Source organism: Allobosea sp. P1_B10 (assembly GCF_056406735.1).
This window is the reverse complement of record NZ_JBFTZP010000004.1, coordinates 1-451,403: the sequence shown is the minus strand read 5'-3', so window position 1 is coordinate 451,403 and position 451,403 is coordinate 1. Positions and strand designations below refer to the sequence as shown.

At 65.3% G+C, this 451,403-nt stretch carries 406 protein-coding genes, 7 tRNA genes and 1 pseudogene (1 of these 414 running past the window's edge); 235 read left to right on the top strand and 179 right to left on the bottom strand.

The window, feature by feature from the left end; all coding sequences use genetic code 11:
• From AC1D2L_RS12780 to AC1D2L_RS12760, 5 genes are all read right to left on the bottom strand, one after another.
• On the bottom strand, positions 1 to 178 hold the 5' end (the start) of the coding sequence (locus tag AC1D2L_RS12780; RefSeq protein WP_476846239.1) for a carboxymuconolactone decarboxylase family protein. Its footprint begins 296 nt before the window's first position; the window shows 178 of its 474 coding nt (coding positions 1-178); it begins with the start codon at positions 176 to 178; its stop codon lies beyond the left edge, outside the window.
• Positions 179 to 243: 65 nt separating this feature from the next.
• Entirely contained in the window at positions 244 to 669 is a 426-nt protein-coding gene (locus tag AC1D2L_RS12775; protein WP_476846238.1) for an HIT family protein, read from the bottom strand.
• 23 nt (positions 670 to 692) lie between these two features.
• The gene (locus AC1D2L_RS12770) at positions 693 to 1,943 is read right to left on the bottom strand and encodes a GNAT family N-acetyltransferase (RefSeq protein ID WP_476846237.1); all 1,251 of its coding nucleotides are present in this window, start codon (positions 1,941 to 1,943) and stop codon (positions 693 to 695) included.
• Positions 1,940 to 2,710: a glycerophosphodiester phosphodiesterase family protein gene (locus tag AC1D2L_RS12765; protein ID WP_476846236.1), complete on the bottom strand. Its 771-nt coding sequence runs from the start codon at positions 2,708 to 2,710 to the stop codon at positions 1,940 to 1,942. The genes AC1D2L_RS12770 and AC1D2L_RS12765 overlap by 4 nt, the downstream gene beginning before the upstream one ends.
• Complete coding sequence (locus AC1D2L_RS12760) at positions 2,710 to 3,183, bottom strand: RidA family protein (RefSeq protein WP_476846235.1); 474 nt, start codon at positions 3,181 to 3,183, stop codon at positions 2,710 to 2,712. Before AC1D2L_RS12760 ends, AC1D2L_RS12765 begins: the two co-directional genes overlap by 1 nt.
• Before the next feature lie 195 nt (positions 3,184 to 3,378).
• Here AC1D2L_RS12760 and AC1D2L_RS12755 point away from each other — a divergent pair, with 195 nt between their 5' ends.
• Positions 3,379 to 4,215 carry a cell envelope integrity EipB family protein gene (locus AC1D2L_RS12755; RefSeq protein ID WP_476846234.1) on the top strand — a complete coding sequence of 279 codons (837 nt, stop codon included), beginning with the start codon at positions 3,379 to 3,381 and terminating at the stop codon, positions 4,213 to 4,215.
• On the opposite strand, the gene AC1D2L_RS12750 is transcribed toward AC1D2L_RS12755, so the two are convergent.
• Both AC1D2L_RS12750 and AC1D2L_RS12745 read right to left on the bottom strand, forming a co-directional pair.
• A complete protein-coding gene (locus tag AC1D2L_RS12750) occupies positions 4,172 to 5,506 on the bottom strand; it encodes a DNA polymerase IV (protein WP_476846276.1) in 1,335 nt (444 codons plus the stop codon). The two genes, AC1D2L_RS12755 and AC1D2L_RS12750, sit on opposite strands and share 44 nt — an antisense overlap.
• 20 nt (positions 5,507 to 5,526) lie before the next feature.
• Positions 5,527 to 5,877 carry a DUF3572 domain-containing protein gene (locus AC1D2L_RS12745; protein WP_476846233.1) on the bottom strand — a complete coding sequence of 117 codons (351 nt, stop codon included), beginning with the start codon at positions 5,875 to 5,877 and terminating at the stop codon, positions 5,527 to 5,529.
• A 96-nt stretch (positions 5,878 to 5,973) separates the two neighbouring features.
• Between AC1D2L_RS12745 and AC1D2L_RS12740 the strand changes: the two genes are divergently transcribed.
• The gene (locus tag AC1D2L_RS12740) at positions 5,974 to 6,345 is read left to right on the top strand and encodes a response regulator (protein ID WP_476846275.1); all 372 of its coding nucleotides are present in this window, start codon (positions 5,974 to 5,976) and stop codon (positions 6,343 to 6,345) included.
• 18 nt (positions 6,346 to 6,363) lie between these two features.
• Positions 6,364 to 7,740 carry a PleD family two-component system response regulator gene (locus AC1D2L_RS12735; RefSeq protein ID WP_476846232.1) on the top strand — a complete coding sequence of 459 codons (1,377 nt, stop codon included), beginning with the start codon at positions 6,364 to 6,366 and terminating at the stop codon, positions 7,738 to 7,740.
• 257 nt (positions 7,741 to 7,997) lie between these two features.
• Here the strand turns inward: AC1D2L_RS12735 and AC1D2L_RS12730 are convergent, their stop codons facing one another.
• The 5 genes from AC1D2L_RS12730 to rnr all read right to left on the bottom strand — a co-directional run bounded on the left by AC1D2L_RS12730 (position 7,998) and on the right by rnr (position 12,333).
• Positions 7,998 to 8,201: a hypothetical protein gene (locus AC1D2L_RS12730; RefSeq protein WP_476846231.1), complete on the bottom strand. Its 204-nt coding sequence runs from the start codon at positions 8,199 to 8,201 to the stop codon at positions 7,998 to 8,000.
• Positions 8,202 to 8,456: 255 nt separating this feature from the next.
• Positions 8,457 to 8,624, bottom strand: coding sequence for a 50S ribosomal protein L33 (rpmG, locus tag AC1D2L_RS12725; RefSeq protein WP_038367996.1), 168 nt, complete (start codon positions 8,622 to 8,624; stop codon positions 8,457 to 8,459).
• Between the two features lie 189 nt (positions 8,625 to 8,813).
• Entirely contained in the window at positions 8,814 to 9,548 is a 735-nt protein-coding gene (locus tag AC1D2L_RS12720; RefSeq protein ID WP_476846230.1) for an NUDIX hydrolase, read from the bottom strand.
• A complete protein-coding gene (locus AC1D2L_RS12715) occupies positions 9,545 to 9,991 on the bottom strand; it encodes a DUF983 domain-containing protein (RefSeq protein ID WP_476846229.1) in 447 nt (148 codons plus the stop codon). Before AC1D2L_RS12715 ends, AC1D2L_RS12720 begins: the two co-directional genes overlap by 4 nt.
• Positions 9,991 to 12,333 carry a ribonuclease R gene (gene rnr / locus AC1D2L_RS12710; protein ID WP_476846228.1) on the bottom strand — a complete coding sequence of 781 codons (2,343 nt, stop codon included), beginning with the start codon at positions 12,331 to 12,333 and terminating at the stop codon, positions 9,991 to 9,993. Before rnr ends, AC1D2L_RS12715 begins: the two co-directional genes overlap by 1 nt.
• A 703-nt stretch (positions 12,334 to 13,036) precedes the next feature.
• On the opposite strand from rnr, the gene urtA reads away from it, so the two are divergent.
• The 5 genes from urtA to urtE all read left to right on the top strand — a co-directional run bounded on the left by urtA (position 13,037) and on the right by urtE (position 18,905).
• Complete coding sequence (gene urtA / locus AC1D2L_RS12705) at positions 13,037 to 14,293, top strand: urea ABC transporter substrate-binding protein (RefSeq protein WP_476846274.1); 1,257 nt, start codon at positions 13,037 to 13,039, stop codon at positions 14,291 to 14,293.
• Between the two features lie 282 nt (positions 14,294 to 14,575).
• Positions 14,576 to 16,177, top strand: a complete 1,602-nt coding sequence (gene urtB, locus AC1D2L_RS12700; protein WP_476846227.1) for an urea ABC transporter permease subunit UrtB — start codon at positions 14,576 to 14,578, stop codon at positions 16,175 to 16,177.
• 23 nt (positions 16,178 to 16,200) lie between these two features.
• The gene (urtC, locus tag AC1D2L_RS12695; RefSeq protein WP_476846273.1) at positions 16,201 to 17,313 is read left to right on the top strand and encodes an urea ABC transporter permease subunit UrtC; all 1,113 of its coding nucleotides are present in this window, start codon (positions 16,201 to 16,203) and stop codon (positions 17,311 to 17,313) included.
• A gap of 4 nt (positions 17,314 to 17,317) precedes the next feature.
• On the top strand, positions 17,318 to 18,082 hold the full coding sequence (gene urtD, locus AC1D2L_RS12690; protein WP_476846226.1) for an urea ABC transporter ATP-binding protein UrtD: 765 nt from the start codon (positions 17,318 to 17,320) through the stop codon (positions 18,080 to 18,082).
• A gap of 127 nt (positions 18,083 to 18,209) precedes the next feature.
• Positions 18,210 to 18,905, top strand: a complete 696-nt coding sequence (gene urtE, locus AC1D2L_RS12685; protein ID WP_476846225.1) for an urea ABC transporter ATP-binding subunit UrtE — start codon at positions 18,210 to 18,212, stop codon at positions 18,903 to 18,905.
• A 172-nt stretch (positions 18,906 to 19,077) separates the two neighbouring features.
• Here urtE and AC1D2L_RS12680 read toward each other — a convergent pair whose 3' ends face one another.
• Complete coding sequence (locus AC1D2L_RS12680) at positions 19,078 to 19,542, bottom strand: Lrp/AsnC family transcriptional regulator (RefSeq protein ID WP_476846224.1); 465 nt, start codon at positions 19,540 to 19,542, stop codon at positions 19,078 to 19,080.
• A 156-nt stretch (positions 19,543 to 19,698) separates the two neighbouring features.
• Here AC1D2L_RS12680 and AC1D2L_RS12675 point away from each other — a divergent pair, with 156 nt between their 5' ends.
• The 4 genes from AC1D2L_RS12675 to AC1D2L_RS12660 all read left to right on the top strand — a co-directional run bounded on the left by AC1D2L_RS12675 (position 19,699) and on the right by AC1D2L_RS12660 (position 22,634).
• Positions 19,699 to 20,709: a 1-aminocyclopropane-1-carboxylate deaminase gene (locus AC1D2L_RS12675; RefSeq protein WP_476846223.1), complete on the top strand. Its 1,011-nt coding sequence runs from the start codon at positions 19,699 to 19,701 to the stop codon at positions 20,707 to 20,709.
• A gap of 5 nt (positions 20,710 to 20,714) precedes the next feature.
• Complete coding sequence (locus AC1D2L_RS12670; RefSeq protein ID WP_476846222.1) at positions 20,715 to 21,020, top strand: hypothetical protein; 306 nt, start codon at positions 20,715 to 20,717, stop codon at positions 21,018 to 21,020.
• A 97-nt stretch (positions 21,021 to 21,117) separates the two neighbouring features.
• Positions 21,118 to 22,101 carry a phosphogluconate dehydrogenase (NAD(+)-dependent, decarboxylating) gene (gene gnd, locus AC1D2L_RS12665; RefSeq protein ID WP_476846221.1) on the top strand — a complete coding sequence of 328 codons (984 nt, stop codon included), beginning with the start codon at positions 21,118 to 21,120 and terminating at the stop codon, positions 22,099 to 22,101.
• A 5-nt stretch (positions 22,102 to 22,106) separates the two neighbouring features.
• Positions 22,107 to 22,634 carry a gluconokinase gene (locus AC1D2L_RS12660; protein ID WP_476846220.1) on the top strand — a complete coding sequence of 176 codons (528 nt, stop codon included), beginning with the start codon at positions 22,107 to 22,109 and terminating at the stop codon, positions 22,632 to 22,634.
• 114 nt (positions 22,635 to 22,748) lie between these two features.
• On the opposite strand, the gene AC1D2L_RS12655 is transcribed toward AC1D2L_RS12660, so the two are convergent.
• On the bottom strand, positions 22,749 to 24,224 hold the full coding sequence (locus AC1D2L_RS12655) for a multicopper oxidase family protein (RefSeq protein ID WP_476846219.1): 1,476 nt from the start codon (positions 24,222 to 24,224) through the stop codon (positions 22,749 to 22,751).
• Between the two features lie 185 nt (positions 24,225 to 24,409).
• Between AC1D2L_RS12655 and AC1D2L_RS12650 the strand changes: the two genes are divergently transcribed.
• From AC1D2L_RS12650 to lon, 5 genes are all read left to right on the top strand, one after another.
• A tRNA-Leu gene (locus tag AC1D2L_RS12650) sits at positions 24,410 to 24,494 on the top strand.
• Positions 24,495 to 24,638: 144 nt separating this feature from the next.
• Positions 24,639 to 26,084 carry a trigger factor gene (gene tig / locus AC1D2L_RS12645; RefSeq protein ID WP_476846218.1) on the top strand — a complete coding sequence of 482 codons (1,446 nt, stop codon included), beginning with the start codon at positions 24,639 to 24,641 and terminating at the stop codon, positions 26,082 to 26,084.
• 162 nt (positions 26,085 to 26,246) lie between these two features.
• On the top strand, positions 26,247 to 26,873 hold the full coding sequence (locus AC1D2L_RS12640; protein WP_476846217.1) for an ATP-dependent Clp protease proteolytic subunit: 627 nt from the start codon (positions 26,247 to 26,249) through the stop codon (positions 26,871 to 26,873).
• A gap of 290 nt (positions 26,874 to 27,163) precedes the next feature.
• Entirely contained in the window at positions 27,164 to 28,432 is a 1,269-nt protein-coding gene (clpX, locus tag AC1D2L_RS12635) for an ATP-dependent Clp protease ATP-binding subunit ClpX (protein WP_476846216.1), read from the top strand.
• A gap of 307 nt (positions 28,433 to 28,739) precedes the next feature.
• Positions 28,740 to 31,166 carry an endopeptidase La gene (gene lon / locus AC1D2L_RS12630; protein ID WP_476846215.1) on the top strand — a complete coding sequence of 809 codons (2,427 nt, stop codon included), beginning with the start codon at positions 28,740 to 28,742 and terminating at the stop codon, positions 31,164 to 31,166.
• 167 nt (positions 31,167 to 31,333) lie between these two features.
• On the opposite strand, the gene AC1D2L_RS12625 is transcribed toward lon, so the two are convergent.
• Positions 31,334 to 31,409, bottom strand: a tRNA-Val gene (locus tag AC1D2L_RS12625).
• A 251-nt stretch (positions 31,410 to 31,660) separates the two neighbouring features.
• Between AC1D2L_RS12625 and AC1D2L_RS12620 the strand changes: the two genes are divergently transcribed.
• From AC1D2L_RS12620 to AC1D2L_RS12605, 4 genes are all read left to right on the top strand, one after another.
• Positions 31,661 to 31,737, top strand: a tRNA-Asp gene (locus AC1D2L_RS12620).
• A 79-nt stretch (positions 31,738 to 31,816) separates the two neighbouring features.
• A tRNA-Asp gene (locus AC1D2L_RS12615) sits at positions 31,817 to 31,893 on the top strand.
• 80 nt (positions 31,894 to 31,973) lie between these two features.
• Positions 31,974 to 32,050: transfer RNA gene (locus AC1D2L_RS12610), tRNA-Asp, on the top strand.
• Between the two features lie 160 nt (positions 32,051 to 32,210).
• Positions 32,211 to 32,975 carry a molybdate ABC transporter substrate-binding protein gene (locus tag AC1D2L_RS12605; protein WP_476846214.1) on the top strand — a complete coding sequence of 255 codons (765 nt, stop codon included), beginning with the start codon at positions 32,211 to 32,213 and terminating at the stop codon, positions 32,973 to 32,975.
• A gap of 33 nt (positions 32,976 to 33,008) precedes the next feature.
• Here the strand turns inward: AC1D2L_RS12605 and AC1D2L_RS12600 are convergent, their stop codons facing one another.
• Both AC1D2L_RS12600 and AC1D2L_RS12595 read right to left on the bottom strand, forming a co-directional pair.
• Positions 33,009 to 33,644, bottom strand: coding sequence for a YcbK family protein (locus tag AC1D2L_RS12600; protein ID WP_476846213.1), 636 nt, complete (start codon positions 33,642 to 33,644; stop codon positions 33,009 to 33,011).
• A 6-nt stretch (positions 33,645 to 33,650) separates the two neighbouring features.
• Entirely contained in the window at positions 33,651 to 33,959 is a 309-nt protein-coding gene (locus AC1D2L_RS12595; protein ID WP_476846212.1) for an HdeA/HdeB family chaperone, read from the bottom strand.
• 303 nt (positions 33,960 to 34,262) lie between these two features.
• On the opposite strand from AC1D2L_RS12595, the gene AC1D2L_RS12590 reads away from it, so the two are divergent.
• The 27 genes from AC1D2L_RS12590 to AC1D2L_RS12460 all read left to right on the top strand — a co-directional run bounded on the left by AC1D2L_RS12590 (position 34,263) and on the right by AC1D2L_RS12460 (position 60,537).
• On the top strand, positions 34,263 to 34,643 hold the full coding sequence (locus AC1D2L_RS12590; protein WP_476846211.1) for an NADH-quinone oxidoreductase subunit A: 381 nt from the start codon (positions 34,263 to 34,265) through the stop codon (positions 34,641 to 34,643).
• Between the two features lie 66 nt (positions 34,644 to 34,709).
• Positions 34,710 to 35,294 (top strand): NuoB/complex I 20 kDa subunit family protein, encoded by a 585-nt coding sequence (locus AC1D2L_RS12585; protein WP_476846210.1) that lies wholly within the window; start codon positions 34,710 to 34,712, stop codon positions 35,292 to 35,294.
• 9 nt (positions 35,295 to 35,303) lie between these two features.
• Complete coding sequence (locus AC1D2L_RS12580) at positions 35,304 to 35,906, top strand: NADH-quinone oxidoreductase subunit C (protein WP_476846209.1); 603 nt, start codon at positions 35,304 to 35,306, stop codon at positions 35,904 to 35,906.
• A 4-nt stretch (positions 35,907 to 35,910) separates the two neighbouring features.
• The gene (locus AC1D2L_RS12575; RefSeq protein WP_476846208.1) at positions 35,911 to 36,345 is read left to right on the top strand and encodes a GFA family protein; all 435 of its coding nucleotides are present in this window, start codon (positions 35,911 to 35,913) and stop codon (positions 36,343 to 36,345) included.
• Positions 36,342 to 37,532: an NADH-quinone oxidoreductase subunit D gene (locus AC1D2L_RS12570; RefSeq protein WP_476846207.1), complete on the top strand. Its 1,191-nt coding sequence runs from the start codon at positions 36,342 to 36,344 to the stop codon at positions 37,530 to 37,532. Before AC1D2L_RS12575 ends, AC1D2L_RS12570 begins: the two co-directional genes overlap by 4 nt.
• Entirely contained in the window at positions 37,532 to 38,482 is a 951-nt protein-coding gene (nuoE, locus tag AC1D2L_RS12565) for an NADH-quinone oxidoreductase subunit NuoE (RefSeq protein ID WP_476846206.1), read from the top strand. The genes AC1D2L_RS12570 and nuoE overlap by 1 nt, the downstream gene beginning before the upstream one ends.
• Before the next feature lie 10 nt (positions 38,483 to 38,492).
• The gene (nuoF, locus tag AC1D2L_RS12560) at positions 38,493 to 39,797 is read left to right on the top strand and encodes an NADH-quinone oxidoreductase subunit NuoF (RefSeq protein ID WP_476846205.1); all 1,305 of its coding nucleotides are present in this window, start codon (positions 38,493 to 38,495) and stop codon (positions 39,795 to 39,797) included.
• A gap of 394 nt (positions 39,798 to 40,191) precedes the next feature.
• On the top strand, positions 40,192 to 42,255 hold the full coding sequence (nuoG, locus tag AC1D2L_RS12555) for an NADH-quinone oxidoreductase subunit NuoG (protein ID WP_476846204.1): 2,064 nt from the start codon (positions 40,192 to 40,194) through the stop codon (positions 42,253 to 42,255).
• Between the two features lie 11 nt (positions 42,256 to 42,266).
• The gene (nuoH, locus tag AC1D2L_RS12550; protein WP_476846203.1) at positions 42,267 to 43,286 is read left to right on the top strand and encodes an NADH-quinone oxidoreductase subunit NuoH; all 1,020 of its coding nucleotides are present in this window, start codon (positions 42,267 to 42,269) and stop codon (positions 43,284 to 43,286) included.
• Between the two features lie 52 nt (positions 43,287 to 43,338).
• Positions 43,339 to 43,827 (top strand): NADH-quinone oxidoreductase subunit NuoI, encoded by a 489-nt coding sequence (nuoI, locus tag AC1D2L_RS12545; protein ID WP_476846202.1) that lies wholly within the window; start codon positions 43,339 to 43,341, stop codon positions 43,825 to 43,827.
• 134 nt (positions 43,828 to 43,961) lie between these two features.
• The gene (locus AC1D2L_RS12540; protein WP_476846201.1) at positions 43,962 to 44,585 is read left to right on the top strand and encodes an NADH-quinone oxidoreductase subunit J; all 624 of its coding nucleotides are present in this window, start codon (positions 43,962 to 43,964) and stop codon (positions 44,583 to 44,585) included.
• Complete coding sequence (nuoK, locus tag AC1D2L_RS12535) at positions 44,582 to 44,890, top strand: NADH-quinone oxidoreductase subunit NuoK (protein ID WP_476846272.1); 309 nt, start codon at positions 44,582 to 44,584, stop codon at positions 44,888 to 44,890. The genes AC1D2L_RS12540 and nuoK overlap by 4 nt, the downstream gene beginning before the upstream one ends.
• Before the next feature lie 26 nt (positions 44,891 to 44,916).
• Positions 44,917 to 46,950 carry an NADH-quinone oxidoreductase subunit L gene (nuoL, locus tag AC1D2L_RS12530; RefSeq protein ID WP_476846200.1) on the top strand — a complete coding sequence of 678 codons (2,034 nt, stop codon included), beginning with the start codon at positions 44,917 to 44,919 and terminating at the stop codon, positions 46,948 to 46,950.
• A 4-nt stretch (positions 46,951 to 46,954) separates the two neighbouring features.
• On the top strand, positions 46,955 to 48,466 hold the full coding sequence (locus tag AC1D2L_RS12525; protein WP_476846271.1) for an NADH-quinone oxidoreductase subunit M: 1,512 nt from the start codon (positions 46,955 to 46,957) through the stop codon (positions 48,464 to 48,466).
• Between the two features lie 9 nt (positions 48,467 to 48,475).
• Positions 48,476 to 49,906: an NADH-quinone oxidoreductase subunit NuoN gene (gene nuoN, locus AC1D2L_RS12520; protein ID WP_476846199.1), complete on the top strand. Its 1,431-nt coding sequence runs from the start codon at positions 48,476 to 48,478 to the stop codon at positions 49,904 to 49,906.
• Positions 49,907 to 50,034: 128 nt separating this feature from the next.
• Positions 50,035 to 50,811, top strand: a complete 777-nt coding sequence (locus tag AC1D2L_RS12515) for a biotin--[acetyl-CoA-carboxylase] ligase (protein WP_476846198.1) — start codon at positions 50,035 to 50,037, stop codon at positions 50,809 to 50,811.
• A gap of 194 nt (positions 50,812 to 51,005) precedes the next feature.
• Positions 51,006 to 52,676, top strand: a complete 1,671-nt coding sequence (locus AC1D2L_RS12510; protein WP_476846197.1) for a ribonuclease J — start codon at positions 51,006 to 51,008, stop codon at positions 52,674 to 52,676.
• Between the two features lie 184 nt (positions 52,677 to 52,860).
• Positions 52,861 to 53,265 (top strand): methylmalonyl-CoA epimerase, encoded by a 405-nt coding sequence (gene mce, locus AC1D2L_RS12505; protein ID WP_476846196.1) that lies wholly within the window; start codon positions 52,861 to 52,863, stop codon positions 53,263 to 53,265.
• 17 nt (positions 53,266 to 53,282) lie between these two features.
• On the top strand, positions 53,283 to 53,684 hold the full coding sequence (locus AC1D2L_RS12500; protein WP_476846195.1) for a RidA family protein: 402 nt from the start codon (positions 53,283 to 53,285) through the stop codon (positions 53,682 to 53,684).
• A complete protein-coding gene (locus AC1D2L_RS12495; RefSeq protein WP_476846194.1) occupies positions 53,681 to 53,911 on the top strand; it encodes a DUF1467 family protein in 231 nt (76 codons plus the stop codon). The genes AC1D2L_RS12500 and AC1D2L_RS12495 overlap by 4 nt, the downstream gene beginning before the upstream one ends.
• 418 nt (positions 53,912 to 54,329) lie before the next feature.
• Entirely contained in the window at positions 54,330 to 54,872 is a 543-nt protein-coding gene (locus AC1D2L_RS12490) for a peptidylprolyl isomerase (RefSeq protein WP_476846193.1), read from the top strand.
• A gap of 27 nt (positions 54,873 to 54,899) precedes the next feature.
• On the top strand, positions 54,900 to 55,532 hold the full coding sequence (locus AC1D2L_RS12485) for a hypothetical protein (RefSeq protein ID WP_476846192.1): 633 nt from the start codon (positions 54,900 to 54,902) through the stop codon (positions 55,530 to 55,532).
• Entirely contained in the window at positions 55,532 to 56,002 is a 471-nt protein-coding gene (locus AC1D2L_RS12480) for a peptidylprolyl isomerase (RefSeq protein WP_476846191.1), read from the top strand. The genes AC1D2L_RS12485 and AC1D2L_RS12480 overlap by 1 nt, the downstream gene beginning before the upstream one ends.
• A 9-nt stretch (positions 56,003 to 56,011) precedes the next feature.
• On the top strand, positions 56,012 to 57,118 hold the full coding sequence (gene queA / locus AC1D2L_RS12475) for a tRNA preQ1(34) S-adenosylmethionine ribosyltransferase-isomerase QueA (RefSeq protein WP_476846190.1): 1,107 nt from the start codon (positions 56,012 to 56,014) through the stop codon (positions 57,116 to 57,118).
• Positions 57,119 to 57,181: 63 nt separating this feature from the next.
• Entirely contained in the window at positions 57,182 to 57,844 is a 663-nt protein-coding gene (locus tag AC1D2L_RS12470; protein WP_476846189.1) for a tetratricopeptide repeat protein, read from the top strand.
• 180 nt (positions 57,845 to 58,024) lie between these two features.
• A complete protein-coding gene (gene der, locus AC1D2L_RS12465; RefSeq protein ID WP_476846188.1) occupies positions 58,025 to 59,446 on the top strand; it encodes a ribosome biogenesis GTPase Der in 1,422 nt (473 codons plus the stop codon).
• Complete coding sequence (locus AC1D2L_RS12460; protein ID WP_476846187.1) at positions 59,443 to 60,537, top strand: NAD(P)/FAD-dependent oxidoreductase; 1,095 nt, start codon at positions 59,443 to 59,445, stop codon at positions 60,535 to 60,537. The genes der and AC1D2L_RS12460 overlap by 4 nt, the downstream gene beginning before the upstream one ends.
• A 94-nt stretch (positions 60,538 to 60,631) precedes the next feature.
• Here the strand turns inward: AC1D2L_RS12460 and AC1D2L_RS12455 are convergent, their stop codons facing one another.
• The 11 genes from AC1D2L_RS12455 to AC1D2L_RS12405 all read right to left on the bottom strand — a co-directional run bounded on the left by AC1D2L_RS12455 (position 60,632) and on the right by AC1D2L_RS12405 (position 70,563).
• Positions 60,632 to 61,372: an SDR family NAD(P)-dependent oxidoreductase gene (locus tag AC1D2L_RS12455; RefSeq protein ID WP_476846186.1), complete on the bottom strand. Its 741-nt coding sequence runs from the start codon at positions 61,370 to 61,372 to the stop codon at positions 60,632 to 60,634.
• Between the two features lie 87 nt (positions 61,373 to 61,459).
• The gene (purF, locus tag AC1D2L_RS12450; RefSeq protein ID WP_476846185.1) at positions 61,460 to 62,932 is read right to left on the bottom strand and encodes an amidophosphoribosyltransferase; all 1,473 of its coding nucleotides are present in this window, start codon (positions 62,930 to 62,932) and stop codon (positions 61,460 to 61,462) included.
• A gap of 44 nt (positions 62,933 to 62,976) precedes the next feature.
• The gene (locus AC1D2L_RS12445; RefSeq protein WP_476846184.1) at positions 62,977 to 63,660 is read right to left on the bottom strand and encodes a CvpA family protein; all 684 of its coding nucleotides are present in this window, start codon (positions 63,658 to 63,660) and stop codon (positions 62,977 to 62,979) included.
• Between the two features lie 106 nt (positions 63,661 to 63,766).
• The gene (gene radA / locus AC1D2L_RS12440) at positions 63,767 to 65,164 is read right to left on the bottom strand and encodes a DNA repair protein RadA (RefSeq protein ID WP_476846183.1); all 1,398 of its coding nucleotides are present in this window, start codon (positions 65,162 to 65,164) and stop codon (positions 63,767 to 63,769) included.
• Positions 65,165 to 65,169: 5 nt separating this feature from the next.
• Positions 65,170 to 66,297, bottom strand: a complete 1,128-nt coding sequence (gene alr / locus AC1D2L_RS12435) for an alanine racemase (protein WP_476846182.1) — start codon at positions 66,295 to 66,297, stop codon at positions 65,170 to 65,172.
• Entirely contained in the window at positions 66,294 to 67,781 is a 1,488-nt protein-coding gene (locus AC1D2L_RS12430) for a replicative DNA helicase (RefSeq protein ID WP_476846181.1), read from the bottom strand. Before AC1D2L_RS12430 ends, alr begins: the two co-directional genes overlap by 4 nt.
• A 207-nt stretch (positions 67,782 to 67,988) precedes the next feature.
• Positions 67,989 to 68,552 (bottom strand): 50S ribosomal protein L9, encoded by a 564-nt coding sequence (rplI, locus tag AC1D2L_RS12425; RefSeq protein WP_476846180.1) that lies wholly within the window; start codon positions 68,550 to 68,552, stop codon positions 67,989 to 67,991.
• A 35-nt stretch (positions 68,553 to 68,587) separates the two neighbouring features.
• Entirely contained in the window at positions 68,588 to 69,529 is a 942-nt protein-coding gene (locus tag AC1D2L_RS12420; protein ID WP_476846179.1) for a hypothetical protein, read from the bottom strand.
• Between the two features lie 165 nt (positions 69,530 to 69,694).
• Positions 69,695 to 69,940 (bottom strand): 30S ribosomal protein S18, encoded by a 246-nt coding sequence (gene rpsR, locus AC1D2L_RS12415; RefSeq protein WP_038367644.1) that lies wholly within the window; start codon positions 69,938 to 69,940, stop codon positions 69,695 to 69,697.
• Positions 69,941 to 69,943: 3 nt separating this feature from the next.
• Positions 69,944 to 70,414: a 30S ribosomal protein S6 gene (rpsF, locus tag AC1D2L_RS12410; protein ID WP_476846178.1), complete on the bottom strand. Its 471-nt coding sequence runs from the start codon at positions 70,412 to 70,414 to the stop codon at positions 69,944 to 69,946.
• 17 nt (positions 70,415 to 70,431) lie between these two features.
• Positions 70,432 to 70,563, bottom strand: coding sequence for a hypothetical protein (locus AC1D2L_RS12405; RefSeq protein ID WP_476846177.1), 132 nt, complete (start codon positions 70,561 to 70,563; stop codon positions 70,432 to 70,434).
• 189 nt (positions 70,564 to 70,752) lie between these two features.
• Here AC1D2L_RS12405 and fabD point away from each other — a divergent pair, with 189 nt between their 5' ends.
• From fabD to gmk, 7 genes are all read left to right on the top strand, one after another.
• On the top strand, positions 70,753 to 71,697 hold the full coding sequence (gene fabD, locus AC1D2L_RS12400) for an ACP S-malonyltransferase (protein ID WP_476846176.1): 945 nt from the start codon (positions 70,753 to 70,755) through the stop codon (positions 71,695 to 71,697).
• A gap of 33 nt (positions 71,698 to 71,730) precedes the next feature.
• Positions 71,731 to 72,468, top strand: a complete 738-nt coding sequence (fabG, locus tag AC1D2L_RS12395; protein WP_476846175.1) for a 3-oxoacyl-[acyl-carrier-protein] reductase — start codon at positions 71,731 to 71,733, stop codon at positions 72,466 to 72,468.
• 257 nt (positions 72,469 to 72,725) lie between these two features.
• Complete coding sequence (locus tag AC1D2L_RS12390; RefSeq protein WP_476846174.1) at positions 72,726 to 72,962, top strand: acyl carrier protein; 237 nt, start codon at positions 72,726 to 72,728, stop codon at positions 72,960 to 72,962.
• A gap of 55 nt (positions 72,963 to 73,017) precedes the next feature.
• Entirely contained in the window at positions 73,018 to 74,283 is a 1,266-nt protein-coding gene (gene fabF / locus AC1D2L_RS12385; RefSeq protein WP_476846173.1) for a beta-ketoacyl-ACP synthase II, read from the top strand.
• 146 nt (positions 74,284 to 74,429) lie between these two features.
• A complete protein-coding gene (gene mltG / locus AC1D2L_RS12380) occupies positions 74,430 to 75,776 on the top strand; it encodes an endolytic transglycosylase MltG (RefSeq protein WP_476846172.1) in 1,347 nt (448 codons plus the stop codon).
• Between the two features lie 98 nt (positions 75,777 to 75,874).
• Positions 75,875 to 76,756, top strand: coding sequence for a YicC/YloC family endoribonuclease (locus tag AC1D2L_RS12375; protein WP_476846171.1), 882 nt, complete (start codon positions 75,875 to 75,877; stop codon positions 76,754 to 76,756).
• 6 nt (positions 76,757 to 76,762) lie between these two features.
• Entirely contained in the window at positions 76,763 to 77,410 is a 648-nt protein-coding gene (gmk, locus tag AC1D2L_RS12370; RefSeq protein ID WP_476846170.1) for a guanylate kinase, read from the top strand.
• Between the two features lie 184 nt (positions 77,411 to 77,594).
• Here gmk and rsmA read toward each other — a convergent pair whose 3' ends face one another.
• From rsmA to lptF, 5 genes are read right to left on the bottom strand one after another with little or no spacing between them, the layout of a single operon-like run.
• Positions 77,595 to 78,443: a 16S rRNA (adenine(1518)-N(6)/adenine(1519)-N(6))-dimethyltransferase RsmA gene (gene rsmA, locus AC1D2L_RS12365; protein ID WP_476846169.1), complete on the bottom strand. Its 849-nt coding sequence runs from the start codon at positions 78,441 to 78,443 to the stop codon at positions 77,595 to 77,597.
• Entirely contained in the window at positions 78,440 to 79,435 is a 996-nt protein-coding gene (gene pdxA, locus AC1D2L_RS12360) for a 4-hydroxythreonine-4-phosphate dehydrogenase PdxA (protein ID WP_476846168.1), read from the bottom strand. Before pdxA ends, rsmA begins: the two co-directional genes overlap by 4 nt.
• Before the next feature lie 40 nt (positions 79,436 to 79,475).
• Complete coding sequence (locus AC1D2L_RS12355; protein ID WP_476846167.1) at positions 79,476 to 82,010, bottom strand: LPS-assembly protein LptD; 2,535 nt, start codon at positions 82,008 to 82,010, stop codon at positions 79,476 to 79,478.
• Between the two features lie 58 nt (positions 82,011 to 82,068).
• Positions 82,069 to 83,157, bottom strand: coding sequence for an LPS export ABC transporter permease LptG (gene lptG, locus AC1D2L_RS12350; RefSeq protein ID WP_476846166.1), 1,089 nt, complete (start codon positions 83,155 to 83,157; stop codon positions 82,069 to 82,071).
• Complete coding sequence (gene lptF, locus AC1D2L_RS12345; protein WP_476846165.1) at positions 83,157 to 84,347, bottom strand: LPS export ABC transporter permease LptF; 1,191 nt, start codon at positions 84,345 to 84,347, stop codon at positions 83,157 to 83,159. The genes lptG and lptF overlap by 1 nt, the downstream gene beginning before the upstream one ends.
• Before the next feature lie 159 nt (positions 84,348 to 84,506).
• Here lptF and AC1D2L_RS12340 point away from each other — a divergent pair, with 159 nt between their 5' ends.
• The 3 genes from AC1D2L_RS12340 to AC1D2L_RS12330 all read left to right on the top strand — a co-directional run bounded on the left by AC1D2L_RS12340 (position 84,507) and on the right by AC1D2L_RS12330 (position 86,984).
• A complete protein-coding gene (locus AC1D2L_RS12340; protein ID WP_476846164.1) occupies positions 84,507 to 86,000 on the top strand; it encodes a leucyl aminopeptidase in 1,494 nt (497 codons plus the stop codon).
• A gap of 124 nt (positions 86,001 to 86,124) precedes the next feature.
• Positions 86,125 to 86,577: a DNA polymerase III subunit chi gene (locus AC1D2L_RS12335; RefSeq protein WP_476846270.1), complete on the top strand. Its 453-nt coding sequence runs from the start codon at positions 86,125 to 86,127 to the stop codon at positions 86,575 to 86,577.
• A complete protein-coding gene (locus AC1D2L_RS12330) occupies positions 86,574 to 86,984 on the top strand; it encodes a hypothetical protein (protein WP_476846163.1) in 411 nt (136 codons plus the stop codon). The genes AC1D2L_RS12335 and AC1D2L_RS12330 overlap by 4 nt, the downstream gene beginning before the upstream one ends.
• A gap of 148 nt (positions 86,985 to 87,132) precedes the next feature.
• On the opposite strand, the gene AC1D2L_RS12325 is transcribed toward AC1D2L_RS12330, so the two are convergent.
• Positions 87,133 to 89,004, bottom strand: a complete 1,872-nt coding sequence (locus tag AC1D2L_RS12325) for an ABC-F family ATP-binding cassette domain-containing protein (protein ID WP_476846162.1) — start codon at positions 89,002 to 89,004, stop codon at positions 87,133 to 87,135.
• A 380-nt stretch (positions 89,005 to 89,384) separates the two neighbouring features.
• Here AC1D2L_RS12325 and coaD point away from each other — a divergent pair, with 380 nt between their 5' ends.
• The 6 genes from coaD to pncA all read left to right on the top strand — a co-directional run bounded on the left by coaD (position 89,385) and on the right by pncA (position 98,060).
• Positions 89,385 to 89,885 carry a pantetheine-phosphate adenylyltransferase gene (coaD, locus tag AC1D2L_RS12320; RefSeq protein WP_476846161.1) on the top strand — a complete coding sequence of 167 codons (501 nt, stop codon included), beginning with the start codon at positions 89,385 to 89,387 and terminating at the stop codon, positions 89,883 to 89,885.
• A gap of 129 nt (positions 89,886 to 90,014) precedes the next feature.
• Positions 90,015 to 91,346, top strand: coding sequence for a proline--tRNA ligase (gene proS, locus AC1D2L_RS12315; protein ID WP_476846160.1), 1,332 nt, complete (start codon positions 90,015 to 90,017; stop codon positions 91,344 to 91,346).
• 142 nt (positions 91,347 to 91,488) lie between these two features.
• Positions 91,489 to 92,778, top strand: coding sequence for a lipoprotein-releasing ABC transporter permease subunit (locus AC1D2L_RS12310; protein WP_476846159.1), 1,290 nt, complete (start codon positions 91,489 to 91,491; stop codon positions 92,776 to 92,778).
• Positions 92,779 to 92,782: 4 nt separating this feature from the next.
• Complete coding sequence (locus AC1D2L_RS12305; RefSeq protein ID WP_476846158.1) at positions 92,783 to 93,478, top strand: ABC transporter ATP-binding protein; 696 nt, start codon at positions 92,783 to 92,785, stop codon at positions 93,476 to 93,478.
• A gap of 473 nt (positions 93,479 to 93,951) precedes the next feature.
• Complete coding sequence (gene dnaE / locus AC1D2L_RS12300; RefSeq protein WP_476846157.1) at positions 93,952 to 97,422, top strand: DNA polymerase III subunit alpha; 3,471 nt, start codon at positions 93,952 to 93,954, stop codon at positions 97,420 to 97,422.
• Positions 97,423 to 97,430: 8 nt separating this feature from the next.
• Entirely contained in the window at positions 97,431 to 98,060 is a 630-nt protein-coding gene (gene pncA, locus AC1D2L_RS12295; RefSeq protein WP_476846156.1) for a bifunctional nicotinamidase/pyrazinamidase, read from the top strand.
• A gap of 5 nt (positions 98,061 to 98,065) precedes the next feature.
• Here the strand turns inward: pncA and AC1D2L_RS12290 are convergent, their stop codons facing one another.
• On the bottom strand, positions 98,066 to 99,232 hold the full coding sequence (locus tag AC1D2L_RS12290) for a GGDEF domain-containing protein (protein ID WP_476846155.1): 1,167 nt from the start codon (positions 99,230 to 99,232) through the stop codon (positions 98,066 to 98,068).
• A 344-nt stretch (positions 99,233 to 99,576) separates the two neighbouring features.
• Between AC1D2L_RS12290 and AC1D2L_RS12285 the strand changes: the two genes are divergently transcribed.
• The 15 genes from AC1D2L_RS12285 to lpxB all read left to right on the top strand — a co-directional run bounded on the left by AC1D2L_RS12285 (position 99,577) and on the right by lpxB (position 115,228).
• The gene (locus AC1D2L_RS12285) at positions 99,577 to 99,975 is read left to right on the top strand and encodes a pore-forming ESAT-6 family protein (protein WP_476846154.1); all 399 of its coding nucleotides are present in this window, start codon (positions 99,577 to 99,579) and stop codon (positions 99,973 to 99,975) included.
• Between the two features lie 282 nt (positions 99,976 to 100,257).
• Positions 100,258 to 101,268 carry a 30S ribosomal protein S2 gene (locus AC1D2L_RS12280; protein WP_476846153.1) on the top strand — a complete coding sequence of 337 codons (1,011 nt, stop codon included), beginning with the start codon at positions 100,258 to 100,260 and terminating at the stop codon, positions 101,266 to 101,268.
• Positions 101,269 to 101,448: 180 nt separating this feature from the next.
• Positions 101,449 to 102,372 (top strand): translation elongation factor Ts, encoded by a 924-nt coding sequence (gene tsf / locus AC1D2L_RS12275; RefSeq protein WP_476846152.1) that lies wholly within the window; start codon positions 101,449 to 101,451, stop codon positions 102,370 to 102,372.
• A 106-nt stretch (positions 102,373 to 102,478) separates the two neighbouring features.
• On the top strand, positions 102,479 to 103,186 hold the full coding sequence (gene pyrH, locus AC1D2L_RS12270; RefSeq protein ID WP_476846151.1) for a UMP kinase: 708 nt from the start codon (positions 102,479 to 102,481) through the stop codon (positions 103,184 to 103,186).
• 147 nt (positions 103,187 to 103,333) lie between these two features.
• A complete protein-coding gene (gene frr, locus AC1D2L_RS12265; RefSeq protein ID WP_476846150.1) occupies positions 103,334 to 103,897 on the top strand; it encodes a ribosome recycling factor in 564 nt (187 codons plus the stop codon).
• Positions 103,898 to 103,962: 65 nt separating this feature from the next.
• Positions 103,963 to 104,754, top strand: coding sequence for an isoprenyl transferase (locus tag AC1D2L_RS12260; RefSeq protein ID WP_476846149.1), 792 nt, complete (start codon positions 103,963 to 103,965; stop codon positions 104,752 to 104,754).
• Complete coding sequence (locus tag AC1D2L_RS12255; RefSeq protein WP_476846148.1) at positions 104,751 to 105,581, top strand: phosphatidate cytidylyltransferase; 831 nt, start codon at positions 104,751 to 104,753, stop codon at positions 105,579 to 105,581. The genes AC1D2L_RS12260 and AC1D2L_RS12255 overlap by 4 nt, the downstream gene beginning before the upstream one ends.
• Positions 105,582 to 105,588: 7 nt before the next feature.
• Positions 105,589 to 106,767 carry a 1-deoxy-D-xylulose-5-phosphate reductoisomerase gene (gene dxr / locus AC1D2L_RS12250; protein WP_476846147.1) on the top strand — a complete coding sequence of 393 codons (1,179 nt, stop codon included), beginning with the start codon at positions 105,589 to 105,591 and terminating at the stop codon, positions 106,765 to 106,767.
• A gap of 23 nt (positions 106,768 to 106,790) precedes the next feature.
• Positions 106,791 to 107,939 (top strand): RIP metalloprotease RseP, encoded by a 1,149-nt coding sequence (rseP, locus tag AC1D2L_RS12245; protein WP_476846146.1) that lies wholly within the window; start codon positions 106,791 to 106,793, stop codon positions 107,937 to 107,939.
• A 252-nt stretch (positions 107,940 to 108,191) separates the two neighbouring features.
• On the top strand, positions 108,192 to 110,678 hold the full coding sequence (gene bamA / locus AC1D2L_RS12240; protein WP_476846145.1) for an outer membrane protein assembly factor BamA: 2,487 nt from the start codon (positions 108,192 to 108,194) through the stop codon (positions 110,676 to 110,678).
• Positions 110,679 to 110,719: 41 nt separating this feature from the next.
• Positions 110,720 to 111,781 (top strand): UDP-3-O-(3-hydroxymyristoyl)glucosamine N-acyltransferase, encoded by a 1,062-nt coding sequence (lpxD, locus tag AC1D2L_RS12235; protein ID WP_476846144.1) that lies wholly within the window; start codon positions 110,720 to 110,722, stop codon positions 111,779 to 111,781.
• A 112-nt stretch (positions 111,782 to 111,893) separates the two neighbouring features.
• Positions 111,894 to 112,352 (top strand): 3-hydroxyacyl-ACP dehydratase FabZ, encoded by a 459-nt coding sequence (fabZ, locus tag AC1D2L_RS12230; protein ID WP_476846143.1) that lies wholly within the window; start codon positions 111,894 to 111,896, stop codon positions 112,350 to 112,352.
• A 37-nt stretch (positions 112,353 to 112,389) separates the two neighbouring features.
• The gene (gene lpxA, locus AC1D2L_RS12225) at positions 112,390 to 113,202 is read left to right on the top strand and encodes an acyl-ACP--UDP-N-acetylglucosamine O-acyltransferase (RefSeq protein WP_476846142.1); all 813 of its coding nucleotides are present in this window, start codon (positions 112,390 to 112,392) and stop codon (positions 113,200 to 113,202) included.
• Positions 113,199 to 114,062 carry an LpxI family protein gene (locus AC1D2L_RS12220; protein ID WP_476846141.1) on the top strand — a complete coding sequence of 288 codons (864 nt, stop codon included), beginning with the start codon at positions 113,199 to 113,201 and terminating at the stop codon, positions 114,060 to 114,062. Before lpxA ends, AC1D2L_RS12220 begins: the two co-directional genes overlap by 4 nt.
• A complete protein-coding gene (gene lpxB / locus AC1D2L_RS12215; RefSeq protein WP_476846140.1) occupies positions 114,059 to 115,228 on the top strand; it encodes a lipid-A-disaccharide synthase in 1,170 nt (389 codons plus the stop codon). Before AC1D2L_RS12220 ends, lpxB begins: the two co-directional genes overlap by 4 nt.
• Before the next feature lie 366 nt (positions 115,229 to 115,594).
• Here the strand turns inward: lpxB and gltA are convergent, their stop codons facing one another.
• Together gltA and gltX are read right to left on the bottom strand one after the other, a co-directional pair.
• Complete coding sequence (gene gltA, locus AC1D2L_RS12210; RefSeq protein WP_476846139.1) at positions 115,595 to 116,884, bottom strand: citrate synthase; 1,290 nt, start codon at positions 116,882 to 116,884, stop codon at positions 115,595 to 115,597.
• Between the two features lie 287 nt (positions 116,885 to 117,171).
• Entirely contained in the window at positions 117,172 to 118,590 is a 1,419-nt protein-coding gene (gene gltX, locus AC1D2L_RS12205) for a glutamate--tRNA ligase (RefSeq protein WP_476846138.1), read from the bottom strand.
• Positions 118,591 to 118,758: 168 nt separating this feature from the next.
• Here gltX and AC1D2L_RS12200 point away from each other — a divergent pair, with 168 nt between their 5' ends.
• From AC1D2L_RS12200 to AC1D2L_RS12190, 3 genes are all read left to right on the top strand, one after another.
• Complete coding sequence (locus tag AC1D2L_RS12200) at positions 118,759 to 119,718, top strand: DUF4131 domain-containing protein (RefSeq protein ID WP_476846137.1); 960 nt, start codon at positions 118,759 to 118,761, stop codon at positions 119,716 to 119,718.
• A complete protein-coding gene (locus tag AC1D2L_RS12195; protein ID WP_476846136.1) occupies positions 119,718 to 121,361 on the top strand; it encodes a recombinase family protein in 1,644 nt (547 codons plus the stop codon). The genes AC1D2L_RS12200 and AC1D2L_RS12195 overlap by 1 nt, the downstream gene beginning before the upstream one ends.
• Before the next feature lie 222 nt (positions 121,362 to 121,583).
• Positions 121,584 to 122,108, top strand: a complete 525-nt coding sequence (locus AC1D2L_RS12190; RefSeq protein ID WP_476846135.1) for a GIY-YIG nuclease family protein — start codon at positions 121,584 to 121,586, stop codon at positions 122,106 to 122,108.
• Positions 122,109 to 122,346: 238 nt separating this feature from the next.
• Here AC1D2L_RS12190 and AC1D2L_RS12185 read toward each other — a convergent pair whose 3' ends face one another.
• Positions 122,347 to 122,592, bottom strand: a complete 246-nt coding sequence (locus AC1D2L_RS12185; protein WP_476846134.1) for a restriction endonuclease — start codon at positions 122,590 to 122,592, stop codon at positions 122,347 to 122,349.
• Between the two features lie 57 nt (positions 122,593 to 122,649).
• Between AC1D2L_RS12185 and trhA the strand changes: the two genes are divergently transcribed.
• Entirely contained in the window at positions 122,650 to 123,231 is a 582-nt protein-coding gene (trhA, locus tag AC1D2L_RS12180; RefSeq protein WP_476846133.1) for a PAQR family membrane homeostasis protein TrhA, read from the top strand.
• Positions 123,232 to 123,408: 177 nt separating this feature from the next.
• Positions 123,409 to 124,677 (top strand): ATP-binding protein, encoded by a 1,269-nt coding sequence (locus AC1D2L_RS12175; protein WP_476846132.1) that lies wholly within the window; start codon positions 123,409 to 123,411, stop codon positions 124,675 to 124,677.
• A 268-nt stretch (positions 124,678 to 124,945) separates the two neighbouring features.
• Here the strand turns inward: AC1D2L_RS12175 and AC1D2L_RS12170 are convergent, their stop codons facing one another.
• The 5 genes from AC1D2L_RS12170 to AC1D2L_RS12150 form a co-directional block, all read right to left on the bottom strand.
• A complete protein-coding gene (locus tag AC1D2L_RS12170; protein WP_476846131.1) occupies positions 124,946 to 125,389 on the bottom strand; it encodes a hypothetical protein in 444 nt (147 codons plus the stop codon).
• A gap of 112 nt (positions 125,390 to 125,501) precedes the next feature.
• Positions 125,502 to 125,696 carry a hypothetical protein gene (locus AC1D2L_RS12165; protein WP_476846130.1) on the bottom strand — a complete coding sequence of 65 codons (195 nt, stop codon included), beginning with the start codon at positions 125,694 to 125,696 and terminating at the stop codon, positions 125,502 to 125,504.
• A gap of 501 nt (positions 125,697 to 126,197) precedes the next feature.
• Complete coding sequence (locus tag AC1D2L_RS12160) at positions 126,198 to 126,383, bottom strand: hypothetical protein (RefSeq protein ID WP_476846129.1); 186 nt, start codon at positions 126,381 to 126,383, stop codon at positions 126,198 to 126,200.
• A gap of 29 nt (positions 126,384 to 126,412) precedes the next feature.
• Positions 126,413 to 126,703: a hypothetical protein gene (locus AC1D2L_RS12155; RefSeq protein WP_476846128.1), complete on the bottom strand. Its 291-nt coding sequence runs from the start codon at positions 126,701 to 126,703 to the stop codon at positions 126,413 to 126,415.
• Positions 126,704 to 127,738: 1,035 nt separating this feature from the next.
• Positions 127,739 to 128,194, bottom strand: coding sequence for a hypothetical protein (locus AC1D2L_RS12150; protein WP_476846127.1), 456 nt, complete (start codon positions 128,192 to 128,194; stop codon positions 127,739 to 127,741).
• 174 nt (positions 128,195 to 128,368) lie between these two features.
• On the opposite strand from AC1D2L_RS12150, the gene AC1D2L_RS12145 reads away from it, so the two are divergent.
• Positions 128,369 to 129,226: an AcrVA2 family anti-CRISPR protein gene (locus AC1D2L_RS12145; protein ID WP_476846126.1), complete on the top strand. Its 858-nt coding sequence runs from the start codon at positions 128,369 to 128,371 to the stop codon at positions 129,224 to 129,226.
• 19 nt (positions 129,227 to 129,245) lie between these two features.
• Here the strand turns inward: AC1D2L_RS12145 and AC1D2L_RS12140 are convergent, their stop codons facing one another.
• From AC1D2L_RS12140 to AC1D2L_RS12130, 3 genes are all read right to left on the bottom strand, one after another.
• Positions 129,246 to 129,449, bottom strand: coding sequence for a hypothetical protein (locus AC1D2L_RS12140; protein ID WP_476846125.1), 204 nt, complete (start codon positions 129,447 to 129,449; stop codon positions 129,246 to 129,248).
• 340 nt (positions 129,450 to 129,789) lie between these two features.
• The gene (locus AC1D2L_RS12135) at positions 129,790 to 130,605 is read right to left on the bottom strand and encodes a class I SAM-dependent methyltransferase (RefSeq protein WP_476846124.1); all 816 of its coding nucleotides are present in this window, start codon (positions 130,603 to 130,605) and stop codon (positions 129,790 to 129,792) included.
• A 45-nt stretch (positions 130,606 to 130,650) separates the two neighbouring features.
• On the bottom strand, positions 130,651 to 131,130 hold the full coding sequence (locus AC1D2L_RS12130; protein ID WP_476846123.1) for a GFA family protein: 480 nt from the start codon (positions 131,128 to 131,130) through the stop codon (positions 130,651 to 130,653).
• A gap of 121 nt (positions 131,131 to 131,251) precedes the next feature.
• Here AC1D2L_RS12130 and AC1D2L_RS12125 point away from each other — a divergent pair, with 121 nt between their 5' ends.
• From AC1D2L_RS12125 to AC1D2L_RS12115, 3 genes are all read left to right on the top strand, one after another.
• The gene (locus tag AC1D2L_RS12125) at positions 131,252 to 131,668 is read left to right on the top strand and encodes a hypothetical protein (RefSeq protein WP_476846122.1); all 417 of its coding nucleotides are present in this window, start codon (positions 131,252 to 131,254) and stop codon (positions 131,666 to 131,668) included.
• A 241-nt stretch (positions 131,669 to 131,909) separates the two neighbouring features.
• Complete coding sequence (locus tag AC1D2L_RS12120) at positions 131,910 to 132,224, top strand: hypothetical protein (protein ID WP_476846121.1); 315 nt, start codon at positions 131,910 to 131,912, stop codon at positions 132,222 to 132,224.
• A gap of 89 nt (positions 132,225 to 132,313) precedes the next feature.
• Positions 132,314 to 133,135, top strand: a complete 822-nt coding sequence (locus AC1D2L_RS12115; RefSeq protein WP_476846120.1) for a hypothetical protein — start codon at positions 132,314 to 132,316, stop codon at positions 133,133 to 133,135.
• Positions 133,136 to 133,828: 693 nt separating this feature from the next.
• Here AC1D2L_RS12115 and AC1D2L_RS12110 read toward each other — a convergent pair.
• A complete protein-coding gene (locus AC1D2L_RS12110; RefSeq protein WP_476846119.1) occupies positions 133,829 to 134,602 on the bottom strand; it encodes a sulfite exporter TauE/SafE family protein in 774 nt (257 codons plus the stop codon).
• 580 nt (positions 134,603 to 135,182) lie between these two features.
• A complete protein-coding gene (locus tag AC1D2L_RS12105) occupies positions 135,183 to 135,464 on the bottom strand; it encodes a hypothetical protein (protein WP_476846118.1) in 282 nt (93 codons plus the stop codon).
• Positions 135,465 to 135,988: 524 nt separating this feature from the next.
• Between AC1D2L_RS12105 and AC1D2L_RS12100 the strand changes: the two genes are divergently transcribed.
• The 4 genes from AC1D2L_RS12100 (at position 135,989) to AC1D2L_RS12085 (ending at position 140,116) form a co-directional block, all read left to right on the top strand.
• On the top strand, positions 135,989 to 136,555 hold the full coding sequence (locus AC1D2L_RS12100; protein WP_476846117.1) for a recombinase family protein: 567 nt from the start codon (positions 135,989 to 135,991) through the stop codon (positions 136,553 to 136,555).
• A gap of 379 nt (positions 136,556 to 136,934) precedes the next feature.
• Positions 136,935 to 137,843 (top strand): hypothetical protein, encoded by a 909-nt coding sequence (locus AC1D2L_RS12095; RefSeq protein WP_476846116.1) that lies wholly within the window; start codon positions 136,935 to 136,937, stop codon positions 137,841 to 137,843.
• A gap of 153 nt (positions 137,844 to 137,996) precedes the next feature.
• Positions 137,997 to 138,152: a hypothetical protein gene (locus AC1D2L_RS12090; RefSeq protein ID WP_476846115.1), complete on the top strand. Its 156-nt coding sequence runs from the start codon at positions 137,997 to 137,999 to the stop codon at positions 138,150 to 138,152.
• Between the two features lie 506 nt (positions 138,153 to 138,658).
• Complete coding sequence (locus AC1D2L_RS12085; RefSeq protein WP_476846114.1) at positions 138,659 to 140,116, top strand: hypothetical protein; 1,458 nt, start codon at positions 138,659 to 138,661, stop codon at positions 140,114 to 140,116.
• Between the two features lie 167 nt (positions 140,117 to 140,283).
• On the opposite strand, the gene AC1D2L_RS12080 is transcribed toward AC1D2L_RS12085, so the two are convergent.
• Both AC1D2L_RS12080 and AC1D2L_RS12075 read right to left on the bottom strand, forming a co-directional pair.
• The gene (locus tag AC1D2L_RS12080; RefSeq protein WP_476846113.1) at positions 140,284 to 141,021 is read right to left on the bottom strand and encodes a hypothetical protein; all 738 of its coding nucleotides are present in this window, start codon (positions 141,019 to 141,021) and stop codon (positions 140,284 to 140,286) included.
• Between the two features lie 247 nt (positions 141,022 to 141,268).
• Positions 141,269 to 141,397, bottom strand: coding sequence for a hypothetical protein (locus AC1D2L_RS12075; protein ID WP_476846112.1), 129 nt, complete (start codon positions 141,395 to 141,397; stop codon positions 141,269 to 141,271).
• 75 nt (positions 141,398 to 141,472) lie between these two features.
• Between AC1D2L_RS12075 and AC1D2L_RS12070 the strand changes: the two genes are divergently transcribed.
• Positions 141,473 to 142,774 (top strand): RES family NAD+ phosphorylase, encoded by a 1,302-nt coding sequence (locus AC1D2L_RS12070; RefSeq protein ID WP_476846111.1) that lies wholly within the window; start codon positions 141,473 to 141,475, stop codon positions 142,772 to 142,774.
• Between the two features lie 231 nt (positions 142,775 to 143,005).
• Here AC1D2L_RS12070 and AC1D2L_RS12065 read toward each other — a convergent pair whose 3' ends face one another.
• Entirely contained in the window at positions 143,006 to 144,166 is a 1,161-nt protein-coding gene (locus AC1D2L_RS12065) for a Shedu immune nuclease family protein (RefSeq protein WP_476846110.1), read from the bottom strand.
• Positions 144,167 to 144,341: 175 nt separating this feature from the next.
• Between AC1D2L_RS12065 and AC1D2L_RS12060 the strand changes: the two genes are divergently transcribed.
• Complete coding sequence (locus AC1D2L_RS12060) at positions 144,342 to 145,778, top strand: ComEC/Rec2 family competence protein (RefSeq protein ID WP_476846269.1); 1,437 nt, start codon at positions 144,342 to 144,344, stop codon at positions 145,776 to 145,778.
• A gap of 82 nt (positions 145,779 to 145,860) precedes the next feature.
• Here AC1D2L_RS12060 and lexA read toward each other — a convergent pair whose 3' ends face one another.
• The 8 genes from lexA to AC1D2L_RS12020 form a co-directional block, all read right to left on the bottom strand.
• On the bottom strand, positions 145,861 to 146,565 hold the full coding sequence (lexA, locus tag AC1D2L_RS12055; RefSeq protein WP_476846109.1) for a transcriptional repressor LexA: 705 nt from the start codon (positions 146,563 to 146,565) through the stop codon (positions 145,861 to 145,863).
• An 82-nt stretch (positions 146,566 to 146,647) separates the two neighbouring features.
• Entirely contained in the window at positions 146,648 to 147,859 is a 1,212-nt protein-coding gene (locus AC1D2L_RS12050) for a molybdopterin molybdotransferase MoeA (RefSeq protein WP_476846108.1), read from the bottom strand.
• A complete protein-coding gene (gene moaC, locus AC1D2L_RS12045; protein WP_476846107.1) occupies positions 147,859 to 148,341 on the bottom strand; it encodes a cyclic pyranopterin monophosphate synthase MoaC in 483 nt (160 codons plus the stop codon). The genes AC1D2L_RS12050 and moaC overlap by 1 nt, the downstream gene beginning before the upstream one ends.
• Positions 148,338 to 149,129, bottom strand: coding sequence for an indole-3-glycerol phosphate synthase TrpC (gene trpC, locus AC1D2L_RS12040; protein WP_476846106.1), 792 nt, complete (start codon positions 149,127 to 149,129; stop codon positions 148,338 to 148,340). The genes moaC and trpC overlap by 4 nt, the downstream gene beginning before the upstream one ends.
• A gap of 7 nt (positions 149,130 to 149,136) precedes the next feature.
• Positions 149,137 to 150,150, bottom strand: coding sequence for an anthranilate phosphoribosyltransferase (gene trpD / locus AC1D2L_RS12035; RefSeq protein ID WP_476846105.1), 1,014 nt, complete (start codon positions 150,148 to 150,150; stop codon positions 149,137 to 149,139).
• Between the two features lie 14 nt (positions 150,151 to 150,164).
• Positions 150,165 to 150,782 (bottom strand): anthranilate synthase component II, encoded by a 618-nt coding sequence (locus tag AC1D2L_RS12030; RefSeq protein ID WP_476846104.1) that lies wholly within the window; start codon positions 150,780 to 150,782, stop codon positions 150,165 to 150,167.
• Positions 150,783 to 150,872: 90 nt separating this feature from the next.
• Positions 150,873 to 152,387 (bottom strand): anthranilate synthase component I, encoded by a 1,515-nt coding sequence (trpE, locus tag AC1D2L_RS12025; protein ID WP_476846103.1) that lies wholly within the window; start codon positions 152,385 to 152,387, stop codon positions 150,873 to 150,875.
• Position 152,388: 1 nt separating this feature from the next.
• Complete coding sequence (locus AC1D2L_RS12020) at positions 152,389 to 154,302, bottom strand: peptidylprolyl isomerase (protein ID WP_476846102.1); 1,914 nt, start codon at positions 154,300 to 154,302, stop codon at positions 152,389 to 152,391.
• A 221-nt stretch (positions 154,303 to 154,523) separates the two neighbouring features.
• Between AC1D2L_RS12020 and tpiA the strand changes: the two genes are divergently transcribed.
• The 7 genes from tpiA (at position 154,524) to AC1D2L_RS11985 (ending at position 160,981) form a co-directional block, all read left to right on the top strand.
• Entirely contained in the window at positions 154,524 to 155,285 is a 762-nt protein-coding gene (gene tpiA, locus AC1D2L_RS12015; RefSeq protein WP_476846101.1) for a triose-phosphate isomerase, read from the top strand.
• A 128-nt stretch (positions 155,286 to 155,413) separates the two neighbouring features.
• Positions 155,414 to 155,812, top strand: coding sequence for a preprotein translocase subunit SecG (secG, locus tag AC1D2L_RS12010; RefSeq protein ID WP_476846100.1), 399 nt, complete (start codon positions 155,414 to 155,416; stop codon positions 155,810 to 155,812).
• A gap of 186 nt (positions 155,813 to 155,998) precedes the next feature.
• Positions 155,999 to 157,627 carry a CTP synthase gene (locus AC1D2L_RS12005; protein WP_476846099.1) on the top strand — a complete coding sequence of 543 codons (1,629 nt, stop codon included), beginning with the start codon at positions 155,999 to 156,001 and terminating at the stop codon, positions 157,625 to 157,627.
• 183 nt (positions 157,628 to 157,810) lie between these two features.
• Positions 157,811 to 158,212 (top strand): DUF350 domain-containing protein, encoded by a 402-nt coding sequence (locus tag AC1D2L_RS12000; RefSeq protein ID WP_476846098.1) that lies wholly within the window; start codon positions 157,811 to 157,813, stop codon positions 158,210 to 158,212.
• 15 nt (positions 158,213 to 158,227) lie between these two features.
• Positions 158,228 to 158,854: a DUF1190 domain-containing protein gene (locus AC1D2L_RS11995; RefSeq protein WP_476846097.1), complete on the top strand. Its 627-nt coding sequence runs from the start codon at positions 158,228 to 158,230 to the stop codon at positions 158,852 to 158,854.
• Positions 158,854 to 160,020 (top strand): glutathionylspermidine synthase family protein, encoded by a 1,167-nt coding sequence (locus AC1D2L_RS11990; RefSeq protein ID WP_476846096.1) that lies wholly within the window; start codon positions 158,854 to 158,856, stop codon positions 160,018 to 160,020. Before AC1D2L_RS11995 ends, AC1D2L_RS11990 begins: the two co-directional genes overlap by 1 nt.
• A gap of 76 nt (positions 160,021 to 160,096) precedes the next feature.
• Complete coding sequence (locus AC1D2L_RS11985; protein ID WP_476846095.1) at positions 160,097 to 160,981, top strand: VOC family protein; 885 nt, start codon at positions 160,097 to 160,099, stop codon at positions 160,979 to 160,981.
• Between the two features lie 176 nt (positions 160,982 to 161,157).
• Here AC1D2L_RS11985 and mdoH read toward each other — a convergent pair whose 3' ends face one another.
• Together mdoH and AC1D2L_RS11975 are read right to left on the bottom strand one after the other, a co-directional pair.
• Positions 161,158 to 163,362, bottom strand: a complete 2,205-nt coding sequence (mdoH, locus tag AC1D2L_RS11980) for a glucans biosynthesis glucosyltransferase MdoH (protein WP_476846094.1) — start codon at positions 163,360 to 163,362, stop codon at positions 161,158 to 161,160.
• On the bottom strand, positions 163,350 to 164,897 hold the full coding sequence (locus tag AC1D2L_RS11975; RefSeq protein WP_476846093.1) for an OpgD/OpgG family glucan biosynthesis protein: 1,548 nt from the start codon (positions 164,895 to 164,897) through the stop codon (positions 163,350 to 163,352). The genes mdoH and AC1D2L_RS11975 overlap by 13 nt, the downstream gene beginning before the upstream one ends.
• Positions 164,898 to 165,218: 321 nt before the next feature.
• On the opposite strand from AC1D2L_RS11975, the gene glmU reads away from it, so the two are divergent.
• The 4 genes from glmU to AC1D2L_RS11955 all read left to right on the top strand — a co-directional run bounded on the left by glmU (position 165,219) and on the right by AC1D2L_RS11955 (position 170,699).
• A complete protein-coding gene (gene glmU / locus AC1D2L_RS11970) occupies positions 165,219 to 166,592 on the top strand; it encodes a bifunctional UDP-N-acetylglucosamine diphosphorylase/glucosamine-1-phosphate N-acetyltransferase GlmU (RefSeq protein WP_476846092.1) in 1,374 nt (457 codons plus the stop codon).
• 113 nt (positions 166,593 to 166,705) lie between these two features.
• The gene (glmS, locus tag AC1D2L_RS11965; protein ID WP_476846091.1) at positions 166,706 to 168,532 is read left to right on the top strand and encodes a glutamine--fructose-6-phosphate transaminase (isomerizing); all 1,827 of its coding nucleotides are present in this window, start codon (positions 166,706 to 166,708) and stop codon (positions 168,530 to 168,532) included.
• A 333-nt stretch (positions 168,533 to 168,865) separates the two neighbouring features.
• The gene (locus tag AC1D2L_RS11960) at positions 168,866 to 169,855 is read left to right on the top strand and encodes a hypothetical protein (RefSeq protein WP_476846090.1); all 990 of its coding nucleotides are present in this window, start codon (positions 168,866 to 168,868) and stop codon (positions 169,853 to 169,855) included.
• Positions 169,856 to 169,985: 130 nt separating this feature from the next.
• A complete protein-coding gene (locus tag AC1D2L_RS11955; protein WP_476846089.1) occupies positions 169,986 to 170,699 on the top strand; it encodes a DUF502 domain-containing protein in 714 nt (237 codons plus the stop codon).
• Between the two features lie 11 nt (positions 170,700 to 170,710).
• Here AC1D2L_RS11955 and AC1D2L_RS11950 read toward each other — a convergent pair whose 3' ends face one another.
• Together AC1D2L_RS11950 and recG are read right to left on the bottom strand one after the other, a co-directional pair.
• Positions 170,711 to 171,547: an AraC family transcriptional regulator gene (locus AC1D2L_RS11950; protein ID WP_476846088.1), complete on the bottom strand. Its 837-nt coding sequence runs from the start codon at positions 171,545 to 171,547 to the stop codon at positions 170,711 to 170,713.
• A 95-nt stretch (positions 171,548 to 171,642) separates the two neighbouring features.
• A complete protein-coding gene (recG, locus tag AC1D2L_RS11945; protein WP_476846087.1) occupies positions 171,643 to 173,745 on the bottom strand; it encodes an ATP-dependent DNA helicase RecG in 2,103 nt (700 codons plus the stop codon).
• A 147-nt stretch (positions 173,746 to 173,892) separates the two neighbouring features.
• On the opposite strand from recG, the gene AC1D2L_RS11940 reads away from it, so the two are divergent.
• Both AC1D2L_RS11940 and mfd read left to right on the top strand, forming a co-directional pair.
• Positions 173,893 to 174,189 (top strand): FAD assembly factor SdhE, encoded by a 297-nt coding sequence (locus AC1D2L_RS11940; protein WP_476846086.1) that lies wholly within the window; start codon positions 173,893 to 173,895, stop codon positions 174,187 to 174,189.
• 138 nt (positions 174,190 to 174,327) lie between these two features.
• Positions 174,328 to 177,876, top strand: a complete 3,549-nt coding sequence (gene mfd, locus AC1D2L_RS11935) for a transcription-repair coupling factor (RefSeq protein WP_476846085.1) — start codon at positions 174,328 to 174,330, stop codon at positions 177,874 to 177,876.
• 99 nt (positions 177,877 to 177,975) lie between these two features.
• On the opposite strand, the gene AC1D2L_RS11930 is transcribed toward mfd, so the two are convergent.
• Both AC1D2L_RS11930 and AC1D2L_RS11925 read right to left on the bottom strand, forming a co-directional pair.
• Complete coding sequence (locus tag AC1D2L_RS11930) at positions 177,976 to 178,995, bottom strand: AMP-binding protein (RefSeq protein ID WP_476846084.1); 1,020 nt, start codon at positions 178,993 to 178,995, stop codon at positions 177,976 to 177,978.
• An 8-nt stretch (positions 178,996 to 179,003) separates the two neighbouring features.
• The gene (locus AC1D2L_RS11925) at positions 179,004 to 180,767 is read right to left on the bottom strand and encodes an extracellular solute-binding protein (protein WP_476846083.1); all 1,764 of its coding nucleotides are present in this window, start codon (positions 180,765 to 180,767) and stop codon (positions 179,004 to 179,006) included.
• A 334-nt stretch (positions 180,768 to 181,101) separates the two neighbouring features.
• On the opposite strand from AC1D2L_RS11925, the gene AC1D2L_RS11920 reads away from it, so the two are divergent.
• Both AC1D2L_RS11920 and AC1D2L_RS11915 read left to right on the top strand, forming a co-directional pair.
• Positions 181,102 to 181,893 (top strand): invasion associated locus B family protein, encoded by a 792-nt coding sequence (locus AC1D2L_RS11920; protein ID WP_476846082.1) that lies wholly within the window; start codon positions 181,102 to 181,104, stop codon positions 181,891 to 181,893.
• 150 nt (positions 181,894 to 182,043) lie between these two features.
• The gene (locus AC1D2L_RS11915) at positions 182,044 to 183,150 is read left to right on the top strand and encodes a matrixin family metalloprotease (protein ID WP_476846081.1); all 1,107 of its coding nucleotides are present in this window, start codon (positions 182,044 to 182,046) and stop codon (positions 183,148 to 183,150) included.
• A 7-nt stretch (positions 183,151 to 183,157) separates the two neighbouring features.
• On the opposite strand, the gene hspQ is transcribed toward AC1D2L_RS11915, so the two are convergent.
• Both hspQ and AC1D2L_RS11905 read right to left on the bottom strand, forming a co-directional pair.
• Positions 183,158 to 183,487: a heat shock protein HspQ gene (gene hspQ / locus AC1D2L_RS11910; RefSeq protein ID WP_476846080.1), complete on the bottom strand. Its 330-nt coding sequence runs from the start codon at positions 183,485 to 183,487 to the stop codon at positions 183,158 to 183,160.
• A gap of 123 nt (positions 183,488 to 183,610) precedes the next feature.
• A complete protein-coding gene (locus AC1D2L_RS11905; protein ID WP_476846079.1) occupies positions 183,611 to 184,660 on the bottom strand; it encodes an HpcH/HpaI aldolase/citrate lyase family protein in 1,050 nt (349 codons plus the stop codon).
• Between the two features lie 275 nt (positions 184,661 to 184,935).
• Here AC1D2L_RS11905 and AC1D2L_RS11900 point away from each other — a divergent pair, with 275 nt between their 5' ends.
• Both AC1D2L_RS11900 and AC1D2L_RS11895 read left to right on the top strand, forming a co-directional pair.
• Positions 184,936 to 185,907 carry an AEC family transporter gene (locus AC1D2L_RS11900; RefSeq protein ID WP_476846078.1) on the top strand — a complete coding sequence of 324 codons (972 nt, stop codon included), beginning with the start codon at positions 184,936 to 184,938 and terminating at the stop codon, positions 185,905 to 185,907.
• 8 nt (positions 185,908 to 185,915) lie between these two features.
• Complete coding sequence (locus AC1D2L_RS11895) at positions 185,916 to 187,058, top strand: CaiB/BaiF CoA transferase family protein (protein ID WP_476846077.1); 1,143 nt, start codon at positions 185,916 to 185,918, stop codon at positions 187,056 to 187,058.
• Here AC1D2L_RS11895 and AC1D2L_RS11890 read toward each other — a convergent pair.
• Positions 187,028 to 188,200 (bottom strand): UbiH/UbiF family hydroxylase, encoded by a 1,173-nt coding sequence (locus AC1D2L_RS11890; RefSeq protein WP_476846076.1) that lies wholly within the window; start codon positions 188,198 to 188,200, stop codon positions 187,028 to 187,030. The genes AC1D2L_RS11895 and AC1D2L_RS11890 overlap by 31 nt on opposite strands.
• A 151-nt stretch (positions 188,201 to 188,351) precedes the next feature.
• Here AC1D2L_RS11890 and AC1D2L_RS11885 point away from each other — a divergent pair, with 151 nt between their 5' ends.
• The 3 genes from AC1D2L_RS11885 (at position 188,352) to AC1D2L_RS11875 (ending at position 191,012) form a co-directional block, all read left to right on the top strand.
• Positions 188,352 to 189,326: a quinone oxidoreductase family protein gene (locus tag AC1D2L_RS11885; RefSeq protein ID WP_476846075.1), complete on the top strand. Its 975-nt coding sequence runs from the start codon at positions 188,352 to 188,354 to the stop codon at positions 189,324 to 189,326.
• A gap of 168 nt (positions 189,327 to 189,494) precedes the next feature.
• Complete coding sequence (locus tag AC1D2L_RS11880) at positions 189,495 to 190,622, top strand: hypothetical protein (protein ID WP_476846074.1); 1,128 nt, start codon at positions 189,495 to 189,497, stop codon at positions 190,620 to 190,622.
• A 21-nt stretch (positions 190,623 to 190,643) separates the two neighbouring features.
• Positions 190,644 to 191,012 (top strand): hypothetical protein, encoded by a 369-nt coding sequence (locus AC1D2L_RS11875; RefSeq protein ID WP_476846073.1) that lies wholly within the window; start codon positions 190,644 to 190,646, stop codon positions 191,010 to 191,012.
• A gap of 157 nt (positions 191,013 to 191,169) precedes the next feature.
• Here AC1D2L_RS11875 and rimO read toward each other — a convergent pair whose 3' ends face one another.
• From rimO to AC1D2L_RS11805, 14 genes are all read right to left on the bottom strand, one after another.
• The gene (rimO, locus tag AC1D2L_RS11870) at positions 191,170 to 192,489 is read right to left on the bottom strand and encodes a 30S ribosomal protein S12 methylthiotransferase RimO (RefSeq protein WP_476846072.1); all 1,320 of its coding nucleotides are present in this window, start codon (positions 192,487 to 192,489) and stop codon (positions 191,170 to 191,172) included.
• A gap of 209 nt (positions 192,490 to 192,698) precedes the next feature.
• The gene (locus AC1D2L_RS11865; RefSeq protein ID WP_476846071.1) at positions 192,699 to 193,559 is read right to left on the bottom strand and encodes a sulfurtransferase; all 861 of its coding nucleotides are present in this window, start codon (positions 193,557 to 193,559) and stop codon (positions 192,699 to 192,701) included.
• Positions 193,556 to 193,993, bottom strand: coding sequence for an OsmC family protein (locus tag AC1D2L_RS11860; RefSeq protein WP_476846070.1), 438 nt, complete (start codon positions 193,991 to 193,993; stop codon positions 193,556 to 193,558). The genes AC1D2L_RS11865 and AC1D2L_RS11860 overlap by 4 nt, the downstream gene beginning before the upstream one ends.
• 67 nt (positions 193,994 to 194,060) lie before the next feature.
• A complete protein-coding gene (locus tag AC1D2L_RS11855) occupies positions 194,061 to 195,107 on the bottom strand; it encodes a sulfate/molybdate ABC transporter ATP-binding protein (RefSeq protein WP_476846069.1) in 1,047 nt (348 codons plus the stop codon).
• A 16-nt stretch (positions 195,108 to 195,123) separates the two neighbouring features.
• Positions 195,124 to 195,987 (bottom strand): sulfate ABC transporter permease subunit CysW, encoded by an 864-nt coding sequence (cysW, locus tag AC1D2L_RS11850; RefSeq protein ID WP_476846068.1) that lies wholly within the window; start codon positions 195,985 to 195,987, stop codon positions 195,124 to 195,126.
• The gene (gene cysT / locus AC1D2L_RS11845; protein ID WP_476846067.1) at positions 195,980 to 196,828 is read right to left on the bottom strand and encodes a sulfate ABC transporter permease subunit CysT; all 849 of its coding nucleotides are present in this window, start codon (positions 196,826 to 196,828) and stop codon (positions 195,980 to 195,982) included. The genes cysW and cysT overlap by 8 nt, the downstream gene beginning before the upstream one ends.
• A 4-nt stretch (positions 196,829 to 196,832) precedes the next feature.
• Positions 196,833 to 197,864 (bottom strand): sulfate ABC transporter substrate-binding protein, encoded by a 1,032-nt coding sequence (locus tag AC1D2L_RS11840; RefSeq protein WP_476846066.1) that lies wholly within the window; start codon positions 197,862 to 197,864, stop codon positions 196,833 to 196,835.
• A gap of 235 nt (positions 197,865 to 198,099) precedes the next feature.
• Positions 198,100 to 199,560, bottom strand: a complete 1,461-nt coding sequence (gene cysG / locus AC1D2L_RS11835) for a siroheme synthase CysG (protein WP_476846065.1) — start codon at positions 199,558 to 199,560, stop codon at positions 198,100 to 198,102.
• Between the two features lie 195 nt (positions 199,561 to 199,755).
• Positions 199,756 to 200,268 (bottom strand): DUF934 domain-containing protein, encoded by a 513-nt coding sequence (locus AC1D2L_RS11830; protein ID WP_476846064.1) that lies wholly within the window; start codon positions 200,266 to 200,268, stop codon positions 199,756 to 199,758.
• Positions 200,255 to 201,925 carry a nitrite/sulfite reductase gene (locus AC1D2L_RS11825; RefSeq protein ID WP_476846063.1) on the bottom strand — a complete coding sequence of 557 codons (1,671 nt, stop codon included), beginning with the start codon at positions 201,923 to 201,925 and terminating at the stop codon, positions 200,255 to 200,257. The genes AC1D2L_RS11830 and AC1D2L_RS11825 overlap by 14 nt, the downstream gene beginning before the upstream one ends.
• Positions 201,926 to 201,927: 2 nt before the next feature.
• Positions 201,928 to 202,281 (bottom strand): DUF2849 domain-containing protein, encoded by a 354-nt coding sequence (locus AC1D2L_RS11820; RefSeq protein ID WP_476846062.1) that lies wholly within the window; start codon positions 202,279 to 202,281, stop codon positions 201,928 to 201,930.
• On the bottom strand, positions 202,281 to 202,418 hold the full coding sequence (locus AC1D2L_RS11815) for a hypothetical protein (RefSeq protein WP_476846061.1): 138 nt from the start codon (positions 202,416 to 202,418) through the stop codon (positions 202,281 to 202,283). Before AC1D2L_RS11815 ends, AC1D2L_RS11820 begins: the two co-directional genes overlap by 1 nt.
• Before the next feature lie 135 nt (positions 202,419 to 202,553).
• Complete coding sequence (locus AC1D2L_RS11810; protein ID WP_476846060.1) at positions 202,554 to 203,534, bottom strand: Gfo/Idh/MocA family protein; 981 nt, start codon at positions 203,532 to 203,534, stop codon at positions 202,554 to 202,556.
• Between the two features lie 89 nt (positions 203,535 to 203,623).
• On the bottom strand, positions 203,624 to 204,889 hold the full coding sequence (locus AC1D2L_RS11805) for a GGDEF domain-containing protein (protein WP_476846059.1): 1,266 nt from the start codon (positions 204,887 to 204,889) through the stop codon (positions 203,624 to 203,626).
• 276 nt (positions 204,890 to 205,165) lie between these two features.
• On the opposite strand from AC1D2L_RS11805, the gene AC1D2L_RS11800 reads away from it, so the two are divergent.
• From AC1D2L_RS11800 to AC1D2L_RS11745, 12 genes are all read left to right on the top strand, one after another.
• The gene (locus AC1D2L_RS11800; protein ID WP_476846058.1) at positions 205,166 to 206,821 is read left to right on the top strand and encodes an acetolactate synthase large subunit; all 1,656 of its coding nucleotides are present in this window, start codon (positions 205,166 to 205,168) and stop codon (positions 206,819 to 206,821) included.
• A 14-nt stretch (positions 206,822 to 206,835) separates the two neighbouring features.
• Positions 206,836 to 208,218, top strand: a complete 1,383-nt coding sequence (locus tag AC1D2L_RS11795) for an aldehyde dehydrogenase family protein (RefSeq protein WP_476846057.1) — start codon at positions 206,836 to 206,838, stop codon at positions 208,216 to 208,218.
• Between the two features lie 287 nt (positions 208,219 to 208,505).
• Positions 208,506 to 209,879, top strand: a complete 1,374-nt coding sequence (locus tag AC1D2L_RS11790) for an acyclic terpene utilization AtuA family protein (protein ID WP_476846056.1) — start codon at positions 208,506 to 208,508, stop codon at positions 209,877 to 209,879.
• Between the two features lie 3 nt (positions 209,880 to 209,882).
• Entirely contained in the window at positions 209,883 to 210,194 is a 312-nt protein-coding gene (locus tag AC1D2L_RS11785) for a DUF4387 domain-containing protein (RefSeq protein WP_476846055.1), read from the top strand.
• A gap of 121 nt (positions 210,195 to 210,315) precedes the next feature.
• Positions 210,316 to 211,146 (top strand): alpha/beta fold hydrolase, encoded by an 831-nt coding sequence (locus AC1D2L_RS11780; RefSeq protein WP_476846054.1) that lies wholly within the window; start codon positions 210,316 to 210,318, stop codon positions 211,144 to 211,146.
• Positions 211,147 to 211,552: 406 nt separating this feature from the next.
• Positions 211,553 to 212,305, top strand: a complete 753-nt coding sequence (gene minC, locus AC1D2L_RS11775) for a septum site-determining protein MinC (protein WP_476846053.1) — start codon at positions 211,553 to 211,555, stop codon at positions 212,303 to 212,305.
• A gap of 32 nt (positions 212,306 to 212,337) precedes the next feature.
• Positions 212,338 to 213,153 carry a septum site-determining protein MinD gene (minD, locus tag AC1D2L_RS11770; protein WP_476846052.1) on the top strand — a complete coding sequence of 272 codons (816 nt, stop codon included), beginning with the start codon at positions 212,338 to 212,340 and terminating at the stop codon, positions 213,151 to 213,153.
• Positions 213,150 to 213,413, top strand: a complete 264-nt coding sequence (gene minE, locus AC1D2L_RS11765) for a cell division topological specificity factor MinE (RefSeq protein WP_476846051.1) — start codon at positions 213,150 to 213,152, stop codon at positions 213,411 to 213,413. The genes minD and minE overlap by 4 nt, the downstream gene beginning before the upstream one ends.
• A 206-nt stretch (positions 213,414 to 213,619) precedes the next feature.
• Positions 213,620 to 214,774: an ABC transporter substrate-binding protein gene (locus AC1D2L_RS11760; protein ID WP_476846050.1), complete on the top strand. Its 1,155-nt coding sequence runs from the start codon at positions 213,620 to 213,622 to the stop codon at positions 214,772 to 214,774.
• A gap of 180 nt (positions 214,775 to 214,954) precedes the next feature.
• The gene (locus AC1D2L_RS11755; RefSeq protein ID WP_476846049.1) at positions 214,955 to 215,830 is read left to right on the top strand and encodes a branched-chain amino acid ABC transporter permease; all 876 of its coding nucleotides are present in this window, start codon (positions 214,955 to 214,957) and stop codon (positions 215,828 to 215,830) included.
• A complete protein-coding gene (locus tag AC1D2L_RS11750; RefSeq protein WP_476846048.1) occupies positions 215,827 to 217,605 on the top strand; it encodes a branched-chain amino acid ABC transporter ATP-binding protein/permease in 1,779 nt (592 codons plus the stop codon). The genes AC1D2L_RS11755 and AC1D2L_RS11750 overlap by 4 nt, the downstream gene beginning before the upstream one ends.
• The gene (locus AC1D2L_RS11745; protein WP_476846047.1) at positions 217,592 to 218,323 is read left to right on the top strand and encodes an ABC transporter ATP-binding protein; all 732 of its coding nucleotides are present in this window, start codon (positions 217,592 to 217,594) and stop codon (positions 218,321 to 218,323) included. Before AC1D2L_RS11750 ends, AC1D2L_RS11745 begins: the two co-directional genes overlap by 14 nt.
• 27 nt (positions 218,324 to 218,350) lie before the next feature.
• Here the strand turns inward: AC1D2L_RS11745 and AC1D2L_RS11740 are convergent.
• The 5 genes and pseudogenes from AC1D2L_RS11740 to AC1D2L_RS11720 all read right to left on the bottom strand — a co-directional run bounded on the left by AC1D2L_RS11740 (position 218,351) and on the right by AC1D2L_RS11720 (position 224,241).
• A pseudogene (locus AC1D2L_RS11740) lies at positions 218,351 to 219,990 on the bottom strand (Na+/H+ antiporter).
• A gap of 182 nt (positions 219,991 to 220,172) precedes the next feature.
• Positions 220,173 to 220,976, bottom strand: a complete 804-nt coding sequence (locus AC1D2L_RS11735) for an ABC transporter permease (protein ID WP_476846268.1) — start codon at positions 220,974 to 220,976, stop codon at positions 220,173 to 220,175.
• A gap of 8 nt (positions 220,977 to 220,984) precedes the next feature.
• The gene (locus AC1D2L_RS11730; protein WP_476846046.1) at positions 220,985 to 221,821 is read right to left on the bottom strand and encodes an ABC transporter permease; all 837 of its coding nucleotides are present in this window, start codon (positions 221,819 to 221,821) and stop codon (positions 220,985 to 220,987) included.
• Between the two features lie 163 nt (positions 221,822 to 221,984).
• A complete protein-coding gene (locus tag AC1D2L_RS11725; protein WP_476846045.1) occupies positions 221,985 to 223,115 on the bottom strand; it encodes an ABC transporter substrate-binding protein in 1,131 nt (376 codons plus the stop codon).
• 13 nt (positions 223,116 to 223,128) lie between these two features.
• Entirely contained in the window at positions 223,129 to 224,241 is a 1,113-nt protein-coding gene (locus tag AC1D2L_RS11720) for an ABC transporter ATP-binding protein (RefSeq protein WP_476846044.1), read from the bottom strand.
• Between the two features lie 119 nt (positions 224,242 to 224,360).
• Between AC1D2L_RS11720 and AC1D2L_RS11715 the strand changes: the two genes are divergently transcribed.
• A complete protein-coding gene (locus AC1D2L_RS11715) occupies positions 224,361 to 224,873 on the top strand; it encodes a 2'-5' RNA ligase family protein (protein ID WP_476846043.1) in 513 nt (170 codons plus the stop codon).
• Between the two features lie 4 nt (positions 224,874 to 224,877).
• Here the strand turns inward: AC1D2L_RS11715 and AC1D2L_RS11710 are convergent, their stop codons facing one another.
• The 6 genes from AC1D2L_RS11710 to AC1D2L_RS11685 are packed head-to-tail and all read right to left on the bottom strand — an operon-like array spanning position 224,878 to position 231,783.
• On the bottom strand, positions 224,878 to 225,462 hold the full coding sequence (locus tag AC1D2L_RS11710) for an NUDIX domain-containing protein (protein WP_476846042.1): 585 nt from the start codon (positions 225,460 to 225,462) through the stop codon (positions 224,878 to 224,880).
• Positions 225,459 to 226,262, bottom strand: a complete 804-nt coding sequence (iolB, locus tag AC1D2L_RS11705; RefSeq protein ID WP_476846041.1) for a 5-deoxy-glucuronate isomerase — start codon at positions 226,260 to 226,262, stop codon at positions 225,459 to 225,461. Before iolB ends, AC1D2L_RS11710 begins: the two co-directional genes overlap by 4 nt.
• Positions 226,263 to 226,275: 13 nt before the next feature.
• Positions 226,276 to 227,175 carry a myo-inosose-2 dehydratase gene (iolE, locus tag AC1D2L_RS11700; RefSeq protein WP_476846040.1) on the bottom strand — a complete coding sequence of 300 codons (900 nt, stop codon included), beginning with the start codon at positions 227,173 to 227,175 and terminating at the stop codon, positions 226,276 to 226,278.
• Positions 227,176 to 227,187: 12 nt separating this feature from the next.
• Entirely contained in the window at positions 227,188 to 229,029 is a 1,842-nt protein-coding gene (gene iolD, locus AC1D2L_RS11695) for a 3D-(3,5/4)-trihydroxycyclohexane-1,2-dione acylhydrolase (decyclizing) (protein ID WP_476846039.1), read from the bottom strand.
• 11 nt (positions 229,030 to 229,040) lie between these two features.
• Entirely contained in the window at positions 229,041 to 230,942 is a 1,902-nt protein-coding gene (locus tag AC1D2L_RS11690; protein WP_476846038.1) for a bifunctional 5-dehydro-2-deoxygluconokinase/5-dehydro-2-deoxyphosphogluconate aldolase, read from the bottom strand.
• Entirely contained in the window at positions 230,935 to 231,783 is an 849-nt protein-coding gene (locus AC1D2L_RS11685; RefSeq protein WP_476846037.1) for a MurR/RpiR family transcriptional regulator, read from the bottom strand. Before AC1D2L_RS11685 ends, AC1D2L_RS11690 begins: the two co-directional genes overlap by 8 nt.
• Before the next feature lie 124 nt (positions 231,784 to 231,907).
• Between AC1D2L_RS11685 and AC1D2L_RS11680 the strand changes: the two genes are divergently transcribed.
• The 6 genes from AC1D2L_RS11680 to AC1D2L_RS11655 all read left to right on the top strand — a co-directional run bounded on the left by AC1D2L_RS11680 (position 231,908) and on the right by AC1D2L_RS11655 (position 238,926).
• A complete protein-coding gene (locus tag AC1D2L_RS11680) occupies positions 231,908 to 232,708 on the top strand; it encodes an SDR family oxidoreductase (protein WP_476846036.1) in 801 nt (266 codons plus the stop codon).
• Positions 232,709 to 232,742: 34 nt separating this feature from the next.
• Positions 232,743 to 233,741: an inositol 2-dehydrogenase gene (gene iolG, locus AC1D2L_RS11675; protein ID WP_476846267.1), complete on the top strand. Its 999-nt coding sequence runs from the start codon at positions 232,743 to 232,745 to the stop codon at positions 233,739 to 233,741.
• A complete protein-coding gene (locus AC1D2L_RS11670) occupies positions 233,738 to 234,520 on the top strand; it encodes an inositol monophosphatase family protein (protein WP_476846035.1) in 783 nt (260 codons plus the stop codon). The genes iolG and AC1D2L_RS11670 overlap by 4 nt, the downstream gene beginning before the upstream one ends.
• Before the next feature lie 92 nt (positions 234,521 to 234,612).
• Positions 234,613 to 235,644: an ABC transporter substrate-binding protein gene (locus AC1D2L_RS11665; RefSeq protein WP_476846034.1), complete on the top strand. Its 1,032-nt coding sequence runs from the start codon at positions 234,613 to 234,615 to the stop codon at positions 235,642 to 235,644.
• Positions 235,645 to 235,669: 25 nt separating this feature from the next.
• Positions 235,670 to 237,850 (top strand): ABC transporter permease, encoded by a 2,181-nt coding sequence (locus AC1D2L_RS11660; RefSeq protein ID WP_476846033.1) that lies wholly within the window; start codon positions 235,670 to 235,672, stop codon positions 237,848 to 237,850.
• Between the two features lie 14 nt (positions 237,851 to 237,864).
• Positions 237,865 to 238,926, top strand: coding sequence for an ABC transporter ATP-binding protein (locus AC1D2L_RS11655; RefSeq protein ID WP_476846032.1), 1,062 nt, complete (start codon positions 237,865 to 237,867; stop codon positions 238,924 to 238,926).
• Between the two features lie 62 nt (positions 238,927 to 238,988).
• Here AC1D2L_RS11655 and AC1D2L_RS11650 read toward each other — a convergent pair whose 3' ends face one another.
• Positions 238,989 to 239,279 carry a DUF1330 domain-containing protein gene (locus tag AC1D2L_RS11650; RefSeq protein ID WP_476846031.1) on the bottom strand — a complete coding sequence of 97 codons (291 nt, stop codon included), beginning with the start codon at positions 239,277 to 239,279 and terminating at the stop codon, positions 238,989 to 238,991.
• Positions 239,280 to 239,484: 205 nt separating this feature from the next.
• On the opposite strand from AC1D2L_RS11650, the gene AC1D2L_RS11645 reads away from it, so the two are divergent.
• Positions 239,485 to 240,660, top strand: a complete 1,176-nt coding sequence (locus AC1D2L_RS11645) for a hypothetical protein (protein ID WP_476846030.1) — start codon at positions 239,485 to 239,487, stop codon at positions 240,658 to 240,660.
• Between the two features lie 58 nt (positions 240,661 to 240,718).
• On the opposite strand, the gene AC1D2L_RS11640 is transcribed toward AC1D2L_RS11645, so the two are convergent.
• Positions 240,719 to 240,991 carry a hypothetical protein gene (locus tag AC1D2L_RS11640; protein WP_476846029.1) on the bottom strand — a complete coding sequence of 91 codons (273 nt, stop codon included), beginning with the start codon at positions 240,989 to 240,991 and terminating at the stop codon, positions 240,719 to 240,721.
• Positions 240,992 to 241,004: 13 nt separating this feature from the next.
• Positions 241,005 to 241,427 carry a cupredoxin domain-containing protein gene (locus AC1D2L_RS11635; RefSeq protein ID WP_476846028.1) on the bottom strand — a complete coding sequence of 141 codons (423 nt, stop codon included), beginning with the start codon at positions 241,425 to 241,427 and terminating at the stop codon, positions 241,005 to 241,007.
• Between the two features lie 240 nt (positions 241,428 to 241,667).
• Between AC1D2L_RS11635 and AC1D2L_RS11630 the strand changes: the two genes are divergently transcribed.
• From AC1D2L_RS11630 to AC1D2L_RS11610, 5 genes are all read left to right on the top strand, one after another.
• Positions 241,668 to 242,960, top strand: a complete 1,293-nt coding sequence (locus AC1D2L_RS11630; protein WP_476846027.1) for an ABC transporter substrate-binding protein — start codon at positions 241,668 to 241,670, stop codon at positions 242,958 to 242,960.
• 43 nt (positions 242,961 to 243,003) lie between these two features.
• A complete protein-coding gene (locus AC1D2L_RS11625) occupies positions 243,004 to 243,972 on the top strand; it encodes a YVTN family beta-propeller repeat protein (protein WP_476846026.1) in 969 nt (322 codons plus the stop codon).
• A 100-nt stretch (positions 243,973 to 244,072) separates the two neighbouring features.
• The gene (locus tag AC1D2L_RS11620) at positions 244,073 to 244,858 is read left to right on the top strand and encodes an ABC transporter ATP-binding protein (RefSeq protein ID WP_476846025.1); all 786 of its coding nucleotides are present in this window, start codon (positions 244,073 to 244,075) and stop codon (positions 244,856 to 244,858) included.
• Positions 244,855 to 245,727, top strand: a complete 873-nt coding sequence (locus tag AC1D2L_RS11615) for an ABC transporter permease (RefSeq protein ID WP_476846024.1) — start codon at positions 244,855 to 244,857, stop codon at positions 245,725 to 245,727. The genes AC1D2L_RS11620 and AC1D2L_RS11615 overlap by 4 nt, the downstream gene beginning before the upstream one ends.
• A 134-nt stretch (positions 245,728 to 245,861) precedes the next feature.
• Positions 245,862 to 246,377, top strand: coding sequence for a hypothetical protein (locus tag AC1D2L_RS11610; protein ID WP_476846023.1), 516 nt, complete (start codon positions 245,862 to 245,864; stop codon positions 246,375 to 246,377).
• 22 nt (positions 246,378 to 246,399) lie between these two features.
• On the opposite strand, the gene AC1D2L_RS11605 is transcribed toward AC1D2L_RS11610, so the two are convergent.
• The 4 genes from AC1D2L_RS11605 to AC1D2L_RS11590 all read right to left on the bottom strand — a co-directional run bounded on the left by AC1D2L_RS11605 (position 246,400) and on the right by AC1D2L_RS11590 (position 250,334).
• Entirely contained in the window at positions 246,400 to 246,948 is a 549-nt protein-coding gene (locus tag AC1D2L_RS11605) for a PQQ-dependent catabolism-associated CXXCW motif protein (RefSeq protein ID WP_476846022.1), read from the bottom strand.
• Between the two features lie 2 nt (positions 246,949 to 246,950).
• Positions 246,951 to 247,730 carry a substrate-binding domain-containing protein gene (locus tag AC1D2L_RS11600; protein ID WP_476846266.1) on the bottom strand — a complete coding sequence of 260 codons (780 nt, stop codon included), beginning with the start codon at positions 247,728 to 247,730 and terminating at the stop codon, positions 246,951 to 246,953.
• A 145-nt stretch (positions 247,731 to 247,875) separates the two neighbouring features.
• Positions 247,876 to 248,400: a c-type cytochrome, methanol metabolism-related gene (locus AC1D2L_RS11595; RefSeq protein WP_476846021.1), complete on the bottom strand. Its 525-nt coding sequence runs from the start codon at positions 248,398 to 248,400 to the stop codon at positions 247,876 to 247,878.
• Between the two features lie 113 nt (positions 248,401 to 248,513).
• Complete coding sequence (locus AC1D2L_RS11590; RefSeq protein ID WP_476846020.1) at positions 248,514 to 250,334, bottom strand: methanol/ethanol family PQQ-dependent dehydrogenase; 1,821 nt, start codon at positions 250,332 to 250,334, stop codon at positions 248,514 to 248,516.
• A 397-nt stretch (positions 250,335 to 250,731) separates the two neighbouring features.
• On the opposite strand from AC1D2L_RS11590, the gene AC1D2L_RS11585 reads away from it, so the two are divergent.
• The 7 genes from AC1D2L_RS11585 to pqqE all read left to right on the top strand — a co-directional run bounded on the left by AC1D2L_RS11585 (position 250,732) and on the right by pqqE (position 256,083).
• Positions 250,732 to 251,778, top strand: a complete 1,047-nt coding sequence (locus AC1D2L_RS11585) for a quinoprotein relay system zinc metallohydrolase 2 (RefSeq protein WP_476846019.1) — start codon at positions 250,732 to 250,734, stop codon at positions 251,776 to 251,778.
• Between the two features lie 33 nt (positions 251,779 to 251,811).
• Complete coding sequence (locus tag AC1D2L_RS11580; RefSeq protein WP_476846018.1) at positions 251,812 to 252,630, top strand: quinoprotein dehydrogenase-associated SoxYZ-like carrier; 819 nt, start codon at positions 251,812 to 251,814, stop codon at positions 252,628 to 252,630.
• A gap of 47 nt (positions 252,631 to 252,677) precedes the next feature.
• The gene (locus AC1D2L_RS11575; protein WP_476846017.1) at positions 252,678 to 253,451 is read left to right on the top strand and encodes a pentapeptide repeat-containing protein; all 774 of its coding nucleotides are present in this window, start codon (positions 252,678 to 252,680) and stop codon (positions 253,449 to 253,451) included.
• Between the two features lie 28 nt (positions 253,452 to 253,479).
• Positions 253,480 to 254,244, top strand: a complete 765-nt coding sequence (locus tag AC1D2L_RS11570) for a DUF1194 domain-containing protein (protein ID WP_476846016.1) — start codon at positions 253,480 to 253,482, stop codon at positions 254,242 to 254,244.
• A gap of 72 nt (positions 254,245 to 254,316) precedes the next feature.
• Positions 254,317 to 254,451, top strand: coding sequence for a pyrroloquinoline quinone precursor peptide PqqA (pqqA, locus tag AC1D2L_RS11565; protein ID WP_476846015.1), 135 nt, complete (start codon positions 254,317 to 254,319; stop codon positions 254,449 to 254,451).
• 214 nt (positions 254,452 to 254,665) lie between these two features.
• Complete coding sequence (pqqD, locus tag AC1D2L_RS11560) at positions 254,666 to 254,959, top strand: pyrroloquinoline quinone biosynthesis peptide chaperone PqqD (RefSeq protein ID WP_476846014.1); 294 nt, start codon at positions 254,666 to 254,668, stop codon at positions 254,957 to 254,959.
• 53 nt (positions 254,960 to 255,012) lie between these two features.
• Positions 255,013 to 256,083, top strand: a complete 1,071-nt coding sequence (gene pqqE, locus AC1D2L_RS11555) for a pyrroloquinoline quinone biosynthesis protein PqqE (RefSeq protein ID WP_476846265.1) — start codon at positions 255,013 to 255,015, stop codon at positions 256,081 to 256,083.
• Positions 256,084 to 256,104: 21 nt separating this feature from the next.
• Here pqqE and AC1D2L_RS11550 read toward each other — a convergent pair whose 3' ends face one another.
• Both AC1D2L_RS11550 and AC1D2L_RS11545 read right to left on the bottom strand, forming a co-directional pair.
• Positions 256,105 to 256,305 carry a hypothetical protein gene (locus tag AC1D2L_RS11550; RefSeq protein ID WP_476846013.1) on the bottom strand — a complete coding sequence of 67 codons (201 nt, stop codon included), beginning with the start codon at positions 256,303 to 256,305 and terminating at the stop codon, positions 256,105 to 256,107.
• A gap of 78 nt (positions 256,306 to 256,383) precedes the next feature.
• Positions 256,384 to 257,439: an AraC-like ligand-binding domain-containing protein gene (locus AC1D2L_RS11545; protein ID WP_476846012.1), complete on the bottom strand. Its 1,056-nt coding sequence runs from the start codon at positions 257,437 to 257,439 to the stop codon at positions 256,384 to 256,386.
• Positions 257,440 to 257,709: 270 nt separating this feature from the next.
• Between AC1D2L_RS11545 and gfa the strand changes: the two genes are divergently transcribed.
• Positions 257,710 to 258,288 carry an S-(hydroxymethyl)glutathione synthase gene (gfa, locus tag AC1D2L_RS11540; RefSeq protein WP_476846011.1) on the top strand — a complete coding sequence of 193 codons (579 nt, stop codon included), beginning with the start codon at positions 257,710 to 257,712 and terminating at the stop codon, positions 258,286 to 258,288.
• A 25-nt stretch (positions 258,289 to 258,313) separates the two neighbouring features.
• Positions 258,314 to 259,426 (top strand): S-(hydroxymethyl)glutathione dehydrogenase/class III alcohol dehydrogenase, encoded by a 1,113-nt coding sequence (locus AC1D2L_RS11535; protein WP_476846010.1) that lies wholly within the window; start codon positions 258,314 to 258,316, stop codon positions 259,424 to 259,426.
• Between the two features lie 12 nt (positions 259,427 to 259,438).
• On the opposite strand, the gene AC1D2L_RS11530 is transcribed toward AC1D2L_RS11535, so the two are convergent.
• The 5 genes from AC1D2L_RS11530 to AC1D2L_RS11510 all read right to left on the bottom strand — a co-directional run bounded on the left by AC1D2L_RS11530 (position 259,439) and on the right by AC1D2L_RS11510 (position 263,279).
• Positions 259,439 to 259,750 (bottom strand): hypothetical protein, encoded by a 312-nt coding sequence (locus tag AC1D2L_RS11530; protein WP_476846264.1) that lies wholly within the window; start codon positions 259,748 to 259,750, stop codon positions 259,439 to 259,441.
• Between the two features lie 71 nt (positions 259,751 to 259,821).
• Positions 259,822 to 260,511, bottom strand: coding sequence for a hypothetical protein (locus AC1D2L_RS11525; protein WP_476846009.1), 690 nt, complete (start codon positions 260,509 to 260,511; stop codon positions 259,822 to 259,824).
• A gap of 121 nt (positions 260,512 to 260,632) precedes the next feature.
• Positions 260,633 to 261,364 (bottom strand): pyrroloquinoline-quinone synthase PqqC, encoded by a 732-nt coding sequence (gene pqqC / locus AC1D2L_RS11520; RefSeq protein ID WP_476846008.1) that lies wholly within the window; start codon positions 261,362 to 261,364, stop codon positions 260,633 to 260,635.
• Positions 261,361 to 262,248 (bottom strand): pyrroloquinoline quinone biosynthesis protein PqqB, encoded by an 888-nt coding sequence (pqqB, locus tag AC1D2L_RS11515; RefSeq protein ID WP_476846007.1) that lies wholly within the window; start codon positions 262,246 to 262,248, stop codon positions 261,361 to 261,363. The genes pqqC and pqqB overlap by 4 nt, the downstream gene beginning before the upstream one ends.
• Before the next feature lie 209 nt (positions 262,249 to 262,457).
• Positions 262,458 to 263,279, bottom strand: coding sequence for an IclR family transcriptional regulator (locus tag AC1D2L_RS11510; RefSeq protein WP_476846006.1), 822 nt, complete (start codon positions 263,277 to 263,279; stop codon positions 262,458 to 262,460).
• Positions 263,280 to 263,451: 172 nt separating this feature from the next.
• Here AC1D2L_RS11510 and AC1D2L_RS11505 point away from each other — a divergent pair, with 172 nt between their 5' ends.
• Genes AC1D2L_RS11505 through AC1D2L_RS11475 form a run of 7 tightly spaced genes read left to right on the top strand, consistent with a single transcriptional unit; the run spans position 263,452 to position 270,117 of the window.
• Positions 263,452 to 264,525, top strand: a complete 1,074-nt coding sequence (locus AC1D2L_RS11505) for an ABC transporter ATP-binding protein (RefSeq protein ID WP_476846005.1) — start codon at positions 263,452 to 263,454, stop codon at positions 264,523 to 264,525.
• 53 nt (positions 264,526 to 264,578) lie between these two features.
• The gene (locus tag AC1D2L_RS11500) at positions 264,579 to 265,379 is read left to right on the top strand and encodes an ABC transporter permease (protein WP_476846263.1); all 801 of its coding nucleotides are present in this window, start codon (positions 264,579 to 264,581) and stop codon (positions 265,377 to 265,379) included.
• Between the two features lie 5 nt (positions 265,380 to 265,384).
• Entirely contained in the window at positions 265,385 to 266,179 is a 795-nt protein-coding gene (locus AC1D2L_RS11495; RefSeq protein ID WP_476846004.1) for an ABC transporter permease, read from the top strand.
• 11 nt (positions 266,180 to 266,190) lie between these two features.
• On the top strand, positions 266,191 to 266,481 hold the full coding sequence (locus AC1D2L_RS11490; protein ID WP_476846003.1) for a (2Fe-2S)-binding protein: 291 nt from the start codon (positions 266,191 to 266,193) through the stop codon (positions 266,479 to 266,481).
• Positions 266,478 to 267,866, top strand: coding sequence for an FAD/NAD(P)-dependent oxidoreductase (locus tag AC1D2L_RS11485; protein ID WP_476846002.1), 1,389 nt, complete (start codon positions 266,478 to 266,480; stop codon positions 267,864 to 267,866). Before AC1D2L_RS11490 ends, AC1D2L_RS11485 begins: the two co-directional genes overlap by 4 nt.
• Complete coding sequence (locus tag AC1D2L_RS11480) at positions 267,863 to 269,068, top strand: NAD(P)/FAD-dependent oxidoreductase (protein ID WP_476846001.1); 1,206 nt, start codon at positions 267,863 to 267,865, stop codon at positions 269,066 to 269,068. The genes AC1D2L_RS11485 and AC1D2L_RS11480 overlap by 4 nt, the downstream gene beginning before the upstream one ends.
• Complete coding sequence (locus AC1D2L_RS11475) at positions 269,065 to 270,117, top strand: ABC transporter substrate-binding protein (RefSeq protein WP_476846000.1); 1,053 nt, start codon at positions 269,065 to 269,067, stop codon at positions 270,115 to 270,117. Before AC1D2L_RS11480 ends, AC1D2L_RS11475 begins: the two co-directional genes overlap by 4 nt.
• Positions 270,118 to 270,237: 120 nt before the next feature.
• On the opposite strand, the gene AC1D2L_RS11470 is transcribed toward AC1D2L_RS11475, so the two are convergent.
• The gene (locus AC1D2L_RS11470; protein WP_476845999.1) at positions 270,238 to 272,313 is read right to left on the bottom strand and encodes a S8/S53 family peptidase; all 2,076 of its coding nucleotides are present in this window, start codon (positions 272,311 to 272,313) and stop codon (positions 270,238 to 270,240) included.
• 29 nt (positions 272,314 to 272,342) lie between these two features.
• Positions 272,343 to 273,074 carry a phosphatase PAP2 family protein gene (locus tag AC1D2L_RS11465; protein ID WP_476845998.1) on the bottom strand — a complete coding sequence of 244 codons (732 nt, stop codon included), beginning with the start codon at positions 273,072 to 273,074 and terminating at the stop codon, positions 272,343 to 272,345.
• Positions 273,075 to 273,210: 136 nt separating this feature from the next.
• Between AC1D2L_RS11465 and AC1D2L_RS11460 the strand changes: the two genes are divergently transcribed.
• Positions 273,211 to 273,393 carry a hypothetical protein gene (locus AC1D2L_RS11460; protein WP_476845997.1) on the top strand — a complete coding sequence of 61 codons (183 nt, stop codon included), beginning with the start codon at positions 273,211 to 273,213 and terminating at the stop codon, positions 273,391 to 273,393.
• A gap of 138 nt (positions 273,394 to 273,531) precedes the next feature.
• Here the strand turns inward: AC1D2L_RS11460 and AC1D2L_RS11455 are convergent, their stop codons facing one another.
• Together AC1D2L_RS11455 and AC1D2L_RS11450 are read right to left on the bottom strand one after the other, a co-directional pair.
• Complete coding sequence (locus AC1D2L_RS11455) at positions 273,532 to 275,307, bottom strand: adenylate/guanylate cyclase domain-containing protein (protein ID WP_476845996.1); 1,776 nt, start codon at positions 275,305 to 275,307, stop codon at positions 273,532 to 273,534.
• A gap of 148 nt (positions 275,308 to 275,455) precedes the next feature.
• Positions 275,456 to 276,367, bottom strand: a complete 912-nt coding sequence (locus AC1D2L_RS11450; RefSeq protein ID WP_476845995.1) for a hydrogen peroxide-inducible genes activator — start codon at positions 276,365 to 276,367, stop codon at positions 275,456 to 275,458.
• A gap of 235 nt (positions 276,368 to 276,602) precedes the next feature.
• Here AC1D2L_RS11450 and katG point away from each other — a divergent pair, with 235 nt between their 5' ends.
• Together katG and AC1D2L_RS11440 are read left to right on the top strand one after the other, a co-directional pair.
• Positions 276,603 to 278,783 (top strand): catalase/peroxidase HPI, encoded by a 2,181-nt coding sequence (gene katG / locus AC1D2L_RS11445; RefSeq protein WP_476845994.1) that lies wholly within the window; start codon positions 276,603 to 276,605, stop codon positions 278,781 to 278,783.
• A 326-nt stretch (positions 278,784 to 279,109) separates the two neighbouring features.
• Positions 279,110 to 282,262 (top strand): autotransporter outer membrane beta-barrel domain-containing protein, encoded by a 3,153-nt coding sequence (locus tag AC1D2L_RS11440; RefSeq protein WP_476845993.1) that lies wholly within the window; start codon positions 279,110 to 279,112, stop codon positions 282,260 to 282,262.
• A gap of 105 nt (positions 282,263 to 282,367) precedes the next feature.
• Here the strand turns inward: AC1D2L_RS11440 and AC1D2L_RS11435 are convergent, their stop codons facing one another.
• The 6 genes from AC1D2L_RS11435 to AC1D2L_RS11410 form a co-directional block, all read right to left on the bottom strand.
• Complete coding sequence (locus tag AC1D2L_RS11435) at positions 282,368 to 283,429, bottom strand: ABC transporter substrate-binding protein (RefSeq protein WP_476845992.1); 1,062 nt, start codon at positions 283,427 to 283,429, stop codon at positions 282,368 to 282,370.
• A 2-nt stretch (positions 283,430 to 283,431) separates the two neighbouring features.
• Positions 283,432 to 283,761, bottom strand: a complete 330-nt coding sequence (locus AC1D2L_RS11430; RefSeq protein ID WP_476845991.1) for a hypothetical protein — start codon at positions 283,759 to 283,761, stop codon at positions 283,432 to 283,434.
• On the bottom strand, positions 283,758 to 284,516 hold the full coding sequence (locus tag AC1D2L_RS11425; RefSeq protein ID WP_476845990.1) for an ABC transporter ATP-binding protein: 759 nt from the start codon (positions 284,514 to 284,516) through the stop codon (positions 283,758 to 283,760). The genes AC1D2L_RS11430 and AC1D2L_RS11425 overlap by 4 nt, the downstream gene beginning before the upstream one ends.
• The gene (locus AC1D2L_RS11420; protein ID WP_476845989.1) at positions 284,513 to 285,319 is read right to left on the bottom strand and encodes an ABC transporter permease; all 807 of its coding nucleotides are present in this window, start codon (positions 285,317 to 285,319) and stop codon (positions 284,513 to 284,515) included. The genes AC1D2L_RS11425 and AC1D2L_RS11420 overlap by 4 nt, the downstream gene beginning before the upstream one ends.
• Positions 285,316 to 286,092 (bottom strand): ABC transporter permease, encoded by a 777-nt coding sequence (locus AC1D2L_RS11415; protein ID WP_476845988.1) that lies wholly within the window; start codon positions 286,090 to 286,092, stop codon positions 285,316 to 285,318. The genes AC1D2L_RS11420 and AC1D2L_RS11415 overlap by 4 nt, the downstream gene beginning before the upstream one ends.
• A 481-nt stretch (positions 286,093 to 286,573) precedes the next feature.
• Positions 286,574 to 286,663, bottom strand: a tRNA-Ser gene (locus AC1D2L_RS11410).
• A gap of 698 nt (positions 286,664 to 287,361) precedes the next feature.
• Between AC1D2L_RS11410 and AC1D2L_RS11405 the strand changes: the two genes are divergently transcribed.
• Genes AC1D2L_RS11405 through AC1D2L_RS11375 form a run of 7 tightly spaced genes read left to right on the top strand, consistent with a single transcriptional unit; the run spans position 287,362 to position 294,727 of the window.
• Positions 287,362 to 288,525: a septal ring lytic transglycosylase RlpA family protein gene (locus AC1D2L_RS11405; protein WP_476845987.1), complete on the top strand. Its 1,164-nt coding sequence runs from the start codon at positions 287,362 to 287,364 to the stop codon at positions 288,523 to 288,525.
• 49 nt (positions 288,526 to 288,574) lie between these two features.
• Positions 288,575 to 289,795, top strand: coding sequence for a D-alanyl-D-alanine carboxypeptidase family protein (locus AC1D2L_RS11400; RefSeq protein ID WP_476845986.1), 1,221 nt, complete (start codon positions 288,575 to 288,577; stop codon positions 289,793 to 289,795).
• Between the two features lie 12 nt (positions 289,796 to 289,807).
• Complete coding sequence (tmk, locus tag AC1D2L_RS11395; RefSeq protein ID WP_476845985.1) at positions 289,808 to 290,458, top strand: dTMP kinase; 651 nt, start codon at positions 289,808 to 289,810, stop codon at positions 290,456 to 290,458.
• Positions 290,458 to 291,528 carry a DNA polymerase III subunit delta' gene (locus tag AC1D2L_RS11390; RefSeq protein WP_476845984.1) on the top strand — a complete coding sequence of 357 codons (1,071 nt, stop codon included), beginning with the start codon at positions 290,458 to 290,460 and terminating at the stop codon, positions 291,526 to 291,528. Before tmk ends, AC1D2L_RS11390 begins: the two co-directional genes overlap by 1 nt.
• Positions 291,529 to 291,549: 21 nt before the next feature.
• Positions 291,550 to 293,109 (top strand): methionine--tRNA ligase, encoded by a 1,560-nt coding sequence (metG, locus tag AC1D2L_RS11385; protein ID WP_476845983.1) that lies wholly within the window; start codon positions 291,550 to 291,552, stop codon positions 293,107 to 293,109.
• Positions 293,109 to 293,927: a TatD family hydrolase gene (locus tag AC1D2L_RS11380; RefSeq protein ID WP_476845982.1), complete on the top strand. Its 819-nt coding sequence runs from the start codon at positions 293,109 to 293,111 to the stop codon at positions 293,925 to 293,927. Before metG ends, AC1D2L_RS11380 begins: the two co-directional genes overlap by 1 nt.
• Positions 293,924 to 294,727, top strand: coding sequence for an MBL fold metallo-hydrolase (locus AC1D2L_RS11375; protein ID WP_476845981.1), 804 nt, complete (start codon positions 293,924 to 293,926; stop codon positions 294,725 to 294,727). The genes AC1D2L_RS11380 and AC1D2L_RS11375 overlap by 4 nt, the downstream gene beginning before the upstream one ends.
• Positions 294,728 to 294,755: 28 nt before the next feature.
• On the opposite strand, the gene AC1D2L_RS11370 is transcribed toward AC1D2L_RS11375, so the two are convergent.
• Complete coding sequence (locus AC1D2L_RS11370; protein WP_476845980.1) at positions 294,756 to 295,391, bottom strand: isochorismatase family protein; 636 nt, start codon at positions 295,389 to 295,391, stop codon at positions 294,756 to 294,758.
• A 133-nt stretch (positions 295,392 to 295,524) separates the two neighbouring features.
• Here AC1D2L_RS11370 and AC1D2L_RS11365 point away from each other — a divergent pair, with 133 nt between their 5' ends.
• Positions 295,525 to 296,196 carry a TetR/AcrR family transcriptional regulator gene (locus tag AC1D2L_RS11365; RefSeq protein WP_476845979.1) on the top strand — a complete coding sequence of 224 codons (672 nt, stop codon included), beginning with the start codon at positions 295,525 to 295,527 and terminating at the stop codon, positions 296,194 to 296,196.
• Between the two features lie 44 nt (positions 296,197 to 296,240).
• On the opposite strand, the gene AC1D2L_RS11360 is transcribed toward AC1D2L_RS11365, so the two are convergent.
• The 8 genes from AC1D2L_RS11360 to AC1D2L_RS11325 form a co-directional block, all read right to left on the bottom strand.
• Entirely contained in the window at positions 296,241 to 296,990 is a 750-nt protein-coding gene (locus AC1D2L_RS11360; protein ID WP_476845978.1) for an aspartate/glutamate racemase family protein, read from the bottom strand.
• 60 nt (positions 296,991 to 297,050) lie between these two features.
• Positions 297,051 to 298,115: an ABC transporter ATP-binding protein gene (locus AC1D2L_RS11355; protein WP_476845977.1), complete on the bottom strand. Its 1,065-nt coding sequence runs from the start codon at positions 298,113 to 298,115 to the stop codon at positions 297,051 to 297,053.
• The gene (locus AC1D2L_RS11350; RefSeq protein WP_476845976.1) at positions 298,108 to 299,139 is read right to left on the bottom strand and encodes an ABC transporter ATP-binding protein; all 1,032 of its coding nucleotides are present in this window, start codon (positions 299,137 to 299,139) and stop codon (positions 298,108 to 298,110) included. The genes AC1D2L_RS11355 and AC1D2L_RS11350 overlap by 8 nt, the downstream gene beginning before the upstream one ends.
• Complete coding sequence (locus tag AC1D2L_RS11345) at positions 299,136 to 300,641, bottom strand: amidohydrolase family protein (protein WP_476845975.1); 1,506 nt, start codon at positions 300,639 to 300,641, stop codon at positions 299,136 to 299,138. The genes AC1D2L_RS11350 and AC1D2L_RS11345 overlap by 4 nt, the downstream gene beginning before the upstream one ends.
• On the bottom strand, positions 300,638 to 301,837 hold the full coding sequence (locus AC1D2L_RS11340) for an amidohydrolase family protein (protein ID WP_476845974.1): 1,200 nt from the start codon (positions 301,835 to 301,837) through the stop codon (positions 300,638 to 300,640). Before AC1D2L_RS11340 ends, AC1D2L_RS11345 begins: the two co-directional genes overlap by 4 nt.
• A gap of 148 nt (positions 301,838 to 301,985) precedes the next feature.
• A complete protein-coding gene (locus AC1D2L_RS11335; protein WP_476845973.1) occupies positions 301,986 to 302,921 on the bottom strand; it encodes an ABC transporter permease in 936 nt (311 codons plus the stop codon).
• Positions 302,911 to 303,903 (bottom strand): ABC transporter permease, encoded by a 993-nt coding sequence (locus AC1D2L_RS11330; protein ID WP_476846262.1) that lies wholly within the window; start codon positions 303,901 to 303,903, stop codon positions 302,911 to 302,913. Before AC1D2L_RS11330 ends, AC1D2L_RS11335 begins: the two co-directional genes overlap by 11 nt.
• A gap of 125 nt (positions 303,904 to 304,028) precedes the next feature.
• On the bottom strand, positions 304,029 to 305,597 hold the full coding sequence (locus AC1D2L_RS11325) for an ABC transporter substrate-binding protein (RefSeq protein WP_476845972.1): 1,569 nt from the start codon (positions 305,595 to 305,597) through the stop codon (positions 304,029 to 304,031).
• A gap of 252 nt (positions 305,598 to 305,849) precedes the next feature.
• On the opposite strand from AC1D2L_RS11325, the gene AC1D2L_RS11320 reads away from it, so the two are divergent.
• Both AC1D2L_RS11320 and AC1D2L_RS11315 read left to right on the top strand, forming a co-directional pair.
• The gene (locus AC1D2L_RS11320; protein ID WP_476845971.1) at positions 305,850 to 306,557 is read left to right on the top strand and encodes a GntR family transcriptional regulator; all 708 of its coding nucleotides are present in this window, start codon (positions 305,850 to 305,852) and stop codon (positions 306,555 to 306,557) included.
• The gene (locus AC1D2L_RS11315) at positions 306,554 to 307,267 is read left to right on the top strand and encodes a flavin reductase family protein (protein ID WP_476845970.1); all 714 of its coding nucleotides are present in this window, start codon (positions 306,554 to 306,556) and stop codon (positions 307,265 to 307,267) included. The genes AC1D2L_RS11320 and AC1D2L_RS11315 overlap by 4 nt, the downstream gene beginning before the upstream one ends.
• Before the next feature lie 60 nt (positions 307,268 to 307,327).
• Here AC1D2L_RS11315 and AC1D2L_RS11310 read toward each other — a convergent pair whose 3' ends face one another.
• On the bottom strand, positions 307,328 to 308,512 hold the full coding sequence (locus AC1D2L_RS11310) for a MalY/PatB family protein (protein ID WP_476845969.1): 1,185 nt from the start codon (positions 308,510 to 308,512) through the stop codon (positions 307,328 to 307,330).
• Between the two features lie 225 nt (positions 308,513 to 308,737).
• On the opposite strand from AC1D2L_RS11310, the gene AC1D2L_RS11305 reads away from it, so the two are divergent.
• The 3 genes from AC1D2L_RS11305 to AC1D2L_RS11295 all read left to right on the top strand — a co-directional run bounded on the left by AC1D2L_RS11305 (position 308,738) and on the right by AC1D2L_RS11295 (position 312,116).
• Entirely contained in the window at positions 308,738 to 309,490 is a 753-nt protein-coding gene (locus AC1D2L_RS11305) for an SDR family NAD(P)-dependent oxidoreductase (RefSeq protein WP_476845968.1), read from the top strand.
• 127 nt (positions 309,491 to 309,617) lie between these two features.
• A complete protein-coding gene (locus AC1D2L_RS11300) occupies positions 309,618 to 309,872 on the top strand; it encodes a hypothetical protein (RefSeq protein ID WP_476845967.1) in 255 nt (84 codons plus the stop codon).
• Positions 309,873 to 310,025: 153 nt separating this feature from the next.
• Complete coding sequence (locus AC1D2L_RS11295) at positions 310,026 to 312,116, top strand: catalase (RefSeq protein WP_476845966.1); 2,091 nt, start codon at positions 310,026 to 310,028, stop codon at positions 312,114 to 312,116.
• Between the two features lie 255 nt (positions 312,117 to 312,371).
• Here the strand turns inward: AC1D2L_RS11295 and AC1D2L_RS11290 are convergent, their stop codons facing one another.
• Both AC1D2L_RS11290 and AC1D2L_RS11285 read right to left on the bottom strand, forming a co-directional pair.
• Entirely contained in the window at positions 312,372 to 316,514 is a 4,143-nt protein-coding gene (locus tag AC1D2L_RS11290; protein WP_476845965.1) for an EAL domain-containing protein, read from the bottom strand.
• Positions 316,515 to 316,785: 271 nt separating this feature from the next.
• Positions 316,786 to 317,880 (bottom strand): hypothetical protein, encoded by a 1,095-nt coding sequence (locus AC1D2L_RS11285; RefSeq protein WP_476845964.1) that lies wholly within the window; start codon positions 317,878 to 317,880, stop codon positions 316,786 to 316,788.
• Positions 317,881 to 318,013: 133 nt separating this feature from the next.
• On the opposite strand from AC1D2L_RS11285, the gene AC1D2L_RS11280 reads away from it, so the two are divergent.
• The 3 genes from AC1D2L_RS11280 (at position 318,014) to AC1D2L_RS11270 (ending at position 319,052) form a co-directional block, all read left to right on the top strand.
• A tRNA-Lys gene (locus AC1D2L_RS11280) sits at positions 318,014 to 318,088 on the top strand.
• Between the two features lie 336 nt (positions 318,089 to 318,424).
• Positions 318,425 to 318,709, top strand: coding sequence for a hypothetical protein (locus AC1D2L_RS11275; protein WP_476845963.1), 285 nt, complete (start codon positions 318,425 to 318,427; stop codon positions 318,707 to 318,709).
• Positions 318,710 to 318,890: 181 nt separating this feature from the next.
• A complete protein-coding gene (locus AC1D2L_RS11270; protein ID WP_476845962.1) occupies positions 318,891 to 319,052 on the top strand; it encodes a hypothetical protein in 162 nt (53 codons plus the stop codon).
• 201 nt (positions 319,053 to 319,253) lie between these two features.
• Here the strand turns inward: AC1D2L_RS11270 and AC1D2L_RS11265 are convergent, their stop codons facing one another.
• Together AC1D2L_RS11265 and AC1D2L_RS11260 are read right to left on the bottom strand one after the other, a co-directional pair.
• Entirely contained in the window at positions 319,254 to 320,915 is a 1,662-nt protein-coding gene (locus AC1D2L_RS11265) for a TRAP transporter large permease (RefSeq protein WP_476846261.1), read from the bottom strand.
• Between the two features lie 184 nt (positions 320,916 to 321,099).
• Entirely contained in the window at positions 321,100 to 321,699 is a 600-nt protein-coding gene (locus tag AC1D2L_RS11260; protein ID WP_476845961.1) for a TRAP transporter small permease subunit, read from the bottom strand.
• Positions 321,700 to 322,041: 342 nt separating this feature from the next.
• On the opposite strand from AC1D2L_RS11260, the gene AC1D2L_RS11255 reads away from it, so the two are divergent.
• On the top strand, positions 322,042 to 323,763 hold the full coding sequence (locus AC1D2L_RS11255; RefSeq protein ID WP_476845960.1) for an IlvD/Edd family dehydratase: 1,722 nt from the start codon (positions 322,042 to 322,044) through the stop codon (positions 323,761 to 323,763).
• 197 nt (positions 323,764 to 323,960) lie between these two features.
• On the top strand, positions 323,961 to 324,509 hold the full coding sequence (locus AC1D2L_RS11250) for a PRC-barrel domain-containing protein (protein WP_476845959.1): 549 nt from the start codon (positions 323,961 to 323,963) through the stop codon (positions 324,507 to 324,509).
• 73 nt (positions 324,510 to 324,582) lie between these two features.
• Here AC1D2L_RS11250 and AC1D2L_RS11245 read toward each other — a convergent pair whose 3' ends face one another.
• On the bottom strand, positions 324,583 to 326,106 hold the full coding sequence (locus AC1D2L_RS11245) for an NAD(P)H-hydrate dehydratase (protein WP_476845958.1): 1,524 nt from the start codon (positions 326,104 to 326,106) through the stop codon (positions 324,583 to 324,585).
• A gap of 312 nt (positions 326,107 to 326,418) precedes the next feature.
• On the opposite strand from AC1D2L_RS11245, the gene AC1D2L_RS11240 reads away from it, so the two are divergent.
• Together AC1D2L_RS11240 and glnA are read left to right on the top strand one after the other, a co-directional pair.
• The gene (locus tag AC1D2L_RS11240) at positions 326,419 to 326,757 is read left to right on the top strand and encodes a P-II family nitrogen regulator (RefSeq protein WP_476845957.1); all 339 of its coding nucleotides are present in this window, start codon (positions 326,419 to 326,421) and stop codon (positions 326,755 to 326,757) included.
• 100 nt (positions 326,758 to 326,857) lie between these two features.
• On the top strand, positions 326,858 to 328,267 hold the full coding sequence (glnA, locus tag AC1D2L_RS11235; RefSeq protein ID WP_476845956.1) for a type I glutamate--ammonia ligase: 1,410 nt from the start codon (positions 326,858 to 326,860) through the stop codon (positions 328,265 to 328,267).
• Positions 328,268 to 328,416: 149 nt separating this feature from the next.
• On the opposite strand, the gene AC1D2L_RS11230 is transcribed toward glnA, so the two are convergent.
• Positions 328,417 to 329,649 (bottom strand): glycosyltransferase family 4 protein, encoded by a 1,233-nt coding sequence (locus AC1D2L_RS11230; protein WP_476845955.1) that lies wholly within the window; start codon positions 329,647 to 329,649, stop codon positions 328,417 to 328,419.
• A gap of 73 nt (positions 329,650 to 329,722) precedes the next feature.
• A complete protein-coding gene (locus AC1D2L_RS11225; RefSeq protein ID WP_476845954.1) occupies positions 329,723 to 329,911 on the bottom strand; it encodes a hypothetical protein in 189 nt (62 codons plus the stop codon).
• A 288-nt stretch (positions 329,912 to 330,199) separates the two neighbouring features.
• Here AC1D2L_RS11225 and parE point away from each other — a divergent pair, with 288 nt between their 5' ends.
• From parE to AC1D2L_RS11210, 3 genes are all read left to right on the top strand, one after another.
• Positions 330,200 to 332,269, top strand: a complete 2,070-nt coding sequence (gene parE / locus AC1D2L_RS11220; protein WP_476845953.1) for a DNA topoisomerase IV subunit B — start codon at positions 330,200 to 330,202, stop codon at positions 332,267 to 332,269.
• A 156-nt stretch (positions 332,270 to 332,425) separates the two neighbouring features.
• Positions 332,426 to 333,367 (top strand): LysR family transcriptional regulator, encoded by a 942-nt coding sequence (locus tag AC1D2L_RS11215; protein WP_476845952.1) that lies wholly within the window; start codon positions 332,426 to 332,428, stop codon positions 333,365 to 333,367.
• Between the two features lie 101 nt (positions 333,368 to 333,468).
• A complete protein-coding gene (locus tag AC1D2L_RS11210) occupies positions 333,469 to 333,738 on the top strand; it encodes a hypothetical protein (protein WP_476845951.1) in 270 nt (89 codons plus the stop codon).
• A gap of 21 nt (positions 333,739 to 333,759) precedes the next feature.
• Here AC1D2L_RS11210 and AC1D2L_RS11205 read toward each other — a convergent pair whose 3' ends face one another.
• On the bottom strand, positions 333,760 to 334,458 hold the full coding sequence (locus tag AC1D2L_RS11205; RefSeq protein WP_476845950.1) for an alpha/beta fold hydrolase: 699 nt from the start codon (positions 334,456 to 334,458) through the stop codon (positions 333,760 to 333,762).
• A gap of 162 nt (positions 334,459 to 334,620) precedes the next feature.
• On the opposite strand from AC1D2L_RS11205, the gene AC1D2L_RS11200 reads away from it, so the two are divergent.
• Together AC1D2L_RS11200 and AC1D2L_RS11195 are read left to right on the top strand one after the other, a co-directional pair.
• A complete protein-coding gene (locus tag AC1D2L_RS11200) occupies positions 334,621 to 336,174 on the top strand; it encodes a DEAD/DEAH box helicase (RefSeq protein ID WP_476845949.1) in 1,554 nt (517 codons plus the stop codon).
• A 182-nt stretch (positions 336,175 to 336,356) separates the two neighbouring features.
• On the top strand, positions 336,357 to 337,418 hold the full coding sequence (locus AC1D2L_RS11195) for a GGDEF domain-containing protein (RefSeq protein ID WP_476845948.1): 1,062 nt from the start codon (positions 336,357 to 336,359) through the stop codon (positions 337,416 to 337,418).
• On the opposite strand, the gene AC1D2L_RS11190 is transcribed toward AC1D2L_RS11195, so the two are convergent.
• Both AC1D2L_RS11190 and AC1D2L_RS11185 read right to left on the bottom strand, forming a co-directional pair.
• A complete protein-coding gene (locus AC1D2L_RS11190) occupies positions 337,375 to 337,725 on the bottom strand; it encodes a TfoX/Sxy family protein (RefSeq protein WP_476845947.1) in 351 nt (116 codons plus the stop codon). The genes AC1D2L_RS11195 and AC1D2L_RS11190 overlap by 44 nt on opposite strands.
• Before the next feature lie 7 nt (positions 337,726 to 337,732).
• Positions 337,733 to 338,122 (bottom strand): HesB/IscA family protein, encoded by a 390-nt coding sequence (locus AC1D2L_RS11185; RefSeq protein ID WP_476845946.1) that lies wholly within the window; start codon positions 338,120 to 338,122, stop codon positions 337,733 to 337,735.
• A gap of 182 nt (positions 338,123 to 338,304) precedes the next feature.
• Between AC1D2L_RS11185 and AC1D2L_RS11180 the strand changes: the two genes are divergently transcribed.
• Together AC1D2L_RS11180 and AC1D2L_RS11175 are read left to right on the top strand one after the other, a co-directional pair.
• A complete protein-coding gene (locus tag AC1D2L_RS11180; protein WP_476845945.1) occupies positions 338,305 to 339,378 on the top strand; it encodes a malate/lactate/ureidoglycolate dehydrogenase in 1,074 nt (357 codons plus the stop codon).
• 14 nt (positions 339,379 to 339,392) lie between these two features.
• Positions 339,393 to 339,755: an MmcQ/YjbR family DNA-binding protein gene (locus AC1D2L_RS11175; protein WP_476845944.1), complete on the top strand. Its 363-nt coding sequence runs from the start codon at positions 339,393 to 339,395 to the stop codon at positions 339,753 to 339,755.
• 116 nt (positions 339,756 to 339,871) lie between these two features.
• Here AC1D2L_RS11175 and AC1D2L_RS11170 read toward each other — a convergent pair whose 3' ends face one another.
• The 9 genes from AC1D2L_RS11170 to AC1D2L_RS11130 all read right to left on the bottom strand — a co-directional run bounded on the left by AC1D2L_RS11170 (position 339,872) and on the right by AC1D2L_RS11130 (position 348,076).
• Positions 339,872 to 340,759, bottom strand: coding sequence for a PhzF family phenazine biosynthesis protein (locus AC1D2L_RS11170; protein ID WP_476845943.1), 888 nt, complete (start codon positions 340,757 to 340,759; stop codon positions 339,872 to 339,874).
• A 125-nt stretch (positions 340,760 to 340,884) separates the two neighbouring features.
• Complete coding sequence (locus AC1D2L_RS11165; protein ID WP_476845942.1) at positions 340,885 to 341,226, bottom strand: hypothetical protein; 342 nt, start codon at positions 341,224 to 341,226, stop codon at positions 340,885 to 340,887.
• 37 nt (positions 341,227 to 341,263) lie between these two features.
• A complete protein-coding gene (locus tag AC1D2L_RS11160; RefSeq protein WP_476846260.1) occupies positions 341,264 to 341,602 on the bottom strand; it encodes an SUF system Fe-S cluster assembly protein in 339 nt (112 codons plus the stop codon).
• A 70-nt stretch (positions 341,603 to 341,672) separates the two neighbouring features.
• Positions 341,673 to 342,911, bottom strand: a complete 1,239-nt coding sequence (locus AC1D2L_RS11155) for a cysteine desulfurase (RefSeq protein ID WP_476845941.1) — start codon at positions 342,909 to 342,911, stop codon at positions 341,673 to 341,675.
• 4 nt (positions 342,912 to 342,915) lie between these two features.
• On the bottom strand, positions 342,916 to 343,122 hold the full coding sequence (locus AC1D2L_RS11150) for a tautomerase family protein (RefSeq protein ID WP_476845940.1): 207 nt from the start codon (positions 343,120 to 343,122) through the stop codon (positions 342,916 to 342,918).
• Positions 343,122 to 344,471: a SufB/SufD family protein gene (locus AC1D2L_RS11145; protein ID WP_476845939.1), complete on the bottom strand. Its 1,350-nt coding sequence runs from the start codon at positions 344,469 to 344,471 to the stop codon at positions 343,122 to 343,124. Before AC1D2L_RS11145 ends, AC1D2L_RS11150 begins: the two co-directional genes overlap by 1 nt.
• Positions 344,471 to 345,223 carry a Fe-S cluster assembly ATPase SufC gene (sufC, locus tag AC1D2L_RS11140; protein WP_476845938.1) on the bottom strand — a complete coding sequence of 251 codons (753 nt, stop codon included), beginning with the start codon at positions 345,221 to 345,223 and terminating at the stop codon, positions 344,471 to 344,473. Before sufC ends, AC1D2L_RS11145 begins: the two co-directional genes overlap by 1 nt.
• Before the next feature lie 113 nt (positions 345,224 to 345,336).
• Entirely contained in the window at positions 345,337 to 346,809 is a 1,473-nt protein-coding gene (gene sufB, locus AC1D2L_RS11135) for a Fe-S cluster assembly protein SufB (RefSeq protein WP_476845937.1), read from the bottom strand.
• Positions 346,810 to 346,870: 61 nt separating this feature from the next.
• Positions 346,871 to 348,076 (bottom strand): cysteine desulfurase family protein, encoded by a 1,206-nt coding sequence (locus tag AC1D2L_RS11130; protein ID WP_476845936.1) that lies wholly within the window; start codon positions 348,074 to 348,076, stop codon positions 346,871 to 346,873.
• Between the two features lie 298 nt (positions 348,077 to 348,374).
• On the opposite strand from AC1D2L_RS11130, the gene AC1D2L_RS11125 reads away from it, so the two are divergent.
• Both AC1D2L_RS11125 and tyrS read left to right on the top strand, forming a co-directional pair.
• On the top strand, positions 348,375 to 349,055 hold the full coding sequence (locus tag AC1D2L_RS11125; protein ID WP_476845935.1) for an alpha/beta hydrolase: 681 nt from the start codon (positions 348,375 to 348,377) through the stop codon (positions 349,053 to 349,055).
• A gap of 146 nt (positions 349,056 to 349,201) precedes the next feature.
• Positions 349,202 to 350,446, top strand: coding sequence for a tyrosine--tRNA ligase (tyrS, locus tag AC1D2L_RS11120; RefSeq protein ID WP_476845934.1), 1,245 nt, complete (start codon positions 349,202 to 349,204; stop codon positions 350,444 to 350,446).
• An 11-nt stretch (positions 350,447 to 350,457) separates the two neighbouring features.
• On the opposite strand, the gene AC1D2L_RS11115 is transcribed toward tyrS, so the two are convergent.
• The gene (locus AC1D2L_RS11115; protein WP_476845933.1) at positions 350,458 to 353,928 is read right to left on the bottom strand and encodes an AsmA family protein; all 3,471 of its coding nucleotides are present in this window, start codon (positions 353,926 to 353,928) and stop codon (positions 350,458 to 350,460) included.
• Between the two features lie 220 nt (positions 353,929 to 354,148).
• Here AC1D2L_RS11115 and AC1D2L_RS11110 point away from each other — a divergent pair, with 220 nt between their 5' ends.
• Together AC1D2L_RS11110 and AC1D2L_RS11105 are read left to right on the top strand one after the other, a co-directional pair.
• The gene (locus AC1D2L_RS11110) at positions 354,149 to 354,613 is read left to right on the top strand and encodes a peroxiredoxin (protein WP_476845932.1); all 465 of its coding nucleotides are present in this window, start codon (positions 354,149 to 354,151) and stop codon (positions 354,611 to 354,613) included.
• 170 nt (positions 354,614 to 354,783) lie between these two features.
• Positions 354,784 to 356,022 carry a M23 family metallopeptidase gene (locus AC1D2L_RS11105; protein WP_476845931.1) on the top strand — a complete coding sequence of 413 codons (1,239 nt, stop codon included), beginning with the start codon at positions 354,784 to 354,786 and terminating at the stop codon, positions 356,020 to 356,022.
• Between the two features lie 91 nt (positions 356,023 to 356,113).
• On the opposite strand, the gene prfB is transcribed toward AC1D2L_RS11105, so the two are convergent.
• The 3 genes from prfB to AC1D2L_RS11090 form a co-directional block, all read right to left on the bottom strand.
• Positions 356,114 to 357,242 (bottom strand): peptide chain release factor 2 gene (gene prfB, locus AC1D2L_RS11100; RefSeq protein WP_476845930.1). Its coding sequence is split into 2 segments (ribosomal slippage): positions 356,114 to 357,172 and positions 357,174 to 357,242, totalling 1,128 coding nucleotides; the frame shifts between segments, so codons are not numbered across the junction.
• A gap of 183 nt (positions 357,243 to 357,425) precedes the next feature.
• Positions 357,426 to 359,876 (bottom strand): penicillin-binding protein 1A, encoded by a 2,451-nt coding sequence (locus AC1D2L_RS11095; protein WP_476845929.1) that lies wholly within the window; start codon positions 359,874 to 359,876, stop codon positions 357,426 to 357,428.
• Positions 359,877 to 360,009: 133 nt separating this feature from the next.
• Positions 360,010 to 361,236 (bottom strand): N-acetylmuramoyl-L-alanine amidase, encoded by a 1,227-nt coding sequence (locus AC1D2L_RS11090; protein WP_476845928.1) that lies wholly within the window; start codon positions 361,234 to 361,236, stop codon positions 360,010 to 360,012.
• Between the two features lie 675 nt (positions 361,237 to 361,911).
• Here AC1D2L_RS11090 and AC1D2L_RS11085 point away from each other — a divergent pair.
• Entirely contained in the window at positions 361,912 to 364,773 is a 2,862-nt protein-coding gene (locus AC1D2L_RS11085) for an Rne/Rng family ribonuclease (RefSeq protein ID WP_476845927.1), read from the top strand.
• A 401-nt stretch (positions 364,774 to 365,174) separates the two neighbouring features.
• On the opposite strand, the gene AC1D2L_RS11080 is transcribed toward AC1D2L_RS11085, so the two are convergent.
• Positions 365,175 to 367,433: a mechanosensitive ion channel family protein gene (locus AC1D2L_RS11080; protein ID WP_476845926.1), complete on the bottom strand. Its 2,259-nt coding sequence runs from the start codon at positions 367,431 to 367,433 to the stop codon at positions 365,175 to 365,177.
• Positions 367,434 to 367,519: 86 nt separating this feature from the next.
• Positions 367,520 to 368,710, bottom strand: coding sequence for a pyridoxal phosphate-dependent aminotransferase (locus tag AC1D2L_RS11075; RefSeq protein ID WP_476845925.1), 1,191 nt, complete (start codon positions 368,708 to 368,710; stop codon positions 367,520 to 367,522).
• A 226-nt stretch (positions 368,711 to 368,936) separates the two neighbouring features.
• Here AC1D2L_RS11075 and AC1D2L_RS11070 point away from each other — a divergent pair, with 226 nt between their 5' ends.
• The 5 genes from AC1D2L_RS11070 to aat all read left to right on the top strand — a co-directional run bounded on the left by AC1D2L_RS11070 (position 368,937) and on the right by aat (position 373,071).
• Positions 368,937 to 369,752, top strand: a complete 816-nt coding sequence (locus AC1D2L_RS11070) for a DsbA family protein (RefSeq protein WP_476845924.1) — start codon at positions 368,937 to 368,939, stop codon at positions 369,750 to 369,752.
• Between the two features lie 109 nt (positions 369,753 to 369,861).
• On the top strand, positions 369,862 to 370,320 hold the full coding sequence (gene aroQ / locus AC1D2L_RS11065) for a type II 3-dehydroquinate dehydratase (protein WP_476845923.1): 459 nt from the start codon (positions 369,862 to 369,864) through the stop codon (positions 370,318 to 370,320).
• A gap of 68 nt (positions 370,321 to 370,388) precedes the next feature.
• A complete protein-coding gene (gene accB, locus AC1D2L_RS11060) occupies positions 370,389 to 370,850 on the top strand; it encodes an acetyl-CoA carboxylase biotin carboxyl carrier protein (protein ID WP_476845922.1) in 462 nt (153 codons plus the stop codon).
• A gap of 35 nt (positions 370,851 to 370,885) precedes the next feature.
• Complete coding sequence (gene accC / locus AC1D2L_RS11055; RefSeq protein WP_476846259.1) at positions 370,886 to 372,250, top strand: acetyl-CoA carboxylase biotin carboxylase subunit; 1,365 nt, start codon at positions 370,886 to 370,888, stop codon at positions 372,248 to 372,250.
• Positions 372,251 to 372,441: 191 nt separating this feature from the next.
• Positions 372,442 to 373,071, top strand: a complete 630-nt coding sequence (gene aat, locus AC1D2L_RS11050) for a leucyl/phenylalanyl-tRNA--protein transferase (RefSeq protein ID WP_476846258.1) — start codon at positions 372,442 to 372,444, stop codon at positions 373,069 to 373,071.
• Here the strand turns inward: aat and AC1D2L_RS11045 are convergent, their stop codons facing one another.
• The 3 genes from AC1D2L_RS11045 to AC1D2L_RS11035 all read right to left on the bottom strand — a co-directional run bounded on the left by AC1D2L_RS11045 (position 373,072) and on the right by AC1D2L_RS11035 (position 374,793).
• The gene (locus AC1D2L_RS11045; RefSeq protein ID WP_476845921.1) at positions 373,072 to 373,704 is read right to left on the bottom strand and encodes a DUF2155 domain-containing protein; all 633 of its coding nucleotides are present in this window, start codon (positions 373,702 to 373,704) and stop codon (positions 373,072 to 373,074) included. It lies immediately after the preceding gene.
• A gap of 110 nt (positions 373,705 to 373,814) precedes the next feature.
• Positions 373,815 to 374,225, bottom strand: coding sequence for an NADH:ubiquinone oxidoreductase subunit NDUFA12 (locus tag AC1D2L_RS11040; protein WP_476845920.1), 411 nt, complete (start codon positions 374,223 to 374,225; stop codon positions 373,815 to 373,817).
• Between the two features lie 64 nt (positions 374,226 to 374,289).
• A complete protein-coding gene (locus tag AC1D2L_RS11035; RefSeq protein ID WP_476845919.1) occupies positions 374,290 to 374,793 on the bottom strand; it encodes a hypothetical protein in 504 nt (167 codons plus the stop codon).
• A 693-nt stretch (positions 374,794 to 375,486) separates the two neighbouring features.
• Here AC1D2L_RS11035 and AC1D2L_RS11030 point away from each other — a divergent pair.
• A complete protein-coding gene (locus AC1D2L_RS11030; protein WP_476845918.1) occupies positions 375,487 to 379,209 on the top strand; it encodes a vitamin B12-dependent ribonucleotide reductase in 3,723 nt (1,240 codons plus the stop codon).
• A gap of 400 nt (positions 379,210 to 379,609) precedes the next feature.
• On the opposite strand, the gene AC1D2L_RS11025 is transcribed toward AC1D2L_RS11030, so the two are convergent.
• Positions 379,610 to 380,386 (bottom strand): SDR family oxidoreductase, encoded by a 777-nt coding sequence (locus AC1D2L_RS11025; RefSeq protein WP_476845917.1) that lies wholly within the window; start codon positions 380,384 to 380,386, stop codon positions 379,610 to 379,612.
• Between the two features lie 20 nt (positions 380,387 to 380,406).
• Complete coding sequence (locus tag AC1D2L_RS11020; protein WP_476845916.1) at positions 380,407 to 381,183, bottom strand: GntR family transcriptional regulator; 777 nt, start codon at positions 381,181 to 381,183, stop codon at positions 380,407 to 380,409.
• Positions 381,184 to 381,287: 104 nt separating this feature from the next.
• Between AC1D2L_RS11020 and AC1D2L_RS11015 the strand changes: the two genes are divergently transcribed.
• The 15 genes from AC1D2L_RS11015 (at position 381,288) to AC1D2L_RS10945 (ending at position 401,113) form a co-directional block, all read left to right on the top strand.
• A complete protein-coding gene (locus tag AC1D2L_RS11015; protein ID WP_476845915.1) occupies positions 381,288 to 382,544 on the top strand; it encodes an ABC transporter substrate-binding protein in 1,257 nt (418 codons plus the stop codon).
• A 140-nt stretch (positions 382,545 to 382,684) separates the two neighbouring features.
• Positions 382,685 to 383,560, top strand: a complete 876-nt coding sequence (locus AC1D2L_RS11010) for a branched-chain amino acid ABC transporter permease (protein ID WP_476845914.1) — start codon at positions 382,685 to 382,687, stop codon at positions 383,558 to 383,560.
• A gap of 5 nt (positions 383,561 to 383,565) precedes the next feature.
• Positions 383,566 to 386,091, top strand: coding sequence for a branched-chain amino acid ABC transporter ATP-binding protein/permease (locus AC1D2L_RS11005; protein WP_476845913.1), 2,526 nt, complete (start codon positions 383,566 to 383,568; stop codon positions 386,089 to 386,091).
• 45 nt (positions 386,092 to 386,136) lie between these two features.
• On the top strand, positions 386,137 to 387,075 hold the full coding sequence (locus AC1D2L_RS11000; protein WP_476845912.1) for a 3-hydroxyacyl-CoA dehydrogenase: 939 nt from the start codon (positions 386,137 to 386,139) through the stop codon (positions 387,073 to 387,075).
• A gap of 44 nt (positions 387,076 to 387,119) precedes the next feature.
• Entirely contained in the window at positions 387,120 to 388,052 is a 933-nt protein-coding gene (kce, locus tag AC1D2L_RS10995) for a 3,5-dioxohexanoate:acetyl-CoA acetone transferase (protein WP_476845911.1), read from the top strand.
• 345 nt (positions 388,053 to 388,397) lie between these two features.
• Positions 388,398 to 391,958 carry an adenylate/guanylate cyclase domain-containing protein gene (locus tag AC1D2L_RS10990; RefSeq protein WP_476845910.1) on the top strand — a complete coding sequence of 1,187 codons (3,561 nt, stop codon included), beginning with the start codon at positions 388,398 to 388,400 and terminating at the stop codon, positions 391,956 to 391,958.
• 56 nt (positions 391,959 to 392,014) lie between these two features.
• The gene (locus AC1D2L_RS10985; protein ID WP_476845909.1) at positions 392,015 to 392,272 is read left to right on the top strand and encodes a DUF4242 domain-containing protein; all 258 of its coding nucleotides are present in this window, start codon (positions 392,015 to 392,017) and stop codon (positions 392,270 to 392,272) included.
• 252 nt (positions 392,273 to 392,524) lie between these two features.
• A complete protein-coding gene (locus AC1D2L_RS10980) occupies positions 392,525 to 393,925 on the top strand; it encodes a selenium-binding protein SBP56-related protein (protein WP_476845908.1) in 1,401 nt (466 codons plus the stop codon).
• A gap of 2 nt (positions 393,926 to 393,927) precedes the next feature.
• On the top strand, positions 393,928 to 394,581 hold the full coding sequence (locus AC1D2L_RS10975) for a hypothetical protein (RefSeq protein WP_476845907.1): 654 nt from the start codon (positions 393,928 to 393,930) through the stop codon (positions 394,579 to 394,581).
• Between the two features lie 429 nt (positions 394,582 to 395,010).
• Positions 395,011 to 396,111, top strand: coding sequence for an ABC transporter ATP-binding protein (locus AC1D2L_RS10970; protein WP_476845906.1), 1,101 nt, complete (start codon positions 395,011 to 395,013; stop codon positions 396,109 to 396,111).
• Between the two features lie 11 nt (positions 396,112 to 396,122).
• Positions 396,123 to 397,217: an ABC transporter ATP-binding protein gene (locus AC1D2L_RS10965; protein ID WP_476845905.1), complete on the top strand. Its 1,095-nt coding sequence runs from the start codon at positions 396,123 to 396,125 to the stop codon at positions 397,215 to 397,217.
• On the top strand, positions 397,201 to 398,103 hold the full coding sequence (locus AC1D2L_RS10960; RefSeq protein WP_476845904.1) for a carbohydrate ABC transporter permease: 903 nt from the start codon (positions 397,201 to 397,203) through the stop codon (positions 398,101 to 398,103). The genes AC1D2L_RS10965 and AC1D2L_RS10960 overlap by 17 nt, the downstream gene beginning before the upstream one ends.
• Positions 398,104 to 398,112: 9 nt before the next feature.
• Complete coding sequence (locus tag AC1D2L_RS10955; protein WP_476845903.1) at positions 398,113 to 398,988, top strand: carbohydrate ABC transporter permease; 876 nt, start codon at positions 398,113 to 398,115, stop codon at positions 398,986 to 398,988.
• Positions 398,988 to 399,284 carry a DUF2160 domain-containing protein gene (locus AC1D2L_RS10950; protein ID WP_476845902.1) on the top strand — a complete coding sequence of 99 codons (297 nt, stop codon included), beginning with the start codon at positions 398,988 to 398,990 and terminating at the stop codon, positions 399,282 to 399,284. Before AC1D2L_RS10955 ends, AC1D2L_RS10950 begins: the two co-directional genes overlap by 1 nt.
• Before the next feature lie 89 nt (positions 399,285 to 399,373).
• Positions 399,374 to 401,113 carry an ABC transporter substrate-binding protein gene (locus AC1D2L_RS10945; protein WP_476845901.1) on the top strand — a complete coding sequence of 580 codons (1,740 nt, stop codon included), beginning with the start codon at positions 399,374 to 399,376 and terminating at the stop codon, positions 401,111 to 401,113.
• A 134-nt stretch (positions 401,114 to 401,247) separates the two neighbouring features.
• Here the strand turns inward: AC1D2L_RS10945 and AC1D2L_RS10940 are convergent, their stop codons facing one another.
• Together AC1D2L_RS10940 and AC1D2L_RS10935 are read right to left on the bottom strand one after the other, a co-directional pair.
• Positions 401,248 to 402,213 carry a Bug family tripartite tricarboxylate transporter substrate binding protein gene (locus AC1D2L_RS10940; RefSeq protein ID WP_476845900.1) on the bottom strand — a complete coding sequence of 322 codons (966 nt, stop codon included), beginning with the start codon at positions 402,211 to 402,213 and terminating at the stop codon, positions 401,248 to 401,250.
• Between the two features lie 140 nt (positions 402,214 to 402,353).
• Positions 402,354 to 403,112 carry a GntR family transcriptional regulator gene (locus AC1D2L_RS10935; RefSeq protein WP_476845899.1) on the bottom strand — a complete coding sequence of 253 codons (759 nt, stop codon included), beginning with the start codon at positions 403,110 to 403,112 and terminating at the stop codon, positions 402,354 to 402,356.
• Positions 403,113 to 403,222: 110 nt separating this feature from the next.
• Here AC1D2L_RS10935 and AC1D2L_RS10930 point away from each other — a divergent pair, with 110 nt between their 5' ends.
• The 9 genes from AC1D2L_RS10930 to AC1D2L_RS10890 all read left to right on the top strand — a co-directional run bounded on the left by AC1D2L_RS10930 (position 403,223) and on the right by AC1D2L_RS10890 (position 412,665).
• Positions 403,223 to 403,894: a cyclase family protein gene (locus AC1D2L_RS10930; protein ID WP_476845898.1), complete on the top strand. Its 672-nt coding sequence runs from the start codon at positions 403,223 to 403,225 to the stop codon at positions 403,892 to 403,894.
• A gap of 203 nt (positions 403,895 to 404,097) precedes the next feature.
• Entirely contained in the window at positions 404,098 to 404,649 is a 552-nt protein-coding gene (locus AC1D2L_RS10925) for a TRAP transporter small permease (protein ID WP_476845897.1), read from the top strand.
• The gene (locus AC1D2L_RS10920; protein ID WP_476845896.1) at positions 404,646 to 405,929 is read left to right on the top strand and encodes a TRAP transporter large permease subunit; all 1,284 of its coding nucleotides are present in this window, start codon (positions 404,646 to 404,648) and stop codon (positions 405,927 to 405,929) included. The genes AC1D2L_RS10925 and AC1D2L_RS10920 overlap by 4 nt, the downstream gene beginning before the upstream one ends.
• A 35-nt stretch (positions 405,930 to 405,964) precedes the next feature.
• The gene (locus AC1D2L_RS10915; RefSeq protein WP_476845895.1) at positions 405,965 to 406,975 is read left to right on the top strand and encodes a TRAP transporter substrate-binding protein; all 1,011 of its coding nucleotides are present in this window, start codon (positions 405,965 to 405,967) and stop codon (positions 406,973 to 406,975) included.
• A gap of 807 nt (positions 406,976 to 407,782) precedes the next feature.
• The gene (locus tag AC1D2L_RS10910; protein WP_476845894.1) at positions 407,783 to 408,682 is read left to right on the top strand and encodes an NAD(P)-dependent oxidoreductase; all 900 of its coding nucleotides are present in this window, start codon (positions 407,783 to 407,785) and stop codon (positions 408,680 to 408,682) included.
• On the top strand, positions 408,682 to 409,596 hold the full coding sequence (locus tag AC1D2L_RS10905; protein ID WP_476845893.1) for an amidohydrolase family protein: 915 nt from the start codon (positions 408,682 to 408,684) through the stop codon (positions 409,594 to 409,596). The genes AC1D2L_RS10910 and AC1D2L_RS10905 overlap by 1 nt, the downstream gene beginning before the upstream one ends.
• A gap of 58 nt (positions 409,597 to 409,654) precedes the next feature.
• Complete coding sequence (locus AC1D2L_RS10900) at positions 409,655 to 410,665, top strand: TRAP transporter substrate-binding protein (protein WP_476845892.1); 1,011 nt, start codon at positions 409,655 to 409,657, stop codon at positions 410,663 to 410,665.
• A gap of 107 nt (positions 410,666 to 410,772) precedes the next feature.
• Positions 410,773 to 411,378 carry a TRAP transporter small permease gene (locus AC1D2L_RS10895; protein WP_476845891.1) on the top strand — a complete coding sequence of 202 codons (606 nt, stop codon included), beginning with the start codon at positions 410,773 to 410,775 and terminating at the stop codon, positions 411,376 to 411,378.
• A gap of 12 nt (positions 411,379 to 411,390) precedes the next feature.
• On the top strand, positions 411,391 to 412,665 hold the full coding sequence (locus AC1D2L_RS10890; protein WP_476845890.1) for a TRAP transporter large permease: 1,275 nt from the start codon (positions 411,391 to 411,393) through the stop codon (positions 412,663 to 412,665).
• Positions 412,666 to 412,785: 120 nt separating this feature from the next.
• On the opposite strand, the gene AC1D2L_RS10885 is transcribed toward AC1D2L_RS10890, so the two are convergent.
• Both AC1D2L_RS10885 and AC1D2L_RS10880 read right to left on the bottom strand, forming a co-directional pair.
• Positions 412,786 to 414,045 carry an AtzE family amidohydrolase gene (locus tag AC1D2L_RS10885; RefSeq protein ID WP_476845889.1) on the bottom strand — a complete coding sequence of 420 codons (1,260 nt, stop codon included), beginning with the start codon at positions 414,043 to 414,045 and terminating at the stop codon, positions 412,786 to 412,788.
• Positions 413,994 to 414,761: a cysteine hydrolase family protein gene (locus AC1D2L_RS10880; protein WP_476845888.1), complete on the bottom strand. Its 768-nt coding sequence runs from the start codon at positions 414,759 to 414,761 to the stop codon at positions 413,994 to 413,996. Before AC1D2L_RS10880 ends, AC1D2L_RS10885 begins: the two co-directional genes overlap by 52 nt.
• Positions 414,762 to 415,034: 273 nt before the next feature.
• On the opposite strand from AC1D2L_RS10880, the gene atzF reads away from it, so the two are divergent.
• Positions 415,035 to 416,846, top strand: a complete 1,812-nt coding sequence (gene atzF / locus AC1D2L_RS10875; protein ID WP_476845887.1) for an allophanate hydrolase — start codon at positions 415,035 to 415,037, stop codon at positions 416,844 to 416,846.
• Here atzF and AC1D2L_RS10870 read toward each other — a convergent pair.
• The 8 genes from AC1D2L_RS10870 to AC1D2L_RS10835 form a co-directional block, all read right to left on the bottom strand.
• Positions 416,821 to 417,504: a GntR family transcriptional regulator gene (locus AC1D2L_RS10870; RefSeq protein WP_476845886.1), complete on the bottom strand. Its 684-nt coding sequence runs from the start codon at positions 417,502 to 417,504 to the stop codon at positions 416,821 to 416,823. The two genes, atzF and AC1D2L_RS10870, sit on opposite strands and share 26 nt — an antisense overlap.
• Positions 417,505 to 417,585: 81 nt before the next feature.
• On the bottom strand, positions 417,586 to 417,966 hold the full coding sequence (hpxZ, locus tag AC1D2L_RS10865) for an oxalurate catabolism protein HpxZ (protein ID WP_476845885.1): 381 nt from the start codon (positions 417,964 to 417,966) through the stop codon (positions 417,586 to 417,588).
• A gap of 124 nt (positions 417,967 to 418,090) precedes the next feature.
• On the bottom strand, positions 418,091 to 419,791 hold the full coding sequence (locus tag AC1D2L_RS10860) for a dipeptide ABC transporter ATP-binding protein (RefSeq protein WP_476845884.1): 1,701 nt from the start codon (positions 419,789 to 419,791) through the stop codon (positions 418,091 to 418,093).
• Positions 419,791 to 420,711: an ABC transporter permease gene (locus AC1D2L_RS10855; protein ID WP_476845883.1), complete on the bottom strand. Its 921-nt coding sequence runs from the start codon at positions 420,709 to 420,711 to the stop codon at positions 419,791 to 419,793. The genes AC1D2L_RS10860 and AC1D2L_RS10855 overlap by 1 nt, the downstream gene beginning before the upstream one ends.
• Positions 420,711 to 421,724 carry an ABC transporter permease gene (locus AC1D2L_RS10850; RefSeq protein ID WP_476845882.1) on the bottom strand — a complete coding sequence of 338 codons (1,014 nt, stop codon included), beginning with the start codon at positions 421,722 to 421,724 and terminating at the stop codon, positions 420,711 to 420,713. The genes AC1D2L_RS10855 and AC1D2L_RS10850 overlap by 1 nt, the downstream gene beginning before the upstream one ends.
• A 167-nt stretch (positions 421,725 to 421,891) precedes the next feature.
• Positions 421,892 to 423,481, bottom strand: coding sequence for an ABC transporter substrate-binding protein (locus AC1D2L_RS10845; protein WP_476845881.1), 1,590 nt, complete (start codon positions 423,479 to 423,481; stop codon positions 421,892 to 421,894).
• A gap of 300 nt (positions 423,482 to 423,781) precedes the next feature.
• Positions 423,782 to 424,597, bottom strand: a complete 816-nt coding sequence (locus AC1D2L_RS10840; protein WP_476845880.1) for a hypothetical protein — start codon at positions 424,595 to 424,597, stop codon at positions 423,782 to 423,784.
• Positions 424,598 to 424,622: 25 nt separating this feature from the next.
• The gene (locus AC1D2L_RS10835) at positions 424,623 to 425,531 is read right to left on the bottom strand and encodes a MurR/RpiR family transcriptional regulator (protein WP_476845879.1); all 909 of its coding nucleotides are present in this window, start codon (positions 425,529 to 425,531) and stop codon (positions 424,623 to 424,625) included.
• A gap of 61 nt (positions 425,532 to 425,592) precedes the next feature.
• On the opposite strand from AC1D2L_RS10835, the gene AC1D2L_RS10830 reads away from it, so the two are divergent.
• From AC1D2L_RS10830 to AC1D2L_RS10805, 6 genes are read left to right on the top strand one after another with little or no spacing between them, the layout of a single operon-like run.
• Positions 425,593 to 427,209, top strand: coding sequence for an ABC transporter substrate-binding protein (locus AC1D2L_RS10830; protein WP_476845878.1), 1,617 nt, complete (start codon positions 425,593 to 425,595; stop codon positions 427,207 to 427,209).
• A gap of 42 nt (positions 427,210 to 427,251) precedes the next feature.
• Positions 427,252 to 428,229 (top strand): ABC transporter permease, encoded by a 978-nt coding sequence (locus tag AC1D2L_RS10825; RefSeq protein ID WP_476845877.1) that lies wholly within the window; start codon positions 427,252 to 427,254, stop codon positions 428,227 to 428,229.
• A complete protein-coding gene (locus AC1D2L_RS10820; RefSeq protein WP_476845876.1) occupies positions 428,226 to 429,122 on the top strand; it encodes an ABC transporter permease in 897 nt (298 codons plus the stop codon). Before AC1D2L_RS10825 ends, AC1D2L_RS10820 begins: the two co-directional genes overlap by 4 nt.
• Positions 429,119 to 430,099: an ABC transporter ATP-binding protein gene (locus tag AC1D2L_RS10815; RefSeq protein WP_476845875.1), complete on the top strand. Its 981-nt coding sequence runs from the start codon at positions 429,119 to 429,121 to the stop codon at positions 430,097 to 430,099. Before AC1D2L_RS10820 ends, AC1D2L_RS10815 begins: the two co-directional genes overlap by 4 nt.
• Positions 430,096 to 431,115, top strand: coding sequence for an ABC transporter ATP-binding protein (locus AC1D2L_RS10810; protein ID WP_476845874.1), 1,020 nt, complete (start codon positions 430,096 to 430,098; stop codon positions 431,113 to 431,115). Before AC1D2L_RS10815 ends, AC1D2L_RS10810 begins: the two co-directional genes overlap by 4 nt.
• Positions 431,112 to 431,984 carry an alpha/beta hydrolase family protein gene (locus AC1D2L_RS10805; protein ID WP_476845873.1) on the top strand — a complete coding sequence of 291 codons (873 nt, stop codon included), beginning with the start codon at positions 431,112 to 431,114 and terminating at the stop codon, positions 431,982 to 431,984. Before AC1D2L_RS10810 ends, AC1D2L_RS10805 begins: the two co-directional genes overlap by 4 nt.
• A 150-nt stretch (positions 431,985 to 432,134) precedes the next feature.
• Here AC1D2L_RS10805 and AC1D2L_RS10800 read toward each other — a convergent pair whose 3' ends face one another.
• Together AC1D2L_RS10800 and AC1D2L_RS10795 are read right to left on the bottom strand one after the other, a co-directional pair.
• Complete coding sequence (locus AC1D2L_RS10800; protein WP_476845872.1) at positions 432,135 to 433,703, bottom strand: methyl-accepting chemotaxis protein; 1,569 nt, start codon at positions 433,701 to 433,703, stop codon at positions 432,135 to 432,137.
• A gap of 98 nt (positions 433,704 to 433,801) precedes the next feature.
• Positions 433,802 to 435,172, bottom strand: coding sequence for a protoglobin domain-containing protein (locus AC1D2L_RS10795; protein WP_476845871.1), 1,371 nt, complete (start codon positions 435,170 to 435,172; stop codon positions 433,802 to 433,804).
• A 258-nt stretch (positions 435,173 to 435,430) separates the two neighbouring features.
• Here AC1D2L_RS10795 and AC1D2L_RS10790 point away from each other — a divergent pair, with 258 nt between their 5' ends.
• The 3 genes from AC1D2L_RS10790 to AC1D2L_RS10780 all read left to right on the top strand — a co-directional run bounded on the left by AC1D2L_RS10790 (position 435,431) and on the right by AC1D2L_RS10780 (position 437,742).
• Entirely contained in the window at positions 435,431 to 436,216 is a 786-nt protein-coding gene (locus tag AC1D2L_RS10790; protein ID WP_476845870.1) for a Crp/Fnr family transcriptional regulator, read from the top strand.
• A 264-nt stretch (positions 436,217 to 436,480) separates the two neighbouring features.
• Positions 436,481 to 436,888 (top strand): hypothetical protein, encoded by a 408-nt coding sequence (locus AC1D2L_RS10785; protein ID WP_476845869.1) that lies wholly within the window; start codon positions 436,481 to 436,483, stop codon positions 436,886 to 436,888.
• Entirely contained in the window at positions 436,885 to 437,742 is an 858-nt protein-coding gene (locus AC1D2L_RS10780; RefSeq protein WP_476845868.1) for an alpha/beta fold hydrolase, read from the top strand. The genes AC1D2L_RS10785 and AC1D2L_RS10780 overlap by 4 nt, the downstream gene beginning before the upstream one ends.
• A gap of 68 nt (positions 437,743 to 437,810) precedes the next feature.
• On the opposite strand, the gene AC1D2L_RS10775 is transcribed toward AC1D2L_RS10780, so the two are convergent.
• On the bottom strand, positions 437,811 to 439,289 hold the full coding sequence (locus tag AC1D2L_RS10775) for an aldehyde dehydrogenase (RefSeq protein ID WP_476845867.1): 1,479 nt from the start codon (positions 439,287 to 439,289) through the stop codon (positions 437,811 to 437,813).
• Between the two features lie 286 nt (positions 439,290 to 439,575).
• Here AC1D2L_RS10775 and AC1D2L_RS10770 point away from each other — a divergent pair, with 286 nt between their 5' ends.
• Together AC1D2L_RS10770 and AC1D2L_RS10765 are read left to right on the top strand one after the other, a co-directional pair.
• Complete coding sequence (locus tag AC1D2L_RS10770) at positions 439,576 to 440,532, top strand: Bug family tripartite tricarboxylate transporter substrate binding protein (RefSeq protein ID WP_476845866.1); 957 nt, start codon at positions 439,576 to 439,578, stop codon at positions 440,530 to 440,532.
• A 7-nt stretch (positions 440,533 to 440,539) separates the two neighbouring features.
• The gene (locus AC1D2L_RS10765) at positions 440,540 to 441,343 is read left to right on the top strand and encodes an N-acyl homoserine lactonase family protein (protein WP_476845865.1); all 804 of its coding nucleotides are present in this window, start codon (positions 440,540 to 440,542) and stop codon (positions 441,341 to 441,343) included.
• A gap of 61 nt (positions 441,344 to 441,404) precedes the next feature.
• Here AC1D2L_RS10765 and AC1D2L_RS10760 read toward each other — a convergent pair whose 3' ends face one another.
• Genes AC1D2L_RS10760 through AC1D2L_RS10740 form a run of 5 tightly spaced genes read right to left on the bottom strand, consistent with a single transcriptional unit; the run spans position 441,405 to position 445,653 of the window.
• A complete protein-coding gene (locus AC1D2L_RS10760) occupies positions 441,405 to 442,289 on the bottom strand; it encodes an NAD(P)-dependent oxidoreductase (protein WP_476845864.1) in 885 nt (294 codons plus the stop codon).
• 38 nt (positions 442,290 to 442,327) lie between these two features.
• On the bottom strand, positions 442,328 to 443,035 hold the full coding sequence (locus AC1D2L_RS10755; protein ID WP_476845863.1) for an ABC transporter ATP-binding protein: 708 nt from the start codon (positions 443,033 to 443,035) through the stop codon (positions 442,328 to 442,330).
• Complete coding sequence (locus AC1D2L_RS10750; protein ID WP_476845862.1) at positions 443,028 to 443,789, bottom strand: ABC transporter ATP-binding protein; 762 nt, start codon at positions 443,787 to 443,789, stop codon at positions 443,028 to 443,030. The genes AC1D2L_RS10755 and AC1D2L_RS10750 overlap by 8 nt, the downstream gene beginning before the upstream one ends.
• A complete protein-coding gene (locus AC1D2L_RS10745) occupies positions 443,789 to 444,778 on the bottom strand; it encodes a branched-chain amino acid ABC transporter permease (protein WP_476845861.1) in 990 nt (329 codons plus the stop codon). Before AC1D2L_RS10745 ends, AC1D2L_RS10750 begins: the two co-directional genes overlap by 1 nt.
• Complete coding sequence (locus tag AC1D2L_RS10740; RefSeq protein WP_476845860.1) at positions 444,778 to 445,653, bottom strand: branched-chain amino acid ABC transporter permease; 876 nt, start codon at positions 445,651 to 445,653, stop codon at positions 444,778 to 444,780. Before AC1D2L_RS10740 ends, AC1D2L_RS10745 begins: the two co-directional genes overlap by 1 nt.
• A gap of 259 nt (positions 445,654 to 445,912) precedes the next feature.
• On the opposite strand from AC1D2L_RS10740, the gene AC1D2L_RS10735 reads away from it, so the two are divergent.
• A complete protein-coding gene (locus AC1D2L_RS10735) occupies positions 445,913 to 447,079 on the top strand; it encodes an ABC transporter substrate-binding protein (protein WP_476845859.1) in 1,167 nt (388 codons plus the stop codon).
• 186 nt (positions 447,080 to 447,265) lie between these two features.
• On the opposite strand, the gene prpB is transcribed toward AC1D2L_RS10735, so the two are convergent.
• The gene (prpB, locus tag AC1D2L_RS10730; RefSeq protein ID WP_476845858.1) at positions 447,266 to 448,207 is read right to left on the bottom strand and encodes a methylisocitrate lyase; all 942 of its coding nucleotides are present in this window, start codon (positions 448,205 to 448,207) and stop codon (positions 447,266 to 447,268) included.
• Positions 448,208 to 448,435: 228 nt separating this feature from the next.
• On the opposite strand from prpB, the gene AC1D2L_RS10725 reads away from it, so the two are divergent.
• Positions 448,436 to 449,152: a GntR family transcriptional regulator gene (locus AC1D2L_RS10725; RefSeq protein ID WP_476845857.1), complete on the top strand. Its 717-nt coding sequence runs from the start codon at positions 448,436 to 448,438 to the stop codon at positions 449,150 to 449,152.
• Positions 449,153 to 449,161: 9 nt separating this feature from the next.
• Positions 449,162 to 450,331, top strand: coding sequence for a Gfo/Idh/MocA family protein (locus tag AC1D2L_RS10720; protein ID WP_476845856.1), 1,170 nt, complete (start codon positions 449,162 to 449,164; stop codon positions 450,329 to 450,331).
• Between the two features lie 95 nt (positions 450,332 to 450,426).
• Here AC1D2L_RS10720 and AC1D2L_RS10715 read toward each other — a convergent pair whose 3' ends face one another.
• Positions 450,427 to 451,287, bottom strand: coding sequence for an ABC transporter permease (locus AC1D2L_RS10715; RefSeq protein ID WP_476845855.1), 861 nt, complete (start codon positions 451,285 to 451,287; stop codon positions 450,427 to 450,429).
• Positions 451,288 to 451,403 lie beyond the last annotated feature (116 nt).

Sequence of the window (451,403 nt, the reverse complement as noted above, 5' to 3'; positions counted from 1 at the left end):
GGGCGTCGCTGGTGTGCATGTGGAGGCAGTAGAGGCAGGAGTTGATCTGCGAAGCGCGGATCTTGACCAACTCGAGCAGGGCATGGTCGAGCCCGCTCGTCTCGACATAGCCGGACAGTTTCATCACGGCGTCGAAGGCCGGCTTGTTGGCCTGGAAGTGATTGAGGCGTTGGGTCATCGTCATCTCCATTGGTGTCGATGGAGACAAGACGAGCCAGCCAGGCGGGCTGTGACATCGCCCTGCTATTTTTCCAGCGCAGCCCGGATCTTCTCGGCATTGGCGGCAAGCACGTCGGGCTTTTCCATTGCGCCGGTATGGGGACGCAAGGCGATGCCGTCATGGCGCGGCATGACGTGGACATGCAGGTGGAAGACGACCTGCCCGCCGGCGGCCTCGTTGAACTGCTGGATGGTGACGCCATCGGCATCGAAGGCGTTCTTGACCGCCTGCGCCAGCGTTTGGGTCGTCAATGCGACCGCCTTCAGGGCCTCGGCGGGTGCATCGAGGACATTGCGGCAGGCCAGCTTGGGAAGGACCAGCACATGGCCGTCGGCGCGCGGCATGATGTCCATGATCGCGATCGTGTCGGCGTCCTCATAGACCTTGTGGGAGGGCAACTCCCCCCGCAGGATCTTTCCGAAGACATTGTCGGGATCATAAGCTGTCATGGCAGTGGTGTCCGTCTGAAGGGTCAGGCCTCGCCACCCTTGCGGAACGGGCTTTCCGCCGCAAGGGCCTCCTGGGCCTGATCGATCTGTGCGCGCTCGTGCACGAGGTAATTCGCCACCGCGCGGCGCAGGCCTGGGTCGGCGAGATGATGCAGCGAGCGCGTGATCACCGGGCGATAGCCGCGCGCCAGCTTGTGCTCGCCCTGCGCGCCGGCCTCGACGCGGACGAGCTTGTGGGCGATCGCGTAGTCGATGGCCTGGTGGTAGCAGAGCTCGAAATGCAGGAAGGGGTGGTCCTCGATGCAGCCCCAGTTGCGGCCATAGAGCGTGTTGGCGCCGCGAAAATTGATCGCGCCGGCGATATAGCGGCCGGCGCGCCTGGCCATCACCAGCACGATACGCTCGCCCATCGCCGCGCCAACGGCCGAGAAGAAGGCGCGGTTCAGATAGGGGCGCCCCCATTTGCGGGCGCCGGTGTCCTCATAGAAGGAATGAAAGTCGTCCCAGACGCTTTCCGTGAGGTCCGGGCCCGACAAAACCTCGACCGTGATGTCATGCGACAGGGCCTCGCGGCGCTCGCGCTTCAGCGCCTTGCGCTTGCGCGAGGCGAGCGTGGCGAGAAAATCGTCGTAGGAGCCAAAGCCTTCGTTGTGCCAATGGAACTGGAGGTCGTGACGCTCGATGTAGCCGGCCTCGATCAGGGCGGACGCATCGGGGTCCTGCACGAAGGTGACATGCACCGAGGAGGCCTCGGTCTGGTCGCGTAGCGCCTCGAGCCCGCCAATCAGGCCGGCGCGGGCCTCGTCGGCGCGCAGACCTTCAGCGACAAGGAGCCTGGGGCCGGTCGCCGGTGTGAAGGGGGCCGCGACCTGGAGCTTGGGATAGTAGCGCCCGCCGGCGCGCTCATAGGCATCGGCCCAGCTGTGGTCGAAGACGTATTCGCCCTGGCTGTGGCTCTTGAGGAAACTCGGCGCGGCGGCGATCAGGGCGCCGTCCGCATCCTCGACAAGGAGATAGGCCGGCGACCAGCCGGTGCGGCCACCGATGCAGCCGCTTTCTTCAAGCGCCCGCAGAAAGGCGTGCGAGACGAAGGGGTTGTCGAGATCCGTTGCCATGCCGGAATCGGCTTGGTCGATGCCAGTATCAGGCGCGGTCGAAGCCAGGGCCGCGTGCAGGGCGTGGGGGTTGGCACAGGCGTTCCAATCCGCCGCCGGGACCGATGCCAGCGATGTCGCGACGCGCACTGTGAGAGCGTCGCGTCGCGTATCGCTCAAGGGAGGAAGCCCTCGAAGACCATCTGGTCGGCGTGAAGGGCTGCGCGCGCGCGCTCCTCGGGGGTGCGCACAGTCCAGCTGATCACCGGCAGCCCCAGCGCCTCGCGGCAGAGATAGGGCGCGGCGCAGGGCAGGTCGGAGACCTTCCAGGAAATGAAGTCGGGCTGGCTCTCGCCGAAATGCAGCAGGTTGGCGAGCGCGTGGCGCTGGGCCTCGTCGAGATGGGTGGTGTCGCTGTCCTGGCTGTAGTCGCTGCGGGCGACGATGCCGCGCGCGAGTTCCGGAGCCAGTTCGCGCAGGGCGGCGACGATGACGGGATCGAAGGATTTCAACACGATCGGCTGGCCGGAGTAACCCTTCAGGATCTCCGCCGTGCGCCGGGCCAGGGTCAAATCGCCGTTGAAGCGGCTCTTGATCTCGATCACCAGCGGCACGCGGCCGCCGATGGCGTCGAGGAAGCCCGGTAGCGTCGGGATGCGATCGGCGCTGCCCTTCAGGCCGATTTCGGCGAGGTTCGCAGCCGTCAGCCCCACGACGTCCCCAGTCTCGCCGGTCAGCCGGTCGAGCACGAAATCGTGAAACACCACCGCCTGGCCGTCGGCGCTGAGCTGGACGTCGCATTCGATGCCGAAGCCGTGCGCGATCGCAGCCTCCGCCGCCGAGATGCTGTTCTCGATCAGCCCGGCGGCGCGGTCATGCAGGCCGCGGTGAGCGATCGGGCGGGCGACGAGCCAGCCCAGATCGCGCTTCGGAGCCCCGCCTGGCATCAGGCGATCTCGAACATAGCCTCGACCTCGACCGCGGCATCGGCCGGGAGCTCGGCGACGCCGACGGTCGAGCGGGCATGGCGGCCCTTGTCGCCGAGCACCTCGACCATCAGGTCGGAGGCGCCGTTCATGATCGCGGGCAGGGCTGCGAAATGCGGGGTGGCGTTGATGAAGCCGCCGAGGCGCACGCAGCGCGTGATCCGGCCGAGATCGCCGCCGAGAGCGGCCTTTGCCTGGGCGAGGACGTTGATGGCGCAGAGGCGAGCCGCTTCGAGGCCGGCTTCGTTGAAGATCTCGGCGCCGAGCTTGCCCTTGTGCTTGTCGGAGAGCTTGCCGTCGAGGCCGAAGCAGATCTGGCCCGAGATCACGAGCAGGTTGCCGGTGATGACATAGGGGACATAGTTGGCCACCGGCGCGGCCGGCGCGGGCAGGGTGATGCCGAGTTCGGCGAGTTTGGTGTCGATCGCGTTCATTGGGGTCCGGCTCCATGTCGGCAGCAAGCCCCTTCATGACTGACGGTCGCGGAGCCCGCAAGCATCCGGCCATGTTCGGCGCTCAGTCCAGCCCGGCGTCCGCCCGGCTGTCGGGTCCGCGCCATCATGCCTTGTTTGCGCCATTGCCGCGTTGCACCTAGATTCGTCGAATCCCACAGCAGAACGGCAGACGTCATGAACAAGCTTGGTTTTGGTCTCGCGGGCCTTCTGGGCACCGCGACGATCCTGGCGACGGGGGCAGCGTCGGCGCAGGTGCAATCGACCGGCCGTGTCGTGCTGGCGCCGCATCGCGCTGTCTACGATCTGGTGCTCGACCCCTCCAAGCCGGCCAAGAACATCGAGGCGGCGCGCGGACGCATCGCCTTCGATTTCACGGGCGACGCCTGCGAGGGCTACGCATTGTCGTTCCGGCAGGTCACGCAGCTCAACAGCAGCGAAGGCGGCCCGCGCACGATCGACGCGCGCACGACGAGTTTCGAGGCCGGCGACGGCGCCAACTACCGCTTCAAGACCGAAAGCTCGACCGGCGGCCCGCCGGAAGTGATCGACGGCTCGGCGGAAAAAGCCGGCGTGGGCTACGAGGTCAAGCTGCGCGCGCCGAAGGTCGAGACGCATCGCGAGCCGGCCGACGCGCTGTTTCCCAATGCGCAGATGAAGGCGGTGATCGAGGCCGCGCGCGCCGGCAAGAACACCCTGAACGTGCGGCTCTATGACGGGGCCAACAGCGGCAAGGAGGTCTACGACACCCTGTCCGTGATCGGGAAGCGCATCGAGGGCAAGCCGGCCGAGACACCGCTGCAGACCGCCGCCTTCGAGAAGATGGCGCGCTGGCCGGTGACCATCTCCTATTTCAAGGTCGGCTCGGGCGAATCGACGCCCGCCTACACGATCTCGTTCGAGCTCTACGAGAACGGCGTCACCGGCGCGGTGAAGCTCGACTATGGCGCGTTCGCCCTGCGCGGCACGCTCACGCGTCTGGATCTTCTTCCGACCCAGGCTTGCGCGAAGTAGCGCCGGCTTCCTGACGGCGTTGGGGCAGGCGCAGGCTGAGTCCCTTGCCGATCGCGGTATCGCCGAAGCGCGCCCGCAGCTTGTCGAGCGCGCCCTCCATTGCCTTGAGCCGCGGGGTCGCGATATCGGCGAGGTCGCCATGGTCGGCATCCTCAGGCGCGCTGAAGTCGCTCGCCCCGATGCCGATCAGCCGGTATCGGCGGCCATTGCATTCACGCTTCAGGAGCTCGCGGCCGGCGGCGAAAAGGCGCGCGGCAAGTTGCGTCGGCTCAGGCAGGCGGCTGGCGCGGGTAATCGACTGGAAGTCCGTGCCCTTCAGTTTCAGGGTGATGGTTCGCCCTGCAAGCTGCTGATCCTTGAGTCTTTTCGAAGTCTTCTCGCACAGGCGCCAGAGCACGGGTTCGAGTGCGTCGAACTCGGCGAGGTCGATGTCGAGCGTGGTCTCGCTGGAGACGCTCTTGGTCTCGTGGTCGGGCGTGACCTTGCGCTCGTCGATGCCGTTGGCGAGCTTCTGCAAGCGTGGCCCATCTTTGCCCGCGAGGCGAAAGAGCCTCTCGACGGGGGCATCCCGGAGGTCCCCGATCAGGCGGAAGCCGGCCTCCGCGAGTTTTGCGGCGCTGGCCTGGCCGACGCCCGGGATCAGCCCGACCGGCTTGCCGGCGAGGAAGGCCACCGCCTCGGCCCGCCCGATGATCGAGAAGCCGCGCGGCTTGTCCATGTCGGAGGCGACCTTGGCCAGGAATTTCGCATAGGACAGGCCGATCGAGACGGTGATGCCGATCTCTGTCTCGATGCGCCGCTGGAACCGCGCCAGGATCAATGCCGGGCTGGCGTGATGCAGCAGTTCCGTGCCCGACAGGTCGAGGAAGGCCTCGTCGATCGACAAGGGCTCGACCAGGGGCGTGAGCTCCTGCATCAGCCGCCTGACCTGCCGCCCGACGGCGACATATTTCGCCATATCGGGCTTGACCACGACGGCCTCGGGACAGGCCTTCAGCGCCTTGAACATCGGCATGGCCGAGCGCACGCCATAGGTCCGGGCGATGTAGCAGCAGGTCGACACGACGCCGCGCTTGCCGCCGCCGATGATGACAGGCTTGTCGAGCAGGCTCGGGTCGTCGCGCTTCTCGATGGCGGCATAGAAGGCGTCGCAGTCGATATGGGCGAGGCTGAGGGTATCGCGCTCGCGGTGCCGCAGCAGGCGTGGCGAGCCGCAGGCCCGGCAGCGGCGGAGCCCCGCTGCCGCGTCATCATGGTCCGCCAGGCAATCGCGGCAGAGGGTGCGCTGCATCGGGGCAACGCCGGGCGTGGTCACGGCATGTCGCTCGGCGGCGGGCCGGAGAGGGCGGCGCGGGCCTGTGCGATTATTTCCGGATTCAGGCTTAAGTTTCCGGCAAACTCAAGCAGCAGCGAATCGTTGCCGGCGATGTGGTCGAGGACGGCGGCGAGGAAGCCGGGCTCCTGTGCCGCGGCGCGCAGGGTGGCGGGTCCAAGCCCGGTTGCGGCGAGAAAAGGCTCCAGCCGTTCGGGTTCTGCAGCGAGGAAGCCTAGCGCTCGAAGTGCCAGGGCCTCCGCGTCATCGGCGTTGAATCGTTTTTGCATTTGTTTTGCCTTCCGGGGCGAGGTGCCGGCGAATCGCGGTTCGAGTTTGCGTTTCGTCAACAGCTCGCATGCTAGCTTGCTGATTGAAACGAGGCTGCCAGCTTGGACTTGGTGGGATCAAGCCTTCCTGTGTCCGTGGCGCGAATGAAGGGCGGCATCATGAAAACTGTTCTGATCGTCGAGGACAACGAGCTCAACATGAAGCTCTTCAACGATCTTCTCGAGGCGCATGGCTACGCCACCTTGAAGACCGCCGATGGAATCGAGGCCATCGAGCTGGCGCGGACCCACCATCCCGACCTGATTCTCATGGACATCCAGCTGCCGGAGGTTTCCGGGCTGGAGGTCACGAAATGGATCAAGGAAGACGACACCCTAAAATCCATTCCCGTCATCGCTGTCACGGCCTTCGCTATGAAGGGCGACGAGGAGCGGATCCGCGAGGGGGGCTGCGAGGCCTATCTTTCGAAACCGATCTCGGTGGCCAAGTTCCTCGAGACGGTCCGCGCCTACGCTGGCGCCGCCTGATCCTCCGAAAGCAGGTCCATGTCAGCGCGCATTCTCGTCGTCGACGACATCATCACTAATGTGAAGCTGCTGGAAGCGAAGCTTTCGGCGGAGTATTTCGATGTCGTGACGGCCCTGACCGGGGCCGATGCGCTTGCGATCTGCGAGCGCGGGGAAGCCGATATCGTCCTCCTCGACGTGATGATGCCCGGCATGGACGGCTTCGAGGTCTGCCGTCGCCTGAAGAACGGCGCAACCACCGCGCATATCCCGGTGGTGATGGTGACCGCGCTCGACCAGCCCAGCGATCGGCTCAAGGGGCTCGATGCCGGCGCCGACGACTTCCTGACCAAGCCGCTGGACGACACCGCCCTGTTCGCACGCGTGCGCAGCCTGGCGCGGCTGAAGTCGATGACGGACGAACTGCGCAACCGCGCAATGGCGTCGCGCCGCCTGGGCATCGCCGACCCGCTGGCCGCCGCCGCGACCGAGACCGGGCTCAATGGCCGCATCCTGGTGATCGAGGATCGCCCGACCGTCACCGACCGGCTTCTGACGGCGCTCTCGGCGTTCCATGTCGTCGAGGTCGAGGCCGATCCGCACCAGGCGCTGATGAGGGCAGCTGAAGGTGACTTCGACAGCGTCCTGATCAGCCTTGACCTGAAGGACTATGACGGCCTGCGCCTGTGCAGCCAGTTGCGTTCGCTCGAGCGGACCCGCAACGTCTCCGTGCTCCTGCTCGGCGAGGCCGAGGATCGCACGCGGATCCTGCGCGGGCTCGAGATCGGGGCGCATGACTTCCTGATCCGTCCGGTCGACCGCAATGAATTGCTGGCCCGGGTGCGCACCCAGGTTCGCCGCAAGCGCTTCACGGAAAGGCTTCGCGAAAGCGTGCAGTCGTCCATGGAAATGGCGGTGATGGACCAGCTGACGGGCCTGTATAACCGTCGCTACATGGACAGCCGCATGGGCGCGATGTTCAACGAATCGGCGTTGCGGGCACGCTCGCTGGCGCTGCTTGTGCTCGATGTCGACCACTTCAAGATGGTCAATGACAGCTGGGGCCATGATGCCGGCGACGAGGTTCTGCGGGAGTTCGCCGACCGTGTGCGCGCCTGCACGCGCGGCATCGATCTCGTAGCCCGCATGGGCGGGGAGGAGGTCGTGGTCGTGCTGCCAGACACCACCCTCGACGCAGCCTTCGCTGTGGCCGAGCGCATTCGCCAGCGCGTCGATTCCGAGGCCTTCGCGATCCACCGCAACACGCGCACGATCCCGGTGACGGTCTCGATCGGCGTCGCGAGCCGCCGAGCGGGCGATGAATCGCCGGCCGACATGATGAAGCGTGCAGACGATGCGCTTTATCGGGCAAAGGCTGCAGGCCGCAATCGGGTGATCGTCGCGACAGCGGCCTGACGGATCGGCGCCTTAATCTTAGCAGGTAGGGTTAACGCACTGACGGATATGGTGAATCAATCGTTTACGGTTGATTCGCAAGTTTACGCCTGTAGGGTCCCGTCTAACGCAGCGGCACAGCGCCGCTCTCAGACGCCCCTCGGGTGCTCAGGTCCGCCGCATCTCCTGGGAAACCGGAGGGCTGGACCGGTCGGTGACGGATATTCTGGCCTCCTCAGAACCGTCGCCGGCCGGTCACCCTCTCGGGGCAAGCCGCGCTACGGGAAGTAGTGCGAGTACAGCGTCGGCAGGCCGTAGCCGAGGCCGGCGAACGCAGCCAGCAACCCGACAAGCATCAGCACGGCGCGAACGCGGCTGAGTGCAAAGCGAGACGAATCGGCTTCCACCATCAGCTTCAGGAACCGACGCAGCGGGCCATGGCCGGGCGCGTGGGTCTGGGCAGGCTCGTCGCCACTGTTCAAGCGAGATCCTCGTGCAGAGGAGGGCAGGGAGAGGCTGTGTTCACAAGGGCCACCGCACAGGACGGCCGCGCGACTTGCGTGGCCTCAGGATGGCTGAATTTAGTGAGTGCCGCCACCAATTCCAGTGGGCTTCGCCCAAAGTCGATTGCAGGCCGTCTCGTCCCGACCGGCGCGCAGCGCTGCGCGCATACAAAAAAACCGCCCGGGGTGCGGGCGGTTCTTTAAATCTTCGTCACGCCTGAGGCGCGCCCAGGATCACTTGATCTTGGTTTCCTTGAACTCGACGTGCTTGCGCGCGACGGGGTCGTACTTCTTCTTCGACATCTTCTCGGTCATCGTACGCGAGTTTTTCTTCGTCACGTAGAAGAAGCCGGTGTCGGCGGTCGAGAGCAGCTTGATTTTGATGGTCACGGCCTTGGCCATGGGATTATTCCTCGAGCCTTGCGGGCGGGTAAGGCCCTCATAAAAGAAAAATGGCCGGGCGGACCCGGCAAACCGTCGGGTGGGGGAATGCCGCAACGGGCCGGCGAAGTCAAGAAAGAATGGAACAGTCCAGATCGGTTTCCGCTGCGGAGGGCGAGATAGCCCACCACGCGGCAGGGGATGGTGCGCTCACAGCTCCTCGCGCACGAAGCTGCCGTTCTTTTCCCAGAAGAAGGGCACCGGGAGATAAGGCGCGAAGCCACGGGCGATGCGATCCTCGACCTCCCGCAGAATCACCTGAGTGATCGTCGGCAGGTCGAGCGCCTGCGCCTCCTTGAAGCTGACCCAGACCAGTTCGACAAGCTCCGAGTCAGGTCCCGTGACGCCTTCGACCTTTCCGGCCAGCGTGTTGTAGTCGAGCGTGAAGAAGCGCGTGTCGAAGCGCTTGGGGCGGCGCGGCGGGGTGATGGCACGCGCCACGAAGGTCACGGCGCCGAGATCGGGGAAGATGCCGTGGCCCGCGAAGTCGCTCCAGCTGCCGGGCGGCACCCGCTCGGGCGTGCCGAGGTCGCTCGCCCCGAAAAGCAGGCCTGTCTCCTCGAAGGTCTCGCGCAAGGCCGCCAGTGCCAGGGCGCGTGCCTTCTGGCTGCTGGGGCGAACCGAGCGCTTCATCAGGCGGTCCTCGCAGATCTGCGCCAGGGCTCCCGTGGCGGACATGCGCCGGTCGCCGGGGTCGACCCGGCCGCCTGGGAAGACGAACTTCCCGGGCATGAACTTGTGGCCTTCATGGCGCTTGCCCATCAGCACGCGCGGCGTCTTGGCCGAGCGGTCGATGATGAGCACGGTGGCTGCATCCTTGGGACGGATATTGGTCGCGACGCGGACGCGCTCGGCCTTCGTCAGGATGACGGCGTTGTCGTTCATCGTTTCACCGTGGGCGTGGGCGTGGGCTGTCGTTCTGGCTGGTCGGGTTCACCACCGAAGCCGTGCATGCGCAAGGCCCATTGCAGGCCGACGACACCGCCCTTGACCGGCTGCATCAGCAGCAGGGAGAGCACGACGGTCAGCGCGGGCCAGATCGCCATATGCAAGGTCATCGACCAGTCGGCGTATTTCTCTGCCAGCAGTAGGCCACCCACGATGATGTGGCCGACGATGGTGATGACGATATAGGGCGGCAGGTCGTCGGCACGCTGGTGGTGCATCGCCTCGCCGCAGGCCGCGCAGGCGTCGACGGGCTTGAGGAATCCGCGAAAGAGCTTGCCTTGGCCGCAACGCGGGCAGCGGCCCATCAGGCCACGGCCGACAGCCTCGCGCCAATTGCGCTCGGCGGGGCGCCCTACGGCATGATTGAACTCGACCGACATCACCGCTTCTTGCCGCCCTTCTTGCCGCCCGTCCTGCTCTTGGACTTGCCGCCCGGCTTGACGAAGGTCGACTTCGCCCGGCCACGCCCTGGAAGTGGGGGGCGTCCGGGGCGGAAGCCAGAGCGGCCCGGTGTCACACGTCGCCCCTCGGACAGGAGTTCGAAGCGCAGCGCGCCGGCGACGGGTGCGGCCTCGACCAGCTTGACATGGACACGGTCGCCCAGCCGCCAGCTTTCGCCGCTGCGCTCGCCAATCATCGCGTGCGCGGCCTCGTCGTAGCGATAGTAGTCGGCACCCAGCGTCGAGGCCGGGATGAAGCCGTCCGCCCCTGTGCCGTCGAGCTTGACGAACAGGCCCGCCTTGTTGACGCCACCGATGCGCCCGTCGAAGGACGCCCCGATCTGGTCGGCGAGGAAATGCGCGATCAGCCGGTCGGTGGTCTCGCGCTCTGCGGCCATGGCGCGGCGCTCAGCCGCGGAGATCCGGGTCGAGACCTCGCGCAGTTCGGCCAGCGTCGTCGACTTCGGCAGGCCGTCATCGCCGAGCTTCAGGGCGGTGATCAGCGCGCGATGCACGATCAAATCGGCATAGCGCCGGATCGGCGAGGTGAAGTGCGCGTAGCGGCGCAGGTTCAGGCCGAAATGGCCGTAATTCTCCGCGACATACTCGGCCTGGGCCTGGGTGCGCAGCACGACCTCGTTCAGGAAGAGCTCGTTCTCCGAACCCTTGATCATCGCCAGGATGCGGTTGAACAGCACCGGCCGCAGCGTGCCCTCACGCGGCAGCTTAATGCCGATCGAAGCCAGGACCTCGCCAAGCGAGCGCATCTTCTCGAGCGAGGGCTCGTCGTGGCAGCGATAGATCAAGACGCTGCCGGCCTTCTCCAACGTCTCGGCGGCCGCGACGTTGGCGAGGATCATGAACTCCTCGATCAGCTTATGCGCGGCCAGGCGCTCGGGCACGATCACGCGGTCGACCGCGCCGTCGGGCTTGAGGACCAGCTTGCGCTCGGGCAGGTCGAGATCGAGCGGCTGGCGAGCATCGCGGGCCCGCGACGCGATGCCATAGGCCGCCCAGAGCGGCATCAAGATTGAATCGCGGATCGGGCTGGTGGTGTCGTCGGGCTGGCCGTCGATTGCGGCCTGAGCCTGCTGGTAGGAGAGCTTCGCCGCCGAGCGCATCAGGATGCGGTGGAACGAATGGCCCTTCTTCGAGCCGTCCGACTTGAGCACCAGCCGCACCGCAAGCGCCGGGCGATCCTCGCCGCCACGCAGCGAGCACAGGTCGTTCGAGATCCGCTCGGGCAGCATCGGCACGACGCGGTCGGGGAAATACACCGAATTGCCGCGCTCCAGCGCCTCGCGATCGAGCGCCGAGCCCGGCCGCACATAGGCCGCGACATCAGCGATGGCGACGGTGACGACATAGCCGCCGGGATTGTCCGGGTCCGCGTCAGGCGCAGCATGGACCGCGTCGTCATGGTCCTTCGCGTCTGCCGGATCGATCGTGATCAGCGGCAGTTCGCGCCAGTCCTCGCGGCCCTGCGTGCCGGCGGGGCGCACGGAATCAGCCTCTGCAATCGTCGCCGGCTGGAAGACATTGGGAATGCCGTGGGCGTGGATCGCAATCAGGCTGACGGCGCGCTCGGACTTGATCGAGCCCAGCCGCTCGCGCACATGCGCCTCGGGCGGGCCGAAGCGGGTCTCATTGCGCAGGGCGACGGAGACGAGGTCGCCATCCTGCGCCTCGGCGGTGCGGCCCTTGGGGATCAGCGCCTCGCGGCCTTGCGACTTCTTGTCGATCGGGATCAGGCGGCCGGAACCATCGGGCAGGGCACGGAAAATCCCGAGCACCTGCGCCTTGCCCTTGCCCATCAGCTTGAGCACGCGTCCGGAATAGGTGAAGCCGTCGACGCCTTTCAGGCGAGTCAGCTTGAGCAGGACGTGGTCGCCGACACCCGGCGCCGAGGAAGAGGCGTGGCGCTTGGCGCGGAACTCGCGCGGCCGCTCGATCAGGATGCGCGGTGCCACGCCCTGATCTGCCTCGTTCCATTCCAGCGGGGCGGCGAACAGGTCGCCGTCGCGATCCTTGCCCTTGATCTCGCTGAGCAGAACCGGAGGCAGGGCGCCGTGGGGATGGACCGGGCGCTCCTTGCCGTCGCCGCTGATCTCGCCCTCTTCGGCAAGCTCCTTCAGCAGGCGCTTGAGCCAGATCTTGCCGCCGCTATCCAGCCCGAAGGCGCGCGCGATCTCGCGACGGCCGACCTCCCGGCCTGCCACGCGTTCGGATTCGATGAAGTCGAGGATCGCCTCGCGGCTCGGCTCAGGCGCGGACGATGACACGATAGCGGCTCTTCACTTGATGGTCTGGCGATTGAAACACCGCCCTTATGTGGCATGCGAGCCGGCCCGGCGCCAGAACCGCGACTGCAGGAACGGTCTGCGCAGACGCCGCTGGTCCGAAAGGCGAGGCGAAATGCAAGAAGGGCCGCCCTTGCGGGCAGCCCTTCCATTGTCGAACCGCGGCCCGGCGAACCGGACCTAAAGGCGCGAAAACTCACGCGGAATAGAACCCCCACTGGGAAAGAGTCCAGGTCCGCCCGCTTTGCTCCAGCGGTTGATGACAATGAGACACTGGATCACCTCCTTTCAGTTGTTACCGACAAGATGGAGGCTATGGCGATTCTGCCGGTGACGTAAATGTCAAAAAATATGCTGCGCTGCACGAAAGAAATGCCAGTGCCGCCGGCCGATGGCCCTCCCACACCGCTGGCGCCTAATTAGACAGCAGTCGTTTTGGCTAATTAATGGGCATCGGCGCGTTGCGTGCAGTATCTTTGCGTGCGTCGCGCGCTTTCGTGCAGGAAATGCGGCAGCGGCGCGCCTGACGACAGACATTTGCGGGGTCGTATCGGTGGTCCGGTACGTTGGCACGTGGCTTGCCAGATAGCTCGACAGGCCAGAAGGCGCCGTCGGCGTTCGCTTCGGAGCCGCCACAACAAAGATCCTTCGGGGGACATCCGTGAACAATACTCGTCGCGTATTTTTGGGCGCTGCCCTGGCTGGCGCCACCTTCCTCGGCTCGTTCCTCCCGGCAGCGGCGCAGGAGACCATCAAGGTCGGCATCCTGCACTCCCTCTCCGGCACGATGGCGATCTCCGAGACGACGTTGAAGGACGTCATGCTGATGCTCATCGAGGAGCAGAACAAGAAGGGCGGCGTGCTCGGCAAGAAGCTCGAGGCCGTCGTCGTCGATCCCGCTTCGAACTGGCCGCTCTTCGCCGAAAAGGCGCGCGAACTCATCGCCAAGGACAAGGTCTCGGCCGTGTTCGGCTGCTGGACCTCGGTCTCGCGCAAGTCGGTCCTGCCGGTGTTCAAGGAGCTGAACTCGATCCTGTTCTACCCCGTCCAGTACGAGGGCGAGGAGAGCGAGCGCAACGTGTTCTACACCGGCGCCGCGCCGAACCAGCAGGCGATCCCCGCCGTCGACTACCTCGCCAAGGAAGAGAAGGTGCAGCGCTGGGTGCTGGCCGGCACCGACTATGTCTACCCGCGCACGACCAACAAGATCCTCGAAGCCTATCTGCTCGCCAAGGGCGTGGCCAAGGAGGATATCATGATCAACTACACGCCGTTCGGGCATTCCGACTGGCAGACGATCGTCTCCGACATCAAGAAGTTCGGCTCGGCCGGCAAGAAGACCGCCGTGGTCTCGACCATCAATGGCGATGCCAACGTGCCGTTCTACAAGGAACTCGGCAACCAGGGGATCAAGGCGACCGACATTCCGGTCGTGGCGTTCTCGGTCGGCGAGGAAGAGCTCGCCGGCATCGACACCAAGCCGCTGCTCGGCCATCTCGCTGCCTGGAATTACTTCCAGTCGGTCAAGACGCCCGAGAACGAGGCCTTCATCAAGCAGTGGAAGGCCTACAAGAAGAACGATAAGGCCGTCACCAACGACCCGATGGAAGCCCATGTCATCGGCTTCGCCATGTGGGTGAAGGCTGTCGAGAAGGCCGGGAGCTTCGACCCGGACAAGGTGATCGACGCGCTGCCGGGCATCGAGGCCGCCAACCTGACCGGGGGTATCTCCAAGATGCTGCCGAACCACCACATCACCAAGCCCGTGCTGATCGGCGAGATCAAGGCCGACGGCCAGTTCGACGTGGTTTCCAAGACCGGCCTCGTCGCCGGCGACGCCTGGTCGAAGGAGCTCGACGGCTCCAAGGACCTGGTCGGCGACTGGGTCGAGAAAAAGTGCGGCAACTTCAACACCAAGACCGGCAAGTGTGGCGGCGCCTGACCAGCTGCGGCGCTTGAGGATTTGAGGGGGGAGGGGCGGCACGCGCGGATAAGCCCGGTCGCCCCTCGTAATTCGCCTGAACAGGCATCCAGCTACCAGAAACAGGCGCGGGGAACCCTCTCCCGGAGGGAGAGGGCAGGGTGAGGGGTCGGCCGGCCGATATCTGGCCGCGACCTCACAGCTGCAAACCTGCGCCCGTCGGGTCGAATGGCCCACACCTCACCCCTGCCCCTCTCCTTACAGGAGAGGGGTTCCCCGCGGCCTGCCGCCGATGATGAGCTCATGCTTTTAGTGACCCGCCTTCTGCGCGCGCTCCTTCTCCTGATGCCGCTGGTGCTCGCTCCGGGCGCCGTGCGCGCCCAAGGCGCAGACGAGGCCTTCACCCGGCTCGGCGCCGATAGTTTCTCCGACACCAACCGCGCCATCGAGATCCTGATTTCGGGCGCCCATCCGCAAGCCGCCGTGATCATCGAGGCGTTGGCCGAGGGCCGGCTGCTGGCCGGTGCCGGCGCGGTCGTGGTCAAGGCCAGCGACGGCAAGCTTCTCGATGCAAGAACCGGTGCCGCGCTCGCCTCCGAGCCGCCCGGCCTGAGCGCGGTGCGGCTGAACAACGGCGTGCGCCGCAACATCCAGGCGGCGCTCGGCGGGCTCGGCCTGCTCAATCCCGATGTCGGGAAACGCATCGCAGCGGCAGAGGCTGTATTCAAGTCGCGCGACGTCAGCGTGCTGCCGGTGCTCGAGACCGCCATCGGTAAGGAGACCGACGCCAGGGCGAAGGCCGCGCTGCGCCAGGCCCAGGCCGCGATCCTGATCGCCAAGAGCGACGCGCCGCCGTTCGACCGGCTCGCCGCCATCGACGTGCTGCGCGAACGCGGCGACCAGGATGCGCTGGCGACACTGCGCTCGCTCCCGGGCAACGCCGTTCCCGCGCTTCAGGAAGCGCAGGCGCGCGCCATGACCGAGATCGAGGGCAAGCTCGCGCTGTGGCGCACGGCCCAGAACCTCTGGTACGGGCTTTCGCTGGGCTCCGTGCTGCTGCTGGCTGCCATCGGGCTGGCGATCACCTTCGGCGTGATGGGCGTGATCAACATGGCCCATGGCGAGATGGTGATGCTGGGCGCCTACACCACCTTCATCGTCCAGGAGGTGATCCGCGCCCGCTTTCCAGGCCTGTTCGACTATTCGCTGGCGATCGCCCTGCCGCTGGCCTTCCTTGTCGCCGGGCTGGTCGGCATCGCCATCGAGCGCGGCGTGATCCGCTTCCTCTACGGCCGGCCGCTGGAGACGCTGCTGGCGACCTGGGGCATCAGCCTGATCCTGCAGCAGGCGGTGCGGACCGCCTTCGGTCCGACCAATCGCGAGGTCGGCGCGCCGAATTTCATGTCGGGCGCCGTCGATATCGGCGGGCTCGCCATCACCTGGAACCGCCTCTGGATTATCGTTTTTGCCGCATTGGTCTTCTGCGCGCTGCTGGCGATCCTGAAGCTGACGCCGATTGGCTTGCAGATGCGCGCGGTCACGCAGAACCGGCGCATGGCCTCGGCGATGGGCATCCGCACGGGGCGCGTCGACGCGCTGACCTTCGGGCTCGGCTCGGGCGTGGCGGGGCTTGCGGGCGTGGCGCTCTCGCAGATCGACAATGTCAGCCCCAATCTCGGCCAGAGCTACATCATCGATAGCTTCATGGTCGTGGTCTTCGGCGGCGTCGGCAATCTCTGGGGCACGCTGATCTCAGCCATGACGCTGGGCGTCGCCAACAAGCTGCTCGAACCCTATGCCGGCGCGGTGCTCGGCAAGATCGCGCTGCTCGTCTTCATCATCCTGTTCATCCAGAAGCGCCCGCGCGGCCTGTTCGCGCTCAAGGGCAGGGCGGTGGAAGCATGATCACCCGCTTCCTCATCGATGGCATGGACAAGCGCGGCCTGTGGTTCCTGGGACTGATCGCGGCAATTGCGGTGCTGGTGCCGCTGTCCAACCTGCTGCTCCCTGTCGGCTCGGTGCTGCATGTGCCGACCTCGACCATGTCGCTGTGGGGCAAATATCTCTGCTACGCGCTGCTGGCGATCTCGCTCGACCTCGTCTGGGGCTATTGCGGCATTCTCTCGCTCGGCCATGGCGCCTTCTTCGCGCTCGGCGGCTACGCCATGGGCATGTATCTGATGCGCCAGATCGGCTCGCGCGGCACCTATGGCAACCCGATCCTGCCCGATTTCATGGTGTTCCTGAACTGGCAGGAGCTGCCCTGGTACTGGTACGGCTTCTCGTCGTTCCCCTTCGCCATGCTGATGGTCCTAGCTGTTCCGGGGCTGCTCGCCTTCGTGTTCGGCTGGTTCGCCTTCCGCTCCCGCGTCACGGGTGTCTATCTCTCGATCATCACCCAGGCGCTGACCTACGCGCTGCTGCTCGCCTTTTTCCGCAACGATATGGGCTTTGGCGGCAATAACGGCCTGACCGATTTCAAGGACATCATTGGCTTCAACGTCCAGGCGCAGACGACGCGGGCCGCATTGTTCGCGATGACGTGCGTCATGCTGATCGCCGGTTTCCTGATCGCGCGCGGCATCGTCTCGTCAAAACTCGGCAAGGTCGTGATCGCAATCCGCGATGCGGAATCGCGCACCCGCTTCCTCGGCTACCGGGTCGACCGCTTCAAGCTCTTCGTCTTCACCGTCTCGGCCTGCATGGCGGGCGTGGCGGGCGCGCTCTATGTCCCGCAGGTCGGCATCATCAATCCCAGCGAATTCGCTCCCGCCAATTCGATCGAGACCGTGATCTGGGTCGCGGTCGGCGGGCGCGGCACGCTGGTCGGCGCAGCGCTGGGTGCCGTCGTGGTCAACTACGCCAAGACGGTCTTCACCTCCGGCTTCATGGCGCCGTACTGGCTGTTTGCGCTCGGCGCGCTCTTCGTCTTCGTCACCATATTCATGCCCAAGGGCATCCTGGGCACGGCGCAGCAGTTCAGGGACAGGCGCAGCAAGCCTGAGCCTGTCGCTTCCGTTGCACCGGCCCCGGCGGAGTGAGGCCATGAACGCTCCAACCCCCGGCGCCCTGACCTCCTCGCTGCTCTATCTCGACGGCGTCAGCGTCTCCTTCGACGGCTTCAAGGCGATCCGCGGCCTGTCGCTGGTGATCGCGCCCGGCGAGATGCGCGCCATCATCGGGCCCAACGGCGCCGGCAAGACCACGATGATGGACATCATCACCGGCAAGACGAAACCCGATGTCGGCACGGTGATGTTCGGCGGCTCCATCGACCTGACAAAGCTCGACGAGGCGGCCATCGCCAATCTCGGCATCGGGCGAAAATTCCAGAAGCCGACGGTGTTCGATTTCCACACCATCGAGGACAACATCCTGCTGGCGCTGAAGGCGCAGCGCACGGTCTCCCGGACGCTGTTCTGGAAAACGGCCGCCGCCAACCAGAAGCGCATCGACGACATCCTGGGGATCATCAAGCTCGGCGATGCCCGCCACCGGCTCGCCGGCTCGCTCTCGCATGGCCAGAAGCAGTGGCTCGAGATCGGCATGCTCCTGGCCCAGGACCCGAAACTGCTGCTGGTCGACGAGCCCGCCGCCGGTATGACCGATGGCGAGACGGCGCAGACCGCCGTGCTGCTGAAGGAGATCGCGCGCGACCATTCGGTGATCGTGGTCGAGCACGACATGGGTTTCATCCGCGAACTCGGCGTGAAGGTCACGGTGCTGCATGAGGGCTCGGTGCTGGCCGAAGGCCCGCTCGACCAGGTCAGCGCCAATGAGCGCGTCATCGAGGTGTATCTGGGACGATGAAGATGGTGTGCACCGGCTACCCCGTCATTGCGAGCGCAGCGAAGCAATTCAGGAGGGCTCGCCCGGCGGCTGCTGGATTGCTTCGTCGCTCCGCTCCTCGCAATGACGGACCGGTTGAGGCCGCATCATGCTGAACGTCGAGGCCATCGATCTCCACTACGGCGCGGCGCAGGCGCTGCGGCGCGTGTCGGTGACGGCCGAACTCGGTAAGGTGACCTGCGTCATGGGCCGCAACGGCGTCGGCAAGACCACGCTGATGCGCGCCATCGTCGGGCAGCAGCCGATCAGCGGCGGCAAGATCACCTTTGGCGGCGAGGACATCTCCACGTTGCGCACCGAGGACCGGGCGCGGGCCGGCATCGGCTTCGTGCCGCAAGGCCGCGAGGTGTTCCCGCTGCTGACGGTCAAGGAAAACCTCGAGACGGGTTACGCGCCGCTGGCGCGAAAGGACCGCTTCATTCCCAATGACCTGTTCGACCTATTCCCCGTGCTCAAGTCTATGCTGGGCCGACGCGGCGGAGACCTCTCGGGTGGCCAGCAACAGCAACTCGCTATTGCGCGGGCGCTGGTCACCCGACCCAAATTGCTGGTTCTCGACGAGCCGACAGAGGGCATCCAGCCCTCGATCATCAAGGATATCGGCCGCGCCATCGACTACCTCCGGCAGCGCGGCGACATGGCGATCGTGCTGGTCGAGCAGTATTTCGACTTCGCGCGCGATCTCGCCGACACGATGTTCGTGATGGATCGCGGCGAGGTCGTGCTGTCGGGACCGATGGCGGAGCTCGACGGCGCGCAGGTTCAGAGATTGATTCAGGTCTGACGGCCAACACCCTGAACTGGAATCGATAACCGGGGCGTGCGCCTTCGTCATGGTCGGGCTTGTCCCGACCATCCACGTCTTCGTCCCACTGGTCGAAATGCGGTGGCCAAGGCGTGGATGCTCGCCACAAGGGCGAGCACGACAGGCTTGGTTCTGCCGCTTCCCCCCGTCCTCAAAACTCCAGCGGCGCGTTGTCGATGACCTCCTTCATTACGAAGAACGTGCGCGTCTGGCGCACGCCCGGCAGCTTCAGCAGCTTTTCCGCATGCAGCTTGTTGAAGTCGGCGAGGTCGCGCACGCGGATCTTCAGGACATAGTCGAAGTCGCCGGCGACGACATGGCAGTCGAGCACCACCGGCAGGTCCCTGGCGGCCTCCTCGAAAGCGCCAAAGCTGTCGGGCGTCGAGCGGTCGAGCACGACGCCGACGATCGCCAGCGTGCCGCGCCCGACCTTGTGCGGATCGATCTGCGCCCTGACCCCCGTGACATAGCCCTCGGCGAAAAGCCTCTGGATCCGGCGATGGCAGGTCGCGGCGCTGGTGTTGACCCGCTTGGCGATCTCCGCATTGCCCATGCGCCCGTCGGATTGCAGCAGGCGCAGGATTTTGAGGTCTGTGCGGTCCAGTTCTGCCGTCATGAAAGGATCTTCCGAAACCAAAAGGCTTTTTGTCGCTGTAGCCTATCAAAACTCAATGTGACTGAAAGGCATACAAAAATACAAGCCCGATTTCGGGAGCACCTTTCAAAGGTGTTTTGCTAGCTTTTGCAGGTCAATCCACGAGGGGAACCCGCAATGCTTGCCAAGTTCGAACGCTATCCGCTGACTTTCGGCCCGTCTCCGATCGAGAAGCTGTCGCGGCTCTCTGCCCATCTCGGTGGCGCGGTCGAGATCTTTGCCAAGCGCGAGGATTGCAATTCCGGGCTCGCCTTCGGCGGCAACAAGCTGAGGAAGCTCGAATATATCGTGCCGGACGCGATCGCGAGCGGGGCCGATACGCTGGTCTCGATCGGCGGCGTTCAGTCCAATCACACCCGGATGGTCGCGGCTACAGCCGCCAAGATCGGGATGAAGTGCCGGCTGATCCAGGAAAGCTGGGTGCCGCATGAGGATGCGGTCTATGACCGCGTCGGCAATATCCTGCTGTCACGGGTCATGGGCGCCGAGGTCCAACTTGTCGACGAAGGTTTCGACATCGGCATCCGCGCCAGCTGGGAGAACGCGCTGGAGGATGTGAAGGCCAAGGGCGGCAAGCCCTACGCCATTCCCGCCGGCGCCTCCGTCCACAAGTTCGGCGGCCTCGGCTATGTCGCCTTCGCGGAGGAAGTTCGCGCGCAGGAGGCCGAGCTCGGCTTCACATTCGATTTCATCGTGGTCTGCACGGTCACGGGCTCGACCCATGCCGGCATGGTCGTCGGCTTCGCAAGGGATGGCCGACAGCGCAATGTCATCGGTATCGACGCCTCCTTCACGCCCGCGCAGACGAAAGCCCAGGTCCTCGACATCGCGCAGAAAACCTCGGCGCTCGTCGGCGGAAAGGACATCACGGCCGACGATATCGTCCTGAACGAGGACTATGCCTATCCCGTCTATGGCGTGCCCTCGAAGGAGACCATCGAGGCGATCCGGCTGTCGGCGCGTCTCGAAGGCATGATGACCGACCCCGTCTATGAGGGGAAATCGATGCAGGGCATGATCGACCTCGTCAGGAAGGGCTACTTTCCGGCGGGCTCGAAGGTTCTCTACGCCCATCTCGGCGGCGTGCCGGCGATCAACGGCTACAGCTACACCTTCCGGAACGGTTGACGGCGATGGCGGTCGTCGTCCTCGTCGAATTCCCCGCGGCGGCGCCGGGGCTGCGCGAAAACCTGCTCGGGAGACTGGCGCCGCTGACCCTGCGCGGCACGGTCAGGCTGAGCTTTGTCGCGACCGAGCGGGTGGGGGCCGACGCGCCCGCCCGGGAGATGCTGGCGCTCGGTTTTGGCGACGCGGAAGCGGCCGGAGCGCTTGTCACGGCCTGGTGCGCTGCCCCCGAAATCCCTGCATCGGTGACGTTGCGGCTGATGCAGATCGAGCCGGTCTGGTCGATCGAGCCACTCGCTTTGATGTTCCCGTGAGGTGCTGATCGACTTGCTCAATGGCATCGGGCGGGGCATGAACGCACGCTTCCCGACACCACATGAGACGGTCGGGGTCATCGGAGCTCGAGTGATAATGCAGCTTGGAATGATCGGCCTGGGCCGGATGGGTGGCAATATCGTGCGGCGGCTGATGAAGGCCGGGCATGATTGCGTGGTGTATGATCGCGATCCGAAACCCGGCGAAGCGCTCGCCCAGGACGGCGCGGTGGTGGCGTCGGATCTCAAGGACATGGTCGCGAAACTGCAGGCCCCGCGCGCCATCTGGGTCATGCTTCCGGCCGGAAAAATCACCGAGGCTACGCTCGCCGAACTCGCCGGACTGGTCTCGCCCGGCGACACGCTGATCGACGGCGGCAACGCCTTCTGGAAGGACGATGTCCGGCGCGGCAAGGAACTCGCGGCCAAGGGCATCCACTACATGGATGTCGGCACCTCGGGTGGCGTCCACGGCCTGGACCGCGGCTACTGCCTGATGGTCGGCGGCGACAGGGAAGCCTTCGACCGCCTCGAGCCGATCTTCAGGACGCTGGCGCCCGGCAAGGGGGACATCGAGCCGACCCGCAACCGCGAGGGCCGCAACCCCCGCAGCGAGGAGGGCTATCTGCATTGCGGCCCGGTCGGCGCCGGCCACTTCGTCAAGATGGTCCATAACGGCATCGAATACGGCATGATGCAGGCCTTCGCGGAGGGGTTCGACCTGCTCCGCAACGCCTCGGCCAAGGAAGGCCTCCCGGCGGAATACGGCTTCGACTTCGACGTAGCCGAGATCTCGGAAGTCTGGCGGCGCGGCTCGGTGGTGACCTCCTGGCTGCTCGACCTCACGGCCGATGCGCTCGCCGCCGACGAGGAACTCTCCGCCTATACCGGCAACGTTTCCGATTCCGGCGAAGGGCGCTGGACCGTCGATGCGGCGGTCGAGACGGCGACACCCGCTGAAGTCCTGACCTCGGCTCTATTTGCCCGCTTCCGCTCGCGCACCGACCATACCTTCGGCGAGAAGGTGCTGTCGGCGATGCGCGCCGGCTTCGGCGGCCATGTCGAGCCCAAGAAGTCCTGATCGCGATGTCTGATAATTCGGTACCAAGCGGCCCGGCCGTCATCGTCCTCATGGGCGTCGCGAGTTCGGGCAAGACCTCGCTGGGCGAGCGTCTGGCCGAGCATCTCGGCTGGCCGTTTCGCGATGCCGACGCGTTCCATCCGCCCGAGAACGTCGCGAAGATGTCGAGCGGCACACCCCTCAACGACGAGGATCGCAAGCCCTGGCTCGCTGCGATCGCTGCCTGGATCGACGAGCTTCGCGCCGCCGGTCAGCACGGCATCGTCACCTGCTCTGCGCTGAAGAAAGCCTATCGGCGTGTCATCGTGGGTGATCGCCCGGATGTTGCGCTGGTCTATCTCAAGGGCTCGCGCGAGCTGATCGGCGCGCGCATGGCGCAGCGCCAGCACCATTTCATGCCGACCGCGCTGCTCGACAGCCAGTTCGCCACGCTTGAGGAGCCCGGCGCAGACGAGCGCGTGCTGGTCGTGCCGGTGGAGATGTCGAAGGACGAGATCGAGCGCACGGTGCTGGCAAAGCTAGGTCTCGGCTGAAGGGCGGCTCTGCCCGCCGTCATTGCGAGCGAAGCGAAGCAATCCAGAAGGGCTCGCTCGACGGCTCCTGGATTGCTTCGCTTCGCTCGCAATGACGAGAACTGTGGGCGGCGGCTAAGTCACCTCGAACCAGGTCCAGAGGCCGTGGTCGAATCGCTCCAGAACTGTCGACGAGACCAGCCAGCGGCCTGAATTGTCGGCGATGAAGGCGATGTGGAGCTTTCGTCCCTCTGGAATCTGCACCGTGTCGAGGAAATAGGGCTCCCAGCCGTCATCGAGCGGATGGAGAAGGCGGAAGGCATGGCCGTGGACATGCAGCGGCTGGATGAACGCAGTCAGGTTCTCGATGGCGAGCACCACGGGCGCGCCACGCTTGACGCTGAACAGCGGCTTTGAATCGGCAGCGCCGATCGCGCCATTGATGCGCCAGGGTTTTGCGAGGTCCACACCGGCAAGGTCGAGCTTGAACTCGGGCGTGATGGTCGCGCCGCCCGAGATCACGATCTCGGCGCGCCTGGCATCCTGCAGGCGCACCGCGGCGGGCAGTGTCGGATTGGGTTTGAGCGCGGCCGGCGCCGTCGAGGCCGGCTTCCTGGCGCCCTCAGTCACCAGACGCACGAGCGGCACGCCAGCGCCGATCAGCGCGGTCACGCTGGCGGTGGCGCCTGCCTCCTCGGGCATGTCGACCACGAGGTCGTAGCGCGTGCCCGGCGCGAAGGGCAGTTGCGCCCGGACCGGCTCGAAGGTGTCGGTCGGCTGGCCATCGACCGCTACGACATGAGCCTTCACGCCATCGAAGCGCAGCCGCGTGATGCGGGCGTTGCAGGCGTTGGCGAGGCGCAAACGGACGCGCGCGCCAGGCGCTACTGCGACGCGCTGGGGCGGCGGGCCGCCATTCACCGTCAACCAGCTGCCGAGCCTGCCGGCCGCGGCGGCTTCGGGCGAGGCCGCGACGAACGGTTGCACGACATGGTCGTTGCCGAGCAGCCAGTCGGTGACGAGGACTGGCAGATCGAGATCGACGACGAGCGGCTCGGCCTCCTCGACGACGAGAATGCCCGCCAGCCCCCGGCCTGAGGGCTCCGAGGACCCGCCGATCACGAGCGGCCGGTACAGGACTGTGCCGGAATCAGTCGGCTTCAACCGGTATTCGAAGCTGGCGCCCGGTGCGACGACCGGCTGGCTGAATCCGCCGACGCCGTCCATTGCGGATTCGCCGCGCAGGCCCTGCCAGTGCAGCGAGAGCGGAAGCGTCGTCCGGTTCTCCAGCTTGAGATGCAGCGTATCGCCCTGCCTGATTCGCAGGGCCGGGCCCGGCGTCTTGCCGTCACAGGCCCAGATTTCGGTCTCGGGCGCAGGAGAGGGGCGCAGCCGTGCCTTGCCGGGTGCTGCGACGAGCGAGCGGGCGGCGGATTCGGCGCCGCGTGCCTCCGGCGCCTTGGCGGTCACGGTGCCGGTTTGCGCAGGCGCCGGGCCGGTCAGGGCCAGCGCGGCCGCGGCGCCGAGGCCTGCCAGCGCCGTGCGGCGCGTCGGGGCTTCGGTCTGGGAGGCTGGGCTGGTGGCGAGGCGCTTGATCATGAGGACGGGCATAATCGCTGCTGTCGCGTCTGGCGAGAGGCGCTTGCGCGGCCCATGCTCCCCTGCGATTTCCGGCGTGTCATGGCGAGCTTCGCAGAAACGTCGCATTTTTTTGCTGCATGGGCCGTTCGAAATGCGTATAGCACCGCGTCCCAATGATGCCGGCGCAGCGCAACCGCGCGCGGCGCAGCGGGTCGGCGGGCGTGGCGGAATTGGTAGACGCACTGGTTTTAGGTACCAGCGGCGAAAGTCGTGGGGGTTCGAGTCCCTCCGCCCGCACCACGCAAGCGGCGAGAACGCATCACGGCAGCTTTTGTCGATGTGTCTATCGTCCGCTGAAGACATGGATTTTCGCGAGCGCGATGACGGCAGACCCGGCATCGCGCTTTGGATATTTGAAGTAACGAGCTGTTGGCGGATCAGAAAATGAACGTGACCGAAACCCTGTCCCAGGGCCTCAAGCGCGAATTTCAGGTGGTGCTGAACGCCGCCGACCTCAAGACCAGGCTCGACGACGGCCTCAATGGTCTGCAGGGCAAGGCCAAGATCAACGGCTTCCGCCCCGGCAAGGTCCCGGTCGCGCATCTGCGCCGGCTCTATGGCCGCTCGGTGATGGCCGATGTCGTTCAAAACGCGGTCAACGAGGCCAACCAGAAGATCGTCGCCGATCACGGCCTGAAGCTCGCCTTTGAGCCGCAGATCAAGTTCCCCGAGAACAAGGACGAGATCGAGGCCGCGATGGAGGCCAAGGGCGATCTCGCCTTCACGGTCGCGCTCGAAGTGCTGCCGAAAATCGAACTCGCCGACCTCTCGGACGTCTCGCTGACCAAGCCGGTCGCCGAGGTTCCGGACGCCGATATCGATTCCGCGCTGGAGCGCATGGCCACCCAGAACCGCACCTTCGCGGCCAAGGGCGAGAAGGCCAAGGCCGAGACGGGCGATCGCCTGACGATCTCCTTCGTCGGCACGCTCGAGGGCAAGCCCTTCGAAGGCGGCACGGGCGAGGGCATCTCGCTCGACCTCGGCGCCGGCCAGTTCATCCCGGGCTTCGAGGAGCAGCTCGAGGGCGCCAAGACCGGTGAGACCCGCACCGTCAAGGTGACGTTCCCCGAGAACTACGCAGCCCAGCATCTCGCCGGCAAGCCCGCCGAGTTCGAGGTCACCGTGACCGAGATCCAGGCTCCCGAGGCGCTCAAGATCGACGAAGAGCTCGCCAAGTCGTTCGGCATGGAATCGCTCGACAAGCTCAAGGATGCGATCCGCGAGCAGATCGGCCGCGATTTCGGCCAGCAGTCGCGCCGCAAGCTCAAGAAGGGCCTGCTCGACGCGCTTGACACCAAGTACACCTTCGAGCTGCCGCCGACCCTGGTCGAGCAGGAGTTCGCCAGTGTCTGGAGCCATGTCGAAGTCGACATGAAGGAAGCCAAGAAGTCCTTCGAGGACGAGGGCACCACCGAGGACGCCGCCAAGGCCGACTACCGCAAGATCGCCGAGCGCCGCGTGCGCCTGGGCCTCGTGCTGGCCGAAATCGGCGAGCAGGCCAAGGTCCAGATCTCGGATGACGAAGTGACGCAGGCACTGGTCGAGCGCGCTCGCCAGTTCCCGGGCCAGGAAAAGGAAGTCTGGGAGTTCTACCGCAAGAACCCGCAGGCTCTCGCCGAGATCCGCGCGCCGATCTTCGAGGAGAAGGTCGTCGACCACCTGCTGACGCAGGTTAAGGTCGAGGACCAGAGCGTGTCGCGCGAGGCGCTCTACGCCGATGACGACGCCGAGGAGACCGCTGGCGAGGCCAAGCCGAAGAAGGCTGCTGCCAAGAAGGCCAAGAAGACCGAAGCCAAGTCCGAGGACAAGGCTGACGACGCCTCTGCCTGAGGTTGCGGAAACCTTAATTCAAAACATTCGCGCCGCCTGGTTCCGGACCGGGCGGCGTTCCCTTTTCAGCCGCGTTTGTCGTGCTTATGTGGGTGTCTTCCGAGACAGCCGCTGATTCTCTCTTCCGCCCTAAACCGGCGCCCGCCATCAAGGACATATTTCATGCTGCGCGATCCGATCGAGACCTACAACAATCTCGTCCCGATGGTGGTCGAGCAGTCGAGCCGCGGCGAGCGCGCGTTCGACATCTATTCGCGCCTGCTGCGTGAGCGGATCATCTTCCTGACCGGCCCGGTCGAGGATTATTCGGCCTCGCTGATCGTGGCGCAGCTGCTCTTCCTCGAGGCTGAGAACCCCAAGAAGGAAATCTCCTTCTACATCAACTCGCCGGGTGGCGTGGTGACCTCGGGCATGTCGATCTACGACACCATGCAGTTCATCAAGTGCCCGGTGACGACGCTCTGCGTCGGCCAGGCCGCGTCGATGGGCTCGCTGCTGCTGACCGCCGGCGCCAAGGACATGCGCTTCGCGCTGCCCAACGCCCGGATCATGGTCCACCAGCCTTCCGGCGGCTTCCAGGGGCAGGTGACCGACATCCTGATCCACGCCCGCGAGGTCGAGAGCCTCAAGCGCCGGCTCAACGAGATCTATGTGAAGCACACAGGCCGCTCCTACGCCGACATCGAGGCAGCCCTGGAGCGCGATAATTTCATGACCGCCGAGCAGGCCCGTGATTTCGGCCTGATCGACAAGGTGATCGAGCAGCGCGCGGACGAAACCAAGGCTTGAGCGACGCTTTCTATCGTCCCGCCTGCCCATATGCCCCGTTGGCTGTGGGTTGGCGGGAGGCTCGCGAGAGCCCATATTGCATGAGGACCGGCCCCATGTTTGCATGGGGACTCGGATGAGCGGACAGGCGCTTCACTTCGGTCCGATTTTGGGTGTCGAACGTTTTCGGATGTACCGATACGGGGCGTTAACCCAAAAATCGTGATCTGGGCGCTTATTGTGACGGAGAGACGACGGTTGCATCCGCCCAGGCTGATGTGGACATCCGGCTCCGAGAATGGAGATGGACGATGAGTAAGGTCAGCGGCGGCGATTCCAAGAGCACGCTCTACTGCTCCTTCTGCGGCAAGAGCCAGCATGAAGTGCGCAAGCTGATTGCGGGTCCGACCGTGTTCATCTGCGATGAATGCGTCGAGCTCTGCATGGACATCATCCGCGAGGAGTCGAAGTCCGCGCTGGTGAAATCCAAGGACGGCGTGCCGACTCCCAAGGAGATCCGCAAGGTCCTCGACGACTATGTCATCGGGCAGGACCACGCCAAGAAGGTGCTCTCGGTCGCGGTTCACAATCACTACAAGCGGCTCTCGCACGCCTCGAAGCACAACGATGTCGAGCTGGCGAAGTCGAACATCCTGCTGATCGGTCCGACCGGATCGGGCAAGACGCTGCTCGCGCAGACGCTGGCCCGCATTCTCGACGTACCCTTCACCATGGCCGATGCGACGACGCTGACCGAAGCCGGTTATGTCGGCGAGGATGTCGAGAACATCATCCTCAAGCTGCTCCAGGCCTCCGACTACAATGTCGAGCGGGCGCAGCGCGGAATCGTTTACATCGACGAGATCGACAAGATCAGCCGCAAGTCCGACAATCCCTCGATCACGCGGGATGTCTCGGGCGAAGGGGTGCAGCAGGCGCTGCTGAAGATCATGGAAGGCACCGTCGCCTCCGTGCCGCCGCAGGGCGGGCGCAAGCATCCCCAGCAGGAATTCCTGCAGGTCGACACCACGAACATCCTGTTCATCTGCGGCGGCGCGTTCGCCGGACTGGACAAGATCATCGCTTCGCGCGGCAAGGGGACTTCGATCGGTTTCGGCGCCAGCGTGCAGGCGCCCGACGAGCGTCGCACCGGGGCGATCTTCCGTGAGGTCGAGCCCGAGGATCTGCTGAAGTTCGGCCTGATCCCTGAGTTCGTTGGTCGTCTGCCCGTTCTGGCGACGCTGGAGGATCTCGACGAGGCCGCGCTCAAGACCATCCTGACCGAGCCCAAGAACGCGCTGGTGAAGCAGTACCAGCGCCTGTTCGAGATGGAGGACACCGAGCTCACCTTCACCGACGAGGCTGTCAGCCTCATCGCCCGCAAGGCGATCGAGCGGAAGACCGGTGCGCGCGGCCTGCGTTCCATCATGGAAGGCATCCTGCTCGAGACCATGTACGAGCTGCCGGGGCTGGAAGGCGTCGAGCAGGTCGTGATCGGTCCCGAGGCCGTCGAGACGAAGTCGCGCCCGCTGTTCATTTACTCCGAGCGCGAGGATGAAGCGAAGTCTGCGTCGGCCTGATCGCCGTCAGCGACAGTGATACCTGCGAACGCGCGCCCCTTGGCGCGCGTTTTGCGTTCGCTCTGACGATGAAATATCACATCCGGGATATCAGGATGATTTTGCTTCATTCTGCTCTGGACGCATGAAAGACCTCGCTTGAAAGCCGGCGAGGAAGTCTCCACTTTAAGTTCACTTGCGAGAGTCGCATGCCTGTCGAGGGTGCGATGCGCGAGGGTGGCCAGAGTGAATTGTCGCCTTGGCCGCGTACGTCAGGTCGTTCCGCCCATCTTGGGGTTGGGCCTGGCGCAACCATAAAGGAATCGTCATGACTGGCTCGGCGCCCCGCGCTCCTTTCGTCCCCGGCGAGACCGGCATCTACCCGGTGCTGCCGCTGCGCGATATCGTCGTTTTCCCACATATGATCGTCCCGCTCTTCGTCGGCCGCGAGAAGTCCATTCGCGCGCTGGAAGAGGTGGTCAAGACCGACGGCCTGATCCTGCTCGCAACGCAGAAGAACGCCGGCGACGACGATCCAGAGACCAAGGATATCTATGAGATCGGCACGCTGGCCCGCGTGCTGCAGCTGCTTAAGCTGCCCGATTCGACCGTCAAGGTTCTGGTCGAGGGCGTCGGCCGTGCCAAGGCGACCTCCTATGTCGCCGACGAGGCGTTCTACCAGGCCGAGGCCGTTGGCGTCGCCGAGGAAGAGGGCAAGAAGGTCGAGGTCGAAGCGCTGGGCCGTTCGGTCGTCAGCGAGTTCGAGAGCTATGTGAAGCTCAACAAGAAGATCTCGCCCGAGATCGTCGCTGCCGTGTCGCAGATCGACGAGCCTTCCAAGCTCGCCGACACCGTCGCCTCGCATCTCGCCGTCAAGATCGCGGACCGTCAGGCCGTGCTCGAGATCACCAACGTCGCACACCGGCTTGAGAAGGTCCTCTCGCTGATGGAAAGCGAGATGTCGGTGCTTCAGGTCGAGAAGCGCATCCGCTCGCGCGTCAAGCGCCAGATGGAGAAGACGCAGCGCGAGTACTACCTCAACGAGCAGATGAAGGCGATCCAGAAGGAGCTCGGGGACGGCGAGGAAGGCCGTGACGAACTGGCCGAGCTGGAAGAGCGCATCGCCCGCACCAAGCTCTCCAAGGAGGCCCGTGACAAGGCCGTCGCGGAGATGAAGAAGCTGCGCCAGATGTCGCCTATGTCGGCGGAAGCCACCGTCGTGCGCAACTATCTCGACTGGATGCTCGGCATACCGTGGAACAAGCGCTCGAAGATCCGCAAGGACCTGCCGGCGGCGCAAGCCGTGCTCGACGACGATCATTACGGGTTGGACAAGGTCAAGGACCGGATCGTCGAATACCTCGCCGTGCAGCAGCGGACGAACAAGCTCGCTGGTCCGATCCTGTGTCTGGTTGGCCCTCCCGGCGTCGGCAAGACATCGCTCGGCAAGTCGATCGCCAAGGCGACGGGTCGCGAATTCGTACGGATGTCGCTCGGCGGCGTGCGTGACGAGGCCGAGATCCGCGGACATCGGCGGACCTATATCGGCTCGATGCCCGGCAAGATCATCCAGTCGATGAAGAAGGCCAAGACCTCCAACCCGCTCATCCTGCTCGACGAGATCGACAAGATGGGCCAGGACTTCCGCGGTGATCCGTCGGCGGCCCTGCTGGAGGTGCTCGACCCCGCGCAGAACGCCACCTTCAACGACCACTACCTCGAGGTCGATTACGACCTTTCGAACGTGATGTTCGTGACGACGGCCAACACGCTGAACATCCCGCCGGCCCTGCTGGACCGGATGGAGGTGATCCGCATCCCCGGCTATACCGACGAGGAGAAGACGCAGATTGCCCGCGGTCACCTGATCCCGGCGGCAATCAAAAAGCATGGTCTCGATTCGAAGGAATGGTCGATCGACGATGCCGCTTTGGAGACCCTGTTGCGCCGCTACACGCGCGAAGCCGGCGTGCGCAATCTCGAGCGCGAGCTCTCCAACACCATCCGCAAGGCGGTGAAGGATATCGTGCTGGAGAAGCGCAAGACGGTGACGATCGACCCGCAACTGCTCGAGGAGTATCTTGGCCCGCCGCGCTATCGCTATGGCTTGGCCGAGACCGAGGACCAGGTCGGCGTCGTGACAGGCCTGGCCTGGACCGAGGTCGGCGGCGAGTTGCTGACGATCGAAGGCGTGATGATGCCCGGCAAGGGCAAGATGACCGTCACGGGCAACCTCAAGGACGTGATGAAGGAATCGATCTCGGCGGCGGCATCCTATGTCCGCTCCCGCGCGCTCGATTTCGGCATCGAGCCGCCCTTGTTCGATCGCCGCGACATCCACGTCCACGTTCCCGAAGGGGCGACCCCGAAGGACGGGCCTTCGGCCGGTATCGCGATGGCGACCACCATCGTCTCGATCCTGACCGGCATCCCGACGCGCCGCGACCTTGCCATGACCGGTGAGGTGACGCTGCGGGGCAGGGTGCTGCCGATCGGCGGCCTGAAGGAGAAGCTCCTGGCGGCCCTGCGCGGCGGCATCAAGAAGGTGCTGATCCCGGAGGACAACGCCAAGGATCTGATCGACCTGCCAAAGTCCGTGAAGGAGGGCATGGAGATCGTCCCGGTCTCGCGGATGGAGCAGGTGCTCGAGCACGCCTTGATGCGCCAGCCGGTGCCGATCGTCTGGGAAGAGGATCTCAACGCGCTGCGGCCGAAGGTCGGTGACGACGACGCAGCCGGCGTGATCGCTCACTAAGGCGAATCGACCGAGAGACCCGAGCCGTCGGCGCCCAAGCGCCGGCGGCTTTTTTATTGGGTCCGGCCGGGCGTTCGGGGATGGCGCACTTGTACAGACGCGAGCCGCATCAGCATGGCTGGCGGCGTCTGCCGGTGTCGTTGAGCGAATTGGGGGATGTGCGGGCATGGTGGGCGGTGACGGGCTCGAACCGCCGACCCTCTCCGTGTAAAGGAGACGCTCTACCAACTGAGCTAACCGCCCGGACGGCTCCGTTTAAGGCCAAGCGGGGCTGTCGCGCAAGGGTGGCTGAAGGCCGCGGCCCGGTCATGCCCAGAATCCGATCCACCCTGTGCATGGCTGCGGGCAAGGGCGGGGCGCAATCGAGGCTGCGTTCTTCCCCAGCGCTCGAAATGAATGACGGGAAAGTCGTTTTGCCAGCGCTTGCCGCTTGACACTTTCGGCCCCGCGCCATAATCCCAACCCCGCTGAGGGCGGTGCCCTCTCTGCCCTGCGCGGGCGTAGCTCAGTTGGTTAGAGTGCCGGCCTGTCACGCCGGAGGTCGCGGGTTCGAGCCCCGTCGCCCGCGCCATTTCACCGTTAACGTATATGCGTTCTGGTGGTTTGCTACAGGTTTTGGCCTGTGTCTGTTGCCGTCGGAACCGCCCTGCGCGGGCGTAGCTCAGTTGGTTAGAGTGCCGGCCTGTCACGCCGGAGGTCGCGGGTTCGAGCCCCGTCGCCCGCGCCATTTCACCGTTAGCGTATTTCCCGTTCTGGTGGCTCGCTCCAGGCTCTCGCCTGTATCGCTTGCCATCGGGACCGCCCTGCGCGGGCGTAGCTCAGTTGGTTAGAGTGCCGGCCTGTCACGCCGGAGGTCGCGGGTTCGAGCCCCGTCGCCCGCGCCATTTACCTTCCCCCAATCGCGACCATGGATGACCGCCGCGGACAGCCTCCGCAGGCCCGTCGGACCCTTGTGCGGCGCCCTCGATTCTCCGGGGATTGCCGGGATCTGAAAGCCGCCTAATCTCCCGCCCCGGGGCGCCGTTCCGGCGTGGGGAGATCGACATGCCAGCAAGACTAGCAGCGTTATTCGTAGGGGCCTGCCTGTGCCTGTCTCAGGCGGCGGGGGCTGCCGAGATCAAGGTGCTGACTGCCGGCGCCTTCAAGCCGATCGTGCTCGCTGTGGCCGGCGCCTTCGAGCAGGGCAGTGGCCACAAGCTCGTCATCGACAACGATACCGCCGGAGCCCTGCTGCGCCGCATCGGCGAGGGTGAAGCGTTCGATGTCGCCGTGCTGACGCCGGCCGCGATGAAGGAACTCGTCGGGCGCGGTCGAATCGCCGGCGGGACGCCAGTCGACCTCGCCAGGACATCGGTGGGTGTCGCGGTGAAGCAGGGTGCGCCGAAGCCCGACATCGCGACCGTCGCCGCCTTCAAGGCTGCGCTGCTGGCCGCGCGCAAGGTCGCCTATATCGACCCTGCCGCCGGAGGCTCGAGCGGGATCTATTTCGCCGGGCTGCTTGAAACCATGGGCATTGCCGACGCAGTCAAGGCCAAGGCGGTGCTGGTGCCCGGAGGGCTGGTTGCACAGCGTCTCGTGACAGATGAGGCCGATCTGGCGGTCCATCAGATCAGCGAGATCCTGGCCGTCCGGGGCGCGGTCCTCGTCGGCCCGCTGCCTGCGGAAATCCAGAGCTACACGACCTATACTGGCGGCATCGCTGCGGCCAGCGCGCAGCCGGACGCGGCCCGCAGCTTCCTGGCCTTCCTTGGCAGCGACGCTGCCAGGCGCATTCTGGGCGAGAAGGGCATGGAGGCCGCGCCGCATTGAGGGCACGGCCTTGGCGGGACATCGCAGGCCCCGCTACCAGGGTCGGCGCGGCCCGGTGTCGATATGGATCAGGCCGTTCCAGTAGACCTTGTTGCCGCCGACCTCGGGCAGGCTCCGCGCCCATTCGAGAACGACGCGCGGGCGCACGCCCGGCACGCGGAAATCCATGGCTTCGCAGCGCTTGTGATAGGAGCCGCGCCGGGCGCGCCAGGGCGGCCGCCAGGTCGAGGTGACCTTCGCAGCGCCGTACTTGTCGACGATCTTGTTGAGGATCTGCTTCAGCTGCGGTGGCAGGCAGGCGATCGACGTTCCGGGATCGGTCGAGATGCCCGGCCGTTCCGGCTTCTCATTGGGGTCGAACTCCGGCTCGGCGCCGGCTTTCTGGCCGGGCGCGAGCTTCGGCCATTCCGGCCCCTCGCCCTCGTCGGGCTCGGAGACGGCAGGCGAGGTCGGGCTGTCCTGCGCCGGAGGCGGCGCGGGCGCCGGGGCGGGCGGTGCCACCACGATCGCAGGCATTGCGGAGGCGGGCGGGAGATCGAGATCGAACGGGCGATGAGGGGGCAGGGGAGCGCGCACACTCTGGCCGTCCTGCTGGGCGGCGACGTCGGAGGCATGGAGGACGCAGGCGAGGGCCAGCGCCATAGGCAAGGCGAAGACGGAGGCTTTCACTGGGCGTCAGGGCGCCGGAGGAAAGAAGACGGCGCGCGTCTCGGGGCCGACCAGCGGCGCCTGCGGCGACTTGGCGCACAAGGCCATCAGGCCGGCGGGCGCGGCGAGCACCTTCTCGAGGTCGAGCAACGGACGCTGGCCCAGGCCAGCGTAATATCCCGCCAGCCAGAGCGCGAGCTGGTTGCGGTCGTCCTCGCGCATGGCCACGAAATCCGAGCAACTGCCGCCGGTCATGTCGATGGGCTCGGCCTGGGCACCGGGGGCGGGCAGCCAGCCCGCGCAGGCCATCAGGGCCAGAAGGGTGAGACGTCGCATCCGCTGCATCGTGCGGCGCCTTTCTTCAAAAGCGGCCAGGCGCCGCAGGAGATCGATTCGCCGTTACTGTGTCGCGGCGGTGGGGACAGGGCCAGCCCGTCCGCGCCCATATTCGCAAAAGTGAGGGATTCGTCGATAGGATGCGGGAACAGCGGAACGCGAATGTGCTTTTTGTGTTAGCCCTGCACCCCATTCAACCCGCTTGCGCGATTGTGCGGCGCGGCAGAGTCTTGCTTCATTCTAATCCAGGGTCTAATCGACTGGCCAACGTGCCGTTGCCGGCGCGACCAAGCGGGATCGTCCATGCAAACTCTCCCAGTACCATCCCTGCTGAATGATTACCTGCCATTGGTGATCTTCATCGCCGTGGCCGCCGTCATCGGCCTGGCCCTGCTGATCGCGCCGTTCGCGATCGCCTATTCGAAGCCGGATGCTGAAAAGCTCTCGGCCTATGAATGCGGCTTCAACGCTTTCGACGACGCGCGCATGAAGTTCGACGTCCGGTTCTATCTGGTCGCGATCCTGTTCATCATCTTCGACCTCGAGGTCGCCTTCCTGTTCCCCTGGGCCGTCGCGTTCGGTGGGCTCGGCTGGTATGGTTTCTGGTCGATGATGATCTTTCTCGGCGTCCTGACCGTCGGCTTCATCTATGAATGGCGCAAGGGCGCGCTGGAGTGGGACTAATCGTCGGATCGCAAGCCTGAGCTTGGCGACACATCTGGCGGTTACGACTTCACGAGGGACTAAAGAATGGCAATCACAGCGATCGACCGCGGCGACCCGCTCGTCGCGCCCGCGCCCAAGGGCCTGCTCGGCCCCGATGGCCTGCCCGTCGGCGCGCGCGATCCGTTCTTCACCGACATCAACAACGAACTGGCCGACAAGGGCTTTCTCGTCACGGCGACCGACGACCTGATCAACTGGTCGCGCACGGGCTCGCTGATGTGGATGACATTCGGTCTCGCCTGCTGCGCCGTCGAGATGATGCAGCTTTCGATGCCGCGCTATGACGTGGAGCGCTTCGGCTTCGCCCCGCGCGCCTCACCACGCCAGTCCGACGTGATGATCGTCGCGGGCACGCTGACCAACAAGATGGCGCCCGCCCTGCGCAAGGTCTACGACCAGATGCCGGAGCCGCGCTACGTCATCTCGATGGGCTCCTGCGCCAATGGCGGCGGCTACTACCACTACAGCTACTCGGTGGTGCGCGGCTGCGACCGGATCGTGCCGATCGACATCTATGTGCCGGGCTGCCCCCCGACTGCGGAGGCGCTGCTTTATGGCGTGCTGCTGCTGCAGAAGAAAATCCGCCGTACCGGCACGATCGAGCGCTGAGGGTCTGACATGAGCGATCTCCTTGCTCTCGGCGAAGACATCAAGGCCGCGCTCCCGGGCGCGGTGACGGATGCTGTCGTCGCCTTCGATGAGCTGACGATCCATGCCGAGGCGGCTTCGATCGTCGAGGTTCTGAAGACCCTGCGCGAGGACAAGCGCTTCCGGTTCGTGAACTTCACCGATATCGCGGGCGCCGATTATCCGGGCCGCGAGAAGCGCTTCGACGTCGTCTACCACATGCTGGCGCCGTACTCGAACACGCGCATCCGCGTGAAGGTGCAGACCGACGAGGCCACCCCGGTTCCCTCCGTGATCGAGGTCTACCCGGCCGCGAACTGGTATGAGCGCGAGGCCTATGATTTCTACGGCATCCTGTTCTCGGGCCACCCCGACCTGCGCCGCATCCTCACCGATTACGGTTTCGAGGGGTATCCGCTGCGCAAGGACTTCCCGCTGACGGGATTCGTCGAGGTCCGCTACGACGACGAGCAGAAGCGCGTCGTCTACGAGCCCGTGAAGCTCAACCAGGAATTCCGCAACTTCGACTTCCTCTCGCCCTGGGAAGGCGCGGACTATGTGCTGCCCGGCGACGAGAAGGCGAAAGCGAGCTGACGCCATGGCGCAAAGCAAGCCAGTGTCGGGCAGCTGCCTCTGCGGTGCGGTCAAGTTCCGTGCCGTGGTGAAGGCGCCGGAAATGGACGTCTGCCATTGTTCGATGTGCCGGCGCTGGAGCGGCGGTGCGTTCATGGCCGTGCCATGCGGCGAGATCGAGATTGCCGACCCGTCCGAGCTCGGCGTCTACGTCTCGTCCGACTGGGGCCAGCGCGAGTTCTGCCGCGCCTGCGGCTCGAGCCTGTTCTGGCGCATGCGCGATGGCAGCGATTCCGTCGTCTCGCTGCAGGCGCTCGACGACGTCTCTGGCCTGACCTTCAAGGCAGAAATCTTCATCGATGAAAAGCCGGCGCTCTACGCGTTTGCCGGCGAGCGGCCGCGTCTGACCAGGGACGAGTTCCTGGCCCATGTGGCGGCAAAGCAGGGCGGCACGGCATGACCGAGCACAACATCCGGAATTTCTCGATCAATTTCGGCCCGCAGCATCCGGCTGCGCACGGCGTTCTGCGCCTTGTGCTGGAGCTTGACGGGGAGGTGGTCGAGCGCGTCGATCCGCATATCGGCCTGCTGCATCGCGGCACCGAGAAGCTGATCGAGGCCAAGACCTATCTGCAGGCGCTGCCCTATTTCGACCGGCTCGACTATGTCGCGCCGATGAACCAGGAGCATGCCTATTCGCTCGCGGTCGAGAAACTGATGGGCGTCACGGTCCCGCGCCGTGGCCAGCTGATCCGCGTGCTGTATTCCGAGATCGGCCGCATCCTGTCGCATCTGCTCAACGTCACGACGCAGGCGATGGACGTCGGCGCGCTGACGCCTCCGCTCTGGGGCTTCGAAGAGCGCGAGAAGCTGATGATCTTCTACGAGCGCGCCAGCGGCTCGCGTATGCATGCGGCCTATGTCAGGCCCGGCGGCGTCCACCAGGACCTGCCGGTCGCGCTGATCCATGACATCGCCGAATGGTGCGATCCGTTCCTGAAGGTCTGCGACGACCTCGAGACGCTCCTCACCGACAACCGCATCTTCAAGCAGCGCAACGTCGACATCGGCGTGGTCGACCTCGACACCTGCTGGAAGTGGGGTTTTTCGGGCGTGATGGTGCGCGGCTCGGGCGCGGCCTGGGACCTGCGGAAATCGCAGCCCTACGAGTGCTATGACGAGATGGATTTCGACATCCCGATCGGCAAGAACGGCGATTGCTACGACCGCTACCACATCCGCATGGAAGAGATGCGCCAGTCGGCTTCGATCATGAAGCAGTGCTGCGCCAAGCTCCTGGCGGCCGATGGCGGCGGGCCGGTGTCGTCGCTCGACGGCAAGATGGTGCCGCCCAAGCGCGGCGAGATGAAGCGCTCGATGGAAGCGATCATCCACCATTTCAAGCTCTATACCGAAGGCTACAAGGTGCCTGCCGGCGAGGTCTATGCGGCGGTTGAAGCGCCCAAGGGCGAGTTCGGCGTGTATCTGGTCTCGGACGGCACCAACAAGCCCTATCGCTGCAAGATCAAGGCGCCGGGCTTCGCTCATCTCCAGGCCATGGATTTCATGTGCCGCAAGCACATGCTGGCAGACGTCAGCGCGATCCTGGGCTCTCTCGACATCGTCTTTGGTGAGGTGGACCGCTAATGTCCGTCCGGCGTCTCGCACCCGATCATATCCAGCCTGCCTCCTTCGCCTTCGATGCGGCGAACGAGAACTGGGCCGACCAGCAGATCGCGAAATATCCTCCCGGCCGCCAGGCCTCGGCTGTCATTCCGCTGCTGTGGAAGGCGCAGGAGCAGCATCATGGCTGGGTTCCGCGCGCTGCCATCGAGGCTGTCGCCCGCAAGCTCGACATGGCGCCGATGCGCGTCATGGAGATCGCGACCTTCTACACGATGTTCAACCTGCAGCCGGTTGGCCAGCACTTCATCCAACTCTGCGGCACGACGCCCTGTGCGCTGCGCGGCGCCGAAGCGCTGAAGAAGGTCTGCGAGGATGTGATCGGCCCGCAATCGACCGTCACGGCCGATGGCAAGCTGTCCTGGCTCGAGGTCGAATGCCTCGGCGCCTGCTGCAATGCCCCGATGGCGCAGATCAATTTCGACTATTACGAAGACCTGACCCCCGACAATTTCCGCGTTCTGCTGGACGATCTTCGCCAGGGCCGGCCGACCAAGCCCGGCCCGCAGGTCGATCGCTGCTGCTCGGAGCCGCTGGGTGGTGGCGAGACGCTGAAGGATCCAGCCCTCTATGACGGCACGGTGATCGGCGCCGGCGACTGGCAGGCCCGCATCGTCGAGCAGCGCAAGGCTGCCGCTGAAGCCGCTGCCGCCAAGGCTGCGGCGGAAGCCGCCGCCAAGGCCGAGGCCGAAGCTGCCGCCGCTTCGGTCAAGGCTGGACCGACCGACATCGCCAGCGCGCCTGCAGCTGCGGCTGCGACGCCTGGCCGGCCAAATCCGTCCTCGACGGCACAGCCATCCAACGCCGCGCAGGATACCCCGTCCGCGACGGGCGGGGCGATCAAAGACGCGTCGGGCACCAAGCCCGCTCAAGCCTCGCAGGGCGATGCGCCCAGCGACAAGCCGGTGAAGTGAGGCGATAACGATGCTTGCTGATCGCGACCGCATTTTCACAAATCTCTACGGCCGGCACGACCTGTCGCTGAAGGGCGCCATGGCGCGCGGCGCCTGGGACGGCACAAAATTCCTGCTCGAGCAGGGCCAGGACTGGATCATCGACGAGATGAAGAAGTCCGGCCTGCGCGGGCGTGGCGGCGCCGGCTTCCCGACCGGGCTGAAGTGGTCCTTCATGCCCAAGAAGAGCGACGGGCGGCCGAGCTATCTCGTCGTCAACGCCGACGAGTCCGAGCCGGGGACGTGCAAGGATCGCGAGATCATGCGCAACGATCCCCATACGCTGATCGAGGGCTGCCTGATCGCCTCCTTCGCGATGAATGCGAATGCGGCCTACATCTACATCCGCGGCGAATACATTCTGGAGCGCGAGGCGCTGCAGCGCGCGGTCGACGAGGCTTATGCTGCCAACCTGATCGGCAAGAACAACAAGCACGGCTACCCGTTTGATCTCTATGTGCATCACGGCGCCGGCGCCTATATCTGCGGCGAAGAGACGGCGCTGCTGGAAAGCCTCGAGGGCAAGAAGGGGATGCCGCGGCTGAAGCCGCCATTCCCGGCCAATGTCGGCCTCTATGGCTGCCCGACGACCGTCAACAACGTCGAGTCGATTGCCGTTGCGCCGACCATCCTGCGCCGTGGCGCGAGCTGGTTTTCGTCGCTCGGCACGCCGAACAATGTCGGAACCAAGCTGTTCTGCGTCTCGGGCCATGTGAACAAGCCCTGCAACGTCGAAGAGGCGATGGGGCTGACCTTCCGCGAACTGATCGACCGCCATTGCGGCGGCATCCGCGGCGGCTGGGACAACCTCAAGGCGGTCATTCCCGGCGGCTCGTCGGTGCGCATGGTGCCGGCCGAGCAGATCATCGACACGCCGATGGATTTCGACTCGCTGTCGAAGCTGAAATCGGGTCTCGGCACGGCGGCCGTGATCGTGATGGACAAGTCGACCGACATCGTCCGTGCGATCGCGCGCATCAGCTATTTCTACAAGCATGAGAGCTGCGGCCAGTGCACGCCGTGCCGCGAAGGCACCGGCTGGATGTGGCGCGTCATCAGCCGCATGGCCGAGGGCAGGGCGCAGAAGCGTGAGATCGACATGCTGCTCGACGTCACCAAGCAGATCGAGGGCCACACGATCTGCGCGCTCGGCGATGCCGCAGCCTGGCCGATCCAGGGCCTGATCGCGCATTTCCGCCACGAGATCGAACAGCGCATCGACGACTATGCCGCCAACCCGCATTCAGAGCCGGTTCGGCTGATGGCGGCGGAGTAAGGCGATGACGGAGGGTGGATTTTATTTTCTGATTTTCTTGGACCTCCTTCGTCGAGCTGGAGAAGTATTCTTTTCGGTTGTTGTTCCTGGGTTGTGGATTTTTGCGTTCGGTTTGATGATCAAACGCTTAGGCAAGCCTCTCTGGTGGGTATTGTTCTTTGTTCCATATTATATTTTGAATATTTTTCAGCACTTTAAGTTTTTCTATTTTCATAACTTGAATTCAATTTATGTAATTAGCTTTCTTAATTTGATATCTCTTGGGTTGATGTTTGTGATGTTTCGTCGACCCTTGCAATCGAGAGATGCGCGATGAGTGGCGTAAGCGAAAAGCATTCGTCAGAAGAGGGGCGTTGGCCTAAGCCGGTTCGGCTGATGGCGGCGGAGTGAGATCATGACCAAACTCCTCATCGACGGCATCGAAGTCGACGTTCCTGCCGACTACACCGTGCTCCAGGCCTGCGAGGCCGCGGGCGCAGAGGTGCCGCGCTTCTGCTTCCACGAGCGGCTCTCGATCGCCGGCAATTGCCGCATGTGCCTCGTCGAGGTGAAGGGTGGCCCGCCCAAGCCGCAGGCCTCCTGCGCGATCGGCGTGCGCGATCTGCGTCCGGGTCCCAATGGCGAGCCTCCGGTCGTCTCGACCAAGTCGCCCATGGTCAAGAAGGCCCGCGAGGGGGTGATGGAGTTTCTCCTGATCAACCACCCGCTGGATTGCCCGATCTGCGACCAGGGCGGCGAGTGCGACCTGCAGGACCAGGCCATGGCATATGGCGTGGACAACTCCCGCTATGCCGAGAACAAGCGCGCGGTCGAGGACAAGTATATCGGCCCGCTGGTAAAGACCTCGATGACGCGCTGCATCCAGTGCACGCGCTGCGTCCGCTTCACCACGGAAGTCGCCGGCGGCTCCGATCTCGGCGCAATCGGTCGCGGCGAGGACATGGAGATCACCACCTATCTCGAGCAGGCGATGACCTCGGAGTTGCAGGGCAACGTCGTCGATCTCTGCCCGGTCGGCGCGCTGACCTCGAAGCCTTACCAGAACAAGGCGCGGCCCTGGGAGCTGACCAAGACCGAATCCATCGACGTGATGGATGCGGTCGGCTCGGCGATCCGCGTGGATTCGCGCGGCAAGGAAGTCATGCGCATCCTGCCGCGGCTGAATGAGGCGGTGAACGAGGAGTGGATCTCCGACAAGACCCGCCACATCGTCGATGGCCTGCGCACGCAGCGGCTCGACCGGCCCTATATCCGTGTCGACGGCGCGCTGCGCCCTTCGAGCTGGACCGAGGCTTTTGCCATGATCGCGGAGAAGCTCGGGGCTGCCAAGCCGGAGCGCATCGGCGCGATTGCCGGCGACCTCGCTGCGGTCGAGGAGATGTTTGCGCTCAAGGCACTGATCGCCTCGCTCGGCTCGRCCAATCTCGACGCGCGCCAAGACGGCACGAAACTGCATCCGAAGTTTGGCCGCGCGTCCTACGTCCTCAATGCCGGCATCGCCGGGATCGAGGATGCGGATAGCCTGCTCATCATCGGCGCCAATCCGCGTCGCGAGGCGCCGATCCTGAACGCCCGCATCCGCAAGCGCTGGCTGCGCGGCGACTTCAAGATCAGCGTCATCGGCGAGCGCGCCGACCTGACCTATGATTACGACTATCTCGGCGCCGGCACGGAGACGCTGGCCGAGTTCGTCAAGTCCGCAACGGCCGGCAAGGCCAAGCCGATGGTGCTGGTGGGGCAGGGCGCTCTGGCCCGCACCGATGGCGAAGCGGTGCTGTCGCTGGCTGCCAAGGCGGCGCAGTTGCTCGGCGCATCGGCTGAGGGCTGGAACGGCTTTGGCATTCTGCATACGGCGGCTTCGCGCGTCGGTGCGCTCGATCTCGGCTTCGTGCCGGGCGACAGCGGGCTGGATGTCGCCGGCATGGTGGCGCCCGGTGCGCTCGACGTTCTGTTCCTGCTCGGTGCCGACGAGATCGAGGTCCCGGCCGGGGCCTTCGTGATCTACCAGGGCACGCATGGCGACAAGGGCGCTCACCGCGCCGACGTCATCCTGCCGGGCTCGGCCTATACCGAGAAGTCCGGCACCTATGTGAACACCGAAGGGCGGGTGCAGATGACCGATCGCGCCACCTTCCCGCCGGGCGATGCCCGCGAGGATTGGGCGATCCTGCGCGCCCTGTCGGCAGCGCTGGGCAAGACCTTGCCCTTCGACTCGCTTGCAGGCTTGCGCAAGGCGCTTTACGAGGCGCATCCGCATTTCGCGGCGCTCGAGGTTCTGCCGGTCAACGATGCCGCGGGGCTCGGCGCTCTCGCCGGCGTCGGCGGCGCCACGGACCGGGCCGGCTTCACCTCGCCCGTCAGCGATTTCTACCAGACCAACCCGATCGCGCGCGCATCCGCCGTGATGGCCGAATGCTCCGCACTGGCCTCCGGCCGGCTGCGGCAGGCGGCTGAGTGAGAGGCCTCGCCATGAACTGGGATCTTGTCCTCGACATCGCGATCATGCTCGGCAAGAGCCTGCTCCTGCTCGTCTGCCTTCTGGTCTTCATCGCCTATATCCTGCTGGCCGATCGCAAGATCTGGGCGGCGGTGCAGCTGCGGCGCGGCCCCAACGTGGTCGGGCCCTTCGGCCTGTTCCAGAGCTTCGCCGACCTGCTGAAATTCGCCTTCAAGGAGCCGATCATCCCGTCGGGCGCCAACAAGGGCGTGTTCCTGCTGGCGCCGTTCATCTCCTGCCTGCTGGCGCTGGGCGCCTGGGCGGTCATCCCGGTCGCCGAGGGTTGGGCCATCGCCGACATCAATGTAGGCGTGCTCTATATCCTGGCGATCTCGTCGCTGGGCGTCTACGGCGTGATCATGGCCGGCTGGGCCTCGAACTCGAAATACCCGTTCATGGGCGCGCTGCGCTCGGCGGCGCAGATGGTGTCCTACGAAGTCTCGATCGGCTTCGTCATCATCACCGTGCTGCTCTGCGTGGGCTCGCTGAACCTCACTGCGATCGTCGAGGCGCAGAACACGAGCTGGGGCATGCTGCGCTGGTTCTTCCTGCCGCTGTTCCCGATGTTCGTGATCTTCTTCATCTCGGCCCTGGCCGAGACGAACCGCCCGCCCTTCGACCTGCCGGAAGCAGAGTCGGAACTCGTCGCCGGCTTCATGGTCGAGTACTCGTCGACCCCGTATCTGCTGTTCATGCTGGGCGAATACGTGGCGATCATGACCATGTGCTCGCTGACCACGATCCTGTTCCTGGGAGGCTGGCTGCCGCCGTTCCCGGTGGCGCCGTTCACTTGGCTGCCGGGCGTCTTCTGGTTCGCGCTCAAGGTCTGCCTGGTGTTCTTCATGTTCGCCATGGTGAAGGCCTTCGTGCCGCGCTATCGCTACGACCAACTGATGCGCCTGGGCTGGAAGGTGTTCCTGCCGCTCTCGCTGGTCTCGGTCGTCGTCGTGGCGCTGGTGCTGCAGCTTACGGGATGGGGGCCGGTGCCGTGATGACAGTGCTCTCGTCCACACCGCTTTGGTCGACGCATAAGGATTTTGCGCGATGAGTCTCGCTCAAGCCGCCAGGGGCCTGCTCCTCAAGGAGTTCGTCAGCGCGTTCGCGCTGTCGATGCGCTATTTCTTCAAGCCGAAGGCGACGCTGAACTATCCGTTCGAGAAGGGTATGCTCAGCCCGCGCTTCAGGGGCGAGCATGCACTGCGCCGCTATCCCAACGGCGAAGAGCGCTGCATCGCCTGCAAGCTCTGCGAGGCGATCTGCCCGGCGCAGGCCATCACCATCGAGGCCGGCCCGCGCCGCAATGACGGCACCCGCCGCACGACGCGCTACGACATCGACATGACGAAGTGCATCTATTGCGGCTTCTGCCAGGAAGCCTGCCCGGTCGATGCGATCGTCGAGGGGCCGAATTTCGAGTTCGCGACCGAGACCCGCGAGGAGCTGTTCTACGACAAGGACCGGCTGCTCGCGAACGGCGCGCGCTGGGAACGCGAAATCGCGCGCAACATTGCGATGGACGCGCCGTATCGCTGAGTTTTTTCGGGTCCGTCCGCGCGGTTGTGACTGCCGGCGGGCCTGACTATAGACGCTCCAAACTGCGCGCGACTCTCTTGTCGGGCGTGATTGAAACGAGAGCCGCCCCTCAGGGGCGGAAAGGCTGACCCGAGATGAATGCCGCAGCGGCTTTCTTCTATCTGTTTGCGGGCGTCACCGTCGCTTCGGCGTTCATGGTGGTGACGTCGCGCAACCCCGTTCATTCGGTGCTGTTCCTGATCCTCGCCTTCGTCAACGCGGCGGGCCTGTTCATGCTGCTCGGCGCCGAGTTCCTGGCGATGCTGCTGATCGTGGTCTATGTCGGCGCGGTCGCGGTGCTCTTCCTGTTCGTGGTGATGATGCTCGACGTCGATTTCGCCGAGTTCCGCCAGGGCTTCCTGAACTACCTGCCCATCGGCGCGCTGATCGGGCTGATCTTCCTGGTCGAGCTGCTGGTCGTCGTCGGCGCCTGGGTCATCGACCCGCAGATCGTGCGCACGCCGGTCGCCCCGATCCCCGGCAACATGACCAACACCGCGGCGCTGGGGCAGGTGCTCTACACGCAGTATGTCTATTACTTCCAGGCCGCCGGCCTCGTGCTGCTGGTCGCGATGATCGGAGCGATTGTGCTGACATTGCGCGAGCGCACCGGGATCAAGCGCCAGCATGTGCCCACACAGAACGCCCGGACCAAGGCCGCCGCCATGGACGTCCGCAAGGTGCCGTCCGGCGCCGCCCTGCCGGAGGAGACCGTCTGATGATCGGACTGGGTCATTATCTCGCCATTGGTGCGATCCTTTTCACGCTCGGCGTGCTCGGCATCTTCCTCAACCGCAAGAACGTCATCGTCATCCTGATGTCGATCGAGCTCATCCTGCTCTCGGTCAACCTCAACTTCGTGGCATTTTCGAGCTTCCTGAACGACATCGTCGGGCAAGTGTTCGCGCTGCTGGTGCTGACCGTCGCCGCTGCTGAGGCGGCCATCGGCCTCGCCATTCTCGTCGTCTACTTCCGCAACCGCGGCACGATCGCGGTGGAAGATATCAACATGATGAAAGGCTGAGGCGCCAAAGCGCCCGGATCCGCCCCATGTATCACGCGATTGTCTTCCTCCCTCTGATCGGATTCCTGATCGCCGGCCTGTTTGGCCGGCTGATCGGGGCTCGCGGCTCGGAGATCGTCACGACCTCCCTGCTGATCGTCTCCGCCATCCTGTCCTGGGTCGCGCTCTTCAGCGTCGGCTTCGGCTCCGGCACTACCCGCATCCAGGTCGCGACCTGGCTCGCCTCCGGCGGGCTCCAGGTCGACTGGGCCTTCCGCGTCGACACGCTGACCGTGGTGATGCTCGTCGTCGTCAACACAGTGTCCTCGCTCGTGCACTTGTATTCGATCGGGTACATGCACGAGGATCCGCATCGGCCGCGCTTCTTCGCCTATCTGTCGCTGTTCACCTTCGCCATGCTGATGCTGGTGACCGCCGACAACCTGGTCCAGATGTTCTTCGGCTGGGAAGGCGTGGGCCTGGCGTCCTATCTGCTGATCGGCTTCTGGTACCAGAAGCCCTCGGCCTGCGCGGCCGCGATGAAGGCCTTCATCGTCAACCGCGTCGGCGACTTCGGCTTCCTGCTCGGCATCTTCCTCGTCTTCGTGCTGACCGGCACCGTCGCGTTCGACCAGATCTTCCCGCAGATCTCCGGTCTGACCACGCAGACGTTCCGTCTCCTCGGCTATGAGTGGAACGCGCTGACGATCACCTGCCTGCTGCTGTTCATGGGCGCGATGGGCAAGTCGGCGCAGTTCCTGCTGCACACCTGGCTGCCTGACGCGATGGAGGGCCCGACTCCGGTCTCGGCCCTGATCCATGCCGCGACGATGGTCACCGCCGGCGTCTTCATGGTGGCGCGCCTGTCGCCTATCTTCGAATACGCGCCGGTCGCGCTCACCGTGATCATCGTGATCGGCGCCACGACGGCCTTCTTTGCCGCCACCGTCGGTCTCGTGCAAAACGACATCAAGCGCGTCATCGCCTATTCGACCTGCTCGCAGCTCGGCTACATGTTCGTCGCGCTCGGCGTCGGCGCCTATTCGGCCGGCATCTTCCACCTGTTCACGCACGCGTTCTTCAAGGCGCTGCTGTTCCTCGGCGCCGGCTCGGTCATCCATGCGATGCATCACGAGCAGGACATGCGGAAGATGGGCGGGCTGCGGAAATACATCCCGATGACAGCGGCCGCGATGACCATCGGCACGCTGGCCCTGACCGGGTTCCCGCTCTTCGCCGGCTACTTCTCCAAGGATGCGATCATCGAGAGCGCCTATGCCTCGGTTGGCCATAGCGGCTTCCCGGCGTCCTATGCGTTCGTGCTGCTGGTGCTCGCAGCCTGCATGACCTCGTTCTACTCCTGGCGGCTTTACTTCATGACTTTCGAAGGCAAGCCGCGCTGGGGCGCCGATGCTCATGCCCATGATGTTCACGGCCACGCCGCGCATGGTCACGACGATCATGCCCACGCGGCCCATGCTCATGACGACCACGGCCACGGGCATGGCCATGACCACACGCCGCATGAGAGCCCGGCGGTCATGATGATCCCGCTGGCCCTGCTTTCGCTCGGCGCCATCGCTGCGGGCTTTGCCTTCAAGGACGCCTTCATCGGCCACGGCTACGAGCACTTCTGGAAGGCCTCGCTGTTCACGGGCAAGGACAACCACATCCTGCACGAGATGCACGAGGTTCCCGGCTGGGTCATCGCCTCGCCTTTCGTGGCGATGGTCATCGGCTTCGTGCTGGCGTTCTACATGTACGTGCGGCGCCCTGACGTCCCCGGCAAGATCGCCGCGGCCAACCCGGCGCTCTACAAGTTCCTGCTCAACAAGTGGTATTTCGACGAGATCTACGACTTCCTGTTCGTGAAGCCGGCGATGTGGCTCGGGAAATTCCTCTGGAAGAAAGGCGACGGCTTCGTCATCGACGGCATGGGCCCCGATGGCATCTCGGCTCGCGTCGTCGATGTCACAAACCGCGTCGTTCGCCTGCAGACGGGGTTTGTCTACCACTACGCTTTCGCGATGCTGATCGGCGTCGCGGGGCTGGTGACCTGGTATCTGCTGGCGCGCGGGTGAGATGATGTTCGGTTTCGGTATCCTCACCGGTCTACTGGTCCTGCCGCTGGTCGGCGCGGCCTTCATTTTGGCGCAGCGTGGCGACGAGGCTTCGGTCGCGTCCAATGCGCGCTATGCGGCGCTCGCCTCCACGATCGCGACCTTCGTGCTGGCGCTGGTGGCGTGGGGTCGCTTCGACTCCGCCAATCCCGGCTTCCAGATGGTCGAGACCCATGGCTGGGTTTCCGACGCGATCAAGTTCAAGCTCGGCGTCGACGGCTTCTCGTTCCCCTTCGTGGTGCTGACCGCCTTCCTGATGCCGTTCTGCATCCTGGCGTCGTGGACCTCGATCACGAAGCGCGTGCGCGAATACATGGTCGCGTTCCTGATCCTCGAGACGCTGATGATCGGCGTGTTCGTGGCGCTCGACCTCGTGCTGTTCTACCTGTTCTTCGAGGCCGGCCTGATCCCGATGTTCCTGATCATCGGCATCTGGGGCGGCAAGCGCCGCGTCTACGCGTCGTACAAGTTCTTCCTGTACACGTTGCTCGGCTCGGTCCTGCTCCTGCTGGCGCTGATGGCGATGTACTGGAATGCCGGCACGACCGACATCCCGACGCTGCTCGCCCATCATTTCCCTGCCGGCATGCAGACCTGGCTGTGGCTTGCCTTCTTCGCCTCCTTCGCAGTGAAGATGCCGATGTGGCCGGTCCATACCTGGTTGCCCGACGCGCACGTCGAGGCGCCGACCGCCGGCTCGGTGATCCTGGCCGCGATCCTGCTGAAGATGGGCGGCTACGGCTTCATCCGGTTCTCGATCCCCATGTTCCCGGAGGCGTCGCAGTATTTCGCGCCCTTCGTGTTCGCGCTCTCGGTCATCGCCATCGTCTACACCTCGCTGGTGGCGCTGATGCAGGAGGATATCAAGAAACTGATCGCCTACTCGTCGGTCGCGCATATGGGCTTCGTCACCATGGGCCTGTTCACGTTGACCGAGCAGGGCATCCAGGGCGCCATGTTCCAGATGGTCAGCCACGGGCTGGTCTCGGGCGCGCTCTTCCTCTGCGTGGGCGTGGTCTATGACCGCATGCACACCCGCGAGATCGCCGCCTATGGCGGACTGGTGAACCGGATGCCGGTCTACGCCGTCATCTTCATGGTCTTCACCATGGCCAATGTCGGCTTGCCGGGCACGGCCGGCTTCGTCGGCGAGTTCCTGACGCTGTTGGGCGCTTTCAAGGCCAATCCCTGGGTTGCGCTGATCGCGACGTCAGGCGTCATCCTGTCGGCGGCTTACGCGCTGTGGCTCTACCGCCGCGTCGTGTTCGGCGAGTTGGTCAAGCCCGAGCTCAAGGGCATCACCGATCTCAACAGCCGCGAGATGGTGACGCTGGTCCCGCTCGTGCTGCTGACGATCTGGTACGGCATCCGCCCGGGCACGATCCTGGACGCGTTTGCCGCACCGACTGAAGCCCTCATCAAGAATTATCAGGCCGCACTCACCGCCGCGAAAACGGCGATGCTGGTGGTCCAGTAAGGTCGAGACATGATGACCGTCCCCGCTCTCGGCCCCGCTCTGCCGGAAATCATCCTCGCCCTCGGCGCTATCGTGATGGTGTTGATCGGCGCCATCCAGGGTGAGCGCTCGACGCGCCTGCTCGAAGGCTGCGCCATCGCTCTCTTTGCCGTGGCGCTCGCCGTGGTGCTCTCGGGCGAGGGCAAGCAGATCACCTTCAATGGCGGCTTCATCGCCGACGCCTTCTCGCGCTTCATGAAGGTGCTGACGCTGATCGGCGCCGCCGGCGCGATCATACTGTCGTCGGAGAGCCTGCGCCGCGACGGCTCGATGCGCTTCGAGTATCCGATCCTGGTCGTGCTCGCGACGGTCGGCATGATGATGATGATTTCGGCCAACGATCTCATCAGCCTCTATGTCGGCCTCGAGCTGCAGTCGCTCGCGCTCTACGTCGTCGCCGCCTTCGATCGCGACAACGCCAAGTCGACGGAAGCCGGCCTGAAGTACTTCGTCCTGGGTGCGCTGTCCTCGGGCATGCTGCTCTACGGGGCGTCGCTGACCTATGGCTTCACCGGTACGGTGAATTATGCCGGCATCGCGGCGGCCGTGCAGCATGGCCACCCCGGCCTCGGGCTGATCTTCGGCATCGTCTTCATAGCTGCCGGCGTCGCCTTCAAGATCTCGGCCGTGCCGTTCCACATGTGGACGCCGGACGTCTATGAAGGCGCTCCGACCCCGGTCGCGGCCTTCTTTGCCTCGGCGCCTAAGATGGCCGCCATGGCCATGATGGTGCGCGTCTTCGTCGGCGCCTTCCCGGGCGCGCTGCACGAATGGCAGCAGATCATCATCTTCATCGGCATCGCCTCGATGGCGCTGGGCGCCTTTGCGGCGATCGGCCAGACCAACGTCAAGCGCCTGCTCGCCTACTCGTCGATCGCCAATATGGGCTATGCGCTGGTCGGCCTCGCTGCCGGCACGGTCGGCGGTGTGCAGGGCGTGATCGTCTACATGGCGATCTATCTCGCCACCACGCTCGGCGCCTTCGCCTGCGTGTTGATGATGCGCCGCGACGGCAAGGCCGTCGAGAACATCAACGAACTCGCCGGGCTTTCGCGGACCAATCCGTGGATGGCCTTCGCGCTCGCTATGATGATGTTCTCGCTCGCCGGCATCCCGCCGCTGGCCGGGTTCTGGGCGAAGTTCTACGTCTTCCTCGCCGCCATCGATGCCAAGCTCTACACGCTCGCCATCGTCGGCGTGGTCACCAGCGTGATCGGCGCCTACTACTACCTCCGCCTCGTCAAGGTGATGTATTTCGACGAGCCGAAGCCGGCTTTCGAGACCGTTGGCGCTGGTGTGCGCGGCGTGCTGCTGGTCTCTGCGCTCTTCGTGCTGGCGCTGTCGCTGGCACCTGCGCCCCTGCTCAACTCGGCGGCGGCGGCGGCGAAGTCGCTGTTCTGAGCGACGATTGCTGATCTTGGGCGTTCGAACCGCTGACCGTCATTGCGAATGCAGCGAAGCAATCAAGCTACGTTGCGCTCCGCCTCTCTCAGCATTGCTTCGCTACGCTCGCAATGACAAGGGCTGCGATGCTCGGTGATGGCGCCCGCGCCGCAGGCTATCGCCTGATCGTCCGCGACGAGGTCGCCTCCACGATGGAGGAGGCGCGTCGCGCGCTCCATCAGGGAGATCCCGGCCAGCTCTGGATCGTCGCACGCCAGCAGAATGCGGGACGTGGGCGCCATGGCCGGCAATGGCGATCGCCGCCGGGAAACCTCTATGCCAGCCTCCTGCTGGTCGCGCCTTGCGAACCGGCGGTCGCACCACAGCTCGGCTTCGTCGCAGGGTTGGCCCTGCATGATGCCGCCTCGCGCGTTCTTGGGGCCGCCGGCACCGGGCTGAAGCTGAAATGGCCCAATGATCTTCTGCTCGACCGCGCCAAGACGGCCGGGCTCCTGCTCGAAGGCGAGAGCCGGGCAGGGCGGCTCAATGTCATCCTTGGTATCGGCGTCAATGTGGCCTCGCATCCCGAGGGAACCCCCTATCCCGCGGCCTTCCTCAAGCAGCACCAACCCAAGGTCAGCGTCGAGGCCTTGCTGGCGGCTCTGAGCGATTCCTGGGTCGCACGTTTCTCTGCGTGGTCGCTGCCGGGCGGCTTCGGACCCATTCGGCAGGCCTGGCTGGAGCGCGCGGCCTTCCTCGGCGAGACGATCACGATCCGCCTGCCTGAGGGGGCGCTCACCGGGGTTTTCGCGGGGCTCGACAGTCAGGGCCGCCTGGAACTCGACACGCCGGATGGCCGTCGCACGATCGACGCAGGCGATTTGTATTTTGGTCAGGCCGAGCCGCCGACCTCACCGTCATAGCGAGCGTAGCGAAGCAATCCAGCCTTTGCAGGGCTCACGGTCTCCCCGGATTGCTTCGCCACGCTCGCAATGACGCGTCGAGGTCCGCTCACTCAACCTTCGCGGGCTATGGAGACCTTGCTGTTTGCGTGTTAGGGCTCCCGCATAAAATTCCAGCGCATCGACGCTTTCCACTTGTCCAGTCAGGATTCTACGTGACCCGTTCCAGCGACCAACTCGTCTTCGTTCCTCTCGGCGGCCTCGGAGAGATCGGCATGAACGCCGCCCTCTACGGTTTCGGGCCGGAGGGCAGGCGGAAGTGGATCCTGGTCGATTGCGGCCTGTCCTTCGCCGGGCCCGAAGTGCCGGGCGTCGATATCGTGCTGCCGGATCTGCGCTACATCATCGAAGAGCGCGCGAACCTGCTCGGCATCGTGATCACCCACGCGCATGAAGACCATATCGGCGCGCTCGCAGCGCTGTGGCCCCAGCTGCGGGCTCCGGTCTACTGCACGAAGTTTGCCGCCGGCCTGCTGGCAACCCGCCGCCTGTCCGAGCCGGGCGCGCCGCAGGTGCCGATGCATGTCGTGGCCCAGGGCGGCAGCATCAAGCTCGGGCCGTTCGACATCGAGTTCGTGCCGGTCGCGCATTCGATCCCGGAATCGAACGCGCTGGCGATCCGCACGCCGGTCGGCCTCGTTGTCCACACTGGCGACTGGAAGATCGACCCGACGCCGCAGGTCGGCCTGCCGACCGACGAGAAGCGCCTGCGCGAGCTCGGCGATGAGGGCGTGCTCGCCCTGGTTTGCGACTCCACCAATGTCATGCGCGACGGCACCAGCCCGAGCGAGGCCGATGTCGCGGCCAAGCTCAAGGAACTCGTGCATTCGGCCACCGGCCGCGTCGCCGTCACCACCTTCGCTTCGAACGTCGCGCGCCTGCGTGCCGTGGCCGAGGCCGCGATGGCCGACCAGCGCGAGGTCGTGGTCGTCGGCCGCGCCATGGACCGGGTCATCGATGTCGCGCGCGAGTGCGGCTATCTCGACGGCATACCGGCCTTCCGCTCTGCCGACACCTATGGCTACCTGCCGCGCGACAAGGTCGTGGCGCTGCTGACCGGCAGCCAGGGCGAGCCGCGCGCCGCGCTCTCGCGCATCGCTTCCGATGATCATCCCGAAATCACGCTGACGCCGGGCGACCGGGTGATCTTTTCGTCGCGCACCATTCCCGGCAACGAGAAGGCGGTCGGCACCATCCAGAATGCGCTGGCCCGCGACAATATCGAGATCATCACCGACCGTACCCATCTCGTGCATGTCTCCGGGCATCCGCGTCGCGAGGAGATGGCGCGGCTCTATGGCTGGCTCAAGCCCAAGATCGTCATTCCCGCCCATGGCGAGGACCTGCACCTGTCGGAGCACGCGACCTTCGCGCGCGGCCTGGGCGTCAAGATCGTGGTGCGCGCCGGCAATGGCGACGTGATCGCAATCACGCCCGACGGCGCCAGCAAGATCGACGAGGTCACGCACGGCCGGCTCTACCAGGACGGTACGCTGCTGGTGAATGCGCTGGAAAAGACCATCATCGAACGCCGCAAGCTCTCCTTCGCGGGCATGATCTCGGTCGCGGTCGCCATCGACGCCAAGGGCGGCCTCGCCGGCGATCCCGAGATCGCCGTCCTGGGCCTTCCGCCCCGCACCCGCGACGGCACCGATTTCGACGAGTATGTCGCCGAGGCCGTGTCCGAACTGATCGACGGTATCCCCAAGGCGCGTCGGCGCGATCCCGAGGCGCTTCGCAACGCCCTGGAACGCGGGCTGCGCAGCGCCGTCAACGAGGAGTGGGGCAAGAAGCCGCTGGTGCATGCGCTGGTGATTGAGGTTTAGAGTAGCGCGGTCGAGACAGAGTTCGGCGTCATCCCGGGCCGAAGCGAAGCTTCGTCCCGGGATCCATCCTAGAGCGTCGTTCTACCCTATGATGGACCCCGGAGCTGCGCTGCTACGCAGCTTGTCCAGGATGACGGGATGTTTCCGAACCAGGCTTTGAGCTGCGAACTGCGGAAGAGAAAACATGATCGGACGCCTCAACCATGTCGCCATCGCGGTGAAGGATCTCGCGGCCGCAACCGCGCTGTATCGCGACACGCTGGGCGCCCGGGTCTCGCAACCTCTGCCGCAGCCGGAGCACGGCGTCGTCGTCGTCTTCGTCGAGCTTCCGAACACCAAGATCGAGCTGCTCGAGCCCACCGGCCCGGACTCACCGATCGCCAAGTTCCTCGAACGCAATGCCGATGGCGGCATCCATCACATCTGCTACGAGGTGGACGACATCCTGGCTGCCCGCGACCGGCTCAAGGAGCAGGGCGCCCGCGTGCTGGGCTCCGGCGAGCCGCGCATCGGCGCCCATGGCAAGCCTGTGCTGTTCCTGCACCCGAAGGATTTTTGCGGCACGCTGGTCGAGCTCGAGCAAGCGTGAGCGACGGAGAAGCAGGCGTGATTACATTTTTCGACCAGCCGGAGGCGGGCTCAACTCGCCCCTTCAGCGCCGCGACGCGGGCTGGCGGCCTGATCTTCGTCTCGGGTCATTCCGCGCCGCATGATCCCGAGCGTGGCCTGTTTCGCGGCGATACGCCCGCCGACGAAGTCCGCAACTCACTGGCCAAGATCGCCTCGATCCTCGCTGAAGCTGGCTCCAGCCTCGAGCGCGTCGTCCAGATGACGATGCTGATCACCGATCCGGCCGACTATGCCGCGTGCAATGCGGAGTATGTGAAGCACTTTCCGGGTGGCCTTCCGGCACGGCACACGGCGCGCTTCGGCGTGCCGACGCAGGTGCGCGTCGCTTTTTCATGCATAGCGCTCGCGGGCGATGTCGCGCAGGACGCGCGCTCGTGACCGTCGCTGGCGGACTGGCGGTGTATTTCGTGATCTGGTGGACGGTGCTCTTCGCCGTGCTGCCTTTCGGCGTGCGCAGCCAGGCGGAAACGGGTGACGTCGTCGATGGGACAGAACCCGGAGCCCCTGTGCTGCCTGGACTGGTTAGGAAGGCGCTGATCACCTCTGTGATCGCCGCGATCGTCTTCGCTGGTGTCTGGTATCTGTGGGCCGTGCTCGAACTCTGAGCGTCTCGCCACAAGCGCAAAGCTTGTTGGGAAGGCACAAAGCTTCCTGGGGTACCTTCCAAAAGAAAAAGGCAAGGCCCATGCCTTGCCTTTGGAAGTCTGTTTTTACCGCAGTAGAGGCACGCATCTGGTCGCGCGCGACTCTTCTACTAGGCGGGCGTTTATTCCTCCCAAGACCTGGTCCGCGGCGCTTCGTGTGAACAAAGCGTCTCCAGCGCCATATGATTAGCGGATTGTAACATGCCTGTCACCACTTTAGGCACGCCTCGCCTCAACTTTTTGCAAATTTAATCTTCGATGCACTTGTGCGGTGCAACAAAATGCGAATCTCAGTGCAAACGCGCCTTGTTCCGGCCAAAGGATGCCGCTAGGCGAGAGATGATCCAGCCGGACCCGCCGGTTGCCAAGGAGATCGTCTATGCTGCGCAGCTCTATCGCCGCCCTTGCCGTCATTGCATCGCTCGGCTTCGCCCAGGCGCAGGCTCCCGATCCCAGCAACACGCTGGTGCTGGAGACCAAGAATGGCCCCGTTACGATTCGCCTGCGGCCGGATCTGGCCCCCAAGCACGTCGCGCAGATCAAGGCGCTGACGAAGCAGGGCTTCTATGACGGCATCGTCTTTCACCGCGTCATCGCCGGCTTCATGGCCCAGACGGGCGACCCGACCGGCACGGGCACCGGCAAGTCGGAGCTGCCCAATCTTCCCGCGGAATTCAGCCAGACCCCCTACAAGGTCGGCTCCGTCGGCATGGCGCGTTCGCAGTCGCCGGACTCCGCGAATTCCCAGTTCTTCATCTGCTTCGAGGGCTGCGGCCCGCTGACCGGCCAGTACACGCTGTTCGGCGAGGTCATCTCAGGCATGGACGCCGTCCGCAAGATCAAGACCGGCGCGGCGGGAAGCGGCCAGGTGACCGGGCCCGACAAGATCGTCAAGATGCGCCTCCAGTCGGACGCAAAGTAAGTCCGCGCAAAGCGGCAGGGCAGGGTCATGAACGGCAGTCGCGGCATTCTTCTGGGCCTGTGCCTGCTCCTGGGGACTGGCTCCGCCTGGGCCCAGGACACCCATGACCTCGGTCTGCCGCCGCAATCGGGCTCGCAGTATCCGGTCCTGCCGCCGCCTTCGGGCTCGCAATATCCCGTGCTCCCGCCCGAGTCCGGCCAGCGCTATGCGCCGGGCATCGGCGGACGCTTCGGGCCGAGCCAGCAGCGCCCGGCGGTACCGCGCGGGATTCCCGGGGCAGGCGAGATCGGCCTCTCCGGTTCGCTCTCCCCGACGACGCCGAGCCTGCCGGAGCATGAAGTCGGCAAGATCGCCGAGATCGCGCCGGCCCTGCGTCGCTGCTGGGAGCCGCCGCATCTCGACGGTCCTCATGCCGGCGCCATGGCGACAGTGCGCTTCTCGCTGCGGCGGGACGGTTCGCTGTTCGGCCAGCCCCGCGTCACCTGGGGCACCAAGGGCAGCGATCCCGCATTGCAGGAGCGCTTCACGCAATCTGTCGTCGCCGCAGTCAGGGCCTGCACGCCTCTGAGGTTGTCGCAGAGCCTCGGAGCGAGTATCGCGGGGCGACCATTCTCTATTCGCTTCCACGGCCGTGCGCCGTCCAATGAAAGGCAGATCTGATGTCACTCGATCCTGAGAACACGCTGGTCATGGAAACCACCAAGGGCAAGGTGGTCATCAAGCTGCGTCCCGACCTCGCTCCCGGCCATGTCGAGCGCCTGAAGCTGCTGGCTCGCGAGGGCTTCTATGACGGCATTGTCTTCCACCGCGTCATCGACGGCTTCATGGCCCAGGTCGGCTGCCCGCATGGCACCGGTACCGGCGGCTCCAGCCATCCCGACCTGAAGGCCGAATTCAACGCTCAGCCGCATGTCCGCGGCATCTGCTCGATGGCCCGCTCGTCCAACCCGAACTCCGCCAACAGCCAGTTCTTCATCGTGTTCGACGATGCCCGCTTCCTCGACAAGCAGTACACTGCCTGGGGCGAAGTCGTTGAAGGCATGGAGAATGTCGACAAGATTAAGCGCGGCGAGCCCGTGCGCGATCCCGACACGATCGTCTCGATGAAGGTCATGGCGGACGTCGCCTGATCGCATCCGGTGGACGTAGCACTTTTTGACTTCGACCTACCCGAAGACCGCATCGCGCTGAGGCCCGCAAGCCCGCGCGATGCGGCGCGTCTGCTTGTCGTCAAGCCGGACGCACCTTCGCCCTTCGAGGATCGCGGTATCCGCGACCTCGTCGAGCTGCTGCAGCCGGGCGATGCGCTCGTGCTCAACGACACCCGCGTGATTCCCTCTCGGCTCTACGGCCGGCGCTACCGCGGCGAGACCTCCGCCCGCATCGAGATCATGCTGCACAAGCGCGAGAGCGCCGATCGCTGGCTCGCCTTTGCGCGGCCCGCCAAGAAGCTGAGCGTTGGCGAGACCATCACCTTCGGCGACGACAGCGAGAGCATTGCGTGCGAGCTCGGTCGCCTCCAGGCCGAAGTCGTGGCCAAGGGCGAAGGCGGCGAGGTCGAGTTGCGCTTTGCCTTTTCGGGCCCTGTGCTCGACGAGGCCATCGCCCGTTTCGGCGAGTTGCCGCTGCCGCCCTATATCGCGGGCAAGCGCGCGACCGACGAGGCCGATGCCCAGGACTACCAGACCATGCACGCCCGCGAGGACGGCGCGGTCGCGGCGCCGACAGCGGGCCTGCATTTCACGCCCGATCTGGTCGCGGCGCTGGAGGCACGCGGCGTCACGCGCCATTTCGTCACCCTGCATGTCGGGGCGGGGACCTTCCTGCCGGTCAAGGCCGAGGATACGCAGGAACACCGCATGCATGCCGAATGGGGCAGCGTGTCTGAGCAGACGGCGTCGGCACTGAATGCAGTCCATGCCAAGGGTGGGCGGATCGTCGCTGTCGGGACGACATCGCTGCGGCTGCTCGAAAGCGCTACCGGCGCGAACGGTGTCGTCGCTGCGTTCTCCGGCGATACCGCAATCTTCATCACGCCGGGCTATCGATTCCGCGCCGTGGACCTGCTGCTGACGAATTTCCATCTGCCGCGTTCGACGCTGTTCATGCTGGTTTCGGCCTTCAGTGGTCTCGACATCATGAAACGCGCCTATGCCCATGCAATCGCTGAGAAATATCGATTCTATTCCTATGGTGACGCCAGCCTGTTGCAGCGGGCCGAGCCGGCAGTCCATCCGACCCGCTGATCCGGCTCGCAATCTTGCCGCGAAAATGCTACCCGGCACCCTAACAGGGAACTTCTACTGATCATGGCCGATATCTTTCGCGAAATCGATGAAGAGGTGCGCCGCGACAAGGCGGCCGCCATCTGGAGCAAGTATGGCAACGTCTTCATTGCGGTCGCTGCGATCGCGGTGATCGGCGTCGCCGGCTGGCAGTACTGGCAGCATCGCGAGAGCCAGGCCGCGCAGGTCGTTGGCGCCCGCTTCGAGGCGGCGCTGAAATCCTCGCGCGACGGCAACGGCGCCGAGGCCGAGACGATCCTCAAGGAACTCGCTGAAACCGCTCCGGCCGGCTATCGCCAGATCTCGCGCTTCCGCCTGGCAGCCGAGACGGCCAAGCGCGAGGGCGCTGCAGGCGTCGCCGCGTTTGAGGCGCTCGCCGGCGACGGCTCGCTCGAGCCGCTCTATCGCGAACTGGCCCGCCTGCGCGCCGGCACGCTGAAGGTCGATCTCGCGCCTTACGCCGATGTCCGCACGACGCTGGAGCCACTCGCCACTGCACAGGGCATCTGGCGGCATTCCGCCCGCGAAATGCTCGGCATCGCCGCGCTGAAGGCCAATCTGTTCGAGGATGCCGGGCGCTGGTTCGATGCGATCGTGACCGACCCGCAGGCTCCTGCCGTGCTGCGCCAGCGCACCGATCTCTATCTCGCCGTGGTGCGCGGCGGACCCGTCGAGACCAAGAACTGAGCAACGCTTAAACACACCGAGCTACGCTTAAACACATTGCATCGTCATCCCGGGCGACCGCAGGGAGACCCGGGATCCATTCCTGAGCGTGTCCAGGCTATGGTTCCGGAATAGGCACCGGATCAAAGCCGCTTCGCGGCTTGTCCGGTTCGACGGCTGCACAGGATTAGTTGGAAACGCATGACCGCAATCGTCGCCATTATCGGCCGCCCCAATGTCGGAAAATCGACATTGTTCAACCGACTCGTCGGCAAGAAGCTCGCGCTCGTCGACGACCGGCCAGGCGTCACCCGCGACCGTCGCGAAGGCGATGCCGCGCTCGGCCATCTGCGCTTCAAGATCATCGACACCGCCGGCCTCGAGGAAGCCGACAAGGAGTCGCTCGCCGGCCGCATGCGCGCCCAGACCGAGGTGGCGATCGAGCAGGCCGATGTCATCCTGTTCATGATCGACGCGCGGCTGGGGCTCACCCCGATGGACCAGCCCTTTGCCGACCTGGTGCGCCGTTCCGGCAAGCCCGTGATCCTGCTGGCCAACAAGGCCGAGGGCAAGAAGGGTCTGGACGGCATTTTCGAATCCTACGCGCTGGGTCTCGGCGACCCTGTGCCGTTCTCCGCAGAACACGGCGAAGGCACGTCCGACCTGCTGGAGGCGCTGGCGCCTTTCGTCGATGTCGAGCCGGAAGAGGAAGAGGCGTTCGACGAGAGCTATGGCGATAAGCGCTGGGTCGAGGCGCCCGCGGCCATCACCGACGAGGAAGCCGAATACAGCGACCCCAGCAAGCCGCTGCGCGTCACCATCATCGGCCGCCCCAATGCCGGCAAGTCGACGCTGGTGAATCGCATGATCGGCGAGGAGCGCCTGCTGGTCGGCCCCGAGGCCGGCATCACGCGCGACACGATCTCGGTCGACTACGAATGGCGTGGCCGTCCCGTCAAACTCTTCGACACCGCCGGCATGCGCAAGCGCGCCCGGATCGAGGAGAAGCTCGAGAAGATGTCGGTACAGGACTCGCTGCGCGCGATCCGGTTTGCCGAGGTCGTGGTCGTGCTGCTGGATGCAACGATCCCGTTCGAGAAGCAGGACCTCACCCTGGTCGACCTGACCGAGCGCGAAGGCCGTACGGTGGTCATCGGCCTCAACAAATGGGATCTGGTCGCCGACAAGCACGGCCTGCTGGCCGAGCTCAAGGAAAAGGCGACCCATCTGCTCGCGCAGGTGCGCGGCGTGCCGATCATACCGCTCTCGGGTCTCGCCGGCGAAGGCATCGACCGTCTGATGCAGGCCGTCTTCTCCGCCTACGACGTCTGGAACCGGCGCGTCTCGACCGCCAAGATCAATCGCTGGCTAGAAGGCGTGCTTTCGGCCCATCCGCCACCAGCCGTGGCCGGCCGGCGCATCAAGATCCGCTACATGACGCAGGCCAAGGCGCGTCCGCCGACTTTTGCGCTGTTCGGAAACCAGCTCGACCACCTGCCGGTGTCCTACACCCGCTACCTGGTCAACAACCTGCGCGAGGCCTTCGAGCTGCCGGGCACTCCGATCCGCCTGTATACGCGCGGCGGCGAGAATCCCTACGACAAGAACAAGCGGGCGGGATGAAAGTCGGTGTCGTCGGGGCCGGGATTTCCGGCCTCTCCACCGCCTGGGCGCTAAACAAGCGCGGCCATGATGTGACGCTGATCGAACAGGCGGAGCGGATCCCCAATCCCTTCGCCGCCTCAGGCGATCAGCATCGCATCATCCGGCGAGCCTATGGCGGGGAAGACGGCTACGCCCGCACGATTACCGAGGCCTTCGAGGCCTGGGACGAACTCTGGCGCGATCTCGGGCGCCAGCATTACGCGCCCTGCGGCGTGCTGGGCATCTCGCAGACCGAAGGCGACGAGGGCGAGGAACATCGCCACGGCCTCGACCGCCTGAATTCGCCCTATGCGCTGTTCGATGCGCCGGAAGCTGCGCGGCGCTATCCGTTCCTCGATGCCGCGACCTTCCGCTACGCTTATCTCAGCGCCGAGGGCGGCGCGTTGTTTCCCGCCCGCATAGCCGCCGACATGGTCGCTCTACTGCGCGAGCGCGGTGTCGCGATCCGCGAGGGTGCGGCAGTCGAAGCGATCGACGCCGATTCCGCGACGCTCGTCCTGACCGGACAGACGCTCGCCTTCGACAGGATCGTCGTCACGGCCGGAGCCTGGGCGCTGCGCCTCCTGCCGGAGCTTGGAGACGTGCTGACGACCCATCGGACAGCGGTTGCCTACCTTGACCCACCTGACGACCTCAAGGCGGCCTGGCGCGCTGCGCCGGTGATCGTCGATGTCGGTGGAACGGTCGATGGCTATGTCCTGCCGGCGATCGACGGCACCGATCTGAAGGTCGGCGCCGGCGTCCACAGGCGGGCGATGGAGCCCGATGTCGATCGCGCGCCACGGCCGGGCGAGGGCGAGGTCATCCGCGACTACTTCTCGCCGCCCTTCGCGCGGATCGCGGAGTACGGCGTCAAGCGCGTCGCGAGCTGTGCCTATACTTTCACGGAAGACCGGAAGTTTCTGTCGCGCCGGATCGGCGGCGTGATCGCGGTCTCGGCCTGCTCGGGGCATGGCTACAAGTTCGGCTCCGCCGTCGGACGCCGGGTGGCTGCCGCAGTCGAGAGCGGGGACGATGCCGGGCTTCTGCGCTGGTTGCGGGCGGAATAGGGCGCGCAGCCCGGTGGCGCCCGGGGAGGGGCGCCGTGCATGTCCTGAAAACAGTCCCAGGTCCGCGTTTCGCTGCGCGTGGGACTGAAGAGGCCTACGCCGGGCGCTGAGGCGTCAGGACCTTGCCCTGCGGGAAATCGAAGATCTTTCCCGTCTCGTTCCATGCCGGCGAGGCCAGCTCGACCAGGTGCGGTGTGAGCTCCTCCGGCGTGCGCAGGGTCATCGGATCCTCGCCTGGCATCGCCTCGGCCCGCATCCGGGTCCGCAGCGGGCCCGGATTGACCAGCATCACCTTGAGCGGCGTCGTCACGGTCTCGGCGGCATAGGTGCGCGCCATCGCCTCGACGGCGGCCTTGGAGATCGCATAGGGCCCCCAATAGGCGCGGCAGCTATGGGCAGCGCCCGACGACATCACGATCACCCGAGCCGATGGCGAGGCCTGAAGAGCGGGCTCCACCGATTTCAGCAGCCGCCAGTTGGCCGTGACGTTGGTGTCGAAGACTTTTGTCCAGTCCTTCGAGGTCGCGTGGGTCAGCGGGGTCAGCGGCCCCAGGATGCCGGCATTGGCGAGCAGGATGTCGAGCCGGCCCCAACGCTCGAGCAATGCGGGCCCGAGCTTTTCGATAGCGGCCTCGTCGCCGAGATCGACGGGGACCAATGTCGTGGTGCCGCCGACCGCGTTGATCTCGTCGTCAAGTTCCTCGAGCCCGCCGGAGGTGCGGGCGAGGGCGACGACATGCGCGCCGGCCGTGGCGAAGGCCAGCGCTGCCGCACGGCCGATGCCCCGCGACGCCCCGGTGACGAGCGCGATGCGCCCTTGCAAAGGCTTGGTCATGTGTTCCGCTAGCTCGCTTTGTTCAACCGCGAGGCATGGCGGGTCTCCGTGGAGGACCCGCCTCTGCTCTTCCTGATGTCGCGTGGATCAGCCGGCTTCGGCAAGCAGCGAGATATGCTGCTTGGCGCTCTCACCGACCATGTCGGTCAGCGAGGTCGGGTAGTCGCCGGTGAAGCAGTGATCGGTGAACTGCGGCCGGACGGGGTCGCGACGCTCATGACCCATGGCGCGATAGAGGCCATCGACCGAGATGAAGGCGAGCGAATCGGCTCCGACGAACTCGCGCATCTCCTCGAGCGAATGGGTCGCGGCGAGCAGCTTCTCGCGGTCCGGCGTGTCGATGCCGTAATAATCGGGATGGGTGATCGGCGGCGAGGAGATGCGGAAATGCACTTCCCGGGCGCCGGCCTCGCGCATCATCTTCACGATCTTGAACGAGGTCGTGCCGCGCACGATCGAGTCGTCGACCAGCACGATGCTCTTGCCCTCGACGACCGAGCGGTTGGCCGAGTGCTTCAGCTTGACGCCGAGCTCGCGGACCTTCTGCGTCGGCTCGATGAAGGTGCGGCCGACATAGTGGTTGCGGATGATGCCGAGCTCGAAGGGAATGCCGCTGGCCTGCGAGTAGCCGAGCGCGGCCGGCACGCCGGAATCCGGCACGGGCACGATCACGTCGGCATTGGCCGGGGCTTCCGCCGCCAGCACCGCGCCCATCGCCTTGCGGCGCTCATAGATGCTGCGGCCCTTCACGATGGAGTCCGGCCGGGCGAAGTAGATGTACTCGAAGATGCAGGGGCGCTCGACCATCGGCGGGAAGGGTTTGTGGCTTTCGATGCCGCTCTCCGAGATGACGACGACTTCGCCATTCTCGATCTCGCGGACGAACTTCGCCCCGATGATATCCAGCGCACAGGTCTCGGAAGCCAGGATCGGGCAGCCGTCGAGATCGCCCAGCACCAGCGGGCGAATGCCGAGCGGATCACGCGCGCCGATCAGCTTCTTGTTGGTCATGCCGACGAAGGCATAGGCGCCCTCGATCTGGCGGATGGCCTCGACGAACCGGTCGATGAAGCGCGGCTTGCGGCTGCGCGCCACGAGCTGGAGCAGAACTTCGGTGTCGGAGGTTGACTGATAGATCGCGCCGTCGCGGACCAGGTTGCGGCGCAGCGTGAGGCCGTTGGTCAGGTTGCCGTTATGGGCGACTGCAAAGCCGCCGCCATGCAGTTCGGCGAAGAGCGGCTGGACGTTGCGCAGGATGGTCTCGCCGGTGGTCGAGTACCGGACATGGCCGATCGCCTGCGAACCCTTGAGCTGGTCGATGACCGAGGCTTCCGAGAAGGCATCGCCGACGAGCCCGAGGCGCCGCTCGGAATGAAAGCGCGTGCCGTCGAACGAGACGATTCCGGCGGCTTCCTGGCCGCGATGCTGCAGGGCGTGCAGGCCGAGCGCGGTCAGCGCGGCTGCGTCGGCATGACCATAGATGCCGAATACCCCGCACTCCTCCCGCAGCCGGTCGGCATTGGGGTCGAAGGCGGTATCGGTCTCGATCTGCGGCTTCATCGCGGGCTCCATGCGCTGAGACAGGGCTTTCATCTACGCGCGAATTAGGGACGGGTTGGGGCAGGCGTCGTGGGCCTGGTGGAATCGATCACGCGCTGGAGCGCCTGACGGTCGTTGGCATTGGGGACTTCGGTGCGACGCTGCGGATCAGCCGTGGGGCTAGCCGGGGGACGCGGCTCTTCCGCAGGGGCCTCGGTCGGCTCGTCGCCGGTCTTGGGCTTCAGCATCTTCTTGATGACGTCGGAGTTGATGTCCTGCGGCAGCATGGTCAGCAGCGTACGGCCGGTTTCCTCGAGGATCGGCTTGGCCTTGGCTTCCTTGGCCCATACCGGCTGCAGCTTCTCCGGCACCAGGGCGGTAAAGAACAGGTAGCCGATCACGGCGAGCAGCAGGCCACGGCCGGCGCCGAAGACGAAGCCGAGCGTACGGTCGAGCGCGCCGATGCGCGAATCCAGCACGAAGTCCGAGATGCGCGCCGTCAGCAGCGAGACCACGATCAGCGTGACCAGGAACAGCGCCGCGATCGAGGCGATCAGCGCGATCGTATCGTTGGGGATGTACTGCTTGGCGATAGGCAGAAGCTGTGGATGGAAGATCCAGGCGACCGCAGCAGCGGCGACCCAGGATGCGATCGCTAGCACTTCGCGGGTCAAGCCGCGCACGGCTGCGAGCAACGCCGAGATCAATACCACGCCGATGACGACGAGATCGAGGATGGTGACTGGCATTGTAAAGCCGCTTCGCTAGGAATTCAGGAAGGCCGGCATTACATGGGCTGGCCGTATCGGTTTTGCTATACGCGCTCCGCGCGTCTGCGTCACCATTGTGACTCAGTCATTTCACATCCCTGCGAGGCGCGCGGGCCGCAATATCGGCAACGAGTTCCGTTACATGGCTGAAACGGCGCAGGTTGAGGCCGCCGCCATCGCCGAAATCGGCGCCGCCACTGGGCATCAGCGCCGCCTCGAACCCGAGTTTTGAGGCTTCCCGGAGCCGCGCCGCCGCGACCGAGACAGGGCGGATGGCGCCTGACAAGGCGATCTCGCCGAAATACACGGCTTCCCGCGGCAGGATGGCGCCACTGAGCGACGACACCAGAGAGGCGGCGACTGCGAGGTCGGCCGCGGGCTCGTTGACGCGCAGGCCGCCTGCGACATTGAGGTAGACGTCGTGCTGACCGAGCCTGAGTCCGCCATGGGTCTCGAGCACCGCGAGCACCATCGCAAGCCGGCTCGTGTCCCAGCCGACGACGGCGCGGCGCGGCGTGCCCAGCGAGGTCGGCGCGACGAGCGACTGGATCTCGACCAGCACCGGGCGCGTGCCCTCGATGCCCGCGAACACGGCGGCGCCAGGCGCGGCCTGGTCGCGGCCGGCGAGGAACAGCGCCGAGGGATTGGTGACCTCCGACAGGCCCTTGCCGGTCATCTCGAAGACGCCGATCTCGTCGGTGGGTCCGAAGCGATTCTTCTGGGCGCGCAGGATGCGGAAGGAGTGCGCGCCTTCGCCCTCGAAGGAGAGCACGGCGTCGACCATGTGCTCGACCACGCGTGGGCCGGCGATCTGGCCGTCCTTGGTGACGTGGCCGACCAGGATCAGGCAGGCGCCGCTGGTCTTCGCATATCGAATCAGGGACTGCGCCGAACCCCTTACCTGCGTTACCGTTCCTGGCGCGCTCTCGACTTCGCCGGACCACATGGTCTGGATCGAATCGATGACCACCAGCGCTGGTCGCTGGCCCTGGCCGAGCGTCGCGATGATGTCCTCGACATTGGTCTCGGCCGCGAGATCGACGGGCGCATCGGCCAGGCCCTGGCGCTCGGCGCGCATCCGCACTTGGCCGGTTGATTCCTCGCCCGAGACATAAACGACCCGCCGGCCGGCATTGGCGAGCGCGGCGCAGGCCTGCATCAGCAGGGTCGACTTGCCGATGCCGGGATTGCCACCCATCAGCAGCACCGAGCCCGGCACGAAGCCGCCGCCCGTGACACGGTCGAGCTCGCCGATGCCAGCCGTGATGCGCGGCGCGTCCTGGGTATCACCCTTGAGGGTTTCGAGCGCAAAGACGCGTCCACGCGCCTTGCCCCCGGACAGTCCACGGCCGCCTGGAATCGGTGCGGCCTGCGCCTCTTCCGACAAGGACGACCAGGTGCCGCATGAATCGCACTTGCCCTGCCAGCGGTGGTAGACCGCGCCGCAAGCCTGGCAGGTGTAGCTGGGAGCCCGTTTGGCCACTCCGGTCAGAGACCGACGTAGCGGCGCGCATAGCGCGAGCCGAGGCTGGTCAGGATCTCGTAGCCGATTGTCTTTGCCCCGGCGCCGACGGCGTCGAGATCGAGCGGGCCGCCGATCAGCGTCACGGCGGCGCCACGCGTCGCGGCATCGGCGGGCGCGTCGCTGACATCGATGATGATCAGGTCCATCGAGACCGAGCCGACGAACGGGCATGTGACGCCGCCGACGATCGCCGAGCCGCCGGTCGTCATGTCGGTCCAGCTGGCATTGCGCGGATAGCCATCGGCATAGCCCAGGCAGATCGTGGCGAGCTTGCGTCGTCCCTTGGCTGTCCACCTGCCGTTATAGCCGACCTGCGTGCCAGCTTCGACCTCGCGCAGCTGAATGATCCGCGATTCGAGCCCGAGCACGGGCTGCATCGGATTGCGACGCTTGGGCGTCGGATTGCCGCCATAGAGCGCGTAACCCGGTCGCGTCAGCTGATAGGAGGGGCAGCCCGGCAGGAAATGGCCAGATGAATTCTTGAGCGAGGCCGGGATGCCGGGGAAGGCGGCGGCGATTTCCGCGAAGGCGGCGATCTGGCGCGCATTGGCCGGATCAGTCTCCTCCTCGGATGAGGCGAAATGGCTCATCAGCAACCCGATGCCGGCGGCGGCGATGACGCCGCTGCGCTCGCGCGCCAGATTGAGGCCTTCGCCGGCCCACAGGCCCAGCCGGTTCATCGCGGTGTCGACATGCAGCGCGGCGGGGCGGACTTTCGCGCCCGTCTGGCGGAAGGCCGCCCAGTCGAGCAGTTCCTCATGCGAACCGAGCACCGGCGAAAGCTCGTGACGCGCATAGGCATCGGAGCTGCCCGGCAGGAGGCCGTTCAGGACGTAGATCGCAGCATCGGGCGCGATGGCCCGGGCGCGGACGCCTTCCGAGAGATGCGCGACGAAGAAGCTGCGGCAGCCGGCGGCATACAGCGCGGTCACAACCGGCTCGATGCCGAGGCCGTATGCGTTCGCCTTGACCACGGCCCCGGCTTCCGTACCGGCGCTGGCGCCGAGCTTCCGCCAGTTCGAGACCAGCGCGCCGAGGTCGATCGTCAGCGTGGCGCCGAAGAGTTCGGGATTGGGAGTGTCGTAGGTCATTCCATGCGCTCCGGCAGGCGGTCATCCTGCGCACGATCGGAGAAGCGGGTCACGTCGGCGTCGAACTGCAGCTGCACGGTACCGGTGGGTCCGTGACGCTGCTTGCCGATGATCAGCTCCGCCAGGCCGTGCGCGGCTTCCATCTCGATCTGCCACTTGTTGTGTTCTTCGGTGCCGGGCCGCGGTTCCTTGCCCTTCAGATAGTACTCGTCGCGATACACGAACATGACGACGTCGGCGTCCTGCTCGATCGAGCCGGATTCACGAAGGTCGGAGAGCTGTGGGCGCTTGTCGTCGCGGCTTTCGACCTGACGCGAAAGCTGGGACAGCGCGATGATCGGGACGGAGAGCTCCTTGGCCAGCGCTTTGAGGCTGGTCGTTATCTCGGTCAGTTCCTGCACGCGGTTCTGGTTCTTGCCGGAGCCCGAGAGCAGCTGGAGATAGTCGATGAAGAGGACGTCGAGCCCCTTCTGGCGCTTCAGGCGGCGGGCGCGGGCGACGAGCTGCGCGATGGAGATGCCGCCGGTCTGGTCGATATAGAGCGGTAGCTTCTCGATCTGGGCGGCGACATCGGTCAGCCGGGCAAAATCACCCTCGGTGAGGCGACCTTGCCGAATCTTGTAGGACGAGATGCTCGATTGCTCGGCGACGATACGGGTGGCGAGCTGGTCCGCCGACATTTCGAGCGAGAAGAAGGCGACGATACCGCCATCGACAGTCTTTAGCGTGCCGTCGGGTTGCCGCTCGCCGCGCCAGGCCTTTGCCATGTTGAAGGCGATGTTGGTGGCAAGCGAGGTCTTGCCCATGGCGGGACGCCCGGCGAGCACGATCAGGTCGGAGGGTTGCAGGCCGCCCATGCGTTGGTCGAGATCGCGCAGACCCGACGAGATCCCCGACATGCCACCAGCGCGTTCATAGGCGGCGGCGGCCATGTCGATGGCCAGACGCAGCGCGGCGTCGAATTTCTGGAAACCGCCCTCATAGCGACCCTTTTCGGCGAGCTCGTAGAGCTTGCGTTCCGCCTCCTCGATCTGCTCGCGAGGCGGCAGGTCGACCGGCGCATCATAGGCGGTGTTGACCAGTTCCTCGCCGACGCCGATCAGCTGGCGCCGGATCGCCAGCTCATAGACCGTGCGGCCGTAGTCCTGCGCATTGATGACGGTGGTCGCCTCGGCGGCGAGACGCGCCAGATACTGCGAGGCCGTGATCCCGCCGAGGTCCATCTCGCCGAGAAACGTCTTCAGCGTGATCGGCGTCGCGATCTTGCCGGCGCGCACAAGGCTCGCGATCAGCTCGAAGACGCGCTGGTGGATAGGCTCGAAAAAATGGTCGGGCAGCAGGAAGTCCGAGACCCGGTAGAGCGCCTCGTTGTTGACCAGGATCGCGCCCAGCAGCGCCTGCTCCGCCTCGATGTTGTGAGGCTGGACTCGGTATTCGGCCTCGCGATTTTCGAGGCGGGCGACGAGGGCGGTTGCTGTGGCCATAACTGCCTTGATAGGAACGCGTCGGGCTGGATTTCAACCCGGCAAGGGGCCGCGCGAGACGCCGCATCAGCGACTCGGATCGGGAAAGCGGTAGTCTACCACTCCGCCAGCATGTGCCAGCAGTCATCCCCGATGTTCACAGGCCCGCCAAAAAGAAAGGCGCCGTGTTGCCACGGCGCCTTGACGTCGATTGTGTCGAGCCTGGGCTCAGCGGTCGTCTTCGCCGGCTTCCGCAAGCGCTGCACCGACCTCGAGGCCGAGATCGTCGAGGTCGAATTCCTCGCGGGCCGTGACGTTCTCGCCGCGGACCTGGCGCTCGGCTTCTTCCTTCGAGCGCGCGACGTTGACGGTGACCGTGACCGAGACTTCCGGATGCAGCACGACCGGAACGGTGTGCAGGCCGAGCGTCTTGATCGGGGCGTTCAGCGTGACCTGGCTGCGCGCGACGTTGAAGCCGTCCGAGGTCAGGGCCTCGGCGACGTCACGGGTCGAGACCGAACCGTACAGCACGCCGGACTCGCCCGACTGGCGCAGGATCACGACCGAGTGGCCGTTCAGCGTCTCGGCGACCGACTCGGCTTCCGACTTCAGCTCGAGGTTGCGGGTCTCGAGCTCGAGGCGCTGGCCCTCGAAGCGCTTCCGGTTCTCTTCGGTGGCGCGCAGCGCCTTGCCGCGAGCGAGCAGGTAGTTGCGGCCGAAGCCGTCGCGGACACGGACGACTTCGCCCATCTGGCCGAGCTTGGCGACGCGTTCTAGCAGGATAACTTCCATGATTCTGGTCTCCTTTGATGAGGTGTGTTTGATGGTCAGGCGTTGGGTGGTGGTGGCAACGCGACCCGCTTGCGCAGGCCGAGAAGGCTGTCGAGGAGGCCCGCCAGAGCGAGCAGCGGCGTCAGGACCGCCTGCATCACGATGAGCGAGACATAGACGGAGATCAGCATCGGCGTGCGCCAGGGCTTGCCGCGCGAGGCGTCGTGCAGCAGTGCGAGCCCGCTAAACATGAACGCGGCCAGCAAGGCGCCCGCCATGGCCGCGCCGGCTATGCCGACAAAGCCTCCGACAAAGGCGAATGCGACAGACAGGACGAGCAGCCCGAGGGCACGGCGTGGCAGCGTCGTGCCGGGAATGAAGGGCCAGGGGCGCGGCAGGCGTCCCGAAACCTGGACGGCTTTGGCGGCGATCCAGAGATTGGCGGCAATCGTGGTGACGAAGGACGCGCCGATGCCGACAGGCACTGCCGGGGCCAGGCTCTGGGCGAGGTCGGGCAGGCGGACGTCGCCGGGCAGAGTCAGCAAACGCGCGCGGACCATCTCGCCCAGAAGGTTCTCGATGATGCGGGCCGTGACCGAACGGTAGGCCTCGTAATCCGTGGTCATCACCAGCGCGCTGCCGACTGTGATCAGGGCAGCCGTGCCGGCGATCCAGAGCAGGAGATGGCCGAGCGGATACCATTCGATCCCCTGCGGCTCCTGACGCGCCAGCAAGGCGAGATAGGCGATCCACCAGGCCGGCAGGGCGATGATGATGGCAAAGGCGATGCCAGCCGTGAGGCTGAGCACGACCGCGACTGTGAGCGCACCGGCGACCGTGGCGAAAAGCCCGGCGCGATGATTCCAGCCCAGCGCGGCAATGAAGATCGGAAGCGGGGAGGCCGAATACAGCACGGCCGCCAGCGGTGATCCCGCGATCACAACTGCGAAGAGCAGGGCCGATACCAGGCCCGCGCCGATGCCGACGATCGGAAGCATGCTTTCGTCCTGCTGTCCCGCTGCTCGTGGCCTTCAGGGCCGGGCAGGGTGAGAGGCGTCTCGCCTCAACGAACCCGATGGAGTTTCACCACTGGGCGACTGGATTGGGTGGCGTCTAGAAACTTCCGGCAGCGCGATGCGCTGCCGGAAGGATATCAGATCCGCTCAGCGGATGACGTAGGGCAGCAGGCCCAGGAAGCGGGCGCGCTTGATCGCCTGGGCGAGCTCGCGCTGCTTCTTGGCCGAGACGGCCGTGATGCGCGACGGCACGATCTTGCCGCGCTCGGAGATGTAACGCGAAAGCAGGCGCACATCCTTGTAGTCGATCTTCGGAGCGCCCTCGCCCGAGAAGGGGCAGGACTTGCGACGGCGGAAGAAGGGGCGGCGTGCGCCGGCAGATGCAGTCGACATGGATCAGGCCTCCGCGCCAGTTGTGGTTTCGGTGCCTTCGTCTTCACGACGCGGACGGTCACGACGCGGGCCACCGCGGTCGAAACGGTCACCACCGCCACCCGGGCCTCCGCGATCGAAGCGGTCGCCGCGCTCGCCACGATCGTCACGATCGCGCTTCTGCAGCATGGCCGACTGGCCTTCCTCGAGCTCCTCGACGCGGACGGTCAGGAAGCGCAGGACGTCTTCATTGATGCGCATCTGGCGCTCCATCTCCAGCACGGCGGCGGAGGGGGCGTCGATGTTCAGCAGCGAGTAGTGCGCCTTGCGGTTCTTCTTGATGCGATACCCGAGCGACTTGACGCCCCAGTACTCGACCTTCGGAACCGAGCCGCCATTCGCCTCGATGATGCCCTTGAACTGCTCGACAAGGGCTTCGACCTGCTGTGCGCTGACGTCTTGTCGCGCGAGCAGGACGTGCTCGTACAATGCCATGGATTGGCCTTTCTGTTTCACCCTGCTTCGCCCGGCGCGGAGCCCTCCGAGCCCTGGAACAGGCCCGACAGGATTTCATCGAAGGCGGAGACACGGGATGACGATCCCCCGAGGGGAACCTGCCCAGCGATATGGAATCGCGTAGCCATCCGTTCAGCCTCCGGCCGAACAAGCAGGAGGCGGTCGTTACAGGCTCATGGCCTCACGCGCAACCGAAATCAGTGCAAAGGCAGCCGTACGGATGCAGAAATATCGCGCAAAATGCTTGACGCAGCCTCGCCAGCAATGTGACAGGCCCGTCCCAGTAACAAGAATGTCATGACCGAGGTTGTTCGCCGATGTCCACCGCTTTCATCTTTCCCGGCCAGGGTTCGCAGATCGTGGGCATGGGCAAGAGCCTGGCAGACGCCTTTCCGGTCGCCCGTCGGGTCTTCGACGAGGTCGATGCGGCCTTGTCGCAGAAGCTCTCCGCCGTGATGTGGGATGGGCCGGCCGAGACGCTTACGCTGACCGCCAACGCCCAGCCGGCTCTGATGGCCGTCAGTCTCGCGGTTATCCGCGTGCTCGAGGCCGAGGCGGGGCTCGACCTGAAGCGCGATGCCGCTTTCGTTGCCGGGCATTCGCTGGGTGAGTATTCGGCGCTGGCCGCAGCTGGCGCCTTCAGCATCGGCGATGCTGCGCGCCTCCTGCGCATCCGCGGCGATGCCATGCAGCAGGCCGTGCCGGCCGGGCAGGGCGCGATGGCGGCGCTGCTCGGCTCCGATCTCGAACTGGCTCGGGCGATCGCCGCCGATGCGGCGCAGGGCGAGGTCTGCGAGGCGGCCAATGACAATGGTGGCGGCCAGGTGGTGCTCTCGGGCACAAAGGCTGCGGTCGAGCGGGCGATCGCTCTTTCGGCCGAGCGCGGCGTCAAGCGCGCCATGCTTCTGCCGGTCTCGGCACCTTTCCACTGCGCCCTCATGCAGCCGGCCGCCGAGGCGATGCGCGCGGCACTCGCCGAGGTTTCCGTGAATGCTCCGGTCGTGCCGGTGATGGCCAATGTCGGCGCTGCCCCGTTGAGCGATCCCGAGGCGATCCGTGCCTCACTGGTGGCACAGGTCACTGGCACCGTGCGCTGGCGCGAATGCGTGCTTGCGATGACGGAGGCCGGGGTCGATCGATTCGTCGAGGCGGGCAGCGGCAAGGTGCTGGCTGGTCTGGGCAAGCGCATTGCGGCCGGCGCGACCACGATCTCGGTCGGCACGGCCGAGGATATCGCCAATTACACGACCCAGAACGGGTGAGAGCGGCAGAACGCCGTGCCAAGGGGAGAGACCATGTTTGATCTGACGGGCAAGAAGGCCCTCGTCACCGGCGCGACCGGTGGCCTGGGTGGCGCGATCGCGCGGCTGCTGCACCAGCAGGGCGCCAGCGTCGCGCTCTCGGGCACGCGCGTCGAGGCGCTCGAGGCCCTGGCTGCCGAACTCGGCGAGCGCACCGTGATCGTGCCCTGCAATCTCTCCGACAAGGAGTCGGTCGAGGCGCTGGTGCCGGCGGCCGAGGAGAAGCTCGGCGGGCTCGACATCCTTGTGAACAATGCGGGCGTCACGCGTGACAACCTCTTCCTTCGCTTGAAGGACGAGGACTGGGACAGCGTGATCGCGGTGAACCTGACAGCAGCGTTCCGGCTCTCGCGCGCTGCCGTGAAGACGATGATGCGGCGTCGCTACGGGCGCATCATCTCGATCGGTTCGATCGTCGGGACGACGGGCAATCCGGGCCAGGGCAACTACGCGGCCTCCAAGGCCGGCCTGATCGGCATGTCGAAGGCCCTGGCGGCAGAAGTCGCCAGCCGCAACATCACGGTCAACGTGGTCGCGCCAGGCTTCATCGAGTCGCCGATGACGCAGGCTCTCAACGAGAAGCAGCGCGAAGGAATCCTGTCCGACGTGCCAATGGGCCGTCTCGGCTCGGGAGCCGACATCGCAGCGGCGGTAGCCTATCTCGCGAGCAACGAAGCAGCCTACGTGACGGGGCAGACCCTGCACGTCAACGGTGGTATGACAATGGTTTGAATGGCTTGGCGGCATTTTTGAATGCCGCCAAGAACAGGCCCTGCGCACTCGCCACTGAAAATTCCCTGTGCTAACTAGCGCCGTCTCGCTACGGTTCGCGGGTTCGGGGACTTGACGGGGACCCGGTTGTTGCGTTTGTGCAGGCTTCGAGAGTTCCGGCCCGTCGGCACCGTTTCGGTGATGCGGGATTCAGGAGTGCGGTTCCACATACGCGTCGCGATCCAGCGGTGTGTTTTCAATCTTTAAGGAATAGACCCATGAGCGATGTCGCCGAGCGCGTGAAGAAGATCGTGGTCGAGCATCTCGGCGTCGAGCCGGAGAAGGTCGTCGACGGCGCGAATTTCATTGAGGATCTGGGCGCTGACAGCCTCGACACCGTCGAACTCGTCATGGCCTTCGAAGAAGAGTTCAGCGTCGAGATCCCCGACGATGCGGCCGAGACGATCGTGACCGTCGGCGACGCCGTCAAGTTCCTCTCGAAGACTGCTGCCTGAACGGCCTCCAAGGTCGCTCGCAGCTGAAAGCCCCATGGTTCCACGCAGCCTTTCGATGAGACGTGTCGTCGTCACCGGTCTCGGCATGGTGACGCCGCTTGGATGTGGCTTCGAGCCGACTTGGGCCCGCCTCCTGGCGGGTCAAAGCGGCGCCGGACCGATCACGAGCTTCGACGCAAGTGACCTGTCGGCGCGTATCGCCTGCAATATCACGCGCGGCGATGGCTCGAACGGCACCTTCAATCCAGACGACTGGATGGAGCCCAAGGAGCAGCGCAAGGTCGATGATTTCATCATCTTTGCGATGGCAGCTGCCAAGCAAGCGTTGAGGGACGCGAACTGGGAGCCTCAAAGCTATGAGGACCAGGTTGCGACCGGCGTTGCGATCGGTTCCGGCATTGGTGGGCTTGGCGGGCTTTATGAAGCCTCCATCCTGCTGAAGGAACGCGGGCCGCGTCGGCTTTCACCCTTCTTCATTCCCGGTCGCCTGAGCAATCTGGCGGCCGGCTACGTCTCCATCGAGAACGGGCTCAAGGGCCCCAACCACGCGGTCGTTACTGCGTGCTCGACTGGTGCGCATGCGATCGGCGATGCCGCCCGCATGGTTGCTCTCGGCGATGCCGATGTAATGGTCGCAGGCGGTACCGAATCGGCCATCAATCGGCTCGGCATTGCGGGTTTCTGCGCCTGCCGGGCGCTTTCCACCGGATTCAACGACACGCCTGAAAAGGCCTCGCGGCCCTATGACAAGGATCGCGACGGCTTCGTCATGGGCGAGGGGGCCGGCGTCGTCGTGCTCGAGGAACTCGAACACGCCTTGGCGCGCGGTGCCCGGATTTACGCCGAGGTCGTCGGCTACGGCATGTCGGGCGATGCCTATCACATCACCTCGCCGGCCGAGGATGGCGACGGCGCCTATCGCTGCATGCAGGCCGCGCTGAACCGCGCCGGAATTGCGGCGTCGGACCTCGACTACATCAATGCCCATGGCACCTCGACGCAGATGGGCGACGAGATCGAGCTGCGTGCCGTCGAGCGGCTGCTTGCGGATGCTCCGAGGAAGCCGGCGATGTCCTCGACGAAGTCCGCAACGGGACACCTTCTCGGTGCCGCCGGAGCAATCGAGGCGATCTTCTCGATCCTGGCGATCCGCGACCAGATCGCGCCGCCGACGATCAATCTCGACAACCCGTCGGTCGAGACAGATCTCGATCTGGTGCCTCACGTGGCCAAGAAGATGCGGATCGATTCGGTCCTCTCCAACTCCTTCGGCTTCGGCGGAACGAATGCCTCGCTGGTGATGCGGCGCTTCGTCGACTGACGGATACCGGTGGCCAGCGCGCTTTCGCCATAATTTTCGCTAGTGTGTACGGCGAAATCAGGACAGATTCCGACTGGCGGGCGACGGCGCGAGACGCGCCCGAATCGCCTCCCATGACGACATAACGAACTGCGAGCGCCAGCACCGTGAACCAGCCGCCCCGCGTAGCCCCCAAGAGTCCCCGCGAGGCGCTCAAGCCGGTCGCTCCGCCGGCACCGCCGCCCAAGACACGTCGGCGCCGTCGCAACCCTTTCATCGGGATGCTGAGCGGGCTCTTTACCTCGCTTCTCGTCGTCGGCGGCCTTGCTGGCGTCGGCGTCGCGATGGTCTCCAGCCAGAGCAAGGCGCCGGGACCGCTGACCAGCGACCGCGTGCTGATCATTCCGCGTGAAAGCGGTCTGACAGAGATCGCCGACCTGCTTCAGCGCGAGGGTATGATCGAGCACCCTTGGGCGTTTCGCATCTCCGCCCTGGTGAGTGGCAACTGGACCAAGCTCAAGGCCGGCGAATATCTGTTCAAGGCGCGCGCGAGCCAGCTCGAGATCCTCGACATCATTGCCGATGGCAAGGCCGTCGAGCATTCGATCACCGTTCCCGAAGGATTGACGAGCGAACAGATCATTGCCCGTCTCAAGGACAACGACCTGCTGACCGGCGAAGTCATCCAGGTGCCGCGCGAGGGCACGATCCTGCCCGACACCTATCGCTTTCCGCGTGGCTTCAGCCGCCAGGCGATCGTGGACCGCATGACCCGCGACCAGAGCCGCATCCTTCGGGATGTCTGGGCCAAGAGGCCTGCCGACCTGCCGATAAAGACGCCGCAGGAACTCGTGATCCTCGCCTCGATCGTCGAGAAGGAGACCGGTCGCGCCGATGAGCGGCCGCGGGTCGCCGGCGTGTTCATCAACCGCCTCAACCGGAAGATGAAGCTGCAGTCGGACCCGACGATCGTCTATGGCATCGTCGGCGGCAAGGGCACGCTCGGGCGCTCGATCATGCGCAGCGAGATCACCCAGGCGACGCCCTACAACACCTATACGATCGACGGCCTGCCGCCGGGGCCGATCGCCAATCCGGGCCGCGCAGCCATGGAGGCCGTGGTCAACCATTCGCGGACCAAGGACCTCTATTTCGTCGCCGATGGCAGCGGCGGGCACGCATTCGCAGAGACCCTGGAGCAGCACAATCGCAATGTCGGTCGCTGGCGCCAGATCGAGGCGGTCAAGCGCGAGCCGGGCAAGCCGCCGTCCGAGGCGTCGATCGACAAGGTCGAGCCGCCGCCGGCGCCCGATTCCCGTACCGAGGCTCCGGGCGCCCAGCGCATCAATGCCGAGGGCGGACTGCCGCTCGCGCAGCCGGGCTCGGCTGTCGAAGCCGGCGCGGCCACGCGGGCGCGTGCCTTCGACGCCTCCGAGGGAACGCCGCGCGATCCGCTGCTGAACAAGACTTACGACCTGAATTCGCCGCAGCGCGTTCCAGCCCTGCGGCCCTGAGCGCCGGCCACGTTGCCGGCACCTGCGCGAAAAAGCGCTTTCCCCTTTTTCCTACCCTGATCTAGGGTCCCGGCGCATCGCCGGGGCGGAGACATCGTATGGCCATCGAGAGCATGACGGGCTTTGCCCGCGTCGCGGGTACGGCAGGCGTCCACGCCTGGGCCTGGGAGATCCGCAGCGTCAACGGGCGTGGGCTCGATGTCCGCGTGCGTGTGCCACCCGGCTTCGAGGGCATTGCCGAGGTCGCCCGCAAGCGCATCTCCGGCGCGTTCGCGCGCGGCACGCTGCATGTCAATCTCTCGGTCACCAGCGATGCCGGCCCACCGCGCCTCCGCGTGAACGAGGCGGCGCTGGCGGCACTGCTCGACGCCGTGGCACGCCTGCCGGCGAACGACGCGATCCGCCCGGTCTCCTATGACGGCCTGCTGGGTATCCGTGGCGTCGTCGAGCTTGCCGACGAGGCGCAGGACGCGCTGGGCCAGGTCGAGGCTCCCGTTCTGGCGGGGCTGGAGGCTGTCGTGGTCGGGCTCAAGCAGGCGCGGCAGAGCGAGGGGCAGGCACTCGGCGCCATCATCGCGGGCCATCGCGACAGCATTTCGCGCCTGACGACCGAGGCCGAGGGGCATCCTGCGCGCGGTGTCGATGCGATCCGCGAGCGCCTTGCGACGCAGGTTGCGGCCCTGACGGACGCAAGCCCCGCGCTCGACCCGCAGCGCCTGCACCAGGAGGCTGCGCTGCTGGCCGTGAAGGCCGATATCCGCGAGGAACTCGACCGGCTGCATGCTCATGTCACGGCGCTGGGCATCCTGCTCGGCGAAAGCGGCGCGATCGGCCGGAAGCTCGACTTCCTCTCGCAGGAATTCGGACGCGAGGCCTCGACGCTCTGCGCCAAGGCCGGCGATCCCGGCCTGTCGCGTATCGGGCTCGATCTTCGCACGGTCGTCGACCAGATGCGCGAGCAGGTTCAGAATGTGGAGTGAGCGCTGATGCTCGAGACGACCCGCCCGGCCCGTCGTGGCCTGATGCTCATCCTGTCCTCGCCTTCGGGCGCCGGAAAGTCGACGCTGACGCGTAACCTGTCGCAGAGCGAGAACAATCTCGACCTCTCGATCTCGGTGACCACCCGTGCCAAGCGCCCGTCCGAGATCGACGGGGTGCATTACCGCTTCATCGAGCGGCGCAGCTTCGATGCCATGCGCCAGCATGACGACCTCATCGAATGGGCCGAGGTCCACGGCAATGGCTATGGCACGCCGCGCCAGCAGGTTGAGGAATCGCTCGCGGGCGGGCGCGACGTGCTCTTCGACATCGACTGGCAGGGCACCCAGCAGATCGTGAAGAAGGCGCGCGCCGACGTCGTCACGATCTTCATCCTGCCGCCGTCGATGGCCGAACTGCGTTCGCGGCTGGTGCGCCGTGCCGAGGACGCGCCTGAGGTCATAGCCAAACGTCTGGCAAATGCCCGCGACGAGATCGCGCGATACGAGGCCTATGACTATGTGATCATCAACGACGATCTCGATGCCGCCTACCAGTCCATCAAGGCGATCCTGACCGCCGAGCGGCTCAAGCGTGCGCGTGCGACCGGCATGGGGGAATTCGTCGAGTCGTTGCTGAACGAGACGCTGGCCTGAGGCCAAGGGCGGGGGCCGCTCGCAGCCCCATCAGCCCTGCGGACTGTGAGTATACGCGCAACCTCCTGCCGTCATTGCGAGGAGCAAGGCGACGAAGCAATCCAGCACGGCGTAGCGCACTGCCGCCTCTGGATTCCTTCGCTGACGCTCGCAATGACGGTTTTTGGCTGTCCAGAACAGGCCTCTAGAGCCGTTCGCCCAGCGCATTGGCAAGCGCCACGAAGCCCGAGACGGGGATCTCCTCGGCGCGAGCCGTCGGGGACAGCCCAGCCGCCTCGATCATCGCGGTGGGGTCCGGCAGGACGGCCTTCAGGCTCTGGCGCAGCATCTTGCGGCGCTGGCCGAAGGCGGCGAGCGTGATGCGCTCCAGCAGGCGACGGTCGCAGGGCTCGGGCGCAGCGCGCGGCACCAGATGCACGATCGACGAGGTGATCTTGGGCTGCGGCACGAAAGCGGTGCGCGGCACGTCGAACAGGATTTTTGCCTCGCTGCGCCATCCGGCGAGGATCGCCAGCCGGCCGTAATCGGCACGCTCCTGCGGCGTAGCGACGATCCGCTCGGCGACCTCGCGCTGGAACATCAGCGTCAGCGAGTCCCACCAGGGCGGCCAGGGCTCGAGGCTGAGCCAGCCGACCAGCAGCGGCGTGCCGATGTTATAGGGCAGGTTGGCCACGATGCGGGCCCTGGATCCGGCGAGGTGCGGTGTCAGGTCGACCGCGAGCGCATCCCCGTCGATGACCTCGAGCCGTCCCGGATAATGCGCGGCGATCTCCGCCAGCGCCGGCATGCAGCGTCTGTCGCGCTCGATTGCGATGACGCGGCCGGCGCCATTGGCGAGCAAGGCGCGGGTGAGGCCGCCGGGTCCGGGGCCGATCTCGACAATCGTCTCGCCTTCGAGCGGGCCGGCGGCGCGCGCGATGCGGCCGGTCAGGTTGAGGTCGAAGAGGAAGTTCTGGCCCAGCGACTTCTGGGCCATCAGCCCGTGGCGCTCGACCACCTCGCGCAGCGGCGGCAGGTCGTCGATCTGGCTCATGAGGCGGTTGCCATGCGTGCGGCCAGCCTCAATGCGGCGCACAGGCTGTCTGGCCGTGCGATGCCTTGTCCGGCGATGTCGAATGCCGTGCCATGGTCCGGCGAGGTCCGGATGAAGGGCAGGCCGAGTGTGACGTTGACGCCGTCGTCGAAGGCGATGGTCTTGATCGGGATCAGTGCCTGGTCGTGATACATCGCCAGGGCAGCGTCATATCCGGCGCGGGCGCGGGCATGGAACATGGTGTCGGCGGGATAGGGCCCCTTCGCATCGATGCCCAGCGCGCGCAGCGCGGCAATGGCGGGTGCCACGACCGCGTTGTCCTCGGCTCCGAGCGCTCCGCCTTCGCCGGCATGGGGGTTGAGCCCGCTGACGGCCAGACGCGGCGCGGCGATGCCGAAGCGCCGGGTCAATTCGCCTGCGACGATGCGGCCGGTCTCGACGATCAGTTCGGTCGTGAGTTGCTCGGGAACCGCGCGCAGCGGGATGTGGATCGTCACCGGAACGACCGCTAGGCCCTCGCTCCACAGCATCATCACCGGATGGGGCACCTTGCCGTTCGTCGCGGCGAGGTCGGCCAGGAACTCGGTATGGCCGGGAAAACCGAAGCCCGCGGCGTAAAGCACGGATTTGGCGATGGGGTTGGTGACGACTGCGGCCGCTGCGCCCGCCGTCACTGCGGCGACGGATTCGCGGATCGAGGCGATGGTACCGGCAGCTGTGGCGGAATCGGGCTTGCCGGGTTCGGCGGAGACGGCATGGCCGTGCGGGATCACCGGCAGCGCGTCGGGGAACGCAGCCTCAGCCTCGTTCCAGTTGCAAGCCCTCAGCGGGACAGGCAGGCCGAGTTGCTGCGCGAGGCGTCCGAGATGGTCGATGTCGCCGAGGCAGGCGAAGGCGGGCAGGCCGCGCGTTGTGCGCTCCTGCCAGGCCTTCAGGGTCAGTTCGGGACCGATGCCGGCGGGGTCGCCCTGCGTCAGCGCGAGCGGAAGCACGGAGACCTCACCTTGTCTGGAAACCGCGCGTCGAAGGCGGTCAACGCGTTGTGCTCGTGACGCCGTCGCCGACCGAGGATCCGCCGAGATTCTGCGAATAGGTGACCTCGCCCAGCGTCCTCAATTCGAGGCGGAACAGGATCGTGCGCGTATCCTTGGTCGCGCCGGACTGCCGGTCGGCGTAGCTCTGGGCGTAGCTGACGTCGAACACGGTGCACTCGTCGGTGTAGTTGATGCCGAACGAGGTCGAAGCCGTCTGGAACAGCCCGGTGTTCGGATAGATCGGCACTGCAGTCGTGCCGCCCGACGAGGTGTAGGCGGCGTAGACGTCGCGATAGCGCTCACGATCGTACTTGTACTTGTCGAGATCGAACAGCACGCCGGCGCGCAGGCGCCAGTTGTCGGCGATCTTGACGGAGCCGTTGAGGGACAGGCCCTCGCGGCGACGCGGAATGCCCAGATCGGGCTGCGGCTCGTAGCGGCCGTAGCCGACGGAGGCCGTGAACAGGGTGTTGGTATAGGTCGCGGCGGCGTCGATGCGCTGCGGCTCCCAGGTCCGGTCGTCCAGGCGAGCGGCACCCGACAGGACGAAATTCTTGAACGGTGAGATCTGAGCGCGCGCGACAAAGTCCGAGCGATCCGTATCGAGGCCGGAATCGAGGCCGACATTGGCGAGGTCGCCACGCGCGAAGGAGTTGCGGCCGGCCAGGTGATAGGACTGGCCGAAGAGCGCGTTGGCATAGCCGTCCGCACCGAAGCGGCCGGTGTAGCGCAAGCCGACATTGGCGCGCGTGCCGCCTTCGACCCGGTCGTAGCCGGAGAACTTGCCGTGCCACTCGAATAGATTGGTGTCGTCGAAGACGAGGCTCTGGGCGTCCTCGTTGGCGATGCGCAGGCTGTTGGTTTCGTTGGGGCGCGCGACGATCTGGGCGACTGGCTCGAGGATGTGCGTGCCCCAGCCCGTCTTGGCGACGAAGGGATACTTGTACATCAGGCCGATGGCCGGCATGGCGCGGCCGAACACCTCGTCGGAGGTGTCCATCAGCGAGGGCAGGTTGGCGTTGGCGTAACCCGTCGTCGACGGATTGACCGAGAACACGTCGGCACGCAGCGAGGCGTAAGGCGTCCAGACCTGTCCGATCGGGTCGATGAAGTTGCGGCGCCAGGAGACTTCGGCCGTCGCGCGGGCGACGTTGCCGGCCAGGCCGCGCACGATGCACTGGTCCTTGGTGTAGACGGCGCAGCCGTCATAGAGCGAATAGGTCGGCGTGTTGATCAGGAAGGTCTTCTGCTCGGGGATCTGCTGGTAGGCGGCAGCGTCCCTCTGCAGGAAGGTGGCATTGGCGGTGACGGTCAACTCGCCGCCGATGACGGCGGGCTTGTGGACGCGCTTGTCGTAGTCGAGCACCGGCAGCACGGTCGGCTGCTGCTTCTGCCAGTCGCTCGACGTCAGCGGCTGGAAATAGTAGCCACGCAGGTCGAACCAGGCGGTCGAGCTCTGGCCGTTGAGATAGGCCGTCGAGATCGATTCCTGCAGATAGGTCGTCGCGCTCATCGCCTCGTTGAGGATGCGATAGTTCTTGTAGAACCAGCGATCGGTCGACATCGCGGCGTTCCAGCCGAACGTCCAGCGCGGATTGAGATAGAACTTGCCCGAGGTCTCGATCGAGCCGCGGAAATCCTTGTCGCCGGCGCCCAGCGGTGTCGGCAGGAACGCGGTGGGTTCCTGCTGGAAGATGCCCGAGGCGCGGATCTTGTAGGAACCGTTGACCAGGCGGTGGCGCCATTCGACCTGGCCGAGCAGGCCCTGGCGGCTGAGATAGGTCGGCGAGACCGTGAGGTCGTAGTTCGGCGCGAGGTTGAAGAAATAGGGCAGGCCGACGCCATAGCCGAGCGCGCCGGTGTTGAGGAATTTCGGCGTCAGGAAGCCCGACTTGCGCTTAACCGTCGAGTCCGGGCCCGACATGTAGGGGATGTAGGCCAGCGGCACGCCGGCGAACTCGACGCGTGCCTCCTCGTAATAGATCGTCTGCTCGGACTTCTTGTGAATGATGCGCGCGGCGCGGACCTGCCACAGCGGCGGCTTTTCCGGGTTGTCCTTGCAGGGCTCGCAGGCGGTGTAGATGCCCTTGTCGAAGATGAAGGTCTCGCCGTCGGTGCGCTCGGCGCGCGGCGAGGTGAAGCGCGTCTTGTCGGGATTCACCACGCGCAGAGAATCGATGAAGCCGTCGCGGAAATCGTCGGTCAGGTTGAAGCGGTCGCCAGTGATGACGGTGCCGTTGGTCTCGGTGATCCGGGCATTGCCGGTCGCGACGACGCGCTTGCCAGCGCGGTCATAGACCACGCGGTCGGCTTCGATTGTACGGCCCTGATAGAGGATCTGGACATCGCCGACCGCGGATACGGTGTTGTTGTCCTTGTCGTAGACGAGTTCGCGCGCGTCGACGACCATCCGCTCCTGCGGCTTGGCACCTGCGGGCTTGGCAGCAGCCGTCTGGGCCGCGGCAATGCCACCGGCTGCGAGCATGTAGGCCAGGCTCGTGGCAAGTGCCGTCGCAGCAGCAAGGCGCGTCATGCGTCTCACACTCAAACTCACGCTATAAATCCAAAATTAACCATAGGCACAGTAAGATTTACCCGTCTTCCTGATGGAGGAGGGCCAGAGCTCCCAGCATCGTCCCGATAAGGGCGGGGAGCCAGGCCGCTATGACCGGATTCACGATTCCCGACGATCCGAGTTCCTCCGACAGCTGTGTCGCAACATACAGCACGAAGCCGGCTGCCACGCCACCTATCACCAGTCTGGTCACACCACCAAACCTGAAAAATCTTAAGGAAACTGACGCTGCCACCAGCACCATCGCGATGAGCAGCAGCGGCCGTGCCATGAGCGACTGGTAACGAAGCTCGTAACGGGTGGTATCGAGGCCTGCACGCTGGGTTCTCTCGATCACGGTGGGCATCGACCAGAAGCCGACGGCGTCGGGCGGGGTGAAACTTTGTCGCACCTGATCCGGCTCCAGCGTCGTCGCGAGCACATAGCTCTTGTAGTTCTGTGGCTCTTCCGTGGCGGAGATCACGCGTGCGTCGGTGAGCTCCCAGTAGCCGGGGCGGAGCACCGCCTGCTTGGCGTCGACGCGCTCGCTGAAGCCGCCGGTCTTGTCGAAGTTGAAGATGGCAACCTGGGCCAGGCCATCGCCGTCCGGCAGCGCGCCGGCCGCCCTGATGATCGCCTGACCGTCGACGCTGCGCTGGCGCAGCCAGATGTCCTGCGTGTTGAGCTGCTGGCCCGTGCGCGCGAACAGCCGCAGCTCGAGCGCTGTCGCCTTGCTCTTCAGCGAGGCCGCGATCGGATTATAGGCCAGGATCGAGACGAGCCCGATCGCGCCGGCGACAAAGGCCGCGGGCTGGAGGAACTGCCAGGCGGACACGCCGACCGAGCGCGCCACCACCAGTTCCAGCTTTCGACTCAGCGTCAGCAGCGCGAACATGCCGCCAAACAGCGCCGCGAACGGAAAGATCTGCTCGGCGACAGCCGGCGCCCGATAGAGCGCGAGCTGGATGATCAGCGGTGTCGTGGCTGCCGGCGAATCGCCGGCGCGCCGCATCAGCTCGACGAAGTCGAGCGTCCCGATGAGGAAGAAGAACGTGCTGAACACGCCGAGGATGGCGCGTGCGAACCGCTTGGTAAGATAGCGGCCGAAGGTCGATGTCAGCATCATCAGGCGCGTCGCAGCTTGGCTGTCAGCATCCCGATCGGCGCGAATATGGGTGCGAAGAACCGCGCCAATATGGGCCGCAGGCGCTCACCGAAGACGATCAGGGAGACGGAGAGCATGATTGAAACCACAGGCAGTATGTAGAGCAGGGCCGTGGCCCAGCCGGAGCGCACGGAGGCCGTCCAGGCGGCATAGGCGCCGATGCGGACCGCGCTGACGATCAAGATCGCCGCCTGGATCGCCATTGCCCGGCCCTGCCGGGTGGTGCGGGCTTCGCCGATCGCCGCGAAGGCGATCAGCATGAAGGCGATCGGGTAGAGCGGGGCGGACAGCCGGTTGTGAAGTTCGGCACGGAAGCGGCCTTCCTGGAGCTTGTAGTAGCCCTCGTTCTTGTCCTGGTTGAGCAGTGACCAGGTCGAGCGCTCGCGCGGCTTGTAGATGACCTTGTCGCCATCGCCTTCGCCGGCGCCGCCCGTTGCCTCGCCCGACAGGGCCGAGAGGTTGAGGGCATAGCGCTGGAAGGAGATGATCGAGGAGGTGTCCTGCTTGCTCTCGCGCTGGATCGTGCCTTTCTCCAGCATCAGGAAGCTGTTGCCCTCGACATCGACCGTGCGGCCGCGCTCGGCGATATAAATCGAGGGCTGATTGGGGTCGCGGCGATCCTGCATGAAGATGCCGACCAGCGCGTCGCCCGACTTCTCGCGGTAGTGGAAGGTCACGCCGGAATCGAGCGAGACGAACTGGCCTTCCTTGACGACGTTGGCGACGAAATCGGCGCGGATCAGCGTGATCAGGTCACGCAGGGCGCGAAAGCCCGACGGCATCACCCAGAACGTCATCCAGCAGACCAGGAGCGAGGTCGCCATCGTCAGCACGAGGAAGGGACGCGTCAGGCGGCGCGGCGCGACGCCGGCGGCATTCATGACGATCAGCTCGGAATCGCTGTTGAGGCGATTGAGCGTGTAGAGCGTGGCCATGAAGAGCGCGACCGGCGCAATGCCGGCGATCAGCGCGGGCAGCGAGAGCAGCGTCACGGTGAAAAAGATCAGAATCGTCTGACCCTTGCCCGTGAGCAGGTCGACCTCGCGCAGGGCCTGGGTGACCCAGATCACGCTTGTCAGGCCGACGAGGAGAACGATGGCCGCGACCGTCGCTATCTTCAGGATGTAGCGATCGAGGCGTTTCAGGAACAAGCGTGGCATCCGCTGAAAGGGTGGGGAGCGCAGGCTCCCTTGGACGGTTCGAAGAACACACCCTATGGTATAGGCGCAATCATGGCGCAAACGGGAATCGTTTGTGTCTGTCGTGTTTCGCCCGTCCGGACGCTTCAATCCCGAAATCGTGAGCCGATCATGTCGCAGCGCCTCAAGCTGGATGTCAAAACCCTGAACGCCATCGGCGGTCAGGATCTCGTGGTTCTCGTCTCGGAGGCGCTGGCTCCGCCGAAGGTGGCCGAGGAGTGGCTGGGCGAGGGGGCACACAGCCTGCTGGCGCGTGCGGCCGCCGCGGAGCGATTCAAGGGCAAGGCACTGGCCGGCCTGACGCTGCTCGCGCCGGATGGTGCCGGTTACGAGCGCCTGATCGTCGTCGGCCTCGGTGCGGAGGCCGATCGTGCAACGCTCGATTTCGCCAAGCTCGGTGGCGCCATCGCCGGACGGCTCGGGCATGGCCGCAGCGCCGACGTGATTCTGGCGCTCCCCGACGGCGAGATCACGCCGGAGCAGGCGGCCGATGTGGCGCTCGGCATGCGGCTGCGCTCCTATGCCTTCGACCAGTACAAGACCAAGACCAAGGAGAAGGACGAGGCCGAGCCGATCACGGTGACGCTGCGCGTGCCCGATCCGACCGCCATCAAGAAGGCGCTGAAGGCCCGCGAGGCGATCGCCGACGGCGTCAACCTGGCGCGCGACCTCGTCAACGAGCCGCCCAACGTCCTGTTTCCGGAAGAGTTCGCAGAGCGTGCCGCGAAGCTGGAGAAGCTCGGCGTCGAGGTCGAAATCCTGGACGAGAAGCATCTCCGGAAGATCGGCATGCGGGCGCTGCTCGCGGTCGGGCAGGGCTCGCGCCGGGAGAGCCGCGTCGTCGTGATGCGCTGGAACGGGGCCAAGTCGAGCGTCCAGCCGGTTGCCTTCGTCGGCAAGGGCGTGACCTTCGACACAGGCGGCATTTCGCTGAAGCCCGGCGCCGGTATGGAGGACATGAAGGGCGACATGGCTGGCGCTGCCTGTGTCACCGGCCTGATGGCTGCGCTTGCGGGCCGCAAGGCCAAGGTCAACGCCATCGGCGTGATCGGCCTCGTCGAGAACATGCCCGACGGCAACGCGCAGCGCCCCGGCGATATCGTCACCTCGCTGTCGGGCCAGACGATCGAGATCATCAACACCGACGCCGAGGGCCGTCTCGTCCTGGCCGATGTGCTCTGGTACACGCAGGAGCAGTTCAAGCCGAAGTTCATGATCAACCTGGCGACGCTGACCGGCGCGATCCTGGTCGCGCTGGCGCAGGAGCACGCCGGCCTGTTCTCCAACAGCGACGAGCTTTCGCAGCGGCTGTCTGACGCTGGCAAGGCGACTGGCGAGGCGGTGTGGCGCCTGCCGCTCGGCAAGGCCTACGACAAGATGATCGATTCGAAGTTCGCCGACATGAAGAACTCGGCCGGCCGCTATGGCGGCTCGATCACCGCCGCGCAGTTCCTGCAGCGCCACGTCAACGATTGCCCCTGGGTGCATCTCGATATCGCCGGCACCGGCATGAGCTCGCCCAACAGCGAGACCAACCGCAGCTGGGGCTCGGGCTGGGGCGTGCGCCTGCTCGACCACCTCGTCGCGGAGCACTACGAGGGGTGAGTGTTCCAGCGCCATCGCCATTGCGAGCGCAGCGAAGCAATCCAGGGGGACATGGAGTGTGTCAGCCCCTGGATGGCTTCGTCGCTACGCTCCTCGCAATGACGATGGGTGTACTGTGTCTGTCATGACCGAAATCCTGTTCTTCCATCTCCAGTCGCGCCCGCTCGAGCAGGTCTTGCCGACCATTCTCGACCGGGCGCTGGCGCGTGCGCAGAATGTCGTGATCGAGGTCTCCAGCCAGGAGCGGCTGCGCGCGCTCGACGATCATCTCTGGAGCTATTCCGACGAGAGCTTCCTGCCGCATGTCACGGCCATGGAGGCAGATGCCGCGGCCAATCCGATCGTGCTGACGACGCAACCTCACAATCCCAATGCCGCGAGCGTGCGGATCTGTGCCGAAGGTGTCCGTATTCCCGACGCATTGACGGACTACGAGCGCGTCGTGCTGATCTTCGACGGCGACGACCCCGACGCCCTGGCGGCCGCCCGCGAGGATTGGAAAAAAGTTCGCGCTGCCGGAGCCAATGCCAGCTATTGGCAGCAGGACGATTCCGGGCGCTGGGAGAAAAAAGCGTGAAACTACCCGTACTGCTGGTTTGTGCAGCCGCCCTGGGCGGATGTTCCGTCGATATGGGCGGATTCGCCTTCACGGAAAGCAGGCGCGGCGGCGTCACCACGACGACCACCAGCACCGCCACCGCCGGGATTTCGACGCGGGAGCCGGTGCTGACCCCCGAGGGCGACTGCAGTGTCGACGTCTCGCTCGATCCCTCGACGCGACCCCTGCCGCCGGCGATCGCCGAGGGCATCACCGAATGCGAGCTGGTCAGGCTCAAGCGCGCGCGGCCGACCGACGTGCTGGTTGGCGAAAGTGGCAAGGGCCAGCGGGAAACGCAGGTGCTCTATTCCGAGCCGGGTGGCCGCGAGATCTACATGTTCAACGACAACCGCCTGAGCAGGATCATCAAGCCGGGGCAGGGGTGAGGTTCGCGTTAGTCGCGGCAACACTTCGTCCCGCTCGCCCTTGTGGCGAGCTTCCACGTCTTTAACGTCGGGCTCGATGAGCGAAGAGGCGGCTGGTCGGAACAGGCCCGACCATCCGGTAATGATGTACGCCGCGAGCCGGCGCTGATCAGGCGCTTTCCAGCTCCGAGCTGAGCTCCAGCCATTCCTCTTCCGCCGCGGTCAGCGCTTCGGCCAGGTCGGCGCGCTGGCGCGACAGGACCAGCGCCTTTCCGGGGTCGCGCGCAAAGGCCGCGCCGTTGCCGAGCACGCCGTCGACCTTCTCGATCAGCCCGGTCAGCTTGGCGATGCGGGCTTCCGCGAGATTGAGCTTCTGCTTGAGCGGCCCCTGTGCCGCGCGCTTGACCGCAGCCTCCTTGCGATCTTCGACCTTGGCGGGAGCTGCCTCGGGAGCCGCCTTCTCGCGCTTGGCGGCCTTGCCTGCTCCGAGCACGTAGCTGCGGTAGTCTTCCATGTCGCCGTCAAAATTCTTGACCGTGCCGTCGCCCACCAGCCAGAGCCGGTCGGCGCAGGATTCGATCAGGAAGCGATCATGGCTGACCAGGATCACGGCGCCGGGGAAGTCGTTGATAGCATTGACCAGCGCGGTGCGGCTGTCGATGTCGAGATGGTTGGTCGGCTCGTCGAGGATCAGCAGATGCGGGCCGGCGAAGGCAGCGAGACCGAGCATCAGCCGGGCTTTCTCGCCGCCCGACAGGTTTTTCACCGGCGTCTCGGCCTTCTGCGCCGGGAAGCCGAACTGTGCTGCCTTGGCGCGCACCTTGGCCTCGGGCGAGTCGGGCATCAGGTCGCGCAAATGCGCGATGGGCGTGTCGTCCATCCTGAGCTCGTCGAGCTGGTGCTGGGCGAAATAGGCCGTCTCGAGCTTGGATGACTTGCGCATCTGGCCGGTCAGCGGCGGAAGCCGCCCGCCGATCAGCTTGCAGAAGGTCGACTTGCCGTTGCCGTTCGAGCCGAGCAGGGCGATGCGGTCGTCGGGCAGGAGCGTCAGGTTCAGCTTCGACAGCACCGTGCGGTCGCCATAGCCGGCGCTGGCGTTGTCCAGCACGATCATCGGCGGAGCGAGCGGGCGCTCGGGTCCAGGCAGGCTGAAGGGCTGCACGTCGCGGTCGACGATCGTCGCGATGGTCTCCATCTTCTCCAGCCGCTTGACGCGCGACTGCGCCTGGCTCGCCTTCGAGGCCTTGGCCTTGAAGCGATCGACGAAGGCCTGGAGGTGCTTGCGCTCTGCGTCCTGCTTCTCCTTGGCCTTGGAGAGCTGCATCTGCTTTTCGGCTCGCTGCTTGGCGAAGGAGGTGTAGCCGCCGCGATAGATCGTCAGCTTGCCGCCATCGAGATGCAGGATGTGGTCGACGCAGGTGTCGAGCAGTTCGCGATCATGGCTGACAACCAGCACGGTGTGCGGGTAGCGCTCGAGATAATCGTAGAGCCAGAGCGTGCCCTCGAGGTCGAGATAGTTGGTGGGCTCGTCGAGCAGCAGCAAATCGGGCTCGGCGAACAGGACGGCCGCCAGCGCGACGCGCATGCGCCAGCCGCCGGAGAAGTCCGAGCAGGGGCGCTGCTGAGCCGCCTCATCGAAGCCCAGGCCATGCAGCACTGTCGCGGCACGCGCCGGCGCCGAATGGGCGCCGATGTCGGCGAGCCTGGTCTCGATTTCCGCGATGCGGTGCGGATCGGTCGCCGTCTCCGATTCCGCCATCAGCGAGGCGCGCTCGGTGTCGGCTGCGAGCACGACCTCGATCAGCGATTCCGGTCCGCCCGGTGCTTCCTGCGCGACGCCGCCGATGCGACGGCCCTTGGGGAGGCTGACCGTGCCGCCCTCCGGCGAAAGATCGCCGGTGATGATGTTGAACAGCGTGGTCTTGCCGGTGCCGTTGCGGCCCACGAGCCCGACTCGCGAGCCGTCGGGAAGCGAAGCGCTCGCGTGATCGAGCAAAAGCCGCTCGCCCAGACGGTAGGTGATGTCGTTGATCGTAAGCATGGGGGCGGTTTAGGCGGGAATTCGTGTGCAGCGCAATGCGAAAGGCAAGAACGGCGTCCAGGTCACGTTTTCGTCACAGTCTCGCCTCTTGTCAGCCTGACCTCGGCATAACCTAGCGTTACTCGAAGGTTCCGCGATTCGCGCAAGGGTTGCCATGAAGTTCGCGCCTAGCTCCGCCAGTCGAAACCGCAGCTCAGCTGCGGCCATTGTCCTTGCGACGTTGTCGGCTCTCGCCGGAAGCGTCGCAGCCGTTGCTGCATTGCTCCCGCTTTCCTGAGCGCGCCTCGACGAATCCTCGTCGGTTCCTTTGTCGGGTCGACAAGGAGCCCGACGATTGCTCGCGGCTTGTCGAGAACGCAGGCAGCGGCTAACGCTGAGACATGAGCCGCATCGCTTTTTACGCCGGGTCTTTCGACCCCGTCACCAATGGTCATGTCGACGTGATCGCCGGCGCCTGCCGGCTCTGCGACACGCTTGTCCTCGCCATCGGGGTCCATCCAGGCAAGACGCCGGTCTTCTCCGCGGAGGATCGCGCTGCGCTGCTGCGCGAAGTCGGTGGGCCGATCGCGGCTGCGGCCGGCGTGACGCTCGATGTCGTGACCTTCGACAATCTCGCGGTGCGGGCGGCTCGTGAGGCCGGAGCGACGCTGATGATCCGCGGGCTGCGCGACGGCTCCGACCTCGACTACGAGATGCAGCTGTCGGGCATGAACGGGACGATGGACGCGCAACTCCAGACGGTGTTCCTGCCGGCGACGCCTGCGGTGCGCCATATCACGGCCACTCTGGTCCGGCAGATCGCCGCCATGGGCGGGGATGTCTCGCCTTTCGTGCCGGCTGCGGTGAACGACAGGTTGAAGCGCAAATTCGCGCGGGCCTGAGCGCAAACACCGGGTACTGGCCGGAAGACGGCGTCGCAAGAGCTTGCAATTTCAGGCTCGCAATGGTGTCTCTGGCGGGACTGACTCGTGCTGCTGCTGCGCGATTCCACCTGTTCCAAGAGTGCCTTCATGCGACTTTCCCGCTACTTCCTGCCGATCCTGCGCGACACGCCCAAGGAAGCCGAGATCGTCTCGCATCGCCTGATGCTGCGCGCCGGCATGATCCGCCAGCAATCGGCTGGCATCTATTCCTGGTTGCCGCTGGGCCTGCGCGTGCTCGACAAGATCAACAAGATCGTCCGCGAGGAGCAGAACCGCTCCGGCGCGATCGAGATCCTGATGCCGACGATCCAGTCGGCCGATCTCTGGCGCGAGAGCGGGCGCTACGACGCCTATGGCAAGGAGATGTTGCGTCTCAAGGACCGGCACGACCGCGACATGCTGTACGGCCCGACCAACGAGGAGATGGTGACCGACATCTTCCGGTCCTACGTCAAGTCGTACAAGGACCTGCCTCTCAATCTCTACCACATCCAGTGGAAGTTCCGTGACGAGGTCCGTCCGCGCTTCGGCGTGATGCGCGGCCGCGAATTCCTGATGAAGGATGCCTATTCCTTCGACGTCGACCAGGCCAGCGCCCGCCACGCCTATAACCGCATGTTCACGGCCTATCTGCGCACCTTCGCGCGGCTGGGCCTGAAGGCGATCCCGATGCGCGCCGACACCGGCCCGATCGGTGGCGATCTCAGCCACGAGTTCATCGTGCTGGCCTCGACCGGCGAGAGCGAAGTGTTCTGCCACAAGGATTATCTCGAGTTCGATACCCCCGCGGTCGATACCGATTTCGACAGCGTCGAGGGCCTGCAGGCGCTGGTCGACAAGTGGACCAGCCTCTACGCAGCGACCGAGGAAATGCACGACGTCCCCGCCTATGACGCCATTCCTGCTGACAAGCAGCTGTCTGCGCGCGGCATCGAGGTCGGCCACATCTTCTATTTCGGCACGAAATATTCCGAGCCGATGGGCGCCACCGTGCAGGGCCCCGACGGCACCAATGCGCCTGTCCACATGGGCTCCTACGGCATCGGCCCGAGCCGGCTCGTGGCGGCGCTGATCGAGGCCGGCCATGACGACAACGGCATCATCTGGCCCGACGAGATCGCGCCCTTCGACGTGGCGGTGCTGAACCTCAAGGCAGGCGACGCCGCGACCGACGGCGCCTGCGAGCAACTCTACAAGGCGCTGCTGGCGAAGGGCTACGACGCGCTCTACGACGACACCGATACGCGCCCGGGCGGCAAGTTCGCCACCGCCGATCTGATCGGCGTGCCGTGGCAGATCATCGTCGGCCCCAAGGGGCTGGCCGATGGCAAGGTCGAGCTCAAGCGCCGCGCGGGCGGCGAGCGCGAACTGGTATCGCTGGACGAGGCGCTCGAGCGGTTCAAGGGCAAGGCGGCGTGAGGGTGTCCGCGGGCCCCTGCCGGCTGCGTCATGGCGAGCGCAGCGACACGACCCGGCCTCATGGCGGTCTGCGCCTTCCCGGATTGCTTCGCCACGCCGGCAACGACGACGGAACCGATTCCATGACGGCGGGGTCCAGGTCATGACCGATACGGTAACGGCACCCGCGGCTCCGACCGGCACAAAGCCATTCGCGGGTTTCGAATGGCTGCTGGCCGGGCGCTATCTGCGCACGCGTCGGCGCGAAGGCTTCGTCTCGGTCATCGCGGGCTTCTCGTTCCTCGGCATCCTGCTTGGCGTCGCGACGCTGATCATCGTGATGTCGGTGATGAACGGCTTCCGCAAGGAACTGCTCGAGAAGATCGTGGGCGTGAACGGCCACATCTTCGCGACGCCGATCGACCGGCCGCTGGACGACTACATCGCGGTCGCCGAGCGGCTGCGCAAGATCCAGGGCATCAAGCTCGCGATCCCGCTGGTCGAGGGCCAGGCGCTGGCCTCGTCGCAATATGCCAATGGCGGCGTACTGGTGCGCGGCATCAGCGAAGCCGACATCAAGTCGATTCCCTTCGTCGGCGGCAACATCAAGCGCGGCACGTTGGACGGCTTCGATACCGCCGGTGGCGTTGCGATCGGACGGCGCCTTGCCGACCAGCTTTCACTGCAGCCGGGCGACACGATCAACATCATATCGCCCAAGGGCGCCTCGACCCCGTTCGGCACGGCCCCGCGTATCAAGGCCTATCCGGTCCAGGCGGTGTTCGAGATCGGCATGACCGAGTTCGACGGCTCGTTCGTGTTCATGCCGCTGGTCGAAAGCCAGGCCTATTTCAATCGCGAAGGCGACGTGAACGTCATCGAGATCTTCGTCGACAACCCCGACAACACCCAGGCCGTGCGCGATGCCATCGAGGCCGATGCGCCGCGCCCCCTGGTTCTGTCTGACTGGCGCCAGCGCAATCGCACCTTCTTCAACGCGCTGGAGGTCGAACGGAACGTCATGTTCATCATCCTGACCCTGATCGTGCTGGTCGCGGCGCTGAACATCGTCTCGGGCCTGATCATGCTGGTGAAGGACAAGACCGCCGACATCGCGATCATGCGGACGATCGGGGCGACGCGGGGAACGGTGCTGCGCGTCTTCCTGCTGACCGGCGCGGCGATCGGCGTGTTCGGCACGCTGGCGGGGCTGGCGCTCGGCGTCGTCTTCGCCAAGAACATCAAGTCGATCACGGCCGGGCTGAACTGGTTGACCGGGGCCAATCTGTGGGACCCGACCGTTCGCTTCCTGAGCGATATTCCCTCGGTGATCGATTGGCGCGAAGTCGCGACCGTGGTGCTGATGGCGCTTGTCCTGTCGCTGCTGGCGACGCTCTATCCGGCCTGGAAGGCCGCGCGCCTCGACCCGGTCGAAGCGCTCAGGATGGGCTGAGGCGATGGACGCGACACGCGAAACACCGGCGCTCTTCCTGTCCCAGGTCGAACGCTTCTATCCGCAGAGCGATGCGCCGCTCGAAATCCTGCGCAAGGCCGATTTCGCGCTCTGGCCGGGCGAGCTCGTCGCGCTGGTGGCGCCCAGCGGTACCGGCAAGTCGACCTTGCTGCATGTCGCGGGCCTGCTCGAACGACCGGATGCCGGCGAGGTCTTCGTCGGCGGCATGGCGACCTCGAAGCTAGACGACAAGGGCCGCACGCGCCTGCGCCGGACCGAGATCGGCTTCGTCTACCAGTTCCACCATCTCCTGCCGGAATTCACGGCGCTGGAGAACGTGGTCCTGCCGCAGCGCATTCGAGGGCTCTCGAAGGATCTCGCCGAACAGCGGGCCTCCGAGTTGCTGACGTTCCTCGGGCTGGGTTCGCGGCTCGACCATCTGCCGGGCGAGTTGTCGGGCGGCGAGCAGCAGCGCGTCGCCATCGGCCGCGCGGTCGCCAACACGCCGCGGCTGCTGCTGGCCGACGAGCCCACCGGCAATCTCGATCCGCAGACCTCCCTCCACGTCTTCAGCACGCTTGTCGCGCTGGCGCGGGCCTCGGGGCTGGCGGCGCTGATCGCCACGCACAACCTCGACCTCGCGCGCCGGATGGATCGCCAGGTCACGATCCGCGACGGGCTGGTGGTTCCGCTGGACTGACCGTGAGGGCGAGGATGGTCGCGCGGTTGTCCCGCCGGCCGCGCTGCCTCCTCGGAGCTGCCGATTCCGCAAGGCGCCTGCGCGATCCCGTCGCTCTGGCGAGGAGCGCGCGGGAAGCGATTCTTTAACTCCCGATTGTCGTCTGCAAGATTTCGTTAACCGCCCGGCGATCGCGCAGGGCGGCGCTGACCCATCGATATTGACGAGAACAAAACAGGAATTAAAGTAGACATAGTTGGAACACAGGAGATTGACGATGATCGCTGCGCGCAAACTGGTTGTTGGACTGGCTGAAATTCTGTCGCTCGGCCTTTTCCTTGGCATGATCTGGGTGTGGGCTGCGCTGATGTCCGGCCCGGGCGTCTGAGCTGTCCACAAGGTGGAGCCCTGCGACCTCATCGCAGGCTGGCCGGTGACGCGAGACGGCGCCATAAGAGCGCAGTTCAGAGTCGCAGGCGGGCGAGAGGTCAGAGATGAGTCGGGAACCCGGCGATACACGCATCCTGTCCGAGGTCGGCTTCGTCCACCTCCATGTCCATTCGAGCTATTCGCTGCTCGAAGGTGCGATGACGGTTTCGACCATCACCAAGATGGCGGCGGCGGACGGGCAGCCCGCGCTGGCGCTGACGGACACCAATAATCTTTTCGGCGCCCTGGAATTCTCCGAGAAGTTCGCCGGAGCGGGCCTCCAACCGATCCCGGGCGTGCAGCTATCGGTCGACTTCGCCGACGAGGCGGAGGGCAGCCGCCGCCCGGTCCAGCAGACGATGCCGCATATCGTCCTGCTTGCGATGAACGAGGCCGGCTACATCAACCTGATGAAGCTCGTCACCGAGGCGGCGCTGGCAAGCGGCGGCTCGGGTGACCCGATCTCCTCGGTCGAGAGGCTGGCTTCCCATAATGGCGGGTTGATTGCCCTGACCGGCGGCTATGGCGGCCCCGTCGACATGGCGCTGCGAGGCGGGCAGGTCCCCCAGGCGCAGGCGCGTCTGGAGACGTTGGCCGGGATCTTTGGCGACCGGCTCTATGTCGAGATCCAGCGCCATGAGCGCGAGAACGAGGCGGCGCTCGAAGCGCACCTGCTGCGGCTGGCCTACGATGCCGACCTGCCGGTCGTGGCCACCAACGAACCTTTCTTCGCCAAGCCCAACGACTACGACGCGCATGATGCGCTGCTGGCGGTCGCGGCCGGCCGGCTGGTCTCGGATGGCGAGCGCCGGCGTGTCACGCCCGTGCATAATTTCGCCAACCGGGCCGAGATGAAGCGCCGCTTTGCGGATCTGCCTGAGGCGCTCGCCAACACCGTCGAGATCGCGATGCGCTGCACCTGGCGCGTCGGCCTGCGCAAGCCGATCCTGCCGCGCTTCGGCGAGGAGGGGCGCGACGAGGCCGACGAACTCCAGACCCAGGCCCAGGACGGTTTGCGGGCACGCCTCGCCAAGCACGGTCCGGCGCCCGGCTACGACGTCAAGACGTATGAGGACCGGCTGGCCTTCGAGCTCTCGATCATTACCCGGATGAAGTTCCCGGGCTACTTCCTGATCGTTGCCGACTTCATCAAATGGGCGAAAGACCACGACATTCCGGTCGGGCCGGGTCGTGGCTCGGGCGCGGGCTCGCTCGTCGCCTATGCGCTGACCATCACGGACGTCGACCCGCTGCGCTTCGGCCTGCTGTTCGAGCGCTTCCTGAACCCCGACCGTGTCTCGATGCCGGACTTCGACATCGACTTCTGCCAGAACCGGCGTGAAGAGGTGATCGACTACGTCAAGCGCCGCTATGGCGAGGAGCGTGTCGCGCAGATCATCACCTTCGGCACCCTGCTGGCGCGCGGCGTGCTGCGCGACGTCGGCCGCGTGCTCGAAATGCCCTACGGGCAGGTCGACAAGCTGACCAAGCTGGTGCCGCAGAACCCGGCCAAGCCGATCTCGCTGGTCGATGCGATCAAGGACGAGCCCAAGCTGCAGCAGGCGGCCGAGGAGGAGCCCGTCGTCGCGCGGCTCCTCGAGATCGGCCAGAAGCTAGAGGGCCTGCACCGCCACGCCTCGACCCACGCCGCCGGTGTTGTCATCGGCGATCGGCCGCTCGAGCAGCTGGTGGCGCTCTCGGTCGATCCGCGCACCGGCATGCGCGTCACCCAGTTCAACATGAAATGGGTCGAGCAGGCCGGGCTTGTGAAGTTCGACTTCCTCGGCCTGAAGACGCTCACGACGCTGACCACTGCTGTGAAGCTGATCGCCCAGCGCGAGATCAAGGTCGATCTCGCGAGCCTGCCCTTCGACGACCCGCCGACCTACGCCATGCTGGCCCGCGGCGAGACCGTCGGCGTGTTCCAGGTGGAATCGATCGGCATGCGCAAGGCGTTGGTCGAGATGAAGGCCGACCGGATCGAGGACCTGATCGCGCTGGTGGCGCTGTATCGTCCGGGCCCGATGGACAACATCCCGAGCTACTGCCGCCGCAAGCTCGGGCTGGAGGATCCGACCTATCTTCATCCGGGCATGGAGCCCTATCTCCGCGAGACGCATGGCATCATCGTCTACCAGGAGCAGGTGATGCAGGTCGCGCAGGCGCTCTCGGGCTATTCGCTCGGCGAGGCCGACCTGCTGCGCCGCGCCATGGGCAAGAAGATCAAGGCCGAGATGGACGCCCAGCGCGACCGTTTCGTGAAGGGTGCCGTCGAGGGCGGCATCAAGAAGGACATTGCCTCCGAGATCTTCGACCTGCTGGCGAAGTTCGCCGATTACGGCTTCAACAAGAGCCATGCGGCGGCCTATGCGGTCGTCGCCTTCCAGACCGCCTATCTCAAGGCGAATTTCCCGGTCGAGTTCCTGGCGGCGTCAATGACGCTCGACATGGGCAACACCGACAAGCTCTCGGAATTCCGGCGCGATGCGGAGCGTATCGGCATCAAGGTGCTGCCGCCTGCGATCAACCGCTCCGGCGTCGAGTTCGACGTTGCCGACGGCGCTATCCATTATGCGCTGGGAGCCATCAAGGGCGTCGGGCGGGTCGCGGTCGAGTCGGTTGTGGTTGCGCGCCGTGCCGGGGGGACGTTCAAGGACCTCGCCGATTTTGCGCGGCGCATCGACACCAAGATGGTCAATCGCCGGACCATCGAGGCCCTGATCGCGGCCGGCGCGCTCGACGCGTTGGAGCCAGAGCGTGCCCGCGCCATGGCAGCCATCGACGGCATGCTGGCACTCTCGAACCGCACCCGCGATGCAGCGCTCGGCGGGCAGTCCGAGCTCTTCGGCGGCGGTTCGGTGCAGGAGGCGTTCCGCATTCCCCCGGTCGAGCCCTGGGAGCCGGCCGAGCGGCTGCGGCGGGAGCATGACGCCGTCGGCTTCTTCCTGTCTGGGCACCCGCTCGACGAGTACGAGCATGTGCTCAAGCGGCTGCGTGTGCAGCGCTTCGCCGATTTCGCGCAGACGGTGCGAGTCAATGGCACGGGCGTCGCCAAGGTCGCGGCGTCCGTCATCGACAAGTCTGAGCGGCGCACCAAATCCGGCTCCAAGATGGGTATCGTCAACCTGTCCGATCCCAGCGGACAGTTCGAGGCGATCCTGTTCTCGGAGGGGCTTCAGCGCTTCCGCGATCTTCTCGAGCCGGGCAGGGCGCTGGTTCTGCGCCTCTCGGCCGTGCTCGATGGCGACGATGTGCGCCCACGCATCGAGGATGCCGAGGTGCTCGACGATCTGGCGGCACGCCAGAAGCAGGACCTGCTGGTCTACCTCCGGGATGACAAGGCGCTGACCTCGATCGCCGAGCGTGTGCGCCCGCGCGACGGCGTCAGGGCGGAAGGCAAGATCGCCCTGGTGATGATCCTCAACGATGGCGCGCAGGAGGTCGAGATCGAGCTGCCCGGGCGCTATCCGGTCAACCAGCAGATCGCGAATGCCGTGCGCGCCGCACCCGGCGTGGTCAGCGTCGAGTTGCGATGAGGCCTGCCATGCAGGATGCGAGCACCGCGCTCATCGTCGTCGACGTCCAGAACGACTTTTGTCCCGGCGGTAATCTGGCCGTGCCGGACGGGGATGCTGTCGTTCCGGTCATCAACAGGCTGGCCCTTCAGTTCGAGACCATCGTCCTGACGCAGGACTGGCACCCGGCCGGGCACGCCTCCTTCGCGACGAGCCACCAGGGCAGGGCGCCGTTCGAGCTGGTCGAGATGCTGTATGGGCCTCAGGTCCTCTGGCCAGACCACTGCGTTCAGGGCAGCGAGGGTGCAAGGTTTCATCCGGCACTCGACCTGTCTCGCGCCCAGGTCGTGATCCGCAAAGGCTTCAGGCGCGAGATCGACAGCTATTCCGGCTTCATCGAGGCCGACCGCAGGACGCCGACAGGCCTGGCCGGCTATCTCGCCGCACGCGGGGTCAAGCGCGTCGTCATAGCCGGCCTCGCTACCGATTTCTGCGTGAACTGGACCGCCCAGGACGCGGTGGCGGCAGGTTTCGAGACCTTCGTGGTCGAGGACGCCTGTCGTGCGATCGACCTGGACGGCTCGCTCGCGGCCTCCTGGACGCAAATGGCGGAGGTCGGCGTCCGGACCCTGCGCGCGGACGATCTCGGGATGCTGTGACGGCGTCACGCCGCCATGGCGCGCGCCTGGACCTGGACCCGGTCACGACCCAGATTCTTTGAGCGGTACAGCGCCACATCTGCGCGCCTCAGCAGGACGTCTAGGCTGTCCGACGTGTCGCCCTCGGTGATGCCGATGCTGAGCGTCGGCCGGATCGCGCGGGCACCGACCTGGGGCAGCGCCCGCTCGAAGGCATCGCGAATGCGGTCAGCGACTACGACGGCATCCGCCGCCCGGTGCTCGGGGAGCACGACCGCGAACTCGTCGCCGCCCTGCCGGGCCAGGATCGCCTCATCGGGCAGGTTGGCCCGGGCGGTGGCTGCAAGCAGGCCCAGGATCTGGTCGCCGGCGGCATGGCCGTAGGTGTCGTTCAGGGTCTTGAAGTGATCGATATCGATCAGGAGCAGGCAAAGCCGGGCGGGCCTGCGGGCCAGCTTCGGTACGAGCCCGGTCATGAAGCGGGCTAGCCCGTTTCGGTTCAGCGCGCGCGTCAGCGGATCGTGCTGGGCCTGGTAGAGCAGGGCGTTGCGGCTGCGCTCCATCGCGAGCAGCAGCAATACATTGCCCCGCAGGATCATGATCGCGATCGCGATCACCGCCAGCCAATGGAATCCGGAGCCCCCGGCGGGAAAGAGCCCGCCTCCCATGCCTCCCCGCATCGCATGAGCGGCGCGAAGCCCGAAAATGAGCGCCGTGGGTGCGAAGAACCCGATCAGGATGATTGCTGACAGCAAGCGTTCCCGGCGGACGAGGCGAACTCCCTCCCGCACAACCGCGATGTCGCAGGCCGCCAGCAAGAGCGACATCAGCGCGACCCGACGCGAAAAGCCTTCAGGCTCGATCCAGGCAGTGAGCAGGATGGCCGGGAGCGCGACCGCCGCGACATAGAACGGCAGGCGCCGGGCGCGTCCGGAAAAGCTTCTTATCCCCATCAACAGGACGAGGCAGCCGATCCACATGACAGTGTTGGCGACTGTGATCGACATGAAGTCGGGGGCCGTGTCCCGGAGGGAGGCGCCGACGACCCCGAGCCCGATCAGCGTGTTGCTCGCGCCCCACCACAGCGGCCAGCGCTCGAACCGGCCGATCAGGTAGGCAACGACCTGCATAAGCCCGAGGATGATGCAGGTGACTGCGCCAACGGCAAAGATCGTCCTCAGGTCCAGGATCACGCGAACTACAGCTTCCAGATCGTTCCGCAGGAGACTGCCGTTGCGTTAGCGCGAAGGGCTTACGATCCGGTTGATACAACCGCGGGCATCTTCGATTCCCACGAGGAAATGCGAGGCGTGCGGCCTTCGGTCGTCTCCACCGGTGGGCGCGGGCACAGGGAACGGCGACCCTCGCCATGACCGCATCGGCATAGGCTGCGCGGCGGATCTTGGTCGGCCGATCGGCCTAACGCCTCGGCTATTGCGGCGGATTGTTTCGCCTGCGCGGCGGCGATAGTCAGTCTTGCAGGGGGAAAGACCAAGCATGAGCGCCATGCTTGAATTGCCAACTTGGGATAGCTGACATGATCTTCGCACCAAAATTGATTTGCGCGACTGCCGCAGTCGCAACTCTACTGGCGTCAGCCTCCGCAACTCTGGCGCAGACCCAGGCCGACCAGCTGAAAATCGCCTATCAGGCTGGCCGCAACCAGCTCGGTCTGATGATCTATTGCAACGACAAGGGCCATATCGGGACCGACGTCGTCGAGATCCAGAAGAAGCTGATGGGGATGATGCCGCCGCCCGCCGACAAGAGCGGTGGCGACGAAGCCGAGGCCCAAGGTAGGAAGGGCATCTTCTCGGCGATGGGCATGTCGCAGGACATCGAGGCCGTGGCCAAGGCGCAGAGCGGCACGCCGGCGACCTTCTGCAAGCAGGTCGGCGACGCGATCAAGCAGGTCGGCGCGGCGCTCCCGAAATAGGATTCGTCCGGGCAACATCCGGATCCCGCGCGAGACGTCGCGCGGGATTTTTTGCAGGCGCGCTCAGGACATCGTGATAAAGAGCCAGGCGCCGGCGCATCCAGAGAGCGTCGCAGCCGAAAAGGCGCATCCTCGCCTTGCAATCTCGCGCCATCCCCTGTATGGCGCAGCCCATCCCACATGGGGTGCATCGCCTCAACTCCGAGGCGTTCCGGTGACTTGGCAGTCTATGCCTCGTTCATTCGCACCCCAGAGGCTAAAACCGGAAGGACGATAGACACCATGGCACTGCCAGACTTCTCCATGCGTCAGCTGCTCGAGGCAGGCGCGCACTTCGGCCACCAGGCTCACCGCTGGAACCCGAAGATGTCGCCCTACATCTTCGGCACCCGCAACAACATCCACATCCTCGACCTCTCGCAGTCGGTGCCGATGCTTTCGCGCGCCCTGCAGGCCGTCAGCGACACCGTCGCCCGCGGTGGCCGCGTGCTGTTCGTCGGCACCAAGCGCCAGGCGCAGGATTCGATCGCCGATGCAGCCAAGCGCTCGGCCCAGTACTATGTGAATTCGCGTTGGCTCGGCGGCATGCTGACCAACTGGAAGACCATCTCCGCCTCGATCCAGCGCCTGCGCAAGGTCGACGAGATGCTGAACGGCGGTGGCACCGGTCTCACCAAGAAGGAGCGCCTGATGCTGGCGCGTGAGCGCGACAAGCTCGAGCGCGCTCTCGGCGGCATCAAGGACATGGGCGGCACGCCCGACATGATCTTCGTGATCGACACCAACAAGGAAGCGCTCGCGATCAAGGAGGCCCAGCGCCTCGGCATCCCGGTCGCAGCGATCATCGACTCGAACTCGGATCCGGATGGCATCACCTTCCCGGTTCCCGCCAATGACGACGCCGGCCGCGCCATCGCTCTCTATTGCGACCTGATCGCCCGCTCGGCGATCGACGGCATCTCCCGCGCTTCGGGCGACCACGGCATCGACATCGGCGCTTCGGAAGCTCCGATGGTCGAAGAGGCCCTGGCTGCCGAGCCGGCCGCCGCCGACACCGGCGTTGCTTTCGAGCTGCTGACCGCCCCGCGCGGCGCGCCGGACGACCTGATGAAGCTCTCGGGCATGGGCCCCGAGCTCGTGCAGAAGCTCAATGATGGCGGCCTGTTCCACTTCTGGCAGTTCGCTTCGATGACCCCTGCCGATGTGACCAAGGTCGACCAGGACCTGAAGCTCGCTGGCCGCATCGAGCGTGACGGCTGGGTTGCCCAGGCGCGCGAACTCGCCGACGCCTGAGGCCAAGCCTCCCCGGACTTGCGACGCGTCATCGGCGCGTCGCAATCCGACTTCTGATTGACGCCGAACAACGCCGACGACCGGAGACGGGAGCGTCGGCGTTTTCCAATGAGGCGTCTGGCATTCCGATCCGCGGCCGGACTTCCGGGTTTGGCCCGCACGACAATAAGGACAGGACAGATGGCAGCGATCACCGCCGCGATGGTGAAGGAACTCCGCGACAAGACCGGCGCGGGCATGATGGATTGCAAGACCGCGCTCAGCGCCGTCGACGGCAACATGGAAGCCGCGATCGATTGGCTGCGCACCAAGGGCCTCGCCAAGGCCGCCAAGAAGGCCGGCCGCATCGCCGCCGAGGGCCTGGTTGCGGTTGCTATCGAAGGCAACAGCGGTGTCGTGATCGAGCTCAACTCCGAGACCGACTTCGTTGCTCGCAATCTTGAATTCCAGGGCCTGGCCCGTGGCATCGCCAATGTCTCGCTCGAGCGTGGCGGCGACGTCGATGCCGTTCTGGCACATCACTATCCGGGCGGCGGCACGGTTGCCGACGCGATCGCCAACGCGATCTCGACCATCGGCGAGAACATGACGCTGCGCCGCACGGCCGAGCTCAAGGTCTCTGCCGGCCTGATCGGTTCCTATGTCCACGGCGCAGTGGCCGACGGCCTCGGCAAGATCGGCGTCATCGTTGCGCTGGAGTCGACGGGCAAGGCTGACGAGCTCGCCGCTCTTGGCCGCCAGCTCGCCATGCATGTCGCCGCGACCAACCCGGTTGCGCTCGACCTGGCCTCGATCGATCCCGAGGTCCTGGCTCGCGAGAAGGCGATCCTGGCCGAGAAGAACGTCGGCAAGCCGGCTCACGTGCTCGAGAAGATCACAGAGAGCGGCCTGAAGAGCTACGCCAAGGAATACTGCCTGCTCGAGCAGTCCTACATCCATGACGGCTCGAAGTCGGTCGGCCAGGTCCTCAAGGAGATCGAGGGCAAGGTCGGCGCTCCTGTCGCGCTGAAGGGCTTTGCGCGCTTCGCACTCGGCGAGGGCATCGAGAAGGAAGAGCAGGATTTCGCAGCGGAAGTTGCTGCGGCCGGCGGCACGACGGGCTGAAAAGCCGGTTGAAGACTGAGAAAAAGGCCGCGCCCAGCGCGGCCTTTTTTGTATGACAGCGGTGAAGGCCAGCGAATCGTGCGCGGCCCAGAGTTGGAGAAAGCTTATGAGACCCAAACGCGTGCTCGTTAAGCTTTCAGGCGAAGCCCTTGCAGGCAAGGCGGGTTCCGGCCTCGACGGCGCGACCCTGACTGCGCTCGCCGCTGATATTTCCCATGCCGCCCGCGAGGGCGTCGAGATCGCCATCGTGGTCGGCGGCGGCAATTTCTTCCGCGGCCTGCAGGGCCTGAACAAGGGCCTCGACCGGCCCAGCGCCGATTCGATCGGCATGCTCGGCACCGTGATGAACGCGCTGGCGCTCGAGCACGCGATCGAGACAGCCGGCGCGCCGGCACGCGCCATGTCGGCCGTGCCGATGCCCTCGCTGTGCGAGAGCTATGCACGGCGCCGTGCGCTCGACCATCTCAGCAACGGCAAGGTCGTGATCCTGGGTGGCGGCACCGGCAACCCCTACTTCACCACCGATACCGGCGCGGCGCTTCGCGCGGCCGAGCTGGACTGCAGCCATCTGCTCAAGGCGACCCAGGTCGACGGCGTATACACCGCCGATCCCAAGACGGATCCGACCGCGACGCGCTACGATACGCTGACCCATGCGGAGGCGATCCGGCGCGACCTGAAGGTCATGGATACCGCTGCCTTCGCGCTGGCCCGCGACGCCGGCCTGACCATCGTGGTGTTCTCGATTGCCGAAACGGGCGCGCTCGCATCGGTGCTGCGCGGCGAGGGCAGGGCGACCTATGTGACGCCGTAGCGCGGGCGCTGTATGATGATCTCTTGACCCTGCGCGGACCCACCGCCATGGTCGCGCCGGTTTCGTGTTACCCCGGCCGTGGCATCTCTGCTGCGGTGTCGGTTCCCACAGTTCCGCACGATGCTCTAGTGCAAGGTCTTGAAGACGATGGCCCAGACGACATTCGACCTCAACGATGTGAAGCGCCGCATGCAAGGCGCGCTCCAGTCCTTCAAGGGCGACCTCGCCTCGCTGCGCAGCGGGCGGGCCTCCGCCAACATGCTCGACCCCATCCAGGTCGAGGCCTATGGCGCGCGCACGCCGCTGAGCCAGCTCGCTACCGTGAGCGTTCCCGAGGCGCGGCTGCTCAGCGTCCAGGTCTGGGACCGCAGCATGGTCAACGCTGTCGACAAGGCGATCCGTGAATCCGACCTGGGCCTCAACCCGCAGACGGAAGGGCAGGTGCTACGCATCCGCATTCCCGAGCTGAACGAGCAGCGCCGCAAGGAAATGGTCAAGGTCGCGCATAAATACGCCGAGGAATCGAAGGTCGCGGTGCGCCATGTCCGCCGCGACGGCATCGACGTGATCAAGAAGCTCGAGAAGGACGGCGACTTCACGAAGGACGACGTGACGCGCCAGACCGACCTCGTGCAGAAGGCGACCGACCAGCACATCCTTGAGATCGACCAGGCACTGGCCGCCAAGGAAAAGGAAATCCTGCAGGTTTGAGCCGCCGCTCAGGCGGGATATCCTATGCGGCGCCCCATCGGCGCGGCGCCTAACGAGGCACGCACATGTCAGCAGACCAGTGTCAGGGGGAGCGCGCGGCCCAATCCGCGGAGGCCTCGGCACCCGGGGCCGCTCCAACCCATGTCGCCATCATCATGGATGGAAACGGGCGCTGGGCGCAGATGCGCGGCTTCCCACGGCAGGAAGGACACCGGCGCGGACTCGAGGCATTGCGCCGCACGGTCCGGAATGCGTCGGACCTCGGCATTCGAATCCTGACGCTTTACAGTTTCTCGACCGAGAACTGGCGCCGGCCGCAGGCCGAAGTGTCTTTCCTGATGAGCCTGCTGAAGCGCTTCGTCGAGAAGGACCTGTCCGAGCTCAATGCCTCGGGCATCAAGGTGCGCATCATCGGCGGACGTGACGACCTGGCGCCCGACCTGCGCCGCCTCGTCGAGCACGCCGAGGCTATGACCCGCGACAACACAGGCATGACCCTGGTCGTCGCCTTCAACTATGGTTCGCGCGACGAGATCATCCGCGCCACGCGAGGGCTTGCGGCCGAAGTCGCGGCCGGCCGCATCGCGGCTGACGAGATCGACGAGCGGCTGCTGTCGTCGAGGCTCGATACAGCCGACATGCCCGATCCCGAACTGGTCATCCGGACCTCGGGCGAGACACGGATTTCGAACTTCCTGCTGTGGCAGGCCGCCTATGCGGAATTCATCTTCGCGCCCGTGCTGTGGCCGGATTTCGACCGCGCTGCTCTCGAGGCCGCGCTGGCCGAGTATCATCGCCGCGATCGACGCTTCGGCGGCGTTTCGACATCGGCTGACCGGACAGTGGGGGCAGCGTGAATGACACGCCTGCCGATGCGCCCAAGGGCGGCCCGGGCGAGCTGAGGCTCAGGGTCTTTTCGGCGCTGGTTCTGGCGGCCGGCGTTCTGCTGACGACATTCTGGGGCGGCTGGCCGTTCAGCCTGGTCTGGACGCTCGTTGCCGGTCTGGTAGCGTATGAGTGGTTGTCGATCGTCTCCTGCCGCAATGCGATCGCGGGCGGGGTCGGAGTGGTCCTGGCGGGCTTCGCCCTGAGCTTCTCGCCGGCAAGCCCGGCCGCGATTGCCGGCGTCGCGGCGCTGGCTGCGCTGCTCGGTGCCGTGTTCACGCCGTTGGTGCGAGACAAGCTGGCGCTCGAGATGTGCGGCGTCGCCTATGCGCTCGTCTTCGCGCTGGTCACGCCGGCGCTGCGAGCGGTGCCCGACCTCGGTTTCGCGATCATCATCTGGAGCTTCGCCGTCGTCTGGCTCACCGACATCGCCGCCTATTTCACAGGCCGGAGCCTGGGCGGGCCCAAGTTGATGCCGCGCTTCAGCCCGAAGAAGACCTGGTCGGGTGCGATCGGCGGGGCCACCGCCGGCACGCTCGGGGGCTATGCCGTCTGGGCCCTGACGCCGCAGGCGTGGGCCGCGGTCGGCCCGGCCTTCGTCATCGTCGCCTCCTTTGCCGGCTCGGTCGTCAGCCAGGCGGGCGACCTCTTCGAATCGGCGATCAAGCGCCGGTTCGGCACCAAGGATTCCAGCCGCCTGATTCCCGGCCATGGCGGCTTCCTCGATCGTCTCGATGGCTATTGGGCCGTATTGGTTCTGGCTGGCCTTGCCTTCTTCGTGATCGCCGCCGGGCGTTGAGAGAGTGATGCTTCGTACTGTTACCCTGCTGGGCGCGACCGGCTCGATCGGCCGTTCGACGCGCGATGTGATTGCCGAGAACCCCGATCGGCTCGCGGTGATGGCCGTCGTCGGCGGGCGGGATGCCGCGGCGCTTGCACGCGTCGCCATCGAAACGGGCGCCCGGTTCGCTGCGCTCGCGGACGAGGGCGCCGGCGTTGCGCTGGGCGAAGCCCTGCAGGGCAGCGGCATTTCCCATGGTGCCGGACGCGAGGCGGTGCTCGACGCCGTCGCGATGGACAGCGACATCGTCGTCAGCGCGATCGCGGGGGCGGCCGGGCTGGAGGCGACCTTTGCGGCGCTTTCGCCGGGCCGGGTCATCGCGCTCGCCAACAAGGAGAGCCTGGTCTGCGCCGGCGCAGCCGTGATGGCGCGAGCGAAGGCCGTCGGTGCACGCATTCTGCCGCTCGATTCCGAGCACAACGCACTGCTGCAGGTGCTCGGCTCCGAGCCGATCTCCGCGGTGCGCAGCATGACGCTGACGGCGTCGGGCGGTCCGTTCAGGACCTGGAGCGCGCAGGAGATTGCCAAGGCGCGGCCCGAGCAGGCGCTGGCCCACCCGAATTACGCGATGGGCTCCAAGATCACGATCGACTCGGCCAGCATGATGAACAAGGGGCTGGAACTGATCGAGGCCGGCTTCCTGTTCGGGCTCGGCCCCGACCAGCTTGAGGTGCTGGTCCATCCGCAGCAGATCGTGCACGGGCTCGTCAGCTTTCGCGACGGCTCTGTCAGTGCCGGCATGGCGTTGCCGGATATGCGCGTCGCTGCGGCCCATTGCCTCGGCATCGATGGTCGCCTCGACGCTCCCGCGGAGCGGCTTCTCGACCTGGCCCTGACGGCTCCGCTTGTCTTCGAGCGCCCCGACCTCCAGCGCTTCCCGGCGCTGCGCCATGCGATCTCGGCCTTGCGGCAGGGCGGGGCCATGCCTGCGATCCTGAATGCCGCCAACGAGATCGCTGTGGCGGCCTATCTGGCCGGCGAAATTCCGTTCCCCGGCATCGCCGCGCTCGTCGAGGCGGTCTGCGCCCAGTCGGGGTCGAGCGCGGAGGCGGCCACCGACGTCGCCGAGGCGCTGGCTATTGACCAAGATGCGAGAAAGCGGGCTCGCCTGCTCTTGTCGCAAGGCCGGTTCGCTGTCACCTAAGGGCGACAGACCGGGAGACTTTTATGGAATTTGCAGCGACTATCTGGAATGCGGGCTCGTTCCTGCTCGGCTATCTGCTGCCGTTCCTGTTCGTCCTGACCCTGGTCGTGTTCATCCACGAGCTCGGTCATTTTCTTGTCGGCCGCTGGTGCGGCGTCGATGTTAAGGTGTTCTCGATCGGCTTCGGCCGCGAGATTTACGGTTTCTATGACAAGCGCGGCACGCGCTGGCGGCTCGCCCTGATCCCGCTCGGCGGCTATGTGAAGTTCGCCGGTGACGCCGACGGCGCCAGCACGCCCGATCTCTCCGAGGTCGCGCGCATGGCGCCCGAGGAGCGCGCGCGTTCGTTCCCGGCCAAGCCTGTCGCCGCACGTGCCGCCATCGTTGCGGCCGGGCCGATCGCCAATTTCCTCCTCGCGATCTTCATCTTCGCCGCCACCGTGTTCGTCTTCGGCAAGCCGGTGCTGACGCCGCGCGTCGACCAGATCGTCGCCGGCGGCGCCGCCGAACGTGCCGGGCTGAAGCCCGGGGATCTCGTGCTGGAGATCGACGGCCAGCCGATCACCGGCTTCAACGACATGCAGCGCGCCATCTCCGTGCGCCCGGGCGAGACTGTCTCGCTGACGGTCGAACGCGCTTCGACCATCCTGACCATCCCGGTCACGCCCGCGCTGGTCGAGACCAGCACGCCGCTCGGCAAGCAGAAGATCGGCGTCATCGGCGTTCAGGCCTCGCGCAAGGCGGAGGACTGGAAGACCCAGCACTTCGGACCGGTCGAGTCCCTGCGCAACGGCGTGTCCGAGACCTGGTATGTGGTGGTGCGCACCTACGACTATATCGGCAAGCTGCTGAGCGGACGCGAATCGACCGACCAGTTATCGGGGCCGATCCGGATCGCGCAGGTCTCCGGTCTCGTGGCCTCGAGCGGCGGCTTGCTGGCCCTGATCAATCTCGCCGCCATCCTGTCGGTCTCGATCGGGCTGATGAACCTGTTCCCGGTTCCGATGCTCGATGGCGGGCATTTGATGTTTTATCTTGTCGAAGCCTTGCGAGGCCGTCCGTTAAGCGAGCGCGCACAGGAAATCGGCTTTCGGGTGGGGCTCGGCCTCGTTCTGATGTTGATGCTGTTCGTGACGTGGAATGACATAGTTCACGTTCGCTCGCTGCTCTGACGGCATTTTCCGCGCTGGGGGCGTCACTTTGCGGCAGAATATTGGCGGGGCGCGTGGCCGCTCGGCAACGAGCCGCTTAAAAATAATTTGTTAACGACAATGGCGGTTTGCACCTCGCAGGAAACTTTGTAGAAGCGATTGGACTGCAATGTCTCCGTGCCGCTGCCCTAAGGCAGTGGTCCCCGATCGGGGTGGCGACCTGAGAAAAATGGAATAGGCGACCCGATGACGTCGACCCAAAAGAGCCTTTCTATGAAGACGCGGCTCTCTCGATCAGTCGGACTTTCGGCCATCATGCTGGCCGTTAGCGGTGGCGTGGCGTTTGCGCAGGCCGTGATTGTCCAAGGCAATAGAAGCGTCGATGCGGAGACGATCCGCACCTATGCGGCCGGGCAGAGCGATAGCTCGCCTGAGGCGATCCGCCAGACGCTGATGGCGACCGGCCTGTTCTCGAACGTCCAGGTCAGCCGTCGTGGTTCGCAGACCGTGATCGCGGTGCGCGAGAACGACACGATCAATCGTGTCGCCTTCGAGGGCAATCGCCGTCTCAAGGGCGAGGTGCTCGCCCAGCAGATCGAATCCAAGACCCGCGGCCCGCTGAGCCAGGCGATGATCGATGCCGACGTGCAGCGTCTGCGCGAGGTCTATCGTCGGGCCGGCTACGGTTCCGCAACTGTCAGCGGCCGCATCGCTCCGCTGCCGAACGGCCGCTCGGACGTGGTGTTCACCATCACCGAGGCCGGCAAGACCGGCATCAAGTCGATCAATTTCTCGGGCAACGGCGTCTATTCCTCGTCGCGCCTGCGCAATCTGATGACGTCGACCGAGTCGAACTTCCTCAGCTTCCTCAAGACCTCCGACGTCTACGATCCCGACAGGATCACCTCCGACCTCGAGCTGGTGCGTCGCTTCTATCTGAAGAACGGCTTTGCCGACTTCCAGATCGTCGGCAACACCGCGCGCTTCGACGATGCGCAGGGCGGCTGGGTGATCGACGTCACCGTCGACGAAGGTCCGCAGTATCGCGTCGGTAACGTCGCAGTCGATTCCCAGCTCCGGGATATCGACGGAGCCTCGCTGCAGCGCATGGTCTCTACGTCGGCCGGCGATACCTACAACGCCGAATCCGTCGAGAAGTCTCTGCTCGCGCTGACCACCGAGGTTTCGCGCCGCGGCTACGCCTTCGCCCAGGTTCGTCCCCGTGGTGAACGCGATGCCGCCGGCCGCCTGATCGGCATCACCTACGTGATCGACGAAGGCCCACGCGTCTATGTCGAGCGCATTAACGTGCGCGGCAACACCCGCAGCCGCGACTACGTCGTGCGCCGCGAACTCGATCTCGGTGAAGGCGACGCCTATAACAAGGTGCTGGTCGACCGGGCCGAGCGCCGCCTGAATAACCTCGGCTTCTTCAACAAGGTCCGGATCACCAACGAGCCCGGCTCGGCTCCCGACCGTGTCGTCGTCAACATCGACGTCGAGGACAAGGCCACCGGTTCGTTCTCCATCGCCGGCGGTTACTCGACCTCGGACGGTGTCATCGGCGAAGTCTCGCTGTCGGAGTCCAACTTCCTGGGCCGTGGCCAGTTCGTCCGCATCGCCGGTACACTCGGGCAGCGTACGCAGGGCGTCGACTTCTCCTTCACCGAGCCTTACTTCCTCGGTCATCGGATCGCGGCCGGCTTCGACCTGTTCTCGAAGTTCAGCGACAACTACAACACCGGTCGTTTCGAGAGCCGCGTGAACGGCGGGCAGGTGCGCTTCACCTTCCCGATCACGGAAGAGTTCTCGATCACGCCGCGGTATTCGCTCTACACCACCGAGATCAAGATCCCGAACACGTCGAGCCGGCCGTACAACGACTGCTCGGACCCGCTGTTCGGTGTCACTCCCGGCACTGCCGGCCTGCCCGTCAACCAGTTCTTCAACTGCGTGAACAACGGCGAGGCGACGATCGCGGTCAAGGAAGCTGTGGGCACCACGCTGACCTCCCTGGTCGGCCTGAACTTCAACTACAACTCGCTCGACAACTACCAGAACCCGCGCAACGGCTTCATTGCAGAATTGAAGCCTGAGTTCGCAGGCGTCGGTGGCGACTCGAAGTTCCTCCGCATCGCGGCGGACGCGAAGTACTACCGCGAGATCTTCGACGATGTCGTCGGCTTCGCGCGCCTGCAGGGTGGCCACGTCCAGGCTACCAGCGGCAACCTGCGCATGATCGACCACTACTTCCTCGGACCGACGCTCGTTCGCGGCTTCGCGCCGTCCGGTATCGGCCCGCGCGACGTGCTGAACGATCCGACGGCCAACGCGCTCGGCGGCACCACCTATTTCGGTGGTACCCTCGAGGTGCAGTTCCCGATCTGGGGCCTGCCGCGCGATCTCGGCCTGCGCGGCGCGGTCTTCGCCGACGCCGGTACGCTGTTCAACTACGATGGCGGCTCGAAGAACATCACGACGCCGCAGGCTTGCCCGGCCGGCTCGGAAGCTCGCCAGTTCAACGTCGCGTCTTCGGGTGCACCGTTCGGGCAGAGCAACGTGGCCTGCGTGCGCGACAAGAACGTCGTCCGCTCGTCGGTCGGTGTCAGCCTTCTCTGGCAGTCGCCGCTCGGCCCGATCCGCTTCGACTACGCCTATGCGCTGTCGAAGGACGAGGGCTCGCGGGATCCTGTCACCGGCGTCAAGTATGGCGGCGACCGCCTTCAGGCATTCCGCTTCTCCGGCGGCACCCGCTTCTGACGCAGCGGGGCTTGATCGCCCCGCTCCGGATACAAGGCCACATGTCAGAACCACAATTCTTTCCGGTTGCGACCTCGCTCGATTTGAGCGAGGTCGCTGCCATTTCAGGCGCCACCCTTCCCGAAGGCGTGGATGGCTCGCGTATCGTCACCGGCGCTTCGGCGCTGGAGGCCGCCGGGCCGTCCGACGTGGCGTATATGGACAATCCGAAATACACCGACGCGTTGGCCGCGACGAAAGCGGGCGTCTGCCTGGTATCGTCGCGCTTTGCCGGGCGCGTGCCGGAAGGCACGGTGGCGCTGGTTACTCCGGCGCCCTATCACGGCTTTGCCCGCATTCTCGCGAAGTTCTTTCCCACCGCCCTGCGGCCCGGCTCCATGTTCGGATCCCAGGGCGTCGCGCCGGGCGCGTTCGTCCATGCCACGGCCGTGCTTGAGGCCGGCGTGACCGTTGATCCGGGCGCGGTCATCGGACCCGGCGCCGAGATCGGGGCAGGCACGGTCGTGGGGTCCCATGCCGTCGTCGGGCCGCAGGTCCGGATCGGTCGCGACTGTGCGATCGGCGCCGGAAGCACGCTGCAATCGACCCTGATCGGCAACCGCGTGATCATCCATCCCGGTGTCCGCATCGGGCAGGACGGCTTCGGCTTCGCGATGAGCCCGAAGGGCCATATGAAAGTGCCGCAGATCGGCCGCGTCATCATCCAGGACGACGTCGAGATCGGCGCCAACACCTGCATCGATCGCGGCGCCAGCCGTGACACTGTGATCGGCGAAGGCACCAAGATCGATAACCTCGTCCAGATCGGGCACAACGTCGTCATCGGCCGCCATTGCGTCATCGTCTCGCAGGTCGGCATCGCCGGCTCGACGACGCTGGAGGACTTCGTGGTTCTCGGCGGTCAGGTCGGCCTCGCCGGCCATCTGACGGTCGGCATGGGCGCGCAGGTCGCCGCCCAGAGCGGCGTCGCCGGCGACATTCCGCGCGGTGCGCGCTATGGCGGCTATCCGGCACAGCCGGCCCTGAGCTGGGCTCGCGAGAGCGCGCTGCTCAAGAGCCTTGTCGCCAAGCGGCACAAGGGCGGCGGATCGTCCGAAAGCTGAGACGGCAGGCCGCTGCCCGCCGGACGTGCAGGCTGTTTGCCTTGCGCGGCTGGGCGGTTAGAACGTGAGAAGAGTGCTGGCCATAGGGAGCCGCACGGAAGATGAGGACGCCATGACTGATGCGACGAAAACTCTGGGTGTCGCGGACATCCAGAAAATCATGGCTTGCATCCCTCATCGCTACCCATTTCTGCTGGTTGACCGCGTTGTCGAGATCAATGGCGACGAGAGCGGCATCGGCATCAAGAACGTCACCATGAACGAGCCGCAGTTCACCGGCCATTTTCCGGGGCGGCCGGTGTTTCCCGGCGTGCTGATGATCGAGGCGATGGCCCAGACCGCCGGCGTGCTCGTGGTCAATGCGCGCGGCGACGACCAGGCGGCCGTCAGCACGGTGCTGTTCACCACGATCGACAAGGCCAAGTTCCGCAAGCCGGTGGAGCCGGGCGATCAGCTGCGCTTCCACCTGACCAAGATCACCCGCAAGCGGAACCTGTGGTTCTATCGCGGCGAGGCCAAGGTGGACGGGATACTCGTCGCCGAGGCCGAGCTGTCGGCGATGGTCATCTGAGCCCGGTCGCGATTTCCAAGGTCAGGACAGCCTTTTCATGAGCGCTTCCATCCACGCAATGTCGGTCATCGACCCGAAGGCGCAAATCGGCGAGGGGGTCAAGATCGGCCCGTTCTGCACGGTCGGGCCCGATGTGGTTCTGTCCGATGGCGTAGAGCTGGTCAGCCACGTCGCGATCTCGGGCCACACCACGGTCGGCGCGAGGACGAGCATTTATCCGTTCGCCTCGATCGGCCATCCGCCTCAGGATGTGAAGTATCGCGGCGAGCCGTCGACGTTGACGATCGGCGCCGATTGCAAGATCCGCGAAGGCGTGACGATGAACCCGGGGACCGAAGGCGGTGGCATGAAGACCACCGTCGGCGATCGCTGCTTCTTCCTGGCGAATTCGCATGTCGGGCATGACAGCCATATCGGCAACAATGTCATCTTCTCCAACAACGTCATGTGCGCGGGCCATGTCACGGTCGGGAACTTCGTGATCGTTGGCGGCGGCACCGGCCTGCAGCAGTTCATCCGCGTCGGCGATCACGCCTTCATCGGTGGTGGCGCCGGCGTGTTGAACGATGTGATTCCGTTCGGTCTGGTGCGCGACAACCCGGCCCATCTGGCGGGACTGAACCTCGTCGGACTGCGCCGCCGGGAGTTCTCCCGCGAGCAGATCCATGAGCTCCGCCGCGCCTACAGGCTCATCTTCGCCGACGAGGGAACCCTCGCGGAGCGAGTCGAGGATGTCTCGGCCGAATTCTCCGCGCATCCGCTGATCCAGGAAATCCTCGATTTCATCAGGAGCGGCAACGGCGAGCGGGCCATCTGCGTACCGCGCGACGTCAACGCGCCGGATCGGTGAACGCCGCGACGCTGCAGGACAGCGCGACAGCGGGCGCGCTGGCGATCATCGCCGGGGGCGGCGATTTCCCAGTCGAACTCGCCCGCATCGCGGCCGCGCGAGGCGAGCGCGTCTTCGTGGCGGCTCTCGACGGCGCGGCTGATCCTGCTGCCTTTCCGCAGTCGGACGTCATCGTCTACCGGCTTGGTCAGCTCGGCCGCCTGCTCGACGAGCTGCAACGTCGCAAGATCGGCGAGATCGTCCTGATCGGCTCGCTGCCGCGTCCGAGTTTCGGCGCCTTGCGTCCCGAGGCATCGACGCTGAAATATCTCCCACATTTCGCCAAGGCATTTCGCGGAGGAGACGACCATCTCCTGCGCGGCGTCGTCACGTTCTTTGAGGGCAGGGGGTTTTGCGTGCGCGGACCGTTCGACATTGCGCCGGGTATAACCGCCCCCGTCGGACCGTTGGGGCGCCGGAGCGCCTCCCCGGAACAACTCGAGCTGATTGCGCGCGGATTTGCGCTGCTGTCGGCGATGTCGCCGTTCGACGTCGGGCAGGCGGCGGTCCTGGCCGACCATCGCGTCGTCGCGATCGAGGCGGCGGAAGGAACCGATGCCACGATCAGGCGCGTTGCCGACCTCGTCGCGGCGGGGCGGTTGAAGATCGGCAAGGGCGACGGTGTCCTGGTCAAGGCGCCGAAAGAAGGCCAGGACCTTCGCGTAGACATGCCGGCGATTGGGGCCGAGACGCTCCGTAATGCAGCGCAGGCCGGCTTGTCGGGCATCGCGCTGAAGGCCGGACAGGTTCTGGTCGGCGATCGAGAGAAGCTGGGGCGACTTGCCGACCAGCTCGGCCTGTTCGTCCAGGGTGTCGCGTGAACCGGCCGTTCCGGCTGGCGATCATTGCGGGCGAGGCTTCGGGCGATGCCCTGGCGCGGGCGTTCCTGGTTGCGCTGCGGGAACGCCTTGGCGATCGGCCCCTGGAACTGACGGGTGTTGGTGGCGAGAGCCTGATCGAGCAGGGGCTGGTGCCGCTGTTCGCGCAATCCGATATTGCCGTGATGGGGTTTGGCCCGGTCATCGCACGTCTGCCCTTGCTGCTGCGGCGGATGGAAGATGCGGTGCGCGGCGTCGCGGCGTTCGCGCCGGATCTGCTGCTGACAATCGACGCGCCTGACTTTTCGCTGCGAGTCGCCAAGAAGGTGCGCGCGCGTGCGCCGACTATCCCGATCGCGCATTGGGTCTGCCCAAGCGTCTGGGCCTGGCGTTCTGGTCGCGCGCGCGCAATGGCGCCGCATGTTGACCGCATCCTGGCGCTGCTGCCCTTCGAGCCGGCGGCACTCGAACGCCTGCATGGGCCGCGCACCATCTATGTCGGCCATCCGCTGCTGGAGCGTCTTGCAGACCTCCGGCCCGATGTCGAGGAGGCCCGCGCGCGTGCCGACCTCGCCCGACCGACGGTTCTGGTCCTGCCCGGCAGCCGGCGCTCCGAGATCAACCATCTGATGCCGGTCTTCGGCGAGGCTGTCGCTGGCATCGCGGCTGGAGCGCCGGGCACGCGCTTCCTGCTCCCGGCAGTCAGCCATCTTGCGGGGCTGATTTCACAGGCCGTTGCCTCCTGGCCGGTCAAACCGGAAATCGTGACTGGCGAGCCGGCAAAGCTCGCGGCCTTTCGCAGTGCGCGCGCGGCGCTCGCAGCCTCGGGCACGGTTACGCTCGAGCTCGCTTTGGCCGATGTCCCGACTGTCGCGGCCTATAAGGGCGCGAATTGGGAAGCGGCGATCGCGCGGCGGCTGATCAAGCTGCCGAGCGTGATCCTGCCGAATCTGATCCTGGGACGCAGTGTGGTGCCGGAATTCATCCAGCAGGATGCGACGGCCGAGACGTTGAGCCGCCACGTGCTGGCCTTGCTGCCGGACGGCGATGCACGCCAACGCCAGCTCTCCGGCTTCGACGAGGTCGAGACGATCATGAAGTCAGCCGGGCCCAGCCCCGCGGCGAATGCCGTCGATGCAGCGCTCGCGCTTCTCGGCCCGCAGGCCTGAAGCCTGGGCGTTCTCTCCCCCCTTCATTGCGAGCGTGAGCGAGGCAATCCAGGAGCGGCAGCGCTCGACGTCTCCCTGGATTGCTTCGCTGTGCTCGCAATGACGGGTTAGCGCGCCTCCGAAACGGCATGCCGTGAGATGGACTCGGTGGCCGAGGTTTCGCCGCCTGCCGATCGCGTTGCAACTCCCGTCATTGCGAGCGAAGCGAAGCAATCCAGAAGTTGCAGCGCTCGTCGCCACCTGGATTGCTTCGCTGCGCTCGCAATGACGCGGTAGGTGATCGCAACACGCGCCGGAAACAAAACAGGGCGCGCCGAAGACCGGCGCGCCCTGAACTTCAAGCGATCGCTCGCGGTATCGTCGCGATCAGCGGCGGCCGATCGGGGCGTAGTCGCGCTGCGGCGAGCCGGTGTAGAGCTGGCGCGGACGGCCGATGCGCTGGGACGGATCCTCGATCATCTCCTTCCACTGCGCGATCCAGCCGACGGTGCGCGCGACAGCGAACAGCGCGGTGAACATCGAGGTGGGGAAGCCCATCGCCTTCAGGGTGATGCCCGAATAGAAGTCGATGTTCGGATAGAGCTTCTTCTCAATGAAGTAATCGTCATGCAGGGCGATGCGCTCGAGTTCCATGGCGACGTCGAGCAGCGGGTCGTCCTTGATGCCGAGTTCGGCCAGAACTTCATGCGTGGTCTTCTGCATGATCTTGGCGCGCGGATCGTAGTTCTTGTAGACGCGATGACCGAACCCCATCAGGCGGAAGGGATCGTTCTTGTCCTTCGCCTTGGCGATGAATTTCGGGATGTTGTCGACGCTGCCGATTTCTTCCAGCATCTTAAGCGCAGCTTCGTTGGCGCCGCCATGGGCGGGGCCCCAGAGGCAGGCCGCGCCGGCCGCGATGCAGGCGAACGGGTTGGCGCCCGACGAACCCGCGAGACGAACGGTCGAGGTCGAGGCGTTCTGCTCGTGGTCGGCGTGCAGGATGAAGATTCGGTCGAGCGCGCGCGACAGCACCGGGTTGACCTTGTACTCCTCTGACGGCACGGCAAAGCACATGCGCAGGAAGTTCGAGGTGTAGTCCAGCGAGTTCAGCGGATACACGAAGGGCTGGCCGATCGTGTACTTGTAGGCCATGGCCGCCAGCGTCGGCATCTTCGCGATCATGCGCATCGACGCGACCATGCGCTGGTGCGGATCCGAGATGTCCGTCGAGTCGTGATAGAACGCCGACATTGCGCCGACCGAACCGACCATGACGGCCATCGGGTGCGCGTCGCGGCGGAAGCCCTGGAAGAAGCGGGCCATCTGCTCGTGCACCATGGTGTGGCGCGTCACGCGATAGTCGAAATCGGCCTTCTGCGCGGCGGTCGGAAGTTCGCCCTCGAGCAGGAGATAGCAGGTCTCGAGGAAGTCGCCGTGCTCGGCGAGCTGCTCGATGGGATAGCCGCGATGGAGCAGGACGCCCTTGTCGCCGTCGATATAGGTGATCTGCGACTCACAGCTCGCCGTGGAGGTGAAGCCGGGATCGTAGGTGAACATGCCGGTCTGCGAATAGAGCTTGGCGATGTCGATGACCGAGGGGCCGATGGACCCTTGTTTGATCGCCATGTCGAGCGTCTTGCCGTCGACCTGGAGCTGGCTGCTATTTCCGCTCATCGATACCGATCCTTTCAGGCTCGTTGCTGACCAGTCGTTTTTCCGTCAGGCCCAACACCGATTTTTTGCGCAGGACACGTCCCTGGAATCCGAGAGCCTGAAACGGCTGGCCCTGAGATGGAGCGGCAAGTGCGGATACGGGCAGGAAAGCGGTTCATCCAACTGATTTACAAGCAATATTTGTGCCCCTTCTGCCGCCACGCGATAGCAGGTCACAGGGGGCGTCACTAGACCATTTGCACAGGGGGTTCAACTCATCAGAAATGGTGACCCGAACCCCCTCTGGATCATGACCGGTCGGCCAGCCGCGCCAGAGTCTCCTCGCGGCCCAGCACCGCCATGACATCGAACAGGCCCGGTGACATCGCCCGGCCGGTCAAGGCCGCGCGCAGAGGCTGTGCTGCCTGGCCAAGCTTGAGGCCCTGCTCCTCGGCATAGCCGCGCACCGCCGCCTCAAGCGTCTCCGGCGACCAGTCGTTCAAAGCCGAGAGCTTTGCCGACAGGCCAGGCAGGCGCTGGCGCGCCGCGTCGTCGAGCAGGGCGGTGGCCTTGGCGTCGAGTTCCAGCGGGCGGGAGGCGTACAGATAATAGGCGCTGTCGAGCAGTTCGATCAGAGTCTTGGCGCGGTCCTTGAGCCCGGGCATTGCGGCCAGGAAGCGTGCCTCCAACTCCGGCGACAGTTCGCCGGGCAGGCCTCGCGCAGGGCCGATCTCCGGCAGGATCACCTTGAGGGCGTCGAGCAGGGCCTGATCGTCCGACTGGCGCATGTAGAGCCCGTTCAGGCTCTCCAGCTTGGCGTAGTCGAAGCGCGCGGGCGAACGGCCGATCGAGGACAGGTTGAAGGCGTCGATCATCTCCTGCGTCGAGAAGATTTCCTGGTCGCCATGGCTCCAGCCCAGGCGCAGCAGGTAGTTTCGCAACGCAACCGGGAGATATCCCAGCGAGCGATAGGCATCGATGCCAAGCGCGCCATGGCGCTTGGAGAGTTTTGCCCCGTCCGCGCCATGGATCAGCGGGATGTGGGACATGCTCGGCACGGTCCAGCCCATGGCCTGGTAGATCTGGGTCTGGCGGGCGGCATTGGTGAGGTGGTCGTCACCGCGAATGACATGGGTCACGCCCATGTCGTGGTCGTCGACCACGACGGCGAGCATATAGGTCGGATTGCCATCGGAGCGCAGCAGGACGAGATCGTCGAGGTTCTCGTTCTGCCAGACTACACGGCCCTGAACCTCGTCCTCGACGACGGTCTCGCCGGTCTGGGGCGCGCGCAGGCGGATGACCGGCTTCACGCCCTCGGGGGCGGTCGCGGGATCGCGATCGCGCCAGCGGCCGTCATAGCGCATCGGCTTGCCGGCGGCCTTGGCCTGCTCGCGCATCTCGTCAAGCTCGGCCGGGGTGGCGTAGCAGTAATAGGCGTTGCCGCTGGCCAGCATCGCACGCGCAACCTCGCGATGTCGCTCGGCGCGGGCGAACTGGTAGACGGTGTCGCCGTCCCAATCGAGGCCGAGCCAGTGCAGCCCGTCGAGGATCGCGGCGATGGCCGGTTCCGTCGAACGCTCGCGATCTGTGTCCTCGATCCGGAGCAGCATCTTGCCGCCGGTCCGGCGCGCATAGAGCCAGTTGAACAAAGCCGTGCGCGCGCCACCGATGTGCAGGAAGCCGGTGGGCGAGGGGGCAAAGCGCGTGACGACCGCGTCGCTCATTTTTGGGAAGGCTCCAACCGGGTCCGGCAGGTGCGGCCCAGTGCAAAAGAATGGATTCATGCCGCAGCCAACATGACAACCGGCGCGGTCCCTGTAACATGTCCTGACCGGCTGCGTTAAGCGCTAGATCGCAGTCGGCCGCCCCGCTTTGCCGGAGATGCGCGACGCATGCGTGTTGGCCTGCCAGAGCCGAACCGAGCGCGCGGCGCGCAGGCCGGGGTCTTGCCATGGCGCCTGCCGGGAACTGGCCTCTCCAGCATCGGCGCAGGGCTGGCATGGAACGACTTCTGGCGTCGCCTGACCGGCGCCTGGGAGATGGAAAGCGAGCGGCGGAGGCTGTTTCTCTGGCTGCCCGCGATGATGAGCATCGGCATCCTGCTCTACTTTGCTGCTGACCGGGAGCCCTCGCTTTGGGCGCCCGTGACGGGCATCTGTTTGTCTGCCGGCGGCGCCATCGCCTTGCGGCGACGGCTCGTCGCGCTGCATGTCTGCCTCGCCCTTGCGGCGGCCTTCGCGGGCTTTGCCGCCGCGACATGGCGCACGGCTGCCATCGCGACGCCGATCCTGGATCGCATGCGGATCGGGCAGCTCAGCGGTTACGTCGAATCGGTCGAGGCGCGCGATGCCGGCGCCAGGCTGGTGCTGCTGGTGACGGCGATCGCCGGTGTCGAGCCGACCAGGCAACCCAGGCGCGTGCGCGTCAACATCAAGGGCGGGTCGATTGCGCCGGGCGACCACATCTCGGCCAGTGCGCGTCTGCTTCCGCCGCCGGGGCCTGCGCGGCCCGGCGGCTATGATTTCGGCCGGGATGCGTTCTTTCGTGGCATCGGCGCCGTCGGCAGCATCCCAGGGAAGATTTCGCTGACGCCGTCGCCGGTTGCTCCGCCGCCGGGGCTCGCTGTCAGCGTCGCGATCGACAAGGCGCGAAACGCCCTGACCCAGCGGATCGCCAGCGTCGGCGGAGGGCAGGCGGGTGCGATGGCAGCCGCGCTGGTGACCGGCAAGCGGGGCCTGATCACAGAAACCACGAATACCGATCTGCGCGCGGCCGGGATTTACCACATCGTGACGTGTTATCCGATTATTGCTACAGCGTTCTGCCTGTTTCGCCAGTTGGAAGCCACTTGATGAACTTCACGATCCAGCCCGGAACGACGCCTTTGGCGTTTTCGTATGTCAGGCTCAGTTCAAAAAAACAGAAGGACGGGGACGGTCACCGCCGTCAGACCGATCTAGCAAAGGCTTATTGCGAGGAAAAGGGCCTGACCCTCGATCACAGCCTAGAAGACATCGGGGTGTCAGGGTTCAGCGGAGCGAATCGAATTCGCGGCGTTCTCTCACGGTTTTTGGCTCTCGCGAAAGCGGGTCGCATCCCGCTCGGATCGCACCTGATCGTTGAAAGCTTAGACCGCCTGTCCCGCGACAAGGTGATGGTGGCTCTGCGATCGTTCACTGACATTCTCGAAGCCGGGATCACGGTGCACACTATAGCCGATAGGCAGGTCTATAATTGGGAGAGCGCTAATGACCAGCAGGGGCAACTGTTCTTCAGCCTCGCAATCATGGGGCGCGCCCACGACGAGAGCAAGACGAAGCTCTTCCGCCAGCGCGAAAATTGGCAGGAAAAGCGGGCGAAAGGTCGTGCCGGTGGCCCAAAACTGACCGCTCGTGGTCCTTCGTGGTTGAAGCTGAACGCGGCGCGGACTGAGTTTGATGAAATCCCCGAGAATGTCGCCGTTATCAAACGCATCTTCAAAGAAAGCGAGATGGGCATCGGTTGCGATGCCATTGCCCGCCGTCTGAACGCAGATGGTATCGCGCCGCTGTCCTTTGGTCGCACGTGGCACGGCGGTACCGTCCGCGCCTACCTGACTTCGATCGCTGTTCGTGGCCACTACCAGCCGAACCGGATGGAGGTCATAATGGTGGACGGTGAACGCACGACCAAGCGCGTCCCGGACGGCGAGGTCATCACCAGCTACTATCCTATGGTCATCGACGACGAGCAGTGGAATCGCACCTGGGTCGCGATGGACAGCCGCCGCATGGCGGGAGCACCGAATCTCGCGGGCCGCAAAGGCACGAAGATCGGCAATCTCTTCGGGAGTCTCGCGCACTGCGGGCGCTGCCTTCAACCGATGAACATCCGCGACCGGGGTAAGAAGCGTCGGCATCGGACGTTCTTCATGTGCAGCGGCGCGCGGACGGGCACGTGCCCGAACACGTGGCAGTACGTGGTGGAAACGTGGGAGCCCGCCATCCTGGAGTTCATCACCGAACTCGATCTTCGCGAAATTGACCCGGTGGAGGTTTATAGCCTGGAAAGTGCCGTCGCTGAAAAGAAGGCCCGACGCGAGGCCCTCAGGAAGCGCATGGACGCCCTTATGGAGATGGTGGCGGAGCAGGGTAGCCCTCGCGCCCGTGAGCTTGCTGGTGAGGCTGAGCGGCAGCTAGACACGCTTCAGATCGAACTGATCACGGATGAAGAGCAGCTTCGTCGGATGCGTGCCAGCGCACCCCCGGAGGACCGTCAGGCACAAATCCGCCATCTGAAGAACAAGATGGCCAGCGCCGACGCGAAGGAACTGTACGCGATCCGGGCAAACCTCCAGCAATCACTCCGAGACGTTTTCGACTACGTCCGGTTCAGCGTGGGCGGCGAAGTTGTGATCTCTCTCAGGGGCGGACGCGTCGGTTACCTGTTCAAAGACGGGAAGGTCTTCAGACGGATTGAAGACCTGGAAGGGCTTCTCAAGCAATATGCGGCGTGAGCCCTCTGTGAGTTCGCGCAGCTTCAAAGCCTTGGCTCTCACAGATCAGAGGTTCTGCAAGCAGTTTTGCGAGACCGGCCGCACGGAAAGTCCCGCCAGGGTGGCCAACCACGTTGGCCATGTCGAAAACACCGTTTGTGAGAGGCTTACGGTAACCTTCGATCGCAACCGGTTGGTCACCGGACCGGTCCCATCATCGCGCCAGCGATTTGGGGAGCGAACATGAACCTGGAACTCGGACCGCGATTTCGTTGGGACGATCGACCATCCTGCAAGGCGGCTGGCATATACGCCTACTTCATCGACCGCCCCGATCAGCTTCGGCCCATCTCGGTACCCGCGAATGGCCTGATGTACATCGGCATGACCGCCAGTGGCCTCGACGCCCGCTGTCATTTCGACCATGTGCATAGTGGCTTCTCGACGTTCCGTCGTTCGTTGGGCGCGATCCTCAAGGGCCAGCTTCAACTTCGTGCGTTTCCGCGTGCGCCTGGGCCGTCTCGCACGAACGTGCTCTGCTATCGCTTCGACGCGGAGGGGGAGAGCCGCCTGACCGAGTGGATGCGGGTCAACTTGAGCTACTCGTACCGGGAGATCGGCGACAAGATTGCGGCAGCCGAGAATGACGCCGTCAGAACAGAGTGCCCACCGCTGAACCTCACGGGGTGGAAGAACGAGCAGCGTGCCGAGATAAAGCGGCTGCGCGCCGCATGCGTCATTGAGGCCAAACTTGCCAGCGGGACCTGAGCAAGGCTGGAACGGGGTTCCATGGCCATGGCGGTCGTGTTGCTTTTCATGACCTCGATTGCTCCGCGATCGTCACTCGTCAATCAAAAACAGATGGTTATGGCCACGCCGATGACAGTCTTCGGATCGTTCATCCGACGATGCGGAAACAACGACTTAAAGGCCGGTCGGGAAGGTCGATTACATAGGGGTTTTGGAAGAGGGGAACTTCAGCCAGACCATGGACTCGAAAGGCCGCTCACCCGTCGAAAAACTCTTCATCCAGCTTCTTGATAGTCAGGGTCTCCTCGACGCGGCATCCGACGCTGTGGCGGATCATCAGACGGGCAAGTTGATGGCCGTCGATCAGAACGATGCGCTTGCTGAGTAGTTCTGCGGTGTCACGAGCGGCCGGTGAGAACGACGATGTTGTCACGAAGAGACCCTTGCTGGCCTTGAACCGGTCAAGGCTTCCAAAGAAGTCTCGTATGGCGGATGCCCCCACGTTGTTGTCGGTGGCGTTACGGGTGTCTTTGTCCTGCTGGCGAAGGCACCGGTTTCGATGGGGATTCTAATTCCTGCGACGGTCTACGGGATCGCGCTTCTGGCCGTGCTCACCATCTCAGCCGTCTACAACGTGCTGCCCGCGTCCCCGTTGAAATGGCTGTTGCGACGCTTCGATCATTCGGCGATCTACCTGCTGATCGCCGGGACCTACACCCCCTTCTTGGTGCAGTTGGCTGGCAGTCCGGTCGCACGTGTTCTGATCGTAGCAATCTGGGTCACCGCGTTCATTGGCGTCGCGATCAAGGTGATGTGGCCTGGACGGTTCGATCGCCTGTCGATTTGGCTCTACCTCTCAATCGGGTGGAGCGGGGTGGCTCTGTGGGAATCGCTCGGCAAGCTACCGGTGGCAACGCTCTGGCTACTTGGCGCAGGAGGGCTGCTTTACTCCCTTGGTGTGATTTTCCACGTTTGGCAGAACCTGCGCTTTCAGAACGCAATCTGGCACGCCTTCGTACTCCTGGATGTTCCAGAAGATCGTAGCTGCCGTGGTGATGGGACTAGCCATAGCCGGGATGCACTACACGGCTATGCTCGCAGCGTCCTTTGCCGCCGGACACGCGCCTTATACTGCGATTGATCATGCCAGCATCGGTCAAACCGGCCTTGCTGTTGCGATCGCTGCCGCCACTATCTTGATTCTGCCTTTGGCGTTGATTGCCGCGATGTTCGATCGCCGGTTTGCAGTGCTGGCCGAGAAGGAAGCGCCCTTCGACGGAGCGAAGAGCGCTTCCGAAGCCTTTATCGGCGGACGCCATTGCCTCTCCATGCGCTGGACAGCGAGGGACGCATTGAGCAGGTCAGCGACGCATGGATCGATCTGCTGGGCTATCAGCGCGAGGCCGTCATCGGCCGACCGCTGGCTGAGTTCATGACGGGTGCGTCAGCAAAAACACGCGTTCGGTCGGAATGGCCGAAGCTTGTCGCTGATGGCCTCCTTCAAGACGCCGAGCATCGCTTGGTCACCTCCTCAGGCGTCAATCTGGATGTGCTGGTTTCCGAGCGGGTCGAGCTTGATGAGCAGGGCGATTTCCGGCGCGTCCTGGGCGGCTTGGTAGATTTGACTGCGCGCAGACTGGCCGAGGAAGCGCTTCGACAGTCGCAAAAGATCGAGGCAGTCGGTCAACTCACCGGGGGCGTCGCGCACGACTTCAACAATCTCCTGGACGTGATCATCGGCAACCTCGACCTTCTGCAAAAACGCATGCCCGCCGACCCCAAGTTAGTCCGGCTGGTGGAAAACGCGCTTCAGGGCGCACAGCGTGGAGCCGCCCTGACCCAGCGGATGCTGTCGTTCGCACGGCGTCAGGACCTCAGGCCAGAAGCCGTGGATGTGCCCGCGTTGGTGCGCGGCATGGAAGACCTGCTGCAACGTTCTCTCGGACCCCAAACGCAAATCGAGACACGGTTTCCGCTCGGCTCCGTCTGTGCTCGCGCGGATGCAAACCAGCTAGAAATGGCGCTTCTGAACCTCGTCGTGAATGCACGGGACGCGATGCCTGAGGGCGGCACGATCTCGATTGGGGTCCGGCAGGCTGTGGGTGGTTGCGACACCAAAGGAACGCCTCCAGGCGAGTACCTTTGCCTGTCAGTCTCCGACACGGGCGAGGGGATGGATGAGGCGACGCTGGCGCGGGCTCGCGAGCCCTTTTTCACGACCAAAGGGGTTGGGAAGGGAACGGGCTTGGGAATTTCGATGGTGCACGGCTTTGCTGAGCAGTCGGGAGGTAAGCTGGTCCTGACAATCCAAAAGGGAGAGGGGACAACCGCCGAGATTTGGCTGCCCGAGGCAGCGATAGCGGTCAATCCAGTCGTTCGCGAATTGGCGGTCGTTTCACCTGCGACCGTGCGCACCCTTCACCTGCTCGTGGTTGATGACGATGCGCTGGTGCGGATGAACACCACCATGATGTTGGAGGACCTCGGCCATTCAGTGGTCGAGGCATCATCTGGCCAGGAGGCGTTAGCGGCGCTTGAAGCGGATAAGTTCGACCTCTTGATCACAGATCAGGCCAGCCGAAAATGACCGGGGTACAGTTGGCAAGCGAGGTCCGCACAACACATCCTGACCTGCCGATCCTCGTTGCTACGGGGTACGCGGAGCTTCCATCTAATGTAAATTTGCCGCGTCTCAGCAAGCCGTTCGACCAGACGGCGCTCGTCCGGGCAATTGACGGGTGCTTGCAGGACCAAACTGCGAATGTTTTGCCCCTCCGTCAAAAGTCGGATTGAAGCGCTCTCGAAGCTGATGGGCGCGGCGGACTGCTTCGCCTGAGAGGAGCACGGCCTGGGATTTACCAGCGCCTACCGTAGTAACCGGCGATTGGTCGTCCATAATATCCGACCGGGCGATAATACGATCGCCGACCATAATAAGCATATGGTCGCACGATCGGTCGGCCATAGTAGGCGCGGCCATAGTATGGTCGCCCGTAATACCCGCCGTAATATGCCGGTGTATTATAGTAGGCGGTCCTGGGGTAATAGTAATCGCCGCCGTAATAGGCATTGGCACCATAGAAACCCCTGTTATAGCCATAGGCTGGAGCGGCAAGAGCACCAAGCGCAAGGCCGCCAATGATACCGGCAGCGATGGCACCACCGCCACCGTAGTAACCGCCACCATAATAGTGCCCGCCATAACCGCGACGATAGTAGGCATCCGCATCATTCGATGTGACGGCGAGACTGCCAAGACCGAGCAAGGCGGCGACAGGTAGTGCGAGCAGCTTGTTCATGACCTCTCCCCATGCTGTGTTGGAGCCGCCACTGAAACCGCAATCGGGCGGTCGTTTAGGTTGATCCGCGCCGCCCGTCGATGACCCCGGTTACTCCGGCACGAACGACCGATCAGCACTCCACCCGGCCATCCTTGTCGAAGCGCACAAGACCTTTGCAGGCCGCGATCCCCGCTACGTTGGGGACCTGCTCGCTGTGCAGCACACACTGCGCCAGCGTACCGTTCGGATGAAACACAATTGGGTGACCAGTGGCGCAGGTGACGCAGGGTAAGCGTTTCTTTTCGTCATGGTTGGGATATGCCATGGCCGGTTCGCTCAAGACGCAGCCTTTTGGCACACGCTCGTTAGTATTGGTCTGTGGCGTCGTACATTTGATGAGCGTCTGCTCGATCCACATACCGTTTATGACAGACGAGAAGCTGTAGGTCTGGCATGGACAGCGCCTGCTGCCATCATTCCAAGCAGGCCAAGCAAAACCTGTCGCATGGCACTCTCCCGCCTGGGACATGACCTAATTCTACGCCTAATGTGGAAGACTGACAATTTTTTGTGGGTCGTCTCCCAACGCCCGAATGGCCCCGAGGTTTCTCGAAAATCTGCATGACCTGCCACAGCGTTGTCAGCCAGCGGCGGTAGCCTCGGGCCGGGTCCTCCTTCGCGAGAACATCCCGGTGGAGCCGACGCAGGTCTGCGACGAAGCGGTCGTCGTTCTGGTAGGCGATCCCGCCGAGAGGCGTCTTGGCGTAATCGTCGCGAAGGCATGCCACTTAGAGACGATGTGCGAGCCGCTGTAACGTAATCCCGTCTATACTAAGGAATTTCGACCACCGAACTCGGTGAGGTCGATCTGCGAGTCGAGGTCGGGATACGATGCCATGGCGAAGCCCGTCTCGTTGAGGGCGTCGAGTGGGGCGAGGAGTTCCTGGCGCTTGTTGGCGGGGCAGGCTCCGGCCCTCTCGGTCTGTTCTTGGAAGATGAGGCCGCCAACCATGGCGGCCTCTCACGTGGCGCGGGGTAGCGCTACTTCAATTGAAGAATGACAGCGCCCTCCGAGACTGCGGGCGCTCCGACGCCCGTGTTGGACGCGTTCTCTTTGATCCAGTCTCTCGCATGCTGGAGACTTTCATCCGTTCCGGCCTTGTCATTACAGACCGTGACGGAAACGCCGCCATCTGCGGTGCGGACGAGTGAGTAACTCACAAATCCCTTGACCGTCCGTATGAGGCTTTCAACGTCCGTCTTGCGCTTCTCCAGCACGTCGAAGAGTTCTTTCGCTCCGTTGCCCGAATAGGTTCTGACGACCGCGTGCATGGCCATTCTCCCATTTTGGCCTCCAGCCGCTGAAATTATGCTCTCCTTGTCGGCGATTTTCTATTGTGACGGTGAACGACGCTTCCGCATGGCCTTGACGAACCGCCTTGATGACGATCATCGATTTCGCGGGCAGGTATGAGTAGACCGGAAAAGGGCGTGGATAGTACCACGCCCTCGCTCCACAGGAGCTAATTCGCCGTTGATTAGGCGATAAAGACTATCAGCAGATGAGAGAAGTCATCAGTTGGGTAGCCCTCCTTTGTGTCGCAAGGTGTCGCGAGACACCTCTCCGCGCGGTAAGGGTGAATTCGCCCGCGCGAAGCTCTGTCGGCCTGAGACGCTACACCGGCTACTCCGGCTACCGCTCATCCCTCCGACATATGGTCTTTCCCCGGCATTCAGTCGGCCATTTCAGCTTAGACCCGGCGGTGTACTCAACGCGGGATCGACGGCCCGCTTCGTCAAGGAAGCCTTCGGAATTGGACTATGGGCTGTCAGCGTCGGGCGTGTCGTTCTCTGACAGCCGCATGTCCTAGATCACGGGCGATCGTCGGGAGACAATCGCGCTCAAACCCAAAAAGAATCGAAATCCTGTAATGGCACCTCCGACATGGCATCGGCACCTCACAGAAAGAACACAGGACCGCCAGCCATTGTTCCTGATGCCGCTATAAGATTTCTGCGTTCTGTCCGTGAGGGGCAACCAAGTAGGTCGGCGCACATGCCGTCGCCTTGAAACCGGGCCGTGGCAGGATGGCCACCCCACGCAGTGACCAACCCGTTGCGATCGAGGGGTTCTCACACCCAGGTGTCGCCGACCGGGACACGGCGACGCCATCTTTGCCCCGATCATCCGGGAGCAGACGTTTCCGCCCCCTCGCTCCTTACCCTCTGACCCTCGTTTCCGCCTGTTCCAAAAACCCTCCCGCCCGCACCCCTCGACGTGTCTTCGAAAGTCCCTGGAAACACGGGCCTGACGACGCCTGCCGAACATCGCCGAGACCGTGGCTGGTCAGTACGTCGCCACCCGGTTCAGCGAAAGCCAGAGGCAGCTTGGACATTTCTCGCCGTCAGACGACTCGATGTGGCCGACAATAGCGCCGTCCGTGACGGTAGTGATGAAGGTCGCACGCTCTTGGCCTCAGTCTCCTGCCGCCTCTGGCGCTGTGCGTTCTTCAACTTCTTCGAACCGCGCAACGTTGCCTCGGCGCGATCGAAGCCACGGCGCGCTTCTCCGTTCACGAGCGCATCCTCAGTGAGCCACTGTGCGACGGCGCTTTCGGTTTCGGCCACCTCATCGTGTTCCAGAGCCGTCACGACCTTCGCCCACTCATGCTCGGTGCTCTTTTTGACCTTGATGCCAGCTTCGGCCAGCAAGATGCGCACGGTTTGCGTGTGATGGGGCGTGTCCGCGCGGACGCGCACCCGAGCCCGTTCCAGTCGCGCCCGGTGACGCTCTTCGTTGCGCTGCCCGTCTCTCGACAGCACGTAGACCCTCCACAACAGCGTGTGGAGACGAGGGGGCAACGGTACGTTTGCAACGATTTGAACGACGATCTTAGTCCTCGGACTACCATACCCGCGACTGGTGCCGTGATTTTGATTGCGGAAATTCCGACCTGAGGCAGCTTCATAGGTGTCGAAACTGCTTTCGGGGGCTCAATGAAGACGCAGACCTTTTCCGACTTCGTGCATGCTGCTGGCCAGGGCAAGGTGATGAAGGTCGCCGCTGCTCTTGATCGAAAAATGAAAACTGCGCCGATCGAACCGGTCTACCGCCGTTACGATTGGGCGATGCCGTCTTTCGACTTCGGCTTCATCTTCGATCCCGCTGATCCGTCCTTTGTTGGAGAAAACGTCTGCAATGATCTTTGGCGAGAGGCGAGCGAACTTCTCTCGGGAAATGAAATGCGTATGCCTTTCCCCGAATGTGCCTTCCTCTTTCGCTACCGCGAAACAGGGGATCGCTATGAGACCGTAAATCTCGTCCATATCCGTGACGATGGCGAAGCGATTTGGGGCGACACGTACTTCCAGCAGGATGCGGATAGCCCCACGAAGAGCAAGTGGACGAAGACGCCCTTTCAGTTCGTGCTTCATCCTGGTCTCGGCGTCGAAGCCAACTTCGACCCGCTGGTGCGGCTAACGCCATTCTGGGAGAACGAGTATCGTATCGACCTTCGTTCGAAGTATTCCGAGGTCCTTTACGCCGCTCTCATGCTGAGCGCTCATCGTGCTCACCTTGAGGATGATGGCTCCAACACTGTTGCCCTTATGGCGGGTTCGGAGGGCCATGACCTCAGCCACCTTCCTCCTACGCGCATCATCAAAGTGAACCGGCCGGGGCTAATTGCGGCAGCACGAGCACGGTCGTCTGGAACAGGAGCCGAGAAGCGCCCGCATGAAAGGCGCGGGCATTACCGTAATCTTCAGTCGGGGAAGAAGGTCTGGGTCAACGCCTGCAAAATCCACGGCGGACAGGACGCGCCCCCCAAGTACAGCGTGCTCAACGCAGCTTGATCCGATCGCAACCGGCATCTCAGAGCATGGTTCTGGCCACCTTCGGCGCGGCCAGAACCACGATCGGAAGCGGGCAGCTACGTGATATCCGAAAGGCGGCAGAGAGATGCTCGACGCCGAGCTTGCGCAGCCGCCACTCCAACCGCGTCCATAGCAACAGCGCGATGTCGTTGAACTCGGCTCGATTACGGCCGGAGAATTCGCGCAGGCTGTCGGGTGGCATGGGTCATTGGGCTTGGGTCAGAACCGAATTCTGAACCACGCTGCGTCATACATGTTCTCGAAGCGATAAAGCTTTCCGACCGGATTGGCGTTCGCGTTCAGCAGATCATCGACGAAGAATGAGCCTTGGCAGTTCTGAGCGATCCAGCGGAGGCACTCGGCGAGCCGAGCAAGGAACCGGCTGTAGCCCAGATGGAGAGACATGAGACCGGGCTGCGAGACGGCGTGGGGATGGCAGGCGGTTGGCCATCGTTGCGGTAGCGACAGCCTGGGAGATCAGTTGGGGGACCGTGGGTTGCATCTTCTATTCAGGCAGCCCGCGACGCGCACCGCCGCCTTCTTCAAATTGGAGTCCCTTGCGCGCGTCGGCCCTGGCTGATGAACAACGAAGTGAAGGTGCAGGTCAGCGGATCGTCGTAATGCGCCATGAAGCGATTGACGAAATCGTCAGCCTCCCGCTCTCCCCCCGCCAGTTCGACAAGGCGCGGCCTAGCTGCTCGCCATTGCATCTCCCAATTCCAACGTCGCCGAGCATCGATCGCGCCGACGACGGTGTATAATGTGTCGGCTTCGATTTTGACGGACACGCCCTCGAACCCGAGTCCCAATAGAATCGGAGCTACCTTTCGCCCGATGCCAACATCGACGAACCCCGGCATAATGCGCCGTACATCACGATCGAATTCGGGATCGGCCGGATGATGCTCGATAACGAAGTCGGCGAAATCGGCCGAGACAACTCGACCGCCGGGCTTCAGGACCCGGCTGATCTCCGCGAGTGCCGCATCCGGCTCCTTCAACCACTGTAGGACGTATTTGGTCCAGACCACGTCCACCGACGCGTCGGCGTAGGGCAGCGCGAAGATGTTGGCCTGTTTGAAGCCGAGGTTCGGCATGTATTCTTTCGCCGCACGTGCCCTTGCGAAATCCAGATAGTCCTGGCGCAGGTCGATCCCTGTCACGTTGGCCTGCGGAAACGCCTTGGCGATCGTCCGCGACATCGAGCCCGAGCCGCAGCCGATGTCGAGGACCACGTCATCGGGCCTGACATCGATATGTTGCAGGTGCTCCCGGATGTTCGCGATCTCTGCCTGGACCTCAAGCCGCTCACATTCCTGGTCACTGTGGATCGCGTAGACACGGGATTTTTCGGACATTCGATGCCTCTGTTTACGACGAGAGTGCGGGTTTCGAGGGGCCTATCAGATGATTTTCGGCTGGTCATAGCGGCGGGGAGCCAGAGAAACTCCCTCGTTTGTCATGGCGTGCTCGTCGAAGCAGTTGAAACCAGCCGGGATGATGGTGCCGCGCTGAGCCACCCCAAGAAAGATGTGCTTGGTGTTGTCCGGTGTCTGCTCGAACCAATCGGGGTCGTCGAACGTGCCCGCATAAACGCCGATGGCATCGGGGAAACGTTCGAAGCTCAAGCGCACCTTGGTGCCGCAGGTCTGGCAGAAGTGGACATGAACCTGCTTGCCGCTCCCCTCGGAGGCCCGGCTGTAGATTGTTTCCGTCCCCGCCGTGACCGCGAAGCTCTGCTTTGGAAAGATCGGCTCGACCATGCCGGTCGAGCCGGTCGCGCGCTGGCAGAAGCGACAATGGCAGACCGTCACCCGGATCGGGGGGACGCTGACTTCATACCGCAACTTGCCGCAGAGACATCCGCCCGCGTGACCGGCCATAAGGCTCTCCGTGATAAGGTTCTTCGGCGTCGGGCGTCTACCGGCAAGATGAGATTGAGAAAGCCGAGATGTCCAGCCTTTCAGGCGCGGTCATCACGCGATCGACGAGCGCAGGCGGATTATGTCCATCGCGTTCGCCCGCTTATCCAGCACCCGTGATCGATCCGCCAACGTCCTGCGAGTTGGAGGGCGCGCAGATGTGCTGAGACCGATTCAATCACCAGGGCTGTGCTATGCCGCAGCGAATGACTGTGCAAATCTTGCCGCAGCGGCAACCGACGATCGAGCAGACACTGCTATGCAACGAACAGCCGAGAAGATGGAGGCAATCTTTCACGCCGCCGAAATCGTCAGAACATCTGAGGCGGCTGCGCTCGATCAGATCAGGGCAGCCCGGTCGTTGCAGGTGTCGATCGGCGCTTTCTTCCGAAATCAAACCGAGGCTCAGGCCAAGATCATCCGATCGCGGTTTGAAGCGTTCTCCGAGAGCCTGAAATTGAGCGCGGTGGAGACGCCCCCCAAGGCTGGCGACGGTTAATCCGCGCCGGACAGCCTCGCTAGGGCCGGATCAATCGCTTCAGCGATTGGCGTAGCCCGACCTCTTCCGGCGGAACCCACTCGCGAATCAGGGTGGGGACATCCACGCCCGGCGCGGGCTTCGCATAGAGATAACCCTGACCGAAGTCACGCCCAGCCTCCCGCAGCCGCTTCACCTGACCAGCGTTTTCGACGCCCTGGCCGTCCAGAGATCGGTTGCTGGCACGTCCGACATCGGGCGGTTGAGAAAGGCAGCCCATAACGCGGTGGCCTACCAGCGGCGTCGGTACCGGCAGTGGCAGCACTTCGGCGTATGGGGCTGGTACATTGGTAGCGACTTCCACGGCATCGTCGCGCTTGGCTCGATATCGACGACCGAGTTCCTGCGTACATTCCAGCGACGCGGAGAGATACAACTACGGCCGATCAATATCGACGACCTGCGCATTGAAGTCTATGCAGCAGCGCGGCTGGTCTCCTCCGCATCGACAGCGGGCGACGCAGGCCGTTATCAGCCCGTCAAAATCGCGATCGAGCCGGTGGTCGCCAGAAGGTGAGCTTGCCAGATAACTGATTACATGGTGATCGAGCCAATGCCCCATCTCCTGGGCACGGACGAGGACGCGGCTCCGCATTGAGACAAGACATGATCTCTCCCCGTGCCGCCTGGGCTCTGCTTGAACCTGCGTCGATAATGGAACTCCTGGAGCCTCCTGGCGGGGTGCCGCAGGCTTTGCACATCACGCCCGTCAATGCTGCCGTGGAGGCTGTCAGAGCGGTGCCCATGGTGCTCGCGGCACGGCTGCTTCTGGAACATGCCGCGCAGAAAGGTGGGCTGGTTCTCACTCCCGCCGGTTTCTTGAAGCGGGCCGAGGTCTGGCATGTCTTCGAGCGGACGGAATGGCCCGGATACGACAAGGCCACGACGCTGGCGACAAACAAGGTCATCAATGAGCAAGAAGCCCACGGGGTGTTTTTTACCCGGATTGCGCTCCAAGCGGCGGGGCTGCTGCTCAAACGTTCCGGCGCTTTGAGACCCACGAAATTGGGCAGGGCGCTGATCGAGCCTGACCACGAAAATCTGCTGCTCAACGCGCTTTTCCAAGCCGTCTTCTGGAAGATGAACCTTCAGGATTTCGACCGGAACCCGCTGGAGTTTTGGCCCCAGCATCATATCGGCTTGGTGCTTTGGTGCCTGTCGGTGGCAGCACATGAGTGGTCGAGAGCCGCGCCCCTGGTTCCGATCTGCACGATCACGGCAACGATCCCCCAGGCAAGGTTTGCGGAGGTTCCGAAAAGCGCACTGGTGGCGCGGGTGCTTCGGCCGCTATCATGGCTCGGGTTGCTCGAAACCAGGAAGCACGACCGCGTCTCTGGCGGGGAACCGGAATTCCGCAAAACGCCACTCTTTGACCAGATGCTGTCCTTCGACGTAAAGATGACCGGCGCGGGAGAAGTCAGGCACTGAACGGACTGAACCGGCCGCGTTTTACCGGATGGCAGTCTATCTACATGCTGTGTCACCCCGCCCTTATGAAGGAGAAGCGCTCCAGCGAGCCCCGCCAGAGCGCTGTCTGATAGGCATGCAGATGCCCAGGCGGTCGAATTTGTCGCCCTCCCGATGGCCGCCACGCCTCCCGTCAAGCTCCTGAAGGAGAAGCATCATCAGGCGAAATTGATCAATCGCGCTGCTACGCGGTTGCGACGGGCTCCAGTAAGGCAACAAAGCGCTCACACCAGCCTCCAGATTGACGATCCGCCATCGAGTTGAGCGGATTAAGCTGTCGCAGGTTCCTTTCTTGGCGTTCTCGTAGTGCTGCTGACTCTACGATCTGAGCCCAGCCGCGCGGATCGCCTCGCTTAATCGGACGGGGGGAAGCACATCGATGGAGGAGGAAAGCGGAGTGTCTCTTTCAGCACGCGTTACCGCGTCCAGCACGTGTTCGATGGCGTTGCGCAGGCGCTCTTCCTCTGGCGTGCCATTATCCAGAGTGAGAAACGCATTGAGCAGATACGCTCGGCATTGTCGGTAATTGCTCATCAGCCGAGCGTGGACCGCAAACGGCGAATCCGCCGCTAAGAAATTGGGTTGCAATTTAGAGGCTGCGGCCCCGCCCGTAGACCCAGCGGCGAACTAGGTGCCCGCTCCTCTACCGAAACATCACGCATTGACGAAATACCATGTGGTCAGGGCCGCCCCCACGATGATCACCGACCACCGAATGACGCGGACAGGAACACGCTTCGCGACCACAACACCGAAATGACCGCCAATAATGCTTGAAACCGTTATGAGGATTGCTGCTGGCCAATGGACGAGGCCGGAAAATAAAAACAGAATAACAGCGAACCCCTGCATGAATACGGACAGAATGTTCTTAGCCGCGTTGGCCTCGTGGAACCGATCGCCAAATATAAGGGACAGCGACGCGAGCATCATGATGCCCATTCCTGCGCCAAAATAGCCGCCGTAGATTGCTACCAATCCCTGCAAGGCAACCGCACCAAACGATGTCGTGGTGGCTGATGTGCTACGCGCAGTGCCCTTTTTCAATGAATTCATCAGCGGCAAAATCTGAGGAGATACGGCAAAAAGCGCCGTCGCAAAAAGCAGGAGCCACGGCACCAGCCCGCGAAACGTCGTGTTGTCCGTGTTGAGCAGGAGCCATCCGCCCGCCAATCCGCCAGCAGCCGAGACCAGATAGAGAGGAACCAGCTTCCGCCCCAATTGGTAAATCTCGCGGCGATAGGCGAGTGTCGAGGCGATAGAGCCCGGCATTACCGACACGGCGCTTGTGGCATTTGCCGCGACCGGGGGGACGCCGACAGCCATCAAGGCGGCAAAGGTGAAAAACGTCCCACCGCCCGCGATTGCATTCACGCCGCCTGCAAGGAGGCCCGCGCCCACCAGGACGATAGCTTCAAGAACGGACAACAATCATTCCTTTGCAGTTCTGGGGGCAGTGCGTGCTTCCAAACGCCACGCCTAGCACAGTCGCGTGAGGATGGTGGAGGGCCTCCAGATCGCGCTCGCACGGCGCAAGTGTGAAGGCTCATCCCTGGCCTATCGGTTAAGGCAACAGTCGAAGGTCGAAGATGCCAACGTCTGCGACGGGTCAGGAAGCGAATCGAGCTTCCGGCCGACTGATCCGCCCGGCACCGTTTGGTCCAGGGCGATTGTTAGTGGACGATTGTCCTCGTGCCAGCGTGGACGGCGTAGCCGCACGGAGAGGGCCTGGTCGCTCTTCAAATGGCATAGCTTCCGTTACCGCTGAAAATAGGCTGGTTCACAAATCGATGCCATTTGGCCGATGATCCACCGCGCGAGCCGGGGGACAGGAACGTGCGACGACCGCTCCGACGCTCGCGCTTCCCCCTGCAAACACGGGGACGACGCTCTGGCGCGAGAGCCGTCGCGAGCGTGGCCATAACCATCTGTTTTTGACGGACGCGATGAGATCGTCCCGCAACCAGTCGCGAGGGAGCGAGCGCGGCGAGCGTGACCGTGATGGTTTTTATTTTGGTGTCTGCCCAATACGGGTCCGTCGCGGCCGGGATTGGCTATAGATTTTGGGATGGGCGATCTTCACTCGACGCAGCGAACGCTGGACGAACGAGAAGCTGATCGGCATGTCGAACTCGCGCGACAGCCGGTCGCAGATCACGCGAATGGAGATGCCTCTCCCGTCGAGTTCCCACATCCGGGCAATCAGCTTCGAGCGCCACGGGTGCTCAGCGACGTAATAGCCAAGCGGGACGACGGGAAGCCGTGGGGGGATGTCGTGCTTTGCGGTCATAAACGCCGCCTTGCAGTCGATTTGCGCCGAGCCGTGCTCGATCGGCCGTTCACTTTCATCTTGATGCTCATCTCGACCTCCCGTTGGAAGGTGAGAAGGTAGCGGATGCGGCCACCGGCTCTATCGCCTGCCTACCAATCAGGGCAGAGGACGGTAGGCTGGGGGGACGACCCTCGGAGCTTGAAAGCCAAAAAAAGAAGTTCGATCAGACAGTTACGCTTGTTCAATCTTCGAGCAACTTTAGGGGTGTCGGAGGCGACGATGAAGATGGCGTCTTCAAGCGGGCAGCCCGATCTGCCCTGCAACTGCCCTCGATCCTTGCCGCCTCGCCATCAGGCTGAGATCGGGTTCAGGAACACGCCCGGCTAACCCACCGCCGCCATTCTCACAAACGGTCGTTTCCGCGACGCTGCTGGTGTGCGCGGGATCGTCGGGGATTTGCGAGCGGGTGGTCTCGCAAAACTGGTTGCAAAACCTCTGACCCATGAGACGCTCCTTCCAATGGGTTTTGCGAAGGAGGCGGGATGCGGCTGGGGTATGCACGGAAGTCCACTTTCGATCAGCAGCACGCGTTGCAGATCGACGCGTTGAAGGCCGATGGCTGCGAGCGCATCTACGTCGAGACCGCCTCGGGCCTGAAGACTGACCGGCCGGAACTGCGCGAGCTTCTCGACCATGCCCGCCCCGGCGATGTGATCGTGGTCTACTCGTTGTCGCGGTTGGCGAGGTCGATCCGCCACCTGCTCGAACTCGGCGAAGACCTGCGGGCGCGCGACATCGGCTTGAAGTCGATCACCGAGGCCATCGACACGACGAGTGTTTCCGGCCGCTTCATGTTCAACGTCCTTGCTGCTCTGGGGCAACTGGAAGTCGAGCTTCTGCGAGAGCGCACCCATGCCGGTCTTCGCGCCGCCCGCGCACGCGGAAGAGTCGGCGGACGGCCGCGAGCGTTGGACCCGGTGAAGCTGACCGTGGTGCGGACGCTGCTGAGCGAGGGCACGCTGACCGTCGCCGAGATCGCCGAGCACGTGCAGGTCGCGCCCAGCACGATCTACAGGGCCGTGAAGGGCGGCCGGAGCGCCTTGGCGTGACGGTCATGTAGACCGTCCAGTGAGCGGTGCCTTGCAAGAAGGGCCTGTTGGGCTGCGCGGACGAAATCTCCCTGTCGCCGTGATTGGGGTAAGGCGAAATTAACGATCAGAGCAGGCGTCAGCGCGAAATTGCTTCTCAAAATCAAACGTCGTGAGAACGTTATTGCAACAGTAACGGACCACGGCCTTCGAGAAAGGAGACGGGTCAACCGAGAAAGAAGACCTGTCGTGAATCCCTCTCCCGCCGTCTCACCCGCCAAATAATCGGCAGAATCGGCCGCGACCCGGCTCAACGTCAGCGAGTCCGTTCGCTGCGATCGAGAAGTCGCGTCCTCACGCTCAAACCCCACCCCGGAGAATACAAAAGGGAGTTCCCGAGATGACTATTGGATTTCGTCAATTTGCCGAAGATTGCAGTAACCCGTCCCGCCACCCGATTATGATGCTGGAGATTGGTTCCGGCTTTCAAACCACCGAGATGGCCTCGCCCGTCTTGGTCGATTGGGACTGCGCTATTCCCAGCTACGACTTCGGGTCGATACCGAGCAGCTTTTCGTTGGACGAATTCAACGATCTTAGAGCGCAGGCTTTCAAGATCGGGGACGAGGGTCGCTTCAATCTCCCGCACGAGGCGTTTGCCGTCCTGTTCAACGCTGGCCCCGCTCGGATGGTCTGTATCGTGCGTCGCGATGAAACCGGAGAAAGGGACGATCTGGGACAGACGAGCCCCTTTTGGGCGCAATGTTATATCCATCACCCGCGTCTCGACCGTTTCGAGCACCTCGGGCAAGCCGCACTCGGGTCGTGGTCTGCGAATGCTTCGCTCCAAGCCCACATGCCCAACGATGTCACCGAGCATGTGCGCGTGGCCCCACGTGAGAAGGTTCTTAGCGAGGCCGCCCGCGCGCTCGATGTCGCGATGCTCCTGCTCCACCTTCGCAGCGAAGACCGGATCACCCGATGGCAGATGCTGCCGACTTCGAACGCTCACAAATCGATGAACTACCGTCGCAAGCAGGCTGGTGAAGCCGAAGTGCCGACGACGCGAGTGGTGTACGTTTCCGCCGAGCCGTTGGACGAGTGGATCGGCGTCCAGTCGCAGGCGGTCTCGAAGGGAACCCATGCTTCGCCAGTTCCGCATGATCGTCGCGGTTATTATCGACGGCCGAAAGGTGGAACCGAGAAATCCATCTGGGTACGCGCCTCGAAGGTCAGGGGCGGGGGCAAGGAGCCTGTCAGCTACGAAGTTCGGCTTCGGAACGCTACTCCAAGCGTCGCGAATCTCTGACATGGCGAACTTGGTGTTCCCGAGAAGCCCCGCCGAGGCCGATGTTTGTCGCGATGGTTCGCCTTTGCGCCAAATTCGTCCGCGATGACCCATCATCGCATCATGGCGGGGCTAGATTGGCTACGAAAGCCGAAGTGGCTGGGCCGCCCGCCCATGTCGATCGAGAAGGTCGAGGCCATCCGCACCATGTTGACGCAGGGGCTAGGCGTTCGCAAAACGGCAGGGCGCACCGGAGCCGGAACCGCTACGGTGCAGCGTCTGAAGCGCGCGAAGACGGTTGAGGATGGTCAGGAGACCGTCGCAGCGTGAGCCCCTCGCACGACGGAAGTCAGTAGAATTACGACCCCTCTCGCGGCTCGCGCGCCGCATCCTTGATCTCTGTCATTTGCCCTTTTGAGCGCGGCCGCCTGCGGCGGCATATGTCTCTCTTCGCCGAGGTGTCGAGACGCCGTTCTTCTCGAACTCGCCACGCGGGCTTCAAGGCCCGAGGCGCGTAGCGCTCGGTTGCGTCGAAGGCTGAACGTGGCACGCGGATCGCGCTCGGCCGCGCCAGCGGCTGGGCGTGAGCGGCGTCATGATCCAAGTCCAGGTTCTCTGCTCGATCCCATTCCATGCTGACGAGGGGCGCAACGCGCCCCGTCGTGCCAAGAGCAGCATCTTCGCGCCCGCGCCCTTCGGGCTGTGGGCACTCGATGCCGCACTCGGCTGGCCTGCAAAAGTAAATTGAGGAATCGACCTCGATCAGAGTAAAAATAATGTGTCACCTCTTCCTACTATAGAAGAGCAAATGACAGATTTAATCATGGATATTATAGATGGATATTATCGTATACATAGGCGCTCCTGGAAGCCGAAAAACGCTGACCTTGCTCGACGAGGTGATCGCCACTCCTGGCCGCTATCTCATCGCCTTCCCACGCAACGCCCTGATCGACGAGCAGGCCGCCTATTGCCGCAAACGGGCAAAGGAACTCGGCACACAGCCATCGACTGTGCCGATCCACTCGGACCAGTCCTGCCATCGTGGACAGGTCGGCCGCCGGATCGAAGAAGCCCTGGAGACAAAGGCGAGCCAGAGCCATGTCGTGACGATGATCAGCCATTCCGCCTTGCTCGGGCTCGACCCGTTGCTGCTCGCGGGCTGGCATACCGCCATCGACGAGAATCTCGACGGCAGCGTGGTGTCCGGCACCTTCCGGGCCAGCACATCGTGGAGTGTGCTCGAACGCCACTATCGGCTCGACCCGCTTCCCGGTGGTCGCGTCTGGCAAGTCGTTCCGCGTGAGGGCGTGCCTCCTCTGACCCGGCGCGCCATCGCGGCCGAACGCGCGACGACCCTGTCGGCATTCCATACCTGTGCCTCGAACCTGCGCCGCACCGTCTTCGTCGATGTCGGAGATTGGCGGGATGCGCAGATCGCCGGACGCGAAGTCGGCTGGTGGTCGATCTGGACGCCGCTGGTTCTGAACCGGTCCGCATCGGTGACGTTCACAGGCGCAGGCTTCTTCAACAGCATTCCCTACTACGCCTCGGAATGGCTCGCCCCTGGTGTCGTCACCTTTAATCGGATCGACCTGAGCGCACGGGTCCAGCGTGCGAGCCCGCGCGTGCGCATCCACTATTACACGCGTGGTCACGTCGGCTCGACCACGTGGTGGGAAACGGACGAAGGAAGTCGCTGCCTCGTCCAAGTGTCGCGGCACCAGGAGAGCATTGGCGGACCGGGCTACTGGTCGTGCAACGACGCCATCCGGCCGGTTTTCCGCAATCGCTTTCCCGGCAGCCTATGCCTGCCAAAACAGGCCGGAACCAACAGTCTGATCGCCCATGTCTCGTGCTTGTTCATTTACTCGGCCAAGCCGCAGATGGACGATGGCCCGATCATCGATCTGCTCGACCTCAATCGTGATGATATCCGCCGCGCCCGCGAGTTCGAGGATATCCGCCAGTTCGTCATGCGTGGCGCGATCAGGCGGCCGGATTACGCCGGGAAATACGACATCTATCTTTACGATTTCGCTCAGGCCGAAGACCTCGAATCCTACCTGCGCGGGATCGGCATCACCGATGTGGAAACCGTGCCTGCCGATGAGGCCGATATCATGGACGTAGCCCGCCCCCAGGCCCCCGTCTCAAAGCAGAATGCACCGTTGAGCCGCGAGGAGAAGCAAAAGCGGAATACGATCAGTCAGCGGAAAAGGCGGGCCGAGGCTCGGGTGCAGGACGAGGCGAACGGGATCGTACGGAAGAGGGGGCGGCCATCCTCTTCTTAGAGCTTCGCCTCGGGCTTCCACTTCGATGCAGTGGTCAAGCCAATGCACGAGGAAGCGCCGCGTCATCTGCCTGTCGTAACTGTTCAGCTTCTTTATGGCCACCTCAGGGCTCGTTGCCTCTAGGAACTACGCCCTGTGCCGGAAAGTCGAAATTGAATTGCAGTACGTCAGGCTGCCGCAGGTCCGAACACCTCCTCCCAAATGTCGTGGCTCGACGGGGCTTTGTTGTCCGACTCCCGCGTCTCCCGCTCGAATTGGATGGCGTGTTCGCACATCTCGTTGAGCGCGATCGCTCTCGATCCGACTAGGATCACGGGCTCGATCTTTTGGAAATCCCGACAGGCAACCCGCAGCCATTCGCAGAACCGCAGCGACCAATTGGGCGAAATGCGCTTCCATGTCATCGCCCAGGCCCGGAATTCGTCGGCCTGCGCTTCGCAGAACCGAACGGCAAACGACAGCAGGAACTGGTCCAGCACCTGCTCGGTCTGCGCCTCGTAGACCAGTTCGGCGTTCAGCGCGCGGCGCGCCCATCCGATGACGAGATCGGCGTGCATGTCGTCTGGCTCCCAATCATCCGGCAGTTGCGCTTCGCCGGTCGCCTGCTCGCCTTCGTCCGAGGGAGCCGACGAAGGAGGCTCCCGCAGGGATGGGTTAGTTTTTTTCTTAAGGGGGGTGTGGGGGGACCCTTCTTTTTTTGCAGGGAAGGGGTCACGGGTGTCACCGTGACAGAGCTTCGAACGGCGGGCTCTGCGGGCCTCACGGCTGCGCTGTTGGCGTTCCCGGTCCTTCTTCCGCTGCTGCTCGATGCGAGCCTTCAGCGCCGCCTGAACGGCGTCCAGGATGGCTTCCGCAGGCACGCCCTGAGCACGCAGCGCTTCGATGGTCTCGACGGTGAGGTTCATCTCTCGATCTCCAGACAAAGCTCCGCCCTCCCTCATTTTCAGGGTTGACAGAATTCGACGATGTGGTTGGATCGAGTGGCAGACTATCGACCAACCAGAGCCCGCCCGCCAAGGCGGGCTCGATTCGTTTCAGAGTGGATGGAAAGTTGATTTCGTCAAGATGCTTTTTAATCGGACCGACAGGACTTCCCGCGCTGATATTCGTTGTTCTCGTTCAACCAATTTTGTTGAACGAAATCTCTACTAATCAATACCCGACTACGTCGATCCACTTCTTCAGGATTCGCACGCTCGTGCCCTTGCCGTAGTCTTCGGCAACCGTCTTCAGGTTGTGGCCGAGAATGTAGTGCCGAACGTCGGGCGCATGCGCCCGCATCCCATCGTGCGACCCGCGACGTTTGGCTGGTCATGTGCAAGATGCGGTGGGGATAGACTTTCGCGGGGCGATTCGATGCCAGATGATGTGGAAACGCTGGTATGTCCCGAATGCTTCGCCAATCCGGGCCTGAAACTGCGGATTGTCAAAATTCGTCCCACTTTCAACGTCGGGAACTGCCATTTCCATCCCAACCGAAAAGGCGTCCCGCTAGATGCTGTCGCGTCGATCGTGGATGAGGTTGCGCGGGAGAACTACGGGGGAGGCGTCCCCGATTCCCGCGATGATTCGTCGGGTAGCCTAGAGCTTCACGAGTTGATCGACGAGCTTGCTAAGCCGACCGATGACGCCATTGCCGAGGCGCTGAAGGCTGAACTGGAAAAACAGGACGCCTATTGGCCGCCGGATGGTGAGGCGTATTACAGCGACGAATACGCCTATCATCGGATCGAAATCGGCACGGACAGTTATGGTCGTCAGTGGGATGATTTCCAGAAACTGCTCATGCACGAGCAGCGATTCTTCAGCCGAAAAGCGTTCGAACTGCTCGAACAGATTTTCAAAGGCGTAGAGCAGCAGACCGACAAGAACCGCCGTTCGCCCGTCTACATGATCGAGCCTGGGGCCGAGCAGCACGCGTTCTTCCGTGCTCGGATCGTTCGCGACCCGTCCGATACGAAAAAGTTCCGGGAGGACCTTGCCGAACAGCTAGGTCCGCCTCCTGATCGACTGCGTACGCCCGGCCGACTGAACCCCTCAGGTATCTCGGCTTTTTACGGCGCATTCGATCTGGAGACCTGCGTGGCCGAGTTACGCCCTCCGGTCGGGACGAGTGTGGCCCTTGCCAAGTTCGAGATCAGGAAGCCGATCTGCGTCTTGGACACGACGCGGTTTGTCGGAAAGCCGAAATTTACCGACATGTACAAGCCGGGAGCCGTGCAAGTTGCGGCTCAGTGGAACTTCATGCGGAGTTTTATGCGGCAAATTTCCAAGCCGGTGAGACCCGGCGAAGAGCATCTGGACTACATCCCTACGCAGGCAGTCGCCGAGTACCTCGCCTACCATCACGAGGTGAAGGTGGACGGCCACACGCGCAAGATCGAGGCGATCGTCTACGCCTCGGCTCAGAACAACCGGGAGGGGAAGAACATCGCCATACTCGGCCCCGCGAGCGTCGCGGGTGAGGTCGATCGAGACGGAAGGCGCGTTCAGAGGAAATCCGCGAGCGATTTCGATCTTTTTCCGCCGATTTGGTTCCCGAAGCCAGAAGTGCGAATTACGCCCGTCAAGGATAGCTTTCTCGTCCACGAAGTATCAGCAGTCAAATTTTCGACCAAACGGCACTACTCGACTTACGATTGGTTGGACAACGATTAGCGCTGGCCTTTCAGCCGTCGATCTCGATCCCCTTCACTCCGTCCGCCCCGAAAATTCGCTGTTGTCGGCGGAATTCTGTATCTTCCCGTTCAACTCCACCGCACGGCAGTGACCCGAGCGAGATCGTTGGCGTCATTGAAGGGCGAGAATGGCATATGCCCCCCAATCGGTGGTTAGACCAGCGCACGGCTCATCCGAGATTACAACTGCATTCACGCTGGCGGATGAGTTCTATTCGCGCGTAATGAATCGAGCGCGTTCAAGAAGTTCGTCGAACGTAATAATGTCGATGCTTCTATTTTCGCGTCTAAACAATTCGAAAGTGTCCATCATCAAATTTCGCTCTCTCAAATTGTCGGTCTGGCCGAACCCATCAGTCGATCCTATAACGAGAATGCTTTTTGCATTTCTGGTTCGAGCAACTAATGCCTCTGTCCCATCTCTGTTAAAGTGATCGCCAGCTTGGGCAAACGATGCCCACTCGGCCTTCTGCTCGATTATTTGAGAAACAGCGCTCATGAATTCAGGGGAAAATTCCCAAGTACCGGCACGGCCTCCTCGGCTGCGCCTAAAAATGGGGGTATCCGGCTTCTTTATCTCAACTAGGACGGTGTACTCCGTGAAATTCATCAGGAAGTCGATCTTTGGCTTGTCCCGGTTGTGCGTCCCACCACTGCCAACCGTCATCTCACGGTCGAACTGGCGCATGATGCGGTAATCCAGCCCGTAGCCAAAAACCCACTGCTGATGTTCGAAAAATGTTTGCCACTCCGCTTCATGCCAATCGCCGAGGCGAATATGCTCTTCAAACGTCTCAAGCCCCTGTCGCCGACCGAGAAGAATGTTGATCTCCTCCGCTGTAAGCGATGATCGCAACGCGCGAAGGAGACTATCGCGCCGTTCGCCCGTTATGCCTTTGATGCTGTCTATAATTCCCCGATCAGAAGCATCAATTATTGCTTTCGGACCGGCCCGAGTTGAAATATCTTCGATATGAAAATTCTCGTGATTAGAGAGGTCGATAAATTTAAGCTGAGTAAGGAAGGAAAGAAGCTTTTCGAATTCGTCGTCTCGAAACGTAAATTCGTTTTTGTCAAACGCCTGTATCCATTCTCCTTTTCGCGACTGAAACGTCTGAAAAGTTAGTCTCCTTATGTTTTTCGTGTCCTGGGACACGATGGCAGAGACCTGCGTCTTTCTTAGGTTACCGCTCAGCCTCAAGCAGAGAGACCCTTCTATTTCTCCAAGCAGTATCTTGTCGTTTTCATCGATTACCATTCGGACATTGCGTAATTCCTCGCCGGAGCCATAGCGATAGGAGAAGAGTTTGGAGATATACGTTTTTCCCTCGCGTCGAAGTTTGAAGAACTCAAATTCCCGGTCGTCTGACATACATCTCCCCGCGATTTATCCGGCGACCATTCGGATCGCTCCTTACTCACGATAAGCTTCGCGAATCCGCCGGTTAGCAAGTGCCACCATCGCAATTCAGGCGGCTCCGGGCGGGCGAGGATGGGCATGGCCTCTTCGTGGTCTTTGACCTGGGCGTCGAGCATGTTCACGTCCAATCGAAAGAATCGCGCGTCGCAAAACATCGCCAATAATTGGAGAACACATCGTCTCGATCTCGGGCCTCCACATGGTGCTGGCCGCCGGCACGATCTTCGGCATCATCCGTGCCCTTCTGGCGGCGTCGCAGACGCTGGCGTTGCGCTGGCCGATCAAGAAGATAGCGGCCGTTGGAGCCATGCTGGGGGCGATCGGCTATTGCGTGTTCTCGGGCGCGGATGTGGCGACCGTGCGCTCGCTGATTATGACGCTGGTGATGCTGGGCGCGATCCTGGTCGACCGACCGGCGCTCAGCATGCGCAATCTCGCGCTGTCGGCGATGATCGTTCTGTTGCGCGAACCCGACGCGCTGCTTGGCCCGAGCTTCCAGATGTCGTTCGGCGCAGTCGCCGCGCTGATCGCCTTTGCCGAGCGCTGGGAAGGGCGCAATCGCGAGGCGCCGCCATCCTCGCTGCCCTGGCCTCTGCGTCCGCTCTGGATCGCTGCGCTCGGGATCCTGGTGACGACATTGCTCGCGACGGCTGCGACCGCGCCCTTCGGCGCCTATCACTTCCAGGCCTTCAACCCGTTCGGCCTGCTCGGCAACGCGCTGGCCTTGCCCTTTGTCTCGCTTGTCGTGATGCCGGCTGCCGTGTTCGGCGTGCTGGCCTACCCGTTCGGGCTCGACTGGCCGGCCTGGGCGGCTATGGGGTTGGCGTCGGAGTTCGTGCTGAAGCTGGCACATTGGGTGGCGACCATCGACCATTCGACGCTCGTCATCCCTGCGTTCGGTCCAGCGGCGTTGATCTGCTTCTCGCTGAGCCTGCTCTGGGCAACGCTCTGGAGCACCAAGCTGCGCCTGCTGGCCATCCTGCCGCTGATCGCCGGTGTCGCCGTGGCGGCGAAGCCCGAGCGCCCCGATGTGCTTGTCGAGCGCGACGGCTCCGGCATCGCGGTGCGCGGCAGCGACGAGCGATTGATCGTTGCCGGGCGGCCGAGCGCCTTCGTCATCCAGCAATGGCTGAACGCTGACGGTGACAATCGCGCGCCGACCGATGCGAGCCTGCGCCAGGGCGCCGCCTGCGATGCGCTGGGCTGTGTCATCCGCACAAAGGACGGCCGCAGCATCGCCTATGCGCGCGAGCGGCTTGGCATCATCGAGGATTGTGCCCGCGCCGACCTCGTGGTCACGCCGATACCGTGGTCAGCGCCCTGTGCCGCCAAGTTGGTCGACCGCATTGCGCTGGGGCGCGATGGCGCGACCTCGCTGATATCGAGGGCAGGCGGATGGCGCGTGCTCCAGGCCGAGCGCGCCGATGTCGAGCGACCTTGGACGCGCACCGGCGGCAGGGCCGCTGCACCGTCGAGTTCTCGTCCGAGCCAGCAACCGGCAGCAGTGGCGCCGGTGAGCCCGGCGAGCGAACCTGCCGATGCCGGAGAGGCCGAGCCCCTATAGAGCGCGCGCCGCCTCCATGCGGAAAGCGTCGCGCAACGGCCAATCCGGGTCGGTCGCGCGCTTTCCAAGCGCATTCAGCTTGTCAGTAGCGTCGGAACAGGTTGACCAGCCGACCCTGGATCTTGACCCGGTCGGGACCAAGTACGCGCGTCTCATATGCGGGATTTGCGGCTTCGAGGGCTATCGATGAACCACGCTTGCGCAGGCGTTTCAGCGTCGCTTCCTCGTCATCGATGAGGGCGACGATGATATCGCCGGTATTGGCCGTATCCTGGCGCTTGATGACGACCGTGTCGCCATCGAGGATGCCGGCCTCGACCATCGAATCGCCGCGAACCTCGAGCGCGTAATGCTCGCCGGAACCCAGCATGTCGGCGGGCATGGAGACGCTGTGGCTGCGGCTCTGGATCGCCGAAATCGGCGTACCGGCGGCGATGCGTCCCATTACCGGGATCGCCACCATGTTGCGCGCGTCCTCCTCAGGCGGCGCAGCGGCCGGCTTGGCCTTGCTGAGCCCGCCCTGGACGATCGATGGGCTGAAGCGCGGGCGACCGGCCTGTCCGCCTGCGATGCCGTCCGGCATCTTGATGACCTCAAGCGCGCGGGCGCGGTTGGGTAGCCTGCGGATGAAGCCGCGCTCCTCCAATGCCATGATCAGGCGGTGGATGCCCGATTTCGACTTGAGGTCGAGTGCGTCCTTCATCTCGTCGAAGGAAGGGGGGACGCCGCTCTCGCGGAGGCGTTCCTGAATGAAACGAAGCAGTTCGAACTGTTTGCGTGTCAGCATGGTCCCAGCGGGCGCTCCCTCGAGCAGATTCGAAACAAATCAAGAACGGTATACACGTTCGCGTTGTGTTCTGCAAGCAAGCTCAGCGCAGCCGCAGGATCCGGCATGCGTCGCCGCGCTTTGCCGGCTCCGCCAGGACCGGTCGGATGGTCAACGCATCGGCGCGGGCGAGCAGGCTCAGCATCGAGGAATCCTGCTTCGAGAACGGCGTCACCAACCAGCCATCCGCGCTCCGGGTCAGCTCCGAGCGGACATAGTCCTCGCGCTCATCGTTGGCCGCCATATCGGTTTCCAGGGTGGCTGGCTCCGAGCGGTCGCGCTCGGGTTCCGGCATGCCCAGCAGAGCCTCGATCAGCGGGCTCACGAAGAGATGGCCGCAGACGATAGACGAGACGGGGTTGCCCGGCAGGCCCAGCGCGACCATGCGGCCGAGCCGGCCCATCATCATCGGCTTGCCCGGCCGCATGGCGATCTTCCAGAAGCCGAGATCCATGCCCTGCGCCTTCAGCGCCTCCTGGACCAGGTCATGCGTGCCGACAGAGGCGCCGCCCAGCGTGATCAGCACATCGGCGTCGACAGCCTTGGCGCGCTCGATCTTGGCGGCGAGATCGGGGTGGTTGTCGCGCGCGATGCCGAGGTCGAGCACGGTGCCGCCGGCCTGCTCGACGATGGCCGCCAGTGAAAAACTGTTGGAGGCGACGATCTGGTCGGGTCCGACCGTCTCGCCCGGCAACACGAGCTCGTCGCCGGTGGCCAGGATCGCGACCAGCGGCTTGCGTCGGACGGGCAGCGTGGGGTGCCCACCGGCGGCGGCGAGGCCGAGCGCCGCGCTGTCGAGCCGGCGTCCGGCCGGCAGGAGCACGTCACCTTGCGAAAAATCGAGGCCGGCCGGGCGGACGAAACGGCCTTTGGCCGCGCCCTCGCGGACCGTGATCGTCGCGCTGCCGACGCCGTCGGCGTTCTCCTGCATCAGGATGGTGTCGGCGCCTTCGGGCATCGGCGCGCCGGTGAAGATGCGCACGGCTTCGCCGGGGCTTACAGTGCCTGCAAAAGCGCGGCCGGCGGCTGATTCGCCGATGACGCGCAGTTGGGTGGCGGGGCGGAGATCCTCGGCGCGGGCGGCATAGCCATCCATGGCCGAATTGGCGAAAGGCGGCTGGGTTCTCAGGGCGGTGACCGGCGCTGCCAGGATTCGGTCCGTAGCGCGCGCGAGAGGCACTGTCTCCGCAGGCGTCGTGGCAGGCACGCTGTCGAGCAGCGCCTTGAGTGCGACCTTGACCGGGGTCAGTGCCATCAGCCGGGCGCAGCCTCGTAGGTTCCGGATTTGCCGCCGGATTTGTGGACGAGGCGGATGCCCTCGATCCGCATGCCGCGATCGACAGCCTTGACCATGTCGTAGACGGTGAGGCAGGCCACCGAGACGGCAGTCAGCGCCTCCATCTCGACGCCGGTCTGCCCCTTCATCTTGACCTCGGCGCGCACGCGCACGCCGGGCAGCGTCTCATCGATGGTGAGATCGACGGCGACCTTGCTGATCAGCAGCGGGTGGCAGAGCGGGATCAGTTCATGGGTGCGCTTGGCGGCCATGATGCCGGCGAGGCGGGCGGTGCCGAGCACGTCGCCCTTCTTGGCGTCGCCGCGCCGCACGATGTCGAGCGTCTCGGGCAGCATGATCACGAGGCCCTCGGCGATCGCGATACGCGAGGTCTCGGCCTTGTCGCCGACATCGACCATATGCGCCTGACCCTGCGCATCGAGGTGGCTTAGGCCGCTCATGCGCCGAGCAGTTCGCGGGTGGCCTGCGCGACGTCCGGCTTACGCATCAGGCTCTCGCCGACAAGGAAGGTCTCGACCTTGCTCTGTTTCATCCGCAGCACTTCGGCATGGCTGAAGATGCCGCTCTCGCAGACCACGATGCGGTCGGCCGGCACCAGCGGTGCGAGCCGCTCGGTGACTGCGAGGTCGACATGAAAGCTGCGCAGGTCGCGGTTGTTGATGCCCAGCAAGCGGCTGTCGAGCTTCAGGCCGCGTTCCAGTTCGGCCTCGTTATGGACCTCGACGAGGACGTCCATGCCGAGGTCGCGGGCTGCCGTGTTGAGGCTGCGCGCCGCCGCATCGTCGACGCCAGCCATGATGATCAGGATGCAGTCGGCGCCCCAGGCCCGCGCCTCGTAGACCTGATAGGTTTCATAGAGGAAATCCTTGCGCAGGGCCGGCAGGCCGGAGGCCTCGCGCGCCTGCGTCAGGAATTCGGGCTTGCCCTGGAAGGAGGGTGCGTCGGTCAGGACAGAGAGGCACGCCGCCCCGCCTTCGGCATAGGCGCGCGCCAGCGATGGCGGGTCGAAATCGGCGCGGATCAGGCCTTTGGAGGGGCTCGCCTTCTTGATCTCGGCGATGAGCGCGGGCTGGCCCTGCACATGCCTGGCGGCGAGCGCGTCGGCGAACCCGCGGGGCGCGGTCTGCGCCGCGGCCATGGCCTCGATCCGCGCCTGCGGGACCGCGGCCATGGCAGCCGCGATCTCCTCGCGCTTGTAGGCTTCGATCTTGGCCAGAATGTCGGTCATCGCCGGCTCACGCGTTCGAGCTGGAAATGAGCGTCGCCAGCGTCGCCTTGGCCTTGCCGGAGTCGAGCGCGGCGTTTGCCTGGGCCAGACCGTCACGGAGGTCGCCGGCCTTGCCCGCGACGAGCAAAGCGGCGGCGGCGTTGAAGGCCGCGATATCGCGGAACGCGGTCTTCTCGCCGTCGAGCACGGCGCTAAGGGCGGCTGCGTTCTGTGCGGGTTCGCCGCCGCGCAGATCCTCGGCCTTCGCGCGCGCCAGGCCGACGTCATCGGGGCTGATCGAGAAGCTCTCGACCTTGCCATTGTCCAGCGAGACGACGCGGGTCGGGCCCGTGGTGGTGATCTCGTCGAGCCCATCGGAGCCGTGCACGGCCCAGATGCGCTGCGAACCCATCGACGACAGCACCCGCACCATCGGCTCCAGCCAGGTCTCCGAGAAGGCGCCGACAAGCTGCTTCGTCACGCCGGCCGGGTTTGAGAGCGGGCCGAGCAGGTTGAAGATCGTGCGCGTGCCGAGCTCGGTACGCACCGGCGCGACATGGCGCATCGAGGCATGGTGCGTCGGCGCGAACATGAAGCCGACGCCGGCCTCGGAAATGCACCGGGCGGTGGCGGCCGGATCGAGCCCGACCTTGACGCCCAGCGCCATCAGCACGTCGGCGGCCCCGGATTTCGAAGAGGCGGCGCGGTTGCCGTGCTTGGCAACGGGCACGCCGCAGGCGGCGGTGATGATCGCGGCCAGGGTCGAGACGTTGTACGAGCCCGACGAATCGCCGCCGGTGCCGACGATGTCGACAGCGTCGGCCGGGGCCGTGACCCGCAGCATCTTGCCGCGCATGGCGCCGACCGCGCCGGCGATCTCCTCGGTGGTCTCGCCGCGCACGCGCAGGGCCATCAGGAAGGCTGCGGCCTGGGCGTTGGTTACGCCGCCGGAGAGAATGGTGTCGAAGGCGTCGCGAGCCTCCTCGCGCGAGAGCGTGGCGCCGGTCGCGACCTTGGCGATGAAGGGTTTGAAATCGTCCATGGGAACTCTGAACTTCAGGCTGTCTCGGAAAGGGCGGCGTCTTTGCGCTGCTGCGACCATCGCTGCGCGAGGTCGAGGAAGTTGCGCAGCATCGTCGCGCCATGCTCGGAGGCGATGCTCTCGGGGTGGAACTGGACCCCGTGCAGGGGCAGGTCCCTATGCGAGAGGGCCATGATCAGCCCGTCATCGGACTCGGCCTCGATGTCGAATTCAGTGGGGCAGCTCTCGCGCGCCACGACCAGCGAGTGGTAGCGCGTGGCCTGCACGGGGCCGTTGATGCCGCGAAAGATGCCACGCCCGTGATGCTTGATCGCCGAGACCTTGCCGTGCATCGGCAAGGGCGCGCGCACGACAGCGCCGCCAAAGGCCTGACCCATCGCCTGCATGCCGAGGCAGACGCCGAAGATAGGCTTTCTGCCCGCGCCTTCGCGGATCAGGTCGAGGCAGATGCCGGCCTCGTTGGGCGTGCAGGGGCCTGGCGAGATCACGATGGCGTCGTGCTCGCCGCCGAGAGCCTCGTCGACGGTGAGGGAGTCGTTGCGGCGCACGTCCACCTCCGCTCCCAATCCGCCGATGAGGTGGACGAGATTCCAGGTGAAGCTGTCGTAGTTGTCGATCAGCAGAATGCGCATGAGCCCGGACCGTGTTTTCGGTCGAAGGTCATGCACGGTCGAGGGCAGGGCGGTCAAGGTCGCGATGACCGGGCGAGCGCCGACACCAGCCTACTGCCCGCGCCCGGCGCGCGCGGCGAAGCGGATCGCTTCCTCCGCCGCCTTGAACAGGGCCTTGGCCTTATTGACGCATTCGGTGTGCTCGGAGGCAGGGTTGGAGTCGTAGACGATGCCCGCACCGGCCTGGACATGCATGCGCCCGTCCTTGACCACGGCCGTGCGCAGCACGATGCAGGTGTCCATCTCGCCATTGGCGCCGAAATAGCCGATGCAGCCGGCATAGGCGCCGCGCGCATCGCGCTCGAGCTCGTCGATGATCTCCATCGCCCGCACCTTCGGCGCACCCGAGACCGTGCCGGCGGGGAAGCCGGCGGCCAGCGCCGCGAGCGCATCATGCTGCGGGTCGATCTCGCCCTCGACATTCGAGACGATGTGCATGACCTGGCTGTAGCGCTCGATGAAGAACGAATCCGTGACCTTCACGGTGCCGATCTTGGCCACGCGCCCGACATCGTTGCGGCCGAGGTCGAGCAGCATCAGATGCTCGGCGCGCTCCTTCGGATCTGCCAGCAGTTCCGTCGCGAGTGCCTCGTCCTCGGCGGGCGTAGCGCCGCGGCGGCGCGTGCCGGCAATGGGGCGGATGGCGACGGTGTCGTCGCGCAGGCGCACCAGGATCTCCGGGCTCGAGCAGACGATCTGGAACTCGTTGAAGTCGAGATAGCACAGGAACGGCGCCGGATTGACGCGCCGCAGGGCGCGATAGAGCGCAAAGGGCGGCAGCTCGAAAGGCGCCTCGAAACGTTGCGAGAGTACGACCTGGAAGATGTCACCGGCGCGGATGTACTCCTGGGCGCGTGCCACCATCTCGTGATAGGCGGCCTGCTCCGTGTTCGAGACGATCGTGGGCTCGGGCAGGTTGGCGATGTCGACGGCGGCCTCGGCCGGCAGCGGCTGCTCAAGCGCGCGGACGACGGCGTCGAGCCGCTCCTGCGCCTGCTCATGCGCGATGCGCGCCGAGACACCGGCCTGCGGGCGCACGGGCGTGACGACATGGATCTCGTCGCGCACGGCATCGAACACGACCATCAGCGTCGGGCGCACCAGGATGGCGTCGGGCACGCCCGTGCCGCCGCCCTTGGGCTCGGGCAGACGCTCCATCAGGCGCACCATGTCGTAGCCGAGATAGCCGAAGACGCCGGCTGCCATCGGGGGCAGCTCCTCGCTCTCGGGGATCGCGCTCTCGGCCAGCAGCGCGCGCAGGCTCTCGAAGGCCGGGCGCGGATCGGCCAGGAAGGCCTCGCCCAGAGCGGGGCGGCAGACCGAGGCCTGACCGTGGTGGCAACGCCAGATCAGGTCCGGCTCCAGCCCGATCATCGAATAGCGGCCGCGCACGGCGCCGCCCTCGACGGATTCGAGCAGGAAGGCGGGCCCGCTTGTGGCGTGGCGCAGCTTCAGGAAGGCCGCGACCGGAGTTTCGCAGTCGCCGACCAGAACCTGGCGAACCAGTTGCGGTACGCCGGCGTCAAGGCCCTGCACGAAGAGGTCGAAATCCGTCTGCGTCTGCATCTCAGTTCTGCGCGCCACCGGTGGCATTGCGGAAGGCGGTCTCGTTGACGGTGACACCGAGGTCGGCCTGACGCTTGCCGACATACTGGGCGAGCATGTCCTCGCTGATGCTGGAGGAGAGCAGGCGCTGGAAATTGTCGGCCTCCTGCGTGGTGCGCGCATAGGGAGCCACCGTGGCGCTGTCGACCTTGAACAGGACGCGGCCATTCTCGGGGCCAGAGGCTGAGGCGCTCTTGCCGACGGCGGTGCCGAAGATCAGGCTGACGACATTGGCGGGCAGTTCGGGGCGCTCGTCCTGGCGGCCGATGTCGGCAGCCTTCTCGATCGTCAACCCGGCGGCGGATGCGACGGTGTCGAAAGCCTCTCCGGCGTCGAGCTTGGCGACCATTTCGCGTGTCTTTGCCGCGAGCCTGGTGGCGACCTCGTCGGCCCGCCATTGTGCCTCGACCGTGCTTTTCACTTCCTCGAGGGTCTGGTCGCGGGCGGCGTCGATCTTGGTCAGGTCGAACCAGACATAGCCGGTGTCGCGGGGCAGGCGGATCGCCTCGTTGTCGACGCCGATATCCGAGCGGAAGATCGCCTGCACGGTATCGTTGCCGCCCGGCAAAGCCTGCTCGCTCGTGCCATCGGGCTTGCGCATGCCGCTGTCGACCGGGCCGACGCTGCGCAGCGTCAGGTTGAACTCCTTGGCGATCTCGGCCAGCGGCTTGGCGGCGGCGCGCTGGTCCTCGATGCGGTCGTGCAGATCGGTGATCTGGCCGCTGGCGCGGGATCGGGCCAGCTCGGCCTTCACCTCGGTGGCGACCTCCTCATAGGGGCGCACACGCTCGGCGACGATGGCGCTGGCGCGCAGCAGCACAGGGCCGAAGGCGCTGGTGACGGGGCCGCTGACACCGGCTTCGGCAAGCGCGAAGGCGGCATCTCGCACCGCGGCGTCGAACACCTGTGTCCGATTGAACGTGCCGAGCGTGAGATCGGCCTCCGCGATGTTGCGCGAGGCGGCGATGGCCTCGAAAGTTTCGCCGGCATCGATCCGGGCCTTGGCGGCCTGCGCCTCCTCCGCGGTCGGGAAGGTGATCTGCTGGATGGTACGCGTCTCGGAGGTCGTGAAGCGCTGCGCCTTGACCTTCTCGTATTCGGCCTGGGCGTCGGCGTCGGTGATCTTGCTCGGGTCGGCGAGGGTCTCGGCCGAGATCGACAGCAGATTGGCGCTGCGGAATTCCGGCGCGCGGAACGAGGCCTTGCGCTCGTCGAAGAAGGTCTTGAGCTGCGCGTCGGTCGGCGCCGCGATATCGCCGGCAGCGCTGACCGGAACGCGGGCGAACGTCACGCTGCGCTTCTCGTTGCGCAGGCGATGGCCGATCTCCTGGAGCGCCACGGGGGCGCTCACGAGGCCGACGACCATTTCGGCGAGCTGCTGGCGCAGGATGGTGGCGCGCTGCTCGCGGACATAGACCTGCTCGGTGAAGCCGTTGGAGCGCAGCAATTCGTTGAAGCGGGCTGGGGAGAAGGCGCCGGAGGCGTCCTTGAACACGGCGTCGTCGAAGATCAGGTTGCGGATCGTCTCATCCGAGACGGCAAGACCCATGCTGCGGGCGGTCTGGTCGAGCACTGCCTCCGTGACGAGGCGCGAGAGCACGCGGCGGTCGAGGCCAAGCGCACGGGCCATGTCGGGTGTGATCTGCCGGCGCTGCTGACGCGTCAGCTGCTGGAGTTCGTTCTGATAGGCGGTGCGCATCTGCTCGAGACCGATCTCGGCCTTGCCGACGCGGGCGACCGAATTGCGGCCATAGCCCTGGAAGATGTCGCCGATGCCCCAGATCGCGAAGGAGAAGATCAGGAAGCCGAACAGCACGAAGATGATGAGCTTGCCAACGAAGCTCTGGCCCGCCTTGCGGATACCCTGCATCATCATATCGGTTCGTCTTTCCTGGCTCGGATGCGTCGCTTGCAGCGACACATATCGGTCTTTTGTCGGCGCTGCTTATAGGAACCGGCGAAGCAAGCCGCAATCTTTCCGGAACGGCAATCGTGCGCTGCAATCCCGGGCTGGCGCGTGGACCACAGCGATGCCTCGAGATTGCGGCTGCGGCTTGGCGTTGCTACAGCCGGCTGAGTGAATTTCGGAGGGACAGAATGACGCGCAGCATCAGGCCGTTGGTGGCAGGCAACTGGAAGATGAACGGGCTCAAGGGCGATCTCGCAATCGCAGGCGAGGTTGCCAAGGGCTACGATACCGCCCTGAAAGCTGCCGTCGACCTGGCGATCTGCCCGCCCGCAACAATGCTCTTCGCCGCGACTGCCGCGTTGATCGGCTCGCGCATAGCAACCGGCGGCCAGGATTGTGCGGCTGCCGAGAAGGGCGCCTTTACAGGCGATATCGCGGCGCCGATGCTCGCCGATGCCGGCGCTGCCTTCGCGATCGTCGGGCATTCGGAGCGGCGCACTCTGCATGGCGAGACCAACGCGACAGTCAAGGACAAGGCCGAGGCCGCGCAGCAATCGCTCCTGGTGCCCATCGTCTGCGTCGGAGAGACCCAGGCCGAGCGCGAGGCTGGCAAGGCACTCGCCGTGGTGAAGAAGCAGCTGCGCGGCTCCGTGCCGGAGGGCTCGACAGGTGCGACGCTGGTCGTCGCCTATGAGCCCGTCTGGGCGATCGGCACCGGCCTGACCCCGACTGCGGCAGATGTCGCCGAGGTCCATGCGGCAATTCGCGCCGAGCTCGGCCGGATGCTCGGCAAGACCGAGGCCGCCGCCGTCCGCCTGCTCTATGGCGGCTCGGTAAAGCCCTCGAATGCCGCCGAACTGATGAATGTCGCCAATGTCGACGGTGCGCTCGTGGGAGGGGCAAGCCTCGTGGCCAAGGATTTCCTGGCGATCGCCCAAGCCTGCGCCTGACGTCGCATAATTTGTCGGGTGGTGCACCCGGCGGGCGCGTGCTATGTGCCGGCGCAGTTCGCGCCAAGCGAACAGTCGGAGCGGTGCGCCCTTGCGGCTTTCCGCTCCCTACCCATTTTCGTGAGACCATGCAGAACGTCCTCATCGTCATCCATCTGATCATCGTCGTCGCGCTCGTCGGCGTCGTCCTTCTGCAGCGCTCCGAAGGCGGCGGCCTCGGAATGGGCTCGGGCGGTGGCGGAGCCGGCGGCTTCATGACCGGCCGCGGCCAGGCCAACGCCCTGACCCGTGCGACTGCGATCCTGGCGGGCGCCTTCTTCCTGACCTCGATCGTTCTGGCCGTCATGGCTCACAGCGGCCGCGTCCAGCGCTCGATCATCGACGGCGCGCCGGGCTCGACTGCGCCTGCCGCCCCGGGTGGTCCGAGCGCTCCCAACGCCGGCGGCGTACTCGACCAGCTGCGCCAGATGCAGGCTCCGGCCGGTGGCGCTCAGCCGCCTTCGCCGCCTGCTGCGCCGCAGCAGTAAGACGGGCCTGGGCCGGGAAACCGGCCCCAGCCTTTGACAGCACGCGGGGCCGGGCAACCGGCCCTTATCTTTTGAGAGCAGTCGGAATCAGTTCGGCTGCTCTTGTCCGGACCAGCGCTGATGGCAGGGCACGCCTGCAACGAAGTGCTTAGCGAATCGAACTCCAAGGGATAAAGGTCTCCTCCCATGACGCGGTATGTATTCATCACCGGCGGCGTGGTGTCCTCGCTCGGCAAAGGCCTGGCGTCGGCAGCTCTCGCTGCCCTTCTGCAGGCTCGCGGCCACACGGTCCGCCTGCGCAAGCTCGACCCCTACCTGAATGTCGATCCGGGCACGATGAGCCCCTATCAGCACGGCGAGGTCTTCGTGACCGATGACGGGGCCGAGACCGATCTCGACCTCGGCCACTACGAGCGCTTCACCGGGCGGCCCTGCAACAAGGGCGACAACATCACGACCGGTCGCATCTACATGGACATCCTGACCAAGGAGCGGCGCGGCGATTATCTCGGCGCGACGATCCAGGTCGTTCCCCATGTCACGAACGCGATCAAGGAATTCATCCTCACCGGCAACGATGGCTACGACTTCGTGCTGCTGGAGGTGGGCGGCACAGTCGGCGACATCGAGAGCCTCCCGTTTCTGGAGGCCATCCGCCAGACCGGCCAGCAACTGCCGCGCGGCCAGTGCATCTTCATCCACCTGACGCTGCTGCCCTATATCCCCACGGCCGGCGAGCTGAAGACCAAGCCGACCCAGCATTCGGTGGCGGAGCTGCGCTCGATCGGCATCCAGCCCGACATCCTGCTCTGCCGCACCGACCGCGAGATTCCGCGCGAGGAGCGCCGCAAGCTCGCGCTGTTCTGCAATGTCCGCGAGACCGCCGTGATCGAGGCCCGCGACGTCGCCTCGATCTATGATGTGCCGCTGTCCTATCACGCCGAGGGGCTCGACAACGAGGTCCTGGCGGCCTTCGGCATGGATGCCAGCGCCGAGCCCGACGTCTCGAACTGGCGTCGCATTTCCGAGCGCGTGAAGAACCCCGAGGGCGAGGTCACGATCGCCATCGTCGGCAAGTACACGGGCATGAAGGACGCCTACAAGTCCCTCATCGAGGCGCTCATGCATGGCGGAATCGCCAACCGCGTGAAGGTCAACCTCGATTGGATCGAGTCGGAGGTCTTCGAGAAGGAAGATCCGACTCCGTTCCTCGAGCATGTCCATGGCATCCTGGTGCCGGGCGGCTTCGGCCATCGAGGCGCCGAGGGCAAGATCAAGGCTGCGACCTTCGCCAGGCAGCGCAAGGTGCCATATTTCGGCATCTGCTTCGGCATGCAGATGGCGGTGATCGAGGCGGCGCGTTCGCTAGCCAAGATCGAGGATGCCAACTCCAGCGAGTTCGGTCCCACGCCGGAGCCCGTCGTCGGCCTGATGACGGAATGGCTGCGCGGCAACGAGCTGGAGCAGCGCGCTGCCAACGGCAATCTCGGCGGTACGATGCGGCTGGGCGCGTACGCCTCGACGCTTTCGCCCGATTCAAAGATCGCCAAGATCTACGGCTCGACCGAGATCTCGGAGCGCCATCGCCACCGCTACGAGGTGAACATGGGTTATCGCGAGCGCCTCGAGGCGAGCGGGATGAACTTCTCGGGCCTGTCGCCCGACGGTCTGCTTCCGGAGACGGTCGAGTATCCCGACCACCCCTGGTTCATCGGCGTGCAGTACCACCCCGAGCTGAAGTCGCGTCCCTTCGAGCCGCATCCGCTGTTTGCGAGCTTCGTCGAGGCTGCGGTGGTGCAGAGCCGGCTGGTCTGACAGCCGGCGCGTCATTGCGAGCGAAGCGATCCAGTAGCTCTCCGCGCTCCGGTTTGCTTCGCTTCGCTCGCAATGACGGTTATGCGCCCGACAAAGGCGCCTGCGGGGCCCCTCTGGCACTACCGCTCAACTGACGTATAGTCGCCCTCGCACGATCATTCTGGCAGCTTGGGGGCAGGCGGCATGACGATCTCGATGGCGGGGCTTCCCGCGTTCCTGCTCTATTTCTGCCTCGGCGTTGCTTTGATCGCGAGTTTCGCCGCCGTCTATCTCAAGATGACAGCCCATGACGAGATCGCGCTGATTCGGGTCGGAAACCTCTCGGCAGCGGTAGCGCTTGGCGGCAATGTGGTGGGATTCTCGCTCCCCCTTGAAAAGGCGATCGCCCAGGCGAGCAGCATCCCCGACCTGGTGATCTGGGCTGTCGCCGCGATGCTGATCCAGTTCGCTGCCTACGGGCTTGCCCGCTTCCTGATCCCGGACCTGTCGCGCAAGATCGAGGAGGATCGCCTGCCGTCGGCTGCCATGCTGGCGGTCATCGCGGTGATTTCCGGCACGCTGGCTGCCGCCAGCATGACCGCCTGACCCGGAGCGCATGCCATGAAGCGCTCGACCCAGATCGGATTGGCGGCCGCGGGCGTGGTGATGGTGGCGACGGTCTGGTCGTTGACCGGCGACGACACGCCCAATGAGGACCTCGTCTACAACAGTCTCAGCGAATGCCGCGAGGCCAACCAGCTCGGTGCCCAGGCCTGTGAGGCGGCGTTCGCCGACGCCTCCGCCAGGCGCCTGAGCGAGGCGCCGAAATTCCAGAGGCTGGCCGAGTGCGAGGCGCAATACGGAGCCGGCTCCTGTAGCTCCGCCACGATGAACGGCGCACAATATTTCCTGCCGGCGCTCGCGGGCTTCATGCTCGCGCGCAATCTCACGGGGATCGGCCACCGGCCTGCGGCGCCGCTGCTGCCTCCCACCCAGGCTGCCTGCCCGCCCGGCTCGCGCGTGCAGGGGGCGGGGCGGCCGGACTGCGAGCCGCCGCGCTCCTCTTACGGTTCATCGTCGTCGTCCGGCAGCAGCTCCTCGTATGGCGGATCGCGCCGGTATTCCACGACGTCGGGTGGCAGCATCACGGCGACCAGCTTCGTTGCAAGCCGCGCTGCGCAGACTGCGACCTCGCGGGGCGGCTTCGGCTCGATCTCGCGCTCGTTCGGCTCGCGGGGGTCCTCCTGATGCGCCGAGTCCCGATGCAGCCGCGCCCCAATTGGCAGGGCAGGGTCGAGCGCATCGGCTTTGCCTTCCACACCATGGATGGCGAGCCCTATTGGGACGAAAGCGCTGCCTATGAATTCTCGCTCGAGCAGATCGAGCGCGATATCGAGGCGCCGACCAACGAGCTCGAGCAGCTCTGCTTCGCTTTCATCGAGCGCGCACTGGCGGACGAGGCGGTTCTGAGACGGCTTGCCATCCCGGAGGCGCACTGGCCCCTGATCGCCCAATCCTGGCAGCGCGGCGACCGCAACCTCTATGGTCGGCTCGACCTGGCCTATGACGGGCGCGGCCCGGCCAAGCTGCTGGAATACAACGCCGACACCCCAACCGCGCTGCTGGAGAGCGCCGTGGTCCAGTGGGACTGGCTCGAGCAGGCGATGAAGCAGGGCCTGTTGCCGCGGGGCTGCGACCAGTTCAACTCTGTGCATGAGCGCCTTCTGGCGGCGCTGGCGGCGCTGCGGCAGCCGTCGCCCTACCGGCTTCACCTGGCCTGCGCGCAGGGAGCCGACGAGGACAAGGGCACCGTCGACTACCTGCTCGACTGCGCGCTGCAGGCAGGGCTCGATGCACGCTTCACCTATGTCGAGGAGATCGGGCTGCTGCCGGACGGGCGCTTCTGCGACGGAAATTCGGTGCCGATCGAGAGCCTGTTCAAGCTCTATCCTTGGGAATGGTTGTTTCGCGAGCGCTATGGCGAGGCGCTGGCAGGTGCCCAGTGCCAGTTCGTCGAGCCACCCTGGAAGGCGCTCCTCTCCAACAAGGGGCTGCTCGCCTTCCTCTGGGAGATGGAGCCCGGCCATCCAAACCTCCTGCCTGCGTTCTTCGAGGGCGACCCGGGCTCTCAGACCCTGTCAGCCCGACGTGTCCGCAAGCCGCTCTATTCACGCGAGGGCGCCAACATCACGCTGATCGCCGATGGGGAGGTCCTCTACAGCGATGGCGGGCCCTATGGCGAGGAAGGCTTCGTGATTCAGGACGCTGCACCTAACCTGTTCAAAGCCAACGGCCGCTATGCGGTGATCGGCTCATGGCTGGTGGCGTCGGAAGCCTGCGGGCTGTGCGTGCGCGAGGACGCGACCCCGATAACCAGGAACACGTCGCGCTTCGTGCCGCACTATATAGCCTGACCGGGAGCGGGCATGACCGCCGCTGCCCGACCTGCTAGAGCTAGTCGTCCGAGCCTGCCATCAGCGAGCGCCAGACATGCCTGAGCTTACGACCGCAACCGCCCCCCGCGGCCTCGACCATCTCGTCATCGGAGTGCACGATCTCGATGCTGCCGGCGCTTTCTACGAGCGGCTGGGTTTCACTGTCGGCGCGCGCAACCGGCACCCCTGGGGCACCGAGAACCGGATCGTGCAGTTCCCGGGCTCATTCCTGGAACTGATCACGATCGGCGATCCCGGTTCGATCCCCGAGCCGGGGCCGGGGCGGTTCTCCTTCGGCGCCTTCGTCCGGGACGCGCTGGCGCGCGGCGAGGGCATGTCGATGCTCGTGCTCGAGAGCCGAGACGCCAAGGCCGACAATGCTGCATTCTCGGATGCGGGAATCGGCGCCTTCGAGCCGTTCTTCTTCGAGCGCCAGGCGCTGCGTCCGAGTGGGGAGCAGGTCCGTGTCGCGTTCTCGCTCGCCTTCGCCGACGATCCCGCCGCGCCCGAATGCGGTTTCTTCGTCTGCGAGCAGCACGAGCCGCAGAACTTCTGGAACCCCGCCTTCCAGGCACATGCCAACGGCGCCACCGCCTTGTCGGCTGCGATCCTGCTGACGGACGCGCCCGAGCAGCACCGTGCGTTCCTTTCGGCCTTTACCGGGGGCGCCGAGATCCTGGACGGCAACGAGGACTACGTGCTCGACCTGCCGCGCGGCCGTATCGATGTGCTCGATGCCGAGGCGGCGCATGCGATCTATCAGACTCCGCCGGAACCGACGCCTGCGCGATTCCTGGGCCTCTGCGTCGCGGTGGCCGATTTGAAGGCTGTGGCGGAGCGACTCACCGCCGCGAGCGTGACCTTCGCCCATGGCGATGACCGTCTCGTCGTGCCGCCGGAGGTGGCTATGGGCTGCGTGATCGCCTTCGAGCAAGGCTGAAGCAGACGTTTCGCCAGCGTCTAGAGCATGCCGTCATCCCGGGTCACCGAAGGGAGGCCCGGGGCCCATTCCTGACCATGTCCGGCGAGCGCGCCGGACTGGATATGGGGCTCCGACCGGGATGGCCCCGGGATCATGGTCTAAGTCGCCTAAAGCTGTAGGGCGGGGCCGTGGATCTACTGAGCCGGCGAGGCCGATGCGTCTTCCGGCCTCGTCGACAGCGAGGCCAGAAGCCCGACCAGCGCGCGGTCATGCATCACGACCATGCGCTCCTTCGGCTTCAGCCAGATCGCGGCGTCGTCGACCGTCTCGGCGTCCACGAGCTTGGCTTGTGCCACGGCGCGGTCGGGGTCGACCTCGCCGCGCCGGCGCGACTGTGCTTCCGGCAGCATCATCTCGTGGGCATGGCGCAGGGCGGGGTCGGCATGCAGGGCGCGTATGCCGTCGTCATCGTCGAAGCCGGCTTTCGCGAACTCGGCCTGCAACGCATTGGCGCGCAGGGCCACCGCTGGCGGATCGCCTTCCTCAGGCGTCAGCAGCAGTTTGTGACGCTTCAGCCAGAGGCCGAGCGCGAGCTGGCCGGAAGCCCATGACAGCGGGATGGCGAGCACGAGGCCGACAATGGTGGGCGACATCCAGGCGAACAGCGAGGTCGCGATCATGAAGGCCGAGATGCCGGCGACGACGCCAAGCACCGTATGGGTGCGGTGGCGGCGGATGATGTCCTTGAGCGGGATCGAACCGTCGTCGCGGCGCTGCGGGTTCCAGCCCGTGTCGCGGCCGAGCAGGATCTGAAAGACCGAGCCCGACTGGATCAGCATCATGATCGGCGCGAAGAAGGCCGAGAACAGGATCTCTAGCAGAGCCGACAGAATGAGCCGGATCGCGCCGCCGCCGGCGCGCCGGAGCTTGCCGTTGAACAGGGTCAGCAGTAGCCCGAAGAATTTCGGTGCGAGCAGGATCGCCATCGTCAGCGCGAACAGGTTCAAGGCGCGCTCGGGGTCGAAGCGCGGCCAGATCGGGAAGAGCGTGAACTCCTGCGTGAAGTATTCAGGCCGCGCGTAGTTGACCTGCAGCACGATCAGGATGCCGACCACCAGCTGCATCAGCCAGAACGGCGAAGCGAGATAGCCCATGATGCCGGTGGCGAAATGCTGGCGCGTGGACCAGACGAAGCCCTTAGCGCCGATGATCCGCGAATGCTGCAGATTGCCCTGGCACCAGCGCCGGTCGCGGACCGAGATGTCGATCAGCGAGGGCGGGCTCTCCTCATAGGAGCCGGTGAGGTCGGGCAGCATGTAGACCGACCAGCCGGAGCGCCGCATCAGGGCAGCCTCGACGAAGTCGTGGCTGAGTACGTGACCGCCGAAGGGCGGCTTGCCCTTGAGGTCGGGAAGGCCGCAGTGCTCGGCGAACGCCTTCGTCCGGATGATGGCGTTGTGGCCCCAGTAATTGCCGTCGCGACCCGACCACATGGCGAGGCCGGTCGCGATGACGGGGCCATAGACCCGGGCAGCGAACTGCTGGAGCCGCGCGAAAAAGGTGTTGCGGTTGATGATCAGCGGCAGCGACTGGATGATGCCTGAATCGGGATCGGCCTCCATCGCGGCCGTCAGGCGCACGATGCAGGTGCCCGTCATCAGGCTGTCGGCGTCGAGCACGACCATGTGCTCGTAGTAGCCGCCCCAGCGCGTCACGAAATCGGCGATGTTGCCGGCCTTGCGGTGGTGGTTCTTGGGGCGGTGACGGTAGTAGACGCGCGAATTCGGCCCCAGTCTCTCACGCAGGGCGAGAAAGGCGCGCTCCTCGGCGATCCAGACATCGGGGTTGGTCGTGTCGGAAACGATGAAGTAGTCGAAATGCGCTCCCAAGCCCGTCGCCTCGACGGATTCGCGGATTGCCGAGAGGGCCGCGAAGGTGCGTGCGGTCGACTCGTTGTAGATCGGCATCACCACGACGGTGCGATGGTTGAGCGCTTCGACGCGGTCGCCTAGGCCGCGGCTGAACAGCAGGCCGAAGAAGCCCATCAGCGCGCTGGTGAACGCAAGCGCGATCCACGAGAAGTTCACGGTGAACAGCACGAGCAAGGCGTACTGAAGCGAGGTCGTGCGACTGACCGACACGACGCTGTACATTTCCCACGCGCCATAGGCGGTCAGCAGCATGCCGCCGCCGAAGACGAAGAGGCGCTTCAGCCAGGGCGTCGTCCAGAGCCGGGGCAGGGCCGGCTTGCGCCGGTCGGAGGAATTCCAGCGCCGGAACGACTGCACCGGCATGACGAGCCGGTTCTCGGGCGGTGTCGCCGGCTCCTCGCACGCGACGTAAGGCCGGGCGTCGTGCCCGGATTCCGAATCCCGCCGCGCTCCTGTCACCACGTCCATCGATTCAACCAGGTCTCGGAAATCGGCTGCCCGCCGGCTTGCAGGACGAGCCGGAGCTCGCTGAGATTATCATTTCCGGGATCGACCTCGAAGCCGACGCGCATCAGTTTGCGCTCGGGGTAAGGCCAGAGCCGGACATTATGGATCGCGCCCGGCGCTGCCGTCAGGTTAGCGCGCGCCGATGTGACGATGCCGGCGTCCGCCAGCTTGTCGCCGGTGAAGTCGACGATGAAACGGCGGCGGCGTCCCTGGGAGCCGCGACCCTGCCTGACGCGGCTTGCGACGGCGAGTGTCGGCCGCTCGGGCGGCTGCCAGCCCCAGGCCTGGCGATAGGCCAAGGATGTTTCGCTGCCAGCTGCCAGGGGCTGGCGCGGGCGCCAGTAGCAGATGACGTTGTCGTTGACGTCGGAATCGCTGGGGATTTCGATCAACTGGACCGAGCCCGCACCCCATTCGCCGAGCGGTTCGACCCAAACGCTGGGACGCAGTTCGTAGCGCTGGTCGTCATCCTGGAAAGCACCGGGATCGCGCTCGCGCTCGACCAGGCCAAAACCTTTGGGGTTGGTGTCGAGGAAGGACGAGACCTGCAGGGTCGCCGGGTTGCTGACCGGGCGATAGATCCACTCGCCATTGCCGGTGAGGATCTGCAGGCCAGAGACTTCATGCACGCTGGGACGAAGGTCATCGAAGGTCCGACGGCTCTGCGGTCCCGAAAGGAACGTGCCCATCGTGCCGCCGAACCCGACGTGGTCGAGTTCCTTGCGCGCGAACAGGGTCATCTCGACATCGATCAGCGTCACGTCGCCGGGGCGCAAGGTCATTCGGACGGCGCCGGTCAGGCTTTCGGAGTCGAGCAGCGCATGGATCACCAGCGAGCCCGATGCGGGACCGGGTCGCTCGATCCAGAAGGCACGGAAGAACGGAACCTCCTCTCCGCGTGTCTCGCCCGGGCGCAGAATCAACGCACGCGCCATGGCGCCGTAATTCTGGCCCTTCGCCAATGCGCGAAAGAAGGTCGCGCCCTGGAAGGTCGCGACCTCGTAGGGGCGCTCCAGCCCGGTCGCGATGCGCATGCCCGAGAACTGCAGGTCGACATTGGGAGGCGGCGGCGTGACGCGACCATAGTCGAACTTGCTGCGGTCGAACGTGACCTTGCGCACGATCTCGTCCTCGACCGTGAACAGACTGACCGGGTTCGAGAAGACGTAGCCGCGATGCAGTGGCTCGATGGTGAAGCCGCGATTCTCGCCGGCCCAGATCATGCCGCCCGGTTGGGCCCGGATGCCGGAATACTGGTCATAGGGCAGGGTGGCGTAGCCGTCGGGCAGGTCGGTTGCCGCAACGGGAACCAGCGGTTTGCTCGCCAGCATGCGCGCCGTTTCGACGACCATTGCCGGGTTGAATCGCTGTCCTTCCGCGATCACGGATTGCACCAGGCTCGCCCAATTCGACTGGGCCGATGCCGGCGTCGCGCCGAGCAATGAAGCGGAGGCGAGGCCGACTGCGGCGCCTTCGAGAAAGTCTCGACGATTCAAGGATTTCGCCATCATATCCAACATAGACGGGCGACGCCCTCGCCCTCTCGCGCTTCTAGAGCATTTCTTGACGGAGTGAAAAGTGTTTGCATCAGGAAAATGCAGATGATCGCTATCCTCAGTAAGGCTCAGCCCATTGTTCTACAATGCGCAAGATTGCCAGTCTGTTGCATCGCCGCGCACACTTTCGACGCGGCTTTGGCAAATGCCGCCGGGATCGGTTATCCACGGCGCCTGCACAGCCCCCATGCGCCCTCACGCATGGGGCGATTCCACGGCAAAGCGCAGGCCGGCTGACAGCCTGCAAAGGAAACGACAATCATGACCGAAATGCAGTCCGGCCGTTCCTGCCTCGCGATCATCCTGGCAGCGGGCGAGGGCACGCGCATGAAGTCGCGGCAGCCCAAGGTCCTGCACGAGATCGGTGGTCGCTCCCTGCTGGGGCATGCCCTGGCGGCGGTGGCGCAGGCCGGCGCGACGTCGGTCGTCGTCGTCATCGGGCCGGACCGTGCCGATGTCGCGGCGGAGGTTTCGGCCGCGATGCCGTCGGCTGCAATCGTCACCCAGGTCGAACGGCGCGGCACCGCACACGCCGTGCTCGCCGCGCGCGAGGCGCTGGAGGCCGGCCATGACGACGTTCTCGTCGCCTTTGCCGATACGCCCCTGATCCGCGCTGAAACCTTCGGCGCCTTGCGGGCCGCGCTGGCCGAGGGCGCGGCTGTCGCGGCACTGGGCTTCGAGGCGCGCGATCCCACCGGTTATGGCCGCTTCGTGATCAGGGACGGCGCGCTGGAGGCGATTGTCGAGCACAAGGATGCGAACGAGGACCAGCGCACGATCGGCTTCTGCAATGCTGGATTGATGGCGCTCGACGGCGGCCATGCGCTATCGATCCTCGAGGCGATCGGCTGCGACAACGCGCAGGGTGAGTTCTACCTGCCCGACGCGGTTGCCGTGGCGCGCTCGCGTGGCCTCGCGACCGTCGCCCTCAAGGCGCCGGAAAGCGAGGTCCAAGGTGTTAACGATCGCGTGCAACTCTCTGTCGCCGAGGCTGAATTCCAGCGTCGCAAACGGCTGGAGGTGATGATGTCCGGCACGACCCTCGTGGCGCCGGAGACCGTCTTCTTCGCCTTCGACACTCAGCTTGGACGCGATGTCGTGGTCGAGGCGCATGTCGTCTTCGGCCCTGGGGTCATTGTAGCGGAAGGGGCTGTGATCCATGCCTTCTCGCACCTTGAGGGCGCCGAGGTTGGTCCGGCCGCGACTGTCGGCCCCTATGGCCGCCTGCGTCCGGGGGCCAAGCTTGCCGCCAGGGCCAAGGTCGGAAATTTCGTGGAGATCAAGGCGGCCGATATCGGCGAGGGGGCCAAGGTGAGCCATCTCACCTATATCGGCGACGCCAGCGTCGGAGAGGGCGCCAATATCGGTGCGGGCACGATCACCTGCAATTACGACGGCTTCTTCAAGTACAAGACCACGATCGGCGCCGGCGCGTTCGTCGGTTCGAATTCGGCGCTCGTTGCTCCGGTGACGATCGGCGCGGGCGCCTTCGTGGGCTCGGGCTCGGTCGTCACGCGCGACGTCGCGCCCGACGGGTTGGCGATTGCACGGGCACAGCAGATCGAGCGCCTCGGATGGGCCAAGACCTTCCGGGAGGCCGCGCTGGCCCGCAAGAAAAGCCAGAAGAAGCCCTGAAAACCGGGGTTTCGCGCAAGCTGGCGTTCATAGTTCGACATTTAGAGTGATTGGGCATGGCAGCCGTTGCCCGCTATGCGGTTTGCAACGGCAATGTCTGAAGAGGTTTGCGCATGTGCGGCATCGTGGGAATTCTGGGCAAGGAAGCGGTCGCTGGCCAGGTGGTCGAGGCGCTGCGTCGGCTCGAATATCGCGGCTATGATTCGGCTGGCGTCGCGACGCTGGAGAACGGCCTGCTCACCCGCCGCCGCGCCGAAGGCAAGCTCAGGAACCTCGAGGTTCGCCTTTCCAACGAGCCGCTGGAGGGCCTGATCGGCATCGGCCATACGCGCTGGGCGACCCATGGCAAGCCCAACGAGACCAATGCCCACCCACACGCGACGCCAAAGCTCGCCGTGGTCCATAACGGCATCATCGAGAATTTCCGCGAGCTGCGCACCGAGCTGCAGGCCGAAGGCTATGTCTTCGCCACCGAGACCGACACGGAAATCGTGGCGCATCTCGTCACCCGCGAGCTCGATCGCGGCCATGGCCCGGTCAAGGCCGTCGCCAACTCGCTGCCGCTGCTGCGCGGAGCCTTCGCGCTCGCCTTCCTGTTCGAGGGCGAGGAAGATCTGCTGATCGGCGCGCGCAAGGGCTCGCCCCTGGCGGTCGGTGTCGGCGATGGCGAGATGTATCTCGGCTCGGACGCGCTGGCGCTGGCACCTTTCACCAACCTCATCGCCTATCTCGAGGAGGGCGACTGGGTTGTCCTGAATCGCCAGGGCGCGACCTTCTACGACAAGGCCAACCAGCAGGTCGAACGCCGCGCGCAGCGCGTCGCCGCAGGTGCCTTCCTGGTCGAGAAGGGCAATCACCGCCACTTCATGGCCAAGGAAATCTACGAGCAGCCCGAGGTCGTCGGCCATACGCTGACACAGTATCTCGACATGGCCGCCGGCACGGTGCGGTTGCCCTTCGCCGACAAGGTCGACTGGGCCTCACTGTCGCGCCTGTCCGTCTCGGCTTGCGGCACCGCCTACTATGCCGGCCTGACGGCCAAGTACTGGTTCGAGAAGCTCGCCCGCCTGCCGGTCGAGATCGATGTCGCCTCTGAGTTCCGCTATCGCGAGGCGCCGCTGCCCAAGGACGGGCTGGCGCTGTTCGTGTCGCAGTCCGGCGAGACCGCCGATACGCTCGCCTGCTTGCGCTATGCAAGGCAGGAGCGGCAGACCATTCTCTCTGTGGTCAACGTGCCGACCTCGACCATTGCCCGCGAGAGCGACGCGGTTGCGCCGACGCTGGCCGGCCCCGAGATCGGCGTCGCCTCGACCAAAGCCTTCACCTGCCAGCTGACGGCGCTCGCCTGCCTCGCGCTCGCGGCGGCCCGTGGCCGCGGCACGCTGACGGCGGCGGAAGAAGCCCGTCATGTCCAGAGCCTGATCGCGCTTCCGGGCCTGATCGCCAAGGCGCTGGAACTGGAGCCCGAGATCGAGAAGCTTGCCCGCGAGCTCTCAAAGGCTCGCGACGTGCTCTATCTCGGCCGTGGCACGAGCTTCCCGCTCGCGCTGGAAGGGGCCCTGAAGCTCAAGGAAATCAGCTACATCCATGCGGAAGGTTATCCAGCAGGTGAGCTGAAGCATGGCCCGATAGCGCTGATCGACGAGGACATGCCCGTGATCGTGGTGGCTCCTCATGACGCGCTGTTCGAGAAGACCGCCTCGAACATGCAGGAGGTTGCGGCACGCGGCGGCCGGATCATTCTGGTGACCGATGCCAAGGGCGCGGCCGAATGCGGCATCGTGCCCGAGACCTCGATCATCCTGCCGGCGATGGATCCGCTCTTCGCTCCGATCGTCTATGCACTGCCGATCCAGATGATCGCCTATCAGACGGCTGTATTCATGGGCAAGGACGTAGACCAGCCGCGCAATCTGGCGAAGTCCGTGACGGTCGAATAATACACCGGCGCCGTGTGAAGCGGCGCCGTCAAGTCCTGCTTAACCATAGGCGGTCGCAGGATTACTGTAATCAGGCTCGGCGATCGTTGACTACTCGAAGACCCCCCGGTTAGCTCGCTAGCCGGGTTGGAGTCAAAGCCGATTAATACCGTTGTGCCCCCCGTGGGCTCCCACAGGAGCCGACCTCTCAACGCTGTTGCCGGGATCAGCGCTTCACGCGTCAGGCTTCTGGAGCATCGCGATCTCGAGCAGGTAGCGCGACTGTTCCTGACCAGGTTCCGCCGGCGGGGAAGCGGCGGCGATGCCGTCGCCGTCAGGAATGTAGCGGCCTATATGGAGCGGCTCTATCTGCAGGGGCCGCCAGATGGCGGGGACGCTTCGTCGCTGGTTCAGATTGCCCAGGACGGAAGCATCGGCGGATTTCTCGGCGTCCTGGCCACCCGCTACGTCCTCGAAGGCGAAACGCTTTCAGCCGGGGTCATCGGTTCGCTGATGGCTGCCGAAGGCGAGGACAATGTGAGCGCCGGGGCGCAACTGCTGCGCGCCGTCAATAGCGCGGCTTTCGACATGCTGCTGACGGATTCGGCTAATCGGATCTCGCTCGCCTTCATCCGGCCGATGAAATACGAGCTCATGCTGTTCGACAGCCTGCAGTGGATCCGCATCTTCAAGCCGACCGCGATGCTGGTCGAACAGGTCCGGCAACGATGGCCGCGACCGCCGGTCGGCATGCTGAAGGCGCTGGCGGGGTTCTCGGATGCCGTCGCCGCGCGCCTGTTCAAGACGCATCCCACCAGCGACCGGCGAAGACGCTGGGTCGCCGAACAGATTGACGCGGAGACGTTTGCGTCAATCGCACCCGGGCTCGCAACGGGCTACCGCCTGCGGCCGGAATGGGGCGCGGCGGAGGTCCGTTGGCTGCTGGCACGTGCGGCCGAAAAGCGCGCTCTCGGGCCATTGCACTTCGCACGGGTCGTCGATCTGTCTGGCGTGACGATTGGCTGTTACGCCTATTACGGGGAGCCCGGACGTCTTGCCACCATACTGCATCTGTTTGCGGTGGAATCGGCCTGGGGCTCGGTGCTCGACTGCGTCATCGCCAGCGCCGAGGCCCTGGGCTGCTGCGGTTTGATGGGCCAGGGCCACAGGGCGCTGATGTCCCACCTCTATCGCTATCCTCGGCTTATCTTTCGCTATGCGGGCGGAACGTCGATCCGGGCGGCGCGCAAGGATGTGATCGCGGCGGTGAGAGCGGACGATGTGCTCATCGGCGGACTCGCGGGCGACCGCTGGACATGCCTCAGCGCCGACGACTTCCGCTAGGAACAGCGTCGCCTGGACTCGACGAGCCGCCGGGATGGAACGATAGGACAGCTTGAATTCGCGTGCGGGTCTTGGCACGTCTGTCGCATGGCCGCGTGCGAGGCTGGATGCTTTCGACTGGAATGGCTTCATGACCGCTGGCCCACCTGATCCCCGCCTCGTCATCTCGACCGACCTGCTGCGGCCGACATTTGGCACGCGGCTGCGGCGCTATTTCCTGACAGGGCTCGTCATCGCCGCGCCGCTGGCCATCACGGCCTCGGTGACGTGGTGGTTCATCAACTTCATCGACGGTGTCGTGAAGCCGATCGTCCCGGCGTCATACTGGCCCGATGCCCATCTGCCTTACCCGGTTCCGGGCTTCGGGTTGATCATCGGCTTCATCGGCCTGACCGTGCTTGGCGCGATGACGCATAATCTCGTCGGCCGCTCGCTGATCAATGCGGGCGAATCGCTGCTCAACCGGATGCCGGTCGTCCGCAGCCTCTACAAGGGCGTGAAACAGGTTTTCGAGACAATCTTCTCGCAATCGGGAACGTCGTTCCGCAAGGTCGGCATGGTCCAGTTCCCACAGCCGGGCATGTGGTCGATCGTCTTCATCGCGCAGGAGCCAGGGGCCGACATCGCTGGAAAGCTGCCAGATGGCAGCGAACAGATCGGCGTCTTCCTGCCCTGCACGCCGAACCCGACGACGGGCTTCTTCTTCTACCTGCCGCGCAAGGAGGTCATCGAACTGACGATCTCCGTCGAGGACGGGGCGAAGCTGATCATGTCGGCCGGGCTGATCCAGCCCGACGAGGTCATATCCAAGCAGATCGCCGCAAACGGCAAGCCGCAAGGCTGAGCAGCCGAGGCTCAGGGCTTCAGCGGCACCCAGATTTCCATGGTTCCGGTCCCGGTGCGCGCGTCGAAGCGTTCGTCATAGCGCTCGAAGCCGGGTGTCTCGGCCAGGCTGCGGCCCGATTGGGGCAGCCAGTCGCGGAAGATCGCCTCGAATGTCGCCTTGATCGTCGAGATATGGGCGCGGTGGCTGAAGACTGCGTAGCTCTGCGCGGGGATGCGCACCCGCATGAAATCGTCCGGGAGATCGTCGAAGCCTGTGACCTCGACACCACTGACATAGTCGAACTGTCCGGTGTCGTCGGCGTTCAGGCAGATGCCATAGCTGGTGGCGCCCACCTGACCGGGGACATGTCCGATATGCGGCCCAAAGCGCTGCCAGAGCGAGGGAATTCCGGCGCTGCTGTTCTCGTAGGTGAAATGGCCGCCGAGACCGGCGACGAGCAGGCTCTTGCCGTCGACGAGGCGTGGCGCTTCGAGCGCGATGGTGGGGATCTTGTCCATGATGATGGGCTCCACGAGAGCGATGCTGTCGAGCGCGCCTGTCTCGCGCAGCGCGTCCGGCGTCAGGCCGAACTGCTCGCGGAAGGCGCGGGTGAAGGCCTCATGGGAGCCATAGCCCCAGTCCAGCGCGACGCTCAGGATATCCGGCGCGCCGGCTGCGAGCATGCGGGCCGCTTCGGACAGGCGGCGTCCGCGCACATAGCGCATCACCGACTGGCCGGTCGCTACACCGAAGGCCCGGCACAACTGGAACCGCGAGATGCCGCTGACCTCGGCGATCTCGTCGAGCGAGATTCCCGAAGCGAATCGGCTTTCGATGCACCAGATGGCTTTGACGACGGGGTCCATGGCGTTCTCACAAGGCACGGGCTCAGCATGGAGCGCCGTTTGCGGGTCCGCTTGATCGAGATTGCCAGAAAGGCTCGTGCAGAGCCGCCCGCGCGTCAACCGGCCCGCAGCAGCCTGATCGCGACGTCGCGCTCGAACAGATAGAGCAGGGTCCGCACCGCCTCGCCGCGCGGGCCTTCGAGCTGCGGGTCGCGCTCGATCAGGAGGCGAGCGTCGTCGCGGGCCGCGGCAAGCAGGTCGCCATCGGTCTCCGGCCGGGCAACGCGCCAGTCCGGCGAGCCGGACTGTTTCGTGCCCAGCATCTCGCCTTCGCCGCGCAGACGCAGATCCTCCTCGGCGATGCGAAAACCGTCCTCGGTCTCGCGCATGATCGTCAGGCGGGCCTCGGCGACCTGTCCCAGCGGACCCTTGTAGAGCAGCAGGCAGGTCGAGGCGGCCGAGCCGCGCCCGATGCGGCCGCGCAGCTGGTGCAACTGCGCCAGCCCGAAGCGCTCGGCATGCTCGATCACCATGACGCTAGCGTTGGGCACGTCGACGCCGACCTCGATGACCGTGGTAGAGACAAGGATGCGGGTATGCCCGGCGACGAAGGCGGCCATGGCGGCGTCCTTGTCGCGTCCGGGCATCTGGCCGTGCAGCAGTCCGACCTTCTCGCCGAAGACGTCGCGCAGGGCTTCGGCTCGCTCCTGCGCGGCTGCGACGTCGAGCGTGTCCGATTCCTGTACCAGAGGGCAGACCCAGTAGACCTGAGCCCCCGATTCGACGGCCCGGCCGATACCGCCGACCACCTCGTCATAACGCTCAAGGGCGAGAGCCTTGGTCGCGATCGGTTTCCGTCCAGCGGGTTTTTCCGCCAGGATCGAGATGTCCATGTCGCCGAACCAGGTCAGCGAAAGCGTGCGCGGGATCGGCGTCGCCGTCATCACCAGCACATCCACCGCCTCGCCCTTGGAGCCGAGCAGCAGGCGCTGATGCACGCCGAAGCGGTGCTGCTCGTCGACGATAGCGAGCGCGAGATCGTTGAAAATCACGCCCTCCTGGAAGAGCGCATGGGTGCCGACCGCGATGGAGATCTCGCCATTTGCGAGGCCTTCGAGCACGCGGGCGCGGCCAGCCCCCTTTTCGCGGCCGGTCAGCAAGGCCAGGTTGAGGCCAGCTGCCAGCGCCAGCGGCGCCAGGCGCTCGGCATGCTGGCGCGCCAGGATTTCGGTCGGCGCCATCAGTACGGATTGCCGCCCGGCCTCGGCGGCGGCCGCCATGGCCAGCAGCGCGACCACGGTCTTGCCGGAGCCGACATCGCCCTGCAGCAGACGCAGCATGCGCTCGGGCTTTTCCATGTCGTCATGGATGTCCGTGAGCGCCTGTTTCTGGCCCTCGGTCAGGGTGAAGGGCAGGGCTGCCTCGATGCGCCGCCGCAGTGCGCCGTCACCGGCGGTGACCCGCCCGGCCGCCTTCTTCTGCTGCTGGCGCACCAAGGCCAGCGCGATCTGGCTCGCCAGCAACTCGTCATAGGCGACACGGCGGCGCGCGATCGTGTCACCCTCAACCGCCTTGAGGTCGGGCGGATGATGCAGCGCGTGCATCGCGTCGAGAAAGCTCGGGAAATCGCTCTTGGCGCGGAAGCCGGGGTCCTGCCATTCGGCGGGATCGGGGCATTTCTCGGCTGCTGCGGCGGCGATGCGCGTCATCACGCGCGGGCCGACGCCCTCGGTCAGGCCGTAGACCGGCTCGATCGACGGCATCGTTGCGGCCACCTTGGGATCGAGCACGCGGTCAGGATGCACCATCTGGCGCATGCCGTCCCAGAGTTCGAGCTTACCCGAGATCAGGCGATAGGCGCCCACCGGCATGGTCTGCAGGAGATGGCGCACATCGGCATGGAAGAAGACGAGCGTGACATCACCGCTGTCGTCCTCGACGACGATGCGATAGGGCGCCTTCGCCTTGGTCGGCGGGGCTGGCCGATGCTCGCTCACCCGCGCGTTGAAGGTCGCGATCTCACCGATCGGCGCATCGGCGATCGAGGCGCTCGGGCGCCGGTCTATCGCGCTTGTCGGAAGATGGAACAGCAGGTCGACGACGCGCGCGCCACGGGTCTCGTCGCCCAGCAGCTTGTCTAGCGCCTTGGCCGTCTTCGGACCGACGCCCGAGAGCGTCGTCACCGGGGCAAACAGCTGATCAAGCAGGGAAGGGCGCAAGCGGGCTCTCGGAACATGTCAGGAGTGCGAAGATCTCAGGCGTTCTGCCGCTGACTTCGCGAGGTTGCAACGCTATATACGCCGCGACGGCAGGCTTCGCGAGGAGGCCGGCCCCGTTCTCATTGCAGTGTCCCGAGGTTTTTCGACATGTCCGGCTCGACTCGCAGCAGCGCCGACCTCGATCCCCGTCGGCGAAAAATCCTGTTCCGCGCCTGGCATCGCGGCATGCGCGAAAACGATCTGATCATGGGCGGCTTCGCCGATGCGCAGATCGCGACGATGACCGAAGCGGATCTTGACGAATTCGAGCGGCTGATCGAGGTGCTGGACCGCGATCTGCTGAGCTGGATCACGGGCGAGGCGCAGGTTCCGTCGAACTACGACACGGAGCTGTTCCGCCGGTTGAAGGCATTTCACCACCACGACAAGCCGATCCATGTCTGAGACGGCCGCTTTTCGTCATTGCGAGCGCAGCGAAGCAATCCAGCCTCACAAGGCGGTGCGCCCGCTGGATTGCTTCGCTGCGCTCGCAATGACGGCTTTCGGCCCTGGCGCTCCCCATAAAGTAAGACCACCACAGTCATGAGCATTCCGCCTCCCTCCCAACTCGCCAAGCTGCAGATCGACCGCATCCTCGATGCGCTCAATCGCGGCGACAAGCCGACCCTTGCCAGCGTGGCGGACGGGTTCGACGCCGTCGTGCTGGCGGACCTCACCCGGGCCAGGGCGAAGAAATCGCAGGGCGCGGCGATGCTCGTCTTCGTGGCGCGCGACGGCCAGCGGCTGCAGGTGCTTGAGAACGCGCTGCAATTCGTGGCGCCCGATCTCGAGGTGATGTCGTTCCCGGCCTGGGACTGCCAGCCCTACGACCGGGTCTCGCCGGCGCCCTCGATCGTCGCGCACCGCATGACGACGCTGTCGCGACTGGCCAAGACCAAGTCCGGCGACAAGCCGCGCCTGCTGCTGACCACCGTCAACGCCGCGCTTCAGCGCGTGCCGGCCTATTCCAAGGTCGCGTCGGAGAGCTTCTCGGCCGCGCCCGGCAATATGGTGGACACCGACCAGCTCGCACGCTGGCTCGACATGAACGGCTATCTGCGCACCTCGACGGTGCGCGAGACCGGCGAGTTCGCCGTGCGCGGCGGCATCGTCGACCTCTATCCGCCCGGCATGCCGGCGCCAATCCGGCTCGATTTCTTCGGCGACACGCTGGAATCGATCCGCACCTTCGATCCCGAGACCCAGCGCACCACCGGGCAATTGCGCGGGCTCGACCTCGTGCCGATGTCCGAGGCGCAGATGACGAGCGAGAGCATCAAGCGCTTTCGCCAGAGCTACATCACGAATTTCGGCACACCGGGGCGAGACGACACACTCTACGAGGCGGTCAGCGAGGGGCGGCGTCCGGCTGGGCTCGAGCATTGGCTGCCGCTGCTTGCTGAACGGCTCGACACGCTGTTCACCTATCTGCCCGACGTGCCTCTGGTGCTCGACCATCAGGTCGACGATGCCGTCGGCGAGCGCATCAGCCTGATTAAGGACTACTACGACGCGCGCAAGACAGCGATGGACCAGCCCAGCGCCGGCGGCATTCCCTACAAGCCGCTGAAGCCCGATGCGCTCTACCTGACGCCGGCGGATTGGCGCGGCATCGTCGACAATGCGGGCGTGGCCTCGCTGACCCCCTTCCAGCTGCCCGACAGCGACGGCAAGCTGATTATCGATGTCGGGGCCCGTCAGGGCCGCAGCTTCGCCGCCGAGCGCGCCGACAATGCCGGCAGCGTATTCGACGCCGCCGTAACGCATGTGAAGGCGCTGCAGGCCGAAGGCCGCCGCGTCATCCTGGCCGCGTGGTCCGAAGGGTCGCGCGAGCGGCTGGCGCATGTACTGGCCGATCACGGCCTGAAGACCGTTCAGACCACGGGCAGCCTGCGGGCTGCATTCGATCTCAAGCCCGGCATCACGGCGCTCGCCGTCTGGGGTTTCGAAACCGGGTTCGAGGCCGGCAAGCTCGCTGTCATCGGTGAGCAGGACATTCTGGGTGACCGGCTCGTCCGTCCGCGCAAGAAAACACGGCGGCCTCAGGATTTCATCGCCGAGCTGTCCTCGCTCAGCCCCGGCGATCTCGTCGTCCATGTCGATCACGGCATCGGGCGCTTCATCGGCCTGCGTACGATCACAGCGGTCGGTGCGCCGCATGACTGCCTCGAGATCCACTATGCGGCGGATTCAAAGCTCTTCCTGCCGGTGGAGAACATCGAGCTGCTGTCGCGCTACGGCTCCGAGGACACCGAGGTCTCGCTCGACCGGCTCGGCGGCGGCGGCTGGCAGGCTCGCAAGGCCAAGCTGAAGCAGCGCATCCGCGAGATGGCGGGCAAGCTGATCGCCATCGCCGCGGCGCGCGCGCTGAAGGAGGCGCCCAGGCTGATCCCGCAGGACGGGCTCTATGACGAGTTCTGCGCGCGCTTTCCCTTCGAGGAGACCGAGGACCAGCAGGCGACCATCGATTCCGTGCTCGACGACATGGCGGCTGGACGACCGATGGACCGGTTGGTCTGCGGCGATGTCGGCTTCGGCAAGACCGAGGTCGCGCTGCGCGCCGCCTTCGCCTGCGCGCTGAACGGCAAGCAGGTTGCGGTCGTCGTTCCGACGACGCTGCTGGCACGCCAGCACTATCGCAACTTCGCCGAGCGCTTCAAAGGGCTGCCGATCAATGTCGGGCAGGCCTCGCGCTTCGTCTCCGCGCCCGACCTCAAGGCAGTCAAGGCCGGGGTCAAGGACGGCACGATGGATATCGTCGTCGGCACCCATGCGCTGCTCGGCAAGGCGATCGAGTTCAAGGATCTAGCCCTCGTCATCGTCGACGAGGAGCAGCACTTCGGCGTCAACCACAAGGAGCGGCTGAAGGAGTTCCGCGCCGAGGTCCACATGCTGACGCTAACCGCGACGCCGATCCCGCGCACGCTCCAGCTTGCCATGACCGGGGTGCGCGAGCTCTCGATCATCGCCACGCCGCCGGTCGACCGGCTCGCGGTGCGCACCTTCGTGACGCCGTTCGACCCGCTGATCGTGCGCGAGGCGCTCCTGCGCGAGCGTTATCGCGGCGGTCGCAGCTTCTATGTCGTGCCGCGCATCGAGGATATCTCCGACGTCAAGGACTTCCTCGACAAGCAGGTGCCCGAGTGCAAGGTCGGCATCGCCCATGGCCAGATGGCGGCCGGCACGCTCGAGGACGTGATGACGGCCTTCTATGACGGCCAGTACGACGTGCTGCTATCGACCACCATCGTGGAGTCCGGCCTCGACATCCCGACCGCCAATACGCTGATCGTGCATCGTGCCGACATGTTCGGCCTGGCACAGCTCTACCAGCTGCGTGGCCGCGTCGGACGCTCCAAGGTCCGCGCCTATGCACTGTTCACGGTTCCGGCCAACCGCAAGCTGACCGAGCAGGCCGAGCGCCGCCTCAAGGTGCTGCAGTCGCTCGATACGCTGGGCGCGGGCTTCCAGCTCGCCAGCCACGACCTCGACATCCGTGGCGCCGGCAACCTGCTCGGAGACGAGCAGTCGGGCCATATCAAGGAGGTCGGCTACGAACTCTACCAGCAGATGCTGGAAGAGGCGGTCGCCGCGCTCAAATCCGGCGTCGACTTCGAGACCGACGCGCAATGGTCGCCGTCGATCCAGATCGGCGCGCCGGTGATGATCCCGGAGCACTACGTCACCGATCTCACGCTGCGGCTGACGCTCTACAAGCGGCTCTCGACGCTCGACGAGGATGGCGACATCCAGTCCTTCGCCGCCGAGCTGGTCGACCGCTTCGGGCCGCTTCCTGAAGAGGTCCAGCAGCTGCTGGAGATCGTCGCGATCAAGGCGCTGTGCAAGCGCGCCAACGTCGAGAAGGTAGAGGCCGGACCGAAGGGCATCATCGTCGCCTTCCGCGACAACGAGTTCGCCAACCCCGAGGGGCTTGTGGGCTATGTGGCGAAGATCGGCACGCTGGCGAAGGTGCGGCCCGACATGCGCGTCGTCTTCATCGACGATTTCGAGACGGCTGAGCAAAGGCTGAAGGGGACGCGCCGACTACTGACGGACCTCGCGCGTATCGCGGAACGCAAGAAGGCGGCCTGAGGCTCATCCGTCATTGCGAGCAAAGCGAAGCAATCCAGGGGGGCGTAGGGCTCGGCGAGGATGGATTGCTTCGCTTTGCTCGCAATGACGGTGAGGGTGTCAACGCCTGCTGACGTCGATCCGGGACGCCGAGCGCACGTCGACATCGACGATCGAGAGGTCGGGTCTGTCGATCGCAGGCAGGGCGCGCGTGTCTTCGGCGCGGTGCACGAAGACGAGGCTGGCCAGTGCGGCGTCACCGGCCAGCCGCGATCGCGCCAACGCCGGCTCCATGGCGCCGGGCAGGATGAGATGGACATTGCGGCCGCCGGCCAGGCAGGCCTGGAGGTCACCTAGGCTGAACAGGCCGAGCGGCAGGAGCTCGACGCCGGTCAGCATCGCCATCCCCGGGCCGCTGGCGAGCGCCGCCAGATCGCCTCCGACTAGGGTCGTGACGATCCGGGATGACGACAGCGGCTTGAGCAGACGCGATATCTCGAGAGCCTTGCCGAGCACGTCGCGCTCGGACACCATCCCGAGCTCTCCGCGCGTGACGGTATCGACGACCTGAAGTGCCGGGCGCGTGGTCTTCTCCGGCAGGGGATGCATCCCACCGCTCGCCATCAGCGTGTCGAGCGGCGCAATGCCGTCTGGGACATCCTGACCGAAGCCGCCGACGAAGCGCGTGCCGAAGGCGCGCACGGCGAGGTCGCGCAGGGTAACCAGCGGCTGCAACGGACCGACGCGGCACACGCCGAGCGCCATGATGGCCTCCGAGGCCTCGATCAGGCGCAGCAGCTCATCCTCACTGGCGTGCAGAGGCAGCATCAGCGGCGAGAGGCCGGCGCGCAGCGAGGCGAGGATCGCGACGATCGCTTCGCTGCCGAGTGGGGCCAGGATCGCGACCGTGGCGCCGGGCTGTGCGCGGTTGATCGCGAGCAGGCGGGCCAGTTGGTCGATCCGCTCCTCCAGTTGCAGGAAGCTCAGCGAGGTCGGAATGGAGTCGCTCCAGGCGCGTCGTCCGGGAGGGTCGCGCAGGGCCGCATCGTAGCCGCGCCCGCGTACCAGCGCCTTCAGCAATGTATCGAGGTCGAGCCCGTCGAGGAGGGCGGAAGCAGCGTCGTCGAGATCGGCGCGCATCTGGGCTCTCAATTGGCTGGCGCTGGTGGCGCGGGACGGCGCGACAAGGCCTCGGTGGAGAGGAAATAGGCCGGCTTCCGCTCGGGCAGGACGACGTCGCGCGCGTGGGCGAACCATGTCTCCGGCAGGTAATAGAGCGGCACGACATAGAAGCCCGAGAGCAGCAACCGGTCGAGCGTGCGCACTGCGGCGACGAAATCCTCGCGCTTGCGCGCGCCCAGGATCTCCTGGAGGACGGCGTCCACCGCTGGCGACTTGACGCCGGCATAGTTCAGCGCGCCCTTGCGGTCGGCATTGGCCGAGCCCCAGCGCCCGATCTGCTCGTTGCCGGGCGAGGCCGAGGCCGGCCAGGTCCATTGGATCATGTCGAAATCGAATGCGGAAAGCCGGCGCCAGTACTGAACATCGTCGATCAGGCGCACGGAGACGACAATGCCGAGGCGGCCGAGCGAGCTGGCATAGTTCAGCGCCAGCCGCTCCTGCGGGCGGTTCGTCACGGTGATCTCGAAGGCGAAGGCCTCGCCCGTCGTGCTACGCCGCAGGACGCCATCCTTCAGGGCGAAGCCGGCGGCGTTGAGCAGAGCGAGGGCGGCGCGGGCCTGGTCGCGGTCGCGGCCGGAGCCGTCGGTGGCGGAGGGCGCCCATTTGCCGTCCAGCATGTCCGGACGCACGCTGCCCGGGAACGCAGACAACATGGCCTTCTCGCGCGAATCAGCCGGCACGCCGAGTGCCGACAGCTCCGAATCGGAGAAGAAGCTGCCGGCACGGCGGTAGACGCCGTGGAACAGGTTGCGGTTGACCCATTCGAAATCGAACATGATGCCGAGCGCCTCGCGCACCCGGATGTCGGCGAAGATCGGTCGCCGCGTGTTGAAGACCAGACCGGTCATGCCCTTGGGGGCCTGAAAATGCAGGGCCTCGCGCGCGATGCGTCCGTCGCGGACGGCCGGCACATCATAGCCGGTCATCCAGCGCGTCGGGTCGGGCTCGAGCCGGATATCGTAGAGCCCGGCCTTGAAAGCCTCGAACAGTGCATTGGCGTCACGGTAGAAATCGTAGCGAATCTCGTCAGGATTGAAGAGGCCGCGGGTCAGCGGATGGTCTTCGGCCCAGAAATCGCGGCGCCGCTTGAGGGTCAGGCCCTCGCCGGGGCGGACCTCCGAGACGAGATAGGGCCCCGAGCCGAGCGCCGGCTTGAAGCTGGTCTCGCCAAAAGTCTCGGCATTGGTGGCGTGCTTGGCGAAGATCGGCATGGCGCCGATGACCAGCGGCAATTCGCGGTTCGAGCCGTCGCCGAGTTCGAAGACGACGCGGCGAGGCGAGGGCGCCTCGGCCTTGGTGACGCGCCCAAGGCTCGCCCGGTGGAACGGCTTCCCCTTCGCCTTCAGGATCTCATAGGTGAAGATGACGTCCTCGGCGGTCACAGGCGTGCCGTCCGAGAATGTGGCGCGCTCGTCGATGTCGAACACAAGGCGGGTTCGCTCGTCGTTGAGTTCGACGCGGGCCGCCAGTAGCCCGTAGGCAGTAAAGGGCTCGTCGGCCGACCGGACCAGCAGGCTCTGCTGCACATAGCGCGGCACTGCATCGGGCGCGACGCCGAGCACGACCAGCGGATTCAGGCTGTCAAAGGTGCCCTGCTGCCCGAAAATGATCCGGCCACCCTTGGGGGCCGCGGGGTCGGCATAGGGCAGATGGGAGAAACCGGGCGCCAGCGCCGGTTCGCCATGCATCGCGATGGCATGATCGCGAGCGGGCGATTCGGCACGCGCCAATCCTCCCGGCGCCAGGACAAGCGCGAGGCAGGCGAAAACTGTCCGTGCAGCAGCGCAGGACGCTGCTTTGGCCACACTTAGCAAATCCATCGTCCGAATTGATTCCCTGCGATCAGGATAACACGCAGGGCGTACCATGCTTCAGCTAATCGGGGCTGGAATCCGTTGACGGAACTCGCTAAAGGGCGGTGCAAGGTGTCATGCAAACGCCTCAATCACCCTTGATGTGCACAGGCCTGACGATGGCCGGCGCCAAGATGCGGTTGGGCTGTCTATGGTGACGCGCGCGGCTTGCGAAGTCGTGGTCCCGAATTCGCAGTACAAGGAAAGACAAATGTCCGCTTCGTATCGCCTGACTTCGCATGCCCTGGCCATCGCCGTGAGCGCTGCGCTTGGTTTTGCTCCCATCGCCGCGTCAGCCCAGGCGCAGCGCCCCGCGCAGCGCCCGGCCGCACCGGCCCAGCAGCCCGCCGCGCCAGCGCAGCAAGGCGGCCAGGGCACCGGCCCGACCGTGGTGCAGGTCAAGCCCGAGCCGTCCCAGACGAGCTGGACCAAGGTCTGCGGCAAGGATCCCGCGGCCAACAAGGAAATCTGCTACACGACGCGCGATTTCGTCTCCGACCAGGGCCAGCCCGTGCTCGCCGTGGCGATCTATGACGTCAAGGGCGATCCGAACCGGATCGTGCGCTTCCTGATGCCGCTCGGCCTGCTCCTCAACCCGGGCATCCGCTTCGGCGTCGACACTGCACAGCCGGCCGCTGGCCGCTACGCGGTCTGCTTCCCGAACGGCTGCTTCGCGGAAGCGCAGGTCAAGGACGACTTCATCAACCAGATGAAGAAGGGCACCACGCTCAGCGTCAGCGTCCAGAACCAGGGTGCCCGCGAGGTTTCCTTCGCGATCCCGCTGGCGGACTTCGCCAAGGGCTTCGACGGTCCGGCGATCGACCCCAAGGTTCTCGAGGACCAGCAGAAGGCGCTGCAGGACGAACTGGCCAAGCGCCAGGAAGAACTGCGCCAGCGCCTCGGCTCCGGCGGCGCGAATGCCGCTCCGGGCGCTGCGCCTGCGCCCGGCGTCGCGCCGGCTCCAGGTGCCGCTCCGGCCGTCCCGGCTGCTCCGAAGCCCTGATCGGCCTCGATATCAATCCATGGGAAAGCCGGGCTCGCGCCCGGCTTTTTCTTTTTGGGGTTGTTTGGGGGGCGGTCCTGGGCAAACTGACGATGGGGAGGGGGTGATGGCGACCGCGTGATGTCGCCGTGACCAGCAAGGAGCCGCTACATGCCAGTGCTGAGCGGGGATAAATGGGTCACGCCGGGACAGCAGTTCCCGACCGTGACCTGGAGTTTCGCGACCGCCAACTACGATTTCAGCAATCAGTATGTTGGCTACTACAATTTCGAGGGCCAGATCGCGAACTCCTACCGACCATTGGTGAGGTCGGCGTTCGATGCCTGGGAATCGGTATCGCAGATCGACTTCGTCGAGGTGTCGGATGGGCCGCAGGTCGATATCCGCCTCGGCGACATCTTCATCGATGGCTCGCCACGGCCGGGCGAGGTCACCAGGCTCGGGATCGCGCAGTCCTGGACGATGGGAAACATCTACTCTGCGGCGCAGATTTGGTTCGATGTCGACGCGTATGACGAGCGGGCCACCTTCTACCAGGTCTCGCTTCACGAGATCGGCCATGCGCTCGGCCTCGACCATTCGAGCGATCCCGCCGACACGATGTACTATCTGAGCAATCCGCAAAACGAGTCGGGAAAGCTCTCAGCGGGCGACATCGCCGGCGCACAGCAGCTTTACGGTGTGCGCGCCGGAACTCCGACAGTGAACATGGATTTCGCGACGGCCGCCGCGAGCCTGTTCTTCCTGGGGGCGTTGCCTACGGCGGCGCAACTGGCGAGCCGCGGCGACTTTGCCGAAGCCCAGTACAATTACTACGCGAACGTCCTCAAGGTCGCTGATCCCGCGATCGGGCCCTATGAGGCTTTTGGCGCGGCGCTTTCAGGCGAAAGTGCCTTCCTCAGCAAATACGGCGCGTCGATCGACACCGGCACCTTCGTGCAGCATGCCTATCAGGATGCGTTTCACCGCGCGCCGACCGCCGCGCAGGCGACGCATTTCCTCGATCAGGTCAGCTACTTCCGCGCGCTTTACATCAGTGTGGGAATTGCGCCGGGCCAGGCCGAGATCCAGGCTCGCGGCGCCGCCGTCGGCCAGATGCTCGGCTTTGCCATGATGACCGCTGCCGAGCGCGATCTTCCCGCGCAGACGCTGGATGACACCGTCAACGCCTACCTGGCCAAGGGAGCATTCTCCGCCGTCGGCCTCGTCGGCGCGCAGGACGACGCGGGCGTCCACGCCTATCTCGGGGTCGGCTGAGCCGGGCTCAGTTCAATCCGGCGCGGTCGATCGTGTAGCGACCCTTTCGGTCGCGCCGGAAGAATTCCTTGGCCTGGGGATGGCGCACCGGGCGGCCGGACTCGTCGCTCACCAGGTTCTGCTCGGACACGTAGGCGACATACTCGGTGTCGTCGTTCTCGGCGAAGAGGTGATAGAAGGGCTGGTCCTTGGAGGGACGCAGGTTTTCCGGGATCGCAGTCCACCATTCCTCGGTGTTGGCAAACACCGGGTCGACGTCGAAGATGACGCCGCGGAACGGATAGACACGGTGCTTGACCACCTGGCCGATCCTGAATTTTGCCTCGCGTGCTTCCATGACAGGCTGCGGTCCGTGTTGTCGCCGAAGAATTTTGATCGCCGGCTATAGTGTTGCCTCGCGCTTGCGTGAGGAATGCGACGCAAATACGTCAAAATCAACTGCTTGCACGTAATCTCACGGTCATAATCCATAGTGGGGAGCAAGGGACGGGTCGCGCTCGGCAACCTGCCTTGCGAGATCGGCGATGACTTTCGCCTGTTTCCAGGTCGCATCGTCCTGCATCTTCCCGTCGATCATGACGGCGCCGGAGCCATCGGGCATCGCCTCGATGATGCGCTTGGCAAACAGGACCTCGGCGGGATCGGGGCTGAAGACGCGTTTTGCGATCTCGATCTGCGATGGGTGGAGCGTCCACGCGCCGGAACAGCCTAGCAGGAAGGCGTTGCGGAACTGGGCCTCGCAGGCGGCCGTGTCTGCAAAGTCGCCGAACGGCCCGTAGAACGGCTTGATGCCGGCGGCGGCGCAGGCATCCACCATCTTTGCCAGCGTGTAGTGCCAGAGGTCCTGCTGAGCGATGGCGCGCGGCGAGCCATCGGGGGAGGGGTCGGCAATGACCTTGTATTCGGGGTGCCCGCCGCCGACGCGCGTCGTCTTCATGGCGCGCGAGGCCGCGAGATCGGCGGGCCCAAGGCTCATGCCATGCATGCGCGGCGAGGCGGTGGCGATGGTGTCGACGTTCTTGACGCCCTCGGCTGTCTCCAGGATCGCGTGGATCATGATCGGCTTGGGCAGGGCGTGGCGGGCCTCGAACTGCGCCAGCAACTGGTCGACATAGTGGATGTCCCAGGGTCCCTCGACCTTGGGCACCATCACGACGTCGAGCTTGCCGCCGATCTCAGCCATGATTGCGGTGATGTCGTCGAGAAACCAGGGCGAATTCAGTGCGTTGACCCGCGCCCACAGGCCCGTCTTGCCGAAATCCACCGCCTTGCCCATGGCGATGAAGCCGTCGCGTGCGGCCTGCTTGGCCTCGACGGGAATGGCGTCCTCGAGATTCCCGAGCACGATATCGACCGTGCCGGCGAGGTCGCCGACCTTGGCGCGCACCTTCTCCAGATGCGGCGGCACGAAATGGATCATCCGCTCGAGCCGAAGCGGCAGCTCGCGATACGGTTCCGGCGCACCGATGGCGAGCGGGCGAAAGAACTGGCGCGGCGTCTTGCTGGTCATGAATGGCTTCCGTGCTGCGTCGCAGCAATGTGACGGACCGCGCCGGGCCCGTCCATCACGCTTTCGTCTGTCGCGCGCAATGAGAGGAAATGCCTAAGATTATATACCCACCGGAGAATTAGGCTAAAATTCCTGGGAACTCAGTCCTTGATAGGCGGTGCGGGTCTGGCGATACGGCGCCAACAGCCTTGTAAGCGGGCCCGAAGGGGCTAAACGGCAGCCAAAGCGGCTGCGCAAGATGTGTCAGCGCGCCAGCCAGGGTGTCTTGGATCCGCATGGCCGATCTCGTCGAAATTTTCAATCTGGTCGCGCCATTCTTCGGGCTGATCCTGCTCGGCTTCGCCATGGGGCGTTACAAGAAGCTGCCGGAAGCCGGGCTGGCCTGGCTGCAGTTCTTCCTGATCTACGTCGCGCTGCCGCCGCTGTTCTATCGACTGATTGCCGACAAGCCCCTGAGCGAACTCGCAAACTGGCGCTTCATCGCCACCACGACGTTCGCGACGTTCCTGGTCTTCTCGCTGTCCTTCGTCGTGGGGATGAGGTTCACCGGGCGCAACCTGCCGCAATCGGTGATGCAGGGCGTCGCGGGCTCCTACTCCAACATCGGCTATATGGGGCCGCCGCTGATCCTGGCGGCTCTCGGCGCTGCGTCGAGCGCGCCGCTGGTCCTGATCTTCGTCTTCGACAGCATCCTGCTGTTTTCGCTCGTACCATTCCTGATGGCGCTGGCCGGCGTCGAGAAGCGCAGCCTGCTGGCTACGGCCGGCGATATCGTCTGGAAGGTCCTGACGCATCCTTTCAACGTCGCCACGGCGGCCGGGGTGTTTGCGGCCTTTACCCATCTCCAGCTGCCGAGCGCGCTCGACAAGATGACATTGTGGCTGTCGCAGGCGGCCGCGCCCTGCGCATTGTTCCTGCTCGGCGTCACCGTCGCGCTGCGGCCGCTGAAGCGGATGCCCGGCGAAGTGCCTCTGCTGGTCCTGATCAAGCTCGTGCTGCATCCGCTGCTGGTCTGGGTGCTGCTCTCGGCCTTCGGCAGCTTTCCCGACCACTGGATCTTCACAGCGGTGATCATGGCGGCGCTGCCGCCGGCGCTGAACATCTTTGTGATCTCGACGCAGTACAAGGTCGGGATCGAGCGGGCCTCGGCCTGCATTCTGGTGGGCACCATCGTCTCGATGGGCACGTTGACGGGCTTCCTGTGGCTGGTGAAGACGGGCAGGATGGCGGCCGACCTGTTCCCCTGAGGGTGCCCATGCTGCCGCTGGACGATCTGCTGGTCCTGGATTTCTCGACGCTGCTGCCGGGGCCGCTGGCGAGCCTGTTCCTGGCCGAGGCGGGCGCAGAGGTGATCCGGATCGAGCGGCTGGGCGGCGAGGACATGCGCCGCTTCCCGCCACGCTTCGGCGAGACCTCGGCCCCCTATGCCGCCCTCAACCGTGGCAAGGCCAGTGTGGAGATCGACCTCAAGGCCAGCGATGCGCTGGAGCGCCTGACGCCGCTGATTGCACGCGCCGACATCGTGATCGAGCAATTCCGGCCCGGCGTGATGGCACGGCTCGGCTTCGGCTACGAGGCACTGAAGGCGATCAATCCGCGCGTGATCTACTGCTCGATCAGCGGCTACGGCCAGAGCGGGCCTCGGGCGCAGCAGGCCGGGCACGACATCAACTACCAGGCGATCTCAGGCCTGCTCGGCCAGTCGCTGAAGCGAGGTGCGAGCCCGCCGCTGCCGCCGCCGCTGGTCGCCGATATCGGCGGCGGCACCATGCCGGCGGTGCTCAACATCCTGCTCGCCTTGCGCCAGCGCGAGCGCAGCGGGCTGGGTTGCCAGCTCGATATCGCCATGGCCGACGCGATGCCAGCCTTCGCCTGGTACGGGCTGGCTCAGGGCCAGGCGACGGGGCGCTATCCAGACGGCGGCGACGGGCTCTTGACCGGCGTCAGCCCGCGCTACGGACTTTACGCAACGGCGGATGGCTGGTTCCTGGCGGTCGGCGCGCTGGAGCCGAAATTCTGGGATGCGTTCTGCGAGGGAATCGGCCTCGCGACGGAGCTGCGCGACGACCACCGCGATCCCGAGGCGACGCGCAGCGCTATCGCCGATCTGATCGCAAGCGAACCGGCGTCGCATTGGCGCCAGCATCTGGAGCCGCTCGACTGCTGCTGCACGGTGGTGCGCACGCTCGGGGAGGCCGTCGAGGACACGCACCTTACCGCGCGCGGTCTGCTGGAGGCACAGGCCGAGGAACCGGGCGGACGGCGGCTGGTCTCGACGCCGCTGCCGCTGGCGCCCGTGTTCAGGGAACAGGCCGCCCGCCTGCAAAAGGTGGCGGCATCGGGCGAGGACACCACCCGCCTGCTCGGTCAGCCGGCGCTGCCGCCTGCCAGGCCCTGACGCATCACCAGCCGCCTCAGCGGCCCGATGCGCGATAGCGCCAGCAGCCCGGCGCCGCGCAGCAGGTCGGCGGGCACGAGATCGGTCAGCAGCGTGCGGTTGAGCATGTCGACCGCGCCGGTACGCAGTCGTACATCCGACTGGCGGGCGCCGTCATAGGCGGCCATCGCAGCCTCCCCGCCGGGGTCGCTCTCGCCGCGCAGAGCCTCGCGCAAGGCCGCGACATCGCGCAGGCCGAGATTGAGCCCTTGCGCGCCGATAGGCGGAAAGACATGCGCGGCCTCGCCGACCAGCGCCATGCGCTGCGCCGCGAAGCGCTCGACCGAGAGCCCGCCCATCGGGATTTTTCCGCGTGGCCCAGCCAGAGTGAGTGCGCCGAGCAGAGAATGCGTCTGCGCCTCGACACGGCGCGCGAAGGCGGTGTCGTCCAGCCCTGAAACGTGAGCGGCCTCAGCGGGGTCGAGCATCCAGACCAGCGAGGAGCGCCGGCCGGGCAGGGGCACCAGCGTGCAGGGGCCCTTCCGCGTGTGGAACTCGGTCGAGGCGTCGTGATGGTCGCGGCGGTGATTGAAGATGCCGGTGAGCGCCGTCTGCGGATAGCTCCAGTCGCGCGCCGCAATCCCGGCGGCCTGGCGCACGCGGGAATTGCGGCCATCCGCGCCGATGACGAGGCGTGCCCTCATCTGTTCGAGTCCTGGGCCCGCTAGAGTCACGTAATCTGGCGTTGCCGCGATCTCAGAGATCAGCCCCTCGACCAGCGTGATGGCCGGCTGCTGCCGCACCCTCTCGACGAGCGCCGCGACGAGGTCGGCATTTTCGACGTTCCAGCCAAACGCTTCGAGCCCGACCTCCGAAGCGCGGAATTCGACCGGCGGCTGGCGGAACAGGCTGCCAGTGTCGTCGACGAGACGCATCACCGCGAGCGGCGCGGAGGTTTCGGCCAGCGCCGCAGTGACGTCGAGCGCGCCGAGCATCTGCCAGGAGCCCGCCAGCAAGGCGACGGTCCGGCCATCACGCGGCGCGGCCGTGGTGCCGACGACCGTGACGCTCCAGCCTTCGTGGGCGAGCGCCAGCGCGGCGACGAGGCCGACGGCGCCGGCGCCGACGATGGCAATATCGGTGTGTGCGAGATCGCTGCTCATGCCTTTCGCTAGCGCATGATGCGCGCTTTGGCGATTGGCCGGCTCGCCGCAGCCTCGGCGCTGGACGCCGATCGCCATCCCTGTCCCGACATTGCAACCGACGGGGCCTAGTCCCTATGGTCAGCGCCATTCACGTTAGGGAGATCGAGCCATGGTCAAGGCTATCCGCATTCACAAAACCGGCGGCCCCGAAGTGCTGCAGTGGGAAGACATCACCCTGCCGGCGCCGGGGCCCGGCGAGGTGCTGGTCAGGAACCGGGCCATCGGGTTGAATTTCATCGATACCTATTTCCGCACCGGCCTGTATGCGGCTCCGCAGATGCCGTTCGTGCCGGGCAATGAAGGCGCCGGCGATGTTCTAGCCGTCGGCCCCAATGTCACCGAGTTCAAGGTCGGCGACCGCGTCGCCTATGTCGCGACGCTCGGCTCCTATGCCGAGGAGCGAGTGGTCGCCGTCAACTCGGTGGTCGCGCTGCCCGGCACGGTCTCCTACGAGGCGGCCGCCAGCATGATGCTGAAGGGCATGACGGCTGAGTACCTGCTGCACCGGACCTACAAGGTGAAGGCGGGCGACACGATTCTGGTCCACGCCGCGGCTGGCGGAACCGGGCTGATCCTGTGCCAATGGGGCAAGGCGCTGGGCGCGACCGTGATCGGAACCGTCGGTTCGCAGGAGAAGGCCGAACTGGCGAAGGCCCATGGCGCCGACCATACGATCCTCTATCGCGAGGAGGATTTCCCTGCCCGCGTGAAGGAACTCACCGGCGGAAAGCTTTGCCAGGTCGTCTATGACGGCGTCGGCAAGGACACCTTCCTCCCTTCGCTCGACTGTCTCAGCCCGTTCGGCGTGCTGGCGAGTTTCGGCAACGCCTCGGGCACCGTCGAACCGTTCAATCTCGGCCTGCTCGGCCCCAAGGGATCGCTCTATGTGACGCGCCCGACGCTGTTCACCCATATCGCCAAGCGCGAGACCATGATCGAGATGGCGGCGAACCTGTTCGAGGCTGTCGGCTCCGGCAAGGTCACGGTCCCCGTCAACGCGACCTTCGCTCTCCAGGACGCAGCGAATGCCCATCGCGCGCTGGAAAGCCGCGGCACGACGGGCTCGACGGTGCTGATCCCCTGAGATCGACCATCTAGGCAGCTGCAAGCATTGCCGTCATCCCGGGCGCCCTTCGATCGCGCGGGATGACGAGACGTTGCGGAGATCGCATGGCGCTGCCAAATCCTGCCGCGATTTGACGGTAGGTGACGGCATCGCCGCCCGGCGGTGTCGTCATGGGAAGTCGAGGGAATGCGGCCTGCGCTTGCGCTTGTTCTGACCACCGCGCTTGCGGCGGGCGCCATCATTGCGCCGGCCGGCTGGCGGCATTGGCAGTTGCTAGCTGCTGCCGACGATCCTGTCGCACTCTCGGAGTTGCGGCTTGGCGAGGTGACCAGCGAGGCACGGATCGCGGCCGAGATCGATGCTGCATTGGCTGTGCGCGACAGCGAGCTCGCCGAGAGTTTCGTCGCGCTGGCGAAGGCGCGAGGCCTGCCAGTCTCGGTTGAGCAGCAGCAACGCATCGCGGCGCTCAAGGAGGGATCGCTGGGACAGACCCTTGCCGATTTCAGCCATGGCTTCGTTGCGGGGGATCGCGAGGGCGGGGCAGCCTTCGCCGGGGCGCTGACGGGCGACGTCATCGGCTTCGGCGATCTGCGCGATCTCGCCGGCGAGGGCCGAAAATGGCTCGGCGGGCAGGCTACTGATGCCACCGTCGTTGCGCTCGCTGCGGCAGGCCTGGCGCTGAGCGCGGCGACCGTGACCAGCCTCGGCAGCCTGCTTCCCGCCCGCAATGGGCTGAGCGTGGTCAAGTCGGCGAGCAAGGCCAAGCTGCTTTCGCCGGCGCTGGCGAGCAGTCTTGGCCGTGCCGCCGTGCAGGCGGTGGACCGGCCGGCGCTCGCGGCCAGCCTCGCAGCCGCCGGTCGGCTCGATCTCGTTGCGGCGCGCAGCGCAGCCGGGGGCATCTTGAAGCCTGCAGCGATGGCGCGCCTGACCGGGCTCGGACAGGATGCCGGGACGCTCTATGCCCGGACCGGCCAGCGCGGCGTCAGGCAGGCGCTGGCCATCGCCGATGACGCCGCCGATATCCGCCGGGCCGCGACGCTGGCCGCCAGCAAAAGCACGACCGTGCGGGCCACTTTGAAGCTGCTGGGGCGCGGCGCACTCGTGCTCGGTGCCTTCAGCCTGACGGCGCTGGGTTGGTCCTTTGCCTTGGTCGGATATGCGCTGGCGCTTGCCATGCTCGCGCAGCGGCTAGGTTGGTGGCTGGGCCGCCGCAGATGGCTCGGTGGCGGCCGGCGGCGGCGTTCAGAAAAAATCTGCAGCCGGCGTGAACCTGCGGGCGCGGTCCTGCGACCAATGAGTGTCAGCGCATGCTGATCCTCATTCGGGAGACAGGTCATGAACCGCACTCTTCGTTTCGCCGGGCTGGTCCTGGCTTCGCTCACGATCTCCACAGTCGCGATGGCCCAGCAGGATGGCGGAGGGCGCGGCGGTGATGGCGCAGGTGGCGCTGGAGGCGGTGGCGGGGACTCGTCGGTCCTCGAGGTGCTGCGTCAGGACGCACAGAAGGCTCGCCTGACACGGGCCGTGCAGCCCCGCCGCGGCTCCCTCGATTGCGTCACCCATGTCTGCGAGCAGCCTCCGGGAACGCAGTACCCGCCTCGTGAACGCATCGCCCAGTTCGAGGCAAGCTGTGGCGGTGGCGAGGTTCTGATCCTGCTCAGGGCGGATGGACGTACGATCCGCTATGTCTGCCGCAATCTGTGAGGAGGCTACCTTGGCTCAGCCTTCATCCTGAGGAGCCGCGCAAGCGGCGCCTTGCAGGATGGTCCAGCGCAGCTCCGCACCCCTGCGAGCATCCTTCGAGACGCCATTCCGGATGGAATGGCTCCTCAGGATGAGGGCTGCGTGAAGTAGACAGTACTCAGACCGCCACGCCGTGGAGGTCGTAGGCGTCGGCCCGCTCGATCTTCACAGTGACGATGTCGCCGGCCCTCAGCGGACGGCGGCTCGAAACGTAGACGCTGCCGTCGATCTCGGGCGCATCCCATTTGGAACGGCCCCTGGCGACGGTCGGCCCGGCCTCGTCGATGATGACCTGGACGCGCTTGCCGACGCGGCCCTTGATGATGCGGGTCGAGATCTCGGCCTGCGCCTTCATGAAGCGGTGCCAGCGCGCCTCCTTGACCTCTTCGGGAACCAGCGGCAGCCCGAGTTCGTTGGCGGGCGCGCCCTTGACCGGCTCGTATTTGAAGCAGCCGACGCGCTCGAGCTTGGCGTCCTTCAGCCAATCGATCAGGAAGTCGACATCCTCCTCGGTCTCGCCGGGGAAACCGACGATGAAAGTCGAGCGGATCGCGAGATCGGGGCAGATGTCGCGCCATTTCCGGATGCGGTCGAGCGTGCGGTCCTGATGGGCCGGGCGCTTCATCGCCTTGAGGACATTGGGAGAGGCGTGCTGGAACGGAATGTCGAGGTAGGGCAGAATCAGCCCTTCCTGCATCAGCGGGATGACCTCGTCGACATGCGGGTAAGGATAGACGTAGTGCATGCGCACCCAGACGCCCATCTGGCCAAGTTCGCGCGCCAGCTCATAGAAGCGGGTGCGGACCTCGCGGCCCTGCCACATCGACGGCGCATACTTGATGTCGAGGCCGTAGGCGCTGGTGTCCTGCGAGATGACCAGCAGTTCCTTGACGCCCGCCTTGACCAGCTTCTCGGCCTCGCGCAGCACGTCGCCGATCGGCCGCGAGACGAGATCTCCGCGCAGCTTCGGGATGATGCAGAAGGTGCAGCGATTGTTGCAACCCTCTGAAATCTTGAGGTAAGCATAGTGACGTGGGGTGAGCTTGATGCCCTGGTCCGGCACGAGATCGACGAAGGGATCGTGGCGCGGCGGCACGGCTTGGTGCACGGCCGCGACGACGCTCTCATAGGCCTGCGGGCCGGTGATCGCGAGCACGTTGGGGAAGGCTTCGCGGATCTGCTCGGGCTCGGCGCCCATGCAGCCGGTGACGATGACCTTGCCGTTCTCGGCCATGGCGGAGCCGATGGCCTCGAGCGATTCGGCCTTGGCGGAGTCCAGAAACCCGCAGGTGTTGACGATCACGAGATCGGCGCCTGCATGGCTCTTGCTGAGCTCGTAGCCGCCGGAGCGCAGCGAGGTGATGATACGCTCGGAATCGACGAGGGCTTTTGGGCAGCCCAGCGAAACGAAAGAAATCTTCGGCGCGACGGCGTTCATCGGCTGGCTTTTCGACAGTTTTGAAAAGGAGGCGGCGCGGCATGGCTCGCGCACGGCGCCTCCTTTGAACTGTTTCAGTCTGTTTGGCAAATTAGATGATGTCGCGCCGGAGCGTTCCCGTCATTGCGAGCGAAGCGAAGCAATCCAGATATGGAGCGCTCTATGGCCCTGGATTGCGTCGCTGACGCTCGCAATGACGGTCTAGCTCGTCAGGCGCCTGTGGCGACTGGCCGCTCCGGATCCTGCGTCCAGTCGGTCATCGAACCGTCATAGAGAGCGACCTCGTCGCGGCCGAGAATCTCCGACAGCACGAACCAGTTGAGGGCCGCCGAGTGGCCGGTGTTGCAATAGGAGATCGCCGGGCCGCGCGGCACCGCCGCATAGACCCTGCCGAGGTCTTCGGCGGACTTCAGCTTTCCCGTGGCGGTGTCGAACGCCTCGACATAGTCGCGTGCGACGGCGCCCGGAATATGGCCGCCGCGGGTGGCCTCGGGCGCCTTTTCGCTGCCCTCGAAATAACTGGGACCTCGCGCATCGACGAGGGTGGCGAGGCGGCTGCGCGAGGCGACCAGCGTGGCGTCGGTGTTGCTGCGCAGGCGCTGCTGCATCACCACCGGATAAGGCTGCGTCGATTTCGGTGCCGATGGCCCGGTCTCGACCGGTCGCGCGGAATCCGAAGCCCAGCCCTTGAAGCCGCCATCGAGGATCGCCTGCTGGCCGTGGCCGATCAGCTTGAGCGTCCAGTAGATGCGTGCGGCGGCGGCGAGATCCGTGGCGCTGGAGCCCGCCGGCACGAGCACGACGTCGTCATGCGGCTTGATGCCGAGCCGGCCCGCGAGTTCCGCGAGATGGCTGAGCGAGGGCAGCATGCCCGGTGCGTTGCCGACCTTTGCGCGCCAGCCGTCGGCGGCGTAGTCGGTGTGGACGGCGCCGGGGATGTGCCCGGCCTCGAACTCAGCCTTGCCGCCATCGGCCGCCGTGCGGGTATCGATGATGACGAGATTGTCGTCGCCCAGGCGCGCGAGCAGCGCTTCGGGCGAGATGAGACCTGCGAATTCGTTGTCGCTCATTCCGCGGCTACCTTTCGTGTCTCGTCGGTGACTTCGAGGGTGTAGGTCACTTCGGCCGTCGCTCCGAGCATGATCGAGGCCGAGCAGTACTTGTCCTTCGACAATGTGACGGCACGTTCGGCCTTGGCATAGGAAAGCCCATGGCCGCTGACGCGATATGTCAGGTGGATCTTCGTGAAGACTTTCGGGTCGGTCGTGGCGCGCTCGGCCTCGACCTCGACATCGCAGCCGGTGACGATCTCGCGGCCCTTCTTGAGGATCTGCACGACGTCGAAGCCGGTGCAGCCGGCCATGCCGATCAGCAGCATCTCCATCGGGCGGATGCCGATATTGCGGCCACCATACTCTGGCGCGCCGTCCATCATCACGGAATGGCCACTGCCGGCCTCGCCCATGAAGGCCATGCCCTCGACCCAACGCGCACGCGCTTTCATATCAAGCTCCAGTCCAAATCACTCGAAGGGCAGGCTAGCGACTGGCGGCCGGCAAGGCGAGCCCGCTTCAGGCTGCGGCAAACAGCGAGCCATGGGTGATGCGCAGGCGGATGCGTTCACCGATGGCTGGCGCGACCTGGCTCGCCAGGTCGACGTCGAGCCGCCGGGCCAGCCCCTGTACCGCCACCTCGGCCCGCCGCAGGGGGCCATTGCGGCGCAGATGCTCGACCACGCCCGGCAGCGACATCGGCACATCGTCGACGATGCGCAGGTGCTGCGGACGGACATAGAGGGAGGCCGGTCCGCTCTGGTTCTGGGTCAGGCCGCCGAGCACGGGACGGTCCCCGAAAAAGGCCTGGCTGCCGGCGACCTTGACCGGCAGCTTGTTCACCTCGCCCAGAAATTCGCAGACGAACGGGGTCGCCGGCAGGTCGTAGACGTCATCTGCCGTGCCGACCTGCTCGATGCGTCCGTCGTTGAGGATCGCCACCCGGTCGGCCAGTTCGAGTGCCTCTTCCTGGTCATGGGTGACGAAGACGGTGGTGTGGCCGGTGCGGCCGTGCAACTCCCGCAGCCAGGCGCGCAGATCTTTCCGCACCTTGGCGTCCAGTGCCCCAAAAGGCTCGTCGAGCAGCAGCACGCGGGGCTCAATGGCAAGCGCGCGGGCCAGGGCGACGCGCTGGCGCTGGCCGCCCGAGAGCTGGCTGGGATAGCGGCGCTCCAGCCCCGGGAGTTGTACGAGTTCGAGCAGATCGCCTACGCGCTTGCGGATATCGGCGGCGTCGGGCCGCTCGCGGCGGGGGCGCGACTTCAGGCCGAAGGCGATGTTCTCGGCGACGGTCATGGTCTTGAACAGCGCGTATTGCTGGAAGACGAAGCCGATGCGCCGGTCACGCAGTGAGAGGTCTCGCATGTCGGTCTCGCCGAACAGGACGCGGCCCTGGTCGGCCTGCTCCAGACCCGCGATCAACCGAAGCAGAGTCGTCTTGCCGGAGCCCGAGGGCCCTAGAAGTGCGACGAGTTCGCCCGGCTGGATGTCGAGCGAGACGCCGCGCAAGGCTGGCACCGTATCGAAGGTCTTGGCGATCGATTCGATTGTGACGGAGACCGTCATGACTGGATCTCCTTCATCAGTGCCGGCGACTTGCCGCGATGGAATCGCCGAAGCGCCATTCCAGCAAGGTCTTGAGCGCGAGCGTGACGAGTGCCAGCCCGGCCAGCAGCGAGGCGACCGCGAAGGCGGCTGCGCCCATGTACTCGTTGTACAGGATCTCGACATGCAGCGGCATCGTGTTGGTGAGGCCGCGGATCTTGCCGGAGACGACCGCGACGGCACCGAACTCGCCCATGGCGCGAGCGTTGCAGAGCAGCACGCCATAGAACAGGCTCCATTTCACGTTCGGCAGTGTGATCCTGAAGAAGACCCGCCAGGGCGAGGCGCCGAGCGTCAGCGCCGCCTCCTCGTCGGCCGAGCCGAGTGCCTGCATGTGCGGGATCAGTTCGCGCGCGACGAAGGGGAAGGTCACGAAGATCGTCGCCAGGATCAGGCCGGGCAGGGCGAACACGATCTGGATGTCGTTGGCCTGCAGCCAGGGACCGAGATAGCCCTGGGCGCCGAAGAGCAGCACGAAGACGAGCCCCGAGATCACCGGCGAGACCGAGAAGGGCAAGTCGATCAGGCTGATCAGGATGTTCTTTCCGCGGAACTCGAACTTCGCCACGGCCCAGGCGGCGGCGATGCCGACGATGAGATTGAAGGGTACCGCGATGGCCGCCACCAACAAGGTCAGCCGGATCGCGGCGAGCGCATCGGGTTCAAAAATGGCCTCCTTGTAGGCCTCCCAGCCCTTGGTCCCTGCTTCGACGAAAACAGTCGCGAGAGGCAAAAGCAGGAACAACAGGAGAAAGAGGAGCGAGACCGAGACCAGCGCGAGCTTCACGCTGCGCCTTTCGCTGCGAACACCGGTGTTGTTGCGGGCTGCGGTGTCAGACATCGCCGAACCTCGCGCGTGCTCGTGCCTGGACCAGGTTCACGCCCAGGATCAGCGCAAAGGAGATCAGCAGCATCACCGTCGCGACGACCGCCGCGCCTGCATAGTCGAACTGCTCTAGCTTGATCACGATCAGCAGCGGCGCGATCTCCGAGACCATCGGAACATTGCCGGCGATGAAGATCACGGAGCCGTATTCGCCGACGGCGCGGGCGAAGGCCAGCACGAAGCCGGTCAGCAGCGCCGGCAGGACCGGCGGCAGCACCACACGGAAGATAGTGCGCAGGCGGCTTGCCCCGAGCAGGGCCGCTGCCTCCTCGACATCGCCCTGCATCTCCTCCAGCACGGGCTGGACGGTCCTGACCACGAAGGGCAGTCCGACGAAGATCAGCGCCACCATTACGCCGAGCGGGGTGTAGGCGACCTTGATCCCAAGCGGCGCGAGCAGGCTGCCGATCCAGCCATTGGGGGCGTAGATCGCCGCCAGCGCGATGCCGGCGACGGCGGTCGGTAGCGCGAAGGGCAGGTCGACTGCCGCGTCGATCAGGCGGCGGCCGGGAAATTCGTAGCGCACCAGCACCCAGGCCAGGATTAGCCCGAAGATCGCGTTGACGCTCGCTGCGAAAAGCGCGCCGAGGAAGGACAGGCGTAGGGCTGCGAGCGTGCGCGGCGAACTCACGATCGCCCAGATGTCGGCGGAGCCTGCGCCGGCCGCCCTCACGAAAAGAGCGACGAGCGGGATCAGCACGATCAGCGACAGGGCCGTCAGAGTGATGCCGAGCGCCAGCCCGAAGCCGGGGAGAATGCTCGGCTCACGCCAGCGGAAGGTCCCCGTCGCTGCCATAGGCTCAGCGCGCCGGCTTGTAGAGTTGGTCGAAGGTGCCGCCGTCGCCGAAATGCGTCGGCTGCGCCTTGGCCCAGCCGCCGAAGACGGCGTCTATGGTCACGAGATCGACCTGCGGGAAATTGGCTATGTCCTTGGGGTCAGCGTTTTCGGGATGGCGTGGACGGTAGAAGTTCCTGGCGATGATCGCCTGGGCCTTGGGCGTATAGAGGAACTCAAGATAGGCTTGCGCCTCGACCCGCGTGCCCTTGGCATCGACATTGCCGTCGACCAGCGCAACCGGCGGCTCCGCGAGGATCGAGAGGCTGGGCACGACGATGTCGAACTTGTCCTCGCCGAACTCCTTCAGCGCCAGAAAGGCCTCGTTCTCCCAGGACAGGAACACGTCGCCGATGCCGCGCTGGGTGAAGGTGGTGGTGGCGCCGCGCGCGCCGGTGTCGAGCACGGGCACGTTGGCGAGCACCTTGGCGATGTAGTCGCGGACCTTGGCGTCATCCTTGTTGAAGGCCTTCTCGGCATAGGCCCAGGCGGCGAGATAGTTCCAGCGCGCACCGCCCGATGTCTTGGGGTTGGGCGTGATGATCTGAACCCCGGGCTTGGCGAGGTCGCCCCAGTCCTTGATCGCCTTGGGATTGCCCTTGCGGACGAGGAACACGATCGTCGAGGTGTAGGGCGAGGAGTTGTTGGGTAGGCGCTTCTGCCAGTCGAGCGGAAGCTTTTTCGAGCGCTCGGCGATGGCGTCGATATCGCCGGCCAGCGCCAGCGTCACGACATCGGCGTTGAGGCCGTCGATGACGGTGCGCGCCTGCGCGCCCGAGCCTGCGTGGGACTGGCGGATCGTGGCGATCTTCTTTTCGTGCTTGGCGTTCCACTCGGCGATGAAGGCCGCATTGATCTCGCGGTAGAGCTCGCGCGTGGGGTCGTAGGATACGTTGAGCAATTGGGTCTGCGCGCGGGCGGCGCCGGTGTCGAGGCTCAGGGAAGCGGCGGCCAGGACGAGGCCGGTGCGCAGCAGTCGGGACAGCGTTTGCGACATCTCAGGGCTCCGTTTTCAATCGAGCCGGGCAGAAACTCAGCCCGCGAATGTTCTGAATAACAAACGAAACGTACTGAATTTCCGATCCTGCCTCAACGCGCCGCCGGAACGCATCCGTTCCAAAGATTGTCCACGTTGAGGAAAACCTCACTCCTGGTGATGCGTTCCCCTTCCGAGGGCTCGAGGGGCTTGCGAAGTGAGCCCCGGTTTCATGACGCGTTTACGGCGTTGTCCGTCAGGCCCGCTGTCGATCTTCGCCCGGTGTCATCTGCGAGAGCGCGCTGCCCAGCGCATGGCCGACCATCACCAGCACCGGGCCGGACGCTGGCAACTCTCCCAGACGTTCGGGCAAGCTTTCGATCGTTGCCGCCAGATGAGCCTGTTCGGGACGCGTCGCGGCGAGGACGGCCACGGCCGGCGTCTGCGGATCGAGCCCCGCCGCAATCGCGCGATCGCGAAAGCCGGTGAGGGTGGCGCGCGCCATGTAGATCACCGTGGTGACATGGGGATCGGCCATCGCGCTCCAGTCGAGATCGGCGGGAAGGTCGCCGCTTCGGGCGTGGCCGGTGACAAACTGCAGGCGGCGGGCGTGATCGCGATGGGTCAGCGACAGGCCGAGCGAAGCCGCGGCACCCTGCGCCGCCGATATGCCGGGCACGATAGCGACCGGAATGCCTGCCGCCTCACAAGCGGCGATTTCCTCGCCGGCACGGCCGAAAATGCCGGGATCGCCGCCTTTCAGGCGCACGACATGCTTGCCCTGGGACGCGAGCGAAACGATCAGCGCGTTGATGTCGTCCTGCTTCACCGAGGGGCCATAGCCGGTCTTGCCGACCAGCATGCGCCTGGCCTCGCGTCGCGCGAATTCGAGCACGTCAGAGGAGACGAGGTCGTCATAGAGGATGATGTCTGCACTCTGGAGCGCGCGGATCGCCTTCAGCGTCAGCAATTCGGGATCGCCGGGACCCGCTCCGACCAGCGTAACGCGGCCGCCGATGTCGACTACGCCTTCAAGCCGCTGGAGATCTGCAAACAGGGCAGCCTTGTCGCCGGCGGCGGGTGGCTGCGCCGGCTGGGCCATGGCGCGCTCGGTGAAGCGCTCCCAGAAGGCGCGCCGCAGGGCGAAGGGAAGCTCGCGGATCTGCACGGCCGGCCGCCAGTCGGATGCTGCCTGTGCCCAGGCTTTCAGCCCGGCCGGCAGCAGCGCCTCGATCTTGCCCCGGATAGCCTGTCCGAAGACGGGTGCCGCTCCATCGGTCGAGATTGCCACGATCAACGGCGAGCGATTGACCACGGCGCCAAAGGCGAAATCGCAATGTTCGGGCTTGTCGACGATGTTGACCGGCACGCCAGCCTGACGCGCGGCCGTGACGAAGGCGCGGATCTCGTCTTCGTCGTCGATATCCGCCACCGCCAGAGCAGTGTCCTGAAGATCGGCCGCCTGCCAGCTCCGCGCGTGAATGATCGGCCGGCCGCCGGTTCCATCGGTATCCAGCTCGGCAAAGCCGGCGGTCCCGCTTGCGTCGAAGACATGCAACTGCGCGCCAGCGGCCGTCAGCAACTCGGCTTTCCAGAGCGCGGCCTCGCTGCCGCCGGCGAGCACGACCTTGCGCCCCTCCAGCTTGTGGAAGAGCGGCAATGTCGCCAGCGGCTCGATGCGCCGGGCCGGGGTTTGCACGGGTTGTCTCGGTATCATCGCGTCTCTTTGGCGGTACTAAGGGCCAGCGGTTGCGGGTCGCCGGGGGCCGGGGGCAGCATCAGCCAGATCGAAGCCAGCAGCAGTACGATAAGGCGGAAGCAGAGATCGAGCCAGACCCTACCCGTCCCCGGCGGCGAGGCTGGCCTGCATGCACGATCGGCTGCCGCGTCGTCCAGCCTGCCGTCCACGGCGCTAGATCGCGGCTGCCGCGCGGGCGGCGCGGCGCTGGTCGAGGATATTGCGGGAAGCCCCATAGCCTCGCTGGTAGGTGGCGGTGATCCGGGGCAGGGCGTCGAGCCACTGCGTGACCGGCTGCCGGGCGGCGTTCGCGGCGGGCAACTCGATCTCGTCGAAGCCGCAGGACAGGGCGTAGGCGAACTGGTCGGGAATCAGCGGGCCGGTGGCCCGGAGGCGGCCCTTGAAGCCGAGCCGCCGCAACCGCCGGGCAAGGCTGAAGCCGCGCCCATCCGAATATGCCGGGAAGGCGATCGCGATGAGCCCGAGGCGCGGTAGCGCGTCGCTTATCGCGTTGACGGGCAGGGCGTTGGGAATGAGCACGCCGATGCGCTGGTCCGGCGCCTGCCGACGCAGCGCCTCTTCCAGAGCGTCCCAGGGCACGAGCGCTTGCGCGAGATTGTCGATCGCGGCGCCGTCGGCCAGCGTCCAGGCGTCATGCGTCTCGCCGTCCCGATCAAGCAGCGGCATCGACGGCTCCCTGGAAGGCGGCCTTGAATGGAGCCAGCCCGATCCGCCTGACATTGGCGATGAAGCTTTCGCCCTGGCTGCGCTCGGAGAGATAGACGTTGACGATGCGCTCGATCGCGTCGGGCACGTCCTGCGCGGCGAGGCCCGGACCCAGAATTTCGCCGATCGCCGCGTTCTCGGTGGCGTCGCCGCCCAGCGTGATCTGGTAGGATTCGATGCCGCGCTTCTCGAGGCCGAGAATACCGATATGGCCGACATGGTGGTGGCCGCAAGCATTGATGCAGCCGGAGATCTTGATGTTGAGTTCGCCGATCTCGCGCTGGCGCGCGTCGGCTGCAAAACGATGCTGGATCGCCTGCGCGATCGGAATCGAGCGCGCGGTCGCCAGCGCGCAATAGTCGAGGCCGGGGCAGGCGATGATGTCGGTGATCAGGCCGATATTGGCGCTGGCCAGCCCAGCGTCGCGCAACCGTTGCCATATCGCGGGAAGGTCACGCTGGCGGACATGCGGCAGGACGAGGTTCTGAGCGTGCGTCACGCGTATCTCGTCATGCGAAAATTCTTCCGCGAGGTCGGCGACCGCCCGCATCTGCGCCGAAGTCGCGTCACCCGGAGCCTCTCCCACCGGCTTCAGCGAGATTGTCAAAGCGGCGTAGCCCGGCGCCTTGTGCGGGGTCGTATTGGTCTCGACCCAGCGAGCGAAGGCCGGGTTGGAGGCCTTGGCTGCGTCCAAAGTACGGCTCTGCTCCGGCAGCGCCTCATAGGCAGGCGGGGCGAAGTAAGCGGCGATGCGGGCGACCTCGGCCGGGTCGGCATTGATCGACGGGCCGTCGAGCTGGGAGAACTCCGCTTCCACACGCCGGACGAACTCATCCGTCCCGGTCTCGTGGACAAGGATCTTGACCCGCGCCTTGTACTTGTTGTCCCGCCGCCCTTCCGAATTATAGACCCGCATGACGGCTTCGAGATAGGCCAGCAGGTCGGCCTTGGGCAGGTAGTCGCGGACGACCTTGCCGAGCATCGGTGTGCGGCCAAGCCCGCCGCCGACGCAGACCTCGTAGCAGACCTCGTGGGTATCGGGATGGCGGCGCAGGCGCAGGCCGATGTCGTGCGCGCGGGTCACGGCGCGGTCATGCTCGGCTCCGGTCACCGCGATCTTGAACTTGCGCGGCAGGTAGCTGAATTCCGGATGCAGGCTCGACCACTGCCGTATCAACTCGGCGGTCGGGCGAGGGTCTTCGATTTCGTCCTGCGCCACCCCGGCGAAATGATCGGCCGTGACGTTGCGGATGCAGTTGCCCGAGGTCTGGATGCAATGCATCTCGACATCGGCCAGCAGGCTCAGGATCTCCGGCACGTCGCGCAGTTTCGGCCAGTTGAACTGCAGGTTCTGACGCGTGGTGAAGTGGCCGTAGCCGCGATCATAGCGCTCGCCGATCAGCGCGAGCTGGCGCAATTGCCGCGCGTTCAGCGTTCCATAGGGGATGGCGATCCGAAGCATATAGGCGTGAAGCTGGAGATAGACGCCGTTCTTGAGCCGCAACGGCTTGAACTCGTCCTCGGTCAGCGAGCCCGAGAGGCGGCGGGCGACCTGGTCCGAGAACTGGGTGACGCGCTCGCGTACGAAGCGCTCGTCGAATTCATCGTAGCGATACATCGTCAGGCCCTCCGCCCGGCTGGAATTCCCTCGCCGGCCTGCTTGCCGAGATCGGGGCGGTTGCTGGGCCCGAGCGTCTTGAAGCGTTCCCGGAAATGCCGCGGGACCGGCAGCCCGGTTTCGAGCGAGACATCGACGAGATACGCGTCAACGACATGCTGGGCGGCGAGCTCTGTTGCGGCGAAGGCTTCCAGTCGCTCCGCGGCCGGGTCGTCAGTCGCGACGAACGCCTGCGCGGGGTCGCGGCTCCAGAGAAGCGCGCGGTCATTTGCGCTGGCGAAGACGACATCGCCATCGAGAAGGTCATTGGCCAGCAGGATCGCCTGCAAAGCGGGGCGGTGGGCAGCGGTCGCCATCACGCAGCGCCCGATGGCACGAGAGCCGACGTGCCGGGTTCGTCGAAGCCGATGATCGAGCGGGCGCGGCGCGAGGCTGGCTCGCCCCTGAAGCTGCGCGCGGGACCCCGGTGGGCGAAGATTTCGAGTGTGGCCACGCCGCGATCGTCTCCGGTTTCTGCCAACCGGAGCATATGGCCGCGTGGCCACCGCATCAATTCACGCTGGGTAGCGTGTTTTTTCTTATTCCCGTCGCGCGGGAGGAAATTTCCCCTGGCGGCGCATCCAGGCTGTCAGCCGAGCCTGCTCGCCAGGATCCCCTCGACGATCTCCTGGACATCAAGCGCCTCGGCCAGCGTCGCCAGATGGTGCGGCTCGCCGCGGGTGAGGCGGGCGACGCCTTCGAGCTGGCGCTTCAGGGCAAGCGGACGGGCCTGCTCCTGGGGCAGGGCGCCGGGCGCGCGCTGCCAGCTGCCATCCGGCAGGCGCCGCTCGGCAATCGACCAGTCGCAGAGCCGGATCGCTCCCTTGTCGCCCTCGAGCATCCAGATGTTGTGATCGTCCTTGGCCGTGGTACCGACGCTGCCTGTCAGTGCGACAGGAACCTCGCCGGCGAAGAGGTGTGCTTCGATTGCGCGCTCGGCCTTGCCGGCTTCGGGAAAGCGGGCCTCTGCCTCGAGCCCGTGCAGCCTGCCGACCAGTCTGCGGCTGAGGAACAGGAAATGCGAGACCACCTCGCGGGTGAAGCCGCCCTGCGCGGTGGCGTCGAGCCAGCTTGCAGCATCCTGCTGCCAGGAGCGTGGCCAGGTCGCGAAGGCAACCTCGATCGTGACGCGAGAGACGGTGCCGACGATGCCCTCGTCGATCCAGTCCTTCAGAGTGCCCACGGCCAGCGAGGAGGCAAAGGGGAAATTGACGGCGCCGCGAGCGCCCGCATCGGCCACGAAGGCGCTGGCATCGGCGACGTCGACGGCCAGCGGCTTCTCGCAGAACACGGTTTTGCCTGCGGCCAGGGCCGCACGGGCGTGGCCGAGATGGTGGGCCGGCGGCGAGGCGATGTAGACGCAGTCGCTCGCAGCAATCAGCGCCGCAGCTTCGGCCGGCTGAGCGATCTCCGGAAAGCTTTGGGCCATGCGTGCCATGGCGGAGGCGGCCGGATCCCAGATCCCGCTGACGCGCAGCACCGGAGGCGATTGGTCGAGGATCGCGCGCAGCAGGCGCTCGCCCATGATGCCGGCACCGATGAGGCCGATCGAAAGCGTGGTGTCAGGCATCGTCATGATCTCGCAGAGGCGGGGCAGGGCCGTGCGATAGCAGGTTCGCGTCGCTGCGTCATGAGCGCGGCGGAGGGCGTTTCTGCCCGTCAGCGCTTTCGCTGGATCTGCGGGCTGCGCGTCGCCAGCGCCACGATGGGAGCGGGGGCCTCGAAGCGGCTGCGGTTGCGGCCGGCGTCCTTGGCTTCGTAGAGCATCGCGTCGGCGCGGCGATACAGGCTTTCCAGCGTCTCCTGCCCGTCGAAGCTGGCGGCTCCGATGCTGACGGTCAGGACGCGCGCCGTCGTCGAGGCGTCATGGGCGATCCCGAGAGCGTGGATAACCTCGACAAAGCCGTGCATCAGTCGCTGCGCTTCGTCCGGCTTGACGCCGTAGAGCAGCAGGCCGAACTCCTCGCCGCCCAGCCGGCCGACGAGATCGAGCGGCCGGTGCAGCGCTGCGCGCACGCTCGCGGCAACCTGCTTCAAAGCGAGATCACCGGCATGGTGGCCGTAACGGTCGTTGAAGCGCTTGAAGTGATCGACGTCGAGCACGGCCAGAACGACGGGCGTTCCGTCGCGCCGGGCCTGATCGAGTTCGATTGCCGCCTGCTGTTCAAAATGGCGGCGGTTGCCGATGCCCGTCAGCGGGTCGTGCATGGCGTAGTGATGCAGCAGGCGCCGCAGCAGGAACTGGTCGCGCTGGGCGTGCTCGCGAAGATAGGCCCCGACGGCGCCCACCGATGCCGTGAAGAACAGCATGACGGACAGGCGCAGATGCTCGGGCAAATGAGCGGGATCGAGCATCAACAGGCCGGCCATCGTCATTGCCAGGGCCGTGACGATGGCGGTTGCCGTGCTTTGGTAGAATGTCAGGCCGACCGGCAGGAACACCGCCATGATGACCGCGAACTCCGCCAGATCCGCATGTGGCAGTCCGCGCAACTTGTAGATGTCGGCGCTGATTGCGGCGGTGGTGCCTATCAGCACGAGTGTCAGGACCGACAGGCGCGGATAGGTTTTCGGCGGATGCGGGCGGGCCACCATCGTAACGAGGACGACCAGCACTCCCAGCGTGAGCAGGCGCAGGCCGATGACCAGGATCGCATCGCTGTGAAGGGCCGGGATCTCCGCCCTCAGATCGAGGCGATTCATGTCGAGCGCGGTGAATATCAGCCAGACTACGAGTGCGGTGACCGAGCAGATCAGCGTGCTCATGCGCTGATCGAGACGCATGTGAGCGAGGTATTCGCTCTCCAGCGTCGGTTGAAACAGCAGCCAGCGGAAACGCCCGGAGCGCTGGGTCGCATAAGCTTCGCCAGGCGTCGTTTCAAATGCAGCGTCGATGGGCGCGGTGTTGGTTCTCAATCGGGTCACGTCGGGATGATCGCAAACAGAGTCTAACGCTCGGTTCCCGAAATGTTGCGGGTTGCCCGGACGGTCAATGTTCGGAGAAGGTCTTAGCTTCAATTGAAGTTGATGCCATTTAGCGAATCCTAAGTTTGAATGTCAGCCTTTCCTTGGCCGAGATAGCAACCGCGAAAATCGGGGCCGGCCGCGTCATCGGCTTGATCAGGGGTGACCTGCGTCAACTGATGCTCGCAAATGTCGTCGAGAGTTGCCACGTTGGTCGAGCAACGAGGAGACGCCGTGATGTCAAAGGGTTCGGACCTGCTGGTGAAGGCTCTAGAGAACGAGGGTGTCGATCGCATCTTCGGCGTCCCGGGCGAGGAGAATCTCGACGTCCTGGAGTCGCTGCGCACATCGAAGATCAAGCTGATCCTGACACGGCACGAGCAGGCTGCGGCCTTCATGGCGGCGACGCATGGCCGGCTGACGGGGAAGCCTGGCGTCTGCATTGCGACGCTTGGCCCAGGCGCCCTGAACTTCTCGACAGGTGCGGCCTATGCGCATCTGGGCGCCATGCCGATGATCATGATCACCGGCCAGAAGGCGATCATGAGCGCCAAGCAGGCGCGTTTCCAGATCGTCGATGTCGTCGCCTCGATGAAGCCGTTGACCAAGATGACGCGCCAGATCGTCAGCGCCGCCAGCATACCCTCCGCGGTTCGTGACGCCTTCCGCGTCGCGATGGAGGAGCGGCCGGGCCCGGTGCATCTCGAACTGCCCGAGGATGTCGCGGCAGAGGAGATCGCCGACAAGCCCCTGATCCCGATCCACCCGCTGGAGCGGCCGATCGCCCAAGGCTCGGCGCTGGACCGTGCGGCGGAGATGATCCTGGCAGCCCGCCATCCGCTGGTGATGATCGGCGCTGCCGGCAACCGGCCGAGGCTGGTCGAGGAACTCTCGTCCTTCGTGGGGCGGACCCGGCTGCCCTTCTTCAACACCCAGATGGGCAAGGGCGCCGTCACCGGCGGCTCGAACCTCTATATGGGTACGGCGGCGTTGTCGGAGCGCGACTACGTCCACCGGGCCGTCGACCATGCCGACCTGATCATCGCGATCGGCCATGACACGGTCGAAAAGCCGCCCTTCCTGATGAAGAGCGCCGGCGGCTCGAAGGTCATCCATATCGGGTATCAGTCTGCCAGTGTCGAACAGGTCTATCACCCCGACGCCGAGGTGATCGGCGACATCGGCGCGACCGTGACGGGGCTTGCCGACCGGCTCGAGGGCAAGCTCTCGGGCGACGCCTCGATGCTGGAGCTGCGCCAGACGATCCTGGCCGAGATCAACGATCGCTCGGAGGAAAATCGCTTCCCGATCACGCCGCAGCGCATCGTCCACGATGTCCGCGCCGTCATGCCGGAGGATGGCATCGTCTGCCTCGACAACGGCATGTACAAGATCTGGTTCGCCCGGAACTACCGGACCCATGTTGCCAATACGCTCCTGCTCGACAACGCCCTGGCGACGATGGGCGCGGGGCTGCCCTCGGCGATGATGGCGGCGATGCTCTATCCCGAGCGCCGCGTCATGGCCGTCTGCGGCGATGGCGGCTTCATGATGAACTCGCAGGAGATGGAGACGGCTGTCCGGCTCGGGCTGAACCTCGTCGTCGTCATCCTCAACGACAACGCCTACGGCATGATCCGCTGGAAGCAGTCGGTCGATAATTTCCCCGATTTCGGGATGACCTTCGGCAACCCCGATTTCGTCCGCTATGCGCAGGCCTACGGCGCCAAGGGCTCGCGGGTCGGCTCGGTCGAGGAACTCGTTCCGGTTCTGGAGGCTGCCTTCAAGGGCGGCGGGGTCCATCTCGTCGAGATCCCGATCGACTATTCCGAAAACACCCGCGTGCTCGTCGAGGAACTGCGCAACCGCACTCCCGACATCCAGCTCGCCTGATCAGGAGACCGCCCATGCTAGAGGTCGTCCAGGCCTTCGACCGCGCTGTCATCACCGAGATCGCAACGGACGACGCCGCTGTGCTCGAATCCAAGCTGCAAGCGGCGCAGCGCGTCTTCCGCGATCGCGACGGCTGGCTGAAACCGCATCAGCGCATGGCGATCCTGCGTCGCCTCGCCGGGCTGCTTGAGGGCAAGCGCGACCATCTCGCGCTGCAGATCGCGCGCGAGGGCGGCAAGCCGCTGCCCGATGCGATCGTCGAGGTGACGCGCGCCATCGACGGCGTGCACAATGCCGCCGATGAGCTACGGAACCTGGCCGGTCGCGAGATCCCGATGGGCCTGTCGCCCGCCGCGGTCGACCGCTGGGCGTTTACCACCCGCGAGCCGATCGGCATCGTCGCGGCGATATCGGCCTTCAACCACCCGCTGAACCTGATCGTTCACCAGGTCGCTCCGGCCATCGCGGTGGGCTGTCCGGTCATCATCAAGCCGGCCGGGACGACGCCGCTGTCATGCCTCGACTTCGTCGCGCTGGTGCATGAGGCCGGACTGCCGGACGGCTGGGTCCAGAGCTTTGTCCCCGAGACGACCGAGCTTGCCGAAAAGCTCGCGACCGACCCGCGGGTCGCCTTCCTGAGCTTCATCGGCTCGGCCAAGGTCGGTTGGTACCTGCATTCCAAGCTGGCGCATGGTGCGCGCTCCGCGCTGGAACATGGCGGCGCGGCGCCTGCGATCGTCGACCGTAGCGCCGATCTGGAGACGATCATCGAGCCGATCGTCAAGGGCGGCTACTATCATGCCGGCCAGGTCTGCGTGTCGACGCAGCGCATCTTCGTGCACCAGGACATCGCCGGCGAATTCACCGAGCGGCTCGTCGCGCGCGTCAAGGCACTGCGGGTCGGCGATCCCGTGCTGACGAAGACCGAGGTCGGTCCGCTGATCCTGCCGAAGGAGGCCGACCGCATTGCCGGCTGGATCGACGAGGCGGTCAAGGCCGGAGCCAGGCTCGCGACCGGCGGCAAGCGCATCTCGCAGACGACGCTAGAGCCAACCGTGCTGCTCGATCCGCCGCGCGACGCCAAAGTCTCGCAACTGGAGATCTTCGGCCCTGCCGTCTGCGTCTATCGCTACACCGATCTGGATGAGGCGATTGCGCAGGCCAATGCCTTGCCCGTCGCCTTCCAGGCCAGCATCTTTGCCAGGGATATCGACGTCGCGCTCCGCACCGCCAACCGGCTCGACGCCTCGGCGGTGATGATCAACGACCCCACCACTTTCCGCACCGACTGGATGCCTTTTGCCGGGAGGCGTGAAGCCGGCTACGGCACCGGCGGCATACCTTTCACCATGCGCGACATGACGCAGGAGAAGATGATCCTGATGCGTCGGAGCTAGGCCGGTCCCACGGTCGCCGGTTTCGCGCCACCTCGGTTTCCGTCGAGCTGCGCGAGATGACGTTTGCGTTCAATGTATACAGCGCTATACAATTATGAACTGAACAGATCGCCGTTCAGGCGACCGCGCGCGGCTTGGGCCGCCCGTCCGAGGAAACCGAAGCGAGGCCGTGTTGAGCGCGCAATCCCTTGATCGCGTACACAATCCACACAGCCTCGACGGTCGACGACGACGCCAAGCATGGGCGGCGCCATTCCCGGCGCCTGCGGCCACGACGAAGGTGAGAGATGACTGAGGTCAGGGTGTTGTCGGCGTCGGGGCAGATAGGCTCGGGCTTTCTGGAATCCTCATTCGCGCGCGGCATCTCGCTCGACCCCCATGTCATCGCGTGCGACGGCGGTTCGACCGATGCCGGGCCGGCACATCTTGGCAGCGGCGAGCCGCATTTTTCACGCGAGGGCACCAAGCGCGACCTGAGGCTCATGCTTCTGGGTGGACGCAAGCTCGATGTGCCGGTCATCGTCGGTTCCTGCGGTTTCGGGGGCGGCGATGCCGGCGTCGATTGGATGCGCGACATCGCCCTGGAGATCGCGCGGGAGGAGGGGCTGAGCTTCAAGCTCGCTCTGGTCCGCTCCGAACAGGACAAGGACTACCTCAAGCGGCGGCTGGCCGAGGGGCGCATCACGCCGCTCGATCCCGCGCCGGAGATCAGCGATGCAGTGATCGACAGGAGCTCCCACATCGTCGGCATGATGGGGCATGAGCCGATCGCCCACGCGATCGAGCAGGGCGCGCAGGTGGTCCTCGCCGGGCGAGCCTCCGATACGGCTCTTTTCTCGACGGTGCCGCTGATGATGGGCGCGGGTGCCGGGGCTGCCTGGCACGCGGCAAAGATCCTGGAATGCGGCACGGCCTGCGCGGTCCAGCGCAAGCGGCCCGACAGCCTGATGGCATGGATCCGCGACGACCATTTCGACATCGAGCCTATGGATATGGAGGTGCATTGCAGCCCGCAGAGCGTCGCCTCGCACACGCTCTACGAGAATGCCGACCCGTTCCTGATCACCGAGCCCAATGGCGTGATCGATACGCTGGAGTCGCGCTACGAGGCGCTGAACGACCGGGCGGTCCGTGTCTACAACTCGAAGTTCAGGCCCTCGCAGCGGGTCACCATCAAGCTCGAAGGCGCCGAGCTTGCCGGCTACCAGGCCTTGATCATTGGCGGCGTCCGCGAGCCCTTCATCCTGCGCCAGCTGGATTCCTGGCTCGACGGCATGCGCGAGAAATTTTTCGCGCGTGTGCAGGAGATGTTCCAGGGCAGGGTCGGGCGAAACGACTACGACATTCACGTCCGCGTCTATGGCCGCGACGCCGTGATGGGGCCGCTCGAACCGTTCGCGGATCGGGTCGGGCATGAGGTCGGCCTGCTCTTCACCATCACCTCGGCGGAAGAGGCCACGACCGACGCGATCGCCAAGACATTCGCGCATTTCGCGGTGCATTTCCCGATTCCGGAATGGCGTGGACTGATCACCGGCATCGCCTTTCCGATGGCGCCGAGCCATGTGAACCGGGGGCCGGTCTATCGCTTCAACCTCAATCACATCGTTGCGCCGGAGCATCCGCTTGAGATGTTCCGGACAGAGTTCCTGGAGGTTTGAACCATGGCCAAGCTCGGTGATCTCGCGCGCCTGATCCGTTCCAAGAATGCCGGCTCCTTCACCTTGACCTTTGATGTGATGTTCGAGACGGACGAGGTCTATCGCAGGGTCTGCGACGCCAAGGTACTCACGAAAGCGAGCTTTGCGGCGATCTACCGCGTGCCCGAGGCCGACGTGCTGTTCTTCGAGCATGACGCCGCCAAGGCTATCAAGATCTCGATCCCGCGGCCCGAGATCCAGGGCTCGCGCAACGATGGCGACATCTATGGCGGGCAGCAGCATGGCCCCCTGGTGGAACTCGAGATCCCCGATTGACCCTCGTCAGATGCCAAACCCTGCACCGTGCCTTCCAAGCGAGATGACGCTGCGGTAACCTGACGTCTCAAGCCATCGAGAACTGCCAGCAAACGCACCGGTTTCGCAGGAGTACGATTTCATGGGTACGGTCACGGTCAAGGACGGCACTTCCATCTTCTACAAGGACTGGGGTCCAAAGGACGCGCAACCGATCGTCTTTCACCATGGCTGGCCGCTGAGTGGCGACGATTGGGACAACCAGATGCTCTACTTCCTCGACAAGGGGTTTCGCGTCATCGCCCATGACCGTCGCGGTCACGGACGATCCTCGCAGAGCCCCTCGGGGCACGAGATGAATACCTATGCAGCCGACGTGGCCGAGCTTGCCGAGGCGCTGGACCTGCGCAACGCGGTCCATATCGGGCACTCCACGGGGGGCGGGGAGGTCGTGCACTATCTCGCCCGCGCCAAGCGGGAGCGGGTGGGCAAGGGTGTGATCGTGGGCGCGGTTCCCCCGGTCATGGTCAAGTCGGACAAGAATCCGGGCGGCCTGCAGATCGAGGTGTTCGACGGCCTGCGCAGCGCGCTCCTCGCCAACCGGGCGCAATTCTACATCGACCTGCCGAGCGGCCCCTTCTACGGATTCAATCGCCCCGGGGCGAAACCGTCCCAGGGGTTGATCGACAACTGGTGGCGGCAGGGCATGATGGGGGCGGCGAATGCCCATCTGGAGTGCATCAAGGCGTTCTCGGAAACCGACTTCACGGATGATCTCAGGCAGATCGAGATTCCCGTGCTCGTGATGCACGGCACCGACGACCAGATCGTGCCCTATGACGATTCCGGCCCACTCTCGGCCAAGCTCCTGAAGAACGGCACGCTCAAGAGCTATGACGGCTATCCCCACGGCATGCTCTCGACCCATCCCGAGGTCCTCAATCCCGATATCCTGGCATTCCTGAGGTCCTGAATCGCGTTCCAGGTCCGTCTGGGCCCGCGGCATCGCTTTCGTGTCCGCGAGTCCTTGCGGCCTTGCCGATTCACGGTGTCCTGCGCGGCGATTCTCGTCGCGCTTTGCAACGGCGCCCCGGCGAATTTTGCCTAGTGCTGCGGGGCTAAGACGCTGGTAGCGCTGCACTCCTTTTAACGCGGGGCGGCGACGGACGAGACCTGGTCCGCTCTCCGGTCGGGCCAGGCTCTTCCGAGCAAGCGCGCTGCGATGCCTGCGTAGCCTCATTTCGCAAGACATTGAAATATCATTCGTTTGCCTGATCTGGCGCGATTTCCAAAGCTCTCGCCAGCGGCGGGAAAGTTGTGCGATTTACGACTCGTTAACCATTCGCTGGCTAGATCAGGGCAACCGAAAATTTACCAAGATGACCGCTGTGTTAACCAAACCCAGGCCGATCCGCCTCAAGGGGCGATCCTACCTTGCCTTGACCCTGACGCCCGAGTTTCCCATCGAGGACTGGCTGGTGCGGCTCGATGAACTCGCCGCGCTCTCGGCCGGATTCTTCCTGCGGCGGCCGGTGGTTCTCGATGTCGAGGGCATCGACATCGACCGCCCTCAGCTCCGCGAGCTCGTGAGCAAGCTGAACGCGCGCAATGTTCGCATCATGGGCATCGAAGGCGCCCGCGCATCCTTGCTCGGCGCCGATCTGCCGCCCGCCATGTCCGGTGGCCGCTCGACCGCCGACGTCGAGGCGCCGATCACTGACCCGGTGAAGGAGGTTGCGATCTCCGAGAACTCGGACAGCGCCGAGAGCATCGTCTGCGCCGAGCCGGCGCCGGCCAAGGCCACACCCTCGCTGGTCGTGACCCAGCCGATCCGCTCGGGCCAGTCGCTCTTCTTCCCGGATGGCGACGTGACCATCGTGGGGTCGGTTGCATCGGGCGCGGAGATCGTCGCCGGCGGTTCCATCCACGTCTACGGCACGCTGAGGGGCAGGGCGCTGGCCGGCACCATGGGCAACGCCACGGCGCGCATCTTCAGCAGCAAACTCGAAGCCGAACTCCTTGCCATCGACGGCTTCTACAAGACCGCCGAGGACATGGGCCCGGAACTGCGCGGCAAGGCCGCACAGATCTGGCTCGACGGCGAAACACTCAAAGTCGGATCACTCGCATGAGCACGGCGAGCCCACACACACAGGAGAGGTCAATGGGTAAGGTCATCGTGGTCACATCGGGCAAAGGCGGCGTCGGCAAGACGACGTCGTCCGCGGCACTGGGGGCTGCCCTCGCCAAGAGCGGCGACAAGGTCGTCGTCGTCGACTTCGACGTCGGCCTGCGCAACCTCGACCTCGTCATGGGGGCCGAGCGGCGGGTGGTCTATGACATCGTCAACGTGATCCAGGGTGAAGCCAAGCTCACCCAGGCGCTGATCCGCGACAAGCGCCTCGAGACGCTCTACCTGCTCCCGGCCTCGCAGACCCGCGACAAGGACAACCTCACGCCCGAGGGCGTCGAGAAGGTCGTCAATGCCCTGAAGGCGGTGTTCGACTGGGTGATCTGCGACAGCCCCGCCGGCATCGAGCGCGGCGCGACACTGGCCATGCGCCATGCCGACGTTGCGATCGTCGTGACCAATCCTGAAGTCTCCTCGGTGCGCGATTCCGACCGCATCATCGGTCTGCTCGATTCCAAGACGGTCAAGGCCGAGGCTGGCGAGCACATGGAAAAGCACCTGCTGCTCACCCGCTACGACCCCGTCCGGGCCGAGCGTGGCGACATGCTGAAGGTCGACGACGTCCTCGAGATCCTGTCAATTCCGCTGCTCGGCATCATCCCCGAAAGCACGGATGTGCTGCGCGCCTCCAATCTCGGCTCGCCGGTGACGCTGGCCGATGATCGCAGCGCGCCGTCGATCGCCTATTTCGAGGCAGCCCGCCGCCTGAAGGGCGAAACCCTGCCGATCATGATCCCCGGCGAGAAGCGGGGTTTCTTCGGCAAGATCTTCGGAAGGAAAGCGGCATGAATCTGCTCCGCCTCTTTTCCCGACCTCAGACTGCCCCCGCCGCGCGTGAACGGTTGAAGGTTCTGCTCGCTCACGAGCGCGCGAGCGTGGGTGATTCCGACCTGGTCTCGAAGCTGCGCGACGAGATCCTGCGCGCGATCTCCAAGCACATGCAGATCGACGACGAGAAGGTCAGCGTCAAGATGGAGCGCGGTGTCCAGGTCTCGACCCTGATCGTCGATATCGAGATCCCGTTCGACGCAACCAAGAAGGCGGCCTGAGGGCCGCTTTTTTTCCGGGCCGGCGGCGGGGTGACCCGCCCTCGGCAACAGCCGCGAGTCGAGCTTCCGCAGCAGGGTGCAAAGTATTTGATGTATCCATGTTAGCCCGCCGGCTTCGTCTAAAGGATTAGGCGTCAACCGGCATAGACGAATGTACCATTCTCCAAGAGGCCGGACGGAAAGATCCGGTTCCAGGGAGAATGACCATGCTATTGACCCGCCGCGGCTTCACAACCGCGATTGCTGGAACAGTCGCTGCTCCAGCCCTCATCCGCAGCGCCTGGGCGCAAGGTGCAACGATCAAGATCGGCATGGTGATGCCGATGACAGGTGCAGCCGCGGAATCCGGCTCATTCGCCCAGAGCGGAGCCAGGATCGCACTCGAACAGGTCAACAAGGCCGGGGGCGTCCTCGGCAAACCCCTGGAACTCGTCTTCGAGGACGACCAGACCACCAATCCTGGCGCTGTCCTTGCCTTCTCGAAGCTCGCGAGCGAGCCGTCGATCGTCGCATTCCTGGGGTCGATCCGCTCGACGCAGATGCACGCCATGGCGCCCGACATGCTGAAGGCCGGCAAGCCGGTCGGGTTTGGCGGGACCGACCCCAACCTGACCAAGCTCAACAATCCCTGGCTGTTCCGCTTCCGGCCCAATGACTCCTATTCGGGCAAGGTCATCGCGCAGTACGGCACCAAGGAACTCGGCAAGAAGAAGTGGGCGATCGTCCACTCGACCGACGCCTTCGGCACCGCTGGCGCGAAGGCGCTCACCGACGCCCTTCCCGATAACGGCGCGACGGTCGCCCTCGACCAGGGCTATGCCAACCAGAGCCAGGACTTCACACCGGTCGTTCTGGCCGTGCGACAGTCGGGCGCCGACATTCTGGGCACCTACTTCACCTTCGAGACCGATCTCGGCATTTTCGCGAGGCAGCTGCGCCAGCTCGGGGTCAACATCCCGTGGGTGGGATCGCCGTCGATCGTAAACGTCTCGGCGCTGAAGCTCGCCGGCCCGGCGCTCTACAACACCTTCGGCGTGGCCGACTATGCGGAGGATTCCAGCGAGGCCTCGAAGGCCTTCGGAAAGGCCTATCGCGATGTCCGCAAGGTCGCGCCGGACAACCAGTCTTCCTGGACCTATGACGCCGTCACCTGCCTGGCGCTGGCGATGAACAAGGCCGGCTCTACCGAACCCGCCAAGGTACGCGACGCCATGCTGGCGATCCGCGGGCACAAGGGCGCCGAGGGCGAGTACAACTTCGACAAGAACGGCGACGGGCTGCACGGCTACAACATCGTGAAGAACGAGAAGGGCGATATCAAGTTCGACAAGCGGATCGACTTCACGCCCAATCTCGGCTGAGCCGCTTCGATCTCCGCGCCCGACCGGCCGCTCCGGCGGACGGCGGCGTCCGCAACAGGGCTGCTCACGCCAGCACTCGCCGGCATGAGCGGCTGCGATATCCCGGCTCACTCCTTCGGGCGGTCGACAAGGTTCGTCGCCCGAAGGTCCGATCAGGCTTCACGCAAGCGCGGTAGGTAGATGGATCTCGTACTCCAACTTCTGTTCACCGGAATCGGGATCGGCTCGGTCTATGCGCTCGTCGCGCTCGGGTTCGTGCTGATCTTCCGGGCGACCAATGTCGTGAACTTCGCCCAGGGCGAATTCTCGATGCTGGCGGCCTTCCTGATGGTTGTCTTCTCGGTCAAGATCGGCTTGCCCTACTGGCTGGCCTTCGTCGTCGCGCTGGCCGGGATGGCGCTGCTGGGGGCGGTCTTCAACCTCACGGTCTATTATCCGCTGCGGCACCGGACCTACCTGCCGGTCATCATCTCGACCATCGGTGCCTCGATCTTCCTCGCCAACACCACCCTGGCGATCCACGGGCCCGAGCCGGAGGTGCTTTCGGGCTGGTTCGAGACGCCGGGATTCCTGATCGGGCCGGTCTATCTCGACAGCCAGTATCTCCTGATCATCGCCGTGACCGCGGTTCTCGTCGGTCTGCAGTACTGGTTCTTCGAGCATACGCTGCTCGGCAAGAAGCTGCAGGCGACTTCGCAGGATAAGGAGATGGCCTCGCTGCTGGGCATCCCCGTCGCGGTGATGATCATGGTCACCTTCGTCTATTCGGCGGTGATCGGCGGCATCGCGGGGATACTGGTCGCGCCGGTGCTGTTCGTCTCCATCGGAATGGGCGCGGCGATCGCCCTGAAGGCTTTCGCTGCGACGATCATCGGCGGCTTCGGTGACGTCACCGGCGCCATCATCGGCGGCCTGGCGCTCGGCGTGATCGAGACGTTCGGCGCCGCTTATATCTCGGTTCCCTACAAGGATGGGTTCGCCTTCCTGGTGCTGATCGCGTTCCTGGTCTTCCGGCCACAGGGCATCTTCGGCGAGCGCGTGGCGGAGAAGGCATGAGCACCTCCGCCGAAACGACGACCGAGGCTCCGCGTCCGCGCCTGAGCTGGGGTGTTCCCGCCTATGTCGCCCTCGTTCTGGTCGCGATCGCCTTTGCGATCCTGGTGCCCAAGACCGGCTATGTCTTCAACATCTCGCTCCAGGCGACGACGTATGCGATCGCGGTGCTCGGGCTGACGATCGTGCTCGGCCTGTGCGGCCAGATCAATCTGGCGCAGGCGGCGTTCTTCGGGCTGGGAGCCTATGCGGTCGGCATCGGGCAGACAGAGCACGGGCTGAACTTCTGGCTCTGTCTGCTGATCGGCACCGCCATGGCGGGCGTCTTCGGCGGGATTTTAGGTGCCTCGACGCTGCGGCTGGGCGGTCACTACCTCGCCATGGTGACGATCTCCTTCCAGCAGATTGTCACCCTCGTGCTGATCAACTGGATCCCTGTGACCAAGGGGCCGGATGGCGTGCGCGCGATTCCACGGCCCGCGATGTTCGCGGATGGATCGAACTATCTCGCGCTTTGCATCGCGGTGCTGGGCGCCCTCGGCTATCTCGTATGGTCGCTGCGAGACACACGGCTCGGCCGCGCGATGCGGGCGGTGCGAGACAATGAACTGGCCGCCGGCGTCGCCGGCATCGACGTCTACCGCACGAAGGTCACCGCCTTCGTGCTGTCCTCGGTCCTGGGCGGAATCGGCGGCGGGCTGTTTGCCGGCGGCTTTGCCTATGTCAGCCCGGATCAGTTCTCTTTTGCGGAATCCGTGGTGTTCCTGACCATGGTGCTGCTGGGCGGCGTGGCCTCGCCGATCGGCGCTGTCATCGGGACGGGCCTGCTGATCCTGATCCCGGAATGGCTGCGCTTCCTGAAGAGCATTCCGGGGCTCTATCTCGCAATCTACGGCGCGGCCGTGATCCTGATCGTGGTGTTCATGCCGGATGGGATCTGGGGCTATCTGCGTGGCCAGCTGGACCGTTTCAAGCGTCCCTCCGCGCGCGGGGCGACTGGCGATGCGCTGCAGCTGTCGGGCGGCGGCGCGGGAGCCGAAATCGTACTGGAGGTGCGCCAGCTCTCGAAGCATTTCGGCGGCCTCAAGGCGGTGGACGAAGTCGACCTGGAGATCCGGCGCGGCGGCGTGCACGCGCTGATCGGCCCGAACGGCTCCGGCAAGACGACCACGCTCAATGTACTGTCGGGGCTCTACAAGGCGACGGCCGGCACCATCGTGCTCAACGGGCAGGACATCACCAACCTGCCGGCCCACGCCCGGACCAAGGCCGGTCTCGGCCGCACCTTCCAGAACATCCGCCTCTGGCGCTCGATGACGGCGCTGGAGAACGTGATGGTCGGGGCAGAGCGGCCCGGCAGCGAGATCGGCAATTCGCCGACAGCCGTCGTGGCGCGGGCCCGCGCGGCGCTCGCCTTCGTCGACCTCGAACATCGCGCAGACGAGGTCGTGTCCGGCTTCTCCTACGGACATCAGCGGGCGGTCGAGATCGCCCGTGCGCTCGCCGGCGACCCGGCGCTGCTCCTGCTCGACGAGCCTGGGGCCGGCCTGAATTCCTCCGAAAAGGTCGAGTTGCGTAACCTGCTGAAGCGCATCTCGGCCCGTGGCCTCACGATCCTGATCATCGACCACGACATGACGCTGGTGAGCGAGGTCGCACAGCACATCACGGTGCTGAACTTTGGCCGCCGCATCGCCGACGGCTACTCGGCAGACGTGCTGAAACATCCCGACGTGATCGCCGCATACCTTGGAACGGCTCCCGATGTCGCTGCTTGAACTGAAATCAGTCGTCGTCCGCTACGGCGAGGTCGAGGCCGTCGATGGTGTCTCGCTCGTCGTCGAGGCCGGGGAGGTCGTCACCCTGCTGGGCTCGAACGGCGCCGGCAAATCGACAACGCTGCGCGCTATATCGGGGCTGGCGAAGCCCGTCTCCGGCGACATCCTGTTCGAGGGACAGTCGATCGTAGGCCTGAAGCCCGAGGAGATCGTCTGTCGCGGCATTGCCCATGTTCCCGAGGGGCGCCGTGTCTTCCCCGGTCTCAGCGTGCGCGAAAACATCATGCTGGGTGCGTCCAACCGGCGTGGCCTCAAGACCTCGCAGATCAGGCGCGAGGCGGACGAGATGTTCGACCTCTTTCCCGATATCCGGCGTTTTGCCGACGCCCTCGGCTGGACCCTGTCGGGCGGGCAGCAGCAGATGGTGGCCGTGGCACGGGGCCTGATGGCGAAGCCACGCATCCTGCTTCTCGACGAGCCCTCTCTGGGCCTCGCGCCGGTCATCGTCCAGGCGGTGTTCGCGATCATCGCGGAGATCAGGCGGCGGGGCACGACGGTGCTGCTGGTGGAGCAGAACGCCCGCATGGGTCTCTCGGTCGCCGATCGTGGCTATGTGCTGGAGACCGGCAAGCTCGTGCTGTCCGGGGACCCGACCCAGCTCTGGTCTAACGAGGAGATCCGCGCAGCATATCTCGGCGGTCGCACGGCTGCCGCCTGAGCCGGGCCGCTGCTGTCGCGGACTACTCTATGCCGGAGTGAACCGCGCTTCGAGCAGGTCAACCTCGCGTACCAGCCTGCGGCCGACATCGTCGGAGATCTGCTTCGAGCGAACGTAGCGATAGATCTCCTCGCGCTCGGCCCTCAGGCCTGCCAGCCTCAATTCGCGTTCGATCTGGTCCATCGCCTTGACGAGATCGGCTTCGTCGCCGGTCTTCGAGCGGCCGTCGATGCGCTCGCGATAGAACTCCATGATGCGCGTTCCGATGTCGGCGTAGAGATCGGCGTCGCTGCGGCCCTTGCCCATCCGGTGCTGGGTGCTTTCGATCGCCTTGATGGCCGCCTCGGCAGCGGCGTTGCGCACACGATCTTCCTCGGCCTCATGGGACGGTTCCGGGGGAAGCTCCAGGTCCTTCAGGAGATAGGGCAGGGCGATGCTGGCCGCGAGCAGCGAGGTGATGATCACGCCAGCTGCGAGCAGGATCGCCAGGTCGCGCGCCGGAAAGGGCTGGCCGCTCGTCAAGGTCAGCGGCAAGGTCAGAACGCCTGCCAGCGTGATCGCCCCGCGCACACCCGCGAGAGAGGTCGCGGCGATCAGGCGCCAGCCCGGGACGAAGGGCATTTCTCCGCGCCGCGTCGCCCGAAACAGCGTGAACCGCATCGAGACCCAGACCCAGGCGAAGCGCATCGCAGCAAGGGCGAGGTTGATCGCGGCGATGTAGACGAGCAGCCAGATGGGATCGTGATGCCCGGTCTCGCGGACGACGCGGCTGCGCCTGAGACGATCTGCGGAAGCTGCTCGCCGAGCAGGACGAATATGACGCCATTGGCCGAGAACTGGATGGTGTCCCAGACGGCGCTGCGCCGGACACGCGTCACCGCCAGCGTATGCCCGCGCTGCTCGACATAGCTCATCGAGATTCCGGCTGCCACTGCCGCGAGAATGCCCGAGCAGTGCAGATGCTCGGCGAGGATATAGGCCCCGAACGGGATCAGGATGCTGATCAGGATATGCGAGCCGGTGTCTTCGCCCAGCCGCCGCGACACCCAGTATTTCAGGGCTGCGGTCGCCCAGGTGACGGCCACGCCAATCAAGATCCCGCCGATCGAAACCCAGAGAAACGTGCCAAAGGCGTCGACGAGCGAAAACGTCCCCGTCATGGCCGCCGCTACGGCGAAGCGCATGCAGACGAGGCCCGAGGCGTCGTTCAGAAGGCTCTCGCCTTCCAGGATGTGCATCAGGCGCTTTGGGATGGGCACGCGGGCGGCGATGGCGGAAACCGCGATGGGATCGGTCGGCGAGACGATCGCCGCCAAGGCGAAAGCCACCGCGATCGGCATGGACGGGATCATCCAGTGAATGAAGAAGCCGACGCCCACTACCGTCAGCACGACCAGCCCCAGCGCCATCTCGAGGATGGTTCCCTTGTCGCGAAACAGGCCTTCCTTGGGGATGCGCCAGCCATCGAGGAAGAGCAGGGGCGGCAGGAACAGCAGGAAGAAGATCTCGGGGTTGAGCTCGATGCTCACTGTAGCAAAGAGGCCAATGATCGCGCCCAGGACGATCTGCACGAGCGGTATCGGCAGCGGTACCGGCGAAAGCCTGACCAGCATGCCGCTGACCACTACCGCCAGCAGCATCGTCAGGACGATCACGATCGTATCCACGAGGTTTCCTATCTCGAATCGGTCAGGCAGGGCGCTAGCCACCGCTATAGCGCAGTCGCGGCCGCATTCTGACCGCGACCGCGTAATGCGTCGACCCACGCGAGGCTGACGTTACGTCCGCCAAAGCCCCCGGCGGACGGAGAGCGCGTGAAGGATCCTCGCCTGGCGAGCGGCAGCGTGGACTACGCCCCGACCTTCGCCAGCACATCGGCGCGCAGGAAGCGTTCGATGAAGAGCATGAACAGGACAGAGGGGACCAGCAGGATGAGCGCCGTTATCGACGCGACCTGGTAGTTGCCGCCCATCGCCGCGTTGTAGAGCAGCAGCGGCAGCGTGGTGACCTGCGGCACGCCGACGAAGAAGGTGCCGGTGAACTCGTCCAGCGATTCCAGGAAGACGAAGATGCCGCTGGCGATAATGCCGGGCGCAGCCAGCGGCAGTGTCACCGTGAAGAAGGTGCGCAGGCCCGAGGCTCCGATATTGCGCGCGGCCAGCTCCAGATCCTTGTCGACGGCGGCGAAGGCGGCGGCTGCGATCCACACAGAGAACACCAGCCCGTGCGTGGCGTGCACCAGCACGACGCCAAAAACCGTGCCGTTGATGCCGAGATTGTAAAAGATGCGGGCGACGTTGATGTAGATCGCGACCGATGGAAACGCCTGCGGCAGCAGGAACATGATCATGAACAGCGCGCGCATCGGCAGTTTCAGCCGCGCCAGCGCGTAGCCCGCCGGGACCGAGAGTGCGAGCGCCAGGACGACGGTCAGGACCGCAATCCAGACCGAGGTTCCCAGCGAAGCCATGGCGTCGCCGGTCGGGCGAAAAACCTGTTCCCAATAGCGGGTGCCGTAGGTGACTGGCAGCTTGTAGGGCGTGTACCAGCGCTCGGCCACCGACCACAGCGCCAGATTGGCGAGCGGGCCGATCAGGACGAAGGCGAAGGCTGCCAGCACCACTCCCGCCAGCGAGGCGCGCAGCATCGACATGGCGCGGATCACGGCGCGTTCTCCTTGGCCATGCCGTGCCTGAGGTAGAGGATCGCGGCTCCCGCGCTGATCAGATAGGTGATGACGCCCAGTGCATTGGCGGTGGCGTAATCGCCATAAGCGTTGATGCGGAACGCCATGTCGACGGTCAGCATGGTCGGCTGCGAGCCCGACACCATCATCGGCACCGACAGCACCGAGAGCATCGTGACGAAGGAGAGGACGAGCGCGACCAGCAGCGTCGGCAGCACCTGCGGCAGCGCTAACTCCAGTAGCACCCGCAGCCGCGACGCGCCGAGATTGCGGCCGGCCTCGAGAGTCGCCCGGTCGATGGAGGCGAGCGCACCTGCAAGAAGCAGCGCGACGAAGGGCGTCTGCTTCCAGACGAAGGTGATGATGATGCCGCGCCAATCAAGGTAGCTGACGGCCTGGAGCGGCTCCATCAGGCCCAGCGAGACGAAGCTGTTGTTCATCAGCCCGTTCTTGGCGAGGAAGGTGCGCATGCACTGCGCGGCCACGATGAAGGGGATGAACAGTGGCCAGCGATAGAGCAGGCGCAGGGTGCCGACGATCCAGGGGTTTTCGCCGAGCGTCAGGGTGCCTGCGATGGCGATGGCGGCCAGTGCCGTGAGGAGGCAGGAGGTCACCACGATAACGATCGTGAAGAGGATGTCGCCGGAATAGAGCTCAAACGCCTTCTCGAAGGCCTGGAGCGAAAAGCCTCCCTGAGGCCCGGTGAAGGCGGAGATGATAGAGAAGCAGAGCGGATACAGGAATAATGCCGCAACGAGCGCCAGACCGGGTGCGATCAGCAGCAAGGCGAGCTGGCGTTGGGAGAGAGACATTCGGACCTGCGTCTTCGAAGTTACCCGGTGTCAGCCGGGAGGTAGCGAGGCGGAGATCCGGGATCCATCCTGGAATGGTTCAGGCATGGATCGCGTATCGGCGTCGCTGAAGCGACTTGTCCGGGATGACGGCGCATCCGTCATCCCGGACATCGGTCATCGATCAGTTCGAGACCTTCTTCTCGTAGCCTTCGAGGATGTCGTTGAAGTAGGGCGCGATCGGGAAGGGCTTGCCGTTCTTGGCGAGCTCGGCCGGGGTGACATCGGTGAAGAGCTTGTCCCAGGCCGCCTTGTCGAGCTTGCCTTCGAGGTTCTTGGCGTCGATGCCCGGATACCAGTTGAATTTCTTGACGATGCCGTCAGCCTGGACCTGCGGGCTGGTGGCGAGCGCGATGAACTCCTCGGCCAGCTTCTTCTGCGCCGATTTGGCAGCGACGGCGTAGTACATCGGCTGGCCCGGCATGCCAGGCGAGACTAGCTTGAGCTTCATGTTCGGCGGCAGCTTTCCGTCGGCCTGCCAGGAATAGAACATGTCGACCCAGACCGGCCCGATGGCGATCTCGCCACGGTTCAGCATGTCGAGCGTGCCGGCGTTGCCGGGGGTGATCACGGCGTTCTTGTTGAAGTCCTTGAGCCCGGCGAAAGCGCTGTCCCAACTGGTCTTGGTGGTGGCGTCGTAGGGACCCTTGATCAGCTTGTCGGCGTCGCCGCCGAAGGCATAGACCCAGCCTGCGACGAAGGAGACGCCAGACATGCCGCCCTTGATGCCGTTGTAGCCGAACTGCTTGGGGTTCTTCTTGGCCCAGTCCGCCAACTCGGTGAAGGTGGCGGGTGGTGTCTTGACCATGTCGGCATTGTAGGCGAGCGCGGTCTGCGACTGGAACATGGGTATTACGAAGCCGGAAACATCGGTGCCCAGCGCGTTGGAGGCGGCTTCGCTGGTCGCGAGCTTCGCGGTCGCGACATTGCCCGTGTACTTGTCGAGCAGGCCCTCCTTGACCATCTGGCCCGCGGCCTTCTGGTGGATGACGAGGACGTCGAAATCGGTGGTCGCGGCGCCCTTCTGGGCGTCGAGCTTCTCATAGATCTTCTGTGAGCCGGCATCGCCGGGGCCGGTACCGACCGAGACGACCTTCACGCCCGGATGGCTCTTCTCGAACATCGGGCCGAGATAGTCCTTGACGTAGTCGACCATGTTCTGGTCGCCCGCCGAGGCGACGTTGATGGTCTGGGCGGTGACCGGTGACGCTGCGATCAGGGCAGCGAGGGAGCAGGCAATCGAGAGTATGCGCATGGGACTGGCTCCTTCAGGCGGCGATGGCGGCCTCGGCCGCCGGGAAGATGTGAAGTCGTTGCAGGGGAATGCGCAGGCCAACCGTCGCGCCGGGCTCATGCCGCGAGGCGTCGTCGACCGTGATCTGCCGGCCTGCCGCCTCGATGCGATAGCGATAGAGACCGCCGGGATAGCTGCGCGCGGCAATGCGGCCGGGCACGATGAGATCTCCCTGCGCGACGGCATCGGGCGCGTCGAGGCTGGCGACATCGTCGCGGAAATAGGCGACGGCCTCGCCTGCCGGCAGCGACGTGGCGTAATTGTCCGGAAGCCGGGCAAACGCCGTGCCCGCGCTGATCGCGGTTCCGTTCCCGGAGCGTGCGACATGCACCGGCATCACGTTCTCGGCGCCCATGAAATTGGCGACGAAGGCGCTCGCCGGCCTGTCATAGACCTCCTCGGGCGTGCCGACCTGCGCGACGCGCCCCGCCTGCATGATCACGAGCCGGTCGGCCATCGTCATCGCTTCCTCGCGATCATGCGTGACGTGGATCGCGGTGACGCCGAGCCGCTGCTGGATCGCGCGGATCTCGTGCCGCATCGTCATGCGGATCTTGGCGTCGAGATTGGAGAGCGGTTCGTCGAGGAGGAGGATGCCGGGGTCGATCGCGAGCGCCCGGCCGAGCGCCACGCGCTGGCGCTGCCCGCCCGAGAGCGCCGTGACCTTGCGGTCCTCGTAGCCGGTGAGACCCAGCATCGCGAGCAGCGACGACACCTTGCCGGTGATCTCGCTCCGCGAGGCGCCACGCAGCTTCAGCCCGTAGCCGATATTCTGCAGCACGGTCATGTGCGGCCAGAGCGCATAGGACTGGAACACCATCGCCATGCCACGCTTTTCCGGCGGCAGCAGCGCGACGTCACGATTTCCGACCATGATCGAGCCGGATTTGACCGCGACGAAGCCGCAGAGCGAGCGCAGAAGCGTAGTCTTGCCGCAGCCGGAGGAGCCAAGGAGCGCGGTGAAGGTGCCGGGCTCGAAATCAAGGCTAACACCGTGCAGCACCGGCGTGCCGCCATAGGCGACATGCAGATCGCGCACCTTGATGGCCGCGCCGACGCACGGCACGCCTTGCGTTCCCGCCTCCACGATCCGTCCCCTCCATGCCGGTCTTGTTTTGCAAGAATGGAATTGTTCTTCCATTCCGTGATCGGCTTGGAATAAACATAACGTTCCGTAGCGCGCTCTTGCAACAGATTTGTGAACCTATGACGACGGATGTGCGATCGATCTGGCTGATGCCGGAAGAGGAGGATGCGGCGTTTCTCTCGGCTCAGGTCCGGGTGCTGGCGGAGCGCTACGGAACCCCGGTTTTTACGCCTCACCTGACGCTGCGGGGCGATACGCCCATGGCTGCGGAGCGGCTGGCCGGGATGTGCGAGCAAGCCGCTAGCGAGGTGCCTGCCTTCGCACTGCCGATCAGCGGGATCGAGACCACTGCTGCCTATTTCAGGGCGTTCTATGCGCGCTTTCAGCTGGCGCCGGCACTCGTCGCCCTGAAGAGACGTCTGGACCCCGAGGAGGAGGGGGCGTTCGTGCCGCACATTTCCCTGCTTTACGGGGATCTCACGGAGGACGCGAAGGCGCCCGCTGCGGTCGAGCACAGCCCGGGGCTCGCGGCTCGGTCGATCTCATTCGACCGGATCTGCGTGGTGAGGTCCGGACAGGACATCCCGATCGAGGACTGGTCCATCATCTCGACCGCATATCTGCGCGGCTGAGGCGTCAGACCAGCCGCTTCAGGCGCAGCAGCCCGAATGCGGCAACCGTCGCGGCATCCCTGATCTCGCCATCCACGATCATCCGCTCGAACTCGGCCAGCGGGACGGTGGTCGTGATCATGTCCTGCTCCGTATGCTCGCGATCGGGCGCGCCGGGCTCGAGCTCCGTGGCGAGGAAAATCCGGTAGCTCTGCGTCATGGTGCCGTAGAGCGGATAGAGCAGGCCAGCCTCCTCCATCCGCCCGGCTAGCAGGCCGGTCTCCTCGGCGAGTTCGCCGCGCGCGACCTGGAGCGGGTCGGCGTCGGGCCTGCCTTCCCAGCCACCCTGGGGGAATTCCCACTGGCGGGAGCGGACGGGATATCGGAACTGCTGGACGAGGTGGACGAGGCCGTGATCGACCGGCGCGATGACTGCGAAATCCGCCTTCTCTACGACGCCGTAGATGCCCGTGCTGCCGTCCCGCAGCCGGATCTCGTCTTCCCGCACACGCATCCAGGCATTCCGGTAGACGATGCGGCTCGAAAGCGTAGAGATGTCGTCGCCGCCATCATCGACACCGTGCCCGGGCTTGCGCGGCGCCTGGGTCATGGCGTGAGCATCCACGCATGCGCGGGGTCGTTGTGGAACTTCCAGACCCGCTTGGGGCCTGCCATGACATTGAGATAATACAGGTCGTAGCCATGCGGCGCGCCGACTGGATGATAGCCGCGAGGCACGAGCACGACATCGCCATTCTCGAAGGCGAAGGTTTCGTCGAGCGAGCGGTCGTCTGTGTAGACACGCTGGAAGCCGAAGCCCTGTGGCGGGTTCAGTCGGTGGTAGTAGGTCTCCTCGAGCTGGGATTCGGCCGGCAGGCGATCCACGTCATGCTTGTGCGGCGGGTAGCTCGACCAGGACCCGGCCGGGGTCACGACCTCCACCACCAGAAGCCCGTCGGCCGCTTCGGTCTCGGGCAGGATGTTGCGGACGTGGCGGGTGTTGCTGCTCTGGCCGCGCGTCAGGCAGCCGACATCGGCCGGTGCGATCAGGCGGGCAGGGCGCGCGCCCGATACGCCGGGAGCCGAGCAAACTGCTACCTCGCACACGCCCTGCGCCGTGAGTGTCCACTGCGCTCCCGCCGGGACATAGACCGACCAGGGATCGGGCTCGAAGGGCGAGGCCCGCCCGCCGATGATGCCGAAATCCTGTCCGCCGGCGGATGCGGCAACCTTGCCCGACAGCACGACCAGGCAGTGTTCCCGGTCCCCCGTTTCGCGAGCAAGGCGTTGGCCGTCGGCAAGGCGATGCACGGCGAAGCCGACATGGCCCCAGCCGGCGCTCTGCGGCGTCACGTCATGGATTCGCCCGTCGTCATCGGGGGCGCTCGGCTTCACCAACAGCTTCGACATCGCAATACGGGGCTCAGGCGAGCCCCGCCTCCTTCAGGCTATGCTTGAGATGGGCCACGCCCTTCTTGGCGTAGGTCAGCGGATGAGCCTTCTCGGGGTCCTGCTCGGCTTCGACCACGACCCAGCCGGAATAGCCCGGCAGCTCGCGGAAGACGCTCGTGTAGTCGACCATGCCATCGCCCGGCACCGTATAGACGCCGAGATCGGCGCCCTTGCCGAGTACGGCATCGAGAAAGCTCCAATCCTCGCGGCGCGCCTGCTCCATGACAGAGCGGCGTACATCCTTGGCGTGAACGTGGCTGATCCGGGCGCGATAGCGCCGCGCGAGCGCGGCCGGGTCGGCGCCGCCCCAGGTGGCGTGGCCCGTGTCGAGCAGGAGATGGGCGGCCTCGCCGGTCGCTGCCATGAAGGCGTCGATATCGGCCTGCGTCTCGACGATGGTGCCGATGTGGTGGTGGTAGACCAGTCGTACGCCTTCGGCGAGCGTCCGCTCGGCCACCTGCGTGATCCGCCGACCGAACTGCGCCCAGTCGCCGGCCTTCATCACCGGCCGCTGGGAGAGCGGCTTGCTGCGGTCGCCATGGATCGCATTGGAGGTCTCAGCGAAGATCAGGACATTCGAGCCCATCGCCTTGAGCAGATCGAGATGCGGGCGGAGATGCCGCATCTCGTCCTCGGCATCGCGCAGCAGGAGTTCGGCAGAGTACCAGCCCGATATGCAGGCCATGCCGAACGGCCCCAAGGCCGCCTTCAGGGCCTCGGGCTCGCGCGGAAACTTGTGGCCGAGTTCCATGCCCTCGAAGCCAGCCTCGCGGGCCTCGGCGAGACAGGTTTCGAGAGGCGTCGCGCCGCCGATGTCCTGGAGGTCGTCATTCGACCAGCTGATGGGGTTGGCGCCGATGCGGATGGGCATGTCGTCCTCGTCTCAGTTGTCACGGCGCGCGAGCGCCTCGTCATAGCTGCGCCGGGCCGCCTTGACCTCGTCGCGTCCCGACACCTCCGGCACGGCGACCTCCCACCAATGCCCGCCGGCATCTGTGGAGGGCATCGGGTCGGTGTCGATCACGATGACGCTGATGCGCGTGTTGGCACGGCTTTCGGCCAGCGCCGTCTCCAGCTCCGCGAGACCTGCGACCTTACGCGCGATCGCGCCCATCGAGGCAGCGTGGGCCGCGAAATCGATCTCCGGCAGGACCTCGTGGCGGGTGTCGCGCAGCAGGTTGTTGAAGGGCGCGCCGCCCGTAGCGCTCTGCAGGCGGTTGATGCAGCCGAAGCCGCGATTGTCGAGCAGCACGATCGTCAGCTTCACGCCCAGCATCACCGAGGTCGCGATCTCGGAGTTCATCATCAGGTAGGAGCCGTCCCCGACCATGACGATGATCTCGCGCGCGGGGTCGGCGAGCTTGGCGCCGAGTCCGCCGGCGATCTCGTAGCCCATGCAGGAGAAGCCGTATTCCATGTGGTAGCCCCCGGCCGCGCCCGCCTGCCAGAGCTTGTGAAGCTCACCGGGAAGTCCGCCGGCCGCGCAGAGCACGACGTCGCTCGGGCGGCTCTGGCGCTGAACGGCGCCGATGACCTGGGCGTCGCTGGGCAGGGGCTCGTTGCCGGGCGCGGTATAGCGGGCCGCTGTGGCGAGCCAGTTCGTGCGGCTGGCCTGCGTCTGGGTGCTCCAGCCCGCAGGCGCCTTCCAGCCGGCAAGCCCGTCCAACAGCACGGCCAGCCCGGCCCGGGCATCGGCGACGAGCGGCTGCGCGCGATGCTTGCCGGCGTCGAATGCCTGCGCATTGAGACCGATGATCCGGCAGGCAGGGTCGGCGAAGAGCGCGCGCGAGCCGGTGGTGAAATCCTGCAGCCGCGTGCCGACTGCCAGCACAACATCGGCCTGCCGAGCGGCATCATTGGCAGCGGCGGTGCCGGTAACGCCGATGGCGCCGAGATTGAGGTCGAGCTCGTGCGGGAGGGCGCTCTTGCCGGCCTGCGTCTCGACGGCGGGAATCCCGTGAGCCGCACAGAACGCGGCCAGCTCCGTCTCCGCCTCGCTGTAGAGCACGCCGCCGCCGGCAACCACCAGCGGGCGCTTGGCCTGTTTCAGCAACGCGATCGCGCCCTGCAGCTCCAGTTCGTCGGGGCGGGAGCGACGTGGCTGCCAGAGGCGCTCCGCGAAAAAGCTCTCGGGATAATCATAGGCTTCGGTCTGCACATCCTGGCAGAGCGCGAGCGTCACCGGGCCGCACGCTGCGGGGTCGGTCAGGACCTGCATGGCCCGCTCGAAGGCTGGCACCAACTGCTCGGGCCGGGTGATGCGATCGAAGTAGCGCGACACCGGCCGGAAGCAGTCATTGGCCGAGATGGTGCCGTCCCCGAAATCCTCGATCTGCTGGAGAACCGGGTCGGGTCGCCGCCCGGCGAAGACATCGCCCGGGAGCAGCAGTACGGGCAGGCGGTTGACATGCGCCACCGCCGCCGCGGTGACCATGTTGGTCGCGCCCGGGCCGATCGAACTCGTCACCGCCATCATCCGCCGTCGCCGCGAGGCCTTGGCAAAAGCGATCGCGGCATGCGCCATGGCCTGCTCGTTATGGGCGCGCAAGGTCGGCAGCCGGTCGCGCACGGCGTACAGCGCCTCGCCGAGGCCGGCGACGTTGCCGTGGCCGAAGATCGCCCATACGCCGGCGAAGAGCGGCTCTTCGCGTCCGCCGATGACGGTCTTCTGCGCGGACATCGCGGCGACGAGCGCCTGCGCCATGGTGAGGCGGATGGTTGCCATCTTGGGTCTCCTCAGCCCTGCCGCCAGGCGTCGACCAGCCGGCCGAAGCGCTCGGCCATGGCTGCGGTCGCGGCCTCGTCGTCGATCCTCCCGGCGAGCCAGTCGCGGGCCGCGTCGCCGAAGATCGAGCGGCCCACAGCAAAGCCCTTCACGTTCCTGGCCCGTTGCGCCAGCCGGAACGCATCCTCCAGCTCCGGCAACGGCGCGTCGAGGCCGAGCAACACGACACCCCGGCAATAGGGGTCGTTGTCTGCGATCGCTGCGTCGACGGCGGCCCAGGCCGCGGTGCTCGGCTGGGCTTCGAGCTTCCACCAGTCGGGCTTGATGCCGAGCGCATAGAGCCGTCGCATGACGCGCGCCATGGTGTCGTCGCCCACGGGGCCGTGCTTCGAGCAGATGATCTCCACCAGCAGTTCGCGCCCGACCTGGCGGCAAGCCAGAGCCACGCGCAGCAACGTCGCCTCCTGCGCAACCTTCAGCGCGTCGTCATCGCCGGGATGATAGAAGCACAGGCATTTCACCACATGGTCGACGGGCCATTCGTTGAGTGCGGCGCCGAGCGAGCCGTTGGCATCGGTCTCCAGCGCGAGCGGGCGCGAGCCCGGGACCTCGAGCGGACGCGCAACCCAGAAGCCGTGGTCGCCGGCCCTGAACAGGGCCTCGCGACCGTGCCGTCCATCGAGCAGCATGCCGAAGCCGGGAGCGCCTTGCGCAACGCGCGCGGTGGCTTCCACGGCCAGCCGCTTGAAGGCCGCGATGCGGCCCTGCGGGACGCCGGCATCCTTGGCCATCGCCTCGATCTGCGCGCGATGGTCGATGGCGAGCGCCATCAGCGTGGCGGATTGCGGCCGCCGTGTGGTCGCCCAGTGAATGTGGTTGATGTCGGCGTCCTGCCGCAGCGCGCGGTGCGGCGAGCCGTGCTCCAGGAAATACTGGAGCTCGGGGAAGGTCGGGCTTTCGGGCGAGCAGAGCAGCCGCGAGACAGCGAAGGCGCCGCAGGCGTTGGCCCAGGCGCAGCAGGTCTCGGTCGGCTCGTCGCGCAGCCAGCCGCGCAGGAAGCCGGACATGAAGGCGTCGCCCGCGCCAAGCACATTATAGACCTCGACCGGGAAGCCTGGTCCCTTGATGCCGTCCTCCAGCGAGGCGGGGATCGCGCCCGGGAAGACCACGCAGCCCATCGGCCCGCGCTTGCAGACGATGGTCGCAGCGCTCAGCGCCCGGATGTTGCGGATCGCGGCGAGCGTGTCCTCGCTGCCGCCGGCAGCATGAAGTTCTTCCTCGGTGCCGACCACGAGATCGCAATCGGGTAGGATGGCCTGGAGGTGGCCAGTCACGGTTTCGGAGCGGATGTAGCGCTCCTCGCCAGCGGCATGTCCGGCGAGCCCCCACAGGTTCGGGCGGTAGTCGACGTCGAACACGACCTTTCGACCATGCTTGCGCGCCAGTGCGATTGCCTTGCGCTGGGCTTGGGCCGCATTTGGAATGGCGAAATGCGTACCCGTGACGACCACCGCCCGGGCCGATGCGATGAAGTCCTCGTCGATCTCGCTCTCGTCGAGCGCGGCATCGGCACAGTCGGTCCGGTAGAAGATCAGCGGAAATGTCTTCTCGTCGCGCACGCCCAGGATGACGAGCGATGTCAGGCGCTTCGGGTCGATGATGACGCCCGAGGTGTCGACGCCCTCACGCTGCAACTGCTCTAGGATGAAGCGACCCATCTGCTCGTCGCCGACCCGGGTGATGACGGCCGATCTGAGGCCGAGCCGTGCGGTGCCGATCGCGATGTTGGTGGGGCAGCCGCCGACGGCCTTCGAGAAGCTCGCCATGTCCTCGAGCCGGCCGCCGATCTGCTCGCCGTAAAGATCGACCGAGGAGCGGCCGATCGAAACAAGGTCCAGCGTCGGTTCAGCCATTGCTCTCGACTTTCTCGGCGGTGCCCACGGCCAACGTCATGGCAAGGGCGAAGGTGGCGGCCATGGAGCGGAAGGCGCCGTAGTCGGCCTCCCGCACCTCGAGCCACAGGCGGCAGTTCTGGGCGAGCGGACTGAGCGGTCCGTCGGTGAGGGCGATCACGGGCACGCCGCGCTGATGGGCCTCGGCGGCGATGTCGATGGTCGCCGGGGTGTAGGGCGCGCAACTGACGGCGAGGAGGACATCGCCGGGGCGAGCGACCGAGGCCTGTTCGGGCCCAAGTCCGGCAATCTGGTCCACCAGGATGGCGCGGATGCCGAGTTTTCCGAAGGCATAGGCCAGGTACGAAGCGACCGGAAACATTCGGCGGGACCCGACCAGGATGATGCTCTGGGCCCTGGCGAGCATGCCAGTGGCGCGGTCGATATCCGCATGGTCGATGCCGGTTTCGAGCTGCGAAAGCGATTGGCGGCTTGCCGCGACGAAGCCGTCGAGCAGGACGCGCGCCATGTCGGGACCGGCCGCGCCGCCTTCCCGCAAGGTCTCGATCCGCTCGCGATAATCGGGAAACTGCTGGCGCAGGCGGGAGCGGAACAGCTGCTGGAGTTCACTGAAGCCGGAGAAGTCTAGCGCCTGGGCGAAGCGCACGAGAGTGGATGCCTGGACGCCCGCCTGCTCCGCCAGCTGAGCGGCGGTGTGAAGGGCCATGTCGTCGGGGTGCGACAAGGCGAAATCGGCGACCTGTCGCAGTCGCTTGGGCAGCGCCTCCGCCCGCTCGCGCAGCCGCGCGACGAAGGCCTCATAGTCGGACCTGACCTGCTGCTGGGGCGACACGAGGGACATGTGGTGCAGCGTTCTCCGCCTTGATGGACCAGCCTTGACTTGGCGGCGCAGAGAATGGAATGTTTGTTCCATTAGTCAAGAAGAACAAAATGAATGTGCCGTTTCGGCCCGGGAGCGAAACGATTTGCCCCAGACGGATCACTATAGCCGCGACCTCGATGGCAAGGTCGCCGTCGTCACCGGCGCGACGCAGGGCCTGGGCGAGGCGATTGCGCATGAGCTTGCAGCCCGGGGCCTCGCAGGGCTCATCCTGACGGGACGGAGCAGCGAGCGCGGCGAAGCTGTCGCTGCGGCGCTCTCGAAGCAAGGATGTCGCGCGATATTTCACGGCGCCGACCTCGCCGATCTCGAATCCGTGCGCAGCATCGTTCCGGCGGCCGAGCGGGCATTCGGGCGGCTCGACATCCTCGTCAACGCCGCCGGCGACACCGATCGCGGCACGATATTCGACACGACGCCAGAGCTCTACGCCCGGATCATGGCGGTGAACGTGACCGCGCCATTCTTCCTGATCCAGGACGCAGCGACACTGATGCGGCGGCTCGGAATCGCCGGCGCGGTGGTCAACATCCAGTCCATGTCGGCTCATGGCGGCCAGCCTTTCCTGGCGGCGTACAGCGTCTCCAAAGGCGCCCTGGCCACGCTGACGCGCAATGCCGCCTATGGCCTTCTGGCAGACCGCATCCGCGTCAACGGCCTGAACATCGGCTGGATGGCGACGCCGGGCGAGGACGCGATCATGCGGCTGCGCCACGGCGCGCAGGATGGCTGGCTCGAACAGGCCGGAAAGTCCCAGCCCTTCGGCCGGCTCGTCGACCCGCGCGAGGTGGCCAAGGCGGTCGCCTATCTAGCCTCGAGCGAATCCGGCCTGATGACCGGCACGAACATCGATTTCGACCAGACCATTCTCGGCGCCCATGACTGACGCCCCGGGACGAACGACGGACATAGGGATGACGATGCGAATTGGACTTCTCGGCGCCGGCAGGATCGGGCGCATCCACGGCCTGAACGTGGCGGCGCGCCCCGATGCGCGGCTCGTCGCCGTGGCCGACGCCTCCGCCGAGGCCGCGGCCTCGCTGGCGCAGGCGACAGGGGCGAAGACAGCCAGCGCCGAAGCCATCCTGGGCGATGCCGGCATCGACGCCGTGCTGATCTGTACGCCAACTGACACACATGCGGATTTGATCGAGGCGGCCGTTTCCGCCGGCAAGGCGGTGTTCTGCGAGAAGCCCGTCGATCTAGATGCGGCCCGCATCCGTCGCTGCCTCAAGGTCGTGGCCAAGGCTGGAAAGCCTTTGATGATCGGCTTCAACCGACGGTTCGACCCGAATTTTGCGGCGCTCGAAAAGCGGTTGCGGCAGGGGGATGCCGGCGCGATCGAGATCGTCAACGTGATCTCGCGCGATCCCGGCCCGCCTCCCGTCGACTATGTCAGGCGCTCGGGCGGCCTGTTCCGCGACATGATGATCCACGACTTCGACATGGTGCGCTTCCTCCTGGCCGAGGAGCCGATCGAGGTGTTCGCACTCGGTTCCGCTCTGGTGGACAAGGCGATCGGCGAGGCCGGAGATGTCGATACTGCGGCCGTGCTGATGAAGACCGCGAGCGGGCGGATTGCGCAGATCTCCAATTCTCGCCGCGCAACCTATGGCTACGACCAGCGCATCGAGGTGCATGGCTCGAAGGGGATGCTGCGCGCCGGCAACATCCACGAGACCACCGTCGAGATCGCGACCGGCGACGGTTTCCGAGCCGATCCGGTCCAGAATTTCTTCCTCGAGCGCTACGCCGCGGCCTATCGCGCCGAACTGGACGCCTTCGTCGCTACGTGCGCGGGCAAAGCCGCACCGTCGCCGAGTGGCCTTGATGGCCTGCGCGCACAGATGCTGGCTGACGCTGCGACCGAATCCGCCCGCACGGGCAAGCCTGTCGCGATCGAGGCCGTCGGCTCATGACGCCCGCCGAACTCGAACTCAGGCGCCATGCCGCCATCTCCCTCGCTGCCGAGGCCGGGCGCCTGGCGATGGACTATTTCGGCAAGGAAGACCGCCTCGGCGTCACCATGAAGGGCGCGCAGGACTGGCTGACCGTGGCCGACGGTGCCGTCGAGGCGTTCCTGCGCGAACGGCTGACCGCGCTGTTTCCGGGCGATGCCGTGATCGGCGAGGAGGCCGGTGGTTCGGCCGGCGAAGCGCTCTGGATCCTCGACCCCATCGACGGCACCGCAAATTTCGCGCGCGGCGACCGCAACTGGTGCATCTCCATCGGCTTCCTGGTGAAGCGCGTGCCGACGATCGGGGTCGTCCTTGCGCCGGCGCTGGACGAGCTCTACGTCGCCCAGCGCGGGCAGGGCGCGACGCTGAACGGCCGGCCGATCAAGGTGTCGGGCGGGGCGGACCTCAAGCGCGCCAGCGTGGAGCTCGGCTGGTCGACCCGCATTCCCGTCGACCGCTATCTCGCCATCCTCGAGCGTTGTTACGCGGAAGGGTGCGCGGTGAAGCGTGGCGGGTCGGGCACGCTTGGGCTCTGCCATGTCGCGAACGGTCGCACCGACGCCTATGCGGAGCTTCACATCAACGCGTGGGATGTCGCGGCGGGCATTGTCATCGCCGGGGAGGCGGGTGCGACGATCAACGATTTCTTCGCCGGGGACGGGATCAGCAAGGGCAATCCGATCCTCTGCGCGACACCCGCGCTGGCCGCGAGGCTCGGCGAGATCACAGGGGTCTCTTAGCCAGCAAGATAAGTGTTGCCCAGAGGCAGGGCCCGTTTCACAGTCGACGACAACGTTGAAGAACGCAAAGTTCTCATTCCAGGGAGAGAGGCATGAAGTTGAGATCCATGTTCGGCGCCGGCGCACTTGCCGCTGCCGCAGCGTTCGTGTCGGCGCCGGTCTCCGCCCAGGGTTCGCTCGTGATGTATTGCGGCGTCCAGGAGGAATGGTGCCGCGCCATGTCGACCGCCTTCGAGAAGGAGACCGGCATCAAGGTCGCGATGACGCGCAAGTCCGCGGGGGAGGTCTATGCCCAGGTCAAGGCGGAGGCATCCAATCCGCGCGGCGACATCTGGTGGGGCGGTACTGGCGACCCGCATCTGCAGGCGGCCGAGGAAGGGCTGACGCTCGAATACGAGTCGCCCGTCAACAAGGACCTGCAGGACTGGTCCCTCTCGCAATGGAAGGCCGCCCAGAAGCGCTCGATAGGGATCTATGCCGGCGCGCTGGGCTTCGGATTCAACACCCAGCAGATCAAGTCGAAGGGGCTGGCCGAGCCGAAATGCTGGGCCGACCTGCTCGACGCCAAACTGAAGGACGATGTCCAGGTCGCCGATCCCAATTCGTCGGGCACGGCCTATACGCTGCTGGCAACGGTGGTCCAATTGATGGGAGAGGATAAGGGCTTCGAGTACCTCAAGGCCCTGCACAAGAACATCAGCCAGTACACAAAGTCCGGCGCTGCGCCGGCCAAGGCGGCGAGCCTCGGCGAGACCGCGGTGGGCATCGTCTTCATCCATGACGCCGTCGTCTTCGCCGTGCAGGGCGACCCGATCAAGCCCGTCGCGCCCTGCGAGGGCACCGGCTACGAGATCGGCTCGATGTCGATCATCAAGGGAGCGCGCAATCTCGACAACGCCAGGAAGTTCTACGACTGGGCCCTGACGCCCGCGGCGCAGGCGCTGGGAGCGCCGGCCAAATCCTATCAGGTGCCGTCCAACAAGAACTCGCCCGTGCCGCCGCAGGCGCCGAAGATGTCAGAGGTGAAGCTTATAAACTACGACTTCGTCAAATATGGTTCCTCGGCCGAGCGCACCCGCCTGCTGACCAAATGGGACAAGGAGATCAAGGCGTTGCCGAAGTAGGAGCGGCCCGGCTCGGAGACCGCTCATGCGCCCCTCGTCACGGCTCGCGCTTCTGGCCGGCTGGCTCGGCTACGCCCTCATCCCGTGGTACCTGCCCGACGGATGGAACCTCGCCGGCTACCCCTTCGGGCGAGCCGGCACGGCTCTGGCCCTCGCGCTGTCGGGAGCGGCGCCCTGGCTCCTGCCCGTGGGCCTCGCTTTGCTGGCCGCGACGGTGCTCGCGATCCGCGATGAAACGGCAGCCAGCGGCCGCAGCCTGATCGCGATCGGGGCCTTCGGGCTGCTCGCATTCTTCGCGCAGGGCTTTGCGATCACGCTGCCCGGCCAAGGGATCGCCTGGCTGGCGGCCTTGCTCGGAAGCGCCAGCGCAGCACAACCCGGCATGGGATTTGGCGCGCTGTTGACGCTGTTCTCGCTGCTGCTCCTGCTCTGCCACGGGCTGGCCTATCGCGGCTTCTGCAGGGGCGATCTCTTTACCACCTCCAGCATCGGCATCGTCGTATTGCTGATCAGCCTCTTCATCTTCCTCCCAGTCGCGACGATTCTGAAAAGCGCGCTGGTCGACAGGGACGGCGCTCTCGCCCTGGCGGATTTCGGCGCGCGCCTGTTCTCCCCGACGATCTGGGGGCTGGGCTGCCTCGGGGGCGGCACAAGCTGCGGCGTCGCCTGGAACACGCTGATCCTGGGTGTCCTGACCGGGCTCATCACAACCTTGCTGGGGCTGGCCTGCGCCCTGCTGGTGCTGCGCACGGGCATGCCCGGCAAGCGGCTGATGCGCGCTATGACCGTGCTGCCGATCATCACGCCGCCCTTCGTCATCGGTCTCGCGCTTATCCTTCTGTTCGGGCGCTCGGGCGCAGTCACCGGGCTGATGGCCGAATGGTTCGGAATCCCGCGTTCGCGCTGGATCTATGGTTTGCCCGGCGTCCTGCTGGCGCAGGTCCTGGCCTTTGCGCCGATCGCCTTCCTCGTGTTGATGGGTGTGGTGCAGGGCATAGCGCCTAGCCTGGAGGAGGCGGCGCAGACGCTGGGTGCCAAGAAATGGACGACCTTCCGCACGGTGACATGGCCGCTGTTGCGGCCGGGACTCGCCAACGCGTTCCTGCTCGGCTTTGTCGAGAGCATGGCCGATTTCGGCAACCCGCTGGTGCTAGGCGGGAATTTCGAGGTGCTGTCGACCAAGATCTTCTTCGCCGTCGTCGGCGCCGCCCATAATCAAGGGCAGGCGGCCGTGCTGGCGATCGTGCTTCTCGCCTTCACGCTGGGAGCGTTCTGGGTGCAGCAGGGCTGGCTCGGCTCCCGGTCGTATACGACCGTGTCCGGCAAGGGCGATTCCGGGATTCCGGCGAAACTGCCGACCTCCGCGACGGTGATGTGCGCGGTTGTCATCGTGCCCTGGGTGCTGCTGACGGCAGTGATCTACGCAGTGATCCTGATCGGCGGCTTCGTTAAGACGATGGGCCGCGACCACACGCCTACGCTGGAACATTACCGCACCGGCTTTGCGATAGACTTCAGCAACGGCCTCTATTTCGAGGGCGCGGCCTGGCCCTCGCTGTTCACGACGCTCAAGGTCGCAGCGATCTCGGCGCCGCTGACCGCGATCATCGGCCTGGTGACGGCCTACCTGCTGACCCGCCAGCATTTTGCGGGCCGGCGGCTGCTGGAATTCACCACGATGCTGAGCTTTGCCATTCCCGGCACGGTGCTCGGCGTCGCCTATATCCTGGCCTTCAACGTGCCGCCGGTGGAGATCACCGGCACTGGGCTGATCCTCATTCTGGCCTTCGTCTTCCGCAACATGCCGGTCGGCGTGCGCTCAGGGATCGCGGGGCTCGCGCAGATCGACAAGAGCCTAGACGAGGCCTCGGCGACGCTGCGCGCGCGCAGCTTCACCACCCTGCGCCGCGTCGTGCTCCCCCTGCTCAAGCCTGCGCTCGTTGCGGCGCTGGTCTACAGCTTCGTGCGCAGCATCACCTCGGTCAGCGCCGTGATCTTCCTGGTCTCGGCCGAATATAATCTCGCGACCGCCTACATCGTCGGCCGCGTCGAGGCGGGGGAGTTTGGCCTCGCCATTGCCTATTCCTCGGTGCTGATCGTCGTCATGGCGGCGGGCATCGCCTTGATCCAGGCCGGCGTCGGCGAGCGCAAGCTCGGGCGCCGCCCGGTCGCGCTGGCGACCTCGGCCGCCGAACCCGCCAAGTAGGACGAGACGCCGCCATGACGAAAGCCGGTCCTGCCTCCGTCGAGTTCCGCAATGTCAGCATGCGCTACGGCGCAGTGACTGCGGTCGACGACGTCAGCTTCAAAATCGAGGCGGGTAAACTCGTCACGCTGCTTGGTCCTTCCGGCTGCGGCAAGACCACGACCCTGCGCATGATCGCCGGGCTCGAGATCGCCAGCGCCGGCCAGATCCTGATCGGTGGCAAGGAGGTCACGCGCCTTTCGGCTGCCGACCGTGACGTCAGCATGGTGTTCCAGTCCTACGCCCTGTTCCCGCATATGAGCGTGCTCGAAAACGTCGCCTACGGACCGACCGTGAAGGGGCTGCCGAAGGCACAGGCGCGCGACATGGCCCTGGAGAAGCTTGCGCTCGTAGGCCTGAAGGGGTTCGAGAAGCGCTATCCCGCCGAACTCTCGGGCGGTCAGCAGCAGCGTGTCGCGGTGGCGCGTGGGCTGGTGCTGGAGCCCCAGGTCCTGCTCTTCGACGAGCCGCTGTCGAACCTCGACGCAAAGCTCAGGCGCAGGGTGAGGCAGGAGATCCGCGACCTCCAGCAGTCGCTCAACCTGACGGTCGCCTATGTCACGCATGACCAGGAGGAGGCGCTGGCTGTCTCCGACCGGATCATCGTGATGTCGAATGCGCGCATCGCGCAGGAGGGCACGCCGCACGAACTCTATCAGGCTCCAGCCAACGCGTTCGTCGCCGATTTCATCGGGGACGCGAACCTGCTCGACGTGACGATCCTCTCCGTCGCTGGCGGACAGGCGGAGGTGGCGCTGGGGCCGACGCGGCTGAGCCTGCCGTCACGCGGCCTCGCGGCCGGCCCGGCCAAGATCGCGATACGACCCAACAGCCTGCTGGTCCAGCGCGGGGGACCCGAGGACGGGCTGCCCGCGACCATACGCAAGAGTTCCTATCTCGGCAGCCACGCCGATCTCATCGTGGAATCGCCGGTTGGCGAACTCTTCGTGGTCAGTCCTCATAGCGAACACCTCCCCGCGGTCGGCGAAGCGGTTCGTCTGGGTTTCGCGGAGACCGGGATCGTCCTGGTTCCATGAGAGGCGTCCTCGTCCCATGAAAAGGACGTGTATGGCGAAACGGACCTCGGAGGCGGAACTGCTCAGTCCCCTGCGACGATCCTGAAGTCGCGCTCGGCTGCGCCCGCCAGCAACGCCATGGCGTCCTGATAGGCGGGGCTGTCATGGGCTGCCTGCGCCTGCTCGACGCTGTCGAACTCGATGAGCACGGTGCGCTGCTGGAGCCCTGCTTCATGCACCATCGCCGGAAGGCCGAGGGCCAGGATGCGCCCGCCGGCGGCGATGACGGCGGGGCCGCTCAGCTTCGCATAGGCTGCTAGCGCATTGAGGTCGCTGACGGATCGATAGGCTACGACCCAATATGCCTTGCCCATGGCGGTTCTCCACGTTTGTGGCAGCACGCGCCAAGCAGGCTCAACAGTCAATCGGTTTTGAATGTCCCATGCTGCTGCGAGCCAGGCTCGAGGCATCCAGAGGTGTTTCGAGCATTCGCGGGGGATAGCCCTGAATTCCACTGGTCTTCCGACAGTGATGTGCGCATCGTCGTGGCCGTACAGCCAAGCTTTCCCGCGAGGTTCCATGCGGCTGAACCTGACTACTGCTGTCTGTTTCCTCGTCGCGACGACTCCGGGCCTTGCCGATGATCGCAGTGATTGCCTTGACGGCGTCGCGCGCCTGAAAGCCGCGATAGCTGCACGGCCTGCGCCCGGCGATCTCGACGAGTTGCGCCGGACGCTGCGCCGCGCGGAACGGGAGGTGGCCGAGCGCGAGTTCGACGAATGCCGCGACATCCTCAATGCCGCGACAGACGGGCCGGGCAAGGCCCGCAAGGATGACGACGATGCCGAGGAGGGGCCCGAGACTGAGGACATGTTCGGTTTCACTCAAGGGACCAGCATCCTCGAGAAGGGCAAGTTCGAACTCTCGGGGGTGGGTGAGGGTGCATTCGGCAGGCGCTTCGGCCGGTACCGGTCAGGCTCTCTCGGAGCCAGCCTCGCCTTTGCGCCATTCAACGGCTTCAGCATCGAGTTCGGCGCGGTCGGACGTTCGGCCTCGATCCGCGATGTGCCCGGACTGGACAATCGGAACGGCAGTGGCCTCGGCGGGTTCTCGACCGAGCTGAAATGGCAGGCGATCAAGCGGGGAGCCGGTTCGCCGATCGGACTGACGTTCATCGTCGAGCCCGAGTTCAGCTTCCGGGACGCCGATAGCGGCGAGCGAGGCCGGGGCGCTGGGCTCGGCGCGCGGATCGCGCTCGATGCGGAGCTCGTGCCCAGAACGCTGTTCGGCGGCCTGAACCTGATCTACGAACTTGAGAGGTTCCGCCCCCGTGGTCGTGGTCTCTACAATGGCGAGGGCGAGCCTCTGGAAGGCCCGTCGACGGGGCCCTGCCTTCCCGATGCCGACGATGATGCCCTGGAGACCTGCGTCGGCTCCGCACGGCGCCTGTCCGCGGAGCGCACCTCGCGGCTCGGCGTGTCGGGCGCGCTGTCGCTGCAGGTCAATCCGAATGTCTTTGTCGGAGGCGAGGTGCGATATATGCGCTCCTATTCCGGGCTGGCGCTCAACCGCTACGAGGGGCACGCCGTCTTCGCCGGACCGACCTTCTACGCGAAGCTCAGCGACGCCGTCGCGATCTCGGCGTCTTTCTCGAGCCAGATCGCGGGAAAATCGAAGGCCACGCCCGGTCGTTCCTTCGACCTCGACAATTTCTCGCGGCATCAGGCGAGGCTGAAGCTGTCGTACGAGTTCTAGGCGGCACGCGGCTTCGGGATGGCGGGCACGTCGGCGCCATCGTGTCGCTGCCGGATGCTCAGCGTCCGAGCGCCTTGCGGGCGTCCTTGACCGCATCGACGCATTCGTCGAACTCGCCCTCCTGATCCTCGCGTTGTGCCACGCGCAACGCTGTCTGCAGCTTCTGCAGCGTGGCCTGCGGCGGCTTCTTGGCGATCTCGGCCTGGATCATGACGATGCCGCTCTTGCACTCGGACTTGTCGTCCGCGCGGGCCGGTATCGAGATCAGCAGGACCACAGCCAAAGCAGCGATGGCGTTCGAGAAGGGCTTGGTGGAGATGGGCCTGGGCATGAGCCTGCCTCTGTCACTTCACGATGAACTTGCCGGCCATGCCGCGGCTTTCGAGGCCCTGCACATACCAGGGATACTCGCCTGGCCGGATGGCGACGAACTCGACATGGATCGTGCCCTGGTCATCGAATTCGAGATGATGAGGCGCACCCTGCATGTGAATTTCGAGATGGTTGACGACGATCTGGTTGATCCAGCTGTGCCGGAAGAATTCCGGGGCGAAGAACTTGTATTCCTTCGAGCCCTTGGCCGTGACGGAGAGCCGGTACGATTTGCCCGACTCCATCTCGATGTCCTTGCGAGAGACCGCGTAGTCGTTGCCGTCATCAGTGCCGAGAACCAGCTCAGGCAGATCCGTTCGCCCCCTGACGAGGTCGGTGGCGGTTGCCGGGCTCAGACCGATCAGCAAGGCCAGCAAGAACCACAGAAGATGCATGCCATCCTCCCAAAGTAGCGCTCTTGTTACGTCAGGCTAACACAGGATGCATCCGATTGCATTGGGGCTTCGCGCGACGTCGAGGGCGACGCCGAGAGCTTCCCGATCGATATCGGGAGCTGGCGGCTTGGACGCGTCTTGCTTGACAGTACTTTGCGGTTGGGCGCAGCTTTGAGGCCTTAGGCAAGGGAACGGGGCACCGGTGTTCGCCGTCAGCCCGTCCGCCACGGAGAGCCGCGCATGGAGGAATGCGAGGCCAGCGATCGTAGTCCGCGCTTCAGCGCCGGAGGCCGCCGCCTCGCGCGGATGCTTCTGGCGCTGGGCATGATCACGGTCGCGCATGCCCCGTCGCCAGCGCGCGCCCAGGCCACGCCGCCGGTTCCCGGCGAGGCCAAGACGATCGGTATCCTGCTCATACGCGAGGCCCGGGATCGACCGGCACCGCTGTCGCTTCTCGATATCCCGCCCGCCGATGACGGCGTCGCCGGCGCCAAGCTCGCGATCGCCGACAACAACAATACCGGCCGGTTCGTCGGCCAGGAGTTTCGCCTCGATGTCATAGAGGGATCCCGCGCCGAGGACCTCGTGGCGGAAGCGGAGAAGTGGGTCGCTACAGGGCGGCATTTCCTCGTGCTCGACGTGCGACCGCAGACCGTTCTGGCCCTCGCCGATGCGCTGAAGGGCAAGGAGGCGCTCCTGTTCAATGCCGGCGCGCCCGACGACGACCTCCGCGAGGAGCAGTGCCGCGCCAATGTTCTGCACACCAGTCCCTCGCGTGCAATGCTGGCCGATGGGCTCGCGCAATATCTCGTCTGGAAGCAGTGGCGGCGCTGGTTCTTGATCCTCGGGCAAAGGCCGGAAGATACGGCGTTCGCCCAAGCCCTGCGTCGCGCGGCCAAGCGCTTTGGCGCGCGCATCGTCGAGGAGCGGATCTTTCCGGCCGATACAGGCTCGCGGCGCGCCGATGGCGGTCATGAGCAGGTCCAGCAGCAGATCCCGCTGTTCACGCAGAATGCCGCCGCGCACGACGTCGTCGTCGTAGCCGACGAATCCGAATTGTTCGGGGAGTACCTGCCGTTCCGCACCTGGGAGCCGCGCCCGGTGGCGGGGACGCAGGGGCTGACGGCAACAAGCTGGCACCCGGCGCTGGAGCAATGGGGCGCGACGCAGTTCCAGAACCGGTTCAGGCGCTCCGCCAACCGCACGATGCGGCCGCTCGACTACGATGTCTGGATCTCGCTGCGCGCCATCGGCGAGGCGGCGACGCGGCGGCGTTCTGCCAGCTATGTCGATATCGCGGCGCATCTGCGCTCGCCGGAGTTCGAGCTGGCTGGGTTCAAGGGCCAGAAGCTGACCTTCCGGGACTGGAACTGGCAGTTGCGCCAACCGATCCTGATCGCGACGCCGAAGCTCCCCGTCACTGTGTCGCCCCAGCCGGGGTTCCTGCACCAGTTCTCAGTGTTGGACACGCTCGGGGTCGACCGGCCCGAAACGAAATGCAGATTCCAGGAACGCGCGACGAGCCCACGCTAACGGCATCCCGAATTCTTGAGGCAACGATCAGGAGCGGAGCAACATGCGGCTGACAACCCTGGCTTTAGGCGGCGCCTTGCTCTCCTGCGCGACCTGCGTCGAGGCCTATACGGTCTTCGTCACCAACGAGAAGGACAACACGCTCAGCGTCATCGACAGCAATACGGCGGAAGTCACCAGGACCATCAAGATCGGGCAGCGCCCGCGCGGAGTCACGCTGGCCAGGAATGGCGAATGGCTGCTGATCTGCGCGAGCGACGACAACGTCGTGCAAGTGTTCGACAGCAAGACGCTCGAATTCATCAAGAACCTGCCGTCCGGCCCGGATCCCGAACTCTTCGTCCTGCACCCCAAGGGCAACCCGCTCTATATCGCCAATGAGGACGACAACATCGTTACCGTGGTCGATATCGAGCAGGGCTCCGTGGTGACGGAAATCCCCGTCGGCGTCGAGCCTGAGGGCATGGGCATCAGCCCGGACGGCCGCATCCTGGTCAACACCTCCGAGACGACCAACATGGCCCACTTCATCGAGACAGACAGCCACAAGACGATCGACAATGTGCTGGTCGATGCGCGCCCGCGCTATGCCGAGTTCACGCCGGACGGCGCGCAGGTCTGGGTCAGTTCCGAGATCGGCGGCACGGTCAGCGTGATCGACGTCAAGACCCGCAAGGTGCTCGGAAAGGTCACCTTCCAGATCAACGGCGTCAACGCAGATGCGATCCAGCCCGTGGGCGTGCGGATCACAAAGGACGGCAGGAAGGCATTTGTCGCGCTGGGCCCGGCCAATCGCGTCGCTGTGGTCGATGTCGCGAGCAGGACGGTAGAGCGCTATCTCCTGGTCGGGCAGCGCGTCTGGCAGCTCGCATTCACGCCCGACGAGAAGCAGCTGTTCACGACGAACGGCACCTCCAACGATGTCTCGATCATCGATGTCGAGAAGCTGCGCGTGACCAAGTCGGTGAAGGTCGGCCGCTACCCCTGGGGCGTGGTCGTCGCCCCGTTCTGATCGCTGCGCATTCCATAGCAGGCGGTCGGGCCGACGGGTCCAGGTTCGAAAATCGACGAGGAACGGGTGTCATGCAGCTTCTAGGTCGGTCCTCAGTCCAATGAGCGTTCGCCCGGACGTCGCGGTGGGAGGGGTGGCTCTGTCGGTCGCCGGCGTCAGCCATGCCTTTGGCGGCAGGCCCGCGCTCGATGACGTATCGCTGGAGGTTTCCGCAGGGTCCTTCACCGTCCTGCTTGGCCTCAATGGCGCCGGCAAGTCGACCTTGTTTGCCCTGATCACACGGCTTTACGACAATGTCAGTGGCGAGATCAGGGTCTTCGGCCATGATGTCCGGCGCTCGCCGTCGGCAGCCCTGCGGGATATCGGCGTGGTGTTCCAGAGCCGCACGCTGGATGCCGACCTGAGCCTGCTTCAAAACCTCGCCTATCACGCGGCACTGCACGGCTTCGGGCCGGCCGCGGCGAAGGCGCGCGCCACCGAGTTGCTGGGGATCATCGGGCTCGCGGATAAGGCCCATGACAAGATCCGTGCCTTGTCCGGCGGGCAGGCGCGTCGCGTCGAGATTGCGCGCGCCCTGCTGCATCACCCGCGCTGTCTCCTTTTGGACGAGGCGACGGTCGGCCTGGATATCGGGGCGAGAGAGAACATCATCGCTTTGGTGCGAGGCCTTGTCGCCCGGGATGGGCTCGGGGTGCTGTGGGCGACGCACCTCATCGACGAGATCGCGCCGAGCGATCGCGTCATCGTCCTGCACAAGGGCCGCGTCCTGTTTTCCGGCGAGCACGACGCGCTGCTCGAAGCGACCGGCGCCGGCACGATCCGCGAGGCCTTCACGCGGACCACAGGGGCGGCGGATGCAGGCTCCGCGAGCGTGGCAGCAGCATGAAGACCGTTGCGCCCGAAAGCGTCTATCCCATCCTCGAACGCACCCGTGCCCGCACCGGCTTTGCAGGCTATCTCGCGTGCTTCAACGGCATTGTCTGGCGCGAGATGCTGCGCTTCGTGCACCAGCGGGAGCGCTTCCTTTCGGCGCTGGTGCGGCCGCTCGTCTGGCTGTTCATCTTCGCGGCCGGCTTCCGCCAGGTGCTCGGCGTCTCGATCATCGCGCCCTACGAAACCTATGTCCTCTACGAGGTCTTCGTGACGCCCGGGCTGATCGGCATGATCCTGCTGTTCAACGCCATGCAGTCGTCGCTCTCCATGGTCTATGACCGCGAGACCGGCGCGATGCGGACGTTGCTCGTCAGCCCGTTCCCGCGCTGGTTCCTGCTGACCGCGAAGCTGATCGGCGGCAGCTCCGTGGCGCTTCTCCAGGTCTATGTCTTCCTGGCGATCGCCTATGCCTGGGAGATCGAGCCGCCCTGGCTCGGGTATTTCACGGTGCTGCCTGCGCTGTTTCTGTGCGGGCTGATGCTGGGCGCCCTCGCATTGCTGATGTCGTCGGTCATCAGGCAGCTGGAGAATTTCGCCGGCGTGATGAACTTCGTGATCTTTCCGATGTTCTTCGCTTCGTCAGCGCTTTACCCGCTCTGGCGGATCCGGGAATCGAGCCCGCTGCTCTACGAGATCTGCCGCTTCAACCCTTTCACCCATGCCGTCGAGCTGATCCGTTTCGCCCTCTACGCGCAGCTCGACCTTGCGTCTCTGGCTGCGGTGCTAGGGTTCACGATCGTCTTTCTCGGCGCTGCCATTTACGCCTATAATCCCTCCAAGGGACTACTGGGCCGGCGTGGAACGACCGGAGGCGCGGCATGATGTTCGCGAAACGCCTTGTCTCGAGCCGCAGCTTGATCCGACTGGCTCTCGCGCTCGCCTGCGGCGGGGCTAGCCTCGCTTCCTGCCCGGCGCGAGCGGCGGAAACGGAATGGCCTTGTATCCAGCGCAAGGTGTTGACGCTGACCGCCACGCAGATGTGGGACGGGCCCGAGGTCGAGACGCTTACCGGCTGGCAGGACGACGGCGAGATGGGGCGGCTGATCAAGGCGCTCGTCAGTCGCGCGTTGCCTATGGAGAAGGCGACCGAGGGGCTTGCTCAGTGGGCGAAGGCGCAGCCCGAGGCTGTACGCGACGACAGGCTGAAGCTGCTTTTCGCCGGCGTGCTGAAGACAATCAATGACGACCGCGCGGTCATCATGGCGGGGATCGAACGCTTTCAGCATCGGCAGAAAGAGCTTGCCGAAAGGATCCAGCAGCAGGGCGCTGCACTCGGTGCGCTCCGCACGAGAGCCGCTACGGACGAGGCCGCCAAGGCGGAACTTGCTGCGGCTGAAGACCGGTACAAATGGGACACGCGGTTCTTCGCCGAAAGGCAGGAATCGCTGCCGCACGCCTGCGATATCCCGGTCCAGATCGAACAGCGGGCGTTTGATCTCGCTCGCGAGATCCGCGCTCTTATGAAGGATTGAGCGCTAGCGTGCCACTGGAGGTTCATAGCCGCGGCGGGATATCGGCAAGCGGGAGCAGCGCGTCGGCCCAGCCATCGGTACCCTCGGGAAACCAGGCGACGTTGCCATAGCCCCAGCCGACCGCGCGCCTGGCCGCATTCCACGACATCCAGCAATCCTTCTGGCAGAAGAACACCAGCGGCTTCGTCCGGTCGCCGGCGGTCAGGGTTGTGAGTTCGGCCTGAAAGGCCTGGAGCAACGGTTCGGGCACGACGCCATAGCCGACATTGGCGAGCCAGACCGCGCCGGGGATGCTCCGATGCGGGGCCTCCCGCCAGATCGTGCCCGGAGGCAGGTTGGCGGGCTTGATGGGGCGCGGCAATACGTCGATGAATACGGCGCCCTGCGCCCGCCACAGTGCCTCGGCGGTCGGCGCGTCGATGACACGGGCGCCTTGCAGCGTGGCCGGAACCGGAGCGCGATAATTGTCGATGCGGTACTCTGGAGGTTCCTCTGGGATGTCCTGCGCGGCGCTCTCCGCCGCGGAGATTGCGGCCACGCACAGGGCGAAGGCGATCATCCTGATCGACATGATCAGCGCCGTGGCGAGGTGATCAGCCTGGTATCCTCATCCAGCAGCGGCACCCCATATTCCAGCAGGATTGCGTCGATGTCGCCCTGCCTGCGGGCGATGATCTCGTTCAGCTTCCGCTTCCAGTCGTCTTCCTGGTTTCGCACGCCAAACGTGATCCGGTATGCCATGCGAGGTCCCACCGCCTCCTTGAGCAGCGGCGTCACGACCAGCGGCTCGCCTCCGCGGGTGGCAAAGTAGCCGCCGATCGGCCCCCACAGAATTCCGGCGTCGATCTCTCCAGTGCGGATATCGGCGATCATCCGTTCGGCCGGAGATTCGAAGCGCCGATCGACCATCAGCGGATATGGCCGTGCTCGCTGCATCAGCCCCAGCATCGCCATCATGTTGCCTGGCGGCGTGCCGGCGACGATGCCGATATGCCTGGTTCTCAGGCGTTCGTCTGCAAGCGTCTCCACGCCGTCGAGCCCCTGTCCGGCGCGGTGGATCAGGACATAGGTCGAGCGATAATAGTGATTGCTGTTGAGGACGAGGTCGTCGCCCTGCGCAAAGCCGATGATGACGTCGCAACGCTTGGCAAAGAGGGTCTGGCGCACGAAGCCCGTGGCTTGCGGAAACCAGGTGTATTCGAGAGGCAGCTTCAGGTCGTCGGCGACGAGCGTCGCAATCCTGTTCTCGAATCCCTGCTGCGCCTCGTTGGAAAAGGGCAGGTTCGCAGGGTCGCTGCAGACGCGGAGCACCTGCCTGTTGACGAGGTCGGAGCGCCCGGTCTCGACAGCCATCGCCGGCCCGATGGCCCACGAGATCGCCAACACGCCGCGAGCCAGCCATCGCAGTGAAACCTGCAGCCGCGATGAGCGCACCGGGTGACTGCGCGCCGCGTCGAGGGCGGCGGGGCGGCTCTGGCGCAACTGTCCCGGCATCACTTCAGGAACCCATGCAGGTCTTTTCATTCTGGACGGCCGTCTCCGGCTTTTCCACGGCCCGCTCCGGGCGCGTGCCGCGCGGCAGCGCACCGTCGGCGCGCGCCTTGAGGTAAACGTAGATGTCGTCGAGGTAGCACATGACGTTCACGTTATCGCCTAGCGCCGGCATGACACTGGTTTTGTCGGGCCGATTGACCGTACGGCCGCTGGCCACGACCTGCATGAAGTCGGGGTACTTCATCGTTTTCAGGGATTCGATCAGGCCCGGCGCGTAGCTGGAGCCTTCGCCCTCCGGTCCGTGGCAGACGTGACATTCGGAGTGGTAACGACGGAAGCCGGAAAAGGTGTACCAGTCGACTTTGCCGTTGGCCGAAATGTTGTAGGTCGGCTCACCATCGGCGGTCATCCATTTCCCGTCTTCCTCGGTTTTTGCTGGCTTGTCCTGGGAGGACCCGCCAGTTGCCATGAGTAGCGCCGCCAACAGGGCGCAATTCGCGAATGCGAAGCCGATGCCGAAACGTCTCACTTTCAGCCTCTCCGGTAGCCCCGACCAGATGATGTGTCGCTCTTGACCTTGCTGAGGTCATCAAAAAGGCCGGCGCAACCTTGTCAGCAGCGCCGGCCGCTCGCCGTGATCTGTTACGGCAGCGTGAAGACCGTCAGCGCACCGCCGAGCGCGGTGTAGTCGCGCAACGCGGCGTAGCCACCGACCGCGCCGAGACCATCGGTCGGGTTGGTCAGGCCTGCCGCAAGGCCGATGCCGGCCCAGCCGCCGATGCCCGAGAGCACCGCGACATGCTGCTTGCCCTTGTGGCTATAGGTCATGACGTTGCCGATGATGCCCGACGGCGTCTTGAACTTGAACAGCTCCTTGCCGTCCTTCTCGTCGACCGCCTTGATGTAGCCTTCCAGCGTTCCGTAGAAGACCACGCCGCCTGCGGTTGCGAGCGCTCCCGACCAGACCGAGAACGGCTCCTGGAGCGACCAGACGATCTTGCCCTGTCCGGCATCCCAGGCCACGAAATTGCCCATGCCGCCATGGCTGCCCGGCGCGGGATACATCGAAAGCGTTGCGCCCACATAAGGCTGGCCAGCGGTATAGGAGACGCGGAACGGCTCGTAATCCATGCAGACATGGTTCGTCGGCACGTAGAAGAGGCCCGTGCGTGGCGAATAGGCCGCCGGTTGCTGATCCTTGGAGCCCAGGGCAGCCGGGCAGACGCCCTTGGTGTTCTTGTCCTGACCGTTCTGGAAGGTCGACATCGACGCAACGACCTGCGGGCGGCCATATTGCGGACTGTTCTTGTCCATCACGACGCCGCTGGTCCAGTTGACCTTCGGATCGTACTTCTGCGCGACCAGCAGTTCTCCGGTCACGCGGTCGAGCGTGTAGCCCAGCCCGTTGCGGTCGAAATGCACCAGCGCCTTGCGGGTCTGGCCGCCGACCGGGATGTCCGCCAGGATCATCTCGTTGACCCCGTCATAATCCCACTCGTCGAAGGGGGTCATCTGGTAGGCCCACTTCGCCACACCGGTATCGGCATCGCGGGCAAAAATGGTCATCGTCCATTTCTGGTCGATGGGCTTGCCGTCGGCCCCCGCGCGCTGGGCCGGGTTCCAGGTCGAGGGATTGGCTGTGCCGTAGAAGAACATGTTGGTATCCGGGTCATAAGAATACCAACCCCAGGCCGTGCCGCCGCCGATCTTCCACTGATCGCCGGTCCAGGTCTTCAGCGACGAATCCTTGCCGACCGGCTTGCCGAGCGACATGGTCTTCTCGGGATCGATAAGCATTTCGGCGTCGGGGCCCGTCGAGAAGGCGCGCCAGAGCTGCTTGCCGGTCTTCATATCATAGGCCGTGACATGCCCGCGCACGCCGAACTCGGCGCCGGAAATGCCGACGATGAGCTTGTCCTTCACGGGCAGGACGGTCGCCGTATTGGTCTCACCCTTCTTGGGATCGCCGTTGACGACCTTCCAGATTTCCTTGCCGGTCTTGGCATCGAGCGCCACGACCGTGGTGTCTGCCTGATGGTGGAAGATCATGCCGTCGGCATAGGCGACGCCGCGATAGACGGTGTCGCAGCACATCACGGGAATGACCGAGGGATCCTGCTTCGGCTCGTATTTCCAGACGATCTTGCCGTCCTGATCGAGATCGAGCGCGTAGACGATGTTCGGGAACGGCGTGTGCACATACATCATGTTGCCGATCACGAGGGGCGAACCTTCGTGGCCGCGCAGCACGCCGGTCGAGAAGGTCCACGCGACCTTCAGGTTCTTGACGTTATCGCGATTGATCTGGTCGAGCTTGGAGTAGCGCGTATTCGCATAGTCACCCGTCTGGATTGCCCATTGATTAGGATCCGACGTTTGCTTGATCACGTCCGGGTTCGCAAAGACTTGCGGGGAAAAAGCGACAGTCGTCAATAAGGCAGCCGATTGGATAAGCTTGCGCATCGCGGTCCTCCTGACGTTTTTTATGATCCAGTAGCTCTCCATAGCGAAAGACGGCCGAACCGCTGAAGCGTCCACGCGCTCGCGTATCCGTTCAGGTCGCGGCCGAAACAACGTAAACAAGCACCGGCCGCGGAAGCCGATATCTATCCAGAAACACAACTGTAGGCCCGTTTCTCGGATTGGACAAGATGGAGGCAAGATGTTGGCGATGTGGTTGCGATAACGCGGCTTAAAGTTGATGCTTTCAGCGAAAGACGGTCATGGACGCTGACCTTTCAGGGAGGCGAATGCCAATGAATTGCTGCGTTGCAGCATGGTTGCCTCCGCCGATTACTTGGAATGGCCTCTTGCGATGCAGCGAAATCGTCCCGGGGTCGTATTCGTGCTACAAGGTTCGATGGCGATCTCGACGAAATCATCGGGCCTGCGGGCATGGATGTCGCTCCCTGGGCCGGCCGAGAACGGCATGCGCAGGCGAGGGCGCATTGCAGTTCTGTCCAGTGCAGCGCTTGTTCTGGCGCAACTCGGAATTGTCGGCGTTGGCGAGCCCGTGCCTTCCGCCAGCGCCCAGGTGCAACAGTCGGCATCACTCTTTAATCTCACGGAAATTGCCCCCGGGGTTTTTGTACATCAGGGTGCCTACGCGCTGTTTGCCCCCGGAAACCGCGGAGACGTCGCCAACCTCTCCTTCGTCATCGGGCGCGACGCCGTGGCCGTGATCGATACGGGCGGCAGCGCCGGTATCGGACAGGCGTTGCGGGCCGCAATCCGTGCTGTGACCGACAAGCCTATTCGCTATGTCATCAACACCCATATGCATCCCGACCACCTGTTCGGAAATGCCGCATTCGCCGAGGATCTGCCGGAGTTCATCGGCCATCATCGGCTGGCACGGGCGCTAGCTGCGCGGGCGGAACGGTTTCTGGCCGTCAATGCCGGTCTGCTGGGCCCCGAGGCATTCGAGGGCACCCGTCTGATCGCGCCGACGCGACCGGTCCAGGACCGGCTCGTCATCGATCTCGGCGAGCGCCAGCTTTTCCTCACGGCGCAACCGACGGCTCATACCGACAACGATCTGACGGTCCAGGACACGGCCACGGGCACGCTGTTCCTCGGCGACCTGCTGTTCGTCAGGCATGTGCCCGCGCTGGACGGTTCGATCCGGGGCTGGCTGGCCTTGATGGCGAGCCTCGAGCAGGTTGCGGCGACGCGCGCGGTGCCCGGGCATGGTCCGCCCTCCGTGGCCTGGCCCGAAGCGATGCAGCCGCAGAGACAGTATCTCGAAAGCATTTCCGCCGATGTCCGGCGCATGATAAAACAAGGGCGATCGATTGCCGAAGCCGCCGCTACCATTGGCCTGTCCGAAAAGGACGCTTGGCTCCTTTTCGACGCGTTCAACGCCCGCAATGTGACTGCCGCGTTCGCCGAACTCGAATGGGAATGATCCCGGCGCGGATGTCATCATCCGGAGGCTGACATGACCGAGCGTATTGGACGCCGCGGCGTCCTCGCCTTGATGGGCGCTGCGTTGACCGGCTTTCCGGCGACGCTGGTGCGGGCCGAGGACGATCCATGGCCCGGACTGCACCAGGACGTCTTCAGGAGCCGGCCGATCGTCGAGGAAGACGGGCTGGTCACCCTGGATGCGCCTATGCGCGCCGAGGATGCCGCGCTCGTTCCGCTGACTGTGAAGGTCGACCGCGACAGGCTGCCTTCGCCGCGCTCCCTGACATTGATCATCGACAAGAATCCAGCCCCGGTGGCAGCGACGTTCCTCTTCGGCGAGGGCGCGGGCGAGATCGTGCTGTCGACGCGCGTGCGCATCGACGCCTATTCGAACGTGCGCGCCGTAGTGGAGGCTGCCGACGGCACGCTGCATATGACCACGCGCTTCGTGAAGGCATCGGGAGGATGCTCGGCGCCGGCTCTCAAGGATGCCGATCAGGCGGCTTCGGAGCTCGGCAAGATGCAGCTGCGGCAGTTCTTCGCCGGTGGGGCGAACTCGGAGACGCGCGAGGCGCAGCTGATGATCAGGCATCCGAACTCATCGGGCCTGCAGATGAACCAGCTGACTGGCTATTACATCCCAGCGAAATTCATCAGCGATCTCGAGGTGAAGCGTGGAGAGGTTCTGATTTTCCGCATGGAGGGCGGCATCTCGCTCAGCGCGGATCCCAATATCCGCTTCATGTTCCGACCCGGCGCCGTCGACGACATGCTGATCGCAGTCGCCAGGGACACCGATGGCCGCGTGATGCGCGGGGAGTGGCCGGTCAAGAGCGGAAAGGACAGCTGATCACACAGTGGGATCACCGGGTCCGGCGATTCGGCAAGCTGGCCGTGATGGCCGTGCTGTGCCTCGCAGGCTGGGGTCTTCCTGCGGCGGCCGAAGCCAAGCTCACGGCACGCGACGTGACCCAGCGCCTGTTCCAGCTGGCGCCGGACGCCCGCATCGATCTCGGCGGCCAGGATCTGCGCCAACTCGACCTGAGCGGACTCGATTTCCGCCGCGCCCGGCTGGCAGGCAGTGACCTCTTTGGTGCCGACCTCGTCCGCTCAGACCTGTCGGGCACCGACCTGCACGGCGCGAGGCTGGACCGGGCGGTGATCATCGGGACGGATTTCAGCAATGCCGACCTTTCCGGCGCGACCTTGCTGCTGCCGACCGCCGTGTCCAGCCTCGCTTACGACGCCAGTGAAGCGCCCCGTTTCCGCAATGCCAATCTGGCGCGCGCAAGGATCGTCGCCCATCTCAGCGGCGCCGATATGAGCGGCGCGGACCTGACCGACGCCATCTTCAGCCATGCGGACATGCGGGGAACCCTGATGTCGACGCTGCGTACGGAATTGTTCGGCTGCGACCTGAGCCGTGCGATCCTGAGACAGACGGACCTGACCGGTATCGTCCTGCGCTTCGCAAAGCTGCGCCATGCCGACCTGACCGCGGCGGTGATGATCAATGTCGATCTATCAAAGGCGGACCTCACCGGTGCCGACCTGACAGGGGCGAACCTGGCCGGCGTCGATTTCGACGGCGCGATCCTGATCGGGGTCAAGGGCCTGGCATCCGCCAATGGCCTTGCTCTGGCGCGCAATCTCGACAAGGCGGTAAGATAGCGCCTCGCACGCGTTTCGGGGCAGGCCAGTGCCGTTTCTCGATCGTTCCGTCCGCATGCTGCTGGTCGCTTCCATAGCCGGGCTGATGCTGTGGCCGGGCGCTCGCGGCGGCAGCGCCCAGTCGCCGCAGGTCGTCGATACCGCGCTGATCCTGGCCGTCGATGTCTCGAACTCGGTCGACACGCGGCGCTATCGCCTTCAGGTAGAGGGCATCGCCGATGCGCTCGAGGATCCGTCCGTCCATGCGGCCATCCTGGGAGGGCCGCATGGTTCGATCGCGATCGGGGTGATCCTCTGGGCTGACCGGCCGTATTTTTCCTTGCAGTGGGTCCGGATCGCCAGCGCCGCTGATGCGGTGGCTCTGGCAGGACGGATCCGTCGACTGCCGCGGCAGGGCGGCGAGTTCACCTGCGTGGCGCAGATGATGCGTTTCGTTGCGGACAAGGTCACGCCGCAGATTCCGGTGCGTGCCACCAGGGTCGTCCTGGACGTCTCCGGGGACGGGAGGGAGAACTGCAATCCGGCGCTGCCTCCGGCAATGCTGCGCGACGAACTGACGGGGCTCGGCTTGACCATCAACGGGCTTCCGATCCTGGACGGGAGCCAGGCTGCGACGCTGTCAGGCTGGTATCGCGACAATGTTATCGGCGGCCCTGGTGCGTTCTTGATGCCCGCAGAGGGGTTCGAGGATTTCGGTCGCGCGTTCCGGCAGAAATTCATGACAGAAGTCAGCGCGTTGCCTGAAAACCTTGATCTGGCATCATCGCGATCAAATCCGCCGTTGGCGAAGTAATGGCCGTGAGAGGGCGAAGGTGAGATGTGCTTTCTCGGGCCGGGACGGTTTGCAAGGTGGATGGGCCGGTGTATGGTTACGTTGCTTTCGCTGAAGAAAGCTGGCCACGATCTGGAGATACCGATCATGCGCAAGTGGAAAAAACCCGCTATCATCGAAGTGACTGTCGGCTGCGAAGTGACGTCCTACGCGCCAGCTCAACTCTGACGCACCCGTTCTGAGACAATTGCCATCGTTCATGGCGGGATGCGGGCTTAGTTGCCCGCGTCGACCGCCTGCGACGTTTATCGCGATGGGAACATTTCCGCTGTCTCCGGCGGGCTTGCCGGTTGTAGTCTCGACAGATCGCTGTCGGGATCAGTCGGCGTTCGTTCTCGGCCTGCGGCTGCTTGCCTGACGATCACGCGCGAGGCGCTGGCGCATGAATGCTGAGATTTCCAGCGGCGACCTCGCGGCCATCGTCCCGGCTCTGCCGCGCGGCGTGAGGCTGCGCTTCGACGAGAGCCGCCGGCAGTGGTTCCTGCTCGGCCCCGAGCGCGTCTTCGAGCCCGACGAGACGGCCGCCGAAATCCTGCAGCGGATCGATGGCGTGCGCAGTATCGAGGCCATCGCGCAGGATCTGGCAACGAGCTTCGAGGCCGACCGCGATGAGATCGCCGCCGATATCATGACGTTCCTGCGCGGCCTCGCTGATCAGAGGATGATCGACCTGTGAGCGACGTCGAGGCGCTGCCGACAGCCACCGCGCCGCATGATCTGGCGCCGCCGATGGGGCTGCTGGCCGAGTTGACGCATCGCTGCGCCTTGCGTTGTCCCTATTGCTCGAACCCGCTCGAACTGGACAAGCGCTCGAGCGAGCTGTCGACCTCCGAATGGAAGCGGGTGATCGACCAGGCTGCTGCGCTCGGGGTGCTCCATATCTATTTTTCCGGCGGCGAGCCGATGCTGCGTCGCGATATCGCGGAACTGGTGGCCCATGCGCGCGAGGCGGGTCTCTACACCAACATGATCACGTCAGGGGTCGGCTTCCAGCCGGCGTTGCTGGACGCCGTCGCCGAGGCCGGGCTCGACCATATCCAGCTTTCAGTCCAGGCCGTGGATACTGCCACATGCGATCGCGTCGCAGGCTACAATGGCGCGGCCGAACGCAAATCCGCCATTGCCGCCGACATCGCGCGGCTTGGCCTGCGCCTGACCGTGAACGCGGTCGTCCACCGGGAGAATGTCCAGCAGATACCCGATCTCGTGCGTCTGGCGGAAACGTGGGGGGCGGCGCGCATCGAGATCGCGCATGTGCAGTATTATGGCTGGGGCCTGGTCAACCGGGCCCAATTGATGCCGACGCGAGATCAGGTCGAGGCTGCGATGCTCGATGTCGATGAGGCGAGGCTGCGCACCGCAGGTCGGCTCGTGATCGATTGCGTGCTGCCCGACTATTATGCCCGTTATCCGAAGGCCTGCATGGGTGGCTGGGGCGCGCGGCTGATGAACGTCACGCCGACCGGCCGGGCCCTGCCTTGCCATGCCGCCGAGACGATCCCTGGCATCGCCTTCGATAATGTCCGCGACACCAGCCTGTCCGACATCTGGTATCGCGGCGAGGCGTTCAACGCGTTCCGCGGCACCGACTGGATGAAGGAGCCATGCAGGAGCTGCGCGCGGAAGGACCTGGATTTCGGGGGATGCCGTTGCCAGGCGATGGCGCTGGCCGGCGATGCCGCCGCCACCGATCCGGCGTGCTCGCTGTCGCCTCTGCATCGGGATGTGGTGGCGCTGGCGGAGGCCGATGCGGCGTCCGGACGTCGCGATTTCATCTATCGGACGCATCAGGGCGTGTGACGTGCCGCACGTGCCTTTTCGTTAGATATCGCGCTCGTCAGCGCCGGCACAGCGCCAGCGCACGACGCGCCAATCGGGGTGTTCTCCGTTCCATTGCGCGACGTAAGGGGCTGCGCCGATCGCGCACCGCGCTGGCGAGACATTCGTCAGCAGCGAGATCCGCTCGTCGCGGCAGATCGATGGATCGCTGATCAGGCAGACGGAAACGACAATCGCAAGCATCCTCGGGTTCCTGACAGGTTGCGGGGCTCGGCTGGTCCGAGCGAGCAAATTCCGCGCCATCGCTGGCGGCAAGGCGGCTCACGTGCGCTCCACCGGGGTCACCGGGCCGCCGTCATGGTCGGCGGGCGGGACGCTCTCGGCAGCGGTCTCACCAGGAATCGCGATGAGATCTGAACGCCCCTGGAACCCGTTGGTTCGCCGCTGGATCACCGAGGGCGGCAGGCCGTAGCGCTTCTTGAACAGATGGGTGAAATGCGAGGAACTGCTGAACCCCCAGGAGAACGCGATATCGGTCAGCGTCTTTCCCGACCCCTGCCCAAGCTCGAGTTCCTCCAGGCATTTCTCCAGCCGCTTCTGCCAGATATACCCGGTGATGGTCGTGTCTTCGCCCGCGAATGACATGTGCAGATAGCGCTTGGTGCAATCCAGCGCGGAGGACAGACGCTCGACGCTGAGCTCGGGGTCGCTCAAATTGGCGCGGATCAGCGTCTTGATCCGGGCGGTCAGGGCCTCGCGCCCCGTACGCTTGTCGCGTTCCTCCGCCAGGAATGGCAGCAGCACAAGTTCGAGCAGGGCGTCGGCAACCTGGAGTTCGCATCCCGGCGACAGTGACGGCGCCTGGTTGAACGCGGACAGGACGAAGTCGTGGGCCAACCGCCCGACGCCGTCCCGTGCCGAGAAATGCCGTGCGAGGAGCTGTTCGGGCCCTACGCCCCGTTGCTCCACGAGATGCCGGGGGATGATCACGACGTCATGCTTCGTCAGCGCCGAACTCGTGATCAGATGGGGCCTGGAGACGTCATAGGCGAGGCCATCGCCGGGGGTCACCGCGATCCTGCGGCCATCCTGCTCGAACACCGAGGTCCCGCCGGTCTGGAAGAGCACCTTGACCACGGCGTGCCCGCCGAGTTGCGTCCATGCGGCGGGATGCGCGATCCGGTGCCGGCTGACCTCGATCCGGCACAGGCGCAGCCGCCCGATCGTGGCATAGTCGACATGGCCATCGATCGTGCCGGCGCCAAACCCGTCCGCGCGCAGCCGTCCGCACAGCGTTCCCAGCGCCTGCGCCCAGTAATCGGGTCGCAGCGAAGCCGGCGTCGCAGCAGTGCTCAGAGACACAATCGAACTGGTCATCGTCGCGCACGGATCAAGGGCCTGGACAAGGCACTATACAGCGCCGCCCGAGCACTAGGAACGTCTTTTGGCGTGGCCATCGGGAGGAGGCTGCTTCGCGGTCAGACAAGACATCGTTCCCTTGAGGGCAAGCGGGCTGGCCGGAAAGCGACAACACTGCGTGACCACCATGCGCCATCAGACGCATGGCAACGAGCACCGGAGGGCCTGGCGCAGGTGCGGAAATCGCTGGCGCGCAGGATCTTACCGGCGACAGGGAGGGACGAGATCATGCCAGAGGCCATCGCCATCCATCCGTCCATCGATCGCGGCCTTCCGCCCGCCTCAGCCGACTTCAAGGGCGGCACGCTTGTCTGCAAATGCGCGGACAGACCTGTGAAGGTGCGGGTCGAGTCGCAATCCGCGCATAACCACGCCTGCGGCTGTACAAGATGCTGGAAGCCCTCGGGTGCCTTTTTCTCGATGGTGGCGGTTGCTCCGCGCGACAAGGTCTCGGTGCTCGAAAACGGCGACAAGCTGGCGATCGTCGACGAGTCCGCCACGATCCAGCGGCACGCTTGCAAGGGCTGTGGCGTCCACATGTATGGCCGCATCGAGAAGAGCGGCCACCCGTTCTATGGGCTCGATTTCGTGCATACGGAATTGTCGACGGAAACAGGCTGGTCGCAGCCGGAATTTGCGGCTTTCGTCTCGTCGATCATCGAGTCAGGGGCCGATCCGGCCAACCAGGGCGCGGTGCGTGCGCGGCTTCGCGAGTTGCGTCTCGAGCCCTATGATTGCCTGTCGCCGCCACTGATGGACTACATCTCAACGCATATCGCCAAGGCGTCGGGTGTTCTGAAATCCTGAACCTGCCCGCTGAGGGAGCGCCGCCATGAAGACCCGCGCCGCCGTCGCCTGGGAGGCAGGCAGGCCGCTCACCATCGAGACCGTCGAGATCGGCGGCCCGAAGGCCGGCGAGGTCCTGGTCGAGGTGATGGCGACCGGCATCTGCCATACCGACGCCTACACGCTCTCGGGGCTGGATTCCGAGGGCAAGTTCCCGGCGATCCTGGGCCATGAGGGCGCGGGCATCGTGCGCGAGGTCGGCGCCGGCGTGACCACGCTGAAGCCCGGCGACCATGTCATCCCGCTCTACACGCCCGAATGCCGGCAGTGCAAAAGCTGCCTGTCGCGCCGCACCAACCTCTGCACCTCGATCCGGTCCACCCAGGGCCAGGGCGTGATGCCCGACGGCACCTCGCGCTTCTCCTGCGATAGCGGSACGGTGTTCCACTATATGGGCTGCTCGACCTTTGCGAACTTCACGGTGCTGCCCGAGATCGCGCTGGCAAAAGTCCGCGAGGACGCCCCCTTCGACAAGATCTGCTAYATCGGCTGCGGCGTCACCACCGGCATCGGCGCGGTGATCTACACGGCCAAGGTCTGGCCGGGCGCCAATGTCGTGGTCTTCGGGCTSGGCGGYATCGGCCTGAACGTGATCCAGGGCGCCCGCATGGTCGGCGCCGACAAGATCATCGGCGTCGACATCAACCCGGCCAAGGTCGAGATGGCCAGGAAGTTCGGCATGACCGACTTCATCAACCCGCGCGAGGTCGGCAACGACAAGGTCGTGCAGGCGATCGTCGACCTCACCGGCGGCGGGGCGGACTTCTCGTTTGATGCCACCGGCAACACCGATGTGATGCGCCAGGCGCTGGAATGCTGCCATCGCGGCTGGGGTGAATCGATCGTCATCGGCGTCGCCGAGGCCGGCAAGGAGATCTCGACCCGTCCGTTCCAGCTCGTCACCGGGCGCGTCTGGAAGGGCACCGCGTTCGGCGGCGCGCGCGGGCGCACCGATGTGCCGAAGATCGTCGACTGGTACATGGAGGGCAAGATCAACATCGACGACCTGATCACGCACAAGCTCTCGCTCGACGAGATCAACACCGGCTTCGACCTGATGCATGAGGGCAAGTCGATCCGCAGCGTCGTCGTCTATTGAGGCACCCGCCGGTCAGAAGCAGCGCAACTCACCCTCGATCTGGGCGCGCTTCAGGCGGGCGACCTTCTCGCGCAGCAACGGCATGGAGAGGAACATCGAGGTGTTCTGGCCGCCGCGCTGGCGCACGGACATGATCGTCTCGGCCTCCTCATACTCCTTGAAGGGAAGGACCGACGCGATCACGTCGATCGAGCAGGAGCATTTCTCAAGCGCTGACCGCGTCTGGCCATTGGCGACCATGCAGCCGAAGACATAGTCCGCGCGGGTGACGGTCGGATAGTCGTTGGCTGGCGGCTCGATCGCTGCGGCGCAATTCACTCCCATCGCTGCCGCCAGGATCAGCCCCAGGACAGGCGCGGTTGGCCGCGGCGCATGTTGAGCGTTGTTGTCGGTGCTCATGGCTTTGCGCTCCATGATGTCAGGACGATGCGCTCGTCGAGCCGTGGCGCGTCGGGCATGGTGCTGACGTAGCTTGCGGTCATTTCGAGCAGCATGCCAGGGGCCTCGTCCGCCGCCAGGAATTCAAACCGGGTGCCCTCATAGCCGAGCATGCGTGCTGCATTGGCGTCATCGATGAAGGGTCGGACGGTGATGCGAAGCGCGTCCAGCGTCTTGCCGCCGAATTCGACCCGAGCGACTTCGGTCGTCGCCTTGTCGCGCAAGCCGGCACGCAGGCGGTCCTTGAAATACGGGGCTTTGCCGCCGGTCAGCCGCACCATGTCGCTCACGGCCCGGTCGAGGAAGATCACCAGCAGCGGATTGCCGGTGAGACCGGTGATGCCGTCGACCTCGCGTCCGCGCGGGCCCGTGAAAATCCTGAGATCGACGTCGCGGCCGCCGCTCGCTGCGACGGATCTGACCACGAGCTTGATATCGTCGCTGAACGGCTCGCCCAGCCGCGCCGTGTCGGATGGGCGACGTTCCAGGCGATAGGTTACTTCCGAGCCTGACGGCAGGCCTGAAAGGTGGGGCCGTCCAAACAGGACATCCGCCGGTCCGTCCTGGGCGCGGGCCGACGACGAGACCAGCGCCAGCATGAGCGCCAATGCCCGGCAGAGCGTGAAGGCGGATCTGGATGCTCTCACGTCGGCGTCTCCCTGACTTGAACCGAAGTCGAGCAGGCAGCGAGGTCACAGGATAGACCGCGCCATCGCGCGCAGCAATCGACCCCGGGGTGCGGGCTGGCAGGTGGTCGGGCAGGCCGCCTCAGGCAGAAGGAACGAAGGCACCCGGCGGAATATGGCCGGGTTCGACATAGGCGTGATGCAGAGCGTCCAGCATTGCCCAGAGCACGGAGCATTTGAATTCCAGGGCGGCGATCACCGCTGCTTGGTCGGCCGGGCTGCGTGCATGCGTGGTGACATAGCCGAGCGCGGTCTCGACATCGCGCCGGGCCTGCTCCGGGCGCGCGGTGAAATAGCTCAGGCTCTCGGCGCTGACGAAATCGTAATGCGCCAGCATGCCCTCGACGCGATGGCGAATGATCTGCGGCGAGAACAGTTCGGTCAGGGAGGAGGCGACCGCCTCGAGCAGCGGGCGCTCGCGCACGAAGTTGACATAGGCATCCACCGCGAACCGCGTCGCGGGCAGCACGCCGCGATGGGCCTGCACATCGGCGCGATCCAGGCCCAGGCTCTCGCAAAGGCGGAGCCAGCGCTCGATGCCGCCTTCGCCATCCTCATGGCCGTCATGGTCGATGAGGCGCTGGCGCCAGGCCCGCCGCAGCGCGGGATCGCCGGCGCGGGCGATCAGGTAGGCGTCCTTCACCGGGATGTGGGCCTGATAGGTGAAGCGGTTGAGCGCCCAGGCCTGGACCTCGCCCTTGGTGCATTGTCCCGTATGCAGCCGGGCGTGAAACGGATGCTTGTCGTGGTAACGCTGCGCTCCGACATCGCGAAGTCGCCGCTCGAGCTGCTCGGGCGATAGCAAAGCGGTCACGGGCTCACCTCCATGCCGTCAAAGGCCACCTCGACGCCGGCGGCCTCGATCATGAGACGCTCCGGCGAGCCGTCGATCAAGGCCGGATTTGAGTTGTTGAGGTGGATGTAGATCTTCCGCGTCGCCGGTAATCCGGCGAGCCAGGCGAGCGAGCCGCCTGCGCCGCTGATCGGCATGTGCCCCATCCGGCGGCCGGTCTTCTCGCCGAGGCCGCTGCGGATCATCTCGTCGTCGGTGAACAGGGTGCCATCGAAGAAGACGATGTCGGCGTGAGCGGCGCTGGCTCGCACGGCGTCGGACAGGACGGCGCAGCCTGGAATGTAGACGATGCAGCGCCTGGCGCCGCCGATCCGGATCCCTGCGGTCTCACCACCTTCGGATTCGAGCTTGGGATCGCCCTCTTCAAGATAGAGCGGTGCCTTGCCCGGGACTGGGAAGAGCTCTGCGCTCAGCCCGCCGGGGAGTTCTACCCGGTCAGACGCGATCGCAGTCACGCGCCGGGCGGAGACCGCTTCGAAGATCGGATTGGCTGCGAGCGCCGCGAGGACGGGTGCCAGCGCGATCACTGTGAAAGGCTGTCGCTCGCGCAGGTTCACCAGCCCTGCGACATGGTCGATCTCGGCGCTGCTGAGAATGACCGTGCTGATCGGCGAATGCCGTTCCCGGCGGGGCCAGAGCGCTTGGGTCGCCCGGATCTGGCTTCCGAGGTCGGGGGAGGCGTTGAGCAGGACCCAATGCTCGTCGTCGAGCGTCACAGCCAAGCTCGACTGGGTTCGCCATCGCGCACGCGGATCGCGGTTCCAGGCGAGCGCGCAGACAGGGCAACGACAGTTCCACTGCGGGTACCCACCGCCTGCCGCTGCACCGAGCACGATGACCTTCATGACAGCTTCTCAGCTGGCCTGGCCATCCCATCTGCGAAGCAGGGCATGTCCGTCTCCATCGTTGCCGGGAACGTGGCTGCGCTGGGCTCTTTCTATTGGTATCTGCAGCCTACGGTATCCCGGCCTCTTCGCCTACGGCCGGCGCGGTGCCGCTTCGGAAACGGCACGGCCGGCCGTTCGCGCGCTGCTCCTCGGCCTTCAATCGGGTCTCACTGCGAGACGGCGCTGAGCGTGCGCGAGGGGTAGCGCAGGGAGACATCGAAGGGGTTCAGCCTTGCACCCAGAGTCTGAGCCTCGCCGCGCAAGATATTGATGACATTTGGCAGGCGGTCGCTGCCAAGCCGTTCCGCCAATGTGCCGACGCTGAGCGCCGCAACGACACGGTTGCGGGCATCGAAGACCGGGACGGCCACGCCTGCCATGCCCGGGATGAGGCCGGAGTTGAGGTTCACCCAGCCCTGCTCGCGCGCCTCTTCCAGGGCGCAGCGCAGGCCGGCCTCGTCGAGGAAGCCGCGATCGAGCAGGCGGGGCATGTTGAATCTGATCACGGCCTCGCGTTCCGCCTCGGGCAGATGAGCCAGCATGGCGACGCTGCCTTGGCCGATGCCGAGCGGCACCTTGCCGCCGATGTCGCCGGTGAAGGAGCGAATCGGAAAGGGGCCCTCGATCCGGTCGAGGCAGATTGCGTCGTAGCCGTTGCGGACGAGCAGGAAGATCGTGTCGTTCAGAGTGGCGGAGAGGCGCAGGAGCACGGGGCGGGCGAGGTCTCGCAATCCGCCGGCCTGGCCGGCGCGCGCCGCAAGCACGAAGAAGTCCAGTGCAAGCCGATAGCGCTTTCCTCCCGCAGCCTGCTCGACGAAACCTTCCGCGATGAGATCTCGCAAGGCACGATGCGTGGTCGGCTGGCTGCAGCCCGCACTGTCCGCGATGTCCTTCAGTCGCATGCCCTCAGCATCGCCCGCGGAAAGCACGCGAAGGAGCCCCAGCGCACGACGGAGGCTCGATATCGGTTCGTCGTCTGGGATGATCATCTGGCTAAATATCAACGAGGGAGTCAGGTGAAAAATTCCACATAGCTGAATTATGTCAACATAAATTCTCTCATGTGGAATACGAAGTTGACGGATTTGTGTTCCGGAGCTCTGTCTTGCCGATCGCAATCCAGCTTTCCCTCGCAGGAAAGCCCGCCGTCCGAGGTGTTTCGTGAGCTTCCTGACGCTGGAATCGCTGAGCAAGGTCTATAACGAGCTCAAGGCGGTGAACCATGTCGACCTGAGCGTGGAGAAGGGCGAGTTCGTCTCCCTGCTCGGCCCCTCGGGCTGCGGCAAGACCACCACGCTGCAGATGATCGCGGGCCTCGTCGAACCCTCGCACGGCAAGATCACGCTCGACGGCCGCGACATCACGTATGAGAAGCCGAGCCGGCGCGGCCTCGGCATCGTGTTCCAGAGCTACGCGCTCTTCCCGCACATGACCGTGGCACAGAACGTCGCGTTCGGCCTGGAAATGCGCAAGGTCGGGAAGGCGGAGCGCGACCGGCGCGTCAGCGAGATGCTGGCCCTGGTGCATCTCACCGCGCTCGCCGAGCGCTACCCGCGCCAGCTCTCGGGCGGCCAGCGCCAGCGTGTGGCCATCGCCCGCGCGCTGGTGATCACGCCGCCGGTGCTGCTGCTCGACGAGCCATTGTCGAACCTCGACGCCAAGCTGCGCGAGGAGATGCAGTTCGAACTGCGCCGCATCCAGCGCAGCGTGGGTACCACCACGATCATGGTCACGCACGACCAGGCCGAGGCGCTCTCGATCAGCGACCGGGTCGTGGTCATGGAGCAGGGGCGGATGACGCAGGTCGATGCGCCGTACCGGCTCTATGAGCGGCCTGCCACGGCCTTCATCTCGTCCTTCGTCGGCAAGATGAACCGGATCGAAGGCGTCTGGCGTCGCGATGGGGCTTCGGGCCGCGCCGAGGTGGCGGGCCTGCCGATGCCGAGCGAGAGCGTCGATCTCGCGGACGGAACCGCCATCGCCTTGTCGCTGCGGCCCGAAAAGGTCGTCCTGCGCCGCGCCGGGCAGGGGCGTGTCGATGGACAGGTCCTCAGTCGCTTCTTCCTTGGCAGCTACTGGCTGTTCAATGTCGAGACAGCCATCGGCGTCGTCGCCGTTTCGGTGCCCAATGATGGCGAGGAGCCGTTCGGAGAAGGCGCCTCGGTGTCGCTCGACTGGACGCCGGCCAATCTCAAGATTTCGCCACTGCAGCCGTTCGCGGGAGTTGCGGCGTGACCCGGGCGCGCAGTGCCTCGACCCCATGGTTGCTGGTCACGCCCAGCGCCCTGATGTTCCTGGGCCTGGTGATCCTGCCGCTGGTCCTGACGGTCATCCTGTCGTTCCACGCCTATGACCACACGACGGGCATCAAGAGCGAATTCACCCTGGCGCATTACACCGCCGTGCTGTCGGACGACTACTACCTCTCGGTCTTCTGGCGGACGCTGAGGCTTGCCGCGTTCACGACGCTGATCTGCGCGATCGTCGGCGTGCCCGAGGCCTACATCCTGGCCCGCATGCGGGATCCCTGGCGTTCGATCTTCCTGCTCGTCATTATCGGGCCGCTGCTGGTATCCGTCGTCGTGCGCGCCTTCGGCTGGAGCATGCTCCTGAGCTCGACGGGGCTGGTGAACCAGGCCCTCCAGGCGCTGGGGCTGGATCCGGTCAAGCTGCTCTATACCGAGACCGCGATCGTGATTGCGCTCGTCCATGTGATGCTGCCCTTCATGGTCATCCCTGTCTGGACGGCTTTGCAGAAGCTCGACCCGATGGTGGAGGCCGCAGCCTGGAGTCTCGGGGCCTCGCATTTCACGGCGCTGCGCCGCGTGGTGATGCCCCAGGTCTCGCTCGGCATGCTGTCGGGCAGCCTGATCGTCTTCGGCCTCTCGGCGAGCGCATTCGCGATCCCGGGCCTGCTCGGCGGCCGACGCCTGAAGATGGCGGCAACGCTGGTCTATGACGAATACATGCACGAGCTGAACTGGCCGCTCGGCGCCGCCATCGCGATCATCGTGCTCATCGCAAACCTCGCCATCATGCTGGCCTATAACCGCATGGTCGAGGCGCGCGCCCGCCGGACTCTGGGTTAAGCGCCATGCAAAAGAATGGACCGATCGCCCTGATCTTCCACAGCCTTGTCGTCGCCTTCGTGCTGGCGCCGCTGGTTGTGATCTGCCTGGTTGCCTTCACGCCGGAGAACACGCTCTCGATTCCTACGACCAGCTTCTCGCTGCGCTGGTTCCACGCGATCTTCGTGCATCCCGATTTCATCTCGTCCTTCGTCAACAGCCTGTGGCTGGCGACGATCTCTGCGACGATCGCGATCGCGCTTGCAGTCCCGGCGGCGTTGGCGATCAACCGCCACCAGTTTCCCGGCCGCGACGCGTTGAACGCGCTGTTCCTGTCACCGCTGATCATTCCCCATCTCGTCCTGGGCGTGGCCTTCCTCCGGCTTTTCGCGCTCATTGGCGCGACGGGGTCGTTCAGTTGGCTGGTCGCGTGCCACATCATCATCGTCACGCCCTATGTGATGCGGCTGGTGATGGCGGCGCTCTCGGGCATGGACCGCAGCGCCGAGCAGGCCGCGATGACGCTGGGTGCCTCGCACTGGACGGTGTTCAGGCGGGTGACAGCGCCGATGATCATGCCCGGCATCACCGGTGGCTGGCTGCTCGCCTTCATCAATAGTTTCGACGAGCTGACGATGTCGATCTTCGTGACCTCGCCGGCCACGGTGACGCTGCCGGTTCGCATGTACATGTATGCCACGGAGTCGATCGACCCGATGATGGCGGCGGTCTCGGCCCTGATGATCGCCCTGACGGCCGGCGCCATGCTGATCCTCGATCGCGCCTTCGGCCTCGACAAGATCCTCGTCGGACAGAAGTGAGGGCAGGCCCGATGCCTCTGCTCCACCGCCTCGCGCGCAAGCAGCATGCCCCGGTAGCCTTCGTGCTCGATGGCCGAGCCTGCGAGGGCAGGGCCGGTGACACCGTGCTGACCGCCATCCTGAGCCATGGCGAGCTGCTCCGGCGTTCAGAATTCTCGGGGGCGCCTCGCGCCGGTTTCTGCCAGATGGGCGCCTGCCAGGATTGCTGGGTGACGACCGAAAGCGGCGAGCGGCTGCGGGCCTGCAGCACCGCCCTGACCGCGGGACTACGCATCGTCACCAAGGCTGTGAGGCCCGCATGAGCAGGTCCGCCCAGCCCCTGATCGTTGGTGCGGGACCTGCCGGCGTGCGCGCGGCACAGGCGCTCGTCGCCGCCGGCCTGAGGCCGCTCGTCGTCGACGAGGCTCCGGCCGCTGGCGGCCAGATCTATCGGCAGCGGCTCGTGCCCGATGAGCGCAGCACAACGGCGCTCTATGGGTCCGAGGCCGGCAAGGCGGAACGGCTGCATCGCGACTTCGCGGCGCTGTCCGGGAGCATCGACTATTGGCCGCGCGCGCTGGTCTGGAACCTGCGCGACGGCGTCGCCGATGTCGCGGTGGACGGCGTGAGCCGGCGTGTCACCTATGACGGATTGCTTCTCGCTACCGGGGCGACCGACCGCGTGCTGCCGATCCCGGGCTGGACGCTGCCGGGTGTATTCACCCTCGGTGGAGCGCAGATCGCGCTCAAGTCCCAGGGCTGCGCGATCGGCTCCCGCGTCGTCTTCGTCGGCTCCGGACCGTTGCTCTATCTGGTCGCCTGGCAGTATCTGAAGGCAGGCGTCGATGTTGCGGCGGTGCTCGATACGGCGCCTTTCAAAGCCAAGCTCAACCTGTTGCGCGGCTTGCATATTGCGCCCGCGCTGGTGCTGCGCGGTTTGCGCTTCACCGCAGAGCTCAGGATGGCAGGCGTTGCGCTCCACTACGGCGCCTCAGATGTCCGCATCGCCGGCGCCGAGCGCGTCGAGGCGGTGTCCTGGCGGAGCAGCGGGCGTAGCAGGAGCCTCACCTGCGATGGCGTCGGCTATGGTCTCGCCCTGCGCTCGGAGACGCAACTCGCCGATCTCGCGGGCTGCGCCTTTCATTTCGATGCCCGCGACCGTGCTTGGCTGCCGGTGCGCGATGCCGCAGGGCGCGGTAGCGTCCGCGGCGTCTACCTGGCGGGCGACGGTGCAGGGATCGCAGGCGCCGACGCAGCCGAGCTGGCGGGCGAGCGCGCGGCATTGGCCCTGCTCGAGGATCGTGGCCTGGCGCATCCGCGCGAGCGCGCCGGTGTGATCGAGCGCAAGCTCGCGCGTATCGGCCGGTTCCGCGCGCTCCTCGAGGCCGCCTTTCCGTTTCCCGAGCACTGGGCAGCCGCGATTCCCGATGAGACGGTGCTGTGCCGCTGCGAGGAAATCCGCGCCGGCGAGGCCCGCAGTGCGATCGCCCAATTCGACATCAGCGAGATCAACAGGCTCAAGGCCGTCAGTCGCGTCGGCATGGGCCGGTGCCAGGGCCGGGTTTGCGCGAGCGCCTCGGCCGAGGTTCTGGCCGCCGCAACCGGAGTCGCGATCGGCAGTGTCGGGCGCTTGCGCGCCCAGGCGCCGGTCAAGCCGATTCCGCTGACGATGGCGCCGGCCGAGATGCTGCGGGAGGCCGGGGAATGAGCCGGTCGCTCGAAGTCGACGTCGCCATCATCGGGGGCGGGCTGGTCGGGGCATCGGCCGCGCTGGCGCTTCGCGGCAGGGGCATGAGCGTCGCCCTGCTCGACCAGGGTTTTTGCGGCGCGCAGGCCAGCGGCGTCAACTATGGCGGCGTGCGCCGGCAGGGTCGCTCGCGCATTCAACTGCCGCTGTCCCAGCGCGCGCACGCGATCTGGCCGCGTCTCGCGAGCCTGATCGGGATCGACGGCGAGTTCATCGTGTCCGGCCATCTCAAGCTCGCGCGCAGCGAAGCGGACATGGCGTCGCTCGAAGCCTATGCGGCGTCTGTCGCGGATCAGGGGCTCGGGCTCGAGCTGATCGGACGCAATGCGCTGGGCGAGCGCTTTCCCTGGGTCGGAGAAGGCCTTGTCGGCGGTTCGCTTTGCGCTGGAGACGGTCACGCCAATCCGCGCCTGGTCTCGGCGGGCTTTGCCAGTGCGGCGCGGCGCGCCGGCGTGCATGTGCTCGAAAACACGCCTGTCCTGGCTGCTACCCGCACAGGCCCAGGCTTCGCGCTCGAGGCCAGCAATGGGCTTTCCCTGCGGGCGGGCATCGTCATCAACAGCGCCGGAGCCTGGGCCGGGCCATTCGCTGAGGCGTTCGGCGAGCCCGTGCCGCTGGAGCGGATCTATCCGACCATGATGGTGACGGAGCCGCTGGCGCCGGTCATGACCGTGAACACCGGCATGGAGGGCGGCGGCATCTACGCCAGGCAGGTCGAGCGCGGAAATTGCGTGATCGGCGGAGAGCGTGGGCTGCCTCTCGCGGATCCCGACTATTCGCGTCCCAGCGGTGGCGGTGCGGTCAGCATCATCAACCGGGCTGCGGAGATGTTTCCCGGCTTGCGCCATGCCCACGCCATCCGCTTCTGGACGGGGACCGAAGCCTCGATGGCCGACCACCAGCCGGTGATCGGTCCGAGCGGGACGACGCCCGGTCTTTTCCACGCCTTCGGCTTCGGAGGCGCGGGCTTCCAGATTGCGCCGGGCGTCGGCGAGGTCCTAGCCGAACTCGTTTGCGACGGCGCAACGACCACCCCGATCGAGCCATTCTCGATCACGCGTTTCAGCCGGGACCCGGCAACGACTTCCAGCAACCTCCGCTCAGCCCACGGCTCGCGTGCGGATCAGGATCCAGAGCCGCTACACCGGGGAGTCATCTCATGATCAATCGCAAGACCGCATTGGGCGCCACCGTCGCCTCGCTGGCGCTGCTGGCCGCCAGCGCTGCCAGCGCCCAGACCAAGACGCTCTATGTCGGCATGAATGGCGGCAATTTCGAGCGCGTCTTCACGCAGGCGGTTTTCCCGGACTTCGAGAAGGAAAACGGCGTCAAGATCGTCGTCGTGCCCGGCACCTCGGCAGACATCCTCGCCAAGGCCACGGCCGCGAAGGACAAGCCGCAGATGCATGTCATGTTCCTCGACGACGGCGTGATGGTGCGCGCCATCGGCGCCGGGCTCTGCGAGCAGCTGAAGCCGAGCGCCGGCCTGTCGGACCTTCCCGCAGGTGCGCGCATGAAGGGCGACATGGCCGCCGGCATCGACATGGGCATGACCGGGCTCGCCTATAACAAGAAGATGTTCGACGAGAAGGGCTGGGCCGCTCCGACCTCCTGGATGGACATGGCCGACCCCAAGTTCAAGAACAAGGTGGTCTTCCAGTCGGCGTCCGCCTCGTCCTTCGGCCTGCACGCCTTCCTGATGTTCAACCGCATCCAGGGTGGCAACGAGGAGAATGTCGAGCCGGGCTTCACCAAGTTCCGCGACACCATCGGCAAGAACGTCATCGAGTTCATCCCGAGCTCGGCCAAGATCTCCGAAATGGTGCAGACCGGCGAGGCCGCGCTCTTCCCGCTGACGCCGACCGCCGTCGCTACTTTGAAGGAAAAGGGCATCCCGGTTGAGTACGCACAGCCGAAGGAAGGCTCTGTCGTGCTGATGGTTGCCCAATGCGTCATCGCCAACAATCCAGACGCCGAGCTCGCGCAGAAGCTCGCCGCCTACCTGCTCTCCCCGGAGGCACAGGCCAAGGCGATGACGATCGGCAGCGCGATCCCGTCGAACCCCAAGGCGAAAGCTCCGACGGCTGAGGCGCAGGCCAAGATGGATGCCTTCAACACCTACATGAAGACCGCCGTCGTGCTGGACTGGGACGCCATCAACGCCAAGCGCCCCGACTGGAACAGCCGCTGGAACAAGACGATCGAGCGCTAAGCCCGGTCTGACGACCTCGCGCGCCGTCGTTTCTGCCCCGTCGAACACCTAGCGGTTCGATGGGGCCGTATGGCGGCGCGCATTGCGTTTTTAGACGCTGCCTGCCGGAGGCGGATGGCGTCAGTCGGTCTCCAGCCGCCGATGGCGCGGGTGCTCGTCTCCATGCGCCAGCCGGACACGGCCGGCGCCGCCCCGTTCCGGCGATGGCCTCGGCGGAGGCCGTGAGATTTCCTCGCGATCGGCCAAGGCTTCGACAGCGTTCCGATTGGCGGAGCGTCGATGCTCAAGTTCGCCTGCCATCCAGCGTGCGATACGCGGGCCCGCGACGCTCGTCCCGTTCATCGCGACCCAGGAGCCGCTTCGCGTGCCGGCCGCGATCACCCCGCCATGGACGCGCGAGTCATCGGACGTCACCAGCGCCGACGGGCGAGGGGCACCGCCCAGGGGCTTCGGCCCGCCCGCGGAGTATTTCGGCGGCCTGAGTTCTCTCGCCAGAAGCCCTCCCACGACGATCGGCGTGCTGCCCGTGGCCAGCGCGTTCATCGACCCGCCGCGCTGGATGAGGCAAGCGGGCTCGTCCTCCTCCTCCTCCTTCCCGCTCTCGTCGAAGCGGCGATAGTCCGGGTGATCGAAATAGGATTGACGCCCCCCGGACGGGTAGCCGAAGGGCGCCGCGTCGCGTTGTATCCAGGCGTCGACGACCGCATCGCCCTCGAAGCCGCGATTGCGCAGATGGACGGTCCACAGACCGGCCGGCGCGACCGGACCAGTGTCGATCCGCTCCGTCGGCTGCAGCGCGATGAGGAACATACCCCGGTGGTTCATGGGATTTGCGCGAAAGAAGACCTGGCAGATGATCGAGCCGCCGCGCGTCAGGGAGAGCACCTTGCGGTCGCCTTCGGTCAGTTCAAGGAGGCTGGTTTCCCCGTCGGGCGTGGTCAATCTGACGCTGAGGCGTCCGCGCGAACTGGTCAGGCCCGGTAGCCAGATCTCCATGAAGCTCGGAGTGGTATCATCCGGCTGAACCCGCCAGGGGAGATCGACCGATCGTGGCGGATTGGGTTGCTCCGCCGTGGGAGCGGCGAAACGGACGCAGGCATGTGCACGGTCGAGGTGAGCGTTGCCCGAGGGAATGACGATACGCATCTTCGCATCGGGGTAGGCGCTGTTATGGGCCGAGACGATGTCGTGGATGCCGCGTTCGATCGGGTGCGTGCCGTCATGGGGACCGGCCGTGAACCCGTAGCTGAGGACGACGACGATGGGTGATCCGGGTGAGAGCCGGCGCGCTTTCCGCTCGACATAGCGGACCGCATCGATCGCGTAGGGTGTCAGGAGCGCGCCGGAGGAATCCGACACGACGCTCACAGGCAACTGGACCCCGATGATCGGCCAGGTGCGTGCTCGCCCGGCATCGAAGCCGAAGGCCTCGTCCAGCACATGCGTGCCGTGCGCTGCACTGCGCGCCAGCGGCTTGTGTCCCGCGAGCTTGAACTCGATGACCCCGGCTCCCTCGGGGCCATAGAAGACATCCTCGTCGCCGTCGCTGCGCACGAGCCAGCGGTCGATCTCTCCCGCCAGTATCTCCCGACCGTATTTGACCGATCGGCGCGGGGCGTCGAGCGCGCCGTCCTGCAACCAGATCGCATGAAAACGCGATGCGCCCGCCGCCGCGCGGAAACGTTCGTGGCCAAAGGCGAGCCCGTCATCGATGACGCCAACGATCACCGGGGGAGCTGGCGCTGCAGGGGAGGCTTCCGGAGCGTCCGGCACGGCGTCCTCGCTATCGCTGGCGGCCACGCTGCCCACCGGCATCGGCGGTCCGAACGTCAACAGTCCGAATGCGTCCCTGACGAAGGAGCTGCCACCATCCGCCTCGGGACCGCAGATGCGCTTCGCAGCCTCGGGGTCCGTGAAAAACGTGATGAAGTTCGCGCCCGGTTCGGCGCGCCACTCGTCCAGAGCCTTGATGAGCGGTTTCCAATACCGCTTCTGGTCCCCGGGCAGTTCGTTGATCCTGTCGAGAAGCGTCCGGCGAGGCAAAATCGGCCTGACCATCAGATGAACCCGATACGCCTCGGCGCCGCGCGGCAGGAAACTGCGGTGCCCGGCGTCGGGGTCGAACAGGGCCCAGTCCATGTAGGGGTCGACGGGCGAGTTGACAGGCCTTGCGGTGGGCTCGAGTTCCCAGCTCATCGGACGGCCCTTTCGCTACTGGATGGCGGTCACTTCCACTCGTCGGCAGCCTGCGCCCAGAGCCATTTGAGGATCTCGGAGCGGTCGTCGCCCGGCATCTGCTGCGCGCTACCATTCGGTTGTGAAAAATTGTTCGAGATCAACGTTTCAGCATCGGGGCGGTAGAGTTGCTTCCAGCGGAAGTCGTCGTCCCAGGGGTAGGCTGCTCCGTCGAACGTCCAGGGCTGGTAGCCGTGATACCCCGTCAGGGGCGTTCGCGAGCGCGCCGCCACATAGCTCCCGAGCGTCACGCCCAGAAGCGCACCCGCGACGCTGTCGACCGGAAAATGCACGCCGGCGACGGTCCGGTTGACGGCAATCCGAGCGGCAAGGCGCAGCATCTGGGTGCGCCAGGACAAGTCGGCATAGGCAGGGTTCGTCGAGTCGCGCATGACGTTCCAGAGTACGACGGCCAGCGCGAAGCTTTCGGTGGCGTGGCCGCTGGGAAAGGCGCTGTGCCCCGGCGTGGCGATCATCGGCTGGATCTGCGCCGAGTACTCGACCGGGCGCAGGCACGCCAAAGCGTGCTTGACACGCAGGTGCACGAACATCGCAAGATGCAAGGTGGCGGCGATCAGTTCCAGCGTTCGAGGCGTGCGGTCAGGGTCGAGCCGCGCGATCGCTCCGAAGAAAGCCACCCCTCCATCCATCTGCGCCAGGATCTCGGATGCGCGATCGGACCGCAGCTGGGCGTATTCGTTGACCAGGACTGTCTGAGCCATGAACGCGTCGTCGGATGGACGCGTGATCGCAAACAGCGGTCGATAGTGGCAGGCGGGGGCCGGGGCGGACGCAGTGGCCGGCGTCAGTTCAAGGTGCCAGATGTCCACCMGCCGAGGGGACGGAGACGCTGCCGACGTGAAGCCGATCCGCGATTTCAACTCGAAATCGATGACGGACGCGCGCACCCATGGGGCCCAGCGCTTCAGGGCGGCCGCGTCCTCCTCCGGCGGGTTTTCCCGGGCCAGAGAACCCAGACAGCTTCCGACGATCCCATCCCGGCTGCGGATGAGTGCGTCGGCGGCAATCGAGGCGCTCTGAGAGCCTGCCGCGGCAATGCCCCCGATCCCGCCTATACCACCTATACCACCTATGCCTCCGATCCCTCCAATGCCTCCGATTCCGCCTATTCCGCCTCTTGCGACGAGTTCTGACATTGCGGCGCTCCTAACGTGGGCGTTAGTTGGGCAAGCCGATAGCGCGGAATGTTTCAGCCCATTCCTGGCCGATAGGATATGCGGCACTGGGCGAACGCTCAAGCCATGCCGATACGGTCAATGATGGCTCGATGCGGAGCAGTTCCGCAATCGCATTGCGCGCACCCTCTTTGTCGCCGAGGTTCCAGCACGCGACCGCCATGGCACGCAGGGTCGAGGCATGGGAGCGGTTGGTCCGCAGCGAGCGCTTCGCCGCCGCAAGAGCCCGGTCGAACTGATGCGCGGCGAGGTAGGCCGTGGCCGAGAGTGAATCGTAGAAATAGCGATGGGGATCCAATGGTGAAAGCGTCAGTGCGCGCCGTGAGCAGCGCACCGCCTGCTGTCCTTCGCCCATGAAGGCGTGCAGCGTGCCGCGCAGCAACCAGGACAGCGCATCGCTGGGGTTGCTCTCGAGCGCCCTGTCATAGAGGTCGCGGGCGACGTCCAACTGCTTCAGCAGATTGGTATGCACAAAACCGTCGATGGCCAGCGCGAGCGAGCAATGGGGGTCGATCTCGATGGCCTGTCGCGTCAATCGCTGGGCCATCTGGGCATCCTCCGCGACATCGTGAGACCAGCCCTGCTGCACCCGCAGGACATGCCAGTTCGCCAGCAGTGCCTTGGGCAACGCCTGGCGTGGAGCGCGTTCGATCAGGGCTTCGAGCAGGGTGCGAGCGTGGGTGAAGTCGCCGGGCGACAGGCGATGCATCAGCGCCGTCGCGGCGATGACGAGTGTGTAGCTTTGCAGGTTCGACAGGCGCTGCGAGTGCGCTCGGCCGACCTCGCGCGACATGACCGCGAGCGAGACCTCCGAGGCGATTGCGTCGATCAATTCACCCTTGCCCGACAGGATGCTGTCCAGGTTGCCTTTCTGCCGTCCTGTCCATGCGACTTGTCCGCTACGGGCATCGGCAAGCTCGGCCTCGACGGTGATGCGGCGGCCGTCGATGCGGTAGCGACCAGACAGGATGTAATCCGCGTGCAAAAGCGTCGCGATCTGGTCCAGCGTCGAACTGCGGCCACGAAAGGCCGTGGTCGACAGACGCGATATCACATTGAATTCAGTCGACTGCGAGAAGTCGCGGATCAGCTCCTCGGCGATGACCTCGCCCAGGACATGGTGGGTGTCGTCACTATCGCGGGTGGAAAAGGGAATGACCGCGAGCGCCGGAAGGATTTCGCCGGCGGGAGATCCAGCCAGAGGCATCCCCGATGGCGGGGCCACGCGATAGGCCCGGATGGGATGGCTGAGATGCTTGACGTAGCACTCGCCGAGATCCTCGATATCCGCGTCGAGATCAGCTGTGACCAGGTCCCGGACCGCGGCCGACAGGCAGATTTCATCGGGGCCGACGAGTGTCGCCAGCCTGGCGGCGCGGTTGACGCTCCGGCCGTATACGTCGTCGTGGCTGACTATGACGTCGCCGATCTCGATCCCCATGCGCAGATGGGTCTGGTCGCCGTCCGGGCGCCCTCCGTTGCGAATCTGGACCTCCTTTCGGAGTGCGAAGGCGGCTCCGAGCGCAGGACGCGGACTTTCGAAATCCATGAGGATGCCGTCACCAAGGACCTTGATGAGGCGGCCGCGATGCGTGGGCAGGATCTCCGACTTCACCCGCTCTACCAGGTCGAGCCAGCCCGCAACGAAGCCGCCTTCGTCCTGCTCGACGAGGCGCACGGATTCCACCACATCGACCCACAGCATGACGCGGATCGCGCGTGAGAATGCTCCATCGAGGATAGCCGCGGTGCTGTTCACAACGCCAACCCCTTATGGTGTCGACCGATATGCCCCCCGCCAATTCATGTCAGATGATTGTTAGTGGATGGCTGGCCCCGACGCCAGCGCGAGCGGAGGGCCAGGACAGTGCAGGGCGGCTGCCTGGCTATCGCGGCATGGGGGCGATCTACGCGCTCCTGGCAGCGACCCCGACAGGGCTGCGCACGGCTTCGGAGATCTTCAGGAACTGCTTGGCCAGCGGGCTCGTCTTGCGCCAGACCATGCCGATCGTGCGCGTGGGCTGCGGCTCCTTGAAATGCATGACGGACACCGACGCCGAACGCGTCTCCACCGCGACGGCCATTTCCGGGATCAATGTGACGCCAAGGCCCGCATCGACCATCTGGACCAATGTCGACAGAGAACTCGCGTCGAGCAGGTCGCGCGGCTGCATCGTGCGTGGGTTCCTGTTGCAGAAGGAGAGGGCCTGCTCGCGGAAACAGTGTCCTTCCTCCAGCAGAAGCAGCCTCATTTCCTGGAGCGCCTCGCGGTCGGGCTCGGGCTTGCCCTCGTCGGCGCGGGGGCGCACGAGCACGAAGCTTTCCGTGAACAGCGGGGTCTCGGTCAGCGAGGGCTCGGATACCGGCAGGGCAACGACAGCCAGGTCGAGCCGGCCTTCATTCAGTTCCTGAACCAGCCGCGGCGTGTGCGTCTCGCGAATATGCAGGTCGAGCCCCTGATAGAGCCGGGTCAGGTCGCCGACGAGCGTCGGCAGCAAATAGGGCGCGACCGTAGGTATGACCCCTATCCGCAATGTGGAAAGCAGCCCGCCGCGCGATGTACGGGCGAAGTCGTCGAGTTCGTCCAGTGAGCGCAGGATCGTCTTGGCGCGCGCCGCGATCTCCTCGCCGAAGCGCGTCAGGCGAACCTGGCGCCGGTCCCGTTCAAACAGCTCGGCGCCGACCCCTTCCTCGAACGCCTTGATCTGCATCGACAGGGCCGGCTGGGAAATCGAGCAGCTCTCGGCTGCGCGGCCGAAGTGACCGTGACGGGCAAGCGCCTCGAAATAGCGCAACTGCTTGATGGTCAGGTTCGTCATAACCACAACTTATCGTGCCGATCAGAAAATCGGAATTAATATAATGAAAGCGCTTTGCTAAGAGTGGTGCAGCGAGACCGAGGACAGGGTCAGGGGGGCCTGCCTTGCGATGTCCGGCTGATGCCGATCGCGCCAGTCACAGTCCGCAGGCCGACAGGCCGCGCTCCGGGCCAGGATTTCCTGGATCGGAGGACGTGGCATGGCGCGCGCAAACCGTTTTGATGTGGAGACGACAATGACCGATTCGACCGAAGGCGCCGGGGGCAAGTGCCCGTTCCCGCACGCCTCTGCCAAGAAGACCGAGAACAGCAACTGGTGGCCGAACCAGCTGCGTGTCGACCTGCTGAACCAGCATTCGTCCAAGTCCGACCCGCTTGGTGCTGAGTTCGACTATCGCAAGGCGTTCAGCGAGCTCGACTACGAGGAGCTGAAGAACGACCTGCGCAAGCTGATGACCGACTCGCAGGACTGGTGGCCGGCCGATTTCGGCCATTACGGCCCGCAGTTCGTGCGCATGTCCTGGCACTCGGCCGGCACCTATCGGCTTGCCGACGGTCGCGGCGGCGGTGGTCGCGGACAGCAGCGTTTCGCCCCGCTCAACAGCTGGCCCGACAACGTCAACATCGACAAGTCGCGCCGCCTGCTCTGGCCGATCAAGCAGAAGTACGGCCAGCGCATCTCCTGGGCCGACCTGCTGATCCTCACCGGCAACGTCGCGCTCGAGACCATGGGCTTCCGCACCTTCGGTTTCGCAGGCGGTCGTGTCGACACCTGGGAGCCGGATCTCGACGTCAACTGGGGCTCCGAGACGGCGTGGCTCACCCATCGCCCGCTCGACACCTTCGACGGACCGCTCAGCGCCACCGAAATGGGCCTGATCTACGTCAACCCCGAGGGGCCCGGCGCCAATGGCGACCCGCTGTCGGCGGCGCATTTCATCCGCGAGACCTTCGCCCGGATGGCGATGAACGACGAGGAAACCGTCGCGCTCATCGGCGGCGGCCATACCTTCGGCAAGACCCACGGTGCGTCGGCTGAATCGCATAAGGGTGCCGAGCCCGAGGGCGCTGATCTGGAAGCGCAGGGCCTGGGTTGGGCCTCGAGCTACGGCACCGGCCATGGCGGCGACACGATCGGTAGCGGGCTCGAAGTCACCTGGACCCAGACCCCGGCGCAGTGGAGCAACTTCTTCTTCGAGAACCTGTTCAAGTTCGAGTGGGTCCAGACGCGCAGCCCCGCCGGCGCGATCCAGTGGGAAGCCAAGGATGCCGAGGACGTCATCCCGGACGCCCACAACCCGGATCGCAAGCACAAGCCGACGATGTTGACGACCGACCTGTCGCTGCGCTTCGACCCGGCCTATGAGAAGATCTCGCGCCGGTTCCTGCAGAATCCGCAGGCCTTCGCCGAGGCTTTCGCCCGCGCCTGGTTCAAGCTGACCCACCGCGACCTCGGCCCGCGTTCGCGCTACATCGGGCCGGAAGCGCCGAAGGAAGAGCTGATCTGGCAGGATCCGGTTCCGGCCGTGACGCATGTTCTGGTCAACGATGCCGACATCGTCGCGCTCAAAGCCAAGATCGTGGCGTCTGGCCTGACCGTCTCCGAACTCGTCGGCACGGCCTGGGCCTCGGCCTCGACCTTCCGCGGTGGCGACAAGCGCGGCGGTGCCAATGGTGCGCGCGTTCGTCTGAGCCCGCAGAAGGACTGGGAGGTCAACCAGCCGCTGCTGCTCGGCAAGGTTCTGGCTGTTCTCGAGGGCATCCGCGCTGACTTCAATCAGGCGGCGACAGGCGGCAAGGCCATCTCGCTCGCCGACCTGACCGTTCTCGCCGGTAACGCAGGTGTCGAGCAGGCCGCTCGTGCTGCCGGGCAGGAGGTCACTGTGCCCTTCGCCCCGGGCCGCACCGATGCCTCGCAGGAGCAGACCGATCTCCACGCCTTCCAGGTCATGGAGCCGGTTGCCGATGGCTTCCGCAACTACCAGGGCCCTGCGCTCAAGGTGCCTGCGGAGGTGGCTCTGATCGACAGGGCGCAGCTGCTGACGCTGACCGCGCCCGAACTGACGGTTCTGGTCGGCGGTCTGCGCGCGATCAACATCAATGCCGACGGCTCCAGCCACGGCGTCCTGACCAACCGGCCTGGCGCGTTGACGAACGACTACTTCGTCAACCTGCTCGACATGGGCACGCAGTGGAAGGCGACCTCCGAGGCCAAGGACGTGTTCGCCGGCACCGACCGCACCAGCGGCGTTGCCAGGTGGACAGGGACCCGCGTCGATCTCGTCTTCGGCTCGAACTCGATCCTTCGTGCGCTGGCCGAGGTCTACGCTTGCGCCGACGCCCAGGAGAAGTTCGTGACGGATTTCGTCGCTGCCTGGACCAAGGTGATGAACCTGGACCGGTTCGACCTCGTCTGATCTCCGCCGGAAACGAGCGTTCCACAAGACCACCAGCCTCCAGCGGCCCGCCGCTGGAGGTTTTTTGTTGGGCGACGAGGCCGGACATGCAAAGCGCCGGGCATCACTTGTTAGCTGACGTTGCGACATGCGCGCCGCGCGTCTACTTCAACAACTGGACTCGACCATGAAATACTAACGTATCGTACTGGCAGCAGTTTGGCGATCACGTGTGAAAAAGGCAATGGAGGCGGCAAATATTGAAGTGTCGTCCCATTTCTATGGCGGGTTTAAGCTTCGTGTGATGACAAGATCATCCTGATCAACTCCTGATTCGCCGAGAACCTATGCCTGCGCCCCTTTCGCATATTGCGGCCTCCAGCCGCGTCGCCCTGCTTCTGCTGGCGACTGTTTCGATGCCCGCTTTGGCTCTTGCAGCCCCGGATATCGGCCTCGGGCCAGTGGCCGGGGCCAATGGCGGCAACGGCGCCAATGCATCCGGGGCAGCTGGGGGAGCGGGTGGTGTCGGCGGACTGGCCGGCGACGCAAGCGTCAAGGGCGGGAGCGGCGGCGTCGGCGGCGTCAATGGCGGCGGTACCGCGGGCGGCGGGCCTGCCGGCGGTGCAACGGGACCTGAGTTCCAGGGCACCGGCACCGGTGGCGGGCCTGACAGCGGCGGCGGCGGCGGCCGTTCCAGCACAAGCGTTGCAGGAGCGGGCGGCGGCGGTGGCGGCGGCGGGCGAGGGGCGACGGTCGCGACCTCGCTGACCAATGTGTCAACGATTGCCGGCGGCAATGGCGGCAATGGTGGCAACGGCGCACCTGATGGCGGATGGGTCGGCGGCGGCGGCGGTGGCGGCGGTGGGGCCGGCGCCGTTCTCAACGGGACCTCCATCGTCAATAGCGGTTCGATTACCGGTGGTAATGGCGGCAATGGCGGACTTGGGACAGGTGACAGCTACGTTTCTTCTCTCGATGACGGGACCGGCGGCACCGGCGGATCCGGGATCGTCGTCAATACGACGTCGGGCGCGACCATCGTGAACTCGGGCTCGATCATTGGCGGCTATGGCGGTACCGGCAACGGGCCGCAGGGCGCAGCCGGAGTGGGCATCAGCGGCCAGAACCTCACGATCACCAATTCAGGCTCGATAACCGCCGGCAACGGCAGCGGCGATATCGACGCCCTGCGCTTCACGGGTGGCGCGAATGCGCTGACGCTGACGAACGCCACGTCTGGCCTGACCGGCCACATCGCCGTCCAGACGGGCTCACTGACTTTCGTCCAGCCGACCGATGTCACAATCGCGAACGCGATTACGGGGGCAGGCTCGATCGTCAAGATTGGCGCTGGCGTACTGACCCTGACCGGAAACAACAGCTACTCGGGCGGGACGACCGTCTCGCAAGGCACGCTGGTCGGCAGCGCGGCGAATATCAGGGGCGCTCTTGCGAACAACGGTCTCGTCATCTTCAACCAGGGCTCGGCCGGCACTTTTGCTGGCGACATCAGCGGCAATGGCTCGCTGACCAAGGATGGGGACGGCAACCTGACGCTGTCCGGCGTGAACAGCTCGACCGGTCCAACCTTAATCCGGGCAGGAACACTCACCTTGGCCGGAGGCAACGCGATTGGAGACAATGCGCTTGTCGTGATCGACAGCGGAGCCGCATTGGCCGTCGCAGAGAGCGAAACCATTGGCTCGCTTGCCGGGGGTGCCGGGGCCAGTGTCATGATCGCCGGCGGCCAGGTCCTCACCACGGGGAACAACTGGGCCTCGACCTTCTCGGGCACCATCTCGGGCGAGGGCGGGATCAGGCAGAACTTTGCCGGCACCACGACGTTTACCGGCGTCAGCGCCTATTCGGGTGCAACCGAAGTCGCCAATGGCACGCTGATCGTCAACGGTTCGATCGTGTCCTCTTCGGGCGTCACCGTGGCGCCGGGCGCGACCCTGGGTGGGAGCGGCCAGCTGCCGTCCACAAGGGTCCTCGGGGCGATCTCGCCTGGCAATTCGCCGGGAACGCTGACAGTCAGCGGCAACCTGACGCTCACCGCCTCTTCGCTCTATATCGCCGAGGTTCAGGGGAATGTCTCCGATCGGATCGACGTGACCGGAAGCGCATCGCTGGCGGGCACTCTGCGGATCGTTCCGCTCGGTGGTCGCTACAGCTTCAACAGTCCCTACACGCTCTTGTCTGCTACCGGCGGTGCGAGCGGTGAGTTCGGCGCGATCGATACAGCCGGATCTTTCGGCTTCGGCATCACGACCGCAGTTGCCTATACCGGCACCGATGTCGTGCTGACCCTGGCGCCCCGGAAGATCGCGACGCCGGGCGATCCCGCCAATGCCTTCGCGGTCACGTCGGCCATCGATGATGTTGTCGCGCGGGGTGCTGACGCATCTGCCCTGTTTGGCCTCTATGACCTGCCGCAAGCTGCCATTCAGAGCGCAGCCAACCAACTCTCGGGCGAGATCCATACAGGCGTTTCGGCGCTGGCCTCGCGGGCCACGGGGCAGTTCCTCGGCACGATGCTCGACGGCGGTCTCGCCGGCCGGCTGCAACAAGCCGGACCGGCTCCGGAAGCGACCACATTCTCCAGCCGCCTGGGCAAGGGCGACGACGTGCCGGCGAAGTCCGGCGTGCTGGACGCGCCCCGGTTTTCGCTGTGGGGCGCTACATCGGGGTCGTCTGGCCGTACCGATGGTAGCGCTGCTATCGGGTCAGCCCGGCGTAGTCTCGATGATGCTCACCTGGCAGTCGGCGCCGATTTCCGCATCGGAACCGCGTCCGTCGCCGGCATTGCTGTCTCAGGTGGCAAGGGACGGGCTTCGCTGCCCGGTGGGACCGGCAAGATCGAGAGCGATGTCTTCCAGGCCGGCCTGTATGGCGCAACCCGGCTCGGCGTGGTGAATCTGGCCGCGGCTGGCGGCTTTGCCCGGCTCGACAACGACATCACGCGAGCGGTGCCATTGCTCGGCAATGCACTGGCCTCTTCCTATGCCAGCACGGCGTGGAGCGGTCGGTTCCAGGCCAGCGCCGCGGTGGCCAGCTGGAATGGCTTCACCGTCTCGCCGCTGGCGGCGCTGCAGGCTGTTCATGTGCTTAGCCCCGCGTTCCGCGAGCAGGCGGGAGTCGGTGGGAATGCTGCCGCACTCGAAGTCGACAAGCGCTCAGGTCTGACGAGCCGGTCCGAACTGGGGGCACAGATCGACATGCAGACGCAGCTGGCCGGCGTGCCTGTCACCGGCTTCATCAAGGCCGCGTGGGCCCACTATTTCGAGCGCGACGCCTTGCTCACCGCGACGCTTGCGGTGCTGCCGGGCGCTACCTTCACGGCGAACGGAGCCAAGCCTGCTCGAAATGGTGCGCTGCTTGCAGCAGGTGCCGATGCCAAGCTCAGTGAGCGCGTGTCACTCGGGGTTCGCCTCGAGAGCGAGCTGTCGGCCAACGCACGCAGCCTCGGCGGCACCGCACAGCTGAGGGTCAGCTTCTAACCGGCGAAACGGGGCCGCTGCCTCGCGCGGCGTATTTTGGCGAAGCCCAGCCTTTCCTAAATGACGCAGGCGGCGGCGCTCGGTTGCCGCCGCCTGCATCCAGGATCAGGCCTTGAACGTATAGCCCGGGCCGATCGCGGCGTCGGCCGGGATCGGCGGCAGGTCGTTGAACAGCCCGGGCTGATCCTGCATCACCTTCAGGATGTGCTTGGGCTCTATGTGCTTGTTGACGTCGAAGCTCGACTTCAGGAAGCCGAGCCGGTGCAGGCGATCGAGGGCTTCGTGCATCGCGCGGTAGTTGTTGGCCGAGAGGCGACGGTCGGCCTGCTGGATGTTGAACTCCATCGCCGCTTCCGCGATCTCCTGCTTGAGGCCGGGGATCCAGCGCGTGCCGACCTGGGCCGCGAGCTTGGGGTTCTTGCGCATCCACTGGTCGGCCTCGGAAACCGCCGCCAGGAATTTCTCGATCTTGGGGCCGTTCGCGGCCACCCAGGGGCGCATGCCGACATTGAAGCCGACATAGGCGATGACGTCGCCGCCGCGGATGATCTCGACTGCGCCCGGCACGTCCTTGAGCGCGATGATCGGCCAGGGGTCCCAGCCCACGAAGGCGTCGATGCCCTTGGCCAGCAGCGCGACCGTCATGTCCGGCGGCGGTGTGTTGACCAGGGTGACGTCGGCCGGGGTGAGGCCGCCCTTCTCGATCAAGGCGAGGATGTAGAGGTGGTTGATCGTGCCGAAGGAGGCGGCGATCTTCTTGCCCTTGAGTGAGGCGAGGTTGCCCTTCTGGATGCCGGAATCGCCGCGTGCGACCAGCGCCATCGTGGCGTCCGAGCCGCGCCGGGTGGCGTTGCCGCTGTAGTTGCCCAGCGCGACGAGATCCATGCCGCGCACGACGGCGCCGATCATCGGCACGCCGACCTGGACGATCTCGCTCTCGCCGGCCTGCAGCGCGTTCAGCGCGTCGACGCCGGTGGCGTAGGGGCGGGCGATGTCGACATCGAGGCCCCATTTCTCGAAGAAGCCGCGTTCCAGCGCGATGGGCAGCCCGAGCTGGTCGATGCCGGTGACCATGCCGGCCTTCATCTTCTCCAGCTGCTGCGCCTTGACAATGGACGGCGCGGCGATGACGGCCGCTCCTGCCAATACGGTCCTGCGTGTAATCATCTCTATCCTCCCGGTTTCAAGGGCTCAATTCTTCTCACCCAGTAGTACCGGGCGATGTCGTTGAGTTGGTTCTTGTCGATGTTGCGGAGTTCTACGGACTGATCTTCCGTGCCCGACACGCGCCCGAAGCGCTGGAGCACCAGGATGTGAAACCTCTCAGGCGTGAAGGGCAGGGTGATCAGCGCGTTGACGCGCTGGCGGTCGGGAAAGCCATCGCCGACCTTTCCCGGCGCCTGCACGATGAGCCAGACCTGCCAGAGCAGCCAGGCGACCAGCAGGCCGAGCAGGATGCGGCCGCGCCGCGAGGCCAGTGCGGCGTGGACCATCCTCATGCGGACCTCACCAGGGCCAGCACCTTGTTGGAGAGCTCCTTGAATCCGTCATCCTCGACGAGCGTGTCCCAGACGCGCGGCCGGGCCAGCGGGATCTCCACCTGCTCGAGGATGTGGCCCTTCGACAGCACCACCACGCGGTTGGCGAGGAAGACCGCCTCGGGCACGTCATGGGTGATGAAGATGACGGTCGGCCGCCGCTCCTCCCAGATCCGCGTCAGCTCCTCCTGCAGGGTCATGCGGGTCTGCGCGTCGACGCTCGCGAAAGGCTCGTCCATCAGCAGGATGTCGGGCTTGTTGGCGAGCGCGCGCACGACGCCGACGCGCTGCTGCATGCCGCCCGAGAGCTCGTTGGGATAGCGGTCGGCGGCGTGGGAGAGGCCGACGAGGTCGAGATATTCGCGGGCGATCTCGTCGCGCTCGGCCTTGGGAATGCCGCGCATCTTGGGGCCGAAGCCGACATTCTCCAGCACGGTCTTCCAGGGGAAGAGCGCGAAGGACTGGAAGACCACGCCTCGGTCGGCGCCCGGACCCTTGACCGGCTGGCCGCCGACCAGGATCTCCCCGCCCGATTGCGGGATGAAGCCTGCGACCATGTTGAGGATCGTGGATTTGCCGCAGCCCGAGGGGCCGACGATCGAGACGAACTCTCCGGCCGCCACGTCGAGCGAGATGTCGTGCAGGGCCGTGTGATGGGAGCCCGCATAGGGATCGAAATAGGTCTTGGAGAGCGATTTCAGGCTGAGCGTCTTCACTGTGTCACCAGTCCCCAGCGACGGCCGGTGGCGCGCTCGATCGGAGCCAGCACCCATGCGTCGACAATATACCAGAGGATGCCGAGCACGATCATGCCCAGCACGATTTCGACGACGGAGCCCGCGCGGCGGGCGTCGAACATGAGGAAGCCGATGCCGCTCGTGCCGACGATCATCTCGGCCGCGATCAGCGCCCGCCAGCCATAACCGAGACCGTTGCGCAGGCCGGTGATGATGTTGGGCAGGGCGCCCGGCACCACGACTTCGCTCAGCACCTGCCAGCGCGAGGCGCCGAGGCTCTGGGCGGCCCGATGCAGCTCTATGCGCACCGAGCGCACGCCGAGCACCGTGTTGAGCACCACCGGGAACAGCACCGTGTAGACGATGATGATCGTCATCGTGGTCATGCCGAAGCCGAACCAGATGATCAGGATCGGCAGCCAGGCGATGTCGCCGATGGCCTGGAAGAACAGCAGCACCGGCCAGAGCGCCGTGTAGGCGCGCTTGCTCAAGCCGATGAGCAGCCCGAGCGGGATCCCCAGCGCCATGCCGACAGCCGCGCCGGCTGCGAGTCGCGCGACGCTGTCGCCGAGATATTCGGGCAGGATGCCCTTGTGGATCAGCTGGCCGAAGGTGCGCAGTACATCCATGGGCGACGGGAAGAAAGCCGGCGGGAAGGGCCCCCAGGCCGCCACCGCCCACCAGATCGCCACCACCGGCACGAAGGGCGCCAGCGTCTGCAGCACCGGCCATTTGGTGGAGGTGCGGACCCACCAGCTCCATAGAACGAGAGCGCCGTTCATGCCCGCACGAGCCCCCAACGCTCGATCGTCGCCCGCTCGAGCGGGGCGAGGATCAGGCGGTCTATCAGGAGCCACAATGTCCCGATCACGATCATGCCGAGCACGATCACCTCGGTCTGGTAGAAGTCGCGGGCGACGAAGAGCATGTAGCCCAGCCCGATATTGGTCGCGATCATCTCGGCCGCGATCAATCCGCGCCAGGCGAAGCCCAATCCGGTGCGGATGCCGGTGACGATGTTGGGCAGGGCGCCAGGCAGGAGCACGTCGGTGAGGAGGGCTGTCTTGCCTGCGCCCAGCGAGGCGGCGGCGTAGCGCAGCGTCATCGGGATCGTCGAGACGCCGAGCAGCGTGTTGTAGACGACCACGAAGAATACGGCGTTGAAGATGACGAAGACGATGGCGCCGAAACCATAGCCGAACCAGAGTGTCGCGATCGGGATCCAGGCGATGCCGGCGAGCACCGAGAAGAAGCGCAGCAGCGGCGTCAGGAAGGCGGAGACGCCCTTGCTCAACCCCATCAGGATGCCGAGCGGTACCGCGACGATGATCGCCAGCACGGTGCCGATGACGACGCGGGCGAGGCTGATGGCGACATGCGCGAGCAACGAGCCGTCACGCAGGCCGGCGATGCCGGCCTCGACCACTGCTGCGATGCTGGGGAAAATTTGCGGCCTGACCTCGAAGACCGGGACGGCCACCGCCCAGATCACGACTAGGACTGCCAGGGGCGCGACAAAAGTCAGCGCACCCGCTAGGCGGTTGCCGGCAACCATAACTCCTCCCTGTTCGTGAGCCCCTCGGCCACGAGACAATCAACCCGCCTGCACCTTCAAGGTGAATGCAGATCAGACGCGCGTCTCCTGTAGCGGAACGGTCGAGCGAACCTTGGGACTTCGCGTCACGTTTCAAAGGAGTACAGGTGGATTCCGCAAGCGACAAGCCGCATTGAGCAGGGGCGTTTCGCCCTATTGCGATAGAGACGCGAAATCCGATTGCAGCATCAGGTCAGGCCCTCGGGCGCAGGGGGGCTGATTGGAAAAGCGATGCAGCAAAGCGTGCGTCTTGCGAGCATGTTGATGCGTATTGTCCCGCCCGCGGCGAATGGAACGGACGTATCGAGCTGCGCCTAGTGGTTCGCCGCATGCGCGGCGCCGTGCGGCGACTTGCCGGCCGTGTGGCAGTCTTGGGAGTCCGATCTGGGCTCGCTGCATGCTTCGACAAAGGTCTACAGGACAGTGACCGCTCTAGATGCAGTGGCGGAAGGGGTGGGATTCGAACCCACGGTAGGCTTTCACCTACGGCGGTTTTCAAGACCGCTGCCTTAAACCACTCGGCCACCCTTCCAACGCATCCGCGCATATCCGTGCGAGGGCGATGAGACACGGGTCGCATCGCGGAATCGCGGGAAATATGCTGCGCGTAACGCAGTGCACTCGATACACATTGCGCTGCTGTTCGTCGAGACGAGAAGCGTCGCAGCTTTCATATTGATGGGGCAATGCTGACCGCCGGAAGACGGCGCCCACGGGGCAACGAAGGGACGGGCGTGCGCAATTGCCGCAATGCAGCATCTGGGCTGTGCGCAGTGTCCGCTCGGGCCGGTTCGCTCCGGACCGCCGCTGCCGGACGATCGCACTATGCTGATCCGGCTTTCGATTCGGTGAAAACAGCTCCGCCACCTCGGGTCTGCCCGTGATAACGTAACGTCGCTCCACCGGTTTTTTTGGCTGGTCCGTTAACCGGTAGGCAATCCGCGAAAGCTCCACGAAATCTGGCGGACAACGCGTACTCCAGGCAGCGAAGTCGCCGCGTTTTGGTCACCGTCGGTCGCCCGGAGCTTGACATGTGCCGCATTTCGGACACCTTTGTGCCCGCTCACAGGGGCCGGGAAGCGTCTCGGCGGCCTCGCGATCTGCGAGCCGTCGCTTAACGCTCTCTTAACGGGAATGTCCGAAAACTCAGGCTTCGCCGCTCATGCGGCTTGGCCTACATCCCGGCAGTACAGCCGGTAGAGTTTGCGGCGCAGAAGGCGGAACGACGGAATGACACGAGGCGCACGCTCATCGGTCCCGGAAACGTGTTCCCAGGCTCCCGAACTGGCTGGCCTCAGTCCTTATTCCGTTACAACACGCGTCGCGCGACTTGGTTGCGTCGCGCTCGCCGGCGTTTTCCTTGCGAACTGCGCCAATGACCAGGTAGCCCGCAGCGGTCGCTCGAAGGAAATCGGTGCCTTCTCCCATCCGAAATACGGCCAGGCCAGCCCGCGCGTCGTCGCGGAAGGGCAGGACGTGCCCAAGGGCGGTGGGCGCCAGCTCATCGGCAAGACCTACTCGGTCGCCGGCAAGCGCTATACGCCTTATGAGAAGCCCGTCGGCTACACGGCTGTCGGCATGGCATCGTGGTATGGCGAGGCCTTCCATGGTCGCCGTACCGCCAATGGTGAGGTCTATGACCGCTATGGCATCAGCGCGGCGCATCCGACGATGCCGCTGCCGGCCTATGCCCGCGTCACCAACGTTCTGAACAACCGCTCGATCATCGTGCGCGTCAACGATCGCGGCCCCTATCATGGCGGCCGCGTCATGGACGTCTCGCAGCGTACCGCCGAGGCACTCGCTTTCCGCCATCTCGGCACGGCCCGCATCAGGCTCGAATATCTGGGCCAGGCCTCGCTCGCCGGCTCCGACGACAAGCTGCTGCTCGCGACCCTGCGCACCGATGGCCAGCCGGCTTCCATCCCGGGCACGAGCGCCCCGACCATGGTCGCCTCGGCGGCTCCGGTCGCTGCCGCCCGTTATGCCAGCGCCAATCTCGACGAGGCCCCGGCAGAGCGCAGTCAGCCTGAAATCGTCCAGCCCGTCGCGCGGGCCTATGCAGAGCCCGTACGTACGATTTCGCCGAGCTCGCCGATCATTGCAGGCGTGGCGGCGCAGGCGCCGGTTGTTTCGGTCGGCACGGCGTCCGGTGTCCCCGTGCGCGGCGCGCCGCTTCCGCCCAACCGCCCGTTCGACCTCGACACCATTGCCAATGCCGGTACCCCGGTTCTGGTTCGCCCGAAGGCCGCCACTCCTCTGCCCCCGTCGCGCACCAACATGGCGAGCCTGTTCACTGCGCCCGAGCGCAGCCCGACACAGCGTTTCGCCAAGACGCATCCGCTGGTCAACAACCTCACGCCACAGGCGTTGCAGCCGCTAGCGCGCAATTGAGCGGAGCCGGGCTTGACCGCTCGGGCCTGCCTCTGCATCTGATGGCCGTATGAGCGGCCTGTCCTCCTGCGTGCGAAGGTTTTTGCGAGCCTCGGCGCTTAGGCGAGGCTTCGTGGCCGCCGCGGTCCTCGCGGCAGGCATCGCCTCTAGCGGCGCCAGTCGGGCCCAGAGTTTCCAGTCCGCCGCGCCCTATGCCGTGCTGCTCGATTCCGCCAGCGGCACCGTGCTGTACGAGAAGGCTGCCGACGAGTTGATGGTGCCGGCGAGCCTGGCCAAGATCGCCACGGCGCTCGTTGCGTTCGAGGATATCGCGCAGGGCCGGCTGACGCTCGACAGCGAGATCGGCATCTCCGAGAACGCCTGGCGCAAGGGCGGTGGTGTCTCCGGCGGGTCGACCATGTTCGCCCAGCTCAACAGCCGCGTAAAACTCTCTGACATCCTGCAAGGGCTGATCGTGCAATCGGGCAACGACGCCGCGATCGCGCTGGCCGAGGCCGTGGCGGGCGACGAGGCGACGTTTGCGCGGGTGATGACGGAGCGCATCCGGGCGCTGGGGCTGGGCAAATCGGTCTTCCGCAATGCCACCGGCATGGGCGATCCCCTGCAGAAGGTCACGGCCCGTGAGATGGCGCTGCTCTCCGACCACATCATCAAGACCTATCCCGAGCTGTACAAGATTTTTGGCCAGCGCGAATTCACCTGGAACAAGATCCGCCAGCAGAACCGCAATCCGCTGCTCACGATGGATATCGGCGCCGATGGCCTGAAGACGGGTAATATCGACGAGGCAGGATTCGGCCTCGTCGGCTCGGCGGTTCAGAACGGGCAACGCCTGATCGTGGTGGTCAACGGTCTCAAGAGCTCGCGCGATCGGGCCCAGGAAAGCCGCAAGCTGCTGGAGTGGGGCTTTCGCGCGTTCGAGACGCGCAGCGTCTTTGCTGCCGGCGAGGTGATCGGCGAGGCCAGCGTCTTCGGCGGCGAGAAGGGGCGCATCGGCCTCAAGGCCAAGGGGCCGATCAACCTGCTGCTGCCGCGCGGCAGCAACGAGCGCCTCAATGCGCGGATCGTCTATCAGGGCCCGCTAAGGGCGCCTGTCCGCGAGGGAGCGGAGATCGCCCGGCTCCTGGTGACGCGCGGAGACGTCAAGACACTCGAGGTTCCGCTGTATGCAGCCGAGACGGTGGAGTCCGGAACCTTGCAGAGTCGGGCGCTGGATGCGCTATACGAAGCCGCCACCGGTTGGGTGCGCAGTGCCTTCAGGAAAAGCTGAGCGTCCGGTTTCGTGAATACAGGTTGTTTCATCACGCTGGAGGGCGGCGAGGGCGCCGGCAAATCGACGCTGGCCAAGGCCTTGGCTGCGCGGCTCGCAAAGCTGGGCCTCACGGTCGAGTTGACGCGCGAGCCAGGGGGCTCGCCGAAGGCGGAGGCGATCCGGGAGACCATCCTTTCGGGCCGCGTCAAGCAGCACGGACCCTTCGTCGAGGCGCTGATGTTCTCGGCCGCGCGCATCGACCATATCGATCGCCGCATCGCTCCGGCCCTCGGGCGCGGGGACTGGGTGATCTGCGACCGCTTTCTGGATTCGACGCGGGTCTACCAGGGCGTGCTCGGCGACCTCGACAAGGGTTTGCTCGCCGAACTCGAGCAGGTGACGATCGGCGGGCTTCTGCCGGACCTGACACTGATCCTCGATCTCGACCCCGCCATCGGGCTGGCGCGTGCCGCACGGCGCCGCGCGCCGAATGAGGCGAAGGATCGCTTCGAGAGCGAGACGCTCTCCTTTCATCGCGGGCTTCGCCAGGGCTTCCTCGACATCGCCGAGCAGGAGCCCGACCGCTGCGCGGTGCTCGACGCCACGTTGGCGCCGGAAAATCTTGCTGATTCCGCTTGGGCCGTGCTGAAACAGCGCCTGCCTCTCCCGCAGGACGCCTGATGCTCCAGACGACAGACGAACCCGACCGTTTGCCCAACGCGCCGCATCCGCGCGAGACGCTGGCCCTCGTCGGCCATGCCGCGCAGGAACGCTCCTTCATCGAGGCGCTGTCATCGGGGCGGACGCACCACGCCTGGCTGCTTGGCGGGCCGGAAGGCATCGGCAAGGCTAGCTTCGCCTACCGCGTCGCGCGCTTCGTGCTGGCCGCGGGCGAGCCCACCGAACGTGCCCGGCAGGTCGACACCCTTGCCATGCCCGAGAACGACCCGGCCACGCGCCGTGTCATGGCTCAGTCCCACCCCGACCTGCATGTGCTGCGTCGCATCCAGAAGCCCGATGGCAAGGGCTACACCAGCAACATTCCGGTCGATGCCGTGCGCCGCGTGCTCGATCGGTTCGGCTCCAGCGCAGCCGAGGGCGGCTGGCGTGTCGCCATCGTCGATTCCGGCGAGGACATGGATCGCTCGGCCGGCAACGCCTTGCTCAAGCTGCTCGAGGAACCGCCTCCTCGCGCGCTGTTCCTGATTGTCTCACATGCGCCGGGGCGCATGCTGTCGACCATCCGCTCGCGTTGCCGGCTGCTGAGCTTTGGGGCGCTCGACGAGGCCGAAGTCGCGCAGGCGGGGCAACTCGCGCTGGAGCGCATGGGCGGCCCCTTCGACGCCTCCGCGCTGCCGCGCGCGGCGCGCCTCGGCGACGGCTCCGTGCGCCGCGCCCTGACCTATGTCGATCCGACGACGCTGGCTCTGGTCGAGGCCGTGCGCGCCCGGCTCGATGCGCTGCCGGGCATCGATGTGACGGCGCTGCTTGCCTTGGCCGAGGATGTCGCGGGCAAGGCTGGCGAGTCGGATTTCTGGGTGATGATCGATGCCGTGCAGAGCTGGCTCGGCGATCACCTCCATGCGCATGCCAATGCAAGCCCCGCCCGCCTTGCACCGCTGGCGGAGGTATGGGAAAAGCTGGGTCGCGCGGCTCGTGAGGTGGAAACCTATAACCTCGACCGCCGCCCGCTCGTAATGACGATGTTTCATGATCTGTCGGATGCGGTTGCCCGCTCGCGCGCAGCGTGAAGCGAACCCTTCGGATCGATGATGGCCACGGCCCCTAAATTCTACCTGACGACCGCCATTCACTACACGAATGGACCGCCGCACATCGGCCACGCCTACGAGATGGTGGCGTCGGACGCGATCGCGCGCTTCAAGCGCCTCGACGGCTACGACGTCTTCGCCATGACGGGCACCGACGAGCACGGCCAGAAGGTGCAGCGCACAGCGGCACAAAATGGCCTCGAGCCAAAGGCTTACGTCGACTCGATCGCAGATCGCTTCAAGGAGATGGAGCAGCGTCTCGGCTGTTCCTTCGACCGCTTCATCCGCACCACGGACGCCGACCACGTGCCCTCCACGCAGGAGCTCTGGCGCCGGATGGAGGCGAATGGCGATATCTATCTGGCGAAGTATGCCGGCTGGTATTCGGTCAGGGACGAAGCCTTCTATGGCGAGGAGGAGACCACGCTCCTGGGTGACGGCACCCGCCTGGGTGGCCAGGGCACGCCTGTCGAATGGGTCGAGGAGGAGAGCTACTTCTTCCGCCTCAAGGCTTATCAGGACAAGCTGCTGAAGCTCTACGAGGACGTTCCCAACTTCATCTCGCCGGGCACGCGCAAGAACGAGATCGTCAGCTTCGTGAAGGGCGGGCTCGAGGATCTCTCGATCAGCCGCACCACCTTCGACTGGGGCTTGTCGGTGCCCAGCGACCCCCGGCATGTGATGTATGTCTGGGTCGACGCGCTGAACAATTATCTCACCGGCTGCGGGTTTCCCGACGAGGCCAACCCGCGCTGGCACTATTGGCCTGCCGATGTGCACGTCATCGGCAAGGACATCGTGCGCTTCCATACGGTCTACTGGCCGGCGTTCCTGCTCTCGGCGGGCCTGCCGCTGCCCAAGCGCGTCTTTGGCCACGGCTTCCTGCTCTCCAAGGGCGAGAAGATGTCAAAGTCGCTGGGCAATGTCGTCGACCCGTTCGGGCTCGTCGATGCCTATGGCGTCGATCAGCTGCGCTATTTCTTCCTGCGCGAGGTCTCCTTCGGCCAGGACGGCAATTACAGCCACGAGGCGATCGTCGGGCGCATCAACGCCGATCTCGCCAATGATCTCGGTAACCTCGCCCAGCGCTCGCTGTCGATGATCGCCAAGAACTGCGACGGCAAGGTGCCTGCGCTCGGCGCGCTCACCGAGGCCGACGAGGCCATGCTGGCCATGGCCGACGGTGCGCTCGCCAAGGCGCGTGGCGCCATGGAGGATTTCGCGCTGCATGTACTGCTAGCCGACATCTGGGCCGTGGTCGCCGAGGCGAACCGTTATTTCGCCACCAACGAGCCCTGGCGCCTGACCAAGACCGATCCGGCCCGCCGCGATACGGTTTTGCACGTCACGGCCGAAGTGCTGCGGCAGGTCGCGATCCTGGTTCAGCCGGTCATCCCGAGCTCCGCAGCCAAGCTGCTGGACCTGTTGGGCGTCGCCCCCGACGCCCGCCAGTTCGCCAATCTCGGACCCGATCACCGGCTCGCGGCAGGTTCTGCGCTGCCGGCACCGAGCGGGATATTTCCGCGCTTCGTCGAGCCGGAAACAGGCGAGGGCGCCTGATGCTGATCGATACCCATTGCCATCTCGATTTCCCGGATTTTGCCGAGGAACTCGACACCTATGTCGCCCGCGCGGAAGCTGCGGGCGTGACGCGGATGGTCACGATCTCGACCCGCGTCGCGCGGTTCGAGACCTATGCCGCGCTGTCGGAGCGCTTCGCTTCTGTCTGGTGCAGCGTCGGCACGCATCCGCACGGCGCGCATGAGGAACTCGACGTGACGGTCGAGCAGCTTGTGGCGCTGTCTCGGCATCCGCGCTGCGTCGCGATCGGCGAAGCCGGTCTCGACTATCACTACGACAAGAGCCCGCGTGACGCGCAGGCTCAAGGGTTGCGGGTTCACATCGCTGCGGCGCGGATCACCCAGTTGCCGCTCGTCATCCATTCCCGGCAGGCCGATGACGATATGATCGCCATCCTCCGCGATGAGATGACGAAGGGAGTCTTCCCCGCCATTCTGCATTGCTTCACGGCAGGCGAGGCGCTGGCGCTGGCTGGCGTCGAGATGGGGCTCTACATATCCTTTTCGGGCATCCTGACCTTCAAGACCTCGGAAGACCTGCGCCGGATCGCCCGGCTCGTTCCCCGGGATCGCCTCCTGGTCGAGACCGACGCGCCCTATCTCGCTCCGACGCCCTTCAGGGGCAAACGTAACGAGCCGGCCTATGTCGTTGAGACCGCCAGGGTTCTGGGCGAAACCATCGGCCTGAGCTTCGACGAGGTCGCAGCGCTGACGACAGCCAATGCGCGCCGTTGCTACTGGAAGATGGACAACGCTAGTCCGGTCGCGCAGGCGCAGAGCGGCGCCGCAGCAGCATGACGCTGAAGGTCACCATCCTCGGCTGCGGCTCGTCGGGTGGCGTGCCGCGTCCCGGCTTGGGCTGGGGCTTCTGCGACCCGTCTGAGCCCAGGAACCGCCGTCGCAGGTGCTCGCTGCTCGTCGAGCGGTCGGGGCCGGGCGGCAGCACACGCCTGATCGTCGACACGTCGCCCGATCTGCGTGAGCAGTTGCTCGATGCCGAGCTCTCGCATCTCGACGGCGTCCTGTTCAGCCATGATCATGCGGACCACACGCATGGCATCGACGACCTCCGGGCGCTGGTGCTGCATATGCGTCGCCGCATCACCGTCCATGCCGATGAAAGGACGAGGGAGTCGCTGACGGGCCGCTTCGGTTATCTCTTCGAGACACCCGAAGGCAGCATGTACCCGCCGATCCTCAACATGCTGCCGCTGTCAGCCGGCAGCGACGTCACGGTCGAAGGCGCAGGCGGCGCTATCACTGCGCTGCCCTTCGTCGTCGAGCATGGCCCGGGCTACGAGGCGCTGGGCTTTCGCTTCGGCGACCTCGGCTATCTCCCGGACGTGAGCCTGCTGCCGCCGGAGGGCAGGGCGATCCTGAAAGGGCTCGACATCCTGATCCTCGACTGCCTGCGCGAGACCCCGCATATCAGCCATTTCCATCTCGCGCAGTCGCTCGAGACGATCGCGGAGCTCAAGCCGCGCCGCGCCGTCCTGACCAATCTGCACAGCGACCTCGACTATGCCGCGCTGTCAAAGCGCCTGCCTCCGAATGTCGAGGCGGCCTATGACGGCATGGTGGTGACTGACGGCCGCTGATGAGGCCGTCACCGAAGGCAGCGCGGACTCAGGCCGCATTCTGCAAGTGCCAGGCTTCGAGCTGGCCGAGCACGGTCTTGAGGTCACTGACATCGACATAGCGGCGGCCAAGATCCCGCAGATTGTCCCTGTGCGGCTGCTCCTCGATATCGCCCACGCAGTCTTCCGGGACGATGGTGCGGAAGCGATAGCTGAAGCTGTCGATCGAACTGGCGCGGATGCAGCCGCTGGTGTTACAGCCCGTGACGATGACGGTATCGACGCGCTCCTTGGTGAAATAGTCGCTGACACCGGTGTTGAAGAAGATCGACGGGCCCTTCTTGCAGACCCTGAGGTCGTAGTCGGGGTCATAGATGCGAGGATCAAGCTCGACGCTCGGATGGTCGTGCCGAAAGGTCTCGCGAACGGCCGTGATCTTCCAATAGGGCATCTCGCGTTCGTTCATGTAGGCGGTGTTGCAGGTTGCAACCGGCACATTGTAGCGCCGCGCCACCTCAAGCAGTCTTGCAGTGTTCTCCACGGCCCGCACAACCAGAGGCGCACCGCCGAGCGGGTATTGCGGATCGGTAAAACCGGTCTGGAAATCGACCACGACGATACCAGGCTTCTGGCCGAAGCCGACAGGGATCTCGCCATAGCTGCGGTTCTTGTAGTCGTCTGACATCGGATCCTCCTGCGGTCTCGGAAATCGAACTCCGTCATCCTGAAGCAGATAAAAAATCAAGCAAGATTGTTTTTATAACGTCGTGAGGTAGGGTCATTTGGGCCCGTCGGGGCCGAGGAGACGATGGGCCGCCATGTCCAAAACACCCCGCCAACCGCAGATGCGCAGCGTCCTGACGCGCGAAAGGCTGATCGCGGCCACGCTCGACCAGATCCTCGAGGTCGGCTACCACGCCGCGACCACTCACCAGATTGCCGACAGGGCGCTCGTTTCGCGTGGCGCTCTGCTGCATCATTTCCCGATGCGCGCCGACATCGTGCTCGCTGCGATGGAGGCGCTGCTCGACGACGGCACCCGCCAGATCAAGACGGTCGCCGGCGAGTTGCAGGACGGCAAGGTGACGCTGGACGATTTCGTCGAATTGCTCTGGCAGCTATTCTCGGGACGGTTCTTTTATCTGTCGCTCGAGATGATCACCGAGGCTCGCAACGATGCCGACCTGCGCGAGCGCATGATCCCGGTGGTCAAGCGCTTCCATGACGCACTCGATGAGATCTGGACCGAATTCTGCGATCCACGACGCCGACCGCCGCACCAGGCGCGGATCGTCCTGAACCTGACCGTCTGCCTCGTGCGCGGCATGGGTGTGCAGACGGTGCTGCGCCCGGAGCCCGGCTACTATCGCGAGCTCATCGAATCCTGGAAGGCCCTGCTGCCGCACATCATCTCGGGACCCTCGGGGGACCTGATGTTTGCAGGAGCGCGGTTCAATTCAGACACGACTGACGGACATGTCTTCAAGTAACTGATCACGCTATGTTTAAAGGTGTTTCTTGCCACCTGATGACATCACAAGCCACCTGCGAGCAAGCGCGCCAGCTTGGCGGACACCCCAACACTCTCCACGGGCGGCGGAAGGGCGAGATCACCGCTTTCGGGCTTCGCATGGGGTTGGAAGGCCGCGGCCAGCACAGCGTTGAAACCGGCCTCGGTCGAGCAGATGACCGGCACCTCGACATGCGGCTGAACCCTCGCGGCCAGTCCGGCAAGCCCGGCGCCTCCCAATATGACCGCCTGCGCCCGGTCGCGTTCCGCTGTTCGGCGGCAGGCTTCGGCCAGCATCATGATGGAGCCCTCGCGGTTCCCGGCGATGTCGCCGCCCGTGGGCGCCACGGCCTCGACCGCGGCCAGATGGTCCCCCAGCCCCAGTGATCCCACGAATTCGGTCAGGATCGGGCGCCAGCGTTCACCGCCGGTGACGATGGAAAAGCGGCCGTCGCGTTCAGCAGCATGGCGGCAGGCAGCTTCCGCCATGCCAACCACCGGAACCGGGCACAATTCCTTGAGCGCCATCAGGCCGGGGTCTCCAAAGCAGGCGAGGTAGACGGCATCGCAGCCCTCGCCGTGTTCGGCATAGGCGTCGAGCGCGGCGTGCCCCGCGATCGCCGCGGCGGTGCGGGTCGAGATATAGCGCGCGCCGAAGCGGCCGGTGGCTGGGACTAACGTGACGCCATAGGGCGTCAACGGCGCAAGGACACGCATAAGGATCGCGGTCATTTCCGACATCGTATTCGGGTTCAGAACGAGGATGCGCGGCATTCAGAAACACTTACTGTCAGTCACCGGGTCGGATTTCCGGCATTGCAAGATGGCTGCCGCTCACGCGGCGAGATGGCACGCGACGAGACGGGCGCCATGCTGCGCGAGTTCCGGAGGCTCGGCGCGGCAACGGTCGATTGCCAGCCCGCAGCGCGGGTGGAAGGCGCAGCCCGGCGGCGGCGCGATCGGGCTCGGCACCTCGCCCGACATGGGCTGGCGGTTCCGGTTGGGCCGCTCGACATCGGGGATCGTGTCCAGCAGCAGCCGCGTATAGGGGTGCTTTGGCGCAGCAAAGACGCTGTCGGCCGGTCCGTGCTCGACGAAGCGGCCGAGATACATGATCGCGATCTCGTCCGACATGTGCCGGACCACGGAGAGATTGTGGCTGATGAAGAGATAGGTCAGCCCCAGTTCCTTCTGGAGGCGAACCATCAGGTTCAGCACCTGTGCCTGCACCGAGACGTCGAGCGCCGAGGTCGGCTCGTCGCAGACGAGGAAGTCGGCTTCCGTCGCCAGCGCGCGGGCAATCGAGATGCGCTGGCGCTGGCCGCCCGAGAAGGCGTGCGGGTAGCGCTGCGCATCCGCGCGTGAGAGCCCGACGATCTCCAGGAGATCGCCGACGCGCTGCTGTGTGGAAGCCTCGTCGGGCCGTAGCTTCAACTCGCGGATCGGCTCGGCGATGATGTCGCCGACGCGCCAGCGCGGGTTCAGCGAGGCGTAAGGGTCCTGGAAGATCATCTGCACGCGCGGCGGGCCGAAGGAGCCATCGGCGCGGCGGATGTCGTGGAAATGCAGCGCGCCCTCTGTTGGACGCTGCAGGCCCACCACCATCCGCGCCAGCGTCGACTTTCCGCATCCGGACTCTCCGACAATGCTGAAGGTGGTGCCGCGCTGGACCGTGAACGAGACGTTCTCGACGGCGCGCAGGATGCGTCTCGGCTCGCGCGACAGGAGGCGTGTCAGGGCCGGTGCGGACACATCGAAACGGCAGGAGGCCGCGGAGACGGTGAGGATTGGATCGGCCACATCCGCGCTTCGGTTGCCCAAGCCGTCATCCTGCGAGACGCCGCTGCGCGGCTCCTCAGAATTGGGGCTCAGCGGTGCGGTTGTCATGAGGTCACGCATGCACTGGCTCCCTCAGCGGGAAGTGGCAGGCGGCGACGTGAGCGCCCTGCGGCAGACCCGGCCGGTGCTCGCGGCAGAACGGCTGGACGAAGCCGCAACGCGGATTGAAGGCACAGCCGGCCGGGATGGCGTTGAGGCGGGGCATCGCGCCGTCGATCTGGTTCAGTTCGGCATGGCGGGCATGGACACTGGGGATCGAGGCCATCAGCCCCGCCGTATAGGGATGGCGCGGACGGCGCGTGACCTCCTCGACCGGGCCGATCTCAACGATGCGCCCGGCATACATCACCGCGACCCGGTCAGCGGTCTCGGCGATCACGCCCATATCGTGCGTGACCAGCATGATCGCCGTCCCGTGTTCGCGGCACAGGCGCTTGAGCAGGGTGGTGATCTGGGCCTGGATCGAGACGTCGAGCGCGGTCGTCGGTTCGTCGGCGATGATGAGCTTGGGCTCGGCGCAAAGCGCGAGCGCGATCACCACGCGCTGGCGCATGCCGCCCGAGAACTGGTGCGGATACTGGTCGATCCGCGTTTCGGCGGCCGGGATGCCGACCTCCTTGAGCAGGTTCAGCGCGCGCGCTCGCGCTTGCCCCCGGCTCAGCGGCAGATGGGTCCGGATGGTCTCGACCAACTGGTCGCCGACCGTCAGCAGCGGGTGAAGCGAGGTCAGCGGGTCCTGAAAGATCGCGCCGATCTGGCGGCCGCGCAGCTTGCGCATCGCTTCGGCCGGGAGATTGTCGATGCGCTCGCCGGAGAGGTGGATGCTGCCGCCGGCGATCCGTCCCGGTGGATCGAGCAGGCCGATGACGGCCGTGCCGGTCAGCGACTTGCCCGCACCGGATTCTCCGACGACGCCAAGGATCTCGCCCGGGGCGATCTCGAAGGAGACGCCATCCAACGCGGTCAGCGGGCCGTGCCGCCCGTCGAAGACGATGTTGAGGTCCCGCACGGACAACAGCGAGCCGGACGCTGCCTGGGGCGTGCGCGCGGCCTGAGGATTCGGAGGCGCGGCGATGGCGTTCATGACGGGGGCCTCGCGCGTTCGATCGTGTAGCTCGACGAGAATATCTCGCTTGTGGGCGGATGGCCGTGCGTGCGCTCGGGATAGCGCGCCATCACGCCCTCGAACTGGGTCTGCGCCCGCGCGGTGTCGGCGGCCTCGTCGACATCGGGGATCAAGCGGTTCTCCATCACGAAGCGGCCGTCGATCACGACATGAGCAAAATCGCGGCCGTGGCCGGCGAGCAGCATGGTCTGGATGGGGTCGATGACCTGGCCGAGATGCGGCCGGTCCAGCTCGAACACCGTGATGTCGGCACGCGAGCCCGCCTGGAGCCGGCCCAGATCGGGGCGGCCGAGCGCATCGGCGCCGCCGATGGTCGCGGCATCGTAATAATCCTCGCTGCGGGCGGCCATGACCGAGCCGGCAACCGTACGGGCCAGGATCATGCCGACCTGCATGTTCATGATCATGTCGGGCGGGCTGGTATCGGTGCCCATGCCGATCCTGATACCCATCTCTCGATAGCGCCCGAAATGATCGATCGCGTTGCCATGCCGGCCGGACACCAGCGGGCAATGGACGATCGCGGCGCCCGCGTCGCGGATGATCTCGAGGTCCCGGCCAGGCCGGTCTACGAGCCGGCTGCCGGACACGACAGTGCCGTGCGGCAGCAGCGCACGTTCGTTGAGGAAACCCAGGCTTTGCAGCCATTCCGGCGGGCTCATGCCGTGCTGTGCCAGGACGAGGTCGTATTCGATCTTGGACTGGCAGCAATGCAGCCGCACCGGCACATCGAGATCGCGACCGGCCTGCGCCGTTTGCCGCAGCAGCGAGGCCGTCGAGGTCTCGATCCGGTCCGGCGCCAACATGGTGCGCAGCAGCCCGCCGGCGGCGCCCTCATTGCGCTTGCAGAAGGCGATGGCGGCGTCGAGTTCGGCGAGCCCGCGCGCTTCGTCGTAATGAGTGGTGATGGCGCCATCAGCCTCCACCACCTGGTTGCCTGTACGATAAGCTGGGCCGAGATAGGTGCGCAGGCCCAAAGCTGCCGCACCCTCCGCCGCATCCTGGAATTCCTCCGGCGTCTCGCCCCAGACGCGGTAGAACAGCGAGGCGATCGGCAGGGCCGTGGTGATGCCGTTACGGATCAGCGTCGCGAAGGCGTGCTTCTTCTGAAAAGCCAGCTCCTCGCGCGAATACATCTCGTAGGGGCCGGCATCGAGATAGGAGCGCGGCCAGACGCGGCCCTTCTTCCAGGCGGGCTGGTTGTCATAGGCCAGGATCGTCGTGTCGAGGTCCGACAGCGCGTCGAGGTCGACGAAGCCCGGCCCGATCAGGGCGTTGCCATAGTCGATGCGTCGCGCGACCTCACCGGGGAAGCCGTGCCCGACGAAGATGACCTCTCCATCCTCGAAGACGATCTCGCCATTCTCATAGAGCCGGTGGCGGCCGTCGCTGTGGCCGACGAGCCAGCGCGCGGTCAGCAGGATGCGGCCCTCGGGGCGCGTCTTGGCCTGCAGGCTCACGGCACGGCCCTCACCGAGACGCCGTCGCGGGCCACGATCTTGCCGCGCTTGACGACACGGCGCTTGGGCGAGCGGGTGACGATCGCCTCCGACAGTGTCTCGCCGGGCAAGACCACGAAATCGGCGACGCAGCCTTCCGCTAGCCCGTAATCCGCGATCTCCATCACCTTGGCGCCTTCGCTGGTGCAAACCTCGAAGGCCAGCCGCAATTCGTCGTCGCGGCGGAAGTTGTTGCGCTGGCCGATAAACATGGCGCGCTCCAGCATGTCGGCATTGCCATAGGGGCCCCAGGTATCCTGGATACCGTCAGAGCCGGAACAGACACGGATGCCCATCCCGAGCAGTTTCTTGACCACGGGGGCAGGGCGCCCGGACGGCGCCGTCGTCATGATCGCTATGTCGAGCTCGGCGAGTTGCTCCAGCAGCGGATCGATCAGCGCGGGGTCGGGCGTGCCCAGGCAGAAGGCATGGCTGATCGTAACCTTGCCTTTCATGCCGAGCGCGCGCGTGCGCTCGCAGATCAGGTCGGTCGAGAACGCTCCCATCTCGCCGGGCTCATGCAGATGGATATCGAGCGGCTTGCCATAGCGCTGGCAGAGCTCGAAGACCGCGTCGAGATGGCCCTTGGGGTCGCGGTCGATGGCGCAGGGGTCGAGCCCGCCGACGATCTCGCAGCCGGCCTTCATCGCCTGGTCCATCAGTTCGAGCGTGCCCGGCCGGCGCAGCAGGCCCGATTGCGGGAAGGCGACGAGCTCGATGTCGACGATGTCGCGATACTCGTCGCGTGTCCGCATCACGCCCTCGACGCCCCACATGCCGTGATCGGTGTCGACGTCGACATGGCTGCGGATATGGGTCGAGCCCATCAGCGAGGACTGGATGCTCTGCCGGGCCGACTGGACATAGGGGTCCATGTTGAGCCGGCGCTTGTTCAGCCGCTCATTGTCGATCTTGTCGAGCAGTCTCGGGCCGACCTCGTTGACGTACCAGGGCAAGCCCAGAAGGCTCTTGTCGAGATGGGTGTGGGCCTCGATCAGGCCGGGAATGACGATCTCGCCCTTGCCGTCCTCGACAGTCGCGCCGGCCGGCGGCTCGATCTGCGCGGCAACGCGCGTGATTTGCCCATTCTCGACGAGGATGTCAGTGGCAGCCCCGCCATAGGGGCGGACGTTACGCAGCAGCAGAGTGGCAGTCATGTCAGGCGATCCTCGATGTTTTTTTGGTCGTCATGGTCTGTTTTTCGACCGTCATTGCGAGCGGAGCGAAGCAATCCAGGGGCGGCAGCGCTACGTCTCCCTGGATTGCTTCGCTCCGCTCGCAATGACGGGGTGGATCATTGCATTCTCACCGCAACTTCGGGTTCAGCGCGTCGCGCAGCCAGTCGCCGAGCAGGTTGACCGAGAGCACGATCAGCCCGAGCTGGAGCGACGGGAAGACGATCAGCCACCAGGAGCCCGAAAACAGGTACTGGTTGCCGATGCGGATCAGCGTGCCCAGCGAGGGCTGCGTGATCGGCATGCCGACGCCGAGGAAGGACAGCGTCGCTTCCGAGAGGATGGCGAGGCCGAGGTTCAGCGTCGCCGCCACCATCACCGGCGTCAGCGTGTTGGGGAGGATGTGGCGGCGCATGATCCGGGTCGAGGGGACCTTTATGATGCGCGCCGCCAGCACATACTCCTTGCGGCGCTCGACCATGGTCGAGGCCCGCACGGTGCGGGCGTATTGAACCCAGTTGGTCAGCGAAATCGAGACGACCAAGACCACGGCCGCAAAGGGCTCGCGCAGCGCAGGCGGCAGCAACTCGCGAAATATCGCCGAGACCAGGATCGCCATCAGCAGCGTCGGGATCGAGAGCACGGTATCGCCGAGACGCATCAGCAGGTTGTCGATGCGCCCCCCATAGAACCCCGCGACGAGGCCGACCGTAACGCCGATACCCATCGAGACGATGACGGCTGCGATACCGATGATCAGCGAGACGCGCGTGCCGTAGAGGATGGCGGAGAGCACGTCTCGGCCTTGCGGGTCGGTGCCCAGCAGGAACGGCCATTCACCGTCGCGGCTCCAGATAGGCGGGATCTCGGCCTTGTCGATGAAGATCTGCGAGAGATCATGTGGGTTCTGCGGCGCGATCAAAGGCGCCAGAAATGCGCTCGCGATCAGCAGGAACAGCACCAGCGCCGAGAGCCAGGCGGCCGGCGTGGTGCGAAAACTCCAACCGATGTCGCTGTCGAGGAAACGGCGCAGGCGGCCGGGCCTGGTGGCGGTTTCAGCGGGCATTGGCGGCTCCCGAAATCGCGTCCTCGCGCAGGCGAGGATCGACCCAGGCATAGGTCAGGTCGACCAGCGTGTTCAGCGAGACGAAGATGAAGGAGACGACGATCAGATAGGCCGCCATCACCGGGATATCGACGAAGGTCACGGCCTGGACGAAGAGCAGGCCCATGCCGGGCCATTGGAATACCGTCTCGGTGACCAGCGCGAAGGCGATGAGGTTGCCGATCTGGAGGCCGGTCACCGTGATCACCGGCATCAGGCAGTTTCGCAGCGCGTGGCCGAAATTGACGGTCCGCGCCGGCAGGCCGCGCGCCCGGGCAAAGCGGATGAAGTCGGTTCGCATGGTCTCCAGCATCTCGGCGCGCACCAGCCGCATCACCAGCGTGATCTGGAAGAGCGAGAGCGTGATGCCCGGCAAGATCAGCGCCAGCCGTCCCGACGGCGTCAGAAATCCGGTGCTCCACCAGCCGATCTGCACGACCTGGCCGCGCCCGAAGGCCGGAAGCCATTGCAGCGTCACCGAAAACAGCAGGATGAACAGGATGCCCAGCGCGAAGCTCGGCAGCGAGACGCCGAGGACAGAGATGATCTGCAATGCCTTCGCCAACGGGCTTTCGCGCTTGATGGCGGTGTAGACGCCGAGCGGGATCCCGACGATCAGTGACAGAAAGGTCGCGACGAGAACGAGTTCGAACGTCGCCGGAAAGCGCTCCGCGATCAGCGTGAAGACATCCTGCTGGTTGCGATAGGAGATGCCGAAATCACCCCGCAGCGCGTTGCCGACGAAGGTCGCGAACTGCATCACGAAGCCCTTGTCGAGGCCGAGCCGCACGCGCAGTTCGTCGCGCTGCGCCTGGCTCGCCTGCTCGTTCAGCATCAGTTCGACGGGGTCGCCGACAAAGCGGAAGATCAGGAAGGCGAGGAACGCCACTGCAAGCATGACGCCGGCCGCGTTCAGCAATCGCTTGAAGAGGAAGGCCGGCATCTTGGGCTCCTGTTCGTCCGCCGTCATTCTCGGGCTTCGCGCAGCGAAGACCCGAGAATCTCAGGACGGGAAGGCGCTGGTTTCCGAGATGGTCGGGTCAAGCCCGACCATGACGACGGTGACCCTCACTTCATCATTGTCAGCCACAGGCGCGGCTTGTTGTCCGAGGCCTGGACCGTCTGTGCGACCGAGTTGCGCATCGCCCAGGCCATCGGCTGCTGGTGCAGCGGGATAAAGAGATGCTCAGCCTTGGCGATCTTCAGCGCTTCCATCATCATCGGGATACGCTTGGCGTTGTCCAGTTCGACGCCGGCCTTGTCGATCAGTGCATCGATGCGCGGATCGCCCCAATTGCCCCAGTTGAAGACGCCGCCGGAGCCGCTCTTGGACCGCATCACCTGGATCAGGATCGAATAGGCGTCGATCATCGGCTCATTGGCCCAACCAAACGAGATGACGTCGAACTCTCCCTTGACGCGCTTGGGGGTCTGCTGGCTGCGCGGTCCGAGGCTGAGGTTGGGCTTGAGGCCGGCGCGCGACCACATCGAGGCGACCGCCTGGCAGAACTCCTCCTCGTTGACGAGGCCGTCGCTCTGGCAGTTCATCTGGAAGCTGAAGCCGTTGGGATATCCGGCGGCCGCGAGCAGCTTCTTGGCGCCGTCGAGGTCGAAAGGCAGGCGCACGTCCTGCGAAGGCTCGTAGCCGGGGATCGCGGGGGCAATCAGGGCGCCTGTGTTGCGCGACAGGCCGCGCATGGCCCGCTTCTGGACGGAGTCGATGTCGATGGCGCGATAGAGGGCTTCGCGGACGCGGATGTCCTTGAGCGGGTTCTTGTCCTTGACGTCGCTCTCGAACAGCGTGTCCTTGAGATTCAGAGCGAAGATCACGGTGCGCAGCTCGTTGGTCTGCAGCACCTTGACGTCGGGCGAGGCGGTCAGGCGCGGCAGGTCCTGCAGCGGCGCGACATTGGTGAAGTCGATCTCGCCCGACAGCATCGCGGCGACGCGGGTCGAAGCCGAGGCGATCGGCAGGAACTCGATCGTGTCGATGTTGTGCTGCGGCTTGTCCCACCAGTTCGGGTTCTTGACGTAGACAGTCTTGGCATCGGCGCGTCGGCTCTCGACGATGAACGGCCCGGTGCCGTTTGCGTTGTCGGTGGCATAGCCCTTCACGCCCTTGCCCGAATCGGTCGGCAGCAGAGAGTTGTTGGCGACCAGCCACTCCTTGTCGAAGACGAAGATGTTGGTGAGGTCGTTGAGCAGGAGCGGGTAGGGCCCGTTCACCTCGATCTCGACGGTGAAGTCGTCGATCTTCTTCGAGGATTTGTAGGCCGGCAGATTGCCCTTGAGCGGCGAGGTGTCGTGCGTCACTCGCTCCAGCGAGGCGATGACGTCGTCGGCCGTGAACGGGTTGCCGTTATGGAATTTTACGCCCTGGCGCAGCTTGAAGCGCCAGACGGTCGGCGAGACGGTTTCCCAGCTTTCAGCCAGTGCGGGCTCGATCTTGAGGTCGCCGGTGTAGCGCACCAGCCCTTCGTAGACATGGTTGAGGACCGACAGCGTGAAGGTGTCGCCATAAGAATAGGGGTCGAGCGAGGCGATCTCGCGCGCAGCTCCCCATTTCAGCGTCTTCGCCTCCGCCTGGCCTGTCAGCGAGAAGGCGGCAACGGCCGCCAGCAACCAATGCTTCTTCATCGATCTCTCCTCTCGATGAGCCCCGGCGCCTTTTGACGCTCGCGGACCCGCTGCCCCTCTGAACATGCCGCGCTTTTAACCAGTCTGGCTGAAAAGGCGGCACTTCGTGTGCGATTAATAATCAGTATTGCATACGATTGTGATAGCGTATTGTATGCGATAATTGAACACAAGCGGAAAGCTGGAGCGGAGCGGGAACCCGTGACATGGAGTGAGCCTCGAGAGGCTGGAACCAGGCAGAGACGGGCCGACATGAAAGAACCACGCTCCCCCGGATTGCGTGCGCAATCGGTATACAAGGCGCTGCGCCGCGCGATCATCGAACAGGCGCTGAAGCCCGGCATGAAGCTTCCGGAGGACTCCATCGGCGAGCAGCTCGGCGTCAGCCGGACTCTGGTCCGCGAGGCGCTGGGCCGGCTCGCAGTCGAGGGACTGGTCGAACTGAAGCCCAACCGCGGCGCCTCGGTCGCCTATCCCACGCTGGAGGAGGCGCGCGACGTCTTCGACGTGCGCCGCGGGCTCGAACGGCTTGTCGCGGAGAACCTCGCGGGCCGTCTCACGGCCACTCAGGCGGAAGACCTCGAGGAACATGTCCGACAGGAGGAGAGGGCGCATGGCCGCGACGGGCCGGAGTCGATCCGCCTGTCCGGTGAGTTTCACATCAAGCTGGCGGAGATGACCGGCAATGCGCTGCTGCTGCGCTATGTCCAGGAAACGTCGTCACGCTGCTCGCTGATCCTGGCGATCTACGGCCGGCCGCATTCGTCGGAATGCGCCGTTTCCGAGCATCGCCAGTTGATCGAGGCCCTGCGCGCCGGAGACGGAGCACGCGCGGCCGACCTCATGGACCATCATCTGCAGGCCGTGGTGACGCGCGCGCTGCTCACGCCGCGCGCCGAACGCGATATCCGCGAGTTGCTTGCGCCCTATGCCCTGAGCGAAGGATTGACCCCGCCGTGAACGCCCCGCTGACCAGGCCTCAGGCCAATGACGACGCCTCGATCATCACCTTCGACTTCGCGGCCCTGACCCCGCGTGAGCGCTACAAGCTGCTGATCGGCGCAGTCGTGCCGCGGCCGATTGCGCTGGTGACGACGGTGGACGGGCAGGGCGTGGTCAATGCGGCGCCGTTCAGCTTCTTCAACTGCCTCTCCGCCGACCCGGCCATTCTGGCGCTTGGCGTCGAATACAGGCCGACGGGCGGCCAGAAGGATACCGGCCGCAATGTCCGCGAGACGCTGGCCTTCACCGTGAACATCGTCTCGGATGCGCTGATCGAAGGGATGAATGTCTGCGCGGTGCCCTTCGAGCCCGGCATCGACGAACTCGCCAAGGGCGGCCTCACGGCCATGCCGGGCGTGAAAGTCCCGTGCCCCTGGATCGGGCAGGCGCCGGCGGCTTTCGAATGCCGTCACCACACCACCCTGGGCATCGGCAATTCGCGCGAGATCATTCTCGGCGAGGTCGTCTACGCTCATTTCCGCGCCGACGTGGTCAACGCCAACAACCTGCATGTGGATGCGGCGGCGCTTGATGCGGTCGGCCGCATGGGCGGGCAGGGCTATGCGACGACGCGGGACTATTTCGACCTGCCGACGCTATCCGTCGATGCCTGGCAGCGCGATCCCGCCGCCGCCAATGCGCGGCGTCAGCGCGAAAACGACGCCTGAACGGACGAAGGGATCCAGCGGCACCGGCGCGGCATTCGCAGCGCAGGTGCCGCTAACGAGTTACTGGAGGTCGGCAAAAGCCTGCTTCAGGCGCTCGACCGCTTCCACGACGACAGGGCGGGGCGTCGCAAGGTTGAAGCGCAGGAAGCTGTCACCACCGCTGCCGAATGTCGGACCGTGATTGGCTGCGATGCGCGCCTGCTTCTCGACGCGAGCCGTGAATTCCGACCGTTCCATCCCGGTTCCGGCAAAATCGACCCAGGCAAGGTAGGTCGATTCCAGCGGCATCGAACGCAAGCCGGGGATTGCCGCGATGCCTTCGTCGAAGAGCCTGCGATTGCCGTCGAGATAGGCCACCAGTGCGTCGACCCAGGTCGCGCCCTCGGGGCTATAGGCTGCGGTTGCCATTACCATGCCGAAGGAATTCGGAGAGATCCCCAGCGCGTTCATGCGGGCGCGGAAGGCGTTGCGCAGGGTCTCGTCGGGAATGATGACGTTGCCGACATGGCTGCCGGCGATATTGAAGGTTTTGGTGGTCGCCGTCATCATCACCAGGCGGTCGCGAATGTCGGGGGCGGCTAGCGGCATCACCGTGTGCTTGTGCCCGGGCATTACCAGGTCGTGGTGGATCTCGTCCGAAACCAGGAGCAGGTCGTGGCGCTTGCAGAAGTCAGCGATCTCGCGGAGTTCGTCGCGCGTCCAGACCCGGCCGCCGGGGTTGTGGGGCGAGCACAGGATCAGCATGCGCTCGCTGCCGGTCATCCGGGCATCCCAAGCGGCTATGTCGAGGACGTAGCGGCCATCCGCGATCGCCAGGGGGCACTCGACGACCTTGCGCCCCGCCGCCTGAATTACGCGCGCAAAGGCATGGTAGACCGGGGTCATCAGCACGACGCCGTCGCCGGGCTTCGAGTAGGCGTCGACGCAGAGCGCAGTGCCGTTGACCAGTCCGTGCGTGGTGAAGATCGCTTGCGGATCGACATCCCAGCCATGGCGGTTCTTCATCCACCAGCAGATGGCCTCGCGGTTGCTGCGATCATCGCCGAAATAGCCGTAGACCCCATGGGTGGCCATCTGTTCGACCGCAGCCTGCACGCAGGTCGGAGGCCGGAAATCCATGTCGGCGACCCACATCGCGATGCCGTCGGCGGCGGGCACCCCGTAGATCGGCTCCATCATGTCCCATTTTGCCGAGAGGGTGCCGCGGCGGTCGATCACAACGTCGAAATTCGGAGCGAAATTCATTCTGGTCCTCGATGCTGGGTCGACTCGGTCGGGCGCGACAATAGAGCAAAGCGGCCTCCGCGGCAGACGCAAGGCGCGGCGTCAGCCCGCGCCTGACGCATTCCGACCCGGCTGCCCGCCGTGTAGCGCTCGGGGGAATCTGCCTGTCTACTCCCGCTGAACTCGACAGGCGGTCGCCGATCTCGGCCCGACCAGACGCGTCGACAACAAGCTTGGGGAACCTCTATGCAGATATCGTTCAAGGGCCGGAAGGTCGTGATTGCGGGCGGCAGCCGTGGCATCGGGCGCTCGATTGCGCTGGCCTTCGCCGCGCAGGGTGCCGACGTGGCGATTTGCGCTCGCAGCGCGCCTGGCCTCGAAGCGACAGCTGCTGAACTGCGGGCCTTTGGCGGCAAGGTCTTCAGCCTGGCCTGCGACCTCGCCGAAGCGAGTTCAACCGCACGCTTCGTGACCGAAGCCGCGACGGCTCTGGGCGGGATCGACGTGTTGATCAACAACGCCTCGGGCTTCGGCTCCAAGGACGACGAGAACGGCTGGGCAGCCAGCATGAATGTCGACCTCATGGCGACGGTCCGCGCCACGCAGACTGCGATCCCTTATCTGGAGAAGGCGGAAGCTGGCGCGATCGTCAACATCTCGTCGATCTCCGGCCTGCTGGCCGTGCCACGCTCCCTGCCTTACGCCGCCATCAAAGCAGCGGTCGTCAACTACACCATGGGGCAGGGCCGGGCGCTTGCCGTCAAGCACATCCGCGTCAATGCCATCGCGCCCGGTTCGGTCGAGTTCCCGGGCGGTTCCTGGGAGAACCGCAAGACCTCGGACCCCGAGCTTTACCAGCGCACACTGGGCAGCATTCCGTCTGGTCGCCTTGGCAAACCAGAGGAGATCGCGAGCGTCGCCCTGTTCCTGGCCTCCGACATGGCGAGTTGGATCACGGGGCAGACGATCGTCGTGGACGGCGGACAGGTCTTGACCTGACCGCTACCTGGCCGGGGAGGCGGGACGCCAAAAGCGCTTCGCCACCCTGCAACCCAGCCCGGCTCAACGGAACCGATTGGGCTCCCGCACACTTGATATCAGCGGGGGCCAAGGGTGGAGCAGGCATATGAAACGGTTCGCGTTGGTCGGGATCATTCTTGCGGGCACGACGGGTATCGTGAGCGCTCAACCCCTGGCCGTGTCCGCCACCTCGGCGCCCGCTGCCGGAGGGATGGAACTGCTGGCGGTCCTGGGCGGCGAGTGCGCCACGTCAGAGGAGGTCGACATCTCTGCCGATATGCAGCCCTCGGCGACGATCCCGACCCGCTGGGCCAACGCCATGCGCATCGGTGCAGGGCACGGCTCATTCGGGACAGAATGACCGAGCCCGTCACGGCATAGGGACTAGACCGACCCTCAGATCTTGCTGCCCGGGAACGGGGCGCACGCTTGCACGTTGGATCTGGACCAAGCAAAAACGCCTCGCTGCCGCTCCCGGCACGCGGCGATTTGCACCCAGCGACAGGGGGCCATCGTGAGCACGCCAAAAACTCCCGGAACACCTGAGACCTCGACGGGCCAGGGGGGCGAAACGCATCAGACCACCTCTGCTCCTGCACATCGGATCACGACCAATCATGGCGTGCCGGTCAGCGACAACCAGAACTCTCTCAAGGGCGGCCATCGTGGCCCGACGCTGCTTGAAGACTTCGTTCTTCGCGAAAAGATCCAGCACTTTGACCACGAACGGATTCCCGAACGCATCGTCCATGCCCGCGGCTCGGCAGCGCATGGCTATTTCGAGCTCACGGAGTCGCTGGCCGAGTTCACCCGCGCCAAGATCCTGACCGAGGTCGGCGTCAAGACGGAGCTGTTCACGCGCTTCTCGACTGTGGCTGGCGGGGCAGGGTCGGTCGACACCCCTCGCGACGTTCGTGGCTTCGCCGTGAAGTGCTACACCAAGGAAGGCAACTGGGACCTCGTCGGCAACAACATCCCGGTTTTCTTCATCCAGGACGCGATCAAGTTTCCAGACCTGATCCATGCGGTCAAAATGGAGGCCGATCGCGGCTATCCCCAGGCCGCCAGCGCCCACGACACCTTCTGGGATTTCATCGGCCTGATGCCCGAGGCCACACACATGATCATGTGGGCGATGTCGGATCGCGCCATCCCACGCTCGCTGCGCATGATGGAAGGTTTCGGGGTCAACACCTTCAGGTTGTTGAACGAGAAGGACGAGGCGACATTCGTCAAGTTCCATTGGCGCCCGAAGCTCGGCACCCAGTCGACGTGCTGGGACGAAGCCGTGAAGATCGCGGGGGCCGATCCCGACTATCATCGTCGCGACCTGCATGAGGCCATCGCTGCCGGCGATTTCCCGGAATGGGAGTTCGGGGTCCAGCTTCTGAGCCAGAAGCAGGCGGACGCGCTGCCGTTCGACATCCTCGATGCCACCAAACTCATCCCCGAGGAGATGGTGCCGATCCGCGTCATCGGCCGCATGGTCCTGAACCGGAATCCCGACAACTTCTTCGCGGAAACCGAACAGGCTGCCTTCCTGCCGACCAACATGCCGCCCGGGATCGACGTCTCCGAGGACCCGCTGCTGCAGGGGCGACTGTTCTCCTATCAGGACACGCAGCTGTCGCGGCTCGGCACCGTGAATTTCCACCAGATCCCCATCAACAAGGCCAAGGGATGCCCATTCCAGAACTTGCAGCGTGACGGCCATATGCAGACCCAGGTCTTCAAGGGGCGCGCCAACTACGAGCCCAACAGCCTGAGCGATGCCGGCGAGGACGGCGGACCGCGCGAGGATCCCAAGGGCGGCTTCCGGACGCTGGCGCTGCCGATGGAGCAGACAAAGGTCCGGCTACGGTCGGAGAGCTTCGCCGACCATTACTCGCAGGCGAGGTTGTTCTTCCGCTCGCAGACGGAGATCGAACAGGCGCATCTGGCAAGCGCGCTGGTTTTCGAGCTTTCGAAAGTCACGCTCGAACATGTCCGGCTAAGGGTCATGTCAAACCTGCGAAATGTCGACGACGCTCTCGCCAAGCGCGTTGCCACGGGCCTGAACATGGAGCTGCCAAAGGCGTCGGTCCCGGCGGTTTCGCCACAGGACATGAAACCGTCTCCGGCCTTGCGCATCGTGGGGAAATATCCGCCGACCCTGAAAGGGCGCGCCGTCGGAATCCTGGTCTCCGACGGCGCCGATGGCACCGTGATCGATGCGATCACGAAGGCCGTCGAGGGCGATGGCGGCTCGGTGACCATCGTCGCGCCCAGGATCGGCGGCGTCAAACTGAAGGACGGATCGCGGCTGAAGGCGGACGGGCAACTGGCCGGCACGCCTTCGGTGATATTCGACGCGGTCGCGATCGTGCTGTCGCAGGCGGGATGCGAGGCTCTGCTGAACGAAGGCGCGGCGATCGACTTCGCGAAGGATGCCTTCGGCCATCTCAAGGCGATCGGCTTCACCGGCGAGGCCGAGCCGCTGCTCGACAAGGCGGGGGTCGTTGCGGATGCAGGCGTGATCGAACTTACGAAGGGCGCCGCCGGCTTCGTTGAACCGGCCCGCACACGCCAATGGGCTCGGGAGGCGAAGGTCCGTACGCTGGCCTGATCGGCCGGCCGCTCAATGGGAGAGGTCAGAGAGCCAGCGGTCCGGCCTCGGGGCCTGACCGCTGGCTGCGACTGTATCGACAAGGCAGGGCACGGCCCAGACCGGATCAACGCGATTCGCATAAGACATATTATGGAACTTGAATGAAGTTAGATTCTGAGCCGAGCCTCGATCGAAGCTGCTGCCGGCCCGTCCGGCAACGCCTTCGTAAAGCGACCCGAGCCGAGCAGATCCTCCAGTCCTGTCTTGGGTTTGTCAGGATTGCCGGATCAGACGCTTCAGCGACTGTCGCAGGCCCAGTTCCTCCGGCGGCGTCCAGTTCTGGATGATGCCCGGCACCTCGGAGGCTGGGCTGGGCTTTGCATAGAGGTAGCCCTGGCCGAAATCGCAGCCGGCTTCCCGCAGCCGCTTCACCTGGCCCGCGTTCTCGACGCCCTCGGCCGTGATGTGCATTCCCATGTTCCTGCCGAGGTTCACCACCGCAGCGACGATGGCGGCATCGTCGTCATCGGTCTCAAGGTTCCTGACGAAGCTCTGGTCGATCTTGATGTGGTCGACCGGAAACTGCTTGAGATGCGTCAGAGAGGCAAATCCCGTCCCGAAATCATCGAGCGCGACCGAAACGCCGGCCTCGTGAAACTCGCTGAGGATATAGGCCGCGGCCTCGGTTTTCCGGCCGAGGAAGACAGTTTCGGTTACCTCGACCTCGAACTGGGAGGTCGGGACGCGCGCGTCATCCAGGATGTCGATGATCCGGGTGGCGAGCGCTCGATCTGCGAAATCCGTGGACGCGAGATTCACCGCGATACGCCCGCAGTTGAGCCCCTGATCCAGCCAGGAGCGAATGTCCGCTACGACCTGCCGGACGATGTCCGTAGCGAGTGTGGCCGAGATGTCCTGATCCTCGAATGCCGAGCCGAAATATGCCGGCGTCAGAAGCCCCTTGGTCGGATGCCGCCAACGCGCCAGGGCCTCGAAACCGACGATCTGGCCCGTGGCGAGCGACACCTTCGGCTGGTAATGCGGCAGGAACTCTGCGGCGGCCATGCCGCTGCGGACCTCGCGCAGGATCGTCACGCGATGTTCCATGACCTCGCGCGCGGCACTCGTGTAGACGACCGCGCGGCTCCTGCGGCCCTCCTTGGCGCGGTAGAGCGCGATATCGGCGTCCTTCATCAACTCGGCGGGGTCGCGATGGTGTTCCGGATAGGCAGCGACGCCGATGCTAGCCTTGGTCGAAAGCGCCCGGCCCTCGAACTCGAACGTGGTCCGCAGTGCCTCGACGAGAGAGTTGGCGAACACGGCAAGGTCGAGCAACCCGGTCGGCTTGGCCAGGATGATCGCGAACTCGTCGCCTCCGAGGCGGGACACGGTGTCGTGCTCCCCGATCAGCCCGATCAGCCGCCGCGCGGTTTCGGCAAGCAGCTTGTCGCCGGCGGCATGGCCCAGCGTATCGTTGATATCCTTGAAGTCGTCGAGGTCGAGGAGAAGCAGGCCAACCCCGGAGCCGTCCGCTTCGGCTGTCCTGAGGGCTTCCTCCAGACGTGTCTGGAAAAGCGCGCGATTGGGCAGGCCCGTCAGCGGATCATGATTGGCCGTCTGCCAGATCGCAGCTTCGGTGGCCTTCCGGTCGGAGATGTCGAACGTGATGCCGATCAGGCGATGCTGGTCTTTCCGCTCCGCCCGCAGCGCGAGCCAGACCTCCCGGTCTCCCGGGCCGCGATACCGGATCTCGGCCGCGTGAGTGCCCTCGGCAATCGCTGCATTGCGCAGCTGGATCACCTTATGCTGGTCCTCGGGATGCACGCGGTCCAGGAAGTCGGCGGCCGGCCCGGAGCCGAAACCAAGCAGTGCATGGGCGGTGTCCGAGCGGTCGACCCATGAGGTCGTCACGTCGAGGTCCCAGGCGACCATGTTGCTTGCATGCAAGGCCAGCCGCAGGCGCTCCCCGCCGGAGCGTAGCGCTTCCTCGGCGATCTTGCGGGTGGTGATGTCCTGGATGGTGCCGAGCATTCTCACAGGGCGTCCATCGGTGTCATAGAACGTTCGCCCGCCGACCTCGACCCACCGGGTTTCGCCATCGTTGGCCCGGATGATGCGGAACGTCTCCGAAATGGATGCGGCACCGACATCGAACGCCGGATAGAATTCGGCAGTGATGCGCTCGCGGTCGTCCGGGTGCAGCAGCGGCAGGAAACTGGACCGACCCGCCCTCGCCGTCTCGGCCAGACCCAGGATGTGGTGAACCTCCGGCGACCATTCGCGGTTGCCGATGACGAGGTCGATGTCCCAGATTCCAAGCCCGGTTGCCGCAAGAGCCAGGCGAAGTCGTTCCTCGCTCGTTCGCAGGGCGACATTCGAGCGGCGCTGCTCGCTTAGGTCCTGGACGGCCCCGACCATCCTGACGGGCACGCCGGCTTCGTCCCTGACGAGAAAGCCCCGGTCGGCGACAAAGGCGTAGCTGCCATCGCCTCGCTTCAGCCGGTATTCGTCCTCCCAGCGCTCCCCGGCATCGGCGATGAAGCGCTCGAGCTTGCTCTCGACAGCCGCGCGATCGTCAGGGTGGATATAGTTCAGCCAGGCGGTGCTCGAAGCCGGCACCTGGGCGGCGTCATAAGCGAAGATGCGCTCGACGCTTTCGCCCCATCGCAACCGGTTGCTCGCCAGATCCCATTCCCAGATCGCATCAGACGCAGCGTGGGCTGCGAGCCGATAGCGCTCCTCGCTCTCCCGGAGCCGCTCCTCGGAGAGTTTTCGGCTGTCGATGTCCGTGATGGTGCCGACCCATTCCCTGACGGCGCCGTTGGAATCCTTGAGGGGCACGCCCCGCGACGAAAACCAGCGGTAGCGTCCGTCGAGGCAACGGACCCGGTACTCCTTGGTGAATGGCTCGGGCACTACGAGGCGCTCGCGCCAATTCGCTACGACGCGGTCGTGGTCCTCCGGGTGAATGTCGGCGAGCCAACCGAGGGCGCTGGATCCGTCCTCGCCGTCAACGCGCCCTCCGTCGATACCTTGGCCCCACACCTCCGTGATGGCGCCGTCAGGCGAGGCGCACCAGACCACGACCGAGCTGGCCTCGACCAAAGCCCGGTAGCGTTCTTCGCTCCCGCGCAGCTTCGACTGGGTCTGCCGGAGTTCGTCGATGTCCAGCGATGTCGCGACCCATTCTGCGACAGCGCCGCCACGCGTGATCGGGTTGAGCGTCAGATGGTGCCAGCGATACGCCCCGTCGTGCCTTTGGAGTCGCCCTTCCCCTTGGACGGGCTGTGCCAGGGCGATCGCTTGCGCCCGCGAACGCAGAATCGCCGGGGCATCGTCGGGATGATTGAGGCGCAGCCGCTCGTCGAGCCCTGTTCCAATCGCCCCGTGATAGTCCCCAAACTGACGGTTCTGGTAGGTGATCGTGCCGTCGGTGGTCGTAACCAGGACCTTCTGGGGCAAGGCATCGCAAAGGCTGCGATAGCGCGCCTCGCTGTTTGCTGCGGCCTCTTCGGCGGCCTTCCGGGCCGTGACATCGGTGAATGTGCGCACGACGCCGCCATTCGGCAGCCGGTTCGTCCTGACTTCCAGGACGGTGCCGTTCGGCCTCTGTCGTTCATAGATCGAGGCTTCGATGTTGACGCCTTCGTGCTTGATGGCGCGCAGCAGCATCGGGTCAGCTTCTGCGAACTCGCCCTGCTCCAGTTGCCATTGCTTGACCTCGTCGAAGCGCGGAGCCGAGTGCATCATGTCGGGTGGCAGGCCGAGCAGATCCATGGCGCGCTGGTTGCAGATAACCACCGCCCCGCTCTCGTCGACCATCAGGATGCCCTGGTCCACATGCTCCAGGGTGGCGTTCATCAGGGCGGTGTTCTGGGCCAGCGCCTTGTTGGCGCGGCGCAGTTCCAGTTCGCGCATCACCGCCCGTGCAAGCGCCAGCAGCGTCTTCGACTGCTTCTCCGTCAGCCCATCTGGACGCGGCTGGAAATCGAGCACGCAGACCGCGCCGAGCAACAGGCCGTCCGAGGTCTCGAGCCGGGCGCCGGCATAGAAGCGCAACTGCTTTCCCGTGACGAGGGGATTGTCGCGAAGCCGCGAATCCTCAGCGGTGTCATTGATGACCACCAGTTCGGAGAGGTGGATCGTCTGCGCGCAGATGGAGGAATCCAACGACGTCTCGCGCAGACCCAGTCCGATCTCCGACTTGAACCATTGTCGCTCGGCCTCGAGGAAACTGACCAACGCGACCGGGGTATGGCATGCGTCTCTGGCGAGTTGCGTGATCTCGTCGAAAGCCGCCTCCGGCCCCGTGTCGAGGATATCAAATGCCCGCAGCGCGGCGATGCGTTTGGCGTCGCCCCATGAGATGATTTCGGGAGCTTCGCAATCTCTTGTCAAAAAGAGGGCCTTTTCCACGACTCGATGTGATCCGGGCAATCTAGGAAGCTGCGCTTACGAAAAACTGAACAGTCAGATTAGATATTTCAGTGCTCATTGTGCGCGGAGAGCTTGGACAAATCCTTGAAAAGGGGCAAGCCCCCTTCCCCTACGATGTCACGTCATTTTTAAACCAGATTGAAAAAGCTTTCAGTCGGGGCAACCCCAAGCATTTTTCAGATCATTTGACATGAACGTCATGAGGCGGTCTCACGCCCGCCGGGGCGGTGGGGGCCGTCGCCGATGAAGCTTACGGCGAGGCTTGGCGCTTCACGATGGCGACGCCGTCGGCCTTCGGATCGTTGCCTTTCGCCACGGCTGCGAGATCGGACTCGACCCGACGCGCGATTGGCAGGCGGAAATGCAGAGGGTCCCAGTAGTTGTCGTCGGCGCGTGTCACGCTCGACATATGCGCGTAGTCGACCAGCACTGCGCCCTGGCGGGCTGCGATGGCCCCGATTGCGGCCTTGCAGGCATCGTGAAAGCGGGCGTCCTGGCTGCCTTCGCGCGGCAGGCTGGCGGCGTGGGTCGGCGGCAGCACGATCATCTTCACCGTGCCCGCCGGCAAGGGCGACAACGTTTCCTCAAGCCAGGCCAGCGCAGGAAAGCGCCAGGCAGCGCGAACCTCGGCGCTGACTGTGGCCGGGGGGATGAGCGGCGTCATGTCCGGCGCAACGCCGCCATAGCCGGCGAACAGGTGATAGCGGGCGCGTGCGAGGTCGTAGGTCTCTTCCGGCGGGGTGAAGACCTCGTAGCCATCGCCGCGCATGCGTTCGGGCTGAAGCCCGAGCCTTTGGCCGAGCAAGCGGAGCGAGACTTCCAGCGTCGTCAGGTTCATCTGCCTCAGGATGTTGGTCCAACTCGGTGCATCGTAGAGCCAGGGCGGAAACGGGCGCGGCGTCAACCGGTTCTCCGGGGCTGTCGCAGTGGCGGAGCACCAGGGCAGGTCCAGCCCCCAGATCACGGTCTTGGGTGCGGGCGTCGCGCCAATGAAAAGCTTTGCCATCTGCACCTGTTCCCAGGGCGTCGCCGCATTCATCGCGAGATTCGCAAAATGCCCGCCGATCGACCGCGAGAGAATCGCAGGATCCAGCAGGCGCATAGTCGATGTGCCGATAATCGCGGCGTCGAACGCGCCGGAGCGCACAAGCTGTGGATACATGAAGCGCTGATTGATATCCATCAGCGGGCGCGCCGGTTTGCCCGAAGTGACGCGCAAGCCGAAAGGGTCCATCGCGACCACGAATCCCACCAGAATCCCCGCCAGCACGAGCCCGCTGGCGAGGAATATCCCCACCCAGCGCCGCCAGCCCTGCTCCTGCCGGGAGGTCCCCGCTACGCTCATTCAGGCTTTCTCCGCCAGCAACACTGCATCCGGGAGTGGCGATCACGCGGCTCCGGGGCGCTTTTGCCATGATCGAACGGCGCGAACAATGTTGACCGCAGCCCCACGTCTGCCTATGTCAGCGCACCGGTGAGGGCGGGTAGCTCAGTGGTAGAGCACGTGACTTTTAATCATGTGGTCGAGGGTTCGATCCCCTCCCCGCTCACCACCGGCAATTCCCGCGCTTTCAGAAGCTCCGCAGATCTGGCCGAGCGACCGGCGGTGCCTCCTCGACATTCTCACAGCGTGGGCAAGCCTTATCGCGCGTGCCGCGCGTTGCCATAGTCATTCGAGTAGCTCACTGCTGCGAGGCGCTGGCAGCCCGAGTCGAACCGGCAGGCGGAGCGTTGACGGACCTGCTCGTCGCTCGATGGTGCGGCCGGCGGCAGATTCGTGCCCTCAGAGGCAAGCCTCCGACGTCGCATATCCGCCCCGAGAATCATCCTATGTGTCCGTTATCGGCGCTGCGCCGAACACAACGCCAGCCCGTCACAGGAGCGAGAGATTGGCCTATACCGACGAGTTGGACCGGATGCTCGACTACGAGCGTGCGCTGCGCGGCAAGATCGCGGCACGCATCGCCCAGGAGGCCGGCGCTGCTGTCGGCGACACTCTTACGGAGGCTCACTTTGCGGCAGCCGACGAGGCCATTTCTGCCTGGACGGAGACGGGCGAGGAAGAGTATGATTCGCAGGCATTCCGCCCGACTGGGCCCCTGCAAGACCTCCTTGCTGAACACCTCGCCGTTATAGAACGCATCATGGATGAGCGTGATCGCCGGCTGTCATAGCCTGGCGGGAGCCCCCTCGCCGCCCCTGGATCACCCCCTGCCCGCATTGAGGCGCAACGAAGCGTTCACGCAACCAGAGAGTCGGGCTGCCGTAAGGCAAGTTACTCTCTGGAAACGCTGCGTCGGCAATCACTTGGCAATCCTCTGCTGCTAGGCACGCAACGCACAGCAGGGGGCGGCATTGGTCAAGGGTTCGGTATATCTCACGGCGACCATCTTCCTGGTCGGCATTACCTCTGTCGCAGCCGGCACGTTGCCGCCCGCAGGCCCAGCGGGCGAAGTGATCTGGATGATCCTGGCGGTAACCGGGGTGATCACGGTTATGGGGCTTGAGGCCGGCTGAATTGGGCTCGGCCTCGCAGAAAAGCCTAGACAGCCTGGCTCTGCCTCAGACCGATTTTACCCGCACGCGTCTCCACATTTGACGCAAAAACTCCGCCGGCCTCCATGAGGCGGCGGAGCAATGGCTCGTCGGTGGTCTTGAGCGAGCCCGGCAGCGGCCACCCGTCGCTATGTGGCGAGCAGGTGGTCGCGCGCGATCGCGTCAGGGTTTTGGCGCAGCGGGCGGGGCGCCAAGGTTCAGGTCGGGAGCGCCGAAGCCTCCCAGCCCCGGGATCTGGATGGAGTCGAACTGCTTGTCGATCGACTTCTGGTCGAGCTGCACAGCCGACGCTTTGTAGTGCATCACCATCTGCGGGAATATCACCACCATCGCGACCATGATGCACTGGATGACCACGAAGGGCACGGCTCCCCAGTAGATCTGCGCGGTTGTGACAGGCTCCATCATCTTGCCGGTGATCTTGTCCCTGTAGGGGATCTTCGGCGCGACCGAGCGCAGGAAGAACAGCGCGAAGCCGAAGGGCGGGTGCATGAACGAGGTCTGCATGTTGACGCCGAGGATGACGCCGAACCAGATCAGGTCGATGCCGAGCTTGTCCGCGGCCGGTCCCAGCAATGGCACGATGATGAAGGCGAGCTCGAAGAAGTCGAGGAAGAAGGCGAGCAGGAACACCATCACGTTGACGACGATCAGGAAGCCCGTCGCCCCGCCCGGCAGGCCGACGAGAAGGTGCTCGACCCAGACATGGCCGTTGACGCCATAGAAAGTCAGCGAGAACACGCGCGCGCCGACCAGGATGAAGAGCACGAAGGCCGAGAGCTTCGCGGTCGATTCAGTCGCCTGCTTCAGCAGATCGAAGGTCAGGCGCTTCTTGCCGAAGGCGAGAAGGATCGCGCCGGCCGCGCCCATCGCGCCGCCTTCCGTGGGAGTGGCGAGACCGATGAAGATCGTGCCAAGCACCAGGAAGATCAGGGCCAGCGGCGGCACCATCACGAACACGACCTGCTCGGCGATGCGCGAAAGCAGGTTCAGCCCCAGCGCCTTGTTCAGCAGCGCGATCACGAAGGAGATGCCGACCGCAACCGACATCGTCAGGACGACAAAGTCGGCGCCGGCCTTCACACCCGTGAAGAGTTTCATATAGGCGTAGGCCAGGCCAAACGAGATGATGGTGACGACCAGCAGCGAGCGGCGCCGTGTCTGGCCGTCCGCGTCGCGCAGCGTCTGGGCTTCCGGCGGCAAGCCTGGCGCGCGCTCGGGATAGAACATCGTCACGAGGAAGACGTAGCCGGCATAGAGCCCTGCGAGCACGAGGCCTGGGATGAAGGCGCCCTCATACATGTCGCCGACGGAACGGCCGAGCTGGTCGGCAAGGACGATCAGCACCAGCGATGGCGGGATGATCTGCGCCAGCGTCCCCGACGCCGCGATGACGCCCGAGGCGAGCCGGCGGTCATAGCCGTAGCGCAGCATGATCGGGAGCGAGATCAGGCCCATCGAGATGACTGAGGCCGCGACTACGCCGGTCGTCGCGGCGAGCAGCGCGCCGACGAAGATCACTGCATAGGCGAGGCCGCCTCGGATCGGCCCGAAGAGCTGGCCAATGGTGTCGAGCAGGTCCTCCGCCATGCCGGACCGCTCCAGCACGAGGCCCATGAAGGTGAAGAACGGGATCGCCAGCAGAACGTCGTTGTTCATCGTGCCGTAGATTCGTTCCGGCAGCGCCTGCAGGAAGTTTTCCTGGAACATGCCGAGATCGATGCCGACCAGCGCAAACAGCAGGCCGTTGGCGGCCAGCGCAAAGGCGACCGGATAACCCAGCAGCAGGAACACGACGAGCGTCGCGAACATGACGGGCGCCATGTTGACCCGCAGGAAATCGCCGAGCCCCGCAGCGTGGGCGTCACCGGTATGGAGGCTTAAGAAGGCAGTCGCGGTGAGAGCGAGCAGGAGAGCTGTGCCGCGCGCGAAACGGGATGTCATGGCGGGTGTCCGAATGTTCTGAAAGTTGCTGTCGAGGCCGGTTTCGCTACAGAAGACGTCTCGGCTAGGAGACGAGACCCTGCTCTTTAGCCTGATCCAGCAGTCGCTGGGCCTCGGCCTCGGCTGCCGCCGCATGACCACGCAATGTCTCGTCGTCCTCCAGATGGCCGCGCATGATCGCAACCTGCTTGATGATCTCGGAAACGCCCTGGAAGGCCAGCATGACGAAGCCGATTACAACCAGTCCCTTGGCCGGCCACTGCGGCAAGCCGCCTGCGGACATGGACTGTTCGTTGATCGCATAGGAGCGAACGAAGAACGGCCAGGAATGATAGACAATCAGCAGGCAGAACGGCATCAGGAACAGCGTATGGCCGATCAGTTCGATCCATTGCTGGACCTTCTTCGGCAGGTGACTGTTCACGATGTCGATGCGGATGTGTTCTTTGACCTGCATCGTCCATGACGCACAGAACAGGAAGACCGCTCCGAACAACATCCATTGCAGTTCGAGCCACGCATTTGACGAAACGTTGAACACCTTGCGAACGATCGCGTTCAAGGTGGCAACGATGACAGCGAGCAAAATCAGCCACGCTGCCTTCTTGCCGATCTGCAAATTGATCGCGTCGATCGTCCGGCTTATTGCGAGAAGGCCATTCATGGTGCGCTCCAGCGGTCTTTAGCAGCCCGAATTAACTATCATCGGCGAGCAAGGCGACCGGTATAGGACCGCACTCTCACGGGCAAGCCCGTCTCTCGTATCCGTTTGGCGTAGATCCAACAGAGACGATAACGGCCAGCCACAGCGGGCTGACCGCGGAATCTGTCGGGTCGTTGCCAGCAATTACCGCGCTTTTCGTCTCCGCCACAAGCGGGCGATACGTCAGTCGGTGGCGAAGGCCGAACCGGCAACGGCCCGGTCACACTGGAACGCGGCAAAAGTGCCTTCAATGTTTCGGCCGAACTCTTGTAGCCTGCGCGCGATCCAGGGAGAGCCAAGACGATGTCGGACGAGCAGACCGGAATGCGCAAGGGTTTGGCCAATTACGGCGATGCCGGATTTTCCCTGTTTCTGCGCAAGGCCTTCATCAAGGCGATGGGCTATTCCGACGACGCGCTCGACCGGACGATCATCGGCATAACCAACACGTTCTCCGGTTATAATGCCTGTCACAAGAACGTCCCCGACATGATCGAGGCCATCAAGCGCGGCGTGTTGCTCGCCGGCGGCTTGCCCATCGAATTTCCGATCGTCTCCATCGCGGAATCCTTCACGCACCCGACCTCGATGTTTCTCCGCAACCTCATGGCGATGGACACCGAAGAGCTTGTGCGCGCCCAGCCCATGGACGCCGTCGTGCTGATCGGCGGCTGCGACAAGACAGTTCCTGCCCTGCTGATGGGCGCCGTTAGCGCCGATGTCCCGGCCATCCTCACAGTGACCGGGCCGATGATCACCGGGCATCACAAGGGCGAACGCCTCGGTGCCTGTACGGATTGTCGGCGGCTCTGGGCCCAGCACCGGGCCGGCGCGATCGACGAAGCCGAGATCGAGGTCATCAGCGGCCGCCTCGCCCCGGGACCTGGCACGTGCATGGTGATGGGCACGGCCAGCACGATGGCGCTGATGTCCGAGGCCATGGGGATGATGCTGCCGGGCGGAGCGGCGATACCCGCCGTCTCGGCCGACCGCCTGCGTCATGCCGAGGCGACGGGGGCTCGCGCCGTCGCGATCGCTCGTGAAAAGCTGCGCCCGAGCCAGATCATCACCGAACGGTCGCTCAAGAACGCGTTGCGCATCCTTCAGGCGACCGGCGGCTCGACCAATGGCCTGGTCCATCTCGCGGCCATCGCCGGGCGGATCGGCATCGACCTGGACATGGAGGAGTTCGACCGCATGGGCGCGGACACGCCCGTCCTCGTCGATCTGAAACCATCCGGCCAGCACTACATGGAGGACCTCCACAAGGCCGGCGGCCTGACCACGATCATGCGCGAGATCATGGAGGTGCTCGACACCGATTGCCTGACCGTGACGGGCAAGTCCTTGGGCGAGAACATCGCGGATGCCGAGCCTGGCTGGGCGCAGACTGTCGTGCGCGCCCTTGCCGATCCCATCCATACCGGAGGCGGTCTCAGGCTGCTGCGTGGGAATCTTGCGCCCAACGGCGCCATCATCAAGCAATCGGCGGCCACGGCGGCGCTGCTCTCGCACACCGGACGGGCGGTGGTGTTCACCTCGCTGCAGGACCTCGCAGAGCGCGTCGACGACCCCGATCTCGACGTGACGGCGGACGATATCCTCGTGCTGCAGAACGCGGGGCCCAAAGGCGCGCCCGGGATGCCGGAAGCCGGATATCTGCCGATTCCGAAGAAGCTCGCGGCCCAGGGCGTCAAGGACATGGTGCGCATTTCCGACGCCCGGATGAGCGGTACCGCCTTCGGCACGATTGTCCTCCACGCCAGCCCCGAGGCGGCCATCGGCGGCCCGATCGGCCTGATCCGCGACGGTGACAAGATCCGCCTCGATGTGGGCAGCGGCGAACTGCAGCTGCTCGTCGACGAGGACGAACTCGCAAGGCGAAAGGCGGCATGGACCGCTCCCGTCATGGCAGGCTCCGAGCGAGGCTACTACAAACTCTACGCAGAGCAGGTGACCCAGGCCGAGCAGGGTTGCGACTTCGCCTTCCTGCGCAAGTCGCCCCCACCCGGCCCCATATTCTAGCCACAATAGCGGGCCTGCTACTTTACGAATTCGAGCGATTTCGCGGGCGCAGAAGCTGCCACCTCGCAGGAACTGCACGGATTTTCCGCGAGATCCGTGTCGGCATTGTTGAATTTTTACGGCCCGCAGTGAACCAAAATGCGGCCGACACGTTCTCCTGTCATCCCGCTTCTTGCGGATATTGATAGGAGGACAACATGTTGAAGCGTAGTATCGCAGTTACGTCCATTGGCTGCGCGATGTTCGCGGCAGCAGCATTTGCTCAGACCAGCGCGCCGAGCACTGCCCCCTCCGCGCCGGCAGTCGCGCCCAGCACCACATCAGATACCGCGAAAGTCCCCTCGCAGAACTTGGCGGGACAGGGCAAATGGCGCGCCTCCAAGCTGATGGGCGTCGACATCTACGGCCCCGACGACAAGAAGGTCGGCGACGTGACCGAGGTGCTGTTCGACAAGACCGGCAATATCGAGATGGTGACCGTCGGTGTCGGCGGCTTCCTCGGCATCGGCTCCAAGGATGTGGCGATCCCATTCGAGCAGGTAAAGTGGAGCGATGAGCCCATCGCTGCTGCGGCCCCGGCTCCCGCGCCCGCCGGCGGATCGGCTGGCATGGCCACGGCCCCCGCTTCCACTCCCGCCGCGATGAACACGCCGAAGGTACCGGCGATGTATCCCGACCATGGCAAGATCACCATGACGAAGGACCAACTGAACAGTGCGCCTGCTGTGACCTATAGCGGTAGCTGATCTGTAATCGGTGTTGCGTAGCGTCGTGTAAGTGGCCCGCCTTCCTCGGAAGGCGGGCTTTTCATGCCGCTGATCAGCGCATCGCGCCGATGGTCGCCATGATCGCCGGAAAGGCCTCGGGTAGATCGTCGGCGATCAGGCCAAACCCCAGTGCTTCGCCCGCCTTGCCATGCACCCAGACGGCAGCGCATGCGGCCTCGAATGCCGGCATGCCCTGTGCGAGCAGCCCGGCGATCAGCCCGCCGAGCACATCGCCCGATCCCGCCGTGGCGAGCGCGCTCGAGCCTGTGGTGTTGATCGCGGCGCGTCCATCGGGGGACGCTATGACGCTGTCGGCGCCCTTCAGAACCACGATGGCGCCTGACACAGTTGCGGCGCGCCGTGCGCGGTCCAGCTTGGACGGCATCGCGGCGATTGCCTCGTCGCGTCGGAACAGTCGCGAGAATTCACCCTCATGCGGTGTCAGCACGCAAGGCGCTCCGCGTTTTTCACAGGCGCGCCGCAGAAATGCGATCGATTGCCCTGCCAGCAGGGTGAGGGCATCGGCATCGAGCACAAGAGGGATCGCGCGACGCAACATGGCGAACACGCCCTGCCCTGCCCGTGCATTGAGCCCCAGCGCCGGCCCCGCGAGTCCCGCCGACAGGCGCGGGTCATCTAGCAGCCTCTCGAGCGACGCCATGTCGGGAATCGGGCGCTGCATCAGCGCGTCTGGGCCCCGGGCGGCATGTGCTGCCAGCGCCTCGGGCTGGCAGGCGATCGTCGCCAGGCCTGCCCCGCTGCGGAGCGCGGACCGAGCGCTCAGGCGCGGCGCCCCGACGCCGGCTAGCCCGCCCGCCAGCACCAGCACCGAGCCGCGCCGGAATTTATGCGTATCGCCCGCGTGGTGGGGCCATGCGTGCCGCCACAGCGCGGGGGCATTGCAGAACGCCGTTGGCTGCCGCGGCCCGGCGAATGCGATCGTGGGATCGATGCCGATATCGGCGAGGGTCACGAGGCCGCACAACCCTCGACCGGGCTGGAGCAGGTGCCCGGGCTTCAAGCGAAAAAAGGTCACGGTCTCGCTGGCCCGGACAACCGGACCGGTGGCCTGCCCGCTGTCACCCGAAACGCCGCTCGGGACGTCGACGGCGATAACCGGGCGCCCGGCCTTGTTGACGGCCTCGACGAGTTGCGCCAGCGCGCCCTCAAGCGGGCGGCTCAGGCCAGCGCCGAACAAGGCGTCAACGACGAGATCGAAGTCGCCGGGGGCGACCGCATCTGCCGCCGCGATCGGGCCGTCCCAACGCCCTGCCATTGCGGCGGCGTCGCCGCCGAGTGCAGAGCCCTGGCCTGCCGAGGCCAAGGCAACAGCCAGGCCGCGCTGGCGCAGGAGCCGCGCCGCCACGAAGCCATCGCCGCCATTGTTGCCGGGCCCGCACAGCACGAGCACCTTCGCCCCTGCCCTGACGCGACGCGTCACGGCATCGGCCACAGCCCGCCCGGCGTTCTCCATCAGCTGCAGCCCGGGTGTCCCAGCGGCAATCGCCGCCTGGTCGGCCGCGGCCATCTCGGTGGTGCTCAACAGCTCCATAGGAGGCTCGATGATCTCGCTCATGGGCGCATCATCCGATGCCACCGCGCATACGGGCAAGAGAAAGGCGGCCGCAGGCCCGCAGAAGGTGCATATGCATAATAAATATGCATATGCTGACTATATGGGCTGATTTCTGCCTCATCATCAGGCTGATCGAGCCTTTCTACCGCATGGCGGGGGCCCGACGCCGATGCTATGAGCAAGGCAGTGGGTTTGGCCAGATCTGCAGATGTCGTCGACCGCCGTTCGGCGCGCCGGCATCGGGAGATGGGCGACCTTCAGGGTCCGGGCGACGCTCCGGGCCAGTCACGCGCGAAGGAGGCCGGTCGGCGCATGAAGAAGATCGAGGCGATCATCAAGCCGTTCAAGCTGGACGAGGTGAAAGAGGCGCTTCAGGAGGTCGGGCTTCAAGGCATCACGGTGCTCGAAGCCAAGGGCTTCGGCCGACAGAAGGGGCACACCGAGCTTTATCGTGGCGCCGAGTATGTCGTCGATTTTCTGCCGAAGGTGAAAATCGAGATCGTGCTGGCCGACGAAATGGTCGAAGCCGCGATCGAGGCCATCAAGAAAGCGGCCCAGACCGGCCGCATCGGCGATGGCAAGATTTTTGTATCGACGATCGAGGGGGCGATCCGCATCCGTACCGGCGAGTCCGGCGCGGACGCGATCTGAGGGCTTCATCCCCAACCCGCGAGTTCTTATCCCTGCGGTCGCCAACAACCGCGGGGGTCGAGTTGACGTTTGAAAAACTGCTGACAAGAGGATTGCAGACATGAAGACCGCCAAGGATGTCCTGAAGGCGATCAAGGACAACGACGTAAAATACGTCGACTTCCGCTTCACCGACCCGCGCGGCAAGTGGCAGCATGTGACCTTCGACATCACGATGATCGACGAGGACATCTTCGCCGAGGGCACGATGTTCGACGGCTCCTCGATCGCCGGCTGGAAGGCCATCAACGAATCCGACATGCTGCTGATGCCGGACCCGACCACGGCCTGCATGGATCCGTTCTTCTCGGCCGCCACCATGGTCATCACCTGCGACGTGCTCGAGCCGTCGACCGGCGAGCCCTACAACCGCGATCCGCGCGGCATCGCCAAGAAGGCTGAGGCCTATCTGAAGTCGACCGGTATCGGCGACACCTGCTATGTTGGCCCGGAAGCCGAATTCTTCGTCTTCGACGACGTCAAGATCGCTGCCGACCCCTACAACACCTCGTTCCAGCTCGATAACGTCGAACTGCCGACCAACGGCATGACCGACTACGAGGGCGGCAACCTCGGCCACCGCATCGCGACCAAGGGCGGCTACTTCCCCGTCCCGCCGCAGGATTCGGCCCAGGACATGCGCGGCGAGATGCTTGCGGCCATGGCTGCCATGGGCGCCAAGGTCGAGAAGCACCACCACGAGGTCGCTTCCGCCCAGCACGAACTCGGCCTGAAGTTCGACACCCTGACCCACATGGCCGACACCATGCAGGTCTACAAGTACGCGATCCACAACGTCGCCCAGAGCTACGGCAAGACCGCGACCTTCATGCCGAAGCCGATCTATGGCGACAACGGCTCGGGCATGCACGTCCACCAGTCGATCTGGAAGGCTGGCAAGCCGATCATGGCCGGCAACAAGTATGCCGACCTGTCGCAGGAGTGCCTGTGGTACATCGGCGGCATCATCAAGCACGCCAAGGCGCTGAACGCCTTCACCAACCCGTCGACGAACTCCTACAAGCGTCTCGTCCCGGGCTATGAGGCCCCCGTGCTGCTGGCCTACTCGGCCCGCAACCGTTCGGCGTCCTGCCGTATTCCGTGGACGACCTCGCCGAAGGCCAAGCGCGTCGAGGTTCGCTTCCCCGATCCGATGGCGAACCCCTATCTCGCGTTCGCAGCCCTGCTGATGGCCGGCCTCGACGGCATCCAGAACAAGATCGATCCGGGCCCGGCGATGGACAAGGATCTCTACGATCTTCCCCCGCGCGAGCTGAAGAAGATCCCGACGGTTTGCGGTTCGCTCCGCGAAGCTCTGGAAAACCTCAAGAAGGACAACGCCTTCCTCAAGGCCGGCGGCGTCTTCAACGACGATTTCATCGAGAGCTACATCGAACTGAAGATGCAGGACGTGATGCGTTACGAAATGACGCCGCACCCGGTCGAATTCGCGATGTACTACTCGTACTGAGCCGAAAGGCTCAGGGGATCGAGTTCCTCCCAGCCGCTGGTGCAGCGGTTGACTTCAAGCCGGGGCGGCGACGCCCCGGCTTTTTTGTGCGGGCGGTTCCGGCGGCGTTCGAGGTTGGCAAGGATCTTGCCGCGAGCCGGCAGTCGCGGCTAGGCACTCGCCTCGTGCGGCGCGCTGTCGACCAGCAATCGGTTGTAGGCTGCGATGGTGCGCTCGACATGGCGCTGCGTGGTCAGCGGATCGGCCCAGTAACGGCGATAGGCCGCCGCGCCCATGGCAGCCGCGGTCGAATCGTCCTTGAGGCGCGTCAACGCCGCCGCCAGACCCTGCACGTCTCCACTGTCGACGAGGAGCCCGTCCTCGCCGTCGACGATCCAGCTCGCCGGACCGGTTGTGCGCGCCAGGATGACCGGTACGCCCAGCGAACGCGCCTCGGCGATCACGAGCGGGCCCGGCTCGTACCAGAGCGACGGCAGGACAAGGCAGCGCGCCTGCGCGATCTCGTCAAAGACCTCGTCAGCTGCAACCCAGCCCCGGACTTCAGCCTCGGGATTTATGCGCGCGATCACGTCCGCCAAGGGGCCCTCACCGACGAACCGCACCGGTATTCCGGCACCGAGTGCGGCCTGCGCCAGCACGTCTCCTGCCTTTTCCTGCGTGAAGCGTCCAAGGAACAGTGCGTGGCGATTGCCGGCCACAGGCGCGGGCTGACGCCGCGGTGCCTCCATCATGTTCTCGACCACGGCATGCCGTGCTCCAGCCGGCAGGAACGGCTCGGCAAAGCGGCGGGCGAAGTCGCTGACATGCAGGAAGAGCGGCGCGCGCAGGCCGCGCATCGCGTCGTCGGAGCGCCATTGCCGGGCGACGCGAACCAGCTTGTGAACGTAGGATGCCCGGTCGCAATTCGAGGTTATGCAAGCAACGGACATCGGCTTCAGCCGGCAGGGAGCGCCCGCCTTGAAGTCGAAATAGCCGCCGACGGGGCAGAACGAAAAATAGTCGTGCATGGTGATTGCGACCGGGAGGCCGCTTTCGCCAGCCGCCGCGATCGCCGCGGGGCTGAACGCCTTGGTCCACTGGTGAAGATGGACGATCGTTCCGGCGGGCTGGCGAGCAAGCAATCCGGCGAGGAATTCGTGAGCCGGCTGGTTCCAGATGCCCTGGCGCGCGGCGGCAAGCTTGCTGCCGACCTTCCAGACCTCCTGCCCCGGGAACATCTCGACCTGGATGCGCGGATGGCTCAGCCGCTCCGACACCGGGCCGATGGCGCAGGCGAAGACGATGTCGACGCCGGCCTCGGCGAGTCCTCGTGCGCTCTCGATCGCGACCTTTGCGGCGCCGCCATTGACCGACCCGAAATCGCTGATGATGACGCTGCGCATCGACAAACCCTCCGCAGCCGATCTCTAGGCTGCAAAGGTTGATTTTTCGTCGGAACGGAGCGGTGCCAGCTGGCTAGTGGAGCGCGATGACCGCAACCGCCACTACAGAGCCTAATCCGGTGAAGGCCCAGAACAGCGGCGCCTGGAGCCAGGAGCTTCCGGAGATGCCGCTCAGCTCCTCGTGACCGAAGGATTCACCGGCAAAACGCTGAGCGCGCTCCAGGCCGGCCAAACGCATGCTGACGACTGACTGACGCGACACGACGTATTCTCCCCTGCCTGAAATGATAGCACTTCGTGCGTTCCCGCATAGGCCTCTTGCAGTTCGACCAATGTCTGACGCGCAGGGTTAACGCGGCCTGAACCCCGCCGGTTCCGGGATGCGATTTCACATATTGACATGACGACCACGCGACGGACCGACGCAGCCCGCACAAGGTGTCGCTTGCTGCTTTTTCCTCAGGCTTTTTGCGCTTATAGCCACTGCTGCAGCGCGGGATCCCCGCGTCTGCGCTAGTGTTTTGAGTTGCGAATCAGGAGCGGGCTGGCGATGGCGGAGAATGGCGATCTTTTCGGAGCGGATGCGGACCGGCCGCTGCCGGTACTGCCCAGCCCGGAAGCGCGCGCCGTCAAGCCTGCGCGCGAACAGCCCCAGGCCCCCCGCAACGGGACATTGTCCGAGGCGGGATACGACGCATCCGCGATCGAGGTGCTCGAGGGACTGGAGCCGGTACGCCGGCGCCCGGGCATGTATATCGGAGGCACCGACGAGCGCGCCCTGCACCACCTCTTCGCGGAGGTGATCGATAATGCAATGGACGAGGCTGTGGCCGGCCACGCCAGCTTCATCGATGTCGAGGTTCTAGATGACGGCTCGATCGCCGTGACAGACAACGGGCGCGGGATTCCGATCGATCCGCACCCCAAGTTTCCCGGCAAATCCGCGCTCGAAGTCATCATGACGACGCTGCATGCCGGCGGAAAGTTCGATTCGAAAGCCTATGAGACCTCGGGCGGCCTGCATGGTGTCGGCATCTCGGTCGTCAACGCCCTGTCCGACCAGCTCGAGGTCGAGGTTGCGCGCGGCCAGATGCTCTACCGCCAGAGATTCTCGCGTGGCCTGCCGCAGGGCCCGCTAGAGACGGTCGGCCGCGTCGCCAACCGTCGCGGCACCCGTGTGCGCTTCCACCCGGACGCTCAGATCTTCGGCGAAGCCGCGCATTTCGTTCCGGCCCGCCTGTTCCGCATGGCGCGCTCCAAGGCCTACCTGTTCGGCGGAGTCGAGATCCGCTGGCGCTGCGCCCCTGCCCTGCTGAAGCCGGAAGGCGACGTCGCGGCCGAGGCGGTGTTCAAGTTCCCAGGCGGCCTGCGCGACTATCTCGGCCGCGAGATCGAGGGCAAGGACCTTGTCGCCGAGCCGATCTTCGCGGGCAAGATCTCCAAGGACGGCGGCCACGGCTCGCTTGAATGGGCGATTGCGTGGCTTGCCACCGGCGAGGACGGCTTCTCCTCCTCGTATTGCAACACGATCCCGACGCCCGAGGGCGGCACCCACGAGCAGGGCCTGAGAATTGCCCTGCTGCGCGGCCTGCGCGACCATGCCGAGCGCCTGGGCCAGTCCAAGCGCATGGCGCATGTCACCTCCGACGACGTGATGGCGACCTGCGCCGCTATGCTTTCTGTGTTCATCCGCGAGCCGGAGTTCCAGGGCCAGACCAAGGACAAGCTCGCCACGCTCGAAGCCTCGCGCATCGTCGAGAACGCGATCCGCGACGCCTTCGACCATTGGCTGGCCGCCGCGCCGCAGCAGGCGCTGAAGCTGCTCGACTGGTCGGTCGACCGCGCCGAGGAACGGCTGCGCCGGCGCCTCGACAAGGAGGTCTCGCGCAAGACCGCGACGCGCAAGCTGCGCCTGCCCGGCAAGCTCGCCGATTGCTCGAATGCGGGCGCGGCCGGCTCCGAGCTCTTCATCGTCGAGGGCGATTCGGCTGGTGGCTCCGCCAAGCAGGCGCGCAACCGCAAGAACCAGGCGATCCTGCCGTTACGCGGCAAGATCCTCAACGTCGCCAATGCGACGCGCGAAAAGCTCCATGCCAACCAGCAGCTGGCCGACCTGATCCTGGCGCTCGGCTGCGGCATCGGCAGCCAGTTCCGCGAGGATGACCTGCGCTACGAGAAGGTCATCGTGATGACCGACGCCGACGTCGACGGCGCTCACATCGCTTCGCTCCTGGTCACCTTCTTCTGGCGCCAGATGCCGCGCCTGATCGAAAAGGGCCATCTGTACCTCGCGGTACCGCCGCTCTACCGGCTGCAGCACGGCGGCAAGAGCGTCTATGCCCGCAACGACGCGCATAAGGACGAGCTGATCGCATCTGTGTTCAAGGGCAAGAAGCCCGAGATCAGCCGGTTCAAAGGCTTGGGTGAAATGATGCCGGCCCAGCTCAAGGAAACCACCATGGACCCCGCCAAGCGCATCCTGCTGAAGGTCATGGTCGAGCACGACGCGCGCGACGAGACCTCGGACACGGTCGAGCGCCTGATGGGCAACAAGCCCGAGGCACGCTTCATCTTCATCCAGGAGCGCGCCGCGTTTGCCGGCGAACTGATCGACCTCTGATGGTGCAGCCCCGCAGATTTGCAGGGCTGGGCACCAATCCTGCGGGGCTGCAAACGGTCATGACAGCTGGCACCTCTGCCATATGTCGAGCGAACCCCTTACGCGCCGCGATGCAGAGCGTGACGAACTCCACCGCCCTCACCGGCTGCCGTCCCAATGGCCGCTGATCGCATGGGGCAGTCTGCTGCCGCTGCACCTCGACGCGATGCCGATCTGGCAGCGCCCGGCTGGGACGATATCCGGATCTTCCACGCCATCGCCGTCAGCGGGGCGCTGGCCCTGGCGGCGACGCGGCTCGGCCTGAGCGAGGCCACGGTCGCGCGCCGGCTCAAGGCTCTGGAAAGCGGCCTGAGGCTGCAACTGTTTCGCCGCGAGGCCAACCGTTTGGTGCTCACGACAATCGGTTGCGAGCTCGCCGCCAGCGCCGCCGACGTCGAGGCTGCGGCGCGTCGCTTTGCAAGCCATGCCGCTACGGCAAGCGAGGTTCCCGACGCACCGGTCCGCATCACCGCCACGACATCGATCAGCCTCTTCCTGACCATGCATTCGACCTGGATCTCCGCAGCCGCGGGCGGGATCGAGATCGACATCATCAGCACTCGCGACCGGCTCGATCTGGCGCGCGGCGAGGCCGACATCGCCGTCAGGATGCAGCGCATGCCGGAGGGCCCAGGCTATTTCGGTCAGAAGGTCGGCCGACTGGCGCAAGCGCTCTATGTCCGGCGCGATGTCGATCCCGCCAGCGCTCCGATCATCTCGGTCAGCCGCCAGACATCCTCGCGCATTGCCGACCATATCATGGCGTTTGCGGACGGCCGGCCGATTGCCGCGCGGGTCGGCGATTCATCGGCCCGTTATGAAAGCATCCGCTCTGCCGGAGCGCTGTCGATGGCGCCCTGCTTCATGGGGGACGCGGACAGCAGCCTGGTTCGGCTGCAACCGCCGCCGCTGGCCACTGCCGACGAGATCTATCTGGTCTCGCACGCGGTCTCGCGGCAGCGGCCAGCAGTGCTGGCTGTTCTCGTGGCCTTGCGAAAGGTCTTCAAGGCGCATCGCGAGAAACTCGAAGGCGGGCTGGCGCGCCCCTCCGCCGACTGAGTTTCTGCGATTGAAGCAACACTTCGCTAACCGTCTTTTTACCGCTGCCGGCGCAAAGTGACGCAATGGCGCCCGTGCGCCTCGCCATGCGGGAGAGCGCGATGCGCCTGATCGAACTGTTCTGGAAGAACGAGCGCGGCACCATGGTCGCCGATCTCGCCAAGATCTGCGCCGCGATCGGCTTCATTTCCGTCGTGGCCGCGAATTTTGCTTCCAACCAGACCGCCCATCTCGACACCGAGCGTTTAACAGAGATCGCGTCGGCCGCATCGAAGGGCAAGCCGATCGACCCGATCGACCCGCTCGTCACCGGCTCCATCCTGAAGCGCGCCGACCAGACCCGCCTCGACCCCTGCGCCGTCCAGCGCTGAACGGCGAGCGCTAGCCGCGTCTCAGCCTAACCAGGCCAGCAGCTCGCGCGTCACGATTTCGGGCTGCTCGCGCGTGGACAGATGCCCGCAATCGGGCACCGTCACCAGTTTGGCCGTCGCGCCGATGCCTGCTGCGATCTCCTGCGCCTCGGCCGGCGGCGTGATCAGGTCCTCTTCTCCGACCAGGACCAGTGTCGGCACAGTGATAGCCGGCAGCCCGGGTCGCGAATCCGGCCGCGTCATGATCGCCTTCTGCTGGCGAACGAATCCTGCCGCCCCGACAACCTCCGCCATGGCGCGGACCGCGAGACGAAGCGGCTCGTCCGTCAGGCGCGCCGGTGCGACGAGCCTTTGCCAGAGCAAGGTCGTGACATTGTCGAATGCGCCCTTCTCCGCCAGGGCGATCATCTGTTCCCTTGGCGCATTGGTTTCCGCCGTCGCAGGCTTGGCGCTGGTGTCGAGCAGCGCCAGTCGCGTCACCCGGTCCGGGGCCTGGCGCATCACTTCAAACGCGATATAGCCGCCCATTGAGAGCCCGCAGAGGGCAAAACGCGGCGGGGCCGCCGAAAGCAGGCGACGTGCGATATCGGGCAGGTTTTCGTCAAGCGCGTGGTCGGCCACCAGAATCGGGCGGCCGCCTGCGGACAGGCTCGGCCATTGCGGAGCGTACAGGGCGGCGTCGCAGGAGAGGCCGGGAATCAGGACCAGGGGTTCATGCATGGGGTCGATAGCGTCCATCTTGCTCTAGTTTATTGACTTCGCCGCACTTTTTCTGCATTGCACGGAAGTCCGAAGGCGCGCTGGAAAGAGATGTCGCGCCACCGTCGCGGTTGATAGGTCATCCCGCCACGAGTAACCGACCCTGAAGAAGCGCAACAGCCTATGTCATTTGCCGAACTCGGCCTGAGCGAAAAGGTTCTGACTGCGGTCACAACCGCAGGCTACGACACGCCCACCCCCATCCAGGCCCAAGCCATCCCCCATGTCCTCGCGCGACGCGACGTACTGGGTATCGCCCAGACCGGAACGGGCAAGACAGCAGCCTTCACGCTGCCAATGCTCACCATCCTGGAAAACGGCCGCGCCCGCGCCCGGATGCCACGCACGCTGATCCTCGAACCGACGCGCGAACTCGCCGCCCAGGTCGAGGAGAACTTCTCCCGCTACGGCGTCAACCAGAAGCTTTCGGTGGCCCTGCTCATCGGCGGTGTCTCGTTCGGCGACCAGGATGCCAAGATCACGCGCGGCGTCGACGTGCTGATCGCCACCCCCGGCCGCCTGCTCGACCATGTCGAGCGCGGCAAGCTGCTGCTCACCGGCGTCGAGCTCCTCGTCATCGACGAAGCCGACCGCATGCTCGACATGGGCTTCATCCCCGACATTGAGCGCGTCTGCAAACTCGTGCCCTTCACCAGGCAGACACTGTTCTTCACCGCCACGATGCCGCCCGAGATCACGCGCATCAGCGAGCAGTTCCTGCATAATCCGGTTCGCATCGAGGCCTCGCGCCCGGCCACCGCGGCCGCGACGATCACGCAGCGCCTGATCGCCTCGAACGGCCAGGACTTCGAGAAGCGCGAGACGCTGCGCAAGCTGATCAACGAAGCCAAGGACCTGCAGAACGCGATCGTGTTCTGCAATCGCAAGCGCGATGTCGCGACGCTGCACAAATCCCTGCAGAAGCACGGCTTCCCGGCGGTCTCTCTCCATGGCGACATGGACCAGTACGCTCGCATGGCCGCTCTGGAATCCTTCCGCACCGGCGAGAACCCGATCCTGGTGGCAAGCGACGTTGCAGCACGCGGCCTCGACATTCCGGCCGTCAGCCACGTCTTCAATTACGATGTGCCGACCCATGCCGAGGACTATGTCCACCGCATCGGCCGCACCGGCCGCGCCGGCCGCGAGGGCGCATCCTTCACGATCGTGACGCGCCATGACGACAAGCTCGTCACCGCGATTGAGAAGCTGACCGGCCAGGCCATCGAATGGCAGGGTGGCGGTGTCGAAGACCTCCCGCCCGGTGCCCCGCGCGAGGAGCGCCATGGCAAAAGCGGCGGACGTGGCGATGACCGTCGTTCCGGCCGAGGTGGCGGTCGCGGTCGCCCGGAGCGCGGCTCGCGCGCCGAGCCCGAGACGTTGGCGCCGCGCCCGATCAAGGTCGAGCGCGCTGCGGCCGAGGACGAGGCAGCCCCGCGCCGCCGCCGTCCCGACGCCGATGGCCCGACCCGTACCAAGATCCGCGGCGAGGCCGCACCGACGCCGAAGCCCGATCGTGTCGTCGAGCAGCCCCGCGCACCCAAGCCGGAGCCGCGCGCGGCCAAGCCCGAGCGCAGCGCCCCGCCGCGTCGTCGTGACGATGACGACGGCCCGCAGGTCAAGGGGCTGGGAGACCATGTTCCTGCCTTCCTGCTGCGTCCCGTGAAGGTTGGTTGACGTTAAGGCATAACGTCGCATTAACCCGTTTGCCTGCATTATCGGGATACGGATGCAGCGAAAGCCGCATCCGTGAACGGGCGCATGCCGCCGTTGTTACGGACAGGATGTCCCCGCTTCGATGTTAATCGAAGCTGTCACGGCCCAGTGCCGTGATTCGGCTTCCTGTTCGGGCGCAGATGATGAGCGATACCCTGCAGCCAGCCGCTCAGCCTTATGATCTGTCGGAGCGCGTCGTCGCTGCGATGCGCATGCATGGTTCGCCAGCCTATCCCCGCGCCTTCGAGGTCTGGTACGCCCATCTCAGCGGGGAGATGCCGTCCGTCAGCATGGCGATGAACGCGATCATCACCGGCAGCGACGGCAAGGTCGGAGTCGCCGACATCGACAGCCTCTATGAGCGGTTTATCGGGACCGACAGGCTCGCCCGTCAGACCGAGCGCACCAGCGTGCAGGTGCTCGGCGAGATCGACGGGTTGATGGCGCTCGTCGACAAGACCCTCGATTCCAGCGAGCGATATCACGGCCGCCTGACCGCGATGTCGGAGGACGTGCCGCAGCCTGCCGACCGCCAGAAGCTGCGCGAGTGGGTCGAGGCGCTGGTGATGTCCACGCGCGAGGAGATCACCCGCAAGACGCAGCTGGAGACGCAGCTGCGCGACAGTTCCAATGAGATCCGCAATCTCCGCGAGGCGCTGGAGACGACCCGCGCCGAGGCGCTGACCGACCCGCTGACCGGGCTCGCCAACCGTCGCCATTTCGAGGAGATGCTGCAGAAGTCGATCGATCAGGCGACGCTGCGCCGTGAGCCATTCGCGCTGGTGATGGCCGACATCGATTTCTTCAAGAAATTCAACGACGCGCACGGCCATCTCACCGGCGACCAGGTGCTGCGCCTCGTCGCGCGGACGATGAGGGACAAATTCAAGGACAAGGCGATCATCACCCGCTTCGGCGGCGAGGAGTTCGCGATCATCCTGCCGGAATCCGATATCGTCGCAGGCAAGTTCGGCGCCGAGACCGTGCGCCAGGCCCTGCTCACGCGAGAGCTGGTCAAACGTTCCACCAACGAAAACCTGGGCCGGATCACCGTTTCGCTCGGCGTGGCGGGTTATCGCCGCGGCGACACCGCCAGTTCGCTCGTCGATCGCGCGGATCAGGCTCTCATGCAAGCCAAGCGCGACGGTCGCAACCGGACCGTCACCGAGGAAGCGTTGGAGAGCGTGGCGAGCCGCGTCGCCTGATCGCATGCGCAGCGGCGCAAGCGAGATCGGTCCAGCGTTTCAGTTCCTCAATGTCGTCCAACGCCGCCGCGGGAAGTGTCCAATAACTCGTCAGCACGAGCTTGCCGGTCTTCTGGAAAGCGAAGGGCTCGCAACCAGCTGCGCTCAGCAACTCCCGCATGGCGCCATCGGTCTTGATATAAAGTGCGCCACCATGCTCGAGCGCGAACATGGACTCGCCGTCAAATATGCCCTGCCCGCCGAACATCCGGCGGATGCGCACGTTCAGGATGCCCGAATACAGCTCGCGAAGGCCGTCGGCATCCATCATGGAGTCAATGCGCCGGCGCGGCCTCTGTCCGGGGCTTGATCTCGACCGATTCGCCACAGCCGCAGGCCGAGACCTGGTTGGGGTTGTTGAAGACGAAGGTCGACGAGAACCTGTCGGTCTTGAAGTCGAGCTCGGTGCCGAGCAGGAACAGTACGGCCTTCGCGTCGACGATCACCGTCGCGTCCTTCTCGGTCACGACTTCGTCGCCCTTGCCGGCCTCGTGAGCGACCTCGAAGGTGTACTCCATGCCGGCACAGCCGCCCTTCTTCACGCCTACGCGCAAGCCAAGCGCTGGAGGATTCGCCTCTCCGGCTGATTGCGCCATGATCTCACGGATACGCGTGGCCGCGGCATCGGTCAGTGAAATGACCTTGAGGCCTGGAATCGAAAACATTCGGTGTCCCTCCTCGATCGGGTTCAAGGCCCGATGAAGCAAGATTGCAGCACACTACATAAGGATTGATGAGCCGAAGGTCGAGATGCCGGGGCGCAGGACGGTTGTTTTGCAGCGCGCATTGCATGCAGCCACGGCTCATGCAGTGTGGGGCCCAGGAAAAACCAGCCCCGAAGAGTCCGATGACCTATCGCTTGCACCGCCCGGAAGCGCTCCACACCCTCGTCAGCGACATGGTTCGCAAGGCCGGCTGGAGCGAGAGTGATGCCCGGGAGACCGCCGACCATCTCGTTCTGGCCAATCTCAGCGGCCACGACAGCCACGGCGTAGGGATGATCCCGCTTTATTTCCAGTCTCTTGCAGATGGAAACCTCAAGACCGACTCGAAGCCGCAGGACAGGCTCGACGCATCGCCCTTCCTGATCATCGACGCGCAGGTCTCGCTCGGACAGCCGACCACACGCAACGCCGTCGACCGCGCCATTCCCATGGCGAAGGCCGGCGGTGTCGCGATCCTGAACCTGCTCGATTCCCACCATATCGGCCGCATCGGTCATTACGCCGAGGTCGCAGCACAGGCCGGGCTGATCTCACTGTTCTGGGTCAACGTCGCAGGCCGGCCACCGATCGTGGCGCCCTTCGCCGCCAAGCAGGCGCGCTTCGGCACCAACCCGCATGCCATCGGCATTCCCGTCCCCGACAACGATCCGATCATCCTCGACTTCGCCACCAGCCGCATGGCCCATGGCAAGGCCCGCGTCGCGCTCAACAAGGGCGTGCCGGTGCCGGAAGGCTATATCATCGATGGTGAGGGCCGCCCGACGACCGATCCCGCGCATGTCTTCCAGCACGCCATTCCCGATCTTCCGCTGGGCGCGCTGCTTCCCTTCGGCGACCACAAGGGCGCCGGCCTCTCCCTGATCGCGGAGTTGCTCTCGGCGGGCCTGATGGGCGCCGCGCGCATCGACCAGAAGCCCAACAAGACCTGGATCATCAACTCGCTGTTCGGCATCCTGATCGACCCGGCGCGACTTGAGCCGGACGCAGGCCTGCGCAAAAGCCGGATCGAGAGCTACCTCGCCTTCGTGCGGGCCGCTGCGCCACAGGACGAGGCCAATCCGGTGCTCGCACCCGGCGACAAGGAACGCGCCACCCGGATCGAGCGCCAGCGCGACGGCATCCCGCTCGACAATGAGACTTGGTCGCAGATCAAGGCGGCGGCGGCCCGTTTTGGCATCGACGCCGAGACTTTCTGACCGGCGCCGCTGCCATGACGCAGGCCGAGTACAACGCGTTCTGTGCATCGCTTCCCGCGACCAGCCATGTCGTGCAGTGGGGCGGTGCCCATGTCTGGAAGGTCGGGACGAAAGTCTTTGCCATCGGGGGATGGAGCGCCACCGACGAACTCGCCGTGACCTTCAAATGCTCGGAGATGGCCTTCGAGCTGCTGAAGCAGCAGCCGGGTCTGCGCCCGGCGCCGTACCTCGCCTCGCGGGGGATGAGCTGGATCCAGCGTCAGACCGACGCGAGCATGCAGGACGAGGCGCTGTGCGATTATATTCGCGAAAGTTACCGCCTCGTCGCGGCGAAGCTCACGAAGCGCGAGCGCGTGGAACTGGGGCTGGCAAAGTAGAGCCTCCTTCCGTCATTGCGAGGCGGTGCAGCCGACGAAGCAATCCAGAATGCAGAGCGCTGCCGCCTCTGGATTGCTAAACTCGCAATGACGTTCTGAGGGCCATGGTCATCCCGCTAGAGCAGCGCCTCGCCGCGGAAAACCGGCACACAGCTTCCGCCAACGCTGGCGCGCACGCCTTCGCTCGTGCGCCAGGCCTTCAGGTTCAACAGGCTCGGCCTGCCCATCTCGACGCCCTGCGTCAACGTATATGACGCGCTCTCCCGGTCGCTCAGCGAGAGCAGAAGGGCTGCCACGGTCGCGCTTGCGCTGCCGGTGGCAGGATCCTCCCAGGTTCCGCCGATTGGTGCGAACATGCGCGCGCGGATGGCGTCTCCATCGCGGGCATAGAGGAACAGCGACAGGCGGCCCTCAAGGCCGGGATTGGCGTCCCGAACCGCGCGAAACTGGCTAAGGTCGGGCGTCGCGCCACTGAGCGCCTCGAGCCTGACCTCGGCGAGGACGAAAAACACGCCGACGGAAGCGCGCACAGGCCGGTGGTTGGTCACGACGATGTCGGCGGCCTTCAGCCCGGCGCAGGCTGCGATCGCCTCTGGCGGCAGTTCCACGCCCGTCTGCAACGGCTGCGGCGCAATGATGGTCGCGGCACTCACCTCGCCTTCAGCATTCCTCGACACCGTGACCTCGACCACTCCCGAGATTTCCTCGAAGCGCAGGACGCCGCCGGTGTCGCGCCCGTGCTGCGCGAGGACGAAGGCCGTGCCGACATTGGGATGCCCCGCAAAGGGCATCTCGTGGGTGCGGGTGAAGATGCGGACGCGAGCCGTGTTCGAGGGATCGGACGGCGGCAGGACGAAGGTCGTCTCGCTGTAGTTCATCTCCGCGGCGAGCGACTGCATCTGGTCGTCGGACATGCCGCGCGCGTCGGTGAAGACGGCGAGCTGGTTTCCGCCGAAGCGATCCTCGGTAAAGACGTCGACAGTCTCGTAGCTAAAGCTGGGCATGGCCGCTCCCGATGACATCAAGGCAATGAGTTCGCTTGATGCCAGCTTTCAGTCGGGCTGAATAATCACGCTCGATCATGTGATTCATCACCGTACGAGGCGCCGTGCCGCGCCCCGGCGCATGATCAGAGCAGGAAGTGGAAACCGAAACCGAAGATAATGCAGCCCGCAGCGACAATTTGTGCAACGAACAGCGGCTTAAGGCGGAAATTCTGCTCGGCGAGAAACCCGGCCCGCTCCGCACGCGACATCGCGTCCCGTGCCTTGAACTGCTCTGCAAGCACGGAGGGGTGAACCCCGTTGGCGCCGTCGCGCTCGAGATCCATCCGCACGGCGATGAAACCGATCACAAGCCCTATCACGCCCAGGCCGAAGAAGCCCACAAGCCTCAGCGCTGCATAGAACACCCCGATCGCCAAAGCGGCGAGGATTGGGAACGCGATATAGTCCCATTTGGTGAAGCGCATCGCGAGATGATGCGCGAAACCTCGGAGCCCGTCCAGTTCACCACATATCGAGCGCGACGCGGGCCTCGTCTGACATCCGCGACTGGTCCCAGGGCGGATCGAACGTCATCGTGACGGTGACCCCCGCCACGCCGGGAACGGCGCCCACGGCATTTTCGACCCAGCCCGGCATCTCGCCGGCCACGGGGCAGCCCGGCGCCGTCAGCGTCATGTCGATCGCGACCATGCGGTCATCGGCGATATCGACGCGATAGATCAGGCCGAGCTCGTAGATGTCGGAGGGAATCTCGGGGTCATAGACCGTCTTCAGCGCCGCGACGATATCGTCGGTCAGCCGGTCGATCTCCTCGGGCGGCAGGCCGCTGCTCGCGCCCATGGTCGGCGCGTTCGGCTTGAAGTCCTCGACGGTGTCGGTCATCGCAAATTCCAGTTCAGGCGAGCGGCCATCAGGCGAACAGCGCCTCGGCCTTCCGCAGGGCTTCGACCAGCATATCGACTTCCTCAAGCGTGTTGTAGAGCCCGAACGAAGCACGGCAGGTCGATGTCACCCCATATCGTGCCAGAAGCGGCATCGCGCAATGGGTTCCGGCGCGAACCGCGACACCGGCACGGTCGATCACGGTGGCGACATCATGCGCATGGGCGCCCTTCATCTCGAAGGCCACGATCGCGCCCTTGTCACGCGCCTTGCCGAAGATGCGGATCGAGTTCATCTCGCCCAGCCGCTGCATGGCGTATTCGCCGAGGCGGGCCTCATGGGCAGCGATGTTCTCGCGGCCCAGCGCCATCATGTAGTCGAGCGCCGCCCCCAGGCCGACAGCCTCGACGATGGCCGGTGTACCGGCCTCAAAGCGATGCGGCGGGTCGTTATAGGTGACCGTGTCCTCGCTGACGGTGACGATCATCTCGCCGCCGCCTTCGTAGGGCGGCAGCTTCTGCAGCCATTCGCGCTTGCCCCAGAGCACGCCGGAGCCTGTCGGCCCATAGGTCTTGTGGCCCGTGAAGCAGTAGAAGTCGCAGCCGAGCGCCTGCACGTCGACCGGCAGATGCACGGCGCCCTGGCTGCCGTCGACGACCAGCGGTATGCCGTAGGACTGGCAGATTGCGGCAATTTCCGCGATCGGCACGATGGTACCGAAGGCGTTCGACATCTGGGTCAGCGACACGACCTTGGTGCGCGGCGTGATCAGCTTTTCGAATTCCTCGATGAGGAAATTCCCGTCCTCGTCGATCGGTGCCCATTTGATCACGGCGCCATGGCTCTCGCGCCAGTAGTGCCAGGGCACGATGTTGGAGTGGTGTTCGAGGATCGAGAGGATGATCTCGTCACCCTCCTGGATCTTGAGGTAGCGCCCCAGCGAGGACGCGACCGTGTTCAGCGCCCCTGTCGAGGAGCGCGTGAAGATGATCTCCTCGAGATGGGCCGCATTGAGGAAGCGGCGGGCGCTTTCGCGTGCCGCCTCATAGGCTTCGGTGGATGCGTTGGCGAGGTAGTGCAGCCCGCGATGGACGTTGGAATAGTCCTCGCGCATCAGCTTGGTCATGGCCTCGATCACGACCTCGGGCTTCTGCGCCGAGGCCGCATTGTCGAGATAGACCAGCTTCTTGCCGTAGACCTCGCGGCCAAGGATCGGAAAATCCTTGCGGATCGCCTCGACGTCGTAGGGCTTCGCCAGAACGTTCATGGCTTCATGCCTTCCCGGATTCCGTCGGCTTGTCGGCAACGAGCATGCCGGCGTGGCCCCAATCCTCGCGCTCAATCTCCTGGATCACGATATGGGTGTTCGCCGGGTTCTTGCCGAGAACGCGCACGAGCGTATCCGTGAAGGCCTTGACGATCTCGGCCTTCTGCGCGCGCGTGGCCCCCTTGGTGATCTGGAGATTGACGTAGGGCATCAGACGGCACTCACCACTGAGGACGCCTCGCGCTTGGCGAGCCAGGCCTCGACCTCGGAGATGACGAGGTCCCGCAGGGTCTCGTCGGCGACAAATTCGACGGCATCGCCGGCGAAAGCCTGGAGCACCAGGGCTTCAGCATGCGGACGCGGCAGGCCGCGCGCCATCAGGTAGAAGAGCTGTTCGCCATCCATCTGCGCAACGGTCGCGCCATGGCCGCAGACCACGTCGTCGGCGAAGATCTCGAGCTCGGGCTTGTTGAACATGGTCGCGCCATCGTTCAGCAGCAGCGTGTTGCTCTTCATGCTGCCATCGGTCTTCTGCGCGTACTGGCGCACGATGACCTTGCCCTGGAACACGCCGGTGGCCTCGCCATCGATGATGTTCTTGAACAGCTCGCGGCTGGTGCCATGCGGCACCTCATGGTCCATGACGAGCGTGACGTCGGAGTGCTCCTGCCCCGTGAGCAGGTTGATGCCGCGCAGGCCGATCTCGCTGTGCTCGCCTGCATAACGCACGAAATGCTGCTGGCGCAGCGTCCCGGCATCGCAGACCAGCGCGAAGGAGTCGAACTTCGCGTGCGCACCAACCGTCGCCAGCAGGCTGAGAACCTGCACGGTCGCCGAGCTGTGACGCGTCACGAGACGCAGGTGCTGCACCTCGCTTTCGTCGCCGGTCTCGAACACGATGGCGCCGTTGATCTGCGAGGCCGCAGCTCCCGCGCTTTCGCTGACCTCGACGATCGTCGCTTTGACGCCCTTGCCGGCCAGCACGACCGAGCGATGGAATATCGCGGTCTCGGCCTCGCCGGAAGCCATCGAGACGATCACGATCGGCGCATCGAGTTCGATGCCATCCGCGATCTCGACGAAGGCGCCATCGCGCATCAGCGCTGTGTTGAGCATCAGGCCGGCATCGCTATCGGCCACGCCTGGCCCCGACAGGACACGGGTCAGGTCGTCCCGGCCCGAAACCAAGGCATCGCCAAGCGCATGGATAGCCACGCCCGCCGGCAGATTTTCCAGCGTCGACAGCTCCGGAGCGAACACGCCGTCGACCAGCACGAGCCGTACGCCGTCGAGCTTGAGGGCGTCGAGGCGCGCGCGGACCGCGGGGGTGACCGCGGAGACGGTCGCCAGCGGCTTGGCTTCACGCAGGAGCGAGCGCAGATCGGTGTAGCGCCATGTCTCCAGCCGGCGATGCGGCAGGCCCTTGGCCTCGAAGCCGGCAAAGGCGTCCTCACGCAGCTTGCGCACGGCGCTGCCGCCGGGCAGCTCGGCCTTGGCACCGGCGAACTGGGCGATCAGCGCCTGTTCGGCTGCAGTCTTGAGTGGTGTGACAACCGACATCACGCAGCGTCCGCATAGGCGGCGTAGCCGCTCTTCTCGAGTTCGAGCGCCAGCTCCTTGCCGCCGCTCTTCACGATCCGGCCCTTCGACATCACGTGCACGGTATCGGGCACGATATGGTCGAGCAGGCGCTGATAGTGGGTGATAACCAGGAAGCCGCGGTTCTTTTCACGCAGGCGGTTGACGCCGTCGGCGACGATGCGGAGCGCGTCGATGTCGAGGCCGGAATCGGTCTCGTCGAGGATGCACATGGAAGGCGCCAGCAGCGCCATCTGCAGGATTTCCATGCGCTTCTTCTCACCGCCGGAGAAGCCGACATTGAGCGGACGGCGCAACATATCCTTATTGATCCCAAGGCCATCGGCAGCGGCGTTGACCTGCTTGATGAAGTCTGGTGTCAGCAGTTCGGCCTCGCCACGCGCCCTGCGCTGGGCGTTCATCGCCGCCTTCAGGAAGGTCATGGTGGCGACACCCGGGATCTCCAGCGGATACTGGAAGGCCAGGAAGATGCCGGCGGCGGCGCGGGCATCGGCCTCCATCTCCAGCACGTTCTCGCCGTTGAGCAGGATCTCGCCGTCGAGGACCTCATAGTCCTCCTTGCCGGCGATGACATAGCTCAGCGTCGACTTGCCGGAGCCGTTGGGGCCCATGATCGCGGCGACTTCGCCGTCGGCGACGGTGAGGTCCAGGCCGTTGATGATCTGCTTGTCTTCGTCGGCGATTTTGACAACGAGGTTGCGAATTTCGAGCATGTTCTAAGTCCGGATTTCCGTCGCGTCAGGCCCGGCCCTGTGCCGAGCGTTCGCGACTTGAACGAGAGAAAGAAAAGGCGTGGATGGCCGGGACAAGCCCGGCCATGACGGGATCAGCCGACCGAGCCTTCGAGCGAGATCGTGATGAGCTTCTGCGCTTCGACCGCGAACTCCATCGGAAGCTGCTGCAGCACCTCCTTGACGAAGCCGTTGACAATCAGCGCGACGGCTTCCTCCTCGGAGAGACCGCGCTGCTGGCAATAAAACAGCTGGTCCTCGCCGATCTTGGAGGTGGTCGCCTCATGCTCGAAGATCGCGGTCGCGGTCTTGGCCTCGATATACGGGATCGTGTGCGCGCCGCACTGGTCGCCGATCAGCAGCGAGTCGCAGTTGGTGAAGTTGCGCGCGCCGGTCGCCTTGCGGTGGGCCGAAACCATGCCGCGATAGGTCGAGTCAGACTTGCCGGCCGCGATGCCCTTGGCGATGATCTTCGACGTCGTGTTCTTGCCGAGATGCAGCATTTTCGTGCCGCTATCGACCTGCTGCGCGCCCGTCGAGACCGCGATCGAGTAGAACTCGCCGCGCGAGCCGTCGCCGCGCAGGATGCAGGATGGATACTTCCAGGTGATCGCCGAGCCGGTCTCGACCTGCGTCCACGAGATCTTCGAGTTCTTGCCGCGGCAGTCGCCGCGCTTGGTCACGAAGTTGTAGATCCCGCCCTTGCCCTCGGCGTCGCCGGGGTACCAGTTCTGCACCGTCGAGTACTTGATCTCGGCGTCGTCGAGCGCGATCAGCTCGACTACCGCCGCATGGAGCTGGTTCTCGTCGCGCTTGGGCGCCGTGCAGCCTTCGAGATAGCTCACATAGGAGCCCTCTTCGGCGATGATCAGCGTCCGCTCGAACTGGCCGGTGTTCTGCTCGTTGATGCGGAAATAGGTCGACAGCTCCATCGGGCAGCGCACGCCCTTGGGGATGTAGACGAAGGAGCCATCGGTGAAGACGGCGCAGTTCAGCGTCGCGAAATAGTTGTCGGTCACCGGCACCACGGTGGCGAGGTACTTCTTCACCAGCTCGGGGTGTTCCTGGATCGCGTCCGAGATCGAGCAGAAGATCACGCCGGCCTGCGCCAGTTCCTTCTTGAAGGTCGTGACGACGGAGACGGAGTCGAAAACCGCATCGACCGCGACGCGACGTTCGGGCGCGATGCCGGCCAGAATCTCCTGCTCGCGCAGCGGGATGCCGAGTTTCTTGTAGGTCTCCAGGATCGCCGGGTCGATCTCGTCGAGCGACTGCGGCGACGCTCCGCTCTTGGGCGCCGCGTAGTAGTAGATGTCCTGGTAGTTGATCGGCGGATAGTTGACGCGGGCCCAGTTCGGCTCGGTCATGGTCTTCCAGCGACGGAAGGCGTCGAGGCGCCATTCCAGCATCCACTCCGGCTCGTTCTTGCGCGCCGAGATGTAGCGCACCGTGTCCTCGGTCAAACCCTTCGCGGGCTTTTCCATCTCGATATCGGTGACGAAGCCGTATTTGTACTCGGTCACGTCGATCGACTTGACCTGATCAATGGTCTCCTGGACCGCTGCCATTGCCTACTCTCCTGTCGCGGGTTCAAGGCCCGCCGGTTTGGTCTTCGTGTTTCGGGGCGCGTCAGGCGGCTGCCTGAATTGTCCCGTGCTTGGTTGCGGCCAGTGCTTTCGCATAGGCCGCCAAAAACTGGTCGATGTCCGCCTCGGACGTGGTCCATCCAAGGCTCGCCCGCAAGGCCCCTGCGCTCATGGCAGGGTCTACTCCCATGGCGTCCAGCACATGAGAGCGCTTGACCTTGCCCGACGAGCAGGCCGAGCCGGACGACAATGCGACGCCCGCGAGATCGAGCTTGATCAGCAATGTCTCGGCCGCGAGCCCCGGCGTTGCGAAGGCGCTGGTGTTGGGCAGGCGCGGCGCGGCGCGTCCGAAGACTGCGGTCGATGGAGCAAGGTCCAGCAGGCCGGCCTCGAGGCGATCCCTCAGCCCGGAAAGCCGGCCGGCCTCGTTTGCCTGAGCCTTGCGAGCCAGAGCAGCAGCTTCGCCGAAGCCCACGATTCCCGGCACATTCTCGGTACCGGCGCGCCAGCCGCGCTCCTGCCCGCCACCACGCAACGGCTTGTCGGCGAGTTCCAGTGCACCCGTGCGGAAAATGATCGCTCCGACACCCTTGGGCCCGCCGAACTTATGGGCGGAGATGGTCAGCGCATCGACGCCGAGCGCCTCGATATCGATCGCGATTTTTCCGGCGGCCTGCACTGCGTCGCTATGAGCCAGCGCGCCAAAGCGCCTCGACAGCGCCGCGACCTCGCCGACCGGCTGAAGCACGCCCGTCTCATTATTGGCCAGGTGCAGCGAGACAAGGGCGCGAGCCCCAGGCTGCTCGGCCGCCAGGCGACCAAGCCTTGCTGCGAGCCAGGCGAGATCGGCGAGGCCGTCGGCATTGACCGGGATAGCCTCGACCGCATCGGCCGCGAAGCGATGCCCGTCGCGCACACAAGGATGCTCGGTTGCGCCGTGAAGCAGCAGAGAAGCCGGCGTGCGCACGCAGTCGCGGCCGCCGCTGCAATCCATCAACCCATGTGAGAGCACGGTCGCGTTGGCCTCGGTGCCGCCGCTGGTGAACACGACATTGCTCGGCTTGGCGCCGACGAGTGCCGCGACCTGGGCGCGCGCCTGCTCGATTGCGGCGCGGGCAGCCCTGCCCTCGCTGTGGACCGAGGACGGATTGCCCGGCATCGCCAGCGCGCGCACCATCGCCTCCACGACTTCCGGCCGAACCGGTGTGGTCGCATTGTGGTCGAGATAGGCGCGTGCCAGCGCGGTCACTGTCCTAAAACTCCAATCCTGGGTCAGTTCACGACGTTCGGCACGAAATGCTTGAATTCGTACCCATGCGCCGTGCTATAGCCGCCCGTCCAACCGGCCTGAACCGGGGCGAAGGCGGTGCCAAATTGGGCGATCCGGCATTCGTTCCCGTCTTGTTCACGGCGGTTAGAACCATTCTAAGCGCCTGATGTAGGGCGCGAGCGGTGGGGCCGTCAAGGGTTACCCGGCTTTTTGGCGGCATTTTGCTGCTATCTGGCCGGGCATTTCCGGGCTCACCCAACAACAAGGCGGTATGACGATGCCCGAGGTTATTTTCAACGGACCGGCTGGCCGGATCGAGGGGCGCTATCAGCCCGCCAAGAAGCGCGGCGCGCCGCTGGCGATCATCCTGCATCCGCACCCGCAGTTCGGCGGGACGATGAACAATCAGATCGTCTACAACCTGTTCTACACCTATGTGAATCGCGGGTTTTCGGCGCTGCGCTTCAACTTCCGTGGCGTCGGCCGTAGCCAGGGCCATTTCGACCATGGCGCAGGCGAGCTCTCCGATGCCGCAGCCGCGCTGGACTGGATGCAGGCCCTCAACCCCGAAGCCAAGAGCTGCTGGATCACCGGCGTCTCCTTCGGCGCCTGGATCGGCATGCAGCTGCTGATGCGCCGTCCCGAGATCGAAGGCTTTATGTCGATCGCGGCCATGGCCAATCGCTACGACTTCTCCTTCCTCGCCCCCTGCCCGTCCTCGGGGCTGTTCGTGCACGGCTCGGAAGACCGCGTCTCGCCGGTCAAGGAAGTCATGGCCGTCATCGAGAAGGTGAAGACCCAGAAGGGCATCCAGATCGAGCACGCCATCGTCGAGGGCGCCAACCACTTCTTCGACGGCCGTGTCGACCAGCTGATGGAAGCTGTCAGCGCCTATCTCGACCGCAATGTCGGCCCCGAGATCCCCAAGGAAGAGCGCGAGGCTCAGGAGCAGGAGTAACTCCCGGTCGCTAGCTCAACCTGCATGCTCGGCCTCGTGCCGAGCATCGAGGACCTGAACCAAGACGTGGATGATCGGGACAAGCCCGACCATGACGGGAGCGGCCCGGCCTCTCAGTTAACCCCGACCAGCAGTCAGATGACGCCATGACCACATTCAAATCCGACCTTCTCCGCACCCTGTCCGAGCGCGGCTATGTCCATCAGATCTCGGACCCCGAGGGTCTGGACGCCGCCGCGCTGAAGGGGCCGATCAGCGCCTATATCGGCTTCGACGCGACCGCGACGTCGCTGCATGCGGGCTCGCTGATCCAGATCATGATGCTGCACTGGATGCAGGCGACCGGCCACAAGCCGATCGCGCTGATGGGCGGCGGCACCTCGATGGTCGGCGACCCCTCCTTCAAGGAGGAATCGCGCAAGATGCTGACGGTGGCCGACATCGAGCGCAATCTCGAGGGCATCAAGCGCGTCTTCGCGAACTATCTCGACTTCGGCGGCGCCGCCACCATGGTCAACAACGCGGACTGGCTGCTCGGCCTGAACTATCTCGAATTCCTGCGCGATGTCGGCCGGCACTTCTCGGTCAACCGCATGCTGTCCTTCGACAGCGTGAAGACACGCCTGGACCGCGAGCAGTCGCTGTCCTTCCTCGAATTCAACTACATGATCCTACAGGCCTACGACTTCGTGGAGCTGAACAAGCGCACCGGCTGCGTGCTGCAGATGGGCGGCTCCGACCAGTGGGGCAACATCGTCAACGGCATCGACCTCGGCCACCGCATGAGCAACGTCCAGCTCTACGCGCTGACCTCGCCGCTGCTGACCACCGCCTCGGGCGGCAAGATGGGCAAGACGGCCTCGGGCGCGGTCTGGCTCAACGCCGACCTGATGAGCGCCTATGATTTCTGGCAGTTCTGGCGCAACACCGAGGACGCCGATGTCGAGCGCTTCCTGAAGCTCTACACCACGATGCCGCTACCCGAGATCGCCAAGCTCGCCGCGCTTGGCGGGTCCGAGATCAACGAGGCCAAGAAGGTCCTGGCGACCGCCGTGACAGCCATGCTGCACGGCCGGGAGGCTGCCGAGGCCGCAGCCGAGACGGCGCGGAAGACGTTCGAGGAAGGCGCACTCGCGACCGATCTGCCGAGCATCGATCTCGACCCGGCAGAACTGGATGCCGGCCTCGGCGTGCTCAGCGCCTTCGTCAAGGCGGGCCTCGTGCCCTCCACCGGCGAAGCACGGCGCCAGGTCAAGGCCGGTGGCCTGCGCGTCAACGATGTCGTGGTCTCCGACGAGCGCGCTTCGCTGAGCCGCTCAGACCTGACCTCAGACGGCGTCGTGAAGCTTTCCTTCGGGCGCAAGAAGCACGTGCTGCTGCGGGCGCGCTGAGCGCCCGCCTTCTACCGGCTCGGTGCCGGGGCCTGGCGCGGCTGTAAGGGCTGCTGGGCCGGCGCCCCGCCGAGTGGATCGACGAAGCGGCGCAGGATGCCCGGGGCCAGCGCCGAGAGCGGATTGATCGACATCGTCGGTGCGCTGGCGGCTCCCGATATCCGGAAATTCACGGCGAACAATCCGCCATACTGGCTGCCGCCGCCGAGCAGCGCGCCAACGATCGGCACCTGCGCGAAGGCATTGTTGAAGGCGTAGCCCGGCACGAAGGTGCCGCCGATATCGACGCGGTCGCGGCCGTAATCGACATTGCCCTGCAGCGTGAATCCGACCTGCTGCCCCCAGATCACCATGTCCGAGACGTCGAGCCGGCTTGCCGAGCGCGTGAACTCGGCGCGCAGCTTGGTGAAGCCGACCTCGCTCGCGTTCAGCTCCCCGCCTAGAGCCGATGCTGCGGCGCCATCTGCACCCGAGCCGGACGGTCCCGACTGCGAGATGACGCGGCGCAGGGCAGGCTCGTCGCGCACGACGAAATCCCGGAACAGCAGCTCGCCGCTCTGCCGCTCGTCGCCCGGCCCCATGTTCAGGATCAGGTTTCCGCCATAGGCGCGGCGGTAGAGGTCGGTGAAGCGCAGCAAGGCGCCGCCATTGTCTGACTGGACAATGATCGCACCCGCGGCATCCCCCCGCCGGCCCTGCCGCGCCGAGACGTCGGCCCGCCCGATCCGCCCCTGGAAGGCCAGCGAGCTGATGTCGCCGCCGCGCTTCGAGAGCTTCATCGTGCCGCTGCTGATCGCCTCGTTGTTGAAGCCGGTGAGGATCGGCACGTCGAGATCGACATCGATGTCCGCGCCCTTGGCCGCATTCTTGTCGCCACGCTGGGAACCGCCCGAAGCACTCTGCATCTCGCGGATGAACGGGCGGACATCGGCGACGGCGCCACGGACCACGAGCTTCGTCAGATTGCCGTCGCGCTTCGCCTCGACCTTCAGGTTGTCGCCGGGCGAGAGCCTGAACTGCGACAGCGACGCGCTTTCCAGGCCGTTCTGCTTGTTCAGTTCGATCTTGCCTCGAATCGAGACCGGATTTGCCTCGAACACGAAATCCTCGAGATCGGGGCCATCGGGATCGGCGAGGTAGTTGAAGCTCACGCGCCCAGGCTTGCCTGCGGCCTTGCTAAGGCCAGGCAGCACGCCATCGAGCGCGGCCTTGCTCAGGTCCGCCTCGACCCGTGGAGGCGTCTCCACGCCCTTCCCCAGCGCCTTGGTGACCTTGATCTGAACCGGGCCCGTGATGCCGAACTCAGGGCCGAGCCCGCGCTTCTGGCGCGCGGCATTGTCCAGCGAAAACACCAGCGTGGCGTCGCCCTTGCCCTTGCTATCCTGCTTGATGTCGATCTGGCCGCGGTCGCCGCTGATCCGGGCATCGCCCTTCACCTGCAGCCCGTTTCGATCGAAATTGACGTTGAGCGTGCCACCTTCGAGCTTCTCGGTGCCGAGCAGCGTGTCGGAGGCAACATTCGTCAGTGTCCCGGCACTCTGCACCATGATCTCGCCGGGCTTCGGATCATCGGTCAGCGGCAGCGTGATCACCGTCTTCAGGTCGCTGGCGCCCCGTATCGCAGCGGGGTCGATCGTCGCCGGCGCGAAATCCTTCAGGCCGGGATAGTTTGCCAGCGCCGCCAGCGCCTCCACCGGGCCCGTCGAGCGGAAGGTGACGCGGGCCGGAGCCCGCTTGACCCAGGTCTCGGCCACGCTGAAGCTGCCTTCGCTGAGCGCGAGCTGGCGGCCATTGCCGATGTCGGCGGTCGCCTTGGTGATACCTACGTGAATGGTCCGCCCGGTGCCCTTGCCTGTCACCACGGCGTCAACCAGGGGCGGCAAGTCCGGGGTCGGCAGGAAGCGGACCTGGGAGGCGTCAAAGGCGACGGCAAGGGCAGTGTCGGGCATGCCGGCGCCCTGCACCAGTCGGGCATGGTCTTCTGCGCTCAGGTCGAGGTCGACGGCGAGCTTGCCGACGCGTCCCTCGACGAACTGCTTGGTCAATGCCGTGTGCACCTCGGGCGAAGTCCAGCGCGGCCAGAGCGCAAGGAGCGCGCGGGCGTCGGAATTCTCGGCCCGGACGGCAATCCGTTGTGTCGGCGACGACCCGGTCTTCTGGATACGCCCGGTGATGTCGGCGGTTATGGCGGGACCGCGCACCGCGATGGCATCGACCCTGGCCTCGTTGGTGCGCGGATCGAGCAGGAGATCGGTCTTGACGCTGTCGACGATGATGGCGGGATCACGGTCAAGACCGGAGATCTGTCCGGCCGCGTCCAGCCTTAGCCGCCAGGCGCCACCCTCCTCGCGCAAGGTGCCTGTGCCCTTCAGCCGTGTCGCACCAGCGAGGATGTCGCTCGCGCGCAATTCCACGACGCCGAGATTGTCGGTGCTGGCAAGCTCGACATGGGCCGAATCAACCTTGAAAGGCGCCAGCGGGCTGTCGGGAAAATGGATGGTGCCGGGCAGCACGTCGATCTGCGCCGTGATCGCCTTTTTACCATCGGGCGACTGGATCAGCGCGGCTCGCCCCTTCATGGGCAGGCCTTCGAGCGCGACGCCGCCGGTGCCGAGGGCGAGCGCCACGACCTCGGCAGGTTCGAAGCGGATGATCTCGATATCGGCGCGCTGCGTGCCATCGGCCGTGCGCGACATGTCGATGGCGATTTCCTTCCAGCGCGACCCGGTGCGCCCCTTGACCGCGAGACGCGTCGCATGGTCGCCCGTCCTGGTGAGCTTGATCTCCACATCCTCGAAACCAGCCTTCTGCCGGCCATCGGGGTCGACCAGCGAGAGCCGCGCACCGTTCATGCCCGCGGTCTCGAGGGAGCCGAGGAACCCGTCTCCCTGGGCCAGCGTCGTGACGGCGCTCATGATGCTGGAGAAGGCGCTCCACTGGGCGGCATCCGGCAGGGTCGCAGCCGGGGGGCTCTCAGCAGGCGCCGAATCGGCGTTCACAACCAGCGCCCCGTCCTTGTTGACGCCCAGCCTCACATTCACGCCGCGCAGATCGACGGAGACGAGCTTGATCTGGCCCATCAGCAGCGCGAGGGGCTCGTAGCCGAGCACAGCTTCGGGCGCGCGGATCATCGCACCACTGCTATGACGGAACGCGACCTGCCTGACGCGTAGCTGCGAGTGCCCGTCGATTCGTCCAAGTTCGGCGGCCGCGGCCTCGACAGTCCAGCCGCTGCCGAGGCGCTCCTCGATCGCGGTGGAGATGCGTCCCTCCAGCCCCGATAGAGGCACGATACCGGTGACGAGCAAGGTCGCCGCAGCGCCTGCGAGCGTGACGACAGCAACTGTGACGGCGACGAGGATGGTGACGAGGCCGGCCTTGGCGCGCCGCTTCACCGCGGCGATATCGCAGTCAGCCGCATCCGCAGCCGTAACCTGTCCAGTCGCGGTTACCGTCTTGTGCTTCTGCGCGTCGTCCGCCAATGCCTGTGTCGTCCTGCTTTGCTGATATGGCGATCGGGTCGACCAGAGGCTTTCAGATATCGGACATCCCAGGCCCCCTGAGACCGGCAGGCCAGACAGTCGATGCGATTCGTTTAGACGGCACGCGTCACCAGACTAAACGGTGTTCGCATTGACACCATAACCTGCGCGACGAGCGATTTGTTGCATGCCGCGCGAAGGCGACGAAAGGAAGGCGATCATGGCATTGCAAGAAGGCAACCAGGCTCCCGATTTCACTCTCGCACGTGACGGCGGCGGCACCTTGTCCCTTGCCGAGTTGGCGGGTCGCAAGATCGTTCTCTACGCCTATCCAAAGGACGATACGACGGGCTGTACCAAGGAGGCCATCGCCTTCAACGGGTTGCGCGAGGCCTTTGCCGCCGCGCGAACTGATATCATCGGCCTGTCGCCGGACAGTGTGAAGAGCCACGACAAGTTCAAGACCAAGCATGGACTCCAGTTCCCGCTCATCGCCGACGAGGCCAGATCCCTGCTCGAGGCCTATGGGCTCTGGGTCGAGAAGAGCATGTATGGCCGCAGCTACATGGGTGTGGAGCGCTCCACCATCCTGATCGACCAGCACGGCACGATCGCGCGGATCTGGCGGAAGGTGAAGGTTGACGGGCACGCCGAGGAGGTCCTCGCCGCGGCGGCTGCCCTCTAGTTTCAGGGGCAATTTTGAAGCCTGGTGGACGGGATTTGCGAAGGATTAACCTTAACCGGCTCTAATCGATGGATCGGCAGCGTAACATCCGGTCCCCGCGTATGACTCACATAGCCTCCCCCGCCCCAAGCCTTTCCGTCACAGGGCTCGTGACCCAGAGGACATACACAGTGGGGCGCGCCACAGCTTTTGCCGGGCTGTCCCTGCTGGCGCTGGCCACTGCGGGCTGCGGTGCCGCCGGCTGGTACATCTTCAGCAAGGACGACCTCGCAGCGCGGCTGATCACGCGCGAGACGACACGGCAGTATGCCTATGAGGATCGTATCGCCGCGCTGCGCGCCGATATCGACCGCCTCGCCAGCCGCGCACTGCTCGATCAGGACGGCGTCGAGGCGCGGGTGGACGAGCTCGCGACCCGACAGGCCGAGCTGGAATCGCGCCAGTCACTCGTGACGGCGCTCGCCGACACACTCCAGAACAGCGGTATCGTGCGTGGCACCAAGCTTCCGCTGCGCCCTCGCCTGCTCAAGCCTGAAGAGCCGATCCGTGCTTCTGGCGTGAGCAGCTTCGCGCCGATCATGCCCAACAAGCCGATGCCTGCGCCCGACGCGCCCGCCCTGCGCGGCGCCGAGCAGAACGCCGACGGCTCATGGCAGTCCGGCGAGGCCCAGCCGGAGCCGCCGGCACAGCGCGTCACGTCTGCACTGACCCGGCTCGACCTCGCGATAGAGAAGACCACGGCATCGCAGCTGGCTGCGCTCGAGGAGATGGACGACAGCCTCGCACAATCACAGAAAAGCCTGCGCAGCGCGCTTGCCGAAACCGGCCTCGACGCCGAGAAACTCGCCACCAGCAATGTCGTCGCCGGCGGGACGGGTGGACCGTTCGTACCTTTCAAGATCCACGCATCGGCGGGGCCGTTCGAGGCCCGTCTCAACGCCTTGCAGCCGCGTATCGCCTCGGTCTTCAAGCTGCGGAGCGTTGCGGAGCAGTTGCCTCTGGCGCGGCCCATGTCCGTACCGATGGATTTCACTTCGAACTACGGCTACCGGGTCGACCCCTTCACCCGCGGGCCGGCGATGCATACCGGCGCGGATTTCCGCGCCGAGACCGGGACGCCGATCATGGCGACCGCACCGGGCAAGGTTGTCACGGCCACGTATTCGGGCGGATACGGCAACCTGGTCGAGATCGAGCACGCCAACGGCATCTCGACCCGCTACGGCCATATGTCCGCGATCCTGGTCTCGGAAGGCCAGGCCGTGACGACCGGGATGGTTGTCGGTCGGGTCGGCAGCACCGGCCGCTCGACGGGCCCGCATCTGCATTACGAGACCCGCGTCAATGAAGAGCCGATGGACCCCACCCGCTTCCTGCGCGCTGGCATGAAGCTTCCAGCCAAGGGCTGAGCGGCCCTCCTTATCGACCAATGAAAAACGCCGTCGTCCCGCACCAGCGCAACGACGGCGTTTTTGATTCAGCAGCAGAAGCCCCTGCCCGCTAGTCGATGTCCTCGACCTCGACCTCGGTTCCGTAGACCCGCTGCGCCAGCGACGCTTCCATGAACGGATCGAGCGCGCCGTCGAGCACTTCGGACGGTGCCGTCGAGCTCACGCCCGTACGCAGGTCCTTCACCAGCTGGTAGGGCTGCAGCACATAGGAGCGGATCTGGTGCCCCCAGCCGATATCGCTCTTGGCGGCCTGCTCGGCGTTCGCCTTGTCCTCGCGCTTCTTCAGTTCCACCTCGTAGAGGCGGGCCCGCAGCATGTCCCAGGCCTTCGCCCGGTTCTTGTGCTGCGAGCGCTCCTGCTGGCAGGACACCGCGATGCCGCTCGGAATATGCGTGATGCGCACCGCCGAATCGGTCGTGTTGATGTGCTGCCCGCCGGCGCCCTGGGCGCGGTAGGTGTCGATCCGGCAATCGGATTCGTTGACGTCGATGACGATTCGGTCGTCGACCACCGGATAGACCCAGACCGAGGCGAAGGAGGTCTGCCGCCTGGCGTTCGAGTCGAACGGCGAGATCCGGACCAGGCGGTGCACGCCGCTCTCCGTCTTCAGCCAGCCATAGGCGTTGTGGCCCTTGAACTGCAGCGTCGCTGACTTGATCCCGGCGGTGTCGCCGTCCTGATACTCGAGCGTCTCGACCTTGAGCTTCCGGCGCTCGCCCCAGCGGCGATACATCCGAAGCAGCATCTCGGCCCAGTCCTGGCTCTCGGTGCCACCCGCGCCGGGGTGGATCTCGAGATAGGTGTCGAGCATGTCGGCCTCGCCGGAAAGCAGGGTCTCGACCTGGCGGCGCGCCGCCTCGACCTCGACTGCCTTGATCGCGAGTTCGCCCTCTTCGATGGAGGCCTTGTCCTCCTCCATCTCGCCGAGCTCGATCAGCGTCAGCGCGTCGTCGAGGTCACGCTCGAGCTTCACGATGCCGTTGATCTGGTCTTCGATCGATGTGCGCTCGCGCATCAGCTTCTGCGCGGCTTCGGCATCATTCCAGAAATCGGGTCCCTCGGAGAGGGCGTTCAGTTCCGCGAGGCGGCGTTGCGCGACATCCCAGTCAAAGATGCCTCCTCAGCAGTCCAATCGACTGCTTGGCGTTGTCGAGCTGATTCTGGATTTCAGGACGCATGCGGAAAATTGCCTTGGGTGAAAGAGACGCGTTGAGATAGGGGCGAACGCCACGGCTGTAAACGGCAAAGCGCGCGCTGCCGCCATGCTTGCCCTTTTGGGGTGACCGCCGACCTCTCGAAAGCGAAGCGCAACTGGCCGATGCGCGCGTGGTCGGGTCAAGCCCGACCACGTGATTCTGCCGTCAGTACAAGCCGCCCGTGCCCGAGCCGACGCTGCGCCCGCCACCACCGGGGGTGACGCTGAGCGGCGTGCTGCCATCGCCGGCTGCGCCGATGACGGAGTAGCTGTCGGGCGGGGCCGTGCCGGGCTTGAAGGCCTCGAGGATACCGCCCTCGCCGCCCGAGCGCATGCCGGTGCGCGGGTCGACGCGGATCAGCTTGATGCCGGCGGGCACGCGGAACGGGGTCGCCGGCTTGTCCTTCAGCGCAGCCGTCATGAAGTCGCGGAAGATCGGGGCAGCGTACTGGCCGGCGGTTGCCGAGGTGCCGAGCGACTTGGGCTTGTCGAAGCCCATGTAGACGCCCACGGCGAGATCGGGCGAGAAGCCGACGAACCAGACGTCCTTGGCATCGTTGGTCGTGCCGGTCTTGCCGCCGAGAGGCTTGCCGACGGACTTGACCACGGCGGCCGTGCCGTTCTGGACGACGCCTTCGAGGATCGAGACCATCTGATAGGCGGTCAGCGGATCAAGGACCTGATCGCGATTGTCGATCAGGCGCGGCTCGCGCTGGTTGTTCCACTTCTCGGCGTCGCAACCTTCGCAGATGCGCTGGTCGTGGCGGAAGATCGTGCTGCCCCAGCGGTCCTGGATGCGGTCGATCAGGGTCGGGCGAATGCGCTTGCCGCCATTTACGAGCATGGCGTAGCCCGCGGTCATCCGCATCACGGTGGTCTCGCCGGCGCCCAGCGACATCGACAGGACCGGCATCAGGTCGTCATAGACGCCGAAGCGGCGGGCATACTCCGCGATCAGCGGCATCCCGACGTCCTTGGCCAGCCGCACGGTCATCAGGTTCTTGGAGAACTGGATGCCGTAGCGCAGCGTGCGGGGACCGGTCGACTTGCCGTCGAAGTTCTCCGGGCGCCACATGCCGAGCCCGCCGCCCTGGTCGATCTCGATTGGCGCATCGAGCACGATGCTGGACGGGGTGTAGCCGTTGTCGAGCGCGGTCGCATAGACAAAGGGCTTGAAGGACGAGCCGGGCTGGCGCATCGCCTGCGTCGCGCGGTTGAATTCCGACTGGTCATGCGAGAAGCCGCCGACCATGGCGAGCACGCGGCCGGAGAACGGATCCATCACGGTGATGGCGCCATTGACCTCGGGCAGCTGGCGCAGGCGCACGAAACCGGGCCGGGCATCGATCGGCTCGACATAGACGACATCGCCGACCGAGACGGCCTGCGAGACGCGAGCGCGGCGGGTCCACTTGATGCCGTCGCCGGCCAGCGTCACCGTATCGCGATCGCGGCGCAACTGGCCCGACGTCTCGACCAGCGGGTGCAGGCCGAGTCGGGCGCTGTCGCCGGCCACGTCGAGCACGACGGCCAGGCGCCAGGGCGCAACGTCGCCGAGCACCGGCAATTCGCCAATGGCCAGCCCCCATTCGCGGGCACCCAGATCGAGCTTCTGGATCGCGCCGCGCCAGCCTCGCGCCTCGTCGAAGCGCACGAGGCCGTCGACCAGCGCCTTGCGCGCCATCAACTGCATCTTGGGATCGACGGTCGAGCGCACCGAGAGGCCGCCCTCGAGCAGCTTCTTCTCGCCGTAGCGATCCTGCAGCTCGCGGCGAATCTCCTCGGCGAAATAGCCGGCGGCGATGTTGTTGGGCGAAACCGTGCGCGGGTTCACGCCGAGCGGCTGGCTCTTGGCGAGATCGCCGGCCTCACGCTTGACGAAGCCGTTCTCGACCATGCGGTCGATCACGTAGTTGCGGCGCTCGATGGCGCGCTCGCGATTGCGGAAGGGGTGCAGATCGGTCGGCGCCTTCGGCAGCGCGGCCAGATAGGCGGCTTCCTGCAGGTTCAGTTCGTGCACGGACTTGCCGAAATAATTAAGCGCAGCGGCGGCGATGCCGTAACTGCCCTGCCCCGGCGCCGGCGCGCCAAGATAAATCTCGTTCAGGTACAGCTCGAGAATCTTGTCCTTGGAATAGGTCGCCTCGATCCGCAGCGCGACCAGCGCCTCACGAATCTTGCGGTCGAGGTTCTGCTCCGAGCCGACGAGGAAGTTCTTGGCGACCTGCTGGGTGATCGTCGATGCACCCTGCGGGCGGCGATTGCCGCCGCGGTTGCGGAAGTTGGTGATCGCGGCGCGGGCAAGGCCCTCGGGGTCGACGCCGACATGCTTGTAGAAGTTCTTGTCTTCCGCGGAGAGGTAAGCGTCGATGACGAGCTTAGGAACCGACTGAATCGGCAGGTAAAGGCGCCGCTCGCGCGCGAATTCCGCGATCAGGCTGCCGTCGCCGGCATGGACGCGCGTCATCACAGGCGGCTCGTAGTTCCGCAACTGCGCCGAATCAGGAAGATCCTTCGAGTAGTGCCAGATGAGTCCGGCTGCACCGACGGCACCGACCACGAAAACGATCGCGCCAGCCGCAAATACCCACCCGAAGAGTCGCAGAACAAACCGCATTGGAGGCCCTGGCCCTCATTGTCACGACCGACATGCCCGAAAAACGGCACGCACAAGCTGAATTCTATAGCATGGCAGAGATGGCGGAACCGTGGCTTAGCGACCACATTTCCGCATCAAAACCCCGATTGCTTCAGCGGCGGTTCTCGGCTGCCTTGCCGCCGGGTGCACGCGCCTGCTCGAAATAGCCATCGATGGCGGCATGGACGGCGGACACTGCCTGTGTCCGCCAGGCCGGGGAATTCAGCAATTCGGCGTCCTTGGGGCTCGACATATAGCCGAGCTCGAGCAGCACGGAGGGCACGTCGGGCGCGCTGAGGACGCGAAAACCGGCGGAACGCATCGGCACCTTGTGGAGCTTCACCGAGCCGCCGAGCTTCTCGACGAGATTGCGGGCGAAGACCGACGAGAATGTCCGGGTCTCGCGCTTGGCGAGGTCCATCAGGATGCCGGCGACATCCTGGACGTCCTCGCTGGAATCGAGGCCGGCGACGGCGTCGGCCTCGTTTTCCTTGGCCGCGAGTCGCGCCGATTCGGCATCTGTCGCGCGCTCCGAGCCGGTATAGACCGTGGCCCCGCGGACATCCTGCGCCTGCGAAAGCGAATCGGCGTGGATCGAGACGAACAGATTCGCGCCTGCAGCGCGCGCCATGCGGACGCGCTCGCCGAGCGGCACGAAACGGTCGTCGTCGCGCGTCATCACGATCCGGTATCTGCCGGTTGCAGCGAGGCTGTCCTTGAGCGCCTGCCCGAAAGCCAGAACGACCGCCTTTTCGGCGATCGACGTCACCACAGCCCCCGGGTCGATGCCGCCATGGCCGGGGTCGATGACCACGACCTGGCGCGAATCGCCGGCGGGCGGCGCCGGCTCCACGACCGTCGTGACCGTCTCGGAGCGCTTCGCGGCGGTGTCACGGACAGCCGCCAGGAATTCGGGACGGCTGGCCCGCTTCAACTCGATCACCAGTTCGCCGAAACCTCCGCTGCGGGTGCGGATCTCGGCCCGGGAAATGATCGCGGGCTGCGACAGGTCGATTACGATGCGCGAACGGTCCGGCGTGAAAAGCCCGTACCGGAAGGCGCTGACGAAGCCGGCACTATTGCGGGCTGCACTCGGCTGGACCTGAAAATTGACGGATGGGAGGTCGACGATGATGCGGTCGGGGCCCGCGATGACGGATGTCGAAATCGTGATGGGGCGCGACAGAGCCATGGTCAGCCGCACGACATCGCCGGCCTGCTCGAGTTTCGCGTCGGTTGCCACCGCGAAATCGGCGCTGCCCTTCGGATTGGCGAAGGTCGGCGACGCCCAGCCCAGGGCCAGACAGGCACCAAGCAGCACAGGCGCGATCCAGCGCAAATGCGGCCGCGTCCGGGAATGCGATGTAAGAGAGCGATGCAACGGGCGAATTGTCCCCAAGCGCGTCACCAAGGCTTAACCATAGCGGTCCGATGACTTAACAGCGCGTTACCATGACGACCTGCGGCCGGAAACCGCCCTGCCCCGGCGCGAGAGAGATCGTCCAATCATGTGGCTTGCAAATCACTGTCACCTGTCTGTAATTGGAGGTGGTTGCTTTGCGAAGCCGCCCATGGTGCGCATCCGGATCCGAGGATCCGTCGGCGTCCGGGGCCAAGCATAAGGCGACGGATCCTCCCGGGTCCGGCTGCAGCAGCGCAACCAGAAACGGATCGTCCGCAGACGGTCGGCGTCAGTCACGAACTGTCGGCGCCTGGCCAGTTTCGCGAGCGTGCAAACGCGGTGTGCTCCCTGTTCGGGCGGTGCGCTGCAGGTCAGGACAGATGTCGGGGCTTACGACACCGCAGAACATATCGGTGACTCGTTCATTCCTGCCGGACCGTGCCGGGGCTTTCGCCCGGCCGGGTTTCCCGGGCCGCAATTCTGTCTCGATCGAATTCCCCATCCTGCAACATGCCGGCACAAACCGGCCTTCGCGCGGCGCCCCTGCCCGCGGCAGCGGATCGTTATCCGCAGCCCGGCGGGCGATGGCCGCCGCGCCCATGGAAAATCCCTATGGCCAACAAGATGCTCATCGACGCCACCCACCCGGAGGAGACCCGGGTCGTGGTGGTCCGCGGGTCCCGCGTCGAGGAATTTGATTTCGAGTCCGCCAGCCGCAAGCCACTGCGGGGCAATATCTACCTGGCGAAAGTGACCCGCGTGGAGCCTTCACTCCAGGCAGCCTTCGTGGAATATGGCGGCAACCGCCATGGCTTCCTCGCCTTCTCGGAAATTCACCCGGACTATTACCAGATCCCGATGGCCGATCGGCAGGCGCTGATCGCAGAGGAAGCGCGCGCCGACCGCGAGGAAGAGCGCGACGAGGAGAAGCGCGAGAAGCGCGGTGGTCGCCGTGATCGCGGACGGCGCGGCGATCGTGATGGTCGCGCCAAGAAGGCGCACAATGACGAGACCGTCAGCGCCGATGCGGAGGTCACCGATCTCGTCGAGACCGCCGATGGGGTGCATGTAGAGACCGACGGCAAGGAAGCCGCGATGGTCAACGAGGGCGCTCCCGCCTTCGGTGAATTCTTTGCGCCCGCCGTCGCCGAATCCAGCGACGAGGCTGTGGTCGAGAACGCAGCGCCCCTGACCTTCGAGACCGTGGAAGCCGAGGCGGCCGAATCGGACGAAGGCGAGACCGCGCAGGACGAGGCTCGCAGCCCGGCCGAGAACGACGAGAGCGGCGAAGACCACGAGGACGCAGGCGAAGACGGCGCCCATGAGGAGCCCGAGCAGCTCGGTGGCGGCGACGCCCTGGACGACATCTCCGAGCGGCCGCAGCGCCATTCGCGTCGCCAGTATAAGATTCAGGAGGTGATCAAGCGTCGCCAGATCATCCTGGTCCAGGTCGTCAAGGAAGAGCGCGGCAACAAGGGCGCGGCGCTCACCACCTACCTGTCGCTCGCCGGCCGCTATTCCGTGCTCATGCCCAACACCGGCAAGGGCGGCGGCATCTCGCGCAAGATCACCAATGCCGAGGACCGCAAGCGCCTCAAGGAAGTCGCATCCGAGCTGGAGGTGCCCGAGGGGATGGGCATCATCCTCCGGACCGCCGGGGCGTCGCGAACGAAAGTCGAGATCAAGCGCGACTACGAATACCTGATGCGAATGTGGGAGAGCGTACGCGAGCTCACGCTCGGTTCGGTCGCGCCGTCGCTGGTCTATGAGGAGGGCAACCTCGTCAAGCGCTCGATCCGCGACCTCTACAACAAGGATATCGACGAGGTTCACGTCGCCGGCGACGCGGCTTACCGCGAAGCCAAGGACTTCATGCGCATGCTCATGCCCGGGCAGTCCAAGAGCGTGAAGAGCTATCGCGAGCAGACCCCGCTCTTCGCCGCCTTCGGCGTGGAGAGCCAGCTCGACGCGATGTTCTCCAACACCGTGACCCTGAAGTCCGGCGGCTACATCGTCATCAACCAGACCGAGGCGCTGGTCGCGATCGACATCAACTCCGGACGCTCGACCCGCGAGCACAACATCGAGGACACCGCCCTCAAGACCAACCTCGAAGCGGCGGAGGAGATCTCCCGCCAGTTGCGCCTGCGCGACCTTGCCGGCCTCATCGTGATCGATTTCATTGACATGGAGGAGAACCGCAACAATCGCGCGGTCGAGAAGAAGCTGAAGGACTGCCTCAAGGACGACCGCGCCCGGATCCAGGTCGGCCGCATCTCGGCATTCGGCCTGCTCGAGATGTCGCGCCAGCGCATCCGCACCGGCGTGCTCGAGAGCTCCTCCGTGCCCTGCCCGCACTGCGCCGGCGCCGGCATGATGCGCTCGGCCGCTTCGGTCTCGCTGCAGATCCTGCGCGCGCTCGAGGAGAACCTGATCAAGGGCGCCTCGCACAACCTCAATGTCCGTACCCGGCCTGAGGTCGCGCTCTATGTCCTGAACCAGAAGCGCGCGCATCTGAGCGAGCTCGAGACCCGCTTCGCGATCTCGATCAGCATCGCGGTGGACGCCACGCTGCTCGGCACCCGCTATTTCGAAGTCGAGCGCGGCGAGTTCGTCGGCAATGAGGGCAGGATCGTTCCGTCGACCTTCAAGGCCGAGGCGCTTCCGGCTGACCTCGAGGATGAGGCGCTCGATGCCGCGGCCGAGGCCGAGGCGCTCGATGCCGAGACCGTGCCTGCCGAAGTTGTGGCCGGCGAGGAAACTGCCGAGCAGGCCGAGGCCGGTGAGGCGCGTGGCGATGGTGGGCGCAAGCGTCGTCGTCGGCGTCGTCGTCGGCGTGGCGGCGAGCGTGACGCCAATGGCGTGCGGCTCGACGGCGGCAGCGACAGCGAAGGCGACGACGAGAGCGAAGACGGCGAGGAGGACGGCGACGAGACCGCCGCCGCGCCCGCCCCGACCGAGGACGAGGCCGCTGTTGCGCAGGCTCCGGACGTCGCGGCGGAAGCCGTCGCTGCCGAGCCCGTCGCCGAGGTTGCCGCAGAAGCCGAGGACGCCAAGCCGCGTCGTGGCCGTCGTGGCGGTGGACGCAAGCCCAAGGCCGGCGCCGAAGCTCCGGCCGAGGTCGAGGTCGAGGTCGCGGCTCCCGCGGTGATCGCCGAGACAGTCGCGGAAGCGGTCGAGGCCGCCCCGGCCGCGGCCGAGGAGACCGCTCCCGCTGTCAAGCCCAAGCGCACGCGCGCTCCCCGCAAGAAGGCCGTGACCGTGACAGAGGATGCCGAGGCCGTTGCAACCCCGGAGCCCTCGGAGCCGGCGCCCGCAGCGCCTGAGCCCGTCGCAGCCGCTCCGGAGCCCGAGCCTGCCCCTGAGCCTGCTCCCCGCGTCGTCGAGGAGCCGGTGGCGGTAGTTCTGACCCCGCCCGATCCGGACCGCCCGAAGCGCGGCGGCTGGTGGAACAAGCTGGCTGGACGAAGCTGAAAATCAGGCCGCTGCGGGACACCGCAGCGGCCTTTTTCTTTCTGGGTGCTATGCGGCAGGTGACCTGACGTCCCGGCGGCCTTCGCTGTGCGGACAGCCGGGCGCGTGGACGGATCTGAAATGTGCACAGATCCGCGCTGTCGATACTGACGCCGCACCACGCCTCCGGATGCAACGCGGAACCTCGTCCGGACAGGGGACATTCCCGCGCCGGTGCTTCCGGATATAGGCGAAGGAGATGGGCTCGTCCGGGAGCCCGCTGGCCGTCTACCTGCAAAGGGTGCAATTCAGAACGGGTAGCGCAACGACAGGGCGCTGAGACACGTATTCGCGGAAGTCCTCGAGTCCACGTTGGAGAATCCGAGGCCAGGCGCGCCGCCGCCCAGCCGGCCAACGGCGTCTTACACCGGCGCGAGCGGGCTCGGCGGCGGCACGGTCGATATCGCGGCTGCCGCACTATTGGCGTCGCCGCCTCGCACGGTGACGGCGTTCGAGGCGAACGGAACCTTCGCCTCGTTCAGCGCACGGTAGATCCGCTTCAGCGCCTCGCGCTGCACGCCGGAAGCCTGGTTGGGCTTGGCGGTGAATTTCAGCCGGACCACGACCGCACTGTCCGTAATGTCGGCGACGCCCTGCATCTTCAGCGGCGCGATGAAATGCGGGCCGAACTCCGGGTCCTCCATCATCGCGATGCCAGTCTTCTTGATGGTCTTGCGGGCGACCTCGATATCGGCGGAGTGGTCGAGCCTGACGTTGAACTTGACGGTGGCCCAGTCGCGGCTGGAATTCGTCAGCGACGCGATCTGGCCGAACGGGACGGTGTGGATCTGCCCGCTCTGATGCCGCAACTGCACCGAGCGCAACGAGATCTTCTCGACCGTTCCCTTGAGCCGGCCGTTATCGACGTATTCGCCGACGCGGAAGGCGTCCTCCAGCATGAAGAAGAAGCCGGAGACGATGTCGCGCACGAGAGCCTGCGACCCGAACGAAATGGCGAGACCGAGGATACCGAACCCGGCGAGCAGCGGCCCGATATCGACGCCCATGCGCGAGAGCACGACGAGTGCTGTGAGCCCGATCACGGCGCTGAGCACGACGCCGCGCAGCACGGGCAGCACCGTGGCCAGCCGCGACGGAACGCTCTCCTCATGCGGCGTATCCTCGTCCCCAGGCATGATCGTCTTGGGCTTGGGGGTATAGGCATCGAAGAAGGCGCGCAGGAACACGAGTGCCACCCAGCCGCCGAAGCCAAGGAAGGCGATGCCGCTGGCCTGCCGGGTGAAGTCGGCAAACTGGGTCGAGCTCACGCCGAGCAGGAACCCCGCCCAGAGGCTCGCCATGAGATAGAGGCTGCCGGCCCAGATAAGTCCTCCGGCGCCGGCCCGGATCGCGCGCTGGAAGGCGCTTGCGAGCGGGGTCGGCTCGACCAGCGCAGCCCGATGCGCATGGCGGCACGCCAGAAGGCTGGTCACGCCAACCGCAAGGATCGGAGCGAGCACGATGATCAACTGCGTCAGTCCCGCGGCCTCGGTCCAGCGTCCGCCCCCGGCCATCATCGGCGCCGCCCGCCCGACAGCCCAGATATCGATGGCGCTCGTGATATAGAACCAGGGCGTGATCGCGGCCAGAATCCGGAGGCCGGGTCCCGGTACATCCTGATAGCGCAGGACAAGCGCGGTCAGGTCGTGGCGCGCATTGAAAAACCACCACACCTTGAAAATCGTAATGCCGAGGCTTGTGACGGCGAAAAAGCCGGCAAAAGCCTCGGGACTTGTGACCCGCTGCGCCAGCAAGGCGCTCGAAACCACCAGGGGCGTGGCGATGCCATAGAGCGTGAGCAGGAAAAAGTGTCGCTCGGCCCGCGGCAGCGGCAGCAGCCGGCGCTCCGGGACCCCGGGCGCAAGCAGGAAGCGACCAACCGCGATATAGGCAGCGCCGATCGCGGCGCCGTTGCCCACGGTCCTGAACGTGATCAACGCAAGGTCGTCGGCCGGGAGCCAGTATCCTCGCATGGTGCGACCGACCGCCAGCAGCACCGCGATGCAGGCGAGGTCCTGCAACAGACCGAAAGACGATGCGATCAGCCGGGGCGTGAACTCCGTGCCCTTCGGCACGAGCCGGCGCGCGAACCAGCCAGCCGTGGCGCGCCGGAAGATAAAAGCGGCGCCAAAGGCGATGGCGAGGCAGGCCAGCACGCGCGCTGCGGCGGAGGCTCCCGTGCTGCCGTTGATATTCTGGGCCCAGGCCCGGCTCCAGTCAGCCGGGAGGTCGACGATACGCGGAATCGCCGCGTTGCCGTGATCAAACCCGGCGACGAAGTGCTCCCAGATCATCTCGAGACGCGATCCTGCCATGGTCGGCGGCGGGACCGGGGCGGTCGCCTCGGACGCATCCGATGTCGCGGCCGCAGGCGCAGCAGGAGCGGCATGGACCTTGGGCTCTGCCAGCCTGACCTCGACCTTGCGGCCACCGACGGCAAGGGCGTCGACGAGCTTGCGGATGGCCTCCGGTGTCTCGTCGCCGCGCAGTGTCAGCGTCAGCGGCGCGTCCGTCTGTGCCGCTGCCTCAAGCGGAGCGAGCCAGCTTAGTGCGGCGAAAACCAGAGCCGCAATGCGTCTCGGTATTGCTGCGCGTTGGCGCCAGCCAGGGCCGTCCTGCATCCTCGTTCTCCGCCCTGCCGATCCCAACCCGGTGTTGCTTGTCAGGAGAATGCGGACGCCGCGCCGCCCTTGGCAAGCACCGCCTGTCAGCGCCGTTTCAGCCAGCTGCCGAGGCGCGAAACCGCGTCTTCGCATTCCGCCAGCGATCCGGCGAAGGACAGCCTGACTGTGCGCGCGCCGCGTGCCTCGTCGAAATCCAGCCCGGGCGTGATGGCGACCCCGGCTTCATTGAGAGCGCTTCGGCAGAAGGCCATGGAATCGTTCGAATACCGGCCGATGTCGAGATAGATGTAGAAGGCTCCGTCGACAGGCAGGAAGTCGCCTAGCCCGATCTCCGGCAGCGCCTTCAGCAGAAAGGCGCGGTTCTCGGCGTAGCCGGCCTTGATCGCCTCGCATTCCTCTACGGCGTCGAAGGCCGCCTCACCCGCCACCTGGCTGAGATAGGGAACGGAGATTGAAAGGTTCTGCTGCAGCCGCTCGATCGTGCGGACCATGCGCTGCGGCACCACGAGCCAGCCGACTCGCCAGCCGGTCATGCAGTAATATTTTGAGAACGAGTTCACGATGATCGCATCGTCGTCAGCCGAGAGTGCGGTCGTCGCGGGCGTCTCGTAGGTCAGTCCGTGGTAGATCTCGTCCGAGATGTACCAGAGGCCGAGCCGTCGGCATTCGGACGCAACCGCGGCGATCGCCTCGGGAGCCATCACCACGCCGGTGGGGTTGGCCGGGCTCATCGTCAGCACGCCGGCAAGCGGCGCCTCTGCATGGGCTTTGGCAATGAGCTCAGGCGTCAGCGCAAAGCGCGTATCGGGCCCCACCTCGATCGCCACGGGCTCGAGCCCGAGCGCGATCAGGATGTTGCGGTAGGCGGGATAGCCCGGCGCGGTGATCGCGACCCGCGCGCCCGGCTCGAAGCAGGCCAGGAATGCCAGGATAAATCCGCCCGACGAGCCTGTGGTGACCACGATGCGCTCGGCCGCCACGCTGACGCCATAGCTCTCGCGATAATGCCTGGCGATGCGGTCCCTCAGCGAATCCGTGCCCAGCGCCTGGGTGTATCCGATGCGGCCATGCTCGAGCGCGGCCGATGCGGCGGCACGGATCGAGGCGGGGGTCGGCGCGGAGGGCTGGCCGACTTCCATGTGGACGACCGAGCCTCCACTGCGCTCGATCGCAGCCGCCTGGTTCATGACATCCATCACGATGAAGGGGGATACGCGCTCGGCGCGTGCGGCGAGCGCGGGGATCTGGAGGGCGGGCGGCAGGGTGGAGGTCATGTCAAAATCCGTATCGCTCGGCAAAATGGCGCCGGCGGCTTTGCCCTAGAGCATCATGCCGAAAAGCGGAAACCGGTTTTTGCGTATCGCCCTGCCCGCGACTCGGGCGTCGCCGAGCACCGCGGTGGCAAAGCTGTGATTTGACGCCGGCCCTATGAGAGTCGAGAACCCGAGCAACGACGTTGCGCCAGGACATGCCGGCGCGCGACCCCGAAAGGATGACGAGATGGCCATTTCGACCCTGCCCCGCTGGGCGCTGTCAGCTTTGCGACATGCCGGCACGGGCATCGCGACGCTTGGTCTCGCCGCAATGCTGTCGGCCGCGGTCGCGCCCGCCTCCGCTCAGTCCCTGACGCCGGAACAGCGCAAGGCCGTGACCGACATCGTGCGCGAAACCCTGTTGAAGAACCCCGAGATCATCCAGGAAGCGATGATCGAGCTTGAGCGTCGCAATGCTGTTGCCCAGGCCGATGCACAGCGCAATGCCGTCACCGCGGAGCAGGCCCGACTCATCGATCCCGCGACCTCGGTGATCGTCGGCAACCCGCAGGGCGACGTTACCCTCGTCGAGTTCATGGATTACAATTGCGGCTTCTGCAAAAGGGCGATGGAGGATATTCGCGCTATCGCCAAGGACGACCCGCGCCTCAAGATCGTGATCAAGGACTTTCCGATCCTTGGGCCCGATTCGGTCGAGGCCAGCCGCGTCGCTCTTGCCGTTCGCGGCCAGCTCCAGGGCGCGAAGTACTTTGACTTCCACACCAAGCTGATGGCGGTCAAGGGACGCGTCAACGGCGCCAAGGCACTGGAAATCGCCAAGGAATTCGGCGCCGATGTCGAGCGCGCCAAGAAGGATGTCGAATCCGCCGCGACCCGTGGCGCGATCGAGGACACCGTCGCGCTGGGTGACCGGCTCGGCCTGACGGGAACGCCCGCCTTCATTATCGGCGATGAGGTCGTCTTTGGTGCTGTCGGCCAGGCCGCGCTGAAGCAGAAGATCGAGTCCGTCCGCAAATGCGGCAAGGCGACCTGCAGCGGCTGAGCCCGTTTCTATACGACTTTGACCGGCCTGCAGGCTTCCCCTGCGGGCCGGCAGCGTTTATGAGAGCGGCGTCTGCCGCCCTCGCGCGGTGCCGGATCAGCTAGCGCCTATGGTCGCCGTCCACGTCCTCAACGGACCCAATCTCAATCTCCTCGGAACCCGCGAACCCGCCACCTATGGCGCGGTGACGCTGGCTGGCGTAGAAGAACGCCTGAAGGCCAAGGCGAATGCCGCCGGTGTCGAGCTGACGTTTCGCCAGACCAACTATGAAGGCGAGCTTGTGACCTTCATCCAGGAGGCAGGCCTCGCCGGCGCCGGTATCGTGATCAATGCGGGCGCCTATACCCACACTTCGGTCGCCCTGCGCGATGCCATCAAGGGCACCGATGCTCTGGCGATCGAGGTTCATGTCTCGAATGTCCATGCCCGCGAGGAATTCCGGCACCATTCCTATATGGCTCCGGTGTGCGTCGGCGTGATCTGCGGCTTCGGCGTCGCCAGCTATGACCTTGCTTTCGACGCGATCGTGCCGCTTCTCCAGAAGCGCGCGGCCAAGTCCGCAGCCTGAATTCGCTCTATTCAATCGTGAGCGCGTCGAGCGCTCCTGTCCAAGACTACGAAGACGGTGAAACCGCCATGGCAATCAAAAGCCCTATCGATCCTGAACTTGTTCGCGAACTCGCTCAATTGCTGAACGAGACCGATCTGACAGAGATCGAAGTCGAGAAGGGTGATTTGCGCGTGCGCGTCGCCCGTACCATCACGGCAACCGTTCAGGTGCCGCAGGCTGTCGCTGCGCCGGTCATGGCCGCAGCGTCCGCTGCCATCGCCGCTCCCACCGAAGGCAAGGCGGCTGCCGCCCATCCCGGCGCCGTTCCCTCGCCGATGGTCGGCACCGCCTATCGCCGCCCCTCCCCGGACGCCAAGCCTTTCGTCGAGATCGGCAGTGTCGTGAAGGCCGGTGACCGCGTGCTCCTGGTCGAGGCCATGAAGACCTTCAACGACATCGTCGCGCCCCGTGCCGGCAAGATCGTCGCGATCATGGTCGAGGACGGCCAGCCCGTCGAATACGGCGAGCCGCTGCTGGTGATCGAGTGAGCGCGGCCGGAGCACTGGACGCAGGCAACTTCAAGATGTTCGACAAGATCCTGATCGCCAACCGGGGTGAGATCGCGCTGCGGGTCCTGCGCGCAGCGAAGGAACTCGGCATCGCCACCGTCGCGGTCCACTCGACTGCCGACGCCAACGCCATGCATGTGCGCCTCGCCGACGAGAGCGTCTGCATCGGTCCGCCATCGGCGCGCGAGAGCTATCTCAACATCCCAGCCTTGATCGCCGCATGCGAGATCACCGGCGCCGATGCGGTTCATCCCGGCTACGGTTTTCTCTCCGAGAACGCCCGCTTTGCCGAGATCCTGGAACGCCACAACATCACGTTCATCGGTCCCAAGGCCGAGCACATCCGCAGCATGGGCGACAAGATCGAAGCCAAGCGCACCGCCAAGGCGCTCGGCATCCCCTGCGTGCCGGGTTCCGAAGGCGGCGTCACGGATGATGACGAAGCCCTGCGCATTGCCGCCGAGATCGGTTTCCCCGTCATCATCAAGGCAGCGTCGGGCGGCGGCGGCAAGGGCATGAAGGTCGTCCGCGAGGCCGAAGAGATGTCGGTTGCGCTCTCGACCGCCCGCACCGAGGCCAAGGCCAATTTCGGCGACGACGCCGTCTACATCGAGAAGTATCTCGAGAAGCCGCGCCATATCGAGATCCAAGTGCTCGGCGACGGCAAGGGCCACGCCATCCATCTCGGCGAGCGCGACTGCTCGCTGCAGAGGCGCCACCAGAAGGTCTGGGAGGAAGGTCCCTCACCCGCACTGAACGCCGGCGAGCGCGACAAGATCGGCAATATCTGCGCCGCTGCGATGGCCAAGCTGGGCTATCTCGGCGCCGGTACGATCGAGTTCCTCTACGAGGATGGCGAGTTCTACTTCATCGAGATGAACACGCGCATCCAGGTTGAGCATCCCGTCACCGAGATGATCACCGGCATCGACCTCGTCAACGAGCAGATCCGGATCGCAGCGGGTGCGCCGCTCTCGATCCAGCAGAAGGATGTGGTGATCGAGGGCCATGCCATCGAATGCCGCGTCAATGCCGAGCATCACGCGACGTTCCGCCCGTCGCCCGGCAAGATCGCCTCGTTCCATACGCCTGGTGGCCTCGGCGTACGCGTCGATTCGGCTGTCTATCAGGGCTACATCATCCCGCCTCATTACGACTCGCTGGTCGGCAAGCTGATCGTCCACGGTCGCAACCGGGCAGAATGCCTGATGCGCCTGCGCCGCTCGCTCGACGAGTTCGTCGTCGACGGCGTCGACACCACGCTACCGCTGTTCCGCACGCTGGTGCGCAACCCCGACATCCTGAACGGCGACTACAACATTCACTGGCTCGAGAAATTTCTCGCGGCCGGCGGAATGAGCGAAGCCGACGAATCCTGACACGCGCCGCTCCGTCATGGCCGGCTCCGACCCGGCCATGACGGTGAACGATGAACGGGTCTGGACGCATCTTGCCAGCCAGGTGCCGCATTGACGCGTCACCGTTTGACTTGGCGACGCAGCCGCGCTCCCATCCGATCATGAAAGCTCGATCCGTGCCCGTCCGCTCGCCGGTGATCACGCCCGAGGTCATGCTGCGGGCCTATGCCGCCGGCATTTTTCCGATGGCCGACAGCGCCGACGATCCCAGCCTGTTCTGGGTCGAGCCGGAATTGCGCGGCGTCATCCCGCTCGACCGTTTCCATCTGGCCTCGCGCCTGGCTCGCACGGTGCGCTCGGACAGATTCGAGATCAGGGTCGATACCGATTTCGACGCGGTCATAGCGGCCTGCGCCGAATCCAAGCCCGACAGGCCCGAGACCTGGATCAACGGCCGCATTCGCGAGATCTTCCGCGAGCTCTTTCGATTGGGCCATGTGCACACCGTGGAATGCTGGCGCGAGGGCCAACTCGTCGGCGGGCTCTATGGCCTGTCGCTAGGCTGCGCCTTCTTCGGCGAGAGCATGTTCCACCGCGAGACCGACGCATCGAAGGTCGCGCTGGTCCATCTCGTGGCCCGTCTGAGGCGCGGCGGCTATTGCCTGCTCGACGCGCAGTTCCAGACCAGTCACCTCGCCCAGTTCGGCACGCTGGAAGTGCCGCGTGCGGCCTATCAGGGACTGCTCGAACGCGCCACCGCGCGCAACGCGCAATGGTGGTCCTGGCCGAAGGGCGAGCCGGTCACCGGTGTGCAGGCGCTGGCCGAACTCACTGCGGGCTGATCAGCGACTGCCGCCGGCCGGATCGGGCGCGCCGCGACCTGTCGGATTGGTCGGGAAGAAGCGCTGGCTCGGAGCCTGGCGCGGTGCCACGGGCACGCCCTGCGGCGGCTGGACATCGATGCGCCCGCCTGGAGCAACCGGCTGCTGGCTGGCATCGCGCGGCGGTGTCGTGCGCGGCCGGCGCGGCTCTTCTGCAGGCATGGGAGCCTCGGGCTCCTTGGGATCGACGACGAGTTCGGTGCCCCCCTTGCAGTCGGTCAGCCAGACATCATAGATCGCATGCTCGACGCCATGCAGACCGGGGCTGGAGGCGTACATCCAGCCCGTAAAGATGCGACGGTACTCGTTGTTGAAGGTGACTTCGTCGACTTCGGTGAAGGCGTCGGTCTGCGGCGCCTCGGTCGGCGGCCGGCTCCAGCAGACGCGAGGCGTGATCTGCAGTGCGCCGAACTGCACGGTCTCGTCGACCGCCACCTCGAACGAGATGATCCGCCCGGTGATCTTGTCGAGCCCGGCGAAGACGGCCGTGGGATTGCGAATGCGATCGGCCATGGCGGGGCCGGTCAGCGCAAGTGAGAGCAGCGTGGCGGAAACCAGCCCTTTCAGGGCGGCAATGCGGAGAGGCGTCGGCATGCGGCTTGCGAATCTCTTCAAAGCGCGGCCGAACCGCGACGGCGCGCAGTAACACGCAAAACGCAGCGGAAAAAGGGCATTGCCGGTATGGCAGCGATCCGCAGGGCGGATCAGCGCCCCGGCGTCCAGGCGTCGTAGTCGCCGGTTGCCGCCGGGCGCTCGCCAGACGCCAGCGTGGAGCCCTGCGGCCGGTAGGCCAGCGCAGTGCCGGTCCAGTTCTGCTGGTGCGGCTGCTGCCACTCGCGCGGCTTGTAGCTTTCCTCAGACGGCGCGACATCGACTGTGTGGTGCAGCCAGCCATTCCAGCCGGCCGGGATCTTGGAGGCCTCTGTATCGCCGTTATAGACGACCCAGCGGCGCTGGATTCCGAGCGCCTTGTCCTTCACGCCACCCTTGGTGCGATAGTAGACATTGCCGAACTCGTCGGCGCCGACGCGCTCGCCGAAGCGCCAGGTGTGGAAACGAGTGCCAATGGTCTGGCCGTTCCACCATGTAAAGATCTGCAGCAAGGTCTGCTTCATCACGATCATCCGCGTCGGGCGAGTTCGCGCGACTTATGGCCCCCGCGTGCGAGGCTGTCCAGCCTCAACGAAAAGCCGGCTGTCGCAGGCCACCCGCCGTCGGTGGCGCGGGGCCGGTCCCCTGCGGCCCATCGCAACGGACCAGTGTCATCACCGCCAGCACGCCAGGATCCGCAGCCTGAATCTGGCGCGTCTTCTTGTTGCGCACGATCACGTTGGTGGGATGCACCCGGCTTGCCTGAGCTATCAGCGTGGCCGCGACCTCGAGGTCCTCGGGCCTGAGTTCGATGCCTTTGCGTGCGCCCAGATGGCTGGATGTCACGAGCCGCGCCGCCGGGCTCAACTCCATGAGGAGATGAGCCGTCGCGCCGGATACCTTGGCGGAGGTGAAGCTCAGTCCGTCGATCGGCATCCCGCTCGCCGCGATGCCACTCTTGTTGATCGTGATGATGGGCCCCTGGCAGCCCCCCAGCGCGGAGGCCCATTTCCCGGCAAAGGCTGGAGCAAGCGGCTCCGGCTCCATGCAACCGGCGAGCAGGATCGGTGCAATCACAGCCAGGCGTCTCATGAAAGGCCACCACTTCCGAGCCAGGAAAGACAAGGATGCCATTCACTCGTTAAGGCCGGGTGTGTCCGCGCTGTAACATCCCGGCCATTCGCCGGGGCCCGAACACGATTCGACGATGGGCAGAAAGGCATAGCCGACTACGCGAAGGTCCCATGAATTCAAGGCCTTGCCGCAGTGGGCGAAGAGAGAGCTTATACAAGCCGGCAGCCTGGCCTACGGGTAAGCGGATTGGCCGGCCTTTGATCGAATTGATTGCGGCGCCACTGTGGCAATCGCGCCATGCGTCTGGATTCGGCTTGCAATTCCCAAGGCTTAGCACCGGCCTTGCAACTTATCCCCATAACTCACACCTTCTACCAGATGTCGTGTCCACAGGCTTCATGGCGCACTAATCCTTGACGCAGAAGCGCAATCGGCGCTAGATTTTGGCCATCGCATGACGGCCGGCGGCACCCCCTCTGGATGAACGCGAGACCCTAGTTTCCAGAGTGTTCCGGGCCTGCCCTGCATCCGCGCCAAGCGCGGAGGCGAACGGGATTGCGCGGGCATTTTGGGCGTGACCGGGCCCATAGGCGGGGCGACACCGTCGAGGACTCACAGGGCATCGAACCGAGTTTGGACTGACATCAGGAGCCGGTGATCAACCGGCCGCGCGGGATCTCCACCCGCGGCGATCTTAAGGGACGACAGATCATGCGCATCGAGCGCCGCTACACCTCCGCAGGCCAGTCACCTTACGCCGCAATTCCGTTCCGATCCGCCGTCAGCGAAATCCGCAATCCCGACGGCTCGATCGTGTTCCGGCTCGAGGGCATCGAGGTGCCGGAGGCGTGGTCGCAGGTCGCCAGCGACGTGCTCGCGCAAAAGTACTTCCGCAAGGCTGGCGTTCCCGCGGCCCTGAAGAAGGTCGAGGAGAACGACGTCCCCTCCTTCCTGTGGCGCTCCGTGCCCGACGAGGCGGCGCTTGCGGCCGTGCCGGAGAAGGAGCGCTTCGCATCCGAAATCTCCTCCAAGCAGGTGTTCGACCGGCTCGCCGGCTGCTGGACCTACTGGGGCTGGAAGGGCGGCTATTTCTCCTCGGAGGAAGATGCAGCCGCGTTCCATGACGAATTGCGCTTCATGCTGGCGACCCAGCGCGTCGCTCCGAACTCGCCGCAATGGTTCAACACCGGCCTGCACTGGGCCTACGGCATCGACGGCCCCAGCCAGGGCCATTTCTACGTCGACTTCAAGACCGGCAAGCTGGTGAAGTCGAAGTCGAGCTATGAGCACCCGCAGCCCCATGCCTGCTTCATCCAGGGCGTGCAGGACGATCTCGTCAACGACGGCGGCATCATGGACCTGTGGGTCCGCGAAGCCCGTCTGTTCAAATACGGCTCGGGCACCGGCTCGAATTTCTCGATGCTGCGCGGCGAAGGCGAAAAGCTCGCCGGCGGCGGCCGCTCGTCTGGCCTGATGTCCTTCCTCAAGATCGGTGACCGCGCCGCCGGCGCGATCAAGTCGGGCGGCACCACGCGTCGCGCCGCCAAGATGGTCGTCGTCGATGTCGACCACCCCGATATCGAGACCTATATCGACTGGAAGGTGCGCGAGGAGCAGAAGGTCGCGGCTCTCGTGACCGGCTCCAAGGTCGTCCAGAAGCACATGAAGGCCGTGATGAAGGCCTGCGTGAACTGCGAGGGCGACGGCGATTCCTGCTTCGATCCCGAGAAGAACCCGGCGCTGAAGCGCGAGGTCAAGCTGGCCCGCAAGGCGATGGTCCCCGACAACTACATCAAGCGGGTCATCCAGTTCGCCAAGCAGGGCTACACCGACATCAAGTTCGATGTGTACGACACCGACTGGGACTCGGAAGCCTACCTCACCGTCTCCGGGCAGAACTCGAACAACTCGGTCTCGCTGACCGACGACTTCCTGCGCGCCGTGGAAACCGATGCCGAGTGGAACCTGACCGCCCGCACCACCGGCAAGGTCATGAAGACGCTCAAGGCTCGCGACCTCTGGGAGAAGATCGGCTACGCCGCCTGGGCCTCGGCCGATCCGGGCCTGCATTTCAACACGACGATGAACGACTGGCACACCTGCCCCGCCTCGGGCCGGATCCGGGCGTCAAACCCGTGCTCGGAATACATGTTCCTCGACGACACCGCCTGCAACCTGGCCTCCGCCAACCTGCTGCAGTTCTACGATCGCGAGACGAAAGCCTTCGACGTCGCAGCCTATGAGCATCTCTGCCGGCTCTGGACCGTCGTGCTCGAAGTCTCGGTGACCATGGCGCAGTTCCCGAGCCGCGAGATCGCCGAACTCTCCTATGAGTACCGCACGCTGGGCCTCGGCTACGCCAATATCGGCGGCCTGCTGATGACCATGGGCCTCGGCTACGACAGCGACGAGGGCCGCGCCTTGTCAGGCGCCCTCACCGCGATCATGACCGGCGTGTCCTATGCGACCTCGGCCGAAATGGCTGGCGAACTCGGGCCCTTCCCAGGCTACAAGAAGAACGCCAGCCACATGCTGCGCGTCATCCGCAATCATCGCAACGCTGCCCATGGCCAGGCCACGGGCTATGAGAACCTGCAGGTCACGCCGGTGCCGCTCGACCATGGCACGTTGGCCCGCCTCGGCGGCACCAGCGAGCTGATGTCCGAGCGCGCCCGCATCGTCTGGGACGAGGCGCTGAACCTCGGCAAGATGTACGGCTACCGCAACGCCCAGACGACCGTGATCGCGCCGACCGGCACGATCGGCCTCGTCATGGATTGCGACACGACCGGCATCGAGCCCGACTTCGCGCTGGTTAAATTCAAGAAGCTCGCCGGCGGCGGCTACTGGAAGATCATCAACCGCGCCGTGCCCGACGCGCTGCGGGCRCTCGGCTATCGCGAGCACGAGATCGCCGAGATCGAAGCCTACGCTGTCGGCCACGGCTCGATGGCCCAGGCTCCCGGCGTCAACCATGGTTCGCTCCGCGCGAAGGGGTTCCCGCAGGACAAGATCGACGCCGTCGAGAAGGACCTCAAGGCCGCCTTCGACATCAAGTTCGTCTTCAACAAGTGGACGCTGGGCGAGGATTTCCTGATCAACGTCCTGAAGGTGCCCGCCGAGAAGCTGGCCGAGCCGACCTTCGAGCTGCTGCCGTTCCTCGGCTTCAGCAAGGCCGAGGTCGAGGCCGCCAACGTCCATGTCTGCGGCGCCATGACCCTCGAGGGCGCCCCGCACCTGAAGGTCGAGCATTACAGCGTCTTCGACTGCGCCAATCCCTGCGGACGGATCGGCAAGCGCTATCTCTCGGTCGAGAGCCACATCCGGATGATGGCGGCAGCTCAGCCCTTCATCTCGGGCGCGATCTCGAAGACCATCAACATGCCCAACGATGCCACGGTCGAGGACTGCAAGAGCGCCTACATGCTCTCGTGGAAGCTGGCGCTGAAGGCCAATGCTCTCTACCGCGACGGCTCCAAACTCTCGCAGCCGCTGAACTCGGCGCTGATCTCGGACGATGACGACGAGGAGGATGCGGTCGAGGCGCTGCTCCAGCAGCCGATGGCTGCGCGGGCCACGCAGATCGCCGAGAAGATCGTCGAGCGCATCGTCGAGAAGGTCGTGCGCGAGCGCGAAAAGATGCCCTCGCGCCGCACCGGCTACATCCAGAAGGCGGTCGTCGGTGGCCACAAGGTCTACGTCCACACCGGCGAATATGCCGATGGCCGCCTCGGCGAGATCTTCATCGACATGCACAAGGAAGGCGCCGCCTTCCGCGCGATGATGAACAATTTTGCCATCGCGGTGTCGCTGGGCCTGCAATACGGCGTGCCGCTTGAGGAATATGTCGAGGCCTTCACCTTCACGCGCTTCGAGCCCTCGGGCTTCGTGCAGGGCAACCAGTCGATCAAGAACGCGACCTCGATCCTCGACTACGTCTTCCGCGAGCTGGCGATCAGCTATCTCGGCCGGCACGACCTCGCTCATATCGATCCCAGCGAGATCGGTCATGACGTGATCGGCGGCGGCGTCGGTCAGGACAAGGCGCCCGAGTTGGTCACGCCGATCACCACCTCGCCGCTGGCCTCGACGGGTTTCCGCCGCGGCAAGCCGATGAACTTCCACTCGATCCAGGGCGGCGGCACTCCCGCCAACCTCGACACAGTGGGGCGCGGCGGCTCGAACGTGAAGGCCCTGGCGACAGCCGGCGCGACCGCGCTGAAGGAAGAGCCGGAGGCGTTTGGCGAAGCCCAGATGGACAAGCTCGGCTTCGCTGCGCCGGCAGCCCAGCCATCGGCTTCAGAACGCCGCGCCGAGGCGATCATGAAGGGCTATGTCGGCGACAGCTGCGGCGAGTGCGGAAACTTCACGCTGGTGCGCAATGGCACCTGCCTGAAATGCAACACCTGCGGTTCAACGACCGGGTGCTCTTGAGGTCTTCAGACGGTTCATGGAACACCGCGGCGTAGCATTGCTCCCACGATCGTAGCGGCGGTTTCACGATCCTACTCACGTCGCCCGGCCCTGCCGGGCGACGTTTCATTTTCGGCAACACGGTTCCGTTAGATGAACGTCAGAAGCCAATATTGGCTAGCGTGTTCAGTGCTGTAGGTCGCTCTATTCAAGGGCTGATTCGGCTAGGCGGTAACGCGGCGGCTTAAGCGGAATGGCCATTCCGTCAGCCGACATTGGCACTACGGCAGCATGGCGTTTGCCCGCCCCCCCCCCGATGCGCTGGCTCAGCTATTTCACATGTGGTGAATGGGATCGCCCCAGACCGGAGGCTGAACGGCGCTAGCAGATATGATGTCAGGTTGCTGCCGGCGTGCCCTGTCTAGGCCAGCATCCTGGTATCGCCACAGACCGAGATCTCCTGGCCCGAAATCGTCTTGCCGAAGGGCGAGGCCAGAAAGACGATCTGTTTTGCGATGTCGTTGGGGTCGACGAACTGCTTGATCGAGACGCCGGCGAAGAGGCGCTGTGTCATTTCCTCATGCGAAACATTGAAGCTGCGCGCCTTGTTGGCGATAACGCTCTGGATACGCGGACCCTCGACAAGGCCCGGGCAGATCGCGTTGGCCCGGATGCCGAACTCCCCTAGCTCTGCCGCGAGCGCCTTGGTGAAGCCGATCACGCCCCACTTCGCCGCGCCATAGGGCGAGCGCAATGGGAAGCCGTGCTTGCCGGCCTGGCTGGAGAGGTTGATGATCGAGGCGTTCCCGGACTGCTTCAGGTGCTGAACGGCCAGCCGGGTGCAGTTGAACTGCCCTGTCAGGTCGATCGCCACGCAGCTGTCCCAATCGGCGGGGTCGATCTCGTCGACGCGGCCCGTGGGGCCGGCGATGCCGGCGTTGTTGACGAGGCAGTCGAGCCCGCCGAGCGCGACCAGGGCCTCCTCCATCAATCGCGATACGGCCGCCCTATCCGAGACATCGCAGACCGACTGCGTCATTCCAGGATCGCTTTGAGCCATCTGGGCGAGCGCGTCAGTGTCGACGTCACAGATGTGCACCCTCGCGCCTTCGGCCGCGAAAGCGCGTGCCGTTGCTCGGCCGATTCCGCCCGCGCCGGCCGTCACCAGCACGCGCAAGCCCGATATCTGCAGGTCCATCGCTTCTCTCCCCTCGGAATTCAGATTTCGGTCCGCTCGGCCAGGCGGCCGGTGCTCTCGACATGGGCGGCGGCGAACGTGATGTCGCGCTCCAGGGCTTGGCGTGCGGCCGGCGCATCGCGCGCGCTCAAGGCCTCGACGAGGCTGGCATGGGCCTGCACGGCGCTGCCACCCTTCAGCCGCATCGGCTCATGGCGCATGTCGAGGTTGAGGATTGGCCCCGCCTTGAGCCAGAGCCGCTCGATCATCTCGACCAGCGAGGGCATGTTCGTCGCCTCGTAGAGAGCGAAGTGAAGGTCGCGGTTGGCGGCGACGCTGTCGGCGGCGCGCGGCGGCTCCGCGTCGGCTGCCTCGCGGAAGATCGCCTCATGGGCGGCGATGCGCGCGATCTGCTCGGGGCTCGCGACGCGGGCGGCCTCCTCCGCAGCAAAGCCCTCGAGGACGAGGCGCAGGCGCGTCAGCTCGCGAAACTGCTCTAGCGTGAGAATGGGGACCCGCACCGCTCGCCCCGGCAGCACCTCGAGCGCCCGGTCGGCGGCGAGCCGGCTGACCGCTTCGCGCACTGGCATCATGGAGACGCCGAGCGCCTCGGCGACGCGCCGCAGCGAAAGCTTGTCACCGGGAGCCAACTGCCCTGCGACGAGGCGCGCACGCAGCTCCATGGTGACGCGGTCGCCCAGCGTCTCGCGGGCCAGCAGCCCGACATCGTCCAACGCGGCCAGGGCGCGTGGTTTCATCTCGGGGGCAGTTGCTTCCCGCGACTGGACTGTGGGCAAGGGCTGGACAGGTGCAGTCATGTCTGCCAACCTAACTGTGATCACAGATCACGACAAGCGGCATAAGACCGTGTGACAGCCTTAGCCGACGCCCCAATGGCGCGGACTGTTCTGGGAGGAACGCAATGGCAGAGATCTTCAAGACCACGCGGATTTCGCGCCGTCAGGCCCTTGTGGGGCTGGGCGCAGCTACGGGGCTCATCGCGAGCCCCTCGATCATCCTGGCGCAGACGCCCGACGCTGTCCGGTTCGGACACCTGACCCCGCGCACCGGCTTCCTCGGCCCGCTCGGCGAATACGGCGTCATGGCCGTCGACCTGGCGGTGGAGGAAATCAACGCCGCCGGCGGCATCAATGGCCGCAAGCTCGAGGCGCTGAAGGAAGACTCGGTCAATCCGCAGACCGCCTCGACCAAGGCCGAGCGCATGTTCGAGCGCGACAAGGTCGCCTGCATCATCGGCGAGATCTCGTCGGCCTCGTGCCTGACGATTTCGCAGGTCGCGGCGCGCAACAAGATGCTTTTCGTCAACACCGGCGGCAATTCCGACGCCCTGCGCGGCGAAAGCTGCAACCGCTACATGTTCCATGTCGAGCACCAGAACTCGATGTATGTGAAGAGCACCGGCCGCTCGCTGCTGGCGCAGGGGCTGGTAAAGGGCAAGAAGTGGTTCTCGCTCACCGCCGACTATGCCTTCGGCCATGACCTCAGCAAGGTCGCCAAGCGCTTCATGGAGGCCAATGGCGGCCAGTTCGCCGCCGACAAACTGGTCCCCACCGACGCGACCGACTTCTCGGCGCTGCTGATCGAGATCCGGGCCGCCAAGCCCGACCTGGTGATCTCCAACCTCGCCGGCAACCAGATCACCAACTTCCTGAAGCAATATGCGGAGTTCGGCCTGACCTTCCCGGTCGCGGGGTTTGGCTTCGACACCGCGCTCGCCTGGGCCGCCGGCAAGGACAATTTCGGCGGCATCTGGCCCTGCGTCTGGCACCACCTGATCGACACTCCCGGCAGCAAGGCTTTCGTCGCCGCCTTCACGAAGAAGTATGGCAAGCCGCCCGAGAACCAGGCCTGGGGCGACTACATGGCCGTGAAGATCATGGCGCAGTCGATGAACGAGCTGAAATCGACCGAGACCGACAAGATCCTCGCGCATTGGGAGAAGGGCGCGAAGTTCGATGTGCTCAAGGGCCGCGAGGGCTATTTCCGCGCCTCCGATCACCAGCTGATCAGCGAGATGTACACGATCACCGCCCTGCCCGCCGCGCAGGTCAAGAACCAGTGGGATCTCTTCACCTCCTCGCCGCCCGTGCCGGGCCCCAACGAGAACATGGAAGTCATCGCAACCAGCGGTGACGAGGCGGTCTGCAAGATGAGCTGACGGCTCGTTGGTCATTCTCGGGCGGCGCGGGGCGCCGACCCGAGGATCTCCTGACTGGAAGACACTGGTTTCCGAGGTGGTCGGGTCAAGCCCGACCATGACGGGATCGCCTCCCGCGTACTCCGAAAAGGGCCGCCCTCTTGCTCACCCTCTTCATCCAGCAAGTGCTGAACGGACTGCTCGACGGGGTCTATTACCTCCTGATCGCGCTGGGCCTCTCGCTGATCTTCTCGCTGGGCGGGATCGTCAACCTGGCGCATGGCGCCTTCTATGCGATCGGCGCCTATCTCACGATCGTGCTCGCACCCCATATCGGCTTTGGTGGCGCCATGATCGCATCGCCGGTGCTGGTCGCGCTGATCGGCATCGTCATCGAGCGCGGCCTGTTCCAGCGCTTCTATCGCTCGGACCCGATCCTCTCGCTGCTCCTGACCTTCGGTCTCGCCATGGTCGCCGAGCAGTCGTTGCGCATGATTTTTGGTGCGCCACCGCTGTCCTTCTCGATCCCGCCTGCCCTGCGCGGCCAGATCTTCATCGGCGACTTCATCTATTCGCGCTATCGGGCGATGCTGCTGCTCATCGCGGCGGGCTGCGTGCTCGGCCTCTGGTTCCTGCTGCAGCGCACGGCCTTCGGCCGCGTGGTCCGCGCCGGCGTCCAGAATCCCGACATGGTCGGCGCGCTCGGCATCTCGCTCCAGCCCTACATGGTCGCGGTCGCCGGAATCGGCATCGGGCTGGCGGGGCTCGCCGGCGTACTGCTGGCGCCGATCTATTCGATCCACCCGGCCATGGGCCAGGAGATCATCACCCCCGCCTTCGTCGTCGTCGTCATCGGCGGCCTCGGCTCCTTCTGGGGTGTCGTGGTCGCGGCCCTGATGGTGGGCGTGGTCAAGGGCATCACCATCGGGCTCGGCTACACGCAATGGTCCACGGCCGTGATCTACCTGATGATGCTGCTCGTCCTGCTGTTCCGGCCTCGCGGCCTGTTCGGCGAACGTATCCAGCGGTTCGAGTGAGCGCCATGACGCAGACCCAACGCGATCACGCGCCGCTCCTCATCGCCGCCATCGGCCTCGTCGCCCTGCCCTCACTGATGCATCTGGTCGGGCTGGGCACGACCTCGGCGACCGAGATCGTCGTCTTCGCCATCGCCTGCATGGCGCTGAACATTCTGGTCGGCACGACAGGGCTGGTCTCGTTCGGACACGGCGCCTGGTTCGGGCTGGCCGCCTATGCCGCCGGGCTGATCCAGCGCAACTGGCTGCCCGGACAGTTCCTGCTACCGGTGCTGCTGGCGGTGCTCATGGTCGGCCTCATCGCCTTTGCCTTCGGCGCGCTGATCCTGCGTCGCAAGGGCGTCTATTTCTCGCTGCTCACACTGGCGCTCGCGGCGATGACCTATTCGGTCGCCTTCCGCTGGACCTCGCTGACCGGCGGCGAGGATGGACTGGGCGGCATCAAGCGGCCGCTATTCCTTGGCGTCGATTTCGAGGTGACGCTGCACTTCTATGCGCTCGTGGCGGTGATCGCGATGGCAGTGGTATACGGGCTCTGGCGCTTCCATCGCTCGCCTGTCGGCACAGTACTGGTGGCGATCCGCGAGAACGAGCAGCGCGCGCGCTTCCTCGGCTATGCGACCGACCGCTACAAGCTGATCGCCTTCACCCTCTCGGCCGCGCTGACGGGGCTCGCAGGAACGCTCCTGCTCTTCAACAACCGCATGACCTCGGCCGAGCCGATCTCGGTGGCGTTCTCGGGCGAATTGCTCGCCATGGTCGTCATCGGCGGCATGCGCTCCTTCCTGGGACCGGCGCTCGGCGCGCTCTTCTTCGTGATCTTCCGCGACTATCTCTCGAGCATGACGCCGAACTGGCTGTTCTGGTTCGGGCTGCTTTTTGTCGCCTTCATCGTGTTCTCACCGACCGGGCTGATCGGCGTCGGCCAGCGCCTGCTGCGGCCCTTCCTAAAGCAGGCTGCCGGCGATGCCGCCATGTCGGAGCGCAAGGCGGGACAGGTGACGCTGCCCGATTTCATGAAGCCGACGGACGCCGGCGATGGCGTCATCCTCGCGGCCAAGGGGCTCGCCAAGAGTTTTGGCGGCATCAAGGCCGTCGAGGGCGTCGACATCACGATGCGCGACCGCAAGCTGCACGCGCTGATCGGCCCCAATGGCGCCGGCAAGACGACCGCCTTCAACCTGATCTCGGGGCTCTTCGCGCCGGACCGGGGCACGGTCCATCTGCGCGATCGCCAGATCGGCGGCATGACGCCCGAAGCGATCACGCAGGCCGGCATCGGCCGCGCCTTCCAGATCACGAACCTGTTCCCGACCCTCTCGGTGGCAGAAAACGTGCGCCTCGCAGTGCAGGCGCGTGCAACGGAACGCTTTAACCCCTGGCGGGCAGCCGGCGGACTCGATGAGGTCAACACCCAGACCGCAACCGTGATCGACACGATGGGCCTGCGTGGGATCGAGACCGCCGAGGCGGGATCGCTGAGTTATGGCGGCCAGCGCCTGCTCGACATGAGCCTCGCGCTGGCGACGAAGCCGCGGGTGCTCCTGCTGGACGAGCCGTTGGCCGGCTTGGCTGCAGCGGAGCGCGAGCGCGTCGGCAACCTCATCAAGTCGATCTCGACCGATCTGCCGGTTTTGCTGGTCGAGCACGACATCGACCGCGTCTTCGCCATCGCCGACCATGTCACCGTCATGAACGAGGGCGCGGTGCTGGTCGACGGCACCGTGGAGGATGCGCGCTCCTCGCCGCGCGTGCAGGAGGTCTATATCGGCTCGGGCGCGCATGCCCTGGCGGAAAAGCCACGCGCCAGCGCCGCTCGCGAGACCGTGCTGCTCGGGCTGAAGGACGTCGACACCTTCTACGGCAAGAGCCACATCCTGCGGCAGGTCTCGCTCGACGTGCACGACAACGAAATCGTGGCCCTGCTCGGCCGCAACGGCGCCGGCAAGTCGACGCTGCTCAAGACGATCACCGGCATCGCGCCGCCAGCGACGGGCAGCATCACGCTCGCCGGCAGCGACATCGCCCGGCAGGCACCCGCCGTGATTGCGCGCGCCGGCATCGCCTATGTGCCGCAGGGGCGCGGGCTCTTCGCGGGCATGAGCGTCAAGGACAACATGGAACTCGGCCGCCTCAAGCGCGTCACCGGCAACGGCACGCATTGGGACGACGACAAGATCTTTGCCTTCTTCCCGCGCATCCGCGAGCGCTGGCACTCGCCGGCCGACTACCTCTCCGGCGGCGAGCAGCAGATGGTCGCGGTCGCTCGCGCTCTCTCCGGGGACACCCGCGTGCTGCTGCTCGACGAGCCCTTCGAGGGCTTGGCGCCCGCCGTCGTCGAGGAACTCTTCGAGGCTTTCGACAAGCTGCGCCGCGAGATCGCGATAGTCATCGTCGACCATCACCTCGACCTCGCTCTGGCACTGTCGGACCGCACCGTGGTGCTCGAGCGCGGGACCGTCGTCCACACCGGCCCATCGCGCGCGCTGAGCCAGGACCTAGCGCTGCGCCGGCAGGTGCTGTGGCTTTGACGACATCGTTCTCCCAATTCGGCCTCGTTCACGGGACTACAAGCTATGACTAACATCGCCATTGTCGGTTCGGGCCTGATCGGCCGCGCCTGGGCCACCGTCTTCGCCAGCCATGGCTGCGAGGTCGCGCTGCATGACGTCGCGCCCGGCGCGGCGGAGGCGGCGCGTGCACATATCGGCACCAATCTCGAAGAGCTTGCCGGCCACGGGCTCGTGCAGGATCCGAAGGGCTCGCTCGCCCGCATCCGCGTTGCCTCGGGCCTCGCCGATGTGCTGGCCGGAGCCGATCTCGTGCAGGAGAACGGGCCGGAAAGCGTCGAGGCCAAGCAGAAGCTCTTTGCCGAGATGGATGCGCTCGCACCCGCCTCCGCGATCCTCGCCTCCTCGACCTCCTTCATCATGGCCTCGGTCTTCAGCGAGGGGCTGGCGGGCCGCGCGCGCTGCCTCGTGGCGCATCCCGTCAACCCGCCGCATCTCGTGCCGATTGTCGAGCTCGCTCCCGCGCCCTGGACCGATCCGGCCGTCGTCGAGCGGGCCAAGGTCATCTACGAGCAGGCCGGGCAGGTACCGATCACCCTGCGCAAGGAAAAACCCGGCTTCGTCCTGAACCGGCTTCAGGCCGTGCTGCTGGCTGAGGCCTTCCGGCTCGTCGGCGAAGGCGTCGCCAGCGCCGAGGACGTCGACAAGACGATCCGCGACGGCCTCGGGCTGCGCTGGTCCTTCATGGGGCCCTTCGAGACGATCGAGCTCAATGCGCCGGGCGGCATCCCGGACTATTGCTCGCGATACGGCGCCTCACTGACGCGGATGGTCGCCGACAGCGCCGGCGGCGATCCCTTCGGCGCCGAGACGGTGGCGACCGTGATGAGCGAGTGGAGCGGCACGCAGGCGGCTGACCGGGTCAAGCGGCTGAGCGACTGGCGCGACACCCGGCTCGCGGCACTGCAGGCGCACAAGCAGGGCTCTCAGCGCAAGCCCGACTAAGGGCCCGCGCCACATCCGAGATTTGCCTAGAAAGGACCACCACCATGGCCAAGAACCGCAAAGTCATCATTACCTGCGCGGTGACAGGAGCGATCCACACGCCCTCGATGTCTCCGCATCTGCCGGTGACCGCCGACGAGATCATCGATGCGGCCGTCGGCGCGGCCGAAGCCGGCGCCGCGCTCGTCCATGTCCATGCCCGGAACCCCAAAACCGGCCAGCCCGACCAGTCCCCGGAGGCTTTTGAGCCCTTCCTGAAGGTGATCAAGCAGCGCTCGAACTGCGTCATCAACATCACCACCGGCGGCGCCCCCACCATGGGCGTCGAGGAGCGGCTCGGCCCCTGCGCTCATTTCAAGCCTGAGGTCGCCTCGCTCAATATGGGCTCGATGAATTTCGGGCTCTACCCGATGCTGGCCCGCTTCAAGGACTTCAAGCACGACTGGGAGCGGCCTTATCTCGAGGGCTCGAAGGACCGCATCTTCAAGAACACGTTCCAGGACATCGAGAACATCCTGACAACCTGCGCGGAGAACGGCACCCGCTTCGAGATCGAGTGCTACGACATCGGCCATCTCTACACGCTGGCCCATTTCGTCGACCGCGGACTGGTGAAGCCGCCCTTCTTCGTCCAGTCGGTCTTCGGCATCCTGGGCGGTATCGGCCCTCACCCCGAGGACGTCGCCCATATGAAGCGCACGGCCGATCGGCTGTTCGGCGACCAGTACCAGTGGTCGGTGCTTGGAGCGGGGCGGCACCAATTGCCGATCGCCGCGATGGCGGTCTCGATGGGCGGCAACCTGCGCGTCGGGCTGGAGGACTCGCTGTGGCTAGGGCCGGGCCAGTTCGCGAAATCCAACGCCGACCAGGTCAAGGCGGCCCGCATGATCATCGAAGGCCTCGGCCTCGAAGTGGCGACACCGGAGGACGCCCGTGAAGTCCTGCAGCTGAAGGGCGCCGACAAGGTCAATTTCTGATCGTCCGGCGCTCCCGGGACGGGACAATCACCGCGATGAGCTCGCGGGCGGGCGCCTCCTGCGATAGGCGCTCGCGAGACCAGGCCGCCGGGTAACGTCAGGCGAGATCTGAGCCGATCGGCCAAGGCGCCAGCATCAGCACTCGGCTCGTCACACGACAGCTTGCTGATGTGCTATCATGATCGCGGAAGCCGCCTCCCGACGCAGATCTGGGCTGGCCATGACTGCCCGCCCAGAACTCTGAGGTTGGCGTGATGCGGGTCATGCACACAGGCTCGTCGGCCGGCGCGGCGCTGAGCAAGCTACCGCGACTGTCTGCATCTATCGGCGAAGAAGGTGCCTGCGATGAGTGGCACAATCGACAGCTGGTTGAACGATCTGGGCCTCGGCAAGTATACGCCGACGTTCGTGCAGAACGACGTCGATCGCCGTGCCCTGCCCCATCTGACAGACGCCGATCTGCGGGAACTCGGCGTATCCCTGGGGCATCGCAAGACCATCCTCGCGGCCATCGAGAGCCTCGACGAGGATGCGGCCCTGCCCCGACCGAAGCGGAAAGCGGCCTCCGGACGGCAAAGCGGAAAGACTGAGCGAGCAGCGCCCGCTCCGAGCCCGAACGCAGAGCGCAGGCTGCTGACGGTCCTTTTCTGCGATCTCGTCGGATCGACCCGCCTGATCCAGCGGCTCGACCCCGAGGATGCCGGCGATGTCCTGCGCCGCTATCAGGATGCCGTCGCCGGCAGCATCACGCGCTACGGGGGGCATGTCGCCCAGTTCCTGGGAGACGGCGTACTTGCCTATTTCGGCTGGCCGACCGCCCACGAGGACCACGCCGAACGCGCCGTGCGCGCCGGCCTGGATGCGCTGGCCGCCGTCCGCTTGCTAGTGCTGCCTGAGCGTGGGCCGCTCAATGCGCGGGTAGGAATCGCGACCGGCCAAGTGGTGGTCGGCGATGCAGCCAGCGGACGTGAGATGTCGGCAGCCGGCCATGCGCTCAACCTTGCCGCGCGCCTGCAGCAAGAGGCCGAGCCGTCCGAGTTGCTGATCACCGATGATACCCTGCGGCTCATAGGAGAGACTTTCGTCACAGAGAAGGTCCGCGAGGCCCATCTCAAGGGCGTCGACAAACCGGTCGACCTCTATCGTATCGCTGGCGAGCGAGAGGTCGAGAGCCGGTTTGACGCGGTTCGCGGCGTTACACTCTCGCCGTTCATCGGGCGCGTACACGAGGTCGGAATCCTGCTCGAACGCTGGGCCGCCGCGCGCGCCGGCCAGGGCCAGGCCGTCTTTGTGTCCGGTGAGGCCGGCATCGGCAAGTCCCGTCTCGTCCAGTGCCTTGAGGAACAGGCGAAGGGGGCGCCCCATGAGGTCATCCGGCTTCAATGTTCGCCCTATCATCAGGACAGCGCCTTTCACCCGGTCATCCAACGCCTCGAGCGGGTCGCCGGGTTTGCTGCCGACGACACGGCCGAGCGGCGCCTGGACAAGCTGGAAGATCTGCTGCGGAGCAACGACGAGGACGCTTCGGCCGTGGCGGCAATCTACGCCGAGCTCCTGTCACTCGACACGCTCGGGCGCTACAAGCCGCTGAAGCTTGCGCCGGCGAAGCTGAAGGAGCTAACGCTCCAGACGCTCGTCAGCCGCCTCGCATCCATCAGCCGGCGCCTTCCTGCCTTGATGATCATCGAGGATACGCACTGGCTCGACCCCTCAACGGCCGAACTCCTCGAGCAGGTGCTCGCCCGCATCTCCGAATTGCCCGTGATGCTGGTGGTCACGCATCGGCCCGAATGGTCGGCGCACTGGGCCACCGGCTTCAGCTATACGACGACGCTCAGCATGGGCCGTCTCAGCCGTGCGCAGATCGCCGAGCTTGTCCAGTCGATCATGGGCCGGAATCCCCCCTTAGGCCTGATCGATGACATCGCGGAGCGCACTGATGGCGTGCCGCTGTTTGTGGAGGAACTGACGCGGTCGCTGCTCGAACAAGATCCAGACCACCCGCGCGCCCTGGACGAGATTCCGGCAACGCTGCAGGGCTCGCTGATGGCCGGGCTCGATCGCCTGTCTCCGGTGGCAAGGCAACTGGCCCAGATGGCGTCGGCGATTGGCCGGGAGTTCTCTCGGGCCCTGCTGAGGGACGTCGCGCGACTGCCTGGTGCCGTATTGGATGCGGCCCTGAACGAACTGACCCATGCGCATCTGATGATCAGAAGTGGGCTGTCCAGCGACACCTACGCGTTCCGGCACGCCTTGATCCAGGACGTGGCGTACCAGACGCTGGTCACCGGCAAGCGTCGCGCTTACCACAGGTTGGTGGGGGAAACGCTGATCGCGGCGCAGCCCGATGTGGCCGAGACGCAGCCGGAGCTGATTGCCCGCCACCTGTCCGAAGCCGACCTGCCGGAGCGCGCGCTGTCGTTCTGGAAACTTGCGGCGCAACGGGCATTGGCACGGTCCGCCAATTTCGAGGCCGTTAAGCACTGCGAGAACGCTCTGCGGCTGGTCTCCCGAGTTTCCGATGGCCAGGTCCGTGCGAGGGAAAGCGTGCAGGTCCGCCTTCTGCTCGGTCGCGCTCTCGAGAGCGCCGGCCGCATGTCCGAGGCGATGCGTCATTCGCTGGCGGCGTTGGAGGAAGCGCGTGCGCAGGGTGACGCTGGGGCCTTCGCCGAGGCGGCGCTCGTCTTCGACAATGCCCGCTTCCTCTCGAACGAGCCGTCCCGCGACTCGCTTAAGTTGCTCGAGGAGGCGAGAACCTTGATCGGTGTCGCCGACCTGGCAACGCGCTGCCACATCCTGAGCCGCCTGGCCCGCGCGCACCTTGTGCTCGGCGAGATCGATGCTGCAAACCTCTTTTCGCGAGAAGCAACCGAGGAGGCCCGGCGGTTGAACGACCCGCTGTCGCGCTTCGAACTGTTGGTGAACCGCTTTCTCATCCCGGCAAGCACGCGATGCGAAGACAACGGCCAGGAGTGGCGTGCCCAGATCGACGAGTTGCTCAGGCTCGCCGATGAAGTTGACGACGACGATGCACGCGGACGCGCGCGCAGCCTCGACGTCTACGGATCGGCCGAATTCGGCGACCGCGAGCGCATGGACAAGGCGCTCCATGAACTGAACATCCTCGGCGAGGCGCGTCAGAGGATGCACGTGCACTGGATCGCGGTCCACGGCCGGGCGATGCAAGCGATCCTGAACGGCGATTTTGCCGAGGCGGAGCGACATGCCGAGACGGCCCTGGAGCTCGGGCGCCGGACATATGGCGACGCCGTCGAAGGCGTCTACGGATTTCAGATGTTCACGATCAGGCGCGAGCAGGGCCGGCTGGCCGAGGTGGCGCCGATCATCAAGCACCTGATCGACGAAAACCCGGATCAGCCGACGTGGAAGCCAGGCTTCGCTCTGATCGCCTCCGAGCTTGGTCACCTGAAGCCTGCGCAACGGACGCTTGACGAATTCGTCGATGGCCGCCTTCCGATCGCTGTCGATGCGAAACGGAGCGCAACCCTGGCCTATCTGGCGGAGGTCTGCGCGGCGCTCGAAGACCGGACTTGCGCGAAGCGGCTCTACAGCCTGCTGGCCGCGTATGACGGAAAAACCATCACCGCGGGTGTGACCACGGTTTGCCTTGGGGCAGCCGGGCGGTTCCTCGGTCAACTGGCCGCGCTCACCGAGGACTGGCAGGTCGCCGAGGCCCACTTCCAGGCGGCGATCGAGCTTGATCAAAGGATGGGCGCCCGGCCTTGGCTCGCCCACAGCCAGTACGCCTATGCCCAGATGCTTCGCCGGCGGGGGCGAGTTGGAGACAGGAAGCAGGCCGAAGCGCTTCTCGAGTGCTCACTGGAGACGGCGATGAACCTCGGCATGGTCGCGCTCAAACGAAAGATGCAAGGAACCGTACATTGATAAGAAAGACTGGCCCTTGAGCTGAATCGTAATTCGTCTTCAGGAAGGAAGAGCCAATGCCCCGCTTCATCATTGAGAGAAATTTCGCCGAAAAACTTGAACTGACGAAAGAATCGAGCGATCACGTTCAGCGGATCAACGATGCTGAAGGTGTAAAGTGGATTTTTTCTTTTCTCAGCGCCGATAAAAGAAAGACCTATTGCCTCTACGAGGCCGCAAGCGCCGACACCATTCGTCTCGCGGCGGAACGCGCCGGGATCCCGGCCGATGTGATCACCCAAGTGGACGAGATCAGCCCCGAAATGTTTGCCTGATGGCTCGGCTCAGTTGGCGCAAGAGCCGGTCAGCTCATAAGCCGGCAAGCCCTGCGCACGCATGCCTCAGGGATGGCGGAGATGGACACGTGATCACGGAGCGATGAAACGTCGCGATCGTGAGTGCTCGCAAATATTCGCCATTGTCTGACGTCGCCAGGCGAGCGTAGTGTTTCCAAGGGCGCCGAGAAGAGCGGAGTGCCGCGGGATTGGATGAACAGGCGCCTCCACTCCAGCATGGGAGGCAACTTGATGAATGTTCGGCCTGACCCAACTTTTCATGCATCGCCGAAGCTCGCGATGGAAGCTCCGGTCGAGACCTATGCCTATACCCTGTTGCTGAGTCCGGACTTCTCCAAGCCCGACGCGCTTGCTGTCATCGACGTCAAGCCCGGCTCCCCGACCTACTCGCAGGTCGTCCACACCGTGACGATGCCCAACAAGGGTGACGAGTTTCATCACTTCGGCTGGAACGCCTGTTCATCGTCCCTCTCGCCGTTGACGGGCCATGCATTCCTCGAGAGACGCTACCTTATCATTCCGGGAATCCGCTCCTCGCGCATCTACGTGATCGACACCAAGCCTGACCCGACAAAGGCCAGGATTCACAAGATAATCGAACCCGAGGAGGTGTTCCGGCGCACCGGCTATTCGCGCCCGCACACGATCCATTGCGGTCCCGAAGGCATCTATGTCAGCACGCTCGGCGGCGGCGGGGCGCAGGGCATCGACGGCCCGCCCGGCGTCTTCATCATGGACTGCCAGACCTTCGAGATCCTGGGCCGCTGGGAGATCGATCGCGGCCTGCAGGACAAGCATTACGATTTCTGGTGGAACCTGCCACGCGACTATATGGTATCGAGCGAATGGGCGTTGCCGCCGCAATTCGAGAACGGCATCGTCCCCGAGGATCTTCTCTCCAACAAGTACGGCCACCGCATCCATTTCTGGGATTTGCGACAGCGCCGCAACGTGCAGACGATCGATCTCGGCGCCAACCATCAGATGGCGCTCGAGGTTCGCCCGGCCCACGATCCAAGTCGCGAACACGGCTTCCTCGGAGTGGTCGTGGATACTACCAATCTGGAGGGCTCCATCTGGACGTGGTGGCGCGAGGGCGGAACCTTCCACATCGAGAAGTCGGCAACCATCCCGGCTGAGCCTGCGGACAAGAGCGATCTGCCCCCGCTTCTGCAGGGTTTCGGTGCCGTGCCGCCATTGGTCAGCGACATCGACCTCTCGATGGACGACCGGTTCCTCTATGTCTCCTGCTGGGGCACCGGCGAGATGCGCCAATACGATGTTTCGGAGCCGAGAAAGCCGAAATTGACGGGCTCGGTGCATATCGGTGGCATCGCCCGGCGAACACCGCATCCCAATGGCAAGGCCTATGGGGGCGGACCCCAGATGGTCGAGATCAGCCGCGACGGAAAGCGGGTCTATTGGACCAACTCCCTTTATTCGACCTGGGACGACCAGTTCTATCCTGACGGCGTGCCGGGAGCGGAGGTGATGGCGGTCGCCGGCCCGAATGGGGGGCTGGAACTGGCCAAGGACTACTGGGTGAACTTCCCCGATGGCTATCGGGCACACCAGATCCGGCTGGAAGGGGGCGATTGCTCGACTGACTCGTTCTGCTATCCGTCGGCCTGACGTTGGGCGAGCTTGACTGGGGCCGCGCCGGACTATGGGCAGGGGTCATCGCCAGTGGCGTCTATCACGGCGTCAATCCGGGGATGGGTTGGCCACTTGCCGTGTCGGCCGGCCTCCTTGAACGGAGTTCGCGTGCATTATGGCTGGCGCTCGGCTTCCTGGCGCTAGGGCATCTTCTCTCGGTGCTAGTCGTGCTGCTGCCATTTGCTCTTCTGACCGCCCTGCTGGACTGGCAGCGCCAGCTTCAACTCGGAGCCAGCCTGCTGTTGATCAGCCTGGGCGGTTTTCTGCTCATTTGGCGAAGGCACCCGCGGGGGCTGGCGCGCATACCCCCCTCGCGACTCATGGTCTGGTCGTTCGCGATCGCGGTCGCGCACGGTGCGGGCCTCATGCTCGTGCCGCTCTACCTCGGCCTTTGTCGTTCGCCCGCGACGGGAAATGGCATGAGCGGAGCCGACGTCCTGTTCTCCTCCAGCTTCGATGCCGCCTTGCTGGTATCGCTTCTTCATACACTCGTGCTTTTCGGCGCGGCCGGCATCTCGGCATGGTTGGTCTATCGATATCTGGGGCTGAAATTCATCTCGCGAAGCTGGTTCAACCTCGACGCAATCTGGGCGATGAGCCTCGTTGCCATCGGCATCCTGTCGCTGATCTGAAATACGCTTATTCGAGCCGACCGCGACCAGATCGGACGCCGGGACGATCCTCGCGAGCGCAGGCCTGATGCAAGGTCGAGCGCCAATTCCGTCGCGGCAGAACCCCGACACGATGTTTCTGCGGCGTCACAGCTCGGGGCTCTCGTGGACGAGATGGATTGGCGCTATTGTCGCCGAACTCAACCGCCGTCCGAATACCGTGGCACGAGGCTCGTGGCATGCTGGCTGGTGTCGAACCGAGATCTGATCCGGACCGCTATTCGCGCGCCGGGTCTGCATGCCCAAGCCAACGTCAGCCTGGGCAATGGATATCCTCGGGATCACGCGAGCCGGACAATCCGGATCTGCACCTCAACGAAAAACGGCAGGAAATCCCCGACACCCCGATGATCACGCTCCGGTGACCCGGAGGGCTTGAAGGAGGCTGGAGTGGGTCTTGTTCTCGACAAGGTGCGTCGCGACGCCGGAGCGCAAACGCATATTCACGAGACGACGCTGCGGCTTCCACCAGGGACCATGACCGTGCTGCTTGGCGCTACGTTGGCGGGAAAGACCTCGCTGATGCGGCTGATGGCCGGCCTCGACCGACCGACATCGGGGCGGATCCTGGTCGACGAGGGTGGGCGAGAGCGCGATGTCACCGGACTGCCCGTGCGCGAGCGCTCGGTCGCGATGGTCTACCAGCAATTCATCAACTACCCGAACCTCAACGTCTTCGAGAACATCGCCTCACCGCTCAGGGTCAAAGGGCGGCCCAGGGCGGAGGTCGAGAGCCGGGTGCGAGACATGGCGCGCCTGATGCAGCTCGAGCCGTTCCTCGAGCGCATGCCGCTCACCCTCTCCGGTGGGCAGCAGCAGCGGACAGCGATGGCTCGCGCCCTGATCAAGGGCGCCGATCTCGTGCTGCTCGACGAGCCGCTTGCCAACCTCGACTATAAGCTGCGCGAGGAACTGCGCGAGGAACTGCCCAAGATCGTCCGCATGACGAATGCGACGGTCGTTTACGCCACCACAGAGCCGCAGGAGGCCCTGCTGCTCGGCGACCATACCGCGACGCTCTGGCAGGGACGGGTGACACATTATGGGCCGAGCCCAGCGGTCTATCGGCGGCCGCAAGACCTGATCACGGCCCGCATATTCTCCGATCCGCCGCTCAACCTCCTGCCGATCGCCAAGGGCGGGGAGCATGTTCTCCTGCCCGACGGCAGGCACGTCACTGCAACCGACAATCTCCGGGACCTGCCGGACGGCGACTTCAAGGTCGGCTTCCGGGCGCACCATCTCGCATTGGGCGGCGGGAGTGATGCCGCCCTGCGCTTCGACGCCACGGTGATCGTCTCCGAAATCGCAGGCTCGGAGAGCTTCGTCCATCTGGAATGCGCGGATACGCGCTGGGTAGCCCTTGCGCCGGGGGTGCATGAGCTAGAACCGGGGACGCCGGTCTCGGTGCATGTCGATCCCGCAACCGTGTTCGTCTTCGATACCGACGGGCGGCTCGCTCACGCCCCAGCGTTCCTTTCGGCGGCCTGAGGAGGCGTTCCATGGCGCGCATCGAGCTTTCCGATCTCGCGCATTCCTACAAGCCGGGCGCATCGGCGCCTGCCGACTTCGCGCTGAAGCCGATGACGCTGACCTGGCGCCAGGGCGGCGCCTATGCGCTGCTCGGCCCATCCGGATGCGGCAAGACGACCCTGCTCAACATCATCTCGGGCCTGCTGATCCCGTCGCAGGGCCGCGTCCTGTTCGACGGCCGGGATGTCGCGCATCTGCCGACGGAGCAACGCAATATCGCCCAAGTCTTCCAGTTTCCGGTCGTCTACGACACGATGACCGTCTACGAGAACCTCGCCTTCCCGCTGCGCAATCGCGGCATGGAGGCGAAGGCGGTCGATGGGCGCGTGCGCGAGATCGCGAGCCTGCTGGAACTCACCGGCGAACTCGACCGCAAGGCGCGTGGGCTGACTGCCGATGCGAAGCAGAAGATCTCGCTTGGCCGAGGCCTCGTGCGCGCCGATGTCGCCGCCATTCTCTTCGACGAGCCTTTGACCGTCATCGACCCCCAGCTGAAATGGGAGTTGCGATCAAAGCTCAAGGCGCTCCACAGGGCGCTCGACGTCACCATGATCTATGTGACGCATGACCAGACCGAGGCACTGACCTTCGCCGACACCGTGGTCGTGATGCATGACGGACGGATCGTCCAGGCCGGGCGGCCGGACGAGCTGTTCGACAAGCCGGCCCACACCTTCGTGGGTTATTTCATCGGCTCGCCGGGCATGAACGTGATCCCGGCCATTGTTGCGGCCAACCGCGCCCAGGTCGCGGGCGCGACGATCACCCTGCCCCGCAGCTACGACATCCCGCCGGGCAAGCGGATCGAGATCGGCGTCAGGCCCGAATTTGCGACGCTTGCGCGGCCCGGAGAGGGATTGCCCGTCACCGTCGAGCGCATCGACGATCTCGGTCGGTCCCGGCTGGCGCGCCTGCGGCTGGGCGGGCATGCTGTCGCCGCCGGAGTGCCCGACGAACTCGGCGAGATCGGTGAGGCCGCCGGGCTCATCCTCCAGAGCGACCACATCCATGTATACGCCGATGGCGAACTCCTGGACGGGAGGCGTGATGGACAAGCCGCATGACAACCGCGCCTGGTTCCTGGTCCTTCCGGTGCTCGCCATCGTCGCCTTCTCGGCGGTGATCCCGCTGATGACGGTGGTGAACTATTCGGTGCAGGACACTTTTGGAAACAACCAGTTCTTCTGGAACGGAACCGGCTGGTTCAGGGAGTTGCTCGATCCGTCCAGCGACCTCGGCGGCCGCGTGCGGGACTCGCTGTGGCGCAACCTGCTGTTCTCCGCGATCATCCTCGCGATCGAGGTGCCACTTGGGATCGCGGTGGCGCTCGCCATGCCGCGCGAAGGGTGGAAGGTCGCGGCGACGCTGGTGCTAATGGCGATGCCGCTGCTCGTGCCATGGAACGTCGTTGGAACGATCTGGCAGGTCTTCGCCCGCGGCGACATCGGGCTGCTTGGCTACGCCATCAATCGGCTCGGTATCGACTACAACTATGTCGCCGACCCGCTGGCGGCCTGGGCGACGATCATCGCGATGGACGTCTGGCACTGGACATCGCTCGTCGCGCTGCTCTGCTATGCCGGCCTGAAGTCGATCCCGGATGCCTACTACCAGGCCGCGCGCATCGACGGTGCGCGCCGTTGGGCGGTGTTCCGCTTCATCCAGCTCCCGAAGATGCGGCGCGTGCTGATCATTGCGGTACTGCTCCGTTTCATGGACTCGTTCATGATCTACACCGAGCCCTTTGTGGTCACCGGCGGTGGGCCCGGCAATTCGACGACGTTCCTCTCGATCGAACTGGTGAAGCTGGCGCTGGGCCAGTTCGATCTCGGAAAGGCCGCGGCGATGTCGATCGTCTACAACCTGATCATCCTCGCCGTGTGCTGGGTCTTCTATACCGTCATGACCAATCTCGATGTCGAGCGTCGGCGCCCGCCGACAGATGTGTGAGGGCGAGCGATGACGACCGACAGCCTCGGCTCGACCTCCGCGCGTCCCGCCGCCGCCGTAACGCCCAGGGCGCGCTCAGCCTTCCGCTTCAACGGCAGCGCGCTGACGCTGGGGCTCTACCTGACGTTCCTCATCCTGCCGATCTACTGGCTCGTGGTGATGAGCCTGAAGACCAACGCCGAGATCAACGCCGGCATGACGCTCTGGCCGCGCGAGATCACCTTTGCCAACTACCGGACGATATTCACGGACCCGTCCTGGTACTCCGGCTACATCAATTCGCTGAGCTATGTGGTCATTAACACGGTGATCTCGATCAGCCTGGCGCTTCCGGCGGCCTACGCCTTCTCCCGCTACCGCTTCCTCGGCGACAAGCACCTGTTCTTCTGGTTGCTCTCGAACCGGATGGCTCCGCCAGCGATCTTCGCCCTGCCCTTCTTCAATCTCTATTCGGCGATCGGCCTGTTCGACACGCCGCTCGCCGTGGCGTTGGCCCACTGCCTGTTCAATGTCCCGCTGGCGGTCTGGATCCTCGAAGGCTTCATGTCGGGGGTGCCGCGCGAAATCGACGAAACTGCCTATCTCGACGGCTATTCCTTCCCGCGCTTCTTCGTGAAGATTTTTACCCCGATCATCGCCAACGGCATCGGCGTCACCGCCTTCTTCTGCTTCATGTTCTCCTGGGTGGAGCTTCTGCTCGCGCGCACCTTGACGACGGTCAACGCCAAGCCGATCGCCGCCACGATGACGCGCACGGTCTCGGCCGCCGGCATGGACTGGGGCCTGCTGGCGGCGGCGGGCGTGCTCACGCTGATTCCCGGCGCGCTCGTGATCTGGTTCGTCCGAAACTACATCGCAAAAGGCTTTGCCCTGGGGAGGGTCTGATGCCCGACTTTGCTGCGATCAATCTCGCATGGATGGCGTGGACGCCGCAGACGGGGCTGTTCTTTGCCGCCCTGTTCGGAGTGCTCGGGGCTATGACCATGCTTGCGATCTGGCGACCGGAAGTCGAACGCATCGGAGTACTCGGCATCCCGACGACACGCGGCGACCGGCTTTTCCTGAGCCTGCTCGGCGCGGCCTTCATCCATCTCGCCTGGCTCGGCCTCGCCTCCGGCGATCTGTGGTGGGCTTCGCTCGTTTCTCTGCTCTATGCCGCGGCGGTTTTCCGCTTCGTCTGACCAACCACGGAGGCTGCTTCCGAACGATCCCGCCTTCGCAAGAAGAGGCCGGCAAGGCTCGCAAGACCAATCATCCAGTGGAGGAAACGATGAGAAAGCAGATGCTAGCCGCGACCGCGCTCAGCCTTTTGCTCGGCGCCGTTCCCGCTTTGGCCGACATGGACGCCGCGAGGCGCTGGGTCGACAGTGAGTTTCAGCCCTCGACGCTGCCTAAGGAGGCCCAACTCAAGGAAATGGAGTGGTTCGTCAACGCCGCAAAGCCGTTTGCCGGCCTGGAGATCAATGTCGTCTCCGAGACCATCACCACCCATGAATACGAGGCGAGGACGCTGGCCAGAGCGTTCAGCGAGATCACCGGCATCAAGCTCAAGCACGACCTGATCCAGGAAGGCGACGTGGTCGAGAAGCTGCAGACGCAGATGCAGTCCGGCCGGAACGTCTATGACGGCTGGATCAACGATTCCGACCTGATCGGCACGCATTTTCGCTACAAGCAGACGACCAACCTGACCGACTGGATGGCCGGACCGGGCAAGGACGTCACCAACCCGATGCTCGACGTCGACGACTTCATCGGCAAATCCTTCGGCACTGCGCCGGACGGCAAGCTCTACCAGCTCCCCGACCAGCAGTTCGCGAACCTCTACTGGTTCCGCTACGACTGGTTCAGCCGCCCCGACCTGAAGGAGAAGTTCAAGGCCAAGTACGGCTACGAGCTCGGCGTGCCAGTCAACTGGTCCGCCTATGAGGACATCGCCGAGTTCTTCTCCAACGACGTCAAGGAGATCGACGGCGTCCGGGTCTTCGGCCACATGGACTACGGCAAGAAGGATCCGTCGCTGGGCTGGCGCTTCACCGACGCCTGGCTGTCGATGGCCGGCAATGGCGACAAGGGCATTCCCAACGGCAAGCCGGTCGATGAATGGGGCATTCGCATGGAGGGTTGCCGGCCCGTCGGCTCATCTGTCGAGCGCGGCGGAGACACCAATGGCCCGGCCTCCGTCTATGCGGTCCAGAAATATGTGGATTGGCTCAACAAGTACGCGCCGCCCCAGGCGCGTGGAATGACGTTCTCTGAATCCGGGCCGGTGCCGGCGCAGGGCGCGATCGCCCAGCAAATCTTCTGGTACACCGCCTTCACCGCCGACATGGTCAAGCCCGGCCTCCCGGTGGTGAATTCCGATGGCACGCCAAAGTGGCGGATGGCGCCCTCGCCCAAGGGCTCCTACTGGAAGGACGGAATGAAGCTCGGCTACCAGGATGCGGGCTCGCTGACGCTGCTGGAATCCACTCCGATCGAGAAGCGCAAGGCAGCCTGGCTCTACCTCCAGTTCATCGTCTCCAAGTCGGTCAGCCTGAAGAAGAGCCATGTCGGCCTCACCTTCATCCGCGAGAGCGATATCTGGGACAAGAGCTTTACCGAACGGGCTCCCAAGCTCGGCGGGCTCATCGAATTCTACCGCTCGCCGGCACGCGTCCAGTGGACGCCGACCGGCAACAATGTCCCGGACTATCCCCGCCTCGCCCAGCTCTGGTGGCAGAACATCGGCGATGCCTCCTCCGGCGCCAAGACCGCGCAGGCGGCCATGGATGCGCTCGCTGCGGCGCAGGACTCGGTGCTGGAGAGATTGGAACGTTCAGGCGTGCAGGGCGAATGCGGCCCGAAACTGAACCCGAAGCAGACTGCCGACGCCTGGTTCGCGAAGTCGAAGGCCGATGGCAACATTGCGCCGCAGCCCAAGCTCGCCAATGAGAAGCCAAAGGGCGAGACGATCGACTACGACACGCTGATCAAGTCCTGGCCGGCGACGCCGCCCAAGAAGAACTGAGGCAGATCTTTAAGCTCGCGGGCGGAGAGTAAGAACCGCCCGCGATCGCTCTGTTGCAGTGGCCCGCCCTGCCGCTTTGCCCGAGACAGCCGCAGGGAATTGCGCGGTGACCAGTGCTACGGGCGCGTGCGATCTCAGTTCTTCGCCAGGCCGAGATCCCGGAGAATGCCGTTTCCGCGCTCGGAGAAGGTGGTCACATAGGCCTTGAAGTCCTCCGGCTTGTCCCAGAGAGGTGTGATGCCGCGATTCTCCATGGCCTTGCGAACCTCGGGGCGCTGCATCGTGCGGGCGGCGGCGTCGAACAGGATCTTGCGGCGGTCCGCGGGGATGCCCTTGGGACCCGCCAGCGCAAACCAGTTCTCATAGGTCCAGTCGAGGCCGGCCTCCTTTGCGCTCGGCACATCTGGGAAGCTCGGATGCCGCTGATCGGTCATCAGCAGGATCGTGCGCACGCGGCCTGCATCCAGCATCGCCTTGGCCTCGATGGGCGAGCCGGTGAAGACGTGCAGGCCGCCGGCCACGAGATCGTTGAGGGCCGGTGCGCCGCCATTGCTGGGAACCCATTTCACGGCATCCGGTGCCATTCCCGCTGCCTTGAGCAGGCCGCCGGACGCGATGTGCCAGGATCCGCCGACACCTGTGCCCGACCCCAGCAGGGTGCCCTTGGGGTTATCCTTCACCGCCTTCAAATAGTCCGCGATGGTCTTGTAGGGGCCGTCGGCCTTGACAGTGACACCGGCCGGGATGACAGAGACGCGGGAAAAGGCATCGACGCTGTCGATCGTCAACTCGCCCAGACCAAGCGTCTTGAAGAAGGTAATCTCCGGGCTGATGCCGCCTAGGACGTAGCCGTCGGGAGCTGCGACGGCGATCGCGGTGTGACCGGTGATGCCCCCGCCGCCGGTACGATTGACAATATTGACGGGTTGTTTCAGCTCGGCTTCGAAGCCGGCGGCGAAGATCCGCATCACCGAATCCATGCCACCGCCTGCCGCCCAGGGCACGATCACCTGAACGGGACGATCAGGAAAAGCCCATGACGGGCCGGCGGCGAGAAAAACTGCTGCCATGCCGATGGCGGCCTTTACGACGAATTTCATGTTTCCCTCCCCGGGGATCGGCCGCGCCATTGTCGGGCGGTCCATCCAAGAGACTAACATCTTCCTCTGCGTTAGGTCTTCTGCATACAGCATGCATTATACGGACCTGCCCCAGACCTTGCATGCAACGCGGCGGTCGTTCAGGCGCCCGCCTTGCCCTGTTCCTCACCGTCGACCGCGGCTTCGCGCTGCTGCGACAGCGCGGCGACCAGCGCCGAGAGACCGCCGCGAACATGCTGGCGTAGCGCATTGCCGGAACGCTCGGAGTCGCGGGCCGCCAGGGCGTCGAGGATATGCTGGTGCTCCTCGATCGCGGTCTTCCAGCGCTTGGGCCAGAGGTTGGAGGAATAGCGGGCTCGATCCACGCGCAATGCCAGCTGCTCCCAGACCGAAAGCAGCACGGGGTTTGCCGCGAGCTCGACGATCTTGCGATGAAATGCCTTGTTGGCCTCGAAATAGCCCGGCAGCTCGTCGCGCGCATGGTGGAGCAGCATGCGGTAATGCAGCAACCCGATCTCGGCCACGGACTCATCGGTCGCGTTTTTCGCCGCCAGCTCGCCAGCCAGCCCCTCGATCACCGTAATGACGTCGATCAACGCGTTGACGTGATCGGGATCGAGCTCCGAGACGACGGCCGAATGGTTCGGCAACGCGTGAAGCAAGCCGTCCTGGATGAGGATCTTGATCGCCTCGCGGACCGGCGTGCGCGAGACCGCAAGCTGCTCGCAGAGCGACCGCTCGTTCAGCTTTGAGCCAGGAGCGAGCACACCTGTGACGATCAGGTTTCGGAGTTGACCGACGACATTGGCGAGCACCGCGCCTTTCCGGCGTGTGCCGTCTTGGGTCGGCGCTTGCGCGAGCAGTGCCGCAAGCGGCGTCGTCGCCGGCGATGTGATCATGGCTTGGGGCACATTCCGTAGAGCGGCTTGACTGGGCTGACTTCTTGCATGCAACTTTGCCCGCCTTCAAGAGCGGGCAACGCGCCCGGCAGCCGAACTGGACTTTCGACATGCAGATCATCGACCTCTCGATGCCCATCGGGCAGCATTTCCGCTGGCCGGTCGAGCTCGGTATCAAAGGCGATATCGCCAAGGGCGACCAGTTCCGCGTCTCGCGTCTCTCAGCCACCTGTCACGGCTTTTCCCACGTCGACGCCACGGCGCATTTCGTCGCCGGCGGCCCTACCATCGAAACGACGCCCCTGTCCGCGGTGGTCGGCGCTTGCCGCGTACTGAACCTCAGCGCGCGGCCGGCAAACGCAGCGATCGAGCCTGAACACCTGGCGGCGGCGGACCCAGGCGGCAAGGAGGGGGAAATCCTGCTGCTCGCCGCCCACTGGTCGGACCGTCGCGACTACAACGATCGAAGCTTTTGGACCGAAGCGCCCTGGCTCAGCCGTGCCTCGGCGGAATGGCTGGCGGGGCAGAAGCCCAGCGCAGTCGCCTTCGACTTCCCGCAGGACTATCCGATCCGCCTGCTCCTCGATGGCAGGGAAGTTCCCAAATCCGAGCATGTCACGCATGACGTGCTGCTCTCGAACGGCGTGACGCTGATCGAGTATGTCGTCAATACGAGCCGCCTCAGCGCGCCTCGCAACCTGTTCTCCGCAGCGCCACTGCTGATTCCGAACGCAGATGGTGCACCTGCGCGCTTCTACGCGATCGAGGGCCTTCCGGTCTAACGGGACCGACGGGCGTTCTCAAGCGACTGTCCGTGTTTGACAGGTCAACGTGACGCAGTATGCTGCATACAGACAAATAACACCGGGCGGTTCAGCGCCTCGGCCGAGGGAAACAAGGAGTAGGCGATGGTGATGAACCCCGCCCTGCTGGCCCACGGCCGGCAGCGTTCTGGCCTGCTTTTGGCAAATCGGCGGGTAGCGACATGAGCGGTCGCCTCCGCTCCGGCCTGCTGCGCAGTGTCGAAAATCTGCTCATCATCGGCTTCGTCGCCATGATTGCGATGGTCTTCGGCAATGTCGTGCTTCGCTACGTCTTCCAGTCCGGCATCACTGCATCCGAGGAGTTGTCGCGGTTGCTTTTCGTCTGGCTGACCTTCGGCGGCGCCTTTCTGATGGCGCGCGAAGGCGGCCATCTGGGCATGACGACGATCGTTCTCGCACTTGGGCATACGGGCCGCTGGTGGTGCCGTTTCGCTGCCGAATGCCTCTCGCTGCTATGCATGGGATTGCTGGTGGCCGGCAGCTGGACGCAGACGATAATCAATGTCGACAACCACGCACCTGTCACCGGCATTCCGCTCGCGATGACATATCTCGCCGGCTTGGTCTGCGGACTCTGCATCGGCGCGCTCAACCTGCTCACGATCGTGGCGCTGCTGCGCGGGCGCATTAACGACGATGCGCTCGTCAGCGGTGCTGAATCGGAAGAACTCACAGCCTTCGAAGCGCAGCACCGCCCGGACGGCCGGACATGACGATCCTCGTCTTCCTGGGTTCACTGCTCGGAGCCATGGGGATCGGGATGCCGATTGCCACGGCGCTGCTGATCTGTGGCGTGGCCCTGATGATCCAGCTCGACAGCTTCGATCCGCAGATCCTCGCTCAGAACCTGGTCGCGGGCGCGGACAGCTTCCCGCTGATGGCAGTGCCATTCTTCATGCTCGCGGGCGAGTTGATGAATGCCGGCGGGCTTTCCCGTAGGATCATTGCGCTCGCCGTGGCGCTTGTCGGTCATGTCCGCGGCGGGCTCGGCTATGTCGCCGTGTTGGCGGCACTGGTGATGGCGAGCATTTCCGGATCGGCGGTCGCCGATACAGCCGCCTTGGCGGCGATCCTGCTGCCGATGATGCGCCAGGCCGGCTACAACATGCCGCGCGCGGCCGGATTGATTTCGGCCGGCGGCATCATCGCACCTGTCATCCCGCCCTCGATCGGGTTCGTGGTCTTCGGCGTCGCCGCCGGCGTCTCGATCACGCGGCTCTTCCTCGCCGGCATCGTCCCGGGCCTGCTGATGGGGCTCGCGCTCGTCATCACCTGGTGGATCGTGGCTCGCGACGAGCCGGTCGCGCGGGCCGAACGGGCAAGCCTCAGGGAGATCGCGAAGGTCGCGTTCGACGGCATCTGGGCGCTGGCACTGCCGGGGCTGATCATCGGCGGGATGAAGGCGGGCGTCTTCACGCCGACGGAAGCTGCCGTCGTGGCGGCCGTCTACGCTGCCTTCGTGGGCGCCTTCATCTATCGCGAATTCAAGCTCGAACACCTGCGGCCGGCGTTGCTCAGCGCCATCAAGACCTCCGCTGCGGTGATGTTCCTGGTCGCGGCTGCAATGGTCTCGGCCTGGCTGATCACGATCGCCGACATCCCCGGCCAGGTCGCGACACTGCTGGGGCCGCTGCTCAACAACAAAACGCTGCTCATGCTGGCGATGATGGCGCTGGTCGTCGTCGTTGGAACGGCGCTGGACTTCATCCCGACCGTGCTGATCCTGACACCGGTACTGATGCCGATCGTCAAGCAGGCCGGCATCGACCCGGTCTATTTCGGGGTGATGTTCATCATCAACAACGCAATCGGCCTGCTGACCCCGCCTGTTGGCACTGTCTTGAACGTGGTCTGCGCCGTCGGACGCATCCCCATGGATCGCGTCATCCGTGGCGTGATGCCGTTCCTGCTCGCGCAGGTCGTGCTGCTCTTCCTGCTCATCCTCGTCCCGGAGATCGTCACGGTCCCGGCGCGCTGGCTGTCAGGACGCTGAAGCCTGCAAAACAGAAAAACTCTGGAGGATGCCCCATGACCCTCAGCAATCCATTTCCGACCCGTCGCGGCGCACTTGCGGGCGCAGGCGCCGGCATCGGCCTGTTCATGATCGGCCGCCCTGCCCTGGCCCAGACCACACGGCTGCGCTTCGCGCATCCCCACCCGGAGGCTGATAGCTGGCACAAGGCTGCGCTGCTGTTTGCCGAGCAGATTAAGAGCCGGAGCCAGGGGCGTTACGAGGTCCAGGTCTTCGCCAATGGCTCGCTGGGCTCCGATGCCCAGACGATCAGTGCCGTTCGCGGCGGTTCGCTGGACATCTGCCTGACTGGTAACCCGTTCTTCACGGGCCTTGCGCCGAAGCTCAACGTGCTCGACCTTCCCTTCCTGATCCAGAGCCGCAAGCATGCGGCCGCCGTGATGGACGGCCCGATCGGCGAAGGGCTGCGGCGCGAGCTCGAAGGCTCCAATCTCAAGGCGCTGGCGACCTGGGAGATCGGCTGGCGCAACCTCACCAACAACCGCCGCCCCGTCGCCACGGCCGCCGACATCAAGGGCCTCAAGATCCGCACGACGCCGAACCCTGCCCATATCAAGGCCTTCCAGTTGCTCGGCGCCGTGCCGACGCCCATGGCCTTCACCGAGCTTTTCACGGCGCTCGAGACCGGCACTGTCGACGGTCAGGAAAACCCGGTGACCCTGATCCTCAACGCCAAGTTCAACGAGGTGCAGAAGCACCTCTCGCTCACCCGGCACGCCTTCACCACCGGCCCTCTCGTGATGAACAAGGCAAAGTTCGATGCCTTCCCGGCCGATCTGCGCGAGGTGTTCGTCAAGACGGCCGTGGAGATTGCGGGCACGCAGCGCCAGATGAACGAGGACACCGAGGGTTCGAGCCTGGCCGCTCTGAAGAGCGCGGGCATGCAGGCGGTGGAGACCCCGGACCGCGAATCCTTCGCGAAGATCGTGACTGCCGAGGTGGAGAAGGATTTCGTCGGCAAGTTCGGCAGCGAGACGCTCGACGCGATCAAGAAGGCCGCTGCCTGACGCGCATCTCGCCGCGGGCTACCGCATCGTCGGGAACCGGTCCGCCTCCCTCGCGAACGCGAATGGAGGCGGACACAGACGATATCGTGCTGACGGCACTGTCGAGCGCACGGGAGCTCGCGCACGGAGTGACCGGCGGCGCTGCCCTATGTCCGCGGGGATCCGAGCGGATGTGGGACGGCCAGGCGAGCGTGAAGTTCCTAAGGGTTACGTTGCGCTAGCCAAAGCGATTGACGCTTTTAAGTCTTGCATGCAAGCTTTCTGGCGATCCCGCAGAGGGTCGTCGGTGCGCACGATGCGCGCTCGCAAAATATGCCGCGACGCATGCCCAGGCAGGGACCGGAAACGCAATGATTTTACGCCATACGACCCTATCGTCGTCAGGGCTGGCGCGAGCCTCGACGCTGCGACCGCGCCACCCGGCGGCTCTGAGCACGTGCCGGTGAGCCGATGCAGCACTGCGTCCGTCGGGAAGGAGTGGTGTCCTCGACGTTTCCTCTGCCCACGCGGTCAACCCGCACAGCGGTGTGGCGCACGATGGCGTCGCCAGGTTCAGGATGATCTCGATGGCGAAGAGGCCTTCCGTCGGGAAGGTAGATCGGGGGCGTGCGTCCGCACACTGTCGATCGCGCCCTGAAGCCGTCATTCCATCGCAGCCGTTTCGCCCCCGAGGGCATGACCGAGCAGGGCCGCGCGATGTCGCCCGATCATTGTGCGGCTCGCTTCCGACGAAGCCTCGGTGATGACCACCTCGGTGATCACTGCCGATGGCGGCACGCGCCTGTGGCAACTGAAGGACTGACTTACATGGCAAAGCCGCGCATCGGCTTCATCGGCATCGGCATTATGGGCGAGGCGATGACGCGCCGCCTGCTGGATCTCGGCTACGAGGTGACGGTCTGGAACCTGGAGCCCGAGCGGCTCGACACGGTGGTACCCCATGGCGCCAGGCCCGCCGCCTCGCCGGCCGAGGTCGCCGCAGCGAGCGACGTCGTGATGCTCTGCGTCCTCCACATGGCCGCGGTCGAGCGCGTCGTCTTCGCCAAGGACGGCGTCGCCGTGGGCGGACATTCGACGAAGCTGGTGATCGACCTCTCCACCGCCGATCCGGAAGGCACCCGGCAGGCGGCGGCACAGCTCAAGGCGCTGACCGGTGCCGGTTGGGTCGATGCCCCGGTCTCTGGCGGGCCGCAGCTCGCGCGCACCGGCGGCATGACAGTGATGGCCGGCGGCTCGGAAGAGGATTTCGCGGCAGCCAGGCCGTTGCTGGAGCAGATGTCGGCCAATCTCACCCTGATGGGCCCGGTCGGCGCCGGCCAGACAACGAAGATCATCAACCAAGCGATCGTCGGCACCGGCTATGTCGTGATGGCTGAGGCGCTGATGCTGGCGGAAGCCGCAGGGATAGACGCCGCGCGCCTGCCGCAATGCCTTGCCGGCGGCCACGCGGATTCCAGCCTGCTGCAGCGGCTCTATCCGCAGATGCAGCAGCGCGCTTTCGAACCACCAGCGAGCTATGCCCGCCAGTTGCTCAAGGACCTCAAGGCCGTGAAGGCTTTTTCGCGGGATCTCGGGCTCGAGCTGAAGGTCATCGAGCAGGGTGTGCAGCGCTATGGCGAATACGTCGCGCTCGGCCACGAGATGAGCGATTCCGCCGCGGTGGTGAAACTCTACGAACACGAGGCGCGCGAGCGCGGACAAGGCTGATGACGACTGAATTGCAGCAACCGGCGCGGGTGATCGACGCCCACCACCATGTCTGGGATATCGCCAGCAATTATCACCCCTGGCTGTGCGACGAGCCGCCGATCCCCTTCCGCTACGGCGACTACTCCGGCATCCGCCGCAACTACATGCCGGCCGATTATCGCCGCGACACGGCCGGCTGGCCGGTCGTCGGCTCGATCTATGTCGAGGCCGAGTGGGAGCGCTCCAACGCGCTTGGCGAAAGCCGCTGGATTGCAGCGATCGCAGCCGAGCACGGCTTGCCGTCGGGCGTTGTCGCATGGGCCGATCTCGCCGCGCCCGAGGCGCCCGAACTGCTGGCCAACCATGCCGCGATCCCGATCGTGCGCGGCATCCGCCACAAGCCGACCGCCGCCGCGACGCCGCAGGAGGCCAAGCGCGGCCTGCCCGGCTCGATGGACGATCCCGCCTGGCGCGAGGGCTATGCCCATCTCGACCGCAACGGCCTGTCCTACGACCTGCAGACGCCCTGGTGGCATCTCGACGCCCTTGCTGAACTCGCCCGCGACGTGCCCGGGACGCAGATCATCATCAACCACACCGCCCTGCCCTCCGACCGCAGCCCAGAGGCGCTGAGCGGCTGGCGCAAGGCGCTGGAGCTCGCGGCGGCGCAGCCCAATGTCGCGCTGAAGATCTCCGGCATCGGCCGCCCCGACACGCCCTGGGCGGAAGCCGGCAACGAGCCGATCATCCGCGACGCGATTTCTATCTTTGGCGTGGATCGCTCGATCTTTGCGAGCAACTTCCCAGTCGACGGGTTGGTCGGCGATTTCGACACTATCTTTTCGGGCTTCCTCGCCGCGACCTCGGACCTGACAGAGGCCGACCGGGCGAAGCTGTTCCACGACAACGCGTCAAGGATCTACCGGCTCTGAACCCAGAGGCGGCCAACAAGCGGGAATGAACGCCTAGCAACCATAACGGGAGGATGCCATGAAGAAGCGCGACGCCTTGAAGACGCTGGCCCTGGGCCTGACTATCGGACTTGGTTTCTCCTTCGGACTGGCATCGCCCGCCGCGGCGCAGGTCACCATCCGCTACGCCCATGTCGGCTCCGAAGGCGACATCCAGTACTGGTACGCCGAGGAGTTCGCCAAGCGGGTGAACCAGCGCACGGAGGGCCGGGTCAAGGTCCAGGTCTTCCCGAACTCGCAGCTCGGCGGCGCGCAGGAAACCGTCGACGGCGTCCGCAGCGCCGCGATCCCGATGGCCCATCACGAGTTCGCCTCGCTGGCGCGCCTCCAGCCCGATATCGCCGTCTTCGCGGCGCCGTTCAACTACCGTGACGGTCCCCATGCGATGACGGCGACCGACCCCGCCAAGTCGGAGGTGATGAAGGAGCTCTCCGACAAGCTCGTCACCTCCGCTAATATCCGCATCATCGGCCGGCTCTATCGCGGCGCCCGGCAGATGACGGCCAAGATGCCGGTCTATTCGCCGGCCGATCTCAAGGACAAGCGCTTCCGCGGCGTGCCGCTGCAACTCTGGACCACGATGATCAAGGGCATGGGAGCCGTGCCGACCCCCGTCGAGGTCGGCGAACTCCCCACCGCCCTGATGACGGGCATGGTCATCGGCCAGGAGAACCCCCTGACCATGATCAACGCCAACAAGCTCTATGAGGTGCAGACGCACGTCATGCTGACGAGCCACATGCAGAACGTGCTGCCGGTCTTTATCAACGAGAAGGTCTGGCAGTCGGTCCCCGAGAAAGACCGGGCTATCATGGCGGCGACAGCAGCCGAGATCGGCGATGAGACGCTCAAGCTCGGGCTCGAGGCCGAGGTCAGCCTGATCGAGGAACTGAAGAAGAAGGGCATGAAGTTCGTCACCGAGGCTGACGGGCTGAAGGTCGAGGAATTCCGCAAGGCCGTCGGCGCGCAGGTCCGCACCGACTTCCCGAGCTGGGGGCCCTATATCGAGCGCATCGCCGCCGTGAAGTAAGGGCCTGAAGCCCCTCAGACGGCCGGGCGGCCTTGGCGCCGCCCGGATCCCACGGCAGCGCCCTTGCGACTGCCGCGCCCGATCCCGCCAGCCGCGAGACCTTCCCGATGCACGCCAAGAGTATCGTCCCGGACGCCCCTGTGGCACCGGTGGCCGTCGACAGCCGCACCTATGCCATCGACCGCGGCCTGGAGCCGCTGCGCTGGCTCTTTCGCTGGGGCAGCCTCGCCATGCTGGTCGCGATGGTCGTGCTGCCCTTCATGCAGGTCATCGCCCGCGAGATCTTCGGCTCGCCGCTGATCGGGGCCGAGGAGCTGGCGCGCTTCATGCTGATCTGCACGGTTTTCGTCGCGCTGCCCGTAGTGGCCGCCGGCGGCGCGAACATCCGGATGGAGGAGATCCTCTCGCTCTTCCCGGCGCGCTTCGTCCGCAGCGTCAAGATCGCCGTCGCGATCATCGCGACCTGCACCTTCGCGACCGCCGCCGTCGCCAGCGTGATCGCGATCGCGAGCAACCTCGACAACGCCACGCCGACGCTCGGCATGCCCTATTGGCTCTTCCTCGGCGCGGCCTGCGTCAGCTTCACGATGACGACGGTCGAATGTGTCGTCCAGTTGCTCAAGGTCCTGCAGAACAAGCCGCTCTACATCAGCTTCCCGCAGGAAATGGAGCCCGAGGAAGAGCTCGACCTGCCCCCAGAAATGAAGATCTGAGCGAGAACCGCGATGTCCCTGATCGTCATCCTCGCCTTCGTCGCGCTCTTCATCTTCGGCTTCCCGGTCGTCATCGCCATCGCGGTGCCTGCCCTGCTCTATGTCTTCTTCGCGGGCTTCCCGATGGAGCTGATCGCGCAGCGGATGACCTATGCGCTGGATTCCTTCCCGCTCGTCGCCGTGCCGGTCTTCATCTTCGTCGGCAGCCTGATGAACCAGAGCGGCATCACCAGCGACATCTACCGCTTCGCCCACACCGTGGCGGGGCGCGTCCCCGGCGGCCTGGCGCAGGTCAATGTCATCGGCTCTCTGATCTTCTCGGGCACGTCGGGCGCGGCGCTCGCCGATATCGGCGGCCTTGGTCGCATCGAGATCCGCGCCATGGTCAATGCCGGCTTCACCCGCGCCTACGCCGCCGCGATCACGGGCGCGTCGGCCGTGGTGGGGCCGATTTTCCCGCCCTCGATCCCGATCATCATCTACGGCTCGGTCGCCTCGGTCTCGATCGTGCAATTGCTTGTCGCGGGCATCATGCCGGCGCTGCTCTATGTCGCGCTGCTGATGCTCACCGTGGCGTGGCTGGCGCATCGCCATGGCCATCCGCGCTCGAAGGCCTGGCCGAAACTGAGCGAGGTCTGGTCGACCTTCCTGCCGGCGGCGCCTGCGCTGTTCACGCCGATCCTGCTCGTCGGCGGCATGCTGCTGGGTGTCTTCACACCGACGGAGGCCGCCTCCGTTACCGTCGCCTACATCCTGGTGATCACCTTCGTGTTCTATGGCGGCATCAGCTGGGCGCGGCTGCGCTTCGCGCTGTTCGACACGGTCAAGACGACCTCGGCAGTGCTGATCATCGTCTCGGCTGCCGCCCTGTTCGGCTGGATCCTCACCGTCGAGCAACTGCCGCAGACCTTCACCCGCGCGATCCTCTCGCTCTCGACTGATCCGATTGTGCTGCTGCTGATCGTCAATGCGCTGCTGCTGGTCGTCGGCATGTTCCTGGACAGCACGACGGCGACGCTGCTGGTCGCGCCGCTGGTCACCGCGCCGCTCGTGCTGGCGGGGGTCGATCCCGTGCATCTCGGCATCATCTTCATCTTCAACCTGATGATCGGGCTGCTGACGCCGCCGATGGGGCTCGCACTCTTCCTCCTCGCCGACATCGCCAAGACGCCGATGCCGGCGATCTTCAAGGCGCTGCTGCCGTTCTACATCCCGCTGTTCGGCGCACTGGCGATCATCACCTTCTTCCCCGAACTGACTCTCTGGTTGCCGAAGATGCTGCGTTAGCCGGACGAATGGATTGCGCGCCGCCCCGGGGACGGCAGCCTGCTCCAAGCAGAGGAACGTTCCGGCATACAGCACTGGCGAGGACGGACGGGACCTTCAGCTTGCCGCCTGCTCGGCTGGTCAGACCCGGGCAGATTCGATGACGTCCAGCCGTGGAGGCTTGGCAACTGCGACGCCCGCGGCTGCCAAGGCAAAGGCAGCGCGCAGGCAGATATCCTCGCGCCACGGCGGCGCGATGAGCTGCACGCCGATCGGCAGACCGTCCCCAAAAACAGGCACCGCAACAACCGGCAGGCCGACGCAGGAAATCGGCTGCGTGAACAATCCAAGGTTGGGGCGAAGGGCGACGGACTCGCCTCGCAGCTGCATGGTCTTCTGGCCGATTTCCGGCGCGACGCAGGGCGTCGCGGGTGCGATTATGAGATCGACCGTCTCAAAGAGCCGCATCATCGCGTCATGAAACCAGCGCCGCGCGCGCTGGGCCTGGAGATACCAGGCCGTAGGCTGCATCGCCCCGGCGAGAAACCGGTCGCGCGTCTCCGGGTCGAAATCGTCGGCACGGTGCCGAAGCCGCGAGAGATGGAAAGCCGAGCTTTCGCCATTCGTGACCAGGAAAGCCGCCGCCCGCGCGATCCCGGCGCCGGCGATGTCGATCACTCGCTTCGTTCCAAGTGCCTGAGCAACCGCGGCAACCGCGGCGCCCGCCTCCGGCATCGCATCCGTCGAGAAGTAGCCGCCTGCTATCGCGATGCGCAGGTTGGACACGCCGCTGTGCAGCGTCGGCAAGGTGGGCTCGACAGGCCCTCGCCGGCAGGCGGGGTGATGCGGGTCCGCGCCTTGCATGAGGTCATAAGCCAATGACAGATCCGTCACGTCCCGCGCGAACGGGCCTAGATGGTCGAGTGAATCGCAGAAGGGAAAGCTGCGCGTTCGTGGCAGCCGGCCATAGGTCGGCTTCAGCCCGAAGATGCCGCAGAAAGAACTCGGTACGCGTATCGAGCCGTTGGTGTCTGATCCTAGCGAGATCGGCGCGAGCCCTGCCGCCGTTGCGGCACCTGATCCAGAGGACGATCCGCCAGCCATGCGCGACAGGTCGTGGGGATTGCGACAGGGTCCGTCATGAGCGTTCTCGCCAGTGAAGTCGTAGGCGTACTCGCCCATGTTGAGACCGCCCAGCAGCACGGCGTCGGCCTCGGTCAGACGCTCGATCAGCACGGCGTCGCGCGAGGCCGACGGGCGCTCCCGGTTGATCTTCGCGCCTGCGCGTGTCGGCAGGCCAGTGATGTCGAACAGGTTCTTCGCGGCAAAGGGCACGCCGGCGAGCGGTCCTAGCTTCTCCCCGGCCGCCCGCCTGACGTCGATCGACCGCGCCTGCGCCAATGCCCGTTCGGCCGTGATGTCGGTGAAGGCAGCATGAGGGCGATGACGCCGAACCAGCACAGGATGACGACGATAAGCCCTGTCGCGGCCGAATAGCCGATGCGCCCGCCCATCGCCTTCCAGCCGGGATGGCCGATATAGACCGCATTGATGAAAGGGTTTCCCATCAGGCAACCGATGAGGCTGACGACGCCATCGGCTGTCAGCACGCGCGTGGTGTGCACGCAGACCTCGGTCGTCACCCCGCTGACGAGCAGCGTCTCGATGCCGCGATTGCGCAACATCAGGTCGAGATCGGTCTGGTAGAACGCGCCCTTGCCGGGCTTGTCGATCACCGGCTCCGCTGGCAGGGGCCTGAGCGCCGGCACGATGTCGTGGCCCGCCTCGCCCCGGATCAGGATGCGCCCCATTGGACCTGCCGCACCGATGCACGTGGCTGGATCGCCCCGCAGGACCTTGGCGCGGGGCGCATCCGAGAGATCTGGGCGGTGTCCCTCTCGCGTATGGATGACCAGCATGCCGGCGGCCCGCGCGCCTGCGAGCATCGCCCTGCATGGCGCGATCGCAGCCGCAAGCAGCGAGACATCGTTGCCCAGCGCCGCGCCGAAACCGCCAGGCTCCAGAAAGTCCCTCTGCATGTCGATGATCACGAGCGCCGTGCGCGCGAAATCCACGCTGATCGCGAAGGGTTCGGCTGGAATATCGCACCGGCTCATACAGGACGCTCCCGTCGCTGGCGAACGGAACGAGCTTTGCAAGGGGCGTGCCTGACTGCGGATCTGAGGACGTGACGAAAGATCGAGCGTGCAGAAAGTGCGCTAACGCACTGATATTGTTGGATACGATAATGCTGCAAAGAGAGGAACACTTTCGGCCCTGGCACTCCGGTGGGGCCAAGTGACATGCGCCACAACCAATATGCATAATCTTTGTATGCATCACGCGGGCTAATGCCCATTCGATAGGCTTTTGAACCGCGAGGCCCTGCCGTGACGACCGTGACCACGCTTCTTGCCGATCATCTCGAGGGTCTCCGCACGCTCCCGGAAACCATCGCTGCGACCTATGCCCGCCATCGCGTCCATGGCGATGTCGCGATGTTCATCACTCTTCGCCCGGAGGAACAGGTGCTGGCCGAGGCGGCGCGGCTCCAGGCCGAGGGAGCGATGGGACGCAAGCTCTGGGGCGTGCCGGTTGCGGTGAAGGACAACATCGATGTCGCCGGCCTGCCTACGACCGCGGCGTGCCCCGCCTTTTCCTATCTCCCTGCCGCCGATGCCTTCGCCGTGGCGAGGCTTCGCGCGGCGGGCGCGATCATCATCGGCAAAACCAACCTCGACCAATTCGCCACGGGGCTGAACGGCACCCGCTCGCCGTATGGCGTGCCGCGCAACGCGCTCCGGGCCGATCTCGTGCCAGGCGGCTCCAGTTCGGGTTCTGCATGTGCGGTTGCTGCGGGAATCGTCCCTGTCGCGCTGGGCACCGACACCGCCGGCTCCGGCCGCGTGCCGGCTGGGCTGCAGAACCTCGTCGGCCTGAAGCCCAGCCTCGGCCTGGTCTCGACGACCGGAGTCGTTCCCGCCTGCCGCACGCTCGATTGCGTTTCCGTTTTTGCACTGACGGTCGATGACGCGTCGGCCATACTCGAGGTGATCGCCGGTCCCGACGCGGCCGCCCCCTTCTCGCGAGCCGTGCCGCAGGGGCGTATCGGCGCGCAGCCAAGCCATATCAGGCTCGCCATTCCCCGTTTGGCCGACCTGGACTTCGATGGCGATCGGGTCGCGGCAGACAGCTTTGCCCTCGCGGTGACGCGCGCGCAGTCGCTTGGCGCAACCATCGTGCCACTCGACATGACGCCATTCTATGAGACCGCGCGCCTGCTCTATGACGGTCCCTGGGTGGCAGAGCGCTTCCTCGCAATCCGAGATGTGTTGGCAGAGGATGCGGATGCGGTCCTTCCGGTGATCAGGCAGGTCATAACCGACCGGCCCTTGCCCGATGCTGCGGACACTTTTTCCGCGCAGTATAGGTTGGCCGAACTCGCCCTCGCTGCCAAAGCTGCGCTGAAGGGCATCGACGCCATGATGGTGCCGACTGCCCCACGCGCTGTGACACTCTCACAGATGGCAGCAGATCCCGTCGGCCAGAATTCGCTGCTCGGCCGCTACACCAATTTCGTGAACCTGCTCGATATGTGCGCGCTTGCTGTTCCGGTCAGCCTGGCCGGGGACGGCACAGCGGCAGGAGTCACTTTCATCGCGCCGTCGGGTCATGACGCCGCGCTTGCCAGCTTCGGCCGAGCTTTTCACCAGGTGTCGGGGCTGACGATGGGCGCGAGCGAGGCGCCGCTGCCTCCGCTCACGGCACTTCCTGTGTCCGCGTCGCCCGGCCAAATCGAGATTGCGGTCGTCGGGGCGCATCTCTCGGGCATGCCGCTCAACGGCGAATTGACCGCCCTGGGCGCGACGTTCCTGCGTGCCTCGACGACGACCTCCAACTACCGCCTCTTCGCCTTGCCCGGAGGCCCGCCGTCGCGACCGGGGCTGATCCGGGTCAATCAAGGCGGCGGCGCCATCGCGCTCGAGGTCTGGGCCATGCCTCCCGAGGGGTTTGGCCGGTTCGTCGCCGGCATTCCCTCGCCCCTGGGCATCGGCACGCTCGCGCTCGCCGATGGTACGAGGGTCAAAGGCTTCCTCTGCGAGCAGATCGCGACCGAGGAGGCGTGCGATGTGACAGGGTTCGGAGGCTGGAGGGCCTACGTCGCGGCGGCAAACGCTAAGACGCTCCCGCATAGTTCCTGAAGGCGTCGCGGACGATGCCGATATGGGCGCGCATCGCCTCGATCGCGCCGACCTGATCGCCGCGCAAGATCGCCTGCACGATCAGGTCGTGTTCCTGATAGGAGCCGCCGAGCCGCCCTGCCGCCCGGAACTGGGCTCTGCGGAACGGCGCGACGCGGGCGCGCGTCATCAAGGTCATCTCGGCCAGGTAGCCATTATGCGATCCTGTGTAGATCGCGGCATGGAAGGCCTCGTTGGTCTCGTGGTAGCGCAGCGGGTCGCCTTCGTGGACGAGCGCGCGGAGGGCCTGGTGCAGCGCCTCCAGCCCCCGCCTCTCCGGAACGGTCATGTTGCGGGCGGCAAGTCCGGCGCAGAGGGCTTCCAACTCAGCCATGGCCTCGAACATGTCATCGAGTTGCCGGGGTGTCGGAAGGGCTACGACTGCGCCGCGATGCGGCCGGACGCTGACCAGGCCCGAGGCAGAAAGCTGGCGGATCGCCTCGCGAACGGGGGTTCGTGAGACTCCGAAGCGCGCAGCTAGATCCTGCTCGTCGAGCGGCGAGCCCGGTTCGAGCGCGCCGGAGATGATCTCGTCGGCGATCTGAAGGCGCAGTGCCTCCGTGCGGGTCCTAGGCTGCGTCGTTGCCGTCGATCTGGCTGGGAGGGGGCGCGGCGGCATGACATCAGGACTGGACAGCAGGCGGGTTCGCAGATGCCTGCATAACAGGCATTGCGACGGCGGTCATTGTCCCAGGCAAACTCAGTCGGCGATCACGCTGACATGCGCGGCAACGACCCGCCAGCCTTCCGGGAACTTGACCCAGGTCTGACTCTGCCGACCGACTTTTCCGGGCATGCTGTCGCGTCGGAACAGCGTGTTGGCGGTCGCCATGGCGTCGCCATAGCTCGTGATGACCGTCCTTTCGAGCTTGCGTTCCAGTCCCACGGAAGAACGGGCCGACCGGAAGGCTGCGATCTCGCCGTGGCCATAGAGGTTCTCGGCCACGCCGTAGCGCAGCGTCAGCGGAGTATCCTTGAAGAGCGCGTCCAGCGTCGCAACGTCATTGCTAGTCAGCGCCTTTTCATAGACGGCAAAGGCAGCCTCGACTTCGGCGAGCACGGCAGGGTCGTTCATCTTCATGGATTGTCTCCAGACCTCCCCATGCTGCCGCCCGACAGATGGAGAGCATGCATAGCCATGCTGAAATTCCGCGTCATGCTTGAAGGCGACGGAGCCACACGATACGGCGCGGCCGAGACCAGAATCACGCGGGCGGATGTGGAATCGCGGTCAGCAGTTCCCTTGTGTACTCCGCCTTTGGATTCCCCAGAACCTCTTCGGCTGTGCCTCGCTCCACGATGGCGCCGGTCTTCATCACGATAACCCGGTCGCAAAGCAGCCTGACCACGTTGAGGTCGTGCGAGACGAAAAGATAGCTCATGCCGAGCCGCCCTTTCAGCTCCTGCAGCAGGTTCAGCACCACGGCCTGGACGGAAACGTCGAGAGCGGCGGTCGGCTCGTCGAGAATGACGAGATCCGGGTCGAGCGCTATCGCCCGGGCGATCCCGACGCGAGCCTTCTGTCCCCCGGAAAGCTGGTGCGGGAAACGGTCGATCAATTCGATCGGCAACCCGACAAGCTTCGCCAGGTCCTCGCAGCGGGCCCTCAAGGCGTCGCGACCGCCTATCGACCCCATCCGCATGATCGGATCGGCAATGGCCCGCTCTGCCGTGAAGCGCGGATTGAGGCTGTCGGTCGGGTCCTGGAATACCATCTGGATGCGGCGGCGGTGCGATGACGCCGCGAACTGTCTGGCGGGAATCGCCCCGATATCCGTGCCGTCGAAGACGATGCTGCCGGCGCTCGGGTCGATCAGCCGCGTGATCATCATGGAGGTCGTCGACTTGCCGCAGCCGGATTCGCCGACGAGTCCAAGCGTCTCGCCCCTGGCGACGCTGAAGCTGATGCCATCGACGGCGCGGAAGGCGGATTGCTGTGGCTTCACCTTTCCCATCAGCCTCGCGAGGAAGGCGCCGGCCTCCGGTCGCGGATACTCCTTGACCAAATTCTCGACCCGCATCAACGGCTCGGGCGACACCACATCCGGGGACAGCGCCCTCGCCTCAGCGGGAGGCCCCTTCGCCGAGCCGGGCAAGAGATCGGCGAGCGACATCCCTATGCGCGGCGTCGCCTGCATCAGCTTGCGGGTGTAGGGGTGTTGAGGGTTGCGGAATATCTCGGTGGCGGCGGCGGTCTCCACCACCTTGCCCTTCTCCATAACCACGACCCGGTCGCAATAGGCGGCTGCGAGGCCCAGGTCGTGCGTGATCAGGATCGTCGACATGCCGCGCTCGCGCGTCAACTCGACGATCAGGTCCATCACCGCCTTCTGCGTCGTCACGTCGAGACCGGTCGTAGGTTCGTCTGCGATCAGCAATTGGGGCTGGCAGGCGAGCGCGAGCGCGATCACCACCCGCTGGCACATGCCGCCCGAGAGCTCGAAGGGATAGGCGTCGTAGCGCTCCTCGGGCCGGGCGATGCGCACCCTGGTCAGCGCCTCGATCGCCTTTTCGCGCGCGGTCGCGCGGGTCGCCTGGACGTGCTGCAGCAACACGTCCTCGATTTGCCGTCCGACCTTGCGGATGGGATTGAGAGCCGCGCGCGGATTCTGGAAGATCATCGAGATCTCGCGTCCGCGCAGGTCGCGCATCTGCGTCTCATCGGCTGTGACGAGGTCGATCCCGGAAAACGTGATCGAGCCTTCCGCGACCGAGCCCGCGCGGTCCAGGATGCGCACCACGGCATAGGATGTCACTGACTTGCCCGAGCCGGACTCGCCGACGATCGCGACCGTCTCGCCCTTGGCGACGCTGAGGTCGATCGACTTGACGGCCTGGACGGTGCCGCGCCGCGTGGCGAACTCGACCGTGAGGTTCTTGATGTCCAGGAGCGGGGGATTGCTCATCAATTCCTCCGCTGTGGATCGACGAGATCGCGCACGCCATCGCCGAGCAGGTTGAAACAGAACACCGCGACCATCAGCGCGAGCCCGGGGAAAAAGGCGACCCACCACTCCCCCGAGACAATGAAGCTCGCGCCTTCCGCGACCATGATGCCCCATTCGGGGGTCGGTGGCCGGACACCCAGTCCGATGAACGACAGTCCCGCCGCATTCAGGATTGCGTAGCCCATCGTCAGCGACATCTGCACGGCCATGATGGGCATGATGTTGGGAACGATCTGCGTCAGCAGCAACCGCCAGTCGGAATTGCCCGAGAGTCGAGCCGCCTGCACGAATCCGGCCTCGCGTCGTACGTTCGCCTCGGCGCGCGCGACCCGGGCGTAGAGCGGAAAGTTGATGATCGCCGTTGCGATGATGATGTTCGTAACGCTGTTGCCGAGCGCCGCCACGATGCCCATCGCGAGCACGAACAGCGGAAAGGCCATGATCGTATCGGCGATTCGGCCGACGAGCTTGTCGACCCAGCCGCCGAAGAAGCCGGCCGTCACGCCTGCCAATCCGCCGAGCACGAAGACCAGCGCGACGGAGAAGATCGCAATCGAGAAGTCGAGCCGCGTCGCAACGATGACGCGGCTGAAGATGTCGCGACCGAGTTGATCGGTGCCAAACCAGTGCTTTGCGCTTGGCGCCTGCAGCGAGGCGGTGGTGTCGCTCATCAGCGGATCAAAGGGCACGACAGAGGGGCCCAAAACGGCGGCGAACAGGATCAGCGCGAACAGCCCGAAGGCTAGCCCGGTGACGGGATTCTCGGAGACGATATGCCTGCCATGCGCCCAAAGGCTGGTCGATGGCGGGGCATCGAGACGCAGGGCGGGCGCACCGTCCGTCGCGACCTTGGTCTGGCTCATGTCGTTCATGGACATCAGCCCTCCAGCCGGACGCGGGGATCGATGACGCCGTAGAGCAGGTCGATGAGCAGGTTCAGCGCGACATACATCACCGCCATGGTCAGGACGAAGCCCTGGATCGGCGCGTAGTCCGAGGCAATCAGCGCCTCCACCGCATACGAACCGATGCCGGGCCAGGCGAAGACCTTCTCGACCAGAACGTTGGCGCCGAGCAGGAATGAGAAGACCATGCCCAGCGTGGTCACAACCGGGAGCATGGCGTTTCGGAAGGCATAGGTGCCGATGACCTTGCCATTGCTCAGGCCGCTCGCGCGGGCTGTGCGCACGAAATCGGCACCGAGCACGGCGAGCATGGAGGCGCGGGTCATGCGGGTGATCGGCGCGAGCGAGAAGATCGCCAGCGTCACCGCCGGCAAGATGAGCTGCGCGAATGCCGCGCGGAACGTCGAGAAATCACCCGCAACGAGCGTGTCGATCAGCAGGAACCCGGTAACGCGCGGTGGCTCGGTCGCGAAGATGTCAAGGCGCCCGAGCGGCGCCGGCGACCAGCCGAGCAGGAAATAAAACACATAGACCAGCAGCAGGCCGGTGAAGAACACAGGCAGCGAGACCCCTGCGGTGGCGACGATCCGACAGAGGTGATCGATCCACGAGCCCTGCTTCACGGCCGCCAGTACGCCAAGCGGCAGCGCGACCGCCATAGCCAGCAGAAGCCCTACGAGCGTCAACTCCGCCGAGGCCGGGAGCCGCGCGGCGATGTCCTTCGTCACCGGCTGGCCGGTCGTCAGGGACTGTCCCAGGTCCCCCTTCACCAGTGCCGATACATAGGACACGAACTGGACCGGCAGCGGCTGGTCCAGGCCGAGCTTGCTGCGGATCTCGGCAATGGCCTGCGCCGAGGCGGTCGGTCCAGCGAAATAGGCTGCGGTATCGCCTGGCAGGACCCGGGTCAGGAGGAAGGTGACGACGATGACCCCAAGGATGGAGGGGATTGTCGTCATCAGCCGGCCACCGATCAGCTTCAGCATGATCTACCTCTCCTGATCGACGCGCGAGGAGGTGCCCGGCGCAGCGAAGCGGACACCCACCCTCCATGTTCGCCGTACCCCGCATGCAAACCAGTGCGTATCGACATCGCTTCGCGGCTTGTCCGGGATGACAGCATGGCTCCCGCTGCTCCCTCGACCATGGTTCGTCACCCCTTGGTCAGGTAGCGGAAATCGGGCTCGCGGCAGGGCTGGAACTGGTAGCCACCGATCGACTTCTGAAGCGCGACGTCATGCGTCGGCTGGGCGATCGGCACCATCGGCACCTCGCCCTCAACAAGCGAGATGAAGTCGACGACCGTCTTGTCGTAGAGCGCCTTGTCGGCCGTGAAGCGAGCCTCGTCGACGAGCTTGTCCAGCGCCGGATTCTGGTAGGCGGCGATGTTGAAGATCGAGTTGTTGCCGTGCATCGTCCAGTACAAATAGTAGTCGGGATAGTCGAGCCAGCCCGCGAAGCGGTTCAAAACCATAGGATTGGTCTTCTTGCTGATCTCCCCGCGGAAATTTGCGCCTGGAACCTTCGAGATCTCGACCGTAATGCCGATAGCGCTGAGCGCCTCCTTGATCAGCACGGACATCGGCTCGGCGACGGTGGCGTTGCCGGCGTCGAACAGCAGAGTCGTCGAGAACGGACCGCCGGCGGCATCGACCAGCGCCTTGGCCTTTGGCATATCGGTCTTGTAGGGAAAGGGCTGCGGCCAGGCCACCTTGGGTGTCGAGGAACCGCCGGACATGTCGACGCCGCGCCCGAATAGCGAAGCCTGCAGCATCTTCTCGTAGGGCATCGCCCAGGCTACCGCCTGGCGCAGCCGGACGTCCTTGAAGGGGCCGACCTGCGTGTTGAGGTAGGCGCCCCAGACCCCGTTGGGGATCGGCACGCCGACGACATTGACCTTGCCGGCATCGAGCAGGTCCTTGAAGTCCTTCGGGGGCAGACCGTACGAAACATCGGCGTCGCCACGTTCCATCAATGCCCGCCGCGTCGACGGTGACGCAATATCGCGCGCGATGATGCGGCGCAGCTGCGGCAGCTTTCCGCATTTCCAGTCGTCGTTACGGACATAGATCGTCTCGACGCCGGGCTTCCAGCTCTCGACCTTGTAGGCGCCCGAGCCCGCGATGTTGTTCTTGAGCCATTCCTTGGCCAGCGGGTCGTCGCCGCCATTCTTGATGGCGAGTTCGGAATCGAAGATGAACGGAATCGTGACGGCCAGGTTCGGCAGCGTCATCTTGTCCTTGCGGATGAAGTCGATCCGGAAAGTCTTGTCATCGACGACGACGAACTGCTCGGGCTTCTCCAGAGAGCCGGCGTTCATCTGCGTAGTGGCGAAACCGCCGATCGTGCAGGCGCGGTCAAGCGACCACTTCACGTCCTTCGCCGTGACCTTGCGGCCTGAGTGGAAGGTGGCATCGCGCAGCTTGAAGGTGCAGCTCATGCCGTCCGAAGCGACCTGCCAGCTCTCCGCGAGCTCGCCTTCCAGTTCCCCCATCGCGATGGTATGTCCGCCGCCCCCGGGGATAGCCACCGGCTTGAACCGCAGCAGGCGGTCATAGCAATTCAGGGCCACGCCGTTGACCGGCTGCGACGAGCCTATGCCCTGCATGTCCAGGCTGTTGGGGCCGTACTCCTGCACGAGCAGCAGCGTCTCATTGCGGCTGGGCGCCTGGGCCTGTGCCCTGCCTTGGGCGACGAAGGGCGCGGCAAGGCCTGCGGCGATGGCAGTACGGCGAGTGATCATCGTTTAGCGACCCTTGTTTTGCCTGTCGGAGTACGGGAGGGCGCCACGGCTTCCTCAATGCGGCAGCTATCTGCAGCCGACGCCTGACGAGCGCCCACAACGCGGGCACCTCCGGCGTTTGCTCCAACGCGAACCGATCCGAGCCGATGATGAGGATGAGCGAAGGCGCACATAACCGCCCTTCAAGCAGGTAATGTGCCAAGCGACAGGACGCTGAATTAGATAGATAAATATCAGCGTCGGCGAAGGCGCGAGCCAGCTTGCATGCAATGACGTCGATTTAGCCTATTTTGAAGGCAGCTAGATTCGACCTTCGTTTCCGATGCGCTCCAGCGCTACGTCGATGCCGATCGCCGCCGAATCCAGGATCGTGAAACCAGGCGCCTCGGCCTGGCTCAGCCGCGCCTCGTGGCCCGAGAGATTTGTGCTCCAGACCAGAACCGTATCGAGTGCCGTCCGCTCGGCCAGCGCGCGAGCCCGCATCAGCAGCGTGTCGCCGCTGATGGCCGCTGCGCCGAGATTGTCGGTAATGCCGAGCCAAAGGTGATCGACGATTGCACAACCCTGGGCGCGAAATTGCCCGAGGATGTGCAGCGATTCAGCCTCATCGCCCTGCGTGATCAGGCCAACGCGACGGTTCGTCGCCAGCAGCATTTCGACCGTCGCGAGCGAGGTCGTGACTGCCGGAATACCAGTCTCGTCCTCGATGCGCCGACAGAGTTCGCGATCGGCATCAAGGCCGAGCACCACGCCCCGCGTCGCATTCCAGCAGATCACAGCGACGCCGGCATCGGCCAGCAGCGCCGCAGCGGTTTCGAAAGGTTTGCCGTTGTAGCGCGGTGCCCGGTCAGCGCTGACGATCCCGCCGTAAGGCACGCGCGCGATACAGCAATCTATGTCCGGATATCCGGCTAGAATCCGACCTGCCACACGCTCCACGACACGATTCGAGGACGGAACGATCAAGCCGATGGCGCGGCGTGAAGAAACTGTCTCGATGATATCCGGCAATGCGGTCAGGTCCGAAGGGTGCTTGGGTCTACGCAAGCTAGCATGCCGCTTGAAGAGCGCCAGCCATCCCAATCTTGGGGGCTTGGCCCCGCTGCGTGCCACCAACCGATCTGTGTCGCGGCCAACGCAGCTATCTGTGAAAGTTCCAGAGCAGGCTCTCGCTCAGCTCCTTGAGCGCGTCCGCGGAGTCCGGCTTTTCGCGCGCTATCACTGTGATCAGGGCATCCGCCAGGGCGAATATCGCACTTGGCGAGTTGGGGAGGAGTCGATTTCCGGCAGGCGCGATGATGCTGAGATCGGCAATTTGCGCGAGAGGCGACGTCAAGCTGTCCGTCAGCGCGAGGACAGGAACAGCGCGCTTCCTGGCGAAGTCGCAGAGCTCGAGGGTCGTGCGCGAATAGCGGGGCATCGAGATCGCGATCACGAGGTCGCCGGGGCCAGCCGAGAGCATGTGACGGATGGCACGGGCGGGGCCGGCCCGCGACGCCGCAAAGATCACGTCGGCGTCGAGATACAGCGCCAGCCCCTCCTCCAGGAAGGTCGCGACGTGATGGCTGGCTCCAGCGCCGATCACGAAGATCCGCCTGGCGCCGAGCAGCAGCGCCACGGCGCGCGAGACCACGGCTTCGTCCAGCGCAGCGATCGCGGTGTCGAGATTGTCCGCCTGGTCGTGGAGGGTCCCGATCAGCGTCGCATATGGCGATGCGACGACACCATGGGCGTCGGCAAGGCTGCGCACCGGTTCCATGGCGTGCTTGAGCGCCTCCGACAAAGAGGCCCTGAACTCGCCATAGCCGGCATAGCCGAGCGCCCGCACGAAGCGCGTAACTGTTGCGGTCGAGGCACCGCTTTTCTCGGCCAGACCCTCGATCGTCATCGTCGCGGTATCGAGCGGATGCGCCAACACGAAATCGGCCGCCTTGCGATGCCCCGCGCTCAAGGATGGGTACAGACTCGTAATGCGAGCCGCCAGATCGGTCGATGCTTTCAGGACCGGTAGCAACGGGCGCTCATCCGATTGACGAAGGATAATTTTCATGTTTGCTAGCCAACGAAAATGATCTTGTCAAAATTCGAGCCAGCAGTCGTGGAGATGAGAGATGTCGGTGCGTAGCCAAATACTGGTCGCAAGCGTCGTGGGCATAGGTCTGGCCGCAGCGCCCGCCTGGTCCCAGTCGCTGAAGATCGCGCTCTCATCGGAGCCGACGGCGGTCGATCCGCACTATCATGACCTGACGCCGAACAACGCGCTGGCGATGCACATCTTCGACGGTCTCGTGCTTCAGGACGCCAAGCAGGCGCTGCATCCGGGCCTCGCCGCCTCCTGGGAGAACGACGGCAAGAACCGGTGGACCTTCAAGCTGCGCCAGGGCGTGACCTTCTCGAACGGCAAGCCCTTCACGGCCGAGGACGTGGTCTTCACCTTCTGCCGCACCTTGAAGAACGAGACCAAGGTCTCGGGCTCCTTCGCCGACATCACCGGCAATTTCGCCTCCGTCGAGACGCCCGATGCGCATACGCTCGTCATCAATACCACCGAGCCCGAGCCGTTGCTGGCGAATCTTCTCTCGGCCCTGCCTATCCTCTCGGCCTCGATCGTCGAGCATGGCCCGATCAGCTACGACGTCTCGAAGAATTGTGGCGTCACCGGCGCCTGGCCGGCGGTCAACAACTTCAATGACGGCACCGCCGCGATCGGCACCGGCCCCTACAAGCTGAAAAGCTATGTGCGCGGCTCCGCCATCGAACTCGAGCGCAACCCGACCTATTGGGGCCCTGCCGAGCCCTGGGCCAGCGTGCGCTTCGTGCCGGTGACCAATGCCGGCCCGCGGCTGGCTGGCCTGCTCGCCGGCGATTACGACGTGATCGAGAACCCCTCGGCGCGCGACCTGACCCGCATCAAGAACGACAAGCGCTTCGACCATGTCATCACGCCCTCGACCCGCGTGATCTATTTCCAGCTCGATGTCGGCCGCGACCAGAGCCCCTTCGTCAAGGCAGAGAACGGTAAGAACCCGCTCCAGGACGCGCGCGTCCGCAAGGCGATGTCGCTGGCGATCGACCGCGACGCCATCGTCAAGCGGATCATGGATGGCGCGGCCGAGCCTGCCTACCAGTACCTGCCGACCGGCATGTTCGGCACTCAGCCCAACCCCGAAAAGCTCGTCTACGATCCCGCGGCCGCCAAGAAGCTGCTGGCCGAGGCGGGCTATGAGAAGGGCTTCCAGCTCACCCTCTCGACCACCAATGACCGCTACATCAACGACAGCCAGATCACCCAGGCCGTCGCCCAGTACCTGACCCAGGTCGGCATCAAGACCGAAGTCGACGCCATGACGCGCGCGATCTACTTCCCGCGCCGCGCCAAGAAGGAATTCAGCGTCGCCATCGGCGGCTGGGGTTCGGGCACCGGCGAGGCCGCGTCCTTCCTGCGTCAGTGGCCGCCGACCCCCAACGAGGCCAAGACCATCGGCGGCTCGAACTATGGCGGCTACAAGAACGACGAGTTCGACAAGGTGATCCGCACCGCGATCTCGACGCTCGACGACGCCAAGCGCTCGGAACTGCTCCAGCAGGCCGGCAAGCTCGTCCTCGCCGACAACACCTTCATCCCGCTGCACTTCGAAAGCGGCATCTGGGCCTACAAGGCGAACCTGTCGGTCGCCGGCCGTGCCGACCAGTACATGCTCGCAATGTCGGTCAAGCCGGTAAAGTAACGCCTTGAACACCTGCCACGACAACGACATAGGCGGTCGGACATGACCGCCTATGTGCTGCAGCGACTGATCCAGAGCGTCTTCGTGCTCCTGGCGGTTTCGGTGGTGGTCTTCTTTGCCGTCTACGGCATCGGCGACCCGATCGAACTGCTCGTCTCCCCGCAGGTGAGCGCGGCCGAGCGCGAGGCGCTGATCCGCCGGCTCGGCCTCGATCTGCCGATCTGGCAGCAATATTTCAGCTTCATGGGCAATGCCCTGAGGGGCGATTTCGGGCGCTCCTTCGTCCATGGCGTCTCGGCGATCGAGCTGATCTTCGCGCGCCTGCCGGCGACCGTCGAACTCGTGCTGCTGGCGATGACGCTGGCGGTCACCGTCGGCGTGCCGCTTGGTCTCGTCGCCGGGCTCAATCCGCAAAGCCGCCCCTCGCGCCTCATCATGGCGGGCACGGTGCTCGGCTATTCCCTGCCCAGTTTCTGGAAGGGCATGATGCTGATCCTGCTGTTTGCGGTCTGGCTCGGCTGGGTGCCGACAGCTGGGCGCGGCGAGACCGTTTCCGTGCTGGGCATCCAGACCAGCCTGCTGACGCTGGACGGCCTGCATCACCTGATCATGCCGGCCCTGAACCTCGCCATTCCCAACATGGCCCTGATGATCAGCCTCGTCGCCGCCGGCACCACCGAGGCGATGACGCAGGACTACGTGAAATATGCCCGCGCCAAGGGCGTGCGTCCGCGCCGCATCGTCGGTCGGCACATCCTGCGCAACATCCTGATCCCCGTCGTGACGGTGGTGGGCGTCGAGTTCGGCAGCCTCGTCGCCTTCTCGACGATCACCGAGACCGTCTTCGCCTGGCCGGGCATCGGCAAGCTGCTGATCGATTCCGTCTACCAGCTCGATCGCCCGGTAGTCGTCGCCTATGTCCTGCTCGCGACGCTCCTCTTCGTCGTGGTGAATTTCCTCGTCGACATCCTCTACGCAGCGCTCGATCCGCGCGTGACACTGACGGGCCAATCGACATGAGCGCCGCGCCGATCCCCGGTTTCACCGATACGAAGCTGCGCGCCAGCGTGCTCGAACAGCTGCGCAACCGGCCGACCACGCGCGGCGCCGTCATCCTGCTCGGCATCATGGTGGCGCTGGCCCTGCTCGCGCCGTTCATCGCGCCGCAGAACCCGCATGATCTCGGCGCGCTCAGCGTCATGGACAACCGGCTCGCCCCCGGCGAGACCGGCGGCAAAGGGATGGTCTTCTGGCTCGGCAGCGATGGGCAGGGCCGCGACATGCTGAGCGCCATTCTCTACGGGCTGCGCACCAGCCTGCTCGTCGGCCTCACGGCGACGGCGGGCGCGCTCACGGTGGGCATCACCGCAGGGCTGATCGCCGCGCAGTTCGGTGGCGCCGTCGATGCCGTGATCATGCGCATCGTCGACTTCATGCTCGGCTTTCCCTCGATCCTCGTGGCGCTGGTGCTGCTCGCCTCGATCGGTCGTGGGGTCGACAAGGTCGTGCTCGCGATTGTGCTGGTGCAATGGGCGCAATATGCGCGGCTGATGCGCGCCTCGGCGCTGGTCGAGCGGCGCAAGGAATATATCGAGGCGGCGGTCAATTTCGGCCTGCCGACGCGCCACATCATGCTGGCGCATCTCCTGCCGAACTCGGTCGGCGCCGTGCTGGTGGTCTCGACGATCAGCATCGCCAGCGCCATCACGCTGGAGGCGACGCTGTCCTTCCTGGGCGTCGGCGTTCCGGTGACGCAGCCCTCGCTCGGCCTGCTGATCGCCAACGGCTTCGAATTCCTGCTCTCGGGCGAATACTGGATCGCCGTTTTCCCTGGGATCGCGCTGGTGCTGCTGATCATGTCGCTCAACCTCGTCGGCACACGCCTGCGCCGCAGCTTCAACGTGCGCTCATGACGGCTCCCCTGCTCGAAGTGCGCGGTCTCAAGACCGCCTTCCATGCTCTCGAGGGAGCGTGGCTCGCCGTCGACGGAGTCGACATCACCATGCGCCGCGGCGAAGTGCTGGGCCTGGTCGGCGAGTCCGGCTCCGGCAAGTCGGTGACCGGCTTCTCGCTGGTCGGGCTGATCGACCCGCCGGGCGAGATCGTGGCCGGCGACGTGCTGTTCCAGGGCGAGGATCTGCGCGCCGCCTCTCAGGAGCGGCTGCGCGATCTCCGCGGCAACCGCATCGCCATGATCTTCCAGGATCCCCTGATGACACTGAACCCGGTGCTCAGCATCGGCGAGCAGATGGCAGAGGCGATCCTCGAACACCGCGACTGCAGCCGGTCCGAGGCGCTGGCCGAGGCTGCCAAGGCGCTCGCCCGCGTCGGCATCTCCTCGCCGGACGCGCGGCTGAAGCAGTTCCCGCATGAATTTTCGGGCGGCATGCGCCAGCGCGTCGCGATCGCCACCGCGCTGCTCAACAGCCCCGATTTGATCATCGCAGACGAGCCGACGACGGCGCTCGATGTCACGATCCAGAGCCAGATCCTCTACGAGGTGCAGAAGCTCAGCCGCGAGACAGGCACGGCGATCCTCTGGATCACGCATGATCTCGCCGTCGTCGGCGAACTCGCCGACCGGGTCGCGGTGATGTATGCCGGCCGCATCGTCGAGACCGGCCCCGTCGACGACGTGCTCGACCGGCCGCGCCACCCCTATACGCTGGGCCTGCTCAACTCCGCCGCCTCGCATGCTGAGCCCGGCAGCCGGCTGAAGCAGATCGACGGCGTGGCGCCGCGCATCGACTCCAGGCCATCGGGTTGCCCGTTCCGTCCACGATGCGAGCGCGCCGTGCCGGTCTGCGCCGAGCAGGACCCGCTCCCTCAGGGCGATGCGGAGTGCAATTTCCGCTGCCACAACCCCGTTCCCGCGGCAGAGGCGGCATGAGCGCGCAATCGTCCACACCGCTGCTCGAACTGCGCGGCATCACCCGGCATTTTCGCGGCAAGTCCACGCTCGCGGAGAAGATCCTGGCCGGTATCGGTCGCGGCAAGCCGGCGCCTGTCTCGCGCGCCGTCGAGGGCATCGACATGACCGTGGCGCGTGGCGAGGTGCTCGGCCTCGTCGGCGAATCCGGCTGCGGCAAGTCCACGCTGGCGCGCGTCATCACCGGCATTCTCAAGCCGACATCGGGCGAGRTCATCTATGACGATCGCCCCGTCGCCGGCCTGAAGGGCAAAGACCGGCTCGACTTCCTGCTCAAAGTGCAGATGGTCTTTCAGGACCCTTACGCCTCGCTCGATCCGCGCATGAAGGTCAGCAAGATCGTGGGCGAGGCGCTGGCGGTCCACAAGCTCAAGCCGAAGCGCGAGATCGACGCCGCCGTCGATGAAGCGCTCACCGAGGTCGGGCTCGATCTCGCCTATCGCGACCGCTACCCGCACCAGTTCTCGGGCGGCCAGCGCCAGCGCATCGGCATCGCCCGCGCTTTGGCGGTGAAGCCGGACTTCCTAGTCTGCGACGAGCCGGTCTCGGCGCTCGACGTATCGATTCAGGCGCAGGTCATCAACCTGTTCATGGATGTCCGCGAGCGCTACGGGCTGACCTATCTCTTCGTCAGCCATGATCTGGGGCTGGTGCGCCATATCAGCGACCGCGTCGCGATCATGTATCTCGGCCGCATCGTCGAGATCGGCCGCGCCGCCGAGATCTTTGCCGAACCGGCGCATCCCTACAGCGCCGCCCTGATCAAGGCCATTCCGTCGGCAGCCAACCGCCGCCGGTCCTTCGAGCCGCTCAAGGGCGAACTGCCCTCACCATTGGCGCCGCCGCCCGGCTGCGCCTTCCACCCGCGCTGCCCGGCCGCCATGCCGGTCTGCCGCGAGGTCGCGCCCAAGCTGAAGGCCATCTCGCCCGGCCGCAGCGCGGCCTGTCACCTGCATACCGCTCCGGAGCCGGCATGATCACGACAAGTCTCACCCCCGCCATCGGCCGCGGCGTCCTGCCCTTTACCGACGCCTCGAACCCCGATCTGCCGCTGGAGGTGAACTATTATCGCCCCGCCAGCCACGGCCCCGACGATGAGGTCGTGTTCGTGCAGCACGGCATGATGCGCAATGGCGACGATTATCGCGATTTCTGGATTCCCGCCGCCGAGAAGCACAATCTGCTGATCGTGGCGCCGACCTTCCCCGACGCGGTGTTCCCCAAGGCCGAGGGCTACAACAACGGCCTCGTCCTCGGCTCGGACGGCGAGGTTCGCCCCCGTGAAAGCTGGATCTACGGCGTGCCGGCGCGCGTCTTCGAGGCGCTGCGGCAGGGCGGCGTAACGGGTCGCCAGACGGCGCGCATCTATGGCCATTCGGCCGGCGGCCAGTTCGTGCATCGCATGCTGGCGACACAGCACCATGCGTCGTTCGAGGCATCCATCGCCGCCAATTCCGGCTGGTACACGCTCCCGGCGCTGGAGCGCGCCTTCCCGGAAGGGCTCGGTGGCCTCGGCTTCGACAAGGCCGCGCTGGCGCGCTGGCTGGCCTATCCGATGATCATTTTTGCGGGCAACCAGGACATCAACACCGGCGACCCGAATCTGCCGGCGGGGACCGAGGCGCTGTCGCAGGGCGAGCATCGCTTTGCGCGCGCGCATTTCATGTTCGAGTTCGCCAAGCGCGAGGCCGCGCGACTGGACCTGCCCTTCAACTGGCAGATCCTCGTCGTCGACGGCATCGGCCATGACGGCGCCGCGATGTCGCGCGCTGCGGCTGCCCTGTGGTTCGAGGGCCGCATTCCGGCGTTCGAGGAACTGGCGGCAGGCACAGTTCCGGTCCTGTAGGATCGAGCGGTCGGGCCTGCCAGTTCGACCCTTCCCCACCAAGCCTGCCTTGCGCCGGCGCCATCGCGCGTTCGGACAGTGAGGCATGCCGCATGAGATGCCGCCGCGCGCTGCCGCGCCTCCTTGGCGAGGCTCGACAGCGCGGAGCGATCAGGCCCGGAGGCGGACAGGCATCAGCGCTCGAACCGACGCAACGCCCGCATTCGGTTCGTCGACCTTGAACGCCGCAATCAGCGCGTCGAGCCGCCCTACCTGGTTTGACAGCGACGCGACCGAGGCGGCGCTTTCCTCGGCGAGAGCGGCGTTCTGCTGCGTAGCGCTGTCCATGCCTGCCAGGATCTGACTGAGTTCGTCCACGCCGTTGGCCTGCTCGGAGGAGCCGGTCGAGATCCCCGAGACATTGGCCGCGACGTCCTTCGAGGCCGCGACGATCTTCTCCAGCGCAGCGCCCGCTGACCGGACCAGCGCAACGCCCTTCGTGACCTCGCTGCTCGACGACACGATGAGTGCGTTGATGCTGCGAGAGGCTTCGCCGGACCGTTGCGCGAGGCTCCGCACCTCGGAGGCGACGACGGCAAAGCCCCTGCCCGCTTCGCCGGCACGCGCGGATTCCACCGCAGCGTTGAGGGCCAGAAGATTCGTCTGGAATGCGATGCCGTCGATGACCGACGTGATGTCGGCGATCTGACGCGACGCATCCTCGATCCGACCCATGGCCTCGACGGCCTCGCGGGCGATCGTACCGCCCTGCTCGGCAATCATCATGGCCTCGCTGGCAGCTTTCTCGGCATGGCGGGATGATTGCGCATTGGTCTTGACCGAGGCCGCCAGTTCTTCGGTGGTCGCGGCGCTTTCCTCCAGGGAGGCGGCCTGCTCTTCGGCGCGCCTGGCGAGGTCGTTGGCGGTCTGGGTAACGGTATCGACGCTGGTGCGGATGTCCTGCGTTGCCGAACGGACGGTCTTCATCGTGTCGTGCATCCGCGTCGCTGCGGCATTGAAGTCGTCGCGGAGCTGGCTGTATTCGCCGGGAAGGTTGTCGGGCATGCGATAGGTGACGTCACCGCGCGCCAGCGCTGCCATCGCCTCGCCGACCGAGGCGACAACCGCCTTGCGTTCCGCGGCCAGCACTTCCTGCTCCGAGCGGAGACGGGCCGCTTCGGCGGCTTCCAGATAGACCGAGATCGCAAAGTCGATGTCGAGCAAAGTGGCCTTGACGATGGCACCGATCTCGGCCGCCAGATCCGCCGCACTGGCGGGCGTGGTGCCAGCATCGCTCGATCGCATGCCGAAGAACGAGCCACCGAAACCTCGTCCAGCCGGCCGTCCCTCCGAGGAAGAAGGCCAGCGCGCCTCCACGATCCGGACCACCAGGGCCTCGAGCACCAGGGCGTAGCCGCCGATGTACCAGCGCGGCTCCAGCCCGATGCGGGCATGAACATGCCCGATGGCGCTGACCGCCCGGACATAGGTCGCGTCGAAGTGACCGCTCGAAATCAGGTCCCAATGGGCGATCTGCTTGCTGGATGCGGCCGATATCTGCTCCTCGCGCGCAAACAGGGCCTTGGTTTCCGGGAATGCCCGGACTTGACGATAGAAGTCTTCCAACACCGCCGGCAGCGCCTGCATGACGATAGATTTGACGTCTCGAATTCTCGCGAGCGCGGCGTCGTCGAGCCGCATGAAGGCTAGGCGTTGGGACAGAGCATCCAGAGCAGACATGTGTATTCCCCCATTTTTTGGTTTGATTGGCGGCGTACGCGACAGAATTTCAGTTGCCAGCCCGCGCTGGTTCGGTCGGAGCATGTCCCCGAGGACAGCTACGCGGCGCTGACCGTCTCCAGGAACTGCTCGACCTCTGCCATCAAGGTCTGGGCCCGGTGGGCGAGGTCAGTGGTGGCGGACAGCGCCGCAGCCGAGGCCCGGCTCGAGTCCGACGCCTGCCGCGCCACGCCCATGACGTTGTTGGCAACCTCGGCCGATCCGAGCCAGGCCTGCTGGAGATTGCAGGCGGTGCGTCCCGTGGCCGCTTCCTGCTCGTCGATCTCGTCGGCGATAAGCGAGCCGATCCCGTTCATGTCGCCGATCGTCTGCCGGATATCGCCGACGGCACTGGCGACGACGCGAGAGGCCGCCCGGATGGCGCCGATCTGGGAATCGATTTCCGCCGTAGCGTCCGCCGTCTGGACCGCCAATGCCTTGATCTCGCCCGCCACGACCGAGAAGCCCCTGCTGGTCGTGCCGGCACGTGCAGCCTCGATCGTCGCGTTCAGGGCCAGGAGCTTGGTCCGGGCTGCGATTTCGCGGATCACGTCCACGATGCCGCCGATACGGTCGACTGACACCGTGAGTTCCGCGACCTGCAGGGTGATCTGATGCGCCTCCCCCACAGCGCGCGTCGAGATTTCGGAGGATGCCGCGATGCGCTTGCGCACGCCGCCGAGTGATTCCGCGAGCGCGTCGGTCGCGGACGCGACAGCCTCGATATTCGCCGTCGCATCGAGCGAGCAGGTGAGCGCGGCGTCGGCCTGGTGCAGGGTTTCGCCCGATGAACCGGCAAGGGAGCGGGCGAGGCCATGCAGGTCACTCGCGGCATTGGTGAGCGACCGAACGACACTGGCGACGGCCTGCTCGAAGTTGGTGGCCAGCGCTTCCAGCGTGCTGCGCCGGCTTTTGCGCGCGGCATCGAGATAGACCGAGATGGCGAGGTCCATGTCGAGGAGCGCGGCCTGGCTGAACGCGGCGGCGACGCGCCTCTGCCGGCTCGCGCTCGTCAGGTGCCAGAGCTTCCGATCAGTGGCTGCGACGGTGATCAGCCGCGTGACGATGAAATTGTAGCCGCCAATATACCAGCGCGGCTTCAGGCCCAGGCGGCAATGCACCTCGCCGATGCGCCGCACCGAGCGGGCATAGGCGTCGTCGAAGGTTCCCGCGGTTATGAGGGCCCAATGGGCGAGTTGCATGTCCCGGGCCCGCGCGACGACCCCCGGGTTGGGAAATAACCGCGCCACCTCGGGAAATGTCAGGATGTGCCGATAGAACTCGTCGAGGATGTCGGGCAGCTTGGAGGCGACCGCCGGCTGGAACTCCCTCAGCAGGGCCCGGACGCCGTCATCGATCCCCGCGAAATGAAGGCGCTCGGCGATGTCCTCGCCGCTCGCATTCATCGTCGCGTCATCCTCGCCAGCCATGGGGCAGGAAGCGCCAGCCATTGCAGGTTGGGCCAGAATGATGGCAGCTTCGCCTAAAGGCGCATGCCCGAGCGGGCTGCCAAAAGCTTGGGGTCCGAATAGGCTCATATGATAGAGGCCCTCAGCGCCGGATTCGCGACCGCATCCCGCTCACGGGCGTTATGTACGGCTACGCTCTTCTTACGTACCGTAACGTACATAACGTATGGTTAACAGAAGAATAATGCGCGCCCTATTGGCTTGATCCGGAGGATCTGTTTGGAGCATCAGCTGAAGGGCGATTTCGAGATCCGAAATCAGGTCCTGCTCTCGCTGCGTCCCGAGGCGCGGGAGTACCTGCAGCCCCTGATGGTCACCAGGAGGCTTTCGCCGGGGCAGGTCCTGTATGAGGACAGCGCCGCGTTCACCCATGCGATCTTCCCGCATGAGGGCGTGATTTCCATGAATGCCGACATGCGGGACGGGCGCGGCGTGGAAAAGGCCTCGATCGGCTATGAAGGCTTCGTCGGCATCGCGCTCGTGATGGGCGGCGACGAGGCGATGAGTCAGTCCAGCGTCGTGGTGCCGGGCTACGCGTCGTGGCTGTCGATCCAAGACCTCGACGAAGCCATCGCCCGCTTTCCCTGCGTCCGGCACGCCATGCTGCGCTACGCCAAATGCCTGATCATCCAGCTGCTGGAATCGGTCGCATGCAACAGCCTGCACAGCGCCGAGGAGCGAATCTGCCGCTGGCTCCTGCATGCGCATGACCGGGTTGCCGGCGACTCGTTCCAGCTCACCCAGGCGGCGATCTCGCAGGCGCTCGGGCTGCGCCGGGCGACCGTCAACGTCGTCTGCTCCAAACTGATGGAGGACGGCGCCATCGCCTATTCGCGCGGGGACTTTGCAGTGCGCGAGCGCAACCTGATGGAGGCGCGCAGCTGCGCCTGCTACGGCCGGATAAGCCGCGCCTTCGAGAGGAACTCGCAGCCGCTGGCCCGCTTCATCGACACGTCGCCACCGCTGTCTTCGGCGGAGGGCCCAGGCCCGAATGGTGGCGGTTGAGCCCGCCAGATAAGCCTCGCCGCAGTTCGTAACGCCGGCGCCTCGACGCAACGACAACCTCGCCTCCAGCATGCCTCCATCGCATCGCCGCGCGTAGCCCTGTCTCTTGCATTCGATTGCATGCAACCGCATTCATCGCGATAACAAGAGATGTTGTCGCGGGTGGAGGATGTGCTTCCCCTCGGCACAAACGCGCGGAACTGGAGGGGAGTGCCTCTCCTGCCGACGCGGCAAGCTCAAGGGAAACGGGGGGAAACTGCGGTAATGGATGAGCTTAGCGACAATAGTGAAGGCGTTTTGGCAGCGCTGCTAGCGCTCCCGCGTCTGATTGCGGGACAGGACGACCTTGTTCGACGCGGCCGTCACCTGAGCACGGTGTGCATCGTCGGGACCCGTCAGGACACGGTATTCCTGACGATCGAGCGCGGACTGGTTACTGCGGCCGATGGTGGCCCTGCCCTGCTGCGCGCGGCGAGCTTCGCCTATCGCGCCGACCCCGCAGCCTGGACCGGCTATTGGCAGGCCATGCCAGCTCCGGGCTTTCATGACCTGCTCGCGCTGACAAAGTCCAAGAAGGCGACGGTGGAAGGCCAGATCCAGACCTTCCTGACGCATCTGCAGTATTTCAAGGATCTGCTCGCTCTCCCGCGCGGCCTGGGAGGCACGGCATGAGCCCGGACTTCGAGCCTATCGTCGGTCGCTACCTCCGCTGCGAGGTTTCTGGTGTCGCCCAGCGCATCTATGTCGAGGAGGCAGGCGAAGGCATCCCGCTGCTGTGCCTGCACACGGCCGGCGCCGATGGCAGGCAGTGGCGCCATCTGATGAATGACCCGGCCGTTACCGCCCATTTCCGCGTGATCGCGTTCGACATGCCTTTCCACGGCAAGTCCAACCCGCCCGAAAGCTGGCGCGGCGAGGAATACCGGCTGACCACGCAATCCTACACGGATGCGATCCGCTCGGTCTCGGCCGCGCTGGGTCTCGATCGCCCCGTCGTCATGGGTTGCTCCATCGGCGGGCGGATCGTGCTGAGCCTGGCGATTTCACATGCGACCGAGTTCAGGGCCCTGATCGGGCTCGAGGCGGCCGACCACCAGGAGCCCTGGTACGACACGACGTGGCTGCATCTGCCCGATATCCATGGCGGGGAGATCTGCGCCGCCCTGGTATCGGGTCTGATAGCGCCCGGCGGGCCGGAAGCCTCGCGCCGCGAGACCTTGTGGCACTACATGCAAAGCGGCCCGGGCGTATTCAAGGGCGACCTCTATTTCTATCGGGTCGATGCGGATCTGCGCCCTCTCGTCGGTGGCATCGACACGGCGACCTGCCCGCTGTTCCTGCTCACCGGCGAATACGACTATTCATGCTCGCCGCAGGACACGCTGCGGACGGCTGCAAAAATCCCGGGGGCGCAAGCGACCGTCATGGAACGCCTCGGGCATTTCCCCATGAGCGAGAACCCCGAGCAGTTCCGGCGCTACATCCTTCCGGTGCTGCAGCAGATCAGGGGCGGCGCCGCGTCCTGAGGCGACGCGCTGTCGCCGATCACATGGGAGCGGCAACCGTCCCGGAGAGGCTGTGTTTCTCTTCGCGCTCAGACCTTGAGCGCGAAGGGATCCCGTTCCTCGTCGGAAAAGTCGATCATGACGTTCTTCGTGCGCAGGAACTCGTCCAGCGCCGCAACGCCGCGCTCCTTGCCGAAGCCGGAGTCCTTGAAGCCGCCGAAGGGGGCCATCGCGCTGGAGGCGCGGTAGGTGTTAACCCAGACCGTGCCCGCCTCGACGGCCCGCGAGACCCGCATCGCGCGCGACAGGTTGTTGGTCCAGATGCCGGCCGCCAGTCCATATTTCGAGTTGTTGGCGATCGCGATCGCGTCCTCCTCGGTATCGAAGGGTATGATCGACAGGACGGGACCGAAGATCTCTTCCTGGGCGATCGTCATCTCGTTGTCGACTTCGGTGAAGATCGTCGGCTCGACGAACAGCCCGCGGCCGAGGTGATCGCCACTCGCCTGCTTTCCACCTGCTGCAAGGCGGGCTCCGCCACTGCGCGCGGACTCGATAGCCTTCAGGATCCTGTCGAATTGCGGCTCGTTGGCGACGGTGCCCATCTCGGTGGCCTTGTCGAGCGGATTACCGAGGCGAATGCGGCCTGCTCGCTCGACCAGGCGCGCGGCGACCTCGTCATGGACCTTGCGCTGCACCAGCAGCCGCGAGCCCGCGATGCAGGTCTGCCCCGTAGCCCCGAAGATGCCAGCCAGGGCGCCGACGACGGCGCGGTCGAGATCGGCATCGTCGAAGATCATGTTCGGCGATTTCCCGCCAAGCTCCAGCGTCACCGGAACCAGCGCGCGGCCGGCGTCCGACGCGATCTGGCGTCCGACATTGGGGCTTCCGGTGAAGCTGATGCGGTCGATCCGGCCAGCCTGGAGCAGCGCTTGGCCGGCGCGATAGTCGCCCGTCACGACATTGAAGACGCCGGGCGGAAAGCCGGCCTCGCGAACGAGCTCAGCGAATTCCAGCGTCGTCACGGATGCGTGCTCGGAGGGCTTCACCACCACGCAGTTGCCGGCGGCCAAGGCGGGCGCCAGCTTGTTGCAGAGCAGGCCCATCGGCGAGTTCCAGGCCGTGATCAGGACCGCCACACCCAGCGGCTCGCGCCGGGTGAAATCAAAGACATCACGTTGGTCGAGCGGGATCGTATCGCCAAAGATCTTGTCGGCGCAGCCGGCGAAGAAGCGATAGTTCCGTGCCGCGAAGTGCATCTGGCCGTGCGTCTCGCGGATGATCTTGCCGTTGTCGGTCGACTCCAGCGTCGCGATGCGTTCGGCATTCTGCTCCAGCAGATCGGCCAGCCTGTTCAGGAGCTTTCCGCGCGCGAGGCCCGAGGTCTTGCTCCAGACGGTCTCATAGGCGTGCCTGGCGGTCGCGATGGCCTCCGCAACCTGGCTGGCGCTCGCCTGCGGGACGGTGGCCCAGCTCTCCCGCGTATAGGGATTGATCGCATCGAACCGTTCCTGGTTCGGCGCCCGGACAGCAGCGTTCCCGATGAAGAGATCATAGGTCTTCGTCATGATGCGTCCGGCCCTCCGAATTGCCCTAGGTGTCGCGATCCGTGCCGCTCGATCGGATCGGCCCGCACGTGCGGATGAGTGTCCGCGATTGCCGCACACATCTGAGTGTCGCCCCCACGATTGTCAACAGTTGAATGGAACACCTCCTAATCAATTCGCTCAGCCCGCGCGCGCAGCTAGACAGTGCCCTCCCAGGCGTTTGACTCACGTCGAAAGCGCGGCTCGCTTGACGCAACAGGGTTCACCACGCATACAACTGTCAACATTAAACATGGGAGGAAAATGAATGCGAAATGCCATCGCCGCCTGTGCCGCCCTGTTGCTGGGCGCGAGCGCAGCCGCAGCCGAGACCTACCCGTCGCGCAGGATCACCGCGATCGTGCCGTTCGCTGCCGGCAGCGGCACGGATTCCGTGGCTCGCATCGTCTCCCAGAAGCTCTCGGAAGTCCTCAAGACCACCATCGTGATCGACAATCGCGGTGGCGCCAACGGCACCATCGGCGCGACCGCTGGCGCGCGTGCCGACGCCGACGGCTACAACCTGGTTTTCGGCGGTTCCTCGACCCACGCGGCAGCGCCCAGCATGGTCAAGTCCATCCAGTATGACCCGAAGACGGATTTCGCGCCGATCGCGCAGCTGGGCCTGTTCCCCTACTTCCTGTTCGTGAACCCCGAGGTCCCCGCGAAAAGCGTGCGCGAGCTGGTGGCCTATGGAAAGAGCAAGCCGGAGGCGCTGTCCTTCGCTTATGGCAATGCGATCGGCCAGTTGTCGGGCGAGTTGCTGAAGCGTCAGGCCGGCGTGCCACTGCTCGCGGTTCCCTACAAGAGCAGCCCGCCGGCGCTGACGGATGTCGTGGCCGGCCGCGTCTCGATGATCTTCGTCGACATGACCGCCGCGCAGTCTCTGGCCCAGGCCGGACAGCTGCGCACGCTGGCAACGACGACGCAGACACGCAGCGAACTCTACGGCGACCTGCCGTCGATGAAGGAAGAAGGCGTCGACTTCAGGAACCTGTCCGCCTGGACGGGTTTGTTCGCGCCCAAGAACACGCCGCCGGACATCGTTGCGAAACTCTCCGAGTCCCTGAAGGTGGTCCTCGAGGATCCAGCCGTGCGCAAGCGCCTGGGTGAGATCGGCTTCGAGGCCAAATGGATCGGGCCGAAGGACTTTGCCCAGCACGTGGCCAGCGACGTCGACCTGTGGGCCCAGCTCACGAAAGATGCTGGCATCGAGCCGCAGTGAGGCACCCATGACCGAATACGCAATCCACGCTATCCGCTACGCGCGGAAGGAAGAACGCCGGTCTTCCGCCAATTTCGTCGGCGGGGACCCGCATGACCGGCCGATGCCGATGGACTTCTTCGTCTGGGCACTTGTCGGCAAGGACCGCACCTTCATCGTCGATTCCGGCTTCGACGAACCGGCCGGAAAGGCGCGCAATTATGACACCACGCGCCCCGTTGCGGACGGCCTGAAGCAGATCGGGGTCGACCCGGCCTCGGTCGAGGATGTCATCATTACGCATGTGCACTGGGACCATGCCGGCAACCACGACCTGTTCCCGAAGGCGCGCTACCATGTCCAGGAGCGGGAGATGCACTTCTGCACGGGGCGCTGCATGTGCCAGCCTGATCTCCGCATGGCCTACAACCCCACCGACGTGACCAAGATGGTGTCGCGGGTGTTCGAGGGGCGCGTCGCTTTCCACGACCTGGATTCGCAGCTGACGGACGGCATCTCGCTGCATTGGGTCGGCGGCCACACCGGTGGCCTGCAGGTCGTGCGCGTGCGGACGCGACGTGGGCACGTGGTGCTCGCATCGGACGCCGCGCATTTCTACGCCAACCTCCTGGAACGCCGCCCCTTCCCTGTCCTCTCCGATACCGACGAGATGCTGGCCGGCTTCGACCGGGTCAAGCAGCTGGCGGACGGACCCGCGCATATCATCCCCGGCCATGATCCGCAGGTGCTGTCGCTGTTTCCCGCGACGCATCCGGAGATCGAGGGGATAGCACGGCTCGACGGCGATCCGCTGGCGATGCCGACCTCCTGACGTAACAAAGGCTGCCGCAGACCGGTCGGCGGCAGCCTTTCCTTGATCTATCTGCAGTCGCTCAGGACTTCGCCTGCTCGATCACCTTGATGATCACCGGCCAGTACTGCGCGCCATATCCCTGCTCGGAAGCCTCGCGCAGGACATCGGCCCCAAGTGCCGCCTCGCGAGCGTTGATGCCGCCATCGGCTGCCATTGCCAAAGCGTAACCCACATCCTTGAGCATGTAGTCGGTCGGGAATACGCGCTCGGGAAACTCCCTGGCCGCCACCGCCTTGAAGCCGTGGTTGCGCAGCGCAAAACTATCCGCAGATCCCTTGGAGAAGGCCTCGAACAGGGACTGGCGGGACACGCCGGCGGTCTCGGCGATCGCAGCAGCCTCGCACAGCGCCGTCACGGTGCCGACGACGACCATGTTGTTCAAGATCTTGACGACCTGCCCGGCGCCGACCTGCCCGCAATGCGTGACTTCGGACGCAAAGCAGCGCAGCAGCGGCTCGATGCGTGAGAACAGCTCCGGTGGGGCGCCGACGGTGATGGCAAGCGTGCCAGCCTCCGCCGCCGCGCGGGTGCGAGCGACCGGAGCATCCGCATAGCTCACGCCGATGGTCTCGAAAGCCTCCGCCAGGCTGCGCGTCAGCTTGAGCGGGCTGGTCGACAGATCGACCAGGGTCTGCCCCTTGCGCATGAGCTTGAGCAGGCCGTCCGGCCCCTCGCAAAGCCGTTGCAGATGCTCACCGCTCGGCAGAGACAGGAAGACGATATCGGCCGCTGCCACCTCGGCAAGGCCGCCGGATTCGGCGCCGAGGCCGACGAGACGCTCCACCGGCGCCGGGTTCAGATCGGTGACCGTCACCGCCAGACCGGATTTCTGCACCAAATGGCGGCACATAGGCTCGCCCATGACGCCGAGCCCGATGAAGCCCAGTGTCTTCGTTTCAGTCATGAAGTCGAACCTCCGCAGTCCATCCAGAAAGAAATCGGTCAGAGCCCGAGATAGGCTCGCCGGACATAGTCGCTGGCGAGCAGGTCCTTGCCTGCACCGCTCAACGCCACAGCGCCGGTCTCGAGGACGAAGGCCTGGTCGCAGAGGTTCAGCGCCAGCTTCGCGTTCTGCTCGACGAGGACGATCGACATGCCGGTATCCCGGCTGATCTCCGTGACGATGCGCGCGATCTCGTCGACGATGATCGGAGCCAGCCCGAGAGACGGCTCGTCGAGCAGGAGCAGGCGCGGGCGTGCCATCAGCGCGCGGCCTATCGCCAGCATCTGCTGTTCGCCGCCAGACAGCGACCCCGCCGACTGCTTGCGCCGTTCGACCAGGCGCGGGAAATAGCCGTAGATCGTTTCCAGCGAGCGCCGGGTCTGCGCGCCGTCGCGGCCGAGATAGGCGCCGACCATCAGGTTGTCGGAGACGCTCATCTGCGAAAACACGCGCCGCCCCTCCGGCGAGAGCGCAATGCCCCTCCCGACCCGCTGCGGTGCGCTCAGCCCATCGATGCGCTCGCCATCGAAATGGATCTCGCCGCGAGCAAGCGATTTCAGCCCGATGATGGCCTTCAAGGTCGTGGTCTTGCCCGCCCCGTTCGAGCCGATCAGCGAGACGATCGAGCCCTTCGGAACGGACACGCTGACGTCCCGCAAGGCGGTGACGCCGCCATAGGTCACACTGGCGCCGCGCACTTCAAGCATCGACAGCATCCTTGCCGAGATAGGCTTCGATCACCTTGGGATTGGCGACCACCGCCGCCGGAGTGCCCTCGGCGATCAGGGCGCCGCGATCGATGACGACAATGCGGTTGCAAAGGTCCATCACGGTGCGCATGTGGTGCTCGACCAGCACCATGGTGACGCCGCGCTCCGCCTTGACCCTCCGCAGAACAGCGGCAAGCTCGGCCGCCTCTTCCGGGTTCAGGCCGGCGACGGGCTCGTCGAGCATCAGCAGGCGGGGTTCGCTTGCCAGCGCGATGGCCACGCCGAGACGCCGCTGTTCGCCATAGGCGAGTTCGCGCGCCTTGATGTGGGCGCGCCGGCCAAGGCCCAGCAGATCGAGCGTCGCCATGGCGCGCTCCTCGGCATCCTCGCGCCAACGCGCCGAAGACAATCCGCTCCAGAAGCCGATCTGCCTCGTCGCGAAAGCGCCGCGCACGACACTGGCCAGGACCGATGCCTCCGAGAACAGGGTCGCCGACTGGAATGTCCGGGCGAGGCCGTCGCGGACGATCCGGTTGGCCGGCTTGCCCGAGATCTCGCGCCCCTCGAAGCGCACGCTGCCGGCCGAGGGCGCAAGGACGCCCGAGACGATGTTGAAGAGCGTCGTCTTGCCGGCTCCATTGGGGCCGATCAGCCCCAGCAGATCGCCCTGCTCGACAGTGAAGGACACGTCACGCACGGCAACGAGGCCGCCGAAATTGCGTTTGACGGCTGCGACTTGAAGCATGGACATCAGCGCGCCTCCGCAACGAGGGCCGCGGACTTGTCCCGCCGGGCGCGGCGCTCGCGCAGGCGTGCGGGCAGGCTAGCCAGACCGTCGGGCAGGAACAGCAGCGACAGGACGAGCACAGCACCGTAGATGATGTGCTGAAGCCCCTGCGTCGACCGCAGCAGTTCAGGAAGCGGCGTCAGGGTGAGCACGCCGACCAGCGGACCGGCAACACCGCTGCGGCCACCGACCACGAGCATGGTCAGGTAGGTCACCGAATCCCAGAAAGTGAAGGAGTCCGGCGACAGGAAGCGCAGGTAGTGCGCGGTCAACGCACCGGCGACACCGGCAATGCCGGATCCGATCGCGAAGGCGATCACCTGGGTCTTGTGGGTGTCGATTCCGCAGGCCTCGCTCAGGCGCTGGTTGTCGGCGGTCGCCGCCATCATGTCGCCGAAGGGTGAGCGGAACAGGAGCCAGGTGACGAGCAGCGTCACCAACGCGAAGCAGAGCGCGATGGGATAGAATTGCGGCTTGTTGGCAACCACGTAACCAAACAGCGAGAGCGGCGGGATGCCGACGAGCCCATTCGCGCCGCCGGTCAGGTCACCCAAGTCGAGCGCCAGCAGCACCGCTATCTGGCCAAAGGAAAACGCCACCAGGACGAAGTAGACGCCCCGCAGGCGCAGGATGATCCAGCCGAGGATCGCAGCCACCACCGCAGCGACGATGCCCGCGATCGCAATGCCGGCGAGGGGCGTGACGCCGAGCTTCAGGGCCAGCAGCGCCGAGACATAACCACCGACGAGCGCGAAGCCCGCATGGCCGATCGAGAGCTGCCCCGTGCGGGCGATGATCGCCAGCCCGAGCACCAGCATCAGGTTGAGGCAACCCAGCGTGCCGAGATGGACATAGAACGGATTGGGCGCCAGCGAGGGCATCGCGACAGCGGCGGCAAGGCCGATCGCGATGATGGCGAGTTGCCCGCTGGTCAATTGGCGAAACAGGGACATCACGCCTCGCGCTCCTTCTGGCCGAGCAGTCCGTGCGGCCTCAGGAGAACCACGACGATGACGGTGAGCAATTGCAGCATCTCGGCCAGGGCAGCACTCACAAAGGAGCCGGCGAAGCTCTCGGTCATGCCTATCAGCAGGCCGCCGGCGACCGCGCCCGGCACGCTCCCGAGTCCGCCGATGACCACGATGATGAAGGCCTTCAATGTCGGCGGCAGGCCTATGAAGGGCGAGACGGACAGGACCGGAGCCGTCAGCGCGCCGGCAAGGCCTGCAAGCGCGACGCCCAGAACAAAGGCCAGCGGGAAGATCACGTCGACGCGAATGCCCTGCGCCAGAGCGATCTCGGGATCCTGCGCCACGGCCCGCATGGCCCGGCCGATCTGGGTGTGCGCGATGACCACGTAGAGCGCGATCACCGCGAGAACTGCGCCGATGATGACGACGACGCGCGACCAAGGAAAGACGATCTCGCCCAGCGAGAGGACGCCCGTCGCGACCGACGGCACCGAAACCGGCGAAGGTCCCCAGATGAGGAGCGCGCTGTTTTGCATCATCAGCGCAATGCCGAGCGAGGCGATCATGCCGTTTAGCTCGTTGCCGCGGAACTGGCGAAACACCAGCCGCTCCATCACGAGGCCGAGAACGCTCGTGCCTGCCACCGCGAAGAACAGGCTCACGGCGAAGGGCAAGCCGTGGCTGCCATAGAGCACTGCGAACAGGAATGCCGACACCATGTAGAATTCGCCATGAGCGAAGTTCACGATCCGCATGATGCCGAAGACCATGGTGAAGCCGATCGCCATCAGCACGTAGATCATGCCGATCATCAGCCCGTTCACCACCGTCTGGGCGAGAATGACTTCCAGGCTCATGGCAGGCGCGCTCCGGCTGTTGCCGGGCCTGTCGGCCCTCGCGCGAATTCCGTCGCCTCGATGTGACCCGGTAGGGCCGCGATAGCCGCGCCCAACGCTTCTGCAGGCATCGATATCTCTCCCCCGACGTCGTCCGACGCCAAGCAGCTCTCCCGGCTGCGCTGAGAGAGATTGCGCATCGCTAATGTTTAATGTCAACATTAGATCGCGGCCGGCAAAGCCGGCCGACGACGCTTACAAGAACGGGAGGAACACAGGGATGAGACGTATTCTGATTGGCGCGGCGGTTGCCGCGACCAGCGTGCTGGGCGCAGGCCAGGCGGCCATTGCCGACGACACACTCACCATCGGCGTGCATGCCAGCTTCTCCGGCGCCGGCGCTGCATTTGCCCAGGGCATGCTGGCAGCGACCGAGTTCGCAGCCGAGGATGTCAACAAGCAGGGCGGGCTCGAGGTCGCCGGCAAACGCCACAAGATCGAGATCAAGCAGTACGACGACCGCTACCGCGCCCAGGATGCGGTCACGGCGATGGACCGCCTGATCGTGCAGGACAAGGTCAAGTTCGTGGTCGGCCCGATGGGCTCAGCTGCGGCCGTTGCGACGAAGGACCAGTCGACCAGCGCCAAGGTCATCACGATGACGCTGGCGTTCTCGCCGCGTGCGCTCGGGGCCGACGCGCCCTACGCCTACCGCCCGGTGCTGACGACAGTCGAGTTCTCGGAGCCGCAGGTCGCCTGGCTGGTGAAGAAGAACGCATCCAAGCAGGTCGTCGCCCTGCTCCCAAATGACGAGACCGGACAGCAGATGGGCGCCGGAAACGTCGCAGCCTATGCGAAGGCCGGCAGCAAGCTCCAGGTCGACTTCTTCGAGCGCGAGCGCGTCGATTTCGTGCCGATCCTGACTCGTGCGCTGCGCTCGGCCGACGCACTTGAGATCGGCGGTAATGCACCCACGACCGCCGGAGTCATCGTCAAGCAGGCACGCGAGCTCGGGTACAAGGGGCCGATCTACGTCACCGGCGGCGACGTCGCGGCCGAACTGGTGAAGGTTGCCGGCAAGCAGGCAGCCGAGGGCACCTATGTCCACCTCGCCATCGACGGCGGACTTCCGGCCACGGGCGGCTACGTATCGCGCTACAGCGCCAAATACGGCGCCAACATGAATGCGTTCAGCCCGTTCTTCTACTCCGGCCTGCAGATGCTCTTCTCCGCGATGCAGAAGGCAGGCACGGTCGAAGACACGACCAAGATCGCCAAGGAACTCGACGCTGTCTCGGGCTTCCCGACAGTGATGGGCAAGGCGGGTTGGACCGGCGCCGAGCGTTATGGCAGCGCCCGCCAGATCGACCTGCCGTTCTATATCGGCCAGATCAAGGATGGCGTGGTCGTCAAGGTTGCGGACTGCACCTCGTCAGAATGCAAATAAGCACGCTTGAAACGCCAAAACCTGCCGGGTTCGCCCGGCAGGTTGTTCGGTCCCGGTAGTCGGAGGCCGCTTCCAATTCCGGCCGACAGGTTATCGCGACTGCGCCGCCCAGCCGCCGGCGCCCCTACCCCTCCCGACAGCGCCGCGCACTGACGGCAGTGGCGCTCAGGCACCTTGCCTTCAGCGCTACCCGGCGGACTTCGCCACCGGACGCTGCGGCATCCCCTCTGGAACGATCGTGCGGACGATGCTCCGATCGAGCTCCTCATAGCTGGAATAGCCGATGGTATCGTACAGCTCGGTGCGGGTCTGCATGTCGTCGAGGACATTGTGGGTGCCGCCGTCGCGCTTGAGGGCAGCGTAAAGCCGCTCCTGCGCCTTGGCCGCAACCCGAAGGGACGACACGGGCCAGATCACCATCTTGTAGCCCATTTGCTCGAATTCGGCGTCGCTGAAGAACGGCGTCCTGCCGAACTCCGTCATGTTAGCCAGCAGCGGTGTGCCGCGCATCCGATCCGAAAAGGCCCGAAACATCTCGGCCGTGGTCAGCGCCTCGGGGAAGATCGCGTCGGCGCCGGCCTCCATATAGAGCTTCGCCCGAGCGACCGCCCCGTCGATGCCTTCGCTGGCGGCAGCATCCGTCCGCGCGATGATACGAAGGTGGCGGCGAGCCTTGCGTGCCGCGGCGATCTTGGCTGCCATATCCTGCGCGCCAGCCAGCTTCTTGTCGTTGAGATGGCCGCATTTCTTGGGGAGCAACTGGTCCTCGATCTGTACGGCCGCAGCGCCCGCATCCTCGAACACCCGCACCATGTGCATGACATTGAGCGCCTCGCCATAGCCGGTGTCGCCATCAACAAGGATCGGGAGATCCGCCGACCGCGCCAGCTGGCGGACGAAGAAGGCGACCTCGTCCACCGTGATGATGCCGAGGTCCGGGAGGCCCATCGAGGCCGTCATGGCTGCGCCCGAGAGGTAAAGCGCCTCGAACCCCGCCTTGCGCGCCTGCATCGCAGCCATGCCGTTGTGAGCGCCCGGCATCCGCAGGATCCCGGGTCTCGCCAGCAATTCTGCGAACCGTTCGCCTGGGGCGACGGTACTCAATTCGGAGGCAACGAGGTATGGCATCGGACGACTCCGCAGTTTGGCGAGGTGCGCAAATTTGTGTTCACAGAACAGGCGACGCCTCCTAATGTCAACATTTGACTTAAGACAAAGGCGCCATCGCCCCGCGCTTTTGCGCTGCGCGCAAGGCGATCCCGGACATCGTGTCAGCATGTAACTCGTGATATGCATGCACTGCCGTTCCGGTGAAACGGCAGCGCCCGGACCCTGGAGTGAGTTCTGAGTATGACGATGGATCCCCCTCTGTTTGGCGGTAGGACGCTTGCCGATCGGGCGTTCGAATGGCTGGAGGAAGCCATCATCAAGGGCGACTATCCCGCTGAGACCAAACTCGACGAGGTTGCTCTGGCCAAATCGTTCGGCGTCAGCCGGGGGCCGGTCCGCGAGGCCATCCGCCGGCTCGAGGGCAAGAAGCTCGTCGAGCGCGTACCCCATGTAGGGGCCCGGGTGGCGCCATTGAAATCGGGCGACCTGGCCGACCTGCTCTATGTCCGCGAGGCGCTCGAGGGCATGGCCTGCAGGCTCGCGACCGAGCGCATGTCGGATGCCGAGATCGTCGCGCTGCAGGAACTGGTCGACAGCCACTCCAAGGCCGCCCCGCTGAAGGCGGGCGACAATTACTACCAGCGCCCGGGCGACTTCGATTTCCACTTCCGCATCATCCAGGGCAGCCGGAACGCCAAGCTGATCGAGATGCTTTGCGAAGATCTCTATTACATGCTGCGCGTCTATCGCTATCGCTCGTCGGCTCGCAAGGGACGCGCCCAGGAAGCCCTGAGCGAGCATCGCGACATTCTCGCCGCCATGAAGAACCGAGATGCGGACAAGGCCGAGCAGGCCATGCGCTTTCATCTCCGGCGCGCGTTGCTCTCTATCCACGAGGAATTTCCGCAGAGCCCGGAGGCGACGCCCGAGAAGCCCGCACCGACGAAGCGCGTGCGCGAATAGACCTGCCCGATGGTCGAGGCGAGACGCGAGGCTGGCGGCGCGAAGATCCGCCTCGGCATGGTCGGTGGCGGCGAAGGCGCCTTCATCGGCGCGGTGCATCGCATGGCCGCCCGACTGGACGGGCATTACGAGCTTGTCGCCGGGGCGCTCTCGGCGACGCCAGAGAAGGCGCTGCGCTCGGCGCGGTCGCTGGGGCTCGACGACGCTCGCTCCTATCCGGATTTCGACGCGATGGCGAAGGCAGAGGCGCGCCGCCCCGACGGGATCGAGGCCGTGGCCATCGTCGCGCCAAACCATGTGCATGCTCCCGCAGCCAAGGCCTTTCTGCGTCGGGGGATCCATGTGATCTGCGACAAGCCGCTGGCGCTGAACCTGCGTGAGGCCCGTTCGCTCGGCGCTCTGGCCGCGAAGTCAGGCATGCTGCTGGCCGTAACCTACAATTACACGGGCTACCCGATGGTGCGGCACGCGCGCGAGATGATTGCGTCAGGCGCGCTGGGTGCATTGCGCGTCGTCCAGGTCGAATACGCACAGGAGTGGCTCAGCGAGCCCCTCGAGGCGACCGGTCACAAGCAGGCGGAGTGGCGTGTCGATCCTGCCCGGGCGGGCGCTGGTGGTTGCCTCGGCGACATCGGCACGCATGCATTCCAACTCGCCGAGTTCGTCACGGGTCTCGCCGTGGAGGCCGTCGCGGCCGACGTCGCGACCATGGTCCCGGGACGCCCGCTCGACGACAATGCGCATGTCCTGCTGCGCTTCGCCGGCGGCGCCCGGGGACAGCTCTGGGCCAGCCAGGTCGCGCCAGGCAACGAGAACGCTTTGCGGCTGCGGGTCTATGGCGAGCGCGGCGGGCTGAGCTGGTCTCAGGAGGATCCCAACCGGCTGTCGTGGACCCAACTCGGGCAGACAGCCCAGACCATCACTCGGGGCGGAGTTTCGGCGGGCGCTGCGGCGGCTCGGGTGACCCGCGTGCCGTCAGGTCATCCCGAGGGCTATATCGAGGCGTTCGCGACGCTTTATTCCGAGGTCGCGCTGGCGATCCGCGCTACAAGGGACGGCAATCCCCCACCGCCGGAGGCTCTGTTTCCCGATGTGCGCGACGGCGTCCGCGGCCTCGCATTCATCGAGGCCGCCCTCGCCTCCAGCCGCAACGATGCACGCTGGCGCTCCCTGGCCTAGTTCGAGCTGAACTCGTGGCCAGAGCGCGGTCGCGGATCGGGGCCGGAGGCATGCTCCAGTCCAGAGATACAGGCCGAGGCCGGTCTCTGCTGAAACTACCGCGACTTGGGATCGGATGCGTCGCGGAGTGCGTCCCCGAGGAGGTTGAGGGCGAGCACGGTCAGGAGGATGGCGAAGCTCGGGAAGACGGCGAGCCACCAGGCGTCAAGGATGTTCTCGAAGCCCTCGCGGATCATGCCACCCCAGGTTGCTGTAGGCGGGGGGACGCCCAGGCCGATGAAGGACAGAGAAGCCTCGGTGCGAATGGCCGAAGCCATCCAGAGCGAGCTCATCACCACCACGTCCGAGAGCATGTTGGGCAGGATGTGGCGGAACATGATGCGCAATGGGCCGCAGCCATAGGCGCGGCTGGCCTCGACGAAGTCGCGCTGCTTGAGCGTGATCGTCGGCGCGCGGGCGACGCGGGCGAAGGGCGCGATCTCCGTGATCGCGATCGCGATGATCAGGTTCTCCAGGCTGGCGCCCAGCATCGCCGCGATCATCAACCCGAGAAGAAGCGTCGGGAAGGAGAGCATGACGTCGAGGACGCCCATCACGATCTGGTCGAAGACGCCGCCGATATAGCCGGCGATGACGCCGATCGTCGTGCCCACGATCATGGCGATCACGATCGCGACGAAGCCGACGAAGAGCGAGATGCGGGCCCCGTAGATCAGGCGCGAGAGCACGTCGCGGCCGTAGGAGTCCGTGCCCAGCCAGAATTCGGCGGAAGGCGGCTCCAACCTTGCGACGATGTTCTGCTCGATCGGATCATAGGGCGCCAGCCAGGGCGCGAAGACCGCGACGAGCACGATCAGCGCCAGCAGGACGAGCCCGACCCAGGACAGGCGGTTGCGGGTAAAGGCGAGCCAGAGGCCGCCCGGCCGCACCGGTTCGGTTGCGGTGGTGTCGGTCATTCGTATTTCACCCTGGGGTCGACGAGGCCATAGGCGAGATCGGTGAGCGTATTCACGGCGATCACGCAGACGGCGAAGATGATCATCAGGCCCTGCAGCAGCGTATAGTGTATAGT

What these genes read in the sequence shown, in the direction of transcription:
- AC1D2L_RS12775 (WP_476846238.1), bottom strand. Translation starts at nt 669, where the DNA reads ATGACAGCTTATGATCCCGACAATGTCTTCGGAAAGATCCTGCGGGGG.
- AC1D2L_RS12765 (WP_476846236.1), bottom strand. Translation starts at nt 2,710, where the DNA reads ATGCCAGGCGGGGCTCCGAAGCGCGATCTGGGCTGGCTCGTCGCCCGC.
- AC1D2L_RS12760 (WP_476846235.1), bottom strand. Translation starts at nt 3,183, where the DNA reads ATGAACGCGATCGACACCAAACTCGCCGAACTCGGCATCACCCTGCCC.
- AC1D2L_RS12755 (WP_476846234.1), top strand. Translation starts at nt 3,379, where the DNA reads ATGAACAAGCTTGGTTTTGGTCTCGCGGGCCTTCTGGGCACCGCGACG.
- AC1D2L_RS12750 (WP_476846276.1), bottom strand. Translation starts at nt 5,506, where the DNA reads ATGCAGCGCACCCTCTGCCGCGATTGCCTGGCGGACCATGATGACGCG.
- AC1D2L_RS12735 (WP_476846232.1), top strand. Translation starts at nt 6,364, where the DNA reads ATGTCAGCGCGCATTCTCGTCGTCGACGACATCATCACTAATGTGAAG.
- rpmG (WP_038367996.1), bottom strand. Translation starts at nt 8,624, where the DNA reads ATGGCCAAGGCCGTGACCATCAAAATCAAGCTGCTCTCGACCGCCGAC.
- AC1D2L_RS12720 (WP_476846230.1), bottom strand. Translation starts at nt 9,548, where the DNA reads ATGAACGACAACGCCGTCATCCTGACGAAGGCCGAGCGCGTCCGCGTC.
- AC1D2L_RS12715 (WP_476846229.1), bottom strand. Translation starts at nt 9,991, where the DNA reads ATGTCGGTCGAGTTCAATCATGCCGTAGGGCGCCCCGCCGAGCGCAAT.
- urtB (WP_476846227.1), top strand. Translation starts at nt 14,576, where the DNA reads ATGCTTTTAGTGACCCGCCTTCTGCGCGCGCTCCTTCTCCTGATGCCG.
- urtC (WP_476846273.1), top strand. Translation starts at nt 16,201, where the DNA reads ATGGACAAGCGCGGCCTGTGGTTCCTGGGACTGATCGCGGCAATTGCG.
- urtD (WP_476846226.1), top strand. Translation starts at nt 17,318, where the DNA reads ATGAACGCTCCAACCCCCGGCGCCCTGACCTCCTCGCTGCTCTATCTC.
- urtE (WP_476846225.1), top strand. Translation starts at nt 18,210, where the DNA reads ATGCTGAACGTCGAGGCCATCGATCTCCACTACGGCGCGGCGCAGGCG.
- AC1D2L_RS12680 (WP_476846224.1), bottom strand. Translation starts at nt 19,542, where the DNA reads ATGACGGCAGAACTGGACCGCACAGACCTCAAAATCCTGCGCCTGCTG.
- AC1D2L_RS12675 (WP_476846223.1), top strand. Translation starts at nt 19,699, where the DNA reads ATGCTTGCCAAGTTCGAACGCTATCCGCTGACTTTCGGCCCGTCTCCG.
- AC1D2L_RS12670 (WP_476846222.1), top strand. Translation starts at nt 20,715, where the DNA reads ATGGCGGTCGTCGTCCTCGTCGAATTCCCCGCGGCGGCGCCGGGGCTG.
- gnd (WP_476846221.1), top strand. Translation starts at nt 21,118, where the DNA reads ATGCAGCTTGGAATGATCGGCCTGGGCCGGATGGGTGGCAATATCGTG.
- AC1D2L_RS12660 (WP_476846220.1), top strand. Translation starts at nt 22,107, where the DNA reads ATGTCTGATAATTCGGTACCAAGCGGCCCGGCCGTCATCGTCCTCATG.
- AC1D2L_RS12655 (WP_476846219.1), bottom strand. Translation starts at nt 24,224, where the DNA reads ATGCCCGTCCTCATGATCAAGCGCCTCGCCACCAGCCCAGCCTCCCAG.
- tig (WP_476846218.1), top strand. Translation starts at nt 24,639, where the DNA reads ATGAACGTGACCGAAACCCTGTCCCAGGGCCTCAAGCGCGAATTTCAG.
- AC1D2L_RS12640 (WP_476846217.1), top strand. Translation starts at nt 26,247, where the DNA reads ATGCTGCGCGATCCGATCGAGACCTACAACAATCTCGTCCCGATGGTG.
- clpX (WP_476846216.1), top strand. Translation starts at nt 27,164, where the DNA reads ATGAGTAAGGTCAGCGGCGGCGATTCCAAGAGCACGCTCTACTGCTCC.
- lon (WP_476846215.1), top strand. Translation starts at nt 28,740, where the DNA reads ATGACTGGCTCGGCGCCCCGCGCTCCTTTCGTCCCCGGCGAGACCGGC.
- AC1D2L_RS12605 (WP_476846214.1), top strand. Translation starts at nt 32,211, where the DNA reads ATGCCAGCAAGACTAGCAGCGTTATTCGTAGGGGCCTGCCTGTGCCTG.
- AC1D2L_RS12595 (WP_476846212.1), bottom strand. Translation starts at nt 33,959, where the DNA reads ATGCGACGTCTCACCCTTCTGGCCCTGATGGCCTGCGCGGGCTGGCTG.
- AC1D2L_RS12590 (WP_476846211.1), top strand. Translation starts at nt 34,263, where the DNA reads ATGCAAACTCTCCCAGTACCATCCCTGCTGAATGATTACCTGCCATTG.
- AC1D2L_RS12585 (WP_476846210.1), top strand. Translation starts at nt 34,710, where the DNA reads ATGGCAATCACAGCGATCGACCGCGGCGACCCGCTCGTCGCGCCCGCG.
- AC1D2L_RS12580 (WP_476846209.1), top strand. Translation starts at nt 35,304, where the DNA reads ATGAGCGATCTCCTTGCTCTCGGCGAAGACATCAAGGCCGCGCTCCCG.
- AC1D2L_RS12575 (WP_476846208.1), top strand. Translation starts at nt 35,911, where the DNA reads ATGGCGCAAAGCAAGCCAGTGTCGGGCAGCTGCCTCTGCGGTGCGGTC.
- AC1D2L_RS12570 (WP_476846207.1), top strand. Translation starts at nt 36,342, where the DNA reads ATGACCGAGCACAACATCCGGAATTTCTCGATCAATTTCGGCCCGCAG.
- nuoE (WP_476846206.1), top strand. Translation starts at nt 37,532, where the DNA reads ATGTCCGTCCGGCGTCTCGCACCCGATCATATCCAGCCTGCCTCCTTC.
- nuoF (WP_476846205.1), top strand. Translation starts at nt 38,493, where the DNA reads ATGCTTGCTGATCGCGACCGCATTTTCACAAATCTCTACGGCCGGCAC.
- nuoH (WP_476846203.1), top strand. Translation starts at nt 42,267, where the DNA reads ATGAACTGGGATCTTGTCCTCGACATCGCGATCATGCTCGGCAAGAGC.
- nuoI (WP_476846202.1), top strand. Translation starts at nt 43,339, where the DNA reads ATGAGTCTCGCTCAAGCCGCCAGGGGCCTGCTCCTCAAGGAGTTCGTC.
- AC1D2L_RS12540 (WP_476846201.1), top strand. Translation starts at nt 43,962, where the DNA reads ATGAATGCCGCAGCGGCTTTCTTCTATCTGTTTGCGGGCGTCACCGTC.
- nuoL (WP_476846200.1), top strand. Translation starts at nt 44,917, where the DNA reads ATGTATCACGCGATTGTCTTCCTCCCTCTGATCGGATTCCTGATCGCC.
- AC1D2L_RS12525 (WP_476846271.1), top strand. Translation starts at nt 46,955, where the DNA reads ATGTTCGGTTTCGGTATCCTCACCGGTCTACTGGTCCTGCCGCTGGTC.
- nuoN (WP_476846199.1), top strand. Translation starts at nt 48,476, where the DNA reads ATGATGACCGTCCCCGCTCTCGGCCCCGCTCTGCCGGAAATCATCCTC.
- AC1D2L_RS12515 (WP_476846198.1), top strand. Translation starts at nt 50,035, where the DNA reads ATGCTCGGTGATGGCGCCCGCGCCGCAGGCTATCGCCTGATCGTCCGC.
- mce (WP_476846196.1), top strand. Translation starts at nt 52,861, where the DNA reads ATGATCGGACGCCTCAACCATGTCGCCATCGCGGTGAAGGATCTCGCG.
- AC1D2L_RS12490 (WP_476846193.1), top strand. Translation starts at nt 54,330, where the DNA reads ATGCTGCGCAGCTCTATCGCCGCCCTTGCCGTCATTGCATCGCTCGGC.
- AC1D2L_RS12485 (WP_476846192.1), top strand. Translation starts at nt 54,900, where the DNA reads ATGAACGGCAGTCGCGGCATTCTTCTGGGCCTGTGCCTGCTCCTGGGG.
- AC1D2L_RS12480 (WP_476846191.1), top strand. Translation starts at nt 55,532, where the DNA reads ATGTCACTCGATCCTGAGAACACGCTGGTCATGGAAACCACCAAGGGC.
- AC1D2L_RS12470 (WP_476846189.1), top strand. Translation starts at nt 57,182, where the DNA reads ATGGCCGATATCTTTCGCGAAATCGATGAAGAGGTGCGCCGCGACAAG.
- der (WP_476846188.1), top strand. Translation starts at nt 58,025, where the DNA reads ATGACCGCAATCGTCGCCATTATCGGCCGCCCCAATGTCGGAAAATCG.
- AC1D2L_RS12460 (WP_476846187.1), top strand. Translation starts at nt 59,443, where the DNA reads ATGAAAGTCGGTGTCGTCGGGGCCGGGATTTCCGGCCTCTCCACCGCC.
- AC1D2L_RS12455 (WP_476846186.1), bottom strand. Translation starts at nt 61,372, where the DNA reads ATGACCAAGCCTTTGCAAGGGCGCATCGCGCTCGTCACCGGGGCGTCG.
- purF (WP_476846185.1), bottom strand. Translation starts at nt 62,932, where the DNA reads ATGAAGCCGCAGATCGAGACCGATACCGCCTTCGACCCCAATGCCGAC.
- AC1D2L_RS12445 (WP_476846184.1), bottom strand. Translation starts at nt 63,660, where the DNA reads ATGCCAGTCACCATCCTCGATCTCGTCGTCATCGGCGTGGTATTGATC.
- alr (WP_476846182.1), bottom strand. Translation starts at nt 66,297, where the DNA reads ATGACCTACGACACTCCCAATCCCGAACTCTTCGGCGCCACGCTGACG.
- AC1D2L_RS12430 (WP_476846181.1), bottom strand. Translation starts at nt 67,781, where the DNA reads ATGGCCACAGCAACCGCCCTCGTCGCCCGCCTCGAAAATCGCGAGGCC.
- rplI (WP_476846180.1), bottom strand. Translation starts at nt 68,552, where the DNA reads ATGGAAGTTATCCTGCTAGAACGCGTCGCCAAGCTCGGCCAGATGGGC.
- AC1D2L_RS12420 (WP_476846179.1), bottom strand. Translation starts at nt 69,529, where the DNA reads ATGCTTCCGATCGTCGGCATCGGCGCGGGCCTGGTATCGGCCCTGCTC.
- rpsR (WP_038367644.1), bottom strand. Translation starts at nt 69,940, where the DNA reads ATGTCGACTGCATCTGCCGGCGCACGCCGCCCCTTCTTCCGCCGTCGC.
- rpsF (WP_476846178.1), bottom strand. Translation starts at nt 70,414, where the DNA reads ATGGCATTGTACGAGCACGTCCTGCTCGCGCGACAAGACGTCAGCGCA.
- AC1D2L_RS12405 (WP_476846177.1), bottom strand. Translation starts at nt 70,563, where the DNA reads ATGGCTACGCGATTCCATATCGCTGGGCAGGTTCCCCTCGGGGGATCG.
- fabD (WP_476846176.1), top strand. Translation starts at nt 70,753, where the DNA reads ATGTCCACCGCTTTCATCTTTCCCGGCCAGGGTTCGCAGATCGTGGGC.
- fabG (WP_476846175.1), top strand. Translation starts at nt 71,731, where the DNA reads ATGTTTGATCTGACGGGCAAGAAGGCCCTCGTCACCGGCGCGACCGGT.
- AC1D2L_RS12390 (WP_476846174.1), top strand. Translation starts at nt 72,726, where the DNA reads ATGAGCGATGTCGCCGAGCGCGTGAAGAAGATCGTGGTCGAGCATCTC.
- fabF (WP_476846173.1), top strand. Translation starts at nt 73,018, where the DNA reads ATGAGACGTGTCGTCGTCACCGGTCTCGGCATGGTGACGCCGCTTGGA.
- AC1D2L_RS12375 (WP_476846171.1), top strand. Translation starts at nt 75,875, where the DNA reads ATGGCCATCGAGAGCATGACGGGCTTTGCCCGCGTCGCGGGTACGGCA.
- gmk (WP_476846170.1), top strand. Translation starts at nt 76,763, where the DNA reads ATGCTCGAGACGACCCGCCCGGCCCGTCGTGGCCTGATGCTCATCCTG.
- rsmA (WP_476846169.1), bottom strand. Translation starts at nt 78,443, where the DNA reads ATGAGCCAGATCGACGACCTGCCGCCGCTGCGCGAGGTGGTCGAGCGC.
- AC1D2L_RS12355 (WP_476846167.1), bottom strand. Translation starts at nt 82,010, where the DNA reads ATGACGCGCCTTGCTGCTGCGACGGCACTTGCCACGAGCCTGGCCTAC.
- lptG (WP_476846166.1), bottom strand. Translation starts at nt 83,157, where the DNA reads ATGATGCTGACATCGACCTTCGGCCGCTATCTTACCAAGCGGTTCGCA.
- AC1D2L_RS12340 (WP_476846164.1), top strand. Translation starts at nt 84,507, where the DNA reads ATGTCGCAGCGCCTCAAGCTGGATGTCAAAACCCTGAACGCCATCGGC.
- AC1D2L_RS12335 (WP_476846270.1), top strand. Translation starts at nt 86,125, where the DNA reads ATGACCGAAATCCTGTTCTTCCATCTCCAGTCGCGCCCGCTCGAGCAG.
- AC1D2L_RS12325 (WP_476846162.1), bottom strand. Translation starts at nt 89,004, where the DNA reads ATGCTTACGATCAACGACATCACCTACCGTCTGGGCGAGCGGCTTTTG.
- coaD (WP_476846161.1), top strand. Translation starts at nt 89,385, where the DNA reads ATGAGCCGCATCGCTTTTTACGCCGGGTCTTTCGACCCCGTCACCAAT.
- proS (WP_476846160.1), top strand. Translation starts at nt 90,015, where the DNA reads ATGCGACTTTCCCGCTACTTCCTGCCGATCCTGCGCGACACGCCCAAG.
- AC1D2L_RS12310 (WP_476846159.1), top strand. Translation starts at nt 91,489, where the DNA reads ATGACCGATACGGTAACGGCACCCGCGGCTCCGACCGGCACAAAGCCA.
- AC1D2L_RS12305 (WP_476846158.1), top strand. Translation starts at nt 92,783, where the DNA reads ATGGACGCGACACGCGAAACACCGGCGCTCTTCCTGTCCCAGGTCGAA.
- dnaE (WP_476846157.1), top strand. Translation starts at nt 93,952, where the DNA reads ATGAGTCGGGAACCCGGCGATACACGCATCCTGTCCGAGGTCGGCTTC.
- pncA (WP_476846156.1), top strand. Translation starts at nt 97,431, where the DNA reads ATGCAGGATGCGAGCACCGCGCTCATCGTCGTCGACGTCCAGAACGAC.
- AC1D2L_RS12285 (WP_476846154.1), top strand. Translation starts at nt 99,577, where the DNA reads ATGATCTTCGCACCAAAATTGATTTGCGCGACTGCCGCAGTCGCAACT.
- AC1D2L_RS12280 (WP_476846153.1), top strand. Translation starts at nt 100,258, where the DNA reads ATGGCACTGCCAGACTTCTCCATGCGTCAGCTGCTCGAGGCAGGCGCG.
- tsf (WP_476846152.1), top strand. Translation starts at nt 101,449, where the DNA reads ATGGCAGCGATCACCGCCGCGATGGTGAAGGAACTCCGCGACAAGACC.
- pyrH (WP_476846151.1), top strand. Translation starts at nt 102,479, where the DNA reads ATGAGACCCAAACGCGTGCTCGTTAAGCTTTCAGGCGAAGCCCTTGCA.
- frr (WP_476846150.1), top strand. Translation starts at nt 103,334, where the DNA reads ATGGCCCAGACGACATTCGACCTCAACGATGTGAAGCGCCGCATGCAA.
- AC1D2L_RS12260 (WP_476846149.1), top strand. Translation starts at nt 103,963, where the DNA reads ATGTCAGCAGACCAGTGTCAGGGGGAGCGCGCGGCCCAATCCGCGGAG.
- dxr (WP_476846147.1), top strand. Translation starts at nt 105,589, where the DNA reads ATGCTTCGTACTGTTACCCTGCTGGGCGCGACCGGCTCGATCGGCCGT.
- rseP (WP_476846146.1), top strand. Translation starts at nt 106,791, where the DNA reads ATGGAATTTGCAGCGACTATCTGGAATGCGGGCTCGTTCCTGCTCGGC.
- bamA (WP_476846145.1), top strand. Translation starts at nt 108,192, where the DNA reads ATGAAGACGCGGCTCTCTCGATCAGTCGGACTTTCGGCCATCATGCTG.
- lpxD (WP_476846144.1), top strand. Translation starts at nt 110,720, where the DNA reads ATGTCAGAACCACAATTCTTTCCGGTTGCGACCTCGCTCGATTTGAGC.
- fabZ (WP_476846143.1), top strand. Translation starts at nt 111,894, where the DNA reads ATGACTGATGCGACGAAAACTCTGGGTGTCGCGGACATCCAGAAAATC.
- lpxA (WP_476846142.1), top strand. Translation starts at nt 112,390, where the DNA reads ATGAGCGCTTCCATCCACGCAATGTCGGTCATCGACCCGAAGGCGCAA.
- gltA (WP_476846139.1), bottom strand. Translation starts at nt 116,884, where the DNA reads ATGAGCGGAAATAGCAGCCAGCTCCAGGTCGACGGCAAGACGCTCGAC.
- gltX (WP_476846138.1), bottom strand. Translation starts at nt 118,590, where the DNA reads ATGAGCGACGCGGTCGTCACGCGCTTTGCCCCCTCGCCCACCGGCTTC.
- AC1D2L_RS12200 (WP_476846137.1), top strand. Translation starts at nt 118,759, where the DNA reads ATGCGTGTTGGCCTGCCAGAGCCGAACCGAGCGCGCGGCGCGCAGGCC.
- AC1D2L_RS12195 (WP_476846136.1), top strand. Translation starts at nt 119,718, where the DNA reads ATGAACTTCACGATCCAGCCCGGAACGACGCCTTTGGCGTTTTCGTAT.
- AC1D2L_RS12190 (WP_476846135.1), top strand. Translation starts at nt 121,584, where the DNA reads ATGAACCTGGAACTCGGACCGCGATTTCGTTGGGACGATCGACCATCC.
- trhA (WP_476846133.1), top strand. Translation starts at nt 122,650, where the DNA reads ATGGGGATTCTAATTCCTGCGACGGTCTACGGGATCGCGCTTCTGGCC.
- AC1D2L_RS12170 (WP_476846131.1), bottom strand. Translation starts at nt 125,389, where the DNA reads ATGAACAAGCTGCTCGCACTACCTGTCGCCGCCTTGCTCGGTCTTGGC.
- AC1D2L_RS12165 (WP_476846130.1), bottom strand. Translation starts at nt 125,696, where the DNA reads ATGGCATATCCCAACCATGACGAAAAGAAACGCTTACCCTGCGTCACC.
- AC1D2L_RS12160 (WP_476846129.1), bottom strand. Translation starts at nt 126,383, where the DNA reads ATGGTTGGCGGCCTCATCTTCCAAGAACAGACCGAGAGGGCCGGAGCC.
- AC1D2L_RS12155 (WP_476846128.1), bottom strand. Translation starts at nt 126,703, where the DNA reads ATGCACGCGGTCGTCAGAACCTATTCGGGCAACGGAGCGAAAGAACTC.
- AC1D2L_RS12145 (WP_476846126.1), top strand. Translation starts at nt 128,369, where the DNA reads ATGAAGACGCAGACCTTTTCCGACTTCGTGCATGCTGCTGGCCAGGGC.
- AC1D2L_RS12140 (WP_476846125.1), bottom strand. Translation starts at nt 129,449, where the DNA reads ATGCCACCCGACAGCCTGCGCGAATTCTCCGGCCGTAATCGAGCCGAG.
- AC1D2L_RS12135 (WP_476846124.1), bottom strand. Translation starts at nt 130,605, where the DNA reads ATGTCCGAAAAATCCCGTGTCTACGCGATCCACAGTGACCAGGAATGT.
- AC1D2L_RS12130 (WP_476846123.1), bottom strand. Translation starts at nt 131,130, where the DNA reads ATGGCCGGTCACGCGGGCGGATGTCTCTGCGGCAAGTTGCGGTATGAA.
- AC1D2L_RS12125 (WP_476846122.1), top strand. Translation starts at nt 131,252, where the DNA reads ATGTCCATCGCGTTCGCCCGCTTATCCAGCACCCGTGATCGATCCGCC.
- AC1D2L_RS12115 (WP_476846120.1), top strand. Translation starts at nt 132,314, where the DNA reads ATGATCTCTCCCCGTGCCGCCTGGGCTCTGCTTGAACCTGCGTCGATA.
- AC1D2L_RS12105 (WP_476846118.1), bottom strand. Translation starts at nt 135,464, where the DNA reads ATGACCGCAAAGCACGACATCCCCCCACGGCTTCCCGTCGTCCCGCTT.
- AC1D2L_RS12100 (WP_476846117.1), top strand. Translation starts at nt 135,989, where the DNA reads ATGCGGCTGGGGTATGCACGGAAGTCCACTTTCGATCAGCAGCACGCG.
- AC1D2L_RS12095 (WP_476846116.1), top strand. Translation starts at nt 136,935, where the DNA reads ATGACTATTGGATTTCGTCAATTTGCCGAAGATTGCAGTAACCCGTCC.
- AC1D2L_RS12090 (WP_476846115.1), top strand. Translation starts at nt 137,997, where the DNA reads ATGTCGATCGAGAAGGTCGAGGCCATCCGCACCATGTTGACGCAGGGG.
- AC1D2L_RS12085 (WP_476846114.1), top strand. Translation starts at nt 138,659, where the DNA reads ATGGATATTATCGTATACATAGGCGCTCCTGGAAGCCGAAAAACGCTG.
- AC1D2L_RS12080 (WP_476846113.1), bottom strand. Translation starts at nt 141,021, where the DNA reads ATGAACCTCACCGTCGAGACCATCGAAGCGCTGCGTGCTCAGGGCGTG.
- AC1D2L_RS12075 (WP_476846112.1), bottom strand. Translation starts at nt 141,397, where the DNA reads ATGCGGGCGCATGCGCCCGACGTTCGGCACTACATTCTCGGCCACAAC.
- AC1D2L_RS12070 (WP_476846111.1), top strand. Translation starts at nt 141,473, where the DNA reads ATGCCAGATGATGTGGAAACGCTGGTATGTCCCGAATGCTTCGCCAAT.
- AC1D2L_RS12065 (WP_476846110.1), bottom strand. Translation starts at nt 144,166, where the DNA reads ATGTCAGACGACCGGGAATTTGAGTTCTTCAAACTTCGACGCGAGGGA.
- lexA (WP_476846109.1), bottom strand. Translation starts at nt 146,565, where the DNA reads ATGCTGACACGCAAACAGTTCGAACTGCTTCGTTTCATTCAGGAACGC.
- AC1D2L_RS12050 (WP_476846108.1), bottom strand. Translation starts at nt 147,859, where the DNA reads ATGGCACTGACCCCGGTCAAGGTCGCACTCAAGGCGCTGCTCGACAGC.
- moaC (WP_476846107.1), bottom strand. Translation starts at nt 148,341, where the DNA reads ATGAGCGGCCTAAGCCACCTCGATGCGCAGGGTCAGGCGCATATGGTC.
- trpC (WP_476846106.1), bottom strand. Translation starts at nt 149,129, where the DNA reads ATGACCGACATTCTGGCCAAGATCGAAGCCTACAAGCGCGAGGAGATC.
- trpD (WP_476846105.1), bottom strand. Translation starts at nt 150,150, where the DNA reads ATGGACGATTTCAAACCCTTCATCGCCAAGGTCGCGACCGGCGCCACG.
- AC1D2L_RS12030 (WP_476846104.1), bottom strand. Translation starts at nt 150,782, where the DNA reads ATGCGCATTCTGCTGATCGACAACTACGACAGCTTCACCTGGAATCTC.
- trpE (WP_476846103.1), bottom strand. Translation starts at nt 152,387, where the DNA reads ATGCAGACGCAGACGGATTTCGACCTCTTCGTGCAGGGCCTTGACGCC.
- AC1D2L_RS12020 (WP_476846102.1), bottom strand. Translation starts at nt 154,302, where the DNA reads ATGATGATGCAGGGTATCCGCAAGGCGGGCCAGAGCTTCGTTGGCAAG.
- tpiA (WP_476846101.1), top strand. Translation starts at nt 154,524, where the DNA reads ATGACGCGCAGCATCAGGCCGTTGGTGGCAGGCAACTGGAAGATGAAC.
- secG (WP_476846100.1), top strand. Translation starts at nt 155,414, where the DNA reads ATGCAGAACGTCCTCATCGTCATCCATCTGATCATCGTCGTCGCGCTC.
- AC1D2L_RS12005 (WP_476846099.1), top strand. Translation starts at nt 155,999, where the DNA reads ATGACGCGGTATGTATTCATCACCGGCGGCGTGGTGTCCTCGCTCGGC.
- AC1D2L_RS12000 (WP_476846098.1), top strand. Translation starts at nt 157,811, where the DNA reads ATGACGATCTCGATGGCGGGGCTTCCCGCGTTCCTGCTCTATTTCTGC.
- AC1D2L_RS11995 (WP_476846097.1), top strand. Translation starts at nt 158,228, where the DNA reads ATGAAGCGCTCGACCCAGATCGGATTGGCGGCCGCGGGCGTGGTGATG.
- AC1D2L_RS11990 (WP_476846096.1), top strand. Translation starts at nt 158,854, where the DNA reads ATGCGCCGAGTCCCGATGCAGCCGCGCCCCAATTGGCAGGGCAGGGTC.
- AC1D2L_RS11985 (WP_476846095.1), top strand. Translation starts at nt 160,097, where the DNA reads ATGCCTGAGCTTACGACCGCAACCGCCCCCCGCGGCCTCGACCATCTC.
- mdoH (WP_476846094.1), bottom strand. Translation starts at nt 163,362, where the DNA reads ATGGACGTGGTGACAGGAGCGCGGCGGGATTCGGAATCCGGGCACGAC.
- glmU (WP_476846092.1), top strand. Translation starts at nt 165,219, where the DNA reads ATGACCGAAATGCAGTCCGGCCGTTCCTGCCTCGCGATCATCCTGGCA.
- glmS (WP_476846091.1), top strand. Translation starts at nt 166,706, where the DNA reads ATGTGCGGCATCGTGGGAATTCTGGGCAAGGAAGCGGTCGCTGGCCAG.
- AC1D2L_RS11960 (WP_476846090.1), top strand. Translation starts at nt 168,866, where the DNA reads ATGGAGCGGCTCTATCTGCAGGGGCCGCCAGATGGCGGGGACGCTTCG.
- AC1D2L_RS11955 (WP_476846089.1), top strand. Translation starts at nt 169,986, where the DNA reads ATGACCGCTGGCCCACCTGATCCCCGCCTCGTCATCTCGACCGACCTG.
- AC1D2L_RS11950 (WP_476846088.1), bottom strand. Translation starts at nt 171,547, where the DNA reads ATGGACCCCGTCGTCAAAGCCATCTGGTGCATCGAAAGCCGATTCGCT.
- AC1D2L_RS11940 (WP_476846086.1), top strand. Translation starts at nt 173,893, where the DNA reads ATGTCCGGCTCGACTCGCAGCAGCGCCGACCTCGATCCCCGTCGGCGA.
- mfd (WP_476846085.1), top strand. Translation starts at nt 174,328, where the DNA reads ATGAGCATTCCGCCTCCCTCCCAACTCGCCAAGCTGCAGATCGACCGC.
- AC1D2L_RS11930 (WP_476846084.1), bottom strand. Translation starts at nt 178,995, where the DNA reads ATGCGCGCCGATCTCGACGACGCTGCTTCCGCCCTCCTCGACGGGCTC.
- AC1D2L_RS11920 (WP_476846082.1), top strand. Translation starts at nt 181,102, where the DNA reads ATGTCCGCTTCGTATCGCCTGACTTCGCATGCCCTGGCCATCGCCGTG.
- AC1D2L_RS11915 (WP_476846081.1), top strand. Translation starts at nt 182,044, where the DNA reads ATGCCAGTGCTGAGCGGGGATAAATGGGTCACGCCGGGACAGCAGTTC.
- hspQ (WP_476846080.1), bottom strand. Translation starts at nt 183,487, where the DNA reads ATGGAAGCACGCGAGGCAAAATTCAGGATCGGCCAGGTGGTCAAGCAC.
- AC1D2L_RS11905 (WP_476846079.1), bottom strand. Translation starts at nt 184,660, where the DNA reads ATGACCAGCAAGACGCCGCGCCAGTTCTTTCGCCCGCTCGCCATCGGT.
- AC1D2L_RS11900 (WP_476846078.1), top strand. Translation starts at nt 184,936, where the DNA reads ATGGCCGATCTCGTCGAAATTTTCAATCTGGTCGCGCCATTCTTCGGG.
- AC1D2L_RS11895 (WP_476846077.1), top strand. Translation starts at nt 185,916, where the DNA reads ATGCTGCCGCTGGACGATCTGCTGGTCCTGGATTTCTCGACGCTGCTG.
- AC1D2L_RS11890 (WP_476846076.1), bottom strand. Translation starts at nt 188,200, where the DNA reads ATGAGCAGCGATCTCGCACACACCGATATTGCCATCGTCGGCGCCGGC.
- AC1D2L_RS11885 (WP_476846075.1), top strand. Translation starts at nt 188,352, where the DNA reads ATGGTCAAGGCTATCCGCATTCACAAAACCGGCGGCCCCGAAGTGCTG.
- AC1D2L_RS11880 (WP_476846074.1), top strand. Translation starts at nt 189,495, where the DNA reads ATGCGGCCTGCGCTTGCGCTTGTTCTGACCACCGCGCTTGCGGCGGGC.
- AC1D2L_RS11875 (WP_476846073.1), top strand. Translation starts at nt 190,644, where the DNA reads ATGAACCGCACTCTTCGTTTCGCCGGGCTGGTCCTGGCTTCGCTCACG.
- rimO (WP_476846072.1), bottom strand. Translation starts at nt 192,489, where the DNA reads ATGAACGCCGTCGCGCCGAAGATTTCTTTCGTTTCGCTGGGCTGCCCA.
- AC1D2L_RS11865 (WP_476846071.1), bottom strand. Translation starts at nt 193,559, where the DNA reads ATGAGCGACAACGAATTCGCAGGTCTCATCTCGCCCGAAGCGCTGCTC.
- AC1D2L_RS11860 (WP_476846070.1), bottom strand. Translation starts at nt 193,993, where the DNA reads ATGAAAGCGCGTGCGCGTTGGGTCGAGGGCATGGCCTTCATGGGCGAG.
- AC1D2L_RS11855 (WP_476846069.1), bottom strand. Translation starts at nt 195,107, where the DNA reads ATGACGGTCTCCGTCACAATCGAATCGATCGCCAAGACCTTCGATACG.
- cysW (WP_476846068.1), bottom strand. Translation starts at nt 195,987, where the DNA reads ATGTCTGACACCGCAGCCCGCAACAACACCGGTGTTCGCAGCGAAAGG.
- cysT (WP_476846067.1), bottom strand. Translation starts at nt 196,828, where the DNA reads ATGGCAGCGACGGGGACCTTCCGCTGGCGTGAGCCGAGCATTCTCCCC.
- AC1D2L_RS11840 (WP_476846066.1), bottom strand. Translation starts at nt 197,864, where the DNA reads ATGTCGCAAACGCTGTCCCGACTGCTGCGCACCGGCCTCGTCCTGGCC.
- cysG (WP_476846065.1), bottom strand. Translation starts at nt 199,560, where the DNA reads ATGATACCGAGACAACCCGTGCAAACCCCGGCCCGGCGCATCGAGCCG.
- AC1D2L_RS11830 (WP_476846064.1), bottom strand. Translation starts at nt 200,268, where the DNA reads ATGCCGCTGCTTGATCGGGACGGCGAGACGCATGACGCCTGGACGCTG.
- AC1D2L_RS11825 (WP_476846063.1), bottom strand. Translation starts at nt 201,925, where the DNA reads ATGTATCGCTACGATGAATTCGACGAGCGCTTCGTACGCGAGCGCGTC.
- AC1D2L_RS11820 (WP_476846062.1), bottom strand. Translation starts at nt 202,281, where the DNA reads ATGGCGACCGCTGCCCACCGCCCCGCTTTGCAGGCGATCCTGCTGGCC.
- AC1D2L_RS11810 (WP_476846060.1), bottom strand. Translation starts at nt 203,534, where the DNA reads ATGCCTGACACCACGCTTTCGATCGGCCTCATCGGTGCCGGCATCATG.
- AC1D2L_RS11800 (WP_476846058.1), top strand. Translation starts at nt 205,166, where the DNA reads ATGTCAAAGGGTTCGGACCTGCTGGTGAAGGCTCTAGAGAACGAGGGT.
- AC1D2L_RS11795 (WP_476846057.1), top strand. Translation starts at nt 206,836, where the DNA reads ATGCTAGAGGTCGTCCAGGCCTTCGACCGCGCTGTCATCACCGAGATC.
- AC1D2L_RS11790 (WP_476846056.1), top strand. Translation starts at nt 208,506, where the DNA reads ATGACTGAGGTCAGGGTGTTGTCGGCGTCGGGGCAGATAGGCTCGGGC.
- AC1D2L_RS11785 (WP_476846055.1), top strand. Translation starts at nt 209,883, where the DNA reads ATGGCCAAGCTCGGTGATCTCGCGCGCCTGATCCGTTCCAAGAATGCC.
- AC1D2L_RS11780 (WP_476846054.1), top strand. Translation starts at nt 210,316, where the DNA reads ATGGGTACGGTCACGGTCAAGGACGGCACTTCCATCTTCTACAAGGAC.
- minC (WP_476846053.1), top strand. Translation starts at nt 211,553, where the DNA reads ATGACCGCTGTGTTAACCAAACCCAGGCCGATCCGCCTCAAGGGGCGA.
- minD (WP_476846052.1), top strand. Translation starts at nt 212,338, where the DNA reads ATGGGTAAGGTCATCGTGGTCACATCGGGCAAAGGCGGCGTCGGCAAG.
- minE (WP_476846051.1), top strand. Translation starts at nt 213,150, where the DNA reads ATGAATCTGCTCCGCCTCTTTTCCCGACCTCAGACTGCCCCCGCCGCG.
- AC1D2L_RS11760 (WP_476846050.1), top strand. Translation starts at nt 213,620, where the DNA reads ATGCTATTGACCCGCCGCGGCTTCACAACCGCGATTGCTGGAACAGTC.
- AC1D2L_RS11755 (WP_476846049.1), top strand. Translation starts at nt 214,955, where the DNA reads ATGGATCTCGTACTCCAACTTCTGTTCACCGGAATCGGGATCGGCTCG.
- AC1D2L_RS11750 (WP_476846048.1), top strand. Translation starts at nt 215,827, where the DNA reads ATGAGCACCTCCGCCGAAACGACGACCGAGGCTCCGCGTCCGCGCCTG.
- AC1D2L_RS11745 (WP_476846047.1), top strand. Translation starts at nt 217,592, where the DNA reads ATGTCGCTGCTTGAACTGAAATCAGTCGTCGTCCGCTACGGCGAGGTC.
- AC1D2L_RS11735 (WP_476846268.1), bottom strand. Translation starts at nt 220,976, where the DNA reads ATGTCGATGCTGCGCGCCTCGCTGGCGGGAGTGGTGCTGGCAGCCTTC.
- AC1D2L_RS11730 (WP_476846046.1), bottom strand. Translation starts at nt 221,821, where the DNA reads ATGTCTCTCTCCCAACGCCAGCTCGCCTTGCTGCTGATCGCACCCGGT.
- AC1D2L_RS11725 (WP_476846045.1), bottom strand. Translation starts at nt 223,115, where the DNA reads ATGCGCATACTCTCGATTGCCTGCTCCCTCGCTGCCCTGATCGCAGCG.
- AC1D2L_RS11715 (WP_476846043.1), top strand. Translation starts at nt 224,361, where the DNA reads ATGACGACGGATGTGCGATCGATCTGGCTGATGCCGGAAGAGGAGGAT.
- AC1D2L_RS11710 (WP_476846042.1), bottom strand. Translation starts at nt 225,462, where the DNA reads ATGACCCAGGCGCCGCGCAAGCCCGGGCACGGTGTCGATGATGGCGGC.
- iolB (WP_476846041.1), bottom strand. Translation starts at nt 226,262, where the DNA reads ATGTCGAAGCTGTTGGTGAAGCCGAGCGCCCCCGATGACGACGGGCGA.
- iolE (WP_476846040.1), bottom strand. Translation starts at nt 227,175, where the DNA reads ATGCCCATCCGCATCGGCGCCAACCCCATCAGCTGGTCGAATGACGAC.
- iolD (WP_476846039.1), bottom strand. Translation starts at nt 229,029, where the DNA reads ATGGCAACCATCCGCCTCACCATGGCGCAGGCGCTCGTCGCCGCGATG.
- AC1D2L_RS11690 (WP_476846038.1), bottom strand. Translation starts at nt 230,942, where the DNA reads ATGGCTGAACCGACGCTGGACCTTGTTTCGATCGGCCGCTCCTCGGTC.
- AC1D2L_RS11685 (WP_476846037.1), bottom strand. Translation starts at nt 231,783, where the DNA reads ATGTCCCTCGTGTCGCCCCAGCAGCAGGTCAGGTCCGACTATGAGGCC.
- iolG (WP_476846267.1), top strand. Translation starts at nt 232,743, where the DNA reads ATGCGAATTGGACTTCTCGGCGCCGGCAGGATCGGGCGCATCCACGGC.
- AC1D2L_RS11670 (WP_476846035.1), top strand. Translation starts at nt 233,738, where the DNA reads ATGACGCCCGCCGAACTCGAACTCAGGCGCCATGCCGCCATCTCCCTC.
- AC1D2L_RS11665 (WP_476846034.1), top strand. Translation starts at nt 234,613, where the DNA reads ATGAAGTTGAGATCCATGTTCGGCGCCGGCGCACTTGCCGCTGCCGCA.
- AC1D2L_RS11660 (WP_476846033.1), top strand. Translation starts at nt 235,670, where the DNA reads ATGCGCCCCTCGTCACGGCTCGCGCTTCTGGCCGGCTGGCTCGGCTAC.
- AC1D2L_RS11655 (WP_476846032.1), top strand. Translation starts at nt 237,865, where the DNA reads ATGACGAAAGCCGGTCCTGCCTCCGTCGAGTTCCGCAATGTCAGCATG.
- AC1D2L_RS11650 (WP_476846031.1), bottom strand. Translation starts at nt 239,279, where the DNA reads ATGGGCAAGGCATATTGGGTCGTAGCCTATCGATCCGTCAGCGACCTC.
- AC1D2L_RS11645 (WP_476846030.1), top strand. Translation starts at nt 239,485, where the DNA reads ATGCGGCTGAACCTGACTACTGCTGTCTGTTTCCTCGTCGCGACGACT.
- AC1D2L_RS11640 (WP_476846029.1), bottom strand. Translation starts at nt 240,991, where the DNA reads ATGCCCAGGCCCATCTCCACCAAGCCCTTCTCGAACGCCATCGCTGCT.
- AC1D2L_RS11635 (WP_476846028.1), bottom strand. Translation starts at nt 241,427, where the DNA reads ATGCATCTTCTGTGGTTCTTGCTGGCCTTGCTGATCGGTCTGAGCCCG.
- AC1D2L_RS11630 (WP_476846027.1), top strand. Translation starts at nt 241,668, where the DNA reads ATGGAGGAATGCGAGGCCAGCGATCGTAGTCCGCGCTTCAGCGCCGGA.
- AC1D2L_RS11625 (WP_476846026.1), top strand. Translation starts at nt 243,004, where the DNA reads ATGCGGCTGACAACCCTGGCTTTAGGCGGCGCCTTGCTCTCCTGCGCG.
- AC1D2L_RS11620 (WP_476846025.1), top strand. Translation starts at nt 244,073, where the DNA reads ATGAGCGTTCGCCCGGACGTCGCGGTGGGAGGGGTGGCTCTGTCGGTC.
- AC1D2L_RS11615 (WP_476846024.1), top strand. Translation starts at nt 244,855, where the DNA reads ATGAAGACCGTTGCGCCCGAAAGCGTCTATCCCATCCTCGAACGCACC.
- AC1D2L_RS11605 (WP_476846022.1), bottom strand. Translation starts at nt 246,948, where the DNA reads ATGTCGATCAGGATGATCGCCTTCGCCCTGTGCGTGGCCGCAATCTCC.
- AC1D2L_RS11600 (WP_476846266.1), bottom strand. Translation starts at nt 247,730, where the DNA reads ATGGCTGTCGAGACCGGGCGCTCCGACCTCGTCAACAGGCAGGTGCTC.
- AC1D2L_RS11590 (WP_476846020.1), bottom strand. Translation starts at nt 250,334, where the DNA reads ATGCGCAAGCTTATCCAATCGGCTGCCTTATTGACGACTGTCGCTTTT.
- AC1D2L_RS11585 (WP_476846019.1), top strand. Translation starts at nt 250,732, where the DNA reads ATGGCGATCTCGACGAAATCATCGGGCCTGCGGGCATGGATGTCGCTC.
- AC1D2L_RS11580 (WP_476846018.1), top strand. Translation starts at nt 251,812, where the DNA reads ATGACCGAGCGTATTGGACGCCGCGGCGTCCTCGCCTTGATGGGCGCT.
- AC1D2L_RS11575 (WP_476846017.1), top strand. Translation starts at nt 252,678, where the DNA reads ATGGCCGTGCTGTGCCTCGCAGGCTGGGGTCTTCCTGCGGCGGCCGAA.
- pqqA (WP_476846015.1), top strand. Translation starts at nt 254,317, where the DNA reads ATGGTTACGTTGCTTTCGCTGAAGAAAGCTGGCCACGATCTGGAGATA.
- pqqD (WP_476846014.1), top strand. Translation starts at nt 254,666, where the DNA reads ATGAATGCTGAGATTTCCAGCGGCGACCTCGCGGCCATCGTCCCGGCT.
- pqqE (WP_476846265.1), top strand. Translation starts at nt 255,013, where the DNA reads ATGGGGCTGCTGGCCGAGTTGACGCATCGCTGCGCCTTGCGTTGTCCC.
- AC1D2L_RS11550 (WP_476846013.1), bottom strand. Translation starts at nt 256,305, where the DNA reads ATGCTTGCGATTGTCGTTTCCGTCTGCCTGATCAGCGATCCATCGATC.
- AC1D2L_RS11545 (WP_476846012.1), bottom strand. Translation starts at nt 257,439, where the DNA reads ATGACCAGTTCGATTGTGTCTCTGAGCACTGCTGCGACGCCGGCTTCG.
- gfa (WP_476846011.1), top strand. Translation starts at nt 257,710, where the DNA reads ATGCCAGAGGCCATCGCCATCCATCCGTCCATCGATCGCGGCCTTCCG.
- AC1D2L_RS11530 (WP_476846264.1), bottom strand. Translation starts at nt 259,750, where the DNA reads ATGGGAGTGAATTGCGCCGCAGCGATCGAGCCGCCAGCCAACGACTAT.
- pqqB (WP_476846007.1), bottom strand. Translation starts at nt 262,248, where the DNA reads ATGAAGGTCATCGTGCTCGGTGCAGCGGCAGGCGGTGGGTACCCGCAG.
- AC1D2L_RS11510 (WP_476846006.1), bottom strand. Translation starts at nt 263,279, where the DNA reads ATGATCATCCCAGACGACGAACCGATATCGAGCCTCCGTCGTGCGCTG.
- AC1D2L_RS11500 (WP_476846263.1), top strand. Translation starts at nt 264,579, where the DNA reads ATGTTCCTGGGCCTGGTGATCCTGCCGCTGGTCCTGACGGTCATCCTG.
- AC1D2L_RS11495 (WP_476846004.1), top strand. Translation starts at nt 265,385, where the DNA reads ATGCAAAAGAATGGACCGATCGCCCTGATCTTCCACAGCCTTGTCGTC.
- AC1D2L_RS11490 (WP_476846003.1), top strand. Translation starts at nt 266,191, where the DNA reads ATGCCTCTGCTCCACCGCCTCGCGCGCAAGCAGCATGCCCCGGTAGCC.
- AC1D2L_RS11485 (WP_476846002.1), top strand. Translation starts at nt 266,478, where the DNA reads ATGAGCAGGTCCGCCCAGCCCCTGATCGTTGGTGCGGGACCTGCCGGC.
- AC1D2L_RS11480 (WP_476846001.1), top strand. Translation starts at nt 267,863, where the DNA reads ATGAGCCGGTCGCTCGAAGTCGACGTCGCCATCATCGGGGGCGGGCTG.
- AC1D2L_RS11475 (WP_476846000.1), top strand. Translation starts at nt 269,065, where the DNA reads ATGATCAATCGCAAGACCGCATTGGGCGCCACCGTCGCCTCGCTGGCG.
- AC1D2L_RS11470 (WP_476845999.1), bottom strand. Translation starts at nt 272,313, where the DNA reads ATGAGCTGGGAACTCGAGCCCACCGCAAGGCCTGTCAACTCGCCCGTC.
- AC1D2L_RS11465 (WP_476845998.1), bottom strand. Translation starts at nt 273,074, where the DNA reads ATGGCTCAGACAGTCCTGGTCAACGAATACGCCCAGCTGCGGTCCGAT.
- AC1D2L_RS11450 (WP_476845995.1), bottom strand. Translation starts at nt 276,367, where the DNA reads ATGACGAACCTGACCATCAAGCAGTTGCGCTATTTCGAGGCGCTTGCC.
- katG (WP_476845994.1), top strand. Translation starts at nt 276,603, where the DNA reads ATGACCGATTCGACCGAAGGCGCCGGGGGCAAGTGCCCGTTCCCGCAC.
- AC1D2L_RS11440 (WP_476845993.1), top strand. Translation starts at nt 279,110, where the DNA reads ATGCCTGCGCCCCTTTCGCATATTGCGGCCTCCAGCCGCGTCGCCCTG.
- AC1D2L_RS11435 (WP_476845992.1), bottom strand. Translation starts at nt 283,429, where the DNA reads ATGATTACACGCAGGACCGTATTGGCAGGAGCGGCCGTCATCGCCGCG.
- AC1D2L_RS11430 (WP_476845991.1), bottom strand. Translation starts at nt 283,761, where the DNA reads ATGAGGATGGTCCACGCCGCACTGGCCTCGCGGCGCGGCCGCATCCTG.
- AC1D2L_RS11420 (WP_476845989.1), bottom strand. Translation starts at nt 285,319, where the DNA reads ATGAACGGCGCTCTCGTTCTATGGAGCTGGTGGGTCCGCACCTCCACC.
- AC1D2L_RS11415 (WP_476845988.1), bottom strand. Translation starts at nt 286,092, where the DNA reads ATGGTTGCCGGCAACCGCCTAGCGGGTGCGCTGACTTTTGTCGCGCCC.
- AC1D2L_RS11405 (WP_476845987.1), top strand. Translation starts at nt 287,362, where the DNA reads ATGACACGAGGCGCACGCTCATCGGTCCCGGAAACGTGTTCCCAGGCT.
- AC1D2L_RS11400 (WP_476845986.1), top strand. Translation starts at nt 288,575, where the DNA reads ATGAGCGGCCTGTCCTCCTGCGTGCGAAGGTTTTTGCGAGCCTCGGCG.
- AC1D2L_RS11390 (WP_476845984.1), top strand. Translation starts at nt 290,458, where the DNA reads ATGCTCCAGACGACAGACGAACCCGACCGTTTGCCCAACGCGCCGCAT.
- metG (WP_476845983.1), top strand. Translation starts at nt 291,550, where the DNA reads ATGGCCACGGCCCCTAAATTCTACCTGACGACCGCCATTCACTACACG.
- AC1D2L_RS11380 (WP_476845982.1), top strand. Translation starts at nt 293,109, where the DNA reads ATGCTGATCGATACCCATTGCCATCTCGATTTCCCGGATTTTGCCGAG.
- AC1D2L_RS11375 (WP_476845981.1), top strand. Translation starts at nt 293,924, where the DNA reads ATGACGCTGAAGGTCACCATCCTCGGCTGCGGCTCGTCGGGTGGCGTG.
- AC1D2L_RS11370 (WP_476845980.1), bottom strand. Translation starts at nt 295,391, where the DNA reads ATGTCAGACGACTACAAGAACCGCAGCTATGGCGAGATCCCTGTCGGC.
- AC1D2L_RS11365 (WP_476845979.1), top strand. Translation starts at nt 295,525, where the DNA reads ATGTCCAAAACACCCCGCCAACCGCAGATGCGCAGCGTCCTGACGCGC.
- AC1D2L_RS11360 (WP_476845978.1), bottom strand. Translation starts at nt 296,990, where the DNA reads ATGCCGCGCATCCTCGTTCTGAACCCGAATACGATGTCGGAAATGACC.
- AC1D2L_RS11355 (WP_476845977.1), bottom strand. Translation starts at nt 298,115, where the DNA reads ATGCGTGACCTCATGACAACCGCACCGCTGAGCCCCAATTCTGAGGAG.
- AC1D2L_RS11350 (WP_476845976.1), bottom strand. Translation starts at nt 299,139, where the DNA reads ATGAACGCCATCGCCGCGCCTCCGAATCCTCAGGCCGCGCGCACGCCC.
- AC1D2L_RS11340 (WP_476845974.1), bottom strand. Translation starts at nt 301,837, where the DNA reads ATGACTGCCACTCTGCTGCTGCGTAACGTCCGCCCCTATGGCGGGGCT.
- AC1D2L_RS11335 (WP_476845973.1), bottom strand. Translation starts at nt 302,921, where the DNA reads ATGCCCGCTGAAACCGCCACCAGGCCCGGCCGCCTGCGCCGTTTCCTC.
- AC1D2L_RS11330 (WP_476846262.1), bottom strand. Translation starts at nt 303,903, where the DNA reads ATGCCGGCCTTCCTCTTCAAGCGATTGCTGAACGCGGCCGGCGTCATG.
- AC1D2L_RS11325 (WP_476845972.1), bottom strand. Translation starts at nt 305,597, where the DNA reads ATGAAGAAGCATTGGTTGCTGGCGGCCGTTGCCGCCTTCTCGCTGACA.
- AC1D2L_RS11320 (WP_476845971.1), top strand. Translation starts at nt 305,850, where the DNA reads ATGAAAGAACCACGCTCCCCCGGATTGCGTGCGCAATCGGTATACAAG.
- AC1D2L_RS11310 (WP_476845969.1), bottom strand. Translation starts at nt 308,512, where the DNA reads ATGAATTTCGCTCCGAATTTCGACGTTGTGATCGACCGCCGCGGCACC.
- AC1D2L_RS11305 (WP_476845968.1), top strand. Translation starts at nt 308,738, where the DNA reads ATGCAGATATCGTTCAAGGGCCGGAAGGTCGTGATTGCGGGCGGCAGC.
- AC1D2L_RS11300 (WP_476845967.1), top strand. Translation starts at nt 309,618, where the DNA reads ATGAAACGGTTCGCGTTGGTCGGGATCATTCTTGCGGGCACGACGGGT.
- AC1D2L_RS11285 (WP_476845964.1), bottom strand. Translation starts at nt 317,880, where the DNA reads ATGAGCGTAGCGGGGACCTCCCGGCAGGAGCAGGGCTGGCGGCGCTGG.
- AC1D2L_RS11265 (WP_476846261.1), bottom strand. Translation starts at nt 320,915, where the DNA reads ATGGCGCCCGTCATGTTCGCGACGCTCGTCGTGTTCCTGCTGCTGGGT.
- AC1D2L_RS11260 (WP_476845961.1), bottom strand. Translation starts at nt 321,699, where the DNA reads ATGAATGGCCTTCTCGCAATAAGCCGGACGATCGACGCGATCAATTTG.
- AC1D2L_RS11255 (WP_476845960.1), top strand. Translation starts at nt 322,042, where the DNA reads ATGTCGGACGAGCAGACCGGAATGCGCAAGGGTTTGGCCAATTACGGC.
- AC1D2L_RS11250 (WP_476845959.1), top strand. Translation starts at nt 323,961, where the DNA reads ATGTTGAAGCGTAGTATCGCAGTTACGTCCATTGGCTGCGCGATGTTC.
- AC1D2L_RS11245 (WP_476845958.1), bottom strand. Translation starts at nt 326,106, where the DNA reads ATGAGCGAGATCATCGAGCCTCCTATGGAGCTGTTGAGCACCACCGAG.
- AC1D2L_RS11240 (WP_476845957.1), top strand. Translation starts at nt 326,419, where the DNA reads ATGAAGAAGATCGAGGCGATCATCAAGCCGTTCAAGCTGGACGAGGTG.
- glnA (WP_476845956.1), top strand. Translation starts at nt 326,858, where the DNA reads ATGAAGACCGCCAAGGATGTCCTGAAGGCGATCAAGGACAACGACGTA.
- AC1D2L_RS11230 (WP_476845955.1), bottom strand. Translation starts at nt 329,649, where the DNA reads ATGCGCAGCGTCATCATCAGCGATTTCGGGTCGGTCAATGGCGGCGCC.
- parE (WP_476845953.1), top strand. Translation starts at nt 330,200, where the DNA reads ATGGCGGAGAATGGCGATCTTTTCGGAGCGGATGCGGACCGGCCGCTG.
- AC1D2L_RS11215 (WP_476845952.1), top strand. Translation starts at nt 332,426, where the DNA reads ATGGCCGCTGATCGCATGGGGCAGTCTGCTGCCGCTGCACCTCGACGC.
- AC1D2L_RS11210 (WP_476845951.1), top strand. Translation starts at nt 333,469, where the DNA reads ATGCGCCTGATCGAACTGTTCTGGAAGAACGAGCGCGGCACCATGGTC.
- AC1D2L_RS11205 (WP_476845950.1), bottom strand. Translation starts at nt 334,458, where the DNA reads ATGCATGAACCCCTGGTCCTGATTCCCGGCCTCTCCTGCGACGCCGCC.
- AC1D2L_RS11200 (WP_476845949.1), top strand. Translation starts at nt 334,621, where the DNA reads ATGTCATTTGCCGAACTCGGCCTGAGCGAAAAGGTTCTGACTGCGGTC.
- AC1D2L_RS11195 (WP_476845948.1), top strand. Translation starts at nt 336,357, where the DNA reads ATGAGCGATACCCTGCAGCCAGCCGCTCAGCCTTATGATCTGTCGGAG.
- AC1D2L_RS11190 (WP_476845947.1), bottom strand. Translation starts at nt 337,725, where the DNA reads ATGGATGCCGACGGCCTTCGCGAGCTGTATTCGGGCATCCTGAACGTG.
- AC1D2L_RS11185 (WP_476845946.1), bottom strand. Translation starts at nt 338,122, where the DNA reads ATGTTTTCGATTCCAGGCCTCAAGGTCATTTCACTGACCGATGCCGCG.
- AC1D2L_RS11180 (WP_476845945.1), top strand. Translation starts at nt 338,305, where the DNA reads ATGACCTATCGCTTGCACCGCCCGGAAGCGCTCCACACCCTCGTCAGC.
- AC1D2L_RS11175 (WP_476845944.1), top strand. Translation starts at nt 339,393, where the DNA reads ATGACGCAGGCCGAGTACAACGCGTTCTGTGCATCGCTTCCCGCGACC.
- AC1D2L_RS11170 (WP_476845943.1), bottom strand. Translation starts at nt 340,759, where the DNA reads ATGCCCAGCTTTAGCTACGAGACTGTCGACGTCTTTACCGAGGATCGC.
- AC1D2L_RS11165 (WP_476845942.1), bottom strand. Translation starts at nt 341,226, where the DNA reads ATGCGCTTCACCAAATGGGACTATATCGCGTTCCCAATCCTCGCCGCT.
- AC1D2L_RS11160 (WP_476846260.1), bottom strand. Translation starts at nt 341,602, where the DNA reads ATGGGCGCGAGCAGCGGCCTGCCGCCCGAGGAGATCGACCGGCTGACC.
- AC1D2L_RS11155 (WP_476845941.1), bottom strand. Translation starts at nt 342,911, where the DNA reads ATGAACGTTCTGGCGAAGCCCTACGACGTCGAGGCGATCCGCAAGGAT.
- AC1D2L_RS11150 (WP_476845940.1), bottom strand. Translation starts at nt 343,122, where the DNA reads ATGCCCTACGTCAATCTCCAGATCACCAAGGGGGCCACGCGCGCGCAG.
- AC1D2L_RS11145 (WP_476845939.1), bottom strand. Translation starts at nt 344,471, where the DNA reads ATGTCGGTTGTCACACCACTCAAGACTGCAGCCGAACAGGCGCTGATC.
- sufC (WP_476845938.1), bottom strand. Translation starts at nt 345,223, where the DNA reads ATGCTCGAAATTCGCAACCTCGTTGTCAAAATCGCCGACGAAGACAAG.
- sufB (WP_476845937.1), bottom strand. Translation starts at nt 346,809, where the DNA reads ATGGCAGCGGTCCAGGAGACCATTGATCAGGTCAAGTCGATCGACGTG.
- AC1D2L_RS11125 (WP_476845935.1), top strand. Translation starts at nt 348,375, where the DNA reads ATGCCCGAGGTTATTTTCAACGGACCGGCTGGCCGGATCGAGGGGCGC.
- tyrS (WP_476845934.1), top strand. Translation starts at nt 349,202, where the DNA reads ATGACCACATTCAAATCCGACCTTCTCCGCACCCTGTCCGAGCGCGGC.
- AC1D2L_RS11110 (WP_476845932.1), top strand. Translation starts at nt 354,149, where the DNA reads ATGGCATTGCAAGAAGGCAACCAGGCTCCCGATTTCACTCTCGCACGT.
- AC1D2L_RS11095 (WP_476845929.1), bottom strand. Translation starts at nt 359,876, where the DNA reads ATGCGGTTTGTTCTGCGACTCTTCGGGTGGGTATTTGCGGCTGGCGCG.
- AC1D2L_RS11085 (WP_476845927.1), top strand. Translation starts at nt 361,912, where the DNA reads ATGGCCAACAAGATGCTCATCGACGCCACCCACCCGGAGGAGACCCGG.
- AC1D2L_RS11080 (WP_476845926.1), bottom strand. Translation starts at nt 367,433, where the DNA reads ATGCAGGACGGCCCTGGCTGGCGCCAACGCGCAGCAATACCGAGACGC.
- AC1D2L_RS11075 (WP_476845925.1), bottom strand. Translation starts at nt 368,710, where the DNA reads ATGACCTCCACCCTGCCGCCCGCCCTCCAGATCCCCGCGCTCGCCGCA.
- AC1D2L_RS11070 (WP_476845924.1), top strand. Translation starts at nt 368,937, where the DNA reads ATGGCCATTTCGACCCTGCCCCGCTGGGCGCTGTCAGCTTTGCGACAT.
- aroQ (WP_476845923.1), top strand. Translation starts at nt 369,862, where the DNA reads ATGGTCGCCGTCCACGTCCTCAACGGACCCAATCTCAATCTCCTCGGA.
- accB (WP_476845922.1), top strand. Translation starts at nt 370,389, where the DNA reads ATGGCAATCAAAAGCCCTATCGATCCTGAACTTGTTCGCGAACTCGCT.
- accC (WP_476846259.1), top strand. Translation starts at nt 370,886, where the DNA reads ATGTTCGACAAGATCCTGATCGCCAACCGGGGTGAGATCGCGCTGCGG.
- aat (WP_476846258.1), top strand. Translation starts at nt 372,442, where the DNA reads ATGCTGCGGGCCTATGCCGCCGGCATTTTTCCGATGGCCGACAGCGCC.
- AC1D2L_RS11045 (WP_476845921.1), bottom strand. Translation starts at nt 373,704, where the DNA reads ATGCCGACGCCTCTCCGCATTGCCGCCCTGAAAGGGCTGGTTTCCGCC.
- AC1D2L_RS11040 (WP_476845920.1), bottom strand. Translation starts at nt 374,225, where the DNA reads ATGAAGCAGACCTTGCTGCAGATCTTTACATGGTGGAACGGCCAGACC.
- AC1D2L_RS11035 (WP_476845919.1), bottom strand. Translation starts at nt 374,793, where the DNA reads ATGAGACGCCTGGCTGTGATTGCACCGATCCTGCTCGCCGGTTGCATG.
- AC1D2L_RS11025 (WP_476845917.1), bottom strand. Translation starts at nt 380,386, where the DNA reads ATGGACCTGCAGATATCGGGCTTGCGCGTGCTGGTGACGGCCGGCGCG.
- AC1D2L_RS11020 (WP_476845916.1), bottom strand. Translation starts at nt 381,183, where the DNA reads ATGACTGCACCTGTCCAGCCCTTGCCCACAGTCCAGTCGCGGGAAGCA.
- AC1D2L_RS11015 (WP_476845915.1), top strand. Translation starts at nt 381,288, where the DNA reads ATGGCAGAGATCTTCAAGACCACGCGGATTTCGCGCCGTCAGGCCCTT.
- AC1D2L_RS11005 (WP_476845913.1), top strand. Translation starts at nt 383,566, where the DNA reads ATGACGCAGACCCAACGCGATCACGCGCCGCTCCTCATCGCCGCCATC.
- AC1D2L_RS11000 (WP_476845912.1), top strand. Translation starts at nt 386,137, where the DNA reads ATGACTAACATCGCCATTGTCGGTTCGGGCCTGATCGGCCGCGCCTGG.
- kce (WP_476845911.1), top strand. Translation starts at nt 387,120, where the DNA reads ATGGCCAAGAACCGCAAAGTCATCATTACCTGCGCGGTGACAGGAGCG.
- AC1D2L_RS10990 (WP_476845910.1), top strand. Translation starts at nt 388,398, where the DNA reads ATGAGTGGCACAATCGACAGCTGGTTGAACGATCTGGGCCTCGGCAAG.
- AC1D2L_RS10985 (WP_476845909.1), top strand. Translation starts at nt 392,015, where the DNA reads ATGCCCCGCTTCATCATTGAGAGAAATTTCGCCGAAAAACTTGAACTG.
- AC1D2L_RS10980 (WP_476845908.1), top strand. Translation starts at nt 392,525, where the DNA reads ATGAATGTTCGGCCTGACCCAACTTTTCATGCATCGCCGAAGCTCGCG.
- AC1D2L_RS10965 (WP_476845905.1), top strand. Translation starts at nt 396,123, where the DNA reads ATGGCGCGCATCGAGCTTTCCGATCTCGCGCATTCCTACAAGCCGGGC.
- AC1D2L_RS10960 (WP_476845904.1), top strand. Translation starts at nt 397,201, where the DNA reads ATGGACAAGCCGCATGACAACCGCGCCTGGTTCCTGGTCCTTCCGGTG.
- AC1D2L_RS10955 (WP_476845903.1), top strand. Translation starts at nt 398,113, where the DNA reads ATGACGACCGACAGCCTCGGCTCGACCTCCGCGCGTCCCGCCGCCGCC.
- AC1D2L_RS10950 (WP_476845902.1), top strand. Translation starts at nt 398,988, where the DNA reads ATGCCCGACTTTGCTGCGATCAATCTCGCATGGATGGCGTGGACGCCG.
- AC1D2L_RS10945 (WP_476845901.1), top strand. Translation starts at nt 399,374, where the DNA reads ATGAGAAAGCAGATGCTAGCCGCGACCGCGCTCAGCCTTTTGCTCGGC.
- AC1D2L_RS10940 (WP_476845900.1), bottom strand. Translation starts at nt 402,213, where the DNA reads ATGAAATTCGTCGTAAAGGCCGCCATCGGCATGGCAGCAGTTTTTCTC.
- AC1D2L_RS10935 (WP_476845899.1), bottom strand. Translation starts at nt 403,112, where the DNA reads ATGATCACATCGCCGGCGACGACGCCGCTTGCGGCACTGCTCGCGCAA.
- AC1D2L_RS10930 (WP_476845898.1), top strand. Translation starts at nt 403,223, where the DNA reads ATGCAGATCATCGACCTCTCGATGCCCATCGGGCAGCATTTCCGCTGG.
- AC1D2L_RS10925 (WP_476845897.1), top strand. Translation starts at nt 404,098, where the DNA reads ATGAGCGGTCGCCTCCGCTCCGGCCTGCTGCGCAGTGTCGAAAATCTG.
- AC1D2L_RS10920 (WP_476845896.1), top strand. Translation starts at nt 404,646, where the DNA reads ATGACGATCCTCGTCTTCCTGGGTTCACTGCTCGGAGCCATGGGGATC.
- AC1D2L_RS10915 (WP_476845895.1), top strand. Translation starts at nt 405,965, where the DNA reads ATGACCCTCAGCAATCCATTTCCGACCCGTCGCGGCGCACTTGCGGGC.
- AC1D2L_RS10910 (WP_476845894.1), top strand. Translation starts at nt 407,783, where the DNA reads ATGGCAAAGCCGCGCATCGGCTTCATCGGCATCGGCATTATGGGCGAG.
- AC1D2L_RS10905 (WP_476845893.1), top strand. Translation starts at nt 408,682, where the DNA reads ATGACGACTGAATTGCAGCAACCGGCGCGGGTGATCGACGCCCACCAC.
- AC1D2L_RS10900 (WP_476845892.1), top strand. Translation starts at nt 409,655, where the DNA reads ATGAAGAAGCGCGACGCCTTGAAGACGCTGGCCCTGGGCCTGACTATC.
- AC1D2L_RS10895 (WP_476845891.1), top strand. Translation starts at nt 410,773, where the DNA reads ATGCACGCCAAGAGTATCGTCCCGGACGCCCCTGTGGCACCGGTGGCC.
- AC1D2L_RS10890 (WP_476845890.1), top strand. Translation starts at nt 411,391, where the DNA reads ATGTCCCTGATCGTCATCCTCGCCTTCGTCGCGCTCTTCATCTTCGGC.
- AC1D2L_RS10880 (WP_476845888.1), bottom strand. Translation starts at nt 414,761, where the DNA reads ATGAGCCGGTGCGATATTCCAGCCGAACCCTTCGCGATCAGCGTGGAT.
- AC1D2L_RS10870 (WP_476845886.1), bottom strand. Translation starts at nt 417,504, where the DNA reads ATGCCGCCGCGCCCCCTCCCAGCCAGATCGACGGCAACGACGCAGCCT.
- hpxZ (WP_476845885.1), bottom strand. Translation starts at nt 417,966, where the DNA reads ATGAAGATGAACGACCCTGCCGTGCTCGCCGAAGTCGAGGCTGCCTTT.
- AC1D2L_RS10860 (WP_476845884.1), bottom strand. Translation starts at nt 419,791, where the DNA reads ATGAGCAATCCCCCGCTCCTGGACATCAAGAACCTCACGGTCGAGTTC.
- AC1D2L_RS10855 (WP_476845883.1), bottom strand. Translation starts at nt 420,711, where the DNA reads ATGTCCATGAACGACATGAGCCAGACCAAGGTCGCGACGGACGGTGCG.
- AC1D2L_RS10850 (WP_476845882.1), bottom strand. Translation starts at nt 421,724, where the DNA reads ATGCTGAAGCTGATCGGTGGCCGGCTGATGACGACAATCCCCTCCATC.
- AC1D2L_RS10845 (WP_476845881.1), bottom strand. Translation starts at nt 423,481, where the DNA reads ATGATCACTCGCCGTACTGCCATCGCCGCAGGCCTTGCCGCGCCCTTC.
- AC1D2L_RS10835 (WP_476845879.1), bottom strand. Translation starts at nt 425,531, where the DNA reads ATGAAAATTATCCTTCGTCAATCGGATGAGCGCCCGTTGCTACCGGTC.
- AC1D2L_RS10830 (WP_476845878.1), top strand. Translation starts at nt 425,593, where the DNA reads ATGTCGGTGCGTAGCCAAATACTGGTCGCAAGCGTCGTGGGCATAGGT.
- AC1D2L_RS10825 (WP_476845877.1), top strand. Translation starts at nt 427,252, where the DNA reads ATGACCGCCTATGTGCTGCAGCGACTGATCCAGAGCGTCTTCGTGCTC.
- AC1D2L_RS10820 (WP_476845876.1), top strand. Translation starts at nt 428,226, where the DNA reads ATGAGCGCCGCGCCGATCCCCGGTTTCACCGATACGAAGCTGCGCGCC.
- AC1D2L_RS10815 (WP_476845875.1), top strand. Translation starts at nt 429,119, where the DNA reads ATGACGGCTCCCCTGCTCGAAGTGCGCGGTCTCAAGACCGCCTTCCAT.
- AC1D2L_RS10805 (WP_476845873.1), top strand. Translation starts at nt 431,112, where the DNA reads ATGATCACGACAAGTCTCACCCCCGCCATCGGCCGCGGCGTCCTGCCC.
- AC1D2L_RS10800 (WP_476845872.1), bottom strand. Translation starts at nt 433,703, where the DNA reads ATGTCTGCTCTGGATGCTCTGTCCCAACGCCTAGCCTTCATGCGGCTC.
- AC1D2L_RS10795 (WP_476845871.1), bottom strand. Translation starts at nt 435,172, where the DNA reads ATGGCTGGCGAGGATGACGCGACGATGAATGCGAGCGGCGAGGACATC.
- AC1D2L_RS10785 (WP_476845869.1), top strand. Translation starts at nt 436,481, where the DNA reads ATGGATGAGCTTAGCGACAATAGTGAAGGCGTTTTGGCAGCGCTGCTA.
- AC1D2L_RS10780 (WP_476845868.1), top strand. Translation starts at nt 436,885, where the DNA reads ATGAGCCCGGACTTCGAGCCTATCGTCGGTCGCTACCTCCGCTGCGAG.
- AC1D2L_RS10775 (WP_476845867.1), bottom strand. Translation starts at nt 439,289, where the DNA reads ATGACGAAGACCTATGATCTCTTCATCGGGAACGCTGCTGTCCGGGCG.
- AC1D2L_RS10770 (WP_476845866.1), top strand. Translation starts at nt 439,576, where the DNA reads ATGCGAAATGCCATCGCCGCCTGTGCCGCCCTGTTGCTGGGCGCGAGC.
- AC1D2L_RS10765 (WP_476845865.1), top strand. Translation starts at nt 440,540, where the DNA reads ATGACCGAATACGCAATCCACGCTATCCGCTACGCGCGGAAGGAAGAA.
- AC1D2L_RS10760 (WP_476845864.1), bottom strand. Translation starts at nt 442,289, where the DNA reads ATGACTGAAACGAAGACACTGGGCTTCATCGGGCTCGGCGTCATGGGC.
- AC1D2L_RS10755 (WP_476845863.1), bottom strand. Translation starts at nt 443,035, where the DNA reads ATGCTTGAAGTGCGCGGCGCCAGTGTGACCTATGGCGGCGTCACCGCC.
- AC1D2L_RS10750 (WP_476845862.1), bottom strand. Translation starts at nt 443,789, where the DNA reads ATGTCCATGCTTCAAGTCGCAGCCGTCAAACGCAATTTCGGCGGCCTC.
- AC1D2L_RS10745 (WP_476845861.1), bottom strand. Translation starts at nt 444,778, where the DNA reads ATGTCCCTGTTTCGCCAATTGACCAGCGGGCAACTCGCCATCATCGCG.
- AC1D2L_RS10740 (WP_476845860.1), bottom strand. Translation starts at nt 445,653, where the DNA reads ATGAGCCTGGAAGTCATTCTCGCCCAGACGGTGGTGAACGGGCTGATG.
- AC1D2L_RS10735 (WP_476845859.1), top strand. Translation starts at nt 445,913, where the DNA reads ATGAGACGTATTCTGATTGGCGCGGCGGTTGCCGCGACCAGCGTGCTG.
- prpB (WP_476845858.1), bottom strand. Translation starts at nt 448,207, where the DNA reads ATGCCATACCTCGTTGCCTCCGAATTGAGTACCGTCGCCCCAGGCGAA.
- AC1D2L_RS10725 (WP_476845857.1), top strand. Translation starts at nt 448,436, where the DNA reads ATGGATCCCCCTCTGTTTGGCGGTAGGACGCTTGCCGATCGGGCGTTC.
- AC1D2L_RS10720 (WP_476845856.1), top strand. Translation starts at nt 449,162, where the DNA reads ATGGTCGAGGCGAGACGCGAGGCTGGCGGCGCGAAGATCCGCCTCGGC.
- AC1D2L_RS10715 (WP_476845855.1), bottom strand. Translation starts at nt 451,287, where the DNA reads ATGACCGACACCACCGCAACCGAACCGGTGCGGCCGGGCGGCCTCTGG.